The organism is Sphingobium salicis subsp. salicis (genome assembly GCF_049472635.1).
Taxonomy (GTDB): domain Bacteria; phylum Pseudomonadota; class Alphaproteobacteria; order Sphingomonadales; family Sphingomonadaceae; genus Sphingobium; species Sphingobium yanoikuyae_A.
Map to the genome: position 1 here is coordinate 2,448,977 of NZ_JAYRCS010000001.1, position 450,849 is coordinate 2,899,825.

At 65.4% G+C, this 450,849-nt stretch carries 434 protein-coding genes, 10 tRNA genes, 1 other RNA gene, 6 pseudogenes and 3 riboswitches (2 of these 454 only partly in view); of the genes and pseudogenes, 205 read left to right on the plus strand and 246 right to left on the minus strand.

Going from position 1 to position 450,849, the window contains the following annotated elements:
* Both VHN57_RS11880 and VHN57_RS11885 read right to left on the minus strand, forming a co-directional pair.
* Positions 1-199, minus strand: partial view of an alpha-E domain-containing protein gene (locus tag VHN57_RS11880; protein ID WP_423283954.1) — the 5' end (the start) only. Its footprint begins 734 nt before the window's first position; the window shows 199 of its 933 coding nt (coding positions 1-199); the start codon lies at positions 197-199; its stop codon lies off the left edge, out of view.
* A gap of 91 nt (positions 200-290) precedes the next feature.
* On the minus strand, positions 291-1,700 hold the full coding sequence (locus VHN57_RS11885; RefSeq protein WP_004212139.1) for a circularly permuted type 2 ATP-grasp protein: 1,410 nt from the start codon (positions 1,698-1,700) through the stop codon (positions 291-293).
* Positions 1,701-1,996: 296 nt separating this feature from the next.
* Here VHN57_RS11885 and VHN57_RS11890 point away from each other — a divergent pair.
* Positions 1,997-2,073, plus strand: a tRNA-Met gene (locus VHN57_RS11890).
* A 136-nt stretch (positions 2,074-2,209) separates the two neighbouring features.
* On the opposite strand, the gene VHN57_RS11895 is transcribed toward VHN57_RS11890, so the two are convergent.
* Entirely contained in the window at positions 2,210-3,535 is a 1,326-nt protein-coding gene (locus VHN57_RS11895; RefSeq protein WP_125987139.1) for an NAD(P)/FAD-dependent oxidoreductase, read from the minus strand.
* 86 nt (positions 3,536-3,621) lie between these two features.
* On the opposite strand from VHN57_RS11895, the gene VHN57_RS11900 reads away from it, so the two are divergent.
* Positions 3,622-4,242, plus strand: coding sequence for a TetR/AcrR family transcriptional regulator (locus VHN57_RS11900; RefSeq protein ID WP_278987622.1), 621 nt, complete (start codon positions 3,622-3,624; stop codon positions 4,240-4,242).
* A 26-nt stretch (positions 4,243-4,268) separates the two neighbouring features.
* Here VHN57_RS11900 and VHN57_RS11905 read toward each other — a convergent pair whose 3' ends face one another.
* On the minus strand, positions 4,269-5,567 hold the full coding sequence (locus tag VHN57_RS11905; protein ID WP_423283957.1) for a carbohydrate porin: 1,299 nt from the start codon (positions 5,565-5,567) through the stop codon (positions 4,269-4,271).
* Between the two features lie 92 nt (positions 5,568-5,659).
* Positions 5,660-8,074 (minus strand): membrane-bound PQQ-dependent dehydrogenase, glucose/quinate/shikimate family, encoded by a 2,415-nt coding sequence (locus VHN57_RS11910; RefSeq protein WP_423286019.1) that lies wholly within the window; start codon positions 8,072-8,074, stop codon positions 5,660-5,662.
* 304 nt (positions 8,075-8,378) lie between these two features.
* Between VHN57_RS11910 and VHN57_RS11915 the strand changes: the two genes are divergently transcribed.
* Entirely contained in the window at positions 8,379-8,837 is a 459-nt protein-coding gene (locus tag VHN57_RS11915) for an Lrp/AsnC ligand binding domain-containing protein (RefSeq protein WP_010336120.1), read from the plus strand.
* A gap of 42 nt (positions 8,838-8,879) precedes the next feature.
* On the opposite strand, the gene VHN57_RS11920 is transcribed toward VHN57_RS11915, so the two are convergent.
* The 8 genes from VHN57_RS11920 to VHN57_RS11955 form a co-directional block, all read right to left on the minus strand.
* A complete protein-coding gene (locus VHN57_RS11920; protein WP_169860418.1) occupies positions 8,880-10,571 on the minus strand; it encodes an amidohydrolase family protein in 1,692 nt (563 codons plus the stop codon).
* Positions 10,572-10,610: 39 nt separating this feature from the next.
* On the minus strand, positions 10,611-12,260 hold the full coding sequence (locus VHN57_RS11925) for an amidohydrolase family protein (RefSeq protein ID WP_278987098.1): 1,650 nt from the start codon (positions 12,258-12,260) through the stop codon (positions 10,611-10,613).
* Between the two features lie 99 nt (positions 12,261-12,359).
* Positions 12,360-14,645, minus strand: coding sequence for a TonB-dependent receptor (locus VHN57_RS11930; protein WP_423283960.1), 2,286 nt, complete (start codon positions 14,643-14,645; stop codon positions 12,360-12,362).
* Positions 14,646-14,883: 238 nt separating this feature from the next.
* Positions 14,884-15,669, minus strand: coding sequence for an SDR family oxidoreductase (locus tag VHN57_RS11935; RefSeq protein WP_278987095.1), 786 nt, complete (start codon positions 15,667-15,669; stop codon positions 14,884-14,886).
* 19 nt (positions 15,670-15,688) lie between these two features.
* On the minus strand, positions 15,689-16,498 hold the full coding sequence (locus VHN57_RS11940; protein WP_278987096.1) for an NAD(P)-dependent oxidoreductase: 810 nt from the start codon (positions 16,496-16,498) through the stop codon (positions 15,689-15,691).
* Positions 16,495-17,250 carry an SDR family NAD(P)-dependent oxidoreductase gene (locus VHN57_RS11945; protein ID WP_423283963.1) on the minus strand — a complete coding sequence of 252 codons (756 nt, stop codon included), beginning with the start codon at positions 17,248-17,250 and terminating at the stop codon, positions 16,495-16,497. Before VHN57_RS11945 ends, VHN57_RS11940 begins: the two co-directional genes overlap by 4 nt.
* The gene (locus tag VHN57_RS11950) at positions 17,247-18,053 is read right to left on the minus strand and encodes a carboxymuconolactone decarboxylase family protein (protein ID WP_423283965.1); all 807 of its coding nucleotides are present in this window, start codon (positions 18,051-18,053) and stop codon (positions 17,247-17,249) included. The genes VHN57_RS11945 and VHN57_RS11950 overlap by 4 nt, the downstream gene beginning before the upstream one ends.
* Complete coding sequence (locus VHN57_RS11955; RefSeq protein WP_423283967.1) at positions 18,050-19,537, minus strand: aldehyde dehydrogenase family protein; 1,488 nt, start codon at positions 19,535-19,537, stop codon at positions 18,050-18,052. The genes VHN57_RS11950 and VHN57_RS11955 overlap by 4 nt, the downstream gene beginning before the upstream one ends.
* 157 nt (positions 19,538-19,694) lie before the next feature.
* Between VHN57_RS11955 and VHN57_RS11960 the strand changes: the two genes are divergently transcribed.
* The 6 genes from VHN57_RS11960 to VHN57_RS11985 all read left to right on the plus strand — a co-directional run bounded on the left by VHN57_RS11960 (position 19,695) and on the right by VHN57_RS11985 (position 27,376).
* The gene (locus VHN57_RS11960; protein WP_278987027.1) at positions 19,695-20,417 is read left to right on the plus strand and encodes a GntR family transcriptional regulator; all 723 of its coding nucleotides are present in this window, start codon (positions 19,695-19,697) and stop codon (positions 20,415-20,417) included.
* 232 nt (positions 20,418-20,649) lie between these two features.
* Positions 20,650-23,049 carry a TonB-dependent receptor gene (locus VHN57_RS11965; protein WP_459115481.1) on the plus strand — a complete coding sequence of 800 codons (2,400 nt, stop codon included), beginning with the start codon at positions 20,650-20,652 and terminating at the stop codon, positions 23,047-23,049.
* Between the two features lie 140 nt (positions 23,050-23,189).
* Positions 23,190-23,579, plus strand: coding sequence for a DUF4440 domain-containing protein (locus VHN57_RS11970; protein ID WP_278987032.1), 390 nt, complete (start codon positions 23,190-23,192; stop codon positions 23,577-23,579).
* Between the two features lie 221 nt (positions 23,580-23,800).
* The gene (locus VHN57_RS11975; RefSeq protein ID WP_278987034.1) at positions 23,801-24,844 is read left to right on the plus strand and encodes a choice-of-anchor A family protein; all 1,044 of its coding nucleotides are present in this window, start codon (positions 23,801-23,803) and stop codon (positions 24,842-24,844) included.
* A gap of 144 nt (positions 24,845-24,988) precedes the next feature.
* Positions 24,989-26,026: a rod shape-determining protein gene (locus VHN57_RS11980; protein WP_004212110.1), complete on the plus strand. Its 1,038-nt coding sequence runs from the start codon at positions 24,989-24,991 to the stop codon at positions 26,024-26,026.
* Positions 26,027-26,149: 123 nt separating this feature from the next.
* A complete protein-coding gene (locus VHN57_RS11985; RefSeq protein WP_423283972.1) occupies positions 26,150-27,376 on the plus strand; it encodes an NAD(P)/FAD-dependent oxidoreductase in 1,227 nt (408 codons plus the stop codon).
* A 400-nt stretch (positions 27,377-27,776) separates the two neighbouring features.
* Here VHN57_RS11985 and VHN57_RS11990 read toward each other — a convergent pair whose 3' ends face one another.
* Both VHN57_RS11990 and VHN57_RS11995 read right to left on the minus strand, forming a co-directional pair.
* Positions 27,777-28,418, minus strand: a complete 642-nt coding sequence (locus VHN57_RS11990; RefSeq protein WP_423283974.1) for a hypothetical protein — start codon at positions 28,416-28,418, stop codon at positions 27,777-27,779.
* A gap of 204 nt (positions 28,419-28,622) precedes the next feature.
* The gene (locus VHN57_RS11995; protein ID WP_278987986.1) at positions 28,623-29,126 is read right to left on the minus strand and encodes a 2'-5' RNA ligase family protein; all 504 of its coding nucleotides are present in this window, start codon (positions 29,124-29,126) and stop codon (positions 28,623-28,625) included.
* 107 nt (positions 29,127-29,233) lie between these two features.
* Between VHN57_RS11995 and VHN57_RS12000 the strand changes: the two genes are divergently transcribed.
* Positions 29,234-29,653: a sugar transporter gene (locus VHN57_RS12000; RefSeq protein ID WP_278987987.1), complete on the plus strand. Its 420-nt coding sequence runs from the start codon at positions 29,234-29,236 to the stop codon at positions 29,651-29,653.
* A 10-nt stretch (positions 29,654-29,663) separates the two neighbouring features.
* On the opposite strand, the gene VHN57_RS12005 is transcribed toward VHN57_RS12000, so the two are convergent.
* The 4 genes from VHN57_RS12005 to VHN57_RS12020 all read right to left on the minus strand — a co-directional run bounded on the left by VHN57_RS12005 (position 29,664) and on the right by VHN57_RS12020 (position 33,551).
* Positions 29,664-30,590 (minus strand): homoserine O-succinyltransferase, encoded by a 927-nt coding sequence (locus tag VHN57_RS12005; protein ID WP_278987982.1) that lies wholly within the window; start codon positions 30,588-30,590, stop codon positions 29,664-29,666.
* A gap of 39 nt (positions 30,591-30,629) precedes the next feature.
* Positions 30,630-30,738, minus strand: a riboswitch (SAM-I-IV-variant riboswitch).
* Between the two features lie 60 nt (positions 30,739-30,798).
* Positions 30,799-31,770: an endolytic transglycosylase MltG gene (mltG, locus tag VHN57_RS12010; protein ID WP_278987983.1), complete on the minus strand. Its 972-nt coding sequence runs from the start codon at positions 31,768-31,770 to the stop codon at positions 30,799-30,801.
* Positions 31,771-31,879: 109 nt separating this feature from the next.
* Positions 31,880-33,139: a beta-ketoacyl-ACP synthase II gene (gene fabF / locus VHN57_RS12015; protein WP_004212097.1), complete on the minus strand. Its 1,260-nt coding sequence runs from the start codon at positions 33,137-33,139 to the stop codon at positions 31,880-31,882.
* Positions 33,140-33,317: 178 nt separating this feature from the next.
* Positions 33,318-33,551, minus strand: coding sequence for an acyl carrier protein (locus VHN57_RS12020; RefSeq protein WP_004212096.1), 234 nt, complete (start codon positions 33,549-33,551; stop codon positions 33,318-33,320).
* Between the two features lie 207 nt (positions 33,552-33,758).
* Here VHN57_RS12020 and VHN57_RS12025 point away from each other — a divergent pair, with 207 nt between their 5' ends.
* Together VHN57_RS12025 and VHN57_RS12030 are read left to right on the plus strand one after the other, a co-directional pair.
* On the plus strand, positions 33,759-34,994 hold the full coding sequence (locus VHN57_RS12025) for a glycosyltransferase family 87 protein (protein ID WP_278988560.1): 1,236 nt from the start codon (positions 33,759-33,761) through the stop codon (positions 34,992-34,994).
* 34 nt (positions 34,995-35,028) lie between these two features.
* Positions 35,029-36,027, plus strand: coding sequence for a phosphatase PAP2 family protein (locus VHN57_RS12030; protein WP_278988558.1), 999 nt, complete (start codon positions 35,029-35,031; stop codon positions 36,025-36,027).
* Between the two features lie 17 nt (positions 36,028-36,044).
* Here the strand turns inward: VHN57_RS12030 and fabG are convergent, their stop codons facing one another.
* Genes fabG through fabD form a run of 3 tightly spaced genes read right to left on the minus strand, consistent with a single transcriptional unit; the run spans position 36,045 to position 38,525 of the window.
* Positions 36,045-36,785 (minus strand): 3-oxoacyl-[acyl-carrier-protein] reductase, encoded by a 741-nt coding sequence (fabG, locus tag VHN57_RS12035; RefSeq protein ID WP_004212094.1) that lies wholly within the window; start codon positions 36,783-36,785, stop codon positions 36,045-36,047.
* Position 36,786: 1 nt separating this feature from the next.
* Entirely contained in the window at positions 36,787-37,593 is an 807-nt protein-coding gene (locus tag VHN57_RS12040) for a crotonase/enoyl-CoA hydratase family protein (RefSeq protein ID WP_278986737.1), read from the minus strand.
* Entirely contained in the window at positions 37,590-38,525 is a 936-nt protein-coding gene (gene fabD / locus VHN57_RS12045) for an ACP S-malonyltransferase (RefSeq protein ID WP_097382735.1), read from the minus strand. The genes VHN57_RS12040 and fabD overlap by 4 nt, the downstream gene beginning before the upstream one ends.
* Positions 38,526-38,715: 190 nt before the next feature.
* Here fabD and VHN57_RS12050 point away from each other — a divergent pair, with 190 nt between their 5' ends.
* The 7 genes from VHN57_RS12050 (at position 38,716) to VHN57_RS12080 (ending at position 45,214) form a co-directional block, all read left to right on the plus strand.
* Positions 38,716-40,167, plus strand: a complete 1,452-nt coding sequence (locus tag VHN57_RS12050; protein WP_278986739.1) for an efflux transporter outer membrane subunit — start codon at positions 38,716-38,718, stop codon at positions 40,165-40,167.
* Positions 40,157-41,704 carry an efflux RND transporter periplasmic adaptor subunit gene (locus tag VHN57_RS12055; RefSeq protein WP_423283979.1) on the plus strand — a complete coding sequence of 516 codons (1,548 nt, stop codon included), beginning with the start codon at positions 40,157-40,159 and terminating at the stop codon, positions 41,702-41,704. Before VHN57_RS12050 ends, VHN57_RS12055 begins: the two co-directional genes overlap by 11 nt.
* 4 nt (positions 41,705-41,708) lie before the next feature.
* Complete coding sequence (locus tag VHN57_RS12060; RefSeq protein ID WP_423283981.1) at positions 41,709-42,431, plus strand: ABC transporter ATP-binding protein; 723 nt, start codon at positions 41,709-41,711, stop codon at positions 42,429-42,431.
* A complete protein-coding gene (locus tag VHN57_RS12065) occupies positions 42,431-43,636 on the plus strand; it encodes an ABC transporter permease (protein WP_423283983.1) in 1,206 nt (401 codons plus the stop codon). Before VHN57_RS12060 ends, VHN57_RS12065 begins: the two co-directional genes overlap by 1 nt.
* 110 nt (positions 43,637-43,746) lie before the next feature.
* The gene (locus VHN57_RS12070) at positions 43,747-43,938 is read left to right on the plus strand and encodes a hypothetical protein (protein WP_278986745.1); all 192 of its coding nucleotides are present in this window, start codon (positions 43,747-43,749) and stop codon (positions 43,936-43,938) included.
* A gap of 28 nt (positions 43,939-43,966) precedes the next feature.
* Positions 43,967-44,683: a CPBP family intramembrane glutamic endopeptidase, BDIM_20840 family gene (locus VHN57_RS12075; protein WP_278986746.1), complete on the plus strand. Its 717-nt coding sequence runs from the start codon at positions 43,967-43,969 to the stop codon at positions 44,681-44,683.
* A 177-nt stretch (positions 44,684-44,860) separates the two neighbouring features.
* Positions 44,861-45,214, plus strand: coding sequence for an RcnB family protein (locus tag VHN57_RS12080; protein WP_278986748.1), 354 nt, complete (start codon positions 44,861-44,863; stop codon positions 45,212-45,214).
* A 54-nt stretch (positions 45,215-45,268) separates the two neighbouring features.
* Here the strand turns inward: VHN57_RS12080 and VHN57_RS12085 are convergent, their stop codons facing one another.
* A complete protein-coding gene (locus tag VHN57_RS12085; RefSeq protein ID WP_278986749.1) occupies positions 45,269-46,672 on the minus strand; it encodes a GntP family permease in 1,404 nt (467 codons plus the stop codon).
* A gap of 246 nt (positions 46,673-46,918) precedes the next feature.
* Between VHN57_RS12085 and rpsF the strand changes: the two genes are divergently transcribed.
* From rpsF to rplI, 3 genes are read left to right on the plus strand one after another with little or no spacing between them, the layout of a single operon-like run.
* Positions 46,919-47,323: a 30S ribosomal protein S6 gene (gene rpsF / locus VHN57_RS12090; RefSeq protein WP_004212077.1), complete on the plus strand. Its 405-nt coding sequence runs from the start codon at positions 46,919-46,921 to the stop codon at positions 47,321-47,323.
* Positions 47,324-47,336: 13 nt separating this feature from the next.
* Complete coding sequence (gene rpsR / locus VHN57_RS12095; protein ID WP_004212076.1) at positions 47,337-47,561, plus strand: 30S ribosomal protein S18; 225 nt, start codon at positions 47,337-47,339, stop codon at positions 47,559-47,561.
* A gap of 13 nt (positions 47,562-47,574) precedes the next feature.
* Complete coding sequence (gene rplI, locus VHN57_RS12100; RefSeq protein WP_004212072.1) at positions 47,575-48,171, plus strand: 50S ribosomal protein L9; 597 nt, start codon at positions 47,575-47,577, stop codon at positions 48,169-48,171.
* Between the two features lie 78 nt (positions 48,172-48,249).
* Here rplI and VHN57_RS12105 read toward each other — a convergent pair whose 3' ends face one another.
* Positions 48,250-49,002, minus strand: coding sequence for an SDR family NAD(P)-dependent oxidoreductase (locus VHN57_RS12105; protein WP_037519135.1), 753 nt, complete (start codon positions 49,000-49,002; stop codon positions 48,250-48,252).
* A 132-nt stretch (positions 49,003-49,134) separates the two neighbouring features.
* Here VHN57_RS12105 and VHN57_RS12110 point away from each other — a divergent pair, with 132 nt between their 5' ends.
* A complete protein-coding gene (locus VHN57_RS12110; protein ID WP_423283988.1) occupies positions 49,135-50,031 on the plus strand; it encodes a LysR family transcriptional regulator in 897 nt (298 codons plus the stop codon).
* Between the two features lie 2 nt (positions 50,032-50,033).
* Here the strand turns inward: VHN57_RS12110 and VHN57_RS12115 are convergent, their stop codons facing one another.
* Positions 50,034-50,303, minus strand: a complete 270-nt coding sequence (locus VHN57_RS12115) for a plasmid stabilization protein (RefSeq protein WP_278987901.1) — start codon at positions 50,301-50,303, stop codon at positions 50,034-50,036.
* A gap of 104 nt (positions 50,304-50,407) precedes the next feature.
* On the opposite strand from VHN57_RS12115, the gene VHN57_RS12120 reads away from it, so the two are divergent.
* The 5 genes from VHN57_RS12120 (at position 50,408) to VHN57_RS12140 (ending at position 53,918) form a co-directional block, all read left to right on the plus strand.
* A complete protein-coding gene (locus VHN57_RS12120) occupies positions 50,408-50,767 on the plus strand; it encodes a hypothetical protein (protein ID WP_037518903.1) in 360 nt (119 codons plus the stop codon).
* Positions 50,764-51,006: a hypothetical protein gene (locus VHN57_RS12125; RefSeq protein WP_169860400.1), complete on the plus strand. Its 243-nt coding sequence runs from the start codon at positions 50,764-50,766 to the stop codon at positions 51,004-51,006. The genes VHN57_RS12120 and VHN57_RS12125 overlap by 4 nt, the downstream gene beginning before the upstream one ends.
* A gap of 118 nt (positions 51,007-51,124) precedes the next feature.
* The gene (locus VHN57_RS12130) at positions 51,125-52,054 is read left to right on the plus strand and encodes a DUF808 domain-containing protein (RefSeq protein WP_169860399.1); all 930 of its coding nucleotides are present in this window, start codon (positions 51,125-51,127) and stop codon (positions 52,052-52,054) included.
* Between the two features lie 119 nt (positions 52,055-52,173).
* Entirely contained in the window at positions 52,174-53,484 is a 1,311-nt protein-coding gene (locus VHN57_RS12135) for an MATE family efflux transporter (RefSeq protein WP_107917692.1), read from the plus strand.
* 113 nt (positions 53,485-53,597) lie between these two features.
* Positions 53,598-53,918: a WYL domain-containing protein gene (locus tag VHN57_RS12140; RefSeq protein ID WP_004212065.1), complete on the plus strand. Its 321-nt coding sequence runs from the start codon at positions 53,598-53,600 to the stop codon at positions 53,916-53,918.
* Between the two features lie 66 nt (positions 53,919-53,984).
* Here the strand turns inward: VHN57_RS12140 and VHN57_RS12145 are convergent, their stop codons facing one another.
* Together VHN57_RS12145 and VHN57_RS12150 are read right to left on the minus strand one after the other, a co-directional pair.
* Complete coding sequence (locus VHN57_RS12145) at positions 53,985-54,755, minus strand: ABC transporter permease (protein ID WP_159366546.1); 771 nt, start codon at positions 54,753-54,755, stop codon at positions 53,985-53,987.
* Positions 54,752-55,684, minus strand: a complete 933-nt coding sequence (locus tag VHN57_RS12150) for an ABC transporter ATP-binding protein (RefSeq protein WP_037507883.1) — start codon at positions 55,682-55,684, stop codon at positions 54,752-54,754. Before VHN57_RS12150 ends, VHN57_RS12145 begins: the two co-directional genes overlap by 4 nt.
* Positions 55,685-55,843: 159 nt before the next feature.
* On the opposite strand from VHN57_RS12150, the gene VHN57_RS12155 reads away from it, so the two are divergent.
* Positions 55,844-56,476, plus strand: coding sequence for an RcnB family protein (locus VHN57_RS12155; RefSeq protein ID WP_097382723.1), 633 nt, complete (start codon positions 55,844-55,846; stop codon positions 56,474-56,476).
* Between the two features lie 54 nt (positions 56,477-56,530).
* On the opposite strand, the gene VHN57_RS12160 is transcribed toward VHN57_RS12155, so the two are convergent.
* The 6 genes from VHN57_RS12160 to folE all read right to left on the minus strand — a co-directional run bounded on the left by VHN57_RS12160 (position 56,531) and on the right by folE (position 63,572).
* Positions 56,531-57,160 (minus strand): class I SAM-dependent methyltransferase, encoded by a 630-nt coding sequence (locus tag VHN57_RS12160; protein ID WP_278986078.1) that lies wholly within the window; start codon positions 57,158-57,160, stop codon positions 56,531-56,533.
* 119 nt (positions 57,161-57,279) lie between these two features.
* Entirely contained in the window at positions 57,280-58,521 is a 1,242-nt protein-coding gene (locus VHN57_RS12165) for a dipeptidase (protein WP_278986079.1), read from the minus strand.
* Positions 58,521-60,899 (minus strand): TonB-dependent receptor, encoded by a 2,379-nt coding sequence (locus tag VHN57_RS12170; protein ID WP_278986080.1) that lies wholly within the window; start codon positions 60,897-60,899, stop codon positions 58,521-58,523. Before VHN57_RS12170 ends, VHN57_RS12165 begins: the two co-directional genes overlap by 1 nt.
* Positions 60,900-61,245: 346 nt before the next feature.
* On the minus strand, positions 61,246-62,022 hold the full coding sequence (locus VHN57_RS12175; protein ID WP_214864517.1) for an enoyl-CoA hydratase-related protein: 777 nt from the start codon (positions 62,020-62,022) through the stop codon (positions 61,246-61,248).
* Between the two features lie 84 nt (positions 62,023-62,106).
* Positions 62,107-62,967: an SDR family oxidoreductase gene (locus VHN57_RS12180; protein ID WP_010335387.1), complete on the minus strand. Its 861-nt coding sequence runs from the start codon at positions 62,965-62,967 to the stop codon at positions 62,107-62,109.
* Positions 62,964-63,572: a GTP cyclohydrolase I FolE gene (gene folE / locus VHN57_RS12185; protein ID WP_017501203.1), complete on the minus strand. Its 609-nt coding sequence runs from the start codon at positions 63,570-63,572 to the stop codon at positions 62,964-62,966. Before folE ends, VHN57_RS12180 begins: the two co-directional genes overlap by 4 nt.
* A 157-nt stretch (positions 63,573-63,729) precedes the next feature.
* Between folE and VHN57_RS12190 the strand changes: the two genes are divergently transcribed.
* Entirely contained in the window at positions 63,730-64,326 is a 597-nt protein-coding gene (locus VHN57_RS12190; RefSeq protein ID WP_125987072.1) for a nucleotidyltransferase family protein, read from the plus strand.
* A gap of 42 nt (positions 64,327-64,368) precedes the next feature.
* Here the strand turns inward: VHN57_RS12190 and VHN57_RS12195 are convergent, their stop codons facing one another.
* A complete protein-coding gene (locus VHN57_RS12195; protein WP_048937021.1) occupies positions 64,369-66,039 on the minus strand; it encodes an MFS transporter in 1,671 nt (556 codons plus the stop codon).
* 47 nt (positions 66,040-66,086) lie between these two features.
* A complete protein-coding gene (locus VHN57_RS12200; protein ID WP_278986083.1) occupies positions 66,087-66,821 on the minus strand; it encodes a metallophosphoesterase family protein in 735 nt (244 codons plus the stop codon).
* A 172-nt stretch (positions 66,822-66,993) separates the two neighbouring features.
* On the opposite strand from VHN57_RS12200, the gene VHN57_RS12205 reads away from it, so the two are divergent.
* The 5 genes from VHN57_RS12205 to pgl all read left to right on the plus strand — a co-directional run bounded on the left by VHN57_RS12205 (position 66,994) and on the right by pgl (position 72,745).
* Positions 66,994-68,202 (plus strand): acetyl-CoA C-acetyltransferase, encoded by a 1,209-nt coding sequence (locus VHN57_RS12205; protein ID WP_278986085.1) that lies wholly within the window; start codon positions 66,994-66,996, stop codon positions 68,200-68,202.
* 126 nt (positions 68,203-68,328) lie between these two features.
* Positions 68,329-70,506 (plus strand): 3-hydroxyacyl-CoA dehydrogenase NAD-binding domain-containing protein, encoded by a 2,178-nt coding sequence (locus VHN57_RS12210; RefSeq protein ID WP_278986086.1) that lies wholly within the window; start codon positions 68,329-68,331, stop codon positions 70,504-70,506.
* Between the two features lie 63 nt (positions 70,507-70,569).
* The gene (gene galE, locus VHN57_RS12215) at positions 70,570-71,574 is read left to right on the plus strand and encodes a UDP-glucose 4-epimerase GalE (protein WP_214866711.1); all 1,005 of its coding nucleotides are present in this window, start codon (positions 70,570-70,572) and stop codon (positions 71,572-71,574) included.
* On the plus strand, positions 71,571-72,047 hold the full coding sequence (locus VHN57_RS12220; protein WP_278986088.1) for a YbaK/EbsC family protein: 477 nt from the start codon (positions 71,571-71,573) through the stop codon (positions 72,045-72,047). Before galE ends, VHN57_RS12220 begins: the two co-directional genes overlap by 4 nt.
* Positions 72,048-72,052: 5 nt before the next feature.
* Positions 72,053-72,745, plus strand: a complete 693-nt coding sequence (gene pgl / locus VHN57_RS12225; protein WP_278988743.1) for a 6-phosphogluconolactonase — start codon at positions 72,053-72,055, stop codon at positions 72,743-72,745.
* A 129-nt stretch (positions 72,746-72,874) separates the two neighbouring features.
* Here pgl and VHN57_RS12230 read toward each other — a convergent pair whose 3' ends face one another.
* Complete coding sequence (locus VHN57_RS12230) at positions 72,875-73,141, minus strand: hypothetical protein (RefSeq protein ID WP_278988745.1); 267 nt, start codon at positions 73,139-73,141, stop codon at positions 72,875-72,877.
* A gap of 57 nt (positions 73,142-73,198) precedes the next feature.
* Here VHN57_RS12230 and VHN57_RS12235 point away from each other — a divergent pair, with 57 nt between their 5' ends.
* Both VHN57_RS12235 and VHN57_RS12240 read left to right on the plus strand, forming a co-directional pair.
* Complete coding sequence (locus VHN57_RS12235; protein ID WP_423283998.1) at positions 73,199-74,335, plus strand: pyridoxal phosphate-dependent aminotransferase; 1,137 nt, start codon at positions 73,199-73,201, stop codon at positions 74,333-74,335.
* A gap of 94 nt (positions 74,336-74,429) precedes the next feature.
* Positions 74,430-74,792 carry a TonB-dependent receptor domain-containing protein gene (locus tag VHN57_RS12240; protein WP_423284000.1) on the plus strand — a complete coding sequence of 121 codons (363 nt, stop codon included), beginning with the start codon at positions 74,430-74,432 and terminating at the stop codon, positions 74,790-74,792.
* 31 nt (positions 74,793-74,823) lie between these two features.
* Here VHN57_RS12240 and VHN57_RS12245 read toward each other — a convergent pair.
* From VHN57_RS12245 to VHN57_RS12265, 5 genes and pseudogenes are all read right to left on the minus strand, one after another.
* Positions 74,824-76,000 (minus strand): annotated as a pseudogene (locus VHN57_RS12245) (IS3 family transposase).
* 60 nt (positions 76,001-76,060) lie between these two features.
* A complete protein-coding gene (locus tag VHN57_RS12250) occupies positions 76,061-76,201 on the minus strand; it encodes an Arm DNA-binding domain-containing protein (protein ID WP_287429813.1) in 141 nt (46 codons plus the stop codon).
* A gap of 162 nt (positions 76,202-76,363) precedes the next feature.
* Positions 76,364-76,439 (minus strand) — tRNA-Ile (locus VHN57_RS12255).
* A gap of 26 nt (positions 76,440-76,465) precedes the next feature.
* Positions 76,466-77,506, minus strand: coding sequence for a polysaccharide deacetylase family protein (locus VHN57_RS12260; RefSeq protein WP_278988327.1), 1,041 nt, complete (start codon positions 77,504-77,506; stop codon positions 76,466-76,468).
* A 73-nt stretch (positions 77,507-77,579) separates the two neighbouring features.
* Entirely contained in the window at positions 77,580-79,313 is a 1,734-nt protein-coding gene (locus tag VHN57_RS12265; protein ID WP_169860366.1) for a sensor histidine kinase, read from the minus strand.
* Between the two features lie 200 nt (positions 79,314-79,513).
* Here VHN57_RS12265 and VHN57_RS12270 point away from each other — a divergent pair, with 200 nt between their 5' ends.
* On the plus strand, positions 79,514-79,987 hold the full coding sequence (locus tag VHN57_RS12270) for an Lrp/AsnC family transcriptional regulator (RefSeq protein WP_004207648.1): 474 nt from the start codon (positions 79,514-79,516) through the stop codon (positions 79,985-79,987).
* A gap of 97 nt (positions 79,988-80,084) precedes the next feature.
* Here the strand turns inward: VHN57_RS12270 and VHN57_RS12275 are convergent, their stop codons facing one another.
* Together VHN57_RS12275 and VHN57_RS12280 are read right to left on the minus strand one after the other, a co-directional pair.
* On the minus strand, positions 80,085-81,362 hold the full coding sequence (locus VHN57_RS12275) for a tetratricopeptide repeat protein (RefSeq protein WP_278987135.1): 1,278 nt from the start codon (positions 81,360-81,362) through the stop codon (positions 80,085-80,087).
* Positions 81,363-81,469: 107 nt separating this feature from the next.
* Positions 81,470-82,741 carry a YfgM family protein gene (locus VHN57_RS12280; protein ID WP_004207650.1) on the minus strand — a complete coding sequence of 424 codons (1,272 nt, stop codon included), beginning with the start codon at positions 82,739-82,741 and terminating at the stop codon, positions 81,470-81,472.
* A 276-nt stretch (positions 82,742-83,017) separates the two neighbouring features.
* Between VHN57_RS12280 and gyrA the strand changes: the two genes are divergently transcribed.
* Together gyrA and VHN57_RS12290 are read left to right on the plus strand one after the other, a co-directional pair.
* Positions 83,018-85,753 carry a DNA gyrase subunit A gene (gene gyrA, locus VHN57_RS12285; RefSeq protein WP_423284004.1) on the plus strand — a complete coding sequence of 912 codons (2,736 nt, stop codon included), beginning with the start codon at positions 83,018-83,020 and terminating at the stop codon, positions 85,751-85,753.
* Positions 85,750-86,097: a DUF952 domain-containing protein gene (locus VHN57_RS12290; RefSeq protein WP_423284006.1), complete on the plus strand. Its 348-nt coding sequence runs from the start codon at positions 85,750-85,752 to the stop codon at positions 86,095-86,097. The genes gyrA and VHN57_RS12290 overlap by 4 nt, the downstream gene beginning before the upstream one ends.
* Before the next feature lie 43 nt (positions 86,098-86,140).
* Here VHN57_RS12290 and VHN57_RS12295 read toward each other — a convergent pair whose 3' ends face one another.
* Positions 86,141-87,256, minus strand: coding sequence for a glycosyltransferase (locus VHN57_RS12295; protein WP_278987139.1), 1,116 nt, complete (start codon positions 87,254-87,256; stop codon positions 86,141-86,143).
* Between the two features lie 65 nt (positions 87,257-87,321).
* Here VHN57_RS12295 and VHN57_RS12300 point away from each other — a divergent pair, with 65 nt between their 5' ends.
* The 7 genes from VHN57_RS12300 to VHN57_RS12330 all read left to right on the plus strand — a co-directional run bounded on the left by VHN57_RS12300 (position 87,322) and on the right by VHN57_RS12330 (position 93,749).
* The gene (locus VHN57_RS12300; RefSeq protein WP_278987136.1) at positions 87,322-88,179 is read left to right on the plus strand and encodes a lysophospholipid acyltransferase family protein; all 858 of its coding nucleotides are present in this window, start codon (positions 87,322-87,324) and stop codon (positions 88,177-88,179) included.
* A gap of 32 nt (positions 88,180-88,211) precedes the next feature.
* Positions 88,212-88,856: a phosphoribosylanthranilate isomerase gene (locus VHN57_RS12305; protein ID WP_278987129.1), complete on the plus strand. Its 645-nt coding sequence runs from the start codon at positions 88,212-88,214 to the stop codon at positions 88,854-88,856.
* A 96-nt stretch (positions 88,857-88,952) separates the two neighbouring features.
* Positions 88,953-90,206: a tryptophan synthase subunit beta gene (trpB, locus tag VHN57_RS12310; RefSeq protein ID WP_423284008.1), complete on the plus strand. Its 1,254-nt coding sequence runs from the start codon at positions 88,953-88,955 to the stop codon at positions 90,204-90,206.
* 2 nt (positions 90,207-90,208) lie between these two features.
* Entirely contained in the window at positions 90,209-91,027 is an 819-nt protein-coding gene (gene trpA / locus VHN57_RS12315) for a tryptophan synthase subunit alpha (protein WP_278988653.1), read from the plus strand.
* On the plus strand, positions 91,024-91,872 hold the full coding sequence (accD, locus tag VHN57_RS12320; RefSeq protein ID WP_004207658.1) for an acetyl-CoA carboxylase, carboxyltransferase subunit beta: 849 nt from the start codon (positions 91,024-91,026) through the stop codon (positions 91,870-91,872). The genes trpA and accD overlap by 4 nt, the downstream gene beginning before the upstream one ends.
* Before the next feature lie 33 nt (positions 91,873-91,905).
* Positions 91,906-93,240, plus strand: coding sequence for a bifunctional folylpolyglutamate synthase/dihydrofolate synthase (locus VHN57_RS12325; protein ID WP_278987377.1), 1,335 nt, complete (start codon positions 91,906-91,908; stop codon positions 93,238-93,240).
* 68 nt (positions 93,241-93,308) lie between these two features.
* Positions 93,309-93,749, plus strand: a complete 441-nt coding sequence (locus tag VHN57_RS12330) for a DUF6628 family protein (protein ID WP_004207660.1) — start codon at positions 93,309-93,311, stop codon at positions 93,747-93,749.
* 99 nt (positions 93,750-93,848) lie between these two features.
* On the opposite strand, the gene VHN57_RS12335 is transcribed toward VHN57_RS12330, so the two are convergent.
* The 3 genes from VHN57_RS12335 to VHN57_RS12345 form a co-directional block, all read right to left on the minus strand.
* Positions 93,849-94,604 (minus strand): tetratricopeptide repeat protein, encoded by a 756-nt coding sequence (locus tag VHN57_RS12335; RefSeq protein ID WP_278987375.1) that lies wholly within the window; start codon positions 94,602-94,604, stop codon positions 93,849-93,851.
* 39 nt (positions 94,605-94,643) lie between these two features.
* Complete coding sequence (locus VHN57_RS12340; RefSeq protein ID WP_278987374.1) at positions 94,644-95,936, minus strand: AmpG family muropeptide MFS transporter; 1,293 nt, start codon at positions 95,934-95,936, stop codon at positions 94,644-94,646.
* 141 nt (positions 95,937-96,077) lie between these two features.
* A complete protein-coding gene (locus VHN57_RS12345; protein WP_125989272.1) occupies positions 96,078-96,560 on the minus strand; it encodes a response regulator in 483 nt (160 codons plus the stop codon).
* Positions 96,561-96,734: 174 nt separating this feature from the next.
* Here VHN57_RS12345 and VHN57_RS12350 point away from each other — a divergent pair, with 174 nt between their 5' ends.
* Both VHN57_RS12350 and rsmD read left to right on the plus strand, forming a co-directional pair.
* Complete coding sequence (locus tag VHN57_RS12350) at positions 96,735-98,060, plus strand: pseudouridine synthase (protein WP_278987372.1); 1,326 nt, start codon at positions 96,735-96,737, stop codon at positions 98,058-98,060.
* Complete coding sequence (rsmD, locus tag VHN57_RS12355; protein WP_037521740.1) at positions 98,057-98,611, plus strand: 16S rRNA (guanine(966)-N(2))-methyltransferase RsmD; 555 nt, start codon at positions 98,057-98,059, stop codon at positions 98,609-98,611. The genes VHN57_RS12350 and rsmD overlap by 4 nt, the downstream gene beginning before the upstream one ends.
* Before the next feature lie 15 nt (positions 98,612-98,626).
* Here the strand turns inward: rsmD and VHN57_RS12360 are convergent, their stop codons facing one another.
* Positions 98,627-99,073: a globin domain-containing protein gene (locus VHN57_RS12360; RefSeq protein WP_278987371.1), complete on the minus strand. Its 447-nt coding sequence runs from the start codon at positions 99,071-99,073 to the stop codon at positions 98,627-98,629.
* A gap of 108 nt (positions 99,074-99,181) precedes the next feature.
* Here VHN57_RS12360 and VHN57_RS12365 point away from each other — a divergent pair, with 108 nt between their 5' ends.
* Positions 99,182-99,676 (plus strand): Rrf2 family transcriptional regulator, encoded by a 495-nt coding sequence (locus VHN57_RS12365; RefSeq protein WP_423284013.1) that lies wholly within the window; start codon positions 99,182-99,184, stop codon positions 99,674-99,676.
* Here VHN57_RS12365 and VHN57_RS12370 read toward each other — a convergent pair.
* Together VHN57_RS12370 and VHN57_RS12375 are read right to left on the minus strand one after the other, a co-directional pair.
* Complete coding sequence (locus VHN57_RS12370; RefSeq protein ID WP_010336087.1) at positions 99,633-99,974, minus strand: hypothetical protein; 342 nt, start codon at positions 99,972-99,974, stop codon at positions 99,633-99,635. The genes VHN57_RS12365 and VHN57_RS12370 overlap by 44 nt on opposite strands.
* A 108-nt stretch (positions 99,975-100,082) precedes the next feature.
* Positions 100,083-100,478, minus strand: a complete 396-nt coding sequence (locus VHN57_RS12375; RefSeq protein ID WP_314716333.1) for a GFA family protein — start codon at positions 100,476-100,478, stop codon at positions 100,083-100,085.
* A 113-nt stretch (positions 100,479-100,591) separates the two neighbouring features.
* On the opposite strand from VHN57_RS12375, the gene VHN57_RS12380 reads away from it, so the two are divergent.
* Together VHN57_RS12380 and VHN57_RS12385 are read left to right on the plus strand one after the other, a co-directional pair.
* Positions 100,592-102,868, plus strand: a complete 2,277-nt coding sequence (locus VHN57_RS12380) for an ATP-dependent helicase (protein WP_423284015.1) — start codon at positions 100,592-100,594, stop codon at positions 102,866-102,868.
* 9 nt (positions 102,869-102,877) lie between these two features.
* Complete coding sequence (locus VHN57_RS12385) at positions 102,878-103,348, plus strand: hypothetical protein (RefSeq protein WP_278988574.1); 471 nt, start codon at positions 102,878-102,880, stop codon at positions 103,346-103,348.
* On the opposite strand, the gene VHN57_RS12390 is transcribed toward VHN57_RS12385, so the two are convergent.
* The 4 genes from VHN57_RS12390 to VHN57_RS12405 all read right to left on the minus strand — a co-directional run bounded on the left by VHN57_RS12390 (position 103,336) and on the right by VHN57_RS12405 (position 104,133).
* Positions 103,336-103,411 (minus strand) — tRNA-Ala (locus VHN57_RS12390). The two genes, VHN57_RS12385 and VHN57_RS12390, sit on opposite strands and share 13 nt — an antisense overlap.
* A 71-nt stretch (positions 103,412-103,482) precedes the next feature.
* A tRNA-Ala gene (locus VHN57_RS12395) sits at positions 103,483-103,558 on the minus strand.
* Between the two features lie 72 nt (positions 103,559-103,630).
* Positions 103,631-103,706, minus strand: a tRNA-Ala gene (locus VHN57_RS12400).
* A gap of 88 nt (positions 103,707-103,794) precedes the next feature.
* On the minus strand, positions 103,795-104,133 hold the full coding sequence (locus VHN57_RS12405) for a TIGR02300 family protein (RefSeq protein WP_004207671.1): 339 nt from the start codon (positions 104,131-104,133) through the stop codon (positions 103,795-103,797).
* A 176-nt stretch (positions 104,134-104,309) separates the two neighbouring features.
* On the opposite strand from VHN57_RS12405, the gene aroA reads away from it, so the two are divergent.
* The 5 genes from aroA to VHN57_RS12430 all read left to right on the plus strand — a co-directional run bounded on the left by aroA (position 104,310) and on the right by VHN57_RS12430 (position 108,793).
* Positions 104,310-105,674 carry a 3-phosphoshikimate 1-carboxyvinyltransferase gene (gene aroA, locus VHN57_RS12410; protein ID WP_423286024.1) on the plus strand — a complete coding sequence of 455 codons (1,365 nt, stop codon included), beginning with the start codon at positions 104,310-104,312 and terminating at the stop codon, positions 105,672-105,674.
* Positions 105,671-106,300 (plus strand): (d)CMP kinase, encoded by a 630-nt coding sequence (locus tag VHN57_RS12415; RefSeq protein WP_278986042.1) that lies wholly within the window; start codon positions 105,671-105,673, stop codon positions 106,298-106,300. The genes aroA and VHN57_RS12415 overlap by 4 nt, the downstream gene beginning before the upstream one ends.
* A gap of 175 nt (positions 106,301-106,475) precedes the next feature.
* On the plus strand, positions 106,476-108,188 hold the full coding sequence (rpsA, locus tag VHN57_RS12420; protein WP_004207674.1) for a 30S ribosomal protein S1: 1,713 nt from the start codon (positions 106,476-106,478) through the stop codon (positions 108,186-108,188).
* Between the two features lie 181 nt (positions 108,189-108,369).
* A complete protein-coding gene (locus tag VHN57_RS12425; protein WP_004207675.1) occupies positions 108,370-108,660 on the plus strand; it encodes an integration host factor subunit beta in 291 nt (96 codons plus the stop codon).
* A gap of 47 nt (positions 108,661-108,707) precedes the next feature.
* Positions 108,708-108,793: transfer RNA gene (locus VHN57_RS12430), tRNA-Leu, on the plus strand.
* A gap of 18 nt (positions 108,794-108,811) precedes the next feature.
* Here the strand turns inward: VHN57_RS12430 and VHN57_RS12435 are convergent.
* Complete coding sequence (locus VHN57_RS12435) at positions 108,812-109,111, minus strand: hypothetical protein (RefSeq protein WP_099233156.1); 300 nt, start codon at positions 109,109-109,111, stop codon at positions 108,812-108,814.
* A 186-nt stretch (positions 109,112-109,297) separates the two neighbouring features.
* On the opposite strand from VHN57_RS12435, the gene VHN57_RS12440 reads away from it, so the two are divergent.
* Positions 109,298-111,082, plus strand: a complete 1,785-nt coding sequence (locus VHN57_RS12440) for a cation:proton antiporter domain-containing protein (protein WP_004207677.1) — start codon at positions 109,298-109,300, stop codon at positions 111,080-111,082.
* A 259-nt stretch (positions 111,083-111,341) separates the two neighbouring features.
* Here the strand turns inward: VHN57_RS12440 and VHN57_RS12445 are convergent, their stop codons facing one another.
* From VHN57_RS12445 to VHN57_RS12480, 8 genes are all read right to left on the minus strand, one after another.
* Positions 111,342-112,283, minus strand: a complete 942-nt coding sequence (locus VHN57_RS12445; protein WP_423284020.1) for a glutaminase — start codon at positions 112,281-112,283, stop codon at positions 111,342-111,344.
* A 20-nt stretch (positions 112,284-112,303) separates the two neighbouring features.
* Positions 112,304-112,810: a DUF2306 domain-containing protein gene (locus tag VHN57_RS12450; RefSeq protein WP_278986045.1), complete on the minus strand. Its 507-nt coding sequence runs from the start codon at positions 112,808-112,810 to the stop codon at positions 112,304-112,306.
* A gap of 42 nt (positions 112,811-112,852) precedes the next feature.
* Positions 112,853-113,407: a nucleoside 2-deoxyribosyltransferase domain-containing protein gene (locus tag VHN57_RS12455; protein WP_278986046.1), complete on the minus strand. Its 555-nt coding sequence runs from the start codon at positions 113,405-113,407 to the stop codon at positions 112,853-112,855.
* A gap of 40 nt (positions 113,408-113,447) precedes the next feature.
* On the minus strand, positions 113,448-116,102 hold the full coding sequence (gene alaS / locus VHN57_RS12460) for an alanine--tRNA ligase (protein WP_278986048.1): 2,655 nt from the start codon (positions 116,100-116,102) through the stop codon (positions 113,448-113,450).
* A gap of 49 nt (positions 116,103-116,151) precedes the next feature.
* Positions 116,152-116,619, minus strand: a complete 468-nt coding sequence (locus VHN57_RS12465) for a hypothetical protein (protein WP_423284022.1) — start codon at positions 116,617-116,619, stop codon at positions 116,152-116,154.
* A gap of 32 nt (positions 116,620-116,651) precedes the next feature.
* Positions 116,652-117,911 carry a M24 family metallopeptidase gene (locus tag VHN57_RS12470; RefSeq protein ID WP_278986049.1) on the minus strand — a complete coding sequence of 420 codons (1,260 nt, stop codon included), beginning with the start codon at positions 117,909-117,911 and terminating at the stop codon, positions 116,652-116,654.
* On the minus strand, positions 117,898-118,524 hold the full coding sequence (locus VHN57_RS12475) for a glutathione S-transferase family protein (RefSeq protein ID WP_278986051.1): 627 nt from the start codon (positions 118,522-118,524) through the stop codon (positions 117,898-117,900). Before VHN57_RS12475 ends, VHN57_RS12470 begins: the two co-directional genes overlap by 14 nt.
* A gap of 65 nt (positions 118,525-118,589) precedes the next feature.
* A complete protein-coding gene (locus VHN57_RS12480; protein WP_423284025.1) occupies positions 118,590-120,704 on the minus strand; it encodes a malate synthase G in 2,115 nt (704 codons plus the stop codon).
* A gap of 96 nt (positions 120,705-120,800) precedes the next feature.
* Here VHN57_RS12480 and VHN57_RS12485 point away from each other — a divergent pair, with 96 nt between their 5' ends.
* Genes VHN57_RS12485 through VHN57_RS12495 form a run of 3 tightly spaced genes read left to right on the plus strand, consistent with a single transcriptional unit; the run spans position 120,801 to position 124,754 of the window.
* Positions 120,801-121,718, plus strand: coding sequence for a LysR family transcriptional regulator (locus tag VHN57_RS12485; protein ID WP_161730387.1), 918 nt, complete (start codon positions 120,801-120,803; stop codon positions 121,716-121,718).
* Positions 121,719-121,745: 27 nt separating this feature from the next.
* Positions 121,746-124,013, plus strand: coding sequence for an NADP-dependent malic enzyme (locus VHN57_RS12490; RefSeq protein WP_004207688.1), 2,268 nt, complete (start codon positions 121,746-121,748; stop codon positions 124,011-124,013).
* A gap of 60 nt (positions 124,014-124,073) precedes the next feature.
* On the plus strand, positions 124,074-124,754 hold the full coding sequence (locus VHN57_RS12495; RefSeq protein ID WP_278986774.1) for a L,D-transpeptidase family protein: 681 nt from the start codon (positions 124,074-124,076) through the stop codon (positions 124,752-124,754).
* Positions 124,755-124,762: 8 nt separating this feature from the next.
* Here the strand turns inward: VHN57_RS12495 and VHN57_RS12500 are convergent, their stop codons facing one another.
* Positions 124,763-125,635, minus strand: coding sequence for an EamA family transporter (locus VHN57_RS12500; RefSeq protein WP_097385688.1), 873 nt, complete (start codon positions 125,633-125,635; stop codon positions 124,763-124,765).
* 184 nt (positions 125,636-125,819) lie between these two features.
* Between VHN57_RS12500 and VHN57_RS12505 the strand changes: the two genes are divergently transcribed.
* The 4 genes from VHN57_RS12505 to VHN57_RS12520 all read left to right on the plus strand — a co-directional run bounded on the left by VHN57_RS12505 (position 125,820) and on the right by VHN57_RS12520 (position 130,323).
* A complete protein-coding gene (locus tag VHN57_RS12505; RefSeq protein WP_278986775.1) occupies positions 125,820-127,016 on the plus strand; it encodes an MFS transporter in 1,197 nt (398 codons plus the stop codon).
* Between the two features lie 40 nt (positions 127,017-127,056).
* Entirely contained in the window at positions 127,057-128,193 is a 1,137-nt protein-coding gene (locus VHN57_RS12510) for an aspartyl/asparaginyl beta-hydroxylase domain-containing protein (RefSeq protein WP_278986776.1), read from the plus strand.
* Between the two features lie 93 nt (positions 128,194-128,286).
* The gene (locus VHN57_RS12515) at positions 128,287-128,946 is read left to right on the plus strand and encodes a YitT family protein (RefSeq protein ID WP_004207693.1); all 660 of its coding nucleotides are present in this window, start codon (positions 128,287-128,289) and stop codon (positions 128,944-128,946) included.
* 72 nt (positions 128,947-129,018) lie between these two features.
* Positions 129,019-130,323 carry a M20/M25/M40 family metallo-hydrolase gene (locus VHN57_RS12520; protein ID WP_099233130.1) on the plus strand — a complete coding sequence of 435 codons (1,305 nt, stop codon included), beginning with the start codon at positions 129,019-129,021 and terminating at the stop codon, positions 130,321-130,323.
* Between the two features lie 36 nt (positions 130,324-130,359).
* Here the strand turns inward: VHN57_RS12520 and VHN57_RS12525 are convergent, their stop codons facing one another.
* Both VHN57_RS12525 and hisI read right to left on the minus strand, forming a co-directional pair.
* A complete protein-coding gene (locus VHN57_RS12525; protein ID WP_278986795.1) occupies positions 130,360-130,893 on the minus strand; it encodes a hypothetical protein in 534 nt (177 codons plus the stop codon).
* A complete protein-coding gene (gene hisI / locus VHN57_RS12530; protein ID WP_069338107.1) occupies positions 130,880-131,266 on the minus strand; it encodes a phosphoribosyl-AMP cyclohydrolase in 387 nt (128 codons plus the stop codon). Before hisI ends, VHN57_RS12525 begins: the two co-directional genes overlap by 14 nt.
* Before the next feature lie 240 nt (positions 131,267-131,506).
* On the opposite strand from hisI, the gene VHN57_RS12535 reads away from it, so the two are divergent.
* Complete coding sequence (locus tag VHN57_RS12535; protein WP_010337130.1) at positions 131,507-133,783, plus strand: TonB-dependent receptor; 2,277 nt, start codon at positions 131,507-131,509, stop codon at positions 133,781-133,783.
* 193 nt (positions 133,784-133,976) lie between these two features.
* Here the strand turns inward: VHN57_RS12535 and VHN57_RS12540 are convergent.
* The 11 genes from VHN57_RS12540 to VHN57_RS12590 all read right to left on the minus strand — a co-directional run bounded on the left by VHN57_RS12540 (position 133,977) and on the right by VHN57_RS12590 (position 143,589).
* Positions 133,977-134,053 (minus strand) — tRNA-His (locus VHN57_RS12540).
* Between the two features lie 82 nt (positions 134,054-134,135).
* On the minus strand, positions 134,136-134,720 hold the full coding sequence (locus VHN57_RS12545; RefSeq protein ID WP_278987125.1) for a septal ring lytic transglycosylase RlpA family protein: 585 nt from the start codon (positions 134,718-134,720) through the stop codon (positions 134,136-134,138).
* Between the two features lie 241 nt (positions 134,721-134,961).
* Positions 134,962-135,234, minus strand: coding sequence for an HU family DNA-binding protein (locus tag VHN57_RS12550; protein ID WP_004207699.1), 273 nt, complete (start codon positions 135,232-135,234; stop codon positions 134,962-134,964).
* A 162-nt stretch (positions 135,235-135,396) separates the two neighbouring features.
* Positions 135,397-137,796: an endopeptidase La gene (gene lon / locus VHN57_RS12555; RefSeq protein ID WP_004207700.1), complete on the minus strand. Its 2,400-nt coding sequence runs from the start codon at positions 137,794-137,796 to the stop codon at positions 135,397-135,399.
* Positions 137,797-137,951: 155 nt separating this feature from the next.
* The gene (locus tag VHN57_RS12560; protein ID WP_004207701.1) at positions 137,952-138,275 is read right to left on the minus strand and encodes a YbaB/EbfC family nucleoid-associated protein; all 324 of its coding nucleotides are present in this window, start codon (positions 138,273-138,275) and stop codon (positions 137,952-137,954) included.
* Positions 138,272-139,897 carry a DNA polymerase III subunit gamma/tau gene (locus VHN57_RS12565; protein WP_017500918.1) on the minus strand — a complete coding sequence of 542 codons (1,626 nt, stop codon included), beginning with the start codon at positions 139,895-139,897 and terminating at the stop codon, positions 138,272-138,274. Before VHN57_RS12565 ends, VHN57_RS12560 begins: the two co-directional genes overlap by 4 nt.
* A gap of 73 nt (positions 139,898-139,970) precedes the next feature.
* Positions 139,971-140,068: signal recognition particle sRNA small type (ffs, locus tag VHN57_RS12570), an RNA gene on the minus strand.
* A 62-nt stretch (positions 140,069-140,130) separates the two neighbouring features.
* Positions 140,131-141,111 carry an SGM family class A beta-lactamase gene (gene blaSGM / locus VHN57_RS12575; RefSeq protein ID WP_423284032.1) on the minus strand — a complete coding sequence of 327 codons (981 nt, stop codon included), beginning with the start codon at positions 141,109-141,111 and terminating at the stop codon, positions 140,131-140,133.
* Between the two features lie 3 nt (positions 141,112-141,114).
* The gene (locus VHN57_RS12580) at positions 141,115-141,450 is read right to left on the minus strand and encodes a 2Fe-2S iron-sulfur cluster-binding protein (protein WP_010337134.1); all 336 of its coding nucleotides are present in this window, start codon (positions 141,448-141,450) and stop codon (positions 141,115-141,117) included.
* 19 nt (positions 141,451-141,469) lie between these two features.
* Positions 141,470-142,588 (minus strand): cysteine desulfurase family protein, encoded by a 1,119-nt coding sequence (locus VHN57_RS12585; protein WP_278988112.1) that lies wholly within the window; start codon positions 142,586-142,588, stop codon positions 141,470-141,472.
* The gene (locus tag VHN57_RS12590) at positions 142,555-143,589 is read right to left on the minus strand and encodes a cysteine desulfurase family protein (protein ID WP_169860330.1); all 1,035 of its coding nucleotides are present in this window, start codon (positions 143,587-143,589) and stop codon (positions 142,555-142,557) included. The genes VHN57_RS12585 and VHN57_RS12590 overlap by 34 nt, the downstream gene beginning before the upstream one ends.
* 152 nt (positions 143,590-143,741) lie before the next feature.
* Between VHN57_RS12590 and VHN57_RS12595 the strand changes: the two genes are divergently transcribed.
* Positions 143,742-144,398, plus strand: coding sequence for an alpha/beta hydrolase (locus tag VHN57_RS12595; RefSeq protein ID WP_004207708.1), 657 nt, complete (start codon positions 143,742-143,744; stop codon positions 144,396-144,398).
* 650 nt (positions 144,399-145,048) lie between these two features.
* Here the strand turns inward: VHN57_RS12595 and VHN57_RS12600 are convergent.
* The 6 genes from VHN57_RS12600 to VHN57_RS12625 all read right to left on the minus strand — a co-directional run bounded on the left by VHN57_RS12600 (position 145,049) and on the right by VHN57_RS12625 (position 149,415).
* The gene (locus VHN57_RS12600) at positions 145,049-146,083 is read right to left on the minus strand and encodes an IS110 family RNA-guided transposase (protein WP_423283039.1); all 1,035 of its coding nucleotides are present in this window, start codon (positions 146,081-146,083) and stop codon (positions 145,049-145,051) included.
* Between the two features lie 429 nt (positions 146,084-146,512).
* Positions 146,513-146,902 (minus strand): hypothetical protein, encoded by a 390-nt coding sequence (locus tag VHN57_RS12605; protein WP_270090911.1) that lies wholly within the window; start codon positions 146,900-146,902, stop codon positions 146,513-146,515.
* Positions 146,903-147,764: 862 nt separating this feature from the next.
* On the minus strand, positions 147,765-148,313 hold the full coding sequence (locus tag VHN57_RS12610) for a hypothetical protein (protein ID WP_004207710.1): 549 nt from the start codon (positions 148,311-148,313) through the stop codon (positions 147,765-147,767).
* A 156-nt stretch (positions 148,314-148,469) separates the two neighbouring features.
* Positions 148,470-148,844 carry an STAS/SEC14 domain-containing protein gene (locus tag VHN57_RS12615; RefSeq protein ID WP_423284036.1) on the minus strand — a complete coding sequence of 125 codons (375 nt, stop codon included), beginning with the start codon at positions 148,842-148,844 and terminating at the stop codon, positions 148,470-148,472.
* Between the two features lie 64 nt (positions 148,845-148,908).
* The gene (locus tag VHN57_RS12620) at positions 148,909-149,160 is read right to left on the minus strand and encodes a hypothetical protein (protein ID WP_004207712.1); all 252 of its coding nucleotides are present in this window, start codon (positions 149,158-149,160) and stop codon (positions 148,909-148,911) included.
* Between the two features lie 105 nt (positions 149,161-149,265).
* Entirely contained in the window at positions 149,266-149,415 is a 150-nt protein-coding gene (locus tag VHN57_RS12625) for a hypothetical protein (protein ID WP_333884345.1), read from the minus strand.
* A gap of 148 nt (positions 149,416-149,563) precedes the next feature.
* Here VHN57_RS12625 and VHN57_RS12630 point away from each other — a divergent pair, with 148 nt between their 5' ends.
* Complete coding sequence (locus VHN57_RS12630; protein ID WP_278392828.1) at positions 149,564-150,673, plus strand: sensor histidine kinase; 1,110 nt, start codon at positions 149,564-149,566, stop codon at positions 150,671-150,673.
* A gap of 5 nt (positions 150,674-150,678) precedes the next feature.
* Positions 150,679-151,428, plus strand: a complete 750-nt coding sequence (locus VHN57_RS12635) for a LytR/AlgR family response regulator transcription factor (protein ID WP_278988511.1) — start codon at positions 150,679-150,681, stop codon at positions 151,426-151,428.
* A gap of 67 nt (positions 151,429-151,495) precedes the next feature.
* Here the strand turns inward: VHN57_RS12635 and VHN57_RS12640 are convergent, their stop codons facing one another.
* From VHN57_RS12640 to VHN57_RS12660, 5 genes are all read right to left on the minus strand, one after another.
* On the minus strand, positions 151,496-152,794 hold the full coding sequence (locus VHN57_RS12640) for an OprO/OprP family phosphate-selective porin (protein WP_423284040.1): 1,299 nt from the start codon (positions 152,792-152,794) through the stop codon (positions 151,496-151,498).
* 164 nt (positions 152,795-152,958) lie between these two features.
* Entirely contained in the window at positions 152,959-153,303 is a 345-nt protein-coding gene (locus tag VHN57_RS12645) for a UrcA family protein (RefSeq protein ID WP_423284042.1), read from the minus strand.
* A gap of 578 nt (positions 153,304-153,881) precedes the next feature.
* Positions 153,882-154,298 (minus strand): phosphotransferase, encoded by a 417-nt coding sequence (locus tag VHN57_RS12650; protein ID WP_341462740.1) that lies wholly within the window; start codon positions 154,296-154,298, stop codon positions 153,882-153,884.
* Entirely contained in the window at positions 154,214-154,696 is a 483-nt protein-coding gene (locus tag VHN57_RS12655; protein WP_278988644.1) for a phosphotransferase, read from the minus strand. The genes VHN57_RS12650 and VHN57_RS12655 overlap by 85 nt, the downstream gene beginning before the upstream one ends.
* A 125-nt stretch (positions 154,697-154,821) precedes the next feature.
* A complete protein-coding gene (locus VHN57_RS12660; protein ID WP_423284044.1) occupies positions 154,822-158,166 on the minus strand; it encodes an autotransporter domain-containing protein in 3,345 nt (1,114 codons plus the stop codon).
* Between the two features lie 219 nt (positions 158,167-158,385).
* Between VHN57_RS12660 and uvrA the strand changes: the two genes are divergently transcribed.
* Positions 158,386-161,301: an excinuclease ABC subunit UvrA gene (gene uvrA / locus VHN57_RS12665; RefSeq protein WP_423284046.1), complete on the plus strand. Its 2,916-nt coding sequence runs from the start codon at positions 158,386-158,388 to the stop codon at positions 161,299-161,301.
* A gap of 57 nt (positions 161,302-161,358) precedes the next feature.
* On the opposite strand, the gene VHN57_RS12670 is transcribed toward uvrA, so the two are convergent.
* Both VHN57_RS12670 and VHN57_RS12675 read right to left on the minus strand, forming a co-directional pair.
* Positions 161,359-162,060 (minus strand): DarT1-associated NADAR antitoxin family protein, encoded by a 702-nt coding sequence (locus tag VHN57_RS12670; protein ID WP_423284048.1) that lies wholly within the window; start codon positions 162,058-162,060, stop codon positions 161,359-161,361.
* Entirely contained in the window at positions 162,060-163,670 is a 1,611-nt protein-coding gene (locus VHN57_RS12675) for a DarT ssDNA thymidine ADP-ribosyltransferase family protein (RefSeq protein WP_423284050.1), read from the minus strand. The genes VHN57_RS12670 and VHN57_RS12675 overlap by 1 nt, the downstream gene beginning before the upstream one ends.
* Before the next feature lie 128 nt (positions 163,671-163,798).
* On the opposite strand from VHN57_RS12675, the gene VHN57_RS12680 reads away from it, so the two are divergent.
* The 3 genes from VHN57_RS12680 (at position 163,799) to VHN57_RS12690 (ending at position 165,676) form a co-directional block, all read left to right on the plus strand.
* A complete protein-coding gene (locus VHN57_RS12680; protein WP_423284052.1) occupies positions 163,799-164,047 on the plus strand; it encodes an antitoxin PaaA2 family protein in 249 nt (82 codons plus the stop codon).
* A gap of 81 nt (positions 164,048-164,128) precedes the next feature.
* Positions 164,129-165,349 (plus strand): hypothetical protein, encoded by a 1,221-nt coding sequence (locus VHN57_RS12685; protein WP_423284054.1) that lies wholly within the window; start codon positions 164,129-164,131, stop codon positions 165,347-165,349.
* A gap of 111 nt (positions 165,350-165,460) precedes the next feature.
* Positions 165,461-165,676 carry a cold-shock protein gene (locus VHN57_RS12690; protein WP_037512246.1) on the plus strand — a complete coding sequence of 72 codons (216 nt, stop codon included), beginning with the start codon at positions 165,461-165,463 and terminating at the stop codon, positions 165,674-165,676.
* Positions 165,677-165,750: 74 nt separating this feature from the next.
* Here the strand turns inward: VHN57_RS12690 and VHN57_RS12695 are convergent, their stop codons facing one another.
* Positions 165,751-166,353 carry a hypothetical protein gene (locus VHN57_RS12695; RefSeq protein ID WP_037491660.1) on the minus strand — a complete coding sequence of 201 codons (603 nt, stop codon included), beginning with the start codon at positions 166,351-166,353 and terminating at the stop codon, positions 165,751-165,753.
* A gap of 136 nt (positions 166,354-166,489) precedes the next feature.
* Between VHN57_RS12695 and VHN57_RS12700 the strand changes: the two genes are divergently transcribed.
* On the plus strand, positions 166,490-166,696 hold the full coding sequence (locus tag VHN57_RS12700) for a hypothetical protein (protein ID WP_037521789.1): 207 nt from the start codon (positions 166,490-166,492) through the stop codon (positions 166,694-166,696).
* A 179-nt stretch (positions 166,697-166,875) separates the two neighbouring features.
* On the plus strand, positions 166,876-167,259 hold the full coding sequence (locus VHN57_RS12705) for a glycine zipper 2TM domain-containing protein (RefSeq protein ID WP_278988489.1): 384 nt from the start codon (positions 166,876-166,878) through the stop codon (positions 167,257-167,259).
* A 63-nt stretch (positions 167,260-167,322) separates the two neighbouring features.
* Here VHN57_RS12705 and VHN57_RS12710 read toward each other — a convergent pair whose 3' ends face one another.
* The 4 genes from VHN57_RS12710 to VHN57_RS12725 all read right to left on the minus strand — a co-directional run bounded on the left by VHN57_RS12710 (position 167,323) and on the right by VHN57_RS12725 (position 170,787).
* Complete coding sequence (locus VHN57_RS12710; RefSeq protein WP_423284057.1) at positions 167,323-168,255, minus strand: electron transfer flavoprotein subunit alpha/FixB family protein; 933 nt, start codon at positions 168,253-168,255, stop codon at positions 167,323-167,325.
* Positions 168,252-169,001, minus strand: a complete 750-nt coding sequence (locus tag VHN57_RS12715; protein WP_423284059.1) for an electron transfer flavoprotein subunit beta/FixA family protein — start codon at positions 168,999-169,001, stop codon at positions 168,252-168,254. The genes VHN57_RS12710 and VHN57_RS12715 overlap by 4 nt, the downstream gene beginning before the upstream one ends.
* 112 nt (positions 169,002-169,113) lie before the next feature.
* Positions 169,114-170,313 carry an ADP-forming succinate--CoA ligase subunit beta gene (gene sucC, locus VHN57_RS12720; RefSeq protein ID WP_004207732.1) on the minus strand — a complete coding sequence of 400 codons (1,200 nt, stop codon included), beginning with the start codon at positions 170,311-170,313 and terminating at the stop codon, positions 169,114-169,116.
* A 147-nt stretch (positions 170,314-170,460) separates the two neighbouring features.
* The gene (locus tag VHN57_RS12725; protein ID WP_278988785.1) at positions 170,461-170,787 is read right to left on the minus strand and encodes a hypothetical protein; all 327 of its coding nucleotides are present in this window, start codon (positions 170,785-170,787) and stop codon (positions 170,461-170,463) included.
* Positions 170,788-170,853: 66 nt separating this feature from the next.
* On the opposite strand from VHN57_RS12725, the gene VHN57_RS12730 reads away from it, so the two are divergent.
* Positions 170,854-171,252, plus strand: coding sequence for a low affinity iron permease family protein (locus VHN57_RS12730; RefSeq protein WP_010336658.1), 399 nt, complete (start codon positions 170,854-170,856; stop codon positions 171,250-171,252).
* A 24-nt stretch (positions 171,253-171,276) separates the two neighbouring features.
* Here the strand turns inward: VHN57_RS12730 and VHN57_RS12735 are convergent, their stop codons facing one another.
* Positions 171,277-171,459 carry a hypothetical protein gene (locus VHN57_RS12735; RefSeq protein ID WP_010336659.1) on the minus strand — a complete coding sequence of 61 codons (183 nt, stop codon included), beginning with the start codon at positions 171,457-171,459 and terminating at the stop codon, positions 171,277-171,279.
* Positions 171,460-171,572: 113 nt separating this feature from the next.
* Positions 171,573-172,787 (minus strand): Na+/H+ antiporter NhaA, encoded by a 1,215-nt coding sequence (gene nhaA, locus VHN57_RS12740; RefSeq protein ID WP_278988700.1) that lies wholly within the window; start codon positions 172,785-172,787, stop codon positions 171,573-171,575.
* 195 nt (positions 172,788-172,982) lie between these two features.
* Here nhaA and VHN57_RS12745 point away from each other — a divergent pair, with 195 nt between their 5' ends.
* The 9 genes from VHN57_RS12745 (at position 172,983) to VHN57_RS12785 (ending at position 183,148) form a co-directional block, all read left to right on the plus strand.
* Complete coding sequence (locus VHN57_RS12745) at positions 172,983-174,368, plus strand: glycosyl transferase family protein (protein WP_270093684.1); 1,386 nt, start codon at positions 172,983-172,985, stop codon at positions 174,366-174,368.
* 350 nt (positions 174,369-174,718) lie between these two features.
* A complete protein-coding gene (locus VHN57_RS12750; RefSeq protein WP_097384054.1) occupies positions 174,719-175,405 on the plus strand; it encodes a hypothetical protein in 687 nt (228 codons plus the stop codon).
* Between the two features lie 57 nt (positions 175,406-175,462).
* Positions 175,463-176,377, plus strand: coding sequence for a sulfite exporter TauE/SafE family protein (locus VHN57_RS12755; RefSeq protein WP_278986944.1), 915 nt, complete (start codon positions 175,463-175,465; stop codon positions 176,375-176,377).
* Positions 176,374-177,132 carry a TIGR02186 family protein gene (locus tag VHN57_RS12760; protein ID WP_423284063.1) on the plus strand — a complete coding sequence of 253 codons (759 nt, stop codon included), beginning with the start codon at positions 176,374-176,376 and terminating at the stop codon, positions 177,130-177,132. Before VHN57_RS12755 ends, VHN57_RS12760 begins: the two co-directional genes overlap by 4 nt.
* 224 nt (positions 177,133-177,356) lie before the next feature.
* Complete coding sequence (locus tag VHN57_RS12765) at positions 177,357-178,094, plus strand: AcvB/VirJ family lysyl-phosphatidylglycerol hydrolase (protein ID WP_278986949.1); 738 nt, start codon at positions 177,357-177,359, stop codon at positions 178,092-178,094.
* 3 nt (positions 178,095-178,097) lie between these two features.
* Positions 178,098-178,508: a DUF2147 domain-containing protein gene (locus VHN57_RS12770; protein WP_037512273.1), complete on the plus strand. Its 411-nt coding sequence runs from the start codon at positions 178,098-178,100 to the stop codon at positions 178,506-178,508.
* A 6-nt stretch (positions 178,509-178,514) separates the two neighbouring features.
* Positions 178,515-181,058 carry a bifunctional lysylphosphatidylglycerol flippase/synthetase MprF gene (gene mprF, locus VHN57_RS12775; protein ID WP_278986940.1) on the plus strand — a complete coding sequence of 848 codons (2,544 nt, stop codon included), beginning with the start codon at positions 178,515-178,517 and terminating at the stop codon, positions 181,056-181,058.
* Positions 181,059-181,097: 39 nt separating this feature from the next.
* Positions 181,098-181,490 (plus strand): VOC family protein, encoded by a 393-nt coding sequence (locus VHN57_RS12780; protein ID WP_169860314.1) that lies wholly within the window; start codon positions 181,098-181,100, stop codon positions 181,488-181,490.
* 53 nt (positions 181,491-181,543) lie between these two features.
* Positions 181,544-183,148, plus strand: a complete 1,605-nt coding sequence (locus VHN57_RS12785; RefSeq protein ID WP_278986937.1) for a family 43 glycosylhydrolase — start codon at positions 181,544-181,546, stop codon at positions 183,146-183,148.
* 375 nt (positions 183,149-183,523) lie between these two features.
* On the opposite strand, the gene VHN57_RS12790 is transcribed toward VHN57_RS12785, so the two are convergent.
* The 4 genes from VHN57_RS12790 to VHN57_RS12805 form a co-directional block, all read right to left on the minus strand.
* The gene (locus VHN57_RS12790) at positions 183,524-185,017 is read right to left on the minus strand and encodes a PepSY-associated TM helix domain-containing protein (RefSeq protein WP_423284066.1); all 1,494 of its coding nucleotides are present in this window, start codon (positions 185,015-185,017) and stop codon (positions 183,524-183,526) included.
* Positions 185,014-185,580 (minus strand): hypothetical protein, encoded by a 567-nt coding sequence (locus tag VHN57_RS12795; RefSeq protein ID WP_341462736.1) that lies wholly within the window; start codon positions 185,578-185,580, stop codon positions 185,014-185,016. Before VHN57_RS12795 ends, VHN57_RS12790 begins: the two co-directional genes overlap by 4 nt.
* The gene (locus VHN57_RS12800; protein WP_423284068.1) at positions 185,574-187,871 is read right to left on the minus strand and encodes a TonB-dependent receptor; all 2,298 of its coding nucleotides are present in this window, start codon (positions 187,869-187,871) and stop codon (positions 185,574-185,576) included. The genes VHN57_RS12795 and VHN57_RS12800 overlap by 7 nt, the downstream gene beginning before the upstream one ends.
* 189 nt (positions 187,872-188,060) lie before the next feature.
* Positions 188,061-190,934: a TonB-dependent receptor gene (locus VHN57_RS12805; protein WP_423284070.1), complete on the minus strand. Its 2,874-nt coding sequence runs from the start codon at positions 190,932-190,934 to the stop codon at positions 188,061-188,063.
* Positions 190,935-191,301: 367 nt separating this feature from the next.
* Here VHN57_RS12805 and VHN57_RS12810 point away from each other — a divergent pair, with 367 nt between their 5' ends.
* Positions 191,302-192,705, plus strand: a complete 1,404-nt coding sequence (locus VHN57_RS12810) for a pectate lyase family protein (protein WP_423284072.1) — start codon at positions 191,302-191,304, stop codon at positions 192,703-192,705.
* Entirely contained in the window at positions 192,702-193,088 is a 387-nt protein-coding gene (locus VHN57_RS12815) for a cupin domain-containing protein (protein WP_278988324.1), read from the plus strand. Before VHN57_RS12810 ends, VHN57_RS12815 begins: the two co-directional genes overlap by 4 nt.
* A gap of 9 nt (positions 193,089-193,097) precedes the next feature.
* Here the strand turns inward: VHN57_RS12815 and VHN57_RS12820 are convergent, their stop codons facing one another.
* The 5 genes from VHN57_RS12820 to VHN57_RS12840 form a co-directional block, all read right to left on the minus strand.
* Positions 193,098-193,274: a hypothetical protein gene (locus VHN57_RS12820; RefSeq protein ID WP_164488846.1), complete on the minus strand. Its 177-nt coding sequence runs from the start codon at positions 193,272-193,274 to the stop codon at positions 193,098-193,100.
* 74 nt (positions 193,275-193,348) lie between these two features.
* Positions 193,349-194,917: a carboxylesterase/lipase family protein gene (locus VHN57_RS12825; RefSeq protein ID WP_278988325.1), complete on the minus strand. Its 1,569-nt coding sequence runs from the start codon at positions 194,915-194,917 to the stop codon at positions 193,349-193,351.
* An 88-nt stretch (positions 194,918-195,005) separates the two neighbouring features.
* Positions 195,006-195,761, minus strand: a complete 756-nt coding sequence (kduD, locus tag VHN57_RS12830; protein WP_037508047.1) for a 2-dehydro-3-deoxy-D-gluconate 5-dehydrogenase KduD — start codon at positions 195,759-195,761, stop codon at positions 195,006-195,008.
* Positions 195,762-195,868: 107 nt separating this feature from the next.
* Positions 195,869-196,708 carry a 5-dehydro-4-deoxy-D-glucuronate isomerase gene (kduI, locus tag VHN57_RS12835; protein WP_017500956.1) on the minus strand — a complete coding sequence of 280 codons (840 nt, stop codon included), beginning with the start codon at positions 196,706-196,708 and terminating at the stop codon, positions 195,869-195,871.
* Between the two features lie 73 nt (positions 196,709-196,781).
* A complete protein-coding gene (locus tag VHN57_RS12840; RefSeq protein ID WP_004207757.1) occupies positions 196,782-197,831 on the minus strand; it encodes a LacI family DNA-binding transcriptional regulator in 1,050 nt (349 codons plus the stop codon).
* A gap of 120 nt (positions 197,832-197,951) precedes the next feature.
* Between VHN57_RS12840 and VHN57_RS12845 the strand changes: the two genes are divergently transcribed.
* Positions 197,952-198,749 (plus strand): 2-keto-4-pentenoate hydratase, encoded by a 798-nt coding sequence (locus VHN57_RS12845; protein WP_278987878.1) that lies wholly within the window; start codon positions 197,952-197,954, stop codon positions 198,747-198,749.
* Positions 198,750-198,780: 31 nt separating this feature from the next.
* Positions 198,781-200,058, plus strand: coding sequence for an MFS transporter (locus VHN57_RS12850; RefSeq protein ID WP_278987880.1), 1,278 nt, complete (start codon positions 198,781-198,783; stop codon positions 200,056-200,058).
* 66 nt (positions 200,059-200,124) lie between these two features.
* On the opposite strand, the gene VHN57_RS12855 is transcribed toward VHN57_RS12850, so the two are convergent.
* Positions 200,125-200,991 (minus strand): SDR family NAD(P)-dependent oxidoreductase, encoded by an 867-nt coding sequence (locus VHN57_RS12855; RefSeq protein ID WP_278987882.1) that lies wholly within the window; start codon positions 200,989-200,991, stop codon positions 200,125-200,127.
* A gap of 282 nt (positions 200,992-201,273) precedes the next feature.
* Between VHN57_RS12855 and VHN57_RS12860 the strand changes: the two genes are divergently transcribed.
* Positions 201,274-202,050, plus strand: a complete 777-nt coding sequence (locus VHN57_RS12860; RefSeq protein WP_010338010.1) for a sulfite exporter TauE/SafE family protein — start codon at positions 201,274-201,276, stop codon at positions 202,048-202,050.
* Between the two features lie 10 nt (positions 202,051-202,060).
* Here VHN57_RS12860 and VHN57_RS12865 read toward each other — a convergent pair whose 3' ends face one another.
* Both VHN57_RS12865 and VHN57_RS12870 read right to left on the minus strand, forming a co-directional pair.
* The gene (locus VHN57_RS12865; RefSeq protein ID WP_278986394.1) at positions 202,061-202,849 is read right to left on the minus strand and encodes a LytTR family DNA-binding domain-containing protein; all 789 of its coding nucleotides are present in this window, start codon (positions 202,847-202,849) and stop codon (positions 202,061-202,063) included.
* 340 nt (positions 202,850-203,189) lie between these two features.
* Positions 203,190-204,767 carry a glycosyl hydrolase family 79 N-terminal domain-containing protein gene (locus VHN57_RS12870; RefSeq protein WP_278986382.1) on the minus strand — a complete coding sequence of 526 codons (1,578 nt, stop codon included), beginning with the start codon at positions 204,765-204,767 and terminating at the stop codon, positions 203,190-203,192.
* Between the two features lie 282 nt (positions 204,768-205,049).
* On the opposite strand from VHN57_RS12870, the gene VHN57_RS12875 reads away from it, so the two are divergent.
* Positions 205,050-205,187, plus strand: coding sequence for a hypothetical protein (locus VHN57_RS12875; RefSeq protein ID WP_004207766.1), 138 nt, complete (start codon positions 205,050-205,052; stop codon positions 205,185-205,187).
* Positions 205,188-205,232: 45 nt separating this feature from the next.
* Here VHN57_RS12875 and VHN57_RS12880 read toward each other — a convergent pair whose 3' ends face one another.
* The 4 genes from VHN57_RS12880 to VHN57_RS12895 all read right to left on the minus strand — a co-directional run bounded on the left by VHN57_RS12880 (position 205,233) and on the right by VHN57_RS12895 (position 208,875).
* On the minus strand, positions 205,233-205,928 hold the full coding sequence (locus tag VHN57_RS12880; protein ID WP_278986383.1) for a carboxymuconolactone decarboxylase family protein: 696 nt from the start codon (positions 205,926-205,928) through the stop codon (positions 205,233-205,235).
* Between the two features lie 83 nt (positions 205,929-206,011).
* The gene (gene cydX / locus VHN57_RS12885; RefSeq protein ID WP_004207768.1) at positions 206,012-206,113 is read right to left on the minus strand and encodes a cytochrome bd-I oxidase subunit CydX; all 102 of its coding nucleotides are present in this window, start codon (positions 206,111-206,113) and stop codon (positions 206,012-206,014) included.
* Positions 206,114-206,124: 11 nt separating this feature from the next.
* Positions 206,125-207,270: a cytochrome d ubiquinol oxidase subunit II gene (gene cydB, locus VHN57_RS12890; RefSeq protein ID WP_278986384.1), complete on the minus strand. Its 1,146-nt coding sequence runs from the start codon at positions 207,268-207,270 to the stop codon at positions 206,125-206,127.
* 24 nt (positions 207,271-207,294) lie between these two features.
* A complete protein-coding gene (locus VHN57_RS12895) occupies positions 207,295-208,875 on the minus strand; it encodes a cytochrome ubiquinol oxidase subunit I (protein ID WP_004207770.1) in 1,581 nt (526 codons plus the stop codon).
* Positions 208,876-209,018: 143 nt separating this feature from the next.
* Between VHN57_RS12895 and VHN57_RS12900 the strand changes: the two genes are divergently transcribed.
* Genes VHN57_RS12900 through VHN57_RS12910 form a run of 3 tightly spaced genes read left to right on the plus strand, consistent with a single transcriptional unit; the run spans position 209,019 to position 213,031 of the window.
* A complete protein-coding gene (locus VHN57_RS12900; RefSeq protein WP_423284079.1) occupies positions 209,019-210,533 on the plus strand; it encodes an ATP-binding cassette domain-containing protein in 1,515 nt (504 codons plus the stop codon).
* Complete coding sequence (locus tag VHN57_RS12905) at positions 210,530-212,155, plus strand: ATP-binding cassette domain-containing protein (protein ID WP_278986387.1); 1,626 nt, start codon at positions 210,530-210,532, stop codon at positions 212,153-212,155. Before VHN57_RS12900 ends, VHN57_RS12905 begins: the two co-directional genes overlap by 4 nt.
* A 54-nt stretch (positions 212,156-212,209) precedes the next feature.
* The gene (locus VHN57_RS12910) at positions 212,210-213,031 is read left to right on the plus strand and encodes a universal stress protein (protein ID WP_278986389.1); all 822 of its coding nucleotides are present in this window, start codon (positions 212,210-212,212) and stop codon (positions 213,029-213,031) included.
* Here the strand turns inward: VHN57_RS12910 and VHN57_RS12915 are convergent.
* The 3 genes from VHN57_RS12915 to VHN57_RS12925 form a co-directional block, all read right to left on the minus strand.
* On the minus strand, positions 213,028-214,764 hold the full coding sequence (locus tag VHN57_RS12915) for an acyl-CoA dehydrogenase (protein WP_278986390.1): 1,737 nt from the start codon (positions 214,762-214,764) through the stop codon (positions 213,028-213,030). The two genes, VHN57_RS12910 and VHN57_RS12915, sit on opposite strands and share 4 nt — an antisense overlap.
* A gap of 103 nt (positions 214,765-214,867) precedes the next feature.
* Complete coding sequence (locus VHN57_RS12920; protein WP_004207775.1) at positions 214,868-215,461, minus strand: TetR/AcrR family transcriptional regulator; 594 nt, start codon at positions 215,459-215,461, stop codon at positions 214,868-214,870.
* 58 nt (positions 215,462-215,519) lie between these two features.
* Complete coding sequence (locus VHN57_RS12925) at positions 215,520-216,446, minus strand: sugar kinase (protein WP_423284082.1); 927 nt, start codon at positions 216,444-216,446, stop codon at positions 215,520-215,522.
* A gap of 147 nt (positions 216,447-216,593) precedes the next feature.
* Here VHN57_RS12925 and VHN57_RS12930 point away from each other — a divergent pair, with 147 nt between their 5' ends.
* Both VHN57_RS12930 and VHN57_RS12935 read left to right on the plus strand, forming a co-directional pair.
* Entirely contained in the window at positions 216,594-218,555 is a 1,962-nt protein-coding gene (locus VHN57_RS12930; protein ID WP_278987673.1) for a hybrid sensor histidine kinase/response regulator, read from the plus strand.
* A gap of 120 nt (positions 218,556-218,675) precedes the next feature.
* Complete coding sequence (locus tag VHN57_RS12935; protein ID WP_423284083.1) at positions 218,676-219,560, plus strand: alpha/beta fold hydrolase; 885 nt, start codon at positions 218,676-218,678, stop codon at positions 219,558-219,560.
* A gap of 9 nt (positions 219,561-219,569) precedes the next feature.
* On the opposite strand, the gene VHN57_RS12940 is transcribed toward VHN57_RS12935, so the two are convergent.
* Complete coding sequence (locus tag VHN57_RS12940) at positions 219,570-220,499, minus strand: NAD(P)H-dependent flavin oxidoreductase (RefSeq protein WP_017502408.1); 930 nt, start codon at positions 220,497-220,499, stop codon at positions 219,570-219,572.
* A 138-nt stretch (positions 220,500-220,637) separates the two neighbouring features.
* Here VHN57_RS12940 and VHN57_RS12945 point away from each other — a divergent pair, with 138 nt between their 5' ends.
* The gene (locus VHN57_RS12945) at positions 220,638-221,693 is read left to right on the plus strand and encodes a hypothetical protein (protein WP_278987675.1); all 1,056 of its coding nucleotides are present in this window, start codon (positions 220,638-220,640) and stop codon (positions 221,691-221,693) included.
* A 70-nt stretch (positions 221,694-221,763) separates the two neighbouring features.
* Here VHN57_RS12945 and VHN57_RS12950 read toward each other — a convergent pair whose 3' ends face one another.
* Positions 221,764-222,987 carry a polyhydroxyalkanoate depolymerase gene (locus VHN57_RS12950; RefSeq protein WP_423284084.1) on the minus strand — a complete coding sequence of 408 codons (1,224 nt, stop codon included), beginning with the start codon at positions 222,985-222,987 and terminating at the stop codon, positions 221,764-221,766.
* Between the two features lie 183 nt (positions 222,988-223,170).
* Between VHN57_RS12950 and VHN57_RS12955 the strand changes: the two genes are divergently transcribed.
* Positions 223,171-223,827 (plus strand): glutathione S-transferase, encoded by a 657-nt coding sequence (locus tag VHN57_RS12955; RefSeq protein WP_004207782.1) that lies wholly within the window; start codon positions 223,171-223,173, stop codon positions 223,825-223,827.
* A 43-nt stretch (positions 223,828-223,870) separates the two neighbouring features.
* A complete protein-coding gene (locus VHN57_RS12960) occupies positions 223,871-225,538 on the plus strand; it encodes a M28 family metallopeptidase (RefSeq protein ID WP_423284086.1) in 1,668 nt (555 codons plus the stop codon).
* Positions 225,539-225,578: 40 nt separating this feature from the next.
* On the opposite strand, the gene VHN57_RS12965 is transcribed toward VHN57_RS12960, so the two are convergent.
* On the minus strand, positions 225,579-226,937 hold the full coding sequence (locus tag VHN57_RS12965) for a glycoside hydrolase family 27 protein (protein ID WP_278988613.1): 1,359 nt from the start codon (positions 226,935-226,937) through the stop codon (positions 225,579-225,581).
* A gap of 635 nt (positions 226,938-227,572) precedes the next feature.
* Between VHN57_RS12965 and thpR the strand changes: the two genes are divergently transcribed.
* A complete protein-coding gene (thpR, locus tag VHN57_RS12970; protein ID WP_278988714.1) occupies positions 227,573-228,130 on the plus strand; it encodes an RNA 2',3'-cyclic phosphodiesterase in 558 nt (185 codons plus the stop codon).
* A gap of 24 nt (positions 228,131-228,154) precedes the next feature.
* Here the strand turns inward: thpR and VHN57_RS12975 are convergent, their stop codons facing one another.
* From VHN57_RS12975 to VHN57_RS13000, 6 genes and pseudogenes are all read right to left on the minus strand, one after another.
* A complete protein-coding gene (locus VHN57_RS12975; protein WP_278988715.1) occupies positions 228,155-228,691 on the minus strand; it encodes a superoxide dismutase family protein in 537 nt (178 codons plus the stop codon).
* A gap of 489 nt (positions 228,692-229,180) precedes the next feature.
* A complete protein-coding gene (locus tag VHN57_RS12980) occupies positions 229,181-230,257 on the minus strand; it encodes an OmpA family protein (RefSeq protein ID WP_159366679.1) in 1,077 nt (358 codons plus the stop codon).
* Between the two features lie 376 nt (positions 230,258-230,633).
* Positions 230,634-231,396, minus strand: a protein-coding gene (locus VHN57_RS12985) for an IS5 family transposase (protein WP_423286027.1) whose coding sequence is annotated in 2 segments (ribosomal slippage) — positions 230,634-230,990 and positions 230,992-231,396 — 762 coding nt in all. Because the reading frame shifts where the segments join, the coding sequence is not laid out codon by codon here.
* A gap of 143 nt (positions 231,397-231,539) precedes the next feature.
* Positions 231,540-231,764, minus strand: coding sequence for a hypothetical protein (locus tag VHN57_RS12990; RefSeq protein WP_287428852.1), 225 nt, complete (start codon positions 231,762-231,764; stop codon positions 231,540-231,542).
* A 112-nt stretch (positions 231,765-231,876) separates the two neighbouring features.
* Positions 231,877-231,954: pseudogene (locus VHN57_RS12995) on the minus strand (hypothetical protein); the annotation flags it as partial.
* Between the two features lie 158 nt (positions 231,955-232,112).
* A pseudogene (locus tag VHN57_RS13000) lies at positions 232,113-232,206 on the minus strand (phage tail protein); the annotation flags it as partial.
* A gap of 56 nt (positions 232,207-232,262) precedes the next feature.
* On the opposite strand from VHN57_RS13000, the gene VHN57_RS13005 reads away from it, so the two are divergent.
* Complete coding sequence (locus VHN57_RS13005; protein WP_278988085.1) at positions 232,263-232,589, plus strand: hypothetical protein; 327 nt, start codon at positions 232,263-232,265, stop codon at positions 232,587-232,589.
* Here the strand turns inward: VHN57_RS13005 and gp17 are convergent, their stop codons facing one another.
* A complete protein-coding gene (gp17, locus tag VHN57_RS13010; RefSeq protein WP_278988086.1) occupies positions 232,590-233,000 on the minus strand; it encodes a tail completion protein gp17 in 411 nt (136 codons plus the stop codon).
* A complete protein-coding gene (locus VHN57_RS13015; protein WP_278988087.1) occupies positions 232,997-233,188 on the minus strand; it encodes a hypothetical protein in 192 nt (63 codons plus the stop codon). The genes gp17 and VHN57_RS13015 overlap by 4 nt, the downstream gene beginning before the upstream one ends.
* Before the next feature lie 88 nt (positions 233,189-233,276).
* Between VHN57_RS13015 and VHN57_RS13020 the strand changes: the two are divergent.
* Positions 233,277-234,291: pseudogene (locus VHN57_RS13020) on the plus strand (IS110 family RNA-guided transposase).
* A 304-nt stretch (positions 234,292-234,595) separates the two neighbouring features.
* On the opposite strand, the pseudogene VHN57_RS13025 reads toward VHN57_RS13020, so the two are convergent.
* Positions 234,596-234,733, minus strand: a pseudogene (locus VHN57_RS13025) (IS3 family transposase); the annotation flags it as partial.
* Positions 234,729-234,987: pseudogene (locus tag VHN57_RS13030) on the minus strand (phage portal protein); the annotation flags it as partial. The pseudogenes VHN57_RS13025 and VHN57_RS13030, both read right to left, overlap by 5 nt.
* Before the next feature lie 185 nt (positions 234,988-235,172).
* Here VHN57_RS13030 and VHN57_RS13035 point away from each other — a divergent pair.
* The gene (locus VHN57_RS13035) at positions 235,173-235,787 is read left to right on the plus strand and encodes an energy transducer TonB (protein ID WP_278988088.1); all 615 of its coding nucleotides are present in this window, start codon (positions 235,173-235,175) and stop codon (positions 235,785-235,787) included.
* Between the two features lie 218 nt (positions 235,788-236,005).
* Positions 236,006-236,728 carry a tetratricopeptide repeat protein gene (locus VHN57_RS13040; protein ID WP_423284091.1) on the plus strand — a complete coding sequence of 241 codons (723 nt, stop codon included), beginning with the start codon at positions 236,006-236,008 and terminating at the stop codon, positions 236,726-236,728.
* Between the two features lie 60 nt (positions 236,729-236,788).
* Here the strand turns inward: VHN57_RS13040 and VHN57_RS13045 are convergent, their stop codons facing one another.
* The 13 genes from VHN57_RS13045 to VHN57_RS13105 all read right to left on the minus strand — a co-directional run bounded on the left by VHN57_RS13045 (position 236,789) and on the right by VHN57_RS13105 (position 247,870).
* The gene (locus VHN57_RS13045; protein ID WP_037523645.1) at positions 236,789-237,127 is read right to left on the minus strand and encodes a hypothetical protein; all 339 of its coding nucleotides are present in this window, start codon (positions 237,125-237,127) and stop codon (positions 236,789-236,791) included.
* Positions 237,128-237,284: 157 nt separating this feature from the next.
* A complete protein-coding gene (locus tag VHN57_RS13050) occupies positions 237,285-237,917 on the minus strand; it encodes an NAD(P)H-dependent oxidoreductase (protein ID WP_097384112.1) in 633 nt (210 codons plus the stop codon).
* A gap of 502 nt (positions 237,918-238,419) precedes the next feature.
* Positions 238,420-238,836: a hypothetical protein gene (locus VHN57_RS13055; RefSeq protein WP_423284094.1), complete on the minus strand. Its 417-nt coding sequence runs from the start codon at positions 238,834-238,836 to the stop codon at positions 238,420-238,422.
* Positions 238,837-239,113: 277 nt separating this feature from the next.
* Positions 239,114-240,421 carry a DNA-packaging protein gene (locus VHN57_RS13060; protein ID WP_423284096.1) on the minus strand — a complete coding sequence of 436 codons (1,308 nt, stop codon included), beginning with the start codon at positions 240,419-240,421 and terminating at the stop codon, positions 239,114-239,116.
* Positions 240,422-240,597: 176 nt separating this feature from the next.
* A complete protein-coding gene (locus VHN57_RS13065) occupies positions 240,598-241,914 on the minus strand; it encodes a M28 family peptidase (protein WP_423284098.1) in 1,317 nt (438 codons plus the stop codon).
* Between the two features lie 55 nt (positions 241,915-241,969).
* Positions 241,970-242,176 (minus strand): hypothetical protein, encoded by a 207-nt coding sequence (locus tag VHN57_RS13070; RefSeq protein WP_423284100.1) that lies wholly within the window; start codon positions 242,174-242,176, stop codon positions 241,970-241,972.
* The gene (locus tag VHN57_RS13075; RefSeq protein ID WP_278988154.1) at positions 242,173-242,742 is read right to left on the minus strand and encodes a hypothetical protein; all 570 of its coding nucleotides are present in this window, start codon (positions 242,740-242,742) and stop codon (positions 242,173-242,175) included. The genes VHN57_RS13070 and VHN57_RS13075 overlap by 4 nt, the downstream gene beginning before the upstream one ends.
* A gap of 27 nt (positions 242,743-242,769) precedes the next feature.
* The gene (locus tag VHN57_RS13080) at positions 242,770-243,108 is read right to left on the minus strand and encodes a hypothetical protein (RefSeq protein ID WP_278988157.1); all 339 of its coding nucleotides are present in this window, start codon (positions 243,106-243,108) and stop codon (positions 242,770-242,772) included.
* Between the two features lie 290 nt (positions 243,109-243,398).
* Positions 243,399-244,058 carry a hypothetical protein gene (locus tag VHN57_RS13085; RefSeq protein ID WP_423284102.1) on the minus strand — a complete coding sequence of 220 codons (660 nt, stop codon included), beginning with the start codon at positions 244,056-244,058 and terminating at the stop codon, positions 243,399-243,401.
* 194 nt (positions 244,059-244,252) lie between these two features.
* Positions 244,253-244,948 (minus strand): hypothetical protein, encoded by a 696-nt coding sequence (locus VHN57_RS13090; protein ID WP_423284104.1) that lies wholly within the window; start codon positions 244,946-244,948, stop codon positions 244,253-244,255.
* A 617-nt stretch (positions 244,949-245,565) separates the two neighbouring features.
* On the minus strand, positions 245,566-245,907 hold the full coding sequence (locus tag VHN57_RS13095; RefSeq protein WP_278988168.1) for a hypothetical protein: 342 nt from the start codon (positions 245,905-245,907) through the stop codon (positions 245,566-245,568).
* 164 nt (positions 245,908-246,071) lie between these two features.
* Positions 246,072-246,617, minus strand: a complete 546-nt coding sequence (locus VHN57_RS13100) for a hypothetical protein (RefSeq protein ID WP_423284106.1) — start codon at positions 246,615-246,617, stop codon at positions 246,072-246,074.
* 611 nt (positions 246,618-247,228) lie between these two features.
* On the minus strand, positions 247,229-247,870 hold the full coding sequence (locus tag VHN57_RS13105; RefSeq protein WP_423284108.1) for a glutathione S-transferase family protein: 642 nt from the start codon (positions 247,868-247,870) through the stop codon (positions 247,229-247,231).
* 181 nt (positions 247,871-248,051) lie between these two features.
* On the opposite strand from VHN57_RS13105, the gene VHN57_RS13110 reads away from it, so the two are divergent.
* Both VHN57_RS13110 and VHN57_RS13115 read left to right on the plus strand, forming a co-directional pair.
* Positions 248,052-248,594 carry an FAD-dependent oxidoreductase gene (locus VHN57_RS13110; protein ID WP_278988441.1) on the plus strand — a complete coding sequence of 181 codons (543 nt, stop codon included), beginning with the start codon at positions 248,052-248,054 and terminating at the stop codon, positions 248,592-248,594.
* Positions 248,485-249,852 carry an FAD-dependent oxidoreductase gene (locus VHN57_RS13115; protein ID WP_278988444.1) on the plus strand — a complete coding sequence of 456 codons (1,368 nt, stop codon included), beginning with the start codon at positions 248,485-248,487 and terminating at the stop codon, positions 249,850-249,852. The genes VHN57_RS13110 and VHN57_RS13115 overlap by 110 nt, the downstream gene beginning before the upstream one ends.
* A gap of 116 nt (positions 249,853-249,968) precedes the next feature.
* Here the strand turns inward: VHN57_RS13115 and VHN57_RS13120 are convergent, their stop codons facing one another.
* Together VHN57_RS13120 and VHN57_RS13125 are read right to left on the minus strand one after the other, a co-directional pair.
* Positions 249,969-250,193 (minus strand): hypothetical protein, encoded by a 225-nt coding sequence (locus VHN57_RS13120; RefSeq protein WP_004207829.1) that lies wholly within the window; start codon positions 250,191-250,193, stop codon positions 249,969-249,971.
* 496 nt (positions 250,194-250,689) lie between these two features.
* Positions 250,690-251,724, minus strand: coding sequence for an IS110 family RNA-guided transposase (locus tag VHN57_RS13125; protein ID WP_423283039.1), 1,035 nt, complete (start codon positions 251,722-251,724; stop codon positions 250,690-250,692).
* Between the two features lie 384 nt (positions 251,725-252,108).
* Between VHN57_RS13125 and VHN57_RS13130 the strand changes: the two genes are divergently transcribed.
* The 3 genes from VHN57_RS13130 to VHN57_RS13140 all read left to right on the plus strand — a co-directional run bounded on the left by VHN57_RS13130 (position 252,109) and on the right by VHN57_RS13140 (position 255,238).
* Complete coding sequence (locus VHN57_RS13130) at positions 252,109-253,023, plus strand: hypothetical protein (RefSeq protein ID WP_423284110.1); 915 nt, start codon at positions 252,109-252,111, stop codon at positions 253,021-253,023.
* A 159-nt stretch (positions 253,024-253,182) separates the two neighbouring features.
* Positions 253,183-253,854, plus strand: coding sequence for a hypothetical protein (locus tag VHN57_RS13135; protein ID WP_278986637.1), 672 nt, complete (start codon positions 253,183-253,185; stop codon positions 253,852-253,854).
* Between the two features lie 166 nt (positions 253,855-254,020).
* On the plus strand, positions 254,021-255,238 hold the full coding sequence (locus VHN57_RS13140; RefSeq protein ID WP_278986638.1) for a calcium-binding protein: 1,218 nt from the start codon (positions 254,021-254,023) through the stop codon (positions 255,236-255,238).
* A gap of 57 nt (positions 255,239-255,295) precedes the next feature.
* Here the strand turns inward: VHN57_RS13140 and VHN57_RS13145 are convergent, their stop codons facing one another.
* Positions 255,296-255,604 (minus strand): hypothetical protein, encoded by a 309-nt coding sequence (locus VHN57_RS13145; RefSeq protein ID WP_278986639.1) that lies wholly within the window; start codon positions 255,602-255,604, stop codon positions 255,296-255,298.
* Positions 255,605-255,648: 44 nt separating this feature from the next.
* Positions 255,649-257,247, minus strand: coding sequence for a M28 family metallopeptidase (locus VHN57_RS13150; RefSeq protein ID WP_423284113.1), 1,599 nt, complete (start codon positions 257,245-257,247; stop codon positions 255,649-255,651).
* A 120-nt stretch (positions 257,248-257,367) separates the two neighbouring features.
* Here VHN57_RS13150 and VHN57_RS13155 point away from each other — a divergent pair, with 120 nt between their 5' ends.
* From VHN57_RS13155 to VHN57_RS13170, 4 genes are all read left to right on the plus strand, one after another.
* On the plus strand, positions 257,368-258,138 hold the full coding sequence (locus VHN57_RS13155) for a head GIN domain-containing protein (RefSeq protein WP_423284115.1): 771 nt from the start codon (positions 257,368-257,370) through the stop codon (positions 258,136-258,138).
* On the plus strand, positions 258,090-258,821 hold the full coding sequence (locus tag VHN57_RS13160) for a GIN domain-containing protein (protein WP_037512490.1): 732 nt from the start codon (positions 258,090-258,092) through the stop codon (positions 258,819-258,821). The genes VHN57_RS13155 and VHN57_RS13160 overlap by 49 nt, the downstream gene beginning before the upstream one ends.
* Positions 258,822-258,926: 105 nt before the next feature.
* Positions 258,927-260,198 (plus strand): ammonium transporter, encoded by a 1,272-nt coding sequence (locus tag VHN57_RS13165; protein WP_278986645.1) that lies wholly within the window; start codon positions 258,927-258,929, stop codon positions 260,196-260,198.
* A gap of 7 nt (positions 260,199-260,205) precedes the next feature.
* On the plus strand, positions 260,206-261,069 hold the full coding sequence (locus VHN57_RS13170; RefSeq protein ID WP_278986646.1) for a glycosyltransferase family 2 protein: 864 nt from the start codon (positions 260,206-260,208) through the stop codon (positions 261,067-261,069).
* A gap of 49 nt (positions 261,070-261,118) precedes the next feature.
* Here VHN57_RS13170 and VHN57_RS13175 read toward each other — a convergent pair whose 3' ends face one another.
* Positions 261,119-262,450: an MFS transporter gene (locus VHN57_RS13175; RefSeq protein ID WP_010338183.1), complete on the minus strand. Its 1,332-nt coding sequence runs from the start codon at positions 262,448-262,450 to the stop codon at positions 261,119-261,121.
* 187 nt (positions 262,451-262,637) lie between these two features.
* Between VHN57_RS13175 and cyoA the strand changes: the two genes are divergently transcribed.
* The 8 genes from cyoA to VHN57_RS13215 all read left to right on the plus strand — a co-directional run bounded on the left by cyoA (position 262,638) and on the right by VHN57_RS13215 (position 269,515).
* Positions 262,638-263,753, plus strand: a complete 1,116-nt coding sequence (cyoA, locus tag VHN57_RS13180; RefSeq protein ID WP_423284118.1) for a ubiquinol oxidase subunit II — start codon at positions 262,638-262,640, stop codon at positions 263,751-263,753.
* Positions 263,754-263,758: 5 nt separating this feature from the next.
* Positions 263,759-265,759 (plus strand): cytochrome o ubiquinol oxidase subunit I, encoded by a 2,001-nt coding sequence (cyoB, locus tag VHN57_RS13185; protein WP_004207841.1) that lies wholly within the window; start codon positions 263,759-263,761, stop codon positions 265,757-265,759.
* Positions 265,760-265,764: 5 nt separating this feature from the next.
* Positions 265,765-266,388, plus strand: coding sequence for a cytochrome o ubiquinol oxidase subunit III (gene cyoC / locus VHN57_RS13190; RefSeq protein ID WP_026108881.1), 624 nt, complete (start codon positions 265,765-265,767; stop codon positions 266,386-266,388).
* Positions 266,385-266,801: a cytochrome o ubiquinol oxidase subunit IV gene (cyoD, locus tag VHN57_RS13195; protein ID WP_017499771.1), complete on the plus strand. Its 417-nt coding sequence runs from the start codon at positions 266,385-266,387 to the stop codon at positions 266,799-266,801. Before cyoC ends, cyoD begins: the two co-directional genes overlap by 4 nt.
* Complete coding sequence (locus VHN57_RS13200) at positions 266,798-267,523, plus strand: SURF1 family protein (RefSeq protein WP_037519118.1); 726 nt, start codon at positions 266,798-266,800, stop codon at positions 267,521-267,523. Before cyoD ends, VHN57_RS13200 begins: the two co-directional genes overlap by 4 nt.
* Positions 267,520-268,854, plus strand: a complete 1,335-nt coding sequence (locus VHN57_RS13205) for an ATP-binding protein (protein ID WP_004207845.1) — start codon at positions 267,520-267,522, stop codon at positions 268,852-268,854. Before VHN57_RS13200 ends, VHN57_RS13205 begins: the two co-directional genes overlap by 4 nt.
* Positions 268,844-269,377 carry a response regulator transcription factor gene (locus VHN57_RS13210; protein ID WP_423286029.1) on the plus strand — a complete coding sequence of 178 codons (534 nt, stop codon included), beginning with the start codon at positions 268,844-268,846 and terminating at the stop codon, positions 269,375-269,377. Before VHN57_RS13205 ends, VHN57_RS13210 begins: the two co-directional genes overlap by 11 nt.
* 64 nt (positions 269,378-269,441) lie before the next feature.
* A tRNA-Gly gene (locus VHN57_RS13215) sits at positions 269,442-269,515 on the plus strand.
* A 74-nt stretch (positions 269,516-269,589) separates the two neighbouring features.
* Here VHN57_RS13215 and VHN57_RS13220 read toward each other — a convergent pair.
* From VHN57_RS13220 to VHN57_RS13240, 5 genes are all read right to left on the minus strand, one after another.
* Positions 269,590-270,060: a nuclear transport factor 2 family protein gene (locus VHN57_RS13220; RefSeq protein ID WP_010339168.1), complete on the minus strand. Its 471-nt coding sequence runs from the start codon at positions 270,058-270,060 to the stop codon at positions 269,590-269,592.
* On the minus strand, positions 270,060-270,689 hold the full coding sequence (locus VHN57_RS13225; protein ID WP_278987680.1) for a pyridoxamine 5'-phosphate oxidase family protein: 630 nt from the start codon (positions 270,687-270,689) through the stop codon (positions 270,060-270,062). The genes VHN57_RS13220 and VHN57_RS13225 overlap by 1 nt, the downstream gene beginning before the upstream one ends.
* A gap of 61 nt (positions 270,690-270,750) precedes the next feature.
* Positions 270,751-271,722, minus strand: a complete 972-nt coding sequence (locus VHN57_RS13230) for an alpha/beta fold hydrolase (protein WP_423286031.1) — start codon at positions 271,720-271,722, stop codon at positions 270,751-270,753.
* Between the two features lie 127 nt (positions 271,723-271,849).
* Positions 271,850-272,734, minus strand: coding sequence for a LysR family transcriptional regulator (locus VHN57_RS13235; protein WP_423284122.1), 885 nt, complete (start codon positions 272,732-272,734; stop codon positions 271,850-271,852).
* A 184-nt stretch (positions 272,735-272,918) separates the two neighbouring features.
* Complete coding sequence (locus VHN57_RS13240; RefSeq protein ID WP_287428880.1) at positions 272,919-273,089, minus strand: hypothetical protein; 171 nt, start codon at positions 273,087-273,089, stop codon at positions 272,919-272,921.
* Positions 273,090-273,102: 13 nt separating this feature from the next.
* On the opposite strand from VHN57_RS13240, the gene rutB reads away from it, so the two are divergent.
* The 14 genes from rutB to VHN57_RS13310 all read left to right on the plus strand — a co-directional run bounded on the left by rutB (position 273,103) and on the right by VHN57_RS13310 (position 285,214).
* On the plus strand, positions 273,103-273,885 hold the full coding sequence (gene rutB, locus VHN57_RS13245) for a pyrimidine utilization protein B (RefSeq protein ID WP_278986023.1): 783 nt from the start codon (positions 273,103-273,105) through the stop codon (positions 273,883-273,885).
* 9 nt (positions 273,886-273,894) lie between these two features.
* Positions 273,895-274,278, plus strand: coding sequence for a pyrimidine utilization protein C (rutC, locus tag VHN57_RS13250; RefSeq protein WP_278986024.1), 384 nt, complete (start codon positions 273,895-273,897; stop codon positions 274,276-274,278).
* Positions 274,271-275,053: a pyrimidine utilization protein D gene (rutD, locus tag VHN57_RS13255; protein ID WP_423284125.1), complete on the plus strand. Its 783-nt coding sequence runs from the start codon at positions 274,271-274,273 to the stop codon at positions 275,051-275,053. Before rutC ends, rutD begins: the two co-directional genes overlap by 8 nt.
* 4 nt (positions 275,054-275,057) lie before the next feature.
* Positions 275,058-276,152 carry a pyrimidine utilization protein A gene (gene rutA, locus VHN57_RS13260; protein WP_278986027.1) on the plus strand — a complete coding sequence of 365 codons (1,095 nt, stop codon included), beginning with the start codon at positions 275,058-275,060 and terminating at the stop codon, positions 276,150-276,152.
* A gap of 191 nt (positions 276,153-276,343) precedes the next feature.
* Positions 276,344-276,934, plus strand: a complete 591-nt coding sequence (locus VHN57_RS13265) for a M17 family peptidase N-terminal domain-containing protein (RefSeq protein ID WP_037512507.1) — start codon at positions 276,344-276,346, stop codon at positions 276,932-276,934.
* A 50-nt stretch (positions 276,935-276,984) separates the two neighbouring features.
* Entirely contained in the window at positions 276,985-277,647 is a 663-nt protein-coding gene (locus tag VHN57_RS13270; RefSeq protein ID WP_069338310.1) for a response regulator, read from the plus strand.
* A gap of 230 nt (positions 277,648-277,877) precedes the next feature.
* Positions 277,878-278,537 carry a hydrolase gene (locus VHN57_RS13275; RefSeq protein ID WP_270093339.1) on the plus strand — a complete coding sequence of 220 codons (660 nt, stop codon included), beginning with the start codon at positions 277,878-277,880 and terminating at the stop codon, positions 278,535-278,537.
* Between the two features lie 87 nt (positions 278,538-278,624).
* Positions 278,625-279,461 (plus strand): alpha/beta fold hydrolase, encoded by an 837-nt coding sequence (locus VHN57_RS13280; RefSeq protein ID WP_423284128.1) that lies wholly within the window; start codon positions 278,625-278,627, stop codon positions 279,459-279,461.
* 22 nt (positions 279,462-279,483) lie between these two features.
* Complete coding sequence (locus tag VHN57_RS13285) at positions 279,484-279,744, plus strand: XapX domain-containing protein (RefSeq protein WP_069336477.1); 261 nt, start codon at positions 279,484-279,486, stop codon at positions 279,742-279,744.
* A gap of 80 nt (positions 279,745-279,824) precedes the next feature.
* Positions 279,825-281,669, plus strand: a complete 1,845-nt coding sequence (locus tag VHN57_RS13290) for an amidohydrolase (RefSeq protein WP_278986030.1) — start codon at positions 279,825-279,827, stop codon at positions 281,667-281,669.
* Between the two features lie 134 nt (positions 281,670-281,803).
* On the plus strand, positions 281,804-282,694 hold the full coding sequence (locus tag VHN57_RS13295; RefSeq protein WP_278986031.1) for a VOC family protein: 891 nt from the start codon (positions 281,804-281,806) through the stop codon (positions 282,692-282,694).
* Positions 282,695-283,123 (plus strand): DoxX family protein, encoded by a 429-nt coding sequence (locus VHN57_RS13300; RefSeq protein WP_159366725.1) that lies wholly within the window; start codon positions 282,695-282,697, stop codon positions 283,121-283,123.
* On the plus strand, positions 283,116-284,492 hold the full coding sequence (locus VHN57_RS13305; protein ID WP_278986032.1) for an alginate export family protein: 1,377 nt from the start codon (positions 283,116-283,118) through the stop codon (positions 284,490-284,492). Before VHN57_RS13300 ends, VHN57_RS13305 begins: the two co-directional genes overlap by 8 nt.
* 20 nt (positions 284,493-284,512) lie before the next feature.
* Positions 284,513-285,214 (plus strand): YoaK family protein, encoded by a 702-nt coding sequence (locus VHN57_RS13310; protein ID WP_278986034.1) that lies wholly within the window; start codon positions 284,513-284,515, stop codon positions 285,212-285,214.
* 3 nt (positions 285,215-285,217) lie between these two features.
* On the opposite strand, the gene VHN57_RS13315 is transcribed toward VHN57_RS13310, so the two are convergent.
* Both VHN57_RS13315 and VHN57_RS13320 read right to left on the minus strand, forming a co-directional pair.
* The gene (locus tag VHN57_RS13315; protein ID WP_017499794.1) at positions 285,218-285,793 is read right to left on the minus strand and encodes a TMEM175 family protein; all 576 of its coding nucleotides are present in this window, start codon (positions 285,791-285,793) and stop codon (positions 285,218-285,220) included.
* Entirely contained in the window at positions 285,790-286,371 is a 582-nt protein-coding gene (locus VHN57_RS13320) for a helix-turn-helix domain-containing protein (protein ID WP_278986035.1), read from the minus strand. The genes VHN57_RS13315 and VHN57_RS13320 overlap by 4 nt, the downstream gene beginning before the upstream one ends.
* Before the next feature lie 75 nt (positions 286,372-286,446).
* Between VHN57_RS13320 and VHN57_RS13325 the strand changes: the two genes are divergently transcribed.
* The gene (locus VHN57_RS13325) at positions 286,447-289,446 is read left to right on the plus strand and encodes a ligand-binding sensor domain-containing protein (protein ID WP_423284133.1); all 3,000 of its coding nucleotides are present in this window, start codon (positions 286,447-286,449) and stop codon (positions 289,444-289,446) included.
* Between the two features lie 3 nt (positions 289,447-289,449).
* Here the strand turns inward: VHN57_RS13325 and VHN57_RS13330 are convergent, their stop codons facing one another.
* A complete protein-coding gene (locus VHN57_RS13330; RefSeq protein ID WP_423284135.1) occupies positions 289,450-290,613 on the minus strand; it encodes an MFS transporter in 1,164 nt (387 codons plus the stop codon).
* Positions 290,614-290,626: 13 nt separating this feature from the next.
* On the minus strand, positions 290,627-291,661 hold the full coding sequence (locus VHN57_RS13335; RefSeq protein WP_069336484.1) for an aldo/keto reductase: 1,035 nt from the start codon (positions 291,659-291,661) through the stop codon (positions 290,627-290,629).
* Positions 291,662-291,749: 88 nt separating this feature from the next.
* On the opposite strand from VHN57_RS13335, the gene VHN57_RS13340 reads away from it, so the two are divergent.
* The 3 genes from VHN57_RS13340 (at position 291,750) to VHN57_RS13350 (ending at position 297,043) form a co-directional block, all read left to right on the plus strand.
* Positions 291,750-292,673 (plus strand): LysR family transcriptional regulator, encoded by a 924-nt coding sequence (locus tag VHN57_RS13340; protein WP_017499799.1) that lies wholly within the window; start codon positions 291,750-291,752, stop codon positions 292,671-292,673.
* 168 nt (positions 292,674-292,841) lie between these two features.
* A complete protein-coding gene (locus tag VHN57_RS13345) occupies positions 292,842-295,379 on the plus strand; it encodes a TonB-dependent receptor (protein ID WP_278987564.1) in 2,538 nt (845 codons plus the stop codon).
* An 11-nt stretch (positions 295,380-295,390) separates the two neighbouring features.
* The gene (locus VHN57_RS13350; protein ID WP_423284137.1) at positions 295,391-297,043 is read left to right on the plus strand and encodes an alkaline phosphatase D family protein; all 1,653 of its coding nucleotides are present in this window, start codon (positions 295,391-295,393) and stop codon (positions 297,041-297,043) included.
* 460 nt (positions 297,044-297,503) lie between these two features.
* Here the strand turns inward: VHN57_RS13350 and VHN57_RS13355 are convergent.
* Positions 297,504-297,578: transfer RNA gene (locus VHN57_RS13355), tRNA-Gln, on the minus strand.
* Between the two features lie 161 nt (positions 297,579-297,739).
* On the opposite strand from VHN57_RS13355, the gene VHN57_RS13360 reads away from it, so the two are divergent.
* Both VHN57_RS13360 and VHN57_RS13365 read left to right on the plus strand, forming a co-directional pair.
* Positions 297,740-298,249 carry a MarR family winged helix-turn-helix transcriptional regulator gene (locus VHN57_RS13360; RefSeq protein ID WP_037512438.1) on the plus strand — a complete coding sequence of 170 codons (510 nt, stop codon included), beginning with the start codon at positions 297,740-297,742 and terminating at the stop codon, positions 298,247-298,249.
* 169 nt (positions 298,250-298,418) lie between these two features.
* Positions 298,419-298,742: a hypothetical protein gene (locus VHN57_RS13365; RefSeq protein ID WP_423284139.1), complete on the plus strand. Its 324-nt coding sequence runs from the start codon at positions 298,419-298,421 to the stop codon at positions 298,740-298,742.
* 287 nt (positions 298,743-299,029) lie between these two features.
* Here VHN57_RS13365 and VHN57_RS13370 read toward each other — a convergent pair whose 3' ends face one another.
* Both VHN57_RS13370 and VHN57_RS13375 read right to left on the minus strand, forming a co-directional pair.
* The gene (locus tag VHN57_RS13370) at positions 299,030-299,329 is read right to left on the minus strand and encodes a hypothetical protein (RefSeq protein WP_423284141.1); all 300 of its coding nucleotides are present in this window, start codon (positions 299,327-299,329) and stop codon (positions 299,030-299,032) included.
* 240 nt (positions 299,330-299,569) lie between these two features.
* Positions 299,570-300,136 carry a helix-turn-helix domain-containing protein gene (locus tag VHN57_RS13375; RefSeq protein ID WP_423284143.1) on the minus strand — a complete coding sequence of 189 codons (567 nt, stop codon included), beginning with the start codon at positions 300,134-300,136 and terminating at the stop codon, positions 299,570-299,572.
* A gap of 27 nt (positions 300,137-300,163) precedes the next feature.
* Between VHN57_RS13375 and VHN57_RS13380 the strand changes: the two genes are divergently transcribed.
* The gene (locus VHN57_RS13380; RefSeq protein ID WP_010336335.1) at positions 300,164-301,066 is read left to right on the plus strand and encodes a DMT family transporter; all 903 of its coding nucleotides are present in this window, start codon (positions 300,164-300,166) and stop codon (positions 301,064-301,066) included.
* A 24-nt stretch (positions 301,067-301,090) separates the two neighbouring features.
* Here VHN57_RS13380 and VHN57_RS13385 read toward each other — a convergent pair whose 3' ends face one another.
* Complete coding sequence (locus VHN57_RS13385) at positions 301,091-301,849, minus strand: enoyl-CoA hydratase (protein ID WP_069338547.1); 759 nt, start codon at positions 301,847-301,849, stop codon at positions 301,091-301,093.
* Between the two features lie 98 nt (positions 301,850-301,947).
* On the opposite strand from VHN57_RS13385, the gene VHN57_RS13390 reads away from it, so the two are divergent.
* From VHN57_RS13390 to VHN57_RS13415, 6 genes are all read left to right on the plus strand, one after another.
* On the plus strand, positions 301,948-302,940 hold the full coding sequence (locus tag VHN57_RS13390) for a bile acid:sodium symporter family protein (protein ID WP_278987341.1): 993 nt from the start codon (positions 301,948-301,950) through the stop codon (positions 302,938-302,940).
* Positions 302,937-303,452, plus strand: coding sequence for a phosphoribosyltransferase (locus VHN57_RS13395; protein WP_125987611.1), 516 nt, complete (start codon positions 302,937-302,939; stop codon positions 303,450-303,452). The genes VHN57_RS13390 and VHN57_RS13395 overlap by 4 nt, the downstream gene beginning before the upstream one ends.
* An 83-nt stretch (positions 303,453-303,535) precedes the next feature.
* On the plus strand, positions 303,536-304,789 hold the full coding sequence (locus tag VHN57_RS13400) for an aromatic ring-hydroxylating oxygenase subunit alpha (RefSeq protein ID WP_278987337.1): 1,254 nt from the start codon (positions 303,536-303,538) through the stop codon (positions 304,787-304,789).
* Positions 304,790-304,816: 27 nt separating this feature from the next.
* The gene (locus tag VHN57_RS13405; protein ID WP_278987338.1) at positions 304,817-306,427 is read left to right on the plus strand and encodes a phytoene desaturase family protein; all 1,611 of its coding nucleotides are present in this window, start codon (positions 304,817-304,819) and stop codon (positions 306,425-306,427) included.
* Positions 306,428-306,481: 54 nt separating this feature from the next.
* Entirely contained in the window at positions 306,482-307,477 is a 996-nt protein-coding gene (locus VHN57_RS13410; protein WP_097384162.1) for an aspartate carbamoyltransferase catalytic subunit, read from the plus strand.
* Positions 307,474-308,697 (plus strand): dihydroorotase, encoded by a 1,224-nt coding sequence (locus VHN57_RS13415; RefSeq protein WP_423284147.1) that lies wholly within the window; start codon positions 307,474-307,476, stop codon positions 308,695-308,697. Before VHN57_RS13410 ends, VHN57_RS13415 begins: the two co-directional genes overlap by 4 nt.
* A 77-nt stretch (positions 308,698-308,774) precedes the next feature.
* Here the strand turns inward: VHN57_RS13415 and VHN57_RS13420 are convergent, their stop codons facing one another.
* Positions 308,775-309,923: a GGDEF domain-containing protein gene (locus tag VHN57_RS13420; protein ID WP_278987922.1), complete on the minus strand. Its 1,149-nt coding sequence runs from the start codon at positions 309,921-309,923 to the stop codon at positions 308,775-308,777.
* A 159-nt stretch (positions 309,924-310,082) separates the two neighbouring features.
* On the opposite strand from VHN57_RS13420, the gene VHN57_RS13425 reads away from it, so the two are divergent.
* From VHN57_RS13425 to VHN57_RS13455, 7 genes are all read left to right on the plus strand, one after another.
* The gene (locus tag VHN57_RS13425; protein ID WP_037517122.1) at positions 310,083-310,988 is read left to right on the plus strand and encodes a YihY/virulence factor BrkB family protein; all 906 of its coding nucleotides are present in this window, start codon (positions 310,083-310,085) and stop codon (positions 310,986-310,988) included.
* Between the two features lie 63 nt (positions 310,989-311,051).
* Positions 311,052-311,127: transfer RNA gene (locus VHN57_RS13430), tRNA-Trp, on the plus strand.
* 173 nt (positions 311,128-311,300) lie between these two features.
* Complete coding sequence (gene secE / locus VHN57_RS13435) at positions 311,301-311,504, plus strand: preprotein translocase subunit SecE (protein ID WP_004207893.1); 204 nt, start codon at positions 311,301-311,303, stop codon at positions 311,502-311,504.
* A 36-nt stretch (positions 311,505-311,540) separates the two neighbouring features.
* Positions 311,541-312,077, plus strand: coding sequence for a transcription termination/antitermination protein NusG (gene nusG, locus VHN57_RS13440; protein WP_004207894.1), 537 nt, complete (start codon positions 311,541-311,543; stop codon positions 312,075-312,077).
* A gap of 269 nt (positions 312,078-312,346) precedes the next feature.
* Positions 312,347-312,778: a 50S ribosomal protein L11 gene (rplK, locus tag VHN57_RS13445; protein ID WP_004207895.1), complete on the plus strand. Its 432-nt coding sequence runs from the start codon at positions 312,347-312,349 to the stop codon at positions 312,776-312,778.
* A 4-nt stretch (positions 312,779-312,782) separates the two neighbouring features.
* Complete coding sequence (rplA, locus tag VHN57_RS13450) at positions 312,783-313,481, plus strand: 50S ribosomal protein L1 (RefSeq protein WP_004207896.1); 699 nt, start codon at positions 312,783-312,785, stop codon at positions 313,479-313,481.
* A gap of 316 nt (positions 313,482-313,797) precedes the next feature.
* The gene (locus VHN57_RS13455) at positions 313,798-315,534 is read left to right on the plus strand and encodes a DEAD/DEAH box helicase (protein WP_004207897.1); all 1,737 of its coding nucleotides are present in this window, start codon (positions 313,798-313,800) and stop codon (positions 315,532-315,534) included.
* A 72-nt stretch (positions 315,535-315,606) separates the two neighbouring features.
* Here VHN57_RS13455 and ybaL read toward each other — a convergent pair whose 3' ends face one another.
* From ybaL to VHN57_RS13470, 3 genes are all read right to left on the minus strand, one after another.
* On the minus strand, positions 315,607-317,241 hold the full coding sequence (gene ybaL, locus VHN57_RS13460; RefSeq protein ID WP_037517124.1) for a YbaL family putative K(+) efflux transporter: 1,635 nt from the start codon (positions 317,239-317,241) through the stop codon (positions 315,607-315,609).
* Between the two features lie 64 nt (positions 317,242-317,305).
* Positions 317,306-317,434 carry a hypothetical protein gene (locus VHN57_RS13465; protein ID WP_257211493.1) on the minus strand — a complete coding sequence of 43 codons (129 nt, stop codon included), beginning with the start codon at positions 317,432-317,434 and terminating at the stop codon, positions 317,306-317,308.
* Between the two features lie 53 nt (positions 317,435-317,487).
* Entirely contained in the window at positions 317,488-317,871 is a 384-nt protein-coding gene (locus VHN57_RS13470) for a hypothetical protein (RefSeq protein ID WP_069338539.1), read from the minus strand.
* Between the two features lie 190 nt (positions 317,872-318,061).
* On the opposite strand from VHN57_RS13470, the gene rplU reads away from it, so the two are divergent.
* The 3 genes from rplU (at position 318,062) to VHN57_RS13485 (ending at position 319,516) form a co-directional block, all read left to right on the plus strand.
* Positions 318,062-318,358 carry a 50S ribosomal protein L21 gene (rplU, locus tag VHN57_RS13475; RefSeq protein ID WP_004207901.1) on the plus strand — a complete coding sequence of 99 codons (297 nt, stop codon included), beginning with the start codon at positions 318,062-318,064 and terminating at the stop codon, positions 318,356-318,358.
* Positions 318,359-318,385: 27 nt separating this feature from the next.
* Positions 318,386-318,655, plus strand: a complete 270-nt coding sequence (gene rpmA / locus VHN57_RS13480) for a 50S ribosomal protein L27 (RefSeq protein WP_004207902.1) — start codon at positions 318,386-318,388, stop codon at positions 318,653-318,655.
* A gap of 285 nt (positions 318,656-318,940) precedes the next feature.
* Positions 318,941-319,516, plus strand: coding sequence for a GNAT family N-acetyltransferase (locus VHN57_RS13485; protein ID WP_048937480.1), 576 nt, complete (start codon positions 318,941-318,943; stop codon positions 319,514-319,516).
* 36 nt (positions 319,517-319,552) lie between these two features.
* Here VHN57_RS13485 and VHN57_RS13490 read toward each other — a convergent pair whose 3' ends face one another.
* A complete protein-coding gene (locus VHN57_RS13490; protein ID WP_017499839.1) occupies positions 319,553-320,080 on the minus strand; it encodes a GNAT family N-acetyltransferase in 528 nt (175 codons plus the stop codon).
* Between the two features lie 54 nt (positions 320,081-320,134).
* Here VHN57_RS13490 and VHN57_RS13495 point away from each other — a divergent pair, with 54 nt between their 5' ends.
* From VHN57_RS13495 to VHN57_RS13510, 4 genes are all read left to right on the plus strand, one after another.
* Entirely contained in the window at positions 320,135-320,815 is a 681-nt protein-coding gene (locus tag VHN57_RS13495; RefSeq protein WP_278987334.1) for a TetR/AcrR family transcriptional regulator, read from the plus strand.
* A gap of 30 nt (positions 320,816-320,845) precedes the next feature.
* A complete protein-coding gene (obgE, locus tag VHN57_RS13500) occupies positions 320,846-321,940 on the plus strand; it encodes a GTPase ObgE (RefSeq protein ID WP_004207911.1) in 1,095 nt (364 codons plus the stop codon).
* A gap of 95 nt (positions 321,941-322,035) precedes the next feature.
* Positions 322,036-323,169, plus strand: coding sequence for a glutamate 5-kinase (gene proB, locus VHN57_RS13505; RefSeq protein ID WP_423284155.1), 1,134 nt, complete (start codon positions 322,036-322,038; stop codon positions 323,167-323,169).
* Positions 323,170-323,193: 24 nt separating this feature from the next.
* The gene (locus tag VHN57_RS13510) at positions 323,194-324,090 is read left to right on the plus strand and encodes an NAD-dependent epimerase/dehydratase family protein (RefSeq protein ID WP_423284157.1); all 897 of its coding nucleotides are present in this window, start codon (positions 323,194-323,196) and stop codon (positions 324,088-324,090) included.
* Positions 324,091-324,499: 409 nt separating this feature from the next.
* On the opposite strand, the gene VHN57_RS13515 is transcribed toward VHN57_RS13510, so the two are convergent.
* Positions 324,500-325,024: a CvpA family protein gene (locus VHN57_RS13515; protein WP_278988452.1), complete on the minus strand. Its 525-nt coding sequence runs from the start codon at positions 325,022-325,024 to the stop codon at positions 324,500-324,502.
* A 10-nt stretch (positions 325,025-325,034) separates the two neighbouring features.
* The gene (radA, locus tag VHN57_RS13520; RefSeq protein WP_004207917.1) at positions 325,035-326,402 is read right to left on the minus strand and encodes a DNA repair protein RadA; all 1,368 of its coding nucleotides are present in this window, start codon (positions 326,400-326,402) and stop codon (positions 325,035-325,037) included.
* Positions 326,403-326,491: 89 nt separating this feature from the next.
* Here radA and VHN57_RS13525 point away from each other — a divergent pair, with 89 nt between their 5' ends.
* From VHN57_RS13525 to VHN57_RS13535, 3 genes are all read left to right on the plus strand, one after another.
* A complete protein-coding gene (locus VHN57_RS13525) occupies positions 326,492-327,193 on the plus strand; it encodes an endonuclease/exonuclease/phosphatase family protein (protein WP_278988450.1) in 702 nt (233 codons plus the stop codon).
* A 995-nt stretch (positions 327,194-328,188) separates the two neighbouring features.
* Complete coding sequence (locus VHN57_RS13530) at positions 328,189-330,522, plus strand: patatin-like protein (protein WP_423284160.1); 2,334 nt, start codon at positions 328,189-328,191, stop codon at positions 330,520-330,522.
* A complete protein-coding gene (locus VHN57_RS13535; RefSeq protein WP_278987933.1) occupies positions 330,519-331,016 on the plus strand; it encodes a hypothetical protein in 498 nt (165 codons plus the stop codon). The genes VHN57_RS13530 and VHN57_RS13535 overlap by 4 nt, the downstream gene beginning before the upstream one ends.
* Before the next feature lie 30 nt (positions 331,017-331,046).
* Here VHN57_RS13535 and VHN57_RS13540 read toward each other — a convergent pair whose 3' ends face one another.
* Both VHN57_RS13540 and VHN57_RS13545 read right to left on the minus strand, forming a co-directional pair.
* Entirely contained in the window at positions 331,047-332,093 is a 1,047-nt protein-coding gene (locus VHN57_RS13540; protein WP_278987935.1) for a threonine aldolase family protein, read from the minus strand.
* Between the two features lie 57 nt (positions 332,094-332,150).
* A riboswitch (SAM-I-IV-variant riboswitch) is annotated at positions 332,151-332,259 on the minus strand.
* Between the two features lie 35 nt (positions 332,260-332,294).
* Entirely contained in the window at positions 332,295-332,585 is a 291-nt protein-coding gene (locus VHN57_RS13545) for a 4a-hydroxytetrahydrobiopterin dehydratase (protein ID WP_004207923.1), read from the minus strand.
* A 40-nt stretch (positions 332,586-332,625) separates the two neighbouring features.
* Here VHN57_RS13545 and VHN57_RS13550 point away from each other — a divergent pair, with 40 nt between their 5' ends.
* The 7 genes from VHN57_RS13550 to VHN57_RS13580 all read left to right on the plus strand — a co-directional run bounded on the left by VHN57_RS13550 (position 332,626) and on the right by VHN57_RS13580 (position 338,875).
* Positions 332,626-333,033, plus strand: coding sequence for a metallopeptidase family protein (locus VHN57_RS13550; RefSeq protein WP_004207924.1), 408 nt, complete (start codon positions 332,626-332,628; stop codon positions 333,031-333,033).
* Complete coding sequence (ccmA, locus tag VHN57_RS13555; RefSeq protein WP_278987936.1) at positions 333,030-333,647, plus strand: heme ABC exporter ATP-binding protein CcmA; 618 nt, start codon at positions 333,030-333,032, stop codon at positions 333,645-333,647. The genes VHN57_RS13550 and ccmA overlap by 4 nt, the downstream gene beginning before the upstream one ends.
* Complete coding sequence (locus tag VHN57_RS13560) at positions 333,638-334,285, plus strand: heme exporter protein CcmB (RefSeq protein WP_010336308.1); 648 nt, start codon at positions 333,638-333,640, stop codon at positions 334,283-334,285. Before ccmA ends, VHN57_RS13560 begins: the two co-directional genes overlap by 10 nt.
* 107 nt (positions 334,286-334,392) lie before the next feature.
* The gene (locus VHN57_RS13565) at positions 334,393-335,427 is read left to right on the plus strand and encodes a patatin-like phospholipase family protein (RefSeq protein WP_037517156.1); all 1,035 of its coding nucleotides are present in this window, start codon (positions 334,393-334,395) and stop codon (positions 335,425-335,427) included.
* Positions 335,420-336,880, plus strand: a complete 1,461-nt coding sequence (locus VHN57_RS13570; protein WP_278988372.1) for a GntP family permease — start codon at positions 335,420-335,422, stop codon at positions 336,878-336,880. Before VHN57_RS13565 ends, VHN57_RS13570 begins: the two co-directional genes overlap by 8 nt.
* A 45-nt stretch (positions 336,881-336,925) precedes the next feature.
* On the plus strand, positions 336,926-337,828 hold the full coding sequence (locus tag VHN57_RS13575; RefSeq protein ID WP_423286035.1) for a DMT family transporter: 903 nt from the start codon (positions 336,926-336,928) through the stop codon (positions 337,826-337,828).
* 72 nt (positions 337,829-337,900) lie between these two features.
* Complete coding sequence (locus VHN57_RS13580) at positions 337,901-338,875, plus strand: cupin-like domain-containing protein (RefSeq protein ID WP_423284164.1); 975 nt, start codon at positions 337,901-337,903, stop codon at positions 338,873-338,875.
* A gap of 150 nt (positions 338,876-339,025) precedes the next feature.
* Here VHN57_RS13580 and VHN57_RS13585 read toward each other — a convergent pair whose 3' ends face one another.
* On the minus strand, positions 339,026-339,304 hold the full coding sequence (locus VHN57_RS13585; RefSeq protein WP_004207932.1) for a chorismate mutase: 279 nt from the start codon (positions 339,302-339,304) through the stop codon (positions 339,026-339,028).
* A gap of 161 nt (positions 339,305-339,465) precedes the next feature.
* Here VHN57_RS13585 and VHN57_RS13590 point away from each other — a divergent pair, with 161 nt between their 5' ends.
* The 8 genes from VHN57_RS13590 (at position 339,466) to VHN57_RS13625 (ending at position 349,814) form a co-directional block, all read left to right on the plus strand.
* On the plus strand, positions 339,466-340,491 hold the full coding sequence (locus VHN57_RS13590; RefSeq protein WP_004207933.1) for a polyprenyl synthetase family protein: 1,026 nt from the start codon (positions 339,466-339,468) through the stop codon (positions 340,489-340,491).
* A 100-nt stretch (positions 340,492-340,591) separates the two neighbouring features.
* Positions 340,592-341,371, plus strand: coding sequence for a TSUP family transporter (locus VHN57_RS13595; protein ID WP_010336303.1), 780 nt, complete (start codon positions 340,592-340,594; stop codon positions 341,369-341,371).
* 131 nt (positions 341,372-341,502) lie between these two features.
* A complete protein-coding gene (locus VHN57_RS13600; RefSeq protein ID WP_069337099.1) occupies positions 341,503-343,020 on the plus strand; it encodes an arylsulfatase in 1,518 nt (505 codons plus the stop codon).
* A 118-nt stretch (positions 343,021-343,138) separates the two neighbouring features.
* A complete protein-coding gene (gene hrpB, locus VHN57_RS13605; RefSeq protein ID WP_423284167.1) occupies positions 343,139-345,589 on the plus strand; it encodes an ATP-dependent helicase HrpB in 2,451 nt (816 codons plus the stop codon).
* A gap of 56 nt (positions 345,590-345,645) precedes the next feature.
* The gene (locus tag VHN57_RS13610; protein WP_423284169.1) at positions 345,646-345,924 is read left to right on the plus strand and encodes an ETC complex I subunit; all 279 of its coding nucleotides are present in this window, start codon (positions 345,646-345,648) and stop codon (positions 345,922-345,924) included.
* A gap of 164 nt (positions 345,925-346,088) precedes the next feature.
* On the plus strand, positions 346,089-346,334 hold the full coding sequence (locus VHN57_RS13615; RefSeq protein WP_423284171.1) for an acyl carrier protein: 246 nt from the start codon (positions 346,089-346,091) through the stop codon (positions 346,332-346,334).
* A gap of 133 nt (positions 346,335-346,467) precedes the next feature.
* The gene (gene spt / locus VHN57_RS13620; protein ID WP_423284173.1) at positions 346,468-347,700 is read left to right on the plus strand and encodes a serine palmitoyltransferase; all 1,233 of its coding nucleotides are present in this window, start codon (positions 346,468-346,470) and stop codon (positions 347,698-347,700) included.
* Between the two features lie 122 nt (positions 347,701-347,822).
* Positions 347,823-349,814, plus strand: a complete 1,992-nt coding sequence (locus VHN57_RS13625; RefSeq protein WP_278986802.1) for an ATP-binding protein — start codon at positions 347,823-347,825, stop codon at positions 349,812-349,814.
* On the opposite strand, the gene VHN57_RS13630 is transcribed toward VHN57_RS13625, so the two are convergent.
* The 30 genes from VHN57_RS13630 to VHN57_RS13775 all read right to left on the minus strand — a co-directional run bounded on the left by VHN57_RS13630 (position 349,771) and on the right by VHN57_RS13775 (position 382,958).
* Positions 349,771-350,652, minus strand: coding sequence for a hypothetical protein (locus VHN57_RS13630; RefSeq protein ID WP_037517172.1), 882 nt, complete (start codon positions 350,650-350,652; stop codon positions 349,771-349,773). The genes VHN57_RS13625 and VHN57_RS13630 overlap by 44 nt on opposite strands.
* Before the next feature lie 76 nt (positions 350,653-350,728).
* Positions 350,729-351,373, minus strand: coding sequence for a DUF938 domain-containing protein (locus VHN57_RS13635; RefSeq protein ID WP_278986803.1), 645 nt, complete (start codon positions 351,371-351,373; stop codon positions 350,729-350,731).
* A gap of 73 nt (positions 351,374-351,446) precedes the next feature.
* Positions 351,447-353,018 (minus strand): aminomethyl-transferring glycine dehydrogenase subunit GcvPB, encoded by a 1,572-nt coding sequence (gene gcvPB / locus VHN57_RS13640; RefSeq protein WP_010336294.1) that lies wholly within the window; start codon positions 353,016-353,018, stop codon positions 351,447-351,449.
* Positions 353,015-354,373: an aminomethyl-transferring glycine dehydrogenase subunit GcvPA gene (gene gcvPA / locus VHN57_RS13645; RefSeq protein WP_423284176.1), complete on the minus strand. Its 1,359-nt coding sequence runs from the start codon at positions 354,371-354,373 to the stop codon at positions 353,015-353,017. The genes gcvPB and gcvPA overlap by 4 nt, the downstream gene beginning before the upstream one ends.
* 131 nt (positions 354,374-354,504) lie before the next feature.
* The gene (gene gcvH, locus VHN57_RS13650; RefSeq protein ID WP_004207946.1) at positions 354,505-354,876 is read right to left on the minus strand and encodes a glycine cleavage system protein GcvH; all 372 of its coding nucleotides are present in this window, start codon (positions 354,874-354,876) and stop codon (positions 354,505-354,507) included.
* Between the two features lie 26 nt (positions 354,877-354,902).
* Positions 354,903-356,066 carry a glycine cleavage system aminomethyltransferase GcvT gene (gene gcvT, locus VHN57_RS13655; protein WP_278988736.1) on the minus strand — a complete coding sequence of 388 codons (1,164 nt, stop codon included), beginning with the start codon at positions 356,064-356,066 and terminating at the stop codon, positions 354,903-354,905.
* 176 nt (positions 356,067-356,242) lie between these two features.
* Positions 356,243-356,343, minus strand: a riboswitch (glycine riboswitch).
* Positions 356,344-356,442: 99 nt separating this feature from the next.
* On the minus strand, positions 356,443-356,727 hold the full coding sequence (locus VHN57_RS13660; RefSeq protein WP_069337598.1) for a hypothetical protein: 285 nt from the start codon (positions 356,725-356,727) through the stop codon (positions 356,443-356,445).
* A 137-nt stretch (positions 356,728-356,864) separates the two neighbouring features.
* Positions 356,865-357,401: a hypothetical protein gene (locus VHN57_RS13665; protein WP_278988788.1), complete on the minus strand. Its 537-nt coding sequence runs from the start codon at positions 357,399-357,401 to the stop codon at positions 356,865-356,867.
* Positions 357,402-357,797: 396 nt separating this feature from the next.
* Positions 357,798-358,949: a deoxyguanosinetriphosphate triphosphohydrolase gene (locus VHN57_RS13670; protein ID WP_313394543.1), complete on the minus strand. Its 1,152-nt coding sequence runs from the start codon at positions 358,947-358,949 to the stop codon at positions 357,798-357,800.
* A 9-nt stretch (positions 358,950-358,958) separates the two neighbouring features.
* Entirely contained in the window at positions 358,959-360,899 is a 1,941-nt protein-coding gene (locus VHN57_RS13675) for a tetratricopeptide repeat protein (RefSeq protein ID WP_423284180.1), read from the minus strand.
* 252 nt (positions 360,900-361,151) lie between these two features.
* Positions 361,152-362,618: a cell division protein FtsZ gene (ftsZ, locus tag VHN57_RS13680; protein WP_017501206.1), complete on the minus strand. Its 1,467-nt coding sequence runs from the start codon at positions 362,616-362,618 to the stop codon at positions 361,152-361,154.
* Between the two features lie 108 nt (positions 362,619-362,726).
* Positions 362,727-364,010 carry a cell division protein FtsA gene (ftsA, locus tag VHN57_RS13685; RefSeq protein ID WP_004207952.1) on the minus strand — a complete coding sequence of 428 codons (1,284 nt, stop codon included), beginning with the start codon at positions 364,008-364,010 and terminating at the stop codon, positions 362,727-362,729.
* A gap of 3 nt (positions 364,011-364,013) precedes the next feature.
* A complete protein-coding gene (locus VHN57_RS13690; RefSeq protein WP_004207953.1) occupies positions 364,014-364,976 on the minus strand; it encodes a cell division protein FtsQ/DivIB in 963 nt (320 codons plus the stop codon).
* Positions 364,969-365,925, minus strand: coding sequence for a D-alanine--D-alanine ligase (locus VHN57_RS13695; protein ID WP_278987485.1), 957 nt, complete (start codon positions 365,923-365,925; stop codon positions 364,969-364,971). Before VHN57_RS13695 ends, VHN57_RS13690 begins: the two co-directional genes overlap by 8 nt.
* Positions 365,926-366,046: 121 nt before the next feature.
* The gene (gene murB, locus VHN57_RS13700; protein WP_423284183.1) at positions 366,047-366,973 is read right to left on the minus strand and encodes a UDP-N-acetylmuramate dehydrogenase; all 927 of its coding nucleotides are present in this window, start codon (positions 366,971-366,973) and stop codon (positions 366,047-366,049) included.
* Positions 366,974-366,978: 5 nt separating this feature from the next.
* A complete protein-coding gene (locus VHN57_RS13705; RefSeq protein WP_004207957.1) occupies positions 366,979-367,176 on the minus strand; it encodes a hypothetical protein in 198 nt (65 codons plus the stop codon).
* A complete protein-coding gene (gene murC, locus VHN57_RS13710; protein ID WP_278984982.1) occupies positions 367,176-368,603 on the minus strand; it encodes a UDP-N-acetylmuramate--L-alanine ligase in 1,428 nt (475 codons plus the stop codon). Before murC ends, VHN57_RS13705 begins: the two co-directional genes overlap by 1 nt.
* Positions 368,604-368,742: 139 nt before the next feature.
* Positions 368,743-369,909, minus strand: a complete 1,167-nt coding sequence (murG, locus tag VHN57_RS13715; protein ID WP_037510496.1) for an undecaprenyldiphospho-muramoylpentapeptide beta-N-acetylglucosaminyltransferase — start codon at positions 369,907-369,909, stop codon at positions 368,743-368,745.
* Complete coding sequence (locus tag VHN57_RS13720; RefSeq protein WP_423284186.1) at positions 369,906-371,108, minus strand: FtsW/RodA/SpoVE family cell cycle protein; 1,203 nt, start codon at positions 371,106-371,108, stop codon at positions 369,906-369,908. The genes murG and VHN57_RS13720 overlap by 4 nt, the downstream gene beginning before the upstream one ends.
* 62 nt (positions 371,109-371,170) lie before the next feature.
* Entirely contained in the window at positions 371,171-372,484 is a 1,314-nt protein-coding gene (murD, locus tag VHN57_RS13725; RefSeq protein ID WP_278984984.1) for a UDP-N-acetylmuramoyl-L-alanine--D-glutamate ligase, read from the minus strand.
* Positions 372,485-372,488: 4 nt separating this feature from the next.
* On the minus strand, positions 372,489-373,562 hold the full coding sequence (gene mraY, locus VHN57_RS13730) for a phospho-N-acetylmuramoyl-pentapeptide-transferase (RefSeq protein WP_017501213.1): 1,074 nt from the start codon (positions 373,560-373,562) through the stop codon (positions 372,489-372,491).
* Entirely contained in the window at positions 373,562-374,953 is a 1,392-nt protein-coding gene (locus VHN57_RS13735) for a UDP-N-acetylmuramoyl-tripeptide--D-alanyl-D-alanine ligase (RefSeq protein WP_004207963.1), read from the minus strand. Before VHN57_RS13735 ends, mraY begins: the two co-directional genes overlap by 1 nt.
* On the minus strand, positions 374,950-376,392 hold the full coding sequence (locus VHN57_RS13740; RefSeq protein WP_010336273.1) for a UDP-N-acetylmuramoyl-L-alanyl-D-glutamate--2,6-diaminopimelate ligase: 1,443 nt from the start codon (positions 376,390-376,392) through the stop codon (positions 374,950-374,952). Before VHN57_RS13740 ends, VHN57_RS13735 begins: the two co-directional genes overlap by 4 nt.
* Positions 376,392-378,095 (minus strand): peptidoglycan D,D-transpeptidase FtsI family protein, encoded by a 1,704-nt coding sequence (locus tag VHN57_RS13745; protein WP_004207965.1) that lies wholly within the window; start codon positions 378,093-378,095, stop codon positions 376,392-376,394. The genes VHN57_RS13740 and VHN57_RS13745 overlap by 1 nt, the downstream gene beginning before the upstream one ends.
* Entirely contained in the window at positions 378,095-378,748 is a 654-nt protein-coding gene (locus VHN57_RS13750; RefSeq protein ID WP_004207966.1) for a hypothetical protein, read from the minus strand. Before VHN57_RS13750 ends, VHN57_RS13745 begins: the two co-directional genes overlap by 1 nt.
* Positions 378,745-379,692, minus strand: a complete 948-nt coding sequence (gene rsmH, locus VHN57_RS13755) for a 16S rRNA (cytosine(1402)-N(4))-methyltransferase RsmH (protein WP_423284190.1) — start codon at positions 379,690-379,692, stop codon at positions 378,745-378,747. Before rsmH ends, VHN57_RS13750 begins: the two co-directional genes overlap by 4 nt.
* Positions 379,689-380,186: a division/cell wall cluster transcriptional repressor MraZ gene (locus tag VHN57_RS13760; protein WP_004207968.1), complete on the minus strand. Its 498-nt coding sequence runs from the start codon at positions 380,184-380,186 to the stop codon at positions 379,689-379,691. Before VHN57_RS13760 ends, rsmH begins: the two co-directional genes overlap by 4 nt.
* Before the next feature lie 183 nt (positions 380,187-380,369).
* Positions 380,370-381,599: a Gldg family protein gene (locus VHN57_RS13765; RefSeq protein WP_278984988.1), complete on the minus strand. Its 1,230-nt coding sequence runs from the start codon at positions 381,597-381,599 to the stop codon at positions 380,370-380,372.
* A gap of 6 nt (positions 381,600-381,605) precedes the next feature.
* Positions 381,606-381,923, minus strand: coding sequence for a hypothetical protein (locus tag VHN57_RS13770; RefSeq protein WP_004207970.1), 318 nt, complete (start codon positions 381,921-381,923; stop codon positions 381,606-381,608).
* 42 nt (positions 381,924-381,965) lie between these two features.
* Complete coding sequence (locus VHN57_RS13775) at positions 381,966-382,958, minus strand: cysteine synthase A (protein ID WP_037510479.1); 993 nt, start codon at positions 382,956-382,958, stop codon at positions 381,966-381,968.
* A 198-nt stretch (positions 382,959-383,156) separates the two neighbouring features.
* On the opposite strand from VHN57_RS13775, the gene VHN57_RS13780 reads away from it, so the two are divergent.
* Together VHN57_RS13780 and VHN57_RS13785 are read left to right on the plus strand one after the other, a co-directional pair.
* Positions 383,157-384,131: a cell wall hydrolase gene (locus VHN57_RS13780; protein WP_278985008.1), complete on the plus strand. Its 975-nt coding sequence runs from the start codon at positions 383,157-383,159 to the stop codon at positions 384,129-384,131.
* A 371-nt stretch (positions 384,132-384,502) separates the two neighbouring features.
* The gene (locus tag VHN57_RS13785) at positions 384,503-384,631 is read left to right on the plus strand and encodes an entericidin A/B family lipoprotein (protein WP_004207973.1); all 129 of its coding nucleotides are present in this window, start codon (positions 384,503-384,505) and stop codon (positions 384,629-384,631) included.
* A gap of 35 nt (positions 384,632-384,666) precedes the next feature.
* Here VHN57_RS13785 and tatC read toward each other — a convergent pair whose 3' ends face one another.
* The 9 genes from tatC to VHN57_RS13830 all read right to left on the minus strand — a co-directional run bounded on the left by tatC (position 384,667) and on the right by VHN57_RS13830 (position 391,874).
* The gene (tatC, locus tag VHN57_RS13790; protein ID WP_017501221.1) at positions 384,667-385,458 is read right to left on the minus strand and encodes a twin-arginine translocase subunit TatC; all 792 of its coding nucleotides are present in this window, start codon (positions 385,456-385,458) and stop codon (positions 384,667-384,669) included.
* The gene (locus VHN57_RS13795; protein WP_048938792.1) at positions 385,455-385,919 is read right to left on the minus strand and encodes a Sec-independent protein translocase family protein; all 465 of its coding nucleotides are present in this window, start codon (positions 385,917-385,919) and stop codon (positions 385,455-385,457) included. Before VHN57_RS13795 ends, tatC begins: the two co-directional genes overlap by 4 nt.
* Positions 385,920-385,945: 26 nt before the next feature.
* Positions 385,946-386,185, minus strand: coding sequence for a twin-arginine translocase TatA/TatE family subunit (locus VHN57_RS13800; RefSeq protein ID WP_004207976.1), 240 nt, complete (start codon positions 386,183-386,185; stop codon positions 385,946-385,948).
* 28 nt (positions 386,186-386,213) lie between these two features.
* The gene (scpB, locus tag VHN57_RS13805; protein WP_010336265.1) at positions 386,214-386,795 is read right to left on the minus strand and encodes an SMC-Scp complex subunit ScpB; all 582 of its coding nucleotides are present in this window, start codon (positions 386,793-386,795) and stop codon (positions 386,214-386,216) included.
* A gap of 8 nt (positions 386,796-386,803) precedes the next feature.
* Positions 386,804-387,586 (minus strand): segregation and condensation protein A, encoded by a 783-nt coding sequence (locus VHN57_RS13810; RefSeq protein ID WP_004207978.1) that lies wholly within the window; start codon positions 387,584-387,586, stop codon positions 386,804-386,806.
* Between the two features lie 17 nt (positions 387,587-387,603).
* Positions 387,604-388,614, minus strand: a complete 1,011-nt coding sequence (nagZ, locus tag VHN57_RS13815) for a beta-N-acetylhexosaminidase (RefSeq protein WP_048938791.1) — start codon at positions 388,612-388,614, stop codon at positions 387,604-387,606.
* A gap of 55 nt (positions 388,615-388,669) precedes the next feature.
* Complete coding sequence (locus VHN57_RS13820) at positions 388,670-389,389, minus strand: SPOR domain-containing protein (protein WP_048938790.1); 720 nt, start codon at positions 389,387-389,389, stop codon at positions 388,670-388,672.
* Positions 389,390-389,408: 19 nt separating this feature from the next.
* Positions 389,409-391,136, minus strand: a complete 1,728-nt coding sequence (gene argS / locus VHN57_RS13825; protein ID WP_278984995.1) for an arginine--tRNA ligase — start codon at positions 391,134-391,136, stop codon at positions 389,409-389,411.
* 129 nt (positions 391,137-391,265) lie between these two features.
* Positions 391,266-391,874: a hypothetical protein gene (locus tag VHN57_RS13830; protein WP_010336260.1), complete on the minus strand. Its 609-nt coding sequence runs from the start codon at positions 391,872-391,874 to the stop codon at positions 391,266-391,268.
* Between the two features lie 167 nt (positions 391,875-392,041).
* On the opposite strand from VHN57_RS13830, the gene ispH reads away from it, so the two are divergent.
* Genes ispH through rnhA form a run of 3 tightly spaced genes read left to right on the plus strand, consistent with a single transcriptional unit; the run spans position 392,042 to position 394,427 of the window.
* Positions 392,042-393,001, plus strand: coding sequence for a 4-hydroxy-3-methylbut-2-enyl diphosphate reductase (gene ispH / locus VHN57_RS13835; RefSeq protein ID WP_278984998.1), 960 nt, complete (start codon positions 392,042-392,044; stop codon positions 392,999-393,001).
* 5 nt (positions 393,002-393,006) lie between these two features.
* On the plus strand, positions 393,007-393,984 hold the full coding sequence (gene thrB / locus VHN57_RS13840) for a homoserine kinase (protein WP_278985000.1): 978 nt from the start codon (positions 393,007-393,009) through the stop codon (positions 393,982-393,984).
* The gene (gene rnhA / locus VHN57_RS13845; RefSeq protein WP_004207986.1) at positions 393,981-394,427 is read left to right on the plus strand and encodes a ribonuclease HI; all 447 of its coding nucleotides are present in this window, start codon (positions 393,981-393,983) and stop codon (positions 394,425-394,427) included. Before thrB ends, rnhA begins: the two co-directional genes overlap by 4 nt.
* 38 nt (positions 394,428-394,465) lie before the next feature.
* Here rnhA and VHN57_RS13850 read toward each other — a convergent pair whose 3' ends face one another.
* Genes VHN57_RS13850 through VHN57_RS13860 form a run of 3 tightly spaced genes read right to left on the minus strand, consistent with a single transcriptional unit; the run spans position 394,466 to position 396,717 of the window.
* Positions 394,466-394,642 (minus strand): YegP family protein, encoded by a 177-nt coding sequence (locus VHN57_RS13850; protein ID WP_004207987.1) that lies wholly within the window; start codon positions 394,640-394,642, stop codon positions 394,466-394,468.
* A gap of 21 nt (positions 394,643-394,663) precedes the next feature.
* On the minus strand, positions 394,664-395,767 hold the full coding sequence (locus VHN57_RS13855; RefSeq protein ID WP_423284197.1) for an NAD(P)/FAD-dependent oxidoreductase: 1,104 nt from the start codon (positions 395,765-395,767) through the stop codon (positions 394,664-394,666).
* Entirely contained in the window at positions 395,764-396,717 is a 954-nt protein-coding gene (locus VHN57_RS13860; protein ID WP_423284199.1) for an alpha/beta fold hydrolase, read from the minus strand. Before VHN57_RS13860 ends, VHN57_RS13855 begins: the two co-directional genes overlap by 4 nt.
* Positions 396,718-396,766: 49 nt before the next feature.
* On the opposite strand from VHN57_RS13860, the gene VHN57_RS13865 reads away from it, so the two are divergent.
* From VHN57_RS13865 to VHN57_RS13900, 8 genes are all read left to right on the plus strand, one after another.
* Positions 396,767-397,240, plus strand: a complete 474-nt coding sequence (locus VHN57_RS13865) for an A24 family peptidase (protein WP_010336255.1) — start codon at positions 396,767-396,769, stop codon at positions 397,238-397,240.
* Positions 397,241-397,291: 51 nt separating this feature from the next.
* Positions 397,292-398,305 carry a Flp pilus assembly protein CpaB gene (gene cpaB / locus VHN57_RS13870; protein WP_278988563.1) on the plus strand — a complete coding sequence of 338 codons (1,014 nt, stop codon included), beginning with the start codon at positions 397,292-397,294 and terminating at the stop codon, positions 398,303-398,305.
* 1 nt (position 398,306) lies between these two features.
* Positions 398,307-399,830: a type II and III secretion system protein family protein gene (locus tag VHN57_RS13875; protein WP_423284201.1), complete on the plus strand. Its 1,524-nt coding sequence runs from the start codon at positions 398,307-398,309 to the stop codon at positions 399,828-399,830.
* Between the two features lie 16 nt (positions 399,831-399,846).
* The gene (locus VHN57_RS13880; protein WP_423284203.1) at positions 399,847-400,500 is read left to right on the plus strand and encodes a CpaD family pilus assembly protein; all 654 of its coding nucleotides are present in this window, start codon (positions 399,847-399,849) and stop codon (positions 400,498-400,500) included.
* A 1-nt stretch (position 400,501) separates the two neighbouring features.
* Entirely contained in the window at positions 400,502-401,797 is a 1,296-nt protein-coding gene (locus VHN57_RS13885; RefSeq protein ID WP_423284205.1) for a pilus assembly protein CpaE, read from the plus strand.
* A 62-nt stretch (positions 401,798-401,859) separates the two neighbouring features.
* A complete protein-coding gene (locus VHN57_RS13890) occupies positions 401,860-402,858 on the plus strand; it encodes a type II secretion system F family protein (RefSeq protein ID WP_287431636.1) in 999 nt (332 codons plus the stop codon).
* 18 nt (positions 402,859-402,876) lie between these two features.
* Positions 402,877-403,866 carry a type II secretion system F family protein gene (locus tag VHN57_RS13895; protein ID WP_037517249.1) on the plus strand — a complete coding sequence of 330 codons (990 nt, stop codon included), beginning with the start codon at positions 402,877-402,879 and terminating at the stop codon, positions 403,864-403,866.
* A 134-nt stretch (positions 403,867-404,000) separates the two neighbouring features.
* Positions 404,001-404,429 (plus strand): DUF2147 domain-containing protein, encoded by a 429-nt coding sequence (locus VHN57_RS13900; RefSeq protein ID WP_037510295.1) that lies wholly within the window; start codon positions 404,001-404,003, stop codon positions 404,427-404,429.
* Between the two features lie 68 nt (positions 404,430-404,497).
* Here VHN57_RS13900 and VHN57_RS13905 read toward each other — a convergent pair whose 3' ends face one another.
* Positions 404,498-404,836 carry an ArsR/SmtB family transcription factor gene (locus tag VHN57_RS13905; RefSeq protein WP_004207998.1) on the minus strand — a complete coding sequence of 113 codons (339 nt, stop codon included), beginning with the start codon at positions 404,834-404,836 and terminating at the stop codon, positions 404,498-404,500.
* 288 nt (positions 404,837-405,124) lie between these two features.
* Between VHN57_RS13905 and VHN57_RS13910 the strand changes: the two genes are divergently transcribed.
* The gene (locus VHN57_RS13910) at positions 405,125-406,258 is read left to right on the plus strand and encodes a site-specific DNA-methyltransferase (protein ID WP_010336249.1); all 1,134 of its coding nucleotides are present in this window, start codon (positions 405,125-405,127) and stop codon (positions 406,256-406,258) included.
* An 80-nt stretch (positions 406,259-406,338) separates the two neighbouring features.
* Positions 406,339-407,463, plus strand: a complete 1,125-nt coding sequence (gene folP / locus VHN57_RS13915) for a dihydropteroate synthase (RefSeq protein ID WP_423284209.1) — start codon at positions 406,339-406,341, stop codon at positions 407,461-407,463.
* A 24-nt stretch (positions 407,464-407,487) separates the two neighbouring features.
* Here folP and VHN57_RS13920 read toward each other — a convergent pair whose 3' ends face one another.
* The 6 genes from VHN57_RS13920 to VHN57_RS13945 form a co-directional block, all read right to left on the minus strand.
* A complete protein-coding gene (locus tag VHN57_RS13920) occupies positions 407,488-408,180 on the minus strand; it encodes an aspartate/glutamate racemase family protein (RefSeq protein WP_004208001.1) in 693 nt (230 codons plus the stop codon).
* 155 nt (positions 408,181-408,335) lie between these two features.
* A complete protein-coding gene (locus tag VHN57_RS13925; RefSeq protein WP_037517256.1) occupies positions 408,336-409,757 on the minus strand; it encodes an NAD(P)(+) transhydrogenase (Re/Si-specific) subunit beta in 1,422 nt (473 codons plus the stop codon).
* On the minus strand, positions 409,757-410,041 hold the full coding sequence (locus VHN57_RS13930; RefSeq protein ID WP_004208003.1) for an NAD(P) transhydrogenase subunit alpha part 2: 285 nt from the start codon (positions 410,039-410,041) through the stop codon (positions 409,757-409,759). Before VHN57_RS13930 ends, VHN57_RS13925 begins: the two co-directional genes overlap by 1 nt.
* 1 nt (position 410,042) lies before the next feature.
* Positions 410,043-410,399, minus strand: a complete 357-nt coding sequence (locus VHN57_RS13935; RefSeq protein ID WP_423284212.1) for an endonuclease domain-containing protein — start codon at positions 410,397-410,399, stop codon at positions 410,043-410,045.
* Between the two features lie 138 nt (positions 410,400-410,537).
* Entirely contained in the window at positions 410,538-411,662 is a 1,125-nt protein-coding gene (locus tag VHN57_RS13940) for an NAD(P) transhydrogenase subunit alpha (RefSeq protein WP_423284214.1), read from the minus strand.
* Positions 411,663-411,698: 36 nt separating this feature from the next.
* Positions 411,699-411,824 (minus strand): aa3-type cytochrome c oxidase subunit IV, encoded by a 126-nt coding sequence (locus VHN57_RS13945; protein WP_004208006.1) that lies wholly within the window; start codon positions 411,822-411,824, stop codon positions 411,699-411,701.
* A 154-nt stretch (positions 411,825-411,978) separates the two neighbouring features.
* Here VHN57_RS13945 and VHN57_RS13950 point away from each other — a divergent pair, with 154 nt between their 5' ends.
* From VHN57_RS13950 to VHN57_RS13960, 3 genes are all read left to right on the plus strand, one after another.
* Positions 411,979-413,415: a sigma-54-dependent transcriptional regulator gene (locus tag VHN57_RS13950; protein WP_010336244.1), complete on the plus strand. Its 1,437-nt coding sequence runs from the start codon at positions 411,979-411,981 to the stop codon at positions 413,413-413,415.
* A 94-nt stretch (positions 413,416-413,509) separates the two neighbouring features.
* Positions 413,510-414,160, plus strand: a complete 651-nt coding sequence (locus VHN57_RS13955) for a hypothetical protein (RefSeq protein ID WP_038293072.1) — start codon at positions 413,510-413,512, stop codon at positions 414,158-414,160.
* Between the two features lie 75 nt (positions 414,161-414,235).
* Positions 414,236-414,736: a GNAT family N-acetyltransferase gene (locus tag VHN57_RS13960; protein WP_278987943.1), complete on the plus strand. Its 501-nt coding sequence runs from the start codon at positions 414,236-414,238 to the stop codon at positions 414,734-414,736.
* A gap of 1 nt (position 414,737) precedes the next feature.
* On the opposite strand, the gene VHN57_RS13965 is transcribed toward VHN57_RS13960, so the two are convergent.
* The 10 genes from VHN57_RS13965 to ptsP form a co-directional block, all read right to left on the minus strand.
* Positions 414,738-415,256, minus strand: a complete 519-nt coding sequence (locus tag VHN57_RS13965) for a tetratricopeptide repeat protein (protein ID WP_278987944.1) — start codon at positions 415,254-415,256, stop codon at positions 414,738-414,740.
* Positions 415,257-415,348: 92 nt separating this feature from the next.
* Positions 415,349-416,524: an RsmB/NOP family class I SAM-dependent RNA methyltransferase gene (locus VHN57_RS13970; RefSeq protein ID WP_423284217.1), complete on the minus strand. Its 1,176-nt coding sequence runs from the start codon at positions 416,522-416,524 to the stop codon at positions 415,349-415,351.
* Positions 416,525-416,642: 118 nt separating this feature from the next.
* Positions 416,643-418,100: an IMP dehydrogenase gene (gene guaB, locus VHN57_RS13975; RefSeq protein ID WP_010336239.1), complete on the minus strand. Its 1,458-nt coding sequence runs from the start codon at positions 418,098-418,100 to the stop codon at positions 416,643-416,645.
* 159 nt (positions 418,101-418,259) lie between these two features.
* On the minus strand, positions 418,260-419,882 hold the full coding sequence (locus tag VHN57_RS13980; RefSeq protein ID WP_278985542.1) for a family 43 glycosylhydrolase: 1,623 nt from the start codon (positions 419,880-419,882) through the stop codon (positions 418,260-418,262).
* Between the two features lie 175 nt (positions 419,883-420,057).
* Positions 420,058-422,004 carry an ATP-dependent zinc metalloprotease FtsH gene (ftsH, locus tag VHN57_RS13985; protein WP_004208015.1) on the minus strand — a complete coding sequence of 649 codons (1,947 nt, stop codon included), beginning with the start codon at positions 422,002-422,004 and terminating at the stop codon, positions 420,058-420,060.
* A gap of 100 nt (positions 422,005-422,104) precedes the next feature.
* Positions 422,105-422,296: a hypothetical protein gene (locus tag VHN57_RS13990; RefSeq protein WP_017502470.1), complete on the minus strand. Its 192-nt coding sequence runs from the start codon at positions 422,294-422,296 to the stop codon at positions 422,105-422,107.
* Between the two features lie 130 nt (positions 422,297-422,426).
* The gene (gene tilS, locus VHN57_RS13995; protein WP_037517275.1) at positions 422,427-423,374 is read right to left on the minus strand and encodes a tRNA lysidine(34) synthetase TilS; all 948 of its coding nucleotides are present in this window, start codon (positions 423,372-423,374) and stop codon (positions 422,427-422,429) included.
* Positions 423,375-423,384: 10 nt separating this feature from the next.
* Entirely contained in the window at positions 423,385-424,326 is a 942-nt protein-coding gene (locus VHN57_RS14000) for a tol-pal system YbgF family protein (protein ID WP_278985541.1), read from the minus strand.
* 96 nt (positions 424,327-424,422) lie between these two features.
* The gene (locus tag VHN57_RS14005) at positions 424,423-425,319 is read right to left on the minus strand and encodes a helix-turn-helix domain-containing protein (RefSeq protein WP_278985540.1); all 897 of its coding nucleotides are present in this window, start codon (positions 425,317-425,319) and stop codon (positions 424,423-424,425) included.
* Between the two features lie 74 nt (positions 425,320-425,393).
* Positions 425,394-427,667 (minus strand): phosphoenolpyruvate--protein phosphotransferase, encoded by a 2,274-nt coding sequence (gene ptsP / locus VHN57_RS14010; RefSeq protein WP_004208020.1) that lies wholly within the window; start codon positions 427,665-427,667, stop codon positions 425,394-425,396.
* Between the two features lie 196 nt (positions 427,668-427,863).
* On the opposite strand from ptsP, the gene VHN57_RS14015 reads away from it, so the two are divergent.
* Positions 427,864-429,021, plus strand: coding sequence for a pyridoxal phosphate-dependent aminotransferase (locus VHN57_RS14015; protein ID WP_004208021.1), 1,158 nt, complete (start codon positions 427,864-427,866; stop codon positions 429,019-429,021).
* 144 nt (positions 429,022-429,165) lie between these two features.
* Positions 429,166-430,332, plus strand: a complete 1,167-nt coding sequence (locus VHN57_RS14020; RefSeq protein WP_303759775.1) for a pyridoxal phosphate-dependent aminotransferase — start codon at positions 429,166-429,168, stop codon at positions 430,330-430,332.
* A 720-nt stretch (positions 430,333-431,052) separates the two neighbouring features.
* On the opposite strand, the gene VHN57_RS14025 is transcribed toward VHN57_RS14020, so the two are convergent.
* The 5 genes from VHN57_RS14025 to VHN57_RS14045 form a co-directional block, all read right to left on the minus strand.
* Positions 431,053-432,549, minus strand: a complete 1,497-nt coding sequence (locus VHN57_RS14025) for an arylsulfatase (protein ID WP_278985538.1) — start codon at positions 432,547-432,549, stop codon at positions 431,053-431,055.
* Between the two features lie 461 nt (positions 432,550-433,010).
* Positions 433,011-433,448 (minus strand): hypothetical protein, encoded by a 438-nt coding sequence (locus VHN57_RS14030; RefSeq protein ID WP_423284222.1) that lies wholly within the window; start codon positions 433,446-433,448, stop codon positions 433,011-433,013.
* Positions 433,424-435,742 (minus strand): TonB-dependent receptor, encoded by a 2,319-nt coding sequence (locus VHN57_RS14035; protein ID WP_423284224.1) that lies wholly within the window; start codon positions 435,740-435,742, stop codon positions 433,424-433,426. The genes VHN57_RS14030 and VHN57_RS14035 overlap by 25 nt, the downstream gene beginning before the upstream one ends.
* 14 nt (positions 435,743-435,756) lie before the next feature.
* The gene (locus tag VHN57_RS14040) at positions 435,757-436,512 is read right to left on the minus strand and encodes a calcium-binding protein (RefSeq protein WP_278985536.1); all 756 of its coding nucleotides are present in this window, start codon (positions 436,510-436,512) and stop codon (positions 435,757-435,759) included.
* A gap of 74 nt (positions 436,513-436,586) precedes the next feature.
* Entirely contained in the window at positions 436,587-436,895 is a 309-nt protein-coding gene (locus VHN57_RS14045) for a hypothetical protein (protein ID WP_278985535.1), read from the minus strand.
* A gap of 239 nt (positions 436,896-437,134) precedes the next feature.
* Here VHN57_RS14045 and VHN57_RS14050 point away from each other — a divergent pair, with 239 nt between their 5' ends.
* Positions 437,135-438,394, plus strand: coding sequence for an oligogalacturonate lyase family protein (locus VHN57_RS14050; protein WP_278985534.1), 1,260 nt, complete (start codon positions 437,135-437,137; stop codon positions 438,392-438,394).
* 221 nt (positions 438,395-438,615) lie between these two features.
* Here VHN57_RS14050 and VHN57_RS14055 read toward each other — a convergent pair whose 3' ends face one another.
* Positions 438,616-439,236, minus strand: a complete 621-nt coding sequence (locus VHN57_RS14055; RefSeq protein ID WP_080726959.1) for a DUF3885 domain-containing protein — start codon at positions 439,234-439,236, stop codon at positions 438,616-438,618.
* 268 nt (positions 439,237-439,504) lie between these two features.
* Between VHN57_RS14055 and VHN57_RS14060 the strand changes: the two genes are divergently transcribed.
* Complete coding sequence (locus VHN57_RS14060; RefSeq protein ID WP_278987797.1) at positions 439,505-440,464, plus strand: hypothetical protein; 960 nt, start codon at positions 439,505-439,507, stop codon at positions 440,462-440,464.
* On the opposite strand, the gene VHN57_RS14065 is transcribed toward VHN57_RS14060, so the two are convergent.
* Genes VHN57_RS14065 through VHN57_RS14085 form a run of 5 tightly spaced genes read right to left on the minus strand, consistent with a single transcriptional unit; the run spans position 440,427 to position 443,047 of the window.
* Positions 440,427-440,894, minus strand: a complete 468-nt coding sequence (locus VHN57_RS14065) for an SRPBCC domain-containing protein (protein WP_278987799.1) — start codon at positions 440,892-440,894, stop codon at positions 440,427-440,429. The two genes, VHN57_RS14060 and VHN57_RS14065, sit on opposite strands and share 38 nt — an antisense overlap.
* The gene (locus VHN57_RS14070) at positions 440,891-441,382 is read right to left on the minus strand and encodes a VOC family protein (protein WP_278987801.1); all 492 of its coding nucleotides are present in this window, start codon (positions 441,380-441,382) and stop codon (positions 440,891-440,893) included. Before VHN57_RS14070 ends, VHN57_RS14065 begins: the two co-directional genes overlap by 4 nt.
* Positions 441,382-442,182 (minus strand): VOC family protein, encoded by an 801-nt coding sequence (locus VHN57_RS14075; protein WP_278987803.1) that lies wholly within the window; start codon positions 442,180-442,182, stop codon positions 441,382-441,384. The genes VHN57_RS14070 and VHN57_RS14075 overlap by 1 nt, the downstream gene beginning before the upstream one ends.
* A 25-nt stretch (positions 442,183-442,207) precedes the next feature.
* Positions 442,208-442,570, minus strand: coding sequence for a DUF1428 domain-containing protein (locus VHN57_RS14080; RefSeq protein WP_278987805.1), 363 nt, complete (start codon positions 442,568-442,570; stop codon positions 442,208-442,210).
* A 30-nt stretch (positions 442,571-442,600) separates the two neighbouring features.
* A complete protein-coding gene (locus VHN57_RS14085) occupies positions 442,601-443,047 on the minus strand; it encodes a VOC family protein (RefSeq protein ID WP_004208034.1) in 447 nt (148 codons plus the stop codon).
* 113 nt (positions 443,048-443,160) lie between these two features.
* On the opposite strand from VHN57_RS14085, the gene VHN57_RS14090 reads away from it, so the two are divergent.
* Positions 443,161-443,856, plus strand: a complete 696-nt coding sequence (locus tag VHN57_RS14090) for a winged helix-turn-helix transcriptional regulator (RefSeq protein WP_278987808.1) — start codon at positions 443,161-443,163, stop codon at positions 443,854-443,856.
* On the opposite strand, the gene VHN57_RS14095 is transcribed toward VHN57_RS14090, so the two are convergent.
* Together VHN57_RS14095 and VHN57_RS14100 are read right to left on the minus strand one after the other, a co-directional pair.
* Positions 443,828-444,148, minus strand: a complete 321-nt coding sequence (locus VHN57_RS14095; protein WP_017501361.1) for a DMT family transporter — start codon at positions 444,146-444,148, stop codon at positions 443,828-443,830. The two genes, VHN57_RS14090 and VHN57_RS14095, sit on opposite strands and share 29 nt — an antisense overlap.
* Before the next feature lie 128 nt (positions 444,149-444,276).
* On the minus strand, positions 444,277-445,017 hold the full coding sequence (locus VHN57_RS14100) for an SDR family oxidoreductase (protein WP_423284229.1): 741 nt from the start codon (positions 445,015-445,017) through the stop codon (positions 444,277-444,279).
* Positions 445,018-445,118: 101 nt separating this feature from the next.
* Here VHN57_RS14100 and VHN57_RS14105 point away from each other — a divergent pair, with 101 nt between their 5' ends.
* Positions 445,119-445,556 carry a winged helix-turn-helix transcriptional regulator gene (locus tag VHN57_RS14105; protein ID WP_278987813.1) on the plus strand — a complete coding sequence of 146 codons (438 nt, stop codon included), beginning with the start codon at positions 445,119-445,121 and terminating at the stop codon, positions 445,554-445,556.
* Between the two features lie 7 nt (positions 445,557-445,563).
* Here VHN57_RS14105 and VHN57_RS14110 read toward each other — a convergent pair whose 3' ends face one another.
* The 4 genes from VHN57_RS14110 to VHN57_RS14125 all read right to left on the minus strand — a co-directional run bounded on the left by VHN57_RS14110 (position 445,564) and on the right by VHN57_RS14125 (position 449,967).
* The gene (locus VHN57_RS14110) at positions 445,564-446,478 is read right to left on the minus strand and encodes a hypothetical protein (protein WP_423284232.1); all 915 of its coding nucleotides are present in this window, start codon (positions 446,476-446,478) and stop codon (positions 445,564-445,566) included.
* A gap of 201 nt (positions 446,479-446,679) precedes the next feature.
* Positions 446,680-447,438 carry a hypothetical protein gene (locus tag VHN57_RS14115; protein WP_278987990.1) on the minus strand — a complete coding sequence of 253 codons (759 nt, stop codon included), beginning with the start codon at positions 447,436-447,438 and terminating at the stop codon, positions 446,680-446,682.
* Between the two features lie 85 nt (positions 447,439-447,523).
* Positions 447,524-448,537, minus strand: coding sequence for an NAD(P)H-dependent flavin oxidoreductase (locus VHN57_RS14120; protein ID WP_017501365.1), 1,014 nt, complete (start codon positions 448,535-448,537; stop codon positions 447,524-447,526).
* A gap of 164 nt (positions 448,538-448,701) precedes the next feature.
* On the minus strand, positions 448,702-449,967 hold the full coding sequence (locus tag VHN57_RS14125) for an aspartate kinase (protein ID WP_423284234.1): 1,266 nt from the start codon (positions 449,965-449,967) through the stop codon (positions 448,702-448,704).
* Positions 449,968-450,318: 351 nt separating this feature from the next.
* Between VHN57_RS14125 and ubiG the strand changes: the two genes are divergently transcribed.
* On the plus strand, positions 450,319-450,849 hold the 5' portion of the coding sequence (ubiG, locus tag VHN57_RS14130) for a bifunctional 2-polyprenyl-6-hydroxyphenol methylase/3-demethylubiquinol 3-O-methyltransferase UbiG (protein WP_423284236.1). The gene runs 204 nt beyond the window's last position; only the first 531 of its 735 coding nucleotides appear in the window; the start codon lies at positions 450,319-450,321; its stop codon lies beyond the right edge, outside the window.

Sequence of the window (450,849 nt, forward strand, 5' to 3'; positions counted from 1 at the left end):
CGCTTTCCGTCACCGGCACGCCATCGGGAAACTGATGCCCGGCCCCGGTCGCGCGCACGACCGATCGCCATTCGTCGCGATGATGCGCACCCGGCAGGATCGCCATACGCTGCCCCATCGACAGCAGCCGGGCGGTGGCTTCGGCGCGCTCCATATAGCGCGCCATCCAGAAGAGATTTTCGCCGGTCCGGCTCAGCATGTCTTGGCTCTTTTCACCGTGAGGGCCGGCGTCGTTGCGCCCGGCCCGGCATCATCAGGGGCAATCGAAAGAAGAGAAGTGGCCGCGCCCATCAGTCCTGCAACACCCAGGTATCCTTGACCCCGCCGCCCTGGCTGGAATTGACCACCAGCGACCCTTCGGTCAGCGCCACGCGGGTGAGGCCACCTGGGACCAGCCGCAACTGCTTGCCGACCAGGCAATAAGGACGGAAATCGGCATGACGGCCGACCACACTGGCCGGCCCCAGGGTCGGCACGGTCGACAGGTCGAGCGTCGGCTGGGCGATGAATTCGCCGGGATTGGCCTTGATCCGCTCGGCATAGGCCTCGACCTCCGCCTTGCTCGCCTTGGGGCCGATCAGCATGCCATAGCCGCCCGATCCATGGACTTCCTTGGCCACCAGTTCGTGCAGATGCTCCAGCACATAGGCCATTTCGTCGGGCTTGGAGCATTGCCAGGTCTGAATATTGTCGAGGATCGGCTCTTCGCCCAGATAGAAGCGGATCATTTCCGGCACATAGATATAGACCGCCTTGTCGTCGGCGATGCCCGATCCGGGCGCCGACGCCAGCGTCACGCCGCCATTGCGATAGACGCTGAAGATGCCGGGGACGCCGAGCAGGCTGTCGGGGCGGAAGACCAGCGGGTCGATATATTCGTCGTCGATGCGGCGATAGATGACATCGACCGCCTTGGGGCCGAGCGTCGTCTTCATCCAGACCCGGTCATTATCGACGAACAGATCGGCCGGCTCGACTAGTTCCACGCCCATCAGGTCGGCAAGGAAGCTATGCTCATAATAGGCGCTGTTGAGCGAACCGGGCGTCAGCACCACCACCACCGGATCGCCCTTGCAGGCGGGCGGCGCGACTTCCTTCAGGCTTTTCAGCAGTTCGGCGGGATAATCGTCGACCGGCGCGACCATGCCCTGCGCGAACAGCTCGGGGAACATGCGCGTCATGATCTCGCGATTTTCAAGCATGTAGGACACGCCCGAGGGGGTGCGGCAATTATCCTCCAGCACCTCGAAACTGCCCGGTCCGGTGCGCACGATATCGATGCCGACGATATGGCTGTAGACCTTCCCCGGCGGGGTGAAGTCGGCCATTTCGGCCAGATAGGCGCTGTTGCGATAGATGATGTCGGCCGGCATGATACCCGCCTTCACGATCTCGCCGCGATGATAGACGTCGTGCAGGAAGGCGTTGAGCGCGCGGGCGCGCTGGCGGATGCCCTTGTCGAGGATGCGCCATTCGTTCGCGGTGAAGATGCGCGGCAGCAGGTCGAAGGGGATCAGTCGTTCCGGGTCGCCACCCTCGCCATAGACGGCGAAAGTGATGCCGATGCGCCGGAAGATCGCTTCCGCCTCATCCATGCGACGATTGAGCCCGGCTATGCCTGTCCGCTCCACCCATTTCTGCACTTCGTCGTAACAGGGGCGCAGCGAACCATCAGGCTCAAACATTTCATGGAAGGGCAAGTTGTCGTTCCTCCCTCGGCCCTCGGCCGGTTGTGCATTGCAACAATAGTGCGCCGCATCGTTGCGATTGCAAGACAAAAATGGCGGAGCGGAAAAAGCGTTCCTTCGGCGATGTCAGGATTGCGGAAATAGGTCGCGCCGATCGTTTCTACGCGCGCAAACGAGCGCGCGATGGGGCCTCTGGCAGGGCGTTCAAGAAAGAATGCAGATTTTTGCAATCGCCCCGTTGACCACCGTCCATCCCCTGCGTATAGCGCCGCCTCACCGCAGGGAAACACCCCCTGCGAGGCCCATGGGGCGGAGTAGCTCAGCTGGTTAGAGCAGCGGAATCATAATCCGCGTGTCGGGGGTTCAAGTCCCTCCTCCGCTACCATTTCCAAGACATCGAAAATGGCCCTTAGGGGCGCATTCAGGCGAGAGACCAGGCCGCAGACGCCGCCCTTCTCAACCTGATCACAGCAATTCTGTGGTGATGGCCCTGTCACTTGCGGCCGCAGCCGCCCGGCGCCTCAGTGCAACTTGAGGCGCGGGCGCACAAAGCGGTTGATATGGCTGACCAGGATCAGCGCGGGGCCGCGTATGTTGCCGTGAACGGCGAGCAGATGCATGCGATAGAGGGACATATAGACGAAGCGGGCCAGCCGCCCCTCTACCGCCATGCGCCCGCCGACCAGCTTGCCCATCAACGATCCGACCGTCGAATAGCGGCTGAGCGACACCAGCGAGCCATGATCCTTGTAGACAAAGGTCTTGAGCGGGCGATCAGCCATCAGCCGGCCGAGATTGGCGAACACCGTGTCGGCCATCTGATGCGCGGCCTGCGCGCGCGGCGGGATCGGCCGATCGGCGCCCTGTGGCGTGTAGGAGGCGCAATCGCCCATCGCGAAGACGCGGTCGTCGGCCAGGCTCTGTAGCGTCGGCCGCACGATCACCTGACCGGCGCGGGACAGTTCCAGCCCATCCAGGCCATCGCGGATCGCCGCCGCCTTGACCCCGGCGGCCCAGACCTGAAGATCGGCGGGGACGAAGCCGCCATCCTTCGTCTCCATCCCCTCAGGCGTGGAGGCGGTGACGGCGACGCCAGCGCGCACCTTGACGCCCAGCACCTCCAGTTCCTCGCGCGCGGCGTCGGCCAGTCGGTCGGGCAAGGCCGGCAGGATGCGCGGCCCGGCCTCCAGCAGGGTGACGTCGAGCCGCTGGCGATCAAACACCTCCAGCCCATAATAGCCCAGCGCATCGGCGGCATTATAGAGTTCGGCCGCCAGTTCGACTCCAGTGGCGCCGCCACCGACGATCGCGATCCGCACCCGCGCATCCGACGCGGGATCGGCCGACATGGCGCGCGACACGCGCAGGCAATGGTCGAGCAACTGGTCGCGAAAGCTGTCGGCCTGGGCCCGGCTGTCGAGGAACAGGCAATTGTCGGCGACGCCCGGCGTCCCGAAATCATTGGTGACCGATCCATAGGCCAGCACCAGATAGTCGTAGCGCACCGAATGGGCGCTCACCACCTCGCGCCCCTTGGGATCGAACACCGGCGCGACATGGACCCGCCGTGCAGTTCGATCGATGCCCTGCAGCGTCCCATAGAGATAGCGATAGCCCCAGCGGTGGCAGTGGCTGCGATAGCCGACCTCGTCCAGGCTGGCGTCGAGCGACCCGGTCGCGACCTCGTGCAGCAGCGGTTTCCAGATATGGGTGCGGTTGCGATCGATCAGGATGATGTCATGCCGCTTGCGGCCATAGCGGGCGCCGAGCTTGCGCGCGAGTTCGAGGCCAGCGGCACCGCCCCCGACGATGACGATCTGGGTCTTCTTGTCGGGGATCAAGCGCATTCCTCCTCGATCGACAGACCGGCGGATCGCGATCCGGCGCGCCGGTTGTGCATTGCAATAGGCCGCCCGGCATCGCAAAGCGAGGCGTGGACAAGCAGAATTTCACCGAACGCAACCGGCGCGACATCGTCGCGATCGCCACCCAGCATTTCGCGGAAAAAGGCTATGCCGGCGCGCGGGTGGACGAGATCGCGGCGGCGACCGCGACGTCCAAGCGGATGATCTATTATCATTTCGGCAGCAAGGACGGGCTCTATCGCGCGGTCCTGACCGAAGCCTATCGCGGCATCAGGTCGGCCGAACTGGACGCCGAACTGGGCGACCTGCCGCCGCTTGCCGCGCTGGAACGGCTGACCGCCCTCACCTTCGACTATCATTTCAACCATCCCGAACTGGTGCGGCTGGTGATGGACGAGAATATCCGGGGCGGCCCGCATGTCGGCGAGATTTCGCAAGGGCATAATGAGATCGTCCTGCCCAAGACCCAGGCCCTGATCGATCGCGGCATTGCCGATGGCAGCTTCCGCGCCGGACTGGACGCCGTCGATTTGCACATGACGATCAGCGCCCTCGCCTTCTACTTCGTGTCCAACCGCCACAGTTTCCACGCGATCTTTGGCGTCGACATGACCAGCGAAGCGGCGGCCGAGCGGCGCCGCGCGCAGGTGATCGACAATGTGCTGCGCTATTGCCGGGCAGACGCCTGAAGGCTGGGCCGAGACCATCGACCGGATCAGAACTGCATCTTGACCTGGCCGCCCAGCGCCAGTGCATCATTGGTGCGGCGGTAGGAAAAGGCGCCGGGATCGAGAATATATTGGACGTCCGGCCGGATGCTGAGCCAGCGCCGCAGCTGGATGCCATAGCTCATCTCGATCGCGGTCTCGCCCACCGGCAGCGCGGCATAGCCGCCGGGAATATCCTGCGCATCGGCCTCGGCGCGGCGCAGGCGTGGATTGACCTGCGCATGGACGATGCCGATCGAGATGCTGTCGGCGTCCCGGCCGGCAAAGGTGCCGGTCTTGACCAGCCCGGCGGCATACCAGTGGGTAATCTGGGCCGACGCCTCCGGATTGGCGGTGAACTGGCCGAAGATGGAGAGGCCGCGATTGCCGGTCCCTTCGCGCAGGATCATCTGGTCGGCCAGCGCATAGACGCCATAGCGGCCCCGCAGCATGCCCTGCCCGCCGCGCCGGGCGGCGCGGGACGTGTCATAATAGGCGCCGATCTTGTAATGGCCCGGCAGCACATGACTGCCCGGCGCGAGGCCGGGATCATATTCCAGCTCCAGCGGCAGCAGCACGCCGGTCGTGCCGCCGGCAAAGGGGCGGAAGGCATTGTCGGGATCGTTGAGGCGGGGATTGACCTGATAGACGCCGGTGCGCAGCGCTAGATCCGGCCGGGTGCGATAACGCACCGCCGCGCCCCAGCGGGCATTGGGATAATTATACCAGCCGCTATTGCCCGATTCCGACAGCGGATGGGCACAGAAGGCCGCATTGACGAAATTGCAGCCCAGGATCATCCCGCCCAGATCATTGCCCATGGCAAAATAGCCCAGGCGCAGGTTGAGCCGGCCATTGTCGATATTCTGTTCGTAGCTGAATTCCGAAAGGCGGGTATAATTGCCGCCGGCCGCCTCCTGGATCGGCAGGCGATTGCCGACGATGTCGGAGGAGAGGCCGACGCCGCGCCGATCGTTGATGGTGACATGCACGATGCCGCCAGAGATGCCGACGATCCGGTCCATGTCGAAATCGAGGCTGGCGCGCAATTGCTGGGTATAGGCGCTGCCCTGCCGCTGGCCGCCATCGACCGCGGCGAAGGCTTCGCCGACATAGTCCGCGCGCACGGTGACGCCCGCCTGCTTCAGCCGCGTGCGCAGCCCGCCCCAGTCGCCGGTCAGCGTTTCGCGGGGGGCCGCCACCGGCTTTTCCGCCGCAACCTCCTGCGCTTGGACGCCCGCGACCGGCAGCAGGATCAGCAATGCCGCCAGCGTCGGGCGGGCATGGAGGTGAAGATGTTGGGCCAAAGCCCCTCCCTTCCGCGCGGCACATCTGCGCGCGGTGACATGAAAGATGACGAAAGGCAGGCGGAGCGGCGCCGGGCCGCCCCGCCCATGGTTCAGCGCAGCGTGTAGGCGATCACATAATCGCCCCGGTCGGGCGACTGGCGCGCGCCGCCTGCCGTCACGACCACATATTGCTTGCCGCTCTTGGGCGACTTGTAGCTCATCGGGCCGCCCTGGCTGCCGACCGGCAGGCGGGCCTTCCACACTTCCGCACCGGTCGCCGCGTTGAAGGCGCGCAGATAGAAGTCCTGCGTGCCAGCGATGAAGACCAGGCCGCCCTGCGTCGCCAGCGTGCCACCCAGCGTCGGCATGCCGATCGGGATTGGCAAGCCCATGCGGATGCCCATCGGCCCGGTGTCGCGCACCGTACCCACCGGCACCTGCCACTTGATGGCGCGGCTCTTGAGGTCGATCGCGGTCAGCGTGCCATAGGGCGGCGCCTGGCAGGGAATGCCCAGTGCCGACAGGAAGCGGTCCTTCACCACCGAATAGGGCGTGCCCTTCAGCGGAACGCTGCCCATGCCGGTATTGACCGCCTCGCCCGCGCTGCCCGACTGGCCCTTCTGCGATGCGGTCTGCGGGAACATCTGGACCCACAAGCCCAGCCGCATGTCGTTGACGAAGATGGTGCCGCTGGTCGGATCGGTCGAGATGCCGCCCCAGTTCATGCCGCCCAGCGATCCGGGGAAGCTCAGCGACTTGTCGGTGCCCGGCGCGGTGTAGAGCCCTTCATAGCGCATGCCCTTGAAGGCGATACGGCAGAGCAGCTGGTCGAACGGAGTGGCGCCCCACATGTCCGCCTCGGTCAGCGGGCCGACGCCGATCTGCGGCATGCCGAGCGACCTGGGCTGGGTCAGCGAATAGGGTTCGCCCGGAATGTTCGCCGGCTTGACCGGCACTTCCTTCACGTCGGTGAGCGGCTTGCCGGTGGCGCGATCAAGCACATAGACCTGCCCTGCCTTGGTGCCAAAGACGAGCGCAGGCACCTTGCGGGCGGCATCGATGGGGAAGTCGACGAAGCTCGGCTGCATCGGCAGGTCGAAGTCCCAAAGGTCGTTATGGACGGTCTGGAAATGCCATTTTTCACGGCCGGTGGTGGCATCGAGCGCCAGCATCGACGCGCCATATTTATGATCAAGCGCGCTGCGGGTGACGCCATAGAGATCGACCGAGGCGCTGCCGACCGGCATGAACACGGTGTTGGACGCGGGATCATAGGACATGGCGGCCCAGACATTGGGGGTCGATCGGGCATAGCTCTTGCCCGCCGGCGGCGCGCCGGTGATCGCCGGATTGCCCGGATCGAAGGCCCAGCGCAGCTTGCCCGTGATGACGTCGAAGCCGCGCATCACGCCGCCCGGCATGTCGACCTGCACATTGTCGGCGACACGGCCACCGACCACGACGGTCGTGCCCGCCAGCGTCGGCGCGGAGGTGAGCTGATATTGAGGATCGGGCGCATCGCCGAGGCCGGCCTTCAGGTCGACCCGGCCATTGGTGCCGAAATCGGCGCAATATTTGCCGGTGTCGGCATCCAGCGCAATCAGTTCGGCATTGATCGTGTTCATCAGGATGCGGCGCTGGCAGGCGGCGCCAGCCGGCACCGTTACGGCGGTCACCGGCGTCGCGCCGGGCAGGCTGGGCTGCTGGATCGGCGCATGGGCGTCGAAATAGGCAAGGCCCCGGCAGCGCATCCAGACCGATGCCTTGGCATTGATCAGCGTCTTCCACTTCTCGCGCCCGGTATCGGCGTCGAGGGCGATGACATTGTTGTGCGGGGTGCAGATGAACAGCGTGTCGCCGACCTGCAGCGGGGTATTCTGGTCCTCGGCGCCATTGCCGTCGCTCTGCGCGACGTCGCCAGTGCGATAGGTCCAGGCGACCTTGAGCTTGTTCACATTGTCGCGGGTGATCTGATCGAGCGCAACGAAGCGGCTGCCGCCCGGCGTGTTGCCATAGGCGGTCCAGTCCTTCTGCTCACGCGCCGGATCGACCGGCACCAGCGAAGCCACCTGCCCGGCAAAGGGCACGGTCGGATGGACCATGAACATGCCGGCCGCACCGGCCGCCGAGCCGAGGCCGACCAGAGCCGCCATCAGCAATGCAGGCCGCCAGGCAGGCGCCGAACCGTCGCCGCGCCGCAGCAGCGGATAGGAGAGCGCAACAACGGTCGCGCCGACACCCATCGCCAGCAGGCGGGAGATGAGCGGCCAGAAGCTGAAGCCGACTTCCCACAGCGCCCAGAGGACCGTCACCAGGAAGGTGGCGCCGAAGAGCAGGCCGCCGCTGGTCTTGCGCAGGGTGATGAGGCCGCCCGCGAAAACCAGCGCGATGCCGGCGATCAGGAAATAGGGACTGCCGCCCAGGCTGACGAGCTTGCCGCCGCCAATGGCGAAAAAGAGGCCAGCGGCAAGGATCACCGCCCCCAACAGAAGCAGCCAACCGCGAACAAGCGGCTGGCCGTGCATTTTCGTGCCTGACACGCGGCACCTCCTTCATCTCTTATGGTCGTCGGAGAGCGGTGCCCACGGGTCCACAGGCCGATCGAGTCGCCCAGCCCTGACGGCTGCGACATTGTGTACCATTTAGTACACTCCTGTCTCGCTGGCAAGTTGGGCGCTAATCCTGCGAGGGACGTGCGATGCCGCTGAGGGTTTCCCACAGCGATACGTTATCCCCGGCATGAGCCCATGGGATCGCAGCCCAGCATTTTCCGCGACTTGCACAGATATCGTTGAGGTTTGGCCAACTGCTAGCGTTTTGGGGGTTTCGATGAACCTGGACGAAACTGACCGGAAGATATTGAACAAGCTTCAGACCGATGGTCGCATAACCAACCAGGATCTGGCCAAGCATTGCAATCTCTCGCCATCGGCCTGTTTCGACCGGACGCGCAAGCTGCGGGACAATGGCTATATCTCTTCCTATGTCGCGCTGCTCGACCCGCACCTCAACCAGCGGCCGCTGCTGATCTTCATCGAAGTGCTGCTCAACCGCACCACCGGCGACATCTTCCGCCAGTTTGCCGAAGCGACGCGGCGGCAGCGGGACATATTGGAATGCCATATGGTGGCCGGCGGCTTCGACTATCTGATTAAGGTCCGGATGAAGGACATGGCCGCCTATCGGAAATTCCTGGCCGAGGAATTGGTCGACATGCCGGGTGTGCGCGAGACGCGGACCTATGCGGTGCTGGAAGAGGTCAAGTCGACGACGGCGCTGCCGCTATGACATGAAAGCGGCGCCCTTCCCCAGAGCGCCGCTTTCGATCCATTACATGGCGTTGGGATTGGCCGGACCGGCGCCGGCCTGGCCGGTGCGCGCCTTTTCCGCCTTCACCATCTCGGCCACTTCGGCCAGCAGCTTCTTGGCATCATAGACGATGCCGTCCTTGATCGTGTAGCTGACGCCGCCGACCATTTCCTGCTTGTTGGTTTCCGGGTTCAGACGCGAATGACCGGTGCCATAGAGCGTCTTGAGATTGGCCAGCGGGTTTTCCCTGGTGATGACCATGTCGGCCAGCATGCCGACGCGCAGCACGCCAGTCGGCGGCGCCATGCCCTTGGGCTCATAGAGGGTCTGCGAACCCCACATGGTGGCCGAGCGCATGATCTCCAGCGGCGAGAAGCCGGCTTCGCGCAGCAGTTCCAGCTCCTCGATATAGGCGAAGCCATAGACTTTGTAGATGAAGCCGGAATCAGTGCCGACCGTCACCCGGCCGCCGATATTCTTATAGTCGTTCACCAGCTTGAAATAGTTGTTGTAGAATTTCTTCCACGCAAACTCGTTCTCGGTGCCCCAGTCGTAGAAATAGGAACCGTGATTGTCGCGGGTCGACTGGAAATAGGCCCAGAGCTGCGGCGTGGTGTAGAGATTCTGCCAGTCGGCATTGCGCGCCCGCATCAGGTCGCGGGATGCCGCATAGATGTTCATCGTCGGGTCGAAGGTGACATGCTTCTCCTTCTGATGCTTCAGATAATCCCACCAGCGTTCGGATTCCGGCTCGACCGTCTGGTTCCAGATTTCCGCCACCTCGCCGAAGCGATGCTGTTCGTTATTATAGTCATAGTCGGACGGAAAGCGCTGGATCGTCCCGTCCTTCAGCAGGGATTCGAAATGGCCATAATAATGGGTGACGGTATCCAGTCCCGCCTCGGCCGCGTCATAGGCGTTGAAATTGGCGACGCCGGTCTGTGACAGATGGGCCGTGGTGCCCATCTTGTTCTTGTGCGCCTCGTCAATGGCGGCGGCGATGATCTGCGGCGTCTCCTCGGGCCGATTGAAGAATTTGATGCCGTCGATATTGTGCGCGGCAGCCCATTTGACCCAGGCGCGCGCCTTGTCCGGGCTGTCGATCGGCCCGCCGTCCCAGCCGGCACCCAGCGTCTGGTAGTTGAAGATGCGCGGCGCCGCGATCTCGTTGGCGGCGGAGCGGTTCTTTTCCGAACTGGCGACGACCGGATCAGCCAGCGGCACGCCGCGCACCGTGGTCACGCCATGGGCCAGCCACAGCTTGTAGGCATAGCTCATGTCCGGCGCCTTGTCGCTGGCGGGGGTGTGGACATGCATGTCGTTGAAACCGGGCATCACATACATGCCGGTCGCGTCGATCTCATAATCGGCGTCGGTCGGCGCACGCCCCTTCGCCTGTGGCAGGCCGGGCCAGCCGGCCTGGGTGATGGCGGTGATCTTGTTGCCTTCCACCACGATGTCATAGGGGCCACGCGGCGGCGCGCCTGTGCCGTCGATCAGGGTCGCGCCACGGATCACCAGCTTGCGGAAGGGACCGACATTGTCAGCGCTGCCGCGTGCCGGCGCGGGCACGAAGGTCGGCTTCTTGCCATTAACGATGCCGGCAGCGCCGCCGACATACCATTCATCCGGATCATGCGCGTGGGAGGCACTGGCGACCGTCATGAGGGCGAGCGCAGCAAGGCCCGACCGGATCAGCATCTTCTTCTTCATTCTTTTCCCGTCCCTGTTGAATTATAACGCCCCGTCCCGTTACGGGTGGGGCAGCCCCTGTTCCGGCATGCCCATGCGCCGCTTTTCGGCAACGACCATGTCCGCGACATCCGCCAGCAATTTCTTCGCGTCATAGACGATGCCGTCCTTGACCGTGTAGCTGACGCCGCCCACCCGTTCGAGCCGCTGGGTCTGTTCATTCAGACGCAGCGTGCCGATGCCGTAGAGCGTCTTGAAATTCTGCAGCGGATTTTCCTTGAGGATGACAAGATCCGCCAGCTTGCCGACGCGGACCGTACCGATCGGTGGCACTTCGCCCCTGGGATCATAGAGCGTCAGCGCGCCGTTCAGCGTCGCCGACTGGATCACCTGTGACGGATTGAAGCCCGCTTCCTGCAGCAACTCCAGTTCCTGGATATAGCCAAAGCCATAGGGCTTGAAGATGAAGCCGGAGTCCGAGCCGGTGGTCACGCGCCCGCCGATAGTCTTGTAGTCGTTAATCAGGCGCATATATTTGTGGTAGAAATTCCGCCACTTGACCTCGATCGCGGTGGTCCAGTCGTAGAAATAGGAGCCGTGGTTCTCGCGCGAGGACATGTAGAAATTCCACAGCTGCGGCATGGTATATTTGTCGTGCCAGTCGGCATTGCGCGCCAGCATCAGATCGCGGCCGGCGGCATAGATGGTCATGGTGGGATCGAAGGTGACATGATTGGCCTTCTGATGCTCCAGATAGGCCCACCAGCGATCCGATCCCGGCTCGACGCTTTCCTCCGCCAGATTGGCGACATTGCCGAACCGGTCCTGTTCGTCGGCATAATTATAGTCGACCGGCCAGTTCTGGACCGGGCCATTCTTCAGCAGGGATTCGAAATGGCCGTAGAAATGGGTGACGGTGCCAAGGCCTGCGTCGCCCGCCTGTTCGGCGTTCATGCGCCCCACGCCGATCTGCGACAGATGCGCCGTGGTGCCCAGTTTCAGCTTCTTCGCCTCGTCCATGATGGCGGCCATCACTTCGGGCGGCTGGTCCGGATCATCCAGCAGCTTGATGCCGTCGATCCCCTGCTTGGCCGCCCATTGCACCCAGGCGCGGGCCTTTTCGGGCGTATTGGTGCGACCGCCGGTCCAGCCCTTGCCCTGACCCGGCCGCTGATAGGCGAAGATGCGCGGCGCGACGATCTCGTTACGGGCGGAGCGTGCCCGTTCGCTCAGGGACACTTCCATGGGGGCAAGGTCGACGCCGCGCACCGTGGTGACGCCATGGGCGAGCCACAGCTTGTAGGAATAGGACAGGTCCGGCGCCTTGTCGTCGGTCGAGCCATGGACATGCATGTCGATGAAGCCGGGCGTCACGAACATGCCGGTCGCGTCCAGTTCATAATCGGCGTCGGTCGGCGCGCGCCCCTGCTTGAACGGCAGGCCGGGTGTTCCGGCCGGCAATATGTCGGCGATAACGTCATTATCGATGACGATGTCGACCGGCCCGCGCGGCGGCGCGCCGCTGCCGTCGATCAGGGTGACGCCGCGGATCACCATCTTGCGGAACGGGCCGGCGCCTTCGCCGGCAGCGCGCGCCGGTGCGGGGTTGGCGCCGGCGCGGGGCTTGACCGCTTCCACCGGCGCCTTGGCGGGCTGGGCGATCGCCCCTCCGGCAACCAGCGCGAGCAGTGAAAGGCCGGCGAAACACATGTGTCGCTTGAACATATCATCCCCCTGTGTCGATCATGGGGCCGCCATAAGGCCCCCGAAAAGGGAGGCGACCGACAAGGCCGCCTCCGTGCCAGGCGATCAGAACTTCTTGGTGAGGTTGATGCCGTAGGTCCGCGGCGGTGCAGTAAACACCACCGTCTTGCCGCCGGTGTTGCTGCTGGAGCTGGAACTGACCACCGCCAGTTCGTTGAACAGATTGTTCACGAAGAAATGGGCGCCCCAGTTGTTGTCGCTGGCCTGCACGCCCAGGCGCAGGTTAGTCAGCGTATAATCGTCCAACCGGCGCCGATAGGTGTCGGTCGGGCTGATCGTGCTGTAGGAACTGCCATTATAGGTGACATCGGTGCGGATGACGGCATCCATGGCATCGGTCAGCATATGCTTATATTCGGCCGATCCGCCGAAATTCCATTTCGGCACATTGGCGATCCGGTCGCCCTTGCGGCCCGATGCCACGACGATGGTGCTGACCTGGTCCTCGGTCAACTTGGCATCGGTGTAGGAACCATTGGCGCTGAAGCTGATGCCGGCAATCTCGGTGGAGAATTCCGCCTCGACGCCGCGAATGCGGGCCGCGCCGACGTTGGAGATGAGGCCGAAGACCGAGCCGGTGCCCGCCGTGCGGGCCGACACCTGCATGTTGCTCCAGTCGATCTGGTAGGTCGCCATGTTGAGATAGGTGCGCGGCAGGATCTTGCTCTTGAAGCCCAGCTCATAATTCCACAGGCTGTCCGATGTGTAGGCAGCCAGCGCCGCCGACAGGCCGATCACCTGGTTGACGCCGCCGGGCCGGAAGCCCTGCGCCGCCTGGGCATAGATCATCACATCGGGGGTCGCCTGATAGGAGATGTTGAACTTGGTAAGCACGCCGTCCTCGGACGACTTGGCTTCGGTATAGGGCGTCACGACTGAGGCATAATGTTCCTGGCCCATGTCGATCCGGCCGCCGACCGTCTTCTTATAATCATAATAGCGCGCGCCAGCAGTCAGCGTCAGCTTGTCGAACAGCTTGTAGGAGATTTCGGCGAAGACCGCCTTCTGCTTCAGCTTGTCGTTGATGGTGCGATCATAGGCGAGATTGGCGATATCGTCCGGATCGTAGAGGAAGCCGGTGTCCGGATCGGCCTTGAGCAGGGTCGAGCGCACCACCGTCTTGCGATCTTCGCTAAACAGGCCGACGGTCCAGTTTAGCGGGCCATCCCCGGTCGAACTCAGGCGGATTTCGTTGAGCCAGTTCTTGACCGATTGCGGCTGATACAGGCTGGACGACAGCAGGGCGCGGGTGTCGGACAGATAATCGGCCAGCACGTCGGCGGAGCAGGCCGCGCCATTGCCGCGATAGGTCTGGCAGCGGGCGGCGGTGTCGCGGCCGTTGAAGGTATCGCTGACATCGCCGACGACGATGCGGTCACGATCGGTATAAGTGGTGATGGCGGTCAGCACGACCGGGCCGAAATCATAGTTGAGCGTCGCATTATAGATGCGATTGGTGTCGTAATTGCCCGATTCCGCGCGCGCGTCGGTGGTCCAGCGCTTGCCGGTTTCGGCATACCAGCGCGGCGATTCACCGGCCGCCTTCTCGTAATTGGCGCTCAGGTCCAGCGTCAGCGCCTCGGTCGGCGTGAAGCGCAGCATGATGCGGCCGCCATAGGTGTAGGGATCGTTGATATTCTTGTAGCCATAATAGCTGTTGTCGACATAGCCCGCGACCTGGGTGGCGTTGCCGACGATGCGGATGGCCAGCTTGTCCTCGATCAGCGGGACGTTCAGCATCCCGTCGAAGGACGCGCCCATCGATCCGCCCTCGACCGCCGACATGGTGCTGGCAAAGGCCGCCTCGATCTTGTCGGTCTTGGGCTTGTTGAAGATGATGCGCAGCGTGCCGCCCATCGAACCGGAACCGTAGAGCGTGCCCTGGGGGCCGCGCAGCACTTCGGCGCGCTCCACGTCGAAGATGCGAAAATCGGGCGTGGCGCCGGCCGCATCGCTGGTGGTGCCGACCGAGCCGGATACCGGCGCTTCGTCATAATAGACGCCGACCGTCGGTTCACCGGCTGCCGTGACACCGCGCAGGATGACGCGGCGATTGCCGGGGCCGCCATCGACGATGCGCAGGCTCGGCGTATCGCGGGTCAGTTCGGTAAAGCTGCTGGTGCCGGCCGCTTCCAGGCTGGCGCCGGTGACCGCGGTAATGGCGATGGGCGTATCCTGAACGCGGGTGTTGCGCTTGAGCGCGGTAACGACGATTTCGCCCTGATCCTGTTCCTGGGCCTGTGCGACACCGCCAGCCATCGCGACCATGCAGGATAATGCACTGCCGGCCTTCAACAGCGTGAAAAGGCGACCCTTGTGAGATGACAACATAAAAACCCCCTGTTTTTATTTGTTTTCCTCGCCACATTTCTGTTCTTTTCTGGAGGAAACGGTATCAAGGGGGCGGCCGAATGTGTTTCGTAACATTTGACGATTTTGGAAATAATCCGCAGATTATTCGGTGATTACGGTAAAATGCCGATGATCTTGCGAACGGGAATCGCGGACGCCGATCCGGCAACGGGCATCTGGCCTGATCGCAATTTGTGCCATGACGCCCCGCCCCTGTTCAAGGGCGCAACACCCATCCGCCATCAACATGGATCGTCTGGCCAGTGATCCAGCGCCCCGCGTCCGAACAGAGCAGCAGGGCCGTGCCGACCAGTTCATCCGGCTCGCCCCGCGGGCGCAGGGCACAGCTCATCTTCAGGACCTGGATGAACGGGGAATCGTCGGGCACCAGCATCTTGCCGGCGTCCGATGTGACATTGCCCGGCGCGATCGCGTTGCTGGTGATATTGTCCTTGCCCAGTTGCTTGGCGAGCGTCGTCGTGAGGCCCACCAGCGCCAGCTTGGAAATGCCGTAGAGGCCCGTCGCCGGAAAGGCACCGCCCGACGTCTGGTTGATGATCCGTCCGCCACCACGCGCCCGCATCGAAGGGATCACCGCGCGGGCACAGAGCAGCGCACCATTGAGATTGACCGCAAAGGCCCGGTTCCAGGCGTTGAGGCTGACGGCTTCGATATTGTCGTAGCTGATATCGACCATCAGCGCGGCATTGTTGATGAGGATGTCGACGCCGCCAAAGGCATCACTGGCCGCCGTCGCCATGGCCAGCGTTGATGCCTCATCAGCCACATCGACCTTGACGGCAATGGCGCGGCTGCCGCTGGCGACGATCTCGTCAGCCACCGCCTGGGCGCCTTCCCCATTGAGGTCAGCAACGACGATGGCGGCACCGGCCGCCGCCAGCCCCAGCGCATAGGCTCGGCCGATGGAATTGCCGCGTCCGCCGGCGCCCGTGACGATCGCGACTTTATCGTCGAGGCGGAACTGGTCGAGAGTGAAGGACATGGATCGGTCTCCTGAAAAGTCAGTCGCCGCAGGCGGCGGAGAGAAAGGGCGTGGCGGCGCGGGACAAGGCTTCGGCACTGGCATCATCAGGCAGGCTGGCCATCAGCAGACCGACATCCTTGCGCAGCAGCGGCGCGCCATGGGCAAAGGCGCCGGGCGTCGGCAGGCGGGCATAAACCTCGAAACCGAAGCTGCGGCCGCTGCTCGCCTTGATGAGGTCGCGCAGGGCCGTGCCATCCAGATCCAGCGCCCTGCCCGCCTCCATCGCGGCGTGGGCCAGACCCATATTGGCCGCCATCAGCGCATTGTTGACAATCTTGGCGCGCTGCCCCGCGCCGACATCACCCATTCGCACGATCAGGCCGCCAAAGCTTTCCAGCACCGGCCGGGCCGCCTTGAAGACATCGACCGCACCGCCACACATCAGGGTCAAGGTGCCGGCCGCCGCGGCCGGGCCACCGCCACTGACCGGCGCATCGAGGAAGGCAATGCCGCGTTCCCCGCAGCGTTCGGCCAATGCGACGCAATGGTCGGGCAATATCGTCGAATGGATGACGATCCTGCTGCCCGGTCGCATCGCCGGCAGCAATTGCTCGACGATATCGGCCACGCCGGCGTCATCGACCACACAGATGCCGACATGATCGCAGGACGCCCCCAATGTCGCGATGTCCGGCGCTGCTGTGGCGCCCTTTTCGAGAAAGGGCGCCAGCGCATCCGGGCGGCGGGCCCAGAGCGTGAGCGGATAGCCGGCGGCCGCGATCCGTTCGGCTATGGGACCGCCCTGACTACCCAGGCCGATGAAGCCGATCCGTTCCATCCCGCTCATCCTGCGGTGATCCCGGCATCGATCGAGATGCAATTGCCATGATAGCCACGCCCGGCCGGCGAGGCGAGCAGTGCGACCATGTCGGCGACATCATCGACCTCGACCGTGCCGCGCATCCCGGAAAAGCGCTTGAGCAATTCGAAGTCACAGCCTTCGGGCGGTCGGAAATTGGTGGCGATGTTGGTGATCATGCCGCCGGGCGCGACGGCGTTGATACGGATCGGCTGCTTCTGATACTCCATCGCCATTGCCTTGGTGAGGTTGAGGAGGCCGGCTTTCGACGCGCAATAGGCGGCGGCATAGGCCTCGCCGATGAAGGCGGCCGAGGAGACGACATTCACGATCGCGCCATTCGCCTTCAGCAGATGCGGGATTGCCGCCTGCGACAACAGGAAGGGCGCGGTCAGGTTGACCGCCAGCGTCTTGTCCCACAGCGGTTTGGGCATGTCGGGGGAGTTGGCGAGATAGATGAGGCCAGCGACATTGCACAGCGCATCAAGTTGGCCGAAATGGGTGACGGCGGCATCTACCGCAGCATGGCAAGCGTCAGCATCGGCCAGATCGACAACCGCCGTCTGATGCTCGCCCTCAGGGAGCAGGCTCAGGGTTTCGGCCACCCCTTCCGCATTGACGTCCACCAGCCACAGCCCGGCGCCGGCCTGTGCCAGCTTCATCGCCGTCGCGCGGCCAAGGCCCGAAGCAGCCCCGGTCACCAGCGCCACCTTGCCGTGCATGTCGATCGCGATGCTCATCGCCCTTCCTCCCGCGCGTTCCAGGCCAGGCCCTTGGCGACCTTCCCCGCCATTTCCAGCACCACGCCCTGGATCACCGACGCCTTGGGCCAGCCGGCATGGACCGCATATTGGAGGACGAATTCGTTGAGTTCAGCGGCGGTGCAATTGCCGCTCGCCATCGCAGCATGGAAATGGCTGGCGATCGGCACGGTGGCAGCGGAATCTGCGACGCCCACCAGCGTGAGGAAGCGGCGCGACCGCTGGTCGAGGCCCGGCCGGCCCCACATTTCGCCGAACACGAAGTTCAATATGCCATCCTGCAAATAAGGCAGGCCATTGCCGACGCGCGGGCCGTCAAAGGTCATCACCGCGCGAAATTCGGCAAAGCCCTGTTCCATGCGCTGCTGCGCATCCCAGGGTTCGGCTCGGATCGGTGCGAGAAGAACCGGCGCCAGCCCCCGCTCTGCCTCGACCCGATCGATCGCCGCATCGATCGCCCCGCCCTTGTCCCAGCCGGAATAGACCGCGACATGCAGCGCTGCCTCGCGCAATTCGCCCTGGGTCAGCGCGCCGGTCGTCAACGCCCCACGGACATAGCCGTCCAGCCGGTCGGCGGGCGCATCGGCGCCGGCCGCGGAAGCCAGCGCGATCAGGAAGCGCGCGCGCCGATCCAGCCCCGGACGCGACCAGATTTCGGCATAGATGAAATCACGCCAGCTTTCCGCCACTAGTGATTGCCGCGCGGGATCGTCCCGCCCGGTCAGTTCGGCCTGAAGGCTGCTGCCCAGCGCGCTGCGCGCTGCGGGATCACACAGGCTCATTGCCCGCCCTCCGGCGCGGCCGTGCTCATCCAGACATTCTTGGGCTGGAGAAACTCATGCAGCCCCTCGACCCCGCCGAGCCGGCCATGGCCGCTCTTCTTGAAGCCGCCGAACGGGCAATTGGGCTGCATCGCCTCACCCGAACCGTTCACATGGATCATGCCCGCCTGCAGTTCGCGCGCCAGATGATGGGCGCGGCGCAAATTCTGGGTGTGGACATAGGCGCCGAGGCCATAGTCGGTGCCGTTGGCGAGCGTGATCGCCTCCTCCTCATCCTCGAACGGAGTCACGACCAGGACCGGACCGAACACCTCATTCTGGGCGATCTCGCACTGGTCCGGCACGTCGGCCAAAATCGTCACCGGCAGGTAGAAGCCATCGGCAAAATCGCCGGCTAGTCGCTGGCCGCCCGCGATGATGCGGCCGCCATCGGCGACGCCCCGCGCCACCATCCCGCTGATCCGATCGAGCGCAGTCTGGCTGATCACCGGCCCCAGCACCGTCGCGGGATCAAACGGATCGCCCGACTGCACATGGCCCGCCATCGCCCCGATCAAGTCGAGATAACGGTCATAAATACCGCACTGGACCAGCAGGCGTGTACCGTTGATGCAGCCCTGCCCATTGGAGGAAATCGCCCCGGTCAGCCCCTTCTTCGCGGCGAGCATCAGGTCGGCATCATCGAACACGACCACGGCCGACTTGCCGCCCAGTTCTAGGCCGACGGGCTTGAGCGACTCGGCCGCATTGGCCAGCACCTGGCGCGCGGTCGCGCCCGATCCGATGAACTCGATCTTTTCGATACCGGGATGGCTGACCATCGCCGCGCCGACATCGGCACCGCCCGTGACCAGATTGACGACGCCGTCGGGCAGGCCCGCCTCATGCAGCAGTTCGACCAGTTGCATGACGCTGTAGGGGGCAAGTTCCGGTGCCTTGATGACCACGCAATTGCCCGCTGCCAGCACCGGCGCCAGCACCATGGTCGCAGCGAACAGCGGTCCGTTCCACGGCACGATGATGCCGATCACGCCATAGGGATCATAGCTGACATAATCATGAGCCGGCGCGCCCCACATCGGGATGGTGCGCCCGTGCAACTTGTCGCACCATCCGCCGAAATAGCGGAATTTCTGGGCGGCATCATAACCCATATAGGGCGCCACCATTGCCACCGATCCATTTTCGGCGATCAGGCTTGGCGCGAAATCTGCCGACTTGGCCTCCAGCAGGGCGGCGATACGGAACATCAGGTCGCGCCTCTTGTCGCCAGGCATCGCGCGCCATGCCGGAAAGGCCCTGCGCGCGGCGGCGGTGGCCCGGTCGACATCCTCGGCGTCCGCCAGAGCCAGTTCCTGCGTCACCTTGCCGGTGCCGGGATAGACATGGAGGTGGCGCGCTGGGCTGGTCGGCACTTCGCGCTGTCCGCCGATGATGATGGGGTGACGCGGCAATGCGTCGATCACGGGATCCCTGAACGCCATGGCTCTCTCCTTTCGGCGCGGCAAGCGCAGCGGCACCGCTCCAGGACCGGGCGGCGACTCTTGGGATCGATATTAATACGCATATTATTAGATCATCAAGGCGATCACACTCAGCATCGCCCTTGCGAAATTTCGATCAATATGCTCATTAATTCATATGAGCCTCATGCAGCAAAATGACCTGACGGAACCGGCGGTCGGCAAGCGACAAATCGTCCGCCATACCGCCGACACCCTGCGCCGGCGCATCCTCGCCGCGCCGGCCGGCGAACAGATTGGTTCGTTGCAAACCCTTGCCCGCGAACTTGAAGTCGGCATCGTCACGGTCCAGCAGGTGGCACGCATCCTGGAGCATGAAGGCTTGCTGGAGGTTCGGCGCGGGCCAGGCGGCGGCTATTATGGCCGGAGACCGCAGATGGCCGATCTGGAACGAATGCTGGGCGCCTATCTATGCGGCGAGCCGGGCTCCTGGCGCGAGATACTCGACATCACCTCGCTGCTGTTCAACCGGCTCTGCGCCGCTGCCGCGCGATGCGATGACAAGGCCCTACATAAGCAATTGCTCGACCTGCGAAACCAGATCGATGCGTGCGACAGCATGGACAGGCTCGGCCAGTTGGAAGGCCGGCTGCAGGACATATTGTTCAAAATGGTCAGCCAGCCCCTGTTCGAGCTGTTGACCCGTGTCGCGCTGGGGAGCGCCCGAGATGTGGAGCGCGACGGCACCGGGGCCGACATGTTCGACCTCGGCATATGGCGCCACGGTCGTCTGCGCATCATCGACGCAATCGCCGATCGCGACCCTGCCCTCGCCCATTTCGAGGCCGACCGCCAAAATCGGCAGGTTTTGGCCGCCTTGTGCGCATTCGACCGCGTGTGAAGCAGCATCGCACACCACAAAGCGATGCGTTCGGGTGCCGCCAACAGGCACGCGCCGCTGATGGCACCGTCATGATCCATGCATCGGCCATTTAGCCGCTTTGCCAACTGTGCGACTTTTACATCATTTAGCAAAAAAGCATCGCCGAACAGATATCCACTCGCAATAGCATTGACAATGCGAATAGGTCGCAATAGCAGCCCCTGCAACAATCGAAAGGGGTTCTGAAACAATGGCGAAATATGGAAACACTCCATCCTTCCTTGCATTGAGCTGCGTCGGCGCAATGGCCTTCGCATCCGGCGCGCATGCGCAGGATAATGGCCAGGGCCAGGCACTGGGCGGTGTCACGGTCACCGACACGGCGATCGACGACAGTTCCATCAAGGTGGAAAAGCCCGAATCGCCCAAATATGTTCGCCCCCTGCTGGACACGCCGCAGACCATCACGGTGATCGGCAACCAGACCATCCAGAAGCAGAACCTCCTCACCCTGCGCGACGTGCTGTCCACCGTTCCGGGCATCACCTTCGGCGCGGGCGAAGGCGGCGGCGGCTATGGCGACAGCATCAACCTGCGTGGCCAGAGCGCCAACACCGACATCAGCATCGATGGCGTGCGCGACAGCGCCCAATATAGCCGCACCGACCCGTTCAACCTGGAGCAGATCGAGGTCACCAACGGCGCCAATTCCGTCTATGGCGGTTCGGGCGCGATCGGCGGCAATATCAACCTGGTCACCAAGCGTCCCAAGGCCGACAGCGAAACGCTGGTGCAGGGCGGCATCGGCACGTCGGACTATTATCGCGCGACCATCGACAGCAATGTCCGCGTCAACGACCAGATCGCGGTGCGCCTCAACGCCATGTATCATGAAAATGACGTCGCCCGGCGCGACTTCGACAGCTACAAGCGCTGGGGCGTGGCGCCCTCGGTCAAGCTGGGCGTGGACGGGCCGACCTCGCTGACCCTGCTCTACACCCATCAGGAAGACGAGAATACGCCGCTCTACGGCGTGCCCTATTACAAGAATGCGATCTATGACGGGCCGCTGCCCGGCGTCCCCTATAGCGGCTATTATGGCTACAAGAATCTCGACAAGCAGGACCAGACGATCGACCAGGCGACGGCGATCTTCGATCATCGTTTCAGCGACCTGCTGTCGGTCCGCAACCTGTCGCGCTGGCAGCGCGTCGAGCAGAATCTGGTCGTCAACCCGCCACAGGGCGCCTATTGCCTCGCCAACGGCACGCTGCCGACCGGTGCGGCCTGCGCCGCCGGCCAGGTGCCGGGCATGTATTATCCCAGCGGCCCGCGTGGCGGCTTCCGGGACTCGGTCAACCAGACGCTCTACAATCAGCTCGATCTGACCTTCAACATTCCGGGCGGCCATACGCTGGTCATCGGCACCTCGATGCTGCAGGAAGATTACACGCTGGACAATGGCAACGTCCTGCGCAACGCCAACGGCGCCACGCCGAACCCCACGCTCGATCCGATCAGCATCAGCGATCCGAACGGCATCTATACCGGCCCGGTCAACAAGATCCGGTCCGGCCACCAGATGGGCGACCTGTTCAACATCGCGACCTATGCCTTTGCTGCGGCCAAGATCGTCGATGGGCTCGAACTGAATGGCGGCGTCCGCTGGGAGCATAACCGCGCCCGCTTCCGCTCCGACACGATCGCCACGCCGGCCGCCGGCGGCGCCTACACCACCGGCCCGCAGCAGAATGCGAGCGACGACCTCTTCTCCTACCGCGTCGGCCTCGTCTACAAGCCGGCCGACAATGCCAGCCTCTATGTCGCCTATGCCAACAGCAAGACGCCGACAGCCACCACGGTGCGATCGGGCTGCGGCCTGATCATCACCGGAACCAATGGCTCCAACGACGCCTGCGACGCCAATCCGGAACAAGCAGTCAATTACGAGATCGGCGGCAAGATCGACCTGTTCGATGGCGGCCTTCAGTTGACCGCCGCCCTGTTCCGCAACGAGCGCAAAAATTATCGCGTCACCAGCAATGATCCGTTTGTCGGCACGCTGCCCGTCAATGATGGCCGCAACCGCGTGAACGGTGTCACCCTGGGCGCCAGCGGCAACATCACCGAAGCCTGGACGATCTTCGCAAACTACACCTATCTCGAAAGCAAGGTCATCCAGAGCGTGTCCAATGCATGCCTTGCGAGCCCGTGGACGGGCACTGCATCCGGGATCGGATCGGCTACGTCCAACCCGTGCGGCAACAATGTTCTGATCCCCGATGTGCAGAAGGGTCAGGACATGACCAATACGCCCAAGCATTCGGGCAGCCTGTTCACCACCTATACCCTGCCCTTCGGGCTGCAACTGGGCTATGGCCTGACCTACCAGGGCAGCTTCGCGCTCAACAATCGTGCCCTGGTCACGCCGCTGGTGGCCGGCAGCACGACGATCGTCCCGATCTATCACTCGGACGATTATCTCGTTCACCGGGCGATGCTGTCCTACACCTTCGACGAGAAGCTAACGGCGCAGCTCAACGTCCAGAACTTCACCAACGAAAAATATTATACCAGCATCCGCAACAATGGCTGGGCCAATCCGGGCGAAGGCCGCTCCTGGGTGCTGACCCTGGGCTACAAGCTCTAACCCCCCTCTCCCCGCCGGGCCAGCCATGCCCTCCTCGACATGGCCCGGTCTGGCGAACGGAACGCCCGCAGCCCGCTGCGGGCGTTCTTTTTTGCCTGACGGGCATGGCGATGGCAGCGCCGCCTGCTAAGGGAAGCGCCATGACCGCCACCGCCGATCTTGCCATCCGCCTGCGCCGCGCCAGCTTCAACCGGGCGCTCGCCGATGCCGACCTAGCCGCCATCGGGCCAATCCTGGCACAGGATGTCGTGATGGTGACGGGCACCGACAGCGGCGTCATCACCGGACGCAAGGCGCAGCTGATGGCCTGGAAGCGCGAATTTGCCGCGCCCGACCGCAGCATCTACACCCGCACGCCCGACACGATCCTCGTCTCGCCCGTCGAACCGATCGCCTTCGAACATGGCCAGTGGCAGGGCGTCGCCGCATCGTCCGGCATCCTCATCGCCGCTGGCGCCTACACCGCCAAATGGCGGCAGATTGGCAGCGAATGGCTGATCGAGGCGGAACTTTACCTGACCCTGGCCTGAAAAGTCCGCGTCTTCCCTCGCCAAGACGAGCCGCCACGATCTTCGCGCAATAGTTAATAAAATATTGCCGCGCCGGCCCGACAGGACTATGGCGCGCCCACCCTGTCCTTGACGCCCCGGCGCCGGAGTCGGGGCCGACAATCCAGAGAGCGGAAGGGGGGACTTCGTCACACGTCACGCAATCCATTGTGACGACATGCGAAGACTTGGCGTTATCTATTATGAAAAAGACCGGTTTCATGATTTCGGCGTCGCTGGCGCTGCTGGCTGCCGCCCCCGCTTATGCCTCACCCGTTACCGGCACCGACGCGCTGCGCGAATGGAATCTGATCGTGCTGGGCGACCTCAGTTCCTCCTCCGAAGTGGAGGGCCGCACCTTCGTTGGCGGCGACCTTACCGGCACCTCCTCCAGCTACCAGATCAGCACCCCCGCCACGTCCGCGACCGGACAGGCGGGCCTCACCGTGGTCGGCAATGTCACCGGCGGCATCAAGAATTTGAACAACGGGTCGGGTGCGCTGGTCGGCGGCAATGTCGAAAGCGGCTTCAACCTCAATGGCGCGGCCCAGACGGTGAAGGTCGGTGGCACCATCAGCAACACCAATATCAACCAGAATAGCGTTCAGTCCGGCCTGGCCACGTCGGACCCCGGCTTCGCATCCAGCCTGGCGACGCAGGGCACGGTGCTGGCCGGCAGCATGAAGCAATTGTCGACCAACCTGTCGGGCCTGGCCGCCAACAGCGACATGGTGATCAGCGGCAATCGCGCCACCTTCAACGCCAGCCCTGACGCCAACGGCCTGGCCGTCTTCTCGATCAGCGCCGCCGATCTCGACAAGGTGGGCGAGATCGCCTTCAACCTGAACGGCGCCGACACCGCGATCGTCAATGTCAGCGGCAGCGCGGTCAGCCTCAACGACAATTTCCTGGGCGGCACCGCCAATCTTGGCGAACATGTGATCTGGAATTTCGGCGACGCCCAGTCGCTCGACCTCACCAACAGCTGGGGCGGATCGCTGCTCGCGCCCTGGGCCGATGCGACCACCGCCAACTATATTCAGGGATCGGCCGTGTTCGGCAACCTGACCCAGAATGGCGAGATGCATCTGGGCACCTATACTGGCGGCTATACCCCGCCGATCGATCCGCCGACCGGCAGCAGCTCGGGCGGCACGCCGGTGCCCGAAGCGCCGGGCTGGACCCTGTTCCTGCTCGGCATCGTCGGCGTGCTGCTGGGTCGCCGACTGATCCGCAAGACCGCCTGAACCGCCCTTTATCGCGCTTTTCCGTCCCTTCAGCCTCGGCCAGACGCGGGAAACGGACGGACTGGCGCAGCGCCCTTCTGATCGCCGCCGGGCGGCGGCACAGGGAGCCATTGTTTCACAATCTTTGCAGATCGCCGCTTTCCCATGAAAATGCCCCGCTTCTTCTCCTCGACCGCCTGCGACATGGCGATCGATCTTGGCACCGTGAATACCGTCATCCACGCCCGCGACCGGGGCATCGTGCTCAACGAACCCTCCGTCATCGCGATCGAGACCATTCGTGGCATCCGCAAGGTCAAGGTGGTGGGCAATGAAGCCAAGCTGATGATGGGCAAGACCCCGGCCAATATCCAGGCGATCCGCCCGCTGCGCGACGGCGTGATCGCCGACATCGACGTGGCCGAGCAGATGATCAAGCATTTCGTCGAGAAGGCGCAGGACGGCGGGCGTTTCGGCCGCCGCTATGATGTCGTGATCTGCGTGCCGACCGGCTCCACCATGGTCGAGCGCCGGGCGCTGCGCGATGCGGCTTCCAACGCCGGCGCGGCGCGGGTGCAGTTGATCGAGGAACCGATGGCCGCGGCGATCGGCGCCGGCCTGCCGGTCACCGAACCGCGCGGCGCGATGGTGGTCGATATCGGCGGCGGCACGACCGAAGTGGCCGTGCTGTCGCTCAACGGCATCGCCTACAGCAATTCGGCCCGCGTCGGCGGCGACAAGCTGGACGACGCGATCGCCTCGCACATCCGCCGCGTCCATAATCTGATGATCGGCGAAGCCACCGCCGAGCGCGTCAAATGCGCGATCGGCTGCGCGACCCCGCCCGATGGCGAGGGCGAGCGGATCATCGTCAAGGGCCGCGACCTGGTGAATGGTCGCCCGGCCGAAATGACCATCAGCGAAGCGGAAATCTGCGACGCCCTGTCCGAACCGGTCGGCCAGATCGTGATGGCGGTGATGACCGCGCTGGAACAGACCGCCCCCGAACTCTCGTCCGACATCATTGACGAGGGCATCACCCTGACCGGCGGCGGCGCGCTGCTGCGCCGGCTGGACGAGGCGCTGTCCGAAGCCACCGGCCTGCCCGTGCGGATCGCCGACACGCCCTTGATGTGCGTCGCCATGGGCGCCGGCAAGGCGCTGGAAGACCGTGCCTATGAAGGCGTTCTGACCATGTCCTGATCGGCACGCAGCGCCCCGACGATGGTTGGCGGGCATCGCTTGCCCGCCCCGGCACATCGGCGCTTGCCAGCACCGCCAAATGCCGCCAAGCAAAGCCCCGGATAAAAGAGGATGAGCGGGCGGATGAGCTATTATGACGTTCTGATCGTGGGGGCCGGCCATGCCGGCGCGCAGGCGGCGATCTCGCTGCGGCAGCACGGCTTCGAAGGCTCGGTCGGCTTGATCGGCGACGAGAAGGATCCGCCCTATGAGCGCCCGCCCCTCTCCAAGGAATATTTCGCCGGCGACAAGAGCTTCGACCGTATCCTGATCCGCCCCGCCGCCTTCTGGGACGAGCGCAAGATCGACATGTTGCTGGGGCGCCGGGTCAAGAGCGTCGATCCGGTCGGCAAGTTCGTCACCGTCGGCGACGCGGAAATCGGCTATGACAAGCTGATCTGGTGTACCGGCGGCAGCCCCCGGATGCTGACCTGCAGCGGCGCCGAAGCCGCCAATGTCCATGCCGTGCGCCGCCGCGACGATGTCGACGCGATGATGGCGAAGATCGACAGCGTGAACCATGTCACCATCATCGGCGGCGGCTATATTGGGCTGGAGGCGGCCGCCGTCCTCTCCAAGTTCGGCAAGACCGTGGTGCTGCTCGAAGCGCTCGACCGGGTGCTGGCCCGCGTCGCGGGTGAGGATCTCTCGCGCTTCTACGAGGCGGAGCATCGCGCCCATGGCGTCGACCTGCGCACCGGCGCGAAGATGGACTGTATCGCGGTCGAGGATGGCCGGGCAACCGCCGTGCTGATGCAGGATGGCGAGCGGATCGAGACCGGCATGGTGATCGTGGGCATCGGCATCGTGCCGGAAACCGGCCCGCTGATCGCGGCCGGCGCGGCCGGCGGCAATGGCGTCGATGTCGACGAATATTGCCGCACCTCGCTGCCCGACATCTATGCCGTGGGCGATTGCGCGTCCCATGCCAACCGCTTTGCCGGCGGCGCGCAGATGCGCCTCGAATCCGTCCAGAACGCCAATGACCAGGCCAAGACCGCGGTCGCCCACATCCTCGGCAAGGAAGAGGCCTATGACGCCGTGCCCTGGTTCTGGTCGAACCAATATGATCTGAAGCTCCAGACGGTGGGCCTCTCGACCGGTTTCGACCAGACGGTGCTGCGCGGCGATCCGGCCACCCGCAGCTTCTCGGTCGTCTATCTGAAGGGCGGCAAGCTGATCGCGCTCGACTGCGTCAATGCGGTCAAGGACTATGTCCAGGGCCGCGCCCATGTGCTGTCGGGCGCCCATCTCGACCCGGCGCAACTGGCCGATGCCGGCATCCCGCTCAAGGAAGTGGGCCTGGCGTGATCGGTCGGCGACGACGCGACAATCGGATTTTCCTACAAAGTTCACAGTGTCGTCGCCCCGTTTTGCGCCATTTTCCCGGCATAGGGTCATCGGAAAGCGACGGCGGCGCGACAATCGCGCGCCTGTGAAGCGACACCGACGCGCCTGTGAAGCGACGATCAGGCGACCATGACGCGACGGGCTTGTTGCGGCAGGGTGCTGCAGCAAGGTCGATATCGGGGCAATAGGAGCGGCCAATTCCATCCCACAGGGTGGACCAGAAAAATGCCGAGTAGGAAAGACGGCCGGGAAGCCGGCCGCTTAGCGCGCTCGATAATCGGAATCTCCCGCTTTTTTTGAACCCGTCGCTCCTTTGAGCGGCAAGTCGAAAGTCGGATGCCCCGATCGGACGAATGCTGATCTAGGCTCGTCCTTGATCCAAAAATACTCGCACCGCACGAAAGGCCCAGGGAACATCTTCCCAAAAGCCCGATGGCTCGCGTGGGAACCTATCACGAATGTCAGCCAGAACCGGCGCGACGTCTGGCGCAGCCAATCGCAGTAGCCAGCGGTCTAGCTGCACCCCGGCTCGAGCCGCGCCACAAAGAACGCTCTCGGCAGCCCATCCGATCCAACCTTCATCTGCTTCTGCAAGATCGCTCGCCAGGGCCAGTTCAAACCACGCTCCGACGAACATTTCGATCACAGCTTTTTCATGCGGTGGCCAGGAGTCCCATCCCGCGAGCGACAGCTTGCCCAGCACGATCTCGGGATTGTTGGCATTCGCTGGATCAGACACTGACACGTCCAGAATGCGCGGCAGCAGATAGCGAAAGTCCTGCTCGTCACCAACCGTCAAGAACGCACCCGAAACATAGCGCCAGAGAGCCATGCCGCTGATTTCACGCAATGGGGTAGCGAGCAAGACATCGGTGCCGCGCGTATCGATACAGCAAGGGCAGCCTTCGATCGTTGACGGCGCCGGCATCTCGAAAGTGCGATACACGGCGTCCAGCGCCTCGCTGGCGCGGATCGTAGCTTGAGCTAATACGCCCTTGTTCATGAGGCCAGAATGACCGGCAAACGGGCGCGATGCGAGCAGAATCTGACGTTTCCCACTCCCCTCCCTTTCAGGGAGGGGAGTGGGGTGGGTGCGCCGCATAGCGGCGGCCTACGGTCGATCGGGCAGAATCTCGCTGCGCTCGCCACCCACCCCACCCCCTCCCTGAAAGGGAGGGGCTATGTCTTGTTCCCACCCAAATCCCCCCTACCCGCGAAACCGGGTCTCGCTTGCCAGTTCCCATGGTCCGCCGCGATAGTGCCAGGCGGCCAGGCCCGCGATTGCGATCGGGCGAGGATGGAAATCGGCGCGCAATCGGTCGGCCAGCGCCCGCGCGACCCTGGGCTCCACCTTGTTCTGCACGGTCAGATGCGGGCGAAAGCCGGCCTGGTCCTGCGGCGTCAGCAGGCCTGTGAAGGCGTCCGCCAATTCGTCCCGCAACGCCGCCAGATCGGGACTGTCGATGCGATAGGCGACCCCCTGCCCCAGCAGCAACACATCGCCCAGCCGCGCCAGTGGCGCGGGGCCGGCGCATATCTGCTTCATCCGCGTCCTGAGTTCCGGCAGCAGCGAAGGCGGCAGATGATGGAACAGGGTGACATGCGCTGGCACCTGATTGCGTTCGGGCGGAAAATGGGCGCGGCGCAAGCCATCCGCCCAGGCGAAATCGGCGGCGCCCAGCAGCGCGGTGACGATGATCGGATCAGCCAGAACCGCCTCCCTGCAACGCGATGGCGGACTTTCGCCCGGCCGGGACAGGCTATATGATGACAGATGCCGCGCCCGGCAAGCAGGCGCGGGCCAGGAGGGGAAGCATCATGCGCGCACCGGAATCCTTCGTCATCATCGCCGTCATCCTGCTGCTATGGAACCTGATGGGGGTCGCCGCCTTCGTCATGCAATATGGCGCCGACCTCAGCGAACTCGCCAAGACCGATCCCGACACCGCCCGCGCCTTCGCCCAGATGCCCGGCTGGGCCTGGGCCGTCTATGCGGTGGCGGTGGGCGCTGGCACGCTGGGCGCGATCGCCCTGCTGCTGCGCCGCCGCGTCGCGGTGCCGCTGTTCCTGCTGTCGCTGCTCGCGGTGATCGTCCAATTCGGACACACGTTCCTTGGCACCGACCTGCTGGCGGTGAAGGGCGCGGGCGCGGCGATCTTCCCGGCCGTCATCGTCCTGATCGGCATCGGCCAGTGGCTCTACGCCCGCAGTCAGGCGGCCAAGGGCCTGCTGCGCTGATCGGCGCCGATCAGGCCGCGCTCTGCAATATCTCCTGGCCGATCATGTCCACGTCGAACGGCGCGGTCTGGTAGAGGTCGTTGATCCAGTTGCCGAACAGCAGATGGGCATGGCTGCGCCAGCGATTTTCCGGCGGCCGGGTCGGGTCGTCGTCGGGGAAATAATGGGCCGGCATCTGGCGGCCGCCGTCGCGCGCATATTCGTCGCCCAGGGTGCGCGTGTCATATTCGACATGGTTGAACATGTGCAGGAAGCCATGGCGCGGATCATGGACCAGGCAGGGGCCGGTCTCCGCGCTGTCGGCCAGCAGTTGCAGCCCGCGATCGAGCGGCAGCGATTCCCGCCGCACTTCCGACCAGCGCGACACGGGGATCGAGAAATCGTCGGAAAAGCCCCGCAGATAGGGTGAGGCCGGGGCATGGTTGCGATGGCGGAACACGCCGAACGCCTTGCGCTCCAGCGCGTGTTTCGGAACCCCGTGGAAATGATAAAGGGCCGCCTGCGCCGCCCAGCAGATGCTGAGCGAACGATGCACATGGGTCTGGGTCCAGTCGAAGATGGCGCGCAGTTCCTGCCAGTAGCTCACCTCCTCGAACGGCAGATGCTCGACCGGCGCGCCGGTGATCAGGAAGCCGTCGAAGCGTTCGTCGCGCACATCGGTCCAGGCGCGGTAGAAGGACTGCATATGATCGGCGGAGGTGTTGCGCGACACATGGTCGCTGACCCGCACCAGCGTCAGTTCCACCTGCAACGGCGAGGCGCCGAGCAGCCGCGCAAGCTGCGTCTCGGTATCGATCTTGTTGGGCATCAGGTTCAGCAGCGCGATCCGCAGCGGGCGGATATCCTGCCGCACCGCGTCGGCCTCGCCCATCACGGCAACGCCTTCGGCTTCCAAAGTGCGGCGGGCGGGCAGGTCGTCGGCAATCTTGATCGGCACGTCTCGTCAGTCCTTCCTGGCGGGGCGACGATCGGTGGCTGAGGTCCGCTTTGTTGCCGGATCGGCCACATCCTCCCGGATCGGGAGTGCCACCTTGCCCGGAACGGCAGGTTGGCGTTGGGCGTCGCCCCAACTCTTGATGCTGCACTATCCCTAGCGCGCGCCGGGCCATGTGGCAAGCCCGGCTATATATCGGCCAAGCCGGGCTTTACAGCTCGCCCCGCGCGCGGCGGATCTCGAACCACTTCCGCACATTCTCATTATGCTGCTGATAGGTGTCGGCAAAGATATGGCCGCCCTTCCCGTCCGCGACGAAATAGAGCGCATTCGTCTCCGCCGGGTGCAGCACCGCCAGGATCGACAGCCGACCCGGATTGGCGATCGGCCCCTTGGGCAGGCCAGCCATGGCATAGGTGTTGTAGTCGTTGACGTCGGCGATCTCGGACTTCTTGATCCGGCGGCCGAGCGGCTTGCCTTTGGTGATCGGATAGATAATCGTCGGATCGGCCTGCAGCATCATGTTCTTGCGCAGACGGTTGCTGTAGACGCCCGCGACCATCGGCCGCTCCTTGGCGATCGCGGTCTCCTTCTCGACGATCGAGGCGAGGATGATCGCCTCCTGGGGCGACTTGGCGATCGTGTTGGGCGCGCGTTCGGCCCAGAGCTTCGCCAGCGCCTTGTCCATCGCCGCCTGCATGCGCTTCAGCACGGCGGCGCGCGGCTCGCCCTTGTCGAAAGCATAGCTGTCGGGCAGCACGCTGCCCTCCTGCGGCACCGCGACATCGCCGGTCAGCTCGTCATTCGCCATCAGCCGTTCCTGCACCAGGATCGACGGCATGCCTTCGGGGATGGTGACCAGCCGGGTCAGCGTCTTGCCGCCCTGCAGGATCGACAATATCTCGCGGTTGCTGGCGCCCTTGGGCACCACGAACTCGCCGGCCTTGATCGGCTTGGCGCCGCCAAAGACCTTCGCGCGGGTCAGGAAGGCATCGGCCGAACGCACCGCGCCGGCCGATTTCAGCAGCACCGCGGCGTCGGACAGGGTCGATCCCTCCGGCACGACGATGCTGATATTCTGGGTGGCCGGCCCCGTCTCGGTCCAGCCATGGACGAAACGGAAACCGACAAAGGCGACAACGGCGAGGCCGATCAGAAGGATGATGCAGCCCAGTCGCCGCACCGGATTTGCGCCGGATCGTCTTGCCATCATCCCAACTGCCCGACCCAAATAATGCCCAACCGGCTATGGCTTACATGATCCTCCCCTTTTCAGGGGAGGATCAGGCGTATCAGATCGCCTTCATGATGAGCGAGGCGTTGGTGCCGCCGAAGCCGAACGAGTTGTTCAGCACCGCGCGCACCTTGCGTTCCTTGGCGACATGCGGGACCAGGTCCACGCCCTTGCAGCTTTCGCTCGGCTCGTCGAGGTTGAGCGTCGGCGGCACGATCTGGTCGCGCATGGCGAGGATGCAGAAGATGCTCTCCACCGCGCCCGCGCCGCCCAGCAGATGGCCGATCGCCGACTTGGTCGACGACATCGACATGCTGCCCAGATGATCGCCGAACAGACGCTTGACTGCGCCCAGTTCCAGCTCGTCGCCCAGCGGGGTCGAGGTGCCATGCGCGTTCACATAGTCGATATCTTCCAGCGACAGGCCCGAACGCTTGAGCGCCATCTGCATCGAACGGAAGCCGCCATTGCCCTCCGGATGGGGAGCGGTGACATGATAGGCGTCCCCGGTCAGGCCATAGCCGATGACTTCGGCATAGATTTTCGCGCCGCGCGCCTTGGCCCGCTCATATTCTTCCAGCACGACCACGCCCGCGCCTTCGCCCATGACGAAGCCGTCACGGTTGACGTCATAGGGACGCGACGCCTTTTCCGGCGTGTCGTTGAAGCCGGTCGAGAGCGCACGCGCCTGGGCGAAGCCGGCGATGCCGATCGGGCAGATCGCGCTTTCCGCGCCACCCGCCAGCATCACGTCAGCATCATCCATCGCGATCATGCGCGCAGCGTCGCCAATCGAGTGGGCGCCGGTCGAGCAGGCGGTGACGACGGCATGGTTCGGACCCATCAGACCGTATTTGATCGAGACCTGGCCGGAGATCAGGTTGATCAGACGACCATGGACGAAGTGCGGCGAAACGCGGTTGGGGCCCTTATTGGCCAGCACCAGCGATTCGCTTTCGATGCCCGGCAGGCCGCCGATGCCCGAACCGATCGAGCAGCCGGCGCGCAGGCGCTCTTCTTCCGACATGTTGTCCAGGCCCGCGTCGCGCAGCGCCTGGCTGGCGGCGGAAATGCCATAGACGATGAACGGATCGACCTGGCGCTGGATCTTGTGGTCGACGTCCAGCGAGGCGTCATAGCCATATTCATGATCCGCCGGCTTCACTTCGCAGGCGATGCGGCACTTGTAATCGGTGGCGTCGAAGCGGGTGATCGTCGCCGCGCCGGATTTCGACGCGATGATGTTCTTCCAGGTGGTTTCGACATCCCCGCCAAGCGGGCTTACCATGCCAAGGCCGGTTACGACGACGCGACGCATATGCTTGCTCCGAAATTCCAATTTTTGGTTCCGTGCCGCTCATCTAGGCGTTCCACACGCACTTGTGAACGGCAGGCCAGATACGAAAAGGCTCCCCAAGCTCCGGGATCACCGGACAGGAGGAGCCAATCCTTGTGCAAGGAGGGCGGCCCGCCACTGAGGGCAGGCCGCGAAGCCCTTAGGCCTTGCTGTCGATATAGTCGATCGCGTCCTTGACGGTGGCGATCTTCTCAGCCGCATCGTCCGGGATTTCGACGCCGAATTCTTCTTCGAACGCCATCACCAGTTCAACGATGTCCAGGCTGTCTGCGCCCAGATCGTCGATGAAGCTGGCGTCCTCGGTCACCTTCTCGGCTTCGACGCCCAGATGCTCGACGACGATTTTCTTTACGCGATCCGCGGTCTCACTCATGAGTGGTCCTTCTTACTGGGTATCGTTGGTGGTTCTGAATAACCGTTAAGGCATTGCCCTAGTGCCAAGCCCCGATAGAGGCAAGAGGGAAGCCCGCCAAGCCCCTAGATGGAGTGACAAGTGCGTTTCGGCAACAAAAAGGCCGAAAAAACCCGGAAACAACGACTTGTTTACCAAAATTTCAGCCGCTTGTGCCAGCAATATCGCATGGTCGCACGACTCTCACCGGATCTTTTCATCACCCTGCCGCGCGTGCGGCTGGCCGCTTTGCTGATCCTGGCGGCGACGCTGGCGGGGCTGGCCTATCTGTTCGCCACGGCCCATGGCACGGTAGATTCGCTCGGCCGACCGCTTGGCACCGACTTTTCCAACGTCTGGACCGCAGGATGGATGGCCGATCATGGCCAGGCCGCCCAGGCATGGAATTGGCCCGCCCATCATGAAGTGCAGAAGGCGATCCATCATGATCCCGCCATCCCCTTCTATGGCTGGCATTATCCGCCGCCCTTCCTGATCATCGCCACCCTGCTGGCCCAATTCCCCTATGTCGCGGCGCTGCTGATCTGGCAGGGGACTACCCTCGCCATGGCGCTGGCGCTGGTGCAGCGCATCCTGCCGGGCCATCGCGACGCGCTGCTGGTCGCGATGGGGGCGCCGGTGGTGCTGGTGTGCCTGGGCCATGGCCAGAACGCCTTTTTGACCGCCAGCCTGCTGGGCGGCGGCATGCTGCTGCTCGACCGGCGCCCGTGGATCGCGGGCATGCTGCTGGGCGCGCTCGTCTACAAACCGCAATTTGCGGTGCTGATCCCGGTCCTCATCCTGGCGCGCGGCAATGCCCGCGCCTTTGTGTCGGCGGGGCTCACCGTCACCGCGCTATGCCTGCTCACAATCGCCCTGTGGGGCTGGCCGGTGTGGCAGGCCTTTTTCGATTCCTTGCCCCTCACCCGTCACATCATCATCGAAAATGGCGCGACCGGCTGGTCGAAGATCCAGAGCCCCTTTGCCGCAGTGCGCCAGTGGGGCGGCGCGATCCCGCTCGCCTATGCCGTCCAGGCCACGGTCACCGCGCTCGCCATCGCCGCGGCCGCGCTGGTCGCGCGGCGTGGATCGATGGCTGCGCGCGGCGCTGCCGCGCTCAGCGCCGCGCTACTCTGCACCCCCTATTTGCTGGACTATGATTATGTGCTGCTGGGCGTCGCGATCGCCTTTCTGGTCGCCGATGCGCTGCAGCGTGGCTGGCTGTCCGGCGAACGTAGCTGGCTCGCTTATGCGTGGATCGCGCCCTATTTCGGGCGTGCCCTCTCGGCCCTAACCCTGGTGCCGGTCAATCTGATCGCCGCCATCGCGGTGCTGGCGCTGGCCACCCGCGCGACCATCCTCGCCCAGCCCGGCGCCCGCCTTGCCCTCCCGTGGCTGGGCAGCGGCGCAGCCCGTACGGCTTAACCTTGTTTTAGCCTCGACCGGCTAGAGGATCGCCATGGCAGCAGCGCCCATCGCCTCGACCCAGCCGCCCGACCGGCGCCCAGCAGAATGGCCCGAGGGCCGGGACGACGGCGCCTGGCTAATCCTAGCCATCACCGGCCTGCTGATCGCCCTGCTCCAGTGGATCGATCCCTTCACCCTGTCGCTGCGCAGCCTGGCGGGACCGGTCGGCTTTGCCCTGCTGCTGGGCGCGCTCGCCTGCTATTATCATGTCTTGCGGCCGGTTCCCGCGATCCGGGCGATGCTCACCGGCCTCGCACTGATGCTGCTGTTCAGCGCGATCGGCGCATCGCTATCCTATATGATCGCCGCGCGCGGCGGTCCGCTATGGGATGATCAACTCGCCCGTTGGGATGGCGCGATCGGTCTCGACTGGCTCAGCTGGATGCACTGGCTGGACGCGCACCCGCTGCTCGCGACGCTGCTCAACCTTGCCTATCGCACGCTGATCCCCCAGATGATCGCGCTCATCCTGCTGCTGGGTTTCTGCCATCAACTGGCCGCGCTGCGGATCGTCATGCAGGCGGCGATGCTTGCCGGGCTTTGCGTCATCCTGCTGTCGGGGCTGCTCCCGGCGATCGGCACCTATACCCATTTTGGCCTGAGCCCATCGGACTATCCCAATCTGCGCCCGGCCGCTCCCTATCTACATATCGCCGATCTGAACGGCCTGCGCGATGGCAGCTTCCGCGCGCTGACGCTCGACCGGCTGCAGGGGATCATCACCTTCCCCAGCTATCATGGCGCTCTGGCCATGGTGTTTGGCTGGGGCTTTTCGCGCGCCACCATCCGCGCGGTGCGCTGGATCGGCACCACCCTCGCCCTGCTGACGCTGATCGCCACGCCGGTCGATGGCGGCCATTATTTCAGCGACGTGATCGCCGGTGCGCTGATCGCCGCCGCCAGCCTGTGGATCGCGTGCCGAACCGTCCATTGGACGATCCGGCCGCGCTTCCATCGCAAGGGCCTGTCCGGCACGCTGTCGCCCGCCTGACCGCCCCTGCCGATCGATCAGATCATCGCCATGCCGCCATTGACGTGCAGGGTCTGGCCGTTGACATAGCCTGCTTCCTTGCTCGCCAGATAGGCGACCGCCGCGCCGATATCGTCGCCATCGCCCAGATCGCCGGCCGGGATCTTGGCCAGGATCGTGCCCTTCTGCGCATCGTTCAGCGCATCGGTCATGGCCGACCGGATGAAGCCGGGGGCCACGCAGTTCACGGTGATGCCGCGGCTCGCCAGTTCCTGGCCCAGCGACTTGGACATGCCGATGATGCCGGCCTTCGACGCGCAATAGTTGGACTGGCCCGGATTGCCGGTGACGCCCACGACCGAGGTGATCGAGATGATGCGGCCAAAGCGCGCCTTCATCATCGGCTTGGCGGCGGCGCGGCACAGGCGGAAGGCGGCTTCCAGATTGACCGCGATCACCTGCGACCATTCCTCGTCCTTCATGCGCAGGATCAAATTGTCGCGGGTGATGCCGGCATTGTTGACCAGTATGTCGATCTTGCCGCCCAGCGCTTCCACCGCCTGCGGCACCAGCGCGTCGACGGCGGCCGGGTCGGACAGGTTGCAGACCAAGGTCTTGTGATCCCCGCCCAGTTCGGCGGCAAAGGCCTTGAGCTTCTCCTCATTGCTGCCCGACAGCGCCAGGGTGGCGCCCTGCGCGGCCAGCGCCTTGGCGATGGAAGAGCCGATGCCCCCCGAAGCGCCAGTCACCAGCGCGGTCATTCCCGTCAGATCGAACATTCTAGTCTCCCTTGAAGTGTGGCGGCCGGCGGTCGAAGAAGGCGGTGATCGCCTCGTCATGATCCGCGGTCGCGTGGGCCAGCGCCTGCATGGCGCCCGCCATTTCCAAAATTTGCGAAAGTTCGGCCGTCTGCGCCGCACGCAGCAACCGTTTGGTCATCCGCGTCGCATGCGGCGGATTGGCGGCGATCGCATCAGCCTGCGCCCGCGCCACCGTCATAAGGTCCGCGTTGGGCACCACATCGCCGACCAGCCCGATCCGCAGTGCCTCGCCCGCGTCGATCGTCTCGCCGGTCAGCGAGAGTTGCGATGCCTTGGAAAAGCCGATGATGCGCGGCAGCAACCAGGCCCCGCCATCGCCCGACACCAGGCCTAGCTTCACGAAGCTTTCGGCAAAGCGCGCGCTTTGCCCCGCGATGCGCAGGTCGCACATGCAGGCCAGGTCCAGCCCCGCGCCGATCGCCGGGCCATTGACCGCCGCGATCACCGGCAGCTCGATCGCCTGGAACAGCAAGGGCAGGCGCTGGATACCCGCGCGATAATTGCGCCGCGTCTGCGCCGGCAGGCTGGCGCGCAGCCCCCCGGCATCCGGCCGCATCGCATTGAGATCGCCGCCCGAGGAGAAGGCACTGCCCGCCCCGGTCAGGATCGCGACATGGACGCTCGCATCCCGGTCCGCCGCCTCGAACACATCGCACAGCGCATCCACCATCGCCGGATCGGAGATGGGGTTGCGCCGGTCGGGCAGGTTCAGCGTGACCGTCAGGACGGCCCCGTCACGGTGGGTAAGGACCGGGCTCTCGGTCACAGCGCGCCCAGCACCGCCTCGATATCGTCCATTGTCACCACGCTGCGCACGGTAGCGTCCGGCGCGATGCGCTTGACCATCGGGCCAAGCACCTTGCCGCCCAGTTCGACGAAATCGGTGACGCCCGCGTCCCACATCGCGCCGATCGACTCGCGCCAGCGGACGCGGCCGGTGACCTGCTCGACCAGACGCTCGCGAATGTCGGTCGGGTCGCTGATCGGCGCGGCCAGCACATTGGCATAGACCGGCAGCAGCGGCGCGTTGATCGTCGCCTTGGCGAGCGCTTCCGCCATCGCATCGGCGGCGGGCTGCATCAGCGGGCAGTGGAAGGGCGCCGACACCGGCAGCAGCACGCCGCGCTTGATGCCATAATCCTTGACCAGCGCGACCGCGCGCTCGATCGCGCCCTTGTGGCCGGAAATGACGACCTGGCTGGGATCATTGTCGTTGGCGACGGTGCAGACTTCGCCCTCGGCCGCGGCATCGGCCAGCGCCTGCGCCTTTTCGATGTCGGCGCCCAACAGCGCGGCCATCGCGCCCTCACCCACCGGCACGGCGGCCTGCATCGCCTGACCGCGCAGCTTGAGCAGGCGGGCGGTGGTGCCAAGGTCGAACGCCTCGACCGCGCAGAGCGCGCTATATTCGCCAAGGCTGTGACCCGCGACATAATCACCCTTGTCGGCCAGGCTGAAGCCGCCTTCCTTCTGCATCACGCGCAGCGTGGCGAGCGCGTTGGCCATGATCGCCGGCTGGGCGTTCTCGGTCAGGGTCAGGTCGCTCTCGGGGCCTTCCACCATGATGCGGAACAGATGCTGCGACAGGGCGTCATCGACTTCCTGGAACAGTTCCTTTGCCGCCGGGCTTGCCTCGGCCAGCGCCTTGCCCATGCCGACCGACTGGCTACCCTGGCCTGGGAAAAGAAATGCCCTCATCTTCCATCCTCTGATCTACTGGTGTCTTTCCGGAGAAAAACACGGGAATTCACGCACGTTACACTTTGAGACATATATGGCATTGAGGCGTACATTGCTTTTCGGCACGTAACGACCTGACATACCTGCCCCCTGTCTCTCCGGGGGAATATTGCTGGCCCCTTTAACGACGACGGAGTGCAAGGAAAAGGTGCGATATCGCATTGCATGGCTCACGGGATCGGTGCTTGCCCTGTCCGCCTGCGCGGCGGGGCCGAACTATCACGCGCCGCAATCCGCCGCGCTGGGCGTGCCTGCCGGCTATAGCCAGGGCAGCGGCGCCGCGCTGGACGACGCCACCCTCGCCACCTGGTGGACGCGGCTCAACGATCCGACGCTGACCGGCCTGATCGATCAGGCGATCGCCGGCAACCTGGACATCGTCCAGGCGCAGGCACGGCTGCGGCAGGCGCGGGAATCCCTGCGCCAGGCCAATGCCGCCTTCCTGCCGCAGGTGAACGGATCGGCCAGCGGCGGCAAGAATTACCGCAGCCAGGCCGGCGGCACCCGTGTCGATGACAGCGGCAACGTCATCTCCACCGGCGCCAGCAACTGGTCCAGCAGCTATTCGGCCGGCGCCAATGCCAGTTGGCAGATCGACCTGTTCGGCGAATTGTCGCGCTCGGCCGAAGCCGCGCGGGCCGATCTTGCCGCGTCCGGCTATGACCTCGCCAATGTGCGGATGACCATCATTTCCGAACTGGTCACCAACTATGTCCAGGCGCGCGCATCGCAGGAACAGCTGCGCATCGCCCGCGAGACGCAGAAGGTGCAGCAGGACAATTACGACATCGCCCGCTGGCGGTTGCAGGCCGGGCTGGTCTCCTCGCTCGACGAGCAGCAGGCCAGGGCCCAGCTCGCCCAAACCAACGCCACCATCCCGCAGCTCGAAGCCAGCCTGAAGGGCAGCCTCAACCGCATCGCCGTGCTGACCGGCCTGGCGCCGGGCGACGCGACCCGCGCGCTCGAAACGCCAGCACCGATCCCCACCGCCGCAACCGACATCGCCACCGGCATTCCGGCCGATACGCTGCGCCAGCGGCCCGATGTGCGGTCCGCCGAACGGGCGCTGGCCGCCGCCACCGCACGGATCGGCGTCGCCCAGGCGCAGCTCTATCCCTCGCTCGGCATCAGCGGCAACATCGGCACCACGTCGAACGCCTTCAAGGATCTGTTCGACCTCATCACCGGCGGCGTCTTTGCCAATGTCGCCCAGACCATCTTCGATGGTGGTCGCCTCGCCTCACAGGTTCGCGCGCAGAAGGCGGCGACCGACGGCGCCTTCGCCGCCTACAAGCAGAGCGTCCTCGGCGCGCTGGAGGATGTCGAAAATGGCATGGCCTCGCTCGACAGTGCCCGCCGGCGCAAGGTCGAGTTCGCCACCGCCCATGAAGCGTCGAACAATGCCGCAATCCTGGCGCGCAGCCAGTATCAATCCGGCCTGATCGACTTCCAGACCCTGTCCAGCAGCGAAACCACGTTGCTGAACGCCCGCAACAGCCTTGCCAGCGCCCAATCGGACGAGATCCTGGCCATCGCCCAGCTCTATAATGCGCTGGGTGGCGGCTGGCAGAATATGGATGACCGCCCCCATGAGCAATGACGCCAGCCCCGACCAGGATCTCAACGACTTTCTGGGCGCCAAGCCGGAAAAGCCGCATCGCAAATGGCTGATCCGCGGCGCCATCGGCGTCGTGCTGCTGATCCTGGTCCTGCTTGTCGCCCGCTGCTTTGCCGGCGATGACAAGCCCAATTATGCCACCCGCGAGGCGCGCCAGGGCGACCTGACGGTCAGCGTGTCGGCGACCGGCAATCTGAAACCAATCAACCAGGTCGATGTGGGGTCCGAACAGTCGGGCAAGATCACCGCCGTCTATGTCGACGTCAATGATCGCGTGACCAAGGGGCAGAAGCTCGCCGAGCTGGACACCCGCCGCCTGGTCGACACGATCAACCAGACGCAGGCTCAGGTCGCCTCCTCCCAGGCTGGCGTCGCCCAGGCGCAGGCGCAGGTCGCGCTGGCCAAGGCGACACTGGATCGCCAGCTCAACGTCTATCAGCTTTCTGGTGGCAAGGTGCCGGCCAAGACCGAACTGGATTCGGCCCGCGCCGACTATAATGGCGCGCTCGCCAATCTTCGTTCGGCCCAGGCGCAGGTGAATGTCTCGCGCGCCCAGCTGTCGACCGCCCAGACCAACCTGTCGATCGCCCAGATCGTCTCGCCGGTCACCGGCGTGGTCCTGTCGCGCGACATCGAGCCGGGCCAGACCGTCGCCGCCTCGCTCAACGCGCCGGTGCTGTTCACCATCGCCGAGGATCTCACCAAGATGGAGGTCGAGGTGTCGGTGGACGAAGCCGATGTCGGCCAGGTCAAGGAAAGCCAGACCGCCAATTTCGCCGTCGACGCCTTCCCCGGCCGCACCTTCCCGGCAAAGGTCACGCGGGTGAATGTCGGGTCGAACAGCTCCAGCAGCAGCTCGTCCTCCTCGTCCTCGACCAGCACGACCAGCAGCTCGACCGGCACGGTCGTCGCCTATACCGCCGTGCTGTCGGTCGACAATGCGGACGAAACCCTGCGTCCGGGCATGACCGCGACCGCCGACATCGTGACCCAGGAACTGCATGACGTGCTGCTCGTCCCCAACAGCGCGCTCCGATTCAAGCCCAGCAGCGGCGCCGGATCGGGCGGCGGCATCACCAGCGTCCTGCCCGGCCCCGGCCGCATGCGCCGCAGCGGCGCCAACCGCCAGGTCAATTTCGGCGCGGGTAGCAGCCAGACCCTCTATGTCCTCGACGAAAAGGGCGATCCCAAGGCGATCCAGGTGACCGTCGGCGCCAGCGACGGATCGCGCACCGTGATCACCGGCGGCGACCTGAAGCCCGGCATGAAGGTCATCACCGGCCAGCTTGCCGCCGGCGCGCAGCAGCCCGCCGAGGACCAGAAGGCAGACCCCGCCGCTGGCGACACGAAGGACCGCCCGCGCAATCCCGCCGCCGACGGCAGCCCCGCCAGCGTCAAGTCGCTGGGCAATTCGGGCGACGCCGCGCCCCAGACCGCCCCCGTCGCTCCGACGCCCGCCGTCCCCCAGAGCAGCGGCGGCGCGGAGAGCCGGGGCACCGGCCGACAGAGCGGAACCTGATCCCATGATCGCCGATCCCATCATCTCGCTGCGGGGGATCACCAAGATCTTCGGCAGCGGCCCCACCGCCTTTCAGGCGCTCAAGGGCATAGACCTCGACATCGAACAGGGCGATTTCGTCGCCGTCATGGGGCCTTCGGGCTCGGGCAAGTCGACGACGATGAACATATTGGGCTGCCTCGACGTGCCATCGGGCGGGCAGTTCCTGTTCAAGGGCCGCCATGTCGAAACGTTGGACCGCGATCAGCGCGCGCTGCTGCGCCGCCGCTATCTCGGCTTCGTCTTCCAGGGCTTCAACCTGCTCGCCCGCACCAGCGCGCTCGAAAATGTCGAGCTGCCCCTGCTTTATCGCGGCGAGGACAAGAAGACCCGTTACGACATGGGCATGGCCGCGCTCGACAAGGTGGGCCTGAAGGACTGGTGGGACCATACGCCGGCCGAATTGTCCGGCGGCCAGCAACAGCGCGTCGCGATCGCCCGCGCCATCGTCACCCAGCCCGACGTGCTGCTGGCGGACGAACCGACCGGCAATCTCGATTCCGAACGGTCGGTGGAGATCATGCAATTGCTGACCGACCTCAACCAGAATAGCGGCATCACCGTGCTGATGGTGACGCACGAACCCCACATGGCCGAATTTGCCCGCACCATCGTCCATTTCAAGGATGGTCTGGTCGAGCGGATCGAAAAGGGCCTGGGCGGACCGCAGAAGGGAGCCGTGGGCTGATGCTGGGCACCACCGTCATCCTCGCCTTCCGGGCGATCAACCGGCACAAGATGCGCAGCTTCCTCACGACGCTCGGCATCATCATCGGCGTTGCCGCCGTCGTCACCATGGTGACGCTGGGCAATGGCGCGACCGCCGCCGTGCGCGAACAGATCAGCTCGCTGGGCGCCAATGTGCTGCAACTGCGCCCCGGCCAGGGCTTCGGCCGTGGCGGCGGCGGGCCGCGCCCGCCCAATTTCAAGGAAGCGGACCTGACCGCGATCGAGAACCAGCTGACCGGCGTGCGCGCCGTGGCGCCGGTGGTCCAGTCGAGCGGCACCGCCATCTATGAAGGCAATAACTGGTCGACCACCGTCTATGGCACGACGTCGGCCTATTCGCAGGTCCAGTCCTGGAATGTGTCGGAAGGCCGGCTGTTCATGCCGGACGAGGAAGAGGCCGGCAAATCGGTCTGCATCATCGGCAATACGGTGCGCACCAACCTGTTCCAGGGCAATGACCCGATCGGCAAGCGGATGCGGATCAAGGGCGTGAGCTGTCAGGTGGTGGGCGTACTGGCGACCCGCGGCCAGGGCGGCTTTGGCGACCAGGACGATGTCGTCGTCATGCCGATCAAGTTCGTCCAGCGCCGCTTCACCGGCGATCGCGACATCAGCCAGATCATGGTCGCGGTCGACGACGCCTATGACAGCGCGACCGTGCAGGACAGCCTGGAGCAGCTGATGCGCGAGCGGCGCAAGATCAAGGCGGGCGCGGAGGATAATTTCAACGTCTTCGACACCAAGCAGATCAGCGACACGCTGACCGGCACCACCACCATCCTGACCCAGATCGTCGCGGCGGTGGCCGCCATATCCCTGCTGGTCGGCGGCATCGGCATCATGAACATCATGCTGGTGTCGGTGACGGAACGCACCCGCGAGATCGGCATCCGCCTCGCCATCGGTGCGGTCGCACGCGAAGTGCTGATGCAGTTTCTGGTGGAGGCGATCGTGCTGTCCTGCATGGGCGGCCTGATCGGCCTGGTCATGGCGCTCATCGCATCGGTCGGCATCGCGCCGCTGATGAAGGTCCCCTTCACCTTCGATCCGCAGGTAAATCTGATCGCCTTCCTCTTCTCGGCGGCGATCGGCGTGGTGTTCGGCTATTTCCCCGCCCGCCGGGCGGCAAGCCTCAACCCGATCGACGCGCTGCGGCACGAATAGGCTGATACATTTTCCGACAAAAGGGCGGTTATCCGGGATAATGCTGCGACATCTTCTGCCTAATCCCTCCTTCCATGGCGCCGCTCCGGCGCCTTGGAAGGAATGCCTCCATGAAGATGATCGCCGCCAGCCTCATCAGCAGTGCTCTGCTGTTCGGGGTCAGCCTCACCCCCTTTGCCGACGCGCAGGCACCGCTGACGGCGCAATTGCTGGAGGGCAAGGATCACCCCATCCTGCTCGCCCGCATGACCGTCACCGCCACGCCCCTGCCCGCCGTCTCTCTGCCCGCCTCCGCCGACTGAGCCGCCGCCGCGCGCCGGAGCGGAGCGCATGAACGGTGTCATCGGCCTGCTCGGCACGCTGGCGCTATTGCTGGCCGCAGGCGGTGCGATCGGCCTGATCGATCGGCGCGGCTTTCGGCCCGGCTGGCTGCTGGTTGCCGCCGCCCTGGTCGCCGCTAATGACGCGCTGCTGACCCGCGCCTATCGGCATATCCCCGATCTCATCCCCGCCGCCGACTGGAACTGGCAGGGCAAGCTGCTAGCCCTTGCCCTCACGCTGCTGGTGGCCGCCCTACCGGTATTTGGCTGGAAGCGGGTCGGCCTCACCCTCCGGCAAGCACGCGGCAGCCTGACCGCTGCCCTGCCCGTGGCTCTCCTCTATTGCGCCTTCTTCACCGCGCTCGCGCTCTATTTCCCCGACGATCCCAGCAGCGCAGAGGAAATCGCCTTCCAGCTCACCATGCCGGGGCTGGAGGAAGAACCTTTCTATCGCGGCATTCTGCTTTTCGCGCTCGATCGCGCCTTTACCCGGCGGGTTCGCTTTCTCGGCGTCGACTGGGGCTGGGGCGCCCTGCTTTCCTGCGGCCTGTTCGGCCTTGCCCATGCGTTCGGCTATTCGGGCGGCCATTTCAGCTTTGACCCGATGGTGATGGCGCTTACCGCCATCCCCTCGCTACTCGCCGTCTGGCTGCGCCTGCGTACCGGCAGCCTGCTGCTGCCGATCCTGCTGCACAATTTCGGCAATGCCATCTCGCTGATGTTGTGAGTCGAACAAGGCATTGAAAAATCGCCATTTCTGAACCGATATTCAGCTTAAATCGGGTTTTGATACAATTTCCGACAAAACTGCCCCACCCTTGGGACAGGCTTGCGACAAGCGCGGCCTATCTCTGTCTTCGACGCCGGAAGCGGCGCCCTCGATTGAAACAAGAGGAATGAAGACATGTTCAAGAAGATCATCCTGGCCCTGACCGCCACCGCCGTTGCCGCCAACCCGATCGTCACCGCCCAGGCCCAGGCCGCGCCCCATCGCGAGACCGTCCGGGTCGTGAAGGAAGGTCCGCACCGCACCGTCGTCCAGAAGAAGACGGTGGTGCGCAACGATCGCCACTGGGCCAAGGGCCAGCGCTTCGATCGCCGCTATGCGACCAATTACCGGGTCGTCGACAATTATCGCGGCTATCGCCTGTCGGCCCCGCCGCGCGGTTACCACTGGGTCCGCTCGGGCAATGACGCAGTGCTGGTCGCGATCACCAGCGGGATCATCGGCGCGGTCGTCGCCGGCGCCATCCGCTAAGCAGGCCATATCCTGAAAACGCCCTGGAGCCTTCGCTCCGGGGCGCTTTCGCGTTCACACCAGCCCGGTCAGATAATAGACGGCGATCACGACGAAGACGGTCATCGTCTTGATGAGGGTCAGCGCGAATATGTCCTTATAGGCCTGGCGATGGGTGAGGCCCGTCACCGCCAGCAGGGTGATGACCGCGCCATTATGCGGCAGGCTGTCCATGCCCCCCGATGCCATCGACGCGACCCGGTGCAGCACTTCGCGCGGTATACCCGCCGCATCGCCCGCCGCCACGAACTGGTCCGCCATCGCCGCCAGCGCGATCGACAGGCCGCCCGACGCCGATCCGGTGATGCCGGCCAGGGTCGTCACCGTAATCGCTTCGTTGATCAGCGGGTTGGGCACCGCCTTCAGCGCGTCCTTGACGACCAGGAAGCCCGGCAGCGCCGCGATCACTCCGCCAAAGCCATATTCGACCGCCGTGTTCATCCCCGCCAGCAAGGCGCCGCCGACCGCCGCCTTCGATCCTTCCGCAAAGCGCCGTGACACGATCGGGAAAGCGAAGATCAGGATGGTGGCGATGCCCATCAGCAGCGCCCCCTCCACCGCCCACAGCGCCGCTTGTTGTGTCACTTTCGCCGTCACCGGCTCGGGCAGCCCCGCTAGCCGAATGCTCACCTCTTCCGCCCCGCCGGTGATGCGCGGGATCAGCAGCGTCAACGCCAGATTGCCCAGCCCCACCACCAGCAGCGGAAGCAGCGCGACCATCGGGTGGATGGCGACCGCCTCTTCCTGACGATCGGGTTCGTTGACCAGCGTTTCGGGTGCGCCATAGCCCTCCCCCGCAGCCGCCATCGCCCGGCGCCGCCAGTTGAGATAGGCAAGGCCCGCCGCCGCGATCACCACCGATCCGATCACGCCCAGCACCGGCGCCGCCCAGGCGGTGGTGCCAAAGAAGCTGGCCGGAATGACATTCTGGATCTGCGGCGTGCCGGGCAGCGCATCCATGGTGAAGGTCAGCGCGCCAAGGCCGATGGTAGCCGGCACCAGCCGCTTGGGAATATCGGCGCGGCGGAACATCTCGGCGGCGAAGGGATAGACGGCGAACACCGCCACGAAGACCGAGACCCCGCCATAGGTCAGCAGCGCCGTCACGATCATGATCGCCGGGATCGCCCGCCCCGCGCCGACGAAACCGATCACCGCCGTCACGATCGCGCGGGAAAAACCCGATATCTCGACCAGCTTGCCGAACAGCGCGCCAAGCAGGAAGACCGGAAAATAGAGCTTCAGGAAGGTGGCGACCTTGTCCATGAACAGGCCGGAAAAGGCGGTGGGCACTGCCGCCGGATCGGTCAGGAACACCGCCAGCATGGCGAGCAAAGGCGCCATCAATATGACGCTCATGCCGCGATAGGCCGCCAGCATCAGCAAGATCAGCGCCAGTGCCGCGATCGCGACCGCCATCCGTCTCTCCTTCTCATTTTCTGAAGCGCAGGATAGAGACAGGTGAAGCCTGACTGCAAGCAGGGCCGCTGCCGCCCATGGCTGCACCGATGCCGCTTGCCTTTCCCCCGCTTTTCCGTCATAGGCGCGCCTTCGCTCGGCCCCGGATTCGGACGTCGGACGATTTCGAATGCTTGAGACGACAGCCGGAGGGGCGTTCCACATGGGGTGGGCGTCAGCGATCGGCCAACAGATGAGGCAATACCCATGGCTCTTTACGAGCATGTGTTCCTTGCGCGCCAGGATCTGGCACAGGCGCAGGTGGACGCTCTGGCGGAAACCGCCACCAAGATCGTCGAGGAAAATGAAGGCAAGGTGACCAAGGTCGAGACCTGGGGCCTGCGTTCGCTCGCGTACAAGATCGCCAAGAACCGCAAGGCGCACTACGTCATGCTGAACATCGACGCGCCGGGCAACGTGATTGCCGAGCTGGAGCGTCAGACCCAGATCAACGAAGACATCATCCGCTACATGACCATCAAGGTCGAAGAGCTGGAAGCCGGTCCGTCGGTGATGATGCGCAAGCAGGAACGCGCCGAACGCGGCGACCGTGCCCCCCGTGGTGACCGTGGCCCGCGCCGTGAGCGCGAAGAAGCCCCGGCTGCCGAATAAGGAGATCTGAAACATGGCACGCCCGTTTTTCCGCCGCCGCAAGAGCTGCCCCTTCGCCGCCAAGGATGCGCCGAAGATCGATTACAAGGACGTCCGTCTGCTGCAGGGCTTCGTGTCCGAGCGCGGCAAGATCGTCCCCAGCCGCATCACCGCGGTGTCCGCCAAGAAGCAGCGTGAGCTGGCCCAGGCCATCAAGCGCGCCCGTCACCTGGGCCTGCTGCCCTACATCGTGAAGTAAGGGAGAAAGACCCATGGAAATCATTCTCCTTGAGCGCATCGAAAAGCTGGGCGCGATCGGCGACGTCGTCACCGTGAAGGATGGTTACGCTCGTAACTTCCTGCTGCCCAACAAGAAGGCTCTTCGTTCGAACGCCGCCAACAAGGCTGTGTTCGAAGCCAACCGCGCGAAGATCGAAGCCGACAACGCCGCTCGTCGTTCGGACGCCGAAAAGGCTGCCGAAGGCGTCAACGGCAAGCAGATCGTCCTGATCCGCCAGTCGTCGAACGCCGGTCACCTGTACGGCTCGGTCGCCGTCCGTGACGTCGTCGACGCGCTGCACGCCGATGGCGTGACCAACGTCTCCAAGGCGATGGTCGTGCTGGAGCGTCCGATCAAGACCCTGGGCGTCTTCGACGTCAAGGTCGCGCTGCACCCGGAAGTGGCCGTCACCATCACGGTGAACGTTGCCCGCTCGCCGGAAGAAGCCGAACTGCAGGCGCAGGGCGTCGACGTGATGGCCGACCTGTTCGAGAAGGACGAAGCCGGCTTCACCGAGGATTACGATCCGAACGCCGAGCCGGGCGAAATCGCCGTCGAGGCGGAAGAAGCCCCGGCCGAAGAAGCCTGAGCCTCTTCGCTCTGACAAACGAGAAAGCCGCCCGTCACCGGGCGGCTTTTTTGTTGCCCTGAAAAGCGCGGCTGCGGCTCAGATCTGCGCGAAGCCGCCATCGACGAACAGTTCGACGCCGTTGACATAGCTGGCGTCGTCGGAGGCGAGGAACAGCGCCGCCTTGCCGATCTCGCGCGGGTCGGCCAGCCGGCCGAGCGGGATTTGCGAGGCCAGACCGCCTTCCAGCGCCTGCCATTCAGCATCGTCGGCAGCCAGTCCCTGCAGCCCCGGCGTGCGGGTGGCACCCGGCGCGATCGTGTTCACCCGGATATGGCGGTCCTTGAGGTCCAGGATCCAGTGCCGCGCGAAATTGCGGATCGCCGCCTTGGTCGCTCCATAGACACTGAAGGCCGGCAAGGCGCGCACAGACTCCGTCGATCCGGTCAGGATGATCGATGCCCCGTCCCGCAGCAGCGGCAGCGCCTTCTGCACCGTGAACAGCGTCGCCTTCACGTTCAGGCCGAAGGTGCGATCAAACTCCTCCTCGGTGATGCTGCCGATCGGCTGGAAGCTGCCGCCGCCGGCATTGGCGACCAATATGTCGATCTGGGCGCCATCCTGCTGCACGACATCATAGAGGCGATCGAGATCGGCGAACCGGGTCACGTCGCCCTGCACACCCACTGCACCATGGCCGATGGTGCGGACCGCCGCGTCCAGTTCCTCCTGCCGCCGGCCGGTGATGAACAGCCTGGCGCCGGCTTCGGCCAGTTCCTGCGCGATGCCCAGGCCAATGCCGGTCGTGCCGCCGGTCACCACCGCCACCTTATTTTCCAATTTGCGTGCCATGATCATTTCCTTTTTGTTCGGCGATGCGCCCTGCACCGCCTGTGTCATTGGAAATAATGATGGAACGATTATCGCTGTAGACAGCAAAATTGACATCCTTCGTTCCATAATTAGAACGATGGCATGCAGGATATGAATGATCTTCGCCTGTTTGCGGCGGTCGTGACCCATGGCGGCTTTGCCGCCGCCGGCCGCGCGCTGCGCCTGCCCAAGTCGAAGCTCAGCCGACGGGTCGCAGAGCTGGAACAACGGCTGGGCGTGCGGTTGATCGAGCGCTCCTCGCGCCGTTTCCGGGTCACCGAGCTTGGCCTGTCGGTCCATGAGCAGTGCCGCATCGCCGTGGCCGCCGCGGAACGCGCCGAAGCCCTGGTTGAATCCAGCCTCAGCGAACCCAGGGGCACCGTCCGTTTTTCCTGCCCGACCGGCCTCACCCCGTTCGTCGCCGCCCTATTGCCCGATTTCCTGACCCTCTATCCCAAGGGCCATGTCCAGATCGTCGCGGTCGACCGCCCCGTCGACCTGATCGGCGAGCAGATCGACGTCGCCTTGCGCGTGCGCACCCGATTGGACACCGACGCGGAACTCACGATGCGCACCCTGGCGCGCAGCCGCCGTATTTTGGTCGCCAGCCCCGCGCTCGCCAATCAGGTCGCCGGACAGGATATTGATGCCCTGCATAGCCTGCCGACGCTCAGTTCATCGGGAGAGGATGGCGTGGTGAGCTGGCATCTCGAAGGCCCCGATGGCGGAACACGCGTGATCGAGCATCACCCGCGCCTGAGCTGCGGCGATTTCGAAACCATCCGCCGCGCCGCCATTGCCGGGCTAGGCGTAGCGTTGCTGCCCGATCATGTCTGCATGGCCGACCTGCGCTCGGGCGCGCTGGCGCTGCCGTTCCCAGAATGGCAGGCGCAGGAGGGGATCGTCCACCTCGTCTTTACCACCCGCACCGGGCTGCCGCCGCTGGTGCGCGCCTGGATCGATCATCTCGCCGCCCATTTCAGCAACGGCGATATCTTCTCGCCCTGATTTCAGCCCTGCGCCCGGCGACGGCGCGTTTCCCAGCCCTTCTTCGCCGCAGCCGACCGATCGGCCGCCTTGCGCCGGTCCGCGGCATGGCTGTCGGGCTTGCCCCGCCCCGATCCCGACAGGTTGCCCCCGCCCGAATCCTTGTTCACCGTGGCCCAGGCCCGCGCCTCCGCTTCGTCATGCGACATGCCACGCTCTTCATAGCTTTGCGCGATATGCGCGGCCTTGCGCTTCTGCTTGCCAGTGTAACGATCCTTGTCGCCTCTGGGCATGTCTGCCTCCTTTTTTCGTCCCATATCGGTTCAAATACCGAGGGGCGTTTCCCGAAGATTGCCATTAAGTTGCATGGCGAGAAAATGAGGAACGGAGAGTCGCCATGAACGTTCCGGACATCATGGAGCAACGTAGCCTGCTTGAGCGCCTCGCCCGACATCTCGCCGCCGGGGCAACACATAACTGGCCCTATTGGGTCGAGGATGCCGCCAGCATATTGGCGATGCTCAAGGAGCCCGATCCCGCCATGCGCGAGACCGGCGACGTAACCGCTTGGCAGGCGATGATCGATACCGCCCTGCAACAGCGCTGGACCATCTTTCCGCCCGGCATGACCGGCGCGGACGAGGATCATGCCGGCAGCGCGGACGAAGAGGGCGAAATTCGCCTCTCGCCCGAGGCTATCGACCAGGACGCCGCCAAGTGGGTCCATCTCCACAGTGCGTCGAAGGAGACACCATGAAGGGATTGTTGAAGCTGGCCTTTCTGACCGGCCTGGGCGCCGTTGCCTGGAAGAGCCTGAAGGAACGCGCCGGCAAGGATGATGGTGCCACCGCCGATGATCCGGACGATCGCGGCCCGGTCGGCTCGTCCGGTATCGTCCGCGACGCCGGGCCGCAGGCGGACGACAGCGATTGGGACATGGTCGATGAACAGTCCGACGAATCCTTCCCCGCCAGCGATCCGCCTGGCAATTACTGATATCGCCGACGCCTGGTCACGAACCGGCAATCATCGCTCCATTGCCCCCACCCTGCCCGCGCATTAAGAAGCGCGCACGGATGATATCCATCCGTTTCAACAGGGGAATTATTCAACCATGCCTTCGGGTCTGATCGCGCTGCTCGACGATGTTGCCGGTATCGCCAAGATGGCGGCCACGTCGCTGGACGATGTCGCCGCTGCTGCCGGCAAGGCCGGCACAAAGGCCGCCGGCGTCGTCATCGACGATACTGCCGTGACACCCAACTATGTCATGGGCCTGTCGCCCGACCGCGAACTGCCGATCATCTGGAAGATCGCACGCGGATCGCTGCGCAACAAATTGCTGTTCCTGCTGCCGGCGGCACTGGCGCTCAGCGCCTTTGCCCCCTGGCTGCTGCCGCCGCTGCTGATGCTCGGCGGCGCCTTCCTGTGCTTCGAGGCGGCGGAGAAGCTGCTGGAGGCGATCCAGGGCGGCCATGACGAGGTGGCGGATGCCGCCGCAACCCTCACTTCCAAGGAACTGGAGGACCAGAAGGTCTCCAGCGCTATCCGCACCGACTTCATCCTGTCGGGCGAGATCATGGCGATTGCGCTCGGCACTGTCGCCAGCGAGCCGATCTGGGAACAGGCGATCATCCTGGTCGTCGTCGCCATCGCGATCACCGCCGGCGTCTATGGCGTGGTCGGCTTCATCGTGAAGATGGACGATATCGGCCTGCACCTCGCCCAACGCAGTGGCGCGGCGACGCGCGCCATCGGGCGCGGCCTGGTAAAGGCAATGCCGGTCGTGATGAGCGTGCTGGGCGTCGTGGGTACGGCGGCGATGCTGTGGGTCGGCGGCGGCCTGATTGTCCATGGCCTGCACGAATTTCACTGGGATCTGATCCCCGGCACGATCCATCATCTGGCGCAAGGCGCCGCCCAAGCCGTGCCCGCGATCGGTCCGGTGATCGACTGGCTGGTGAATGCGATCGGCGCGGGCATTGTCGGGCTGGTGATCGGCGGCATCATCGTTGCCGTGCTGCATCTGTTCAAGAAGCACTGAGGCGATTAAGGGGAGCGCCCGCGCCTTTGCCGGCGCTTCCCTCGCTCCGGACTTTCCAAGTGACCCAATCTTCCCCCTGGCGCATCGAGGCGCGCGCGCTAATCACGCTCGCCATTCCCATGATTGCGGGCAATGTTGCCTGGTCGGGGATCGCCGCGACCGACCTGCTGCTCGTCGGTCGATTGGGCGCGGAAGCGGTCGCCGCCGGGGCGTTGGCGATCAACCTGTTCAACGCGCTGCTGATCTTCGGCCTTGGCCTCGTCACGGCCGCCGCGCCGTTGATTGCCAGCGAACGCGGCCGTCGCCGCCATTCGGTGCGCGACGTGCGCCGCACCGTCCACCAGACGCTGCGCGCCGCCGCCTTCTTCGTGCTGCCGGCCTGGCTGATCCTGTGGCATTGCGAGGCGATATTGCGCGCCATGGGCCAGGAGCCCGATCTGGCGCGCGAAGCCGGCCATCTGATGCGCGGCATGCAATGGGCGCTGCTGCCCTTCCTCTGCTTCACCACGCTGCGCAACTTCATCTCGGCACTGGAGCGCCCGCTCTGGGGCCTCATCATCATGCTGCTTGCCATCCCGTTCAACGTGCTGGTCGGCTGGGCGCTGATCTTCGGCCATCTGGGCCTGCCCGCGCTCGGCCTGCTGGGCGCCGGCATCGCCAGCACCCTCTCTTCCACCTTCCTGTTCCTGGGCCTGCTGACCGTCATCCTGGTCGATCGCCGCTTCCGCCGCTATCGGCTGATGGGCCGCTTCTGGACGCGCGACCGCGACCGGCAGCGGGCGGTCTGGACGCTGGGCCTGCCGATCGCGATCACGCTGGGGCTGGAAGTCACCGTGTTCAACGCCTCGGCCTTCCTGATGGGACTGATCGACCGGGAATCGCTCGCCGCCCATGCCGTGGCGATCCAGATCGCCTCGCTGGTCTTCATGGTGCCGATGGGCATTGGTCAGGCCGCGACCGTGCGCGTCGGCGTCGCCTATGGCCGATCAGATCCCGCCGCGATCGGCCGGGCCGGCTGGCTGGCGCTGATCGTCGGCACCGGCTTCGCCATGGCGGCTGCGCTGATGCTGGTCCTGATCCCGCGACCGCTGGTGTCGATCTTCCTCGACGTCCATGATCCGGCCAATCTCGCCACCGCCAATCTGGCGGTCAGCTTCCTGGCGGTCGCCGCGCTGTTCCAGCTGGTCGATGCTGCCCAGGCCGTCGGCGCCGGCGTGCTGCGCGGCATCCAGGATACCAAGGTGCCAATGATCTTCGCCCTGTTCGGCTACTGGATCATCGGTATCGGCGTCGGCGCCCTGCTCGCTTTCCCGATGGGGCTGCATGGCGTGGGCATCTGGTTCGGCCTGGCTGCGGGCCTCGGCACGGTGGCGATCCTGCTGATCGCGCGCTGGTCGCTGCGCGATCGGCTGGGGCTGGTTCTGCGCTAGGAAAACGGCCGCACAATTCGTCTTGAAAATCCGGCCGGTTGCACGGCAGGCACATGGTGCGACGCACAAAGCAATTGAAACAGGGCCGTGTTTCTTGATATGGGCGGCCCATCATGGACTCTCCGACCCCTATCTTCGAAGCGATCGCGCTTCAGAAGTGCCTCAAGGCGACCTATAACAAGATGGTCGTCACGCTGGCCCCGCACATCCTCTACACGCGCCATGACGAGATGTTCATGGACGCCGTGACCACCGACCGCGACGGCCGCCCGCCGCGCGAGCTGAAGCTGGGCACGTTCAAGCTGGCGGGCCTGAGCGATGTCGAGATACTGGACGAGACGTTCGAGGCGATGCACGGCCTCTATGACCAGGGCGACGACAAATATAAGGGCGTGACCCTGTTCGCGGTCGATCCGCAGAGCGCCGCCGCCTGATCGGCATTGGCATCGCATCGACCCGAATGAAGAAGGGCGGCCATTGGCCGCCCTTTTCTTTTATCGTTATTTCTTCAGCCGATAGCCGGTGCGGAACACCCAGGCGATGATGCCGAGGCATAGCGCCAGCATTCCGCCCACGAACAACAGGCTGAACTCGATCCCGACATCGCCCTTGCCAAAGAAGGTCCAGCGAAAGCCCGAGATCAGATAGACGATCGGGTTGAACAAGGTGATCGTGCGCCACGGTTCGGCCAGCATGTGGATCGAGTAGAAGGCGCCACCCAGGAAGGTCATCGGCGTGATGATCAGCAGCGGGATCACCTGCAACTGTTCGAACCCCTGCGCCCAGATGCCCAGGATGAAGCCGAACAGGCAGAAGCTGACCGCGATCAGCAGCATGAAGCCGACCATGGCGAAGGGATGGGCGACCGGCAGATCGACGAACAGATGCGCCGTGGCAAAGATGATGAAGCCGACGATCAGCGCCTTGGTCGCCGCTGCGCCGACATAGGCGATCACCGTCTCCATCGCCGATACCGGCGCCGATAGCAGCTCATAGATGGTGCCGGTGAATTTGGGCATGTAGATGCCGAAGCTGGCGTTGAAGATGCTCTCCGTGAACATCGACATCATGATGAGGCCCGGCACGATAAAGGCGGCATAGGGAATGCCGTCGATCTCGGTCATGCGTGATCCGATCGCCCCGCCGAACACGATGAAATAGAGCGATGTGGTGATGACCGGGACCAGCAGGCCGGTCAGCCAGGTGCGCCGGAACCGGTGCAGCTCGAACTTGTAGATGGCGGCGACCGCGCGCAGATTCGGGCCGTTCATGCCGCTTTCTCCTGATGGACCAGGCTCACGAAAATATCCTCCAGGCTGCTCTGCCGCGTGTTGAGATCCTTGTAGCCGATGCCGAGATCGCCCAGCTTGCGCAGCAGCGAGGAGACGCCGGTGCGTTCGGCGCGGGTGTCGAACAGATATTCGATCTCCTGCCCCTGCGCCTTGAGCGCCACATCCCAGTCGGCCAGTTCGGGCGGCAGCGCCTCGATCGGCTCGGCCAGCATGATCGACAGCGTCTTCTTGCCCAGCTTCTCCATCAGCGCCGTCTTGTCCTCGACCAGCATCAACTGGCCATGGTTAATCACCCCCACCCGGTCGGCCATTTCCTCGGCCTCCTCGATATAATGGGTGGTCAGGATGATGGTGACGCCGGTCTGGCGCAGTTCGCCGATCAGCTTCCACATGTCGCGGCGCAGTTCGACATCGACACCAGCGGTCGGCTCGTCGAGGAACAGCACGCGCGGCTCATGGCTCAGCGCCTTGGCGATCATCACCCGGCGCTTCATGCCGCCGGACAATTCGCGGATCTTGTTGTGGCGCTTGTCCCATAGCGACAGGTCGCGCAGCACCTTTTCGACATAGGCGTCGTTGCGCGGCTTGCCGAACAGGCCACGGCTGAAGGTGACGGTATCGATCACCCGCTCGAACTGATCGGTATTCAGCTCCTGCGGCACCAGTCCGATCGCAGCGCGCGCGCCGCGATAGTCGCGGATGATGTCATGGCCGGCGACCGTCACGGTGCCGCCAGAGGGGCGGACATTGGCGCAGATGATCGAGATCATCGTCGTCTTGCCCGCGCCATTGGGGCCGAGCAGCGCGAAAATCTCGCCCTCCTCGATATTCAGGTCGACGCCCTTGAGCGCCTGAAAGCCCGACGCATAGCTTTTCGTCAGGCCCTTGATTTCGATGATGGATGCCATGCGGCAGCGCCCCCTTTCCTTGTGTCGGCAAGATAGGAGGCGGACCGCGCCATGCAACCGGCAGCGCGGCAAATAGCGAAGCAGGGCAACATATTGGAAAAAGATTGAAGCCGGTAATGAGCGGGCATAGGCTTGACGCCCCACCATGTGGAGAAGGCTATGAAAAAGGCAATTCTCTATCTGTCGATCGCGTTGATCGTCGTTCCCGATATCGCCATTGCCCAGCAGGGCGGCCGACCACCATCAGGCGGCGGCGCTCGACCATCTCCGTCCACGCGCCCTGCCCCCGCCCCCTCACGCCCCGGCGGATCAGTGCAGCCTTCCCGCCCCGGCGGTCCGTCGACACAGCCGTCCCGGCCCGGTGCTTCTCGCCCGCAACCGCCCCGCCCCGGACAGCCTTCGCCCGGTCCGGGCCAGCCAGGTGGACCGGCAGTTCAACCATCCCGACCGGGTGGCCCTTCACCGCAGCCGCCCCGTCCCGGTGGTCCCGGCGTCCAGCCACCACGGCCAGGCCAGCCGCATCGCCCCGGCGCCGGCCGTCCGCCCAATTTCCGGCCGATCCCCGGCCCGGCCTTCCGCTATCCCTATGGCTATCGCTATCGCCGCTGGACGGTCGGCCTGTTCCTGCCGGCGGTCTTCTTCTCCAGCTATTATTATTACAATGACTATTGGCGCCTGGGCCTGGGCGCGCCGCCCTATGGCTATCGCTGGGTGCGCTATGGCCCCGACCTACTGCTGGTCGAGGTCCGATCGCGCCGCGTGGTCGATGTCGTCTACGGCGCCTTCTACTGAGGCAGAAACAGGAAGGGCCGCATCATGCGATGCGGCCCTTTTCTCTTGCCCCGATCATTCGCCCCGTCGGGTGAAGCGGAAGACGGTTGCCGGCGGGAAATTGCGCACCGTATGGCCGGCGCGGACAACTTCCAGGCCCAACTGGTCCAGCACCGCGCGGCTGACCGGCGGGCGCGTGGAATAGGTGAATTGCACCAGGCTACCGCCCGGCTTCAGCATGCGGAAGGCTTCGGACAATATGTCGATATGCATCCCGCGGTCCATCGCCAGCAGCGGCAGGCCGCTAACCACGGTCTGATAGTCGCCAGGGCCACCGGCGGCCGCGACAGAGACGATCTGCGCCGGCGTCTCCAGGATCGAGACATGGGGAAAATGACGCCGCAGTCCGCGCGCGAAGGCGGGGTTGATCTCCACCACCTCCAGCATGTCGGCGGCAAGCCCGGTTTCCAGGATGGCGCGGGTGAAGACGCCCGTGCCCCCGCCCAGTTCCAGCACGCGGCCGCCCTGCGGATCAATGTCGGCCACCATCAGCCGCGCCAGATAGCGGCTGCTGGGCACGACCGAGGCGGTCTGCCGGGGCTTCTTCACCCAGGCGGCGAGGAAATCGAGATATTCGGTGGCGCGGGCGCGAAACTCGCTGTTCGGCAGGGCGATTGCCCGGCTGCGCTTCGGCTTGTGCTGCATGGGCGAAATGCGACCGCTCCTTTCTGGTGCCGACTCCCCTTAGCGGGCCGGAGCGCCCCCGTCGATTGGCTTAACAAGATTTCATGCCGGACCAGCAACGGCCGGTCCGGCACAAGTCCTTATTTCTGCTTGCCCGCTTCGGCCGCGGCCAGCACGCGCAGGACATTGCCGGACCAGATTTTCTGTACGTCAGCCTCGCTATAACCGGCCTTCAGCAGGGCGTCGGTGATCTTGGGCAGATCGACCACATCCTCCATGCCGACGACGCCGCCGCCGCCGTCCCAATCGAGGCCGATGCCGACATGATCGGGGCCGACGACCTTCAGCGCGTGCAGCATATGCGCCATGAAATCGTCGAAGGTCGGCCGGTCGGTATCGGGATAGAGCCTGTCGATCTCCTGCCGCTTGGCGAGCATCACGGCCCGCGCCTCGGGCGAAACCTTGGCGCCCTCCCGCATCTGACTGTAAAGCGCCATGAGCGCCTTCTGCCGCTCGGGATTGGGCTTGGACGCGCGCAGATAGGCGCCATAGGCGTTCATCTGGATCACGCCGCCCTTGGCCGCCAGCGCCTTCAGATGATCGTCATCGATGTTGCGCGGATGGTCATAGACGGCCTTGCAGCCCGAATGGGTCAGCAGCACCGGCGTGGTCGACAGCGCCAGCAGATCGTCCAGCACCTGGTCTGAGCTGTGCGAGGCGTCGGGCACGATGCCGAGCCGGTTCATCTCCTTCAGCAATTCCTTGCCGAGCGGGCTGAGGCCGCCATAGCGCGGCTTCTTCGACGGATCGGTCGAGCTGTCGGCGAACTGGTTATGCGCAAAATGGGCAAAGCCCGACACGCGCACGCCCATGTCGTAGAATGTCTTGATCAGCGAGACATCCTCGCCCAGCGGATAGGCATTTTCGATCGACATATAGACGATACGCTTGCCCGCCGCGGCGATCGGCGCGGCGTCCTTCGCCTCCAGCGCCAGCGTGAAATTGTCGGGGTCGGCCGCCACCATCGATCGGATCGACATGCCACGCAACAACGCGAAATCGCGCGCCTTGCGGAAGCCCTCGATCGTCAGCGGTCCCTGCCCAGTGTAGATCGCCCAGAAACCGCCGTCTAGGCCGCCCTTCTTCATCCGCGGCAGGTCGACCTGGGTATAGTCGCTATGGACGCCATGCTCATCCTCGATCGACCAGTCGGGCAGGTCGAGCGATGCCGGGGTATCGAGATGGCTGTCGAGCGTGATCAGCTTCTGGTGCAGCTGATAGACCTGTTTCGACACGCCTCCCGTCGCAGATTTTGGCTGGGCCTGCGCCGCAATCGGGAGCAGCGCGACCAGCGCTGCCCCCATCAGATAAGCATTCCGCATCAGATTTCGCCCGAAATGGTGAACTGGAAGGTGCGTGGGGACAGCGGCCGGAAGGAACCGTCACCCGTCACCGAGGAGGAGATGTAGGACAGCGTGTCCTTGTCGAAGATATTGTCGACGTTGAAGCGCGCCTTGATGCTCTTCACCGGGCCGAAGCTCCAGCCGTCGCCAATATCCACATAGCCGCTGAACACGGTGTAGGCCGGCACGCTGGAGCCTGCCGTGTTGGTGAAGGTCGACCAGCGCTTCGACGTATATTTGCCGCTGATGTTGGCAACCAGCCAGCTTGCCGGCTCGATCGTGACGCCACCGCTGACGATCCACTTGGCGCTATCGGGGATATATTTGCCGGAGGTCGCATAGGTGACCGACGCGACGATATCGTCCTGGAACTTGGCGTTGTTGTAGGTGACGTTGGCGTTGGCATAGGCAAGGCCGTTGAGGAAGGCCGGCTTGTAGGTGCCGCTGGCTTCCACGCCGTAGGATTCGACCCGGCCGACATTCTGGTAGAAGGTTTCGGTGGTGCTGCCGCCGCCTTCCTGGAAAGTGGTGATCGACTGGATGCGGTTCTTGAACTTGGTGTAGTAGCCCGCGATCGACGCATAGAGCTGCCCCTGGTTTGTGCGGAAGCCGATTTCCATATTCTGCGCGCGTTCCGCCTTGGGCTGGGGCACCAGCGCCGACGTGCCGGTGCGCGTCACCGCATAGATATCATCCATGCCCTTGGGCAGCGCCATCGTCTCGGCATAGGAGGCGAAGATCTGGCTGCGCTCGTTGATCTTGAACAGCAGGCCCGCCATCGGCAGGAACATGTCGCGATAATGGGCCGTGTTATACTGTGGCCCCCAGCCTGCGACCGCCGTGCCACCCACGACGCGATAATAGTCGTCGAAGTCGCGATAGCCGCCAAGGCTGTAGTCCAGCATCAGCCCCTTGAAGCCGGCATCCAGAACCAGCCGGTCATCCATCAGCTTGAGCGTATCCTTCAGGAAGATCTGAAGCGTGTCGCGCTTGGACCGATAGTCGCGGCGCAGATAGACCAACTCGTCCAGATTGGGCTCGCCATCGGGGGCGCCGTCCATCGTGTTGTAGCGCGCCTGGGTGCGGTGATATTTGTCGACTTCGGCCCAGATGCCGCCTTCCACGACATTATTGCCGCTTTCCCAGTGCAGCTTGGTGGTCACGCCATAGCGATCGCCGCCGACGCCCGACCGACCATATTGCACACCCTTGGGCGCGGTCACGTCCAGCCCCGCGGTCGCCTGCGCCGTGTAGCGGCTCAGCGAGTTGGAATAGCTGTCGGGCGAGACGCCATAGCCATTCTTGTCTTCATAATAGAGGGTCGATTCCGCCCACACGCCATCGGCAATACCCAGGTGGAAGGTGCCGCCATAAAGCTTGTCCTTCCGCACGTTGATCGCGAGGTTGTAGACATTGGTGTAGTTGGAATTGGAATAATAGACGCCCGCCGCCGTCGGCGCGAAGCCGGTCGTGGTATTGGGCACATTCTCGATATAGGCGAAGTCGCGGCCGCAAGCGCCGACCACGCTGGTGGCGGTGCAATTATACTGGGCGCGGGTGATCGTCGGCGAGTCATAATCGAAGAAGTCGTTCGACACGAACTTGAAGCGCGCCCAGCTGTCACCGCCCAGATCGGCATGGATCTGGCCTTCCCAATGTTCGCGATCGACCGAACCGGGACCGCGCCACAGGTCGCTGTCCAGCTTGGTGCGGCTGACATAGGCCTTGAACGGCCCCACCCGGCCAGTGCTGGCGCGGATGAAGGTGCGCTTCATATTATTGTCGCCAAAGCTCTGCGACACGAACAGGCCCATCTCCTCTTGCGGGGCGATGCTGTTATACTGCACCACCGGGCCGAGGCTGGAATAGCTGGGCATGCCGACATCGGCGGCGCCGACGGAGGCTTCCACCACGCCCAGATTTTCATTGTCGACATAGCGGAAGACAGGGCTGCCACCGAAGGCGTCGCTGCGGCCGGTCGGAATGCCGTCGACCACGAAGCCGATCTGGTCCAGGTTGAAGGCGCGGGTCTGCACGCTGTTACCAAATTCATAAAGGCCCAGCGCGCCGTCGGTCTGCACGTTGAAGCCGGGCAGCTGCTCCAGCATCTTGAGGCCCGAAATACCCGATGGCGCCGACAGCAGCGCCTCACGCGTCACCGCGACGACATTGCTGACCTTGTCCTCGCCGATGGCTTCGGCCGATTGCGAGATACGACGACCGGTCACGGTGATGCTGTCATTTTCGTCCGTTGGAGCAGCCTCCTGCGCAAAGGCGGCAGTGGATAAGGCACCCGCGCAGCAGGCAAGCAGCAGCGCAGCGCGAGACACGCGACGAACAGACGTAATCGAAGGCATAGAGGCTCCCTGTAGGCCCTGCAAAAGGGCAGTTCGCGCCAATCAGGAGCGCCCGCCCCTTCGGGCTATCGCGCCGTTCCTCCCCGGCCCCTGGCCTGTCGATCATCCCTTCGGGCGAGCGCAGCCATGTCATCCATTTGTCATCTGAAACGAGCCCTTCGGGAAAATCCACCACGCGCTTATGATGATTTCTCAAGCGGAACGAGGCGCGTCAAAGCATTGAGATTTCGCAATCAATGCTCGCTTCCTCGCACGCGCGCACAAAAAATCCTCCCCAGGCCTGGCCTGGGGAGGATCGCAAATTCATCTACTCTCTCCTCGTCGGAGAGGATCGTTCCTGAAGGCCTTATCGCCCCTTCCAGACGCCCGGACGCTTCTCGACAAAGGCGGTCATGCCTTCCTTCTTGTCCTGCGTGGCGGTCAGGATCTGGAACAGGCGGCGCTCGGTCAAAATGCCCTGGGCGAGGTTGGTCTCGAAGGCGATATTGACCATTTCCTTGTTCACCATCGCCGCCATCGGCGGCATCGCCGCAATGGCCGCAGCCGTCTTGAGCGCATCCTCCAGCAACTCGGCCGCCGGCACGATCCGCGCGACCAGACCGGCGCGCTCGGCCTCCTCGGCGCCCATCATCCGGCCGGTCAGGCACATTTCCATCGCCTTGGCCTTGCCCACCGCGCGGGTCAGCCGCTGCGAACCGCCCATGCCCGGCGCCACGCCCAGCTTCACCTCGGGCTGGCCGAACTTGGCAGTGTCGGCCGCCAGGATGAAGTCCGCCATCATCGCCAGTTCGCAGCCGCCGCCCAGCGCAAAGCCAGCAACCGCCGCGATCCACGGCTTGCGAGTGGCGACCACCTTGGTCTGCCAGTCGGAGAAGAAATCCTGCAGGAAGAAATCGGCCGCTTCCTTGTCGACCATCTCCTTGATGTCGGCGCCGGCGGCAAAGGCCTTTTCGCTGCCGGTCAGCACCGCGCAATGCTGGGTCGGGTCGGCATCATAGGCGGCAAAGGCCGCGCCCAGATCCGCGAGCACCTGGCTGTTGAGCGCGTTGAGCGCCTGCGGCCGGTTGAGCGTGATGAGCGTCACCGCGCCCTGCTGTTCCACCAGGATCGTTTCATATGCCATTGCCGTCTCCCTAAGCTGTCAGCGCCGATCTATGTCGGCCAAAAACGGATCGCCAGCCTTTGCAGAGCGGCGATTTTGCCGATCCTATCGGCAAAGATGCATGAAATCCTGATCATAGCTGCGCATATGGGCGCCGCCATCGACATAGAGGGTCTGGCCCGTCACCGCCGTCGCGCCGGCCAGATAGAGCACGGCCTGCGCGATCTGTTCCGCCTGCGGCAGTCGGCCGAGCGGCATCAACTGCTCCAGCCGCGCCATCTGCTCCGCATCATAGTCGGGCGTGGCGATGGTAAGGCCGGGCGCCACCGCATTGACCCGCACCTGCGGCGCCAGGCTGCTGGCCGCCGTCTTCGTCAGGCCGGCCAGCGCCAGCTTGGACAGCGTATAGGCCAGCTGATCGCCATGGGGATGGTCGATCCGCTGGTCGAGGATATTGACGATGCAGCGATCGCCGGTCCCGGCCGGCACCGTCGCGAACGCCTTGGTCAGCATCGCGGGCGCCGCGCAATTGACCGCATAATGGCGCATCAGATCGTCGGCGGTGACGCTGTCGATCCGATCCTGGCCGAAGATCGCCGCGCTGTTGACCAGCAGGTCGGGCGGCCGGCCGAAGCGTTCGGCAACCTGTGCAACCAGTTCCTCGGCCGCTTCGGGATCAGCGAAGTCGACGACGAAACCTTCCCACTCGGCGCCATTTTCCTCCAGCGCGATCGCCAGATGAGAATCCAGCCGCGTGTCATGGCTGCCATGGATGGCGAGCGAATAGCCGGCCTGCGCCAGCGCCGCCGAAATGATGCCGCCCAGCCGGCGATGGCCGCCCGTCACCAGCGCCAGCCGGCGCGAGGCCAGCGGCAAGGGGCCGGTCGGCCCGGCATCCTTCTTCGCACCGCCGATCGGGCGATAGGCGGGCTCGGCGCCCTCCCCCTCTCCGGTCACATCATTCACGAGGCGATGAGCTTCAGCACTTCCTCGCGCGACTTTTCATCGTCGCGGAAGACGCCGAGCATGCGGCTGGTCTTCATGATGACATTGGGGGTGCGCACGCCGCGGCCGGTCATGCAGCCATGGGTCGCCTCGATCACCACGGCGACGCCCTGGGGCTTGAGATTTTCCCAGATGCAGTTGGCGACTTCGGAGGTCAGCCGTTCCTGCACCTGCAGCCGGTTGGCATAGGCGTGCAGCACACGGGCCAGCTTGGAAATGCCGACCACATAGTCGCCCGGCAGATAGGCGATGTGCGCGCGCCCGACGATCGGCGCCATATGATGTTCGCAATGCGACTGGAACGGAATGTCCTTCAGCAGCACGACATCGTCATAGCCGCCCACCTCGTGGAAGATGCGCGAGAGATGATAGGCCGGATCATCATTATAGCCGCGGCAATATTCGCGCCAGGCGCGCGCCACCCGCTCGGGCGTTTCCATCAGCCCTTCGCGCTCGGGCATGTCGCCCGACCAGCGGATGAGGGTGCGGATCGCCTCCGACACTTCGGCCGGGACCGGCTCCTTCGAGCCTTCGCCTACGGTTTCCGCATCGGGATCATATGCCATGAACTGGGCCACTCCATAATTGTTGGCCCCGGCATATGGCGACTGCGTGCCCGTCTGACCAGCCCTTTTGCCCCGGCTGGACACAACATCGCTGTGGTGGCAAATCACAGTCTAACGGGAACGCACCACATAAAAATGTCATTACAATCGCAAGATCATGCGCACTGAACGCATCGCCGCCGTCCTTCTGGCAGCCGGCATGTCGACCCGCTTCGGCGAGGAAGACAAGCTGATGGCCGACCTGCGCGGCAAGCCGGTTGCCGCGCACACGCTGGAAACCATCGCCTCCATGGCCTTTGCCGAACTGGTCGCCGTCGTGCGGCCCATCGAATTTGCGCCGGTGCTGCACCGCAAGCTCGACCGGCGCGGCTTCGATATCATCGTCAACGAGCGTCCCGAGGAAGGCCTGTCGAGCAGCATCCGGCTGGCGGTCGAACATGTGATGGACAAGCGCAAGGTGCGCGGCATCCTTATCTGCCTGGCCGACATGCCCGACGTGCCGCAGACCCATTATAACCATATCTGCATGGCGGCCGAGGACATAAGATCGGTCGTCGCCAGCACCGACGGCTTCTCTTCCTCGCCGCCCGCCTTCATTGGCCGCAAGCATTTCCCCGAATTGCTGGCACTGAAAGGGGATCAGGGCGCCCGCGCCCTGCTGAGCCATGGCATCCAGATCGAGACGATCGGCAATGTGCTGCACGACATCGATACGCCGGAGGATCTTGGCCGCCCCCCGGTGACACCGACCTGAGGCACAAAAGGGGCAGGCGAAGCCGCTTTGCCTTGCCCCGCTTCAGGTCGATCGCGTCGGATCGGTCAGCCCGTCGCCCATTTCCCGCGGATCAGGGGCACGACTGAGCGGCAACGAGCCGGTCTGGCGTTCCAGCATGCGATGCACCACTGGCGGCTTGCCGCCACTGTGCAGCGCGTGGATCGTGTCGCTGTTGGTGATGTCGGCGATGGTACGCCGCTGGTTGTGGCGGACATAGTCGAGCCAAGTCGACACATGATAGCGCTCGACCCAGAGTTCGGGATCGCCCAGGTCGCGCATCAGCGACCAGCCATGCGCGCCATCGCGCTTGCGAATGCGGCGGCGCTCGCTCATCGCGCTGAGGAAGGGGACGACCGACCCCACCGGGATGCGATATTCGATGGTGATGACCACCGGGCCGCTGCGCGGCTCGACCGGCACCGCCGTCTCCGGCTCGCGCCAGCGATTCTGGAGATCGAGATTGTCATCGCCGATCTGCGGCAGCGGACGAACGAAGCCGATCAGCGCGGCGACCAGTTGCACCGCGGCGGAGGCATAGAGCGCCTCGACCACGCCATGATCCTCGGCCAGATTGCCGAACAGCCAGGCGCCGATCGCCATGCCGCCGAACGCCGTCATCTGATAGATGGCGACGGCGCGGGCGACGACCCAGCGCGGCGCCGACATCTGGACCGACACGTTGAAGGTCGACAGCGCCATGACCCAGCCCGCCCCGGCGAGCAGATAGCCGAGCAGCGCCAGCGCCAGATAGCCCGACATGGCGGTGATCGCCGTTCCCGCCGCCAGCGACAGGGCAGCGGACCGCACGATTGCCTCGATCGAGAAGCGCGCGCGCAGCCGCCGGGTGGACAGCGCCCCGGCCACCGCGCCGACGCCGAAGGCACCGCTGGTAAGGCCGAAGGTCAGCGCGCCGCCGCCCAGCACATCGCGCGCCACCAGCGGCATCAGCGCCGACACCGCACTGGCACCGATGCCGAAGGCGCCGCCGCGCAGTAGCACGAGCTGGATCTTGGGCGACATCGAGACATAGCTGACACCGGCCCACATCGCGACGCCCAGCCGCTCGCGCGGCAGCAGTTTGGGCGGCAATTCCGGCCGCCAGCGCGCCAGCACCGCGACCAGGCCGATATAGCTGACTGCATTGGCCAGGAACGCCGCCGCCGCGCCCGCCGCCGCGACGATCACGCCGCCCAGCGCCGGGCCGGTACTACGGGCAAGATTGAACCCCATGCTGTTCATAGCGACGGCACTGGGCAGCACGCTGCGCGGCACCATGTCGCCGACCGATGCCTGCCAGGCCGGGCCGTTCACCGCCGTCGCGCAGCCGATCAGGAAGGTGAAGCCCAACAGCGTCCAGGGCGTCAGCGCGCCGAGCCAGGCGACCAGCGCAAGGGCAGTCGACACCAGCAGCATGAACAGCTGACAGGCCATCATCACCTTGCGCCGATCCAGATTGTCGGCGACCGCGCCGGCCCAGAGCGAGAACAGCATGATCGGCAGCGTCGTGGACGCCGGCACCAGTGCCACCAGCACCGGCGAAGCGGACAGCGAGGTCATCATCCAGGCCGCACCGACCGACTGGATCAACCCGCCGAAATTGGACGCCAGGCTCGCGATCCAGATCGCGCGGAAGATGGGAATGGCAAAGGGCGAGGACGGCTGGGGGGACTCGGTGTCAGGCACGAAAACCATCAAGCGGATTTAGGAACGTCGGTCAAACCCGCGACTCGGCCTTTGGTTCACATCCGTCCGGTACGCAGCGCCCGGCCCCAGTCGGGCCGCCCCCGTGCGTCGGCCGTGGCGGCCGCGCGTTCGACATCATAGGCGACCAGGACGATCTCCGCGTGCCAGCCGTCGGCCATCCGCTCGACCAGCCCATAGCGCGCCTCGGGCGATCCGGTCTCCACCTTGTGCGGCCAGGGCCGGTCATCGTCATAGGCCGGCAGGCCCACGCTGCCCGGATTGACGACCAGCCCGCCATCGGCGCGACCATGGATGCGCGGCACATGGGTATGGCCGCACAGGATCAGCGGCGCGACAACGCCCCCTGCCCGCGCCTCGACCTCCGCCTCTGTCGCGGCGCGCAAGCCGGTGGGTTCGACCGTTTCCAGCCAATAATCGATGTCGCTGCCCGGCGTGCCATGGACCATGAGCATCTCATCCGTCAGCCACAGCGTCTCGGGCAAGGCGGCGATCCAGTCGCGATGGCGCGGCGCCAGCAGATCATGGGTTGCCCGGTCCGACGCGCCCATCCGATCGGGCGCCAGCGTCAGCAATTGCCGCTCATGATTGCCCCGGATCGTCGGCATATCCAACGCCATAACCCGATCGGCAGTCTCGCAGGGGAAGAGCGGCCCCGACAGGATGTCACCGAGATTGACACATAGATCGACATTGCGCGCAGCCATATCCGCCAGCACGGCGTCGAGCGCATCGATATTGCCATGAATGTCGGAAAGAACCGCAATCTTCACCTGGTGCTTGTCCTGCTGCAATCGCGCCCCACATCAGGCCCGCACCTGACCTTACGGCAAGGCCATGTCGGCGGAAACCGACCATTTCAGGCTTGCACTTTACGTAAACGTAAATACATTCAGGGCCACTTCCGGTGCGCCAAAAGCCGCCAACGGAGAGGGAAAAGGAACCATGGAAGCCTATATCTACGACGCCGTCCGCACGCCCCGTGGCCGGGGCAAGAGCGACGGTTCGCTCCACGACATCACCCCCATCCAGCTTGCGACGCAGATGCTCGAAGCGGTGCGCGACCGCACCCAGATCGACACCGCAGACGTCGACGACGTGATCCTGGGCTGCGTCAGCCCGGTCGGCGAACAGGGCGCGGATATCGCGCGCGTCGCCGTGCTCAACGCCGACTATGCCCAGACCGTGCCGGGCGTGCAGATCAACCGTTTCTGCGCATCGGGCCTGGAAGCGGTCAACATGGCCGCGGCCAAGGTCTATTCGGGCGAAGCGATGTTCGCGATCGGCGGCGGCGTCGAATCGATGAGCCGCGTGCCGATGGCATCGGACGGTGGCGCTTGGGCGATGGACCCGGCGGTCGCCTACAAGACCTATTTCGCGCCCCAGGGCATCGGCGCCGACGTGATCGCCACCAAGTTCGGCATCAGCCGCGACGATGTCGACGCCTATGCCGTCGAGAGCCAGCGCCGCGCCAAGGCCGCCTGGGACGAAGGCCGTTTCAAGAAGTCGATCGTGCCGGTCCGCGACGTGATCGGCGGCATCGCGCTCGACCATGACGAACATATGCGCCCCGACGCGACGATGCAGTCGCTCGGCAGCCTGAAGCCCAGCTTCCAGGCACTGGGTGAGGACATGCCCGGCTTCGATACCGTCGCCCTGCTGCGCTATCCCGAGCTGGAAAAGGTCAACCATGTCCATCATGCCGGCAACAGCAGCGGCATCGTCGACGGCGCCGCCGCCGTGCTGGTCGGCAACAAGGAAATCGGCGAGAAATACGGCCTGAAACCGCGCGCGAAGATCAAGGCGATGGCCTCCATCGGGTCCGAACCGCTGATCATGCTGACCGGCCCGGAATTTGTCGCCGGCAAGCTGCTGACCCGTGCCGGCATGACCACCGCCGACATCGACCTGTGGGAACTGAACGAAGCCTTCGCCTCGGTCGTGCTGCGCTACATGCAGGCGATGAACCTCGACCACAGCAAGATCAACGTCAATGGCGGCGCGATCGCCATGGGCCATCCGCTGGGCGCCACCGGTGCCATGGTGCTGGGCACTGCGCTCGACGAGCTGGAACGCTCGGGCAAGGGCACCGCGCTCATCAACCTGTGCGTCGGCGCGGGCATGGGCACCGGCATCATCATCGAGCGCGTGTAAGCAATATTACCACCCCGTTCGGGCTGAGCGAAGTCGAAGCCCGTCATCGAACGCAGTGAGATGCCTTCGCTACGCTCAGGCGAGCCCTTCGACAGGCTCAGGGCGAACGGGGGAGAGGAGATCAAAATGAACACTATCGCATTCGACATCGATGCCGACGGCATCGCCACCCTGACGATCGACGTGCCCGGCCAGTCGATGAACGTCATCGGCCCCGACTTCCTGGCTGACCTCGACACCGCCATCACCCGCATCGCGTCGGAAGAGGGCATCAAGGGCGCGGTCATCGCATCGGGCAAGGACAGCGGCTTCATGGCCGGCATGGACCTGAAATATTTCGGGTCGATGCTGGCCAGCGCCGATGGACAGCGCCCCGCCCCCACCGCGATCTTCGACAATGTGTTCGTCCTGAACCAGCTGTTCCGTCGCCTGGAAACCGCCGGCAAGCCGGTCGCCTGTGCGATCGAGGGCACCTGCGTCGGCGGCGGCTTCGAGCTGGCGCTGGCCTGCCATCGCCGCTTCGTCGGCGACAGCCCCAAGACCCAGCTCGGCCTGCCCGAAATCCTGATCGGCCTGTTCCCCGGCGGCGGCGGCTCGCAGCGCCTGCCGCGCATCATGGGCGTGCAGGCGTCGCTGATGTACATGCTGCAAGGCAAGCTGTTCCGCCCGGCCGAAGCCGCGATGCTGAAGGTCGTCGACGGCGTGGTCCCGCAGGGCACGGCAGCTGCGGCGGCGAAGGAATGGGTCAAGGCCAACCCGACCGCCAGCACCCAGCCCTGGGACGTCAAGGGCTTCAAGGTGCCCGGTGGCGCCGGCGGTTTCAACCCCGCCTTCGTCCAGACCATGGCCGGCGCCCTGCCGATGACGCTCAAGCAGACCCAGCGCAACATGAACGCGCCGATCGCTTTGCTGTCGGCGGTCTATGAGGGCATCACCCTGCCGATGGACCGGGCGATCCGGATCGAGAGCAAATATTTCGCCAAGGTCGCTGCCGATCCGCAGGCGTCGAACATGATCCGCACCCTGTTCGTCAACAAGCAGGCGGCCGAGCGCGGCGCGCGTCGTCCCAAGGACGAGCCCAAGGCGCCGACGACCAAGCTCGCCATGCTGGGTGCCGGCATGATGGGCGCGGGCATCGCCACCGTCGCGGCGCAGGCCGGCATGGACGTGGTGCTGTTCGACCGCGACCAGGCCTATGCCGAGAAGGGCAAGGCCCATGTCGAAGCGGTGCTGGCCAAGCGCCTGGGCCGTGGCATGACGCCCGAGAAGATGGCTGCCACCCTGGCCCGCGTGACGCCCACCACCGACTATGCAGCACTCGCCGGCGCCGACTTCGTGATCGAGGCGGTGTTCGAGGATGTGAGCATCAAGGCGGAAGTGACCACGCAGGTCGAAGCCGTGCTGGGCGCCGACACCATCTTCGGTTCCAACACCTCGACCCTGCCGATCACCAAGCTCGCCAATGCCTGGTCCAAGCCCGAGAATTTCATCGGCGTCCACTTCTTCTCGCCGGTCGAGAAGATGCCGCTGGTCGAGATCATCCTGGGCGAAAAGACCGGCCCGGCCGCGATCGCCAAGGCGCTCGACTTCGTTGCCCAGATCAAGAAGACCCCGATCGTCGTGCATGACAGCCGCGGCTTCTACACCTCGCGCAGCTTCGGCACCTATGTGCAGGAAGGCGCCGAACTGGTCGGCGAAGGCATCAACCCGGCGCTCATCGAAAATGCCGGCAAGCAGCTTGGCATGCCGACCGGCCCGCTGGCGGTCAGCGACGAAGTGTCGATCGAACTGGGCGTCAAGATCATGACCGCCGCCAAGAAGGAACTGGGCGACGCCTATGTTCCCCAGGGGTCGGACGACATCATGCTCAAGATGGTCGAGGCCGATCGCCTGGGCCGCAAGAATGGCAAGGGCTGGTACGACTATCCCGAAGGCGGCAAGAAGCATCTCTCGCCGGTGCTGGGCGATCTGTTCCCGCGCGCCGACGCCCAGCCGGATGTCGAGGAAGTCAAGGAACGCCTCCTCTATCGCCAGCTGATCGAATGCGCCCGCTGCTTCGAGGAAGGCGTGCTGGAAACGCCGGAAGATGGCGATATCGGCGCGATCTTCGGCTGGGGCTTCGCGCCCTATACCGGCGGCCCGTTCAGCCATATGGACACGGTCGGCATCGCCCATGTCGTGGCCGTGCTGGACCGGCTGGCCGCCGCCCATGGCCCGCGCTTCGCCCCCACGGCGCAGCTGCGGGAAATGGCTGCAAACGGCGCTACCTTCTATCGCCCGGCGCCGTCCCGCGCCGCAGCATAAACGCTTGTAAAGCCCCTCGCCCGTCGGCTAGTCCTCGCCCCCTATCATCTTGGGGAGTGAGGAATGAGCGACAAGCCCACGGTTCTGGTCACGGGCGGGGCCGGCTATATCGGCAGTCATGCCGTATTGGCATTGCGCGACGCGGGCTATCCCGTTGCGGTCATCGACAATCTCACCACCGGCTTTCGCTGGGCCATTCCCGACGATGTGCATTTCACCCAGGGCGACATTGCCGACCAGCCGCTGGTCGAAGCGCTGCTGAAGGAACAGAATGTCGGCGCGATCATGCATTTTGCCGGTTCGATCATCGTGCCGGAATCGGTCGAGAACCCGCTCAAATATTATCACAACAACAGCGCCAAGAGCCGCAACCTGATCGAAAGCGCGGTCAATGCCGGGGTGAAGCATTTCATCTTCTCCTCGACCGCAGCCACCTATGGCGTGCCCAAGGAAAGCCCGGTTCGGGAAGACAGTCCCAAGCTGCCGATCAACCCCTATGGCATGTCGAAGCTGATGACGGAGATCATGCTGGCCGACGTCGCCAAGGCCCACCCGCTCAATTTCTGCGTGCTGCGCTATTTCAACGTCGCCGGCGCCGATCCGCAGGGCCGCAGCGGCCAGTCGACCGCTGGCGCCACCCATCTGATCAAGGTCGCGGTGGAAGCCGCGCTGGGCAAGCGCAGCCATGTCGCGGTCATGGGCACCGACTATGACACGCCCGATGGCACCGGCGTGCGCGACTATATCCATGTGTCCGACCTCGCCAATGCGCATGTCCTGGCACTGGAAGCGCTGATCGCGGCGCCGGAGGAAAATTACACGCTCAACTGCGGCTATGGCCGGGGCTTCTCGGTGCTCGAAGTGCTTGATGCCGTCGATCGCGTCACCAACATGACGATCGACCGCCGGATGGAGGGCCGCCGCGCTGGCGATCCGGACTCGCTTATCTCCGACAATCGCAAGATCATGGCGCAATTCCCCTGGCAACCCAAGCACGCCAATCTGGAGGAAATCGTCAATCATGCGCTCGCCTGGGAACGCAAGCTGAGCGACATTCGCGGCCAATGAGTGACGCAAGCGTCCGCGCCTTCTTCGCCGCGCAGGCGCCCGATGTCGTCATCATCGATCAGGGCGTCAGCACCGCAACGGTGATCGAGGCGGCGGCCGCGCTCGGCGTCGAACCGGCGCGTATCGCCAAGACCCTGTCGCTGCGCGTCGGCGACAGGGTGGTGCTGGTCTGCGCCCGCGGCGACGCCCGCCTGTCCAATGGCAAGGCGAAGGCCGCGCTGGGCGCCAAGCCGCGCATGCTGGGCGCGCATGAGGTGGAGGAGATTACCGGCCATCCAGTCGGCGGCGTCTGCCCCTTCGGCCTCGCCAGCGCCCTGCCCGTCTATTGCGATGTCTCGTTGCAGGCGTTCGACACCGTGTTTCCGGCGGCGGGATCGCGCACCGCCTCGGTCGAACTGACGCCCGAACGGCTTGCCGCCTTGACCGGGGCGCAATGGATCGACATCTGCACCCTTCCCGAAATCGTCGAGTGAGAGCCATGCCGACCGAACATATCTTTGCCACCGGCGCCGAAGCTGCCACCGACATCGCCGCCCGCATCGCCACCCTCTTGTCGGAGGCGATAGCAGAACGGAGCGTCGCGACGCTGGCCGTCTCGGGTGGCCGCTCGCCCCGCCCGGTGCTGGAAGCGCTGTCGAAGGTTCCGCTCGACTGGACGAAGCTGATCGTCACTTTGGTCGATGAACGCTGGGTCGATCCGGTCAGCGCCGACAGCAATGAACGGCTGGTGCGCGAAACCCTGCTCCAGGGCCCGGCCGCCGCCGCCCGCTTCGTGCCGATGAAGAACAGCGCCGCCGACGCCTATGCCGGCCAGAGCGCGGTCGAGGCGGACTTTGCCGCCCTGCCCTGGCCGTTCGACATCATCCTGCTCGGCATGGGCGATGACGGCCATACCGCCTCGCTCTTCCCGGAGGGCAAGGAACTGGCCGAGGGGCTTTCCACTCAGGCTTACACCATCGCCGCCACCCCGCCGGTCGCGCCGCACCAGCGCCTGTCGCTGACCGCGCATGCGATCCTGCAAAGCTGCCACATCTTCCTGCAGATCGGCGGCGCGGGCAAGAAGGCGGTCTATGACCAGGCGCTCGCCGGCGGTCCGATCGAAGAACTGCCGATCCGCCTCGCCCTGCTGCAGGACAAGGTGCCGGTCGAGGTGTGGATCGCCGAAGCCTAAAAACATCCTCCCCTGCAAGGGGAGGGGGACCATTTGCGCAGCAAATGGTGGAGGGGTATCCCGTTTGCGATAGGGCGCCCCCCCTCCGTCACGCGCTTCGCGCGCGCCACCTCCCCTTGCAGGGGAGGATTATCGGTCGCGCACCGCATGTTTCGAGATCAAATAGCGCCACACGCCGACCGCGTTGATCGCCAGCAGCGCGACATTCTGCCAGCCGATCCCCTCGCTGTCCTTGCCGAGAAAGCCCCAGCCGATCAGCGCGATCGAGCTGGTGACGAACAGTATGAACGCCCAGCCGGTGATCCGCCGCCCCAGGTTCAGCGACACGACCAGCGCCGCGAGCGTGGCGGCGCCGGCACCATAATATTGCAGGGCGGTGAGCAGCGCCTGGTTCATGCCAGACAGAACGTAGCGGCCATGGACATGGTTGCCCGCACAGAATAGGCACCCGGCATGATTGCCCAGATCGATCCCTTCCACGCCATCGCCATCAGCCGCGAGGCCCATGCCCTCAAGGCCCAGGGCCGCTCCATCCTGCACATGGAGTTCGGCCAGCCCTCGACCGGTGCGCCCGCCGCCGCCATCGCGCTGGCGCATGAGGTGCTCGATACCGACCCGATGGGCTATTGGGAAAGTCCGGCGCTCAAGGGACGGATCGCCCGCCTCTATGCCGATCGGCACGGCGTGACCGTCGATCCCGAACAGATACTGCTGACCTGCGGCGCTTCGCCCGGCCTGGTGCTGGCGCTCACCAGCCTGTTCGCGCCCGGCGCCCGCGTCGCCACCGCGCGGCCGGGCTATGTCGCCTATCGCAACACGTTGAAGGCGCTCTATCTGGAGCCGGTCGAAATCGCCTGCGGCCCGGCCGAACGCTATCAGATCAGCGCCGATGCGCTGGCGGCGATCGAGCCAGCACCAGACGGCCTGATCCTCGCCAGCCCGGCCAACCCGACCGGAACGATCATCCCGGCCGACGAACTGGCGGCGATCGCCAAAGTGTGCGCGACACGCGGCATCCGCATCATCTCCGACGAAATCTATCATGGCCTCAGCTTCGGCGAACCGGCGCGGTCGATGCTGGAATTTGCCCCCGATGCGGTGATCGTGAACAGCTTCTCCAAATATTTCAGCATGGCCGGCTGGCGGCTGGGCTGGATCGTCGTGCCCGCCGACCTGATCGGCGCGGCGCGGGCGCGGATGGGCAATTTGTTCCTGACGCCCCCGGTGCTGGCGCAGCAGGCGGGGCTAGCTGCTTTCGACTGCACCGATGAGCTGGAAGGCCATGTCGACACCTATCGCCGCAACCGGCAATTGCTGCTCGACGCCCTGCCCGCGTTCGGCCTCGCCAGCATCGCGCCGCCCGACGGCGCCTTCTATATCTATGCCGATATCAGCCATCTCACCAATGACAGCCTGGCCTTCTGCCAGAAGCTGCTGCGCGAGACCGGCGTCGCCACCGCGCCCGGCATCGATTTCGATCCGGTCGACGGCCATCGTTTCATCCGCCTGAGCTTCGCCGTCTCGACCGACCGGGTCGAGGATGCGATCGCGCGGATGATCCCGTGGTTCCAGGCGCAACCAAGCCGCTGAAAGGCAGCGGGCCTAAAAAGGTCCGTAACGCCATCTGCAATCTTGCGAGGAATAAGCGAGGCCGCAAATGGCGGCATCTGAGGCCGATCAAAAGATGGTGCGGGCGGAAGGGATGGATTTCGCGATTGACGGCGCCATCACGCCCGACTGGCAGATTACCGCCGGTTATTCCCACACGCTCGACAAATATCGCGAGGATGCGGATGCCACGAAGATCGGCACTTTGTTCGACACCGACGTGCCGCGCGATTTGGTCAAGGTGCTGACGAACTACCGCCTGCCGGGCAATCTCGACACCATACGTGTCGGCGGCTCGTTTTACTGGCAAAGCACGATCTACAACAATGGCGCGACCTCCGGCATCGCCTACCATGAGGAGCAGAAGGCCTATGCGCTGGTGGGCCTCAACGCCAGTTGGCAGGCAATGCCGAACCTCGACATTCGCGCGAACATCTGATCTGCCCCCACCGAGTGGCCCGATTGGTTTGTTAGTGGATTAAGCCCATCGCCGCCATATCCGGACGGAGGTGGAGCGAAGCGGAACCGGAGGCCGGATATGGCGGTGTCGCCGTTTCCGGTGCCGGCGGTCGGTAGCCCAAGCTGCTGTGAGGGCGAACGGTGTTGTAATGCCGCCGCCATGCCTCGATCAGCACCTTGGCCTCAGCGAGGCTGTAGAAGATCTCGCCGTTGAGCAGTTCGTCGCGAAGCGACCCATTGAAGCTTTCGTTATAGCCATTCTCCCATGGTGATCCCGGCGTGATATAGAGCGTCTTCACGCCGATCTGCCCCGACCATTTCTGGACGGCGGTCGCGATAAACTCGCTACCATTATCGGATCGTATATGCGCTGGTGGCCCACGCGAGATGAACAGGTCAGCCAGCGCCGCCAGCACATCCTCGTGTTTGAGCTGCCGGGCAACGATGAGTGCCAGGCATTCCCTGCTGGCCTCGTCGATGATCGTCAGAATCCGGAACTTGCGGCCATCGTGCGTGCGCCCTTCGACGAAGTCGTAGGCCCACACATGCCTGGGATACTCAGGCCGCAAGCGGATACATGATCCGTCGTTGAGCCACAGGCGTCCCCGTTTGGGCTCACGCAGCGGGACCTTCAGTCCTTCGCGTCGCCATATCCGCTCGACCCGTTTGTGGTTCACCGTCCACCCCGCATGGCATAGCAACGCCGTCACTCGGCGGTAGCCATAGCGGCCATATTGCTTCGCCAGCGCGACGATGTCCTCCGTGAGCGCCTGTTCGTCATCTGCCCCACGCGGCACCTTGCGCTGTGTCGATCGATGCTGCCCCAGCACCCGGCATATCCGTCGCTCGGACACCCGGATCGGCAAATCTCGTCGCAACTGATCGATGCAGCGCCGCCGCCGCGCGGGGCTCAGAAGTTTCCCTTGGCAGCTTCCTGCAAGATCAGCTTGTCCAACGTCAGATCCGAAATCGCCCGGCGTAGCCGCTGGTTCTCTTTCTCCAGATCCTTCATCCGCCTCGCCTGGTCGGTCTTCAGGCCACCATATTCCTTGCGCCAGGATAGTATGTCTGCTCGCTGACTGCGATCCCGCGGCACGCCTCTGCTGTCGAGGCTCCCTGCGCCAGAACAATCTCAACTTCACGCAGCTTGCCGATAATTTCTTCCGGCTTGTGCTTCTTGCTCGGCATTCATCGTCCCTTTCGTGGTCCAGACTATCATAGTCTCTGGGCCACTCAGCGGCGGGCAGATCACAGTCCTATCCGATATCTGTAGCGCCAGATTTTTCCGCCGGCAGTGGTGACGTAGAGGAAAAGCCCTTGAGAATCAGCAAGTCGGTAATCGCTCGCAGCAGGCTTGGCATTCTTAATTTCGATGATGGTAAGCGACATGAGATTATGCCCTCAAATCGGCCCGCCATGCCCGCAAATATGCCCACAGATTCGCTGAACTGTCCTGGTCTGCCCTGACCTGTCCTGAACAGCAAAAATGCTGAAAAACCCCATTATTTCAGAGGTTTATTATAGCATCCTAACTGTCTTGAAAGCAATATTTGGTGGGCCCGGCAGGACTCGAACCCGCAACCTAGCCGTTATGAGCGGCCAGCTCTAACCATTGAGCTACAGGCCCCACCTTGAACGCGGCGATAAGGAGCATCAGGCGGCTTGGCAAGCCTCCGCGCGCGCCGGAATGGCATCCAGCAACTGATCCAGGCTGACCGCCGCCACGCCGCGCCGCGCCAGATGGCTCAGCACCCTATCCCACCAGCCGTAAAAGGCGGTGCGATCGGCCTCGTCACGGACATAGGGCGTGTGGCCCGGCTCCAGTGTGGGCGAATGGAAACTGAAATTGAGGACGCGCACGCCTTCCTCGATCAGCGCGTCGATCGCCGTCGTCGCTTCGGCTGCAGTGATGCCTTCGGGCGTCAGCGGCACGCGCGAGAGCATCCGCGCCCGCGCCAGCGCACCGGCCAGCGGCCCCATCGCCTGAGTCGCGCGATAAAGTCCCTCGCCACCGCCCCGCAACAGGCCGGTGATCGCCGTCGACAAGGGCAATTCGACCAGGCTGCGTGTCGGCCCCGCCCAATAGGGATTTTGCGGCAGTCCATGGAAATCGGGGCCATGCTGATCGCTGTAATCGAACCGACTGCGCACCGAGGTATCGAGGCGAAAGCCCGCCGCCTCCAGCAGCCGCGCACTGTTGGGGCCGACGCCATAGCGCCCCGCCCGATAGGCGATCGGCCGCCGACCGAAGCGATCCTCGATCCGCCGGCACAGCGCCTCCAGCTTGGCTGCTTCCACCGCCTCGGGCAGCGAACCGACATAGGAATTGGCGGCGTTCACATCCTCGACATGGGGCGGATTGACCCAGGGGTGGAGATGCGCGCCGACATCGGCCTCGCCCGCTGCCACCCACGCCCCCATCATCCCGGCGGCCGCATCACTGTCCACCACCGGATAGTCGGTCACATAGACGGGCTTCACCCCGGCCGCCGCAAAATAGGCCTGGCCGCGTGCCATGCCGGCCAACGCCGTCACGCCATGGCCTTCCCGACGGAAGGGCGCATTCCAGTCGAATTCCTCCTCGGTATCGACGAACAGCATGAAGCGGGTGCCGAACGCGGCCGGAAGCGCAATCATGTCCTCGGGCAGCGGCGCCCGAAGCAGATTGCCGTCATGATGATGAGCTGATTGCATCGCCCTTCCCTATCCCGCAATGGTTGCGATAGGGTTTCGTTCCGGTCAAGCCCGCGCCCGACCAGCCCGAAAATCAGCCATTGCCAACGACATCCTCTTCCATCCCGTCAACCGGGATGCGCAGCAGGAAACGGTCCGGGCCGACATCCAGGCTACCGCCGCAACCGGCCGCCAGGCTGCGGATCAGACGCAGCGAGAAGCCCAGCCCCAGCAACGGCCCGTCCGCCCAGTCACCCTCCGGCGTATAGCCCGGATCGAGCAGATGCGCCTCGTCCATGCCGCTCAGCGTCGACGGGCGGTCGATCGCCAGCACCACCTTGCCCGACGCGCCATCGGGCTGGAACCAGCAGGCGCCGGTCACCGCCTCGCCCTCGGGCGCGACGGAAATCAGCGTGCGCAGCAGATGCTGCACCATGCGCTCGCCCTGCACCGGATCGATACTGATCTGTGGCAGATCCTGCGACACGGCGATGTCGATCGGCGTCACCGCCCGGCCATCCTGATCGCGGAAGCGGGCCGCGACCTGCATCACCAGCAACGCCGGATCGATCGTCTGCGGCGCACCGATGCCGTCGCCGCGCGATACCTTGGCGGCCAGATCCAGATCGTCAAACGCCGCCAGCAGATGGCGCGCATCGACCGCGATATTGCCGGCCATCTCGCGATATTCGACGCCGGCCGGGCCGAACAATTCCTGTTCGATAATCTCGGCAAAGCCCAGGATCGCGTTCAGCGGCGTGCGCAGTTCATGCACCAGTTGGCGCAGCGAATCCGCCGATAGGCCGGCAATCGTCACCGGTCCCGACGGCGTCGTCGCCACTTCGTGCAGATAGGGGCGCCGTGCCTGGCCGCGATAGCCCTGGAACCGGCCGGACCGCGGATCAAAGAAGGGGGTTGCCGACAGGCGCCATTCGCCTGCCATCATCCCGCCGATGATGGTGAAACGGCCATTCTGGAAACCGCTGCGGCGCTGGAAGGCGCCGGCGACATGGCCATCGGGACCGCTTGCCCCTTCCAGCGCGATTTCGCCGAGCGACAGGCCGACCAGCGCGGCGCGCGGCCCCTGGTCCACCCAGACCAGCACGCCGGTGGAATCCGTCTCGAACGCGAAGAAATGCGGCTGTTCGGCGCGCAGCGCGGGCTGCGTCACCGGCGCGACGATGATGTCCTGCGGCGGCGTCTCTTCGGGCGGGCGCCGGGTGCTGGTGAAGCGCGCGATGCGGTCGACCAGGTTGCGGATCTGGTCGGGGCCGGGTTCGGCCACCGGCTGCGGCGCAACTTCCGGCTCGACGACGGGCTCGGCCGCGAGCGCCATGTCCGCGGTCAACAACATGTCGGCTTCGCGGACGCTCGTGCCGCTGGTCAGCACCAGGTCGGTCGGGCCAAAGGCTTCGAGCCCCTGCCGCGTTTCGGGGCCGATGTCGCGACGGCCGCGCAGCACGCCGCGCGCCGTGGGGCTGAGGTGCGGCAGCAGTGCGGCCCACAGCGGATCGGACAGGCGCGCGCGTGCCATCGCCGCGCCGGCGATCGCCGGACGGTCACCGGCAAAGAAGCGGATCAGGCTGGCCGAACGCAGCCGGCCACCCAGTTCGACGACGGTCGCGATTCGCTGCATTTCAGACAGTTGCGGCCGCAACTGAGCCAATCGGCCGAGCAGAGCCTCGCGATCGGGTGCGTCCATGGGGGGACGATCATAGCGATCATGCTGCGCCAGCAGGTCGACGCATTGCCGCCACAGCGTCACCGCGCCCACGCCGCTGCGATCGTCAGCAGCCAGCACGGTTTGCATGATGTCGTTGAAGCGCAACCAAAGTCCCCATATTCAAGCGGTAACAGGCGGCATGCCCGCATCGCTGTTCGTTACATCCTAACCGATAAGCAGTCCTTACCCAAAGCGAAAGCGTGATTTCGACGCACAATATGAGCGTCGCATAGTGGGACAATTGCATTGCGCTGAAATATTATTATGATGCGCCCGCAGTAACAGGTAAGGAAATAATCAATCTGATGGCGGGGCCCAATATCGACGACATCGACCTGCAGATCCTGGGCGAATTGCAGGACAATGGCAGGATGACCAATGTGGATCTGGCGCGGAAGGTCGGGCTGACGGCACCGCCGTGCCTGCGCCGCGTCCGCGCGCTGGAGGAAGCCGGCGCCATCACCGCCTATCACGCCGTGGTCGATCCGGCGATGCTGGGCTACACCATCACCGTGTTCGCGATGGTCAGCCTCAAGAGCCAGGCCGAGGCCGATCTCAAGGCGTTCCAGGACCATGTCGACGCCCTGCCCGAAGTGCGCGAATGCCATATGCTGAACGGCGAGATCGACTTCATCCTGAAGGTGGTCGCGCGCGATCTGCAGAGCTTCCAGCAATTCCTGACGTCGAAGCTGACGCCGGCACCCAATGTGGTGAGCGTCAAGACGTCGCTGACGATCCGCACGTCGAAGAATCTGCCCGGCGTCCCGCTGCCGGTCTGATCCGGCAAGCCCGCGACAGCCGGCACACAAGCGCAACGAAAAAGGGCCGGCCCCCACGGGGGGACCGGCCCTTTTTCCTGTCATGTCGCGCCCGCGATCAGCTGGCGGTCTGCGCCGTGCCCTGCTGCGCCGATTTGCGATGCTGCAGATCGACCCAGACCGACCAGAAGCCGGCGACATTGCTCCAGTTGCCGCTGGTCACCTGGGCCAGCGTGGTCTTGCCACCGGCCAGATCGCCCGAACGGGCCAGCGCGATGCCCAGGCGCGCATTGGCATGGCCCTGATCGACCCCGCCCTTGCTCAACGCCAGCCGATACTGCTCCACCGCCTGCGGATATTGACCGAGCGAGAAATAGCTGTCGGCCGCATTCAGCGCCGCCTTGCCATCGCTCGCCGCCGCCGCTTTCTTCGCCAGCGCGGGCATAGCGGCGATATCCTTGGTCGCCTTGGGCGTCACCGCCTTCAGCAGCTGCGCCGTGGTCGCCTGGCTGGTCGTCAGCTTGCCGGCCGAACGGCCCGCCTCGATGATCGCCTTGGCTTCGGCAAAATTGCCGGTCTTCTCGGCCAGCTGGGCATAGGTCTGGTAATCGCGCTCGCTCGCCATCGCGCCATTGGCAGCCTGCAGGCGATAGAGGTCGAGCTGGATCTGCGGGTCGCTTTCCTGGCCGGCCAGATAGTTGGTCAGCGCCGAACGCCATTCGGGGGTCGACGGATAGACCTCCAGCCGCTCGCGATAGAGGCTGCTCACCTCATCCCAGTCATTGGCCTGATAGGCCATGGAGATAGCGCGGTCATACCAGGCGGCCGGGATCGGCTGGCCCGATGCCTTCTGCTGCGCCAGCGCCTCCTGCACATAGGTGCGGGCTTCCTTGGACTTGTTCTTGCGCATCGCGATATCGGCGCGCAGCATGGTGGCGTCGATGCCCGAATAGCCCAGCGTCTTGGCATAATCGAGCTGCGCCACCGCATCGGTATAGTTCGCGACCATGTAGGACAGATAGCCGGCGATGAAACGCAGGCGCGGCGCGTCCGCCTTGGGCACCGAACTGGTCTTGAACATGTCGGTCAGCGCGATCCGCTGGGCCTGGATGTCCCGGCGCAGCACCGCCACCTCGAAACGCAGGCCGGCCGCAGCATAGGCTTCCATGTCGGTGGTCGGGTTGAGCGACGCGATGCGCAGATTGGCGGTCGACGCGTCACGCGCCTTGATCGCGGTTTCGGCGGCCTGCACATCGGCGCGGAAGGCGTCCGACATCTCGATCGGCGGCCCTGCCACCACGATCTTCTTCTTGGCCGCAGCCGGCGTCGCCAGCATGGCGCCGGCCAGCACGACCGGCAGTCCGATAGTCAGAAAAACAGGATTCCGCTTGGCCATGACAGGCCTCCCCCACTGCAATATCCCGGCCCCCGGCCGGTCATTCAAAAAAAATGAAGGCGCACAGACCGCCGAACCAGCGACGATCTGCGCGCCTTATACTAATTTCAGGCCTTGGTGCCCAGATAGGTCAGCCACAGATCGGCGATCTGCTTGCGCGCACCGCCCTGGACTGCCTCGAACGCCGACTTGGCGCCGGCATTGTCGCCACCCATGGTCTTGGCAATGCCCAGGCGGGTGTTGATCTCGTCGGCGTCGACGCCACCCTTCTGCTTGGCCAGTTCGAACATCGCCGCCGCCTTGGCATAGTCGCCATAGCCCAGATAGGCGTCGCCGGTCGCAGCCGCGACCTTGCCATTGGCGGCCTTGCCGGCATCCGCTTCGGCGGCACCCAGCGACGACTTGTCGCCCGGAATGCGACCCACGGCGGCCTGATAGATGTCGCCCGCCTGGCTGGCGTTCAGCACGCCCTTGGCGCGGCCGGCGTCGATCGTCGACTTGACCTCGCCATAAATGCCCGTCTTCGACGCCATTTCGGCCAGTTCGGTGAAGTCGGCAGCGACCACCAGCCCCTTGGCCGCCGACATCAGGCGCAGCACGTCCAGATTTTCGCGGTTGGTGATGTTCGGGTTCGCCTGCTGGAACAGGCGGATCAGCGTGCGCAGATTTTCACCGCTCGGATTGGCGGCATAGGCCCACTTGGCCCAATCGGTGACTTCCGGCAGGCGCGCGGCAGCCGCACGGCTGACGCCGATCTGATACCATTGCGCCGGCACGGGCTGGCCCGACGCCTTGGTCGCGTCCGCCGCCGCCTTCAGCGCAGCGAGGCCCTGCTGGTTGAAGCCACGCGCCGGCTCGGCCGAGGCATTGCCGGTGCCGGCCTTGCCGAAATAGGCCTGGGCGATGGTCGGGTTGACCTGCTCGGCCTTGTAGCCGGCAGCCAGCGCCGCCTGGCCACGCGAAATCGCAACGTCGTAATTCTTCTGGGCGAGAGCCGCATCGGCCGCCACCATGTTGAACTGGCCGGTCTGCTCGGGCGGCGTCAGGCCGCTGTCGAGCATCTGGTTGAGACCTTCCATCTTCAGCGCGTCATCCTTGCTCTGGATGCCGGTGTTCAGCTTGATCGCGCCGATCTGGTACTTGTCGTCGTTCGACGCCGCCTTGCCGTCAGCCTCGGTCAGCGCCGTCTTGGCACCGGCGAAATCCTGGGCATCGGACGCCTTCTGGGCCGCCTGGAGCGACTTGAGCACTTCGGGCGACACGTTCAGCTTGCGGCCGGCCGGCTTTTCTTCCTTCTTCGCGGCGGAGGCGGGAGCCGAAACGGCGCCGCCGGTCAGCGCCAGAGCCAGCGCGAGCGACAGCGGGGTAACAAAACGCATGATCCTCATCTCCTTTTCGCGCCTGACAGGGGGACCACAGGCGACATCCGGGTTGAACGCCGATTAGGGGTCGGCGCGTGAACGGGCTTTGAACAAGCCTATATCCGCGCATTTTGCAACTGTCATGCTGCCGCTTCGTTCCGCTTTTCTTCGCGCCCGCCAATCACCGCCTTGGCTGCACATGCGGGCGCGCGGGCGCGCGCGAGGGGTGACAGATTTGTTTCGCTCGGCTAGTGCAGTGGCAACGCATCACACCCATCCAAAAAGAGAATCGCCTTGACCGACGAGACCGTCCTCGCCGACCCTTCGGACATCAGCCCCATCAGCATCGTTGATGAGATGAAGTCGAGCTATCTCGACTATGCCATGTCCGTGATCGTCTCCCGCGCCCTGCCGGACGTGCGCGACGGCCTGAAGCCGGTGCATCGCCGCATTCTCTTCTCGGCCCAGGAATCGGGCTTCGTCTACAACCGCCCCTATCGCAAGTCGGCCCGTCTGGTCGGTGAAGTCATGGGTAAATACCACCCCCATGGCGACAGCTCGATCTACGACGCCCTGGCCCGCATGACCCAGGACTGGTCGATGCGCGTGCCGCTGATCGACGGTCAGGGAAACTTCGGTTCGATGGATCCCGATCCGCCAGCCGCCATGCGTTACACCGAAGCGCGCCTGGCCAAGGTCGCGACCGCGCTGCTGGACGATCTCGACAAGGACACCGTCGACTTCACGCCCAATTATGACGCGTCGGAAAGCGAGCCGCAGGTGCTGCCCGCCCGCTTCCCCAACCTGCTGGTCAACGGCGCCGGCGGCATCGCGGTTGGCATGGCGACCAACATCCCGCCGCACAACCTCGGCGAAGTGCTGCGCGCCTGCCTCGCCTATATCGAAAACCCGGCAATCTCGACCGACGAACTGATCCAGATCGTCCCCGGTCCCGATTTCCCGACCGCGCCGCTGATCCTGGGCCAGTCGGGCGCCCGCAACGCCTATCATACCGGTCGCGGCTCGATCCTGATGCGCGCCCGGCACGAGGTGGAGGAAGGCCGCGGCGACCGTCGCTCGATCGTCCTCACCTCCATCCCCTATCAGGTCGGCAAGAGCGGCCTGGTCGAGAAGATCGCCGAAGCCGCCAAGGACAAGCGGATCGAGGGCATCAGCGACATTCGCGACGAATCGAGCCGCGAAGGCGTGCGCATCGTCATGGACCTGAAGCGCGACGCCACCCCGGACGTCGTCCTCAACCAGCTGTGGCGCAACACCCCGGCCCAGTCGAGCTTCCCCGCCAACATGCTGGCGATCCGTGGCGGCCGCCCGGAACTGCTGGGCCTGCGCGATATCATCGAAGCCTTCGTCAAGTTCCGCGAAGAGGTCATCACCCGCCGCACCAAGTTCGAGCTGAACAAGGCGCGCGACCGCGCCCATATCTTGCTCGGCCTGGTCGTCGCGGTCACCAATCTCGACGAGGTGGTGAAGATCATCCGCGGTTCGGCCAGCCCGGCCGCCGCCCGCGAATCGCTGCTGGCGCGCGAATGGCCGATCGGCGAGATCGCGCCCTATCTCGCCCTGGTCGAGGCGATCGAGACCGAAGTCAGCGGCGAGAGCTACAAGCTCAGCGACGTGCAGGTCCGCGCCATCCTCGACCTGCGCCTCCACCGCCTGACCGCGCTCGGCCGCGACGAAATCGGCAAGGAACTGGCCGAACTGGCCGAAGCGATCGCCGAATATCTCGCCATCCTGGGTGACCGGGTGAAGCTCTACGCCGTGATGCGCGAAGAGTTCGAGGCGATCGAGAGCGAATTCGCCACGCCGCGCGTGTCGGTCATCGCCCCTGCCGCCGACGGCATCGATGACGAGGATCTGATCGAGCGCGAGGAGATGGTCGTCACCGTCACCGTGCAGGGCTATATCAAGCGCACCCCGCTGGAGAGCTTCCGCGCCCAGGGCCGTGGCGGCAAGGGCCGTTCGGGCATGGCGACCAAGGATGAGGACGCCGTCACCGAATTGTTCGTCACCTCGACGCACACGCCGGTGCTGTTCTTCTCGACCGCGGGCAAGGTCTATCGCCTCAAGGTCTGGCGCCTGCCCGAGGGCGGCCCCGCCACCCGCGGCCGGCCGATGATCAACCTGCTGCCGCTGGCACCGGGCGAAACCATCCAGACCGTGCTGCCGCTCCCAGAGGACGAGGAAAGCTGGAAGGAACTGCACGTCATGTTCGCCACCGCGAACGGCACCGTGCGCCGCAACAGCATGGATGCCTTCGCCAATGTGCCCAGCAACGGCAAGCTCGCCATGCGCTTCGACGAAGGCAGCGACGATCGCCTGATTGGCGTCGCCCTGCTGACCGAAGAGGATGACGTGCTGCTCGCCACCCGCCAGGGCCGCGCGATCCGCTTCGCCGCCACTGACGTGCGCGAATTCCAGAGCCGCACCTCGACCGGCGTGCGCGGCATGACGCTCAAGGATGGCGACGAAGTCATCTCGCTCTCGATCCTCAAGGGCTTCGACGCGACCACCGAGGAACGCGACGACTATCTGCGCGCTGCGCCGTGGAAGGAGAATGAGGCGACCCCGGCGATCAACAGCGCCGAACGCATGGCCGCCTTTGCCCAGGCGGAACAGTTCATCCTGACCGTTTGCGCCAACGGCTATGGCAAGATCAGCTCGGCCTATGATTATCGCCGCACCGGTCGCGGTGGCCAGGGCATCACCAATATCGACAATATCGCCCGCAACGGCCTGGTCGTCGGCAGCTTCCCGGTCGCGCATGAGGATCATCTGATGCTCGTGACCGATCAGGCCAAGCTGATCCGCATGGGCCTGTCGTCGATGCGCGTGATCGGCCGCAATTCTGCCGGCGTGCGCCTGTTCAACGTCGCCAAGGACGAGCATGTCGTGTCCACCGCCCGGATCGAGGACGGCGAAGATGACAATGCCGAGGCAGCGGTAGAAGGCTCCGTCCAGGGCGCGCCCGAAGCGGCCCCGGAAACTGGCAGCGAGGGTGGCGAAGCGTGAGCGAGCTGTTCGCCTACAAGATCCTGACCGCCGAGCAATATGACCAGTTCAAGGCCGACGGCGTGTTCAAGGGCGCGCCGATCGACCTGCAGGACGGCTATATCCACATGTCCACGCGCGATCAGGCGGCCGAAACGGCGGCCAAGCATTTCGCGGGACTGGATCGGCTGGTGATGCTGATGATCGACCTCGCCCCCTTTGGCGAGGCGATCAAATGGGAAGTGTCGCGCGGCGGCGCGCTCTTCCCCCATCTCTATGGCGACCTGCCGACCAGCGCCGTCGCCGGCAAGGTGATCCTGCGCCTCGACGACGCCGGCAATCATTTGTTCCCGGCCGGGTTCTGATCCATTCCCCTTCTTCCCGAGCCAGCCTCGGGGAGGAAGGGAACTACCCCCGCCCCATCTCCACCACCCGGCCACGCACGACGCGATAGGTCCAGCCGCCCCAAATGATGCGATTGGATGTGGCAGCCTGTAGCTGCACGGCCAGATGCGCCCAGCAGACGGCGAACGGCGCAACCACATCCCACCAGAGCGATCGTCGCGCCCGCGCCGCTTGCGCTGGCTCCAGCACAGACGCCAATATCTGCCGCCGCGCCACCGACCGGCCCCAGGCCGCGCCATAGCCGATCGCGATCGCCGGCCAGCCGCCCCAGCCCAGCGCCCACAGCCAGAAGCCCGATTGCAGCGCGACGGCACCGGTCGCTACCGCCCACATGCGCGGGCTGTTGGTGATGATATGGCGATATTGACGCACCCCAAAATTCCAGAGCGCACTCAACCTTCCGTCCAATGGGCTTGCCACCAGCAGGTCGCGCACCGGCCGCATCCGCAGCTTCGCGCGCCAGCCAGCCAGGCCGATCGCCATGTCGTCGGACAGGCGCCCGGCCAGCGCCGCGTCGATATCGATCCGGTCGGCCGCTGCCCGCGTCATCGCCATCGCGCCGCCCCATGGCATGGTGGAGCTGGCCGCGCGCGGCAGCGTCGCCAGTTGCAGTTCGACCGCGCCGACCAGCGCCGGCATGCCATGGCCGGCCGGCAGCAGCAGCCGATAGCCTGTCACGATATCCGCCTTGCCCCGCACCAGCGGAAAGAGCAGCCGCCCGACCAGCCGCGCCGGCGGCTCGATATCCGCGTCGATAAAGATCAGATAGCGATCGCCGTCGCGCAACGCCTTGAGCGCCGCCCGCAGCTTGTGGACCTTCTGCCCCTCGTCGCGCGCCACGCCGGCGCGCACGATCTGCACCCAATCGGGCTCGGCAGCGGCCAGAGCTTCCGCCGCTGCGCAACGCCCGGACGTCGCCAGCAGCAACCGGAACGGCGCGCTCTGCGCCTTCAGCCGGGTGACAAGTTCGCTGTCACCTTCCCAGTCATCGCGCACCGACAGGATCATGACCGCACCGTCGGGCGCCTCCTCCTGCCGGTCCGCCGGCAGATGGCGCCAATAATTGACCACGCCCATCAGGCTCAGCGCCTGGAGCAGCAGCCACAGCGCCAGCATCATCGTCACCACCAGCCCCCTTCGCGGCTCTTTACCGCCTCAACGGCTCCTGTATGACGGGCAGGACCATGCTCTCCAACCCCTTTCTCTTCACCCTGCTCCGCCTGCTTCCCGCCAGCCTCGCCTCCTGGCTGGGCGGCTGGCTGTCGGCGCATGTCGCCCGCCCCCGGATGAAGCTGCGCGACGCCCGCGCGCGCGCCAATCTGGCGCTGCTGCGGCCCGACCTGCAGCAGGCGGAACGCGAAGCGGTCCTGACCCGGCGCTGGGTGAATGTCGGCCGCACGCTGGCGGAACTCGCCAATATCGACCGGCTGGTGAATGCCGACCATGTGACCGTCATCGACCAGCCCGCCTATCAGGCGGTGCTGGACGGTCCCGGCCCGATGATCGCCTTCACCTGCCATATCGGCAATTGGGATCTGCTCGCCGCCCATATCAAATGGTCGACCGACCGACCTGGCCTTGGCGTCTATGAAGATCCCGAAGACCCCCGGATCGCCGCCCAGCTTAAAAAGGCGCGATCCAGCTATATGGACGAGGCGATCGGCGGCGATGGCGCGGCACGCGGCGTGCTCAAGCATCTGACCCAGAAGGATCGGGCCACCCTCTATATCCTGGCTGACGAACGACGCGACCGGCAGGTCTGGTTCCCGACCTTCGGCCGCGCGCTCGAACCGTCGGGCAATCTGTCGATCGCGCTGCGCCTGGCGCGCAAGGTCGGGGCGCAATTCCTGCCCTTCTATCTGGTCCGCACCAGCGGCCCGCATTTCGCACTGCACTGGCATCCGCCGCTCGATCCCCGGACGATGAGCGATGCGGAGATCGTCGCTGTCCTCGATCGCTTCCTGGGTCAGGCCTGCATCGACCATGCCGATCAGTGGCTGGCATTGCACGACATGGACCTGACCCAGCCTGTCTCAATGTGACTTCCCTTCCCTTACGGTCTAAAGGCCCGCCCATGTCCCGAATCGCGATCAAGATCTGCGGCCTGTCCACGCCGGAGACGGTGGGCGCCGCCGTGCGCGCCGGGGCGAGCCATGTCGGCTTCGTCCATTTCCCCAAGAGCCCGCGCCACGTCGAACCCGACCAGATGCGCGCGCTCGCTGCGGCCGTCCCGGCCCATGTCGATCGCGTCGCCGTGGTCGTCGATGCCGATGACGATCAACTGTCGCGGCTGACCGGCACCGGCGCGCTCAGCGCCCTGCAACTCCATGGCAAGGAAAGCCCGGAGCGGGTCGCCGCCATTCGCCAGCGTTTCGGCCTGCCGGTGTGGAAGGCGATTTCGGTCAAGACCCGCGCCGATATCGACGCGGCCCAGGCCTATGCCGGCACGGTCGACCGGCTGCTGTTCGACGCGAAGACGCCCGATGGCGCGGCGCTGCCCGGCGGCATGGGCCTGCGCTTCGACTGGACCTTGCTGCGCGGCGTCGCCATGCCCGCGCCCTGGGGGCTTTCGGGGGGCCTTGGCATCGACAATGTGTGCGAAGCGATCCGCCTGACCGACACGCCGCTGATCGACGTTTCTTCGGGCGTCGAGGATGCACCGGGCATCAAGAGTGTGGACAAGATCATGGCCTTCTGCAAAGCGGTGTCGGCATGTTGACGCTGAACGCCCCTGCCATGCGCATCGAAGGACGATGGCGCTGATCGCTTCCTGACCACAAGCGAACGCCCATCATTTGTCCCCGGAAAGATATTCATGACCGACACCATCACCCTGCCCAACAGCCTCCCCAATAGCCTGAGGACTCAGCCGGACGATAATGGCCATTTCGGCGCCTTTGGCGGCCGCTATGTCGCCGAAACGCTGATGCCACTGATCCTGGAGCTGGAAAAGGTCTACAAGGCGGCCAAGGCCGATCCCGAATTTCACGCCGAATATGCCGAGCTGCTGCGCTCCTATGTCGGCCGCCCCAACCCGCTTTATTATGCCGAACGGCTGACCGAAGCGCTGCGCGCAAAAGCGGAACCTGGCAAGGGTGCGAAAATCTACCTCAAGCGCGAGGAACTCAACCACACCGGCGCGCACAAGATCAACAATTGCATCGGCCAGGCGCTGCTCGCCCGCCGCATGGGCAAGAAGAAGGTCATCGCCGAGACCGGCGCGGGCCAGCATGGCGTCGCAACCGCAACCGTCGCCGCCCTGTTCGGAATGGAATGCAAGATCTTCATGGGCGCCAAGGATGTCGAGCGGCAGAAGCCCAACGTCTTCCGCATGAAGCTGCTCGGCGCAGAGGTGATCCCGGTGCATTCCGGCTCCTCGACGCTCAAGGATTCGATGAACGACGCCCTGCGCTACTGGGTGTCGAACGTCCATGACACTTTCTACATCATCGGCACCGCCGCCGGCCCGCACCCCTATCCGGAGCTGGTGCGCGATTTCCAGTCGATCATCGGCAAGGAAATCCGCGCGCAGATCATGGAAGCCGAAGGCCGCCTGCCCGACATGCTGATCGCCCCGGTCGGTGGCGGCTCCAACGCCATCGGCATGTTCCACCCCTTCCTCGACGATCCCGAAGTCGCGATGATCGGCGTGGAAGCGGCCGGCGAAGGCCTCGACAAGAAGCATGCCGCATCGCTGGCTGGCGGCGCATCGGGCATCCTGCACGGCAACCGCACCTATCTGCTCCAGGACGAGGACGGCCAGATCACCGAAGCGCACAGCATTTCGGCGGGTCTGGACTATCCCGGCATCGGCCCGGAACATAGCTGGCTGCACGAGATCGGCCGGGTGAAATATCTGCCGATCAAGGATGACGAGGCGCTGGAAAGCTTCCAGACCCTCTCCCGCCTCGAAGGCATCATCCCCGCGCTCGAATCCGCTCATGCCGTGGCGGCGGCCGAACAGGTCGCGCCGACGCTGGACGCGGACAAGATCATCGTCGTCAATCTGTCGGGCCGGGGGGACAAGGATATCTTCACCGTCGCCGACGCGCTGGGAGTGGAGATGTGAGCATGACCGACCGTCTCGCCACCCGCTTCGCCGCCTGCAAGGCACAGGGCCGCGCCGCCCTCATCACCTTCGTGACCGCCGGTGACCCGGACGTCGCCTCGACCCCCGCCATCCTCGATGCGCTGGTCGCGGGCGGCGCCGACATCATCGAACTCGGCATGCCCTTCACCGATCCGATGGCCGACGGCCCGGCGATCGAACTGGCGAACCTGCGCAGCCTCGGTTCGGGCACCAAGACCAAGGACGTTTTCGCGCTGGCCGCCGATTTCCGTGCGCGCCATCCCGAAACACCGCTGATCCTGATGGGCTATGCCAATCCGATGCTGGCGCGCGGGTCCGACTGGTTCGCCGACCAGTGCCAGACCGCCGGTGTCGACGGGGTAATCTGCGTCGATATCCCGCCGGAAGAAGATGCCGAACTCGGCCCCGCGCTGCGCGCCGTCGGCGTCCATCTCGTTCGCCTCGCGACCCCGACCACGGACGCCGCCCGCCTGCCCGCCGTGCTGAACGGCGCCAGCGGCTTCCTCTATCATGTCGCCGTCGCCGGCATCACCGGCAAGCAGCAGGCGGCGCAGGCCAATATCGAAATAGCGGTCGATCGGCTGAAGGCCGCCACCGACCTGCCGATCGCGGTCGGCTTCGGCGTGCGCACGCCCGAACAGGCGGCCGCCATCGGCCGCGTTGCCGATGGCGTGGTGGTCGGTTCGGCGATCGTCGACATCGTCGGCTCGCACGGCGATGCCGCCGGCCCCTTCGTCCAGGAATTCGTCGCGTCGCTCAGCGGCGCCCTCACCACTTCTATCCGGGAGACCGCAGCATGAGCTGGATCAACCGCGTTCGTAACGCCCTGCCCTTCACCAAGAAGGAAACCACCGCCGAAACGCTCTGGCATCAGTGCCCGTCGTGCAAGGAAATGGTCTTCATCAAGGAATGGGAGGAAAATCTCTCGGTCTGCCCGCGCTGCGACCATCATGGCCGCATCGGTCCGTCGGAACGGTTCGAGCAGATCCTCGACGCCGGCTTCATCCTGCTGCCGACCCCCGGCGTGCCGGAAGATCCGCTCAAGTTCCGCGATAGCAAACGCTATCCGGACCGGATCAAGGCCGCCCGCGCCTCCACCGGCGATCAGGACGCGCTCATCAACGCGCGCGGCGCGATCGACGATGTGCCGCTGGTCATGGGCGTGCAGAATTTCGCCTTCATGGGCGGTTCCATGGGCATGGGCGTGGGCGCGGCCTTCATCCAGGGCATCAATGACGCGATCGCGCATAAATGCCCCTATGTCATCTTCACCGCTGCCGGCGGCGCGCGCATGCAGGAAGGCATCCTCTCGCTGATGCAGATGCCGCGCTCCACCGTGGCGATCCAGAAACTGCATGCGGCCGGCCTGCCCTATATCGTCGTGCTGACCGATCCGACCACCGGCGGCGTCACTGCCAGCTACGCGATGCTGGGCGATATTCAGATTTCGGAGCCCAATGCCCTGATCGGCTTCGCCGGTCAGCGCGTCATCGAAAGCACGATCCGCGAAAAGCTGCCCGAAGGCTTCCAGCGCGCCGAATATCTGCTCGACCATGGCATGCTCGACATGGTGGTCCATCGCAGCGAACTGCGCGACACGCTGGCCCGCGTGATCGGCTATCTGACGCCGCGCGCCGCCGCCTGAGCCTCAAAAGCGCGATAGGGGGATCAGCGCGCCATGGCCGACCATGCCGTTTCGGACGACCCGCAGGTCCAGGCCCAGCTTGACCGGCTCTGGTCGCTGTCCCCCGGCGCCGATATATTGGGACTGGAGCGGATCACCCGGCTGCTGGAGCGGCTGGACGATCCGCACCATCGCCTGCCGCCGGTCTTCCATGTCGCCGGCACCAACGGCAAGGGGTCGACCTGCGCCTTTCTGCGCGCCGCGCTGGAAGCGGACGGCAAGACCGTCCATGTCTTCACCTCGCCCCATCTGGTCCGCTTCAACGAACGCATCCGCATCGCCGGCAAGCTGATCGACGATGCCATGCTCGCCGCCTATCTCGCTCGCGTGCTCGATGTAGCCGAAGGGATCGGCGCCAGCTTCTTCGAGGTGACGACCGCCGCCGCCTTCCTCGCCTTTGCCGAACATGATGCCGATGCCTGCATCATAGAGGTCGGCCTTGGCGGGCGGCTCGATGCCACCAACGTCATCGTCGATCCGGTCGTCTGCGGCATCGCTCAGCTCGGCATCGATCATCAAGCCTTCCTGGGCGACACGCTGCCCGTCATCGCCGCAGAAAAGGCCGGCATCGCCAAGCCTGGCGCGGCGCTGGTGACGCAGCGTTATGACGCCGCCCTCGCCCCGGTGATGCAGGACGCCGCGGATCGCGCCGGCACCCGATGGCTCGCCATGGGCACCGCCTGGGACGCCGCCGTCTATCGCGACCGGGTCCATTATCGCGACGAACAGGGCCATGTCGACGTGCCGATGCCGCGCCTGCCCGGCGCCCATCAGGTCCAGAATGTCGCCCTCGCCATCGCCATGCTGCGCCATCAGCAGGCCGTGCCGGTCAGCGAGGCGGCGCTGAAGGCCGCGCCGCTCTGGGCGCACTGGCCCGCCCGGCTGCAACGGCTGGAGCACGGCCCGCTGCTCGCGGCCCTGCCCGACGCGGCGGAAGCCTGGCTTGACGGCGGCCATAATGAAGCCGCTGGCCAGGCGATCAGCGCCTTCTTCACCGCCGACCGGTTGCACAGCCGCCAGATCCAGCTCGTCATCGGCATGCTCGCCAACAAGGACATGGACGCCTATCTCGCCCCGTTCGGCGGCCGGATCGCCCATATCCATGCGCTGCCGGTGCCGGGGCATGATCATCATCCGCCCGAACACTTTGCCGCCGTCGCCGCCCGCTGGGGCATAGGCTGCACCGCCCATGACGGTCCGGAAGCGGCGATCGCCGCCATCGCGCAGGATGCCGCCCAGGCCCAGGATGCGGCACCGATCATCCTGATCGCCGGCTCGCTCTATATGGCCGGAGAGATTTTGCGGTTGAACGGACAATTGCCCGACTGATTTAGACTTGCGAATGCCTCGCAATAGCGTAGCTTGTGTGTCCCCGAGTCACACAAAGGCGCACCCGCATGGCATATGGAGAAAGCTACCCCGTCGAACTGCCCCGGCCCATTCCGGGCGGCTATGGCAATCGGCTGTTCCTGTTCGTCATGCGCCGCATGGCGACGGCCGGGGTCAATGATGCCCATGCCGCCAATGCGATGCTGGGCGCCTTCGGCAAAAGCTATCGCCGGCCCCTGGTGCTGATGCGCGCGATGATGCTGGAACTGGCGCGCGCCGCCAGCCGCAAGATATTGGTCGCGCCCTGTTGCTGCGCGCGGATGACCGCGGACGAGGCCGCGATCATGCAGGCGGTGGGCGATGCGCTGCGCGATCCGCATACCGCCTTCGACAATGTCTCGGGACTGCTGGGCAATGACGATGCGCTGGGCGCGCTCACCTGCCTGCAGGCGGTGGCGCAGGCGCATAGCGACCTTGGTCGGCCGCTGGACCTCTACGCGGCCAATTAAAGCATCGTGCGCAAAAGTGGGAACCGGTTTTGCGCTTAAAACGATGCGACAACAAAAAATTAGAGCGCGCTGCCTGCGTCGGATTTAACGCAGCGCGCTCTAAGCCGCCGCCTTCCGCAACTCCGCCAGCCGCTCGCCGGCCCAGCGATACATGTCGGCCTGGGCGGCGCGCTGGGTGCGGTCGAGCCGCCTGGCCCGCTGCTCGACCTCCTCCAATATCTGCCGCGCGCGCAGCCGGTCACCCTGCTCCAGCAGGAAGGCGGCATAATGGCAGCGCGCCTCCTCACCGGCATATCGGCTCATCACATCCTCGAACAGCAGACGCGCCTGCGCATCCTCGCCGATATCGGCCAGCATCCGCGCCCGCAGCAGCGCGCGCCGATCCCATTCGCTGCCCCGGCCGACCTCGGGCACATCGTCCAGCTCCGCCAGCCCCTCGCGGCTGCGCCCCAGTTCGAACAGGGTCTGCGCCAGCTTGACCTGCGTCGTCGCATCCTGCCCCGGTCCCAGCGCCAGCCCCTGGCGATAGGCCGCCTCCGCCTCGGCAAAGCGGCCCAGGTCCAGCAGCGCATCGCCCAGCGCGATCCGGTTGGCGGCGGTCTCCGCCAGATCCAGATCAGCCCGCGCCTTGCGCAGGCCGCGTTCGGGATCGACCTTGCCGACCACCTGGCTGCGCGCGGTGCGCAGATGACGATTACCCCAATAGGCCGGCAGCACCTCCAGCATCAGATAGGCAAAGCAACCCGCCAGCGAGAAGAGGAAGATGAACAGCATCCAGATCTGGTTGCGGCCGTTGCGCACGACATCGACCGCACAGATGATCTGGATACAGATGGACGCGACGAGAAAGATCATGCGATGCAAAAGTCCTGATTGTTCGACCTATTCGTCACCTCAGTCGTCCGTTGTGCTGGGCTGACGAACGCTGTCCACGACAAAGCCCTTATGCCAGATCAACCAGAGCAACAGCATGCCGGGCAATGCCGCGGCGACCGTCGTCAGCCAGAATCCGACCCATCCTACATTCTCAGCGATGATCCCTGCCGGCGCAGCCAGCCAAGTGCGACCTACAGCAGCGAACGATGACAATAATGCGAATTGGGTTGCGGTGTAGGCAAGGCTGGAAAGGCCGGACAGATAGGTGACGAACACCGTCAAACCGATACCACTCGTCACCTGCTCCGTCGCCACCGCTATGGTCAGCCACAAATTCGAATGGCCGTGCATCGCAACGATGACGAACGTCAAATTGCTGAGCATCATCATCAGCCCCGATATAAACAGGGCGCGCCCCATGCCGAGCCATGCGATGAAAGGCGCGGCCAAGGCCGTGCCAACAATCAGGCCCCAGAAACCGACGACCTTGTTGATCGCGATAAACTCAGCATCGGTGAACCCAAGATCGACGATCATCGGGTTGAGCATGCCCTGCCCCATCGCATCGCCTATTTTATAGAGCAGCACGAACAGCAGGATCAGGACCGATCCCTTGCGCCCTAAAAACTCGATGAAGGGATTGAGCACCGTTTCCTTTAGCCATGCGCCGAACCGCTTCCCGGCCATTTCCCCATGGCGATCAACATAAGTGCCCGGCCCAGCCCAGAGCGCCCCCAGCGCACCGGGCAGCACCAGCAAGGCGGTCAGGCCATATGCAAGCGGCCAGCCAAGGCCGAGTCCTGTCTGCGGTGAATAGAGGAAGATCGTCCCGACCCCGGAGAAGAAGGCGCCAAGCCGATAGCCGAACTGGTTCGTCGCCGTGCCATAAGGCATCTCTTCATCGCTCAATATCTCGATGCGATAGGCATCGATCACGATATCCTGCGTCGCGCCCAGGAAGGAGACGAGGATCGCGCAAAAGGCGAAATAGCCAAGATGATTGGCAGGATCGCTGCTCCCCAGCATCCAGATCGCGCCGAACAGCAGCAACTGAATGAAAAACAGCCAGGCGCGCCGCTGACCGAAAAGCCGCGTTAGGACCGGAAGCGGGAGTTTATCGACCAACGGCGCCCAGAGCCATTTGAGCGTATAGGGTGTCGTCAGGCCGATAGCGAAACCGATCGTAGACTTCTGGATACCCACTTTGGATAGCCAATAGCCCATCGTGCCAAGCAGCAGCATAAGCGGAAACCCGCTCGATATGCCGATCAACAAGGCCACGAACGGCATTTTCCCGAAATAGGGACGCATGACATCCCGCCAATTCCGTTTACCCTCGGCGATATCTATCACACATATTCCCCGCGCCCGTTCATTACGGGCGCCACCATATGAGCAAATGCAGCAGAGGCAAGCGGCACGGCCGCCTGCCTGCCCCGGATCAGCCCGGCGTCAGGCGATCTCGGCGAACAGTTTCATGCCGCGCGGCTTGCGTGGTGGCGCGCGACCGGCCAGCACCGCATCGACCACCGCGATCGCCGCCAGCAGGTCGCGCGGGGCGAAGGGCTTGGCGAGACAGCCGACCGCCAGCGATCGCGCATCGGCGGGACAGGCACCGGTGACGAACAGCACCGGCAATTGGCGCGCATGGGCATGACGCGCGACCTCTATGCCGCAGCGCCCACCGCGCAGATTGATGTCGGTGACGACCAGATCGACCGATCCGGCATCGATTACGCGGGCAGCATGGGTATGGCTGTCGACGGTGGCGGCGATGCGATAGCCTGCCTGGGACAGGATATGCTCATGGTCGAAGGCGACGAGCGGTTCATCCTCCACCACCAGCACGCTGCGAATGACGTTGCGCGGCGCACCTGCCCCGTCTCTCGCCCCGTCCCTGGCGGTGTCGTCCCCTCTGATTCGCCCGAAAAACATTTGCTGTCCTGCCCCGTTTCCGCCATGCAACCGACCAACGCCGCGCCCCGGCGCCGGGTTGCGCCCGGCCGGGGCTTTGCCGTTCACATGGACGGCGCTATGGCACCGTTCATCATATTGCACATGCCGCCCTGATATGGGGATGGCCACCCGTCACGAAAAGGAATGCATCAAGTGGAACCGCCAAAAAAATCTGGTCCGCCGCGCCGGTCAGGTCCGGGCGGTCCCAAGCGTCCCTCCGGCCCCGGATCGCGTGGCGGCGCCGATCGCGGCACTGGCCGTGGCCCGGCCCGATCCAACGCCCGGTCGGATAGTCGCAACGAAGGTCGTTTTGACAGCCGGAGCGAAGGCCGTTCGGAACGCCCCTCCCCGCGTGGCGAGCGCCCCGATCGCAATGGCCCCGGCGAGGCCCGTGGCAATCGCTTCGGCGAAGCGCGCGGTGAACGCAGCGAACGTCCGGCCCGTGGCCGCCCCGATCGCGCCGCCCAGCCGGATCGCGCAGAACGCCCCGTCCGCAGCGGTCGCCCGGCCGAAGGCCAGCGCCCCGAGCGCGCCGCCGCTGATCGCCCCGCCCGCGCGCCCTTTGGCGAGCGTGCCGCCCGTCCCGCTTTCGGTGACCGCCCGGCCCGCCCGCGTCCCGAAGGTCGCACTGAAGGTCGTATGGGCGGCACATCCTATCCGCCGCGCCGCCCCGGCAGCAAGAAGCCGGCGCCCCCCCATGTCGCCAACCCGCACCCGGCCCGCGCCGCCGCGGAAACCAGCGGCAAGGGCGAACCCCAGCGCATCGCCAAGCTGCTCGCCCGCGCCGGCATCGCCTCGCGCCGCGAGATCGAGCGGATGATCGAGGAAGGCCGTATCGCCAGGGACGGCGTCACGATCGACACCCCCGCGACGCTGCTCACCTCGCTCCATGGCGTCACCGTCGACGGTGATCCGGTCGCCGCGCCCGCCCCCGCGCGCCTGTTCCTGTTCCACAAGCCGACCGGCTTCCTCACCACCGAGCGCGACCCCGCCGGACGGCCGACCATTTACGACATCCTGCCCGACGACCTGCCGCGGCTGATGCCGATCGGCCGGCTCGACATGAATACCGAGGGGCTGTTGCTACTCACCACCGATGGCGAGTTCAAGCGCGAGATGGAATTGCCCGCGACCGGCGTGCCGCGCACCTATCGCGCCCGCGCCTTTGGCGAGGTCAGTCAGCAGCAGCTGGAGGATCTGTTCGACGGCATCGAGATTGACGGCATCCAATATGGTCCGATCGAGGCCAATCTGGAACGGCGCACCGGCCGCAACCAGTGGATCGAAATGACCCTGACCGAGGGCAAGAACCGCGAAGTGCGCCGCGTGCTCGAACATTTCGAACTCAAGGTCAATCGCCTGATCCGCACCAGCTACGGCCCGTTCGAACTGGGTGAACTGGCCGGCGGCGCGGTCGAGGAAGTGCGCCAGCATGACCTGGTCGCCTTCCGCAGCAGCCTGAAGAAAGCACAGAAATGAGGATTATCTCGGGTCAATGGCGCGGCCGTCCGCTGGTCGCGCCCAAGGGCGACGCCACCCGTCCCACCGGCGACCGCACCCGCGAGACACTCTTCTCGATGCTGGCGAGCCGCTTGGGATCGTTCGAAGGACTGGCCGTGGGCGATTTCTTCGCCGGCTCGGGCGCGCTGGGCTTTGAAGCCCTGTCGCGCGGCGCCGGCTCCTGCCTGTTCGTCGAGCAGGACAAGGCGGCGATCGACGCGATCCGCGCCAATGGCGACAAGCTCGGCCTGCGTCCGGACATCCGCCAGACCAGCGTGCTCTCGCTCGGCCCGACAAAGACGCCGCTCGACCTCATCTTCATGGACCCGCCCTATGATACCGGCGCGGGCCAGGTCGCACTCGACAAGCTGGCGCGCCTGGGCTGGACCAGCCCGGCGACCTGGATCAGCATCGAAACCGACCGGCGCGAGGATGTCGCGGTCAAGGGCTTCATCGTCGACGCCGTGCGCGACGTCGGCAAGGCGCGCCTCACCCTGCTCCGCGCAGAGGACAACGCGCCCGCCGCGTAACGCTCAGGCGGAATATCAGGCGGTCTCCGCGTAGGCCGCCTGTTCCTTGCCGATCAGGATATTGGCCAGGAAAGTATAAGCTTCCGCCCAGGCGGCCAGCACTTCGTCGGTCGCCACCGCTTCGCCCAGTACCTCGCGGATCGCGGGCAGCAACGCGGCCGCCACCTTGGGATAATGGTCCGGCTGCACCCCGGTATCGACATGGCGCTGCACCATGCGCGCAATCGCGCCGTCCAGCGCCTGCAACTTGTCGACATTCTCGGCAAAGCCCAGGATCGCCGCCGCGAGCCGGCGCGGCTGCTCGCCGCTGGCCTGCGCCGCCTGATCGAACATGTCCTTGATCGACGCATCCTCGAACAGCCGCGCATACATGCGGGTGGTGATCTCGACGCCATGACGCCGCAGCGCCGGGCCGGTCGCCTTCACGATGGCGATGGTTTCGGGGGACAGATTTTCGCGCATGACAGGCTCCTTATCGGGGGACTCGATAAGGTTCATTTAATATGCATCTTTTAAGATGTAAATTGAATATATGTTTATGACGCTCTGCCCGCAGGATAGGAGGGCGCGATGCAATTGACCCGCCACACCGATTATGCGCTGCGCGTGCTGATCCATCTCGCCGCCGTACCGGGCGGACGGGCGACGATCCCGGAAATTGCCGATGCCTATGGCCTGTCGCGCAATCATCTGATGAAGGTGGTGCATGGTCTGGGCCAGGGCGGCTTCATCCGCACCCAGCGCGGTCGGGGCGGCGGCTTCGCCCTCGCCGCCGATCCTGTCGATATCCGCATCGGCGCGGTCGTGCGCCATAGCGAGCCGGACATGGCGATGGCTGATTGCGCGTCCTGCGCGATCCGTCCGGCCTGCGGCTTGTCAGGCATATTGGCGCAGGCGCTCGGCGCCTTCCTGACGGTGCTGGATGGCTACAGCCTGGCCGACGCGGCGCGCGACCGGACTGGCCTCGCGGCGCTCATCGCCGCCCTGCCCGCCCCTGCCGCCGCCGACCTCAATCCGGATCTCAGCCCGGCCTGCGCATCCTCTTCTTCGCCTCGCCCGGATTGACGCAACCGTCCTGCACGCCCTTGCCGCAGACCGGATAGGCCTTCGCCTCGGTCGGCGGCGGCGTCATGTTGCCGCCCACCGTCACAGGATTGGCCGCCGTGCCCACAGGCGCAGCCGGATCGCGCGGCACGTCCGCCGGCGCCGGCACCATGCCCGTCTCGGCCGGCACCGCGCCGGTCGGCTGGGCCGCATTGGGATCCTGGTTCTGGGCCGGCGGCGACATCGCCTGCGCCCCGGCCTGACCGGGCAGCGCCGCCATCGACAGGGCAGCAAAGCCGGCGATCATGATGATCTTCATCGGGTTGGTCCTTCTACTCCTTGCCCCGAGCAAGGGAGAAACCGGCCGCCCCGCCTCCCTGTTCCGCGTCAGCGACGAACCGTGCCGCCGCTGACGCCGGCCGCACGCTCAGTCCGACGGGTATCGATCGAACCGGGGCAGGTCATGCGCCGCCGCCATCCACGGCGCCGCCTCGGCATATTGGACATGCACCGCCGGCGGAAAGACCGTCTGATCGTCCAGCGTCGCGCTCTGGATGTCGATCATGCCGGGAAAGACCGTCGGGTTGGTGTAGAACAACCCGGTGCCACAAATGCCGCAGAAATGGCGGGTCGCATTGTCCGACGACTGATAGGTGACCGGATCGCCCTCTATCGTCACCTTGTCATGCGGGAACAGCGCCCAGCCGACCATCGGCGCGCCCGCACTCATCCGGCAATCGCTGCAATGGCACAGCGCGCTGTAAACCGGCTCGCCCTCCGCCGCATAATGGATCGCCCCGCACTGGCACCGCCCCGTCACCATCATCTTGCTCCATTCGCATCTTGCGTGATTCCCCTTTTGTTCTCATAGATTGCGTCCCGCTGCAAGGCCATCCGCCCTTGCCCCCGCAACCGCCCATCCCTAGTTGATCGCCCATGACCGTGCCTGCCCCCTCTCCCAATGACCCGCCCTATCTGAAGGGCCTCAACGAACCGCAGCGTCAGGCTGTACTGACCACGGAGGGACCGGTGCTGGTGCTGGCCGGCGCGGGCACGGGCAAGACCGCAGCGCTCACCGCCCGCCTCGCCCATCTGGTCGCGACCCAGCGCGCCTGGCCCTCGGAAATCCTGGCCGTGACCTTCACCAACAAGGCGGCACGGGAGATGCGCGAGCGCGTCGGCCGGATGATCGGCCCGGCGGTCGAGGGCATGCCCTGGCTCGGCACCTTCCACGCGATCGCCGCCAAGATGCTGCGCCGCCATGCCGAACTGGTGGACCTCCAGTCCAATTTCACCATCCTCGACACCGACGATCAGCTGCGCCTGATGAAGCAGCTGATCCAGGCGGAGGGGATTGACGAGAAGCGCTGGCCCGCGCGCCAACTCGCCGGCCTGATCGACCAGTGGAAGAACAAGGGCCTCACCCCGGAGGAAGTCGGTGCCGGCGAGGCGGAGGGCTATGCCCATGGCAAGGGGCAAAAGCTCTATGCCGCCTATCAGGCCCGCCTTCGCGAGGTAAATGCCTGCGATTTCGGCGACTTGTTGCTACATTCTCTCACCATCTTGAAGCGTCACCGCGATGTGCTGGAGCAATATCAGCAACGCTTCAAATATATCATGGTGGACGAATATCAGGACACCAACTCCAGCCAGTATCTCTGGCTGCGACTGCTCGCCCAGACCCGCAAGAATATCTGCTGCGTCGGCGACGATGACCAGTCCATCTATTCATGGCGTGGCGCAGAAGTCGCCAATATCCTGCGGTTTGAAAAGGATTTTCCGGGCGCCGTGATCGTCCGCCTGGAACAGAATTACCGCTCCACCCCGCATATCCTGGGCGCCGCATCCGGGGTGATCGCGGAAAATGGCAACCGCCTGGGCAAGACATTGTGGACCGACGTCGACGTCGGCGAAAAGGTGCGCGTGCTCGGCGTGTGGGACGGGCCGGAGGAAGCCCGCCGCGTCGGCGACGAGATCGAGGCGATCGCCCGCGCCGGCGGCTCGCTGGATGAGGTCGCGATCCTCGTCCGTGCCCAGCACCAGACCCGCGAATTCGAAGACCGTTTCATCCAGATCGGCCTGCCCTATCGCATCGTCGGCGGCTTCCGCTTCTATGAGCGCGCCGAAATCCGCGACGCGCTCGCCTATCTGCGCCTCGTCAACCAGCCGGCCGACGACCTGGCGTTCGAGCGGATCGTCAACGTGCCGAAGCGCGGCCTGGGCGACAAGGCGGTCGAGAAGCTGCACCGGCTGGCGCGCGCGGAGGGCATTCCCCTAGCCCTCGCCGCCGCCCGCATCCTCGACACCGACGAACTGACACCCCAGGCGCGCCGTTCGCTCGGCGCCTTCATCGGCGATCTCGCCCGCTGGCGCGATCGCGCCGCACAACTGCCCCATGCCGAACTGGCGCGCCAGATCCTGGACGAAAGCGGCTATACCGCCACGCTCCAGGCCGAACGCTCGACCGAGAGCGCCGGGCGCCTCGAAAACCTGAGTGAACTCACCCGCGCGATGGAGGAATATGAGACGCTGGGCGCCTTCCTCGAACATGTCAGCCTGGTCATGGACAATGAGGCGCAGCAGGACGAGCAGAAGCTCACCATCATGACCATCCACGCCGCCAAGGGCCTGGAATTCGACAATGTCTTCCTCGCCGGCTGGGAGGAAGGCATCTTCCCCTCGCAGCGCGCGCTGGACGAAGGCGGGCTCAACAGTCTGGAGGAGGAACGGCGCCTCGCCTATGTGGCGATCACCCGCGCGCGCAAGCGCTGCACCATCCTCCACGCCGCCAACCGCCGCATCTATGGCCAGTGGACCAGTTCCATCCCCTCCCGCTTCGTCGGCGAATTGCCGCCCGAACATGTGGATGAGGAAAGCAGCATGTCCGGCGGCGCCTCGCTCTGGCGCGCCAACTGGTCGGAACGGGACGATCCCTTCGCCAATGTCGCGCGCGGCTCGTCGCGGGGGCCGGGCTGGCAGCGCGCCCAGACCAGCGGCCAGTTCAGCCGCGAGCCCGTGCGAATCGTCGAAGCCCGCACCTCGGCCGTGTCGCTCGGCAACAAGGGCCGCGACGATGTGTCCGTCGGCCAGCGCGTCTTCCACCAGAAATTCGGCTATGGCACGATCGCCGCGATCGAAGGCAACAAGCTGGAAATCGACTTCGAAACCGCCGGCCGCAAGCGGGTGATGGATAGTTTTGTATCGCTGGCGTAATGTGCATGAATGACCGACCCCACGAGATTGAAAGCAATTTGGAATCAGAAAGAGATTCCAGTTTTTCTCAGGCGAGAGGAAGGCAGGCCGCGCCTACGCCTGCCATGCAATTGGAACAGCTATGCCCATGTCGCCCTGACGAGAAATTGGATACGCGCCGGTCGTCATTCAATTCCTGAGAGCGATTACAAACGGCGGTATTGGGAAGTGCCCGCATCGTGGTTCAACGAACTACTCAAGCAACTTCTACAGGAATATGGCAAATTATATGTAATTCAGCCTTTTAGAGAGCAAGAGAAATGCTCTCAGATGTGCTGGGACGCCAAAGGCCACGAGTGCCAATGCTCTTGCATGGGCAAGAACCACGGACAGGGCAAATCCGGGCATTGGCTCGAAATATCGGAAACATTCGCAACTCGCTGGGGCGAAATGGAATATGCTTGCCGCCTTCTAACAATGAAGAAAAATGGTGGAGCCTAGCGGGATCGAACCGCTGACCTCCTGCATGCCATGCAGGCGCTCTCCCAGCTGAGCTAAGGCCCCATCCTGATACGGCGCGAACCGCGTCCCGATGGATCAGACCATGTCCGGCACAAGCCGTCGGCCGAAAAAATTGGTGGAGCCTAGCGGGATCGAACCGCTGACCTCCTGCATGCCATGCAGGCGCTCTCCCAGCTGAGCTAAGGCCCCATCCTGATACGGCGCGAACCGCGTCCCGAATGGATCAAACCATGTCCGGCACAAGCCGTCGGCCGAAAAAATTGGTGGAGCCTAGCGGGATCGAACCGCTGACCTCCTGCATGCCATGCAGGCGCTCTCCCAGCTGAGCTAAGGCCCCGTACCATCTTGAGGCGCCGTTGGGTCCGGCGCCTCGGAGGTCGCTGCCTCTAGGATCAGGCGATCCCGTTGGCAAGCAGAATTTTCACTTAATTGTCGTCGTCGCCGTCATCATTGCCGGCATCGACGCCCAGGTCGTCATCGCCGCCCAGATCGACGTCATTATCCGGCGAATCGCCGTCATCATCGACGTCCAGATCGATGTCCAGATCATCGTCCGCCGTCTCCAGCTCGCCATCGGCCGTTTCCACGACCTTCTTGGGCGCGGCCTCTTCATAGGGCAGCGGCTGCTTCGACTTCAGCACCGGTTCGGGCTCCCAGGCGGCGCCGCAGTTGATGCAGGTCACCGGGTCATCCTTGCCCAGGTCATAGAAGCGAGTCGCACATTTCGGGCAGGTCCGCTTCGTGCCCCATTCAGCCTTCACCATGTCCGGCCTGTTCCTTCTTCGATGCTCAAACAGAAATCACGCGGCACGACGGAAGTCGGCCACGAAACGTCGGGCGCCTTGCCATAGCGAAACCGCGCTGTCAAAAGCCGGGCGCATTTTTTCGGTTCCAAGATGATGGATACCCCGTGACCAGCCATAATGACCAACCCAGCCCGATGACCTTCACCGCCGCCCCTGCCCTGTCCGGCAGCGTCGCGGTTCCGGGCGACAAGAGCATTTCCCACCGTTCACTGATACTGTCCGCCCTGGCCGTGGGCGAAAGCCGGGTCGAAGGCCTGCTGGAGGGCGAGGATGTGCTGGCCACCGCGGCCGCCCTTCGCGCCATGGGCGCGAAAATTACCAAAGTATCCGCCGCCGATGGCGGCGGTGGGCGCGCCATGGGCGCAGACTTCAGCCGTGACGATGACGGCATCTGGCACATTCATGGCGTCGGCGTCGGCGGCCTTCTGCAGCCCGAAACGGCGCTCGACATGGGCAATAGCGGCACCTCGACCCGCCTGCTGATGGGTCTGGTCGCCAGCCATGGCATCACCGCCACCTTCGTCGGCGACGCGTCCCTCAGCAAGCGCCCGATGGCGCGCGTCACCGAACCGCTCTCCCGCGTCGGCGCCAGCTTCACCACCAGCCCCGGTGATCGCCTGCCGCTGACCATGACCGGCGCCTGCCCGGCCGTGCCGCTCGACTACACCCTGCCGGTCGCCTCGGCCCAGGTGAAGTCGGCGATCCTGCTCGCCGGCCTCAACACGCCCGGCATTACCCGCGTGGTCGAGCCGATCCCGACCCGCGACCATAGCGAGCGCATGCTCAGGGGCTTCGGCGCCGACCTTGAGGTCGAGGTCCAGGCCGACGGCACCCGCATCATCACGCTCAAGGGCGAGGCCGAGCTCAAGCCGCAGAATATCGTCGTGCCCGGCGACCCCTCGTCGGCCGCCTTCCCGATGGTCGCGGCGCTGCTGGTGCCAGGATCGCAGGTGACGATCGCCAATGTCGGCCTCAACGCCACCCGCGCCGGCCTCATCGACCTGCTGCGCGAAATGGGCGGATCGATCGAGATCATCAACGCCCGCGAAGTCGGCGGCGAGCCGGTCGGCGACCTGGTCGTCACCGCCTCTGCCCTGAACGGCGTCGAGCCCGACCCCGCCCGCGCGCCCAGCATGATCGACGAATATCCCGTCGCCTTCGTCGCGGCAGCCTTTGCGCATGGCCGCAGCATCTTCCGCGGCCTCGACGAACTGCGCGTCAAGGAATCGGACCGCATCGCCACCATGGCCACCGGCCTGCGTGCGATCGGCGTCACGGTCGAGGAACTGGAGGACGGCATCATCATCGACGGCAGCGGCGGTCAACCCCTGCCCGGCGGCGGCCCGATCGCCACCAGGCTCGACCACCGCATCGCCATGAGCTTCGCGGTCGCCGGCCTGGTTTCGCGCGATGGCGTCACCATCGACGACATGCGCCCGGTCGCGACCAGCTTCCCGACCTTCACCACCCTGCTCCAGACGCTGGGAGCCATCGCATGATCATCGCCGTCGATGGGCCCGCCGCATCGGGCAAGGGCACGATCGCCAAGGCGCTGGGACGCCATTATGGCCTGCCGGTGCTCGACACCGGCCTGCTCTATCGCGCGGTCGGCCTGTCCGTGCTGAAAAATGGCGGCGACCCGGATCATCAGGCCGACGCGCTGGCCGCCTGCGCCTTTGACGACGTCATCCTGGCCGATCCGGCGCTGCGCAGCGAAGCGGTCGGCAGCCTCGCCTCGCGCGTGTCGGTGCATCAGAGCGTGCGCGACGCACTGGTCCAGCGCCAACGCGACTTCGCCACCCAGCCAGGCGGCGCCATCCTCGACGGGCGCGACATCGGCACCGTCATCGCGCCGGACGCCGATGCCAAGATCTTCGTCACCGCCAGCGTCCATGTCCGCGCCGAACGCCGCTTCAAGGACGCCCAGGCCCATGGCGGCGCGCCCGACATGGACAGCCTGATCGCCGACATCCAGGCCCGCGACACCCGCGACATGAGCCGCGACCATGCCCCGCTCAAGGTGGCCGACGGCGCCGACTTGCTAGATACCAGCAATTTGACTATAGACGCCGCCGTCCAGCGGGCCATCGCGCTTGTGGACGCCCAGCTTGAAGGTCGCCCGTAAGCGTGTGACCCGATAAGGCGCGCGGAAATTCCGGGCGCCCTTTTCGCTTTTCCAGGCTTGGCGTTCCAACGCCCAACCCCTTGGATACGCAGGCGGTATTCGGCCGCATGCGTGGTTTGGCCAAAGACCATCGGACACAACCGATTGGCCAGCAATGATGAGTGAAGGACCAACCATGGCCTCTACGGCATTCCCCTCGCGCGACGATTTCGCCGCGCTTCTCAATGATTCTCTCGGTGGCGAAGACGGCGGCTTTGAAGGCCGCGTCGTAAAGGGCACCGTCACCGGCATCGAAAACGACATGGCGCTGATCGACGTCGGCCTGAAGTCGGAAGGCCGCGTGCCGCTGCGCGAATTCGCCGCTCCCGGCCAGAAGGCTGACCTCAAGGTCGGCGACGAAGTCGAAGTCTATGTCGACCGCGTCGAAAACGCCCATGGCGAAGCCATGCTGTCGCGCGACCGCGCTCGCCGCGAAGCCGCCTGGGACAAGCTCGAAGCCGAGTTCACCGAAAGCGCCCGCGTCGAAGGCGTCATCTTCGGCCGCGTCAAGGGTGGCTTCACCGTCGACCTCGACGGCGCCGTCGCCTTCCTGCCCGGCTCGCAGGTCGACATCCGCCCGGTTCGCGACGTCACCCCGCTCATGGACATCCCGCAGCCCTTCCAGATCCTCAAGATGGATCGCCGTCGTGGCAACATCGTCGTGTCGCGTCGCGCCATCCTGGAAGAAACCCGCGCCGAACAGCGCTCGGGCCTGATCCAGACCCTGGCCGAAGGCCAGATTATCGAAGGCGTCGTCAAGAACATCACCGACTATGGTGCGTTCGTTGACCTGGGCGGTATCGATGGCCTGCTGCACGTCACCGACCTGTCGTACAAGCGCATCAACCACCCGAACGAGATGATCAACATCGGCGACACCGTCCGTGTCCAGATCATCCGCATCAACCGCGAAACCCAGCGCATCAGCCTCGGCATGAAGCAGCTGGAAAATGATCCGTGGGAAGGCGCCGCCGCCAAGTACCCGGTCGGTGCAAAGCTGTCGGGCCGCGTCACGAACATCACCGAATATGGTGCGTTCGTCGAACTGGAGCCGGGCATCGAAGGCCTGGTCCATGTTTCGGAAATGTCCTGGACCAAGAAGAACGTCCACCCCGGCAAGATCGTTTCGACGAGCCAGGAAGTGGAAGTCATCGTTCTCGAAGTCGATCCCGAGAAGCGCCGCATCTCGCTCGGCCTCAAGCAGGCCCAGTCGAACCCGTGGGATTCGTTCGCAGAACGTCACCCGATCGGCTCGACCGTCGAAGGCGAAGTCAAGAACGCGACCGAATTCGGCCTGTTCATCGGCCTGGACGGCGACGTCGACGGCATGGTCCACATGTCGGACATCGCCTGGGGCATCTCGGGCGAAGACGCGCTGGCGCTGCACCGCAAGGGCGAGACGGTTCAGGCCGTCGTTCTCGACATCGACGTCGAGAAGGAGCGCATCAGCCTCGGCATGAAGCAGCTTGAGCGTGGCGGTCCGGCCGCCGGCGGCACCACCGCCGCTGCTGCTGGCCTGAACAAGAACGCGATCGTCACCGTGACCGTTCTGGAAGTTCGCGACGGCGGCCTGGAAGTCCAGGCTGGCGAAGATGGCGCCACCGGCTTCATCAAGCGCAGCGACCTGGGCCGCGACCGCGACGAACAGCGTTCGGAACGCTTCCAGATCGGTCAGAAGTTCGACGCCATGGTGACCGGTTTCGACCGCGCCAAGAAGCCGACCTTCTCGGTCAAGGCGATGCAGATTGCCGAAGAAAAGCAGGCTGTTGCACAGTATGGCTCGTCGGACAGCGGCGCGTCGCTGGGCGACATCCTGGGCGAAGCGCTCAAGGCCAAGAACGAAGGCTAATCCCTTCCTTCCTGCCAATAGGCAAAGAAAAGCCCGCCGGAACCCAGGTTCCGGCGGGCTTTTTCATGCCCTTCCGCCACTTCCTTGCCCTATCGAAACGATTTCGTTGCTCCCCGATTGTCAACAGCTTTCCAATTGTTTATAAATGTCGGCAGGGGAAATTAGGGGTGCTGGAGGAACTATGATCCGTTCTGAACTGATCCAGAAACTCGGCGAAGAAAATCCGGGCCTCAGCCTGCAGGAAGTGGAAAGGATCGTCGATCTTTTCTTCCGCGAGATTGTCGATCGCCTGTCGAGCGGCGGCCGGGTCGAACTGCGCGGCTTCGGCGCCTTCACCACCCGCGCCCGCGATGCCCGCACCGGCCGCAATCCCCGCACCGGCGAACAGGTGCCGGTCTCGGCCAAGCGCGTGCCCTATTTCAAGCCGGGCAAGGAAATGCGCGAACGGCTGAACGGCAAGGCCGCCGACTGATCAGCCCCTTGACCTGCCGCGCCTGAGCCTTCAGGGGAAGGCGCAGCGCGGACGTGGCGAAATCGGTAGACGCAGCGGACTTAAAATCCGCCTCCCCCTGGGAATATGGGTTCAAGTCCCATCGTCCGCACCAGGCGGCTTTTCTCGACAGTCAGAAATCGGCGCTGATCAGCGCCAGGCGATCGAGCGCCAGCATTTCCCGGCGGGTCGGATGTTCGGGATCGTCGGCGCCCAGCCACAGCCTGACCAGTTGTCCCTCCTCCATCCGCGCCAGTTCGGACGCAATCTCGACATCGGCGGTGGGGCTCATGCTGCGGCCGCATGCGCGGGCATTGATCTGCGCCGCAAGGGCCGCATTCTTGCCGGCCAGGGCCTGTTCGACCCTTGCCCAGATCAGGATATCCCCGGCACTGATCGGCGCATCTTGCAGCGGCGCAGCCATCATTCCCATCACCATTCGTCCATAGCAAATCCGACCGCCCTTCTAGCGCCGCCGGTTTTGCGTCGGGATGTCCGGAAAATTACAGGCCGGTAACGCAAATGTCACATCGCACCGCGCCCGCCTGCGCTGGCGATTTGCCCGGAATTCTTTTGGCAAAAGGCTGGCATTTCCGTGCGTCACCCGCAATGATGCCTCATGACCGATGCAATCAATCCGCAAAGCTTCAGCGACTCCCTCGTCATCCTGGGCGCAGCGGGCTTGGTCATTCCCGGTTTCGCCCGCTTCCGCATCAGTCCCGTCATCGGTTTCATCCTGGTGGGACTTGCCGTCGGTCCGGCAGGACTTGGCTCGCTGGTCGGCCAATATCCCTGGCTCTATCATGTCACCATCTCCAACCGGGCGGCGATTGAGCCATTTGCCGAACTGGGCGTCATATTATTGCTCTTCTCCATCGGGCTGGAACTGAGCTTCCGGCGATTGTGGAGCATGCGCGCGCAGGTGTTCGGCGTCGGCGCGACCGAATTGCTGGGCAGCGCCGCGCTCATTGCCATGGGCCTCTATCTGCTGGGGCAGCCGACCGCCGGCGCGATCGGCCTCGGCCTTGCCCTTGCCCTGTCCTCCACCGCCGTGGTGCTGCCGATGGTCGGCACCCAGAGCGCGGTCGGCCGCTCCGCCTTCTCGATGCTGCTGTTCGAGGATCTGGCGCTGGTGCCAATCATCTTCATGCTCGGCGCCTTGGCGCCGTCGGTTGCGACCAGCCCGGACGCGGCATGGAACGAACTGGCGACCACCCTGCTCAAGGGCGGCCTCACCATCGCGGTGATGCTGGTCTTCGGCCGCATCTTCCTGCCCCATATCTTCCGCCAGGCAGCGCGCACCAAGAGCCCGGAAGTCTTCCTCGCCGCCAGCCTGCTGGTCGTCATCCTCTCCAGCCTTGCCACCTCCATCGCTGGCCTGTCGCCGATCGTCGGTGCCCTGCTCGCGGGCCTGCTCATCGCAGAGACCGACTATCATGGCGAGGTCGAGGTGATGACCGCGCCGTTCAAGGGCCTCGCGCTCGGCGTCTTCCTCATCACCGTGGGCATGAGCCTGGACCTGCGCGTCATCCTCGCCAACTGGCCCAGCCTGCTGCTCGCCGTGCTGGGCGTCGTCGTCGCCAAGACATTGGTGACCGGCCTGCTTCTCTATTTCTCGGGCGTGCGCAAGGGCGTCGCGCTGGAAGTCGGCGTGCTGATGTCCAGCCCGTCGGAAACCACGCTGATCGTGCTGTCGGCGGCCGCCGCGGCCAAGCTGATCCTGCCCTCCACCGCCGCCTTCTGGCAGATCGTCACCGCCATCGGCCTCACCATCACGCCGCTGCTCGCGCGCTTTGGCCATGACATCGCCCAGCGGCTGGAAAATGCCATTGGCGAGGAACGGGTCGAGACCGAACCGGACCAGACCGAGGCGGCCGCCGTCGTCATCGGTTTCGGCCGGGTCGGCCAGATGGTCTGCGACCTGCTCAAGACCCATGGCCAGCGCTTCATCGTCGTCGAATCCGATCCCGATGTCGTCGCCGAGGCCCGGCGCCTGGGCTATCCGATCCTTTTCGGTGACGTCGCGCGTGCGGAAATGCTCGATCGCCTGCGCCTCGGCCATGCCCGCGCGCTCATCCTGACGATGGACGATCCGGTCCTGTCGGTGCGCGTCACCAAGCGGGTGCGTGGCTGGGTGCCGGACCTGCCGATCATCGCCCGCGCCCGCGACGCCGATCACGCCGCCCAGCTCTACAAGGCCGGCGCCAGCGACGCCGTGCCCGAAACGCTCGAAAGCTCGCTGCAACTGGCCGAAACCGCGCTGGTCGACCTCGGCGTCGCCATGGGACCGGTGATCGCCTCGATCCATCAGGCGCGCGAGGATCTGCGCGTCGGCATCAAGGAAGCCGCCCAGCTCCAGTCCGCCCCCCGCCTGCGCCGCCTGCGTCAGGACGAAGTACCCTGAGGCGCTAGGGCTTTCCTATTTCGCCTGTCTCTGTTCTATCCTTGCCGATGGAACGCACTCACCACATCGCGGCTGATCGGCAGTGACTGTTGCGTCGCTGTCGCCTGGCTGTCGCTTCACTGTCGCGTCGAAGGCGCGTGGCCGTGACCCGATTGTTACGTCGCTGTCGCGTCGGTGGCGCGTGGCAGGCGCGTTTCCGGTGCAAATGGCCCAAATGCGTGCTGACGACACTGTGAACTTCGACTGTCGCGTCGCCGCGTCAGCCCTGATGCACTTCGGGCGGGCTGAATACCGACCAGCCGGTCCGCCGCGCCAGCATCTCCAGCGCCTTGGTGCCCAGCGCGCTGTTGCCGCTGGTGTTGAGGCCCGGCGACCAGACCGCGATCGCCGCGCGGCCGGGCACAATCGCCAATATGCCGCCGCCCACGCCCGACTTGCCGGGAATGCCGACCCGAAACGCAAAATCGCCCGACGCATCATAATGGCCGCAGGTCAGCATCAGCGCATTGATGCGCCGCGCCCGGCTGGGCGACACGACCCGTCCGCCCTCGGGATGGCGTCCGTCGAGCATCAGGTAACGGCCCGCCAGCGCCAGTTGCCGGCAGCTCATCTCGATCGCGCATTGATGGAAATAGCTGCCCAGCACCAGATCGACCGGATGACGGACATTGTTGAAGGCGCGCATATAATTGGCGAGCGCCATGTTGCGATAGCCGGTCGCCGTTTCCGACGCGGCAACCTCCTCATTGATGCGGATCGCGTCGTCGCCGGCCAGATAGCGGACGAAGCGCAGCATCTCGCCGATCGCCACGCGCGGCTGATGCCCGCCCAGATTGACGTCGGCCACCACGATCGCCCCGGCATTGATGAAGGGATTGCGCGGGATGCCATGTTCCTGCTCCAGCTGGACGATGGAGTTGAAGGCATTGCCCGACGGCTCACGCCCGACCCGGTCCCACAGCTGGTCGCCGACCTTGCCCAGCGCCAGCGTCAGCGCGAACACCTTGGAAATGGACTGGATCGAAAAGCCGGTGTCAGCGTCGCCGCCGGTCAGCAGCCGCCCGTCGGCGGTGGCGATGGCGATCCCGAACTGGCCGGCATCCACCTTCGCCAGTTCGGGGATATAGCTGGCGACCGTGCCCCGCTCCGTCTCTTTGGCCATGGCGGCCACGATATCGTCGATCAAAGCTGTCAGATCCATTCGGACCTCATAAGCCCGGCTCAGCCAAACAACCAGTGGCCCAGCATGCGGTCGAACGGGAAAGTGAAGAAGCCGGCGATCAGCAGCGCGCCCGTCACCATGCCGCGCACTGACCGACGGTGGCGCTTGAGGTCATGGCGCCGCGCAGACAGCACGATGATCGGCACCTGGATCAGGGTGAAGATCGACAGGATATGGATGATGCTGAACCGGCTGCCCGGCCCGTGCAGCAGGAAACTGTCGAGTGCGGTCAGGAACAGCGCGCCGCTCCACACCCAGCCCAGCCAGCGATGGCGCCCGTCGCCACGCCGCCGCAACAGCATCACAGGCGTCAGCGCCAGCGCGACCAGGATCGTCAGCAGATGGAACCAGACAAGGCCAGGCACCTGCACCCACTGCCCATGCCCCCGCCCGATCGCGGTCAGCACCACGGCGAGCAGGATGACGGACGCCACCGCCAGGACGCGTTCATAACGGTCGGGCGCAATCCCCTTGGGCTGCGACGATGTGCTTGCAATGCTGGCCATATATCCCCCTGCATCGCAACTTGTCAGCCGTGCAGGGTCGGGTCAATCTGCTGCGGGCAGCGCCTTGTTGACCGCGCCTATGCGTCGCCGCACCACGCGCGTCAGTTCCTCGATCGTCGACACCTGTTCCACGCCATAGCGGGTCGCGGTGATGTCGACATTGCCCTTGCGCCAGAAGCCGTCGGGGCACAGCACGATCAACTTTCCGCCGCGCGCATGCAGGCCCATTTCCAGCAGGCTGACCGGGCTCTGCGTGCCCGGCGCCAGATAGAGGATGATGATGTCGGCACTGTCGAGCGCGGCCAGTTCCCACTCCACCTGCTGGCGGAAATGCGGCTCGCTGGCTTCGGGCTTCCAGGCCGGGTTCCAGTCGGCCCGGCGCGGGTTCAGGATCGTCACCTTCTCGTCGGCCAGCGCCGCGATCATGTCGCGCTGCCAGTCGGTCGCCTTGCCCATGTCGATGCTGCCGCCCAGGAACAGGCGCGCGCGATCATGCGCGGCCGGCAACGGCGCGGGCGAGGTGATGGTCACCGCCTCGCCCGCCCGCGCCGTCATCGGCAGGGCGAGCAGACAGGATGCAAGGATCAGGCGCAGCATAGGGACGGAAGGCGCACCAGCGGTGCGCCTTCCCATCGCGTCAGGCCGGAACGCTGGCGAGTGCGGCCTTGACCGCGTCGATCGCGGCCTGCGCCTTGTCGCCATCGGGGCCGCCGCCCTGGGCCATGTCGGCACGGCCGCCGCCGCCCTTGCCGCCCAGCGCCTCGACGCCCGCACGGACCAGATCGACCGCGCTGAAGCTGCCGGTCAGGTCGTCGGTCACGCCCACCGCAATGGTCGCGCGGCCATCGACCACGGCCAGCACGGCGGACACGCCGCTGCCGAGCGTCTTCTTGTTGCCGTCGACAATGCCACGCAGTTCCTTGGGGTCGAGGCCGTCGATCACCTGGCCCAGAAAGTCGACGCTGCCGACCTTCTCGGGACCGGCCGGCTTGGCCGAACCGCCACCGCCCAGCGCCAATGCCTTCCTGGCCTCGGCCAGTTCCCGCTCCAGCTTGCGGCTCTGCTCGACCAGCGCGGCGATGCGCGCGGGCACCTCTTCCGGCGTGGTCTTGAGCGCCGCTGCCGTCTGGCGCAGCTTCTCGTCGCGCTCGACCAGCCACAGGCGCGCCGCCTCGCCGGTCAGCGCCTCGATCCGGCGCACGCCCGAGGATACGGCGCTTTCCGACACGATCTTGAACAGAGCAATGTCGCCCAGCGCGCGGACATGGGTGCCGCCGCACAGTTCGACCGAATAGCTATGGTCGTCGCCCTTACCCATCGAGAGGACGCGGACTTCATCGCCATATTTCTCGCCGAACAGCGCCATCGCGCCGGCGGCAATCGCGTCGTCCGGGGTCATCAGCCGGGTCATGACCTCGTCATTATGACGGATCTGCGCGTTCACATCGGCCTCGACCTTGGCGATCTGCGCCTGGGTCAGCGCCTCGGGATGCGAGAAGTCGAAGCGCAGGCGGTCGGCCGCGACCATGCTGCCCTTCTGGGTGACATGGCCGCCCAGTTCCTTGCGCAGCGCGGCATGGAGCAGGTGGGTGGCGCTGTGGTTGGCGCGAATGCGATCGCGACGCTCGACATCCACCGTCAGGTTGACGGTGTCGCCGACCTTGACGCTGCCCGCGCTGATCACCGCCTGATGCGCATGCAGGCGGCCGAGCGGCTTGGACGTGTCGGCCACCTCGGCCACCAGGCCGCCCAGCGTGGTGATCGTGCCGGCGTCGCCATTCTGGCCGCCGCTCTCGCCATAGAAGGGCGTCTGGTTGGTGATGATCGTCACCTTGTCGCCGGCCGACGCCGCATCGACGCGCGCACCATCCTTGATGAGGGCCAGCACTTCGCCCTCGCCCTTGGTCGAGGCATAGCCGATGAACTCGGTGCTGCCGAGCGTTTCGGCGATGTCGTACCATATCTCGTCCGACGCCTTCTCGCCCGATCCCTTCCAGGCGGCGCGCGCCGCGGCCTTCTGCTCGGCCATGGCGGCGTCGAATCCGGCGCGGTCGACAGACAGGCCCTGGGTGCGCAGCGCATCCTCGGTCAGGTCATAGGGGAAGCCATAGGTGTCATAGAGCTTGAACGCGGTCTCGCCCGGCAGGGTCGCGCCCTCGGCCAGATCAGCGGTCGCCTCGTCCAGCAGCTTGAGGCCGTTTTCCAGCGTCTTGCGGAACCGGGTTTCCTCGCGCAGCAGCGTTTCCTCGATCAGCGGCTGGGCGCGGACCAGTTCGGGATAGGCGCCGCCCATTTCCGACACCAGGCTCGACACCAGGCGATACATCAGCGGATCCTTGGCACCGATGATGTGGGCGTGACGCATCGCGCGGCGCATGATCCGGCGCAGCACATAGCCACGGCCTTCGTTCGCCGGCAGCACGCCGTCGGCAATCAGGAAGCTGGTCGAACGCAGATGGTCGGCGATGACGCGGTGGCTGGCCTGGAATTCGCCGTCGGTCGCGGTGCGGGTCAGCGCCCCGCTCTCGGCGATCAGCGCCTTGAACGTGTCGATGTCATAATTGTTATGGACGCCCTGCATCACCGCCGCGATGCGCTCCAGCCCCATGCCGGTGTCGATCGAGGGCTTGGGCAGTTCCGAAACGATCTCGTTGGCTTCCTGCTCATATTGCATGAAGACCAGGTTCCAGATCTCGACGAAGCGGTCGCCATCCTCTTCCGGCGATCCGGGAGGACCACCCCAGATATGGTCGCCATGGTCGTAGAAGATTTCCGAGCAGGGACCGCACGGGCCGCTGTCGCCCATCGCCCAGAAATTATCCTTGGTCGGGATGCGGATGATCTTGTGATCGGGCAGGCCCGCGATCTTCTTCCACAGGTCGAACGCCTCGTCGTCCGTGTGGTAGACGGTCGTCGTCAGCTTTTCCGCGGGCAGGCCCCATTCCTTGGTCAGCAGGGTCCAGGCATGATGGATCGCCTGTTCCTTGAAATAGTCGCCGAAGCTGAAATTGCCCAGCATTTCAAAGAAGGTGTGGTGGCGCGCGGTATAGCCGACATTGTCCAGGTCATTATGCTTGCCGCCGGCGCGGACCGACTTCTGGCTCGACGTCGCGGTCTTGTAGGGGCGCGTTTCCAGACCGGTGAAGACATTCTTGAACGGCACCATGCCGGCGTTCACGAACATCAGCGTCGGGTCGTTGTGCGGCACCAGCGGCGCGGACGGAACGATGGTGTGGCCATTGGCCCCGAAATAATCGAGGAAGCTGCGGCGAATGTCGTTGGTCGAGGTCATGCGCGCGATTTAGTGGGAAGCGGCCCGCCGCACAAGCGGGGGATTTGGTCTATTCCTCCCCGGCACGGGGAGGAATTACCCCATCGGCTCCTCGATCGACGCCGGCAGCCGCCGACCGACGAGCACGCCACCAAGTTCGGCCTGTCACGACACCGCTCAGCAAGCCCAATATGCCAGCCGGCAAGGCATTCCAGAATATATCAATGCTGCGCTCGACAATGACGAGAATACTGCCTGGTATGAGAAAGCCAGCAATAGCGGCGGTATAGGCGTATGCGTCCTCACTTTCCCATCCGAACCGCTGCATGATCAAGGTCGCAGGGACGCCCACAACAAGGGACGATGCAATTACGAAAACAAACGGAACGAAGATGGCAAGCGGAGCGATTCCAGCCATGGAGGCAAGGTCGTTCCAGCCGGAAAATGATCCCACGATGGCAGCCGCCAGCATGATGACCGGGATAGCCGCTCCGGCGATTGTTCCCGCCATAACCGCTTTAAAAAAGGCTCTGAACACTGGTCTATCTAGCATTCGCCAATGCACCTACCCTACCCCATCGGCGCCTCGATCGACACCGGCGGCGTTGAGAACCATTGCGGCCCGTTCGCGGTCATGTGGAAGCAATCCTCCATGCGCACGCCCATTGTGCCGGGCAGATAGAGGCCCGGTTCGTTGGAGAAGCACATGCCGACGTCCAGCTTCGTCGTCTCGCCATGGACGAGGTTGACCGGCTCATGCCCCTCCATGCCGATGCCATGGCCGGTGCGGTGAGACAAGCCGGGCAGCTTGTAGCCGGGGCCGTAGCCCAGTTTCTCATAATAAGCGCGGACCGCATCGTCGACCGTACCGGCCGCCACGCCCAGCTTCGCCGCCCGGATCGCGACCTGCTGCCCCTGCGCCACCTCGTCCCACACCTTGCACTGCTGGGCGGTGGGCGCGGCGCCATAGACGAAGGTGCGGCTGATGTCGGACTGATAATCCTCGACCGTGCAGCCGCAATCCATCAGCACCACCTTGCCCGCGCGCACCGATTGCGGCTTGCCGGAACCATGCGGATAGGCGGCCGCTTCGCCGAGCAGGATCAGGTTGAACTCGCCCTTCCCGCCCAGCGCGCTGGTCGCGGCCGTCATCAGCGCGCCGATATCGGCCGGGGTCATGCCCGCCTTCACCTGCGGATAGGTCCAGCGATAGGCGCCCATGGTGACATCCGCCGCCTTCTGCATCAGCGCGACCTCGGCCGCCGTCTTGCGCATGCGGATGGCGCGGGTCACCGGGTCTTTCACCAGGGTCGCGGCGGGCAGCGCGGCCTTCAGCCCGTCGACCGCGAAATAGCGGACCGTCTCCTCGATGCCGATCCGCCCCTTGGCCAGGCCCCGCGCCTTCAGATAATCGGCGATCGGCGCATAGGGGCTTTCATGTTCCTGCCAGACGCGGACCTCGGCCGGGATGGCGAGCGATTCGTCGATCGAGGGCTTCTCGAAAAAGGGGCAGACAACCAGAGGCGTACCGCTGGCCGGGATGACCAGCGCGGTCAGCCGCTCGGAACGCCACCAGCGGATGCCGCTATAATAAATGAGGCTCGCGCCCGGCTCGACCAGCAGCGCGTCGATGCCCTGTGCCTGCATCATCTTCTGCGCCCGCGCCAGCCGGTCGGCGCGCTCGGCCTTGCCGATCGGGGTGACGTCGCGCGTGATCGACTGGAGCGCCTCGATTGCCTTTTCCTGCGCGAACAGGCGCGGGCTGACCAGCGAAGTGGCGACCCCGGCAGCGGCATAGCGAAGCAAGGTGCGGCGATCAGGCGTAAGCATAATGTCCCCCGGTGCGCAGCGCGGCCTGATAGGCGGGCCGTGCCTGTATTCTCTCCAGCCACCCGATCAGATGCGGACGCGATTCGTCAAGCCCGCCGCGTGCCCGCGACGCCTCGATCGGGAAGCTCATCATCATGTCGGCGGCGGAGAAGTCCGGCCCGGCAAAATAGGGACGGGTCGCCAGTTCGCTTTCCAGCCAGTCGAGATGATCGTCCAGCATCCCCTGCACCGTTGGCCGTGCCGGCCGGCCGAGCAGGCCCAGCTTGCCGACCACCAGCAGGGCCAGCAGCGGCGGCATCATCGATCCTTCGGCATAATGGAGATATTGGCGCCAGCGGATCGCGCCCTCCGCATGGGCCGGCGCGCCGAAGCGACCATCGGCCCGCGCGACCAGATATTCCATGATCGCCCCGGTCTCGATCAGCCGATGGCCATCCACCTCCACCACCGGCGACCGGCCGAGCGGATGGACGGCGCGCAGGGCGGCGGGCGCGCGCATCGTCTTGCGGTCCCGCTCATAGCGGCGCACTTCGTAAGCCTCGCCCAGTTCCTCCAGCAGCCACAGGATGCGCTGCGAACGACTATTGTTCAGATGATGGACGATGATGGTCATGGCGCCTCTCCCATGCTGCGACCCGATCAGGGCTAACGCAGCATGGGAAAGAGTGACAGCGAAGTTTACGCTATCTCGAGGACTTCCTCCGCCTTGGCACGGGCGCGATAGGCGTGCAGCAGCGGCTCGGTATAGCCATTGGGCTGCGCGACACCCTCGAACACCAGGGCGCGCGCCGCCTGGAAGGCCAAGCTCTCGCCCTCGCGCCCGCTCATCGGCTGATAGAGCGGATCGGCTTCATTCTGCGCATCGACCTTGGCCGCCATGCGGACGAGCGCGGCATCAACCTGTTCCGCGGTGCAGACGCCGTGCAGCAGCCAGTTGGCCATATGCTGTGAGGAAATGCGCAAGGTCGCGCGATCCTCCATCAGGCCAACATCATGGATATCGGGAACCTTGGAACAGCCGACACCCTGGTCGATCCAGCGGACGACATAGCCCAATATGCCCTGCGCATTATTGTCCAGTTCCTGCGCGATCTCTTGTTCGGAGAAATTGCGGCCGACCGCGACGGGAATGGTCAGCAGCCGGTCGAGCGAGGCGATGTCCTCGGCCTTGCGTTCTTCCTGACGGGCAAAGACGTCAACGCGATGATAATGGGTCGCGTGCAGCGTCGCCGCCGTCGGGGACGGAACCCAGGCGGTGTTGGCGCCACTCCGCGGATGGCCGATCTTCTGCTCCAGCATGTCGGCCATGCGATCGGGTGCCGCCCACATGCCCTTGCCGATTTGCGCCCGGCCCGACAGGCCACAGGCGAGGCCGATCTGAACGTTGCGATCCTCATAGGCCGTGATCCAGTCGCTCGCCTTCATCTCGCCCTTGCGGATCATGGGTCCGGCCTGCATCGACGTATGCATCTCGTCCCCGGTGCGGTCGAGGAAGCCGGTATTGATGAAGACGATCCGGTCACGGACGGCATGGATGCAGGCCGCCAGATTGGCCGATGTGCGCCGCTCCTCGTCCATGACACCGACCTTGATCGTGTGGCGCGCCATGCCCAGCATATCCTCGATCGCGTCGAACAGGCGGTTGGTGAAGGCCGCTTCCTGCGGCCCGTGCATCTTGGGCTTGACGATATAGACGCTGCCCGCGCGGCTGTTGCCATCCGCCTTCGCCAGATCATGCAGCGCGATCAGGCTGGTGACGATGCCGTCGATGATCCCCTCGGGCGCGTCCTGCCCATCGGGCAGCGCGATCGCCGGCGTCGTCATCAGATGACCGACATTGCGGACGAACAACAGGCTGCGGCCCGGCAGCGTGAAGGCGCTGCCATCGGGCGCAACATAAGCGCGATCGGGATTGAGCGCGCGGGTCATCTGCCGCCCGCCCTTCTCGAACGTCTCGGTCAGGTCGCCCTGCATCAGCCCCAGCCAGTTGGCATAGGCGGTGACCTTGTCCGCCGCATCGACCGCCGCGACCGAATCTTCCAGGTCGCAGATGGTGGTCAGCGCGGATTCCAGGATGACGTCGGCTATGCCGGCCGGATCGGTCGCGCCGATCGGGTGGGCCGGGTCGAAGATGACCTCGATATGCAGGCCATTATGGCGGAACAGCCTGCCCTTCGCGCTCGTGCCGACGAACTGCGCCGGATCGGCCAGGATGATTTCCTCGCCCGCCAGATCGGCCCAGCGTCCCGTCGCCAGCGGAACGGCATCGTCCAGGAACGCCTTGGCCCAGGCGATGACCTGCGCCCCGCGCGCCGCATCATAGCCCTTGCCCGAAGCCGCGCCCGCAATGGCATCGGTGCCATAGAGCGCATCATAGAGGCTGCCCCAGCGGGCATTGGCGGCATTCAGCAGGAAACGGGCGTTGAGGATCGGGACGACCAGTTGCGGCCCGGCCATGCGGGCGACTTCGGTATCGACATTCTCGCTGGCGATCGCGAACGGCGCCGGTTCCTCGACCAGATAGCCGATCTCGCGCAGGAAGGCCTGATAGGCGGCCGCATTATGCGCCTGCCCCCGGCGCACCTGATGCCAAGCATCGATCTGCGTCTGCAGGTCGTCGCGCGTGCGCAGCAGCGCCGCATTGTCGGGGGTGAAACGCGCCAATATGTCGGCAGTGCCCGCCCAGAATGCGTCGGCATCAATGCCCGTGCCCGGCAGCGCGCGCTGCTCGATGAAGTCGGCCAGCGTTGCGGCAACCTTCAGGCCGGCGCGTTCTGTCATGCGGTCGGTCATGCAATCCACTCCTTGCTATGCCGTCCTTTTACGCCTTTCCAATTATGCCGTGTAGACGCTATTATTCGAATAGAGACTTTCCTGTGGTGAACGAATATGATGGACCCGGACCATGAATTGTTCGTGAGCATCGTCGATGAAGGCGGGCTGGCGGCCGCCGGACGGCGGCTCCACATCTCGCCCGCGATGATGTCCAAGCGGCTGGCCCGGCTGGAGGACAGGCTGGGCGCCCGGCTGATCCACCGCACCACCCGCCGGCTCGCGCTGACCCCGGCGGGCGAGCGGCTCCATGGCGACCTGCGCGCGATCCTCGCCTCTCTCGACGAAGCCGAACGTCGCGTGTCGGGCGTCTCGGCGATCGCGTCCGGCCCGCTGCGAATCACCGCCCCGACCTCCTTTGGCCGCATGCATCTTGCCCCCTATCTCCAGCCTTTCCTGGACGATCATCCGCGCATCGACCTGCGGCTCGACCTGTCCGACGACTATGTCGACCTGATCGAAAGCCGGGCGGACCTGGCCATCCGCATCGCCGCCGATCCGGGCGCCGGCCTCACCGCCCGGCGGCTGGCGCCCAATCGGCGCATCCTGTGCGCCGCACCCGCCTATCTCGACCGCTTCGGCACGCCGCGCCGCATCGCCGACCTCAAGCAGCACCGCCTGCTCGCCGCCGATGGCCAGTTGCCCTGGCGCCTGATCGGTCCCAAGGGGCCGGTCGCGATCGACGGTCACAGCCATATCCGCACCAACAGCAGCGAAGTCGTGCGCGAACTGGCGTTGTCGGGCAGCGGCATCGCGCTGCGTTCGCTGTGGGACATCAGCGACGCGCTGGCGCAGGGCGACGTGCGCCAGATCCTGCCCGATCATGAAGGGTCGAGCGACGTCGCCCTCTATGCCGTGCAACTGCCACAGGCCAATCCGCCGCTGGCCATAACCGCCTTCGTCGACTTTCTTGCTGCGCAATATGCCCTTGCGCCGCCGTGGGAGTCGCGGACGGACCGCACTGGCTTGCCCTAGCGGAACACAGTCTCTAAGGCGCATCGCATGGACGATAACACCCGCCGCGCCGCCCTAGACTATCACCGCCTTCCCCAGCCCGGTAAGCTCGCGATCGAGCCGACCAAGCGCATGGTGAACCAGCGCGATCTGGCGCTGGCCTATTCGCCGGGGGTGGCCGCCCCTTGCGAGGAGATCGCTGCCGATCCCGCCAAGGCGCTGGACTATACCGCGCGTGGCAATCTGGTCGCGGTCATCTCCAACGGCACCGCCGTCCTCGGCCTCGGCGCGATCGGCGCACTGGCGTCGAAGCCGGTGATGGAAGGCAAGGCCGTCCTCTTCAAGAAATTCGCCGACATCGACGTGTTCGACATCGAAGTCGACACCACCGACACGGACAAGTTCGTCGAAGCCGTCGCCCTGCTGGAGCCGACCTTTGGCGGCATCAATCTGGAAGACATCAAGGCGCCCGAATGTTTCGAGATCGAACGGCGCCTGAAGGAACGGATGAACATTCCGGTCTTCCATGACGATCAGCATGGCACCGCCATCGTCGTCGCCGCGGCCGTGCGCAACGCGCTGGTGCTGCAGGGCAAGACCCTGGCCGACGCCAAGCTGGTCACTTCGGGCGCCGGCGCCGCCGCGCTCGCCTGCGTCGACCTGCTCGTCTCGATGGGCCTGCCGATCGACAATGTGACGATGACCGACAAGGACGGCGTCATCCATTCGGGCCGCGAAGGCATGCTGCCCAACATGGCGCGCTATGCCCGCGACACCAACGCGCGCACCCTGCCCGACGTGCTGCCGGGCGCCAACCTGTTCCTGGGGCTTTCGGCTCCGGGCGTGCTGAAGCCGGAATGGCTGCCGCTGATGGCGCCCAATCCGCTGATCTTCGCGCTCGCCAATCCGGAGCCGGAAATCCGCCCCGAAGCCGCGCGCGAAGTGCGCCCGGACGCGATCATCGCCACCGGCCGGTCGGACTATCCCAACCAGGTCAACAACGTCCTGTGCTTCCCCTATATCTTCCGCGGCGCGCTGGATTGCGGCGCGACCCAGATCAACGAGGCGATGAAGGTCGCCGCCGCCGACGCGATCGCCGCCCTCGCCCGCATGCCCGCGCATGACAGCGTGGCGCAGGCCTATGGCGGTCGCAAGCTGGTGTTCGGCGCCGATTACATCATCCCGACCCCGTTCGATCCGCGCCTGATCGGCGAGATTGCCGGTGCTGTGGCCAAGGCGGCGATGGACAGCGGCGTCGCCACCAAGACGCTGGACCTCGAAGAATATAAGCGCGCCCTGTCGCACCAGAACACCCGGTCCGGCCAGTTGATGCTGCCGGTCTTCCACGCCGCGCGCGGCAGCCAGTGCCGCATCGTCTATGGCGAGGGCGAGGATGAGCGCGTGCTGCGCGCGATCCAGGACGGTCTGGACGAAGGCATCGTCAAGCCGACCATCGTCGCGCGCCGTCGCCTGCTGGAACAGAAGCTGGCCGACATGGGCCTCAGCTTCCAGCTCGACCGCGATGTCGAGGTGATCGATCCCGAGACGGATCATGACATCATGCGTGAACTGGTCGAGGCCTATCGCGCGATCGCCGCGCGCAAGGGCGTGCCGCCAGACGAAATCCTGCGCCATGTCTATCGCCGCCCGACCGTCACCGCCGCCATGCTGCTGCGCACCGGCCGGGTCGACGCCGCGCTGGTCGGCGGCCGCTCTGAATATTGGGGCCAGGTCGAACATGTGCTGCGCATCATCGATCGCGCGCCCAACCACAGCCGCATCTATGCGCTGTCGGGCCTGATCCTCGACGCCGGCGCGCTGTTCATCACCGACACCCATATGGTGCCGGACCCGACGCCCGACCAGATTGCGGAAATGACGCTGCTGGCCTCGACCGAGTTGCAGCATTTCGGCCTGAAGCCGCGCGTGGCGCTGCTGTCGCACTCCAATTTCGGTGCGTCGAACAGCCCCAGCGCCCGCAAGATGCGCGCCGCGCTCGACCTGGTGCGCCAGGCCGCGCCGGAGCTGGCGGTCGATGGCGAAATGCACGCCGACGCCGCGCTCAGCCAGGCGCTGCGCGAACGGCTGATCCCCGACTCCCGGTTCGAGGGGCCGGCCAACCTGCTGGTGATGCCGAACCTCGACGCCGCCAATATCACGCTGACGGCGCTCGGCGCCTCGTCCAGCTCGCCCACGGTCGGGCCGATGCTGATCGGCACCGCCCAGCCGATCCATGTGCTGACGCCCGGCGTCACCGCGCGCGGCATCCTCAACCTGACCGCCATCGCCGCCGCCGAAGTGGCGCGCGAAGGCTGACCTTAACCTTTGCCGGTTAGGCTGTTAGCTTGACCGGCAAAGGATGAAGCGAGGAAGATCATGGCAGGCGTCATCGGCACATTGGCTCGCAGCCTTGGCCCGAAACTGCTGATCGGCGCCGTCCTGGGCGGCGGCGCGCTGCTGCTGACCGACAAGATTGATCGCAACGCCGGCAACGCGACCCAGGCCAAACCGGCCGAGGCCACCGCCGCGCCCAAGCCGCTGCCGCTGGTCGAACGGCGCAGCGATCAGGGCATGAAGGTCGATCCCCATGCGCTGGCGGTCAAGCGCGTGCTCAAGATCGAGGGGCCTTTCGAGCATGGCGACTATGCCTGGGACGAGGAAGGCGCGCCGGCCAAGGGGCCGGTCATCATCACCGTCGACCTGAAAGCCCAGACCCTTTCCGTCTTCCGCGACGGCTATGAAATCGGCGCCGCCGTCATCCTCTATGGCGCGACCGACAAGCAGAGCCCGCTCGGTGCCTTCCCGATCATGCAGAAGGACGCCGACCATTATTCCAGCACCTACAACAACGCGCCCATGCCCTATATGCAGCGGCTGACCAGCGACGGCGTCGCCATCCATGGCAGCGACGTCAAATGGGGCTATGCCACCCATGGCTGCATCGGCGTGCCCAAGGAATTTGCGCAGAAGCTGTTCGGCGTCACCAAGGTCGGCGACATGGTCATCATCACCAACGGCAAGATGCTGGATACCAGCAAGGCCGTCGTCAGCGGCTGACCGCCCCCCTATTGCGGCGCATCCTCAATCGCGGGGGCATGACGCACCGTCAGCGCGCTGCCGCCTGATGCCGCGATGATGCAGAATATCGCCACGCCCTGCAGCGCCGTCAGCCGCTCACCCAGCACGACGAAGCCCGCCAGTGCGCCGATCGCCGGCGCCGCGCTCAGCAACAGGCCGAACACCGGCGCGGGCAGGCGCCGCATCGCCTCCATCTCCAGCGAATAGGGCAAGGCGCTCGACAGCAGGGCGATCGCCAGCCCGACCATCAGCACCCAGGGCGAAAGGAGCGACGCGCCGGCATGGGTCAGCCCGACCGGCAGCACCAGGATCGCCGCCGCCAGCATGCCCCAGGCGACCGCATCGCCGCGCAGCGCGCCCGACACCCGCTTGCCGGTCAGGATATACAGCGCCCAGCAGGCCGCCGCCCCGACAGCGAAGATGACACCCAAAGGATCAAGCACGGCATCGCTGCGCAGCGGCAAGAGCAGCAGCAGGCCGATCACCGCCGCCCCCAGCCACAGGAAATCGCGCGGCCGGCGCGACCCGAACAGCACGATCGCCAGCGGCCCCGTCACCTCGATGGCCATGGCGATGCCCAGCGGGATGCGGGCGAACGCCTGATAGATGAGCAGGTTCATCAGCGCGAGGGTCGCGCCATAGATCAGCAGCGGCCAGCGCACATCGGCCGGGATCGGCCGCCGCCATGGCCGCCGGAACAGCATCAGCAGGATCGCCGCCAGGAAGATGCGCAGCGCCGCAATGCCATAGGCACCGACGATCGGGAACAGCGTCTTGGCAAAGGCCGCGCCCATATTCATCGACAGCAGCGACGCCAGCACGGCGCCAGCCCCCGCCAGCACGGCACCCTGCCCGTTCATCTCGTTCCTGCTCATGTGCAATGAATACCATATACGATTAATTGAAAAAATGTCATTCGATGCCGCGTTGCACCAGATGCGTTGCCAGTTGCAAGAATCTCATACGTATGCAGCCTTGACCATCGCTGTCACTCGGCCCATCTGGCGGACTTCCGTCATTTTGCATTGCAGCATGGAGCTTGTCATGGGCAGCCAGTCCCACAAGGCGCACCCCGCGCTCGTCCTTTTCGCGCTGTCCGTGGGCGCCTTTGCGATCGGCACGACCGAATTCGCCTCCATGAGCCTGCTGCCCTTCTTCGCGCGCGACCTCCACATCGACCTGCCGACCGCAGGTCATGCGATCAGCGCCTATGCGCTGGGCGTGGTGGTCGGCGCGCCGCTGATCGCCGCCTTTGCCGCGCGCCTGCCGCGCCGCACCCTGCTGATCGCGCTGATGGCGATGTTTGCTGTCGGCAACGGCCTGTCGGCGCTGTCCCCCAGCTATCACTGGATGCTGCTGTTCCGCTTCCTTTCGGGCCTGCCCCATGGCGCCTATTTCGGCGTCGCGGCGCTGGTCGCGGCCAGCCTGGTGCCGATCGAGAAGCGCACACTGGCGATCGCCAAGGTGATGTCGGGCCTCACCATCGCCACGGTATTGGGCGTGCCGGTCGCCAACTGGATGGGCCAGATACTGGGCTGGCGTTCGGGCTTCTTCGTGGTCTGCGCGCTCGCCGTGCTGACCATGAGCCTGGTCGCGCTCTACGCCCCGCGCGACGCCGGCGATCCGAAGGCCAGCCCGATGCGCGAGTTGAGCGCACTCGGCAAGTCACAGGTCTGGCTGACCCTGCTGACCGGCGCGATCGGCTTTGGCGGCCTGTTCGCGGTCTACACCTATGTCGCCTCGACCATGATCGAGGTGACCCATGTGTCCGAAACCCTGGTGCCGCTGATCCTGATCGTCTTTGGCCTCGGCATGACGGTCGGCAATCTCGTCGTTGCCTGGCTGGCCGACCGTGCGCTCAACCGCACCGTCATCGGCATCCTCGTGTGGAGCGCGGTTGCGCTGGCTCTCTTCCCCTTCATGGCCGGCAATATCTGGAGCCTCAGCCTCATCGTCTTCCTGATCGGTATTGGCGGCGGCATGGGTACGCCGTTGCAGGCGCGACTGATGGACGTTGCGGGCGACGCCCAGACGCTGGCCGCCGCACTGCACCACAGCGCCTTCAACATCGCCAATGCGCTCGGCCCTTGGCTCGGCGGCCTGTCGATCGCGGCGGGCTATGGCCTGGTGTCGACCGGCTGGATTGGCTGCGCCTTGTCGCTGGGCGGCCTGGCCATCTATCTGGTCGCCATCGCCACCGCACGGCGCAGCACCCAGCCCGCGCTGGTGCCCTGCGAATAAGCCGCTTCCTTCCATCCGTTCCGCTGGCTAAGGCGGGCGGATGACGGATCGGGCACGCGAACAGACCTTACAGGACGCGGCGATCGCCGCATTGCGCCGCGGCGACGCGGCAGTGGCGCGTGCCACCCTCTCCGAAATGGCCGATCCGCCGGCCATGCTGCTGGCCCAGGCCTGCAATCGACTGGGCGATCTGGACGGCGAACAGGCCGCGCTCAACCGCATCCTGCAACAGGATATGCGCAACCTGCCCGCACTACTCGCCATGGGGCAGAATTTCCAGCGGCGCGGCGATCTGCGCGGCGCGACATCCTGGTTCCGCAGCGCCCTGGCACAGGCCGCCGCCCATGGCGCCCCGCCCGCTCTGCAACCGCTGCTGCAACGCGCGCAGGAGGCGATCGCCGGCGCCAGCCGGGATTTCGAGGATCATCTCGACGCGGCGATGACTGGCCTCCCCACGCTCCCACGCATTGCCCAGGCGACCGACCTGCTGCTGGGCAAGACGCAGCTTTATCTCCAGCAGCCCAGCATGTTCTATTTTCCTGGCCTGCCGCAGCGCGCCTTTTACGAGCGCGACGAATTTGCCTGGGTACCCGCGGTTGAAGCGGCAACCGACGCCATTATCGCCGAACTGAACGACGTACGCGCCGGTGCGCCCGATTTCGCGCCCTATGTCCAGACGCCCATCGATCGCCCGGCGCCCAACAATCCGCTGCGCGACGATCCCTCCTGGGGCGCATATTATTTCTGGCAGGATGGCGAGATCGTGGCCGACCATGCTGTGCGCTGCCCGGCCGTCATGGCCGCGCTGGACCAGGTGCCCCGGCCTGTCATCGCTGGCCGCTCGCCCATGGCGCTCTGGTCGCTGCTGAAACCGGGCACCCATATTCAGCCCCATCATGGCGTGCTCAACACCCGCCTGATCTGCCATCTGCCGCTGATCGTGACTGACAATTGCGCGCTGCGGGTCGGTGCCGAAACCCGCGCCTGGGTGCCGGGCGAAATGCTGATCTTTGACGACAGCATCGAACATGAGGCCTGGAACCGGGGCAATGACACCCGCGTCGTCCTGCTGTTCGAAGTCTGGCGCCCGGAAATCCACGCGGAGGAGCGGATCGCGCTCACACGCCTGTTCGAAGCGATCGACCAGTTCGGCCCGAAACAGGTCGACGCCGGTTAACGCCCCTTTTCAGACTGCCCGTCTGCGACTATGGGCGCGGACAAAGACGACAAGAGAGGATGGCACGGGGCGCTCACGCTTTTCGGACATGCCATGACCTCGATCGACCCGACGCCCCCGGCGCCGTCGCCTGCCCTGCCCGTTCCGCCTGCCCATGTCGCGCGGCCGCATAGTCCTGCCGAGGATTTCTATGCGATCGCCATCGGCTGCGCCTTCATCGCCATGGGGCTGATGCTGCTGAAACAGGCAAAGCTGGTGACCGGCGGCATGGCCGGCATCGCGCTGCTGCTGTCCTATCTGATCCATCTGTCGCCCGCGACTTTGTTCCTGCTGATCAACATCCCCTTCTTCCTGTTCGCCGGGCGGGCGATGGGCATGGCCTTCGGCCTCAAGACCCTGTTCGCCAATATCGCGATCATGGGCGTCGGCCTTGCCATGCCCTATGCGATGGAGATCGCCCGGATCAGCCCCTTCTTCGCCGCGCTTTTCGGCGGCTCGATCATCGGCTTCGGCATCCTGGCCATCGCCCGCCATGGCGCGGGCGTGGGCGGCGTCGGCGTGGTCGCGCTGATCCTACAGAAATCGCGCGGCTGGAATGCCGGTCGCACCCAGATGGCCTGCGATGTGCTGATCCTGCTCGCCTCGCTGCCGATCCTCAATGCCGAGCGCTTTGGCCTGTCCGTCCTGTCGGCCGCCGCGATCAACGCCGTGCTGTTCGTCAACCACCGCCCCGGCCGCTATATCGGCCATTGATGCGCGCCTGCCTCCCCGGCTAGACGGACCCCGGCGCCCACGCCGGTGCGCCCATCATAAAAGGGGTCCAGAATGAAGCGGTTCGCGCTCTGTATAATATTGGCCAGCACGGCCCTGTCGGTTCCGGTCCGTGCCGCCACGCCCACCAGCGCGACCGCACCGGCCGATGCCCGCGCCATTGCCGCGATCCGCGCGCGCCCGGCGGTCAAGGCTGCCTTCGCCGCGCTGGAGGCCGAACATGACCAGTGGGTCGACAATATCGTCACCCTGACCCAGATTCCGGCGCCCCCCTTCAAGGAAGAGGCGCGGGCCAAGGCCTATGCCGACATGTTCCGCGCCGCCGGCCTTACCGATGTGGAGATTGACGAGGGCGGCAATGTGCTGGGCCTGCGCCGTGGCAGCGGCAAGCCGGGCGGCAAGCTGATCGTCGTGTCCGCCCATCTCGACACCGTCTTTCCCGAAGGCACGCCGGTCACGGTCCGGCGCGAGGGCAACAAGCTCCACGCGCCCGGTGTCGGGGACGATGTCGCCGGCCTCGCCACCCAGTTGAGCCTGATCAAGGCGATCGTCGGCGCCAACATCAGCGCGCCGATGGACATATTGTTCGTCGGCGATGTCGGCGAGGAAGGCCTGGGCGACCTGCGCGGCATGAAGCAGCTGTTCCACAAGGGCAAATATAAGGACCGCATCGCCAGCTTCTTCTCGATCGACGATGGCTCGGTCGATGGCCTGATCAATGGCGGCGTCGGATCGAAGCGCTATCGCCTGACCTTCACCGGCCCCGGCGGCCACAGCTTCGGCGCCTTCGGCCTGGTCAATCCGATGACGGCGATGAGCCAGGCGATCGTCGATCTCTACAAGATCCCGGTGCCCCAGTCGCCCAAGACGACCTACAGCGCCAGCGTCGTGGGCGGCGGCTCGTCGGTCAACGCCATCCCGCAGGAAGTCTGGCTGCAGGTCGACATGCGATCGGAAAGCGCGGCTGAACTGGCCAAGCTGGAACAGGCGTTCCTCGCCACGGTGGACAAGGCCGTCGAGACCGAAAATGGCGCCCGCTCGATCAAGGAAGGCCCAATCCGCGTCGACAAGAAGGTCGTGGGCGATCGTCCGGCCGGCAGCACCGCCGCCGACACGGCGCTGGTCCGCCAGACCGCCGCTGCCTATGCCGCCGAAGGCGTCACCGCGCGGATGAGCTTCAGCTCGACCGACGCCAATGTGCCGATGAGCCTGGGCATCCCGGCCATCACCATCCCGCGCGCGGCGACCGGCGGCCGGGGCCATTCGCCTGACGAATGGATCGACGTGTCGGCGCCGGAATCGCTCAAGGTCAAGCGCATGGACCTGGTCGCCCTGCTCGCCGCAGCCGGCTATCGCTGATCAACCTGATGGGGCTGGCAGATATGCCGGCCCCGTTCAGTCCGCCTCGCACAGCGGTTCATCCTCGCGATCGCGCGCACGCAGGGCCGAGCCCGCATCATTGGCGATGCGCGGGAAGGTCACCCCTTCCAGATTGCCGCGCCCGTCGCACAGCCGGTCACAGGCCATGTCGACCACGCCGGGCAGCGCCACCTGGTCGCCATCATATTGGGCGACGATGATGCACTTCCTGCCCCCGGAAAAGCTCAGGATCAGCTTGTCGCCAGCCCGCCGCGCCGTGCCTGCGCCATGGCAACTCTGCTCGGTGCCAAAGATCGCCTCCAGCCCGAAACGATAGTCGCCCGACTTGGCGGGAAGGACGCAGAGCGAATCCCGCCCCGCTTCATGCCGCCGCTGGAACAGCCCGACCGGCGCGATCCGCGACGCGTCGGCAATGGCGCCGGTCGCGATCGCCGCGCGCTCCAGCCCCGAAGCCGCGGCCCCGGCGCGATCGGGCGCGGCTGCGCCCGGCGACGCCGCCTGCTGACACCCGGCCAGAAGACATGCGAGAAAAAGGCTAGTGCGCCGCATCGACGCCCGGTTCATCGACCGCGCTCAGCCCATCGGGGCCGATCCGGCGGAAGAAGCAGGACCGCGCGCCGGTGTGACAGGTCGGCCCCGCCGGCTCTGCCAGCACCCAGACGGCATCCTGGTCACAGTCGATCCGGATGTCGCGCACGCCAAGCATATGGCCGGAGCTTTCGCCCTTCTTCCACAGTGATTGGCGGCTGCGCGACCAGAAATGGGCCAGGCCGGTCTCGACCGTCAGCGCCAGCGCATGCGCATTCATATGCGCCACCATCAGCACTTCCCCGGAGGTGACATGGGTCACCACCGCGGTGATAAGGCCATGGTCGTCATATTTGGGGTTGAGGGTCAGCCCCCGGTCGCGTGCGTCATCCATCCGCGCGCTATAATCGGCAATGCGGCCCGTGCGAAGTCCCTTCGGCGCTTTGCATTGGGGCACGGCCTGACAGCGCCATGGGGTCGGACTGTCGCATTTTGGCAAATCTGTTGCACGGATGCTACAGAATGGCGACAGTCCTGCTTGCTCCCAGGCCCGCGCGCGCATAGCGTCGCGCGCGATCCGCAACAGCGGACACCAGCAGGGAAACGGATGCCAGGCCAATCAAGGGGGCCAAATATGACATCTTCGCATATCTTCACCAGCATTTCGCGCGGCGCGCTCGCCGTCGCACTCACCGCTCTGGCGCCGATCGGTGCCGCCCATGCCCAGACCGAAGCGCCCGCCGCATCGGGCGAAGGCCTGGGTGAAATCGTCGTCACCGCCTCGCGCCGGGCTGAAAATGCCAAGGACGTGCCGGTCGCCGTGACCGCCATCGGCGGCGAAAAGCTCGACGCCCTCAACAGCAGCGGCCTCGACGTCCGCTTCCTCGCCGCGCGCACGCCCAGCCTTCAGGTCGAAAGCTCGTTCGGCCGCACCTTCCCGCGCTTCTACATCCGCGGCCTTGGCAACACCGATTTCGATCCCAACGCCGCCCAGCCGGTCTCGGTCGTGCTCGACGATGTCGCGCTCGAAAATCCGATGCTCAAGAGCTTCCCGGTGTTCGACCTTGCCAGCGTTGAAGTGCTGCGCGGCCCGCAGGGCACGCTGTTCGGCCGCAACACCCCGGCGGGCGTCGTCAAGATGACCTCGGCCGCGCCGACCGATCATTTCACCGGCTATGCCAGCGCCTCCTGGGCGACCTACAACACCGTCAATGCTGAAGCCGCGATCGGCGGCCCGATCGCCGACGGCCTCAGCTTCCGCGTGTCGGGCCTGCTCCAGCGTCGCGACGACTGGGTCAAGAACGACAATGAAGGCGGCAACGCCGCCAGCGAGCTGGAAGGCTATCGCGACATGGCCGGCCGTGTGCAGCTGGCCTATGAAGCCGGCGACTTCAAGGCGGTGCTGAGCGGTCATTATCGTGACCTGGACGGCAGCCCGCGCGTGTTCCGCGCCAACATCTTTAAGCAGGGCAGCAACCATTTCGTCGACGGCTTCGACAAGGATCATGTGAACCTGGACGGCTATACCAGCCAGTCGATGAAGCAGGGCGGCGGCAATCTGCGCATGCAGCTCCATGTCGACGGCCTGGGCACCTTCTTCTCGACCACCGGCTATGAGAAGGCCAGCGTCGAAAGCACCGGCGATATCGATGGCGGCGGCTGCTACCCCTATACCGGCTGCACCGCCGGCCAGCTCGGCGTCGGCTCGTTCGATTCCAACACCGGCGGCGTGACCAAGCCGGAGGAATTCAGCCAGGAATTCCGCTTCGCGACGGACGACATGAACGGCATCCGCCTGCAGGCGGGCACCTATTTCTTCCACCAGCGCCTGAAGTATAACGAATATGCCTATGATCTCGCGGGCAACCGGGTGAGTGCGATCCTGCACAACAACACCAACGAGAATATCGGCCTGTTCGCCTCGGGCGAAGCCAAGGTGACGTCGGCCCTGACGCTGCGTGCCGGCGTGCGTTATTCGCATGACGACAAGCGCGACACGATCACGCTCGATCCGGCGCTCGCCGCCAGCAGCATCTCGTCGCAGCTGATCGGCGTCGATCTGCCGCTCAGCAACACCGCGCAGGGCAGCAACCTGTCCTGGGATGTCAGCGCCACCTATGCGCTCAGCCCCGACGTGAACCTCTATGGCCGCGTCGCCACCGGCTATCAGGGCCCGGCGATCCAGGATCGCGTGACCTTCTTCAGCGTCCCCTCGGTCGCCAAGAAGCAGACCACCATCTCCTATGAAGGCGGCATCAAGGGCGCGATCGCCAACATGGTCCGCTTCGACCTGTCGGCCTATTACTGGAACACCGACGATCTGCAGCTGACGGCTGTCGGCGGCGTCGGCAACTCGGCCCGCCTGATCAACGTGAACAAGGCGGTCGGCTATGGTCTGGAAGGCAATCTGGAGGCGCAGCCGCTCGATCACCTGAACCTGACCGTGGGCGGCAGCTACAACTTCACCGAAATCCGCGACAAGAACGCCTTCGTGGCGGTCTGCGGCTCGGGCATGTGTACGCCCACCGGCAACACCTTCGTCGATGGCGGCACCACCTACAGCTATCTGGATGGCAATGACCTGCCCCAGGCGCCGCGCTACATCGCCAATGCGACCCTGCGCTATGGCATCCCGGTCGGCGATGCGGGCGAAGTCTTCGCCTATACCGACTGGGCCTATCGTAGCAAAATCAACTATTTCCTCTACTCGGCGGCCGAATTCCGCGGCCGCTCGTCGCTGGAGGGTGGCCTCAAGGTCGGTTACAAGTCGAACCATGGTTATGAGATCGCGGCCTTCGCCCGCAACATCACCAACCAGATCCGCGCCGTCAGCGCGATCGACTTCAACAACCTGACCGGCATGATCAACGAACCGCGCATCATTGGCGGCATGATCAAGGCCAGCTTCTAAACCCCAGTCTAAGCGCTCCCATAGGCGTTAGTCGGCAGAGGAAGGGCGTCCCGCAAGGGGCGCCCTTTCTTGTTGCGCCCAGGGCAGCGGAAAGCCGCCGCCACGCGCCAGGAAAATGATCGAAGCCAGAAACGCGAAAACCCCATCCTGCCGAGGCAGGACGGGGTTTTATTTCGCGCATTCCCGAAGGAAATGGGGCGATCGACGGGATCCGAACCCGCGACCTCCGGTACCACAAACCGGCGCTCTAACCAACTGAGCTACGATCGCCACAGGGGCTGTTGCCCCGCGAGAAGGGCCACATATGCGGCCGCCCCTCCCCCGTCAAGCAGCTTATGTCAAAGGATGAAAATTATCGCCCGGCATCGTTGCCGGACGCCGCCAGACGGGCGCGCAGCACGGCCAGTTCGTCCGCCCCGACGCGCGGCCGACCCTCCGCCGGCTTGCCCTTGCGCAGCTTCTTGCGATCCTTTTCCGGGGGATCGACCGCACGAACCCGGACCGCCGCATGGCCCTGACCGCGAATCCCCAGTTCCTCCGCCGCGCCGCGCGACAGGTCTATGATCCGGCCACGCGAAAAGGGACCACGGTCGTTGATCCGCACCAGGATCGTGCGCCCGGTATCCAGCGCCGTCACCTCGACATAGGCGGGCAAGGGCAGGCTGGTATGTGCCGCCGTGATCCAGCTGGGCCGGAAGCGCTCGCCATTGGCAGTGCGATTGCCCGATTCCGATCCATACCAGCTGGCATAGCCGACCAGGTCATAGCCCGGCTGGTCGGCCGGTACATAGGTGGTGCCACGCACCGTATAGGGCTTGCCGATGCGCACCGGCATGTCGCTCACCGGACGGAAATTTCCCCCGCCACAGGCCGACAATGCACCCAGCAGCGCCAAGGCCGCCCCCGAAGTCCCGATGCCCCGTCTGATCGCTCTCATGCCCCCTCCTACCCCCGCAGGCGGAGCAGGTCGAGGGCAGCGGGCCGATCATCGCCGCGATCCGCCGCACAAGGCCATGAAAAAAGGGGCAGAGGCCCCCGGCCCCTACCCCTTCCTTTCGACATGCATGCGCCGGGCGGGTTTCCCCTGCCGCAGCGCCACTCTCCCGCAAACCTACTTCCGACCGCGACGCCGGCAGATCATCAGACGTAAACGCGCCCGAACAGGCGCGCCTGCATCCTTAGTTGACCGAATCCTTCAGGCCCTTGCCGGCCTTGAACTTCGGCTGCGACGACGCCTTGATCGTCATCGTCTCGCCGGTGCGCGGGTTGCGACCGGTCGAAGCCTTGCGCTGCGACACGGAGAAAGTGCCAAAACCAACCAGGCGCACTTCGTCGCCCTTCTTCAGCGCGCCGGTGATGGCGTCGAACACGCCCTCGACCGCCTTGCTGGCGTCGCTCTTGCTGAGACCGCTGCTTTCAGCGACGGCGCTGATAAGATCCTGCTTGTTCATGCCTTGGGAACCCCCTTTATAGATGTTGGATAGTCAAGGAATCGCGGCGTAGGCGGGGCAATAAGGCCCAGCTTTCAAGCGGTGTCAAAGGGAAAGCGTCAAAAAAGCCGGCTCCGGCGCGTTTTTGCCCCCATGGGCATAAACGCGCCGAAAACCGGGCTTTTAGTGACGGATAGCGGGATCGCCGTCGCGACCCTGGCCGGCGCTGGGCTGCGCGGCCAGATCATCTTCCTCGGTCCAGGTGATCGCTTCGGGCTTGGACACCAGCGCGCGCGCCAGCACCTCGTCGACATGGGACACCGGAACAATCTCCAGCCCCTCGCGGATGTTGGCCGGAATTTCCGCTAGGTCTTTCTCGTTTTCCTGCGGGATCAGCACCGTCTTGATGCCGCCACGCAGCGCCGCGAGAAGCTTCTCCTTGAGGCCGCCGATCGGCAGCACCCGGCCGCGCAGCGTCACCTCGCCGGTCATCGCCACATCCTTGTGGACGGGAATGCCGGTCAGGGTCGACACGATGGTCGTGACCATGCCGATACCGGCCGACGGACCATCCTTGGGCACCGCACCCTCGGGCAGGTGGATATGGATGTCCTTGCGGTTGAACAGGCTCGGCTTGATGCCATAGCCGGGCGAACGCGCCTTCACATAGGAGAAGGCGGCCTGCACCGATTCGTTCATCACTTCGCCCAGCTTGCCGGTCGTCTTGATCAGGCCCTTGCCGGGCACGGTCACCGCCTCGATCGTCAGCAGTTCGCCGCCCACCTCGGTCCAGGCCAGGCCGGTGACGGCGCCGATCTGGTTCTCTTCCTCGCCCACGCCATGGCGGAATTTCCGCACGCCGGCATAGTCGGCCAGGTTTTCAGGCGTGATCTCGACCTTGTCGAACGCGCCTTCCAGGATCTTGCGCAGCGCCTTGCGGGCCAGACGCGCCACTTCCCGCTCCAGCGTGCGGACGCCGGCTTCACGGGTATAGTAACGGATCAGGTCGCGCACCGCGGCCTCGGTCACCTCGAACTCGCCATTCTTCAGGCCATGGGCGTCGATCTGCTTGGGCACCAGATGGCGCTGGGCGATCTCGACCTTCTCGTCCTCGGTATAGCCTTCGAGCCGGATGATCTCCATGCGGTCGAGCAGCGGCTGCGGCAGGTTCAGCGAGTTGGCCGTCGTCACGAACATCACGTCGGACAGGTCGACGTCGATCTCCAGATAATGGTCCTGGAACTTGCTGTTCTGTTCGGGGTCCAGCACCTCCAGCAGCGCCGATGCCGGATCGCCGCGGAAATCCTGGCCCAGCTTGTCGATCTCGTCGAGCAGGAACAGCGGGTTCATGGTGCCCGCCTTCTTCAGGTTCGACACGACCTTGCCCGGCAGCGATCCGATATAGGTGCGGCGATGGCCGCGGATCTCGGCTTCGTCGCGCACACCGCCCAGCGACTGGCGCACGAACTCGCGGCCGGTCGCCTTGGCGATCGAACGGCCCAGCGAGGTCTTGCCGACGCCCGGCGGGCCGACGAGGCACAGGATCGGCCCCTTCAGCTTGTTGGTGCGCGCCTGCACCGCCAGATATTCGATGATCCGGTCCTTGACCTTCTCCAGCGCGAAATGATCCTCGTCCAGGATCGCCTGCGCCTTCTTGAGGTCGGTCTTGACCCGGCCCTTCTTGCCCCAGGGCAGGCCCAGCAGCACGTCGAGATAGTTGCGCACCACCGTCGCTTCGGCCGACATGGGCTGCATGCCCTTGAGCTTCTTCAGCTCGGCCGTCGCCTTGGCGCGGGCTTCCTTGCTCAGCTTCGCCTTGGCGATCTTGTCGGCCAGTTCGGCGAGTTCATCGCCTTCCTCGCCCTCGCCATTGCCCAGTTCGCGCTGGATCGCCTTGAGCTGCTCGTTCAGATAATATTCGCGCTGGGTCTTTTCCATCTGGCGCTTCACGCGGCCACGGATCTTCTTCTCGACCTGCAGCACGCCCAGCTCGCCTTCCATGAAGGCAAACACCATCTCCAGCCGCTTGACCGGATCGGGCTCGACCAGCAGCGACTGCTTGTCGGCGACCTTGACGTTGATGTTGGCGGCGACGGAATCGGCCAGGCGACCGGCATCGTCGATCTCGCGCAGCTGCACCGGCGTTTCGGCCGGCAGCTTCTTGTTGAGCTTGGCGTAATTCTCGAACTGCTCGGCCACCGAGCGCATCAGCGCAGCGGCTTCCGGACCTTCGGCGACGATCTCCTCGACCGGCGCGACCTCGGCGACCAGATAGCCAGCCTCGGCCGGCGCCAGATCGGCCAGCTGGGCGCGATGCTTGCCCTCGACCAGCACGCGCACCGTGCCGTCGGGCAGCTTGAGCAGTTGCAGCACCACCGACACCACGCCGGTGTCATACAGCGCGTCCTTGCCCGGATCATCCTCGGCCGGGTCGAGCTGGGACACCAGGAAGATTTCCTTATTGCCCTCCATCGCCGCTTCCAGCGCGGCGACGCTCTTGTCGCGACCGACGAAGAGCGGGACGATCATCTGCGGGAAGACGACGATGTCGCGCAGCGGCAGAAGGGGATATTGCGTAGTCATTCACTCTCCAGGGCCGGACTTGCGGCCCGTCATGCGGTTCATCGCCTTTATGGGGATGCCCGTCGCGTCAATCAATCAGCGATCACCATATTGCTGCAACGATGAACAAGGGCTTATCCGCCAGCGGCAGCCCCGGAACGGCAGTGCGCGCCGGCTCAGAAGGGCAGCTTGAAGCCCGGCGGCAGCGGCAGGCCGGCGGTCATCTTGCCCATTTCGGTGTTGCTGACCTCGTCCGCCTTCTTGCGCGCATCGTTGAACGCGGCGGTGATAAGGTCTTCCAGCATCTGCTTTTCCGACGGCGCCAGCAGGCTGTCGTCGATCGACACGCCCAGGATGCGGCCCTTGGCCGACGCCTTCACCTTGACCAGGCCGCCACCGGCCGCGCCCTCGACTTCCAACTTGTCCAGATTGTCCTGCGCGCGCTGCAGCTCTTCCTGCACGCGGCTGGCCATCCCCAATATTTCGTTCAGATCCTTCATGCTTCGGCACTCCATTGTTCCGGCTCGTCCGAATGGACCAGCTCGGCATCGGGGAAGGCGTCCATTGCCGCCTTGACCACCGGGGTTTCCAAAATTGCGGCGCGGCTGTCGGCCAGCTGGCGCTGTTCATTGGCCAGCAGGGTCGGCTTGGCCTCCCCCTCGCCCTGCGTCACCGTCCAGGCGACGCCGGTCACCTCGCGCAGCGCCGGGATGATCCGGGTGGCGAAGTCGGGCGACAGGCTGGCGGTGCCGCGATACTCCAGCATTGGCGGATCATAGCGGATGATCCCCACGCAATCATGCATTTCCTGCGCCAGATGCCCCTTGCTCTTCTGCCAGAAGGCTTCGATCAGATCCTCGAAGGTGGCGGGCAGGCTGGACGCGGGTTCCGGCGCGGGCGCGGCAGCAGCGGGCGCCTGACCCGGCATCGCCGGCGCGGCCGCCGGCACCCCGCCCTGCAGCATCCGGGCAAGGTCGCTGGGATCAGGCATGGTCGCGGCATGCATCACGCGCAGCAGCGCCATCTCGCACGCCTCGATCGGCAGGGCGGCGGTCGCCACCTCGTCATGCCCCTTGAGCATCAGCTGCCACAGCCGATGCAGCGGGCCAAAGCCGATCTGCGACGCCCAGTCGGCCAGCGCGCCGCGTTCCTCGTCGGACTGGCCCGGCGTCGCAATGTCGCGCCCGGCCTTCACCAGCGTGACCGCATGCACCAGTTCCAGCAGGCCGCGCATCAGCGACAGCGGCTCGACCCCCAGCGCATATTGATCGCGCACCCCGCCCAGCAGCGCAGCGGTATCGCCCTCCAGCAGCAGGCCGAGCAGCCGGCGCGTCGAGCCGCGATCCGACAGGCCCAGCATCTCGCGCACCTGCGCGGCCGTGACCATCGGCTCGCCCTCGCCCATTTCGGCATGGGCGATCGCCTGGTCCAGGATCGACAGGCCGTCACGCGCGGAGCCTTCGGCCGCCTGCGCAATCAGCGACAGCGCATCGGGTTCGGCCGCGACCTGTTCGGCCTCGACCACATGGGCGAAATGGCCGGCCAGCATCTCGGCCGGGATGCGGCGCAGGTCGAACCGCTGGCAGCGCGACAGCACCGTCACCGGCACCTTGTTCACCTCGGTCGTGGCGAACAGGAATTTCACATGGGCCGGCGGCTCCTCCAAGGTCTTGAGAAGCGCGTTGAACGCGTTCTTCGAAAGCATATGGACTTCGTCGATGATGTAGATCTTGTAGCGCGCCGACACGGCGGCATAGCGCACCGCCTCGATGATCTCGCGCACGTCGTCGACGCCGGTATGGCTGGCGGCGTCCATCTCGACCACGTCGATATGCCGGCCCTCGGCGATCGCCATGCAGGGTTCGCACACGCCGCACGGGTCGATCGTCGGGCCGCCCTGCCCATCGGGGCCGATGCAGTTCAGCGCCTTGGCGATCAGCCGCGCGGTCGACGTCTTGCCGACCCCGCGCACGCCGGTCATCAGAAAGGCATGGGCGAGGCGCCCGCGCCGGATCGCATTGCCCAGCGTCTGGACCATGGCGTCCTGCCCGATCAGCTCGCGAAAGTTGCGCGGACGATATTTGCGCGCAAGCACGCGATAGGGCTGAGGGGAATCGGACATGCCTGTTTCCTAACCGTTCAGATGCGGCTTGTCGAAGCCCGTTCGGACCTTGCGAAGAGATGATGCTGTGCGGAAAGGTGGGAGCCGGAACGACCCGCAGAAAAATCGTTGTGGCTGCTTCCGTCAGGACCTGACCAGGTTGGCGACGACTACGTCCGCCCGACTCCCGGCCGGGCATATGGCGAAGTCATGACAGGAAGGCAAGGGCTTCCATGCCCTTGCCTTCCTGAAAGCTAGTCCAGCCCGCTCTTCTGCGCCTTGCTGACGAATTCCAGCGCCGAATGGGCGGCCTCGGCGATCGCTGCCTCGGCCTTCTTGTCGTCCACGGTCGGCCGGTCGAGATAGATGGCCAATATATATTCCTCGCCCGCCGGCGACTTCACCAGTGCGACGTCATTATAGGCGGTGCCGCAGCTGCCGGTCTTGCTGCCCGACGTCCAGCCTTCGGGCAGGCCCGCCTTGATCCTTTTGTCGCCGGTGGTGCTGGCATTGAGCCAGCCGCGCAGCCTGTCGGCATCGGCCGCAGCCATGTCGCGGAACAACAGCCGCCCCATCAGTCCGGCCATCGCCGCCGGACTGGTCGTGTCGCGCGGATCCCCAGCGACATTCTCGTTCAACTCGGGCTCGATGCGATCGAGCCGCGTGATCTTGTCGCCATGGGCACGGATGAAGGAGGTCAGCCCCTCCGGCCCGCCCAGCATCGGCAGCAACAGGTTGGCGGCGCTGTTGTCGCTGACCTCCACGGCCGCCGCGGCCAGTTCGGCCATCGACATGCGGCCGCGCTTCTTGTTCTTCTTCACGACGGGCGCGTAATCGAGAATATCGTCCTTGGTGAAGGGGATCTCCCCCTCCAGCCCGAACTTGCCGCCCTGCGCGCCGATCAGCACGGCGGCGGCCAGCGGCGCCTTGAAGGTCGAGCACATGGCAAAGCGGTCATCGCGGTTGAAACCCAGGATCAGCGCGCCCTCGCGATCGACCAGCGCGATGCCCATGCGCCCACCGGTCTCCTCCTCGATCTCCTTGGGATTGCGGACGGAGGTGAGCGCGGATTGCGGCACCAGATAACGTGGTGCGGGCGGCATCAATGTCGGCAAGGTCGGCACATCTTCCGCCTTCTTGGCCGGCGCCTTCTTCTTGGGCGCGGCCGACAGCGGCAAGGCCACGACCAGACAGGCGGTCAGCGCCGCGAGCGAGAGGGATTTGCGCAGCGCCATGGCTTACATACCTTGCATATTGTTGAATTCGCCAGGGATACGGACAGTCAGCGCGTCCAGTTGCTCGGACAGGATGATCTGGCAGGCCAGGCGGCTGGTGCGGGTCGCCGCAGCGGCCAGGTCCAGCATATCCTCCTCATCCTCGCTCGCGCGCGGCAGCCGGTCGAAATCGGCGGCATCGACGATGACATGACAGGTCGAACAGGCCATCTGCCCTTCGCATGTTCCTTCCAGCGGCTGACCCGCCGCCTGTGCAACCTCCAGCAGGACGGACCCGGCAGGCGCATCGACCTCCAGTCGATTTTCGCCGTCGGCGCTGATGAAGGTGACCATGGTCATGCTATGCGATGCTCCCTGCTCACGGCGCCGCTTGTGCGGTCGCCGCCCCGTTAATCACCTTCGCAGCCTCCTCCAGTTCGGCCGATGTCGTGTATCGGCCAAAGCCGATCCGCACCGATCCGCGCGCCTGACTGTCTGAAAGACCCAAGGCGCGCAGCACATGGCTAGGCCGCCCGGACCCGCTCGCGCAAGCGCTGCCGAGCGAAAAAGACATATTGCGGCAATCGGACAACAATCGCGCGCCGTCGATCCCGGCGCGACGAATGTTGAGATTGCCGGGATAGCGCGCGTCGGCGCTGCCGTTCAGCGTCCAGTCGGCGAACAGTGCGCGCGCCTGCGCAGACAGCGCCGCCACATGCGCGCGGTCGGCCTCCGCCTGTTCCCGCATCAGGCGCGCCGCCACGCCAAAGCCGGCGCATAGGGCGGGCGACAGCGTGCCCGACCGCAGCCCGCCTTCCTGCCCGCCGCCATGGATCAGCGGGTCGATCTTCACCCCGTCGCGCAACCACAGCGCGCCGATCCCTTTTGGCCCATGGATCTTGTGTGCGCTGATCGCCACCATGTCGCACGGGTCGGGGATCGGCACCCGGCCATAGCCCTGCACCGCGTCGCACAGGAACAGCGCGCCCGCGCCATGGGCCAGTTCCGCCAGCGCACCGACCGGCTGGATCACGCCAATCTCGTTATTGACCAGCATCGCGACAACGAGAGCGATGCCCGGCACGATCGCCCGCGCCGCCGCTTCCATGTCGACCAGCCCGTCGCCATCCACCGGCAGGACCGTCACCGCCCGGCCCGTCCGCCGCATCGCCGCCACCGTATCCAGCACGGCGGCATGTTCGGTCGCGATGGTGACGATGTCGCCCGCCGGCGCGCCCTGGATCGCGATATTGAGCGCCTCGGTCGCGCCGGAGGTGAAGAGCAGCCTGCCGCCCGGCGGCAGCAACTGGCCTATGGCATCGCGCGCCAGTTCCACCTGCGCCGCGACCATGCGCCCGGCGCGGTGCGCGCTGTGCGGATTGGCGAACTGGTCGCGCAACAGCGGCACCATCGCCTCGAAGGCTTCGGGCGCCAGCGGCGTCGTCGCCTGATAGTCGAGATAGATCACCGGCCCGCCCGCTCCGCCATGGCGGTCCATGTGGCCAGGAAGCGATCGACATCGCCCGCGCTGGTCTGCGGGCCGAAACTCACCCGCACCACTTCGCCCGCCGCCGCCGCGTCCCAGCCCATCGCGCCCAGCACATGGCTGGTCTTGAGCGATCCGGATGAACAGGCGCTGCCCGCCGACACGGACATGCCGGCCAGGTCGAACTGGATCAGCTGCGCCCGCGCCGACAGGCCGGGCATGCGATAGCTGGCGATCGCCGGCAGGCGCGGCGCGTCACGCGCGACGATCTGCCCGCCCGCCGCCTCGATCCCGGCGTCCAGCCTTGCCCGCAGCGCGGCCGCCACCGGCATCCAGTCGCCCCGTGCCTCCAGCGCCGCCGCCATAGCCATGATCGCCGGCAGATTTTCGGTGCCGGCGCGATAGCCCTGCTCCTGCCCGCCGCTCGGCTCGACCAGCGCCAGATCGCGGATCAGCAGCGCGCCGATCCCCGGCGGCCCGCCGAACTTGTGCGCGCTGATCGCGATCATGTCGGCCTCGGGCAGCGCCAGCTTGCCCGCGCTCTGGGCGCAATCGGCAAACAGCAGCAGCCCCGCGCGCCGGAAATCCGCCAGTGGCTGGATCACGCCCGTCTCGTTGTTCACATGCTGGATCGCGACCAGACTGCCCGGCGCCAGTTCCGGCAACAGCACCCGGCCATCGCCATCCACCGCCAGCCGCTCGGCCTCCTTGGTCACGCGCAACACGGCGTCATGCTCGACCGGCGAGGTGATGATTCGCCCCGCCTTGGCGCGGGTCAGCGCGATGGCGATCGCCTCGCTCGCGCCGGAGGTGAAGAGGACATGGCCATCCCATCCCAGCGCCGCTGCGATCCGCCGCCGCGCATCCTCCAGCATCGCCCGCGCCGCGCGCCCGTCGCTGTGTGGGCTGGACGGGTTGGCCCAGCCGGCCATTGCGGCGACCATCGCGGCCTGCGCCTGCGGCAGCATCGGGGTGGTCGCGGCATGATCGAGATAAAGGCGGTCGGCGGCCAAGCGGAACTACTCATTGATTGCGGAAATGGCGGCGGCATCTATATAGGCGGATTGCCGCGCTGCGCCAGCGTGAAGGCCATATGGCCAAGCCCCGGCGCGCGCACGGACCCTTTCCCCGCTGCCCCGTGGCAGCCCAGACCATAACAGGTGCCATGCCCGACGTCATTTTCCCCGGACCCGAAGGTCGCCTCGAAGGCCGCTTCAGCCCCCCGCCCCGCCCGCGCGCGCCGGTCGCCATGATCCTGCACCCGCATCCGCAGGGCGGCGGCACGATGAACGACCGCATCACCCAGGCACTCTACAAGACCTTCGTGAAGCGCGGCTTTGCCGTGTTGCGCTTCAACTTCCGCGGCGTCGGCCGCAGCCAGGGCACGTTCGACAATGGCATTGGCGAACTCAGCGATGCCGCAGCCGCGCTCGACTGGGTGCAGAGCTTCCACCCCGAAGCGCAGACCACCTGGATCGCCGGTTTCTCCTTCGGCGCCTGGATCGGCATGCAGCTGCTGATGCGCCGCCCGGAAATCCGCGGCTTCATCTCGGTCGCGCCGCCGGCCAACATGTATGATTTCTCGTTCCTGGCGCCCTGCCCCTCGTCGGGCATCATCGTCCAGGGCACGGCGGACGAAGTGGTGACCGCCAGCGCAGTGCAGAAGCTGGTCGACAAGCTGCGCACCCAGAAGGGCATCACCATCCATCATGACGAGATCAAGGGAGCCAACCACTTCTTCGAGCATGAGCTGGACCAGCTGATGAAGTCGGTCGACAATTATCTCGACATGCGCCTGTCGCCGGACTCGCCGATCCGCTGAGGACCGGCCCGATCGGGATCATGGAGGGGCTGCCGCCGCGCAGCCCCTTTTTCTTTGCCCGCACGAACCGCCTGCCGGTCAGGACCGGAAATCTGCCGAGCCGCATCCAGCACCGCCCCGCAACCGAATGTCGATCAGCCTGACCTTCGTGATCTCCAGGCCCCGCCTCTGGCCTTTTGCAGCGGGACGCCCACAGCCCCCCGCCATGAATCCTTGATGGCTGGCGCCCAGAAGGAGCACCCTCCACTTACTCCACGGCTTCTCCCAAAAGCTGACCTTGGCATATCCGTCATCCCGGACTTGATCCGGGATCCATTCAGCACTCCCTATCTGGCGTAGTGCAAAATGGATCCTGACTTCCGTCAGGATGACGCCCGTTGCGATTGGCATCTGTGGACGCCCCTTCGGATGCAAGCAGTAAATCGGGGTTTGTTGGCACGTAGTCGGATGCTGTCATCTGTCCGGCCTCGATGAGCAGCGCCATATGCTGCGGGCCAGTATGGGAGTTCGCGGACCGGATCCATTACAGGTTTACGCGCTTGGTTAGCGCTCTGCCATTCCCTGGTTCTTCCAGCCCCGTCTCGCCGACTGTTGTGCCATACCCTCCTTCGACCGCCTACGTCCCCGACGCCTCTGGCCGCTGCCTTGGCTTACGCCGCAACTGCTGCCGGAGCTCTGTAATCTTCATTTCTGGTGAGCAGTGCCCAGACCATGCGCGCCATCTTGTTGGCGAGCGCCACCGAGACGAGCATGCGCGGTTTGCGCGCGAGCATCCGCTCCAGCCACGAGCCGGCCGGCGCGCCGAACCGGCAGGCCTGACGCACCATCGAGCTACCTCCGATAATCAGTAGTCGCCTGATCGTCCGCTCGCCCATCTTCGATATGCTGCCGAGCCGCTGTTTGCCGCCGGTCGAGTGCTGACGGGGGGCGAGGCCAAGCCAAGCCGCGAAGTCGCGCCCCTTACGGAACGTCTCGACCGGCGGGGCCAGCGCGATGATGGCGGTCGCAGCGATAGGACCGATCCCTGGAATGGTCATTAGCCGCCTGGCCGCTTCATCCTCCTTAGCACGCCGTGCGATCTCACGGTCCAGCACGGCAATCTGCTTGTCGAGATCGGCCAGCATGTCGACCATGAGCTTGAACATGGGCCGTGCCGCTGCAGGCAGACTTGAAGTCATTTCCTCATCCTCGAGCAGGTCGGCGAGCATTGTCATATGCGCTGTGCCGCGCGGTGCTACCCAACCATACTCCGCTAGGTGCCCGCGAATGGCGTTGATCAGCTGAGTGCGCTGCCGCACCGCTAGGTCACGTGTGCGGAACACGAGCCCTGCGGCCTGTTGCTCTTCGCTTTTCACCGCCACGAAGCGCATGCCTGGGCGCTGCGCAGCCTCGGCAATCGCTTCAGCATCAATCGCATCGTTCTTGTTCCGCTTCACGAATGGCTTCACGTAAGATGGTGGGATCAGCCGCACATCGTGCCCCATCGTCTGTAACTGACGCGCCCAATGATGGGCGCCGCCGCACGCCTCGAGCGCTACTATGCATACCGGCTGACCTGCAAAGAACTCGAGCAGCTTTGCTCTCGTCAGCTTGCGGCTGAACACCATCGCACCCCGCTCGTCAGCGCCATGCGCATGGAAAACGTTCTTGGCGATATCCAGACCGATTGTGGTAACCTGTGACACGGACGCCTCCTCAGTGGTGCTTCAACACCTCCACTTTGCCATAAAGGCTGTCGGGGGGCGTCCACCCCATCAGGTTTCGATCAGAAACGGACGTTTCCTGCTCCCCTCCCTTCCAGGGAGGGGCCGGGGGTGGGTGCGCCGCGTAGCGGCGGTCTACGGTCGATAGGGCAGAAGCTCGCTGCGCTCGCAACCCACCCCAACCCCTCCCTGGAAGGGAGGGGCTATGCCTTGTTTCCACCCCATTCCCGCCCTTCCTTCTTTCCCCTCCGCGCTCTTCGCGGCCCCGCGCGAATAATGAATCACGCGGAGCCGCGAAGAGCGCGGAGAAAGAGGCCAGCCGTCTCGCGCTATCTGCTTAGGCGGCGTTCGCCTGCCTGGAATGCCAGCCTCCGCTGGCATGACCGGATAAGGACCAGTCCGCTACCCACCCTATTTCCGATCGCGGACCACCTCAATCGCATCAGCTATTGCCCAGCGACCTTCCTGCTTCTCCAACCGCGCAATTTGAAAGGAACGCCGCTTCCCGTATTTCACGGTGAAACGGCAGGTGATTGAAGGTGGATCGGAAGAAAGTTCATCGCTGCATAGCACATCTGATAGGCCGGTAATCCGGATAGCATGAACGAAAGTTATGTGATCAGGATAGTCATTGGCGTATTGCGCTGATGCCGAATAAACCGTTTCATCATCCTGACTGCTGACAGCTTCCAAGATTTCTGTATCTGTTGGGCACAGTTGTGCCGATGCACACCGGGATATAGCAGCCAGAATGACAAGGGGTAGCATCGAGTCTCCATGAGCGTTGTCATCAGCAGTCAAATGCTCGCATCCTGCATATCGTGACGCAACGGCCTTTCGGATTAAAAGCAGCCCGGCAGTCATCGACCACTTGTGGCCGTTGGAACATCCCCCCTAACTTCTCGGTAGCGGACAGTCGCTTGTGAACGTAAGCATGGCCACATGCGGACCGGCTTTATTTGCATTGCTACGTTGACGCTATGCGCATGCAACAGCCACGAAGACGTGGCTATTCCCATCGATCAGACCACCGGATTTCGAGACGGTTATCGTGTCGAAATCAAACGTTCAGGGAGCCTCGAATGGAACGGCCAGAACCTAAATGACGCTGAATTCGTATCATACATGCGAGAGTATGCGGCGCAGCCGAAAGGAGCCGGTCGTCTGTGGGTAGAGTTTGAACCCGGCGTTCCGGCGGCCCGCGCTTCCGAAATTCGCCAGCAGGTAATTGCAAGCGGCCTATGCAAACAGAAGCGATGCGTGGAAGGACGTTGGGGCGTTCAGCGACCAGTAGTTAACTAACTGCTATATACCGATGCTTCCCGTAAGCTGCCATTCCGCTTCCCACCCAACTCCGTCATCCCAGCGAAGGCTGGGATCTCACTTCCTTCCGGGCTCTGAGAAGAACAGAAAGATGCCAGCCTTCGCTGGCATGACGGGATAAAGACCTGTCCGCGACCCACCCAATCCCACCCGGTGAAGGCTGTGATCTTCCTGCTCTTCGAGAGCGGACGATAGTGGAGTACAGGCGCGCGCCGCGCGGTTCATGCGCGCGGCGCCGTGAAGAAGGCGGAGGAAGGACAGGCCGAACGGCGCCAGACCAGCAACCAGGCCGCCATCCCGCCCGCGCCCTCCCCAGGGGCGCCGGCAGGATCAGGCCGGATCAGTTGGCCTTGGACAGGTCCACCTTCTCGACCCATTCGGGGTAGAAGGTCGGCTCGCGGTTGGACCAGCCGACCGCCGTGGCGGCCGCCTCGCTGATCGACTGCAACAGCAGCCGGCGCTTTTCGGGGTGAAGATGCGGCAGGCTCGCCGCCGCGCAGAAGGCGCCCGGCAGCCAGGGCCGCGCCCCCGCCCCCAGCAGCCGCTCATAGAGGAAGCGATAGGCCGAGAAGCTCGCCAGCCGGTCCTGCCCCAGGTCAAAGGCGGACACCGTCACCAGCGGCGCCATGAACGGCTCCACCTGGTCCAGCCCGCTATCGTCGGGGACATGCGCCTTGATCTCGTCCAGCCGGCCATAGATGCGCGCCTGGGCGCGGATGCTGGCTTCCTCGACCATGTCGCGCGACCATAGCTTCATCGCGTCGCGGCGATGCAGCCCGATGTCCAGCGATCTGCGAATATATCTTTGCGTGGCCGACGGGAAACTGGCGAATTCCCGCAATTCCGCCAGGGTAATAGCCCCGTCCGCCGGTCTTGCACTCGTGCCCATTGCTCATGCCCTCCGACTTGAAGTCGATCAGCAGAACATGCGCCTCACATGGTTAGCAAAGGCTTAACGAGCACCTGTCCCACCGATTGTCACAAGGGACCAGATTTCGTTTTGCAGTGCAACATGATATTTTTGTGAAATGCGACGGACGGAGGATTATACCTGCGCTTCAACCGCTTCGGCTTCCAGCAACCAGGCCAGCCCCGCCGTTGCATCATCGAATATCCGCAGATAGGGCTGCGTCATTTCGCGCTTCACCTGCAACCGGGTGATTGCGCTGCCGGTGATGATGGCGATCCGCCGCGCCTTGGGGAAATCGCCCAGATTCGCGCGGAAGGACGCGACCGCCTCCTGTGGCTGGGCGCTGCTGGCGCTCATGTCCATGCGCAGCAGATAGCCCGGCTTGAACCCCTCGGCCAGGAAGCGGGCCTTGCACTCGCGGGCATAGGCCGCGACTTCCTCCGCGGTGAACAGCTTGGACCATTTGATGTCCAGCAGGTTCAGATCATGGCGAAATTCGATGTGGTACATGGCGCAGTCTCCTGCGCGCTCCCTGCCACGACCGGGTTAATATTTCGCCTCAGGGAGCCCCTGCTCAGCCCGCACGCCGCTCCAGCACCGCGCCGATCATGCTGCGCCACACCGCCACGTCGCCGGCCCGCGCCATGTCGGCATCGGGTTCGCGCAGCGTGTGCAATATCGCATAGGCATCGTCGACATGGTCGGGCCAGGCCGCATCCACCGCGCCCGCCGCATGGGGATCCTGGCCGCCGCCATTCAGGCTGAGCTGGCGCCCGGCCAGCACGCGGGCAATGCGTTCGATCGCGGGGGTGGTGGAAGTCGGCATCGTCGTCTGCTCCTCTCGCGCGGGGAAGCCGGCCTGCCGCCTGATGGCGGTCGGGGCCGCGCTTGCCCGACTGGAATAACATGGATTTTCGCGGTCCGCTATCGGTCAGCGCTCGGGCTGTTCGGGAAACCCCGAAGACGGCACCGGCTCGCCGTCATCGTCCGGCCGGCTGGTCGCGGGCGGGTCCGACGCATCCATGCTGTCTTCCAGCGCCTCGTCCAGCTTCTTCTCGCTCTCGCGCCTGGTATCGCTCATCTGCGCGTCTCCTTTTCTCCTGCCGGATCAACCGACAGGAGCCAGCACCAGTTCCCCCCCCCCGCCGCTTCGACCAACCGCCAAGCCGCTTCGACCAGCATCGCGCGCAGGGGGCGACAGCGTCGCCAAGCTGGCGTAGATATCCTCCATGACACTTCCCACCGAAGACGGGCCACGCGGCGTGGCGCCTGCCGTCGCCCTTTATTCCATCATCGGCTTCTGGTTCTTCTATGCCGTGCTGATCAGCCTGCGCGCGGCGGTGGTCGGCTTCGATTCCCAGATCGAAATGGCGGCCCGCCGCGCGGTGGTGACATTGATCGGCATCATCGTCACCTGGGTGCTGTACCTGGTGTTGCGCCGGTTCGACGGCAAGCCGCTGATGATCCGGGTGGTGGCCGCCTTCTCGCTCGCCGCCCCCTTCGCGCTCGCCATGGCGGCGGCCAATTTCTATGTCTTCAACATTTATGATCCGGTCAGCATGTTCCCCGATGCGGATCATGAGAAATATACCCAACAGGGCTATGCCCTGACCGCGATCCTGGAAGATGCGCTCAGCCGCTATTTCTTCCTCGCCGCCTGGGCCGGCCTCTATCTCGCCCTCTCCTATGCCAGCGAGGCGCATCGCACCGAACGCCGCGCCGCCCGGCTGGAACGCGCCGCGCAGCAGGCCGAACTGCGCTCGCTGCGCTATCAGGTGAACCCGCATTTCCTGTTCAACACGCTGAACTCGCTTTCCTCCCTGGTGATGAAGGACCGGCGCGACGAGGCCGAACAGATGATCATGTCGCTCTCCAATTTCTACCGCACCAGCCTCACCGGCGATCCGCTCGATGACGTGCAACTGGAGGAGGAAGTCCATCTCCAGAAACTCTATCTGGATATCGAGGCGGTGCGCTTCCCCGACCGGCTGGCCACCCGGATCGACATTCCCGCCGACCTGCTGACCGCCTGCGTGCCGGGCCTGATCCTCCAGCCGCTGGTCGAAAATGCGATCAAATATGGCGTCTCGCGCACCTCCAGCCCGGTCGCCATCACCATCCGCGCGCGCGAGGAGCATGGCCTGCTGCACCTCACCGTCGCCGACAATGGCGACAAGCCGCCCAGCCCCGGCGATGGCGGCAGCGGCATCGGCCTCGCCAATGTGCGCGACCGCCTGTCCGCCCGCTTTGGCGATCAGGGCCGGATCGACTATGGTCCGCAGGCCGATGGCGGCTTTGCCGTCAATCTCTTCCTTCCGCTCAACCGCCGGGGGTGCTGACGCCCATGTCCATCCGCACCATGATCGTCGACGATGAGCCGCTCGCGGTCGAGCGATTGCAGATGCTGTGCGCGCGCGAACCGCGCATCGCGCTCGTCGGCACCGCCAATGATGGCGAGGCGGCGCTGCGCCTGGTCGAGGCCCTGAAGCCCGACCTGCTGCTGCTCGACATCGCCATGCCGCTGCTCGACGGCATCGGCGTCGCCCGCGCGATCAGCCAGATGGGCATTCGCCCGGCGATCATCTTCGTCACCGCCTTCGAAAGCTTCGCGGTCGAGGCGTTCGATCTCGCCGCGGTCGATTATCTGCTGAAACCCGTCGCCCATGATCGCCTGACCCGCGCGGTCGACCGGGTCGAACAGGCGCTGCGCAGCCGCGACGGCGAGGATGGTGCCCCGCCCGCCCCGGCCGAACCCGCGCCCGAATGGGCCGAGGAATTCTGGGTGCCGCACCGCTCCGAACTGGTCCGCATCGCCGCCGACCAGATCGACCGGATCGAGGCGGAGCGCGACTATATGCGCCTCCATGTCGGCGCCCATAGCTATTTGCTGCACCAGACCATCAGTTCGCTGGAGGAACGGCTCGATCCGCAGGCGTTCGTCCGCCTGCACCGCTCGCACATCGTCCGCCGCCCGCATATCGCGCGGCTGCGTCACGATGGCAGCGGCGTCTGGTTCGCGGCGCTGGCCGACGGCAACGAGATCCGCATCGGCCGCACCTATCTCGCCAATGCGCGGGCGATGACGGGACGCTGAGAGGCCTTTTGGACACGCGCCTCCGGCGCACCCGCGCATTTTCCAAAACAGACGCGCTCTTCCGCGCTCAATAGATCCACTGGATGCGGGTCAGCACCGTGTCGCTCTCGCCGCGCTCGCCGAACCGGTCGAGCCAGGTGTGGCCCCAGGTCGCACCGAATTTCCAGCGCGTCGTCGCCCACCAGTTGAGCCCCAGCATCGTCTTCTTGAAGCGGCCGCCCTCGATGCCATTATCGTCCAGGTCCATTTCCGAATAGCGCGCCACCAGTTCGGGCGCGCCCCAGCGGCCCTTGGGAATGACGCGCCGGGCATAGCCGACATTGCGGTCATAGGGCCGGGTTTCGCCGGTCAATATCCAGCTGCCGGTGACATACCAGCCATGGAAGACCGGGTCGCGAAATTCGCGCGAATTGGTCCGGTTCAATATATATTCGCCCAGGAACGAGACCGGCCCGACATTCAGCAGCGCCTCGCCGGCAAAGCCGTCGCTGCTCTGCGCCGCGAATTTCCCGGTGTCGATCGCGACATCGCCGACATTGGTTTCCGCCCGGCCGCTATAGCGGATCGTGCCGTCCGCCGCGGCATGGCGATAGGCGACACCGACATGCAGGAACTCGTTGCGGTCGGGCACGTCCCAGATCAGCCCGGTCATGCGCGCCGAATAGTCCCAGCCACGGTCGGTCGAGCTGCCGAAATCCCAGCTATCCTTGTAGGCCCCCGCCGAAAAGGTCGCCGCCTTGTTCGCGCCCAGCACCTGGACGAAGCGGACGCCGAAATTGCGCGACGTGAAAAAGGGCGTCAGCACGCGTTCGCTATGCGGCAGGTTCGCCGAATCCCCGACCATTTCGTAGGAGAATGTCTCCTTGGTCTTGCCCAGCGTCATCTTGGTGCGGCTGCCCAGCGGAAAGGTCAGCGACGCGTCGGTCAGCTTCCATTTCTGCTCGGGGTTGGTGTCGAACCCCTTATATTCGCCGCTGAGCTGATAGCTCACCCGATAGTCGCCGCCGACCGATCCGATCAGGCTGAGCCGCGCCGATCGCACCTGAAACTCGTTCTCCTGCCGGCCGATCTGGCTTTCATTGACCGCGTCCTGGCTGAAATCGGTCCAGTCGCCGATCAGCGACAGGCCCAGCCGGATCTTGAAGAAGGGCAGTTCCTTGTTCGGGTCGGCGGGCTTGGCCGGCGCGAAATCGGGGACGACATAGCTCGGCGTCTCGTCCACCGCATGCACGTCGCCGCCGCTATGATGGCCGATCGGTTCGTAGAGCGATTCCGTGCTCTGCGCTCGGACATCGGGCGCGCATAGCCCTCCGGCCATCAGCATTGCCATGATGACGAGCGAAGTGCCGGGAAGACGCGCGCGCATGACCATTATCCCCTTGAACCTGCCCCTTCTGATCGTCGCAAATCCGGAGGTCCGCCATCGGGGGAAATACCGAGAATGGCCGGGGCGGACGCGCCGGTTATCCCAACGCGAAAAGGGCCCGGCTCGCGCCAGGCCCTCTCCCTCCCTTGGCGGGATGCGGATGGTCAGTTGCCGACCACCGGCCGGGCATCCTTGGCATCGGCATAGCGCTCGTTGGTCTGGGCGCGGGCGATGGCGGTCGCGATCGGCGCCTCGACCTGGGCGATCGCGGCGGAACGGCAGGCGCTGAACGCCGCCAGGTCGCTGGTCGAGCAAACCTTGCCCGCCGCACGGGAAATCCGGCTGCGCAACTGCCGCTGATCGGCATAGCGGGTCAGGTCCAGGTCGCCGAAGCGAACTTCGGTGGTACGGCCGTTGGACTTGAATTCCTGCGCCGAAGCGATGCCGGAACCTGCCAGCAGGGCGGCGGCGGCACTCAAGGCAGTGATGATCTTGGCGGTGGCGAACATGGCGTGTCTCCTCAAAACTGTCATGGCATCCGGCCTGCCTCGTCAGGGGGCGTCGACGCGCCGGATGCGAACGGTTCGGCGGGGGTCTTGTGGGGGCGTTGCGCCATATCCCGTTCGCCCATCCTGTGTACGCGCCCGGCCCTCTCGCCGCCCGTCCGCTTCGACCGGCAACCCCCGGCATCGGCCAACGACCGATCCATCGACCAAGCGCGGATTTGCGGGGACGAACGACCGGACGAATGCCATTCGTCCGCGAAACGACAGCCAATTCCCTAGGGGAAATTACGGAGACGCAGGAGGAGCGGACATGAAAACGCCCCCGGCGCAAGGGAATGCCGGGGGCGTATCCGGATGCTGTCGGGCACTCCAGATCTTGTCTCAACTGTTACCGTCAACACGGCACCATCGGCCGTGAACCGTCGCTTAACGCGCTGCTCTCTGGCCTGTTTCGATGTCAGAATAACAACAAGTCGGCGGTCGCAGCGGCCCGTTCGATGATCGGCCCATGGCCTCCGCCCGATGGCATGGCCACTGGACCAACCGTCCACCACGGCCCACCAACGACATCCGCCCTGCGATCAGGCGTCCAGCGCGGGCAAACCCGCCCGTTCCAGTGCGCGAACCAGATAGGCGCCAAAGGCCGCATCGCGGGCGGGCAGACGATGGCGCATCCAGGCCAGGCCAACCAGCGCCCGCCAGGCGGCCAGCGCCTCGCCATCCATCGTCGCGGCCCGGCGGTAACAGCGGACATAATGGGCCGTGGCCAGGTCGCGGACCGGCCCCTCCAGCCAGCCACTGGCTTGTCCCGGACCAAAGCGCATCAGCATCTCGCTGCGCACCACATCGGCCGCCGGCATCGCCCGCGCCGCCTTCGACCAGTCGATCGCCACCAGCCCCTCGCCACTGACGATCAGATTGGCCGGATGCAGGTCGCCATGCGACAGCATGTCGCCCTCGCCCAGCTGGTCCAGCCGGTCGATCGCCGCCGCACGCAACCGCGCACCATCGGCGCCATTTCGATATCCTCGGTCAATATCGCCTTGCGGCTGCGCAGCATCGGCACCGGCTGTCGATGGATATGCGCCTGCAACTGCGCCATCGCCCGCATCGCCCAGCCCACCCGATGCGGATGGCGCCAGATATAATGGAGCAGGTTGGGGCCCTCTATCTCGCTATAGATGATGCCTTGCCGCCCGCCGGCCTCGCACCGGCCGAACAGCCGCGCCGCCGGCAGGCCGGTCGCCTGGATCATCTCTGCCGTCACATATTCGCGGCGAATGATCGACGGGTCGACACCCTCGTGGAACAGCTTGAGCACCCGCCCCCCGTCCAGCCGATAGACCGCGGCGGAGGCGCCCTCGGCAATGAAGGTGGAAGGATCGGGCAACGTCATGCCCCTCGCCTGTGCCGCAGGCGGGCAGGATTGGCCAGCGATTTCGCGTCGACACCCCCAATGCCTCCGACGCGACCGCCATGTCCGCTCCCATCGCCCGCAGCCCGAGGCCCCGTCCCGCCGCACTAGAAGCGGAAGGACAGATTCCCCCGCCACTGCCAGCTCGACAGGCCGCCCGATCCGATCCCGTAATATTCGCCCGATCCGATCAGCGCGACATTGCCGCGCAACTGGATGCGCGTGCCGAACCGGACCGATCCGGTCGCCGGCGTGGTCGCGATCAGGCGCAGGTCCGGCCCCAGGACACGGCCGCCATTGGGGCGCAGATAGGCAAAATCGACGCCACCCTCGACATAGGGGGTGATGACCATGTCATCCGATCGGAATGGCCGGCTGATCTCCAGCGACGTCGCCACCGCGCCATAATCATAGCGCGCATCGCCCTGCAGCACGCGCAGGTCGATATTGCCCACCTGCCCCTGCAGGACATAATTGTCGTGCCAGATGCTGGCATAGCTCCACGACAGGCGGGGCCGCAGCAGGAAGCTGCCGATCGGGCGCTGCGCGCTCATCCCGATCGTGCCCGACAGGGTGAAGCTGTCATGCTTGCCCGACAGCATCAGCACATGCTGTTCATATTCGCCGAAGTTGAAGCCGATGCTGGCATCCAGCACCACGTCCGAATTTGCCATCCGATGCACCATGTATGGCTTCACCGTGATGGAATCGGCCTGCTGGCGCATGCCGCCATTGAAGGATTTATAATCCGAATTGCCGAACTGGATGGCCATGCCGGCAACGGTGCGCTTGTCGATCCAGCGATCCAGGCCAATATTATACTGGTTCGCGCTGCCCCTGGTCCGGGCGCCGGAACGGTCATCCTTCAGCGTCGAATAGCTCCATTCTCCCCAGGCGGTCCAGCGCCGGCGGGCATTGGCTGCAATCCGGCAGGCCTTCTCGACCAGTTGCGGATCGCCCCGCAACCGGCCTTCGCGCCCGGCCCGGCAGACCTCATCGGCGGTCATCAGCATCGGGCGCCGCTCATCGCGGCCCGGCGCGACACCGCTCGGCGCGATCGGCGGCAGCGTCTCGGGGCGCGGCCGCTGTATCGGCCGCACGGTCGGCCCGCCCACGTCCGGGTCAGGCCGCAGACCCGGCGTTACCGTATCGGGATCAGGCCGCAGACCCGGCGTCACCGTATCAGGATCGGGCCGAAGCCCCGGCGTCACCGTATCAGGATCGGGACGCAAACCCGGCGTCACCGTATCCGGATCAGGCCGCAGTCCCGGCGTCACCGTGTCCGGGTCAGGCCGCAGACCCGGCGTCACCGTATCAGGATCAGGCCGCAGCCCCGGCGTCACCGTGTCCGGGTCAGGACGCAGTCCCGGCGTCACCGTGTCCGGATCAGGACGCAGACCCGGCGTCACCGTATCCGGATCAGGCCGCAAGCCCGGCGTCACCGTGTCAGGATCAGGACGCAGACCCGGCGTCACCGTGTCAGGATCAGGACGCAGACCCGGCGTCACCGTGTCAGGATCAGGACGCAGTCCCGGCGTCACCGTGTCCGGATCAGGTCGCAGTCCCGGCGTCACCGTGTCCGGATCAGGACGCAGACCCGGTGTCACCGTATCCGGATCAGGCCGCAAGCCCGGTGTCACCGTATCCGGATCAGGCCGCAAGCCCGGTGTCACCGTATCCGGGTCAGGCCGCAGACCCGGCGTCACCGTATCAGGATCGGGCCGCAGTCCCGGCGTCACCGTGTCCGGATCAGGACGCAGACCCGGTGTCACCGTATCCGGATCAGGCCGCAAGCCCGGTGTCACCGTATCCGGATCAGGCCGCAAGCCCGGTGTCACCGTATCCGGATCAGGCCGCAAGCCCGGCGTTACCGTATCCGGATCAGGCCGCAGACCCGGCGTCACAGTATCCGGGTCAGGTCGCAAGCCCGGTGTCACCGTATCCGGATCAGGCCGCAAGCCCGGCGTTACCGTATCCGGATCAGGCCGCAGACCCGGCGTCACAGTATCCGGGTCAGGTCGCAAGCCCGGTGTCACCGTATCAGGATCGGGCCGCAGCCCCGGCGTCACCGTATCCGGGTCAGGCCGCAGACCCGGCGTCACCGTGTCCGGATCAGGCCGCAAGCCCGGCGTCACCGTGTCAGGATCAGGCCGCAGCCCCGGCGTCACCGTATCCGGATCAGGGCGCAGGCCCGGCGTCACCGTATCAGGATCAGGACGCAGACCCGGCGTCACCGTATCAGGATCAGGCCGCAGCCCCGGCGTCACCGTGTCCGGGTCAGGACGCAGTCCCGGCGTCACCGTGTCCGGATCAGGACGCAGACCCGGCGTCACCGTATCCGGATCAGGCCGCAAGCCCGGCGTCACCGTGTCAGGATCAGGACGCAGACCCGGCGTCACCGTGTCAGGATCAGGACGCAGACCCGGCGTCACCGTATCCGGGTCAGGCCGCAAACCCGGCGTCACCGTGTCCGGATCGGGACGCAGTCCAGGCGTCACCGTGTCCGGGTCAGGACGCAGTCCCGGCGTCACCGTGTCCGGATCAGGACGCAGACCCGGCGTCACCGTGTCAGGATCAGGTCGCAGACCCGGCGTCACTGTATCCGGATCAGGCCGTATTTCGGGTGTTGGCGTATCAGGGTCCGGGCGGACTTCCGGCGTCACCGTATCGGGGTCTGGTCGCGCCTCCGGCGTAATGGGAACGGGCACCGGCCGCAATTCGGGCGTGACGATTTCGGGATCAGGATGCAATTCCGGCGTCACCGTGTCCGGATCAGGACGCAGCCCCGGCGTCACCGTGTCGGGGTTCGGCCGCAACTCCGGCGTCACAGTATCCGGATCGGGCCGCAGACCCGGCGTCACCGTGTCGGGGTTCGGCCGCAGCTCCGGCGTCACTGTCTCGGGCAAGGGCCGCAATCCGGGCGTGATCAAATCCGGATTGGGGCGCAACCCCGGCGTTACCGTATCCGGCAAGGGGCGCAGCCCCGGCGTCACCGTATCCGGGTTTGGCCGCAATTCCGGCGTGATCAGATCGGGCAGTTCCGGGTCGGGCCGGTTCCAGTGATCGGGAAAATTGATGCCGCCCGGATGCTGGTCGGCCGAATCGACGAAATTGTCATATTCCGCATATTCGGTGCGAATATGGGCGAACAGATTATGGGTGCCGCCATTTTCCCGCACGATGGGCGATACCGTCAGGTGCAGGCCGGTATCGGGCTGGGTCCAACTGTCCACCCGCTCCCCGGTCTCGGGAAAGACGACGAAAAACTCGCCCGGATCGACGCCGGACAGCCACACCGAATGGTCCTTGCCCTCGGTCCAGCCCAGGAAGATGATCCGCCCCGCCGGCGTCTCGCTCTGGGCCATGGCCCCAGTCGTCGCCAATGTCATGCCCGCGACGCTGCCCGCCACGCTCAGGACGCCCGCATGCCAATGGCGCCGCCAATAGGTCATGCCCCGTTTCTACGTGCGATCCCATAGCCGCGGCCATCCATGGAAACCCCGAGACAGGCCGAGACGCGCCCGCAGCCGAACCAGAAACGCCCTCCGGCCGGTGCAGCGCGCCATCGTCCACGCCCGGCCATCTTCCCCTGGCCGCTCCCCCTTCCTATCTTGCCTCCCGACCGGGCAACGCCCCTTGCCCCCACGGAACAAATCTGGAACAACGCCCCCATGAGTCTGACCCATATTTCGGTGCGCGGCGCGCGCGAGCATAACCTCAAGGGCGTGGACGTCGATCTGCCCCGCGACAGCCTGATCGTCATCACCGGCCTGTCGGGCTCGGGCAAGTCCAGCCTCGCCTTCGACACCATCTATGCCGAGGGGCAGCGCCGCTATGTGGAGTCGCTCTCCGCCTATGCGCGCCAGTTCCTGGAGATGATGCAGAAGCCCGATGTCGAGCATATCGAGGGCCTCTCCCCCGCCATCTCGATCGAGCAGAAGACCACCAGCCGCAACCCGCGCTCCACGGTCGCCACGGTCACCGAGATATACGACTATATGCGCCTGCTCTGGGCGCGCGTCGGCATCCCCTATTCGCCCGCCACCGGCGAGCCGATCAGCGCCCAGACCGTCAGCCAGATGGTCGACCGCGTGGCCCTCCTGCCCGAAGGCACCCGTTTCTACCTGCTCGCCCCGGTCGTGCGCGGGCGGAAGGGCGAGTATAAGAAGGAACTGGCCGAGTGGCAGAAGGCGGGCTACACCCGCGTCCGCATCGACGGCGAGCTTTACCTGATCGAGGATGCCCCCGCCCTCGACAAGAAATACAAGCATGACATCGAGGTCGTGGTCGATCGCCTGGCGGTCAATGCCGAAATGGCCACCCGCCTCGCCGACAGTTTCGAGCAGGCGTTGAAGCTCGCCGACGGCCTCGCCTTTGTCGACCTGGCCGAGGGCGTCGTCCCCGGCCGCGAGGATGAAGCCCAGTCCGCGGGCAAGATGAAGAATGCCGGCATCCCCGCCAACCGCATCGTCTTTTCCGAGAAATTCGCCTGCCCGGTCAGCGGCTTCACCATTCCCGAGATCGAGCCGCGCCTCTTCTCCTTCAACGCCCCGATGGGCGCCTGCCCGGCCTGCGACGGCCTGGGCGAGCGGCAGGAGTTCGACCCCGAACTGGTCGTCCCCAACGAAGCCCTCTCCCTGAAGAAGGGCGCCGTCGTCCCCTGGGCCAAGTCCAACCCGCCCAGCCCCTATTATATGCAGGTCTTGGGCTCCCTCGCCAAGGAATTCGGCTTCTCCCTCGACACCCCCTGGGCCGAGCTGCCGGGCGAGGTGAAGCTCATCATCCTCCACGGCACCGGCGGCAAGCCCGTCACCCTGCGCTTCGTCGACGGCAAGAAGAGCTATGAGGTCAAGAAGCCGTTCGAGGGCGTGATCGGCAACCTCAACCGCCGCCTGCTCCAGACCGAAAGCGCCTGGATGCGCGAGGAACTGAGCAAATATCAGACCGCCATGCCCTGCGAGACCTGCCACGGCGCCCGCTTGAAGCCCGAGGCACTCGCGGTCAAGATCGCCGGCGAGGACATCTCCGTCTCCACCCGCCGCTCGGTGGTGGACGCGCTCGCCTTCTTCACCGCGATGCCCGACGCGCTCAATGACCAGCAGAACCAGATCGCCCGCGCCATCCTCAAGGAAATTGTCGAGCGCCTCGGCTTCCTCAACAATGTCGGCCTCGACTATCTGAACCTCGACCGCACCAGCGGCACATTGTCGGGCGGAGAAAGCCAGCGCATCCGCCTCGCCAGCCAGATCGGCTCGGGCCTCTCGGGCGTCCTCTACGTCCTCGACGAACCCTCGATCGGCCTGCACCAGCGCGACAATGACCGGCTGCTCGTCACCCTGAAACGTCTCAGAGACCTCGGCAACAGCGTCATCGTCGTCGAGCATGACGAGGATGCGATCCGCGCCGCCGACTATATTGTCGACATGGGGCCGGGCGCCGGTGTCCATGGCGGCACCATCGTCGCCCAGGGCACCCTGCCGCAGCTATTGGCGCACAAGGACAGCCTGACCGCGGACTATCTCAACGGCACCCGCCGCATCGAAGTCCCGGCCAGGCGCCGCAAGGGCTCGGGCAAGAAGATCACCGTCCACAATGCCCGCGCCAACAATCTCACCGGCGTCACCGCGTCGATACCCTTAAGCACCTTCACCTGCATCACCGGCGTGTCGGGATCGGGCAAGTCCAGCTTCACCATCGACACCCTCTATGCCGCCAGCGCCCGCACCCTCAACGGTGCCCGCATCGTCGCCGGCCCGCATGACAAGATCACGGGCCTGGAAAATTGCGACAAGGTGATCGACATCGACCAGTCGCCGATCGGCCGCACCCCGCGTTCCAACCCGGCCACCTATACCGGCGCCTTCACCAATATCCGCGACTGGTTCGCGGGCCTGCCCGAGGCCCAGGCGCGCGGCTACAAGCCGGGCCGCTTCTCCTTCAACGTCAAGGGCGGTCGCTGCGAAGCCTGTCAGGGCGACGGCGTGCTCAAGATCGAGATGCACTTCCTCCCCGACGTCTATGTCACCTGCGACATCTGCCACGGCGCCCGCTATAATCGCGAGACGCTGGAGGTGAAGTTCAAGGGGATGAGCATCGCCGACGTGCTCGACATGACGGTCGAGGATGCGGTGGAGTTCTTCAAGGCCGTGCCGCCGATCCGCGACAAGATGGCGATGCTCGCCGAAGTGGGCCTTGGCTATATCAAGGTCGGCCAGCAGGCCACCACCCTGTCGGGCGGCGAAGCCCAGCGCGTCAAGCTCGCCAAGGAATTGTCGCGCCGCGCCACCGGCAACACCCTCTATATCCTGGACGAACCCACCACCGGCCTGCATTTCGAGGATGTCCGCAAGCTGCTGGAAGTCCTCCACGCCCTGGTCGAACAGGGCAACAGCGTCGTGGTGATCGAACATAATCTCGATGTCATCAAGACGGCGGATTATATCATCGACATGGGACCGGAGGGCGGCGTGAAGGGTGGCGAAGTCGTCGCCCAGGGCACGCCCGAACAGGTGGTGAAGGAGAAGCGCAGCTTTACCGGACGCTATCTGGCGCCGTTGCTGGGGTTGGAGGCTGTGGCGGCGGAGTAATCCGCGCTTCGCGACTTGCGGATTGCCGCTCCAGAAAGCCCCGTATTACCCTTATTCCTAGAATAATGAGGCTTGTCTTTCGTCGTTCTGACGAGCGTTGTTGACCTTTGTACCGTTTGCAAACTCTTGAAACGCCTCGGGAGAGCGAGTCACCTTCTCAAGACGCCCCTGCTTTTCAAGCGAAACATATAGTGCAACCGAATAGGCTTGGCAGTTGATAGATTCCTTCGGATTAAACTCGATGTCGGTAAACGCTCCATAATCCATAACGGCTTGGGCCAGATCTGAGTTTTCTCTCAATGCGTTGATATATAACCAGTCGTAAAATAGCGTCTGCGGTTCCAGCGGCCAATCCATACCATCGAAAGAAAAGGTGGTGAGATTCCCCGATGCCCGCAAACGGGGATCCCGTTTGGCTTCTCTGGCCGAAACCGAGAGCAGGTCGGTATAGGGGCCACCCTGCTGGAACTTCTTGCTTCCTTGGAACGCGCATTCGACGCTAAGGGGCCTGCCGGTGAACGGGGATGTGAAAGCCAGGTTGAAGGCGCTCAACCGAACGCCGAGTGGATTCATGCTCTTGCTTGAAACCTCTAGGATAGAAGTGCCCCCCACCGCCAAACGGGCGACTTCGTGCAAAGATGCTATGGATCGCTGTTTCTGAGCGACGGACAACCCCGGATGCCATTTGAACTCCACCATCTCCGTTCGGACAGGAACGTCTTTTCCGGGGTTCGGCAGATATACCGGACGGACAGCCATTATAGAATCTTCCCATTTTTTCTGGCCATGGTCCTTAAGCCGAACAGGCCCGTTCCATCGCGAACATGGCTTATTTGCCGACCACCCAGTTCATTGCGCCAGCGCGACAGGGATTGAAAGTCACTGAAGACGGCGCCGGTAATCTTTTCGGCTGCTATAGTGCCAAATGCCAGCACCTCTGCCTGCACGTCCGTTGGATCGAAAGCCCGCAAACATTGCTCCTCTCTCGATGCTTCTCCCTCTTGCGGCGTAAACATCATTTCAAACGAGGCCAAATCCCGCCAAGACATCGGTCCCTCCCGCACGATCCGACTGTCAGCGGCATTGTGGGGGCAGAATTTCGCATCCACTTCCCACAAAATCGATCGTTCGATCAGCAGGACCACCCAGGACTGCGCAGGCGCACTTCGTCTCCAGCGATAGAAAAGCTTCTCGTTCGGATGGCCGATCGAAAGCGAAATCGCGTCTTCATGCCCGTCCAAGCGATATTCATCATTCCAGCGAAAAGCAATCTGCTGCTCCTGCATCGTCTGGATCGGACAAAGCCCGTGACGCATGATTGAAGGCAGATTTTCGACACGTGTGAAATGTACGAGGTAAGGAATCTGCTTCTGTTTCACAGCCACACGTATTCCGCCAACGCGATTTAATCGAAAAAATAAATCCGATATATTCGTCGGCTTTTCACGGTCGGAATCCGCAACCTTCGGCTGAATGATGGACAATAATTTTTCGATTTCGCCGAGCGCTTTGCGATCCCGTTCTTCACGGCTAAAAATTTTTTGGTCGAGCGGTGCCGAATTTACGGGATCGGACTGGAGAGAAGCATCCTCGCCCTTCGATATAATCGTAGGCAAGCCACTCGCTCCAATCGGTGATGCTTGCAAATAATCTCCAGTATTTTGAGCCGAATGGATTAAATTAAAAATATTCTCGCTGATCTTGGGCAGTGGTGAAACAGGCTTGTCGCTAACCAATAACCGCAGATGCGCAGCTATGTGCCGCCCTCCCAATTCATCGAGTTTGTCCCAAAATAAGGCTACAAATCCGCCTCCGCCTCGAATATCCCGAACGACAGTCTGGAGGAACTCATCGCGTTCAGCCTTGATGGACCGGTACTTCCTCTCGATTTCATCCCGAACTTCGGGGACCGGATGCGTCGGCACGACACCGAAATCCGGTGGCATCACGACAGGCAGCGGCTCCGTCCTATTCTCCAATATCGATCCTGCAAAAAGCTCCTTTTTCTTCGCATATATCTCCGCGAACAAAGGGTCTTTGCGGCATTGCTCGGCAATCTCGAACTCGGATCTTGCTGAATCCAACGCGGCGTTAATCAAGATTTTCTCTACATTGACAGCATGAGAAATGGGATTGCTTGCCTCCTGCACCGCGCGCCATTGGGAAGCCTTGGAATGCCAATCTTCGGTGGCCTCATTGATTTTTCGGGCGAAGCTAGCAACTCCCGCCACGGCATCGCCCGCGAATTGAACGATGCCGTCGGCATCGGGGTCCGCACCAGACTTTCTTCGTTGTTCGCGAACCTCTTCTATGTTCAGCAGCCATCCGAAAGCAACGACAGCCAGAAAAATCAGAAAGAAAATCCCCATGATTTTACCTTAAACCAAACATAAGGTATATTACTAGCACATAGTGAATAGGCGGAAGTCAGGTAACAACGCGGCCATGATAACAATTTACTTTACCTATAAACTCACTGGGAAAGCCTGCCAGCTTCATGACCATCAAACTATCAAACAGGCCGCCACCCTGCTACAATACGACGATGCCCGAGGATGACGCCTTCACCGAAGCCGATTTCGATCCGCCGCCGCATCTGCGCGGGCCGGAAGACCCGGTCGCCTATGACCAATGGTTCCGTGCAACGGTCGAGGCTCGCATGGCGTCGAATGAACCCGGTATCCCGCATGAAGAGGTCATGCGAATGATGCGGGCCATCATCGAGCGCAAGCAGAACAAAACCTAAATCCCATCCCCCCTGTCCTACACCCCACCTTTCTGCCTACCCTTCCGGCAACGCGTCCTCTTTCCCTGAAAGGGCCTTGCCATGTCCTGCGCATTTCCGCCGATCACGCCGCCCCTGCCGGACAAAGTCCCCACGCCCGATCCGCAGCGGCGGGTCGATGGCTGGAGCCCGGCGCGCCAGCGACGCTTCCTGGAGATACTCGCCGCCACCGGCGTCATCATGCTCGCCTGCGAAGGGGTACGCATCACCGCGCGCTCGGCCTACACATTGCGCATCCGTCATGACGGCGCGGCCTTTCGGCTGGGCTGGGACGCCGCGATCCTGATCGCCCGCGCCCGCCTGGCCGACGATCTCCTGTCGCGCGCGATCATGGGCAGCGAGGAAACCATCCGCAAGGATCCCGACAATTACGAAGTCCGCCGCCACCGCCATGACAATCGCCTCGCCATGTCGATGCTCGCGCGGCTCGATCGCATGGCCGACAGCCCGCCCGAAGGGTCGGACGCCGCGCTCGCCCGCGTCGTGGCCCAGGATTTTTCCGCCTATCTCGACCTGATCTGCCCGGCCGAGGACGCCGACAGGGAGTCCGAACTGATCGGCCTGCCGCGCACGGGCCCGGAGCCGGAGGCGACCCACCTTCAATCACATATGGCCCGCCAGATGGCCGACGCCCGCCTGCTCAACGGCGACCAGCCCGAAACACCCGAGCCCGTCGCACCGGAGGCCGCACCCGCCCTCGCTCCCGCCGCCTCGGTCGCGCTGTTCATCGCCGCCCGGCTGGCGCTCCAGCCCGGCGCGAAACGCCCGCCAATCCAGCCCGGAATCTCGCCCTTTTCCGACCGGAATGAACGGTGTGAACTTCGCCCCCATATCCATCTGGCGGGCCTGCCGCCGGAGGAGGCCGCGACCCGTTTGCGCGGCGTCTGGTGGGATGAGGATCGCGAACAATTGCGCACCGATTACCCCGCACCGCCCGACTTCGACGGCGAACAGAGCGAGGAATATTACGACATCGACGATTATAGCCGCACCCTGACGCCCGCCGAGGATGCCGCCTATCATGCGGAGTTGGACGCGCAGGCCCGCCCCTATGAGGAGGCCGCCACCCGCGCCCGCGACGCCCGTTTCGGCTTCGCGCCGGGCAGTGACGAGGAAATCGCCGTCCTGGAAGCCGCCGGTTACGAGCTGCTGACCGAGGAAGAGGAAGACGAGGAGGAAGAGGAGGATGCGCCGGCAGACCCCGCCGAAACGGCCAGTGATTTGCCAGAACGCCCGCAATGCCCTACAAGGGCGCTGCTATAGTCGCAAATCGACGGTCTTCGGCGCTTTGCGGCACCTATCTCCTTCTTTCCCTGCCCCTCTAGCCCCCGGCGAGTCCACACGGGGCCCGCCGCATTGAAAGAAGGAAATATCATGAGCAGCATCACCGGAACCGTGAAGTTCTTCAACGCCGACAAGGGCTATGGCTTCATCGAGCCCGACACCGGCGGCCAGGACGCGTTCGTCCACATCAGCGCGGTCGAGCGCGCCGGCCTCGCCACCCTGCGCGAAAAGGACCGCGTCTCCTATGATCTGGAGCAGGACAAGCGCGGCAAGATGGCCGCGGTGAACATCGCCCACGCCGAATAAGGCGCATGGCCGGGATCGGCCGATAAGCGAATGATCGGGACCGGGCGCCGCCACACGGTGGCGCCCGATCCCGGTCAGATATAATCCTCGGCAATGCTGGCGCCCAGCAGGATCAGGTTCGCCGCGATCAGCATCGCCATGTTCGCGCGCCGGCTCCGCACCCGCAGCAGCGCGACCAGCAGGGTCAGCAACCCCACCAGCCCGCCCAGCAGGATCGGCGCGGCATAGGGGGCGAGCGGTCCGGCGGGGGCATCGGCGACCGGCCTCACCTCTTCCAGCACGCCCTGGCCGATCGTGACCGCGACATTGGCCAGCAGCAGCCCGCCGATCACCATCCGCTTCTGCCGGTCATACCAGTCGTCGAAATCGGGCCATTGTTCCGGCTCGTCGGGAAAGATCAGCGATGCGGCGAGATGATAGACGCCCACGATCGCCAGCACCACGACCAGCGTCAGATAGCTCGCATCCATCTGGTCCCGCATGATATAGGCGCTGCCCCAGAAGCTGGTGAGGTCCAGCAGCACGAACAGTCCCAGCAGCGGCGTCAGCCAGCCGATCCGCACCGGCTTGGCGGTCCGCTTGAGCTTGAGCGCACGGGCAAAGCCGCCCAGCACCTCGGCGATCGCCAACCCCAGCAGCAGTCCGAACACCGCGAACACCAGATCGAATGCCGACATTGCCACCCCCTTGTCACGGCAGCCCCCGCCACCGTCCGTCGCAAGACTAGCAAGGCCCGTCGCGGACGCAATCACGCTCGGAACCCTTGCCGCCGACGCCGGTTCTTTTCCCCGACTGGCAACCAAGGAGTTCCCCATGATCCGCACCCTGATTTTCGGCGCCATCGCCGGCTATGTCGGCAAGAAGCTCTATGACGACGGCAAGCTGACCGAGTTCAAGGACGACCTCGTCGCCCGCTACAGCGAAGCCAAGGCCAAGCTGGAGGACCAGCGCATCCAGGACAGCCCGGCCCCGGTCGTCACCCCGGCCACGGCCAGCGGCGCCTCGCCCCTGGCGCACTGACACCCATCCTCTCGGCGGCGCGCCTCCTCGACGCGCCGTTGATGCCGTCCGCTCGCTGCCGCACTCCCCTCTCGATGGCAGCGGCGGGCGGTTTCGCGTTTCTGATCAGTATCTTGGCGCAACCTTCGCGCCGCTTGCGGGTTCTCCTTCCGACAGGGAAAAGAAGAGGAGACTATCCCGTGCGTACCCCCATAATCGCGCTTGCCGCCCTTGCCATGCTCCCGCTCGGCGCCTGCGCCTCGGACAATTATGGCGGCGGCTATGGCTATGACCGCCCCGGCGGCTACAACCGCCCGCCCGGCGGCCGTGACCGCGACCGGGATCGCCGCCCGCCGCGCCGCCATCTCGGCGACAATGACCAGATCTACCGCGACCGCGACGGCCGCTATTATTGCAAGCGGGATGACGGCACCACCGGCACCATCGTCGGCGCCCTTGCCGGCGGCGTGCTCGGCAATGTCATCGCTCCCGGCGGCTCCAAGACGCTCGGCACCATCCTGGGCGGTGCCGGCGGCGCCCTTGCCGGCCGGGCCATCGACAAGAACGACATCAACTGCGAATAGCCCGCACAGAAAAAGGGCGTGGGGATCACTCCCCACGCCCTTTCCTACTCAAGCCAAATCAGCTTACAGCTTGCCGGTCAGTTCCGGCACCACCTTGAACAGGTCACCGACCAGGCCGATGTCGGCCACCTGGAAGATCGGCGCATCCTCGTCCTTGTTGATGGAGATGATGGTCTTGCTGTCCTTCATGCCCGCCAGATGCTGGATCGCGCCGGAAATGCCGACGGCGATATAGACTTCCGGCGCGACGATCTTGCCGGTCTGGCCGACCTGATAGTCGTTGGGGACATAGCCCGCGTCGACCGCAGCGCGCGAGGCACCGACCGCCGCGCCCAGCTTGTCGGCCAGCGGCATGATATATTCCTCGAAGGTCGGACCGTCCTTCAGCGCGCGGCCACCCGACACGATGATCTTGGCGCTGGTCAGTTCGGGCCGTTCCAGCTTGGCGATCTCGGCGCCGACGAAGGAGGAGATGCCCTTGTCGCCGGTCGAGGCCACGGCTTCCACCGCGCCATTGCCGCCTTCCTTGGCCGCCTTTTCAAAAGCCGTGCCGCGAACGGTGATGACCTTCTTGGCATCCTTCGACTTGACCGTCGCAATCGCGTTGCCGGCATAGATCGGGCGCGTAAAAGTATCTTCGCTCTCGACCGACAGAATGTCGCTGATCTGCATGACGTCCAGCAGGGCAGCGACGCGCGGCGCGATATTCTTGCCGTTGCTGGTGGCCGGCGCGACGAACGCGTCATGATGGCCCATCAGTTCGACGATCAGCGGCGCGACATTCTCTGCCAGAGCATGGCCAAAGGCCGCGTCGTCGGCGACATGGACCTTGCCCACGCCGGCGATCTTGGCGGCTTCGGCGGCAACGCCGTCGACGCCCTGGCCAGCGACCAGCAGATGGACTTCACCCAGCTTGGCTGCAGCGGTCACGGCGGAAAGGGTCGCGTCCTTGACGGCGCCGCCCTCATGTTCAACCCAAACGAGCGTCTTCGTCATGCTGCAACTCCCAGAGCCTTGAGCTTGGCCACCAGTTCATCGACATCGGCAACTTTGATGCCAGCCGAGCGCTTGGGCGGTTCGGAGACCTTGAGCGTCTCCAGACGGGCGGCGATATCGACGCCATAGTCGGCCGGGGTCTTGGTCGCGAGCGGCTTGGACTTGGCCTTCATGATGTTCGGCAGCGACGCATAGCGCGGCTCGTTGAGACGCAGGTCGGTGGTGATGATCGCCGGGGTGGAGAGCTTCACCGTCTCCAGGCCGCCATCGACTTCGCGGGTGACGTTGACCTTGTCGCCCTCTACCTCGACCTTGCTGGCGAAGGTGCCCTGCGGCAGGTTCAGCAGCGCGGCGAGCATCTGGCCGGTCTGGTTGCTGTCATCGTCGATCGCCTGCTTGCCTAGGATGATCAGGCCAGCGCCTTCCTCTTCCTGCACCTTGGCGAGCAGCTTGGCGACGCCCAGCGGTTCGACTTCGTCATCGGTCTGAATCAGAATGGCGCGGTCCGCGCCCATCGCCAACGCCGTGCGCAGCGTTTCCTGCGCCTTGGCAACGCCGATCGATACCGCCACGACCTCGGTCGCCGCGCCCTTTTCCTTCAGGCGAATGGCTTCCTCGACGGCGATCTCGTCGAACGGGTTCATGCTCATCTTGACGTTGGCCAGGTCCACACCCGTGCCATCCGCCTTCACCCGCGGCTTCACATTGTAATCAATAACCCGCTTCACGGGCACAAGGATCTTCATTTCAACATCCTCCATTTTCACGCCATCGCCCGCCAACGCGAACACGGACGTGGGCGACCCGTTTCCAGGTCACCCACGCCCTATGGCGTATCTTCTCAGGTGATTAGGGGGCTCAGGCCGCCTTCCTCACTTCTGCCACGATCTTCTTGGCCGCATCGCCCAAGTCGTCCGCGGGGACGATCGGCAGACCCGAATTGGCCAGAATGTCCTTGCCCTGCTGGACGTTGGTGCCTTCCAGGCGGACCACCAGCGGAACCGACAGGTTCACTTCCTTGGCAGCCTCGACGATGCCATTGGCAATGATGTCGCACTTCATGATGCCGCCGAAGATGTTGACCAGAATGCCCTTAACGGCCGGGTCCTTCAGGATGATCTTGAACGCTGCGGTCACCTTTTCGGTGGTGGCGCCGCCACCCACGTCCAGGAAGTTGGCGGGAAATTCGCCGTTCAGCTTGATGATGTCCATGGTCGCCATGGCCAGGCCAGCGCCGTTCACCATGCAGCCGATGTTGCCGTCCAGCTTGATGTAGGCGAGGTCGTACTTCGACGCTTCGACTTCGGCCGCATCTTCCTCGGTCAGGTCGCGCAGTTCGGCGATGTCCTTGTGACGGAACATGGCGTTGCCGTCGAAACCGACCTTGGCGTCGAGGACGAGGAGGTTGCCCTGCTCGGTCAGCGCCAACGGGTTGACTTCGATCTGCTCGGCGTCGGTGTCGAGGAACGCGGCGTAGAGCGACGCGGCAACCTTCGAAGCCTGCTTGGCGAGATCACCGGTCAGGCCCAGGGCAGCAGCAACGGCGCGGCCGTGGTGCGGCTGGAAGCCGGTGGCCGGATCAACCGAGAAGCTGTGGATCTTTTCGGGGGTCGAGTGGGCGACCTCTTCAATGTCCATGCCGCCTTCGGTCGACACGACGAAGGCGATGCGGCTGGTGGCACGATCGACCAGCAGCGCCAGGTAGAATTCCTTGGCGATGTCGGCGCCGTCGGTGATGTACAGGCGGTTGACCTGCTTGCCGGCTTCGCCGGTCTGGATGGTGACCAGCGTGTTGCCGAGCATGTCGGTGGCGTGCGCCTTAACCTCGTCCAGGTTGAAGGCGAGGCGGACGCCGCCCTTGGCTTCGGGGGCCAGTTCCTTGAACTTGCCCTTGCCGCGGCCACCGGCGTGGATCTGCGACTTCACGACATAGAGCGGTCCGGGCAGCTTCTTGGCGGCCTCGACGGCTTCCTCGACGGTGAAGGCAGCGTGACCGGCGGCGATCGGCGCGCCATACTTGGCGAGCAGTTCCTTCGCCTGATATTCGTGAATGTTCATGGGCTAGCCCGTCCTTTGTTCACAGGAAAACTGTTGAGGCGGGTTAAGCACAGGCGAAGAAGCAGGGCCAGAGCCATTTCGCAAAACGACTTTGCAAAATTGCAAAACCCTTGCGAAGCCCGACCCCGCTTTATTGTGAAATCGGCGTCAGAAGGAGCAGTGAATGGCGGCCTTGCTGGTCACCAGGAAAATCTCCGGATCCTCCAGCGCACGGACCTTATAGAGGAGTTCATCCATGCTCATCTTGCCCATGTGCGACTTGTGGAGCGATGCGATCGACTGGAGCCGCCGCAACTGCACCAAACTGAGCCGATCGACCATGCGTTCGGCCATGCAGCCGGCCATTCGCGGTGAAAAACCAGCGTCGATCAGCCCGGCACGCACACGTGATTCGGGGGAAACGCTGGCGCAGGAGGCCAGCAGAAGGGAGCCGGCGAGCGCGCCGATCGTTGCACGAAAAGATATGGTTGCCATGGGCATGGCCATGACAGCAGATGGCTGAACAGAGCCTAAATGCGCAGGACAGCCAAAGGAGTTTGCATGGATCGGATATTTTCCGCCCTGTCGGCACGGATCGCCAGTTGGACTGGCCAGCCGCTCGCCTTCATCCTGGCGGTCGGCGTGGTATTGATCTGGGGCGTGACAGGCCCGCTCTTTCATTATTCCGACACTTGGCAACTGGTGATCAATACCGGCACGACCATCGTCACCTTCCTGATGGTCTTCCTGATTCAGAATGCCCAGAACCGTGACGGCGCCGCGATCCAGGCCAAGCTCGACGAACTGATCCGTTCAATCGAGACTGCGCGCAACGACTTCATCGGCATCGAACATCTGACCGAAGCCGAACTGGAAAAGATCAAGAAGATATTGGAGCGCGAATGCGGTGCCGATGGCCCGCATCAGGAAGTTATCGATCGCCTGATTTCCCGTCGATAGCGCGATGGCGCAACGATCGGAGGATCAATGCGCCGGAATGATCAGCCTCTCCTGCTGCTCATTGCGTCTGCGATAGGCTTCGACCTGATCGATATAACCGCGTGCCAGCCCTTCATAGGCAGCGCGCCCCTCGGGCGATGCTGTTGCCTGCGCATTTATCAGCGACATCTGCTGGCGATGCAGCAGATAGTTGACGTCCGTCTCCATCGGTTCGCCCTCCTCCCGTATTTTTCGAAAGTGCGGTCGGCGCGCTGACGCGAAGCGAGTCGCGGCAACGGCAAGGCGATAGTAGCATGAAGGTTAATGCTACGCGATTCCCCTCACCCTGCGCCCCGCGCGACCGATCGCGGTGTCGGCGCAAAACGCAGCACCGCATAACCGCACAGCGCGGACAGCAAGGATCCGCCAAGGATGCCGATCTTGGCCTCCTCGACCAGCAATGGCTGCCCCGGAAAGGCGAGGGCGCCAATGAACAGGCTCATGGTGAAACCGATCCCGCACAGCAGCGCCATGCCGTAAATCTGCACCCAGCTCGCCCCCGAAGGCCGCGCCGCGATGCCTAGCTTCTGCGCCAGCCAGATACTGCCGAACACGCCCAGTTGCTTGCCGAGCAGCAGCCCCAGCGCCACACCGATCGGCAAGGGGCTGAGCAGAGCGCCGATCGCTTCGCCATTGAGCGTGATGCCGGCATTGGCAAAGCCGAAGAGCGGTACGATCAGATAGGCACTCCAGGGATGGATCAGATGTTCCAGGCGATGGAGCGGACTGTCCACCGCATCCGGCGCACCCGGCGTGCGATTGACCGGGATGGTGATGGCGGCGAGCACGCCCGCGATCGTGGCATGCACGCCCGACAGCAGCATCAGATACCAGAGCAGCAGGAAGCCGATGAGATAAGGTGCCAAGGATCGCACGCCGACACGGTTCATGCCGAACATGACCAGCAGGACGACAAAGGCGCCGGCCAAAGCCATGACATCCAGCCCTTGGCTATAGGCCAGCGCAATGATCGCGACCGCGCCCATGTCGTCGACGATCGCGACAGCCGTCAGGAACAGCTTGATCGATGCGGGAGCCCGCGATCCCAGCAGCGCCAGAACCCCGATCGCAAAGGCAATATCGGTGGCCGCCGGGATCGCCCAGCCGCGCGCCAGGGCCGGTTCCCCAGCCGTAACGGCCAGATAGACCAGCGCCGGCGCGATCATGCCCGCCCCCGCCGCGATGAAAGGCAGGCGCCGCCTCTCCCAAGTGGACAGGCCGCCATCGACGAACTCACGTTTGATCTCCAGCCCCACGAGCAGGAAGAAGATCGCCATCAATCCGTCATTGACCCACAAATGGATCGTCATGGGGCCAAGTGCAGGAGCAAGCACCGGCCCCGTCACCATATGGAAGATGTCATGATAGACATGGCCGGTAGCACCCGGAAGATTCGCCATGATCATCGCGATTGCAGCCGAAATCATCAGCAAGACGCCACTGCCTGCTTCTCCCTTCAGGAAATTCCTGAGGGCGGACACGGGCCGTTCGGTCACGTCTCTTCTCCATAAGTGCTTGCCGGTATTGCCATTCTTCCCCCTTAGGGAAATTTCCGCTCAGGTCCAACCCAGATCCGCCGGCCAATGTTGACAGATTTTCTCCAAAACACTTGGAAGACCGCTGTTCTCATGACATAAATTCACCCAGCCGCATGGCGATCGGGACAGGGGAAATCCGGGATCGTGGGGGACATGCTCTTTGGCGCGCTACAGGCGCTGCATTATGAGATATTGTTGTTCGCGGTCATCGGCTTTGCATTGGGCGGGCTGGATGATCTGGCGATCGACCTCCTGTTCCTGATCCGCCGAGCCTGGCGGGCGGTCCGGCACCCTCGCCGCCTCCGCATGACGATGGCGACATTGCCGCCGTCATCGACGCCCGGCCGTATCGCCATCTTCATTCCCGCCTGGCAGGAAGCGGAGGTCATCGGCGCGATGCTGCGCCATGCCGTACATTGCTGGGGCGATGCCGATTATCGCATATTCGTCGGCGCCTATCCCAATGATCCGGCGACGATCGACGCGATCGCATCGGCCGCCATCGATCAACCGCATATCATATTGTGCGTGAATGACCGCCCCGGTCCGACCACCAAGGCCGATTGCCTGAACATCAACTGGCGCAGCATGCTGGCGGAGGAAGGCCGAAGCGGGATCCGGTTCAAGGCCATCGTCATGCATGATGCCGAAGACGTCGTGCATCCCGATGAAATCCGGCTGTTCGATCATATGATCGACCGGTTCGCGCTCGTGCAGTTGCCGGTACTCCCCCTACCGGGTCGCGGCACCTGGTTTTCCCGTGCTATCGCTAATCATTATTGCGATGAGTTTGCTGAAGCCCATGGCAAGTCCCTGACAGTGAGGGAATTTCTTGGCGCATCCATTCCCTCCGCTGGCGTCGCCTGCGCCTTTGAAAGAAATATATTGGCCGCTCTCGCCCCCCACCCCGGTGCGGGGCCATTCGATCCGGGATCATTGACCGAAGACTATGAGGCAGGGTTGCGGATCGCCGACATGGGCGGCCGGGGCATCTTCCTGCGCATCCGTGATGCTCAAGACCGACTGGTCGCGACCCGCGAATATTTTCCCGACAGCGCCCCGGCCGCCATCCGCCAGAAGGCACGCTGGATCATCGGCATTTCGCTTGCCGGCTGGGACCGGATGGGCTGGCAGGGTGGCCCGGCCGAATGGTGGATGCGGATCAGGGACCGGCGCGCCACCCTTGCGGCCCTGATCATCGTCGCCGCCTACGCCTCGCTACTGCTCTGGAGCATATTGGAACTGGCGCGCCCATTCCTGCCGCCGCAAATGCGCCCGTCGACGCCGCTTATCGACAGCTTGCTGACGCTCAATCTCTGGCTCATGGCATGGCGCATCACGATGCGCGCGGTCTTTGCCGGCCATGCCTATGGCTGGCGGCATGGACTGGCGGCCGTGCCGCGCATGTTCGTCGGCAACGCGATCGCTATCCTGGCCGCCCGGCGCGCCGTGATCCTCTATGTCCAGTCGCTGCTGGGCAAGCCGCTGGTGTGGGACAAGACGCAACATCGCTTCCCCGACATGGAGGAGCAGGCATGATCGGATCATCGGCCGATGGACGGCCGGTGCGCTTCTTTTTCATGCTGTGCATCGGCTGGACCGGCATGCGTCTGTTCGGCACGATCGCGTCGACAGCGCCGCTACCAGCGACAGTGCCAACCCCGGCCAAAGACAGTCGGATCGGCTCCCCCACTCGTCAGGAGCGCATGATCCCGATCATCCGCAGAGCAGAGACGACAATATCGGTTGGCAATAAGTGGCAACCCAGCCGTGCGAGTTCGCCCTTCAAGCCAATCCGGGCCTCTTATGCCATCGCGCCACTATTGACTGCATGGTCGTTGACCTCTGGCGCCTCCGGACAAAGACCTCCCCTAGGCCGGCCCAAAGCCATGGAACCGCTTGCCATTTCGGTATCGACCATATCGCCCGTCGGTCATGATCGCTGGCAAGGCAGCGCCTGGCTGCTCTGGCGCTCCGGCGGTGGTTCATCGGCAGACCTGGCCACGGTGGGGCGCCTCGGCGGGTCGCAGGCCGGGGCACGGATCGACTTCGACCTGACGCCCCGATCCTCGGGACGCCTCGCCGCTTATGGTCGGGCGACGACGGCCCTCCAGTCGCCCGAGGCGCCCGAAACCGCGATCGGCCTGTCCTATCAGCCAGTACGCCATATTGCCGTCAGCCTTGCCGCCGAACGACGGATCGCGCTCGATACCCAGGCGCGCGACGCCTTCGCGCTGTTGCTCGTCGGCGGTTTTGGCCCTAGACCCGTTGCCGGACCGATCGAGGCCAGCCTTTATGCACAGACCGGCATGGTGGGGCTGCACAAGCGCGATCTTTTCATCGACGGAAAATTCTCGCTGCTCGCGCCGATCAAGGGCAGCCCTCTGCGCGTTGGCCTCAGCCTGTCTGGTGGTGCGCAACCCGATGTCGAACGACTGGATATCGGCCCCGAAATCCAGTTTCGTCTGCCCCTTCCAGCGATCGCCGCACGCATCGGGATCGAATGGCGTGAACGTGTCGCCGGTCAAGCCAAACCGGCTTCCGGCCTGGCGGTCACACTCGCCGCCGATTTTTAGCCTGCCAGCCATCTCGCCGCTTTCGCTCGGAGTCTTTTGTCTCTAACCCGATGGGGCATGGATCTATACCTGCCCATCGCCAATCTGTCGGTGAACGCCCTGGTCATCATCGGACTGGGTGGCGTCGTCGGCCTGTTGTCGGGCATGTTCGGCGTGGGTGGCGGCTTCCTCACCACGCCGCTGCTCATCTTCTATGGCATCCCGCCCACGGTCGCAGCGGCCTCTGCCGCCAGCCAGGTGACCGGCGCCAGCGTGTCCGGCGTCGTCACCCACATGTCGCGCGGCACCGTCGATTTCCGCATGGGCGGCGTACTGATCGCCGGCGGCGTGGTCGGCGCGGGCCTTGGCGTCCTCATCTTCCGCTTGCTCCAGTCGCTGGGGCAGATCGATACGGTGATCGGCATCCTCTATGTGCTGATGCTGGGCGGCATCGGATCGCTGATGGCGAAGGAGTCGATCCAGGCACTGATCGCGCTCAAGACCGGCAAGCGCATGCCGGCGCGCAAGCGCCGCCACCATCCGCTGGTCGCCGCACTGCCGATGCGCTGGCGCTTCTATCGCTCGGGCCTTTACATCTCGCCACTGGCGCCGCTGCTGCTGGGCATGGCGACCGGCATCCTGACCATGTTGCTGGGCGTGGGTGGCGGCTTCATCCTGGTGCCGGCGATGCTCTATCTGCTCGGCATGAACACCCAGTCGGTGGTCGGCACGTCGCTGTTTCAGATCCTGTTCGTCACCATGGCGACGACCATGATGCATGCGATGACGACCAAGGCGGTCGATCTGGTGCTGGCCATGCTGCTGCTGATCGGCAGCGTCACCGGCGCGCAGGTCGGCACCCGGCTGTCGATGACGATCCGCCCGGAATATCTGCGCATCCTGCTCGCCGCGATCGTGCTGCTGGTCGCCGCGCGCATGGCGCTGGGGCTGGGCTGGCGGCCCGACGAAATCTTCACGATCGACGTGAAATGAGGATATCCCGCCTCATCCTGACAGCCCTGGCCCTGATGCTGAGTGCCGCGGACGAACCGCAACTGGTGCCCGATGTGTCGCAGCGCGAGGTCGAGATCCAGTACAGCTTCACCGGCGCGGACCTGCTGCTGTTCGGCGCCATCGTCTATCCCGACGGTCGGCGTCCGGACAAGCCGGCGGACATCGTCGTCGTGCTGAAGGGCCCCGAACAGTCGATCACCATGCGCGAGAAGCAGAAGGTCGCCGGCATCTGGGTCAATGCCGACCGCGCCCGCTTTCGCTCTGCGCCCAGCTTCTACGCCATGGCCTCCTCCCGGCCGATCGCCCAGATCGTCGATGAGCGCACCGCCGCAATCTACGAACTGGGCGTCGACAAGCTGCAACTCTCCCCCTCCTCGCTCAACGATAGTGCCGAACTGGACCGGTTTCAGGCTGGCCTGGTCGATCTGCGCCAGCGCAACGGCCTGTTCGTCGAACGCCCCGGCACGGTGGAGATCAGCGACGGCGTACTCTATCGCGCCCGCCTGCCGCTGTCGGCCCGTGTGATCGTGGGCGACTATACCGCCGAAACCTTCCTGGTGCAGGACGGCCGCGTCGTGGCAGCGGCGGTGCGCGACATCCATGTTCGCAAATCGGGCTTCGAACAGTTCATGGCCGTCGCGGCCGAACGCTGGTCTTTCCTCTATGGCCTGACCGCCATCGCCCTGGCCGTCGGCATGGGCTGGGCCGCCGGCGCAGTCGCCCGTCGCATCTGATCGACCGCCTCTCCAAAAGTTCATCTTCCAGCCACGCTACCGCAGGCCGTCATGGACCATATCGGTCGTGCCACCTCCCCTCCCCCTTGGGTGGCACGAAACAGGCCAGCTTGGACCAGCTGGCCGAACGGTCGGAACGCGTGGGTCTTGTTCCGACCGCTCACAGCCCGGCACGTCGGTCTCCTCCCGACGTGCCGGGCGCTCGGGTCGATCGCGGAGACGGCATGATGGCGCGCGGCAGCAAGAGCATCCGGTATATCCTGCCCGTCCTGATCCTCGCTCTGCTGGCAGCGACCTTCCAATGGCTCGGCTATCTGGGTGGCGATCCCTTTTCCCTCTCCCGCCCACAGGGCTATCGGCCGGGCCATGGCACGCCGATCGCCATCATCCTGTCGGGCGACATGGGCATGAATGTCGGCATGGGGCCGGGGATCATGGCACGCCTGACGCGAGACGGCATGCCGACCGTCGGCGTCAATTCGCTGACCTATTTTCGCAGGACCCGCAGCTCTGCCGAAGCCACTACCCTGATCAGCCAGGCCCTGGCTCAGGCCCACAGCATCGATCCCGCCGCGCCGGTCATCCTGATCGGCCAGTCCTTCGGCGCCGACATGGCGCATGTCGGCCTTGCCGCGCTGCCTCCCGCGCAACGCCATGCCATCGCCATGGTGGCGCTGGTCGTGCCAGGCGCCACGGTCGAATATCGCGCTTCGCCCGGTGAGATATTCACCTTTGCCATGGCGGAGGCGGACGCCCTGCCGACCGCGCGCAAGCTCGACTGGGCGCCTTTGCTCTGCGTCCATGGACAGGAGGAAGCGGCCAGCCTGTGCCCATTGCTGCACCAGCCCAATGTGCAGACCGTCGCGCTGCCGGGCGGGCATCCATTGCACCATGATGTCGATGCGCTCTACCATATCCTGCACGCGGCCTTCGCCCGGCGGGGATTGATCCGGAAGACCTGACCCATGCCTCATGCCTTGCGCCTGTTCCTTGCCGGCATCAGCCTGATCGCCGCCGCTCCGGCGATGGCGGCCGATCCGGTGCTGGGTTCCTGGATCAATCCGCGCGGCAGCGTCACGGTCACGACCGGCGCCTGTCAGGACAGATTGTGCGGCTGGGTCAGCCACGCCAATGCCGAGGCGCTGGCCGATGCCAGCGATGCCGGCATCCCGCATCTGGTCGGCACCACCCTGTTGCAGGATTATCGCCCCAAGGGACCGGGCCATTGGGCTGGGCGGGTCTATGTGCCCGACATGGGCCGCACCTTCTATTCCACCATCGACCAACAAGGGCCGGACCAGTTGAAGATTTCCGGCTGCATCCTGGGTGGGCTTTTCTGCCGCAGCCAGCTCTGGCACCGGGTCAAGACGGGATAGCGGCGGATGGGGGCCATGACATATTTGCGCCGTTACCAGACGCCCTTGTCGGTCGGGCTGGTCGTGCTGCTCGCCGCGCTCGGCTTCGTCGCACTCTACCATCTGCTGCACGATGTGCATGTGCGCGACATACGCGCGGCCTTTCACGCACTTGGCCCGGCAGCCCTGATCCCCGCCCTGCTGCTGACCGGGATCAGCTATGTTACCCTCACCTTCTACGACGTGCTGGCGCTGCGCTCGATCGGCCGCCCCTTGCCCTATGGGACGGCGGCGCTCGCTTCCTTCACCAGCTATACGCTCAGCCATAATCTGGGCCTGTCGCTGCTGACCGGCGGATCGGCACGCTACCGCATCTACAGCGCGGCGGGGCTGGGTGTTGCCGATGTAGCGCGGGTGGTCGCGATCGCTGGCGCCACCTTCTGGGGCGGCGTCCTGACGCTGGCGGCGGCCATGCTGGTCTGGCGGCCGGAGACGCTGTCGATGGACGATGTCCGCCTGTCCGCGCCAGCATTGCGTGTGGCCGGAAGCCTGACCCTCACGGCCATCATCGGCCTGATCATCTTTGCCGGCCGGCAGGGACGAATGCTGCATTTTGGCCGCATGTCCCTGCCGCTGCCGCCCGCCTCGCGCATATTCTGCCAGATCGGTATCGGTGTGATCGATCTCGCTGCGGCCAGCGCTGCGCTGTTCGTCCTGGTGCCCGGCGTCGGCCTGCACGCCTGGCCTGCCTTCTTCCTGGGCTATGCGCTCGCCATCGTCGCCGTACTGCTGACCCATGTGCCCGGCGGCGTCGGCGTGTTCGAACTGGTGATGCTCGCCGCCCTGCCCGGCGTGGACCGGCCGCAGCTGGTGGCCGCGCTGCTCGCCTATCGGCTGGTCTATTATATCCTGCCACTGCTGATCGCAGTCGGCATCATCGTTGCGCAGGAGGGCTGGCGCTGGCGGCAACCGCTGCGCCGCACCCTGCGCGGGCTGCAGGCCGTCACGACCGGCCTTGCGCCGATCATGACGGCAGCGCTCGTCTTCCTGGGCGGCGCCATCCTGCTGGTATCGGGTTCGCTCCCGGCCATCCCGCACCGGGTCGCGACCCTCAACAGTGTCGTGCCCCTGCCCTTCCTCGAAGCCTCCCACATGGCCGGCAGCCTGGTCGGCGCGGCGCTGCTGATCCTGTCGGCCGGCCTCTATCGGCGGCTGGACGGGGCCTTCTGGCTGACCCGCATCCTGCTGCTGGCCGGCGCGATCTTCTCGCTGCTCAAGGGGCTGGATTATGAGGAGGCGGCGGCGATGCTGCTGATCGCCGCGCTGCTGCAATGGGCGCGCCCCGCCTTCTATCGCCGGACCCAGTTGATTGCCGACGCCTTCACCCCCGGCTGGCTGGCGACGGTCGCGGTGGTTCTGGCCCTGTCGGTCTGGATCGGCTTCTTCGCCTACAAGCATGTCGAATATCAGAACGACCTCTGGTGGCATTTTGCCGCCCGCGCCGACGCCTCCCGCTTCCTGCGCGCCAGCCTGGCTGTTGCCGTCCTGCTGATCGGCGTGGCGCTCTGGCGCCTGCTGCGCCCGGCCGCGACCATTCCCGCCTTGGCCAGCAATGCCGCCGTGCCGCCGGAGGCTGCACTGGCGCTGGCCGAACGCACAGACGCCAATCTTGCCTATATCGGCGACAAGCGCTTCCTGGTGTCGGATGGCGGCACCTGTTGCCTGCTGTACCAGATCAGAGGGCATAGCTGGATCGTCATGGGCGATCCTGTCGGCGCCCGAAGCGAATGGGCGGACCTGCTCTGGCGCCTGCGCGAACAGGCCGATGCGGCGCAGGGCCGCCTGCTGCTCTACCAGATCAGCCAGGACATGCTGCCGCTGGCGGTCGAACTGGGGTTGCAGATCGTCAAATATGGCGAGGAGGCGCATGTCGACCTGGCCAGCTTCACCCTGGACGGCCCGGATGCCAAGCCGCTGCGCTATGCCGAGCGGCGCGCGGCGCGGGAGGGTGCCAGTTTCGAGATCATCCCCGCCGCCATGCTGGACAAGGAAATGGACCGGCTGGCCGAGATTTCCGCTCATTGGCTCCAGGCCAAGGGGCACAAGGAAAAATGCTTCAGCGTCGGCCGCTTCGATCGCGCCTATATGGCGCGGTTCGACTGTGCCGTGGTGCGGCAGGAGGGCAGGATCGTCGCCTTCGCCAATATCTGGGCCGCGGCCGACCGGTCCGAACTGTCGGTCGACCTGATGCGCCATGATGACGGCGCCCCCTATGGCACGATGGACTTTCTGTTCATCCACCTGATGCTGTGGGGCAAGGCACAGGGCTATCGCTGGTTCAACCTCGGCCTCGCGCCCTTGTCCGGGCTGGAGGCGCGCCGGCTGGCACCGCTCTGGTCGAAGCTGGGGGCGCTGCTCTACCAGCATGGCAATGCGCTCTACGGCTTTGAGGGACTGCGTGCCTACAAGGACAAGTTCGGGCCGGAGTGGGAACCCCGCTTCGTCGCGGGGCCGCAAGGCCTGTCCTTCGGCCGGGCGCTGCTCGATCTTCAGGCACTGATCGCCGGATAGCCATTGCGCGGCTGGCACATCCCGCGATAGCGCATCCCGATGCACGCCATCCATCATATCGCCATCATCGGGTCCGACTATGCCCGGTCCCGCCATTTCTATGTCGACATTCTCGGCTTTGCCGTGCTGAACGAGGTCTATCGCGCCGAACGCGACAGCTGGAAATGTGACCTGGCCGTCGGCGACGCGCAGATCGAGCTTTTCTCCTTCCCCAATCCGCCGCCACGCCCCTCGCGCCCGGAAGCCTGTGGCCTGCGCCACCTTGCCTTTGCCGTCAGCGACCTGGATGCGGAGGTCGCACGGCTCGAAAGCCATGGGGTGGTGTGCGAGCCCGTGCGGGTGGACGAATATACCGACCGGCGCTTCACCTTCTTCGCCGACCCCGACGGTCTGCCGCTCGAGCTCTACGAAGATCAGGTCCGCGCCATTTGACAGCATCAGGTCATGCCCCCTAGGTAACCGGTATCAATAATCGGGAGAGGGTCATGGCAGTCAGCCGACGGGACGCATTGCTGGCGACGGCTTCGGCGGCGCTGGCAGGTGGTTTGAGCGAGGCGCGGGCGGCACCCACTGCCCCACCGGCCACGCCCGCCCCCGCGCCCGACTGGCGGCGCGGCTTCGACAATCAGCGCATCGCCGATCTGGGCGACGGCCGCTTCCTCAATCCGCTGATCGCGGGCGATCATCCCGATCCCACCATCCTCAAGGATGGCGCGGATTATTACATGACCTTCTCGACCTTCGATTCCTATCCCGGACTCATCATCTGGCATTCGCGCGACCTGGTGAACTGGCGGCCGATCGGCCCGGCGCTGCACAAGAATATCGGATCGGTCTGGGCGCCTGAACTGTGCAAGCACAAGGGCCGCTATTATCTCTACATCCCGGTCAAGGCGTCTCCCAACACCAGCTATGTGATCTGGGCCGATCGGATCGAGGGGCCGTGGAGCGATCCGATCGACCTCAATCTGCCCAACCATATCGATCCGGGCCATGCGGTGGGCGAGGATGGATCGCGCTGGCTGTTCCTGTCGGGCGGCGACCGGGTGCGCCTGACCGACGATGGTCTGGCGACCGTCGGCCAGCCCGAACATGTCTATGACCCCTGGCACTATCCCGACGACTGGGATGTGGAGGGCTTCTCGCCCGAAGGCCCCAAGATTTTGCGCCATAAGGGCTATTTCTATCTGGTGACCGCCGTTGGCGGCACCGCCGGGCCACCGACCGGCCATATGGTGATCGCCGCCCGGTCGCGGTCGATCCATGGACCGTGGGAAAATTGCCCGGCCAACCCGATCGTGCGCACCGTCGACCGCGCCGAAAAATGGTGGTCGCGCGGCCATGCCACCCTGGTCGAGGGACCGGATGGCAGTTGGTGGTCGGTCTATCATGGCTATGAAAATGGCTATTGGACACTGGGACGCCAGACGTTGCTCGACCCGGTCGAATGGACGGCGGACGGCTGGTTCCGCATGACCGGCGGCGACCTGTCGCAACCGATCGCCAAACCCAGGGGCGGGCAGGCCGAGCCGCATGGCCAGGCGCTGTCGGACGATTTCAGCGCATTGCACCTGGGATCGCGCTGGAATTTCTTCAAACCGGCACCGCAGGAGGCGCAGCGGGCGCGGGTCGAGGGCGGATCGCTGGTCCTGAAGGCCAGCGGAACGGCCCCCTCCAGTTCGTCGCCGCTGCTGCTGGTGGCGGGCGATCAGGCCTATCAGTTCGAATGCACGATCGAGATCGCGCCGGGTGGCGTCGCCGGCCTTCTCCTCTTCTATGACGAACAGTTGTATTGCGGGCTCGGCTTCGACCAGGAGCGGTTCGTCACCCATCAATATGGTATAGAGCGCGGCCGCCCCGCCAATCCCCATGGCCACCGGATGCGGATGCGCGTCACCAACGACCGGCATATCATCCGCTTTCACGTCAGCAGTGACGACGGCAGGAGCTGGACGCGCTTCGACCGGGGGATGGAGGTGTCGGGCTATCACCATAATGTGCGCGGCGGCTTCCTGATGCTGCGCCCCGGCCTCTATTCTGCCGGTGCGGGTGAAGCGCGCTTCACTGACTTCCGTTTTCGCGCGCTCTAGGCCGATTGGGGCCGACACGGGACGCGACAGTCGAAGTTCACAGTGTCGTGCGGGCTATTTCGGGCCAATGCGCCTGTGATGCACCCGCGACGCACCGGCCACGCGCCTGTGACGCGACAGGGGCGGGGAAATCGGGTCACGCCCGAGCGTCTTCGACGCGACGGCGAGGCGACAGTGAAGCGACAGCCACGCGACAGGCGGGTGGTCTGGCGAGGAGATGGGGCGGCTCTTGCATCCCCAAGGGTAGATCAGAGATGGGCCGAGTAGGAAAGCCGGGGCAGCGTCGCGCAAGCCCACCCCGCTGCGACTAGCGCGCTGCGCGCGCAAGTCTCGCTTCCCCTCCCGCCAGCGGGAGGGGAACGACAAGCCCCGGCTCTAGGCCTTAGCTGGCGCGCGGCTGCGCAGCAGGGCGCGCAGCAGACCGAGGCCGCCGGCAAGCAGCATCAGGTCGACCAGCAGCCCCTGCCCGCCTGCCAGTAGCGGGGCGCCGTGAAGCAGGGCCACCGCCAGCAGCCCCGCGACCAGCGCCCATTGCAGGCCGCGCGACAGGCGCGGACCGGGCAGCGTCTTCGCCATGCCGGCGGCCAGCACCGACAGGATGGTGAGGCCGAGCCAGGCCAGCGGCAGCGGCGCTTGAGGCAAGGCGAAGGCCAGAACGGCGGTGAGGACGAGGATGACCGGCTGGCCCCAGCAGATCGCCGCCCAGATCCGTTCCCATTGCGGCGCGGGCCGGCCGCGATCGCGGCGGCGGGCCAGCCAGATGGTCACGCCGCTGGAGGTGACGATGCAGAGCGCAATGCCGAGCAGGCCATAGGCGATCCGCACGGGCAGCCCGCCGAACCAACCGAAATGCAGCTGGCCGATGCCGCTCAGCATCCGGGTGCCGGCGACCAGATCCTGCGGCTGTTCCTGATGGAACAGTTGCCCGCGCGCATCATATTGCACCTCATCCTGCTGGGTCAGCAAGTGCGGCCGGCCGCTGTGGATCGAGATGCGCATGTCGGCGCGGCCGGGCCGTTCGACCATGATATTGTCCGCCACGGCCGCCGGCGCCCGGACGCGGGCATCGGCGATCAGCCTCGCAATATCGGGAATTGGCATGGCGCGCGTATCGACCTTGGGCGGCGGATCGAGGAAGAGTTCGTAGACCTTCCCCATGTCGCCGCGATAGAGCAGCATGGCCAGCATCGCGACGATGATGGTGCTGAGGCCCAGCAGCGCGCCGGTCAGCGCCAGGGTGAAGTGAAAGGGCAAGGCCCAGATGCCAAGCCGGTTATGCAGATCCGCCTCCTGCAGGCGGCGCGAACCGCCCAGGCGCAGGTGGAAGGCATCGCGCAACACGCGCGGATGCGCCAATATGCCCGACACCAGGGAGGACAGCAGCGCCACCCCGGTCAGGCCGACGATGAACTGCCCCCAACTGCGCGGCAGATGCAGGTTGATATGGAGGTGTAGCAGAAATTCGGTCCAGACCGCTTCGAGATCGGACAGCGCACCATCGGCCGCCACGGCCCATTTATGTTCATAGGTCGCACTGAAGGCCGTTAGGCTGGCGCCATCCTGTTTCGCGGTGGGCAGCGACAGATAGAGGGTGGTGTCGGCCGGCGCGCGCCTGGCCGCTTCGGCGATGGCGCGGGCGGCCGAGGCATCCGACAGGCTGGTCACCACCGGCGTCGCCGGCACTTCCCACCGCTCCAGATCGGGCGCGAACACCGCGACCGTGCCGGTCAGGCAGACGATATAGATGATCGCGGCAAAGGCCAGGCCCAGCACCGAATGGCTGCTGAGCACCGATCGCACCGTTTCGGGCGACAAGGGCCAGCGCCATTTCTTTGCCCGGCTGTTGGTCTGGACGCTCTGGTCGTTCATGCGGCCCCTCCCAAGGCAGCGAGGCCGAAGCCGATGATGCTGGTGCCGACCAGCACGGCGGTGGCGCGGAGCAGGCGGCGGTCCGCCAGGGTCCAGGTCATGGCCAGCCCCCACAGGATAGGCAGCAACAGGCCGCCGAGCACGATCCGGGTGCGCGGATCACCGGGCAGATAGACGGTGACGCAAAAGGCGACACCCATCGCCGCCGTCATGCCGAGCGGCCCGGCGAGCAAGGCGCGGAGCACCCCGCGCCAGAAGCGGCCGGGCTCCTCCAGCGGCTCGGGCGCGACTTCGCCATCGCGCACCCGCGCCGCCTTGCGCCGGACCCGGCCGAACCAGATGATGGCGAGCGCGCCGATCCCCTCCATCGCCAGTCCCAAGGCCAGCCCCTTGACCGGCCCGATCAGCAGGAAGGCAGCGACCAGCAGGCCGATCAATATGGCCCATCCCGCCAGCAGCAGGCCAAGCACGGAGCGGTCCCGCCGCACCCAGGAGCGGCGCAGCAGGGCAGCGCCCAGGGCGCCGCCCGCGATGAGCAGCAGGCTGGCGAGCGCGATCACCAATGGACGCTCGCGCCGACGCCGACGGTCTGGGGTTCGCCCAGGATCGCCTGATGAATCGCGGCATATTGGTACTGCATATAATCCTCGTTGAGGATGTTGCGGGCGAAGACGAACAGCGACCAATGATCGGTCTCATAACCGATCTTGCCATTCACGACCGTGCGGCCGCCGACCTTGTACTGGCCCTGATCCTGACCGACGCCGGTGAAAACCGACGAACGGTAATTGGCGTTGAGATTGGCGACGAAGCCCGGCCCGAACTGCGCATTGATGCCGCCCGACAGGGTCCAGCGCGGCGCATAGGGGAATTGGGTGTCGGTGAGGTCAACCGTGCTGGTCGCCCCGGCGGGCAGGACGAAGTCGGTGAATTTGGTGCGGACATGGCCGACCGAGCCATAGAGATCGATGCCGCGCGCGATAGTGGCATTCGCTTCCACCTCGAACCCGTAAAGATGCGATCCGGCCGCGTTCACCGTGTTGTAATCATAGGCATTCTGGCCGAAATAGGCGGTGACCTGCTGGTCCTTCCACGTCATGTAGAAGGCATTGGCATTGAGCGTCAGGCGGCCGTCGAGCCATTTGGAGCGCAGCGAGCCTTCATAATTCCAACTATATTCCGGATCATAGGCGACCAAGAGGGCGCGGGCCGGGTTCTGGCTGGAACCACCCGAGCGATAGGCGCGCTGGACGGTGAAGGCGGTGGTGAGGTCCGGCGTCCAGTCCATGCTGATCCCCGCCTTGGGCAGGAAGGCGTTGAAACTGCGGCTGTTGGACGCCAGCGGCGAGGAAGCGTCGGCGACCAGCCCCAGAACGCCCTGGTTGATCAGCGAAATGATCGGGGCATAGGCCGCGCCGAGGAAATTGGCATTGGGCAGCGTGCCGTTGAAGGTCGCCACGGTTTGCGCGGCATAGCGGTTGCGCTCATGATCGTAGCGGAAGCCGCCGATCAGGGTCAGCCGGTCGGTCAGCTTGAAACGGGCGTCGCCGAACAGCGCCATCGTCTCCACTTTTTCGGGCTGGTCGGCCGAATAGGCGACCGGGATGACCGGCAGTTGTGCCGCATAGGCATTGCTGAGGAAGGTCGCCTGCGCCGCGGTCGCGCCATTGGCGCGCAGCAGGGCGGCGATGGTGGCGGTCGGCGTATCGATGTTCACCCGGCTATTCTGGTCGATGCTGCCAGCGCGGCGATAATACCAGGCGCCCAGCAGGCCGCTCAGCCGTTCGCCATCATAGTTGAGGCGCATTTCCTGGGTCAGGGTGCGGTAATTATAGCGATTGTCGATCGCCTGGATATCCTGCGGCGTGCCGTCGGTATCGATCACCGAATGCACCCGCGAGCGGTTCCAGGAGGTGACGCTCGACAGTTTCAGCCCCTGGGCCAGCGGATAGCTGATGTTGAAGACGGCAAGGTCGCTGTCGATCTTGCCCCGGCTGGGCTGGTCGCCGGTGGCGACGCGATGGTTGAAATAATTGGGCACGTCGGTGCGGGCATATTCATAGAGATAGCCGCCGTCGCGCCGCACGCGATTATAGCTGGCGACCGCCTCCAGCCCCGGAATGGCCTGGGGCGTCCACTTGATCTTGCCGCGCAGATTGAGCGATTCCAGCGCGTCGCTATATTCGTCGCGGGTGACATTGTAGATGAGGCCGCGATCGTTGCGGCGCTCGGCCGACAGGCGGATGCCCAGTTCATCCTTGATGATCGGTCCGCCGATCGCGGCGGAGAAGGTGCGATCATCATATTCGCTCCACAGCACGCGCGCGTCACCGCCCCAACGGGTCAGCGAGGGATCCTTGCTGGTGATGACGATGCCGCCGGCCAGCGCGTTGAGGCCCTGGATGGTCGATTGCGGGCCACGCAGCACTTCCACCTGTTGCACATCCCACAGGTCGGTCGGGCCGCCATAGAGCGCCCATTTGGGCACCGGCGCGCCATCGACATAGACGCTGGCGGCATCCGCCTGCCCGCCCGCGCCGACGCCGCTGTTGCTGATGCCGCGGATGGTGAAGCCGGACGAGCCGTAGGTTTCGGACAGGTTGGCCGTGCGGTTATAGACGTCCTGGATGGTGATCAGCGCCTCGCGCTCGATCGTCTCGGGCGTGACGACGGCGATGCTGGTCGGGGTCTGCTGCAGGGTGCGGGCGCTCTTTTCGCCGGTGACGATGATGTCGGCGCGGGCCTGGTCCATATCGGCATCCGGCGCCTGTTGCGCCAGGGCTGGGCTGGCCAGGGCAGCACCGGCCAGTGCGACGATCGCCGCCCCGGAAAAAAAGAAAGACGACCGCACCATATAATCCCCCAAATATTCTTGGCGGCGCCATATTTGAGAACGCTAACGCGAGTCAATGTCATTGCGTGAATGGACTATTGCTGTCGTCGGCCCGGCACCGCCCCGGCCCCACCGCCGACCCAAGAAAAAGGGCCAGCCACCTCGTGCAGAAGGCGGCTGGCCCGTGACGGCGCGACCCGAAAGGACAGGCTACATCTTCACGCGCGCGCCGAACTGGAAGGTGCGGCCGAAATGGTTGTACTCATAATTGCGATTGGCATCGAGGTCGGTGTAGCGGCCGCGATATTCATCGGTCAGGTTGATGCCGTCGAGAGTGAATTCCAGCCAGTCGGTCGCCTTGTAACGAACCGAGGCGTCGACATTGACGGTCGAATTATAGCCTTCGAAGACGTTGCCGGTGCCGCTGTTCTGGTCGCTATAAGGCCCGCGATAGCTGGCCGAGACGCGCGCGCTGAAGCGGTTGTCGTCATAATAGAGGGTGCCGTTATAGGCCCGCTTCGACACGCCGAACAACGTGTTCTCCCGCGCGACATTGACCAGGCCGCCACCCGGCACGACAGCCGGCCCCGACACATTATAGGTGGCGTTGGAGTCGATGAAGGTCGCGTTGGCCAGGATGCCGAAATGCTTGAAGATGCCCGGCAGGAAGGTGAAGGGCAGCTGCAGCGCGATTTCCGCCCCCTTGAGCGAGGCGCCGGTGCCGTTCACCGTGGTCGCGATGGTCCAGATCGGTTCGGCCTGCAGCGCCGGATTGAGCGCGGCGGGCGAGGAACTGACCAGCACCGAAGCCGGCAGGCCGGTTTCCGCGAAGGTCGCGTTGGAAATGGTCGCGGCGACCGGGAAGCTCTGCACATCCTTCTTGAACAGGGCGACCGAGAAGAGCGACTGGGGCGCGAAATACCATTCGACAGCCAGGTCATAGGCGGTCGCGCGATAGGGGTTGAGATAGGGGTTACCGTAGCTGACGCGATACTGGAAGCCGTCGGCCGAACCGCCCGGCGTCAGGCTGCCCAGCGTCGGGCGGGTCATCACATCGGCCACCGCCGCGCGAATGACCAGCTTGTCGGTCGGGAACAGGGCTAGGTTGGCGGCCGGCAGCCAATCCTCATAGCTGCGCTTGATCGTGACCGGGATGCCGCCATTGAGGCCGGTCGAGCGCTGGTCGGTCTTGGCATAGCGCATGCCCGCGTTCAGCGCATATTCGAGGCCGAACAGGTCGCCCTTGGCATCGAACTGGAAATAGCCGCCGGTCACTTCCTCGCGCACCGACCGGTTGTTGCCGACGTCGAGCGCCAGCGCGCGGTCATAGAGCTTGGTGTAGGCGGTCGCTGTGTCCAGATTGGGGATCAGCCACTGGGTGGTGGTGCCCGACGGCTGGCCCGCCTTGCCCAGGGTGAAGAGTTCGCTCAATTCCGGCGTGGCCTGGAAGCCATAGACGGCGCTCGGGCCGAACAGGCTGGTCGGCGAACAGGTGATGGTGCCCAGCACCAGATCCTTGCCGCCATTGCCGCAGACGGCGGTATCGCGCTGATAGCCGACGGTCTTGAAGTCGAACCGGCGCCACATCGAACCGACCTTCACGGTCAGCCCCTCCGCCGCGTCCCATTCGGTGCGCAACTGCGCAGTCTTGAAGCGGTTGGTGGTGTTGGACGGACGGTCGCGGATTTCGGCGAGCTGGAAATTGGCCGGATCGGTCACGCTGGTGCCGAAGGTCAGCTTGGGATGCTTCATGTCGCTATAGTCATAGCTATAGCCCTGGGCATCGCGATCGTCGAAGACCACCGTGGTTTCGACCGGAATGTCGGCGTTGGACTTGGACAGGCCGCCCAGCACGGTGAAGCGGAACTTGTCCGTCACATCCTGGTCCCAGGTGCCGCCGACCTGATAAAATTCGGTGCTCGACTTGCGCAGATAATGTTCGGTGCGGACCCAGGCATCGTTGAGCGTGGCCGAGATCATGTTGCCATTATCGTCATAGACCGGATTGACGACATTGATCGACCGCTCGTTGGAGCGCAGCAGCACCTCGCCCCATTTCTCTTCGCGGGTTTCCTTGAAGCGCGAATAGAGGCCATCGATCGAGATCTTGGTCGCGTCCGTCGGCGCGAACTGGATCGATCCGGTCAGGCCCAGCCGCTCGCGATCATGGCGCACCTCACCATAGCGCGGGATGCGGGGGTGGAAGGACAGCGCGGCTTCGTTACAGGCTGCGCTCGGAATATAGGAACCGCCCGAATTGGGCTGGGTGAAGCAGGCGGTGCCATCGACATTGTCGAAGCGGGCCTGGGCCCAGCGCACGCTGTTATTGCCCAGTTCCTTGGTATCGAGCGTCGAATAGGCCGCCGACAGGGCGACGCCGAAGCGGCCGTCGGCCGATTTCCAGGATGCGATGCCGGCCAGACGCGGCCCCCAATTCTTGGCCAGATCATTATAGGAAGCGGTCGCCGAACCGACGAGGGTCAGCCCCTCCTTGCCACCGAGCGGATTGCCGGTGTTGAGATCGACCACGGCGCCAAGCGAGCCTTCGTCCAGCGAGGCTTCGGCGGTCTTGTGGACGACCAGCGAACTGAACAGTTCGGACGCGAAGACGTTGAAATCGAAGGAGCGGTCGCGGTTCGAGCTGGCACCATCGGTCGAGGTGGCGACCGTTTCCAGCCCGTTGACGCGCACGCGGGTGAACTGCGCACCCAGGCCGCGCACGGTGATCGCGCGCCCTTCGCCGCCGTCACGCTGGATCGAGATGCCGGGGATACGCTGCAGGGATTCGGCGAGATTCTGGTCGGGGAACTTGGCGATATCCTCCGCCACGATCGCGTCGACCGAGCTGACCGACTGGCGCTTGAGGTTGATCGCCGCGCCCAGCGACTGGCGGAAACCGGTGACGATGATGTCGGATTCCTGGGCTGCGGCATCCGCCTGCCCCTGATCCGGCGCAACCGCGGCATCGCCCTGCACGGACTGGGCTTGAGCCTGAGCGGCGGAAACGCAGGCGATGGCGCATGCCAGGGTCGAGGCTGCGGACAGCCATTTCCGGGCGGACGAAGCCTGTACAAACGCAATCATAGAAACATCCCTCCATATTTCCGCCACGCCTCTTTGGGGGTGCGGCCCGATGTTGTCCCCTTGAAGACACCGGTGTCAGAAACTTGTGACCCGACTGCGGATCAATGTCAATGATCATTGCGGCAATTATGTCTGAAGCTGCCGAGCCAGCGCTCGCGGCGATTTTCCGCGCCCCCTTGTCGGAAAAGCGTCCATATCGAGCCATTTTGCACCGCAATATGGACCACATGACGTAGAATGACGGAGCGCAGCCCGCGCCTTCGCCTCGCTGCCACAATGATTGCAAACAGATTCGACACCGGTGTCAAATTGCTTGCATCATCGCCGTCACGGTGCAAGTCTGGCCAGGAGAGGAGCTTTCGGAAGCATGAAAATAGCCGCCAGACTGATCGCCCTGCCGCTTGCCGGCCTTGCCCTGATCCCCCCGCCCGCAACCCTATCCGCCGCCTCGGCAAAGACCAGCGCATCCAGCGCAACGACCGCGTTTCCCGGCGCCGTCGGCTGGGCATCGGCAACGCCCGGCGGCCGGGGCGGCCGCATCATCCGCGTGACCACGCTGGCGGCCGATGGCCCCGGCAGCCTGAAGGCGGCACTGGAAGCAAAGGGCCCGCGCATCGTCGTGTTCGAGGTGGGCGGCGTCATCGACATGGCGCGCCAGACCATCACCATCCGCGAACCCTATCTGACCATTGCCGGCCAGACCGCCCCCTCCCCCGGCATCACCCTGATCCGGTCGGGCATCGATATCGCCGCCCATGACGTCATCATGCGCCATATCCGCGTGCGCACCGGGGTGGACGACCAGCCGCTGCTGAGCGGATGGGAGGCGGATGCCATGTCGGTGGTCGGCGGCCATGACATCATCGTCGACCATTGCAGCTTCACCTGGGCGATCGACGAGAATATGTCGGCATCCGGCCCGCGCTTCAACGGCAAGACGCCCGACGAATGGCGCGCCAACACGGCGCACAACATCACCTTTTCCTATAATCTGGCGGCCGAGGGCCTGGCCAATGCCAGCCATCCCAAGGGCGAACATAGCAAGGGGACGTTGATGCACGACAATGCGACCAACATCCTGATTTATCGCAACGTCTACGCCCATAATGTCGAGCGCAACCCCCTGCTGAAGGGCGGCGTCCATGCCGCCGTGGTCAACAACATCATCTACGATCCGGGCGAGCGCGGCGTGCATTACAACCTGATGGCGCTGGAATGGGGCGAACATCCCTATCAGAATGGCAAGCTGGCGGCGGTCGGCAATGTCATGCGCGGCGGCGTATCGACGGCGACCGGCCTGCCCTTCCTGACGCTGGGCGGCGACGGCGACCTGGAATATTATGGCAAGGACAATCTGGCCGTCGACAAGTTCGGCAAGCCATTGCCGATGTTCGGCCGCTATGGCGAGACCAAGGCCAGGCTGATCGAGACGCAAACGCCGCCGACCTGGTGGCAGGGGCTGGATGTTCTGCCGGTGCGCGATGTCGAGACCCATGTGCTGTGGCGCGCGGGCGCTCGCCCGTGGGACCGGGATGCCGATGATCTGCGGGTGCTGTTCTTCGTCGCCGAAGGGCGCGGCGAGATCATCGACAATGAGAAGCAGGTGGGCGGCTATCCCAAATTCGCGCCGACCCGCGCGCCCTTTGTCGAGGGCGACTGGAATCTCGACACGATGGAGCCGAAATCGGGGCGTTATCCCGGCCAGAAGGACGAGACAACCGAGCATCTGTCGGACCGCGACAAGATGATGCGACAGGAGCCAAAGCCATGAGCCTGATGCTGTTGCTGGCGGCCGTCGCCGCGCCGCCGATGGTGGTCGTCGACGAGCGCGAGGTGATGCGCGACGAGCCGCCGCCCCATGGAGAGATCGGCATGTCGACCGCCTATCGCATCAGCGACGCCGTGCCGCAGCCGCGCAGCATGGAATTCCGCAAGCGCGTGCTGCATGTCGGCGCGGCGATCGGCGTCCATCCAATCGCCCATGACGAGGTCTATTATGTCCTGTCGGGCGAAGGCGTGGTGACGTCCGACGGCGTGGAAAAGCCGCTGACGCCGGGCATGGCCGCCTATCTCTACAAGGACGCCAAGGTCGGCATCCGGCAGGTCGGCAAGGAACCGCTGGCACTGATCATCAGCTATCCGGTGGTTCACTGACCAAGCAAGTTACCAGGCGCGCGGCACATTGCCGATGCGCTTGGCGACATCCGCCTCGATCGCGTTGAGTTCGGCCTGACTGAGCACGCCCGACAGCATCAGCCGGCGCATCAGTTCATCGACCAGGGCGGCGAGAAAATGCAGCTCGCCGCGTTCCGAGACATAATCGACATCCTGGGTATCCATGCGGTTCCTCCAACTGCATGGGCGGACTCAACGCGCCCATCCCTTTTTGGTTGCGGCCCGGCAACGAACGGCATTCAGCTACCCGGCTGAATATAGGGGACGCGGGCGAAGAGTTCCCGCTCCCAGCCGCGCGGATCGCTTTCCACATGGCTGTCGACATCGACGATCATCGTCTGGCGCCGGTCCAGCCGATATTGCGGCCAGGGCGCCATTCCGCTGCCATTGGGATCACCGCGCCGAGCGAAGGCCAGGAAACGCTGCATCAGCGCGCGCGACGCAGCCTGTGCACCTGCGCCCGTGCCGGTGAAGCTGCCCGGCGCATCGAGCGTGCCGAAGGCGAGCGCGATATCCATGGTGTGCGGCGCGCCGCGTTCGGGCTGGGTCGGCGAGGCGAAATCCACCTGATAGACCCAGGTCGGCGCATCGGCGCGGGCGCGCGCCTCCGCCTCCAGCACCTGCCCCGGCCAGCTGCGCCCGGCCGTGGTCGCGGCATAGAAGATGCGCTCTGCCGACCAGTCGGGATAGCGGGCGCGATATTGGGCGACGATCCATTCGGGCGAAAGGTCCATGCGCAGTTCCGGCGCGATCCGGGCGGCGAGGTTGGACCAGTCCAGCCCTTGGAGCCTGGGGCCGTGAGGATCGATGAAGGCGCGGGTTTCGTCATGGGTGTTGCCCAGCATCATCGGGATCGCCTGCGACTGGGGCGGCGCATCGGGCCAGAAGGGATGGCGCGCAAGATGCGTCATATCGAGCACCGGGCCCATATAGAGACCGCCACCCAGGATCGGGTCTTGCGCTGCCAGCCCCTCCACCAGTTGCGCGGTCGATCGTGACAGCAAAGATGACAGGTCATCGGCCTTTACGCCCAGTCGGGCGAGATAGGCCTGCGCCCGCTTCGTCGCGTTGAGCGGGCCGGAAGCCGTCACCTGCTGCCCGCTCATGGTGATGGCGCGGTGGAACAGGCCGGCGGCGGCGGGCATCGCCATCATCGTCGCGATCTTGGCGCCGCCGCCCGACTGGCCGAAGACCAGGATATTGCCGGGATCGCCGCCAAAGGCCGCGATATTGTCGCGCACCCATTGCAGTGCGAGGATGAGGTCGAGCTGGCCTGCATTGCCGCTGTCGGCGAAGCGCGGATCGAGCCGGGCGAGATAGAGATAGCCGAAAATGTTGAGCCGGTGGTTGACCGTCACCACCACGACATCGCCCTGTGCAGCCAGCCGGTCGCCATAGGTCAGCGGATCGACCACGGAGCCGTTGGAATAGGCGCCGCCATGGATGTAGAGCATCACCGCCCGCCTGGCGCGCGGGTCCGGGCCGGGGGTCCAGATATTGAGGAACAGGCAATCCTCGCTCTCCGGCTCCTGCTTGCCCTGTTGCGGGCAGGAGGGCGCGAAGGCGCTGGCATCGGCGGTGCCGGTCCAAGCGTCGGGCGCAAGCGGCGCCTGGAAGCGGCGGGGCGCGGTATCCTGACCATAGCGCAGGCCGCGAAAGACATGGAGGCCGCCCTCGCGGGTGCCGGCGACCCGCCCCTTGCGGGTGGTCACGATGCTGGCGGTGACGGCATGGGCCGGGCGAGCGAGACTGGCGCCCAGCAGGGCCGCAGCCCCGGTCAATGCGCTCCGCCGGTCGATATCGGGCATCCGTCCTCCTGTGCTGGGTCGGGAGGCTGAACCCTCCTCTTGGATTTTCTTCCGTTCGCGTTGGAATCGCGAACGGAGGTCAGTCAGTTCAGCGGGCCAGCCAGCCGCCATCGACGGCCAGGACATGGCCGTGGATATAGTTGGCCGCCGGCGAGGCGAGGAACACGGCCGCGCCGCCAATGTCGCTGGGGTCGCCCCAGCGGCCGGCCGGGATGCGTTCCTGGATCTGGCGGTTGCGGGTCTCGTCGGCCTGCAGCGCGGCGGTGTTGTTGGTCGCGATATAGCCCGGCGCGATCGCGTTGACGTTGACGCCCCTGGCCGCCCATTCGTTCGCCAGCAGCTTGGTGAGGCCGGCGACGCCGCTCTTCGACGCGGTATAGCTCGGCACCCGGATGCCGCCCTGGAAGGACAGCAAGGAGGCGATGTTGACGATCTTGCCGCTGCCCTGCGCCAGCATGTGCCGCCCGGCCGCCTGCGCGAGGAAGAAGGTCGACTTCAAATTGGTGTCGATCACCGCATCCCAGTCTTCCTCGGTGAAGTCGACGCTGTCGGCGCGGCGAATGATGCCGGCATTGTTGATCAATATGTCGAGCCCGCCCAGCTTCTCGATCGTCTCGTCGACGACGCGCTGCACCGGTTCGATGCTGGAAAGATCGGCCGAGACGATCTCGGCCTTGCGGCCGAGCGCCCGGACCTTCTCGACGGTCTCTTCCGCCGGGGTGCGGCCGACCGCCGCAATGTCGGCGCCGGCCGCCGCGAGCGACAGCGCGATCGCCTGGCCGATGCCGGTATTGGCGCCGGTGACGATGGCGACCTTGCCGCCAAGATCGAAGATAGTGCTCATATAAGCTCCAAATCCCCCTCCCGCTTGCGGGAGGGGTTAGGGGAGGGTTTTGGAGATTGGCGTCGTAGACATGCCCTCCCCCGTCCCCTCCCTGAAGGGAGGGGGGCTCAGGCCAGCTGGCAGATGTCCAGCACGTTCATGTCGGTATAGTCCTGATTCTCGCCAGCCATCGCCCAGATGAAGGCATAGGCCTTGGTGCCCGAGCCCATATGGATCGACCAGGGCGGCGAGATCACGGCTTCCTCATTGGCCATGACGATGTGACGCATCGCGTCGCCCTCGCCCATATAGTGGAAGACGCGGTCGGCATCGCCATCCAGCTCGAAATAGAAATAAATCTCGCTGCGGCGCTCATGGATGTGCGGGGGCATGGTGTTCCACACCGAACCGGGCTTCAGGACCGTGAGGCCCATCACCAGCTGCGCGCTGTCGCAGATGCCGGGGATGACGAGCTGGAAGATGGTGCGCTCGTTCGATTCCTCCAGGCTGCCACGTTCCAGCGCATTGGCGTCGGCAATGCCGAGCTTGCGGGTGGTGAACGCCTTGTGCGCCGGGCAGGAGGCGAGATAGAAACGCGCGCCGGCGCCGGCAAATTCCACATCCTTGGCGCCCATCGTCACATAGAGGCAATCCTTGTTGCCGAGCGTGAAGACCTCGCCGTCCACGGTGACGGTGCCTTCCACGCCCGAGACATTGACGATCGCCAGTTCGCGCCGCTCCAGGAAGGGGTGACCCGCCGCCGAAGCCGGCTCGGTCTGCGCCGGCAGCTTCACCGGGGCATCGGCCACCGCCACGCCGCCGATCACGAAGCGCTCGGCATGGGTATAGTTCAGCACGCATTCGCCGTCACGGAACAGCCCGCCGATCAGATAGCGATCCCGCAGCTCCTCGTTCGACACGCACTCCATCATGTCGGGGTGGGTCGCATAATAGGTCTTGTCGAACATGATATCCTCACCGGTTATTCGAAATTGCCCCTTGGGAAGCAAATTCGGAAACCGGTGTCAACCTTAGCGTGGATCAGCCCGATGCAGGCGCCACCGAACTGCGCCGGATCAGGGTCGAACTGAAGAGGGATGGCTCGCTGACCTCCGCCTCCTCACCGATGGCGGTACCGATCAGCTTGAGCGCGGCGGCCCGGCCCATGGCCGCGATCGGCCAGCGCACCGTGGTCAGCGGCGGCCAGACGCGGGTGGTGAGCGGCGTATCGTCGAAACCGATGATAGACAATTGCTCCGGCACCTCGATCCCGCGCAGCCGCGCCGCATAGAGGACGCCGGCCGCCATCTCGTCATTACTGGCAAAGATCGCGGTCGGCGGCGAAGTCAGATCGAACAGGTTTTCCGAAGCGGAAACCCCTGATTCAAAAGTATATTGCCCGTCCGCAACCAGGCTGCGCGGCAGGCTGATCCCGGCTTCCGCCAGCGCCATTTCAAAGCCCTCGCGCCGCTCCTTGGCGGAACGGAAGCCATGCGGCCCGGCGATCAGGCCGATCCGCCGATGCCCCTGCGCGATCAGATAGCGCACCGCGTCCGCCACCGCGTCCCGGTCATTGGAGGCGACCATATGTTCCGGGTCATCGAGCAGGGCCGAACCCATGCGCACATAGCGACAGCCGGCATCGTCGAACAGCTTGGAAAGACTGTCATTTTCGGAGAGCGGTGGCAGCACGACAACGCCGAACAGGCGCTGACGCGTCACGAAATTATGGATATCCTCCATCACCATCGCCGCACCCCTGTCCACCGGGCGCACCACCAGTTCGAACTCGGTGCCGTGCAGCGCCTCCAATATCCCCTTCTGCATGCTGAGCACCATCTGGGCATTGGGATTGTCGTAGATGAGGCCGATCAGGAAATTGCGCCCCAGCGCCAGCGCACGTGCCTGCGGATTGGGGACATAACCGGTCTGGCGAATGATTTCCTCCACCTTGCCGCGAGTTTCCTGGTTCAGCAGCGGCGATCGATTGATGACGCGGCTGACCGTCTTCTTCGACACGCCGGCCATGCGGGCAATGTCGTTGATCGTCAGCTTGGCGGTGGCGCCCTCGTCCCTGGGTGTCTTTGTCATGGCCCTTTTATAGCGCGCTTATGGCCCGCAACCAGCGCAATATGCGTCGCTCGGCAAATCTATTGACACCGGTTACTCTTGCAGGCATCCCGGATGTCAGAACCAGCCGAGAGGATCATCGTGACCGCCGCTTCCCCTGCCGCCATTGCGCGCGCCTTCGTCACCGCCCGACAGCAGGCGACGGGCTTTTCCGACTATCCCGGCCCGATCCCGCCCAGCCTGGCCGACGGCTATGCAATCCAGGCGGAGGCACTTGCGCTGGTCGATGCGCCGGTCGGCGGCTGGAAGGTCGGCCGCGTGCCCGCCCCGCTGGTCGAGCGTTTCGGCGCGGATCGGCTGGCCGGGCCGATCTTCACCCCGACCATCCATGAACTGACCCCCGATGCCACCGGGCTGGTCTTTGCCCAGGGCTTTGGCGCGGCGGAGGCGGAATTCCTGCTGCGCATCGGCCAGGCGCCCGCCCCGGCCCAGACCAGCTTCACCCTGGAGGAAGCCGCCGCGCTGGTCGACGCCGTGCATATCGGGCTGGAAATCGCCAGTTCGCCCTTCACCGGCATCAACGAGCATGGTCCGGCCGTCACCGTTTCGGATTTCGGCAATAATAACGGCCTGCTGATCGGCGCGGCCGTGCCGGACTGGCAGAGCCTGGCCTTTGCCGAGATCGACATCAGCCTGAGCATCGACGGCGTCGTCGCCGGCACCGGCCGCGCGGTCAGCTTCCCCGACGGGCCGATCGGCTCCGTGCGTTTCCTGCTCGAAAATCTCGCCGCGCGCGGCATAAGGCTGCAACCGGGCGCATGGATATCGACAGGCGCCGTCACCGGCGTGCATGAAGTGCGCGTCGGGCAGACGGTGGTCGCGGACTTCGGACCGCTCGGCACCGCACACTGCGTCATCCGCCCCCAAGCGGCCGCCTGACAAGGCCGCAGGGCAAGAGGAGAGGAAGAGAATGAACGAGGCCGTCGCCGGAGCAACCCAGAGGGTCGGGCGCTATCGCTGGGTGGTCGTCGGGCTGTTGTTCGCCGCCACCGCGATCAACTATGTCGACCGGCAGATGATCGGTGTGCTGAAGCCCACGCTGGCGGCCGAGATGCACTGGTCGGAAACCGACTATGCCAATATCGTCTTCTGGTTCCAGGCGGCCTATGCGATCGGTTATCTGGGCTTTGGCCGGTTGGTCGACGCGATCGGCGCGCGGCTGGGCTATACCGTCGCGATCATCATCTGGACGATCGCCCATGTCGCCCATGGCGGCGTGCATAGCGTGACCCAGTTCGCCCTCGCCCGCTTTGGCCTGGGCGTCGGCGAATCCGGTAATTTCCCCGCGGGCATCAAGGCGGTGGCCGAATGGTTCCCGCAGAAGGAGCGCGCCTTCGCGATCGGCCTGTTCAACGCCGGCGCCAATGTCGGCGCGATCATCACGCCGCTGCTGGTGCCATGGCTGACCATCCAATATGGCTGGCGCTTCGCCTTCATCGCGACCGGCATATTCGGCGTCGTCTGGCTCGCCGCCTGGCTGATCTTCTATCGCCGGCCGCAGGAGCATCCGCGCGTCGGCGCCGCCGAACTTGCCTATATCCAGCAGGATCCGGCCGACCCGGTCACGCCGATCGGCTGGCGCCGGCTGATTGCCGTGCGCGAATGCTGGGCCTTTGCCATCGGCAAATTCTGCATCGACCCGATCTGGTGGTTCTTCCTCTTCTGGCTGCCGGGCTATCTGGGCGAGCGCTACGGCCTCGACCTCATCAGCTTCGGCCCGCCGCTGGTCGCCATCTATCTGTTGTCGGACCTTGGCAGCGTGGCCGGAGGCTGGCTGTCGGGACGGCTGATGAAGGCCGGGCACAGCGTCAACGCCGCGCGCAAGCTGACCATGCTGGTCTGTGCCGCCGCGGTCACGCCGGTCTTCTTTGCCCAGTCGATCGACAATCTGTGGGTCGCCGTGCTGGTGATCGGCATCGCCACCGCCGCGCATCAGGCCTTTTCCGCCAATCTCTACACGCTGCCCTCGGACATGTTCCCGCGCGCGGCGGTCGGATCGGTGGTCGGCATCGGCGGCACGGCCGGCGCGATCGGCGGCATGCTGATGGCCAAATATGCCGGCTATATCCTCGACAGCATCGGCAGCTATGCGCCGCTCTTCGCCGTCGCAGGCAGCGCCTATTTCATCGCCCTGCTGGCGATCCACCTGCTTTCGCCCCGCCTGGCGCAGGTCAAGGTGCCGGAATAAGTTCCCTGGGGGAGGGACTGCCCCGGACCGGCGATGGGGATTGCCGGTCCGGGGCGCCTTGCGTTCTCAGCGGCCATGCGCCGCGATCAGCTTTTCGCTTTCCTGCCAGAAGCGATCGACGATCGCTGCATCCTCGACCAGCGTGTTGGGCGTGCGCGGTGCGCGGCGATACCAATAGCCGCCATTGCTGGCCGCCCCTTCGGGGGCAGTCGCCAGCCAGACCAGCGTGTCCGCTCCCTCCACCTCGCTCGCCTTGTCGAGCCCGCGCGAGCGCGCCTGCGTATCGGCCGGCGCATGGGAAAAGAAGTTCGAGTCGACCGCGCCGGGATGGACCGCATGGGCGACGATCCCCTCCCCCGCCAGCCGATCGGCCAGCGCGCGGGCGAACAGCACATTGGCGAGCTTGCCGGTGCAATAGGCCATGCCGGGGCTGAACCGTTCCAGATTCTGCATGTCGTCCAGGTTGATCGACGGGATCATCTCGCTGGCGTCGGAGGCGGTGTTGAGGATGCGCACCGCGCCCGCCGGCTGATCCTGCGCCGCCTTGCGCAACAGCGGCAACAGGCGCTGGGTCAGCAGGAACGGCCCCAGATGATTGCCGGCGAAATTCGCCTCCAGCCCCTCGTCCGTCATCACCAGCTTATCGGTCATGCCGCCGGCATTGTTGAACAGCAGGTCGACCCGGTCGGTCAGCGCGGCGATATCCTGGGTCAGTTGGGCGGCGCCGCCCAGCAGCGACAGGTCGGCGCGCAACATGGTGACGGGCGCGCCGGCAGCCTCCGCCGCTATCTCAGCCTCTGCAGCCGCCAGCCGCTCGGGATCGCGACCGGTGCCGATCACCCGCCAGCCCTGCCGCGCCATGGCCTTGGCGATCGCCTTGCCGATGCCCGAACTCGCGCCCGTCACCACCGCCACCCGTGCCCGTTCCACCATATCCTGCTCCTGTCGCTTATCCCGGCACGCTAGGCGTTCAGATGCAGGCCAGACAGCCGCGGGAGCGATATGTGGCGCGCGCCGTCCATAGCAAAGCTATCACCCCCCTCAAGCAAGGGGCGGGTTTCACCCCGCCATGGCGTCCGCTATGTCCCACCGCGAAACATAAGGGGGACGCAGGGATATGGATCGAGTGCAGGGACTTGCATGGGCAGCGCAAACGCCCTTAGGTGATGCCATGATGGGTCGCACCGCCTGTCGTCATGCACCGCAGGAGCGGCCGTGACGATCAATCCGCTCTATTCCCTGACGGGCTTCATCGTCGGCACGCTGGTCGGGCTGACCGGCGTTGGCGGCGGATCGCTGATGACGCCGATCCTGGTGCTGCTGTTCAATTTCCACCCGGCTGCGGCCGTCGGCACCGACCTTCTCTATGCCTGCGTCACCAAGAGCGTGGGCAGCCTGGTCCATGGCTGGAAGCGATCGGTCGACTGGGCGATCGTCGGCTGGCTGGCGCTGGGGTCGATGCCGGCCGCGATCGGCGCGCTTATGGCGCTGCGGGCAATGGGGCCGCCGTCGGCCGCCGTGGTCGATCCGATCAAGGTCACGCTGGGGGTGATGCTGTTCCTCACCGGTCTGGTGCTGCTGTTCCGCGATCGGATCACGGCCTGGTCGCGCACCCATGGCCAGGATCGCAGCCCTGCCACCACGCGCAACCTCACCATATTGCTGGGCGTGGTCGTGGGCGTGGCGGTGACCATCACCTCGGTCGGGGCCGGCGCGATCGGCGCGACCGCGCTGCTGATCCTCTATCCGCGCACGCCGCTCGCCCGGATCGTCGGCAGCGACGTCGCCCATGCCGTGCCGCTGACGCTGGTGGCCGGCATCGGCCATTGGTGGCTGGGCACGGTCGACATGTCGCTGCTGGCATCGCTGCTGATCGGGTCGATCCCCGGCATCATCGTCGGCAGCCTGCTCGCCTCGCATGTGCGCGAAGCGGTGCTGCGCACGATCCTCGCCACGATCCTGATCATCGTCGCGCTTAACCTGATCCTCTGATCCTGCCGCGTCAGTCCGGCAGGAAACCGGACTGACGCAGGCGATCAAGGGAGTCGCGCGCGATCGGCGCGGACAGGCCGTTGGTCAGCCGGATTTCCCGGCTCCTGGTCAGGCCCGCGCCATCCGCGATCGCCGCCCTGGCGACCCACCAGCTGCGATGGGTCTGCGCGCCGGGCACATCATCCATCTCCGCAATGGCGTCGCGCAGCCGCATCAGGATAAGCTCGCTGCCATGCGGCCCATGGACGCGGACATAATGATCCTCGCTCTCCAGCGCGACTATGGGACCGGCGAAGGCGGGGCTCAGCCGGCGATGGAGGCGAACATCCGCCTCTTTCACCGGCGCGTCCATCGGCACGGCCCCTTCCCGCGCCGACGCGAAGACCGTGGTCGGCCCCATATGCTCATCATAATAGCGCAGCAGATGCGCGTCCGCCCGCTCCGCCCACCAGGCGATGGTCATCACCAGCAGGCAACAGAGCAAGGTGAAGGGCAAAAGGCCGGCATAGCCGCCCAGCAGTCGCACCTCGTCCCGCCCGACCAGCCGCCAGATCAGCGCCATGGGAAAGCTGGAGGCGACCATGCCCCAGAAGACCAGAGACCCGCGCGGCAACCGCGTCGCCCGCGCAATCGCCCGCCAGGCGATCAGCGTCGGCCGCGCGAGGATATAGGCGCCCATCAGCATGATCCACCATCGCCCGGCGCGCAGCAGGAAATCGCCCGACAAATAGGTGCCAAAGGGGCCAAGAAAGCCGACCACCGCCGCGACCGGCAGCATCGCCCAGAGTTCGAGCAGCACACGGCGGAGACGTTTCACGCAATCCCCCTCTCCATTCGCGAAACGCGAACCGCGAAGGGCCCGGTTTTCCGCGCTTTTTCTTCTGTTCCTCCTGCGTGACGAAAAGCCGCTTGCCCGTCAATCGTGGGCTGCCATCCCTCCCTCTCATACCGGCGGGCCGATGAATGGATCATCCGCTCCGACCGGCCAAGGAGACAGACCATGACCGATTTTCTGAGCACCAAGGGCGCGATCGCCATAATGTGCTGCGCCATCATCGCCCATATGGGCGCCTTTGCCCTGGCCCTCGCCTGATGCGCCGAACAGCCCCTTCCCGGCCCGCCCGGCGCCGTATCAGGCGTCAGGGACAGGCCGGGTTGCGGGCATCGGGATAGGCGAGATAGCTGATGCTCGCCGCTGGTAGCGACTGCATGCCTTGCGCGGCGACGCCCTTGAGATTGGGCAAGACGCCATCTTGCCCCACCGCCAGCGTCCGGCCGTTGAGCTTCACGCTGCCCGCGTCCAGATTGTCGGCGGTCAGCGTATAACGGGTCACCTTGCCGGCGAGCGACAGGCTGGCGGGATTGGCGGTATCGAGATTGATCGCGACCAGCGCGACGCCGCCCGGTGTGCCGCGCAGACACTGGCTGTAGAGATGCAGCTTGCCTTCATTCCGGCCCGCATCCAGCACGACATTGCCCATCAGCCGCGCCCATAGGACCGCCGCCCAATAGCTCGGCCGCGGCATCATCGTCGCCTCGTCGATCAGCGCATAGTCGCTGGCCGCCAGCGTATTGTGGAAGACCACGGTCACGCCCTGCTTCGCCTGCCGCCCCAACTGATCGACATAGCGGAAACTGTCGCGCCAGGTCGCTGCCCAGGCGTCGCCACCGCAGGCCGCCTGCGCCGTTTCCGTGATCCAGATATCGGTGCCGGGCGCGAAACGCTGTTGTCGTTCCTTGTAATAGGTCGCCGTGCTGTCGGCGCGCGCCAGCCAGTCCTCGTCCAGCGCCTGGTCCGGGCTGATCCCAGCGCTCTTGTCCATCGCGGCGCAGCGCTGCGAGACGGTGCCGTAGGAATGATAGGAAAAGATATCGACCTTGGGCTGCGGCTCGGCGCTCATCAGTGCGTCGGTCGGCACCACGCCGATATTGCGGGGCATGATGACGAAGCCGGCCTCGCCGGTGCTGCCCGGCCCGACGAGCTTCATCTGCGGCGCATCGGCATCGCGGAACGCACGAAAGACGGCCATGTCGCGGGCGAAGGCGGCCGCGTCATAGCCCTTGGGCAGGCCGACCATAGACCCCGCATTGGGTTCGTTGATGAGTTCGGCGGCATAGATATGGCCGCCCAACTTCTTGGTATAGGCGTTGAGCCGGCGCGCCTGATCGGGATCCCACAGGCCCGACGCGTCGCGCGCGCCGTCGCTTACAGGGAAGGACACGACCAGCTTGCCGCCGACGGTCTTCACGAAATCGACGACGCCGGCCCATTGGGCACGGGTCAGGACGCTCTGATAGCCCTTGGGCGGCGTGGCGGGCGGCGGCATATCGCTGTCATGGAAATAGACGGCATTGGCCCAGCCGCCACTCACGCGCACATAGGTCGGCCCCAGCGCGCGGGCGAGATTGCGCAGCCGCGTGTCGCCGGTCAGGTCGATCGGCTCGCGCTTGCGGAACATGACGGCCGCGATATCGACGCCGCCGCTGCCGCCGGCCGCCGGCTGGGGCGGCGCCTCGCCCGGCTTGGGATAGGGCGCCCAGAAACGGCCGCCGACCACCTCCACCATCTCGACATTATAGGCCTGATACTGGTCATCGACCTTCGCGACCTGAGCAAAGCGGCCGGGGTCGACGGGAGGCGTGGCAGCGCCCAGCATCACACCCGTCATTGCCAGCAGGGACAGGCTTCCCAGCATCAACATGCGGCCCTTCGTCACGGCATCCTCCCTCGATTTTGAGGGAGGCTAACCCGGCGCCTGTGCCCTCACAAGTTGGCATGACCAATTTGGACAAACCAATCACGGCGGCGATGCACTCAAACCATGCCAATTTTGCGACTTTCCTTAGGAACAAAAGGGGCACTTGTGAATTTGCATTTCAAGGCCGCAATAATATCCAATCCGACAAAATATCCCGAAAATAGACGATCCCCGTACTATTCCCGAGGTTCGTTCAGCGTGATTTTGGATAGAATGAAAAGGAACAGGGAGTATCCAGCCATGAAGCCAATTCGTAGCGCTAGCAGCCCCCAAGCCCGCGTCGCCTTCACGCCGACCAGCAAGAAGGCCGGCCAGTGGGTCCAGACCCCGCACGGCTTCGTCAGGGTGGACAGTCCCGCCCCGAAACATGCCGAGTGAACGGATCAGCTGAACCGGCCAACTGAACCGATCTGACGGCCGGGCCTATCGGGCGGACAGCCCCTTGTTGCCGCCGTGCAGGCGGAGCTTGAGGCTGTTCTGGTAATAGGCGACGGCCTGATATTGGCCGATCAGCACCGTCAGCTCGATCAATTGCGCCTCGTCCAGACGCGCAGCCAGCACGGCCCAGGTCGCGTCGGCGATCATGGCATCGCCATGCAGTTCCTCGGCGGCGCGTAGGATCGCCCGGTCATGGTCGTTCCAGCCCGGATCGACCGAACCGGTCACGATCCGCTCCACCTCTTCCCGACCGATGCCGGCATGGCGCGCGATCATCACATGCTCGCCCCATTCATAGGGCGCCTGACAAAGCCAGGCGACGCGCAGGATCGCCAGTTCCCGATCGCGCGCGGAAAGCTTGCCTTGCGTCAGCAGTGTGACCCCGACATCGGTCTGCCGGGCGAACAGCGCGGGATGGCGCATCATGGTGCGAATAATTTCGGGCAGGCGCGCCAGCACGGCGGACATGTCGCACTGCCCCTGCGCCTGGGCTTCAGTCACGTCGGTCAGCAAGTCCGCCTCGCGCGCGTCGATGCTTTGGTTGATGGCAATCATCTGCCGGATCAGCGGGTCGAGATCGGCGCTATATTCGTCGATGCTCAGCGCTTCGATGCGGGGCGCATCGCCCAATATCTGGGCATGGCGGCGCGCGATGCGGACGGTTGCAGCCTCTTCGTCCATGCCCTTCCCCTGCGTTCTTCTGGCCGCGATGGGGTGGCGTGACGCCCCGGCCGTGTCAAACCGCCGGGGCGCTATCTGTCAGCTCAATATTCGCCGGGTTCCGAATGGAACTCGTGCCAGACGCCGTTGAGGATGCCGAAGCCGACGGCCAGGCCGACGCCCAATATCCAGGCAAAATACCACATAGGTCGGATCCTTAGTAAAAGTCGGGGTTGAGGCGGATTTCCCGGTCGGTCACCCGGCCGAACATCACTTTGTAGGCCCAGGCCGTGTAGGCCAGCACGATCGGCAGGAAGATGATGGTGCAGATCAGCATGGTGAACAAGGTGCCGTGGCTGGACGAGGCATTCCATGCGGTCAGGCTGGACCCCGGATCGATCGAGCTGGGCAGGATGAAGGGGAACATCGACAGGCCGACGGTGCTGATGATGCCGACATTGGCGATCGACGATCCGGCAAAGACCAGCGTGTCGCGCCGGCCACGAATGCCCAGCAGTGCCAGCACCGGCCCCGCAAAGCCCAGGATCGGCGCCAGCAGCATCCAGGGATGCGCCGCATAATTGTCGAGCCAGGCGCCCGCCGCCGCGACCGCGCCGCCCAGATGCGGGTTGGACGGGCCGTTGGGATCGATCACGCCATCGACGCGATAGCCCATTCCGCTCCAGGCGACGAACAGCCCGCCGATGGCAAACAGCAGGATCGACAGGATCGCTGCGCCCTGACCATAAAGGCGCACGCGCTGCAGCACCCGCCCCTGCGTCTTAAGGCTGAGCCAGCCGGCGCCATGCAGCACCAGCATCGCGACCGAAAGCAGGCCGGTCAGCAGGGTGAAGGGCGTGAACAGGCCCAGCAGCGATCCTTCATAGAACATGCGCAGATCGCCATCGAGACGGAAGGGCGCGCCGACCAGCACATTGCCGACCGCGACGCCGAAGACGAGCGCGGGCACCAGGCCGCCGACGAACAGCGCCCAGTCCCAGCCGGCACGCCAGCGAGCGTCCGGTTTCTTCGAGCGATATTTGAAGCCGACGGGTCGCAGGATCAGCGCCGACAGCACCAGGAACATTGCGAGATAGAAGCCGGAAAAGCTGACGGCATAAACGAAGGGCCAGGCGGCAAAGATGGCGCCGCCGCCCAGGATGAACCAGACCTGATTCCCTTCCCAGGTGGCGCCGACGCTGTTGATGATCATGCGCCGTTCCTCGTCGGTCCGGCCGGCAAAGGGCAGCAAGGCCGCCGATCCCAGGTCAAAGCCGTCGGTAAGGGCGAAGCCGATCAGCAGCACGCCCAGCAGCAGCCACCAGATGACGCGCAGCGTTTCATAATCGAGCGGAATGGTCATTGTCCTAACTCCGGTTGGCGGGCGTCATTCGGCGGGCACGGCGCGGAAATCGGGCGCCGGCTCAGCGGGGCTGTCAGGCCGCCAGGGGACATAGCGTTCCGGCCCCTTGGCGATGGTGGCGAGCATCAGCTTCACCTCGATCACCGCCAGGATACCGTAGAGCAGGGTGAAGCCGATGATGGTGGTCCACAATTGCGGCACCGTCAGGCTGGAGGCGGCAAGGAAGGTCGGCAGCACACCGTCCACCGCCCAGGGCTGGCGCCCGATTTCCGCCACGGCCCAACCGACCTCGATCGCGATCCACGGCATTGGCATCATGAACAGGGCCAGTTTCAGGAACCAGCGCGCATCGAACCGCCGCATCGACGAGAAGGCAAAGGCGGTCGCGAAGAAGGCGATGAAGGCAAAGCCCAGCCCCGCCATGATGCGGAACATCCAGAAGATCGCCGGCACATTGGGCACGGTGCTCCAGGCGGCCTTCTCGATCGTCGCGGCATCGGCCTGGCGCGGATCGGCGATGAAGCGCTTCAGCAGCAGGGCATAGCCCAGATCCGCCTTGTTGCGCTCGAACGCTTCCCGCGCGACCAGGTCGTTGCGATCGACCTTCAGTGTCTCGACCGCATCATAGGCGATGATGCCGGCGGCAATCCGTACCTTGGCGGTGTCGACCAGTTGGTTGATGCCGGTGACTTCGCCGGTCAGGCTGCGGGTGGAGATGAGGCCCAGCACATAAGGCACCTTGATCTCATGCGTGGTCTCGCGCCCGCTGTTGGACGGCAGGCCGAACAGGGTCAGGCCGGCCGGTGCAGGCTCGGTCTGCCACATGCCCTCGATCGCGGCGAGCTTCATCTTCTGGTTCTCGGTCAGCGCATAGCCGCTTTCGTCACCCAGCACGACGACCGACAGCGACGCGGCAAGGCCAAAGGCGGCCGCGACGGTGAAGGAGCGCTTGGCAATGGCGATATGCTTGCCCTTGAGCAGATAGAAGGCCGAGACCCCCAGCACGAACACGCTGGCGCAGACATAGCCGGCGCTGACGGTGTGGACGAATTTCGCCTGGGCGACCGGATTGAAGATCACCGCCATGAAATCGGTCACTTCCATCCGCATCGTCTGCGGGTTGAAGGTCGCGCCGGTGGGATGCTGCATCCAGCCATTGGCGACCAGGATCCAAAGCGCCGACAGGTTCGACCCCAGCGCCACCATGAAGGTGGTGAGCAGATGGCCGCGCTTCGACAGGCGATCCCAGCCGAAGAACATGAGGCCGACGAAGGTCGCCTCCAGGAAGAAGGCCATCAGGCCCTCGATCGCCAGCGGCGCGCCGAAAATGTCGCCGACATAGTGCGAATAATAGGCCCAGTTGGTGCCGAATTCGAACTCCATGGTGAGGCCGGTGGCCACGCCAAGGACGAAGTTGATCCCGAACAGCTTGCCCCAGAAGCGGGTGATATCCCGCCAGATCGGGCGGTCCGTCATGACATAGACGCTTTCCATGATGACGAGCATGAAGGAAAGGCCCAGCGTCAGGGGCACGAACAGGAAATGGTATAAAGCTGTGAGAGCGAATTGCAGCCTGGATAATTCAACGACGGCCATGCTTATCATCGCGACCCCCTTTCTTCCCTGAACCAAGTTGGCTGGCGAAATATGGACGTGACGGCGCTACATCATTGAGACAGATCAAATTATATTCTGCCGCCAAACCTAAATGAATGGGACGCAAGGTCTAGCTAGGGAAAACCGCAGGCATGGGTTGGGTCATCGACATCATCGGCGCCGCTCTTTTCGCGGCGGGACTGGCGCAGGGCGTCAGTGCGCTGGCCGATGGTGCCGCGATCGGCTGGCTGTCGCCGCTGCTGCTATTGGCCGGCGGGCTGGTACGTGCGGCCGGGCTGATGCTGGCCCATGTCCAGGCGATCCGGTCGGCCCAGCGCATCGTCGCCGCGCGGCGATCGACACTGCTGCCCCGGCTGCTCGGCGCACGGCTGGCCCGGCCGCTGCTGGCGGGCGAGAATGCGACGTTGGCGATCGACCATCTCGCCGCGATCGAGGCGCATGGCGCCCGCTTCCTGCCCATCCGCAAGGCGGCGGTGCTGGGGCCGCTGCTGGTGGCGGCGATCGTCGCGACCGCAAGCTGGGTTTGCGCCGCGATCATGCTGGCGACCTTGATCCCCTTCGCCTTCGGCATGGTGCTGGCGGGCACGGCGGCGCGGGCGGCGGCCGAGCGGCAACTGGCGGCCTTGGCCGAATTGTCGGGCCTGTTCGTCGACCGGCTGCGCGCGCTGCCGCTGATCCGTCACCATGGCGCGCAGGTGCGGATCAGCCGGCAGGTGGCGGGCGCCGCGCAGGAGGTGGCGACCCGCACCGGCGCGGTGCTGCGCGTCGCCTTCCTGTCGGGGGCCGTGCTGGAATTTTTCGCGGCGCTCTCGGTGGCGCTGGTCGCGGTCTATTGCGGCTTTGCCCTGCTTGGCCTGCTGCCCTTCCCCGCCCCCGAAACACTGGACCTGCGCGCCGCGCTGTTCGCGCTGGCGCTGGCGCCGGAATTCTATCTGCCGATGCGCCGGCTGGCCGCGGCCTATCATGACAAGCAGATGGGCGAAGCGGCGGACAAGGCAATCGCTGCCGCCCTGCCGGACGTGGAGGCCGCGCCGCGTCCTGCAAGTGCGCCGTTCGATGGCCTCCATCTCAGGGATTTGCGGATCGGCATCGGCTCGGGGATCGGCCCGGTCAGCCTGACACTCAAGCCGCATGACCTGATCGCCCTCACCGGCCCGACCGGCAGCGGCAAGACCAGCATGCTCGCCGCGATCGCCGGACAGATTGATCCGGCCTCGGGCGAACTGACTCCGGTCGATCCCGCGCGCATCGCCTGGGCGGCCCAGCGGCCGCTGCTGCTGCCCGGCAGCCTGGCCGACAATATCGCCCTCGCCCGCCCCGATGCCGACCGAGCGGAGATCGCGCAGGTTGCCGCGCGTGTCGGCTTGATGCCCATGCTGGCCGCGCGGCCCGAAGGGCTGGACCTTGCCATCGATCATCAGGGGGCTGGCCTGTCGGGCGGCGAACGGCGGCGCATCGGCCTCGCCCGCGCCATCCTGTCCGAACGGCCCGTTCTGCTCTGCGATGAACCCACCGCCGATCTGGATGCGGAGAGCGCCGCCGACATCATCGCCCTGCTGGTCGCCTTGTCAGCCGAGCGGGCGATCCTGGTCGCCACCCACGATCATCGCCTGACTGCTGCCGCGCGGATGGAGGTGATGCTGTGAACCTGATCCGGATCGCGCTCGACAAGGCGACAGGCTCCGCGATGCTGCTGCGCCGGGCGACGCTGTGCGCCGTCATTGCGGCGCTGGCCGGCATTGCGTTGCTCGCGCTGGCCGGCTGGTTCCTGACCGCCGCCGCCATGGCCGGCGCTGCCGGCACCCTCGCCGTGCAGGCGTTCAACTATCTGGTGCCCAGCGCCGCGATCCGGCTGCTCGCCATATTGCGCACCGTCTCGCGCTATGGCGAACGGCTCTGGTCGCATCGCGCCGCGCTCGAAGCCATGGGCGGCCTGCGCGCCAGCCTGTTCGCGCGCCTCGCCGCGCAGGACAGCCGCACCGCCCTGCCCTTGTCCAGCGGCGACGCCGCCGCGCGGCTGACCGGCGACATTGACGCGCTGGAGGATCTGGTGGTGCGCCGCCCCAGCCGGATCGCCGGATTGATGGCGGCGCTGGCCGGCGTGATGCTGGCGGCGAGCGGCGGCTGGCTGTCGGCCCTGCTGCTGGCGGTCATGCTCGCCGCCTTGCCGCTCTTGCTGCGCAGCCTCGCCCGCCGCCTGACCGAAGGCCCCGCACAGCAGGCCGCCGATGCGCTCGGCGCGCTCCGCGCGCGCTATGTCGAACTGGCGAGCGCCCGCTCGGAAATCGCGGCCTATGGGCTGGGGGATCGGGTGATGGCCGAACTGGCACCGCTCACGCGCCGGCTCGACCGGGCGCGCGCCCGCCTGTTCATCGGCGAAGGCGTGCAGGCCGCCCTGCTCGCGGCCTATAGCGCGCTAGCGGTCATGCTGGTGCTGCTCGGCGCCGACGCCCCCGCGCCGCTGGTCGCGCTTGCCTTGCTGGCCAGCGCCGGCGCGGTGGAGGCGATGGCCGGGCTGTCACGCACCGCCTTCCGCCAGGCCAGCGTCGATGCCGGCCTTGCCCGGCTGGCCGCGCTTGATGCACTGCCGCTGGACGATGCGCCTGCGCCATTCACCGCGACAGCCCAAGTCATCCGATTGGGCGACGTCGAATTGTGCCCCGGTGCGCGCGTCGCCATCACCGGCCGCTCCGGTTCGGGCAAGAGCCTGCTTGCGGAGGGACTGGCAGGGCTTCGCCCGATAACGGCCGATGCGGCGCTTGGCAGCCATCTGCTGGCAGCCTGCTGCGGGGCGGAGCTACACGACCAGTTCGCCCTTTCGCCCCAGGATGCGCCGATGCTGGCCGGCAGCATCGCCGACAATCTGCGGCTCGCACGGCCCGGCATCGATGCAGCCGACATGGCCGATGCGCTGCATGTCGCCTGCCTCGACCAGCGCATCGCCAGCCTGCCCGGCGGGATCGACTATCGGCTGGGCGAAGCCGGCGGCACCTTGTCGGGCGGCGAACGCAAGCGGCTGTCGCTGGCACGCGCGCTGCTGACCGGTCGTCCCTGGCTGTTGCTGGACGAGCCGACCGAGGGGCTGGACGCCGCGACCGAGGCGCTTCTGATCAGCCGGCTGCGCATCTGGCTCGACCGGACCGGCACCGGCCTGATCCTGATTTCGCACCGCCCCGCGCCACTCACGCTGACCGACCGACAGGTGCCGGTGTCTGCAATCGCCCCCCTGCCGGGCCAGGGTCTACCCGGAGTGGCAAGCGCGGCGTGAGGATGATAGGCTTTGTCTTGCAAGCGCTTAGCCACCGCCCGACACAAGAGGGAGATGTTCGTGCCGCCAACCATCCTCATCGCCACCGATCTGACCGCCCGCAGCGACCGGGCCTTTGACCGGGCCGTCGAACTGGCGACCGACCTGGGCGGCACGCTGCTGGTCGCCCATGCGCTGGACAAGGGCGATGCCGCCCATGTCGCCCGCGCCTCCGATCGCGCCAAACGGGTCATCGCCAAGCTGACCGAGGGCGTCCCCGCGCCGGTCGAACCAGTGCTGATCCAGGGCCGCGCGCCCGAAACCATCGCGGAACTGGGCAAGGAGCGGGGCAGCGCGGTGATCGTCGTCGGCCCGGCCCGCCACAATCATGTCGGCGACTTCATCCTGGGCACTGCGGTCGACTATCTGGTCCGGCGTTCGCCCGTGCCGGTGCTGGTGGTCAAGGAACGGCCGCGCCATCCCTATCGGCGCATCCTGATCGCGACCGACTTTTCCGACTGTTCGCTCCATGCCGTGCAGATGACGGCCATGCTGTTTCCCAAGGCGCGGCTCGATCTGGTCCATGTCTATGATGGCGGCTTTCCGTCCCGCCTCGATCCCGACCAGACCTTGGCCTTCGCCCGGTCGGAAGCGGAACGGGAAAGCGCCGAATTTGCCGCGCGTCCGGAACTGGCCGGCCAAGCCCGCCCCTTCCAGGTCGAACTGATCGAGGGTCGCGCCGGCGAGGTGCTGCCGACCCTGATCGCACAACGCGATATCGACCTGCTGGTGCTGGGCGCCCATGGTCGCAGCGGCTTCGTTCATGCGCTGATCGGCAGCCGCGCCTCCGAATTGCTCGAAGGCGCGCCCTGCGACGTGTTGATGGTGCGCGATTAGAAGGCGTCGATCTCCAGCGCCATGATCGACGCTTCCCCGGCGGCGATCGTGGCGGCCAGGCCCTGCGCCTGCGGCAGGACGCGCAGCGCGAAATAGTCGGCCAGCTTCAGCTTCGCCTGATGCAGCGGGCTGTTGCCCTGCGCGGCCGCCTGCGCCATCCGGGTCCACATCCAGCCCATCGACACCAGCGCGAACAGGCGCAGATAATCGACAGCCGCCGCGCCGGCTGCATCCGTGTCCGCGCCCTGCAGGGCCGCCGTCGCCGTGCGCAGCGCGTCGAGCGCCGTGCAGGTGCTGCGCGCGATCACGCTCTCACCGGCTGCTTCCACATCGGCCGCGATCAGGGCAAAATAGCCTTCGACCACCGCGCCGCCCGCCATCGGCAGCTTGCGCCCGACCAGGTCCGCCGCCTGCACGCCATTGGTGCCTTCATAGATCTGAGCGATGCGCGCATCGCGCACATATTGTTCCATGCCCCATTCGCGGATGTAGCCATGGCCGCCAAAGACCTGCTGCGCCTGCACCGCGCTTTCGAATCCGAAATCGGTGAAGGACGCCTTCACCACCGGGGTCAGCAGCGCCACCAGCGCGTCGGCCCTGGCCCGTTCGCCGGCATCGGCATGATGCTGCGACCGGTCATGCTGCAGCGCGGTCCAGCCCGCCAGCGCGCGCCCGGCCTCCACGAAACTGCGGATATTGAGCAGCATCCGGCGGACATCGGCATGTTCGATGATGGCCACCGGCGCGCGCTGATTATCCGCGCTGCGGCCCTGCAGCCGTTCCTTGGCATAGCCCGCCGCCTGCTGATAGGCAGCGCCAGCAATGCCCAACCCCTGGATGCCGACCATCAGCCGCTCGGCATTCATCATCGTGAACATGGCGGCCAGGCCGCGATGCGCCTCACCCACCAGCCAGCCGGTCGCGCCGTCATAATTCATGACGCAGGTCGGCTGGGCATGGATGCCCATCTTCTTCTCCAGCGCGCCGACCGACATGCTGTTGCGCTGATCGAAGGCGCCATCCGCGCCGGGCAGGAATTTGGGCACCAGGAACAGGCTAATCCCCTTCACCCCGGCCGGTGCATCGGGCAGGCGCGCCAGCACCAGATGGACGATATTGCCGCCAAAATCATGGTCGCCCGACGAGATGAAGATCTTCGTGCCGGTCACCGCATAGCGGCCATCGCCCTGCGGCTCGGCCTTGGTCTTCAGCAAAGCAAGGTCGGTGCCGGCACTGCTTTCGGTCAGCGCCATCGCGCCGGTCCATTCGCCGCTCACCATACGCGACAAATAGGTCGCCTTCAGTTCTTCGCTGGCATGGGCGGCGATCGCCTCGCACGCGCCGCGGGTCAGGCCGGGGAACAGGCCAAAGGACAGGTTCGCGGCCGACAGCATCTCGTCCAGCCACAGCTGCAGGATGAAGGGCAGCCCCTGCCCGCCATGGTCGGGATCGGCCGACAGCGCCGCCCAGCCGGCATCGGCAAAGTCGCGATAGGCCTGGGCAAAGCCGGGCGGCGTCCGCACCGCGCCGTCGATCAACTGGCTGCCATGCTCGTCGCCTTCGCGGTTGAGCGGCGCCAGGCGCTCGGCGCACATGCGCCCGGCCTCGTCCAGCACGGTCACGGCCAGGTCGGCGTCGACATCCTTGTTCAGCTCCGCCATCGCCTGGTCGAAGCCAAGCACCTCGCTCAGCAGGAAGCGATAATCGTCGATCGGCGGAACATAGCTGTACATCGAACCTCTCCAAATTTGCTGCGGATCAGCTATACCAAACATCTGTTACAGTCAAACGCACACGGCATCCTTGCCGCTGGGACGCGCGCCGCTGATGCCCTGACTATAACCGATCGTGGCGAAAAATGGCGACGATCTGCGCGGCGATCTGCGCCCGCGTCAGCCGGCCATCGCGATACCAGTCGGCCGCCGAATTGAGCTGGCTGAGCAGCAACGTGCGATAGAGCGAACGGTCGATGTCGGCCGGCAGCGGCAGCGCCGCCACCAGATCCCGAAACAATTGCTCGAACCGGTCGCGGCGCGCGACAAGCTGGTCGCGCACCGGGTCCGGCACCGCGCGAAAATCATTCATCATCGGCATGGTCAGCGAATCCGCCGCCAACTGGATATCCAGCAGGCTGGCGCAGGCCGCCTCCAGCCGCGCCCAGGGATCGGCCTGCGTCGCGACCGCCGCCGCGATCCGCGCCTCGGCCGCATCCAGCGCGCCATTATGCAGTTCGACGAACAGCGCGTCCTTCGACTTGATATGGTGGTAGAGCGATCCGCCCAACACCCCGGCCTGCTCGCCAATGTCGCGCATCGACGTGCCGCGATAGCCCTTGCGCGCAAAAAGCTGCGCGGCAATTTCCAATATCTGGCGGCGGCGGCCCGATCCTTCGTCGCGCCCGCCCGCCGATGCGGCATCCCCGATCGTCATGTCAGCGCGCTAGCACAGGGCGTGACCACAGGCCACGTCCCGTGCGATCGCTCCCGGCTCAGGCCGGCACCTTCTGGCCATAGGGCGCATCGGCGTCGCGCGCCGGGATCGCGCCGCGCCGACCGATATTCCACCCGGCCAGACGATGTCCGGCCAATGCCGCCTCTGCCGGCTCCGCGCCGGCCAGCCGCGCATGCAGATAGCCGCCATTGAAGGCATCGCCCGCACCGCTCGAATCCACGACATCGACGCGCGCCGGCGGCGGCACCGGCGCGCCACCGACCAGACAGCCTTCGGCGCCCAGCTTGACCACGATCTCGCGGCCCTCACCGGCGCCCCAACGGGCCGCGGCGTCGGCGGCATCATCCGCCTCGCCCATTTCGACCTCGTCCGCCAGGGTCGGCAACCCGATGTCGCACAGCGCGATCGCCCGGTCGCGCCACGCCCGCGCGGTCGCGGCGTCGCTCCACAGGCGCGGCCGGTAATTGCCGTCGAAGGCGATCCGGCCGCCCCCTGCCTTCACCCGTTCGCACAGTGCCAGCAGCGCCTCGCGGCCGGCATCGGGCAGGATGGCCAGGGTGATGAGCGAAAAATAGAGCAGGTCCGACTGGGCGGCGGCATCAACCATGGCGCCGCTTTCGGGCAGGTCGAACATCGCCCGCGCCGCCGCTTCGCCGCGCCAATAATGGAAGCTGCGCTCGCCGGTCTCATCCGTCTCGATCGCATAGAGGCCGGTGGTCCGGCCGGGCGTGCCGATCAGCAGGCCGGTATCGACGCCTTCCGCTTCCCAAGCCTTGCGCAGATCCTCGCTCATCGGATCGGCGCCGATCGCGCTGGCAAAGCGCACCTTGTCACCCGCACGGGCCAAGTGGATCGCGGTGTTGATGACATCGCCACCATAGCGCAGGTTCCAGCCATCGCCGCTGCCCCGGCTCAGTTCCAGCATTGCCTCGCCGATGACGGTGATAGTCGCGTCGCTTGCCATGTGATCCTCTCTGATTGCAGCAGCGTCGTGCGGGGCCTGCCCCATGAAGTCAAGCCGTTGCGATCCCGTCCCATATGGAGGAACAGATTGCTTCGTGCCGCGTTTGCCATAGGCAAAGATACAGGATCGAAAATGTCAGGGGCGGAAATGGGGACGACAGAGACAGGCCAGCCGGTCAACCGGTTTGAATTGCTGATCCAGAGCGTCACCGACTATGCGATCTTCATGCTCGATCCAGCCGGCTTCGTCGTCAGCTGGAACAGCGGGGCGCAGCGCATCAAGGGGTACAGCGCCGACGAGATTATCGGCCAGCATTTCTCCGCTTTCTATACAGAGGAGGACCGCGCCACCCATGTGCCCGCCGCGGTGCTGCGCACCGCCGAGGTCGAAGGGCGGTTCGAAGCGGAAGGCTGGCGCCTGCGCAAGGATGGCACCCGTTTCTGGGCCAATGTGGTGATCGATCCGATCCGCGACCCCGCCGGCCATCTGCTCGGCTTTGCCAAGGTTACCCGCGACCTGACCGAACGCCGCGCCGCGCAGGAGGAACTGCGCCGCAGCGAAGAGCGCTTCCGCCTGCTGGTGCAGAGCGTCACCGACTATGCCATCTACATGATCGACCCGGTCGGCACGATCACCAGCTGGAACAGCGGCGCCGAACGGTTCAAGGGCTATAGCGCCGAAGAGATTATGGGCCAGAATTTCGCCCGCTTCTATTCGGAGGAAGACCGCATGGCGGGCCTCCCCTCCCGCGCGCTCGACACCGCCCAGCGCGAAGGCCGGTTCGAGGCGGAGGGCTGGCGCATCCGCAAGGATGGAACCCGTTTCTGGGCCAGCGTCGTGATCGATCCGATCCGCGATCCGGCCGGCGAACTGCTGGGCTTTGCCAAGATCACCCGCGACCTCACCGAACGGCGCCAGGCGGCCCAGGCGCTGGAGCAGGCGCGCGAGGCGATCTTCCAGAGCCAGAAGATGGACGCCATCGGCAAGCTGACCGGCGGTGTCGCCCATGATTTCAACAATCTTCTGGCCGTGATCGTCGGCAGCCTCGATCTCGCGCGGCAGCGTCTTGCGGCCGGCGCCGACATCAGCCGCTATCTCGACAATGCCATGACCGCCGCCGATCGCGGCGCCACCCTGACCCAGCGGATGCTCGCCTTTGCCCGCAAGCAGGAACTCAAGCTGGAACAGGTCGATTGCATCGGCCTGATCCATGGCATGGCCGATCTGCTCAAGACCACCATCGGCAGCAGCGTCGCGATCGAGACGCGCTTCCCGCTGTCGCTGCGCCCGGCCCATGCCGACCCGGCCCAACTGGAACTGGCGCTGATCAACCTGGCAGTCAATGCGCGCGACGCCATGCCCGACGGAGGCCGCCTCTTGATCGAGGGCAGCGAGATTACCCTGGCGCTGGGTGACCAGCCCGATCTCGCCGCGGGCAGCTTCATCCGACTGACCGTCACGGACGAAGGCGAAGGCATGGACGAGGCGACGCTGGCCCGCGCCCGCGAACCCTTCTTCACCACCAAGGGGGTGGGCAAGGGAACCGGCCTTGGCCTGTCGATGATCCACGGCTTCACCCAGCAATGTGGTGGCGCGATGACCATCGCCAGCCAGCCCGGCAAGGGGACCAGCGTGTCCATCTGGCTACCCGTCGCCCTGACCGACGCCAGCAACGAGCGGACGGCTATCCCGTGCGAACCGGACGATCTGGAAACCGAACCGCTGGTCATCCTGGCGGTCGATGATGACGATCTGGTGCTGACCAATACCGCCGGCATGCTGGAAACGATGGGCCATACCGTGTTCCAGGCCGGATCGGGGCGGGAAGCGCTGCACATGCTGGAGCAGGGGCGCATCGACCTGGTCGTCACCGATCATGCCATGCCCGGCATGACCGGCGCGCAACTGGCCGACGCGATCGAGCAGGCCTATCCAGATCTGCCCGTGCTCATCATCACCGGCTATGCCGAACTGCCCGCCGATGCCAGCCGTCGCCTGCGCCTCGACAAGCCTTTCCGCCAGGCGGAACTGGCGATGATGGTGCATCGCATCCGCCACGACAGCGCTCTCCGCCGACTGGTTCCCATCGGCACGGACAGCCATCCCTAAAGTCTTACCCGACAATATGTGACAGAATTTCACATATTTTCTTGGCCTTATGTCTTGCCATCGTCATGCGCATGGCCGATGGCGATTATATCCTGACCGCCAGCAACTCCACAGGATCGCATGAACAAAGCCACACAGCCGACGCCGACATCGCATTTCTTCACATCCCTGCGGACGCGGCTTCACTATCTCGACTGGGGCAATCCGTCGGCGCCGCCGCTGATCCTGGTCCATGGCGGTTTCGACCATGCACGCAGCTGGGACTGGACCGCCCGTGCGCTCGCCCGCGATTATCATGTCATCTGCCCCGACCTGCGCGGCCATGGCGACAGCGGCTGGTCGTCGGACGGCCCCTACATGATGGCCAATTATGTCTATGACCTGGCCCAACTGGTCGAATTGCTCGATCGCCGGCCGGTCACCATCGTCGGCCATTCGCTCGGCGGATCGATCAGCCTGCGCTACACCGGCCTCTACCCCGAAAGCGTCGCGCGCGTGGTCGCGATCGAGGGGCTGGGCCTGTCGCCCGACCGCATCGCCGAACAGGCAAAACGCAGTACCGAAGAGACATGGAAGGGCTGGATCGACACCCGTCGCACCAATGCCCGCCGCTCGCCGCGCCATTATGCCACGATCGAGGCCGCGGTCGCCCGCATGCGCGAACGCAACGACCATCTGTCGGTCGAACAGGCGCTACACCTCACCCTCCACGGCGTGAACCGGAACGAGGATGGCAGCTATAGCTGGAAGTTCGACCCCTATCTGCACGGCGCCGCGCCCCAGGCCGGCACGGACGAAAATCTGCCCGACTTCTGGCGCCGCATCACCTGCCCGACGCTGCTGTGCCTCGGCCTCGACAGCTGGGCGTCAAACCCGGTCAAGGATGGCCGCATCGCCCATTTCCAGCAGGCCCGGCTGGTGGAATTTCCCCATGCCGGCCACTGGCTGCATCACGACCAGTTCGAGATGTTCATCAAGGAACTGCGCGTCTTCCTGGCGGAATGAGGTACGGCCTCAGGCCATGAAGCCTGAAACCGCCGCCTGATATTCCGCCTTCAGCTGGGCGATGAAGGCGCCCGCCGGCTGCACCGCCTTGATCGCGCCGATGCCCTGACCCGCGCCCCACACGTCGCGCCACGCCTTCTTGTCGCCGGCCAGGCTGGCGAAATCCATGTCGGCCGCCTTGGGCAGCTTGTCCGGGTCCAGCCCCGACGCGACGATGCTGGGGCGCAGATAATTGCCCAGCACCCCGGTGAAGACGTCGGAATAGACGATGTCGGCCGACGCGCTGTCGACGATCATGTCCTTGTAGGCGTCGAGCGCATTCGCCTCGGTCGTGGCGATGAAGGGCGACCCCATATAGCCAAGGTCCGCGCCCATCATTCGCGCCGCCGCGATCGACCGGCCGGTCGCGATCGCGCCCGACAGCGCCAGCGGCCCGTCGAACCATTCGCGGATTTCCTGAACCAGGGCAAAGGGCGACAGCGTGCCGGCATGACCACCCGCCCCCGCCGCCACCGCGATCAGGCCATCGGCGCCCTTCTCGATCGCCTTCCTGGCAAAGACATTGTTGATGACGTCGTGCAGCACGATGCCGCCATAGCTGTGGATCGCCTCATTCACCTTCTCCTGCGCACCCAGCGAGGTAATGACGATCGGCACCTTATATTTGACGCACAGCGCCAGATCCTCTTCCAGCCGCGCATTGGTGCGATGGACGATCAGGTTGACGGCGAAGGGCGCATCCTGATCGGTCAGTTCCGCCCCCAGTTGCTGCAACCAGGCCTCGAACGTGCCGGACGGGCGCGCATTGAGCGACGGAAAGGCGCCGACGATGCCGGCACGGCACTGAGCGATCACCAGTTCCGGCTGCGAGATGATGAACATCGGCGACCCGATCAGCGGCAGGGACAAACGGCCTTGAAGCGAAGCCGGCAGGGTCATGATCGGGGTCTCTCCTTTATCTGTCCTAACCGCGCTATCATCGCTCCGCGCCCGGAAAAAGGCCAAAATCAACCGTATTGCTCAAGCAATACAGTGATGCTATGATCCCGATCCAGGCCCGACAAGGAGTGCCCCAGAATGTATAGCGAGAGCGATCTGCAAGATGCCGTAGCGGCCGGCGCGCTGACGCCCGCCAGCGCCCAGGCGCTGCGCGACCATGTCGCCCGGCTGCGCGCCAGTTCGGTGGATGAGGAACATTTTCGCCTGCTGACCGGCTTCAACGATATTTTCGTCGCCATCGCCTCGGTGATCCTGCTGGTCGCGGTCGCGGGACTCGGCAACGAGATCCACCTTGGCATCACCACCCCGCACCAGCCCTCCTTCGTCTCCGGCCTGTTCGTCGCTGGCACCGCCTGGGGCCTCGCTGAATATTTCACGCGACGCCTGCGCATGGCGCTGCCTTCGATCCTGCTGCTGCTCGCCTTTGTCGGCGGCATCGCCTTCACCGCAGCGCTGCTGATCGGACCGTTGATCCCGGACGCGCAGAATGACGGCGCGGGCCTGGTCGCCTCACTCGCCGGCCTCAGCGCCGCGATCGCCGCCTGGTTCCACTGGCGCCGCTTCATGGTGCCGATCACCGTCGCCGCCGGCGCAGCCGGCGCGGCCGCGATCGTTGGCGGCCTTGCCATGTGGCTGATCCCGTTCAGCCACACCCTGCCCTTCATCCTGCTTCTGATCGCCGGCCTCGCCATCTTCACCCTCGCCATGCGCTGGGACATGAGCGATCCGGGCCGCACCAGCCGCCGCTCCGACGTCGCCTTCTGGCTGCACCTGACCGCAGCACCGATGATCGCCCATTCGCTGTTCCAGTTGCTGGGCATCAGCCATGGGCTGGTCGATGCGGGACAGGCCTTCCTGGTGATCCTGCTCTATCTCGCATTCGGCCTGGTGGCGCTGGCGATCGACCGCCGCGCACTGCTGGTCTCCAGCCTCGCCTACGTCCTCTATGCGCTCTACAGCCTGTTCCAGAAGGTCGGCGCGGTCGAACTGTCCGCCGCGCTCACCGCGCTGGTGATCGGCGGCACGCTGCTGCTGCTCTCGGCCTTCTGGCACCGTGCCCGTGCCGCGATCGTCACCGGCCTGCCGCCGGCGCTCGCCAGCCGCCTGCCCTATCTCAATCGCGCAGCCGCCTGATCAAGCCAACGAAAAGGGGCCGCTTCCTCCACAGGAAGCGGCCCCTTTTTCACATCCATTCCCGATGAGGTCAGTTCATCGCCAGGATCATGTTGCGCACCTGGGGATAGACCTGCTTTTCCCATTTGCTGCCGGAAAAGACGCCATAATGGCCAACGCCCGGCTGCAGATGGTGGCGCTTCAGATGCGGCCGCAGGCCGGTGCAAAGGCCATGGGCGGCCGACGTCTGGCCGACCGCGCAGACATCGTCCTTTTCGCCCTCGACCGTCAGCAGCGCGGTCTTGCGGATCGCGCCGGGGTTTACCGCCCGGCCATGGACCGTCAATTCCCCCTTGGCCAGCAACATGCGCTGGAACACCATGTCGACCGTTTCCAGGTAGAATTCCTTGGTCATGTCGAGGACCGCGAAATATTCCTGGTAGAAGGTCTTGATCTTGTCGGCCTCGATCGTCTTGCCGTCGGCCAGCAGCTGATAGAGTTCGCGATGCTGCGACCCGTGCCGCTCCATGTTCATCGACATGAAGGCGGACAGTTGCAGGAAGCCGGGATAGACCTCGCGCCCGCGCCCGGCATAGCGGAACGGCACGGTGGAGATCAGATTCTCCTCGAACCATTCGATCGGCTTCTCGTTCGCCAGTTCGTTGACCACCGTCGGCGCCGCGCGCGGATCGATCGGCCCGCCCATCAGGGTCATCGACCTGGGCGTCGCCGCATCCTCATCCTCGGACATCAGCGCCACGGCGGCCAGGGCCGGCACACAGGGCTGGCACACCGACACCAGATGGGCGCCGGGGCCGATATCCTGCAGGAACTGGATCACATAATCGACATATTCGTCGAAACCGAAGCGCCCGGCTTCCATCGGCACATCGCGGGCATTCTTCCAGTCGGTGATATAGACGTCATGGTCCTGCAACAGCGTCGCCACCGTGCTGCGCAGCAGGGTTGCGAAATGACCCGACATCGGCGCCACCACCAGCACCTTGGGCTGGGCGGTCTCGACGTCATCCTTCACGAAATGCAGCAGGTCGCCGAACGGCAGGTCGAGTACGATCTCCTCGCGCACCTCGACCTCGGCATTGCCGGTCTGGACACGGTCAATGCCATAGGCGGGGCGCTTGTGGGTCATACGCGCGCCCTGGAACACGTCCATCAGGGCGAACATGCGGCGCGGCATCGGCCAGTCGGCGACCGGACCGATATGGTCGCGCATCGCCAGCGCCATCTGCGCCCCGAAGCGGGCCGGGGCCAGCATGTCTTCCATGGCCTGGTAACCGTCGTAAAGCATTCGCATATTACCAAAACAACCTTGTTCAACCTGGGGGAGACGACTCGGTTCTTCCCTTAAACGCTATACATGCTTTTCATGTTGCACTGCATCATGAATGATGGAAAATAACATTCGGCATACCTGCCAGGGAACCGCCCCTGCGATTTTGCGTTTGGGGGCCGGGAACCGTGTATCGGGAGAGCATGGATGGCCGTCGCGGAACTCACTCTATCCAGCAAGAACTATTCCTCCTGGTCGCTGCGCGGCTGGCTCTTGTGCCGGCTCGCCGGGCTGAAGGTGGAGGAAAGGATCATCGCTATCGATGATCCGGAAAATCGTGCTGAACTGTTGCTCTTGTCGCCATCGGTGCTGGTGCCGCGCCTCACCCATGAAGGGGCGAGCGTCTGGGACACGCTCGCAATCGCGGAATATCTGCACGAACTCTATCCCCAAGTCGGCATGTATCCGGCCGAACGCATCATCCGCGCCCATTGCCGGTCGGTCTCGGGCGAAATTCATTCGGGCTTCGCCAATCTGCGCTCTGCCCTGCCGATGAACCTCAAGGTTCGCCATGACCGCTTCCCGATCTTCTCGGGCGCCAAGCCCGATATCGAGCGGATCGAGACGATCTGGACCGAATGCCTGGACGCCTATGGCGGCCCCTGGCTGTTCGGCGAAAAGCCCACCGTGGCCGACGCCATGTTCGCACCGGTGGCGCAGCGCTTCCTCACCTATGCCGTGCCACTCTCACCCAGGTCGGCGGCCTATTGCGACACCATCAACGGCTGGCCGCTGATGCGCGAATGGATCGACGCCGCCCGCGCCGAACCCGACGATATCGAGGAACTGGATATCGAGTTCTGAAACGGCCCTTTCCCCCGCCCTGTGCGGGGGTTAAGGCACGGGCATGAAACACGCCCTCCCCCTCCTGGCCCTTGGCCTTGCCACCCTGTCCTTCCCCGCCAGCGCCCAGACCGACCCGGCAAAAACCGATCCGGCCAGGCTGGAACAGTCGGTCCGCACCATGGCGTCCGACCTGTTCGAGGGCCGCGCGCCCGGCACCGTGGGGGAAGAGCGGACGATCGGCTATCTCGTCGCCCGCTTCGAGCAACTGGGGTTGGAGCCGGGTGGTCCCGACGGCCAGTGGGTACAGACCGTGCCGCTGCTCCACACCCGCCTTGGCCAGTCGGAAAGCCTGTCGGTCGCGCAAAATGGGGCCGCCCCCCCTTGGACCTTCGGCAAGCAGGTCTATCTCTCGACCCTCCAACCCAAGGACAAGGTCGCCGTCGCCAACGCGCCGATGGTCTTCGTCGGCTATGGCGTATCCGCTCCCGAACGCGGCTGGGACGATTTCAAGGGCGTGGACCTGAAGGGCAAGATCGCCGTTTTCCTGATCAACGACCCGGATTTTGAAGCTACGAAGGGCGAAGACCCGTTCGGCAAGTTCGGCGGCAAGACCATGACCTATTATGGCCGCTGGACCTACAAGTTCGAGGAAGCCGCCCGGCACGGCGCGATCGGCGCGCTGATCATCCATGACACGCCGGGCGCCGGCTATGGCTGGAACGTGGTCGTCAGCCCCAGCGGCGAGAATTACGACCTCGTCCGCCCCGCCGACAAGCTGACCAGCCTGCAGGTGCAGGGCTGGGTCGAGGGTGAGGCCGCCAAGGCCCTGTTCGCCGGCGCCGGTCAGGATCTGGCCGCGCTGCGCAAGCAGGCCCGCTCGGCGAAATTCAAGCCGGTCGAACTCAAGGGGGCCAGCTTCTCCGCCGCCTTCCCGGTCACCCAGGAAGTGGTCAAGAGCGCCAATGTCATCGCCCGCATCCCCGGCGCCAAGCGCCCGGATGAGACGGTCATGTATGGCGCCCATTGGGACGCCTATGGCAAGGGTGCGCCCGACGCGCAGGGTCGCATCTATCGTGCCGGCGCCAATGATGACGCGCTCGGCATGGCCGGCCTGTTCGAGATAGCCCGAACCTTCAAAGCCGGCCCCGCCCCCGATCGCTCGATCGTCTTCGCCGCCTGGACGGCGGAGGAACGCGGCCTGCTGGGGTCGGAATTTTATGCCCAGAACCCGGTCTACCCGCTCGACAAGACGGTCGCGAACCTCACCATCGACGTGCTCCAGACCGCCGGCAAGGCCAAGGACGTGATCCTGATCGGCAAGGGCCAGAATGTGCTGGAGGACGACCTTACCAAATTTGCAGCCAAGCAGGGCCGCGTCATCACTCAGGAAAGCCTGCCCGAACGCGGCCTCTTCTACCGCGCCGACCATTTCTCCATGGCCAAGCGCGGCGTGCCCGTGCTGCTGATGATGGGCCTTGCCGGTGCATCCGACATGGTCGACGGCGGCCGCGCCGCCGGCCAGGCATGGATCGATGCCTATACCGGCAAATGCTATCACCAGGCCTGCGACGCGGTCGACGATACATGGAAGCTGGATGGCGCCGCGCAGGACGTAGACCTGATGTATGACATCGGCCGCGACCTCGCCTTCTCGGCCCGCTGGCCCGAATGGAAAACCGGCTCCGAATTCAAGGCCATCCGCGACAAGAGCGCGGCGGTCCGGAAGTAATCCCCTTCTACTCCCCTCCCTTTTAAGGGAGGGGAGATACTTATGCAGCGCTCAGCCGATACAGTCCCGCCCCATGCGGCGGCAGCGTCACCGATATCCGGTCCGCCTGTTGCTCCAGTGCCTGCCCGTCCCACAGGTCGCGCACCGCCACCGGAGCGTTCAGCCCCAGATCGCGCAGCCTGATCCAGACCTCGCGTGGCTTGTCGCTGACGTTGAACAAGGCGACATAACGGTCCGCGCTCCCTTCCGCCTTCGCCGACCAGATGCGCCCGCCATCCTCGATATAATGGGGCTGATTGTCGGTGCTCGCCTGATTAACCGCGATCACCTCCTTGTTGGTCAGCAACGCCAGCGTCGCCGCGTCCAGATGGCGCAGATCGCCGCCCATGATCAGCGGCGACCGCGCGATCGCCCACAGGGTCATCAGCGTCCGCTGCTCGTCCGGGGTGAAGCGGGTGTCGCGTTCGCCCAGCGCCAGCCGTCCCAGCGGCAGCATGTCCGCATCCGGCCATGATCCCGGCCCGCGGTAGGGCGTCCAATTCTCCAGCCGCGTAAACTGAGCCTCCAGCATCGCCCAGTCATCCCAGAAATCATCGGAAATGCGCCACATCTGCGCATATTTGCGGACATGATCGCCGCGCATCACCGGCGTCTCGCCGGGCGAGAGGCTGAGGATGATCGGCCGCCCGGTCGCAACGATCGCCTTGTGCGCCGCCTCGATCTCCGCCGCATGGGCATCATAGGGCCGGCTCATATCGTCCATCTTGACGAAATCGACGCCCCAGTCGGCATAGAGGCGGAAGATGCTGTCATAATAGGCCTGCGCGCCCGGCCGCGTCATGTCGACGCCATACATGTCCGGGTTCCAGCTACAGATGCTCTTCCTGTCGGCAATGTCCGCCGCGCGATACTTCGTCCCCAAGATCGGCAGATTCTGTTCCACCGCCGCGCGCGGAATGCCACGCATCACATGGATGCCGAATTTCATGCCCAGCGCATGCACATCCTTGGCAAGCTGGGTGAAGCCCTTGCCGCCGGCGCTGGAGGGGAAGCGATTGGGCGCCGGGATCATCCGGCCATAGCCGTCCATCGCCGGCCTGGGCTTGGCATTATAGGTATAGCTCGATGCCTCGGGCTCATACCACTGAATGTCCACGGTGAAGATGTCATAGCCGAAGGGCAGCAGCTTTTCCGCCATGATCCCGGCGGTCTCGCGCGCCTGGGCCTCGGTAATGGTGGTGGCAAAGCTGTTCCAGCTATTCCATCCCATCGGCGGACGCGGCGCCAGCACCGCTTTTCCCGCTTCCGCCGGAACTGCCCCCGCCCGCACTGCGCCAGCAGCCGCAAGCCCCGCCACACCACCCGCGAGCATATCGCGGCGGCTGGCCTTCCATGTCATCCTCATCATTTGTCGGAGTTAATAGGAAGTCAGAGCCGAAATCAACATCCGTTCGTTTCGAGCCTGTCGAGACATCCGGCTCCAAGCCGCCTGGACAAGTGCGCCACCCATCAAAAGACCAAGATGAGCGGCTAGGGGAAACTCCCCTATTTCGTCATGCCAGCGAAGGCTGGCATCTCTCTGTTATTCCCAGAACCCAGAAGGCAGTGAGATCCTCGAAGCGAGGCACGCGCCTCGCTTCGACTTCGCTGGGTGACGGAGTTGGGGTGGCTTACGGCCATCCCACCAACGTCATGCTGAACTTGTTTCAGCATCCATCAAGCCTAACAAGCCATTGGTCTATTGGGAGGAATGGACTCTGAAACAAGTTCAGGGTGACGATGATGGGGATGGGCGGTTCTCGGTCGCTCTAGACCATCCTCCCCTGCAAGGGGAGGTGGCTGGCCGTAGGCCAGACGGAGGGGTATCCCCCTCTCGATAGCGTGACACCCCTCCACCACTTCGTGATCCCCCTCCCCTTGCAGGGGAGGAATTTACAGCCGCTCTTGGTCGTCAGCCGTCAAAGCGCGACGCCGACATTGCGACCATTCACCCCGCCCCTATCCGCAAGCCCCCTTTCTCCCTATCTACTCCTCATGCACCGCCTGTTCGTCGCCATCCATCCGCCTGCCACGATCCGCAGCCAGCTTCTGGCCCAGATGGCCGGCGTTCCCGGCGCGCGCTGGCAGGATGATGGCCAGTTGCACCTGACCCTGCGTTTCATCGGGGAAGTGGATCGTCATCGGGCGGATGATATCGCCGATGCGCTCGCCGGCGTCCGCTTCCAGCCATTCGCCATCGCGCTCGCCGGCACCGGCTATTTCGACCGGCGCGGCGTGGTCGACACCTTATGGGCCGGGGTGCAGCCGCGCGATCCGCTCGCCCATCTTCATGCCAAAGTGGATCGCGCCTGCACATCGACCGGCATCGCGCCCGAAGCCCGCGCCTATCTGCCGCACATCACCCTCGCCCGCTTCAGCCGGCACGGCGGCGATATCGCGCCCTTCCTGGCGCTGCACGCTGGCCTTGCATCGCCCACCTTCACCGTGGACGAATTCAGCCTTTATGAAAGCCGGCTCGGCCATGCCGGCTCCAGCTATCATGCGGTCGAAACCTATCGCGCAGACGGTCATCCCGGCGCCCGCGACGATTGACGCGGACGCCGGGGCAAGCAGGCCTCAGCCGACGCTCAGCACACCACAGGCAACGCGGCCGCCCGCATTGCCGGTCGGGTCGCTCTTATAGTCATCGGCCTGGGCATGGATCACGATGGCCGCGCCATCGGCATCCAGCAGCGGCGTCGCGCCGTCGCTGATCGTGCCGCCCGGCACCACATATTCGATCTCGCCGCTGCCATCGGGCTTGGCCTGCATGTTGGGCATGTCGCCCATATGCATGCCCTGCGGATTATCCTTGCCATGCTGATGGCTGGTCGGGTTCCAATGCCCCCCCGCGCTGGTGAAGTCCGGCCCCGTGCAGACGCCGGTGGTGTGGATATGCACCGCGTGGATGCCCGGCGACAGCCCCTGCGCCTTGACCACGACATGCAGGCCATCGCCCGCCTGAGTGACTACGGCGGTGCCGCGCGCGCTGCCATCGCCAGCGGCCAGCTTGGCCTTGGCGGTCGGCGCGGCGGGCGCGCTCTGGCTGGTCGCGGCACAGGCCGTCACGGCAGCGAGCAAAGGCAGGGCAAGGAACAGGGCGGCGGTCTTCATGGCAAACTCCCGATCACGGAAACAACTGCGCGAACGCGGCAGACGCGTCTTTGTTGCCGATCCGATCCGGTTTGTCATGCCCTTCTGCATATCGTTCGCAATAAAAGCAGGGGGATAGCATGACATCCATGCTGACGCCCCTCCTTCATCGTCCCAAGGAGCCGTCAGGAGGCAATGGCCTGAGATCGCGATGTGTCACATGTCAGGCCGAAGCCCGGTAGCAATCCAGATCGCAGCGTTATCGGTTCGCCCCGGCAAATAGCTGGCCGGTCATGAGCGCAGATATGATCAACCGCCCATGCGCCGATCGTCTACGCTGCCCAGCACATGACATGCCGGACAGATATCCGTTCCACCCGGATCGCGACAGACTCCAACGCACGACAGGTCAGCGCCCGACAAGCCAGTGCGCGCGACGCAGGACAAGAAAAAGGGGCCGATCTTGCGACCGGCCCCTCTTCATATTCCATCCCGAAGGACGGAAATTTCTTACTGACCCGAACCCGGACCGTAGCTGATTTCCACGCGACGGTTCTGGACTTCGCGAACACCGTCGGCGGTGTCGACGCGCGGCTTCGATTCACCGAAGGCCTGGGTGGTCATCACGCCGTCAGGGATACCCTTCGAGGCGAGATAAGCCTTGGCGGCGTCAGCGCGACGCTGCGACAGGCCAACGTTGTACGAGGCTGCGCCCGAACGGTCAGCGTGACCGGCCAGCATGACCTGGGCGTTGCCGCAAGCGCTGTAAGCCGAAACCGCGTTGTCCAGAATGGTGGCGGCGTCAGGCGTGATGTCCGACTTGTCCCATTCGAAGAAGACAATGTACGGCCCAGGCGAGCATTCCGGCGCCGGCGGGGGCGGCGGAGGCGGCGGCGGGGGCGGCGGGGGCGGCGGGGGCGGGGGCGGCGGCGGAGCCGCTTCAACCGGAGCGCCGAAGTTGTAGGTCAGGCCGAGCAGCAGGCTGTGGGTACGCAGCTTGCTGTCCACGCTCGAACCGGCGGGGCCACCAATGGTGGTGTAGGCCGGGATGAGCTTGATGTCGTCCTGGTTGAAGTAGCGATACTTCAGCGAGACGTCGAGGTTGTTGGTCACCGGGTAACGCACGCCGGCGATCGCCTGCCAGGCGAAACCGGTGTCGCTGTCGTTCACCAGGTCGTTGGCCAGCTTGCCACGCGACACGCCGACACCGCCGCCGACGAAGCCCTGCAGGCCATCATCGGGACCGAAGTCGAGCAGGCCGTTCAGCATGAACGAGAGAGCCGACGAAGCGCCGCCGAAGCCGCTCTTGTCGAGATCGACCTTGGCGCGCTTGTAAGCGGCTTCGGCTTCGAGGCGGAAGCCACCGAAGTCGTAACCGATATTCGCGTCGAAATCATAACCCTTGTGGTGGTCAGCCGAAACGGTGTTGCTGGCGGCGCCAGCATTACCGGGGGTGAAGGTGATGTCCTGATCTTCAACGATCATCACGCCGGCGTCGACGCCGACATACCAGCTGTTGTCGCGCGCCAAGGCCGGGGTGGCCAGGGCACTGGTCGCAAGCGCAGCCGCGAGGGCAAGCTTCCGCATTTGAATTCCCCTTTCAAAAGTGTCACGAAGGACTGCTGAAACCATGTATCGGCAAGAAGGTTTCATGGCAAGTCCACAATTCGTGAAACCGTTGCAAAAATAACGCAGTAAGGACATACCCTAGGCTCGCCTCCAAGCTAATACCTACCCCTCTCCATGAAAAGATCGCCGATACTCCAGAATTACATGGAGATCAGTTCATGCCCCTGCAAAACCGCCAATATCGCGGCAATTGCGCCACGACTCTCGCTATCAACGGTCGTTCTCCGGCCAGCCGAGCGCCCGCGTGCCGACCTGCCGCAGGTCCATGGTCAGCGGCCCGCTCACGCCATCCATCGCAATCATCGCCGCATCATAGGTCTAGCGCGTAGACTCATTACGCGTTGCACCAGAGGCGAACGCATATGAGTTTGATGGCGGCGAGGAAGTTGACGAGATCCTTGTCGTAGCGGGTGGCGATGCCCCGGAACTGCTTGATGCGGTTGAAGAAGCGCTCGACAAGATTGCGCTGCTTGTAGAGCCATGGCGAGAAGGCGAAGCGCTGCTTGCGGTTGGATCGATTGGGAATATTGGCCCAGACGTTCCTGGCCGCAGCGGCTTTACGGATGGCGTTACTGTCATACCCCTTGTCGCCCAGCAGGGTTGCGCCCTCGGGAATGGCTTCGATCAGCGCCTCCGCCTCGCAGGCATCGTGAATCTGCCCGCCTGTCAGTCTCAGGCTGACAGGGTGCCCCGTCAGCATCGACAAGAGCGTGGAGTTTGCTGGTGAGGCCGCCCCGGGAACGTCCCATGCCACGATCGTAGCTTCCCCCCTTTTTGCCCGTCGCACCATTTTGGTGGACGCGCATGCAGGTGGAATCGATCATCACCAGTTCGCCATTATATCCGGCGGAAACCTCAGCCAGAATCCGGTCCCGCACCCCGGCTTTGCGCCAGCGCACGAACCGGTTGCAGCAGGTCGTCGATGGGCCATAGCGCTCGGAAATTTCCGCCCATGTCGCGCCGGACCGGAAACGCCACATGATCCCGTTTAGCACTCGCCGGTCACTAACCCGCGCCACGCCACGCGGTTTGTTGGGCAACAACGGCTCGATGATGGCCCATTCCCGATCTGTCAGTTCATACCGCCGCCGCGCCATCAAGTCCTCCAAATCTGGAGGCTCCTGAATCACGCAAACGGTCAACCCTCAAGCCATTTTATGAGTTTACGGCCTAGTTCGGTTCCGTCACCTCCGCCTGCCGCATCAGCCGGTCACCCTCCAGCAACCGGAGTTCATAGCGCTCATTTTCCTCGGCCAATGACGCCTCGCCACCACTGGCCCAGCGCCATCCCGCCCGGCTTCGCCAGGTCCAGCCGCTCCGCCATCCGCGCCGCATCCAGATGCACCGGCGCCGGCGGCACCAGCGCCGCGCCGATATACCCCTCGATGCCCACCGCCGCCAGCGGGCCGACTAGCCGGTCCGCGTCGAGCAGCGGGAAGGGCGTGCCTGCCCCCAGGCCCGCCATCGCCCATTCCGTGCCGCGCGGCCCGCGCCGCAGGCCCTCCAGACGGTAGCTGGCCGGTCCACACCGCCCGGCCGAACTGGATCAGTTTCTGCCCAACCAGGCACAGATTGCGCCTCTGCGCCAAGGCGGCGCCGTCCGCGCCTGCCAGTTCCATATCCTCGGCCAGCAACGTCACCGTCAGGCTGTTCACCGCGTCGAGCAGCAGCGTCTTGCCCGACGGCAGGGTGGCGTCGATCTACCCCATCACCACGCGCGGCGCCGTCCGCCCGATCGACTCGGCGGTCCCGCCCGCATCCTGCGCATAGAGCTCCGCGCTGCGCCAGCCCGGCCCGCCGCTCGCCGACACGCTGACCGATCGCATTCCGGCCACCGTCTCATATGTTGCCGGGACGTTGCCATTTCCCACCTTCAACAGAAACGCACTTCCTTTTTCGACGCCCATGGCGCATTCTCCCGTCAGACAAAGCGTTCTAAAACGCGGATTAAAGGAGAGGTCTGATGCTCGTGGTTGCTCCCCTTGTGATGATGCTCGCGGCCGCGCCGTCGGCCGACGCCATCGGCGCCGCCCGCAAGGCTTTTGCCGGCTGCCTCTCGGCCCAGGTCCAGCCCTCGCTCGACAAGAAGGTGCCGCTCGGCGAATTTCAGGGTCAGTTGAAGACGGCCTGCGCCGACAAGGAAGCGGCCTTCCGCGCCGCGATACTCGCGCAGGACAAGGCCGACGGCATGTCGGACAAGGATGCGCAGGCCGATGCCGACGATCAGGTGTCCGAATATGTCGACAAGATCATCGGCGAATATGAGGAATATAATAAGCCCGGCACCTGATCAGGCGCCGATAGCCTCGCGCACCACGCGAATGCGGTAATCCGCCACCGCCAGCCAGCCGCCTTCGCCGCGCACGCCCGTCCGGGCGATCCGCGACCGCAACAGGCTGGCGTTGACGATCCGCCAGCCGCTCGCCTGCGCCAGACGGATGACCGGGGCGATCCGCGCCAGCAGCTCGCCCAGCCGCCCGGCCGTCTCCGCCATGTCATGCAGGCTGATCGACAGGCGCAGCTCGCGCCCCTCGACATCCTTCGCGCCCCAGTCGCTGCCCAGGCATTCGCCGACCACGCCATAGGGCGCGCTCGCCCGCACCGGCACGCCATCGAACAGGCCGTTCAGCCGGTCCATCAGGCCGCTGTCGGCCTTCAGCGCCGCGATCACCGCGCTGCGTATCGCCACCTCCGCGCTCATGTCCTGCTCCTTCCCGCCTCGCGCAGGCTGAGGTCCGCCATCCAGCGCGCCTTCAGCCCCGGCGCCGACGCCCGCACCGCCTCACCCTCGATCGCCGCCGCCACGCCCTGTTCCTCCAGCGCATCGACGATCGCCGCCCGCCGCCGCGCCGCCCTTTCCTCCATCCGCCGCGTCAGTGTCACCCGCATGACATTGAACTGATGCGGTGGATGCCTCCCTTCATCGGGTATCGTATGATGCTCAATGGCGCCATGGCGGCGCCCGAAGGAGGAGCATATGGCGAATGCACACATGCTGTCGATCGACCTGGCGAAGCGCAGCTTCCAAGTCTGCGCGACTGATCGAGCAGGGTCGGTTCTATATAATCGGACGATTTCGCGGCCCAAACTGGAGGCGCTGCTCAAGGCGCTGCCTCGCTGTATAGTTGCTATGGAAGCCTGCGCGACGAGCCATTTTTGGGGTCGATTTGCTGGAGCAGAAGGTCATGAGGTTCGGCTGATCCCGCCAATCTACGTGAAGCCTTTCGTGAAGAGGCAGAAGAACGATGCTGCAGATGCGGCGGTCATTGCCGAAGCTGCTGCGCGCCCGAACCTGCATTTCGTTGCGGTCAAAAGCGCGGAGCATCAAGCGAGAGCCGTGGCCTATCGCACCCATCAGTGTTTTGTGAGCCAGCGGACGCAGACTATCAACGCGTTACGAGGACACTTGGCCGAGTTCGGCTTGGTATTCTCTCAAAGAGTTCCTCATCTGAAGGAGATCCGCGCAGCCATGGACGATGATGATGTCGACGTGCCTCCCGGTATCCGGGAGATCGCAGGACTCTGCCTCGAGCACATCGACACCCTGTCCGCGAAGATTGACGAGCTTTCACTCAAACTACGGGAGGCCATGGCGGTCAGCGTCGAGCTTCGCCGCCTTTGCACGGTGCCGGGCGTTGGCCCGGTGACCGCTGGTGCGATCATGGCGTTTGCACCAGATCTGCGGACTTTCGCCAGCGGCAGAAACTTCGCGGCATGACTCGGCCTCGTGCCCACGCAGCGATCAACGGGAGGAAAATCCCGCCTCGGGGCCATGAGCAAAATGGGTCAAAGCGACATTCGCAAACTTCTCGTCGTCGGTGCGATGAGCAGGATACGATGGATCGTGCGCAAAGGCGTTCTCCCCGACCACCATTCTGGGCCGCATGATGGCTCGACGGCCCAGAATGGTGGTCGCCGTAGCACTGGCGAACAAAATGGCGCGGACAATCTGGGCGATGATGACCCGCGAGGAAGACTATCGTTTGGCGTGAGGGCGCAACTGCCATAGCGCTTGGGGCCTCGGCCCCGACAAGGAGATCGACTGATACTATGCGGCAAGGACTTCAATGTTCACGATACGGCTAACCAGTCCCGGGGCGAGAGCAAACCAAGCTCGCTGAACCGATGTGGCCCGGATCGTTCGAACTGCATAACGGCCCGTGGCGTCAGCAAGCCACACCAGAGGCCTGACACACGACCGATGAAGCGCTCTGCCGAGCAAAGTCAGAAAATCACCTTGCAATCTGGGAGGCATCCACACAAGTCCCAGGATTGCCGGAGGCCAGTTTTCTTAAATTAGGCAGCCAGTGGGACGTCGTCCAGCTTAGCGTAGTAGCGTTGCTCGGCTTCAACCGGTGGAATGTTTCCGGTCGGCTCCAACAGGCGCCGGTTGTTGAACCAGTCGACCCATTCCAGCGTGACGTATTCGATTGCCATGCAGCAGCACATGGCTCGCCAGCGTCTCGATCAGGCCTTGCCCCGCCGACCTTCAGCGCGCACGCCCCGGCTCCTTCGGACACCAGCCGCATCGCCCGCTGCGCCACCGGATTGCCGATCACCCCGGCGCGCAGTTGCGCCTCATAGCTGGCGGGCCATTCGCCCAGCGCGACCGCGCCCGATCCCCAGGCCCGCGCCAGCACCGGCCGCGCGGCCTCTCCCGCCGCCGCCTTCATCCCGAACCATTTCATCCGAACATCCCCCCTATGCAAAAAATCCTCGCCCCTTCGGGGAGAGGATAGGGAAGGCCCGCGGCGCCAGCCGCCTGCCAAAAGCTGGAAAGCGGCGCCAGCCGCCTACCGAAACTTGGAGAGGGGCACGCCCTTGCGGACCGACCCGCCTTTACAAAAGCCGGGCGGCGATCAAATCTGCGCCCATGCCCCTCGCGCCGATCCTGCTCATACTCGCCCAGGCCAGCGGGCCGGTCGCCACGCCCCTCGTCCTGCCCACGCCCCAGGATTATGCGCTCGTCGCCCTGCCGCCCGCATCGACCGGTGCCGCCACCGTCCGCATCACGCGCCGCACCGGCAGCGACCAGCTGGATTGCACCCCCTCGGCCATTGTCGGCGGCACCGCCATCGCCGTGGCAAGCTGCCGGCTCGCCATGATGAAGATGGGCTGGATGGCAGCGGTGAAGGACAGAAACGGCCTGGACGGGACGATCCCGGTCGTCCGCCTGTTCTGGGCGCCGGCACCATCGACTTTCCAGGGCGACATGGGCGGCGCCACGCCGATCGCCCTCGACGGCAAGGCGCCGATCGCAAGCGACCCGGACAAGGCAGCAACCGCGCTGCAAAGCGATTATACCGTCCGGCTCGACGCCACCGGCCGCCCCCGATCCTGCCGCATCACCCAATCATCCGGCACGCGCCGATATGACGACACCGCATGCCTCGTGGCGATGGGCCAGAGCTATCTGCCGGCGCTCGACGACCAGGGCCGACCAAGGGAAACCGAGGTAAAATCCTGGGTTCGGTTCACGGATCGATAAAGGGCCGGCGCCCCCTCCGCTTCGGAGCATCCCCCTATGCAAAAAATCCTCGCCCCTTTGGGGAGAGGATAGTGGAGGTTGGCGGCGCCCAGCCGCCTACCGAAACTTGGAGAGGGGCACGCCCTTCGGACTCGCCCGCCCAAAATATTGCCACCCTGTTTCCAGCGCCGCCCCACCCTGCTAATCAGTCGCAATATCCAAGCCAGAGACCTGCCCTGATGACCGCGCCCTCGCCCCTCCTGTCCCAGACCGCCGACCAGATGCGCGAACAACTCGCCGCCTCGCCGGAAGCCGCCGCCGCGCTGATCCGCGCGGGTGCCGATGCCGGCCTGCCCGACGCCCAGGCCTATTATGGCCAGCTGCTGCTCGACGGTCAGGGCATCGCCGCCGACCCGGCCGAAGCCTTCCGCCAGTTCGGCCTCGCCGCCGCCTCGGGCCATGTGATGGCGATCAACATGGTCGGCCGCTGCCATGAAAAGGGCTGGGGCACGCCGGTCGATCCGGTCGCGGCCGCCGCCTGCTATCGCCGCGCAGCCGAAGCTGGCCTCGACTGGGGCATGTATAATTGGGGCAGCGCGCTCGGCCTCGGCGCGGGCGTGGCCCAGGATGAACAGGCGGCGCTCGGCTGGTTCCAGAAGGCCGCCGCCCTCGGCCATGCCAAGTCGATCAATTTCCTCGGCGCCTTTCATGAGGAAGGCCGCCTCCTCCCCCGCGACATGGACCGCGCGGCCCTATGCTATCGCATCGCGGCGGAGGGCGGCGATTTTCGCGGCCAGTTCAACCATGGCCGGCTGCGCGCCGACGCCGGCGATATCGCTGCCGCCACCCACTGGATGCAGACCGCCGCGACCAGCGCCACCCCCGCCTTCCGCACCATGATGCGCGACCATCTCGCCGCCTCGCCCCACGCCGCCCTGCGCGCACTGGCCGCCGGCCTCTAACCATATCCACGAAAAAGGGCGCGGAAATCCGCGCCCCTTTCGTCCGGCCTCAGGCCCGGATCATCTGTTCCGCCGCAGCACCTCGTCGCAGCGGGAATTGGTGCCCGATCCCTTGCCGATCAGCCGCCCCGCCGCCGCGCCACCGGCGCCGGCCAGCACCGTCTCGCCCACGCCGCCGCCGGCGATGATGCTCGCGCCCGCGCCCACGCCCGCGCCGATCGCGGTGCCCTTGTCGCGGCCCTTCTTGCCCTGGAGCAGGCAATAGCGCACATCGTCGCGGTCGCGCGGATCGGCCCGCGCGATGCGCGCTCGATCCTTGCTGTTCAGGCTCGCCGCCAGCACCGGGGTTGCGACCATCGTAACAGCGGCCACCGCCGCGATCATCCTGACCATCTTCATGTCCGTCACTCCTGATCGGTGCGAAACGAAGCAGGCGGGTTTCCTGTTCCGGGCCGGCTGCGCCACGTGCCTCCGGCCCCGTCCTTCTTGTTCGCTGCCCCATATAAGGGCCGTCACGGACCGCCGCCTATTGCGGTTAATCCCTATCCGGGCGCCATCAATCGATGCGCGAAATGAAGTCGGCGGCCGGGCGGCGCACCTTCTTCAGATTGACCAGCCAGTCGCCCTCGTCCGCGCGATAGCCCAGCGGCATCATCACCACCGAGCGCAGCCCGCGCGCCCGCAGGTCCAGTATCTCGTCCAGCGCCGCCGGGTCGAAGCCCTCCATCGGCGTCGCATCCACCTCTTCAAAGGCGGCGGCGGTCAGCGCGATGCCAAGGCCCACATAGGCCTGGCGCGCGGCATGCTCGAAATTGGTCTGCGCGTCGCGCTGCGGATAGGTGTTCAGCAGCATCTGGCGATAGGCTTCCCAGCCCTCGTTGCGGAAACCACGCTCGTCATTGACCAGGTCGAACATGCCGTTGATCCGGTCGGCGGTATAATTGTCCCAGGCGGCAAAGACGACCAGATGCGACGCGTCGGTCACCTGCGCCTGGTCCCAGGCGATCGCCCGGATCTTCGCCCGCAATTCCTTGTTGGTGACGACGATCACCTCGAACTGCTGCAACCCGCTCGACGTCGGCGCCAGCCGCACCGCCTCCAGGATGCGCTCCACCTTGTCCTCGGCCACCACTTTGTCCGGGTTCATCTTCTTGGTGGCATAACGCCAGTTCAGACGGTCGATCAGCATGAGAAATCCTTATATTGCAACGGCGCCAGCCTAATCCCGGCCCATGACGCTTCGATGTAGCGCCCGCGCGCATGGAAATAAAGGTATCATATTGAAACCAAATATTGTGCCACGCATCCAAGGCCTATTCCTCCCCGGCACGGCGAGGATGGCCTGAAAGCGACCATCGCCCGTCATTGCGAGCGGAGCGAAGCAATCCAACTCGCGCCGGTGGATTGCTTCGCTCCGCTCGCAATGACGATGGCGGGCTTTGACGGCTAACGACCATTTTCGGCGGTAAAATCCTCCCCTGCAAGGGGAGGGGGACCACGCAGTGGTGGAGGGGTGTCGCCCTATCGAGAGCCCCCCTCCGTCTTGCCTTCGGCCATCCACCTCCCCTTGCAGGGGAGGATGGTCTTGAAGCGACCATTTGCGGCCGTTCCGCGTCGCACGGAAGAGGCCCAGTTTCAGCCGCTATTGCCTAATTGAGAGAGATGATAAGCGTAGAGAACTGGCATTCAGGTTACATGGCCATCCGCAGCATAAGTCGGCATTTGCTTGAATGAGCCTTCTCCGCCAATTGTTTTACGGTCACAAGCGATGGGATCATATCGGCCCCAGAGGCGCCATAATAAGATAGCTCTTTAGAGGATGCCCAGCGATCTGCGATCTGCGAAAATTCCGCCTCGGGCAAATCAGATAAGCATATTATCAATTCAGTCGGCAGATCGAAGACCCATGGGCCTTCAACCGAACCCGTCTCAATCAGAAAATCATCTCCTGCCAATCTGGAATAATCTGCCGTTTCATCGAGCGCGCCCCACAATGCGGCGAGGACGGAATTGTCGGCATTCTTGGTGCTATAATCAGCATTGCGAGACTTACCCGATGCAATGGACGCAGCTTCTTCGCGTTCGGCTACAAAAAAATCGGTCAGCAAGACTCTCTCCGGTTGATGCGAATGTCTTAATCCCAGCATAATTCACTGAAACCTGACAGTCCGCAATCCACCCAACTCCGTCACCCCAGCGAAGGCTGGGGTCTTAGGCGGCAGCAGAAAGAGGCCAGCCGTCTAGCGCTATCCGTTTATGCCGCGTGCGCCGGCCTGAGATGCCAGCCTTCGCTGGCATGACGGGACAAGGGCCAGTCCGCACCCCACCCTTTCCTTCTCTGCGTCTCCGCGTCTCCGCGCGAAAATCAATCGCACCCACCGCCCCTCAAAGCCCCCTGACCCGCGCCTCGCCCTTCGTCCCCAGCATCAGCTCGCTCAGCCCCCAGACCCGCGCATCCGCCCGGTCCGGCGAACGCCCTGGCCCGACATAACCGCCCCCCGCCAGCAGCCCGCACATCTGGTCCTCCAGCTCCGGGAAAGCCCCACGATGCGCCACCCGCCCGGCCTCATAGAGCGCGGCCACCGGCTCGGCCCGCGCCACCTTGCTCCGGCTGGCATGGACCAGCCGCAGCGGCAGCGTCTCCTGCGCCGCGCGCAGCACGCTCGCCACCATGTCGCCGCCATTATTGGCCTCGGCCACCACCCGGTCGGCGCCATGGCCCTGCGCCGCCTGCGCTACCGCCCGCGCCCAGCCTTCGGGCGAGCAGCCCGCCACGCTCGCGTCCGCGATCACATAGCCGCGCCCGTCCCCGCCCAGCCCGACCACGACGATGCCGCACGCATCGCCGCCGGCCGTCGCCGGCGGATCGACCGCCACGACCACCCGCGCCAGCGCGCCCGGCACATGCCGCACCCGGCACGCCTCCAGCCGCGCGCGGGTCCACAGCGCCCCTTCCGCCTCCTCGATCAACTCGCCGTCCAGCTCCTGCCGCCCCAGCCGCGTGCCGCCATAAAGCCGCGTCACATCAGCAACGAAGCCGGCCGCCAGATGCGCTGCATTGTCCGCCGTGCGCCCCCGCGTCAGCACCACATCGGCGCCATCTCTTGCCACCAGCGCCCGCACCAGCGGCACCGGGCGCGGCGTCGTCGTCGCCACCACGCGCGGATCACGGCCCAGCCGCATCGCCATCATCATATTGTCCCAGGCCGCCTGCCCGCCCGGCCATTTGCCGATCTCGTCGGCCCAGCCATGGCTGAACTGCGGCCCGCGCAGGCTTTCGGGCTCCGCTGCGCCGAACAGTCGCGCCTGCGCGCCATTGGGCCAGGTCAGCGTGCGCAGCGCCGGAGCATAGGCCGGCCTTGCCCACCAGGGCGCCACCGCCAGCACCCCGCTCGCCCCCTCCACCATCACGCTGCGCGCCTCGCCCAAAGTCGCACCGACCAGCGCGATCCGCGCCTCGGGATCGCCCTCGGCAATGGCGCGCACCCATTCCGCCCCGGCCCGCGTCTTGCCGAAACCGCGCCCCGCCATCATCAGCCAGATGCGCCAGTCGCCCGCCGGGGCGAGTTGCGCCGGCCGCGCCAGGAAATGCCAGTCCCGCCCCAGCCGCTCGGCCGCCTCGACGCTCAGCCAGCGCGCCAGATCGGGCCAGGCCGCCGCCTGCTCGACCCAGTCGCAATCGGCCATCTGCATCCCCGCCCCCTCCGCTTCTTCGTCATTCCCGCGAAGGCGGGAATCCATCTCCCGACCATGCCTCACGCAGGAGCCGGCATTATGCAGCCGCCCGTCCCCCAAACAGCGCGCAACAAAAAAGGCCGCCCGAGGGCGGCCTCCTCCAAAAATCTCCGCGCCTCCGCGCGAACCAAATCCTACTTACGCGGCGCCATCCCGCCGAACGTCACCAGGCTCTCCGCCCCGTCCTTGGCCACCGCCGCGACGCCGATGAAATGATCGTCGACCACGATATCTTTCAGCACCGTCTGCGTCGCGCCGGTCACGACCCGGCTGTCGCTCCACTCCTGCTTGTCCGCGCGCCGCCAATAGACCTTGTAAGCCGTCGCCCCCGGCACCGCGTCCCAAAAGACCCGCGTGTCCATCGACAGCGCGCCATCGAGCGACACCGTCGCCGGCGCCGCCGGCGCATCGGCCAGCCGCCGCAGCGTCGCGACATTGAGCGCCGTCACCTTCGCCAGATAGGGAAAGTCCATGCCCTCGACCGTGTCGCCATAGACCCGGCCATTTTCGGTGCGCAGGTCCTGATGCTGCCGGTCATAATTCTCGATCCCCACCGAAAAGCGCACCGCCGGGAAGCCCAGGTCGAGGAAGGGCGAATGGTCGCCGCCGCGCCCGAACCGGTCGAACCGCCGCACCGCCAGCACTTCCAGCCCGATCTCCGGGTCCGCCTGCGCAATGCCGTCGATCGCCTTGGCCAGCGCCCGCGACGGGCCGTCATCCTCACCGCCGATCGCCCGGCGCGTCAGGTTCGCCTTGGCGTCGTCGCCCGCGCGAATGCCTTCGGAAAACACCCGCACGCGATCCGCGACCACTTGCCCATTCTGGCCTACCGTGTTGCCGACAATATCATTGTTCAGCATCGCCCGCACATGCCAGCCGCGCGCCTTGGCCGTGGCCGCCAGCAGCTTGCCGCCCCACAGCCCCTGTTCCTCGCCCGACAGCAGCGCATAGACGATCGTGCCGTTGAATTTCTGCCCGGCCAGCACCCGCGCCGCCTCGATCACCAGCGCCGTGCCCGACGCATTGTCATTGGCGCCCGGCGCATCGCTGCTGATGTTCATCACATCGGTCACGCGGCTGTCGATATGCCCGGCGACGATCACCACCTCGTTGGGATCACCCATTCCCTTCTGGATCGCCAGCACATCGACCACCTCGACGCCATCGGGCGCGCGCGGGCCGGTGAAGCGATCCGCCACCGTCTCGACGCTCAGGCACCCGCCACAGCCCTTGCCGATCTTCTCGAACTCGGCCTTGCCCCAGGCCCGCGCCGCACCGATCCCGCGCCTGGGATCGGTCGCGCTCGACAGCGTATGGCGCGTGCCGAAACTGACCAGCCTCTCGACCGTCGCCTTCAACCGCGCCGCATCGGGCGCAGCCGGCGCGGCGGGGGCCGCCAGAGCAGGAGTGACAAGGGCCGAAGCGGCGGCGAGCAGGATGATCTTCTTCATGGGGCGAGTGTCTTACCCGCCCGCACCGCCCTGTAAAGCGGCGGCGCCCAACCGATCAGCGCGCCCCGTTTTCTGCCCGCCCGCGCGAAACCATCACCGCCATCAGCGGCAACGCCAGCATCGGCAACGCCGCCATCGCCTTCGCCACCCACGGATGCGCGACCAGCCATCCCATCATCAGCGCGACCAGCGCCGTCCCGCTCCAGAACAAGGCCCCGCACAAGGCCAGGCTCATAAAGAAAATCCCGATCCGCACCGTCATTCCTCCACCACCCGCTGCGCCGCGATCACCGCCGGATCGCTGTCGATCGCGTGCAGATAGGCGGTGCGCTCGGCGGTCCCGCGCTTCAGCTTCGCCAGCCCGCGCGCCTGGTCGTGCGTCAGCATGATCCGCACATAGCCGCGATCGACCAGGCACTGGTCCAGCGCCGCCTGCAATTGCGCGCGCACGTCGCTGCGCGTCATCGCCTGATATTTCGCGCCGAAATTCGCCGTCCGCCGCGCCACATTGGCGTCGTCATGATGCATGCCGATATTCGCTGCCGCCATCAGCGGGCTGGCATCGCTATCGCCGCCATAGGTCCGCAGGATCATCGTCAGGTCGACCATGCTCAGCGCATCCAGCGCCTGCGCCGTCTCCGGCCGCACCGTCACCGCCCTGTCCCGCGTCGCCTCCGCGCAGGCCCCTGCATCGCCGGCATAGTCGGCCAGCGACACGCCCGCCTTGGCCCAGCTTGTCGGCGGCGCGGCGCGCGCGCCAGCGGGCAGCATCATCACCATCGGCGCCATCAGCATCAGCGCCATCCTGCTCCGGGTCACACGCCGCATCCTCGCCTCCTCAGCCCCAATGCCCGTTCAGTGCCGCGCCTTCGCCCAGCGCCCGATCATCCAGATATGCAGCGCATGGATCGCCACCATGCCCGCCGCGATCGCCAGCAGCACCGGGATCACCAGCCCCTCCTGCCCGGCGCGCGGCGGCACCCACAAAGCCATCGCGCCGATGACCATGATCAGCATCGTCCCCAGCACCGGCGTGAAGGCCAGCGCCACGGCCCGCGGCGCATGCCAGCTCACCGTCCCGGTCAGCGTCCATTGCATCGGCAGCCGGTCGATCGCCCGGAACCGCCGATCGGCGCGCACCGACAGCGCGATCATCGCCCCCACCGCCGCCAACAGGATCAGCCCAACCAGCATCGCCCGATCTCCAAAACCTCGTGCTCAGACTATCAGAGGAAGCGCCCAACCGCAAAAGCCCGACGCTCAAAGGCGGGCCTCGACGATCTCCCCCCTTGCATCGCTACGCCCGCAATGACGATGTCGGACTTTGACGGCTAACGGTCAGATACCCCCGGCCTTGAGCCGGGGTCCCGCTTCTTTATCTGTTGCATCGAAAAGCGGGATGCCGGGTCAAGCCCGGCATCCCGCCAACGGGGATCGACGGGTTGCGACCAGAAGAAGGCACCTAGAGTTGCCTCCCAGCCTCCCTAAAGCGGTCGCCAGTTTCCACCCGTAGGTCGCAACTCCTTTGGAATAAAACGATTGATAGATTTCTGCACACGCTGGCTGACTGCACCATAATGGTCGCTGCATGCGGAGTTTCCTTGGCCCGATGTCACCTCGCCATCGAGCGAAAGCTCAAAAGCAAAACCGGTCCCGTCGAGGCACGCCAAGCGTTCACCATCCCAATCGTTAGTCATGATGCTTATATCGGAAAGAAGGCTAATTGCTTCCGTGTTTGATATTGAGAAATCCAACGACCTCTGGGCTGAAAGGTTATTTTCCTGACCATCTGGCTGGGCGAAAATTTTCAGATGGCCTTGGGCGTTGCCATTAGATGATGTTGAGAGAGACAGGGCAATCCAACTATCTCTAAGAGCAGGCCTCGCCACCATCCGCAGCCCATTTCTTTGAAGTGCTGGAAGTGTCGCCAGAACATCAATCGCATCGGGTCGAAAACGCAATTTCTGAGCCGACAGTGGGCCTTTGTGGGTTCGCGACTTATCAAGGGCATAGGCTAGTCGCTGCCTATCTTCATTCCAGAGCCGGAGGCCAATGATGCCGATGCCAACGAGTTGTGCGGCGACTATTGCTGTCGTGACATAGCCGATACGGTGCAGCCAGATAATCAGCTTTTTCCTTGCCATATCGCAGTGTCAGCCAATCTTCATTCCGTTTCAATAGCCACCAGTCCCCGCCCCCCCTGACCGTCGCTCGCGGGATCAAATGGCGCCAGGCGTTCCGATAGGACGCTCGGGACAGGCTTGCGCCGGGGCGCTTCATTCTCCTCACGACAGCCCGCAGAGGGCCTCACCGCCAGAACGCGCCATCGCCTCCTTCGTCAGGCCTGGCCAGTCACGGCCAGGTCGAGGCGATCGATCAGCTTGAAACCGATATATTCGTCCCGTCGATAGCTGCGATGCATCCCATTGCCGCGATCATATTGATGGCCGACATTCCAATAGCGCAGCATGCGGCGCTTCAGCCGGCCCCAATAGCTTGGCTCTTCCATGAGGGGTCCATGCATGATCGGCATGTCATAGCCGCCATGCCGATAATAGGCGTCCCAATAGCTCATCACGCGGCACTTGGTCGTCCGCCAATAGGCTGGATTTTCAGCAATGAAAGCGGCCAGCGCCAGGGTCATTTCCGGCGTGAGAGCGGCCGCTATGTCTTCCAGTATCTCCACGATATATTCGCCGATCAGCGCGACGATGAACGGGGCCGCCCAGGGCTGGAAATCTTCGATCAGATCGCGCGCGGCGGCCTGGCGCAGGAAGCCATCGCTGCTGCGCGTCTGCAACGCGCGCGCATAACCCCAGGCCGGATCGTCCTTGCTCAATCGCAGCCGGTCAGACGCGAACTGGAGGCGCGCCGGAATCAGCACGCCCTGCCCTTCAGCCTGGACCGCAAATCGCTCCGTCCATTGTCGCCTTGTCAGCGCGCGAACCACAGCCTCCCCGGCCGACAGAGCCATGGAGCGATGCCCCGGCGCAAATGCGTCCGCCAACATCAACCCATTGATTTTCGTCAGCATCGCCTGATCGCTCATTGGGGGACATTAGGCCTTTTGGACAAATTCGGTACCCGTCGAATGGCCGGGATGGGGTGGATGGCGGACTGTCAGGTTTGCGCTGATAAAGGCGAATAGCCGACGCTATTTCAAATTTGCAATGGTAGACAGGAATGCTTGCCGCTTCGCCTGTTTCTTTAACCGCCGCCAACGCAGAATAAATCCCGCTACGCCAAATGGAACGCACCATAATAAAGCGATGCCCATGTGCGCCAATATCTCATGGGCGCGGTCAGGATGGTCATTCAAGTCAATTCCGTCTGCGAGAACCGCTAAAGCGGACATGACAATCCACAGCACGAAGAACACTCGTTCATGGATCGCAGACGGGACTGATTGGTGAGACGGATAACGCTGCATAAGGTAATGGTGCCATCGACCCCGAATGTCTGCAATCGAGAAAGGCTGAGCGCTGCTCTAACGGCAACAAATGGTCGCTTCGCGTCGGACGGCTTTTCGCCCAGGAGCGGACCGACCGCTACGGGTGCGCCTCGTGCCGATCGGCGCGATGAGCGTCTATCAGGGGTGGATTTGAGGCGATCGGCTTTGACGCCAGATTTGCTGGATATCTGACACTCCGGTCAGCCGCGCTCCAAAGCTCGCAATTGATTTAAGATCGCGTCCGACATTGGCAACCTCGTTACGATGATGAAATCGGCTCCAATATTGGGAATGCTGCTTCTAAGCTGCATACGAAGCCGAAAGGCATCTACGATGCGAAGCGTCTCAATTGCTCCGTAACGACCATGAAGCTGATCTCTAACCTCGACATAATGGTCTTCGCCAAAAAAATCGTTCGCAGCGTCCCCGTGCTCTGGACGTGAGATTATGACGTAAGCGGCTGGTGATCCGCTCAGATCGAATGCGATTTGTGCGACCCCATCCTCAAATAAAATGCTTTCTGCGATGCTCTCAAATTCCATCCTGCGCACTCCAACTTAAACGGGGCTACGGGACGAATGGAACGGCGGCAATCGAGAAAGACATTATTATACGCGATAGGCAACAAATGGTAGCTTTCAGGCCATCCGAATTTATCCACGCGCCCCAGCGCCCCGCTCCGCCTTCCGCAAACCAGGCCTCCCCATCACGTCCCCGCCGCCGCGCGGCGGCGGCGTATCTCCGCCAGCACCCGCTCGACGCTGGCGATCGCTTCGGGGCTGCCCGGTCCGGTCGCATCGCCCCGCGCCGCCCGGCGCGCCGCGACCTGGGCCGCATGCAGCTTCAGCAATTGCAGCCCCAGCGACGGATTGGGCGCGCGCTTGACCTTGCGGGTCTTCACCGCGCCCTCGCCATCCTCGATGATTTCCTCGCTCTCGCAGCCATGCAGCGCCAGCCGGATCAGCATTGCCTCGATCTCGCCATAGCCCTGCTCGATCGCCGCGTCCCAATCGCGCGAAAATTCGGCATCGCGCCGCTTGAGATTATAGGCCGCCTGCCGGCTCCGTCCCACGATCCGCGCCGCCTCGCTGACATTGCAGGTCTCGGCCAGTTCCGTCAGGAAGCGCGCGCACGCCGCCTTGCTCCACGCGTCCCGCCGCGCCTTGCGCACCTGGGTCCGCACCCCGTCGCCCGCCGCCTGCCGCTGCACCACGCGCCCCGGCCGTCCGGCCGCTCCCTTTCGCGCCGCCATCGCCCCCTCCCCAGATTGTCCCGAACCATCGCCCCGTCGCGCGACCACACGCCGCATGCCGCCATCGGCAGCAGCGCAGCGCGGCCTCGCCGGCACACCCAACGCCCAACGCCCAACGCAAAAGGGGCCGGCCCAATCGGACCAGCCCCTTTCGCCTCACCTGAAGGCAATATCTGTCAGCATCGCATCGCGGCGCCGGCATCCCAAAAGCCCCGCACCGTCAAGCACCAGCCCTCAAGGACCGACTGCCAATCCTGACCTGGAAGACCAGCCCAAAGGCACAGCCCAAAGGCACAGCCCCAAGGCACAGCCCCAAGGCACAGCCCCAAGGCACAGCCCCAAGGCACAGCCCCAAGGCACAGCCCCAAGGCACAGCCCCAAGGCACAGCCCCAAGGCACAGCCCCAAGGCACAGCCCCAAAAGCCGCCCCAAAAGCCGCCCCAAAAGCCGCCCCAAAAGCCGCCCCAAAAGCCGCCCTCGAAAACCCGGCCGTCCACAACCCAGCCGACCCATCGCGCCACCACCGACCGAGGCCGGCGAGTTGCAATTATCGACTTTCCTCTTATCTGCCCGATCAGCGTGACGATGTCAAGCAAAATGTTCCACATGGGTTATGCAGCCTTGCCCAGCATCCGCGCCTCCTGCGCCATCGCCCCGGCAAAGCTCGGCCGCGCCCGCAATCCGTCGAGCCAGGCCTTCACCCTGGGCCAGCGCCCGTCCTTCAACCCGCTGCTGCAATAGCAGACATTGATCAGCGGACAGGCCACCGCAATGTCGGCCAAAGTGAAGCGATCCTCCACCAGCCAGCCGCTATCGGGCAGAACCGCCTCCAGATAATCATAGATGCCCGGCATCTTCTCCGCCTCTGCCCGGTCGGCACGGGCCGGGTCATGCGGCATGTCGAGCAGCTTGCCGACCACCCGGTTGAAGAAGATGTCGACGCCCACCGGCTGGGCGATGGTGTCGGCAAATTCCTCATACCATATCGTCCGCGCCCGCGCCTTGGGTTCGGTCGGGATCAGGTTCGGCTCGGGATGCAGCGCATCCATATAGGTTATGATCGCGGTCGAATCGCTGATCGCGAAATCGCCATCGACCAGGGCCGGGATCTTGCCAAAGGGGGACGCCCGCTCGAACGCCTCGCCGCCCTTACCGAACCCGGCCGGCCGCACCTCGACCGCGATCCCCTTTTCCGCTGCAAAGACAATGACCTTGCGCACAAAGGGCGACGGCCGCGCGCCATAGATGATCATGCACCCACTCCTGCTTTTCTGGTGGTGGAGCGCCGATCCTGCCAGACCAGTCGCATATTGCAACTGTTCACTTCTGTCCTGCCCGGCCCTGACCGCGCAATCCATTAGGTGTTCGACCGGAATTTCCACGCCCCCGCAAATCGGAAAGCCTTTGCAGGGGCAATCCGGGATGGGGGCGGTCATGGACAGACGCGCGTTTCTGGCGACGATGGCGGGCGCAGCGGGTGCGGCCGGCCTGGTCAGCTGCCATCAGGCCAGCGGCAAGCCGGCCGCCCTCATCCATCCGCGCCGCACCGCGCTCGCCGGGGAAGCCTGGGCCGATGCCGATGTCGTCGTCTATGGCGCCACTCCCGCCGGCGTCATCGCCGCGGTCAGCGCCGCCAATCTGGGCGCGTCGGCGGTGCTGATCGGCGGCTGGCGCGAAATCCAGCCCGGCGGCATGCTGGCCGGCGGGCTCAGCTGGACCGACATACGCGATATCGATGCGGTCGGCGGCTATGCCCGCACCACCATGGCCACACTGGCGGCGTCCGGCGGCATGCCGGGCAATCGCTACGCCTTCGACCCGGCCGTTGCTGCCCCCCTATTTCCGCGACCTGCTCGACGCCGCCGGGGTGCCGGTCCTCTGGTCGGACGGGGTCGAGACCGTCGACCGGACCGATCGCGCCATCCGCGAGATCATCACCCGTTCGGGCGTTCGCGCCCATGGCCGCATCTTCATTGATGCCTCCTATGAAGGCGACCTGATGGCCCGCGCCGGCATCAGCACCAGGGTCGGGCGCGAAGCCGCCGACCGAGCCAATCCCTATAATGGCTATCGCGGGTCACGCTATGAGCTGCTGACCCGGACCGATCCGCCGCAGAAGGACAATATCCTGCCGATCGACCCTTTCGTCGACCAGCCGTCGGGCCGCCTGATCGCCGGCGTCGATCCCGCGCCGAACCGGCCGGTCGGCGCCGCCGACGACGGCGTGCAGGCCTATTGCTTCCGCCTGACCATGACCGATCGGCCCGAACTGCGGCTCGACCTGCCCGCCACCGCGCCCGATGGCTATCGCGAGGCCGACTATGAACTGCTGTTTCGCGATTTCGACCGGCGCCGGCGCGCTGGCCAGGTCTATGGCCGCGACTGGCATTTCGCCCGCGATCTGGTGAAGGCGGACGAGGTCGCGCCGGGCATCTACGACATCAACAATCGCGGCACCATGTCGCTCGACGCGGTCGGCCTCAACCGCGCCTATCCGGCGGCCGACTATGATGCGCGCGAACGCATATGGAAGGCGCATGAAAATTATATTCGCGGCTGGTTCCACGCCATGGCCCATGGCCGCGATCCCCGCATTCCCGCCGGACTGCAACGCGATGTGCGCAACTGGGGGCTGGTGCGCGGCCGCCACACCGATTGCCATCCCGCCGACACGCCCGGCTGGTCGCCCCATCTCTATGTGCGCGAGGCGCGGCGGCTGGACAATGGCCTTGCCTGGTCGGGCCGGGACGTGTCGGATATTGATGGCGTGCCCCCGCGCCTCCCCTCGATCGTCGCCATGGCCTCCTACTGGCAGGACAGCCACGCCGCCAGCCGCATCGCGGTCCGGGACGAACGGGGGCAATGGGGCATCGTCAATGAAGGCCATTTCATGCTGCCCGCCGGCGGAAAATATCAGCGCGCGCCGCTGCCCTTCGAACTGATGGTGCCGCATCGCGACCAATGCACCAACCTCATGGTGCCCTTCTGCGTCGCGGCGACCCACCAGGCCTTCTCCACCATCCGCATGGAGCCGACCTCGATGGCGCTGGGCGAAGCGGCCGGCACCGCCGCCGCCCTGGCCGTGATCGACCGCGACCGGGTCGATATCCAGGATGTCGACACCTATCGGCTGCAACAGATGATCGTCGCCAATGGCGGCGTGATCCAGGGCGTGACAAACTGGGAATTGCTGCAGAGGAAGCTGAAGCATCGCCTCGACCGTCTGCGCGGCTGACACCCCTCCGGCACAGGCGCCCATCCGGCACAAGCCGCCCGTCAGCGCAACGATGATCCGAACGCGCGACGCACGATGCGGACCACAATCACAGCACCGAAATCACAGCACCAAAATCACAGGGCCATATCCATGCCCAGCATCCGCGCCAGCATGAAGGTGAGGGACAGGAGGCCCACCAGCGCCAGCAGCAGGGCCAGGCTGATCTTGCCGACCGCGCTCAGCACCGCCCCCTTCTGCGCCTTCCTGTCCTGCTCATAATGCCATCGGACGGCAAAGAACATGCCCGCCCCCAGCACGACGACCTTGAACAGGATGAAAACAACAGGAAACCAGTCCATGATCTTGAACACATCCCGGCCAACAAGAAACCATGTTCTTCAGGATCGCCGCGACGGCAATCGAACGCCGCCTCCTATGTCGGGAACAGGGGGATGACCATGGGACATTATGCCCGCCCCGGACAGGGTCCGGCCATGCACTGCCATCGGTTTGGTCGATCGCCGCTCAGAAAAGCTGCCCTCGCCGTTCCGTCACCCCGGTCTTGATCCGGGATGACGCCCATGGAGATTGGCATCTGTGGACGCCCCTTCGGATGCAAGCAGTAAATCGGGGTTTGTTGGCACGTAGTCGGATGCTGTCATCTGTCCGGCCTCGATGAGCAGCGCCATATGCTGCGGGCCAGTATGGGAGTTCGCGGACCGGATCCATTACAGGTTTACGCGCTTGGTTAGCGCTCTGCCATTCCCTGGTTCTTCCAGCCCCGTCTCGCCGACTGTTGTGCCATACCCTCCTTCGACCGCCTACGTCCCCGACGCCTCTGGCCGCTGCCTTGGCTTACGCCGCAACTGCTGCCGGAGCTCTGTAATCTTCATTTCTGGTGAGCAGTGCCCAGACCATGCGCGCCATCTTGTTGGCGAGCGCCACCGAGACGAGCATGCGCGGTTTGCGCGCGAGCATCCGCTCCAGCCACGAGCCGGCCGGCGCGCCGAACCGGCAGGCCTGACGCACCATCGAGCTACCTCCGATAATCAGTAGTCGCCTGATCGTCCGCTCGCCCATCTTCGATATGCTGCCGAGCCGCTGTTTGCCGCCGGTCGAGTGCTGACGGGGGGCGAGGCCAAGCCAAGCCGCGAAGTCGCGCCCCTTACGGAACGTCTCGACCGGCGGGGCCAGCGCGATGATGGCGGTCGCAGCGATAGGACCGATCCCTGGAATGGTCATTAGCCGCCTGGCCGCTTCATCCTCCTTAGCACGCCGTGCGATCTCACGGTCCAGCACGGCAATCTGCTTGTCGAGATCGGCCAGCATGTCGACCATGAGCTTGAACATGGGCCGTGCCGCTGCAGGCAGACTTGAAGTCATTTCCTCATCCTCGAGCAGGTCGGCGAGCATTGTCATATGCGCTGTGCCGCGCGGTGCTACCCAACCATACTCCGCTAGGTGCCCGCGAATGGCGTTGATCAGCTGAGTGCGCTGCCGCACCGCTAGGTCACGTGTGCGGAACACGAGCCCTGCGGCCTGTTGCTCTTCGCTTTTCACCGCCACGAAGCGCATGCCTGGGCGCTGCGCAGCCTCGGCAATCGCTTCAGCATCAATCGCATCGTTCTTGTTCCGCTTCACGAATGGCTTCACGTAAGATGGTGGGATCAGCCGCACATCGTGCCCCATCGTCTGTAACTGACGCGCCCAATGATGGGCGCCGCCGCACGCCTCGAGCGCTACTATGCATACCGGCTGACCTGCAAAGAACTCGAGCAGCTTTGCTCTCGTCAGCTTGCGGCTGAACACCATCGCACCCCGCTCGTCAGCGCCATGCGCATGGAAAACGTTCTTGGCGATATCCAGACCGATTGTGGTAACCTGTGACACGGACGCCTCCTCAGTGGTGCTTCAACACCTCCACTTTGCCATAAAGGCTGTCGGGGGGCGTCCACCCCATCAGGTTTCGACCAAGTGGGGACATGTTCCCCCTCCCGCAGGCGGGAGGGGGTTAGGGGGTGGGCTGGAAGTCGCGATAGCCCACCCCGCTGCGACTAACGCGCTGCGCGCGCAAGTCTCGCTCCCCCTCCCGTTTACGGGAGGGGAAGGGCGGGAGACCACCCCAAAGCTACCACCCCACCCCAGTTCGCAGCCCCCTCGCCACGCCCTCTCCGCGATACAGGCGCAATGCCGGCCCCTCTGGCCGCGCCCCGGCTTTTCGCCTATTCTTTGCCATGGCGCGCGCACGCGTGACGCCCCATGGCGGGAGGGTTCATGGCAGGACATTCGGCATTCCCCTCATTCCCGCTGCGCTGCGGCCTGTCGCTCGCCCTGCTGGCGGCCATCCCGGCCCGGTCGCAGGACCATCCGCCCGCACCGGCCGCCGCCTCCCCCGCCGACGATGAGATCGTCGTCATCGCCCGCAAGATGCGCCAGGTGAAGATCGATTATGCCGCCTTGGGCACCGACCTGCGCCAATGCGTCATCACCCGTTCCAGCGGCGACGCCCGGATCGACCGGATCATGTGCGCGATGCTCAGCGCCTGCGTGCGCGAGGGCGTCAGCGATCCGGCCGGTGGCAAGGCCTGCATCAACGCCAAGATCGCCAGTTTCGAGGATGAGGTCGTGCCGGTGCCCGCGCCGGCCGCCGTCGCCGCCATGGCCGGCCCGCCTCAAGCCACCCCGTCCCCAACCTCGCCAGACCAACCACCCGCCCCGCCAAAGGGGCCGCCGATCGTCGTCACCGGCCGCCCCAACCCGATCCTCGCGGGCCAATGGGCGTTCAGCCAGCACCAGACCGTGATCCGCCATTTCAGCGCCCGCACCCTGCCGATCCGCACCTGGAACCTGTGCATCCCCGACGGCACGATCGACGCGACGATCGAAACCATGCTGGACGACAGTTTCGCCGGCCCCGGCACGTCCAGCTATTGCCGGCAATGGAAACTGGACGGCGACGGCGCCGCCATACACGGCAATCAGCGCTGCTGGCTCGGGCCGGGGGTGCGGATGCAGGGCAAGCTGGAAGGCGCAATCGGCCCGCGCAGTGTCGAGATAAAACGCAACATCCGCCTGTTCGAGGTCAATAGCGCGCCCGCCCGCGATCTGGGCAGCCCCATGGGCGGCGACGCAGAATTTCTCATGTCGATCACCGGCACCCGCGTCGGCAATTGCAGGCCCCGGCGCTGAGCGCACCAGACCGCGGCGTCGCAAAATCGGCAGCCGTTCCGATCGCGCCTTGCCATTCCGGCAAGCCAGTGCATAGGCGCCACAAGGAAATGTTCCGCTGGGCCGCAGAGGGCGTCTCCCACCATTGGTTCTGAATCCATCCGGAAGGGGGACAATATTTTGCGTTATTCCGCTTTGGTGATCGTCTTTTTCACGACGTCGGCACTGGCCCAGACCGGCAGCATCATCGACCATCGGGCTGCCAACATCCCGGCGGGAAAGACGCTCGGCATCGCCGAAAAGCGCCATATCATGCAGGATTTCGCCGCCTGCACGGTCCGGCGCTGGCGCCATGGCGTGGAACGCTATCTCGACACCGTGCCGGAATCGGTCGAGGCCCAGACAATGGGCGCGCGGCTGGCGACGGAGGACTGCCTGATCAGCGGTCAGATGCAATTTCAGGAAGCCCTCTATCGCGCCGCCGCTTATGAGGCGATGTATCGCGTCACCTTCGCGCGTCAGGGCGTGTCCGATTTCACGTCCGTGCCGCCGATCGATTATGCGCAACCAGGCGCGCCCACGGACGAAGCGGCATCCGCACGGGCAACCCTGCGCCGCCTGGCCGACTGCGCCGTCCGCCACGGCCCGCTCGAAGCGCGCGCGCTCATCCTCTCGCCGATCGGCGGACCGGACGAAAGCGCCGCCTTCGCCGCCGTCACGCCGATGGTTTCGGCCTGCATGCCCGCCGACGCCACGGTCAATTTCTCGAAGATCAGCCTGCGCGGTTATGTTGGCGAGGCGCTCTATCGCCTGTCGATGGCGGCGCGGGGCGCTAGCGCCCTGCCATCCTGAGGATGCGACCGGCGGCGCCAGACCGCGCCAGTACCATAAAACAAGCCCTGCGCAATTGGCCGCCATGCTTTCCAAGCCCGGCGGATCGATATAATATCGCGCGTACAAATCCGCCGTCCCGTCATCGGTCTCGCGCCAATAGGGGACTGGAGAAGGATCGACCGTCATGGCCAATCGCTATGGAACCAAGAATAACAATATTCTGAGCGGCACCACCGGTCGCGACCGGATCGTCGGGCGCGGTGGCAATGACATTCTCTATGGCCGCGGCGGCCGGGACGTGCTGCTCGGCGGATCGGGTGGAGACCGCATCCATCTCGGCATTGCCAGCCGCTATTCGGACGTGTTCGGCAGCCGGATCGACGGTGGCGAGGGCACCGACCTCGCTTATCTCTACCTCAGCGAAATGACGCAGAAGCTGAAGATCCTGCCCAATTTCGAACGCATTACCGCCGATGCGGGCGACGGCACGGCCCCGCGCACCCTGGTCACGATCCACGGCATCGAAGTGCTGATCGCCTATCTGGGCACGGGCGACGATTATGTCCTGCTCGGCCCTCGCGAGGCGATCATCCGGGCCGGCGATGGCAGGGACAGGCTGATCGGCGGCGACATGCACGACGATTTCAGGGGCGATGGCGGCGATGACGTGCTGTTCGGCCGGGGCGGCGGCGACAGCCTGGATGGCGGCGCGGGCACGGATCTCATCCTTGGCGGCGCCGGCGCGGACGACATTGTCGGCGCCGACGGTGCCGATCGCCTATATGGCGGCGATGATCGCGATACGCTCTCGGGCGGCAACGGCGATGATCGCATCCATGGCGATGCCGGCGATGACATACTCTATGGCGGGTCGGATGCGGACATAATGTTCGGCGATGATGGCGCCGATATCCTGTGGGGCGAATGGGGCGACGACCGGCTCTATGGCGGCAGCGGCAATGACCAACTCGATGGCGGTGAAGGCCGCGACATAGTGGACGGAGGCGCCGGGGACGATGCCGTCGCCGGCGGCGCGGGCAATGACAGGATCTATGGCGGTCTCGGCGCCGATCGCCTGCTCGGCGGCGCCGGCAAGGATAGCTTCGTCTGGCGCGATCTGGCCGAAGGTGGCGATACCGTCCGCGATTTCGAACAGGGCGTGGATCGGCTGGTCGTGGCCGGCCGCGCCGTGGGTGGCCTGACCAGCGTGGACGACAGCAATTTTTCCAGCAATGCCAACGGCGTGGCAATCGATGCCAATGATCGATTCCTCTATGCGCAGGACAGCAGGATGCTGTTCTTCGATCCCGATGGCAGCGGCGCGGCCCCCGCCACGCTGATTGCCCAAATTCAGTTCAGCGTCGGCATCCAGCTTTACGCCAGCGACATCGTCATTGGATGAAACCGGCATCGCGAAGGCGCACCCGCCAGCAAAGCCAAACCCATAACCGATCGATTATCAGATTTCGTCCATCTGTTCCCTGGCCGCCCTGGCTTCGGCGCAAAATTCCCCCGCCTCGCGACAGCGCCGCTCCATCTTCTCGACGGCCTCCTTCCATTGCTGCAGGACATAGGGGTCTCCCGCGATCGAGGGAGAGAATATCCGTCGGCCCGACGGCACCGATGCAGCCCCGCCCGGCGACACGGCAGAAGGCGGCGCCTCCTGCCGATGCGCCGCGCGCTGCGACACCCCTATGCCCAGCAGGAAAAAGCCCGCCGCCCCCAGCACCAGCCCGCATCCGGTCAGCACGCGCCTGGCCTGGTTCATGATCGTTCTCCGCCGCTCGCCCTGCGCCCTATGTCACGAACCGCCTATTTCACGAACCGCTTGAAGAAGCTGTCGCTGTTCCAGCTCGGCCGCGTGTCCGCATTGGCGACCCGCAGCGTCACCGCAGTCACATAATCGTTCAGCTTCGCCGTCTCGGCCGGCATCACCGGCTGGTTCGCGTCGTCGAAGGGCGAATGATAGATGTTCGCGCGCCACGCCTTCTCCACCGTCGCTTCCGGCGTCCCGGCCTTGAAGCCATATTTGAAGAACAGCGCCGGTATCCCCTCGCGGATGAAGGCATATTGGTCGGACCGGATGAAGACGTTGCGGTCGGGGAAGGGATCGGGCGTGATCGGCAGGCCCATCGCCTCGCTCACCGCCGCCGCATCCTGGCCCAGGCTGCTCTGGTCATAGCCGACCGGGGTCACGCTGGTCAGCTTGAAGATCGGCAGCGCCATGTCGAAATTGAGGTCGGCGACGATGCTCTTGCTCGGCACGGTCGGCCGCCGCGCGAAATAGCGCGATCCCAGCAGGCCCTTTTCCTCGCCGGTGACGATGGTGAACAGGATGGATCGTTTCGGCTTCACCTTGCTCGCCTTCAACGCCTTGGCGATCTCGATCAGGCTGGCGACGCCCGACGCATTGTCCAGCGCGCCATTATAGATGGCGTCGCCCTTGATCGGCGTGCCGACGCCATAGCCGTCCAGATGCGCCGACAGCACGATATAGTCCTTGGCCAGCTTGGGGTCGCTGCCCGGCATCACCGCCACCAGATTGGGTGAGGACAAGGCCACCCGCCTGGCCGCGACCGCGGCCTTGAGCCGCAGCGTCAGCGGGAAGCTGGCGACCGGCTTCGACGCATCGGCCGCCGCCGCGACCGCCGCGAAATCCTGGCCGCTGCCGGCGAACAGGTCGGCCGACCGGGCCGGGTCGAACTGGGCATTGAGGAAGGGCGTCTGCGTGTCGCGCATCGCCACATCCTCATAATAGACCGCCGGCGCGCTCGCCAGCGCCTTGCGCCGGTCCCAGGGAATCTCGACCTGCCCCGGCGTCACCAGGCTGATCATGCCGACCGCCCCCTGCGCCGCCAGCCAGTGGCCCCGTTCCGATCGGGCATGGGATTTGAGCGCGCCGCTGATCTCCGCCGGCCCGCCCGAAACGACCACCACGATCTTGCCTTTCAGGTCCAGCCCGGCAAAATCGTCATGGCCCACTTCGGGCAGATGCAGGCCATAGCCGGCAAACACCATCGGCGCGTCGATCGCGCCGGGCACCGGGCCGCCGCTGCCGGAAAAGATGATGTCGCCCGGCACCGCCAGCGCCGTCTCGCCACTCGCGCCGACCAGGCTCGCCCTGCTCTCGCCCGACAGCACCGTCTGCTCGACAAAGGCGATCGGCTGCTTATAGCCCTCGACCCCGGCGGGTTTCAGGCCCAATGCCTGAAACTGGCCGATCACATAGTCGGCCGCCTTGTCATAGCCCGGCGTGCCGGTGCCGCGCCCCTGCATGTCGTCCGCCGCCAATATCTGGACGTGGCGCCACCATGTCGCGCCGCGCGCCGCCGGATCATCCTCAGCCGGCGCGGCGCTGGCCGCCGCTCCCATCATCGCGACCAGCGGCAGGGCGGAAAACAGCTTGCGCATCGGTGGAATACCCTTCTTTTATCCTGCAGATATCATGCCTTATCCTGCCCGACGAACAAGGGGGCTTGGAACCGCCACGGCAAGAGTGTATTGTAAAGATAATACAGCATGGAGATAATGATGCCGCGCCTACCCCTGCCCCGTCACCTGACCCTCGCCACCCTGCTCGCCGTCGGCCTTGCCACCAGCGCCTGCTCGCGCGGCAACGACCATCAGTCCGGCGGCGGCAACGGCGACTCCCCGGCCGCCGCCAGCACCCCGCAGGACTGGGCCGCGCTCAAGGATTTCAGCCGCATCGACGTGACCGGACCTGACAATGTCGTCGTCACCATCGGCCCCAAATTCTCGGTCACCGCCGATGGCGATCCCAAGTCGGTCGCCCTGCTCGACATCCGAGTGAAGGCCGACACGCTCCAGATCGGTCGCAAGTCCGAAGGCATGTGGAACAAGGTCGACGGCGGCAAGGGCGCGACCATCCATGTCACCCTGCCCGCGATCCGCGCGATCGACGTCACCGGCTCGGGCGACTTCACCCTCGACAAGGCGGAAGGGACCGAACTCGCCCTCTCGCTCACCGGCTCGGGCGATCTCGACATCGGCCAGGTGAAGCTTGGCAGCCTCAAGGCGGAAATCACCGGATCGGGCAGCATCACCCTCGCCGGCACCGCCGATCAGGGCGAATTGTCGATCACCGGCACCGGCGACATCGATGCCGTCGGGCTGAAGCTCGGCCGTGCCGCCGCCGAAGTCATGGGCACCGGCGACATGGACTTTGCCTCCGACGGTCCGGTCGCTATCAAGATCATGGGCACCGGCGACGTCAAGGTGAAGGGCAAGGCGCAATGCACGACGAACACGATGGGACCGGGCGAGGCGCATTGCGGCCCCTGATGCTGGCAGCGGCGGCGGCACTGGCCGGGGCTTCCCCCGCCGGCGCCGCCACCCGCGGCTATACCATCACCAGCTTCGACCAGATCCGCGTCGACGCCCCGGTCACGGTCATCATCACCACCGGCACCGGCGTCTCGGCACGGGCGGAGGGGGACCAGCGCGCGCTCGACCGGCTGCGCGTCGATGTCTCGGGCCGGCTCGCCATCATCTCGATGGAACGGCCCGAACCGGGTGAAAAGGGTCTTGGCCCCGCGACCATCCGCCTCTCCACCGGCGAAGTGAACCGCGTGGTCCTGACCGGCGGCGGCGCCGTCGCGGTCAGCGCGATGAAGGGGCTCAATGGCGAGATCGTCCAGGGCGGCAATGGCGATGTCAGCGTCGCGTCGCTCCAGCTCGACAATCTCCAGGTCACGCTCGCCGGCGGCGGCCGCACCACGCTCGCCGGCACCGCCGGCGTCGCCAATCTGCGCATCAGCGGCCCCGGCGCGATCGTCGCCGACCATCTGGTCGCGCGCCAGGCCGCGATCCTCAACGACGGCTCGGGCAATGTCGCCCTCACCGCCAACGGCCCGGTCAGCATCCGCTCGACCGGATCGGGCGATGTCAGCGTCGCCGGCAAGCCGATCTGCACCGTCGAAAATCAAGGCACCGGCCGCATCCAGTGCGGCACCGAGGGTTTCTGAACAGCGCGGCGGCGGATCAACCTGCCGGAACATTGCCATGCTTATGGAAGTCTTTACCCTGCCCGCGCTAGTCAGGGCGACCTGACCCCAACCGGACCTTCCTCCATGCGCCCAGCCCTTGCCCTGCCCGTTCTTGCCGCCCTGTTGCTGGCCCAGCCGGCCGCAGCCCAGGTGGCGGCGCCCGACAGCGGCGACACGGGCTGGATGATCGCCTGCGCCCTGTTGCTGCTACTCGCCGCGCTGCCGGGCCTGATGCTGCGTCATGCGGGGCTTGCCAATGTCCGCCACGGGCTCGCCGCCATGGCCCAGACGCTGGTTGCCGGCGCGACGATCCTGCTCGGCTGGGGGCTCGCCGGCTACAGCCTTGCCTATGCGCCGGGCAGCGAATGGCTGGGCGGCGGCAGCAATCTGCTGCTCGCCAATCTCGCCCCGCTGCGCGACGGCCTTACCGTGCCCGAATCCGCCTTCGTCCTGTTCCAGATGGGCTTTGCCGTGCTGGCCGGCGCCATCGCCGTCGGCGCGATCGCCGGCCGCGCCCGTCTTGGCTGGGTCGCCGCCTTCGCGCCGCTCTGGCTGCTGCTGGTCTTCGCCCCGATCACCCACTGGATGTGGGGCGGCGGCTGGCTGGCACAGCTTGGCGCGATGGACTTTGCCGGCGGCCTGGTCGTCCATGTCCTCGCCGGCTTCTCCGCGCTTGCCCTGGCCCTCGTCGCCGGGCGTCCCCGCGATGCCCAGGGTGGCGGCCATGCCCATATCCTCGCCATCACCGGCGGTGCGCTCTTCTGGGTCGGCTACGCCGGTGCGGTCGGCGGCTGGGCGCTGGGCGCCACCGACGATGCCGCCACCGCCATCCTCAACCTCTTCTTCGCCGCCTGCGCCGCCAGCCTCGGCTGGGCACTGGTCGACCGGCTGCTCGGCGCCCATGCCAGCGCCACCGGCCTGCTGTCCGGCGCCATTGCCGGCCTCGCCGCCATTTCCGCATCGGCCGCCCTGGTCGGCACCGGCGGGGCGATGCTGATCGGCCTCGCCGCCGCGATCATCGCCCGCATCGGCGCCGGTTTCGCGAGCGCCTGGATCGACGATCCCGCCCATATCTTCGCCGTCCATGGCCTGGGCGGCGCGACCGGCGCGCTGCTGCTGCCTTTGTTCGTCCTGCCGCTGCTCGGCGGGGTCGGGTTCGACGCCGGCATCACCGCCACCGCCAGCCTGCTCGCCCAGGCGATCGGCCTGGTCGTGATTGCGCTGTGGGCGCTGGTCGGCACCGCCATCGCCGCGCTGATCGTCTCGATCCTGGTGCCGCTGCGCGCCACGCCCCAGGCCGAAACCGATGGCCCGGACGCTATCGAACATGGCCAGCAGGGCTGGGACTTCCGCTGATCCCGCCATGGCCGTCGCCGTCGCCATCTTCGCCCATCAGGAGGAACGCCGGATCGCCGGCTGCCTCGGCTCGCTGCCGCTCGACCGCCCGGACACGATCTTCCATGTACTGGTGAACGGCACCACCGACCGCACCGTGGCGCGTGCCCGCGCCGCCGCCGCCGGCCGCCCCCATGTGATCGTCCATGACATCGCCGCCGGCGGCAAGTCGCGCACCTGGAACCATTTCGTCCATCACCTGCTCACCGGCACGGAGGACGCCGTCATCTTCCTCGACGGCGATGCCCAGATCGCGCCCGGATCGATCGACGCGCTCGTGGCAGACCTTGCCGCCCACCCGCAGGCCAACGCCGCTGCCGGCATGCCGGTCAATGGCCGCGAAGTGGAAACCTATCGGCGCAACCTGCGGATCGAGCGCGGCATCTTCGGCGATCTCTATGCCCTGTCCGGCCGCTTCGTCGCCGCCATCCGCGCGAGCGGCCTGCGCCTGCCCGACGATCTGGTCGGCGATGACGGGCTGGTCGCCTCCTGGGCGCATACCGATCTGGCAAGCGATGCCGACTGGCAATTGGAGCGGGTGCTGGCCTGCGAGGGCGCGGGCTTTGCCTGCGAACCGGTCGGCCTCACCCGGCCGCTGACCTGGCGGATGCATTACAAGCGGCTGATCAACTATTCGGTCCGCTATTATCAGAACCGCATCGTCTCCGACATCATGAGCCGGGCTGGCCCCGCCGGCCTGCCGCGCGAACTGGTCAGCCTCTATCCCGACTGGCTGCCGCGCTGGCGCCCCCGCCCCGGCCCGATCGGCTGGTTCGACCGCAAGGGCCTCGCCCGGATGAAGGCACGGGTCGCCGCCACAAAAAAAGCGTGACCGGCCGGGCCGATCACGCTTCCCATTTTGCCAAGGCCGTCGGCCGGGATCAGCGATCCCGCGCCGCCAGCTCCTTGTTGACGTAGAGCGCCACCATCGTCGCAACCGCGCCCGACAGCAGGTAGATGCCCGACGCGGCCAGGCCGAACTTCACCGACAGCAGCAGCGCCAGCAGCGGCGCGAAGCCGGCACCGACCAACCAGGCCAGATCCGACGTCAGCGCCGAACTGGTATAGCGCGCCTCGGTCGCGAAGTTGGACGCCACCACGCCCGACGACTGACCAAAGGCCAGGCCCAGCAGCATGAAGCCCAGGATCATGAAGGCGACTTCGCCCAGATCCCCGCCATTGAGCAGCAGCGGCGCCACCACCGCGAAGATCGCGATGCCCAGGGCCGACCAGCCGAGCAGCGAGCGACGACCAATCTGGTCGGCGATGAAGCCCGACACCACGATCGCCAGCAGGCCGACCGATGCGCCGATCATCTCGATCACCAGGAAGCGATCGATCGGCTGATCGGTGAACAGCACCACCCAGCTGAGCGGAAACACGGTGACCATGTGGAACAGGGCAAAGCTCGCCAGCGGCGCGAACGCACCGATGATGATGTTGCGCCCTTCCGCCTTGACCGTCGGCAGAACCTGCGACGGCACCAGATCCTTCTGCTCGAACAAACGCTCGAACTCATGCGTCACCACGATGCGCAACCGGGCGAACAGCGCCACGACGTTGATCGCGAAGGCGACGAAGAAGGGATAGCGCCAGCCCCAGTCGAGGAAGTCCGCTTCCGACAGCGTCAGCAGGAAGAAGGCGAACAGACCGCTGGCCACCAGCAGCGCCAGCGGCGCGCCGAGCTGTGGCACCATCGCATACCAGCCACGCTGGTGCGGCGGCGCGTTGAGCGACAGCAGCGACGCCAGGCCATCCCATGTCCCGCCCAGCGCAATGCCCTGCGCCGCGCGCAGGATCACCAGAACGACAGCGGCATAGTGGCCAATCGTCGCATAACCGGGCATAAAGGCGATCGCCGCGGTCGACCCGCCCAGCAGGAACAGGGCCGCCGTCAATTTGGTCCCGCGGCCATAGCGCCGGTCGATCGCCATGAAGATCAGCGACCCGATCGGACGCGTGATGAAGGCGACGGCGAAGATCGCGAAGGAATAGAGCGTGCCCGTCAGGGCATCGACATAGGGAAAGACCAGGTTCGGAAAAACGATAACCGAAGCAATGGCGTAAACGAAGAAGTCGAAAAATTCGGAGGTGCGGCCAATGATCACACCAATGGAGATGTCTCCCGGTGCAATGCTGTGGTCGCGTGCATTGATTTTGCGCGCATCATCCTCAAGCGAACTGGAGGTGAAGGCAATGGCCTGTGAAGTCATAGGCATCCGCTCCCTGGCTGGGCCGACGGTGCCTGTTTTGGGTCTCCCGACGGCCAGAGAATGGCAACATAACAGAAAACCCACAGAGTCTAAGCAGTATCCCACATGTGAAACATTTTTTGCGTCCGCACATAATTGGACAAATTGCCCACTATCGCATGGCGTGCGGAATCGGTAACCGCGCGCCATGTCACACCCTCTCTCACCCAACTGGAGCCGGCTTCTGCGCTGGTCCTCCGCGATCCTTGCGGCGCCGCTGGCGGGCTGCAACTGGGTCGTGATGAACCCGTCGGGCGACATTGCGGTGCAGCAGCGCGATCTGATCCTGATCTCGACCGCGCTGATGCTCCTCATTGTCATCCCCGTCATGGCACTGGTCGTCTATTTCGCCTGGCGTTACCGCGCCGCGAACAAGGCGGTCGAAAAGGAATATGACCCCGACTGGGATCATTCCACCAAGCTGGAGCTGCTCATCTGGTCGGCCCCGCTCCTCATCATCATCTGCCTGGGCGCGCTGACCTGGGTGAGCACCCACAAGCTGGACCCCTATCGTCCGCTCGACCGCATCGACGCGCAGACTGCGATCGATCCCAAGGTCAAGCCGCTGATCGTCCAGGTCGTGGCGCTCGACTGGAAATGGCTCTTCATCTATCCCGAACAGGGTATCGCCACCGTCAATGAAATGGCGCTGCCGACCAATGTTCCGGTCCGTTTCGACATCACTGCCTCGACCGTGATGAACAGCTTCTATATCCCTGAACTCGCCGGCCAGATCTACGCGATGCCCGGCATGAAGACGCAGCTCCACGCCGTCGCCAACAAGCCGGTCACCGGCACCGGCTTCTCCGCCAACTATTCGGGCGCGGGCTTCACCCACATGCGCTTCGGCTACAAGGCGCTGGACCAGGCCGGCTTCGACGCCTGGGTCGCCAAGGTGAAGGCCAGCAATGCGTCGCTCGACCGCAATGTCTATCTGAACCTGGCCAAGCCCAGCGAAAAGGCGCCCGTCGCCTATTTCTCGACCGCCGATGCCAAGCTGTTCGACGCGGTCGTCAATCTCTGCCCCAAGCCCGGCCAGCGTTGCATGGGCGAGCTGATGCACATCAACCAGATGGGCGGCGCGGGCAAGGAGTCGGCCAAGGAGACCGAAGGCCTCCAGTACGACTTCCCCAACAGCCATGTGATCGACCAGACCGATCGCAACGAGGGCAAGGAAACCGCCCCCGATGCGCCCGGTGCCGAAAAGGCCCCGGCCAATCACTCCTCTCACAGCGGCGCTGACGCGCACGCGCAGCATCGGTAAGAGACATGACCGGTACACTCACAACAGCACAGATGATCTTCGGTCGTCTGACATGGGACGCGTTCCCATGGCATGAACCCATCGTCGTCGCGACATTCTGCGCGGTGGTGCTGGGCGGCGCGGCCGTCGTTGCGGCGCTGACCTATTTCAAGCTCTGGGGCTATCTCTGGAAGGAATGGTTCACCAGCGTGGACCACAAGAAGATCGGCATCATGTACATGGTGCTCGGCCTCATCATGTTCCTGCGCGGCTTTGCCGACGCCGTCATGATGCGCCTCCAGCAGGCGCTCGCCTTCAACGGGTCCGAGGGCTATCTCAACGCCCATCACTATGACCAGGTGTTCACGGCCCACGGCGTGATCATGATCTTCTTCGTGGCGATGCCGTTCATCACCGGTTTGATGAACTATATCGTCCCGCTGCAGATCGGTGCCCGCGACGTCAGCTTCCCCTTCCTGAACAATTTCTCGTTCTGGATGACCACGGGCGGCGCGGTGCTGGTGATGGCCTCGCTGTTCCTGGGCGAATTTGCCCAGACCGGCTGGCTCGCCTATCCGCCGCTTTCGGGGATCGACTATAGCCCGGCCACGGGTGTCGATTATTATATCTGGGCCCTGCAGGTGGCGGGCGTCGGCACGACCTTGTCGGGCATCAACCTGATCGCGACCATCGTGAAGATGCGCGCGCCGGGCATGTCCCTCATGAAGATGCCGGTGTTCACCTGGACCTCGCTCTGCGCGAACATCCTGATCGTCGCTTCCTTCCCGATCCTGACCGCCACTTTGGTCCTGCTGTCGCTCGACCGCTATGCCGGCACCAACTTCTTCACGAACGACTTCGGCGGCAACCCGATGATGTACGTGAACCTGATCTGGATCTGGGGTCACCCGGAAGTCTACATCCTCATCCTGCCGCTGTTCGGCGTCTTCTCGGAAGTCACCTCGACCTTCTCGGGCAAGCGCCTGTTCGGCTACACCTCGATGGTCTACGCGACCTGCTGCATCATGGTGCTCTCCTACCTCGTGTGGCTGCACCACTTCTTCACCATGGGCTCGGGCGCCAGCGTCAACAGCTTCTTCGGCATCACGACGATGATCATCTCGATCCCGACGGGTGCGAAGCTCTTCAACTGGCTCTTCACCATGTATCGCGGCAAGATCCGTTTCGAGCTGCCGATGATGTGGACCGTCGCCTTCATGCTGACCTTCACGGTCGGCGGCATGACCGGCGTTCTGCTCGCCGTTCCGCCGGCCGACTTCGTGCTGCACAACTCGCTGTTCCTGATCGCGCACTTCCATAACGTGATCATCGGCGGCGTGCTGTTCGGCCTGTTCGCGGCGATCAACTACTGGTGGCCCAAGGCCTTCGGCTTCAAGCTGAACGTGTTCTGGGGCAAGGTCAGCTTCTGGTGCTGGCAGGTCGGCTTCTGGCTCGCCTTCACCCCGCTGTACATCATGGGCCTGATGGGCGTGACCCGCCGCATGCGCGTGTTCGACGATCCGTCGCTGCAGATCTACTTCGTCATCGCCGCGATCGGCGCCGCCATCGTCGCGGCCGGTATCGGTGCGATGCTGCTTCAGTTCGCCATCTCCATCTGGAAGCGCGACGAACTGAAGGTCGAAGGCGATCCGTGGGATGGCCGTACCCTGGAGTGGGCGACCAGCTCGCCTCCGCCGGAATATAACTTCGCCTTCACGCCGGTCGTCTATGACGCCGACAGCTGGGCGGACATGAAGAAGAATGGCTATCAGCGTCCGCTGACCGGCTATCAGGCGATCCACATGCCCAGCAGCACCGGCGCCGGCGTCATCCTTGCCGCCCTGTCGACGCTCTGCGGCTTCGCGCTGATCTGGTACATCTGGTGGCTCGCGGGCCTCAGCTTCATCGGCATCGTCGCGGTCGCCATCGGCCACACCTTCAACTACAAGCGCGACTTCTACATCCCCGTCGAGGATGTGACGCGCACCGAGGAAGAGCGCACGCGAATCCTCGCCGCTGGAGTCTGACTGACATGAGCAGCGCAACTGCAACCACGGAACCTCGGGCATATCATTTGCCCGAGGAGCCGCACCTCCACGAAGGCCACAGCACCATGCTGGGCTTCTGGATGTACCTGATGAGCGACTGCCTCATCTTCGCCATCCTGTTTGCCACCTATGCCGTGCTCGGCGGCAGCTTCGCCGGCGGCCCCGGTCCCAAGGATCTGTTCGACCTGCCGCTCATCGCGCTCAACACCGCGATGCTGCTCTTCTCGTCGATCACCTACGGCTTCGCCATGCTGGCGATGGAAAAGAACCGGACCAGCGCCACCCAGGGCTGGCTGTTCGTCACCCTCCTGTTCGGCGGCGCCTTCCTGTTCATCGAACTCTACGAATTCTCGCACCTCATCCATGAGGGCGCGGGCCCGTGGCGTTCGGCCTTCCTGTCGGCCTTCTTCACCCTGGTCGGCACCCACGGCCTGCACGTCACCTTCGGCTCGATCTGGCTGATCACGCTGATGGTGCAGGTGGCCAAGAAGGGTCTGATCCCGGCCAACAAGCGTCGCCTGATGTGCCTGTCGATGTTCTGGCACTTCCTCGACGTCATCTGGATCGGCGTCTTCACCTTTGTCTATCTGATGGGAGTCCTGCGGTGAGCGACGCTGTCCATAGCCACGACGCCCACGGACATGGGCACGATCATCACGATGACCATCATGAAGAAGGATCGCATGGCAGCTTCGGCAGCTACATGATCGGCTTCGGCCTGTCGGTGATCCTGACGGCCATTCCCTTCTGGCTGGTGATGTCGGGCGTGCTGGGCAATCCCCAGCTGACCGGCATCGTCATCATGGCCTTCGCCGCGGTGCAGGTGATCGTCCACATGATCTACTTCCTGCACATGAACACCCGCGTCGAAGGCGGCTGGTCGTTCATGGCGATGATGCTGACCATCGTCCTGGTCGTCATCGTGCTGTCGGGTTCGATGTGGGTCATGTTCCACCTCAACGCGAACATGATGCCGCACGCCGACATGTCGGCGATGCACAATATGAGCGAGATGCCGTGACATCCGCGAAGATCGGGGGGCGCCGCCGGCGCTCCCCGCGCTTTACGATCGGCCTGACGCTGATCGCCCTCATCCTGTTTTCCGGTCTTTGCGCGCTCGGCAGCTGGCAAGTCTATCGCCTCGCCTGGAAGCGCGACCTGATCGCACGGGTCGACGCCCGCATCCATGCCGCGCCCGTCCCCGCCCCCCGCAGCATTACCAGCGACGACGAATATCGCCGCGTCACCGCATCCGGCCATTTCCTGCATGACAAGGCGGTGCTGACCCAGGCCGTCACCGTGCGCGGCCCCGGTTTCTGGGTGATGACGCCGCTGGTGACCGACGCCGGCTTCACCCTGATGGTCAATCGCGGCTTCGTGCCGCAGGACAATCGCACCCGCTACAGCCGGCCCCAAGGCAAGGTCCAGATTGTCGGCCTGCTGCGCCTGACCGAACCCAAGGGTGGTTTCCTGCGCAGCAATGATCCCGCCGCCGGCCGCTGGTATTCGCGCGATGTCGCCGCGATCGCCGCCGCGCAGCATGTCGCCCCGCCGGTTGCGGACTATTTCGTCGATGCCGGCGCCAATTGCGCGCCCGACACCGCGCCGGTCGGCGGTCTGACCGTCGTCCGCTTCCCCAACAACCATCTCCAATATGCCATCACCTGGTTCATACTGGCGGCGATGGTCGCAGGCGCCTACATCTTCCTCATGCGTCGGGATCCAGAAGACAGCACGGAATGAGCGAGACCCAAGCCGTCAGGCGCCGCTGGCTGCCCAGCCAGTGGCCCGCCGATGCCGCCGGTCGCAAGAATATGGCGCTGCTGATCCAACTGCGCTGGATCGCGATCGCCGGGCAGCTGGTGACGATCCTGATCGTCCAATTCCTGATGGGGGTGCGCCTGCCCCTCGCCCCGATGCTGCTGGTCGCGGCCGTCGCCGTGCTGGTCAACGCCGCCAGCTTTGCGGCGCTGCGCCCCCGGACCGACATCACCCGCGCCGAACTGTCGGTGTCGCTATTGTTCGACGTGCTGCTGCTGACCGCCCAGCTCTATCTGTCGGGCGGCGCGACCAACCCCTTCGTCTCGCTCTATCTGCTCCAGGTCGCGCTTGGCGTGCTGCTGCTCGACCGGGCGAGCGCCTGGGGCATCACCGCCGTGTCTGCGCTGTGCGCCGGCCTGCTGGCACTCGACTATCGCCCGCTCGACCTGAGCGACCGGCTGGCGGGCCGGCTGTTCGACCTGCACATCATCGGCACCTGGATCTGCTTCACCATGATCGCGGTGCTGCTGGTGCTGTTCATCACCCGGATCAACCGCAACCTTCAGGCCCGCGAAGCCTATCTGGCCAGCATGCGCCAGCATGCGGCGGAAGAGGAACATATCGTCCGCATGGGCCTGCTCGCCTCGGGCGCGGCGCATGAGCTGGGCACCCCCCTCGCCCAGCTCGCCGTGGTGCTGGGCGACTGGCGCCGCATGCCCGAAATCACCGAGCATCCCGCCCTGGTAGAGGAAGTGGGCGAGATGCAGAGCGCAGTTCTGCGCTGCAAGGCGATCGTCACCGGCATTCTCCTCTCCTCGGGCGAGGCGCGCGGCGAGGCGCCGGCCGTCACCAATGTCCGCGACTTCATCGAGGGGATTGCGGCCGAATGGCGCCGTGCCAATCCGGGCATGCCGCTGCGCTGCGACTTCGGCCCGCATGACTATCCGCGCATCATCGCAGACCCGGTGATCCGCCAGGCGGTCGGCAACCTGCTCGACAATGCGCGCGAGGCCGGCGCCACCTATATCGACCTGCTGGTCGGACGCGACAGCGCCTCGCTCAACATCGCCGTGCGCGACAATGGCAGCGGCTTTTCGCAGGCGATGCTGGAGGATTTCGGCAAGCCCTATCGCTCCAGCAAGGGCAAGGAAGGCCATGGCCTCGGCCTCTTCCTTGTGGTCAATGTCGTGCGCAAGCTGGGCGGCAGCGTATCGGCCAGCAATGGTGCCGATGGCGGGGCGCTGATCCTGCTGCGCCTGCCGCTCGATACGGTCGCACTGGAAGAGGAAAGTGACAGCGAAGATGACGGCTGAACGGCTGCTGGTGATCGTCGAGGATGACGAGGCCTTTGCAAAGACCCTCAAACGTTCGTTCGAGCGGCGCGGCTATGAAGTACTAACCGCCGCCAGCCATGGCGCGCTGGAGGAGGTGCTCAGGGGCAACCGCCCCGGCTATGCCGTGGTCGATCTGAAGCTCGGCCCGGAATCGGGCCTGGTCTGCGTCCAGACGCTGCACGCCCATGATCCCGACATGCTGATCGTGGTGCTGACCGGCTTTGCCAGCATTGCGACCGCGGTCGAGGCGATCAAGCTCGGCGCGACCAACTATCTGGCGAAACCGTCCAACACCGACGATATCGAGGCCGCCTTCGCCCGCTCCGGCGGCGACCCCGCCGCGCCGCTGGCGCCGCGCCCGACATCGATCAAGACGCTGGAATGGGAACATATCCATGAGGTGCTGAAGGATTGCGACTTCAACATCTCCGAAACCGCCCGGCGTCTGGGGATGCACCGCCGCACCCTCGCCCGCAAGCTGGCGAAACGCCAGGTCGGCTAATTTCGCGCCTGCCCGTCAAGCCCCGTTGACCGCGCTCCATGGCCATGCCATGGCCGGTCCAGACGCGGGTGTAGCTCAATGGTAGAGCAGCAGCTTCCCAAGCTGACGACGGGGGTTCGATTCCCCTCACCCGCTCCAGATTTTCCTAAGCATCTGAAATACCGTGTGAAAATGGCGCCACCCAAGGAAGGTGCGATTGCTGCAGGCCAATCCTACATCCCTAGCTCGCTCAATCCGGGATGATCGTCAGGCCGGCGCCCCTGCGTCCAGTGGAATTTCCGCTCAGCCGCGCTGATCGGTGCATCATTGATGCAGGCAAACCGTCGCTGCATCAGGCCGCTCTCGTCAAACTCCCAATTCTCGTTTCCATAGGAGCGGAACCAGTTGCCGCTGTCGTCATGCCATTCATAGGCGAAGCGCACCGCGATGCGGTTGTCGGCAAAGGCCCATAATTCCTTGATCAGCCGATAATCCAGTTCGCGCTGCCATTTGCGCGTCAGGAAGGCGATGATCGCGGAGCGGCCATTGACGAACTCGGCCCGGTTCCGCCACTGGCTGAGCGGCGTATAGGCCATGGCCACCCTGGCCGGATCGCGGCTGTTCCAGCCATCCTCGGCCAGGCGCACCTTCTGTGTCGCGCTCTCCAGGGTGAAGGGTGGCAGCGGCGGTCTCACATTGTCCATCATGCGTCTCCCATCTTGGCCAGGCGATCCTGCAACGCCCGGTTCTCTGCTTCCAGTTGCGCCAGCCGCTCATGCAGCGGCCGGACCGCCTGTTCGATCTCGCGCTCGGTGAAGCGCGGCGTGATATGCTGCGGACAATTCCAGTCGAACGCCTCCAGCCGCAGCCGGAAGATACGTTCTGCCCGCGCCTTGTAATCCTTGTCCATGACAAGATCGGTGAGCGCCGGATCGGCATCGAGCGCTAGCTTCTCGACATGGACGTAGATTTTCAGCCGGGCGCGGCGGGGATAGTCCATCAGGATCAGGCAGGCCCGGTCGTTTGCGGCCAGGTTACCGGTGCTGATATATTGGCGGTTGCCGCGATAGTCGGCAAAGGCCAGCGTCCGGTCGTCGACCAGCTTGAGGAAGCCGGCCGGGCCGCCGCGATGCTGGACATAGGGCCAGCCATCCTCCGACACGGTGGCCATGTAGAAACTGTCGCGGGCCGCCAGGAAATGGGCTTCATTGTCGGTGAAGCGGTCAAAAGCGCGATTGCCGCTGAACGCCGCCCAATGGGCGTCCGCGCCCATCTCCGCCTGCGCCGCGCGGACGCTCGGCGTCGTGGCGATATCCAGAAAACCGTAGGACATGGTCCGTCTCCCATCATCCGTCCGTTGCGGGGCCATGCATCACCATGGCCCCGCCGGGGGTTCAGCGCGCCGCGACCTTGCGATCGAGGAAGTCGCGGATCAGCGGCGCCATTTCATCCAGCTTGTCTTCCAGGGCGAAATGGCCGGTATCGAGAATATGCATCTCCGCGTCGGGCAGGTCACGCTTGTAGGGATGCGCGCCGGGTTCGGGGAAGATCTTGTCGTTCTTGCCCCAGACAATCAGCGTCGGCGGCTTGCGTTCGCGGAAGAAGGCCTGGAATGCCGGGTAGAGCGGCACATTGGTGCGATAGTCGTAGAACAGGTCAAGCTGGATATCCTTGTTGCCCGGCCGGTCGAGCAAGGCCTGGTCCTGCACCCAATTGTCGGGGCTGATGCGCGACAGGTCGCGCACGCCATCGGTATATTGGAATTTGGTGGCGTCGAGGCCGACGAGCCAGGCCTGTGCCTCGCGATCCTTGGCCGATCCGCTCTTCCAATAGGTCTTGATCGGATCCCAGAAGGCCCCCAGCCCTTCCTCATAGGCATTGCCATTCTGGACGATAAGGCCGCTGACTCGCTCGGGATGCTTGAGGGCGAGGCGGTAGCCGACCGGGGCACCATAATCCATGACATACATGGCGTAGCGCCGGGCGCCGATCTTGCCCATCAGCGTGTCGACCATGTCGGCATAATGGGCAAAGCTGTAGGTGAACTGGCGATGGTCGGGCGCGTCGCTCTGGCCAAAGCCCGGATAGTCCGGCGCGATCACATGATAGCGGTCGGCGAGCAGCGGGATCAGGTTGCGGAACATGTGCGACGAAGTCGGAAAACCGTGGAGCAGCAGCACCACCGGGCCATCGGCGGGGCCGGCTTCGCGATAGAACATCTTGACGCCATCGATCGTGGCGCTGCGATAATGGACCGTGGCGGCGGCAGCCTGCGTGGCGACGGCGCTGGCGGGCGCGGCAATCGCGTCGGCCGAGGCAGTCATGCCGGCGGTCGCCAGCAGCATCGAAATGACCAGTTTCTTCATCATGTCCTCCACCCCGTTGGGGTCGCTGAGCAAGGGCTTCAGCTTCTGGAGACAGAGATAATCCTTGTCGTCATTCCTGATAATTCGGGAAAACTGGAAGTCATTATTCCTTATTATGGAATAATGGTCATGTCTGCTGGAACAGAGGATTGGCCCGCAGCCGATCGACCGCCAGATCGACGAAGCTGCGCACCTTGGCCGCCGCCCGCCGCCCTTCGGCGTGGATGACATGGATCGGCAACGGCTTTTCCATATGCTCGTCCAGAACCGTGACCAGCCGCCCGGCCGCCAGTGCCGGCTCGACCTGGTAGGACAGCACGCGCGTCAACCCCCAGCCCTGCTCGGCGGCGGCGATCGCCGCTTCATTGGTGTTGCAGAAGAGTTGGGGGTGGACCGTGACGCTGCTCCGGCCCTCCGGCCCGAAATGCCATTCGGGGGAGGCCCATGCCCCGGTCGGGCCGATGATGCGATAATGGACAAGGTCGGCCGGGGTCCGGGGCATGACATGCTGCTCGAAATAGGCCGGCGCGCCACAGATGACCCGCCGCACCGTTCCCACCCGAATGGCGCTGAGCCCCGAATCCGGCAGATGGCCGATCCGGATGGCGACATCGATGCCCTCCTCGACGATGTTGACCAGCCGGTCGACGAACAGGCTGCGCCCGGTCACCGCCGGAAAGCGATCCAGATAGTCGAGCAGGATCGGCAGCACGTACATCTGGCCGAAGATCACCGATCCGGTGACGATCAGCGTGCCGGTGGGATTGCCATGGGCGCCCGCTGCCGCTGCGTCCGCATCCGCCATGTCGGCCAATATGCGGCGGCAATCGTCCAGATAGCCACGCCCCGCCTCGGTCAGCTTCACCGATCGTGTCGTCCGGGTCAGCAACCGCACGCCGATCTCATCCTCCAGCGCGGAAATTGCCCGCGTGACCGCTGGCGGGCTCAGATGCAATTGCCGCGCGGCTTCGGCAAAACCGCCGGTTTCCGCCACGCGGACGAATATCTTCATGGCCTGCCAGCGGTCCACTATACCCTCCGAACGTCACCTGATCGCAGATGTGCGCGCAACGCCACGGGCCGGTCAATCTTCCTGCGGGAAGCGGTCGGCCAGCGGCGCCGCCAGCACGGGATAGGACAGGCCGTCCCTGTGCGGCAACCAGGGCAATATCCGCGCCAGCCCCAATGGGCCGCGATCACCCCGCGAGGGTAGGGCTGAGCAGGATGCCGACCAGCAATCCGGACATCACCGTGCTGACCGATGCACTGCGCTTTTCCGGCGGGGACAGATGCGCAGCCAATGGAACCAGTTGCTGCGCGACGCTGACCGCAAGACCAAGCGAAATCGATGCGACAAGCAGGAACAAGCCCGATGGCGCCATGACGGCCGCGCTTGACCATTGGGTGCATCTGCTCAATTCTGCGCCGGTGAGCGAAGCCATCGTCGATCCCGCCCCATCCCGTTCCGGTCCCTGCGTGGTGCTGCCGGCGCGCCCCGAAGCAATCCGGATCGATGCCGCGACGACGGCGCTGATCGTCGTCGACATGCAGAATGCCTATGCCAGCAAGGGCGGCTATGTCGACGAGGCTGGATTCGACGTCGGCCCGGCGGCGGGGGTGATCCCCCGGATCGCGGAGGTCGTCGAGGTGGCGCGGGCTGCGGGCATGCCGGTCATCTTCCTGCAGAATGGCTGGGACAGTGGCTATGCCGAGGCGGGCACGCCGCTGTCGCCAAACTGGCACAAGTCCAATGCGCTCAAGACCATGCGGGCACGGCCGGACCTGGCGGGCAAATTCCTGGCGCGTGGCGGATGGGACTATGAACTGGTGGAGGCGCTGGCGCCGCGGGAAAACGACCTGCGCGTCCACAAGCCGCGCTATTCCGCCTTCTTCAACTCGCAACTGGATAGCGTGCTGCGCGCGCGCGGCATCCGCACCCTGGTCTTCACCGGCATCGCCACCAATGTCTGCGTGGAATCGACCCTGCGCGACGGTTTCCATCTCGAATATTTCGGCGTGCTGCTGGAAGATGCGGTGCATCATCTGGGGCCGGACTTCATCCGCGAGGCCAGCCTCTACAATGTCGAGAAATTCTTCGGCTGGGTGAGCACTGTCGCCGATTTCCGCACCGCCGTCGGCCAGCTTCCGCCCAAGGAGATCTAAGGAGATCTGATGCCTTTCGAACCGATCAATCCGCCCCAGTTCCCGACCCCGATTGCCCCCTATTCGGCGGGTGCCAGGGCCGGGAATACGGTCTATGTCTCGGGCGTGCTGGCGCTGGGCGAAGGCGGCACGGTGTTGCATGTCGGCGATGCCGCCGCGCAGACCCGCCATGTGCTGGACGTCATCAGGATCACGGTCGAGGCGGCCGGCGGCACCATGGCCGACATCGCCATGAACCATATCTTCCTCAAGGATCTGGGCGATTACGCGGCCTTCAACGCCGTCTATGCCGAATATTTTCCCGGCGACAAGCCGGCGCGCTACTGCATCAGGTGCGATCTGGTGAAACCCGATTGCCTGGTCGAGATCGCCTCGGTCGCGCATCTTGGCTGAGGCCGCCGGCCTCTATTATGAAACCCATGGGCGCCCGAACGCCCCGCCGCTGATCCTGTCGAGCGGGCTTGGCGGATCGGCCAGCTATTGGGCGCCGAACATCCCGGCGCTTGCCGAGCATTTCCGCGTCATCGCCTATGACCATCGCGGCACCGGCCGCAGCGATCGGACATTGCCGGAAACCACCTCGGTCGAGGATATGGCGGGCGACGTCATCGCCCTGATGGATGCGCTGGGCATCGAACGCGCGCATTTCATCGGCCATGCGCTGGGCGGCGCGATCGGCATGGAACTGGCGATCGCCACCACACGGCTCGACAGCCTGATCGTCATCAACGGCTGGCGGACGCTGTCGCCCCATACTCGCCGCTGCTTCGAAACGCGGCTGGCCCTGTTGCGCCATGCCGGTGTCGAGGCGTTCCTGCGGGCGCAGCCGCTATTCCTGTTCCCACCGGACTGGATCGCGGCCCATGACGATGCGCTGAAGGCTGAACTGGCGCATCATCTCGCCACCTTCCCCGGCGCGGCCACGATGGAAAAGCGGATCGCCGCCGTGCAGGCCTATAGCCCGCACCTGCTCGACCTGACGGCCGTGGCCAAGGTGCTGGCCATCGCCACCCGCGACGATTTTCTTGTCCCTCATGCCAGCGCCCTCGATGTCGCGGCGCCGATCGCATGGGCCAGGACTGCCAGCTTCGATTGGGGCGGCCACGCCTGTAACGTGACCGACCCGGAAGCTTTCCATCGCCTCGTCCTCCCCTTCCTCAGGAGTTGAAGCCATGCAGGTCGGCGTTTTCGTTCCCATCAACAATAATGGCTGGCTGATCAGCGAGAACGCCCCGCAATATCTGCCGAGCTTCGACCTCAACAAGGAAATCGCCCAGCGCGCCGAGAAACATGGCCTGGATTTCCTGCTGTCGATGATCAAGCTGCGCGGTTTCGGCGGCAAGACGCAATTCTGGGAATATGGCCTCGAAAGCTTCACCCTGATGGCCGGCCTTGCGGCGGTCACGGACAGGATCAAGATCTTCGCCACCTGCCCCACGCTGATCATCCCGCCCGCCTTCGCCGCGCGCATGGCCAACACCATCGACTCCATCAGCCATGGCCGCTTCGGCCTCAACCTCATCACCGGCTGGCAGCCGCCCGAATATACGCAGATGGGGCTTTGGCCGGGCGACGAGCATTTCCGCAACCGCTATGATGTGCTCGACGAATATGCCCGCGTGCTGCGGGAATTGTGGGAGACTGGCCGATCGGACTTCAAGGGGCAATATTATCAGATGGACGACTGTCTGGTCCGCCCCCAGCCGCAGGCCGACATGAAGATCATCTGTGCCGGATCATCCGACGCGGGCCTGGCCTTCTCGGCCAAATGGGCGGACTATGCCTTTTGCCTGGGCAAGGGCGTCAACACGCCGACCGCCTTCGCCTTCAACAATGACCGCCTTGCGAAATTCACGGCGCAGACCGGCCGCGCCGTGTCGGTGTTCGTGCTGGTCATGGTGATCGCGGCGGAGACGGACGAGGAGGCCATGGCCAAGTGGCAGAGCTATAATGACGGCGTCGATATCGACGCGATCGCCTGGCTGGCCGACCAGGGCGCGAAGGACACCGTCAACACCGACACCAATGTGCGCCAGCTGGCCGCGCCCGAAGGGGCCGTGAACATCAATATGGGCACTTTGGTCGGCAGCTATGCCAGCGTGGCACGGATGCTGGACGAAATGGCGCAGGTGCCCAATACCGGCGGCGTGCTGCTGACCTTCGACGATTTCCTGGAAGGGGTGGAAGCGTTCGGCACGCGTATCCAGCCGCTGATGAAGAGCCGCGCCGAAAGCGCCCGACATTCCCAATCTTCCCACAGAAGTTAACCACCAAAGCCGTTGGTAGCCGGGACGCCTGGATGCACGCCTCCCCCTTTCCCACCACGGCAATTCCGCATGATTGTCCAAATCCCGCGCGCCCTGGCCACGACGCGGGCGCCATGTCCCTCTAGCTTGGCCCAAGGAGACGCCGACCCGCATGGCTGCGTCATGGCGGGAGGATCAACAGGGTGGCGAGCATGGATGCGCCGATCGTCGGCACATATCGCACCGTCCGCTTCCGCGCCGGGCCGGTCGATGCGATCGCGAGCGATGTCGATCTGCTGATCGTCGGCATGCCGGTCCTGTCCGCCACGAGCCGGATCGATCCTGGCGCCTGCGCGCTCGACGCCGCCCTGTCAGGCACCTTGTCGCAATTGCGCGCGGGCGGCCTGTTCGACGGCAGGTTCGGCGAGACGATGATCCTGTCCAGCCCGCCGCCGCCGGTGCGCTGCCGGTCGCTGATGATCGTGGGTATGGGGGAAATCGACGATCTGGATGCCGAACGGCTGGGCCGGCTGGCCGCCGTGGCGATGCGCGCGGCGCTCCGGCTCGACAGTTGTTCGATCGCCTGCCTGCTGCGGCTGCTCGATCCGGCGGCAACGAAGGTCGCGCAACGCGCCGCCGCCCGTGCGATGATGGCCGGCGTGCTGGCGGCGCTGGACGCCTATCTCTCTCCCGGTCCCGCTCCCGGCCGGTTCGCCGGCCTGAACTGGACCTTCGACCAGCCCGACAGCGCCGCCGACGTGCTGGGCACGATCATCGCACAATGGCCGGCCGCGCCGCGATGAGGCACGACTATCGCATGGACTTGGGAAGCGGAACACGCCACTCTGGCGCGATGCAGCCCGGTCCGATCCACAGCCACGACATGCAGCCTGCGATCACCCCCATATCGATCCTGGTGGTGGACGATCATGCGCTGCTGCGTGAGGGCGTGCGGGCGATGCTGGCGACCCAGGCCGATATGCGGATCGTCGGCGAGGCGGACAATGGCCGGCGCGCGGTGGAGGAATATGCGCGGTTGCGCCCCGACATCGTGCTGATGGACCTGCAGATGGCGGAAATGCCGGGGCTCGACGCGATCGCCGCGATCCGGGCCGTCCATCCCGACGCCCGGATCATCGTGCTCACCACCTATTCGGGCGATGGCCGCGCGATCAAGGCGCTGCGCGCAGGGGCGATGGGCTATCTGCTCAAGGCCAGCCTGCGCAAGCAGCTGCTCGACGCGATCCGGTCCGTGCATCTGGGCGGCAAGCATCTCGACGCCACCGTCGCCACCGCGATCGCCCTGCATGTGCTGGAAGACCCGCTGACCGAGCGCGAGATCGCGGTGCTTTCGCTGGCGGCCTGGGGCAACAGCAACAAGCAGGTCGCGGCGCGACTCGATATCAGCGAAGAGACGGTGAAGGGCCATATGAAGTCGATCTTCTCGAAGCTCGACGCGACCGATCGCACCCATGCGGTGACGCTGGCGATCAAGCGCGGACTGATCGACCTCTGACGACATGGCGCGCGAGCGCCCCCTTTGCATCGGAATGATCGCTAACATGTCAGCCTGATCCAAGATCGGGCGGCGACGGACAGCTATGATCGCGCGCGTCAGGCCAGTGACTGACCATTTCTATTTTTTAGAACAAGCCGGTGCATTTTATCTGGATATTTCGGATCAGGCACGCCGGCTAACACTGTCTTCACAGCAGCGACGACTGCTCGAAACCAAGGAGCCGACCCATGACGATCACCGCCACGCCGACGCCGGGCAAGTCCCTCATCTCGCCGACCGACCACACTTTGGTCCTGATCGACTTCCAGTCGCAAATGGCCTTCGCCACCAAGTCGATCGCGCCGGAACTGCTGCGCAACAATGCCGCCCTGATCAGCCGCGCCGCCAAGTCGTTCGGCGTGTCGACCATCCTGACCACCGTGGCCGAAAAGAGCTTTTCGGGGCCGATGTTCAGCGAGATCACCGACGCCTTCCCCGGCCAGCCCCTGCTCGACCGCACCAGCATGAACACCTGGGAAGATGCCGCCGTGATCGAGGAAGTGAACCGCATCGGCAAGGAGCGGATCATCTTCGCCGGCCTGTGGACCAGCGTCTGCATCGTCGGCCCGGTCGCCTCCGCGGTCGATCAGGGCTTCGACGTCTATTTCATCGCCGACGCCTGTGGCGACATCAGCGAGGAAGCGCATGAGCGCGCCGTGCAGCGCATGATCCAGCTCGGCGCCAAGCCGATGACCTCGCTCCAATATATGCTGGAACTGCAGCGCGACTGGGCGCGCACCGAAACCTACGAGTCCACCACCGGCATCGCCAAGGAATTTGGCGGCGCATACGGCCTGGGCATCAAATATGCGAAGGCCATGTTCGGCGCCTCAGAAGGCGGCCACTGACCTGCGCCAGGGGCCGGCGGTGCCTCCCCTCTCCCCATGCACCGCCGGCCCCTCTCCCCTTTCCCCACCCGAGCAAAGGAAATCCCCATGAGCTTCGTGACCACGGATGACGGCGTCGACATCTTCTTCAAGGACTGGGGTTCAAAGGACGCCCAGCCCATCATGTTCCACCATGGCTGGCCGCTGTCGTCGGACGACTGGGACGCGCAGATGCTGTTCTTCCTGTCGAAGGGCTATCGCGTCGTCGCCCATGACCGTCGCGGCCATGGCCGCTCGGCCCAGGTGAGCGAAGGCCATGACATGGCCCATTACGCCGCCGACGCCGCCGCCGTCGCCCGCCATCTCGACCTCAGGAACGCCATCCATATCGGTCATTCGACCGGCGGCGGCGAAGTGGCCGCCTATGTCGCCCGCCATGGCCTGCCCGAAGGCCGCGTGGCCAAGGCCGTGCTGGTCAGTTCGGTGCCGCCGATCATGCTGAAGACCGACCGTTATCCCGGCGGCCTGCCCATGGACGTGTTCGACGGGCTGCGCGCCGGCCTCGCCGCCAACCGTGCGCAATTCTTCCACGATGTCGCCGCCGGCCCCTTCTACGGCTTCAACCGCGACGGCGCGGACGTGAAGCCGGCCGTCATCGACAATTGGTGGCGCCAGGGCATGATGGGCAGCGCCAAGGCCCATTATGAAGGCATCAAGGCCTTCTCCGAAACCGACCAGACCGACGATCTGACCGCGATCACCGTGCCGACCCTGGTGCTGCATGGCGATGACGACCAGGTCGTCCCCTACAAGAATGCCGGCGTGCTGCAGGCGCAGATCCTGCCGAACGCGACCCTCAAGATTTACGAGGGCTATTCGCACGGCATGCTGACGGTGAATGCCGACGTGCTGAACGCCGATATCCTCGCCTTCATCCAGGCCTGATCGCAGACGCAGGAGACCGGCGATGAAAGTCTATCTTCTCTCCCTCGGCGCCGGTCTCCTGGTCGGCATCGTCTATTCGCTGCTGGGGGTGCGCTCGCCCGCGCCCCCGGTGGTGGCCCTGATCGGCCTGCTGGGCATATTGGTCGGCGAACAGATCGTGCCGCTCGCCAGGCGCTGGGCCGATGCCCATGAACTGACCCGCTTCGTGCGCAACGAATGCCGCGACCATGTACTGGGCACGCTCCCGAACAATCGGGCCGACAATCAAAAGGGCGACGCGTGATTACCCGCCGCGACGCCATGGCCGGGGTGGCCGCCTCCGCCCTTCTCGCCCCCTTTCCTGCTCAAGCCAAGGACCGCCCCATGACCGACACGATCATCGTCAATGCCAAGGTGACGACCCTGGACCGGAGCAATCCGGTGGCGGAAGCGGTCGCCATCCGCGACGGCAAGTTCCTGGCCGTGGGCAGCGAGGCGGAGGTGCGCGCCGCCGCGCCGGACGCAACGGTGATCGATGCCAAGGGCCATCGCCTGATCCCCGGCCTGATCGATAGCCATATGCACATCATTCGCGGCGGCCTGAATTTCAACATGGAACTGCGCTGGGACGGCGTGCCGACGCTGGCCGAGGCGATGGATATGCTTAAAAGCCAGGTCGCCCGTACCCCCGCTCCGCAATGGGTGCGCGTGGTCGGCGGCTTCACCGAACATCAGTTCGCGGAAAAGCGCCTGCCGACCATCGCCGAACTGAACGCCGTCGCGCCCGACACGCCGGTCTTCATCCTGCACCTCTATGATCGCGCGCTGCTCAACGCCGCCGCGCTGCGCGTCGTGGGCTATACCAAGGACACGCCCAATCCGCCGGGCGGCGAGATCGTCCGCGACGTGGCTGGCAACCCGACCGGCCTGCTGCTGGCCCAGCCCAATGCGACCATCCTCTATTCGACGCTGGCCAAGGGGCCGAAGCTGCCGCAGGACTATCAGCTCAATTCGACCCGCCACTTCATGCGCGACGTCAATGCGCTGGGCGTGACCGGCGTGATCGACGCGGGCGGCGGCTTCCAGAATTATCCCGACGATTACGAGATCATCGAGAAGCTGCATCAGGACGATCAACTGACCGTCCGCATCAGCTATAATCTCTTCACCCAGAAGCCCAAGGAAGAGCTGGCCGATTTCTCCGGCTGGGTGAAGCAGGTGACGCCGGGCCAGGGCGATGACAGCTATCGCCACAATGGCGCGGGCGAGATGCTGGTCTATTCCGCCGCCGACTTCGAGGATTTCCGCCAGCCCCGGCCGGACATGGCGCCCAGCATGGAAGGCGATCTGGAGCCGGTCATCCGCCTGCTGGCCGAGCATAAATGGCCCTGGCGCCTGCACGCCACCTATGACGAGACGATCGGCCGCGCGCTCGACGTCTATGAAAAGGTGAACCGGGATATCCCTTTGCAGGGCATCAACTGGTTCTTCGACCATGCCGAAACCATCAGCGACCGCAATATCGACCGCATCGCCGCACTGGGCGGCGGCATCGCCGTGCAGCATCGGATGGCCTATCAGGGCGAATATTTCGTCGAGCGCTATGGCGCGAAAGCCGCCGAGCGGACTCCGCCCATTTCCCGCATGATCGCAGCGGGCATCCCGGTCGGCGCCGGCACCGACGCCACCCGCGTCGCCAGCTATAACCCGTGGGTGTCTCTGTCGTGGCTGGTGACCGGCCGCACCGTCGGCGGCTTCGCCCTCTATCGCGGCGACAATCGCGTCAGCCGGGAAAAGGCGCTGGCGATGTGGACGCATGAGAATACATGGTTCTCCAACGAGATCGGCAAGAAGGGGCAGATCAAGGCCGGGCAACTGGCCGACCTCGCCTTGCTGTCGGCCGACTATTTTGCGGTGCCGGAGGATCAGATCGTCCATATCCGATCGGTCCTGACCCTGCTCGGCGGCAAGGTGGTCCATGGCGAGGGCGATTATGCCTCGCTCGCGCCCGACCTGCCAAAGCCCATGCCCGACTGGTCGCCGGTCGCCACCTTCGGCGGCTATCACAAGACCCGTGAGGCGCGCGCGCAGCTGGCATCGGCCTGTGCCTGCCATTCGGCCTGCGGCGTCCATGGCCATGACCATGCCGCGGCGCTGGGCGCAGATGTGCCGGCCGCCGATGTCCAGACCTTCTGGGGATCGCTCGGCTGCGGCTGCTGGGCCGTCTGACGATAACCGCAAATCATTGTCATTCCCGCGCAGCGGGAATCCATCTCGCAACCAAGCCCGACGGCGCAACGCCCGGAGATGGATCCCCGCCTTCGCGGGGATGACGAGAAAGACTTCCTGCCTGGAGATTGTCCATGAAGCGCTTCGCCTTCCTATTCGCCGCCGCCATCCTGATGCCTATGCCGGTCGCCATCGCAAAGCCCGCCGCCAGCGCCGATTATGCGGTCGGCCCGCAATATGACACGACCCATGTCTATGTGCCCGAAGGCCAGTTCGACGCCTTCGTCACCAGCTTCGTCGCGACCTTCGGTGGCACCACGTCGAAGCAGGGCGAGTTCCAGGTGACGCCGACGCCCAGCCTGACCAAGTCGCAACTGGCACTGACCCCGGCCGGCACCGTCTCGGTCTTCGGCTTCAAGACGCCGATCCCCTATCCGTTCGGCGATGAGCGGACCGGCTATCTGGTGAGCGACATGGACGGTGCCGTTGCCTCCGCGCTCAAGCATGGCGCAGTGCGCCGCATCACTACCTTCCCCGACCCGATCGGCCGCGACGTGGTGGTGCAATGGGCTGGTGGCGTGAACATGCAACTCTACTGGCACACCGCCAAGCCCAGCTATCCCGCGCTGACCACCGTGCCGGAAAACCGCATCTACCTGACCGCCGACGTCGCTGACCGGTTCATCAGGGACTGGACCGGCTTTGCCCATGGCAGGATCGTCTCCGACGATCGCGCCGCCAAGGGCGAGGAAATCGGCCAGCCCGGCAAGACGATCCGCCGCGTCGCCATCGAGAGCGGCTATGGCAAGATGACCGCCTTCGTCTCGGACGGCCAACTCCCCTGGCCCTATGGCCGCGACATGACCGGTTATGAGGTCGCCGACATGGACGCCACGCTGGCCAAGGCGAAGGCCGCCGACGTCGAAACATTGGTCGCGCCGCAGAGCATCGCCGGTCGCCAGAGCGCGATCCTGCGCTTCCCCGGCGGCTATATCGCCGAAGTTCATGCGCCCGAGGCGAAGTAAATGCGCACCGACCGCGATCCCCGCTTCGTTGACGCGATCCTCGACTGGAAGCCGACCTGGTTCATCGCCCGGCTGCTGCTGGTCGGCGCCTATCTGCTGGGCGGCATCGTCAAGCTGACGGACTGGCCGGCGGCGGTTGCCGAGCAGGCGCATTTCGGCATGACCCCGCCGGCGCTCTGGGCCGCGCTCACCATCGCGATCGAACTGATCGGGCCGATCCTGATCCTGACCGGCCGCATGGCCTGGCTGGGTGCAGGGATGCTGGGCGTCTTCACCCTGCTGGCCGCCTTCACCGCAAACGCCTTCTGGACGATGCCGATGGGGCAGGAGCGGTTCATGGCCACCAATGCCTTTTTCGAGCATCTGGGCCTGATCGGCGGCTTCATCCTGGCGGCGCTGGTCGCCGAACAGGCGCAGCGCCGTGTGTAAAAAATCAGTATGCCTTGCCCTCTCGCTCTGCGCTTGCCCGCCGCTGGCCGCGCAGACGCGGGAGGCCTGGCAGGCGCCGACCCTGTCGATCACCCGCTATGACGAGGATTGGTCGGATCTGGCGGACGCGCAAAAGCGCAACCATCACTGGACGGGGCAGTTCAAATATATCCCGCTGGGCGACGATGTCTGGCTGTCCACCGGCGTCGAGCTGCGGCTGCGCAACGAAAATTATGCCGACAATCTCTGGGGCGGGGCCGATGCGCCCGACGACAGCTATTTATGGGCACGCGCCATGCCCTATGCCGACCTGCATGTCGGCGCGCCGGACCGGCTCCATGCCCGTGCCTTTGTCCAGCCGATCATCAGCCATGCGGTCGGCGTTGCGCCCTCGGCCAGCCCGATCGACCAGAGCCGGCTCGACCTGCTCCAGGGCTTTGCCGAAGTCGGCGCCGGCCCCGTCACCCTGCGCGCCGGGCGCCAGATGGTTTCACTCGGCACCGAAAGGCTGGTCGGCACCCGCTATGGCCCCAACACCCCGCTGGCGTTCGACGGCGTGCGCGGCAGCCTGTCCCTGGGCGAAGGCCGCGCGCTCGACCTGTTCCTGCTCAACCCGGTCCAGCCCGGCCCCGCCAGTTTCGACGATCGCACGTCCGACACCCGCAGGCTGTGGGGCGCCTATGCGACGCTGCCGGATCTCGACCTCTATTATCTGGGCTATCGCAACCGCGCCGCGCGCTTCGGCGGACTGACCGGGCGGGAGGAGCGCCACAGTCTCGGCCTTCGTTCGCATGGCGCGCGGGGCGACTGGCACTGGAATGTCGAGGGCGTCTATCAGTTCGGCCATTATGACCGGCAGCGCATCGCCGCCTGGACGATCGGCACCGAAGTCGGCCGCACCCTGCCCCACCTGCCGCTGTCGCCCGACGCCACCTTGCGCTTCAACATCGTGAGCGGCGATCGTGACAGCGAAGATGACAGGCTGGGCACGTTCAACGCGCTCTTCCCCAAGGGCAAATATTTCGGCGAACTCTCGCCCGTCGGGCCGACCAACATCGTCAGCCTCAATCCCCGGATCAGCGCGCCGCTGGGCGACGGCTTTTCCGCCAGCATCGCCGGCATGGCCTATTGGCGATACGCCCGCCATGACGGCGTCTACGACATTCCCGGCAACCTGGTCCGTGGCCCCGGCGACAGCCGCGCCCGCTTCATCGGCAAGGAGGTGGAGGCGACGCTGGCCTGGCAGGCGACGGCGGAGCTGGAACTGTCAACTTCGCTGTCCTTCTTCGCACCGGGCGCCTTCATCCGTGAGACCGGCCCGGCCCAGACCATCGCCATGACCGGCCTTGAAGCCAATTTCCGTTTCTAGATCCTGTGAGGAGCATCATCATGCCGCCAGCGTCCCAAAGCGCATCCCCCCTGCCCGGCCTGCTGTTGCTGCTGTCGGCGACCACCGGCCTGGTCGACGCGGTCAGCGTGCTGGGCCTGGGCAAGGTGTTCACCGCCAACATGACCGGCAATGTCGTGTTCCTGGGCTTCGCCGCGGCGCAGACGCCAGGCTTCAGGGTGGCGCCCTATCTGGTCGCGCTGCTGACCTTCTTCATCGGCGCGCTGATCGCCGGCCGGGTCGGCCAGGGCTTGGGCAAACGCCCGCTGCGCCACTGGCTGACGGTCGCCGCGCTGATCGAGGCGGCATTGCTGTGGATCGCGGCGGTGGTCGCGCTGAACTTCCATGTGCCCACGCTCCAGCCCGCCGCCGGCCTGTTCGCGATCATCGGCCTGACCGCGATCGCGATGGGCTTTCGCAACGCCACCATCCGGCAGTTGAAGGTGCCCGACCTTACCACCACCGTGCTGACCCTGACCGTCACCGGCATTGCGGCGGATTCCAGCCTGGCGGGCGGCGCCAATCCCAATCTTGGCCGGAGGATCGCGGCGATCGTCGCCATCTTCGCGGGCGCGGCGGCCGGCGCGCTGATGGTGGTGCATATGGGGCTGGCGCTGCCGCTGCTGGTGTCGGGCGCGATCGTGCTGGTCGGCACCCTGCTGTGCGTCCGCCACCCGGCGGCCGCCCTGCCCCATGGCGGCTGAAGATCAGGGCAGCGCGACCCGCGCGAACCGCCGGTCGGGCACGAACCAGAGCGCGACGACCAGCACATAGAGCGCGACCGCCAGCCAGCGGCTGACGAAGCTCAGGGGAATGGCCGCGCCATAGATGGCCAGCGTTCCCCACCCCTTCCAGTCCATGCCGAGCGCGCGGGCGAGCCTGGAGCCTGCGCCATTGCAGGCGATGATCGCCCGTTCGGTCAGGAAATAGCCGATCGCCGCCGCACCCAGCACCATGCCATAGGCCGCCGTCGCTCCGGTCGACCAGGCGCTCTCGTCCAGCCAGCGGATGACGAACGGGACCAGGCTGAGCCAGAAGAGCAGGAAGAGATTGGCCCACAGCACCCGCCCGTCGATGCGCGGGTTGAGCTGGAACAGATGATGGTGATTGTTCCAGTAGAGGCCGACGTTCACGAAGCTGAGCAGATAGGCGATCAGCAGCGGCAGGCATTGCGCGAGATCGGCGAGCGATCCCCCGCGCGGCACCTTCAGTTCCAGCACCATGATGGTGATGATGATCGCGATCACCCCGTCGGTGAACGCCTCCAGCCTTTTGCTGTTCATGCCTGTGCCGCCAATGGCGATCCCTGCCAGGTCCGGCGCCAGGACAGCGGCGTGGTGCCGACCAGCCGCTTGAACAGCCGGGTCAGGTGCGCCTGGTCGGTCAGGCCGCAGGCGCTGGCGATGTCCGACAGGCTGTGGCCGGTTTCCAGCATCAGCCGCTGTGCCCGGCGGATGCGCTGGCGGATGACATAGGCATGCGGCGTTTCGCCCATGCTGACCTTGAACGCGCGGCAGAAATGACCGGGGCTCAGGCTCGCCACCAGCGCCAGTTCCTCCGTCACCAGCGTGCGGCCCAGCCGGGTCTCGACATAGGCGGTCACCCTGCGCAATTGCCAGCCGGCCAGCCCGCCGGTCGGCGGCGGGCAATGGCTGTCGGGACGCCGGGCCAGCATGGCGACGCCGTCGTCCGCATCCGTGCCCTGCCGCAGCAGGTCGCGCAGTTGATCGAGGCACAGGCCCGCCCGGTTGGGGTCGCGATGCAGCAGCATCTGCGCCCGCGTCAGCAGGTCCAGAAGCGGCGCGGCATCGAGCCGATGCGGCAGGTTGGGGCGCGTGTTGAGACTGGCGATATCCGGCATGGCGGGAATGATGCGGCTGCGTCACGATTTCCCAAAGCCCGGATGGAGGGGGCGAGCGTCCCTCTAACGGGGGGCTTGTATCGCATCGGCCCGCAGCGCTACGGCTGTCGGTTCCTCCCGCCCCAAGGCCCCCATGTCGCGACCGAGCAGAAGATCATGAAGCGCCGGGCGATCATCACGGCGATCGCGGCCATGCTGCTGGCCCAGCCGGGGCAGGCGCTGGACCCGAGCCAGTCGATCGGCCAGTTGCGCCACAGCCGCTGGACGCTGAAGGACGGAGCGCCGGGCAATGTCCGTGCGCTGGCGCAGGGCAAAGACGGCTATCTGTGGCTGGGATCTTCGACCGGCCTCTACCGCTTTGACGGCATCCGGTTCGAGCGCATGCTGGCCGATCGCGACGACCCGCGCCGATCCTTGCAGGTCACCGCCCTGCTGGCGGCGCGCAATGGCGACATCTGGGTCGGCCATGATTTCGGCGGCATCGCCCGCTATCGCGACGGCCATCTGCGCGACGCCAATCCCTGGCCGGCGCAGGGCGGCGTGGCCGGCATCGCGGAAGCGCGCGACGGATCGATCTGGGTCGCGGCCGAAGCGCGCGGCAAGATGCTGCTGTCGCGTTACCAAAATGGCCGCTGGCGCCGCTATGGCGCGCAGCAAGGCGTGACCGACGGCATGATGGGGCCGATGCTGGCCGCGTCGGACGGCAGCCTCTACCTCGCCCTGCCGCCGCACCTGCTGCGGCTGGCGCCCGGTGCCGCGCACTTCGCCCCGCTGGCGATGCAGGTCGCCCCTTTCGCCGCGCTGGACGAGGACAGGACGGGCCGGATCTGGCTGGCGGACGACAACGGCATCCGGCCGATTTCCGGCGGGCAGGCCGCGGCCCGGCTCGATCCCGTCAACACCCCCTATGTCACCCGCCATATCCATGTCGATCGCCATGGCACGGCCTGGATCACCGGCCAGAATGGTGGTCTGGCACGGCTTCCAGCGGGCGGCGACAAGGTCGAGGTCGCGGCCGGGCACATGCCGCTGTCGCTCGCCGCGCTGGAGGACCGGGAAGGCAATATCTGGGTCGGCACCGAGACCGGGGTGGAACGCTATGCCGCCGCCAGCCTGATCGGCGCGGGCGAGGAGGCGCTGGTGACCGGCTTCGTCGCGCCGGCGCGATCGGCCCATATCTTCTATGCCGGTATCGGCGGCGTCTATCGCGTCGGGCCGGGCCAGCGCCAGCCCCGGCTGATCTTCCCGCGCGCCGACATTGGCGTGCTGTGCGGCGACGACCGGCAATTGCTGGCGATCAGCCTGGAAGGCGCCTTCCTGCTCGACCTGAACGACCGCGGCGATGTCCGCCGCACGACGTCGGTCGAAGGGCCGCTGTCGGTCAGTTGCGCACGCGACGATCGCGGACAGTTCTGGACCGGGATGGACCGGCTCTACCGGCTGGACGGCGGGCGGCTGGTGCCGGCGAGCGGCGCGGCGGGGCAGCCGGGCGGCACCATCACCCTGTTGCGCGCCGATGGGCATGGCGGCCTGATCGCCGGGCGCAGCCGGCGCGGGCTGCTGCGCATTCGCGATGGCGAGGAGACGGCGCTGCTGCCCGCCGGGACCAGCCCGATCGGATCGATCCTGACCCTGCGGGCCGATGGCGACCAGTGGCTGATCGGCGGGATGAAGGGGCTGGCGCGCCTGAAGGGCGGCCGGTTACAGTCATTGGGCGAACGCACCCATCCCTATCTGGCCGGGATTACCGGCATCGCCCGCACCGCCGATGGCTGGACCTGGATCAACGGCGCGACCGGTATCGTGCGGATGCGCAGCGATGCGCTGGACAAGGGCTTTGCCCAGCCCGATCGCCCCATCCCCTACCAGCGGGTCGGCCAGGAAGGCGATTATCGGGCGCGATCCAACCTGTTCGAGGCGAACGACATCGCCCTCGATCGCGACGGCCAGCTCTGGTTCGCCACCGATCAGGGGCTGGCCTGGAGCGATCCCGCCCGGCTGGCCCGCAATGGCGTGCCGCCGCCCGTGGCGATCCGGTCGCTGCGGGTCGATGGCAAGGCCTATCCGCTGGCCGCGGGCCACATCGCCCTGCCCGCCCATAGCGGCCGGGTGCAGATCGACTATAGTGCCCTCAGCCTGACCGATGCGGCGCAGAACCGTTTCCGCTATCGGCTGGAAGGCAGCGGCACCGGCTGGTTCGATGCCGGGACGGAGCGGCAGGCGCTCTATACCAATCTGGCGCCCGGCCAATATCGCTTCCATGTGATAGCGGCCAACAATGACGGGGTATGGAACAGGCAGGGCGCGGCGCTCGCGTTCGAGATCGCCCCAGCCTTCTACCAGACGCGCTGGTTCCGCACCCTGTGCATCAGCCTGATCCTGCTGGCCGGCTGGCTGCTCTACCGCCGGCGCCTGCATGTCGTGACCGAACGGGCACGCAGCCGGGTCGAGGCGCAGTTGACCGAGCGCGAACGGATCGCACGGGAACTGCACGACACGCTGTTGCAGGGGTTCCAGGGGCTGATGCTGCGCTTCCAGGCGGTGGTCGAGTTGCTGCCGCGCGGCGAACGCGCCCGCACCGAGCTGGAAGGCGCGCTCGACCGGGCCGAGGATGTGCTGGTCGACAGTCGCGAGCGGGTCCATTCGCTGCGACAGGCATTGCAGCCGGTGGCGATGGCGGTCCGTCTGCGCGCGCTGTTGGACGAGATGGTCGGCGACCGGCTGGATTGGCGCGTCGAGGAGGCCGGCACCGCGCGGCTGGTCTGCGCCCCGGTCGCCGACGAGATGATGCGGATCGCACGCGAGGCGATCAGCAACAGCCTGCAGCATGCGGCGTCGCGGACCATCATCGTCGAGCTGCATCATGGCACCGACCGGCTGTCGCTGGCGATCATCGATGATGGCATCGGCCTGTCCGAACCGGTGCTGGCGGCCGGATCGCGCGAAGGCCATTATGGCATGGTCGGCATGCGCGAACGGGCGCGGCGGATGGATGGCGCGGTAGAGATCATCTCCACCACCAGGACCGGCACGACCATCCGCGTGACCGTGCCCGCCCGTGTCGCCTATCTGTGAGCGTCAGGCGGTGGCGGCACGCGGCGCGCTGCGGCGGCGGCTGAGCAGCAGCGCAATCAGCCCAAGGCTGGACGCAGCGGCCCCGGCGATCGCGACGAACGGCAGGCTGAGGCCGGCGGCAATCACCGCGCCGCCCAGCGCCGCGCCGATCGCATTGCCCAGGTTGAAGGCGCCGATGTTCATCGAGGACGCCAGATTGGGCGCGTCGGCCGCCGCGCTCATCACCCGCACCTGCAGCGGCGGCACCAGCGCGAAGCTGGCAATCCCCCACAGGAAGATCAGCACCGCCGTCGGCCCGGCAAAGGGCATGGCAAAGGCGAAGGCGATGAGAATCGCCGTCAGCGCAGCGAGCGTCACGATCAGCGTCCTGTCCACCGACCGGTCGGCAAAGCGCCCGCCCAGCCAGTTGCCGATGGTGAGGCCCACGCCATAGAGGACCAGCATCGCCGTCACGAAACCGATCGAGCCATGGGTCTGATCGCGCAGGATCGGCGTGATATAGGTGAAGACGGTGAACATCGCGCTGGCGCCGACCACGGTAAGGCCGAGCGCGGCGAGCACCGGCCCGCGCATCAGCACCCGCAGTTCGGACCGTGCATCGCCCTCGGTCGGGGCCGGCATGTCGGGCAGGGTCAGGCGCAGTGCCGCGATGGTGAGCACGCCCAGCGCCGCAATGCCCCAGAAGGCAGAACGCCAGCCCATGACTTCGCCCGCCCAGGTCGCCAGCGGCACGCCGACGACATTGGCGATGGTCAGCCCCATGAACATGGCGGCGACCGCGCCCGCCTGCCGCTGGGGCGGGACCAGGCTGGCGGCGACGATCGATCCGACGCCGAAGAAGGCACCATGGTTGAGCGAGGTGATGATGCGCGCGAACAGCAGCATCGCATAGCTGCTGGAGAGCGCCGCGATCAGATTGCCGACCGTGAAGATGGCCGCGAGGCCGATCAGCAGGGTGCGGCGCGGCAAGCGCCCGGTGGTCAGCGTCATCAGCGGCGCGCCCAGCATGACGCCGATCGCATAGGCGCTGATAAGCAGGCCGGCGGCGGGGATGGAGACGCCAAGATCGGTGGCGATGACGGGCAACAGGCCCATCGGCGCAAATTCGGTGACGCCGATGCCAAAGGCACCGGCCGCCAGCGCGAGCAGCGGTGGATTGATCTTCATGATGCTCCTCCCGTCAGACAAGCGGCGGGTTCAGCCGGGCGAAACCGGCCTGTTGGTGATAGGGGGCGTGGGGATAGGCCGGCATCTGGTAGCTGGCCCGGTCGAGCCGGGCGACCTGATCGGCGGTCAGCGACCAGCCGACCGCCCCCAGATTCTGGCGCAACTGTTCCTCGTTGCGGGCGCCGATGATGACCGACGACACGGTCGGCCGCTGCAACAGCCAGTTGAGCGCGACCTGCGGCACCGTCTTGCCGGTTTCCGCCGCAATCTCGTCCAGCGCATCGACCACGCGATAGAGATGCTCCTCCTCCACCGGCGGCGCGAAGGCGGCGGTCTGGTGCAGGCGGCTGCCCTCCGGGATCGGGCTGCTGCGCCTGATCTTGCCGGTCAGGCGGCCCCAGCCGAGCGGGCTCCACACCAGTGCGCCGACGCCCTGGTCGGCGGCAAGCGGCATCAGATCGGCCTCATAGGCGCGGCCGATCAGCGAATAATAGACCTGGTGGGCGACGAAGCGCGGCCAGCCATGGCGATCCGCCACGTCCAGCGCCTTCATCAACTGCCAGCCGGGATAGTTGGACACGCCGACATGGCGCAGCTTGCCGGCACGGACCAATTGGTCGAGCGTCGCCAGCAATTCCTCGACCGGGGTCGACGCGTCGAAGGCGTGAAGTTGCAGCAGGTCGATATGATCGGTGCCAAGGCGCCGGAGCGCGGCTTCCACGCCGCCGATCAGCCGGTCGCGCGACACGCCCCAGTCATTGGGACCATCGCCGGTCGGCAGGCCGAGCTTGGTCGAGATCAGAAGCTGATCGCGCCGTCCCCTGATCGCCGCGCCCAGCACCTCTTCGGACGCGCCGTTCGAATAGACGTCGGCAGTGTCGAACAGGGTGATGCCGGCTTCGAGGCAGATGTCGAGCAGCCGGCGCGCCTCCTGCGCGTCGCTGTTGCCCCAGGCGCCGAACAGGGGCCCTGAGCCGCCGAAGGTGCCGGTGCCGAAACTGAGCGCCGGCACGCGCAGGCCTGACGCCCCCAATTGCCGATATTCCATCGTCATCCCTTTCCATTCCGTGATGGACGCATAAATGGAAGGCAGGACTCCCCGCGTTTAGAGGGGCGCAAGGCGAAGGATCTTTGCAATGGATGAAAAGATACCCTTTCATGCCGATCGGGCGCGGGCGCTGGAAACCTTTGCCACCGTGGTGGCCGAGGGCAGTTTTTCGGCCGCCGGGCGATTGCTCGGGCTGACGCCGTCGGCGGTCAGCCGCGCGGTCGACCGGATCGAGGACCGGCTGGGGGTGCGGCTATTGCTGCGCTCCACCCGCGCGCTGACGCTGACGGCGGAGGGCCAGGCCTATCTGGCCAGCGCGCGCCGCATCCTGGCCGACCTGGACGAGGCGGAACAGACGATCGCCGATCGCGGCGCGCCGCGCGGACGCTTGCGGGTCAGCGCCGCCCACTCCCATGGCCGGCTGTGCATCGTGCCGCTGCTCGGCGAATTTGCCCAGCTCTATCCGCATATATTGGTTGACATCAGCCTGAGCGACCGGCTGGTCGACATTGCCGGCGGGCAAGCCGATGTCGCGATCCGCTTCGGGCCGCTGGCCGACAGCCCGCTGACCGCCCGCAAGCTGGGCGAGAATGGCCGCGTCATCGTCGCCTCCCCCGCCTATCTCGCCCGCCATGGCACGCCGGTCGTACCGGAGGATCTGCACGATCATAACTGCCTGAACTTCAATTTCCGGCGGGCCGAACCGGTCTGGCCCTTCCGCAAGGACGGGCGTGACTATGCGCTGAGCGTGCGCGGCACGATCGAGGCGAATAATGGCGAAACGCTGGGGCAGTTGGCGGCCGATGGCGTTGGCATCACGCGGGTCGGCCGGTTCAGCGTCCAGCCGGAACTGGCATCGGGCGACCTGGTGCCGTTACTGGAAGACTATAATCCCGGCGATATCGAGACGATCCATGCCGTGTTCCTGGGCGGCACCAATGTGCCGGCACGGCTGCGCGTATTCGTGGACTTCCTGGCGGAACGGCTGACGCGACCTGCATCGGCGGCCTGAGCCGGGCGACGCCTATATATCCCCGCGGCGGACCAGTTGCCGGCTGATCCGGGTCGGTGCCAGATGGCGGCAGAGCGCATCCAGTGCCGCCGTCATATAAGCTGCGCATCACTGTCATGCGCGCTTCATACTCCCCTCCTACCCGAGCGCCGAAAGGGGAGAAATATCATGCACTTCCGTTCTCTTGCTCTGGCCGCTATCAGCCTGCCCGTTTTCGCTACGGCAACCGCCCATGCCGAAACGCCCGATGCCGCCCCGGCTGATTCGATCATCGTCACCGCACAGCTGCGCGAACAGGACCCGATCGACGTGCCGATGGCGCTGAGCGTCGTCGGCAATGAACAGATGGACCGTATGGGCCTCTACGAGTTCGACGCGCTGTCGCGCTTCGTGCCGGGTTTCGACGTCCAGAACCAGTCGCCCAACAATCCCGGCTTCGTGATGCGCGGCATCACGTCGGACAGCGGCACCGCCAGCAACGAGCCGCGCGTGTCGGTCTATCAGGATGGCGTTTCCATCTCCAAGTCGCGCGGCTCCTATGTCGAGCTGTTCGATATCGAGCGGGTCGAGATCGCCAAGGGGCCGCAATCGACCCTCTATGGTCGCGGTGCGCTGATTGGCGCGGTCAACATCATCCAGAACAAGGCGCAGCTCGACAATGTCGAAGCAGCGGGCCGGGTCTCCTATGGCAATTACAACAGCTGGCTGACCGAGGGCATGGTCAATGCGCCGATCGGCGAAGGCATGGCGATCCGCCTGGCCGGCCGCATCCGCAAGCGCGACGGCTATACCGAAAACCTGCTGGGCGGCGCCGACTTCAACTCGGCCGACACCAAGGCGGTGCGCGGCAGCTTCCATGGCGAGAAGGGCGATTTGAGCTTCGACCTGATCGGCAATTATCAGAAGGACACGCCAAGCGGCACCGGCTTCAAGTCGATCGCCTATAACCCGACCGATCCGGCCACCGGCGTGGTGATCGGCGATCGCGGCCGCAACAGCGGCGCCGCGCTCGCCGCGGCCGATGGCTTCGAGGGTGGCAAGGGCCTAGGCCTTGATCGCCAGGTCTGGGGCGTCACCGGCATCGCCAGGCTGAAGCTCAACGACCAGTTCAACCTCACGTCCACCACCGCCTTCCGCCGCTTCGACGCGCTGGAAATCTTCGACGCGGACGGCATTTCCCTGCCGATGCTGACCGCGGCGGAAGATGCGCGCGGCCGCCAGTTCAGCCAGGAATTCCGCCTGACCTATGACAGCGGCCCGATCACGGCATTCCTGGGCGGCAGCTATTTCTGGGAAAATGGCACGCAGCGCGTTCCCACCCAGTTTGACGAGCGCGCCACCCTCGCCCGGCTGGCCGGCGCGCTGAACGGCGGCGGTGCTATCCCCGGCCGCGCCGCCACCGATCCGGTGCCGGCCGCCCTGCTCGCCAGCCCCGCCTTCACCGGCGCGCTGCTGCAGGGAGTCGCCAGCGCCTATGGCGTCGCGCTGTCGAGCGCGCAGGCCCAGGCGATCGCCGCCAACCTCAAGTCCAACCATCTCGAAAGCACCACCAATGGTGCGCGCACCCGTGCCTTCGACCTGTTCGGCGACGTGACCCTGCACCTGTCCGACCAGTTCGAGCTTGGCGGCGGCCTGCGCTACACCCATGACGACAAGCGCAGCACCTATATGTCGTCGGTCGACAATGGCCGGTCTATCCTGGGCGGGCTGATCGGCGCGCTGAGCCAGCCGGTGGCGGTGCGCACCGCGCTGCTGCAGGCGCTGGCCGTGCCCGGCGCGGCGAACATCCCGACCTCGGCCGCCTATCCGGTGCCGATGTTCGGCCTCGGCGCCCAGCCGACCGCCGGCAATGGCGGGGTCGACAGCGACACGCTCAGCAATGGCGGCTTTTCCTGGCGCCTGACCGCCCGCTACAAGCCGGGCACCGATACCAGCCTCTATGCCACCTATGCCCGTGGCCGTCGCCCGCAAGTGCTGGCGGCCAGCGCGCCGTCCGCGCCGATGGGCGCCACCCGCTTTTCCGTGCTGGACTCCGAAACGGTCGACAGTTTCGAACTGGGCGCCAAGACCGCGCTGATGAACCGCACCCTGTTCCTCGACGGCGCGGCCTTCTTCTACCAATATGATAATTTCCAGACCACGGTGCAGCAAGGCACGCAGTTTGTCCTGACCAATGCCGGCAAGGCCGAAAGCTATGGTTTCGAGGGCCAGCTGCGCTGGGTGCCGAGCGATGTGCTGACCCTGTTCGCGACATATGCCTATAACCACAGCCGCTTCAAGACGGGCGTGCGCGACGGCAACCGCTTCCGCCTGTCGCCCGACCATAGCGCGTCCTTCGGTGCGCAGGCGTCCCTGCCCGCCGGCCCCGGCCGCATCGTCTTTACGCCCAGCGTCACCTGGCAGTCCAAGGCCTATTTCGACGATGACAATGACCGCCCGGACCTGCAGCAGCCGCCCGCCGCTCTGGTCGCCGACAATATCCAGGACGAATGGCAGGGCAGCTATGCGCTGGTCAATGCGCGGCTTGGCTATGAAGCGCCCGGTGGCGCCTGGCGGATCGAGGGCTTCATCGAGAACGCCTTCGACAAGAAATATATCATGGATGCGGGCAATACCGGCGACAGCCTGGGCATGCCGACCTTCATCGGCGGGGCGCCGCGCTTCTATGGCGTGTCGGCCAGCTTCCGCTTTGGCGGTGCGCAATGAGCGAGGACAGCATGAAGCTTGACCGTCGCGCGGCGCTGGGCCTGATCGGCTCGGGCGCCGCCCTCCCCGGCATCGGCATGGCGGCGACACAAGCCGCCGCCAGCTTCGTCCATGGCGTGGCCAGCGGCGACCCGACCGAGCGCGGCGCGATCCTGTGGACCCGCGTCACCCCGGCCGACCCGGCGCAGCAGGCGGCGATCGCGCTGCGTTGGCATGTCGCCGAAAGCGCCGGCGGCAAGCCGGTCGAAAGCGGCACAGCGCAGGCGCGCGCCGCTCGCGACTTCACCGTCAAGGTCGAGCCGCGCAGCCTCAAGGCCGGCCATGACTATCATTACTGGTTCGAACTGGCGGACGGCACGCCATCGCCGGTCGGCCGCTTTCGCACCCTGGCCAGGGGCGCGGTGGCCGATGCCGTGCTGGCGGTGGTCTCCTGCCAGCTCTACCCCGGCGGCTTCTTCACCGCCTATGACTCGATCGCCGCGCTCGACCGGATCGATGCGGTCGTGCATCTGGGCGACTATATCTATGAATATGGCGCCGACGGCTATGGCGCGGAGATCGGCCAGAAGATCGGGCGCGGGCTGGAACCCGCGCATGAGATCGTGACCCTGGCCGACTATCGCACCCGTCATGCCCATTATAAGGGCGACAGGAGTCTGCAGGCGGCGCATGCCCGTGCCGCCTTCATCTGCGTCTGGGACGATCATGAAACCGCCAATGACAGCTGGATCGGCGGCGCGGAAAATCACCAGCCCGCGACCGAGGGCGATTGGGCCAAGCGCAAGGCGGCCGCGATGCAGGCCTATTTCGAATGGATGCCAATCCGCGATCCGCAGGGCAATGATCCCTGGCAAGCGATCAACCGCCGGTTCGACTTTGGCGATCTCGCCACCCTGCTGATGGTCGAGACGCGCCTGCTCGCCCGCAGCGAACAGGCCGGCTTCAAGGGGGAGACGCCGGGCCGATCGGAAGTCGCGGCGGTGCTGGCCGAACGCAACCGGCCGGACCGCGAAATGCTGGGCGAACCGCAGCGCGCCTGGCTGGAAAAGGAACTGGCCGCGTCGGTCAAGGCCGGCACGCCCTGGCAGATATTGGGCAATCAGGTGGTGATGGCGCGGGTCAACGGCCCGGACCTTGCCAAGCTGTTCGGCGCGGAGAAGGCCGCGGCGATGGTCGCGACGCTGGAACCGTCGGTGCGGGCGCAGGTGGAACTGGCGCAAGCGGGCTATCGCGCCGGCCTGCCCTTCAACCTCGATGCCTGGGACGGTTATCCCGCCGCGCGCGAGCGGCTGTACCAGAGCATCCGCCGGGCCGGCGCCCATCCCTTGGTGCTGGCCGGCGACAGCCATGCCTTCTGGGCCAATCAACTGGCCGATGCACAGGGCAATGCCATCGGCGTCGAGTTCGGCACATCATCGATCAGCAGCCCGTCAATCGGCGACATGCTGCCGAAAATGCCGATCGGCGATCTGCTGCAACAGGCAAGCCCGGAGGTCGCCTTTTGCGACCAGCGCGCCAAGGGCTATATCCTGCTGACGCTGACGCGGGAAAAGGCAACCGGAGACTATATCGCCATGTCGACCATCTATGCCCCCAAAGCGGAAGCGCGCACGCTCAAGCGCTTCTCGCTGCCAGCGGGCGCCACCCAGTTCGACGCGACCTGAAAGCGTCGGGGGCTGCGGATGCCCTGCCCGCAGCCCCCGATCTCGCGAGACTTACCGCTCCCTGATGACGAGCGATTTACCCGCATATTTCGCCGGATCGACGTTCGGCAAGGTCTGGATCTTGCGCCCCTTGCGGCTCATCCAGGTGACTTCGACCTTGACCGCGTCCATGGTTTTCAGGCCGAAATTTACTCTGAAACCGGGCGAACGAGGAACCGGTAGCCGGCAAGCAGCATATCTCGCGTCGTGGCGTGGACGATCAGCGGCAGGCTGGCATCGCGATCGTCGATAACGGAGAGCGGAAACGCGCGGTGCGGCGCCAGTAATAAACGGCACCGCGGCGTTCGACATTCTGAATCGCGGGCCGCGGGCTCTCCACAGGGAGTCGTCACATCCACCAGCCCAATCTGGTCGATGAAGCCTGATTACCTCTGAAAAATAGAGACTTGGGTGAAAAAACTGGCTGGGGCGGCAGGATTCGAACCTGCGCATGGCGGCATCAAAAGCCGCTGCCTTACCGCTTGGCGACGCCCCAGCAATGCGCCGATCCAAGTCAGCGCGGGACCGCCATATAGCGGCTGATGCACGAAAGAAAAGCCCTCCTGACGATGGACTTCGCCTTTCCCTTTCCTTCCCGCCCAACCCATCTTAGGGATCAACGCCACGCCCCTCCCCTCCAGCCGGAAACCCGCGCCGATGTCCGTCCAAGCCCCCTCGCCCAGCCAGATCGCACCGGCTTCGCCGCTGTTCCTGCGCGAGGACGAAATCCGGCGCGGCATCGAGATGCTCTATTTCGGCTATTCCGCGCTCACCCGCTCGATCGACGAGGGGCTGGCAGCGCAGGGCCTGGGCCGCGCCCATCACCGCGCCCTCTATTTCATCTCGCGCCAACCTGACCTGACGGTGAAGGATCTGCTGCGCCTGCTGGCAATCACCAAGCAATCGCTCGGCCGGGTGCTCAATGACCTGATCGAGCGCGGCTATATCGAGACTCGGCCCGGCAGCAGCGACCGGCGGCAGAAACTGCTGCGTCTCAGCCCCGCCGGCCGCGCGCTGGAGGCCGAGCTTTTCCGCGCGCTGCGCGAGAAGATGGCCGCCGCCTATGCCCAGGCCGGACAGGGGTCGGTCACCGGTTTCTGGCGGGTGATGGAGGGTCTGATCCCCGATGCCGACCGGTCGATGGTGTTCGGCCTCAGCGGTGGCTGATCGCGAAAAGACGCAACCTTATGGCCGCTGCCGCGCTTTTAGGAGCGTCGTGCGGAAAAGTGGGAACCGGTTTTCCGCTTAAAACGATGCGACAACAAGAGATTAGGCAGCGCCGCGTCAGATATGATGCGGCGCTGCCTAAGCCTTGCCAACGCAATGAGGAGACATCATGCGCGCACCCCTTCTGGCCATCACGGCCCTGTCCGCCCTGGGCCTGAGCCTGTCCGCCTGTTCGGAAAAGGCGTCGGACAATCTGGAAAATGCCGGCTCCGCGATCGGCAATGACGTCAGCAACGCCGTCGACGATGCTGGCGCGAAGATCGACAACGGCCTCGACCGCGCGGGCGCCGCGATCGACAATGGCGCGGACCGGATCGGCGCCGCGACCGACCGGGCGGCCGACGACGCCAAGCGCGAGGGCCAGGAAGCCAAGCAGGATGTCGGCGCCTCGCTGGAGCAGGCCGGCAAGGATCTGCGCAACGACAGCCATTAAGACGTGCCGGGCCTCCCCATGGGGAGGCCCGGCCTCAGGCCGCGAGGCTATATCCGGGCGGCCTGGACGCGACTGGGCGTTGCCATTTCCATCTTCGTCATGCCGGCCCCTTCGACAGGCTCAGGACAGGCTTGATCCTGGATCGCTTGAGCGCTCCCTATCCGCCGTAGCCCAGAATGGATCCTGACTTTCGTCAGGGTGACGCCTGTGATGATTGTCGGAATTCGACCATTTTCGGCTGCTCGCTGAGCCTTTCGGGAATCGTTGAAAGCTGCCTTAGGGCTTCACTAATCTTCTGACATTACGCCCATTGGATATGATGAATGAAAGGATGATGGAACTTGCCCTCCTTTCTCAACGAAGTCGTCGATGACCGATCGTATTAGAGCAATCGACAAGCAAATAGACTGGAAAGAGTCTCCTCCTGCAATGGGTCTGACCTTGTTCAGGAATGGGGACAAATGCACAGGGCACCACCAAATTCCTTCGTGATCTTTCGCCGGAATTTCCAGGCCGATTGATATCTCGAACTTCTCACCTTGAGGGTCTATTGCTGAGAAAATATGCGAGGCGATGAGAGTTTTCATATTTTCATATCCATCGAATGGCTGCTTTTCTTGCAAAGTAACCAGAAGCCGACAGTCCGCAATCCACCCAACTCCGTCACCCCAGCGAAGGCTGGGGTCTCAGGCGGCAGCAGAAAGAGGCCAGCCGTCTAGCGCTATCCGTTTATGCCGCGTGCGCCGGCCTGAGATGCCAGCCTTCGCTGGCATGACGGGATAAGGGCCAGTCCGCACCCCACCCCTCCCGGCATTCGTCCGCGCCGCCTAGAACACTACGTTGCGCACGAAGCGCAGCAGGTCGGTTCCGCGGTTGACGAAGACATAGGGGCGGTCGCTGCTGAAGATGAGGAAGTCGCCCGCCGCGATCGTGCGCGTGCCGGAATCCATCTCGACCGTCAGCACCCCTTCCACCACATAGAGCATCTCGTGCCAGTTGGCGGCGTCCGCCTCGGCCGGGTAGCGATCACCCGGCGCCAGCGACCAGGTCCATAGCTCCGCCTCGCGCGCGGCCGGCACGGTGCCGAGCAGGGTCGCGCGGCTATGCGCATCCTCGCCCTGCCAGGCGAGGGTATCGATCCGGCTATTGTCGGGCATGTCGGGCGCGCGCACGACGTGCGAGAAACTGACGTCCAGCGCCTGCGCCAACCGGTCGAGCGTCGACAGGCTGACATTGGCCTCCCCGCTCTCGATCCCGACCAGCATGCGCCGACTGACTCCGGCCGCGCTGGCCAGCGCATCCTGGCTCAGCCCCTTGGCGGCGCGCAGGCGGCGGATATTGCCCGCGACATGGGAAAGAACGTCCGGGCGCGGGACTTCGACTTGACTGTGCAATATATTGCTCATAACGCGATGTGCATTATGTTGCACAATGCCGCCCTCGACAAGAGCCCTGCGCCCCGGCTGATGATCGGCCGTCCCGAACTCGCGCTGATCGGGATCACCGTGCTGTGGGGCGCGACCTTCCTGATCGTGCATCATGCCATGCAGCAGAGCGGGCCGCTCTTCTTCGTGGGGATGCGCTTCGGCACGGCGGCGCTGCTGGCGCTGCCGCTCGCCTGGCCGGTGCTGCGTGGCCTGACGGCGCGCGAACTGCTGGCCGGGTCGATGATCGGCCTCGGCATCTTCTGCGGCTACACGCTCCAGACCTGGGCGCTGCAGACCATATCCAGCAGCACATCCGCCTTCATCACCGCTGCCTATGTGCCGCTGGTGCCGATCCTCCAATGGGCGATATTGCGGCGGCGGCCGCGCTGGACCAGTTGGGTGGGCGTCGCGCTGGCCTTTGCCGGCCTGATCCTGATCGCCGCCCCGCGCGAGGGGCTGTCACTGGGCAAGGGCGAGGCGCTGACGCTCATCAGCACGCTGGCGATCGCGCTGGAAATCATCTTCATCAGCCTGTGGGCCGGCAAGGTCGACATTGCCCGCGTCACGCTGGTGCAACTGGCGGTCACGTCGCTGCTCGCCTTCGGCCTGATGGCGCCGATGGGCGAAGCGATCCCGCCCTTTTCCTGGACGGTGATCCTGTCGGCCTGTGGCCTGGGCGCGATGACGGCGCTGATCCAGTTCGTGATGAACTGGGCGCAGCGCACCGTATCGCCGACCCGCGCGACCCTGATCTATGCCGGCGAGCCGGTCTGGGCCGGGATATTGGGCCGGATCGCGGGCGACCGCCAGCCGGCCACGGCGCTGGCCGGCGCGCTGCTGATCATCGCCGCCGTGATCGTGAGCGAATTGAAGTTCGAGCGACGGGGCAAGGACTGATCCCTTCCCCCGGCCGCGCTTCGATCAGGCCCGCTTGAAGACCGGCGCGCGCTTTTCGAAAAAGGCCATGAACGCCTCCTGCGCCTCGGGCGAGGCCAGCGCTTCGCGGAACAGCCGGGCTTCTTCGGCGATGCGTGCCTGCAAGACTGTCGGATCGCCCTTCATCAGCCGGCGCGTCGCCATCAGCGCCTGGGGCGGCTTGGCCATCAACGCCGCGGCCTTGGCACGGGCATGGTCGAGCAGCGCGTCTCCTGTCACGATCGCCGTCACGAAACCGGCGCGATCGGCCCCTTCCGCATCCATCGGCTCGCCCAGCATCAGCATCGCCGCCGCCCTGGCATGGCCCATGATCGCGGGCGCGAGCAGGCTGGAGCCGGCCTCCGGCACGATGCCCAGATTGACGAAGGGCATGACGAAGCGCGCGTCGGGCGCGGCATAGACCAGGTCGCAATGGAACAGCATCGTCGTGCCGACGCCCACGGCCAGCCCCTGCACCGCCGCGACGATCGGCTTGTCGAAGGCGGCAATCGCGCTGATGAAATCGAAGGCGGCAGCGCCGCCCTCCGGCCCGGCCATGAAGTCCTTGAGGTCATTACCGGCGCAAAAGGCGTCGCCCCGGCCCGCGAACAGCACCACGCCAATCTCCGGCCGGCTCGACGCATCGGCCAGCGCTGCAATCATCGCGCGGTACATCGGCCCGGTCAGCGCATTCTTCTTGTCGGGCCGGTCGATATGGATTTCGAGCACGCCGTTCGTCTCGATGATGGCGATATGGTCGCTCACGCAAATTCTCTCCCGATACTCTGTGCCAAGGCTGTTGGCCCAGAGGATGGGGCGGCGTCTATCCTTTTCCAAGCCCCTTCCCTATGCCCGGAAACATGATGACTCGCCTGCGCCTGATCCTCGATCCCTTCCTCGTCCTGCTGCTCTGCACCGTTGCCCTAGCGTCGGCCCTGCCCGCGCGCGGCCAGGGCGCCCATGTCGCGTCGATCGTTGCGGACGCGGGCATCGTGCTGCTTTTTTTCCTGCATGGGGCAAAATTGTCGCGCGAGGCGATCTGGGGTGGCGCCAAGGCCTGGCAACTCCATCTCGCGACTCTGGGCACGACCTTCCTCTTCTTCCCGCTGGTCGGCATCCTGCTGCAGCAGATCGGCGCGATCCCGGAGAATATGCGCGCGGGCCTGCTGTTCCTGGCGCTGCTGCCATCGACGGTGCAAAGCTCGATCGCCTTCACCGCGATTGCGCGCGGCAATGTCGCCGCTGCTGTCGTCAGCGCCTCCTTCTCCAACCTGCTCGGCATCGTGCTGACGCCGCTGCTGGTGGCATTGCTGATGCAGCGCGGCGGCAGCAACCTCATCTCCCTTTCCTCGGTCGAGGGGATCATGCTGCAATTGCTGCTGCCCTTCGTGCTCGGCCATCTTGCCCGTCCCTGGATCGGCGGCTTCGTGTCGCGGCACAAGACGCTGGTCGGCCGGGTCGATCGCACATCGATCCTGCTGGTGGTCTATTCCGCCTTCAGCGCGGCGGTGGTCGAAGGACTGTGGCACCGGGTCTCGCGCGCGGAGCTGGCGCTGCTCGCGCTGCTCTGCATCGCCATGCTGGTGATCGTGCTGCTCTTCACCTGGGGGCTTGGCCGGCTGCTCGGCTTTTCCCGCGAAGATGCGATCGTACTGCAATTTTGCGGCTCGAAGAAGAGCCTCGCCTCGGGCGTGCCGATCGCCGGCGTCCTCTTCCCCGCAGCGGCCGTCGGGCCGATCATCCTGCCGGTCATGCTGTTCCACCAGATTCAGCTGATGGCTTGTGCCCTGCTGGCACGGCGCTATGGGGCGCAGGCGGCCGATAGGGCCGATTCGCAGACGGCAACCATATCATGACCCAACCGATCCTGACCGACATTCCGATGGAGAGCTTCCTCTCCCACATCGACGCCGTGGCCGGCGCGATCGCCAAATCGGACTGGCGGCCCGACTATATTGTCGGCGTCGGGCGCGGCGGGCTGGTGCCGGCCACCTATCTGTCCCACGCCATCAGCCAGCCGATGCTGTCGGTCGACCTGTCGGCCCAGGTCGTGGGCTTTTGCGACGAACTGCTCGACAAGCTGGTGGCGATGGCGCTCGAAGGATCGCGCCTGCTGTTCGTCGACGACATCAATGACAGCGGCCGCACGATCAACCAGTTGCGCGCGGCGCTGGCCGGCGCGCCCGCCGATCATCTGCGCTTTGCCGTGCTGATCGACAATGTCAGCTCGGCCGCGAAGGTCGAATATCGCGCGACCACGATCGACCGTGTCGTCACCAAGGACTGGTTCGTCTTCCCCTGGGAAGCAGTTGCCAGCCGCGCGTCGATCCTGTCCGACTGGGGCGAAGTACCCGAACGGACCAGCTGAGAATAGCTGTCACAAAAATATAATGGAAATTTCCCGCCCGCTCGTTATACAAGCGTACAACTGCAATGGGGCATGCGGGGTAGATGGGCGAGACGGGATGCGGACCGGATCCGGACGCGGGCTATAGCCTGCCGGCATGGACCTATAGCGATCCCGAATTTTTCGCCGTCGAAGCCCGCCGCATCTTCCGCCCGAGCTGGCAGATCGTCGCCCATGACAGCGACCTGCCGGCGCCGGGCGATTTCCATGTGCTGGACTATCTTGGCGAGAGCATCATCGTCATCCGCGGGGATGACGGCGAAGCCCGCGCCTTTACCAACGTGTGCCGCCACCGCGGCGCGCGCCTAGTGGACGGGCCCTCGGGTCGCACCAGAAAGCTGGTCTGTCCCTACCATGCCTGGACCTATGGTCTGGACGGTTGCCTGACGGGCCTGCCAATGGCGGGCAGCTATGGCAATCTCGACCGGTCCAGGCATGGACTTTCCCCCGTCGATATCGAGAATTTCCACGGCTTCCTGTTCGTCCGGCTGGAGGATGATGGCGGACCGTCGGTGGCGCAGATGATGGCGCCCTATATCGACGAGATCGCGCCCTATCGCTTTTCCGAACTGCGCGCGCTGGGCCGCGTCACGCTGCGCCCGCGTGCGGTGAACTGGAAGAATATCGGCGACAATTATTCCGACGGCCTGCACATCGCCGTCGCCCATCCCGGCCTCAAGCGGCTGATGGGCGATGGCTATGGCGTCGAAGCCAGCCCCTATGCCGACAAGATGTGGGGACCGATCCTCGATCGCCCGTCCGCCAACCTGTCCGAGCGCGCCTATCAGCATTTCCTGCCGGCCGTCCCGCATCTTCCGCCCGATCGGCAGCGGCTATGGACCTATTTCAAGCTCTGGCCCAATTTCGCCTTCGACATCTATCCCGACCAGGTGGATTTCATGCAGTGGCTGCCGGTGTCGCCGACGCAGACGCTGATCCGCGAGATCAGCTACGCCCTGCCCGACGACCGTAGGGAGATGAAGGCGGCCCGCTATCTCAACTGGCGCGTCAACCGCCAGGTCAATTCCGAGGATACGGCGCTTGTCGCCCGCGTGCAGGCCGGCATGGCGTCGGACAGTTTCACCGTCGGCCCCCTGAGCGACCAGGAAGTCGCGCTGCGCCATTTCTGCGCGCGGATGCGCACCATCATTCCGCAGGCGCGCCAGCATCGCGCGCCGAAAATGGGATGGTCTTTCGACTATCATGATTCTCGTCATTCCCGCGCAGGCGGGAATCCATCCCCCGACCTCACCTATGGGGAGATGGCTGGAGATGGATCCCCGCCTTCGCGGGGATGACGGCGCTTTTCCGGGGAGGAATATGTTGTGACCAAAGCCTATGACGCCGTCATCATCGGTGCGGGCCATAACGGCCTCGTCTGCGCCTTCTACCTGGCCCGTGCCGGCTACAAGGTGCGCATGGTGGAGCGCCGCGATGTCGTCGGCGGCGCGGCGGTGACCGAGGAATTTCACCCCGGCTTCCGCAACTCGACCGCAAGCTACACGGTCAGCCTGCTCAATCCCAAGGTCATCCGCGACATGAAGCTGGCCGATCATGGCTATCGCGTGATCGAGCGGCCGATCAGCAATTTCCTGCCCCAGCCCGATGGCGGCTATCTGAAGCTGGGCGGCGGGCTGGAGCGGACCCAGGCCGAGTTTGCCCGTTTCAGCGCGCGCGATGCCGCCACGCTGCCGGCCTATTATGACGCGCTGGAAGTGGTCGCCGATGTGCTGCGCGACCTGGTGCTCAAAAGCCCGCCCAATGTCGGCGATGGACTGACCATGGTGGTCGAGGCGCTGAAACAGGGGCGCCGCGTCGCCGGGCTCGATATCGAGCAACAGCGCGACGTGCTCGACCTGTTCACCAAATCGGCCCGAACCTTCCTCGACAGCTGGTTCGAGAGCGAGGCGATCAAGGCCGCCTTCGGCTTCGACGCAGTGGTCGGCAATTTCGCTTCCCCCGACACGCCGGGCAGCGCCTATGTCCTGCTGCACCATGTGTTCGGCGAGGTGAACGGCAAGAAGGGCGCCTGGGGCCATAGTGTCGGCGGCATGGGCACGATCACCCAGGCCATGGCTAAGGTCGTGCGGGCGATGGGCGTCGAGATCAGCCTGGAGGCGCCGGTCGACCATATACTGGTCGATGGCGATCGCGCGGTCGGCGTGAAGCTGGCCAGCGGCGAGGAAGTAATGGGCGCCAGCATCATCGCCAATGTCGGCCCCAAGCTGCTCTATGAGCGGATGATGCAGCCGGCCGACCTGCCCGCCGATTTCCTGAAACGGATCAGGACGTTCAAGGCGGGATCGGGCACCTTCCGCATGAATGTCGCGCTCTCCGCCCTGCCCGACTTCACCTGTCTGCCCGGCATTGGCGAGCATCACCAGTCGGGCATCATCATCGCGCCGACGCTCGACTATATGGACCGCGCCTATCTGGATGCGAAGCGCGACGGCTGGTCGAAGCAGCCGATCGTCGAGATGCTGATCCCGTCCACCATCGACGACAGCCTGGCGCCTGAGGGATGCCATGTCGCCAGCCTCTTCTGCCAGCAATTCGCGCCCGAACTGCCCGATGGGCGAAGCTGGGACGATGAGCGCGAGGCGGCGGCCGACCATATCATCGCCACGGTCGAGGCTCATGCACCCGGTTTTGCAAAGAGCGTGATCGCCCGCCAGATCCATTCCCCGCTCGACCTGGAACGCAAGTTCGGTCTGGTCGGCGGTGACATCATGCATGGCAATCTGACGCTGGACCAGATGTGGGCGGCGCGGCCTGTGTTGGGGCATGGCGCGTATCGCGGGCCGGTGAAGGGCCTCTATATGTGCGGCGCGGGCACCCATCCGGGCGGCGGCGTCACCGGGGCACCGGGCCATAATGCCGCACGCGAGGTGCTGAAGGATCGCGCCCTGTGGGGGAAATGGCGCGGCCGGGCCTGATCGGGTCTTTCCCCGCCTTGCCCCAACCGAAAGCCTGGCCTAAAGACCCGGCTCATGCCCGACATCTTCATTCCTGATGCAACGCCCGAGCTGACTGGCCGGGCGCTGTTCCCGCACCGGCACCTGCTGTCGATCGCCGACCTCAAGCCCTGGGAAATCCGTTTCCTGCTGGACGAGGCCGAACATTGGGCCCGCACCAACAAGGGCCAGGCGCGCAAGCATGACGACCGGCTGGCGGGCATGACCCAGATCAACGCCTTTTTCGAGAACAGCACCCGCACCCTGCTGTCGTTCGAGATTGCCGGCAAGCGGCTGGGCGCCGACGTCGTCAACATGCACGCCGGCCAGTCGAGCGTGAAGAAGGGCGAGACCCTGATCGACACCGCCATGACGCTCAACGCCATGGCCGCCGACGTGATCGTCATCCGCCATGCGAGTTCCGGCGCGGTCGCGCTGATCGCCGACAAGGTCGATTGCCCGGTGCTGAACGCGGGCGATGGCTGGCACCAGCATCCCACGCAAGCGCTGCTCGATGCGCTCACCATCCGCCGCCGCAAGGGCGGGTTCGAGGGACTGGTGGTCGCCATCTGCGGCGATGTGCTGCACAGCCGCGTCGCCCGGTCCAACATGCTCTGCCTTGCCGCGCTCGGTGCGCAGGTGCGTGCGGTCGCCCCGCCCACCCTGTTGCCGCCCGAGGTCGAAATGCTGGGCGCCACCCCCTATAGCCGGATGGAAGACGGGCTGGATGGCGCCGATGTCGTCATGATGCTGCGCCTGCAGAATGAGCGGATGGACGGCGCCTTCATCCCGTCGGCGCGCGAATATCACGCACTTTACGGACTGACACCCGAACGGCTGGCGATCGCCAAGCCCGATGCCCTGGTCATGCACCCCGGCCCGATGAACCGCGGCGTCGAGATCACCAGCACGGTGGCGGACGATCCCGATCGGTCGGCGATCACCGAACAGGTGGCGATGGGCGTGGCGGTGCGCATGGCGTGCCTGGATGTTTTGACGCGCACGGCGCGCGGTGTGGAAGGCTGGGCATGAGCAGGATCGCAATCGTCAACGGCAAGCTGGCCGATCCGGCCGGCGATGCCCTTGCCCCCGCCACCGTCCTGATCGAGGGCGATCGCATACTGGCCACCGGCGCGGTAGATATTCCCGCCGACGCGCAGCAGGTGGATGCCGGCGGACTGGTGGTCGCGCCGGGCCTCATAGACCTGGGCGTCTTCGCCACCGACAAGCCGGCCTTCCACTTTGGCGGCATTACCCGCGCCGCGCTGATGCCCGACCAGCGCGCGCCGCTGGACGAGGTCGGCCTGATCCGGGAAGCGACCCGCGCGGGCAAGCCCGACTTCTGGGTCCACCCGATCGCCGCCGCGACCCGCGGCCTCAAGGGCACGGAAATGGCCGAAATGGGCCTGATGCAGATCGCCGGGGCCAAGGCGGTCGGCACCGGCCGCCAGTGGATTGCCGATTCGGGCGTGATGCTGCGCATCCTCTCCTACGCCTCGGGCCTGGGCCTCACCGTCATCGCCCATGCCGAGGATGGCGGCCTGTCCGCCAAGGCGGTGGCGACCAGTGGCGAAACCGCGACGCGTCTGGGCCTTGCCCATGCCCCGGCCTGCGCCGAGGCGATGGCGATCGCGCGCGACATCATGCTGGCGCGCGAAACCGGCGCCGCCATCCATTTCCGCCTGGTCACGACCAAGGCCGGTTTCGACCTGATCCGCGCCGCCAAAGCCGAAGGCCTGAAAGTCAGCTGCGGCATCAGCCCGGCCTATCTGTTCCTGAACGATCAGGCGATGACCGACTTCCGCACCTTTGCGCGCCTGTCGCCGCCGCTGCGATCCGATGCCGATCGCCATGCCAGCATCGCCGCCGTCGCCGACGGCACGATCGATGTCATCACTTCGGGCCATGATCCGCGCGGCCCGGAAGACAAGCGCCTGCCCTTCGCCGACGCGTCGCCCGGCATGGCCGGCGCCGAAACGCTGCTGGCGCTCTCGCTCAACCTGGTGCGCGAAGGTCATGTCAGCCTCAACCGGCTGATGACCCTGCTCAGCGCCAATCCGGCGAAGATCCTTGGCGTCAATGCCGGCAGCTTCGCGCCCGGCAGCGCCGCTGACCTGATCCTGGTCGATCCCGACGCGCCATGGATCGTCGATTCGACAAAGATGGCGGCCTCGGCCGGCAACACGCCGTTCGACAAGGTGCCGGTGCAGGGCCGCGCGCGCCGCATCATGAAGGGCGGACAGTTCTTCTAGAGCCTGATCGTCTGAGGTGGAAGCGCTCGGAGCTTTCACCGATGGCGTGAATCAGGCTCTATTCCTTGAATCAAGGCCTAAGCGGACTGGCGTTGCAATTCGCCGGGCCGCCGCCCTTTACGCTGCCGCTTGTCCGCATAGAGCCGCGTGTCGGCGACATGCAGGACGGCGACGGCCTCCGCCCCGTCCTGCGGGAAGGTGGCGATGCCAAAGCTGCTGCCGACCGACAGACTGCGCCCCTGCCAGCCCACCGGCGCGGCGATCGCCTGCCGGATGCCCGGCATGCGCCGATGCAGGGCGTCGGCATCGGTTTCCGCGTCATGGAGCAGCGCAAATTCGTCGCCGCCCAGCCGCGCGATGCTCACCGCATCAGGCATCAAGGCGCGCAACCGACCACCCAAGGATGTCAGCAAGACATCCCCTGCCTGATGGCCATGCTGATCATTGCACTGTTTGAAGCCGTCGAGATCGGCGAGCAGCACGCTGAAGGCCGCGCCCTGCTCCACCCGTTCTTCGATCGCGCGCATGAAGCTCAGCCGGTTGTCGAGCCCGGTCAGCGCATCGGTGCCAGCCAGCCGCGCCAGTTCGCGCTGCGACACCAGCATCGCCACCGTCTCGCGAAACTTCCCCAGCACCAGATTGGCCTGCATCACCGTGACGATCGCCATCATCACCGCCATCGCCCGCACGCCCAGATTGTCATATAGCGCCATCTTCACCAGGATCGGCAACACCGCCGCGCCCATCGCCCCGATCGCGGCGCGCGGCACGCTGAGCAGGGTCGTCGCCGCAACCAGCGCGCCGATGCCGATGAACACCGGCGCCACCATGCAATAATAGATTTCGGTTTCAGTGAAGGCGTTGACCGCCCACAGCCCCGCCACCAGCCCGGACGCGGTCGCAACATGCGCGACCCGCTTCAGGCTGCGCGCCTGCACCCTGGCGTCGGTCGCGATCGGCATGCCGCGCCAGCGCAGCAGGGATATCGCACAGGCCAGGAAGATCAGCGCAGGCGGCGTCACCTGTTGCCACAAGGGCAGATCGCCCATCACCGCGAGCGCCATCGCGACGGCATTGGCCATGATCAGCAGGCACAAAAGCGGCAGCGCCTGATGGAAACGGCGATATTGGGTATCCAGCACAGCCTCGCGCGCGCTGTCCGGCACCGGTGCCGTGAACGGGCCGTCCCAGCCCTTCAGCCGCTGTTGCCAGCGCTTTTCCGCCACTTGTCCGCTCCCTGCCGCCTCGCTGCGAGCGGCCGTTGGTAGCGAAAGGAGGTTAATCCTCCAACAACGGGAAACCCTAACCGGGGAAAACCATGAGGGAGGCGAATCAGGGAACCCTATCGCCGTTCAGGCGCTACCCCTGTTCAGCAGGGGATAATCATGACCGAAACGATCGCCCAGCAGGTGCATGTCGATGCGCCATGGAAAATCCCGCCGCGTGCCTGGTGGGAGATATTGAAGCGCGTCTATGCCGCCATGTCGGCCAATCATCTGGGCCTGCTGTCCGCCGGCGTCGCTTATTATGCCTTCCTGTCGATCGCCCCGCTGCTGGCCGCCGTCGTCCTCACCTACGGCCTGGTCGGCGACCCGCAGATCGTCGCCCGCCACATGCAGGCGATCATCACCGTCGTGCCCGCCGATGCCGCCCAACTGATCAACGACCAGTTGCTGGGCATGGTCAGCGCGCGCAAGCCCGCGATCGGGTTCGGCCTGTTCCTGGCACTCGGCCTGGCAGTCTATGGCGCCACCCGCGCCGCGTCCGCGATCATGGAGGCACTCAACATCGTCTATGCGCAGAAGGAAGGGCGCAACATCTTCGCCTTCTATCGCGTATCGATGGGAATCACCTTTTCGGCCGTGCTGGTGGTGGTCGCCGGCGTCGTGACCGCGACGATCATCGGCCTGCTCCAGAAGTTGCTGACCAACTGGGGACCGGGCGTGCTGTTCGCGATCAAGGCGGCGACCTGGATCTGCGCCGGCCTGCTCGCCAGCAGCATCTTCGGCCTGATCTACCGCTTCGGCCCGCATCGCCGCCGGGTGCAATGGCAATGGCTGACCGTGGGGTCGATCGCCGCGACGCTGTTCTGGCTGGTGGCGACGCTGGGCGTCTCCTTCTACGTCTCGACCTTCGGCGATTACAACAAGACCTACGGTTCGCTCGCGGCCGTGGTGATCCTGCAGCTCTGGCTGTTCGTCTCCGCCTATATCGTGCTGCTGGGCGCCCAGATCAACGCGGAAGCCGAGCGCCAGACCAGCGCGCATATTCTTGTTGAAGAAGTTGCATAAAGTCGCTTGCCCTCCCCGATAGGCCACGCTAAAGCGCCCTCCTTCGCTGGCTCGGGCCAGTGCAGGAGTGTAGCTCAGTTGGTAGAGCGTCGGTCTCCAAAACCGAATGCCGTGGGTTCGAGTCCCTCCACTCCTGCCAAGCGAACTAGCCGCGAACCTTGAACAATCACGGGTTCGCGGCTAAGTGCGCTTAGCGAAGCATCGGTCGCGAAGCGCGACTGCCTCCCCCGACACCGACTTATCGCGGGAAACGGGAGGGCGGACCGCCGTTTCGCGCTTTGGTATTGATTTTGAAGGTGAGCTGACAGCGCGATGGCGAAGACTTCTCCGAGCGAATTCGTCAATCAGGTGCAGACCGAAGCGAAGAAGATCGTTTGGCCGACCGGCCGTGAAACGATCATGACCGCAATCATGGTCGTCATCATGACCTCATTGCTGGGCATCTTCTTCTTCGGTATCGACACCTTCTTCGGTGCGATCGTCCAGTGGCTGCTGAGCCTCGCATCGGGTCGTTGAACGCTCGGCGTTCAAAAGGGAGTTTAAGACGGTAACATGGCGCGCTGGTACATCATCCACGCCTATTCGGGCTTCGAGAACAAGGTCAAGGAATCGATCCTGACCGAGGCCGAGCGCATGGGCCTGTCGCAACTGGTCGAACAGGTCGAAGTGCCGACCGAGACCGTGACCGAAGTGAAGCGCGGCAAGAAAGTCCAGGTCGAACGCAAGTTCATGCCGGGCTATGTCCTCGCCAAGCTGGCGATGAACGACGACGTCTATCACCTCGTCAAGAACACGCCCAAGGTCACCGGCTTCCTCGGTTCGTCGGGCAAGCCCCAGGCGATCAGCGAGAGCGAAGCCGCCCGCTATTTCGGCGCCCAGAAGGAAGCCGCCGCCGCCCCGAAGCACAAGGTCAATGTCGATTACGAAATCGGCGACAGCGTCAAGGTGCTGGACGGCCCCTTCGCCAGCTTCAACGGCGTGGTCGAGGAACTGGATTTCGAAAAGAACCGGGTCAAGGTGTCGGTGTCGATCTTCGGTCGCGCCACCCCGGTGGAACTGGACTTCGAACAGGTCGAACTGTCGAAGTAACCAGCCGCCGCAAGGCTGTTCAAAAGGGTCGCCCGCTTTTCAGCCGGCGGCCCTTTTTGTTGGGGAAGCCCTGCGCTTTCGGCCGAATCGACCGAATGACAGACTCCCCCTTCCCTTTGGACAAGAAGGTCGCTATAGGGCCGCGCTTCCATGCCTCCCCACGGGGCGGCTGGACATGTGCGGGAGGTTCCCTTGCGGGAGCCGTTAGACCGCTAAACTTGAACCGGCAGATCTGCCCAGCAGGCCTGCCAGCTATAGAGTGAGTGAAAATGGCCAAGAAGATTACGGGCTATATCAAGCTCCAGGTGCCCGCCGGAGCCGCCAACCCCTCGCCGCCGATCGGCCCTGCCCTGGGTCAGCGCGGCGTGAACATCATGGAATTCTGCAAGGCGTTCAACGCCTCGACGGAAAAGATGGACAAGGGCACCCCGCTGCCGACCATCATCACCGTCTATGCGGACCGTTCGTTCACCTTCGTGACGAAGCAGCCGCCGGCCACCTACCTGATCAAGAAGGCCGTCAACCTGAAGTCGGGCTCGAAGGAGCCGGGCAAGGTCGTCGCTGGCAAGATCACCCGCGCCCAGCTCGCCGAAATCGCCCAGGCGAAGATGGCTGACCTGAACGCGAACGACATCGACGCTGCAACGAAGATCATCGAAGGTTCCGCTCGCGCGATGGGCCTCGAAGTGGTGGAGGGCTAAGACCATGGCAAAGCTGACCAAGAAGGCGAAGGCCCTGGCGACCGCGATCGACCGCGAAAAGCTGCACGGCGTTGACGAAGCGCTGGGCCTGATCAAGACCCACGCCACCGCCAAGTTCGACGAAAGCGTCGAAATCGCGATCAACCTGGGCGTTGACCCGCGTCACGCCGACCAGATGGTCCGTGGCGTCGTCACCCTGCCCGCCGGCACCGGCAAGGACGTTCGCGTCGCCGTGTTCGCCCGCAACGACAAGGCCCAGCAGGCGCTCGACGCCGGTGCCGACATCGTGGGCGCCGAAGACCTGCTCGAATCGATCCAGGCCGGCAACATCGACTTCCAGCGCGTCATCGCCACCCCCGACATGATGGGTCTGGTGGGTCGCCTGGGTAAGGTTCTGGGCCCCAAGGGCCTGATGCCGAACCCGAAGCTGGGCACCGTCACGCCGAACGTCGCCGAAGCCGTGAAGGCCGCCAAGGGTGGTCAGATCGAATTCCGCGTCGAAAAGGCCGGCATCATCCACGCTGGCCTCGGCAAGTCGAGCTTCTCGGCTGAAGACCTGCGCAAGAATTTCGACGCGTTCGTCGACGCGATCGTCAAGGCGAAGCCCTCGGGCTCGAAGGGCAAGTATGTCCGCAAGATCGCCCTGTCGTCGTCGATGGGTCCGGGCGTGAAGGTCGACGTGGCCGAAGTCGCCTCGATCTGATCCCGTTGGGATAAGAATTAAAGGGGCCGCCTTCCCTCCTTGCGGGGGAAGGCGGCCTTCTTATTTTATAGGACCAGCCGCTCACTCAAGAAGCGGCCCGAGGGCGACAAGGCCGGGCAAAGGGGCATTCGTCGCCTGCGCCATAGGGGGACACCCCTCCACCGTCGGCGATGTCGACGGTCCCCCTCCCCCGACAAGGGGAGGATTTTGGAACCAGGGACGCGACCTACCCCTGGGCTCTCCATGGTGGGAGCATGGCAGGTCTTCACGTATCCGTCGGGAATGGCGGGTCGCTTTACCGATGGAAAACGAAAAAATGTCTTTTGAACATCTCCCCTCCATGCTCGCCCAGGCGCTGACCACCAAGGGCTATGAGAGCCTGACCCCGGTCCAGTCCGAAGTGACGCAGGACGAAGCGCAGGGCCGCGACCTGCTGGTGTCGGCACAGACCGGCTCGGGCAAGACCGTCGCCTTCGGCCTGGCCATGGCCGCCGAACTGCTGACCGGCGGCGACAAGCTGCCCGTCGCCGGCCTGCCGCTGGCGCTGGTGATCGCGCCGACGCGCGAACTGGCGCTGCAGGTCAGCCGCGAGCTGGAATGGCTCTATGGCGCCGCCCGCGCCCGCATCGCCACCTGTGTCGGCGGCATGGACGCCGCCAAGGAACGCCGCGCGCTCAGCCATGGCGCCCATATCGTCGTCGGCACCCCCGGCCGCCTGCGCGACCATCTGGAACGCGGCGCGCTGGACCTGTCGGGAATGCGCACCGTCGTCCTCGACGAAGCGGACGAAATGCTCGACATGGGCTTCCGCGAGGATCTGGAAGGCATTCTTGACAGCGCGCCGGAAGATCGCCGCACCCTGCTCTTCTCGGCCACCATGCCCAAGCCGATCGTCGCGATGGCCAAGCGCTATCAGTCGGACGCGCTGCGCATCTCGACGGTGGGCGAAGAACGCGGCCATGGCGACATCAGCTATCAGGCCGTCACCGTCGCCCCGTCGGACATCGAGAATGCGGTGGTCAACCTGCTGCGCTATCATGAAGCCGAGACCGCGATCCTGTTCTGCGCCACCCGCGACAATGTCCGCCACCTGCATAGCAGCCTGACCGAGCGTGGCTTCGCCGCCGTGGCGCTGTCGGGCGAGCATAGCCAGAATGAGCGCAACCACGCGCTTCAGGCCCTGCGCGACAAGCGCGCCCGCGTCTGCGTCGCCACCGACGTTGCCGCACGCGGCATCGACCTGCCCAGCCTGACGCTGGTGGTCCATGTCGAGCTGCCGCGCGATGCGGAGACGATGCAGCACCGTTCGGGCCGCACCGGTCGCGCTGGCAAGAAGGGCACCGCCGTCCTGATCGTCCCCTATCCGCGTCGCCGCCGTGTCGAATCGATGCTGCGTGGCGCCAAGATTCCGGTCGAATGGGGCACCCCGCCCAGCAAGGAAGCGATCCTGGAACAGGACAATGCCCGCCTGCGCTCGACCCTGATGGAAAAGGCCGAGCTGGACGAGGCCGACTGGGCGCTGGGCGCCGAGCTGCTGGCGGAAAAGTCGGCCAAGGAAATCGCCGCGATGCTGGTGAAGAGCGCCCGCGCCTCACTGCCCGCGCCCGAGGAACTGCTGGACCGCAGCGAAGCCCCGCCGCGCCAGGAAGGGCCGCGTCCGGGCTTCGAGGACACCCAGTGGTTCCGCATGGACATCGGCCGTCGCCAGAATGCCGATCCGCGCTGGATCCTGCCGCTGATCTGCCGCCGCGGCCATGTGTCGCGCGGCGACATCGGCGCGATCCGCATCACCACCAACGAAACCATGTTCGAAATCCCGCGCGCGATCGCCAGCCGCTTCATGTCGGCCGTCAAGCGCTCGGGCGAGGCCAATGACGAGGGCGCCGACGTGGCGTTCGAGATGATCGACGGCGCCCCGCGCGAGCAGGCCCGCGACAATCGCCGCCAGGGCAATCGCTCGAACGACCGTGGCCCGCGTCCGGCCGGTTACGCGCCCCGCCCCTTCAAGGGCGGGCCCAAGCGCCCCGGCGGCCCGCGCAAGCCGCGTGGCTAAAGCCGGCGACATGACGTCCTGAAAAGGGCGGTGAACGATCGATCATCGTTCACCGCCCTTTTTCTTTGCCCCTCAGCCGACGCCGCAAAGCTGCAGCATGCGCCCGGCCAGTTCGCGTTCGCCCATGACGACATGGCGCACGCCCAGCGCTTCGAGATGCGCGACCTCGGCATCGCTATGGGCGCGGGCGATCACCTGCAAATTGGGGTTGAGATGGCGGGCATGCTCGTTGATCGCGCCGCCCTCGAACCCTTCGGGCACGGCGATCAGCAGATAGCGCGCCTCGCATATGCCCGCCGCCAGCAGGTGTCGGTCCTCCAGCGCATTGCCGCGCACCACCGACAGTCCGGCCTCTTCCGCTTCCTCGACCCGTTCGGGATCGCCCTCGATCACCACGAACTGGACATGACGCTCGGCCAGACGCTTGGCGATCAGCTTGCCGACCCGGCCATAGCCGACCAGGATGACATGGCCGAGGCGCGGCTGATCGGTCGCGGTGTCGGCCTGCGTCTCATCCTCCTCCTTCTTGTGATCGCGCACGATCAGCGAGAAGAGGATCGGGTTGATGAAGATCGACACGATCGCACCGGCAAGGATCAGATCGCGCGCCTCAGCCGGCAGGACGCCCAGCCCCGCCCCCAGCGACGCCAGGATGAAGGAAAATTCGCCGATCTGCGCCAGGCTGGCGGCGATCGTCAGCGCCGTGACATTGGGATGGCCAAAGGCACGAACGATGCCCCAGGCGGCGATCGACTTGCCCACCACGATGATGAGCACGGTCGCCAGCAGCGGCAGCGGCTGTTCCACCACCACCGCCGGATTGAACAACATGCCGACCGACACGAAGAACAGCACCGCAAAGGCGTCGCGCAGCGGCAGCGTCTCCTCGGTCGCGCGACGGCTGAGCGGGGTTTCGCCCAGGATCATGCCGGCAAAGAAGGCCCCCAGCGCAAAGGACACGTCGAATACGATGGCGGCACCGAAAGCTACACCCAGCGCAATGGCCAGCACGGCGAGGCGGAACAGCTCGCGCGACCCGCTATGCACCACCCAATGCAGCGCCCAGGGGATGAGGCGGCGCCCCACCACCAGCATCAGCACGACGAAGCCGACGACCTTCAGCAGCGTGCCCACCAGCGGCGCGATCAGCGCGCTCGCCCCGCCGCCGGCATCGGCATTGTTCATCACCCCCGCCAGCGCCGGCAGGAGGACGAGGGCAAGGACCATCACCAGATCCTCGACGATCAGCCAGCCGACCGCGATACGTCCGCGCCGGGTTTCGACCAGGTCCGCCCCCTGCAACGCACGCAGCAGCACGACCGTGCTGGCGACCGACAAAGCGAGGCCAAAGACCAGCCCGCCCATCAGCGGCCAGCCCATCAGATAGCCAAGGCCCATGCCGAGCAGGGTCGCGACCGCGATCTGCACGATTGCGCCGGGCACGGCGATCGCTTTGACCGACAACAAATCCTTGAGCGAGAAATGCAGGCCGACGCCGAACATCAGCAATATGACGCCGATTTCCGCCAGTTCATTGGCGAGGCCACTGTCGGCGACGAAGCCGGGGGTGAAGGGGCCGACCATGATGCCGGCAACCAGATAGCCGACCAGCGGCGATAATTTCAGGCGATGGGCGATGGCACCCATGATGAAGGCCACGACGAGGCCGGCAACGATCGTCCCGATAAGGGGCGTGTGGTGGGGCATGAAATTCCTTCCCTGTCCGCCGGCAGCAGGCCTTCATCCTGCCGCCGGCGCGGAACATTGTCTATTATTCGACGATGCCGAGCATCGCGATCGAGAGCAGGGCGCCGGCGGCGCCGAGCCCTGCCATGACGACAGGCATGAACCAGCCGGGCGGATTGCGCCGGCCACCGCGCATCTTTCTTTTGCGGGGCATGATCTCAATTCCTTCTGTCTGACGGACGCCCGCCATGGCGGGCGGGAAAAATGTCAGAGGAAGGCGGGCGGCGCGCGGGCGCGGCGACTCCGCGCGCGAAGATAGCTGTAGCGGCCTGCCAGCAGCGGCAGGGGCGCGTCGGGCGCCAGACGGCGCCAGGAGAGCATGAGGGCGAGCGCCGCCGCCAGCAGCCAGGGCAAGGCCACCCCATCCCCATCAGGGCGGGGCGCGCGGGCGAGATGCGGCGCGGGCAGCGAGCGCGCCTTGAGCACCACGCCGGTCGTGGCGGAACTGAAGGCGGAGCCATTGAGCTTGCTGGAAGGCGGACCGTCCGGCGCGATCGCACACAGAAGCGCGACCAGGATCGCAGCCCACAGCGATGCGATGAAGGGCAGCCTGCCCTTGCCGGTCGCATCCTGGGGATGTAATCTGCTCATCGGCGCTTATATTCCCTTCCATCACCGATGTAGGAAGACTAAGAGCCAAAAACCAGCCCACAAGCTGGGCCCATGGCGGTTGACAGAATCGAGTCATTCCACTACCGGGCCACATTCCCGCGCGGGTCGAACAGGCTTTTTGTCCTCGACGATCTGCGTAAAGCAGATTTGAACGAGAAGAGACCAAGCCATGTTCGCTATCGTGCGCACGGGCGGCAAGCAGTATCGCGTCGCCGCCGGAGATAAGATCGTCGTTGAAAAGCTCGCTGGCGAAGCCGGCGACAAGGTTACGCTGGACGACGTCCTGCTGGCCGGCGAAGGCGGCGACCTGAAGGACGCAGCCAAGCTGACCGTCGCAGCCGAAATCATTGCGCAGGCGAAGGGCGAGAAGGTCATCGTCTTCAAGAAGCGTCGTCGTCACAACTATCGCCGCAAGAACGGCCACCGCCAGAATCACACGATCCTCAAGATCGTGTCGATCGCCTGAGCGCAGCTTAGATAAGGAGTTTAGGTCATGGCACATAAGAAAGCTGGCGGTTCGTCGCGTAACGGTCGCGATTCTGAGTCGAAGCGCCTTGGCGTGAAGAAGTTCGGCGGTCAGGAAGTGATCGGCGGCAACATCATCATTCGCCAGCGCGGCACCCGCGTATATCCCGGCCGTAACGTCGGCATGGGCAAGGATCACACCCTCTTCGCTCTCGGCGAAGGTCGCGTCGTGTTCCACGACGGCAAGCTCGGCCGCAAATATGTATCGGTCGACGCGGTAGCCGCGGCAGCCGAATAACGGACGATCGATGACGGGTCGTCCTTCGCAAAAGGGACGTCCCGCCTGATCGGTTATGCGCATAAGTGCGCCGATCGGGATCGAGGGAAAAAAGGGCGCCCCTTCACAGGGAGCGCCCTTTTTTCCGTTCTGACGAACATCACCGGGCACTCCTCCCGATTTCCCTCAAACCTCTGGAACTACTGGCCTTCTCGCGCGTCGTGCGGGCGGGGCTCAGCCAGAGAAGACCGTCGTCAAGCCGTCATGATTGGCAGCTATTGGCGCGCACGAAGAGGAGAGACGTGAATGTTCGCCCGTACCCCCCGCCTGCTGCTGCGGCCAGGCTGGATGGAAGATGCCCCCGCCCTGGCCCAGGCCATCGGCAATGACGCGGTCCTGCGTAATCTGAGCCGCGCCCCCGCCCCCTATGGCCTGGCCGATGCCGAAGCCTTCCTGGCACTGCCGCAGGATTCGCGCATGCCGCGCCTGCTGGCCTTCACCCGCACCCAAGGCGCGCCGCGTCTGGTGGGCGGCTGCGGCATCCATAAGGCCGAGGATGGCACGCCGGAACTGGGCTACTGGATCGCCCGCCCCTATTGGGGCCTGGGCTTCGCCACGGAGGCGGCACGCGCCGTCATGAGCATCGCCCGCGCGCATAATCTGCCCGCTGTCCGCGCCGTCCATTTCGCCGACAATCGCGCGTCGGGCCATGTCCTGCGCAAGATCGGTTTCCGCGCCAATGGCACGATCGAGCGGCGCTACAGCCCCGCTCGCGGGGCCGAGGCCGACTGCTTGGTCTTTGACGAGGGCGAGGCCGCCCGCATGAGCGTGGACTTTGCGATGGACCTATATGGCGACGCGCTGCCGGCGCTTGCCGCTTGACTGAAGTGCGCGGGCGCCGATCAAGGCGCCCGCCTCTCACCCCTGACGCGGCCGATCGAAGACACGCGTCGGCGCGCCATGGAAATCGACTTCGGCCAGCGCGGCAAAGCCCAGTTTCTCCGCCACCTTGATCGACCCGCCATTGTCGGGCGCAATGATGCAGCGGATCGACGGCGCATCCAGATGCGCATCGGTCCAGGCAAAGATCGCCGCCATTGCCTCGGTCGCGATACCGCGCCCCCAGGCGGCCGGCCCCAGCACCCAGCCTGCCTCCGGCACGCCGTCCAGTTCGGCCAGCCCCCGCGCCGCGCTCAGCAACCCGGCCTCCCCCAGCAATTCGCCATTGGCGCGATCCTCGATCGCCCACATGCCATAGCCGAGCAGCGCCCACATGCCGGCATAGCGCAGGATGCGGAACCACACCGCCTGCGCATCGAGCGCCGCGCCGCCGATGAAGCGCACCACGTCCGGATCGGCCCAGAGCGCCTGGCAGGCGGGATAATCCTCCACCCGATGCGGGCGCAGGATCAGGCGGTCGGTGGTGAGGATGGGTGCATCGGTCATCGCCAATCTATGGGCGGCCGCGCAGGGGCCGGTCAAGCGACCCCGCACATGGCTATGGCCTTCCCTCCGCCCCTGTGTCATGGGCAAGCCACGTTGCCCGAACCAATCCCCCTCAAGCGCTCGCGCCTCAGCCCTGACGAAAGTCGCCTGATTGCGCTGGAAGCCGCCCGCGACCTGCTGCTGGAAGCAGGGCCGCAGGCCGTGACGCTGAAGGCCGTGGGCAATCGCATCGGCCGCACCCATGCCAATCTGCTCCATCATTTCGGATCGGCCGCCGGCCTGCAGAAGGCACTGGCCGGCTATCTGGCCGACGCCATCACCGCCACGATCGGCGACGCGGTGAATGCCGCCCGGCGGGGCGAGGTCGAGCCCCGGCGGATCGTCGACATGACCTTCGACGCCTTCGACGCGGGCGGCGCCGGCGCGCTGGCAAGCTGGATGCTGGCGTCGGGCAATGAGGATGCGCTCGACCCGGTGGTGGATGCGATCCACCGGCTGGTCGACAAGCTGGCCGCGACGGCGCTGCGCCCGCAACTGGCAGAGGTGATCCGCGACAACACGCTGATGCTGGTCCTGCTGGCGCTGGGCGATTCGCAGATGGGCGGCCCGATGGCCGCTGCACTGGGCCTCAATCGCGAGAAAGCGCGCGAACTGGCGGCCCGCAGCCTGGTCTCCGCCCTGACCGAAGAAGCCCGGTTGACGGCGACGGCGAAAGTGTCGCAAGCTAAGGTTTAATTTTGCCCAAGAAGACGCTATGGGCGCGCCATGCATTTTCTCGATCAAGCAAAAATCTATATCAAGTCCGGCTGGGGCGGTCCCGGCGCGGTCAGCTTTCGGCGTGAAAAATATGTCGAATATGGCGGCCCGGACGGCGGCAATGGCGGCAAGGGCGGCGACATCATCTTCGAGGCCGTGGCCGGCCTCAACACGCTGATCGACTTCCGCTACACCCAGCATTTCAAGGCGCAGCGCGGCATGCCCGGCATGGGCAAGAACCGTTATGGCGCCGGCGGCAACGACCTGATCGTCAAGGTGCCGGTCGGCACCCAGATCCTGTCCGATCCCCAGCCGATCGAGGGAACCGAGGACGAGGACGGCTATCCCGAATATGAGGAACAGGAAATCCTGGCCGACTTCACCGAGGTTGGGCAGCGTGTGAGCTTCCTGCGCGGCGGCGATGGCGGCCGCGGCAACCTGTCCTACAAGACCAGCACCAACCGGGCGCCGCGCCAGCATGGCACCGGCTGGCCAGGCCAGGAAATGTGGGTCTGGCTGCGGCTCAAGCTGCTGGCCGATGTCGGCCTGGTCGGCATGCCGAACGCCGGCAAGTCGACCCTGATCAACCAGGTGACGAACACCAAGGCGAAGGTCGGCGCCTATGCCTTCACCACCACCAAGCCGCAGCTTGGCGTGGTGCTGCACCGTGATCGCGAATTCGTACTGGCCGATATTCCCGGTCTGATCGCGGGCGCGGCCGAGGGCGCGGGCATCGGCGACCGGTTCCTGGGCCATATCGAGCGCTGCCGCGTGCTGCTGCACCTGATCGATGCGACCGGTGATGACCCGGTCGAAGCCTTCCGCATCGTCACCGACGAACTCGCCGCCTATGGCGGGGGGCTGGACGAAAAGCCGCAGATCGTGGTGCTCAACAAGGGCGACCTGCTGGGCCAGGAACTGATGGAAGACATTGCCGAGCAGCTGCGCGAGCAGGCCGGCGTGGAAGATGTCTTCATCATCTCCGGCGCGACCGGCGAAGGTGTCACCCCGTTGCTCGACGCCGTGCTGGAAATGCTCGACGAGGATCGTGAAGAGGACGACGCCGACGACAGCGACGGCGAAGCCACCTGGTCGCCGATCTAAGGCATCAATAAACTTATCTCCGTTCGGTTCGAGCTTGTCGAGAACTGCGCGCGAGGTTCTCGACAAGCTCGAACCGAACGGATGTTGTTGTAAAAGTGGCCACGAACGCCCTGTCCGGCTTTCCCCCTGCCCTGGTCCGCCGCCTGGTCATCAAGATCGGGTCGGCGCTGCTGGTCGATCCGGCCGGGGAAGTGCGCGTCGACTGGCTGCGCACGCTGGTGGCCGATGTCGCCGCACGCAAGGCGGCCGGGCAACAGGTCATCATCGTGTCGTCGGGCGCGATCGCGCTGGGCGCGCGCCGGCTGAAACTGCCCAAGGGCGGGCGCGGCAGCCTGGAGGATGCGCAGGCGGCGGCCGCCACCGGCCAGATCGCCCTGTCGCAATGCTGGGCCAGCCTGCTGCATGAAAAGGGCATTACCGCCGCGCAGATGCTGGTGACGCTCGACGATCTGGAGCATCGCCGCCGCTATCTCAACGCATCCGCCACGCTGGAGCGACTGATGGCGCTCGACGTCGTGCCGGTGGTGAACGAGAATGACAGCGTCGCCACGGCGGAGATCCGCTTTGGCGACAATGATCGACTGGCGGCGCGCATCGGACAGGCGGCACGGGCCGACGCGGTTGTGCTGCTGTCGGACGTGGACGGGCTTTACACCGCCAACCCGCACGCCGATGCGAATGCCATGCTGATCGAGAGGATAGAGCGCATCGACGCGCGCATTGCCGCCATGGCCGACACCGGTTCGGCTTCGGGCATGGGATCGGGCGGCATGGTGTCGAAAATCCAGGCGGCACAGATCGCCACCGGCGCCGGCGCCCATCTCGCCATCATCTCCGGCAAGGTCGACGCCCCGCTCAGCCATTGGGCCAATGCCGGCCGCGGCTCCATCTTCCTCGCCGCCGAAAGCCAGGGCGCGCGCAAGGGCTGGCTCTCGGGCCGCCTCACCGTGCTCGGCCGGATCATCGTCGATGCCGGCGCCGAAGCCGCTCTGGGCAAGGGCAACAGCCTGCTCCCGGCCGGCGTCGCGCAGGTCGAGGGCGTGTTTGCACGCGGCGACGTGGTCGACATTCTCAATCAGGATGGCCGGGTGATCGCCCGTGGCCTAACCGAATATGACAGCGAGGCCGCCGCGAAGATCGCCGGCCGCCGCAGCGAGGACATTCCCGCCCTGCTCGGCGAAATGTCCCGCACCGTGCTGGTCCATCGCGACCATATGGCGATGGTCTGACCTATTATGTCCCTTAGAATTGCCATGACCGGCGCGACGGGTTTCGTCGGCGCCGAAACGCTCGATCAGGCGCTTGCCGCCGGTCTCCAGGTCAACGCCCTCACCCGCCGGGCGCAGCCGCCACGCGCCCATCTCAAATGGGTGCCCGGTTCGCTCGACGATGCCGCCGCGCTCGATACGCTGGTGCGCGACGCCGACGCCGTGATCCATATCGCGGGCGTGGTGAACGCGCCCGACCGCGACGGGTTCGAGGCGGGCAATGCGCGCGGCACGATGGCGGTGGTCGACGCCATGCGCAAACGCGGCGTGCGCCGGCTCGTCCATGTCTCCTCGCTCGCCGCGCGCGAACCGGGCATGTCGGACTATGGCTGGTCGAAGGAACTGGCCGAACGCCATGTGAAGGCCAGCGGCCTCGACTGGACGATCGTGCGCCCGCCCGCCATCTATGGCCCCAATGACCAGGAAATGCTGGAACTGTTCCGCATGGCCAAGCGCGGCATCATGCTGCTGCCGCCCGGCGGCCGGCTGTCGGTGATCCATGTCGCCGATTTGTCCCGCCTGCTGCTGACGCTCGCCTGCGAAAAGGAGCAGAGCCAGACCCGCACCTATGAGGCGGACGATGCGACGCCCGGCGGCTGGGACCATCAGGAATTCGGCCAAGCGATCGGCCGGGCCGTGGGCCGCACTGTCCGCACCTTCGCGACGCCGCAATGGCTGCTGGCGACCGCTGCCCGGCTCGATCGGCTGGTGCGCGGCCGCAACGCCAAGCTGACCCCCGACCGGGTCGATTATTTCTGCCACCCCGACTGGGTCGTCGCCAAGCGCAAGCAGCCGCCCAAGCGGCTGTGGACGCCGCAGATCCCGACCGAGGAAGGGCTCAAGGCCACGGTCGAAGCCTATCGCGCCAAGGGCTGGCTGTAGCCCGCCCAAGGACACGAGTCCGCGCGGGTCACGACCGAAGTTCATAGTGTAAACGGCCTTTTCGGGGCATTTGCACCTGCTTCGCCCTCATGATGCACCGCCCACGCGCCGGTAACGCGCCATGGCAGGTTCGGCAGACGCGCCCGGCGCGCGCCAGTTGCATGGATAGCGGAGGCAGGATGAGCGGCAGCGTCATGCCCCAGCTTAGAACAGGGGCAGAGCTGTAGGACAGCGGCATGCGGGCGTGACGGGTCGAGTTTCGACCAAGAACCGCCCATCCCATCATCGTCACCCTGAACTTGTTTCAGGGTCCATTCCTCCCAATAGACCAATGGTTTGTTAGGCTTGATGGATGCTGAAACAAGTTCAGCATGACGTCGGTGGGATGGCCGTAAGCCACCCACCCCGGTCACGCCGCCGGATCGGACTCCGCCGGCTTCTGCGCGCGCTGTTCATCGACAAATTCGCTGATCGCCTTGCCGCTGGCATTGAGCAGCGGATAGGTGCGGGCGTCCGACAGCCAGTCAGGGCGGCGTGCGCCGCTGCCGTAGAATGTGTCATAGACGAGGGAGAAGGCGAGGAAGACCAGGGTCGCACCGATCAGGCCCTTGATCGCGCCGAAGCCGCCGCCCAGCACCCGGTCGATCGGGCCGAGCACCGACTGGCGGGTGCGTTGGCCGATCGCGCGGGCAAGCAGCTTGCCCGCGCCAAAGGTGACGGCGAAGATCAGGAAGAAGGCCAGCACTGCCGCCCCGCTCTCGCTGCCGACGAAGCTGGTCAACAATTCGGTAACGGAAGCGTGGAGCAGGCTGATCGCGAAGATGCCCGCGACCCAGGCGATCAGCGACAGGGTTTCGGTCACGAACCCGCGCAGCAGGCCGAATATGGCGCAGCCGCCGATGAGGAGGAGGACGAGGATATCGACGGCGTTCATGCCGCGCTGGCTATCCGCGCCCGAGCATCTGGTCAACCAGCTGTGCAAGGGTGCGGAAGCCGCTGACCGAAATCCCCTTCACCCCGTCCGCGCCCGACGCCGGCACGAAGGCGCGGTTGAAGCCCAGCTTGGCCGATTCACGGAGCCGCAGCGGCGTGTGCGAGACGGGGCGAATTTCGCTCGACAGCGCAATCTCGCCGAACAGCACGACATCGGCGGGCACCGGCCGTTCCGACAAGGCCGACATCAAAGCAGCGGCGACGGCAAGGTCAGCGGCCGGGTCGGATAGACGATAGCCGCCCGCGACATTGAGATAGACTTCGCAGGTCGAGAAGCTGAGGCCGCAGCGCGCCTCCAGCACGGCGAGGATCATCGCCAGCCGGCCGCTGTCCCAGCCGACCACGGCGCGCCGGGGCGTCGCCCCGCTCGACAACCGCACCACCAGCGCCTGGATCTCGACCAGCACCGGCCGCGTCCCTTCGAGCGCGGGGAAGACGGTGGCGCCCGTCACCGTCTCGTCGCGATTGGTGAGGAACAGGGCGGACGGATTGGCGACCTCCTCCAGCCCCTCGGCGACCATCGAGAAGACGCCGATCTCGTCGGTGCCGCCGAAGCGGTTCTTGATCGCGCGCAAGATACGGTACTGGTGGCTGCGCTCGCCCTCGAACGCCAGCACCGTGTCGACCATATGTTCCAGCACGCGCGGGCCGGCGATGCTGCCATCCTTGGTGACATGGCCGACCAGGATCAGCGCGGTGCCGCGCTGCTTGGCGAACTTGATCAGTTCCTGGCTCGATGCACGCACCTGGCTGACGGTGCCGGGCGCACCCTCGATCAGGTCGCTGTGCATGGTCTGGATCGAATCGATAATGAGCAAAGCGGGTGGCACGCCCTCGCTCAGCGTCGTCAGGATATCGCGTACCGATGTCGCGCTGGCCAGTTGCACCGGCGCATTGCCAAGGCCCAGCCGCTGGGCGCGCAGCCGCACCTGGTCCGACGCCTCCTCGCCGCTGATATAGGCGACGGTCAACCCGCGCGAGGCGACCCGCGCCGCCGCCTGCAGCAACAGGGTCGACTTGCCGATGCCCGGATCGCCGCCGATCAGCGTGGCCGACCCCGGCACGATGCCGCCGCCCAGCGCCCGGTCGAACTCGGCAATGCCGGTGCTGGTGCGCGCGGGCAGTTCCACCTTGCTGTCGAGGCCGATGAGCGTGATCGCCCGGCCGCCGCCCTGCAGGTCATGCTTGGCGGAAAAGACGGTCTCGGCCGCTTCCTCGACGATGCTGTTCCATTCGCCGCAATCATCGCACTGCCCCTGCCACCGGCCGGAGACGGTGCCGCATTGCTGACAGACGAATTTGCGCTTTGCCTTGGCCATCGCCCACGCATAACAGAACATAAAAGGAACACAAACGCGATCTTGCATCGAGGCTGGAAACCCCCGCGCCGCTGGCGCATTGAAGCAGCATGTCCGCCACGATCCGCGTCGCCAGCTATAATATCCGCAAGGCCATCGGTACCGACCGCCGCCGCTCGCCCGAGCGGGTGATCGACGTGCTGAACGAGGTGGATGCCGACATCATCGCGCTGCAGGAGGCCGACCGGCGCTTCGGCATACGCTATGCCGCGATCCCGCCGCTGCTGCTCGACCGCCAGAGCGGCTACAAGCCGGTGCCGCTCAATGTCCAGACCGACAGCATGGGCTGGCACGGCAATGCCATCATCGTCCGCAAGGAAGCGGAGGTCGCCGCCTATGACGTGCTGCACCTCCCTTGCCTGGAACCGCGCGGCGCGACCATGGCGGAGGTGGGAATCAAGGGCGCGACCCTGCGCGTATTCGGCATGCATCTCGACCTGTCGGGCTTGTGGCGGCGCAAGCAGGCGGCGGCGGTGATCCATGCGGCGGCCCAGGGCCATGCCCTGCCGACGGTGCTGATGGGCGACCTCAACGAATGGAGCGCCGAACGCGGTTGCCTGGCCGACTTTGCCCGCCATTACAGCTTCGCCCCCTGCGGCCGCAGCTTCCACGCCCGCCGCCCGGTCGCCCGGCTCGACCGGATCATGCATTGCGGCCGCATCCGCCTGGTCGACAGCGGCGTCCACGAGAGCGCCGCCGCGCGCAAGGCGTCGGACCATCTGCCGATCTGGGCGGAGTTCAAGCTGGGGTGAATGCGGGCGCGTGTTGGGGATGGCTGAGGGTCTGAAGACGGCCAAGAGCGGCGGTAAATTCCTCCCCTGCAAGGGGAGGGGGACCACGAAGTGGTGGAGGGGTGTCACGCTATCGAGAGGGGGATACCCCTCCGTCTGGCCTTCGGCCAGTTCAAGGGAGACACGGGTCTCCCTTGAACTCCCCTTGCAGGGGAGGATGGTCTGAAAACGACCATTTTTAGTCACTCCACCAGATCATCAACATTCTTAAATCCGGCCATTCATTCAAATGGTGTGTAGAAGGCTGAATGACGAAATCTGGTGGAAAGCTGCCATTACCGTACCCTAAAGATTTGGCGATTACTTAGTTTACAACCAAGGGCTTCGAGTCAGGCGAAGGGTTAGAAACAAGGCTATGGGATCGATCGCAAACGCGCCGTTTAGCGCCGGGGTTTGCGCTGCTCCATATAACGCCCAATCACCCATCCGATCAGCGCGCACGCTACCACCGGGGCAAACACTCTGGTCGGTGTATCGACCGAACTCGTCATTCCCGCCAGAAGGCCCAATAGCGCGCCGAAGATAATACCGCGATGAGGCAGATTCACTCAGACTTCTCCACTTGCTTATGCTTCACGATCTCAAGCTGCCTGTCATCGAAGCGCGCTTCGTCGTCAATCATAGGCAGGATACAGCACGGCCTGCGGATGTCCGCAATTAGGGCGATTGTTGCTGAATAATTTTTACCGCGCAGCGTCAGCTAGAGCCAATTGACTCTCCAAAACCGCCAGTCCGCTACCCACCCCATTTTGTCATTCCCGCGTAGGCGGGAATCCATCCCCTGACCTTGCATCTGGTCCGACGCTGGGGAGATGGATCCCCGCCTGCGCGGGGATGACGGTAAAAAAACAGGCCGTTGCTTAGCCACCCATCCAACTCTCCCTTCCCGCTTTCGGACAGGGGGTGGGACATTCCGCCTCTCGACAAGGCGCCCTGGCTTTGCGATCCCTATCCCCATGAGGGAGAAGGAATTACGCCTCGCGCTCGTCTGTTATGGCGGGATCAGCCTGGCCGTCTACATGCACGGCATCACCAAGGAAATCTGGCACCTGACGCGGGCGAGCCGGGCCTTTCATGACGGGGTGGCGCCGCAGGGGGCGAGCGAGGCAGTCTATCATCGGCTGCTCGCCGATATCGAGGCGGCGAGCGGCACGCGGCTGCGCATCCTGCCCGACATCATCGCCGGCGCCAGCGCGGGCGGGATCAACGGCATCTTTCTGGCCCAGGCGATCGAGACCGGCCAGTCTCTGGAACCGCTGACCGCGTTGTGGCTCGACAATGCCGATGTCGACGAACTGCTCGATCCCGATGCCCGGCCCGCCCGCGCGCTGACCAAATTCTGGGCGACGCCGCTGGTATGGATGGCCGCGCGCCGCCCCGGCGACGCGGTCGAGCGAACGGTGGCGCCCGACACGCGCGAAGAGGTGCGGATGAAATTGTCGCGCTTCATCCGCTCGCGCTGGTTCGAGCCGCCCTTTGGTGGGGCAATATTCTCGACCATGCTGCTCGACGCCTTCGACGCGATGGCGGCGACGCCGGCCGGGCCGTCGCTGCTGCCCGACGGCCATCCGCTCGACCTGTTCGTCACCGTCACCGATTTCGACGGCCATGTGCAGAGCCTGAGCCTCAACAGCCCGCCCCAGGTGATCGAGACCGAGCATCGGCTGTCGATCGGCTTTCGTGGCCGGGGCGGCAGTGCCAGCGGCTTTGCCGATCCGGCCGAACTGGTCTTTGCCGCGCGCGCCACCGCCAGCTTCCCCGGCGCCTTTCCGCCCTTCACCGTGCGCGAGCTGGACCGGGTATTGAAGCGCCGCCACCGCGCCTGGCCCGGCCGCGACGCCTTTCTGGCGCGCGTGCTGCCGCGCCGGGCGGCACGGGGCGAGGCGGAGGACGCGGTGCTGATCGACGGATCGGTGCTGGCCAACGCCCCCTTTGCCCAGGCGATCGGCGCGCTCAAGAACCGGCCGTCGCGGCGCGAGGTCGACCGCCGCTTCGTCTATATCGATCCCAAGCCCGGCCACCGATCGATCCACCTCAATCGCGAGGGCGAGGAGGAAGCAGCGCCGATCGGCGAGAATGCGCCGCTGCCGGGCTTTTTCCGCACCATCTTCGGCGCACTGTCTGACATTCCACGCGAGCAGCCGATCCGCGACAATCTGGAGGCGATCGACCGCCATTCCGCCCGCATCCGCCGCATGGGCCGGATCATCCAGGCGCTGCGCCCCGGCATCGAGGCGGAGGTGGAGGGGGCGATCGGCCGCATGCTGTTCCTCGACCGGCCGACGCCGGCGCGCCTGTCGGCCTGGCGCGGCAAGGCGCAGCAGCGCGCCGCCGCCTCGGCCGGATTCGCCTTCCCCGCTTATGCCCATCTCAAACTGTCGGGCATCGTCGAGGATCTGACCGCGCGTCTGTTCCAGTTGAGCGGCGAGGATGCGCCGATGATGCGCGAAGCCTATCGCCAGGCGATCTGGAAGCAGGTGCGCGCGATCGGCGCCGACCAGTTGACCGAGGATGCCGGCTCCGCCGCCGCGCCCGTCCTCTTCTTCCGCACCCATGACCTCCCCTTCCGCATCCGCCGCCTGCGCTTCCTGGCGCGGCGGCTGGCCGAGACGCTGGAGTTGGAGGCCGATGCCGACAGCGAAGCGGTGCAGGCGATGCACGACGCCATCTATCGCGCGCTCGCCCTCTACACCGAATGCGAGGGCAATGATTTCTACAATGACCATGTCCGCGCCGCCGCCGCGCAGGTGCCGACCGACGCCGGTGCCGCGCTGGAGGCGATGGCGCAGGCGCGTGACCTGCGTGCCCGCGACGAGGCAGCCGACATGCTGCTGGCCGAGGCGCTCGCCAACCTGCCCAAGGCGGGGCGCCGCACCATGTTGCTGGCCTATCTCGGTTTCCCCTTCTCCGACATCGCGACCTTACCGTTGCTTCAGGGTGACGCAGTCGATGAATATGATCCGATAAAGGTCGACCGGATTTCGCCCGAAGATTGCACCGCCATCCGCGCCGGCGGCGCCAACGCCACGCTAAAAGGCATAGAATTCAACAATTTTGGCGCCTTCTTCAGCCGGGTCTATCGGGAGAATGACTATCTGTGGGGCAGGCTCCATGGGGTGGAGCGCCTGCTGGATATCGTAATTTCCGCAATTCCTGCCCCAACCCGTCTTCCCGAAGGGGCGTTGCGCAACTATAGGCGGGCGGCGTTTCTGGCGATCCTCGACGAGGAAGAGTCGCGCTTGCCGCATGTTGCGGATCTGATCGCCGGACTGCGGGAGGAAATCGGGTGAAGGGGCGTTTGAAGCTGTTTCCGATGATGCTGGCGCTGGTGCTCGTCACCGGCTGCAAGGGCTCGTCCGATGACAGCGCTGAGGCCGCCCCGGTCAGCGCACCGCAGCAGGTGGCCGTCGCCGTCGTCCAGCCCGATCCGCCGCCGCCCGCTCCCCCCGCCGTCCTGCCCTCGCGCCCGGCGCCGATCGTCACCGTCGGCCCGCCCGGCCCGACCAATTCGCTCGACCTGCCGCCGTCCAGCAATGCGGCCCAGCCCGCCCCCTTCCCGCGCGAAGTCACCGCCTTCATGGTCGACCGCGACAGCTGCGACCATTTCCGCGGCGAGGAACCCTATGATGCGGAACGGCGCGCCTATATCGAGGAAAGCGTCGCCGAACTCTGCTCCGGCACCGACGCGAAGCTGGCCTTGCTGCGCAAGCGCTACGAAAAGATGCCGGACGTCATCAGCGCGTTGAGCAGCTATGACGCCCGGATCGAGGGCGAGGAACCCTGAGGCCGCCTCGCCCGCACTAGCGCCATCCGGTCAGGCGGCGACCGCCAGACAGGCTTCCCTGATGTCGCGGGCCAGTTCGTCGACCCGCTCCACCTGCGCATCCCAGGCGAACATGAATCGCGCGCCGCCGCCGATGAAGGTGTAGAAACGCCAGCCGCGCGCGCGCAGGGCTTCCAGCACCTCCGCGGGGGCCGTCAGGAACAGCGCATTGGCCTCCACCGGGAAGATCGGGCTGACATCGGGCAGGTCGGCGATCGCAACCGCCAGCCGGCGCGCGCAATCATTGCCGTGGCGGGCATTGCGCAACCAGGCGCCGCTTTCCAGCAGGCCGATCCAGGGCGCCGACAGGAAGCGCATCTTCGACGCCAGTTGCCCCGCCTGCTTGCAGCGATAGTCGAAATCCTGCGCCAGCGCGCGATCGAAGAAGATCACCGCCTCGCCCACGGCCATGCCATTCTTGGTGCCGCCAAAGCAGAGCACGTCGACGCCCGCCTTCCAGCTGATTTCCGCCGGATCGCAGCCCAGGCTGGCGCAGGCATGGGCGAAGCGCGCGCCGTCCATATGCAGTTTCAGCCCCAGTTCGCGGCACACGGCAGAAATCGCGCGCACTTCCTCGACAGTGTAGACAAGGCCGGTCTCGGTCGGCTGGGTGATGGTGACGACGCGCGGCTTGGGGAAATGGATGTCGGACCGGCTGGTCGCGAGCTGCCGGATCGCGTCCGGCGTCAGCTTGCCGTCGGCCGAGGGCGCGGCGAGCAGCTTCGACCCGTTGGAGAAGAATTCGGGCGCGCCGCATTCGTCGGTCTCGACATGGGCGGCCGCCGAACAGATCACGCTATGATAGGATTGGCACAGCGCCGCGAGCGCCAGCGAATTGGCGGCCGTGCCGTTAAAGACGAAGAAGACCTCCGCATCGCCGCCGAACAGGGTGCGGAAATTGTCCGCCGCGCGCTGCGTCCATTCATCCTCGCCATAGGCCGTCGCCGATCCGCTGTTCGCCGCGAGCATCGCGTCGAGCGCCTCGGGGCAGGCCCCGGCATAATTGTCGCTGGCAAATTGCTGTGTGGAAATGGGCACGTCATGCTTCCGTCTGCTGGTGTTTGACCAAGCATCGGATCAACGTCGTCGTGGCTGCATGTCCCGTTGGATTGCCGGTCCGGCCACATCCCCCTCTTTCGAAAGGCACCACCTTGCTCGGGGAGCAGGTTGGTGTCGGACGTTGGCCCGACTCTTGATGTTGCCGGGGCGATTATCGGCCGGGCGATGCCGCGTCAAGCATCAGCGCAGCAGCGCCTCTATCCCCTTCGCCAGATCGATGTCCCGTTGCGACAGGCCGCCGGCATCATGGGTGGTGAGCGTGATTTCGACCCGATTATAGACGTTCGACCATTCGGGATGATGGTCGGCCTTTTCCGCCAGCAGCGCCACCCGCGTCATGAAGCCGAAGGCGGCGACAAAGTCGGGAAAGGTGAAGCTGCGCGCGATCCCGTCCGGTTCGGCGACCGCCGTCCATTCGGGCAAATCCGCCAGCGCGATCGCCCGTTCCGTTTCGTTCAGTCTGGCAAGCATTTCTCTATCCTGCGTTATTTCTTTCGCCTATGTGACAGCCATGCCTGACACTGGTCAATCGTTCCGCTTCGCCCCTACCCCACAGGAAATCGAGACACTTGCGCTGGAGGCCCTGAGCCGCCTGCCCGAGCCCTTCCGTTCCTATCTCTCCAATGTCGTGATGCTGGTCGAGGATTTCGCCGACGCCGATATCCTGAAGGAGATGGAGATTGACGATCCGTTCGGCCTGACCGGCCTCTATAGCGGCCGTCCCTTCGGGCAGGAGGCGCAGACCGGCGACCTGCCGCCGACCGTGCATCTTTTCCGCCGCCCGCTGCTCGACGAATGGGTCGAAACCGGCGTGCCGCTCGAAGCGCTCATCACCCATGTCGTGGTGCATGAAATCGGCCATCATTTCGGCCTGTCGGACATCGACATGCATGTGCTGGAGGATATGGTCGCCCCATGAGCGGCGCGGCGCTGCGCCTGTCGGGCCTGGCCTGTCTGCGCGGCGGACGCCTGCTCTTTGCCGGCGTCGACCTGATGCTGGCGGCCGGCGGCAGTGCCTTGCTGCACGGCGCCAACGGCATCGGCAAGTCGAGCCTGCTGCGCCAGTGTGCCGGACTCCTGCCCATTCATGCCGGGACGATCGACCGCCAGGGCAGCGTCGCGCTGGCCGACGAGCGGCTGGCGCTCGACATGGAATTGCCGCTCCACCGCGCACTCGGCTTCTGGGCACGGCTCGACCGGGCGGATGCGGCCGCGCTCGACCGCGCGCTCCACGCCATGGCGCTCGCCCCCTTGCGCGACGTGCCGGTGCGCATGCTTTCCACCGGCCAGCGCAAGCGCGCCATGCTCGCCCGCGTGATTGCCAGCGGCGCGGATATCTGGCTGCTGGACGAACCGGCCAACGGCCTGGACGATGCGTCGGTCGCGCTGCTCGGCGCGGCGGTGGCGGACCATCTGGCGGCCGGCGGCATCGTCGTCGCTGCCTCGCACCAGCCATTGCCGCTGACCGATCCGGTGCGGATCGAGATGGCCGCCCATGTGCCGGACCCGGCGCAGGAGGCGTCATGCGACTGATCGCCCTGCTCGTCGCCCGCGACCTGGGACAGGCCTGGCGCTCGGCCGGGCTGTGGCTGCCGGTCGCCTTCCTGCTGCTGGTCGCCAGCCTCTACCCCTTTGCGGTCGGTCCCGACGCCGCCCTGCTCGCCCGCACCGGCGGCGGCATGTTGTGGATTGCGGCGCTGCTCGCCAGCCTGTTGCCGGTCGATCGGCTGGTCGCGCCCGATCGCGACGCCGGCATCCTGGACCAGATCGCGCTGCGCGGCATCAGCGAGGAGATGGTGGTGATCGCCCGGCTGATTGCCCATTGGCTGGGTTTCGGCCCGCCGCTGATGATCGCCGCCCTGCCCGCCGCCGCGCTGCTGAAGCTGGACGGCGCGACGATCCTGACGCTGGAGGCCGGGCTGTTGATCGGCACGCCCGCGCTTGCCGCGCTCGGCCTGCTGGTGGCGACGCTGACCGCCGGACTGCGCTCGTCGGGCGCGCTGGCGGGCCTGCTCGCCCTGCCGCTGGCGGTGCCGCTGCTGATCTTTGGCGCGGGCACCTTGGGCGACGGCAGCGGCGCCGCGTTCAAATTCCTGGGCGCCGCCTCCCTGCTGCTGGTCGCGATCACACCGATCGCGGGCGGCGCGGCGATCCGCGCGGGTCGGGAATGAGGTTTGTGCAACGCGCAAGGCGTTGACATTGGCGGGCCGCAATGGTCCCATGCTGCATCGCAACAAACTCCGATAGCGGGGCATCCCCGCCAAGCGCGAGGTGCCCGATGCCCGATCCGACTGCCGAGCCGCAAAGCCGCCTGATCGACCTGGCCCTGCAGGGCGGCGGCGCCCATGGCGCCTTCACCTGGGGCGTGCTCGACCGCCTGCTGGAGGAACCCTGGCTGCGGATCGACGGCATATCGGGCACGTCGGCCGGGGCGATGAACGCGGCCGTGCTGGCCAGCGGCTATGCCCATGGCGGCGCGCCGGGCGCCCGCCGCGCCCTCACCCGCTTCTGGAGCAAGGTGTCGGACGGGGCGATGTTCAGCCCGTTCCGCCGCAGTCCGCTCGACATAGCGCTCGGCCGCTGGACGCTCGATTATTCGCCACTCTATGTCGGCATGGACCTGATGGCGCGGCTCTGCTCGCCCTATGATCTCAATCCGGGCGGGTTCAACCCGCTGACCGACATCCTCAACGAATGCGTCGATTTCGACCATCTTGCCGCCAGCCCGATCCGCCTGTTCATCACCGCGACCAGCGTGCGCACCGGCCAGGCCCGCGTGTTCCGCAATGCGGAGATCACCCCCGACGTGCTGCTCGCCTCCGCCTGCCTGCCGACCATGTTCCACGCGGTCGAGATCGATGGCGAGGCCTATTGGGACGGCGGCTATTCGGGCAATCCGACGCTGACGCCGCTGGTGCGCGACTGCGATTCGGACGACACCATCCTGATCCAGGTAAACCCGGTCGAGCGCGCCACCGACCTCTACGCCGCGCGCGACATTGCCAGCCGATTGAACGAGATTTCCTTCAACGCCGTGCTGTTGCAGGAAATCCGGATGATGGCGCTGCTGCGCCAAGTCGCCGACCCCGGCCATGGCGAGGGCGAGAAATGGGCGAAGATGCGTATCCACCGCATCGCCAGCGCCGACATGCTGCAATTCGGCCATTCGTCCAAGCTGAACGCCGAATGGGCTTTCCTGTGGAAGCTCAAGAAGATCGGGCGCAAGGCGGCGGACGATTTCCTGAAGGATCATGGCCAGGCGATCGGCCGGGAATCGACGCTCGATATCGACGCGCTGCTCGCCCATGTCTGAGGCATTGAGCTTCCTCGGCATATTGGTCGCGCTCGGCGCGCTGATCGCCATGGCCTATCGCGGCTGGAGCGTGCTGTTCCTCGCCCCGGCGCTGGCGATGATCGCCGCCAGCTTTTCGGGCTATCCGATGCTGGCGAGCTGGACCCAGATCTTCATGGTCGCCGCCGCCGGCTTCCTCGCCCAGTTTTTCCCGCTCTTCCTGCTCGGCGCGATCTTCGCCAAGCTGATGAACGACAGCGGATCGGTGCGCACCATTGCCGACGCCATGATCGGCTGGCTGGGGTCCGGCCGCGCGATCATGGCGGTGGTGCTGGCCGGCGCGATCCTGACCTATGGCGGGGTCAGCCTGTTCGTCGCCTTCTTCGTGCTGGTGCCGATGGCGCAGGCGCTGTTCCGCGCCGGCAACATCCCCCGGCGGCTGGTGCCCGCGACCATCATCCTGGGCACATCGACCTTCACCATGACCGCCCTGCCCGGCACGCCGGCGATCCAGAATGTCATTCCCATGCCGTTCTTCGGCACCTCCATCTATGCCGCGCCGGGCCTGGGCCTGATCGCCGCGATCATCATGCTGGCGGTGGGGCTTGGCTGGCTGCTGCGGGCACAGGCGACCGCCGCTGCCCGACAGGAGGGCTATGATCCCAGCCTGTCCCCGGCCGTGCCAGTCGACAGCGCGCGGATGCGCGAGCATACGACGACCGCCTCCACCTTCGATCCGGCCGAAATGGACAAGGGGGCGCCCACCGACGACCGCCCTTCGCTCGGCATCGCCTTCCTGCCGATCGGGGTGATGATCGGCTGCAACCTCATCCTCTCGCTCTGGCTGTTCCCGACCTGGGACGCACCCTTCCTGGCGGAGCCTTTATGGGGCAGCACCAGCCTGGGCGCGGTTGCGGGCATATGGTCGGTGACGGCGGCGCTGATGATCGCGACGCTCGCCATCATCCTGTGCAACCGGGGCCGCCTCGTCAGCCTGCGCGACAGCATCGATTCGGGCGCCAACGCCGCCGTGCTGCCGATCATCAGCGTGGCGAGCCTGGTCGGCTTCGGCGCGGTGATCGCCGCGCTGCCCGCCTTCCACATGATCCGCGACTGGGTGCTGGGCATGGGCGGCGGGCCGCTGGTGTCGCTGGCGGTGGCGACCAACCTGCTCGCCGCGCTCACCGGATCGGCCTCGGGCGGGCTCACCATCGCGCTGGAGGCGCTGGGGCCGACCTATATGGCGATTGCGGCACAGACCGGCACCGATCCCGCCATCATGCACCGGGTGGCGGTGATCGGGTCGGGCACGCTGGACATATTGCCGCATAATGGCGCGATCGTCACCCTGCTGGCGCTGAGCGGTGTCACCCACCGCGAATCCTATCTGGATATCGCCATGGCCGGCATCGTCAGCTCGCTTGCGGCACTGGTCGCCGTCATCCTGATCGGGTCAGCGACCGGCAGCTTCTGATCCCTTCGCCTCTTGGCCGGGTCGACAGGCGCGCGCGCATCGGCCATGGGCTGCGCCATGTTCGGCATTATCGCATCCCTGTTGTTCGTCCTGATCTGGTCCACCGGTTTCATCGTCGCCCGCGCGATGGTGCCCCATGGCGCGCCCGAGCTGATCCTGGCCGCGCGCCTGTGCCTGACCGCGCTGCTGCTCGGCGCGCTGGCGCTGCATGGGCGCCAGCCCTGGCCGCGCGGCCGGCGATTGGGGCTGCATCTGGCGGCGGGCGCGATGCTGCACGGCCTTTACCTTACGCTCAGCTGGTGGGCAGTCAGCCATGGCATGCCGGCCGGCATCATGTCGCTGCTCGGCGCGACCCAGCCGCTGATGGTGGCGGTCGCCAGCGTCGCGATCCTGGGCGAGCGCTTGCCCGCGCGCGCCTGGAGCGGCCTTGCCATCGCCATCCTGGGCGTCGGCTGCGTGCTGATGCCGGCGATCGCCAAGTCGGGTGCGGGCGCGATCACCCTGATCCCCGCCGTTGCCGGCATTGTCGCGGTGCTGGCGATGACCGGCGGCACGCTGATCCAGCGCGGCACGATCGGCGGCGATCCGATCTGGGTGTCGGGCGCGGTGCAGAATGCCGGCGGCGCGCTGGTGGCGATCGCCGCTACCCTGATCGTGGGCGAATGGCGCTGGGACAATAGCCCGATGATGTGGATCGGCCTCAGTTGGTCGGTGCTGGGCCTCTCGGCCGCCGGCCTGTCGCTGCTGGTCTGGCTGGTGCGCACCCAGGGACCGACGCGCATGTCGATGCTGTTGCTGCTGGTGCCGCCGCTCGCCGCGGTCGAGGCCTGGCTGCTGTTCGGCGAGAAGCTCGGTCCCGTGCAGATCGCCGGCTTCGCGTTGGCGCTGGGCGGCGTGCTGCTCGGTCGGTCACAGCCCAAGCGGACCGAGGTGGTGGAGCCGGCCTGAGCCGCCACCGCGCCGTCACAGGTTTGTCACATCCTGCAACATGGCGGTCATGATCGCGCGCTAGGGCGGGTCATGAGCAAATCCGGCCGCACCCCGCCGCTTCCCTCGATCCTGTCGCAGGCGGCGGACATGCAGATGCAGATGACCCTGCGCCAGGTCGGCTTTGGCGCGCCGTCCGCCAATGCCGCGCCCCATGTGCCGCCCAAGCCTGTGCCCGCGCCCCGCGACGACAGCGCGCTCGCGCTCAAGCGGCGCGACTGGCTGCTCAACGTCATGGAGCAGCAGCGCGCGCTGTCGCCCTACGCCTCCGGCCTGCTGACCGCCGACGCGCTGTCAGGCGAGGATTTCCTGCATAATTTCTACGCGCCCGGCCGCCCGGTCCTGATCAAGGGGGCGATGGAGGGCTGGCCCGCCCGCGCAAAATGGACGCCGGACTATCTGGCCGATGCCATTGGCGCGGCGGAAATCGAATATCAGGGCGGCCGGGCACAGGCCGCCGACTATGAGCTGGCCAAGGACCGGCACAAGTGCCGCGCCCCCTTTCGCCAGTTCATCGACCTTGTGCGCGACGGCGGCAATGACGCCTATCTGACCGCCTATAACAGCGCGGCGAACGGCCCGGCGCTCGCGCCGCTACAGGCAGACCTTGGCCATCCCGACACCTATCTGGCGCCGACGCCCGGCATGCTCTGGATCGGCGGCGCGGGCGCCTTCACCCCACTGCATTTCGACCTCACCAACAATCTGCTGGCGCAGGTGACGGGCACCAAGCATGTCATGCTGGTGCCGCCGTCGCAGACCAGCCGGCTGGCGCATAACCGCCATGTCTTCAGCGATGTCGGCGACCTGACCGATCCGGCGCGGCTGGATCAATACCCGCGCGCCCGCGACGTGCTGCGCTACGAAGTGCGGCTGATGCCGGGCGATCTGCTCTTCATCCCGATCGGCTGGTGGCATCAGGTCCGGTCGGAAAGCTTCTCGACCATGCTGACCTACACGCATTTCCACTGGCCCAATGCGGGCCATGAAAATTATCCGAAGGATTAAAGCCTTGTTTGGAGAATGTGCTGCCCCACATTCTACCGCACCGGCCCGCTCCCCCACCCGGCCACCCAAAGAATACTGCCGTTGGGTGGCCGGGTGGGGGAGCGGGCTGGCACCGCCTCAAAAATGCGCTCTTTCGCGCATTTTTCGAAATCAGCCTTCCCGCAGCCGCTCATGATGGCGGATCACCTCATCGATGATGAAGCGCAGGAATTTCTCGGTGAAGTCGGGATCGAGATTAGCGTCGAGCGCGAGCTGGCGCAGGCGCGAAATCTGGCGTTCCTCGCGGCCTGGATCGGCCGGCGGCAGGTCGTGGGTCGCCTTATATTCGCCCACGGCCTGGGTGACCTTGAACCGTTCCGCCAGCATGAAGACGAGCGCCGCGTCGATATTGTCGATGCTCTCGCGATAGCGCTTCAAAGTCTCATCCACCTGGCATTCTCCACAGCGGCATCGCGGCGGGAAAAGGCGTGGCTTTTCCGTTACTGCGATGCGTCAATCAATCGTCCGGCGCGCTTTTTGCGCCATTGCGCCGCGCAGGCAAGCTATTCCCGCTTGCCATCTGCTTTTTGCCCCGTCAGAGGACGCTTGTCATGACTGCATCCTCCCCCGGCAACGTCCACCCGATCGGCCGCACCAGCGCCCCTTCGCTCGCTCCCATCATGGCGCTCGTCGCCGATGGCATGAACCAGGTGAACAGCGTGATCCTGGACCGGATGCAGTCGCGCATCCCGCTGATCCCGGAACTGGCCGGCCATCTGATCGCCGGCGGCGGCAAGCGGCTGCGGCCGATGCTGACGCTCGCCTGCGCCGACCTGGTCGGCTATGCCGGATCGCGCCATTACAAGCTGGCTGCATCGGTCGAGTTCATCCACACCGCCACGCTGCTGCATGACGATGTCGTCGACGGATCGGGCCTGCGCCGCGGCCGCAAGACCGCCAACATCATCTGGGGCAACAGCGCCTCCGTGCTGGTCGGCGACTTCCTCTTCTCCCGCTCGTTCGAGCTGATGGTCGAGGCCGAGTCGCTCAAGGTGCTCAAGATCCTGTCGGGCGCTTCGGCGATCATCGCCGAGGGCGAGGTCAACCAGCTGACCGCCCAGCGCAAGATCGACACCAGCGAAGAACAATATCTCGACATCATCGGCGCCAAGACCGCCGCCCTGTTCGCCGCCGCCTGCCGCATTTCCGCCGTGGTCGCCGACCGCAGCGAGGCGGAGGAACATGCGCTCGACGTCTATGGCCGCAACCTTGGCATCGCCTTCCAGTTGATCGACGACGCGATCGACTATGAATCGGATGGCGCCACCATGGGCAAGGATGCCGGCGACGATTTCCGCGACGGCAAGGTCACCCTGCCGGTGATCCTGGCCTATGCGCGCGGCTCGGACGAGGACAAGGCCTTCTGGAAGGCCGCGATCTCGGGCCATCGCATCAGCGACGAGGATCTGGCCCACGCGACGCAGCTGCTGCGCCAGACCGGCGCGATTGCCGACACGCTGGCCCGCGCCCGCCATTATGGCCAGCGCGCGATCGACGCGCTGGGCATGTTCGATGCCGGCAAGGCGAAAGCGGCCCTTACCGAAGCGGTCGAATTCGCGATAGCACGGGCATATTGAGGAACGAGCGGCTTCGCTCGTCCCTCCCATCATCCTCCCGGCCTGACAGCGAAGTCCTTTCGCATCCTTTTGGGCTGCGAAATTTAGGGCTGTTGCGCGCGTGATCCTGTCCCCCGAAACCATCGCCTTCCTCATGGCCGCCGCCTTCATGGCCGGCTGCATCGACGCGATGGCGGGCGGGGGCGGCCTCATTGCCCTGCCCGCGCTGCTCGCCGCCGGCGTGCCGCCGGTGCCGGCGGTCGCGACCAACAAGCTGCAAAGCTGCCTTGGCACCTTCGGCGCGTGCGTCGCCTATGCGCGGCGCGGCCATATGGACCTTGCGACCTACAAGGGGCCGGTGATCGCCGCCTTCATCGGGTCGATCGGCGGCGCCTGGCTGCTGCAACGGGTCGATCCGTCGATCCTGGCGGGACTGATGCCCGCGCTGCTGATCGCGATGGCCGCCTATTTCACCTTCTCGCCCAAGCTGAGCGATGCCGATCGCCATGCCCGCGTCGGCATGTGGGGCCTGTCCGGCATGATCGGTGTGGTCGGCTTCTATGACGGCTTTTTCGGGCCGGGCGCCGGCGCCTTCTACACCACCATCTTCATCGCGCTGGGCGGCCTGTCGCTGCTGCGGGCCACCGCCCAGACCAAGGCGGCCAATTTCGCCTCCAATGTCGCGGGGCTGCTGACCATGGTGGCTGGCGGCCATGTCATCTGGATCGCGGGCCTGGCCATGGCTGTCGGATCGATCACCGGCGGCCAGATCGGATCGCACCTCGCCATGCGGTTCGGCTCGAAGCTGATCAAGCCGCTGCTCATCATCATGTCGCTGGCGCTGACGACCAAGATGCTGCTCGATCCGAAGAACCCGATCCACATCTATCTGTTCGGCTAGTATCTGTTCGGTTAGCCCCCCTTCTCCGGGCATAGGGGATGTCCCCGCCGCTTCTCGGGATTATCCCCATGCAGCGTCGCGGCCCGCCCGCCATTAGCCTTCCGCCGATCCATCATGGTCGGAGACTCGGCATGGCGACGAAGAAACCCAATATCCTGGTCATCTGGGGTGACGATATCGGCTGGCAGAATGTCAGTGCCTATGGCCTGGGCACGATGGGCTATACCACGCCCAATATCGACAGCATCGGCTATGGCGGCATCCGCTTCACCGATCATTATGCCCAGCAGTCCTGCACCGCCGGCCGCGCCGCCTTCATCACCGGCCAATATCCGATCCGCTCGGGCATGGTGACGGTGGGGCAGCCGGGCGATCTTCTCGGCCTCCAGCCGGCCTCTCCCTGCCTCGCCGAAGTAATGAAAGGCGCGGGCTATCGCACCGGCCATTTCGGCAAGAGCCATCTGGGCGATCGCAATGAGCATCTGCCGACCAACCATGGCTTCGATGAGTTTTTCGGCAACCTCTACCATCTCAACGTGTCGGAAGAGGAAGAGCAGCGCGATTACCAGAATTTCGCCAAGGCCCATTCGGGCAGCGTCGAAGCCTATATGAAGAAATTTGGCCCGCGCGGCGTGATCCACAGCTGGGCCACCGATGTCGACGACCCGACCGAGGATCCGCGCTACGGCAAGGTCGGCAAGCAGAAGATCGTCGACACCGGCCCGCTGCACCAGGAACGCATGCACGAGGTGGACGAGAAGGAGTTCATCCCGCCCGCGCTGGAGTTCATGCAGAAGGCCAAGGATGCCGACGAACCCTTCTTCGTCTGGCTCAACACCAGCCGTATGCACCTCTACACCCGGCTCAACGACAAATGGCGCTATGCGGCGGAAAAATACACGTCGGACGCCGACCTGCACGGCTCGGGCATGCTGCAGCATGACCATGATATCGGGATCGTGCTCGACTGGCTGAAGGAAAGCGGCCTGGAGGAGGATACCATCGTCTGGTATTCGACCGACAATGGCCCGGAACATTCCTCCTGGCCGCATGGCGCGACCACGCCCTGGCGCGGCGAGAAGATGACCACCTACGAAGGCGGCGTCCGTGTCATCTCGATGCTGAAATGGCCCGGCGTGATCGAGCCGATGCAGCTCAAGAACGGTATCCAGTGCCATCAGGACATGTTCACCACCCTGGCCGTCGCCGCCGGCGTCACGGACGTGAACGAGAAGGTTCTCAAGGAGAAGAGCCAATATATCGATGGCGTCAACAACCTCGACTATTGGACGGGCAAGGCCGAGGATTCGGCGCGGAACCATGTGTTCCACTATAATGAATCGAAGCTCACAGCGTTGCGCATGGGGCCGTGGAAATGGCATTTCTCGACCAACGAGGATTATTACGGCACCATGGTCGGCCGCTCCAAGCCGATGGTCTTCAACATTCGCATGGATCCGTTCGAAAGCTATGACAACAGCGACTCCTACGGCCATCTGATCCAGAAGGTGGCGTGGCAGAACGGGCCGCTGGGCGAATTGATGAAGGAACATCTGACGACGCTCGCCCAATATCCGCCGGTCCAGGGCGGCAAGAGCTTCGACATGTCCAACGTGGTCGAACAGTTCATGAGCAAGGGCCACGACTGAGCGTCGCGCGCCAGCGCCGGAATAGACGCAATGCCCGGAGCCGCACGGCTTCGGGCATTGCCGTTTCTGCCCGGCGCGCCTTGCGCTCCGCCCGGATTGGCGCGAGAGGGGGCGGATCATGACCGCCCCCGCCCTGCCGATCCATGCCGTCCTGCCCGACCTGCTCGCTGCGCTGCGCGCCGGCAGCAATGCCGTGCTGGTGGCGCCGCCGGGTGCGGGCAAGACGACGGCGGTGGCCCCCGCCCTGCTCGACCAGCCCTGGTGCGACGGGCAGATACTGCTACTCTCCCCCCGCCGTCTCGCCGCCCGCGCCGCGGCCGAGCGGATTGCCGAAATGCTGGGCGAGCAGCCCGGCGGCACGGTCGGCTATGCGACGCGGATGGACAGCAAGGTCAGCGCGAAGACGCGGCTGCTGGTGCTGACCGAGGGCATTTTCGTCCGCCGCATTCAGGATGATCCCGAACTGGCGGGCGTGTCCGCCGTGCTGTTCGATGAAGTGCATGAGCGCAGCCTGGACAGCGATTTCGGCCTGGCGCTCGCGCTCGATGCGCAGGCGGCGCTGCGCCCGGACCTGCGCCTCCTGCCGATGTCGGCCACGCTCGACGGGGCGCGCTTCTCCACATTGCTCGATGGCGCGCCGGTGATCGAGAGCGAGGGCAAGATCCAGCTCCTCGAACTGCGCCATATCGGCCGCAATGCCGAAAAGCGGATCGAGGATGAGATGGCCGCCGCCATCCGCCGCGCGCTGGAGGAAGAAGCCGACGGCGACCTGCTCGCCTTCCTGCCCGGCGTCCGGGAAATCGAGCGCACCGCCGAACGGATCGAGGGTGGCGCGTTCGAGGTCCACATGTTGCACGGCTCGCTCGATCCGGCGGCCCAGCGCGCCGCCATCCGCCCGTCGCGCGAGGGGCGGCGCAAGGTGATCCTCGCCACCTCGATCGCCGAAACCAGCCTGACCATCGACGGCGTCCGCATCGTCGTCGACTCCGGCCTGGCCCGGCGTCCGCGCTATGACCGCGCCGCCGGCGTCACCCGCCTCGTCACCGAGCGCGCCAGCCAGGCGTCGGCGACCCAGCGCGCCGGCCGCGCCGCGCGCCAGCGGCCGGGTGTCGCCTATCGCCTGTGGGAGGCCGCGGCGACGGCGGGCATGCCGCCCTTCGACCCGCCGGAAATATTGGAAAGCGATCTTTCCAGCCTGCTGCTCGACTGCGCGCTCTGGGGCGTGAGCGATCCGGCCAGCCTGCGCTGGCTCGACGCGCCGCCCGCCGCCGCCGTGGCCGAGGCGCGCAAGCGACTGACCGCCCTGGAGGCGCTCGACGCCGACGGCCGCATCACGGCCCATGGCAAGGCGCTCGCCACCCTGCCGCTGGCGCCGCGCATCGCCCATATGCTGGTGCGCGCCGGCGAGCGCGGCCTCACCCGCACCGCCGCCGAGATCGCGGTCCTGCTCGGCGAACGCGGCCTGGGCGGGCACGATACCGACCTCACCCTGCGGCTGCAGCGCTGGCGGCGCGAGAGCGGCAAGCGGGCCGAGGCCGGTCGCGGCCTCGCCAAGCGCTGGGCCAGGCTGGTCGATGGCCGCCCGGCCGCAGAAGGCGGACTGCATGATGTCGGCCTCTGCCTCGCCCTTGCCTTTCCCGATCGCGTCGCCAAGCGCCGCTCCGCCGATGGCGCCGACTGGGCCAGCGTGGGCGGGCGCGGCTTCCGGCTCGATCCGCTCTCGCCGCTGGCCAGCGAAGCCTGGCTGGCGGTGGGCGAAGTGCAGGGCAGCGCCGCGGGCGCGCGCATCCTGTCGGCCGCCCCCATCGGCGAGGCGGAGGTGATCGCTCTGTTCGGCGAGCGCATCGCCGAGCATCGCACGGTGAAGTTCCGCCCCGCCAATGGCGGGATCGAGGCGCTGCGGGAGCGGCGGATGGGCGCGGTGCGCCTGTCCTCCGGCTCCGATGACCGGCCCGACCCCGATGCCGTGGTCGCCGCGCTGGTCGATGGCGTGCGGCAGGGCGGCCTTGCCCTCCTCCCCTGGTCGGAAGCGGCGCAATCGCTGCGGATGCGGGCGGAGTTTGCCGGGATCGACGCATTGTCCGACGCCGCCCTGATCGACACGCTGGACGACTGGCTGCCGCCGCTGCTGGCGGGCAAACGCCGCCTGTCCGACATCGACCGCTCGCAACTGTCGGGCAAACTCGAAACGCTGATCGGCTGGGACGGCAAGCAGCAACTCGACCGACTCGCCCCGCCCGATTTCCGATCGCCCGCTGGCTCCACCCATGCGATCGACTATGCGGCCGAGGGCGGCCCGCGCGTGGAATTGCGGGTGCAGGCGCTGTTCGGCCTGTCGCAGCATCCGACCGTCGGCAACCAGCGCATCCCGCTGGTCCTCTCGCTCACATCGCCCGCCGGCCGGCCGATCCAGACGACGCGCGACCTGCCCGGATTCTGGGCCGGCAACTGGCGCGACGTGGCCAAGGAAATGCGTGGTCGCTATCCCCGCCACCCCTGGCCCGACGATCCGGCGAGCGCCAATGCCACATTGCGCACCAAAAATGCGGACGCGCGCCGCAACTCTTGACTTCACGGCGACCGCTGGTGCAACGCACAATGACGATTTTACGGAGTTTCATCGCGATGACCGCGCGCATTTACCAGATCCGGAAGAACGCCCTCCAGTCCGGCAAGGCGCTGACTCACAAGTGGGTGCTGGAATATGCGCCCGCCGAAGCGAAGAAGGCCGATCCGCTGACCGGCTGGGCCGGCTCGGGCGACACCAAGCAGCAGTTGAAGCTCAGCTTCTCCTCGCAGGACGCCGCCGTCGCCTATGCCGAGCGCGAGAAGATCGCCTACACCGTCATCGCGACCCCGCCCAAGACGCTGAAAATTCAGGCCTACGCCGACAATTTCCGCTGATCCTCCCGCCCCTTCGGGGCTGGAATAGCAGAGCGCGGCGCGACACGGCGCGCCGCGAACAAGGCATTTTGCCCCAGATGCTGCCCGATTGACGCCTTATTCGCTTGCCAAAGAGCAAGCCAAGGCGGCAAAAGCCGTGCTTTCATGGAAAGATTGAAGAGATAATGACCGATCGCAGCGAGATTTTCGACAGCGTCGCAGCGCAGATCGCCCCCTTCAACAAGAAGGGCGTCGAACTGACCGAAGTCACCACCTTTGCCGGCGACCTGGAATGGGACAGCCTGACCGTGATGGATTTCGTCGCCGCCATCGAGGACGAGTTCGACATCATCATCACCATGAACATGCAGGCCGAGATCGAGACCGTGGGCCAGCTGGTCGACGCGGTCGCCAAGCTCAAGGCCGCCTGACACTTTAACTACCGTTCGGGCTGAGCGAAGTCGAAGCCCATTGCCGAGCGGAGCCGAGGCTCCATGCTTCGCCTTCGCTCAGCAGCGTCCTTCGACTTCGCTCAGGACGAACGGGTTTGGGATCATTGATATTATGACCGACGCCGCCATCGCTACCGAAACCCGCGATCTCTTCTCCAAGTTCGATCCGCTGATCAACGAGCGCGAGGCGCTGCTGGCGACAGGCGTGCGCGATCCCTATGCGATCGTGATGGACCAGGTGCTCTCGCCCACCCGCGCGATCATCAAGGGCAAGGAAACCATCCTGCTCGGCACCTATAATTATATGGGCATGACCTTCGACCCGGATGTAGTCGAAGCCGGCAAGAAGGCGCTGGACGAGTTCGGCGCCGGCACCACCGGCAGCCGCGTCCTCAACGGCACCTATCAGGGCCACAAGGAAGTCGAGGACGCGCTCAAGGAATTTTACGGCACGAGCGGAGCCATGGTCTTTTCGACCGGCTATCAGGCGAACTTGGGCATCATTTCCACCCTGGCGGGCAAGGGCGACTATGTCGTGCTCGACGCCGACAGCCATGCCTCCATCTATGATGGCTGCGCCATGGGCAACGCGGAGATCGTCCGCTTCCGCCACAACAGCGTCGAGGATCTGGACAAGCGCCTGGGCCGCCTGCCCGCCGATGCGCTGAAGCTGGTCGTGCTGGAAGGCGTCTATTCGATGCTGGGCGACGTCGCCCCGCTGCCCGAGATGGTCGCCGCCATCCGCAAGCACCCCAATTGCATGATCCTGTGCGACGAAGCCCATGGCATGGGCTTCTTCGGCCCCAACGGCCGTGGCGCCTATGAGGAACAGGGCGTCGAGGGCGAGATCGACTTCGTGGTCGGCACCTTCTCCAAGTCGGTCGGCACGGTCGGCGGCTTCTGCGTCTCGAACCATCCCAAGTTCGAGATCCTGCGCCTCGTCTGCCGTCCCTATGTCTTCACCGCCTCGCTGCCGCCCAGCGTCGTCGCCACCGCCGCGACCAGCATCCGCAAGCTGATGCATGCCGGCGAGAAGCGCACCCATCTGTGGAAGAACAGCCAGCGCCTGCACAAGGGCCTCACCGACCTCGGCTTCAAGCTGGGCAGCGCCACGCCGCAGTCGGCGATCATCGCCGTCATCCTGACCGACCAGATGCAGGCGGTGGCGATGTGGCAGACGCTGCTGGAGCTGGGCCTCTACGTCAACATGGCGCGCCCGCCGGCAACCCCGGCCGGCACCTTCCTGCTGCGCTGCTCGCTCTGCGCCGAACATAGCGACGAGCAGGTCGAACAGATCATCGCCATGTTCGAAACCGCCGGCAAGGCCACCGGCGCGATCAACTGATCGCGCTTTTCGACACTCCGACGATCGACCGGGTATTTCCTGCGATAGAATCTGCTACAGCAGCGGAACCATCTAACCTGCATATTCGCGCGGTTAACATAGTTCGGTTAGTGTAACGGTATATGGCGGAACGCGAAGTGATCGATGAACAGGACCGGGGCTGGCGCGCCGCGGCGCGGCGCTACATGCCCCTGGTCCTTGGCATATTGCTGATCGGATCGCTCGGCGCCCTGCTCTACAGCGCCAGCAGCGCCTCGCGCGATCATCAGCGCGCCCTTGCCGAACAGCAGCGCAGCTGGGAAATCATGGCGCTCGCCCGCGCCTTCGAAGCCAAGACCGCCCGCGCCGAAGTGACGCTGGCCCGCTATGTCATCAGCCTCGACCCCGACACCGGCCGCCTGTTCCAGGACCAGTGGCGTACCGCCGCCAGCCAGCTCAAGTCGCTGACCTATGCCACCCGCAAGTCCGACTGGCAGCGCGGCAATGTCCGCGCGCTCCAGGCCGCGTTCGAACAGCGCGGCAAGACGCTGAGCGAAATCGGCCTGCGCACCACCTATGACCAGAAGATGGGCGCGCTGGCGCAATTCCATCAGGCCGGGCGATCGCAGGATATCAAGCGACTGACGGCGCTGATCGATCTGGTGATCCAGGCCGAAAATGCGCGGCTGCGCGAACGCAGCCTGGCCGTCAGCCTGGCGGGCGACCGCACCGAACTGGTCGGCAAGACGTCGCGCATGGTCGGCCTCGCCCTGCTGGTCTGCGTGCTGTTCGCGCTGTGGCTGGTCAATGCCGCCTATACCGAACGGCGCAACGCGCGCCGCATGGCGGAGATGGAGGCGGAACGCGCCGACCGGCTGGAAGAGGCCGTTTCCGCCCGCACCAGCGAATTGTCGGACGCCTATGAGCAGTTGAAGCGCGAATCCGCCGAACGCGCCGCCGCAGAGGATAATCTGCGCCAGATGCAGAAGATGGACGCGGTCGGCCAGTTGACCGGCGGCATCGCCCATGACTTCAACAATATGCTGGCGGTCGTCGTTGGCGGGCTGGAACTGGCCAAGCGCAAACTGCGGCTGAAACCGGCCGAGGCCGGCCATCATCTCGACAATGCGATGGAGGGCGCCAACCGCGCCGCCGCGCTGACCCGCCGCCTGCTTGCCTTTGCCCGGTCCGAACCGCTGCTGCCCAATGCGGTCGATCCCGACAGCCTGCTGCGCGGCATGGCCGATCTGGTCGATCGCACGATCGGCGACCAGATCATCGTCAGCTTCGCCCACAAGGCGAGCGGCTGGCGCATCTTCGTCGACCAGCATCAGATGGAAAACGCCCTGCTCAACCTGTGCGTCAACGCCCGCGACGCCATGGAGGGCCGGGGCAAGCTGACCATCTCGACCGGCCAGGCCCAGCTTGCCGCCAACCAGATCGGCGAATGCCCGGCCGGCGACTATGTCACCGTCAGCGTCACCGACAATGGCTGCGGCATGACGGCCGAGGTGGCCGCCCGCGTGTTCGAGCCCTTCTTCACCACCAAGCCGGTCGGCAAGGGCACCGGCCTTGGCCTCAGCCAGATTTTCGGCTTCGTGCGCCAGAGCCAGGGCGAAATCCGCATCGAATCCGAACTGGGCGCCGGCACCAGCGTCCATATCTACCTGCCGCGCCGCATCCTGACCGAGCAGGAGGCCGCAGCAGAGGCCCCGGCGAGCGAACAGCTGCACACGCTCCATCCCCCGACCCGCATCCTGGTGGTGGAGGATGATCCGCGCGTGCTCAACCAGACCATGGCGGCGCTGGCCGAACTCGGCCACCTGCCGATCGCCTGCGACCATCCCAGCAAGGCGGCCAAGCTGCTCAGCAACAATGCCGATATCGGCCTGATCATGAGCGACGTGCTGATGCCCGACATGACCGGGCCGGAAATGATCCGCACCCTGCCCGCCCATATGCGCCATCTGCCGGTGCTGTTCGTCACCGGCTTCACCGGCGACGCGACCGACAGCGACGATTTCCGGGGGCATGAAGTGCTGCGCAAGCCCTATACGCTCAATGCCCTGGGCCTTGCGCTGTCGAACGCGCTCAGCGGATCGAACCACCCAGGAACAGCCGCGGCAGCAGAGTGACCGCGCCCAGCAGCGGCCAGCGCCGCTGCCAAGGCTTGATCTCGATTGCGGTGCCGGCATGGCGATTGATCTTCCACGCCAGATAATCGATCCCGCCGGCATAGGTGAAGCTCGCCTTGGCGAGGCGCACCACCGACAGATATTTGCCGCGCCGCTGCAGCCCGCGCCAGACCTTGTCCGCATGGTCGGGCGACGGCGGCAGCCCCTCGGCCAGCGCTGCCGCGCCAAAACGGCGATAGCGGTCGGGATCGGCATCGACGATCGAGAGCGAGCGCCCCGTCTTCTCCGCCCGCAATTCGGCATTATAGGTCAGCGTGAAGCCGGTCTTCCACAAAGCGACCGGGTCGTCCCCCTGCCCGTCCGCCATCGGCCGCGCGAGCGACAACAGGGTCGGTGCGGCCTGCGCCACCGCCGCCAGCGCGCGCTGGCGCGCCAGATCATCCGCCGACCATAGCAGCCGCGACGGTTGGGCAAAGCGCGCCCAGACCGAGACATTGTCCGCATTCATGCTGTTCAGCCGGGCAAAATCGGCCTCCGACAGCACGGCATATTTGGCGATCAGGCCGCCATGTTCGAACGGAAAGACATTCGGCGGGATCGCCCGGTTGGCGCGCGCCAGCCAGCCCTTGCCATAGGCCGCCTCATAATCGGAGACGATCAGGTAGAAATCGAGCATCAGCCCGTCGAGATTGGCCTCGCGCAGGCAGGAGCCGTAGAAGAGCACCGCCCGTGCCGCGCCGGGATATTTCGCCGCCAGCGCCCCCGCCATGGCGGCCGCGCGCGGATCGGCCGGCGCGGACAGTTCGGCAGCGACGAGCGAGAACAGGCTGTTGGTCATCGCCAAGCGCTTTAGAGCCTGATCCCGCCCGGTGGAAGCGTCTTGCGCGGATCATGCGCGGACGACCATATGCACCCTATCCCCGGCGATAGACCAGCATCAGATTATTGGCCGGCATCGCCACCCGCCGGGTGCGGCCGAACCCGAAATCGGCCGCCGCCCGGTCGACATCGGTCAGGGTCCGCAGGCCCCATTGCGGGTTGCGATCCTTCAGCGATCGGTCGAACGCCAGATTGGAGGGGGCGGTCGGCACATCATCCTCGACATAGGGGCCATAGAGGATCAACGGCGCCCCCGGCGCCAGCAATTGCGCGCCACGCGCCAGCAGCCCCAGCGTCGCCGCCCAGGGGCTGATATGCACCATGTTGATGCACAGGAGCGCGTCGGCAGCATCGATCGGCCAGTCGGCACCCGCTGCGTCGATCAGCAGCGGCGCGCGCAGATTGGGCAGATTGGCGTCGCCGCGCAGCGCCGCGATCGAGGCGAGCGCGGCGGGATCGGGATCACTGGGCTGCCAATCGAGCGCGGGGAAAGTGACGGCAAAGTGGACGACATGTTCGCCGCTGCCGCTCGCCACTTCCAGCACCAGTCCGGCATCGGGCAGTTCGTTCCGTAGGACAGCCGCGATCGCATCGCGGTTGCGCAGCGTCGCGGGGGCATGGCGGCGCGGATCGGGGCCGTCGCCCTGCGGCGTCCAGGGTGCGGGGGCATCCTGTGTCATGGACAAATCCTTGTCTGTGGCCGGCCGATGCAAAAAGGGCGGTGGAGACCCTCCACCGCCCTTTGCGTCCGGCTTATTCGGCGGCGACCGCCAGATCCGGTTCGGACCAGGTCAGCACCGGCTTGCGCGCGGCCAGCGTCTCGTCGAGGCGACGGCGCGGCGCGTGATAGGGCGCGCCCTTCAGCGCCTCGTCACCCGCCTTGGCGCGTTCCGCCAGGCTCCGCAGCGCCATGATGAACTGGTCGAGCGCGGCCTTGCTTTCCGTCTCGGTCGGTTCGACCAGCATCGCGCCATGGACGACCAGCGGGAAATACATGGTCATCGGGTGGAAGCCTTCGTCGATCAGGCCCTTGGCGATATCCAGCGTCGTGAAGCCTTCGGCCAGCCCCTTGTCGCTGAACAGTGCCTCATGCATGCACGGGCCAGCCGCACCGAAGGGCGCGTCGAGCACGTCATCCAGGCTGCGCAGGATGTAATTGGCGTTCAGCACCGCATCGCTCGCGACCTGGCGCAGGCCGTCCGCGCCGTGGCTGAGGATATAGGTCAGCGCGCGGGTGAACATGCCCATCTGGCCATGGAAGGCGACCATGCGGCCAAAGGTCTGGGCGTGGTGATCCTCCGCCGTTTCCTCTTCGACCAGCACGAACTTGTCGCCCTGCTTTTCCACGAAGGGGAGCGGCGCGAAGGGCGTGAGCGCTTCCGACAACACCACCGGACCGGAACCGGGACCACCGCCGCCATGGGGGGTGGAGAAGGTCTTGTGCAGGTTGATGTGCATCGCGTCGACGCCCAGGTCGCCGGGGCGGACCCGGCCGACGATGGCGTTGAAGTTCGCGCCGTCGCAATAGACGAAGGCCCCGGCGGCATGGACCGCGTCGGAGATCGTCTTCATGTCGCGCTCGAACAGGCCGCAGGTGTTGGGGTTGGTGATCATCACCGCCGCTACGTCCGGTCCCAGACGGGCCTTCAAGGCTTCCAGATCGACGCGACCATCCGGGGTCGCGGGAATATCCTCGACCTTGTAGCCGCAGAAGGCGGCCGTCGCCGGGTTGGTGCCATGCGCGCTTTCGGGCACCAGGATGACGCTGCGCGCGTCGCCACGGGCTTCCAGTGCGGCGCGGATCGCCAGCAGGCCGCACAGTTCGCCATGGGCGCCCGCCTTGGGCGACATGGCGACCGAGTGCATGCCGGTCAGCGTCACCAGCCAGGCGGCCAGTTCATGGATGACGGCCAGCGCGCCCTGCACCGTCGACTGCGGCTGCAGCGGGTGGATGTCGGCGAAACCGGGCATCCGCGCGACCTTTTCATTGAGGCGCGGGTTATGCTTCATGGTGCAGCTGCCGAGCGGGAACAGGCCAAGATCGATGGCGTAGTTCTGGCGCGACAGGCGGGTGTAGTGGCGCACCGTTTCCTGTTCCGACAGGCCGGGCAGGCCGATGCTGTCGGTGCGGGCGAGCGAGCCGAGGCGGCTGGCCACCTTGGGCGCGTCGGCGAAATCGACGCCGGTGGTGTCGGTCGAACCGATCTCGAAGATCAGCTTTTCCTCCAGCATCAGCGCGCGGTTGCCGGTGGCGGTTTCCGGGGCCATATGCTCCTGCGCGACGGCCTGCGGGGTGGTCGGGCGACCTTCCTTCAACATGGTCATGCCAGTTCCTCCTCAAGCGCTGCGGCAAGGGTTTCGATATCCTCCGGCGTGACGGTTTCCGTCACGGCGACGACCAGGCCGTTGCCGATCTCCGGCGCGTCCGGGAACAGGCGGCCGAGCGAAACGCCGGCCAGCACGCCCTTGTCGGCGAGGTTGCGGACGACGTCGCGCGCATCCTTGGTCAGGACCAGCGTGAATTCGTTGAAGAAGCCGTCGTTGAGCAGGGTCACGCCCGGCACCTTGGCGAGGCGGTCGGCAGCCTGCACGGCTAGGCCGTGGTTCAGGGTCGCCAGTTCGCGCAGGCCCTTCTCGCCCAGCAGGGTCATGTGGATGCTGAACGCTAGCGCGCACAGGCCCGAGTTGGTGCAGATGTTCGACGTCGCCTTTTCGCGGCGGATATGCTGCTCGCGGGTCGAAAGCGTCAGCACGAAGCCGCGCTTGCAGGCCGCGTCGACCGTCTCGCCGCACAGGCGGCCCGGCATCTGGCGAACATATTTCTGCTTGCAGCCGAACAGGCCGAGATAAGGACCACCGAATTGCAGGCCGACGCCGATCGACTGGCCTTCGCCCACGACGATGTCCGCGCCCATATGGCCCGGTGCCTTGATCGCGCCCAGCGCGACGGGTTCCGTCACCACCGCGACCAGCAGCGCGCCGGCGGCGTGCGCCGCTTCGGCCAGCGGGGTCAGGTCGGCGATGCGGCCGAGGATGTCGGGATATTGGACGACGACGCAAGACGTGTCCTTGTCGATCGATGCGATCAGCGCGTCGATGTCGGTCGCGGCGTCCAGCGTCGGCGCCTGATGCACCAGCGCGTCGCCGGTGAACTTCGCCATGGTGTTGGCGACCGAGACATAATGGGGGTGCAGGCCGGACGACAGCAGCGCCTTGCCGCGCTTGGTGATGCGGCGGGCCATGCCGATCGCTTCCCAGCAGGCGGTCGAGCCGTCATACATGGAGGCGTTGGCGACATCGACGCCCAGCAGGCGGGCGACCTGGGTCTGGAACTCGAACAGCACCTGCAGCGTGCCCTGCGCGATTTCCGGCTGATAGGGCGTGTAGGCGGTCAGGAACTCGCCGCGCTGGATCAGATGATCGACGCTGGCGGGGACATGATGCTTGTAGGCGCCGGCGCCCAGGAAGAAGGGCGCTTCCCCTGCCGACAGATTTTTGCGCGCAAGGGCGCCCATGTGGCGCTCGACCGCCAGTTCGCTGGCATGATCGGGCAGGCCGGCGATGGTGCCGGTCAGCCGGGCTTCGACGGGCACGTCGATGAACAGGTCGTCGATCGTCTCGGCGCCGATGACGGACAGCATTTCCTGCCGGTCGGTGTCGGTAAGGGGTAGGTAGCGCATTCGGTTTTCTCCCCCCTCTCCCACAAGCCTCCCCTCCCGCATGCGGGAGGGGCCGGGGGAGGGTCTGTGAAGGAGATGGCGCTACACGCCCTCCCCTAACCCCTCCCGCAAGCGGGAGGGGAACTATTAGATCAAAGCGAGGCCACGAACTTCTTGTAGGCGGCTTCGTTCATCAGGCCTTCCAGCTCGCTCGCATCAGCAATGCGCAGCTTGAAAAACCAGCCATCTTCCTCGGCATCGCTGTTGACCAGCGCCGGCTCGTCTTCCAGCGCGCCATTGGCTTCGACGACTTCGCCCGAGATCGGGGCATAGACGTCGGACGCGGCCTTGACCGATTCCACGACGGCGGCGTCGTCGCCCTTTTCGAAGGTCGTGCCTTCGGCAGGCAGTTCGACGAACACGATGTCGCCCAGCTGCTCCTGCGCATAGTCGGTGATGCCGACGGTGGCGATGTCGCCTGCAACGTCGATCCATTCATGTTCGTCGGTGAAATAGCGGCTCATGCTTGCTCTCCTCGAAAAGCGGTAATTCAGGCCTTGCGGCGATAACGATGCGGAACGAACGGCATCGGCGCAACCGCCGCTGCAATCCGCTTGCCGCGCACCTCGATCTCCAGCGCGGTGTCCAGCGCGGAATAAGGCAGGCTGACCCAGCCCATGGCGATCGGCGCGCCCACGCTCGGCGCGAAGCCGCCCGAGGTGACTTCGCCCACCAGCACATCGCCGGCGTAGATTTGCGCGCCTTCGCGGGCCGGCAGGCGGCCGTCGATCTTGAGGCCGACGCGCTTGGAACCGGGGCCATCGGCCAGTTCCTTCATCACGCGGGCATGGCCGATAAAGCCACCTTCCTCGCGGCGGCGCTTCTGGATGGCAAAGCCCAGGTCCGCGCCGATCGTGCTGACGGCGGGCGACAGGTCATGACCATAGAGCGGCAGGCCGGCTTCCAGGCGCAGCGAGTCACGCGCGCCAAGGCCGATCGGCTTGACCTGCGGCAGGGCGCACAGCGCATCGGCCAGCAGCGCGACGGAATCGCCCGGCACGCTGATTTCAAAGCCATCCTCGCCGGTATAGCCCGACCGGCTGATCCACAGCGGCACGCCGCGCCAGGTGAAGGGGCCGGACTGCATGAAGATGAGGTCGGCGGTTTCGGGGATGAGCGCGGCCATCGCCTCGCCCGCTTCCGGACCCTGCAGCGCCAGCAGCGCCTGGTCGGCCATATGGTTCATGGTGACGTCGTCGGGCAGATGCTCGATCATCCAGCCGATATCGTCATACTTCGTCGCGCCATTGACGACCATGTAGATCGCCGCGCCTTCGAACGCGCCATCACCGGGGCGCGAGACCATCAGGTCGTCGAGGATGCCGCCTTCCTGATCGAGCAGCATCGAATAGCGCTGGCGGAAGGGTTTCAGCCCCTTGATGTCGCTCGGCAGCAGGGTTTCGAGCGCGGCATCGACGCTGGCGCCGCCGGTCTCGTCGGAGAAGGTGAGCTGGCCCATATGGCTGACGTCGAACAGGCCGGCATGTTCGCGGGTCCAGCTATGTTCGGCCATGATGCCTTCATACTGGATCGGCATGTGATAGCCGGCGAAGCCGACCATGCGCGCGCCCTTGGCACGGTGCCAGGCGTCCAGCGGCAGGGCTTCGAGGGGTAGTTCCGCTTCGAGGGCGGCGACGTCGTCAGTGGCGGTCATGGCAAGACCTTTCCGTAGGAGGGATGCGGCGACAGGCCAGCGCGGCCGACGAATCGGCGCTTCCGGCATGCCACCCCCTCTGTCACGGAACCTGAGAGCTTTGACCAGCGGCCTGGGACCGGCTGGCTTACCCCTTCGGTGGGACGGCACGGGACCATCCGCTTTCCAGAGTATCTACGCGCGATGCGGTCCTTTGGCCTGAGAGATTCCGGGGCGGTTGCTCCTTCGGCGACGGGCTCAAGCCTGAAAGGCGCCCATGCTCTCCCGCATCGTGCCCGCTGCCGAATCCTCGGCACCGGAGACGCCCCACGCATTTGCCCAAAGCGCGGGCGGCGTCAATCGGGCAAATGTCGCAGGGACGCAGGTTATGGCCGGATCAGCCTTCCTCGCGCGCCAGCCGCTGCGCCATCGCCAACGCCGCCGCCCGACATTCGGAGAGCGCCGCATCGGCCGCTTCGTCCGAGAGGGTCAGGTCGGCAAAGCCCGCCTCTCCCTCGAACATCTCCAGGAAGCGGGTGACGCCGGCATAGTTGGAGTCCGCGACAGCGCGCTGGATGAGGTCGATCCGATCCGCCCAGGGCCGCGCGCCCTGTGCCCGCAACAGGCGGGAAAGATCGTCAAGCTGGGCGGCAAAGGCCGCAATCTGGGGATGCAGTGTCATGGGCAGAGAGATAAAGCCCGCGCGACGACCGGACCAGCCGGCGGAACGCCAACGCAGCGTTTCCGTTGGCAGAGTTTGGGTGGATAGCAGAACGGCGGCTTTCAACCGACTGTTGGCAAAATTGGACACCAATTGGCTTATCCAACGCCTAATAGCATTTCGTAAAAGCGGCCGTATGTTCGCCCTCCTGCAACTTTCACACAGTCTTTGAGAGCCTCTTGTTGAAATGCTGTGCCTGCTTGATCGATGATCATGCACGCGCCCAGATATTCTCCCGCTATGGACAGGGCAGCGAGCAGACTCGCTCCGTTCCGCGCGCATTTCCATATCAGGTGATCTGGGTCAGCATGGTCACGCACTACCAGTTCTCCGGAGGGGGTCTCCAGAGTTAGGTAATCTGCTTCTACATCACCTATGATAAAACCCTTTTGCGCTGGCTCAGGAAGGTCGCGGAAACGGACCATACCTATTTCGGTGTTGCTGGCGTCATAGCGCGCGAACAAATCACGCAACGTAGGGTCTGGGAGATTATTAGATTGCGCCATCGTTCGATCGAACATTTCGAAAGACGATGAAATATCAATAACCTCGTCCTTGCTGAGGCCGATGGTGGCAAAGGCTTCTGCGGCAGGCTTCGCGTTCCGAAGAGCATTCTTGAATGACAATGCGTCCACCGAGTTTCCTGTTCGCTTTGATAGGCAGGCTAGGTTTCGATGGCCGCTTTAAAGCATTTCGGCAATCTCCATCAGCGGCAATAATTGGTCGTCAGCGGCCAGAGCCCTAATCGCCCTGCTCTTTCCTACTCCGCCTTTCTCTGATCTATCCTGCGCGATGGAACAGTCCCCCGCCCCCTTCCGCCTTATCGCCCGCAAAGCCCCACCGGCGTCGCTTCGCTGTCGCATGGCTGTCGTCTCATTGTCGCGTCGGTGTCGCGCGGGCGAGGCGTCATCGTCGCCTCGGCATGACCCAGGTGGCGCGTCGCAGGTGCGCGGACCGCCCAAACACGCCAGAATGCGCGTGTAACGACGCTGTGAACTTTCAACTGTCGCGTCGAAGACGGCCGCTCGCGCCTAGACCAGGGCCCCGCAAATTTCGGCATGGCGCTTTTCGGCATAGCGGTCGGTCATGCCGGCGATGAAGTCGGCGATGTGGCGGCTGCGGGTCGGTTCCTCCAGTGCGCATTCGTCGCGCCATTCGGGCGGCATCAGGGCGGGGTCGGCCAGATAGGCGCGGAACAGGTCCATCACGATCACCCGCGCTCGGTCGGCGGCGGCCAGCTGGTCGGGATGATGATAGAGGGTCGCATACATGAAGCGCTTCAGCTCGCGTTCCTGCGCCGCCAGTTCGGGCGAGAAGGCGACCAGCGTGCGGCCCAGCGCGCGGACATCGGCGACCGTCTCCACCCCGGCGGCCGCGATATTGGCACGGGTGGTGGTGAGCAGGTCATTGGCCATCACGCCAATCTGTTCGCGCACCAGTTCGCGCAGCAGCCGATCCTGCGGCACGTCGGGATAGCGGGCCGTCACCCGATCCCAGCAATGGCGCACCAGCGGCACCGTCAAAAGCTGCTCCAGGCTCAGCAGTCCGGCGCGCAGGCCATCGTCAATGTCGTGATTGTCATAGGCGATATCGTCCGATAGCGCCGCCAGCTGCGCCTCCAGCGAGGCATGGCTGGTGAGATCCAGCGGGAACATCGCGTCCAGTTCGCGCATCGCCCAGCCGGGCTTGGTCACGGGACCATTATGCTTGGCCAGCCCCTCCAGCATTTCCCAGCTAAGGTTGAGCCCACGAAAGCGCGGATAGGGCGAATCCAGCAGCATCAGCGTGCGCAGCGTATGCGCATTATGATCGAAGCCGCCATGATCCTCCAGCGCCGCCTCCAGCGCATCCTCTCCGGCATGGCCGAAAGGCGGATGGCCGATGTCATGGGCCAGGCACAGCGCCTCGGTCAGATCCTCGTTGAGGGCGAGCGTGCGGGCGATGGCGCGGCCGATCTGCGCCACCTCCAGGCTGTGGGTCATGCGCACGCGATAATGATCGCCGTCGGGCGACACGAACACCTGCGTCTTGTGCCGCAGCCGGCGGAAGGAGATCGAATGGATGATGCGGTCGCGGTCGCGCTGGAACATATCGCGCGGGCCGCGCATCTCGCCGCCCGGTTCGGCATGGAGCCGTCCCCGGCTCTGGTCGGGCTGAGAGGCGTAGGATGCGAGCATCGTCATGCGAACCCCTTATTTGCTGCCCAGCTTTTCGACCACCTCGCCCGCGTCGCTCTGCCAGGCAAAGGCGTCGGCGCCGGCCTTTTTGAGGTCCGCCTCGACCGTCCTGGCGCGGGTGAAGCTGGCAAAGGGACCGATCAGCAGGCGCGAGGTCTGGCCCCAGCTGGCGCTCCAGCCATCCTGCGGCGCGACCGCGTCATATTTGCCCTGCAAGCGCTTGAAGGTGAAGGCCAGCGCGCTCTTCTGCCCGGTGCCGATCTGCACCCAGTTGCGCGCGGGGTTGGCGGCCAGGCGCTTCTTTTCCTCGGCTTCCTTCTTCGCCTTGGCATCGGCTTCCGCCTTGGCCTTGGCGGCGGCCGCCTTCTTCGCCTTGTCGGCCTCCGCCTGGCGCGCGGCGGCGCGGCGGGCGGCCTGCAGCTTCTCGACCTCGGCCAGGTCGACCGCGACCACGTTCGAGCGGCGCTCGCTGTCGGGCACGTCGATGGCGTGGATGATGTCGGCCAGACTGCGCGTCGCCTCCGGCGCCGGCTGCGGCGCAGCGCTGTCGGCCGGCGGCGTAAATTGGGTGGCGACCGGCGCCGATGGCGTCGCCGCGGGCGGCGTGCCCTGCGGCGCGGGCGGGGTCACGCTCGACGCCTGGGCAAGCGCGCTCGAATTGAGCTGCGAGGCGGCGCTCGGCTGGCCGGTGGTCGGCGCCGGTGCGGTCGAGCGCGGCGCGCCGCCGTCCAGCGCGTCGAGACCCGGCGCGGGCGGCCCCTGCACATCGGCCGATGCGCTGCGGACCGGGGCGGGCGACGGCGCTGGGGTTGGGGTCGGCGCTGGCGTCTGGGTGGTCGCCTGACCGGGCACCGGCTGCACCATCTCCGAACGGGCGCTCTGGCTCGGCGTCGGCTGGACGACCGGCTGGCGTCCGCGCGTGTCGGCGGGCAGCGGCTGGACGGTTGCGAGCGCGGGCGCGGGGACAGTGGGCTGCGTGGCTTGTGCGGCCACCGGCGGCCGGCTCTGGGTCGGCGCGGGCTGGCTGGCAGCAGGCGTGCCGAGCGGCGCGCGGGCCAGCGACGTGCCGCGCTGCCGGCCACTGCCGTTGCGGGTCGTGCGGCGATCACCCTGGGCCGGCGCGGTCGACGCGGCGGCGGCGGGTGCGGCGTCGCGCGACGCCAGCTGGACACCCGGCGCCGGCGGGGTCGGCACGATCGGCGTGATGCTGGTCGCGACCACCTGCGGGAAATGGCCGAAATGGACCGCAGCCGCCTTCTGCGCCGCCGTCAGATAGGGCATTTTCTGCATATAGGGGGTGATGGCGCTCGCCAGCTGGGCGGGCATGGTCTGGTCGACCACCTTCTTGGCCTCGGCCTGGCGGTTGTTCATCGCCAGGATGAAGGCATTATAGCGCCAGGCGGCCCGGTCGCTCTTGTAGAGCAGCGGCTGCAACACCTTGTCGGCGGCATCCACCTGTCCCGAAATACCGAGCGAGGCGGCGTAGCGGCGCACCAGTTCTGCATCGTCCGGTGTGCGTTGCAGGGCGGCATGATAATCGCGCTGCGCCCCGGCCTGGTCACCGGTCATGTCACGCGCAAGGCCACGGTCGCCCTGGATGGTCGCTTCGGGATAGCCGGCACGGGTCGCCTGGTCGAACAGGCGCAGCGCTTCGGCCGGGTTCTGCATCTTCAGCATGACCCGGCCCAGGCCCGCCTTGGTACGTCCATTATTGGGCTGGATCGCGTCGGCGCGGGCAAAGAAACCGGCGGCCGCGCGGGCATCGTCCAGCTCCAGCGCGGCTTCCCCTGCCCCCACCAACGCGTTGAAATCCCGCGGATTGGTGGCCAGTTTCGCCAGATTATTGTTGAGGTCCGCGGCGCCCGAAGGCAGGACCAGATCGGCCTGGTCGGTTTGCGCCTGCGCAGCCGTGGCAAGAAGCAGGCTGCCGAGAATCCATAGATGAGATCGTGTCACATCGCTCCCTTAGAGCCTGATCGTTTGAGGGGGAAGCGCTTCGCGCTTCCGCCGATAACGTGAATCAGGCTCTAGTCGATGATTTCAGACCTTGATTCACGCTTCGGGCTGATTCAGCCCGAAGCGATCAAGGTCTAGCGGATCGCGGAAGCAATGGGAAATGACCTGCACAAAAAAGCGCGCCGGGTCGCCCGAAGCGACCGACGGCGCGCCTTTGGCAGGCCGGTGCGGGCCTGTACCCGCACGCTGGCCTTACTGGTTGTTCTGGCGGTTGAGGAAGCGCGGGATATCCAGACCCTGCGTGCCTTCTTCGGCGCCCGGTGCCTTTTCGCTACCACGGGTAAGGCCGGCCATACGCTCGAACAGCGTGCCACCGGTCGCGACGCGCGGCGCCGGCTGGGCAGGCTTGGGCGCGGCTTCCGGTGCCGTCGGTTCGGCCGCTTCGGCGCCGAGCAGCAGTTCATCCTGCGAGGGATCCTCGTCGGAGAAGACGGCGGCGGGACGCGCAGGCGCGAAGGCCGGCGGCGCCTTTTCGGCGGCAGGCGCGGCGATCGGCGCGGGCGCCGGAGCTTCGGGCACGTCCAGTTCCAGCGCTTCGGGCTCGGGCGCGGCGACCGGGGCCGGTGCAGCAGCGACCGGCGCAGCCGGGGCGGGTGCGGCCACCGGTGCCGGACGCGGTGCCTGCGGCACGGCGACGGCCGGACGGCTGGCGAAGCTGAACGGCTGGGTCAGCGGCGCGGCCTGGCTGCCGACTTCATTGTCGATGCCGGTCGCGACGACCGAAACGCGGATCTTGCCGTTCAGATTGTCGTTGAAGGCGCTGCCCCAGATGATGTTCGCATCGGGATCGACCAGTTCGCGGATATGGTTGGCCGCTTCGTCGACTTCCATCAGCCGCATGTCGTCACCACCGACGATCGACACGATCACGCCCTTGGCGCCGCGCATCGACACACCGTCGAGCAGCGGGTTGGCGATCGCCTTTTCCGCCGCCTGGAGCGCACGGCCGTCGCCTTCCGCCTCGCCGGTGCCCATCATCGCCTTGCCCATTTCGCCCATCACCGAACGGACGTCGGCAAAGTCGAGGTTGATGAGGCCCGGCATGATCATCAGGTCGGTGATCGAGCGCACGCCCTGCTGCAGCACTTCGTCCGCCATCTGGAACGCTTCCTTGAAGGTCGTGTTCGGGTTGGCGATCAGGAACAGATTCTGGTTCGGGATGACGATCAGCGTGTCGACATGCTTCTGCAGTTCGTCGATGCCGCTTTCCGCCGACTTCATGCGGCGATTGCCCTCGAAGGTGAAGGGCTTGGTCACGACGCCGACGGTCAGGATGCCCTTTTCACGCGCCGCCTTGGCGATGACCGGGGCCGCACCGGTGCCGGTGCCGCCGCCCATGCCGGCGGTGATGAAGCACATATGGGCGCCTTCCAGCGCCTGCTCGACGGTGATGATCGTTTCCTCGGCCGCCGCACGACCGATTTCTGGGCGCGAACCGGCGCCCAGACCCTCGGTGATCTGCGGGCCAAGCTGGATGCGCCGTTCGGCCGGCGAGGCATTCAGCGCCTGCGCGTCGGTGTTGGCGACGATGAAGTCGACGCCCTCGACGCTGGCCGCGATCATGTTCGCGATGGCGTTACCGCCTGCACCGCCAACGCCTATCACCGCAATGCGTGGCTTCAATTCGTCCACATGCGGCGGGCTGATCTCGATGCTCATATACTTTGCTCCCTCAGCTTCCTCGTCAGGAAGTGACAACCGTCATCAATTGTTAACACCAGAAAATAGAGTATTTCACCTGCTATTTTCGTTTTCGTTCAAATTCGCTCAGTAATTCGTCCGCATCGCCCGCATCATGCGCTGCCACCATTGCGGGGCGCCCAGACGATGCACGGTTTGCGGCGCAGGCGCCATCGCCCTAAGATCAACCGGGTTTGAAGCGCCGTAAAGCGCCAATCCGGCCAAAGTAGCGAAGGCCGGGCCACTATGCGCTTCGGGCATGGCTGACAAGCCACGCGGGCGACCGACCCGCACCGCACGCCCCAATGCGCCTTGCGCATAGTCGGCAATGCCCTTCATCTCCGCGCCACCGCCGGTCAGCACGACCTGGCGCCCAGTGCTGTTGAAGCCCATGCCGGCCAGCGCCGCATTCACTTCCGCCATGATCTGGTTCAGTCGTTCGCAAATGACGCCGACCAGCGCCGCGCGGGTGATCTTGCCGCCTTCCGCATTGGGGCCAGCGCTCTGCCCCGGAATGGCGACATCGCCATGGGGCGTCGCGATCTCGATCATCTCGCGAAAGTCGCGGCGGTTCTGCATCGCCGAACCATAAAAGCATTTGATCCGCTCCGCCTGGCTGCGGCGAATGCCGAAAGCCGAAGCGATATCGTCGGTAATGTCGGACGCGCCCATCGGGATCGAATGCAGCCCCACCAGCATGCCGCCGGCATAGAGCGAGACATTGGTGACCCCTGCCCCCATCTCGACCAGCGCCACGCCCAGGTCGCGTTCCTCTTCGGACAGGCAGGCGAGGCCCGTGGCGATCGGCGAAGCGACGATCGAATTGACGTTCAGATAGGCGCCACGCACGCACAGGTCGAGATTGGCGAGCGGCGCGCCATCCGCCAGCACGACATGGATGTCGACGCCCAGCAGATCGGCATGCATGCCCAGCGGCTTCTTCACCGGCACCTTGCCATTGATGGTGAAGCAGGTCGGCTGGGCGTGCAGGATGATGCGGCCATCGGGGTCGATGCCCTGCTGGCCGGTGGTCAGCAGATCGTCGATGTCCGGCTGCTCGACGCGATAGCCGCCCATGTCGCGCTCGACCGTGACGACGTCGCTCACCAGGCTGCCGCCCGAGAAGCTGACCCAGACATCCTCGATATTGGTGCCGGCGACACGCTCGGCCTGTTCCACCGTCTCGCGCACGGCCAGTTCGGTGCGTTCCATGTCGGCGATGAAGCCGCGGCGCACGCCCCGGCTCTCGCGCTGGCCGGTGCCCAGGATCGCCAACTCACCCGTATCGGTGCGCCCCGCGATCAGCGCGGACACCTTCCACGATCCGATATCGATCGCGGTGATGAGCTTTTCGACCTTGGGCTGTGCCATGACTTAGCCTTCCTCGCCCGCGGCAGGCGCACTTGCGGTCTTTTCCGCCTTGGCGTCCGCCGCTGCCGGCTTATCGCTGGTCTGGCCCTGCGGCAGACGCAGCACGAAACGATCGGGATCACGCATGTCGAACTTGACGATGCCCCGGCCGAGCAGCCGGTTGACGCCATCCATGCGCGCGAAATTCACCAGCGCTGCCGCCGAGGTCTGTTCACCTTCCGGCAGCGACAGCGTCTCCCCCGACTGAAAGCGCAGATCCCAGCGACGGTTCCCGACCCAGGTTGCACCAGCCAGCATCGGCTTCAAGGCAGGCGCGCTTTCCATCAGTTTGTTGAGGCCGGCGGTCTGGAGATTGGCGTTGGGGCCGACCACCAGCGGCAGGTCCGGCATCGCCCCGGCCGACACCGATTGCAGCACCACGCCGGCCACGTCGATCAGATGCAATTGCCCGTCATGCTGCCACACCGCGACCGGATCACGCTCGACGATATCGACAACCAGCGTGTCGGGCAGGCGGCGGGAAATGCGCGCATCCTTGACCCAGCCAAGCTTCAGCATTTCCTGCCGCACCTTGGGCAGGTCGAGCGAGAGCATCGAGCGATCGACCTGGCCGAGCGCGATATTATAGACCGGCATCTCGTCCATGCGCTCGACGCCGCGCACCTCGACCTTCTCCACCTCGAAACCTGCGCGCGCGGCCAGGCTTGCCGCCTGCTGGCGCGCCATGTCGGGCAGCCCCGCATAGATGGCGATGGCGATCGCTATGCCACCGAAGATCGCGAAGATGGCCCAGGTCGCCAGCTTCTGCAGCGTATCCTCGCTGATCGGCAGCAATTCGAGCAGCCGGTCGAACGAGGATTGGCGCTTGAGCTGGCGGCCACGGCCCGATCCGGCCTTGGCGCGTACCTTGCCCCGCGCCGTGCTCAGCCGCGCCGTGCCGCCGCGCCGGATCCGTGCCTCAGCCATTGCCAGCCCCCATGTTCGCCCCCCTCGTCAATGCTTCCTCGCAGATCCGCTCGACCAGCTCGGCATAGTCGATACCCAGCTTTTTCGCCTGTTCCGGCACCAGGCTCAAGGGGGTCATACCCGGCTGGGTATTGACCTCCAGCAGGTAAAGCCCCTCGACGCCCTGGCTGTCGTCCCAGCGGAAGTCGGAGCGCGACGCACCCTTGCAGCCGAGCAGCTGGTGCGCCTGGAGCGCGATCGCCTTGCATGCTTCGGTAATGTCGCCGGGTATCTCCGCCGGACAGACATGTTCGGTCATGCCGTCGGTATATTTGGCGTCGAAATCATAGAAGCCGCTCTTGGGGCGCAGTTCGGTCACCAGCAGCGCCTCATCGCCCAGCACGGCGGTGGTCAGCTCGCGCCCGCGAATATAGGGTTCGGCCAGAAGCTCGGGAAATTCCTGCCAGGGGCCGACGCTGTCACGCGCGATGGGGTTGCCATAATTGCCCTCGGCCGTGACGATCGCGACGCCGACCGAGCTGCCCTCATTGACGGGCTTCAGCACATAGGGCCGCGGCAGCGGATCGCCGGCGTACAGGCTCTCGCTCGCCACGATCTGGCCGCCGGGCATGGGGATGCCGTGCGGCACCAGCGCCTGCTTGGTCAGTTGCTTGTCGATCGCGATGACCGAGGTGGCAAGGCCGCTATGGGTGTAGGTGAGGCCCATCAGGTCCATCATGCCCTGCACCGTGCCATCCTCGCCCGGCACGCCATGCAGCGCGTTGAACACCACGTCCGCCTTAGTCTCAGTCAGGCGAGCGGCGACGTCGCGGTCCATGTCGATCCGCGTGACCCGATGCCCGCGCGATTCCAGCGCCTTGGCAACGCCCTCGCCGCTCGACAGCGACACCGGCCGCTCCGCCGACCAGCCGCCCATCAATACGGCGACATGCCAGGGACCACGGCTCATGCAAGACACTCCAGATACATCGTCATGCCAGCGAAGGCTGGCATCTCACTGCCTTTGAACGCAGCGAAGGAAGAAAAGAGGGATCCCAGCCTTCGCTGGGATGACGGATTGGGAGCATAAATCACTTCGCCAACCCCACGGCATCTCTGTTTGCGCCGTCGGCAAACATGCCGACACGCTGGATTTCCCATTCCAGCTCGACGCCGCTCTTTTCCTTGACGCGGCGGCGGACTTCCTCGCCCAGCGCTTCGATATCCGCGCTGGTGGCATCGCCGGTGTTGAGCAGGAAGTTGGTGTGCTTCTCGCTCACCTGCGCGCCGCCCAGCGCGAGGCCGCGACAGCCCGCTTCATCGACCAGCGCCCAGGCCTTGTGCCCGTCCGGGTTCTTGAAGGTCGATCCGCCGGTCTTGCTGCGCAGCGGCTGGCTTTCCTCGCGCGCGGTGGCGATGCGGTCCATTTCCGCCTGGATCGCGGCCGGCTCGCCGGGTTCGCCGCGGAAGGTGGCCGACACGACAACCGCGCCGTCGACCATGTTGGAATGGCGATAGCTGTAATGAAGATCGCGGTTGAGCAAGGTCACCTGTTCGCCCGAGCGCAGCACCACCTCGCATTCCACCAATATGTCCGCGGTCTCGCGGCCATAGGCGCCGCCATTCATCCGCACGAAGCCGCCGACCGTGCCGGGGATGGAGCGGAGAAATTCGAGACCGGCAATGCCGGCATCCCGCGCGGTCGAGGAGACGAGGATGCCCGACGCACCACCGCCGCAGACCAGGGTGGTGGCGTCCAGCGACTCCACCTTGGCGAAGGGCTTGCCCAGGCGCACGACCACGCCCGGCACGCCGCCATCGCGAACGATCAGGTTGGAGCCAAGGCCGAGCGCCATCACCGGCATCGCCGGATCGAGCATGGCCAGGAAATCGGACAGGTCGTCGGCATCCTTGGGCTCGAACAGCCATTGCGCCGCCCCGCCCGCCTTGAACCAGACGAGCGGTGCCAGCGGCGCATCGGCCTTGAGCGCGCCGCGAACGGCCGGGAGAGTAGCCATCACCGTCAACCGCGCACGCCCCAGAGATTCATCCAGCTCTTCATCGCCTTCATGCCCGCCTCGCCGGCCTGATGCGCGGCCATGCCAGTCTGCACCTGCTTCTGCGCCGCCTCGACCATGTCGCGCGCGACTTCCACGCCCTGCATCTGCATGTCGATCATGCGCTTCTGCATTTCGAGGCCGACATTGAAGAGCTCGAACATCAGGCGGTTTCCTTGACCTTGGCAATGACCGCAGCGGACAGGCCCGCCGCCCATTTGGTGATGTCGCCGGCGCCCAGGCAGATGATCATGTCGTCAGCCTGGACATCGGCGGCGATGACGCGGGCAAGATCGTCCGCATCGGCGACGGTGGCCGCGTTGCGATGGCCACGGCGCTTGAGCCCGGCGACCAGCGCCGCGCTGTCGACATCCTCGATCGGCTGCTCGCCAGCGGTATAGACCGGGGCGGCATAGACGATGTCGGCGTCGTTGAAGGCCTGCTGGAAATCATCCATCAGGTCGCGCAGGCGAGTGAAGCGATGCGGCTGGACCACGGCGATGACGCGGCCCTTGGCGCCTTCGCGGGCGGCGGCGAGCACGGCCTTGATCTCGACCGGATGGTGGCCATAATCGTCGATGACGGTGGCCACGCCTGCCACGGCCGGGATTTCCCCGACCTTGGTGAAGCGGCGCTTCACGCCGCCGAACTTGGCGAAGCCGGTCTGGATGGTCGCGTCATCAATGCCCATCTGCAACGCCACGCCGATCGCGGCCATGGCGTTCAGCACATTGTGACGGCCGGGCATCGGCAGTTCGATCCCCTCGATCCGGCGGGTCGCGCCATCGCGCTCGCGGATCTGGACGTCGAAGCGATTGCCGCCGGGCACCGGCTGGACATTCTCGCCGCGAATATCGGCCTGGGCGGAGAAGCCATAGGTGACGATGCGACGGTCCTGCACGCGCGGCAGGATGGCCTGAACCTCGGGATGGTCGAGGCAGAGCATGGCCGCGCCATAGAAGGGCACATTCTCGACGAACTCGACAAAGGCGTCCTTCACCGCGTCGAAGCTGCCATAATGGTCGAGATGTTCGGGATCGATATTGGTCACGACCGCGATCGTGCCATCGAGGCGCAGGAAGCTGCCATCGCTCTCATCGGCTTCCACGACCATCCAGTCGCTGTTGCCCAGGCGCGCGTTGGAGCCATAGCTGTTGATGATGCCGCCGTTGATGACGGTCGGATCGACCCCGCCCGCGTCCAGCAGTGCCGCGACCATCGAGGTGGTCGTGGTCTTGCCATGGGTGCCGGCAATGGCGACCGTGGACTTCAAACGCATCAGTTCAGCCAGCATTTCCGCGCGGCGGATTACCGGCACGCGATTTTCCAGCGCCAGCTCGACTTCCGGATTGCCGCGCTTGATCGCGGTCGAGGTGACGACCACGGCGGCATCGCCCAGATTTTCGGCCTTGTGGCCGATCATCACCTTGATGCCCTTGGCGCGCAGCCCTTCCACGACATAGCCTTCGGCGACGTCGGATCCTTGAACCTTGTAACCCAGATTATGCATGACTTCGGCGATACCGGACATGCCGATGCCGCCAATGCCGATAAAATGGATCGTGCCGATGTCGGTGCCGACACCCTTCATGCCTGATATTCCTTGTTCCAATATCCGTTCGCCCTGAGCGAAGTCGAAGGGCCCAGCAGAGCCGCAGGCGAAGCGGCTTCGCTCCGCTCAGCAGAGGGCTTCGACAGGCTCAGCCCGAACGGGGAGAGATATGTGCGGATCATGCAGGGACGCCCTGCAAATTGAGCGTGGTCGGCGTGGGGCCGACGCGAAGCGGGTCATTCATGATCGGCGCGGGGCCGATGCTTTCGAGCAGGTCTGCCATGTCGCGCGCCGCATCCGGGCGGCCACAGGCACGGGCGCGCTTGGCGGCATTTTGCAGGGCGCCGGGTTCCAGCGCCATCTTCTGCATCTGCTTGGCCAGTTCCACCGCGGTGAAGCGCGACTGGGGGATGGTGCGGGCGCCACCGGCTTCGGTCATCTCGCGCGCATTGGCGGTCTGATGATCGTCCATGGCGCTGGGTAGCGGCACCAGGATGGCGGGACGGCCGGCACAGGTCAGCTCGGCCAGGGTCGATGCCCCTGCCCGCGCGATCATCAGATGCGACCAGCCGAGCTTTTCGGGCACGTCGTTGAAATAGGTGGCAAGATCGGCCGGGATTTCCATCTCGGCATAGGTGGCGCGCACCCGCTCGATATCCTCGGCGCGGCACTGCTGCGTCACCTGAAGGCGGCGGCGCAACGCGATCGGCAGCATCGACAGCCCTTCGGGCACGACGCTCGACAGGATGCTTGCCCCCTGGCTGCCGCCGATCACCAGCACGCGGAACACGCTCTCATCGGTCAGCGCGGGAAACTCCTCGTCGCGCAGCGCCTTCACTTCCTCGCGCACCGGATTGCCGACCAGATGCACCTTGCCGACATATTTGTCCTTGAGGCGCTCGACCACCGGATAGGCGGTGGCGATCGCGTCGACCCGGCCGGCGAGCAGGCGGTTGACCCGGCCCAGCACCGCATTCTGCTCATGGATCGCGGTCGGGATGCCGTCGGCCAGCGCGCCCAGCAAAGCGGGCATGGCGGGATAGCCGCCAAAGCCGACCACGGCAGTCGGCTTGAACGTGTCGTTGAGACGGCGAGCCATCGCACGGCCGGCCAGGATCGCCTTCAGGGCGCCGGGCCAGCTCGCCGGATTCTTGGTCATGCGGCCCGCCGGCATGACATGGACCTGCGCCTTATCGAAGATGCCGGGGATCTTCGCGCCCCGCTCATCGGTGACGAGGGCGACATGATGGCCGCGCGCCATCAGTTCCTCTGCCACCGCATGCGCGGGAATCATGTGACCACCCGTCCCGCCGGCGGCGAGGACGAAGTGACGGGAAATGCTCATCGACCACTCCATTTGACGACCGTGTGCCGACCCATGAAGGGGTTGCGCCGCGTGAATGCGAGCAGCAGGCCGACGCCGATACAAAGCGCGAGCATAGAGGAGCCACCGTAGCTGATAAAGGGCAGCGTCATGCCCTTTGACGGAAAAATCTGCGCATTGACGCCCATATTGATGATCGCCTGCAGCCCGAACTGGGTCGTGAGGCCGGCTGCGGCGAGGATGGTGAAATTATCCTCCTCGTCCAGCAGGCGCAGCAGCACGCGCACGACGATCGCCAGATAGACGCAGGCGATGGCGATGCAGGCGAGCAGGCCGAACTCCTCCCCGATCACCGAGAAGATATAGTCGGTATGGGCTTCGGGCAGGCGGAACTTGTTCTGCCCCCCGCCCGGCCCGACACCGGTGAAACCACCATGGGTGATGGTGCGGAACGCCAGGTCCGTCTGGTCCGGGCCGGTATCCATCTGGACGCCAATGCCCAGGAAGTCGTTGATGCGCTGCCGGCCATTTTCATAGAACATGTAGACCGCGACCAGCCCCGCCAGCGCCAGCCCACCCAGCATGGCGATCCAGCGCATTTCGAGGCCCGAGAGCATCAGCAGCACGCCCCAGCAGGCAAGGAAGATGACCGTCTGGCCAAAATCCGGCTGCTTCATCAGGATCGCGGCAATCAGCAGCGTCATCGCGCCAGTCAGCGGCATCACCGGCAGGCTCTGGTCCTTGGCGCGCAGCGACAGCAGCCAGGCCAGCGTCACGACATAGACGGGCTTCAGAAATTCCGAGGGCTGGAAGCGGAAGCCCGGCAGGTCGATCCAGCGCTTGGCGCCGTTCACGGTGGAGCCGAGCAACGGCACGAACAGCAGCATCAGGAAGAAGAAGACGGCTAGGAAGATCGCCAGCCGCCGCGCCTGTGGCCGGGGCAGCATGGAGATGACCAGCATGATCGGCAGGCCGATGAACACCCACATCAGCTGGCGGTAGAAATAGATCAACGGATTGACCGCCACCTGCGCGGTCGAGCGGTCGATCGCGGCCACCGGCGATGCGGCGGCCACGCCGACCAGCCCGATCGCCATCAGCGCGACGATCAGCGACAGCAGCACCCGGTCGATTTCCCAGAACCAGATGGCCAGCGCGGTACGCTCGCGCGGCACGGTGCGGGTCTTGAAGCCCTTCACCAGTTCGCCCGCCCTGAACATGCCCTTACGTCCCTCGCTATCCATCCCGTTGCCCCCGATCGCCCTGCCTATTCCAGTGCGTTCTATTCCAGCGCGTTCACGGCCGCGGCAAAGGCATCGCCGCGCGCCTCGAAATCCCGGAACTGGTCGAAACTGGCGCAGGCCGGCGACAACAGCACGACATCGCCCGGCTGGGCGATGCGCGCGGCGCGACGAACGGCGGCGCTCAGCATCTCGCTGTCATCGACCGCCATGTGCGGCCGCAACAGGTCGGCAAACATGTGGCCCGCCTCACCGATGGTGTAGGCATGGGCGATATTGCCGTAATAAGGCGCGCATTCATCCAGATTGTCGGACTTGGCGACGCCGCCCAAAATCCAGTGGATGCGCGGCTTGCCATCCCTGGCCGGCCAGGCACCCAGTGCCGGCGCGGTCGAGGCGGCATTGGTCGCCTTGCTGTCATTGACGTAGAGCACGCCATTATGCGTGCCCACCGCCTGCATCCGGTGCGGCAGGCTGGCATAGCTGGCGAGCGCGGCCATGATGGTCGCGTCATCGATGTCCAATGCCCGGCCGACGGCGATCGCGACGGCGGCATTCTGGGCATTGTGCGGCCCCTGCAGCGACGGCCAGCCAAGCTGAGCCTCCGGATCGATATCGGCGGCCTTCACTTCGCGCAGTTGCGCCGGGGCCGATGCGGCGATGCCACGGCTCGGCTCATCCTCGGTCGCGATGACCGCGACATGTTCGGCCGACTGCATCGCGAACAGCCGCGCCTTCGACGCGACATAGCCGGCAAAGCCGTTGTAGCGATCAAGATGGTCGGGCGTGATGTTGAGCAGCACAGCGACATCGCAGTCGAGGCTGTGGGTCAGGTCGATCTGATAGCTCGACAATTCCAGCACATAGACGCCCATGCCGTGCAGGTTCGGCTCCAGCGGCTCCTGGCCCAGGATCGGCAGGCCGATATTGCCGCCCATCCGCGCCGGCAGGCCCGCCTGCTCGATGATGTGATGGATCAGCGCGGTGGTGGTCGACTTGCCGTTGGTGCCGGTGATGCCGACGACCTTGTGCGGCGGCAGCGTCGGCCGAGCGAGCGCGAACAGTTCGATGTCGCCGATGATCGGCACGCCCGCAATCTTCGCACGCATCGCGATCGGATGCTTGTTGAGCGGCACGCCCGGCGACACGACGATGCCGTCGAAACCGGCCAGGTCGATCTCCATCGGGTCGCCCAGTTCTGCCTTGTCGGCGACCGCCGCCCGCGCTTCCTCACGACTGTCCCAGGCGACGACGCGCGCGCCGCTGGCGACGAGCGTGTCGACCGTGGCCAGCCCCGAACGGGCCAGCCCCAGAACGGCGTAGGTCTTCCCCTTGAAGGCCTGCGAAACGATCATCCGCTTACCTCAGCTTCAGCGTGGCGAGGCCGGCGAGCGCCAGCACGAAGGAGATGATCCAGAAGCGGATCACCACGGTCGGTTCGGCCCAGCCAAGCTGTTCGAAATGATGGTGGATCGGCGCCATCTTGAACACGCGCTTGCCAGTCCGCTTGTAGAAGAAGACCTGGATGATGACCGACAGTGCCTCGACCACGAACAGGCCGCCGACGACGCCGAGCACGATTTCATGATGGGCGGTTACCGCAATCACGCCAATCGTGCCACCCAGCGCCAGACTGCCGGTATCGCCCATGAAGACGGCAGCGGGCGGCGCATTGAACCAGAGGAACGCCAGCCCCGCGCCGATGATCGCCCCGCACAAGATGGTGAGGTTGCCCGCGCCCGGCACATGCGGGATGCCCAGATAGGTGGCGAAGTCCGCGCGGCCGACCAGATAGACGATCGCCATGAACGCCATGCAGGCGATGATGACCGGCATGGTCGCCAGGCCATCGAGCCCGTCGGTCAGGTTCACCGCATTGCCGAAGGCGACGATGACGAAGGCGGCGAACAGGAAATAGAAAGGCCCAAGCTCGATCGCAGGCCCATTGTAGAAGGGCACGTAGAGCGCGGTGTTGCCATGCTGGTTGACGATCATCCAGGCGGCGAAACCGGCGATCAGGAACTCGAACGCCAGGCGCATCTTGGCCGACAGCCCCTTGTGGCTGGCCTTGGTCACCTTGTCATAATCGTCGAGGAAGCCGATCGCGCCGAAACCCAGGGTCACGAACAGGCAGGCCCAGACATAGGTGGAGGACAGGTCCATCCACAACAGCACCGATACGACCATGGAGGTCAGGATCATCAGGCCGCCCATGGTCGGCGTGCCGCGCTTGGCCAGATGGCTCTGCGGCCCGTCGCTGCGGATCGGCTGCCCCTTGCCCTGGCGCACGCGCAGCCAGCCGATGAACTTGGGGCCGATGACCAGGCCGATGATCAGCGCGGTCGCAATCGCCGCGCCCGCCCGGAAGGACAGGTAGCGGATGAGGTTGAAGGCCCCCGCAAAATCCAGGGTCTGGGCAAGCCAGTAGAGCATCAGTCTTTATCTCCGTCGCGGGCGGCATCGCCAAGGGCGGCGACCAGGCGGGACAGCCCGATGCCATTGGAGCCCTTGACCAGGATCGCGTCACCCGCACGCATTTCCTTGTTGATCAGATCGGTGGCCGACGCGGCGTCCGGCACATGGTCGAAGGCGACGAGGCCGCCAAGGGCGTCGGCCAGCGGCGCCATCTCCTCGCCCACCAATATCGCATAGTCGACGCCATTCTCGCTCAACGGTTGCGAGAGTGCGGCGTGCAGTTCGGTGCTGCGGCTGCCCAGTTCGCGCATGCCGCCCAGCACGGCGATACGGCGGTCGGCCTGCTCGCGCCCCAATTGCTTGAGCGTCGCGGCCATGCTCAAGGGGTTGGCGTTATAGCTTTCGTCGATCAGCAGCGCCTCGCCCCCCGCCACCGGCAGGATGCGGCGCGCACCGCGTCCGGGCAGGCCCGGCATTTCCGCGAGCGCCAGGCCCGCAGCGGCCAGATCGCCGCCCAGCGCCTCGACCGCGGCCAGCACGGCGAGGGAATTGGACACCCAATGATCGCCCGGCGCGCCGACGGTGAAGCAAAGCTCCACCCCCGGCAGCGCGGCGGTCACCAGCGTGCCGCCACCCGGCGCCGGCACGGTATCGCGCACGAAAATATCCGCCTCCGGGCTGAAGCCAAAGGTCAGGATATGATCGGCATGACGCTCCGCCTTGCCATAGAGGGTCGCGACATGCGGGCTGTCATAGGGAATGACAGCGGTGCCGCCCGGCTCCAGCCCCTCGAAAATCTCGGCCTTGGCTTCGGCGATCTTTTCCTCGGTCCCGAAAAATTCGATATGGGCCGGCGCGATGGCGGTGACGATCGCCACGTTCGGGCGCACCTGCCGCGTCAGCGCAGCCAGTTCGCCGGCATGGTTCATGCCCATTTCGAACACGCCATAGGCCGCATCGCGCGGCATCCGCGCCAGACTCAGCGGCACGCCGACATGGTTGTTATAGCTTTTGACCGACCGATGGACGCCGCCCGGACAGGCCCGTTCAAGGGCATGGAACAGCGCTTCCTTGGTGCCGGTCTTGCCGACCGAGCCGGTCACGCCGATGATCTTCGCGTTGCTGCGCTTGCGCGATGCACGGCCCAGCGCTTCCAGCGCGGCGGCGCTGTCAGCCACCAGCACATGGGGATAATCGACCGGCTCGCTGACGATCGCGCCGGCCGCGCCCTGGGCAAAGGCCTTGTCGACGAATTTGTGGCCGTCGGTCGTTTCGCCCTTCATCGCGACGAACAGGTCGCCCGCGCCCACCTCGCGACTGTCGAAGGCTACGCCAGAAACGGCGAACGGCGCCGACACGGCGCCGCCCGTAGCGTCTGCGATCTCGGCCGAGGTCCAGAGATCGCTCACCCCGCGCACTCCCGTGCCACGGTGACATCGTCAAAGGGTAGCACCCGGTCGCCGATGATCTGGCCCTGCTCATGCCCCTTGCCGGCGAGCAGGACGATGTCATCGCCCCCCGCCTGGCCGATGGCGGCGGCGATCGCCGCGCGGCGGCCGCCAATTTCCTCCGCCCCCGGCGCGCCCGCCATCACCGCGGCGCGGATCGCGGAGGGTTCTTCCGAACGGGGATTGTCGTCGGTCACGATGACATGGTCGGCCAGATCGGCGGCAACCTTGCCCATCAGCGGGCGCTTGCCCGCATCGCGATCGCCGCCCGCGCCGAACAGCGCGATCAGCTTGCCCCTGGTATGGGGACGCAGCGCCTCGATCGCGGCGCGCAGGCCGTCGGGCGTATGGGCATAGTCGACATAGACGGGGGCGCCCGCCTTGCTGATGACCGCGCGTTCCAGACGGCCGCGCACCGGCTGGACCCGGCCCAGCAATTCCAGCACCTTGGCCGTATCGCCGCCAGTCGCGATGACGAGCCCTGCCGCCGTCAGCGCATTGGCCGCCTGATAGGCGCCGATCAGCGGCAGATTGACCTTGTAGAGCTTGCCATCGGCTTCGATTTCCAGCGTCTGGCCCAACTGGGTCGGGGTGCGGTTGGCAAGACGCAATGCCTGCCCCTGCACCCCGACGCTCAGCACACGAAGCCCCCGCTTCGTAGCCCGCTGGATCGCCTTGTCCGACCATTCATCGTCGGCCCAGATGACGGCCGCGCCGCCATCGCCCACGACTTCGTCGAACAGGCGCATCTTGGCGTCGAAATAGCTGTCCATGTCGCCATGATAATCGAGATGATCGCGCGACAGGTTGGTGAAGGCGCCGGCCGCAACCGGCAGGCCTTCGGTGCGATACTGGTCGAGGCCATGGCTCGACGCCTCGAACGCGGCATGGGTGATACCCTCGCGCTTGAGGCCCGACATGTTGGCAAGGAAGGTGACGATGTCCGGCGTGGTGAGGCCGGTCGACACCTGATCGACCGAGGTGGTGACGCCCAGCGTCCCGATCGAGGCCGACTTGTGGCCCAGCATGCGCCACAGCTGGCGCGCCAGTTCGACCGTGCTGGTCTTGCCATTGGTGCCGGTGACGGCGACGGTCACATCCGGGAAAGGCGCGAAATAGCGCGCGGCCAGTTGCGCGAACAGGCGGCGGGGATTGGCGTCGGCGATATGCACCGCGCCCTCGACCTTCGCCTCCGGCCGGGCGACGATCGCGACCGCACCGGCCTTCACCGCGTCGGCAATAAAATCCTCGCCATTGACTCGCAGGCCCTGAAAGGCACCGAAGATGGTGCCCGGCGCAACCTTGCGATTGTCGATGGCAAAACCCGTCACGGACGTGTCGAGGCCGGTGTTGCCACCGACCTCGACGCCCAGCTCCTCGATTAGCGACCCGAGGCGCATCACTCTGTCTCCTTGTCGCCGTGCAACAGCGGCATCAAATCCGAAATATCCACGTCCCGCCGCTCGTCCGGCATTACCCCAAGCATCGGCCCGGTGCGCTCCACCACCCGCTTCACCACCGGCGCCGCCGTCCATGCAGCGGTGCGCAGGCCATATTGGCCCGTCGCCTCGTCCATCGTGACGAGAACCACATAGCGGGGATTGTCCATCGGGAAGGCGGAAGCGAAAGTCGTCACCAGCGAAGTCTTGTTGTAGCGCCCTTCCTGGGGCTTTTCAGCGGAACCCGTCTTGCCGCCCACCCGGAATCCCTTGGCGTCGGCGCTACGCCCTGTACCCGCCGACACGATCATCCGCAACAGCTGGCGCATGCGCGCGCTGGTCGCGGCGGAAAAGACGCGGCGGCCCTCGGGCACTTCGTCGGCCTTGAGCTTGCGGATCGTCGCCGGGCGCCAGATGCCGCCATTGACCAGCGCCGCATAGGCCGCCGCCAGATGCAGCGGCGTCACCGCGATGCCATGGCCGTAAGACGTGGTCATGCTGGTGATCCGGCCCCAATTGGTCGGCCACAGGCCACCGGCACGCTCATTGAACTCGATCGGCGCGCGCTGGTCGAAATCCAGGCTGCGGAACAGCTTCTGCAGCGGCGCCGCACCCATTTCGTCGGCGATCCGGGCGGTGCCGATATTGGAGCTGTGGACCAGGATTTCCGGCACGTTGATCCAGCGGCCAAGCGAGTGGTCGTCCTTGATGCGGAAGCCGCCAACGGCCAGCGGCGCGGTCGCGTCATAACGCTTGCTCATCGAGGTCACGACGCCCGCATCCATGGCCGCCGCGATCGACAGCGGCTTGAACGCCGAACCCAGCTCATAGCGGGCCTGCACCATATGGTTGCAGAGCGGCGATTCGGAGCAGCGCTTGCCGGCATAATTTTGCAGCTTGTTGGGATCGAACACCGGGATCGATGCCATGGCGATCACTTCGCCGGTATTGACGTCCAGGATGATGCCGCCGGCGCCCTTGGCCCGCGTCTGGACCAGCTGGGCATAGAGCTCGCTTTCCAGCGCGCCCTGCACCCGGCTGTCGATCGACATGGCAAAGGGCCGGCTACGCTGCGCCGGGTCGATCATCCGATCGTTGAACGCCGCCTCCACGCCCATGCCGCCCTTGCCCTCGGCATTGGGCGCAAAGCCGAGAATATGCGCGGCCAGCGTGCGCTGGGGATAGAGGCGTTCCTTTTCGCGCGGAAATTCGATACCGATCTCGCCCAGCGCATTCACCGCCGCCACTTCCTCGGGCAGCGCACGGCGGCGCAGATAGGCCCAGCCGCGCCCCCTCAGCTTCTTGGCGAACACCGCTTCGGACTCGTCCGGGAAGATTTCGTGCAGCTTGCGCGCCAGCTCGTCGGGATCACCGATCAGCTTGGACGGGCGCACCGCGATCGAATAGGCGTCCATGGTCCGCGCCAGCGGCACGCCATTGCGGTCGACAATGTCCGCGCGCGCCGGGGTGAAGCCCGACAATCCATCGCCATTGCCGTTGCCGCTCGCAAAAATGCCGACCCAGGTCAGACGCAGGATCAGCACGGCCGTGATCATCATGAACAGGATCAACAGCAACATCAGGCGATTATGCGCGATCGCCGTCAGGTTGACCCGCTGCCGCCCGGCACGGGCGCCGCCCGGCTGGACGATGATCGTGGCCATTAGCGGCCTCCCTTTCGCTCGCGCGCCGCACGGGCGCTGAGGTCACCCATGGTGCTGTCGTCCAGCAGCTTGGCGTCCAGCATCGCCATGCGCTCGGCCCGGCGCGCGACCGGATTGGGCCGCGACACGTCGGCGTCGGCCTTGGCGCGCTGTTCGGCCAGCTTCACCGGTGCGGCGGGCTTGGCCAGCTTCTCGACATTATCGGCGGCATGCGCCTCGCGGATCACGGCGATATCGCTGCGGATCTGGCTGGCGGCGGGGCTGGCCGGCGCGGCCTGCGGCGCGGACGGCAGATCGGCCGGCGTCTCGACCATCGCCACCATCACCGGCGGCGCGACATAGTCCGGGCCGTTGGGCTGGACGCCATCCAGATGCGCCAGCGCCTGTTCGCCCGCCAGATACTGGCCGGCGGTCGGCGTCGCATACATGAAGTCGTCCTGGTTCCACCGCTCCAGCTGGCGCATGCTGGCGCGCGCGCTGAACTCGGTTTCCAGATAGCGGATATCGCCGCGCGCCTGCGCGATCTGCATCCGCACCCGCATCACGTCATTGCGCTCGGTCGCAACCTTCAAGGAGACGAGATAGGCGCCAAGCGCACCAAGCGCGACCAGCAACACCCAGATCAGGCTCTGCAATCTCTTGACCGCGATCATGGCCGGGCACTCCGATGGGCATTGGCAACAGGGGCGCCGGTCCGCACGGCGCTGCGCAGGGTGGCGGAACGGGCACGCGGATTGCGCGCCAGTTCAGTTTCGCCGGGCTTGACGGCCTTGGCGGGCTTTTCGAATGCAGGCGCAGCCTCGGCCTTCTTCTCGGGCAGGTGACGCGATCCGCCCGCCTCGCTGCCGCTGCGCTTGCGCAGGAACTGCTTGACGATGCGGTCCTCCAGACTGTGGAAGGTCACGATCGCAAGGCGGCCGCCCGGCTCCAGCAGCGCTTCCGCCGCTTCGAGCGCGCGCTCCAGCTCCTCCAGTTCGCGATTCACATGGATGCGGATCGCCTGGAAGGTGCGGGTCGAAGGATCCTTCTTGTCATGCGGCTTGTAGCCCAGCGCCCGGCGCACGACGGCAGCTAGCTGCCCGGTCCGCTCCAGCGGCCGCGCATCGACGATCGCGCGGGCAACGCGGCGCGAACGCGGCTCCTCGCCATAGCGATAGATGACGTCGGCAATATCCTCTTCCGCGGCGGTGTTGAGGAAATCGGCCGCGCTCATGCCGCCCTGACTCATCGTCATGTCGAGCAGGCCGTCCGCCTGAAAGGAAAAACCGCGTTCGGGCCGGTCGAGCTGCATCGACGACACGCCAATATCCAGCGTGATGCCCGACACGCTACTGACGCCGCGCTCGGCCAGCAGCTCCTCCATCCGCGAAAATTCGCCGGGGATCAGCGTGATACCCTTTTCATCGGCCAGCGCCTGCCCTTCCCGGATCGCATCGGGGTCGCGATCAAAGGCAAAGACCTGCGCGCCAGCCGCCGCCATGGCGCTGGAATAGCCGCCCGCGCCGAACGTGCCGTCGACATGCCGCTCGCCTGGGGTAATGGCGAGCGCATCGAGCACTTCGGTCAGAAGGACGGGGATATGCGGCGCGGCGCTCACTTGCCGCCCTCCGCCGCGCGCTGTTCCAGCCAGCGGCGCACCTTGTTGCGGATCAGCGCCGGGCGATCCGGGCTTTCGACCAGCGCCTCGGGCTTCCAGATCTGGAAATAACGGCCAACGCCATAGAAGAACACGACGTCCGTGATACCGGCCTCTTCCTTGATATCGGGGTGCAGGAAGAAGCGGCCACCCTCGTCGAAATTCACGTCCTCGATCGTGCCCAGGCGATTCTCGCGCTCCAGATCACCATTGAACGGGCGATTGGCGGCGCGCGCCTCGCGCTCCAGCTCATTCACTTCCTCGAACAGGAACAGCTTGTGGGACAGGCCGAAGCCGGTGGCGCAGCCATTGTCCATATGGACCGACAGGCACAGACGGTTTTCGCCGCCGCTCGCCAGCTTCACCTGGCGGCGCATCTCCAGGGGCAGCACGAAACGGCCCTTGCCGTCCGCGACGCTGAACGCGTTGCCCGAATAGAGAATGACGTCCGACACGCTGGAAATTCGCCCCTTTTAAGCAGGGCGCAGGCTTCCCGTCGCCGGAATCGCGTTTTCGAATCCCGACGCAAGACTCTCGCAAAGCCTGACTAACCCCAATGTTGGAATATCTACCAAGCATGAGGCGGCCTGCAAAGGGAAATGTTGGGTGAAGTTGGGAAAAGCCGGTCAGAAACGGGATTAACCGTTTTTTCCTCCTTTCACCAGCTTATTTTCACTTTTTGTTCTCATGTCATTCCGCCCGGAACGACAGCGCAGCAGCATCAGACCCAGTATCGCCCAGCCTGTCCCAGCCAGAAGCGCCGATCGCAGCCCCAGCCGGACATCCGCGACATCGCGCATCCAGCGGCGGCCATCCGGCATCTCCGCCCCCAGCCATTGCGCCAGCAGCGCCGGCGTATCCGCGCTCCAGGCGCGCGGATCGAGCGGCCGCGCCGGGTCGGCCAGCCACAGCCGGTCGTCGATCAGGTCCGCGTCACCCAGCAACAGCGCCTCCCCGCGCCCGATCCGCAGCCGCAGCGGAACAGCGCCCTCCTGCCCCTCCAATGACAGGGGCTGCATCCCGGCCATCGTCAAAAGCCGCCCATCCGGCAGGAAATGGCGTATTTCCCGATCGCGCACCGCGCCGCCCCGCACGCCCCAATGCGCCAGCAAGGGGCCAAGCGTGCCGACCATCGGCGCCCGGCGCCGGTCACCCAGCGGCAAATCGGACGGCCAGCGCAGACGCGGATCGGCGAGCAGCAGCAGCCGGCCGCCATCCCGGACCCAGCGGTCAAGCGCGACCAGCGCCTGCGGCGTCATCGGTCGGGGCTGCGCCAGCAGCAGGACGGACGTGCCAGATGCCGCCAGTGCCCGCACATCATCGATCGGCCGCACGTCGAACCGGCTGCGCAGCAGCGTCACGATCGGCGCGTCCCGCCTTGTCCCAGCCCCACCCTCTTCCCAGAAGAGCGGCAGCGCGGTGATGACGGCAAGCACCGGACGATCAGGCTGGGAGGAAATGGGACGGGCCGGACCGAAGCCGAGCAGCAGCAGCGCCACGACCAATGCGACACATGCCGGCAGCCAGCGCCGCTGCCACAGCAAAGTGCCACCGCCGGCCGCCGCCAGCGCCAGCGCCAGCAGCAGCAAGCCGATCATGGCCCAGGGGTCGGGCATGCGCGCAGCGGCCAGGGCGCAGAAGAGCAGCGCCATCCCGGCGCCACCCAGCCCCACCCACAGCGCATGCAGAAAGTCCTGCCGCGCCAGCCACCACCCCGTCGGCACGAGCAACAGCAATGCCGGCCAGCCCCAGCACCATGGGTCCGCCTGCCCGGTGCGCCAGGCAGCCGCCAGACCGGCGAGCAGCATCAGCGTCGCCGGCAGCAACAGGGTGAGCAATCGCGAAAGAAAGCGAACGAACGACATCATCGCCCGTCAGGGCGTCTGCGGCGTGGGTTCCTGGTCCATCGGCTTGCGGATCTTGGGATCGGGCTGCAGATCGGGGACGATCGGCGCCATTTCCGGTGCGGGCTGCACACCCAGTTCGGCGAGCGGCTCCTTGGGCGTGGTGGCGGCGACAGCGGCATTGACGTCGATCGTCGGCACGGCCGGCGGCGCGGACGCAATATCGTCCACCCGCGCCTTGTCGATGACGATGTTCGCCAGCCCGACCAGCAGGACAACGCCTGCCAGGCCGGTCAGCCCTATCTGAACGCGCTGCAACCCCTCCTGTCGGCGGGAATGATCAGCCATGAACATGCTCTATTTTATGCCGCCGCGACCCGTGTCGGCCCGTCAATTGTGCGCGAGCCAGGGGAATATCGTCAAGCCCTTCGATTCGAGCCACTGCCGGTTGTAGAGGGTCGACAGATAGCGGAAGCCGGTATCGCACAGGATTGTCACGATTTTCTTGCCAGGCCCAAGCTGTTTCGCAAGCGCAACCGCACCCGCGACATTGATGCCCGACGACAGGCCCAGGCACAGCCCTTCCTCGGCCAGCAGGCGGCGGACCCACTCCAGCCCCTCCTCGTCGGAAATGCGGAACTGGGTGTCGATCGGCGCGCCTTCCAGATTGGCGGTGATGCGCCCCTGGCCGATACCTTCGGCGACCGAATTGCCCTCCGCCTTCAACTCGCCATGGGCATAATAATTATAGAGCGCCGCGCCATGGGGATCGGCGAGACCGATGACGATATTCTCGTCATGCGCCTTGAGGCCCAGGCCCACGCCGGCGATCGTGCCGCCGGTGCCGGCCGCACAAATGAAGCCGTCGATCCGACCTTCCATCTGGGTCCAGATTTCCTCGGCCGTGCCGACGATATGCGCCTTGCGATTGGCGATATTGTCGAACTGGTTGGCCCAGATCGCGCCCTCCGTCTCCTCCGCCAGGCGGCGCGAGGTGTGGACGAAATGACCGGGGTTGGAATAGGGCGCCGCCGGCACCGTCACCAGTTCCGCGCCCAGCGCGCGCAGCGTGTCCATCTTTTCCCGGCTCTGCGTCTCGGGCATGACGATGATCGACTTGTACCCCTTGGCATTGGCGACCAGCGCCAGGCCGATGCCGGTATTGCCGGCCGTCCCCTCGACGATCGTGCCGCCGGGCTTCAGCAGCCCCTTCTCCTCGGCATCATTGACGATGAACAGGGCGGCGCGATCCTTCACCGATGCGCCGGGATTGGCAAATTCGCACTTGGCGTAGATATCGCATCCGGTGGCTTCGGACGGACCGGCGAGACGCACCATCGGGGTATTACCGATCAGGGCGAGGCTATCTTTTTGGAGCAGCATGCACCCCGCATAGCGGAGCCGATACGTGCTTGCCAAGCAAGGGAATGCTGCATCACGAAAAGAGCCGGTTTGCCCCGGCTTTGCGCGCCGGTCGCCCGCCCCCGATCCAGGGTCGGCCCGATTCCGTGGAGGAATTGGAAAGGAAAATCGGCTATGGCCAGGGCCGCGCGGCAATCGGGCCCGCTCGATACCGGCTGGATGATGCGGCTTTCGCGACAACAGGAACGATGGATCTGGCATGGCGGCCTGGGCGCACTGGCGCTTGCGGTGCTGGTCGTGCCGCACCTCATCACCGCCGCGCCGCTCGACATGCTGGCCGAGGATCATCATGGCCCCGATCCGGCCGAGCAGGCGGGCGCCAATTTCCCCGGCTCCGCCTTCTTCTATGCCGAGGGCGCCTTCGATCCGGCGCCCGGCGCGCTCACCATCCAGAGCCCGCATGTCATGGGCCTGGCCGAGGTCAAGGCAGCGCCGGCCGCCACCTTCCGCGGGCTCACCGCGACCGACAGCTATCGCGCGCTCAACTGCCTGACATCGGCCATCTATTATGAAGCCGGGAATGAGCCGGAGGAGGGGCAGCGCGCCGTGGCACAGGTGGTATTGAACCGCGTGCGCAGCCCGCTCTGGCCCAACAGCGTCTGCGGCGTCGTCTATCAGGGATCGGAACGCACCGACTTCCACTGCCAGTTCACCTTCAGCTGCGATGGCGCCATGGCCCGCCTGCCCAACGCCGTCGCCTGGGTCCGCGCGCGCGGCATCGCCCAGCAGGCCCTGTCGGGCAAGGCTTACGCCCCGGTGGGCCTTGCCACCCATTATCATACGCTGGCCGTCCGCCCGGCCTGGTCCGCCACGCTGCAGCCGGTTGCCGTGATCGGCGCTCATATCTTCTATCGCGGTATGGGCTTTAACGGCACGCCCGCCGCCTTCGGCGACGCCTATCCGGGGCGCGAACTGATATCCGGCCCTGCCCGCCGGATCTGGCCGGTCCAGCCGGTGACGCCCGTCGAACTGATGAGCGCGGGACCGGCAACCGCCTATGTGCCCCTGCCGACGGTCGCGCCCTCCACGCCGGCGACGCAGCCAGCCCCCACGCCCCTTGCCGCGCCGATCGACAATCTGCCGGAATCGACGATCCGCCCCGAATATCGCAACAGCGGCCGGCCGCTCGGTTGAACCGCACCATCTTTTTGCGCTCGCCTGGCGAGATTATTTTAGGTTAATATCCAATCAACCAGCGAAATGCCTGAAAACAAGGGCAATTAAAATTCGCGATCAGGAGCGGAAATCGGGAACCACCCGCTTTGCCGCTCGTTCTGCATTTCGGATAGCAAATCTTTTGCCCCCCGCTCTTGCTATCCAAAAAATATGAGCCCGGAACGCATCATCCCCCCCCGACGCGTTCCGGGCTCAGACTTTTTCGGGCCACCCTCCCCCATCGTCGAACCAGCGCCAGCCGGCGGAACCCTTCCCGTCCAGGCGTGTTCTCCAGCGGTCACCGATATGGCTCGCCATGCGGTCGGCCGATATTTCGGAAGGAGAAACCGATGACCAAGACAATCGTCACCGCGCTGCTGCTCACCGGCTCGCTGCTGGTATCCGCCTGCAACACGGTGGAAGGCGCTGGCAGGGACGTGCAGAGCGCCGGCAAGGCCGTCGAGAAGTCGGCCAACTGATCACATAAAAAGGCCCGCGTTTCGCGGGCCTTTTCTTATGCGGAAACTTCCTCTGCCGCCGCTTCTGCGGCGGCCCGTTTTGCTTGGCTGCGATCGGTGAACCAGATCGCGACCAGCGTGATTTCGTATAGCAGCAGCAGCGGGATGGCGAGCATCAGCTGCGACACCACATCCGGCGGGGTCAGCACCGCGGCCAGGATGAACGCGCCGACGATCATGTAGCGGCGCATACCCTTGAGCTGGTCACGCGACACAAAGCCGGCCCGGTTGAGCAGCATCAGCAGCACCGGCAGCAGGAAACAGATGCCGAAAGCCAGGATAAACTGCATCACCAGGCCCAGATAGCTGTCCGCGCTCGGCAATGCCTCGATCTGCAGCCCGCTTGCATCCCCCTGATAGCCCAGGAAGAAATGGAAGGCGGTCGGCATCACCACGAAATAGGCCAGGCTCGCGCCCAGCGCGAACAGGAAGGGCGTGGCGATCAGGAACGGCAGCAGCGCCTTCTTTTCCTTCGCATACAGGCCCGGCGCGACGAACGCCCAGAGCTGGTTGGCGATGATCGGAAAGGACAGGCAGAAGGCACCGAAGGCCGCGATCTTGATCTGCACGAAAAAGGCTTCGTAGAGTTTGGTATAGACCAGCTTGCCGCCGGCGTCGCCAAAGGCTTCCTTGAGCGGATGGACCAGGATGGCAAAGAGCTGTTCGGAGAAATAGAAACAGATCCCCCCGGTGATGAACAGCGCATAGACGCATTTGAGCAGGCGGCTGCGTAGCTCGATCAGATGGTCCAGCAAAGGCGCCTTGCTGTCGTCAATCTCGCCGATCATGCCGCCGCATCCCCCTGCTTGGGCGCCACCGGCTCCTCGGCAACATAGGGTGGCTTGTCCGCCACCGGTGGCGGCGCGGCCTCCGCCACATAGGGCGGCGCATCGGCAACGGGGGCCGCCGGCGCTTCCGCCACATAAGGCGGCTTGTCGTCTACAGCCGAAGCAGCGGGCGCATCGCTGGCCGAACCATGCTCGATGACCTGGGTTTCTGGAACCTGGGTCTCGGGCGGATGCTCGGCCATGATGCGCTTATTCTGCTCGGCCCATTTCTTTTCCAGCTCTTCCAGCTCAACTTCCCGCACCATGGCATCGATGCCGGTGCGGAAATGCCGGGCCATGCCCTGGGCCTTCCCCACGATCTGCCCCACCTTGTAGAGCGCGCGCGGAAGATCCTTCGGGCCGATCACTATCACCGCAATGATCACGATCACCAGAAATTCGGTCGAATCGATGCCAAACATGCGCGACTACCAGCCTGCGTTAGAGATCAGGCCTTGGTCTTTTCTTCGGTTGCGCTCGGCGCATCCTGTTCGGGCACGCGATGACCCTCGATCCGGGTCGCGGGCTTTGCCGGCGTCGCGTCGTCCTCGTCGTCGGCCATGCCCTTCTTGAAGCTCTTGATGCCCTTGGCCACGTCACCCATCAGGCCGGAAATCCGGCCGCCACCGAACAGCAGCATGACGACCAGGAGCACGATCACCCAGTGCATCAGCGAGAAAGAACCCATTTTCACATACTCCTGAAAGGAGGCCTTTCTAGGCCTCTTCCTCATCCTTTTCCAGAACGGATTGACCGCCCAGACCCTCCAGCGCCAAATCCACCGGATCCAGCAACCCCGCAGCCCGCAAATCGTCCAGACCCGGCAAGTCCCGGCGGCTGCTAAGGCCAAAATGTGACAGAAACTCTACGCTGGTCGCATAGATGAGCGGGCGACCCGGCACTTCGCGCCGCCCCACCGGACGCACCCAGCCAGCCTCCATCAGCACATCCAGCGTGCCCTTGGCCACCTGAACCCCGCGAATCGCCTCGATCTCCGCGCGGCTCACCGGCTCATGATAGGCGATGATCGCCAGCGTCTCCATCGCGGCGCGGGACAGCTTGCGCGTCTCGTCCCGTTCCCGCCGCAGGATATGCGCCAGGTCGGCCGCCGTCTGGAAATGCCAGCGCCCGCCCCGCTCGACCAGATTGACGCCGCGCCCGGCATAATCCTGCGCCAGCCCGGCCAGCGTCGCGGGCAGATCACCGCCATCGCCGACATGGGCGCGCAGTTCGGCAGGCGTCAGCGGCTCCTCCGACGCGAACAAGGCCGCCTCCACCGCGCGCGCGAAATCATCCATCTCCCGGATCACCGCAACTGCTCCCATTGATCGCCCGACAGCGCCGCCCGCAGATAGATCGGCTCGAATATTCCGTCCTGCCTTATGTCCACCCGCCCCTGCTTGGCCAGTTCCAGCATCGCCACGAAGCTGCTGGCCAGCGCCGATTTCGCCATCGGTCCGTCGCGATCGTCGGGCAGGAAGGATTCCAGGGTCGTCCAGTCGAGCGCCGATCCGACCAGCGCACTCACCCGCTGGATCGCCTCGTCGAGGGTCATCACCGGCCGCACCGCAACCATATGCACCACCGGCTGGTTACGCGCGCGGATCTGGCCATAGGCCTGGATCAGATCATAAAGGCTGGCGCTCCACTTCGCCCGCCGCACCATGTGCAGCCCCTCGGGCCGGGGGCGGACGAACACGTCGCGCCCGATTCGATCGCCGGCCATCAGTCGCGCGCCGGCCTCGCGCATGGCGTGCAGCCGTTGCAGCCGCAATTGCAGCCGCAGCGCCATTTCCTCGGGACTGGGCTCGGGCTGCGCTTCCTTGGGCAGCAGCATCGCCGATTTGAGATAGGCGAGCCACGCCGCCATCACCAGATAGTCGGCCGCCAGTTCCAGCTTCAGCTGCCGCGCGCCATCTACATAGGCCAGATATTGCTCGACCAGCGCCAGGATGGAGATTTCGCGCAGGTCGACCTTCTGCGTCCGCGCCAGCGCCAGCAACAGGTCGAGCGGCCCCTCCCAGCTTTCGAAGCTGACGGTCAGGACCTCGGCGGGCGTCGCGGCCGGGGCGGTGAAGAGATCGTCCATCGCCCCCGCGTCCGCGATCAGGCCGGAACCAGCGCCAGCAACGTGTCGCGGGTCGCCAGCAACTCCTCGAACGGCGGCAGGTCGGCGACATGGGCCGAGCCCATCGCCCGATCGAGCCGCGCCTGCGCCGCCGGCGTGATCTCCGGCAGCAGATTGGCGATGCCGACCATATCGTCCATCCGCCCCCAGCAATTGAGCGCCAGGTCGCACCCGGCCGCGACCACGCCGGCGGCCAGTTCCGGAATCGAGCCCTTGAGCGCCTTCATGTCGAGATCGTCGGACATCAGCAGCCCGTCAAAGCCGATGCGCTGGCGAATAATCTCCTCGATCACGATCGGCGACAGGCTGGCCGGCCGATCGGCATCCCAGGCGGTGTAGACGACATGGGCCGTCATGCCCATCGGTGCGTCCTTGAGCGCGCGGAACGGCGCCAGGTCGGTGTCCAGTTCCTCCGTCCCGGCATGGACGACCGGCAGTTCCAGATGGCTGTCGACCAGCGCGCGGCCATGGCCGGGCATATGCTTGACGATGCCCACCACATTGCCGTCGGCCAGCCCCTCGATCACGGCGCGACCAAGCGCCGCGACGCGCATCGGTTCGGCGCCCAGCGTCCGGTCGCCCATGATGTCGCTTGCGCCCGCCTGCCGCACGTCCAGCAGCGGCAGCGCATCGACCGTGATGCCAACCTCCGCCAGCATCAGCGCCAGAGCCCGCGCATTGGCCCGCGCCGCCGCGATCGCGCTGGACGGCGCAATGTCATAGAGATGATCGAACACCGCGCCGGCGGGAAAGCTGGGCCAGACCGGCGCCTGCATCCGCGCGACCCGGCCGCCCTCCTGATCGATCATGATCAGCAGGTCGTCGCGCCCGTGCAGCGCGCGCAGTTCGTCGGTCAGCGCCCGCACCTGCGCGCGATCGGCGATGTTGCGCTTGAACAAGATATAGCCGGCCGGCTGCGCCTCGGCAAAGAAGGCGCGCTCGTCGGCGGTCAGGGTTTCGCCGGATAGGCCGAAGATGACGGGTTTCATGACGCCGATGCTAATGACTAAGGCGCGGGCTGTCGACGCCCGCGCCCTGTTTGGGTCAATTGACGATGATGCAGCTTTCGCCCGCGACCTTCAGCTTGCCGCAAACGGTGCCCGCCTGCCCGCCGGCGCTGGCGCGCAGACGATAGACGGTGCTGCCGCCCACTTCGGCCGGCTCGACCGACATGGCGAGCGGCGCCAGATAGGCAAAGCGCTTCGACAGGCGGCCCCAGGCATCCTTGGCGCCCGACGCACTGCCATAGGCGCCCAGCTGGATGACGCCGCTGCCAGCCGCCTTGGGCGCGGCTGCCTTGGGCGCGGCCCTGGTCTCGTCCTCGACCTTGGCGGTGACGCTCTGCGCCGGCTTGGCCGGAACAGCGGGCTTGGTGCCTGCGGGGGCAGCGCCGGTCGGGGTGATCGGCGCCTCGGGCACGCGGCTCGGATCGATCTGGCCATCGCGGGCCACGCCCTCGCTCGCGGCGAAGCTGGCATCGCCCTCGCCCTGGAACTTCTTGGCGTCCGCTTCCTTGGCCGCGATCTTGTAGTCGCCCTGCGGCGCGGCGATCAGCTGCCCCTCGCCCGCGCCGCCGTCGTTGCGGTTCTGCAGCCACCACATGCCCGCGACCACAGCGCCGATCAGCACCAGCCCCAGGATGATGAGGCCCAGCAGGCGCAGCGGCGAAATCCGCTCCTCATCCGCCTCGTCGAGCGCAGGCTCCAGCCAGGGCAGCCGGTCCTCGTCATCGAGGTCAAGTCGCCCACGTGCATAGTCACCCATTATCGAAACTCCGCTCGGCTCACTGCATTTCGGTCAGCGCGACCACGCCCATCAGGGCAAGGCCGTTGCGGATGATCTGCCCGATTCCGCGGCTCAAGAAAAGCCGGGCCGAGGTGAGCGCCGGATCGTCCGCCAGCACCACGCGCGCGCGCGGATCATCATTGCCCATATTCCACCAGCCATGGAATGCCGAAGCCAAGTCATTGAGATAGAAGGCAATACGATGCGGTTCGCGAGCCTGCGCCGATCCTTCGACGACGCGCGGGAACTGCGCTGCCAGCTTCACCAGGCTCAGCTCCGCCGTCCCAAGCAGGGACAGGTCAGGCGCGGGAAGGTCGATCCCGGCCTCCTCTGCACGGCGGCCGAGCGAGGAAATGCGGGCATGGGCATATTGCACATAGAAGACCGGATTGTCCTTCGAAGCTTCCACCACCTTGGCGAAATCGAAGTCCATCTGGGCATCGGCCTTACGCGTCAGCATGGTGAAGCGGACGACATCCTTGCCCACTTCGCGCACGACATCGGCCAGCGTCACGAAATTGCCGGCGCGCTTGGACATCTTCACCGGTTCGCCATCGCGCAGCAGGCGGACCATCTGGATGAGCTTCACGTCGAACCGCGCCTTGCCCTCGGTCAGGGCGGCGACGGCGGCCTGGATGCGCTTCACCGTGCCGGCATGGTCCGCGCCCCAGATGTCGATCAGCTGATCGGCGGTCTGCGCCTTCTGGAAATGATAGGCCATGTCGGCGCCGAAATAGGTCCAGCTGCCATTCGACTTCTTGATCGGCCGATCCTGGTCGTCGCCGAACTTGGTCGAACGGAACAGCGGCAATTCCACCGGCTCCCAATCGTCGGGCAGTTCGCCCTTGGGCGCTTCCAGCACGCCGTCATAGACCAGGTCATGGGCGCGCAGCCAGGCCTCGGCCTCGGCCGGCTTGCCTGCCGCCTGCAGTTCGGCCTCCGATGAGAAAATGTCATGATGGATGCCCAGCAGCGCGAGATCGCTGCGGATCATGTCCATCATCTTTGCCACGGCAAAGGTGCGGAACAGGACCAGCCAGTCGCCTTCCGGCGCGCCAACGAACTTGTCGCCATATTCGGCGGCCAGCGCCTGACCCACCGGCACCAGATAATCGCCCGGATAAAGCCCTTCGGGGATCGCGCCGACATCCTCGCCCAGCGCTTCGCGGTAGCGGACATGCGCGGAACGGGCGAGCACGTCGACCTGGCCGCCGGCATCATTGATATAATATTCGCGGATCACCTTGTGCCCGGCATATTCCAGCAGGGTGGCGAGCGCGTCGCCCACCACGGCGCCGCGGCAATGGCCCATATGCATGGGACCGGTGGGATTGGCCGAGACATATTCGACGTTCACGGTCGTGCCCGCGCCGAAATCGGACCGGCCATAGTCGGCGGCCTCGGCATGGATCGCCGCGAGTTCCGCCCGCCAGGTCGGGTCGGTCAGGGTCAGGTTGATGAAGCCGGGGCCGGCGATGCTGGCTGCCTCCACCTCGTCCAGCGCCTGCAGCTTGGTCACGATCGCGTCGGCCAGCGCGCGCGGATTGGTGCCGGCGGGCTTGGCCAGCACCATCGCGGCATTGGTGGCCAGGTCGCCATGGCTGGGATCGCGCGGCGGCTCCACCGTCACCGGCTTGCGGTTGAGCCCGGCGGGCAGCGTGCCTTCGGCCTCCAGCGCGTCGAGCACGGCATCGAGATGGGCGGTGAAACGGGTGTAAAGGGACACGGGCATTTCCTTCAACTCCGTTCGCCCTGAGCGAAGTCGAAGGGCCAGGCTGAACGGAGTGAAGCACTTCGCTTCGCTCAGTGGCGGGCTTCGACTTCGCTCAGCCCGAACGGAAACAAATCAACGGGCTTAACGGGTCGCGTTATATTTGAGCTGATCCTGGGTCAGGTTGAAACCCACGAGCAGCTCGAAGCTGGTTCGCTGCAGCGCCGCCTTGACGTCCGGCTGGGCGAAGGGGTCGATCGCGGCATCCGCGTCGCCTGCCTTGCGCTTCTGCGTGATCTTCTGCTGAATCTCGGGCGGCAGCGTCGCCGACGCCTTGTCGACATAGGAGCCGGCCGTCGCGGTCGCGGTCGCGCGATATTCGCCCGGCGCGAAGTTCAGCGTCACCTGGCCGATCCGCTTGGCGACGACGGCGCTGCCGCCGCGCACGATCGCCGAGAAATAGGGCAAGGTCACCTGGCGCGCGGCGCTGGCGTCGTTGCGACGCGCATTCACCACGAAGGTCGCCTGGGTATAAAGCTGAGCACCATCGGAACAGGTCGAGCGCAGATCGGTGATGTTCGCCACCACGTCGATCGCGGAAGCATCGCGGCTCTGGGCCGGATTGAACAGGGTAACGTCACCGGTATAGGCCGGGATTGCAGCCACCGGGCAAGCCGAACGCACCGTGACGATACCGCCCGTCGGGTCGATTTCCCCCCGGCGAGAACAGCCGGCAAGGGCAAGGGCGAGCATTCCGGTCAACGCAATTCGGGACAATGTCACAGGCAGCAATTCCTCAGCATGCCCCTTGGACAGAGGCGTCCGGCTTCCTTATCCATCCCCCGCCGCCCACGCAACACAAAGCGCGGTGATTTGCGTTGGCCCTTCCTTCGGGCGCGACATTGCCCTAAGCCGCGCCCATGACGCAGAGCCCCGCCCCTCGCCCGCCGATGACCCTGTTGATCGCTGCCCCGCGCGGCTTCTGTGCCGGTGTCGACCGCGCCATCATCATCGTCGAGCGCGCGATCGAGAAATATGGCGCGCCGGTCTATGTCCGCCATGAAATCGTCCACAACAAGTTCGTGGTCGACAGCCTGAAGGCCAAGGGCGCGATCTTCGTCGAGGAACTGGACCAGGTGCCCGACGGCGTGCCGGTCGTCTTTTCCGCCCATGGCGTGCCCAAGGCGGTGCCGGCCAAGGCGGAGGAGCGCGGCCTCGACTATCTCGACGCCACCTGCCCGCTGGTCAGCAAGGTGCATCGCCAGGCCGAACGCATGGTGACCGCCGGCCGCCACATCCTGTTCATCGGCCACAAGGGCCATCCGGAGGTGATCGGCACCTTCGGCCAGGTGCCCGAGGGGACGATGACGCTGATCGAAACGGTCGAGGATGCCGAGGCGCTGGCCCCCAGCGACGCCGACAATCTGGCTTTCCTGACCCAGACGACCCTGTCGGTCGACGACACCGCCGCGATCGTCGCCACACTGGAGCGCCGCTTCCCCTCGATCATCGCACCCAAGGGCGAGGATATCTGCTACGCGACGTCCAACCGCCAGACGGCGGTAAAGGCGATCGCCGCCCGCTGCGACGCCGTCTATGTGATCGGCGCGCCCAATAGCTCCAACTCGCTGCGCCTGGTCGAGGTCGCCGAGCGCGAGGGCACCCCCGCCCGCCTGATCCAGCGCGCCGAGGAGATCGACTTCGCCTGGCTGGAGGGCGTGACGACACTCGGCCTCACCGCCGGCGCCTCCGCGCCCGAAATATTGGTGCGCGAAGTCGTCGACCGGATCGCCGAGCGCTTTGCCGTGACCGAGGAACAGGTGGAAACCGCGCAGGAGAATATCTCCTTCAAGCTGCCGCGCGGACTGGAGGTCGCATAACCCCCATGGCCGTTTATACGCACGTTCCCGCCGAAGAGATTGACGCCTTCCTCACCCGCTATGATGCCGGTCGGCTGGTGTCCGCCAAGGGCATCGCCGAAGGGGTGGAAAACAGCAACTACCTGCTCGAAACCACAGGCCATGACGGAAGCGGCCACCGCTATATCCTGACCCTCTATGAAAAGCGGGTAGATGAAGCGGACCTGCCCTTCTTCATGGACCTGCTCGACCATCTGGGCGCGCGCGGCTGCCTGGTGCCGCGCTTCATCGCCGATACCGATGGCAAGCGGCTGCAACAGCTGGGCGGGCGCCCGGCCTGCCTGATCGAGTTTCTGACCGGCATTTCCGTGACCGAACCGACCCCGGCCCAGGCACGCGCCTGCGGCGTGGCGCTGGGTGAACTGCACAAGGCAGCGCAGGGTTTTGCCGGCGAGCGCCGCAATGCACTCGACAAGGATGGCTGGCATGCGCTGGCCGCCAAATGCGGCGATGATTTCGACCAGATCGCACCGGGCCTTGGCGCCCGCGTGGCGGAGGAACTGGCCTTTCTCGACGCCCACTGGCCCGCCGATCTGCCGCGTTCGGTGATCCATGCCGACCTGTTCCCGGACAATGTCCTGATGCTGGGCGATGAAGTCACCGGCCTCATCGACTTCTATTTCAGCTGCACCGACATTCGCGCCTATGACCTGGCCGTCACCCACAGCGCCTGGTGTTTCAGCAATGACGGCGCCACCTGGTTTGGCGACCGCGCTGCCGCGATCGGCGCAGGCTATGCCGCTGCCCATGGCCTGACCGATGCGGAACGGGCCGCCTTCCCGATCCTGTGCCGCGGCGCGGCGCTGCGCTTCCTGCTGACCCGCGCCTATGACTGGATCAACACGCCCGCCGATGCACTGGTGACCCGCAAGGATCCACTCGCCTATCTGCGCCGCATGGATTTCTACGCCAAGGCCGATCCGGCGGAGCTGCTCGGCGCATGAGCGACCTGCCGCAAGTCCAGATTTTCACCGACGGCGCGTGCAAGGGCAATCCTGGCCCTGGCGGCTGGGGCGCCGTGCTGCGTTTTGGCGACCAGGAGAAGGAAATCTCCGGCGGCGAGGCGATGACCACCAATAACCGCATGGAGATGATGGCCGCGGTCGAGGCGCTCAACACGCTCAAGAAGCCGTGCCAGGTGACGCTCTACACCGACAGCAAATATGTCATGGACGGCATCACCAAATGGATCTTCGGCTGGCAGAAGCGCGGCTGGAAGACGGCCGACAACAAGCCGGTCAAGAATGTCGAGATCTGGCAGGAACTGGTGAAGGCCGCCGCCCGGCACAAGCTGACATGGCAATGGGTCAAGGGCCATGCCGGCCACCCGGAAAATGAGCGGGCCGACGCGCTGGCCTGCGCCGCGGCGGAAAGCTTCCGCAAATAGGGACGGACGGGGAGGTTACCCTCCCCGCACCGCGCAGCTTATTCGGCTTCTTCGATCGGCGCGCCGGGGCCGTTCTTCAGGATCGACTCGATCGCATTCTTCGCGCTCGCCTTGGAGCTGTAGCCCTCGGTCCAGAAGATGATCTCGGCATTATATTTGAACTTGGCCACGAACTCGCCGGCCTTGTTCTTCTCGATCACGAACTTGTGCGCCATCATGCTCTCCTGCTGGTTGCGCTATCGAAACCGTTGGGGAGCATAAGCAGCGATATCGAGGCTGGCAATCGCCCGTGGCATGGGCGCGCCGGTCAACATGCTGGCACCCAGCAGCGCGGCCGCCGGGGCGGTCTGGATGCCGAAACCGCCCTGCCCGGCGAACCAGAAGAAACCCTCGACCGCCGGCTCGAAGCCATAGACCGGCACGCGGTCCGGCGCGAAGCTGCGCAGGCCGGCCCATTTGCGTTCGACCGCCGCGATCCGCCAGTCGACCGCCGCCTGGAACCGGTCGATGGCCTGCGCGATCGCCAGTTCCTCGGGCGCAGCGTCGCAGGGGGGCGAGGCGACCTCGTCATGCGGCGTCAGCCAGATCCGCCCCTGCCCCTCCGGCTTGAAATAGAAGCCGCCCTGCATGTCCATCACCAGCGGCATCTCGTCGGCCGGCATATCCTCCAGCCGCAGCTGCACCACCGTCCGGCGATAGGGCGTGATGCCGACCGGCGCGACACCGCAGGCCGTGGCGACATCATCCGCCCAAGCCCCGGCGGCATTGACCAGCAGGCCGCATTCGATCGGCCCGTCACGGGTCTCGATCCGCCAGCCATCGCCCTGTCGTTCGGCGCGCTCCAGCCTTGCCCCCAGCCGCATTTCGCCGCCCAGCCTGCGGAACCGGCGCAGATAGGCCTGATGCAGCGCCCCGACATCGATGTCGCGGCAACTCGGTTCCAGCACGCCCAGCATCCATTCGGGCCGCAACCCCGGCACCAGGCTCGCCGGCGCCACCGGCTGCAATTCGACCGCCCCGGCAAAATCGGCCAGCAGCGCGTCGCGCAGCCCCTCATCCCCGGCCCGGCCGATATGCAGCGTGCGGCGCGGCGACAAAAAGGAACCATCGAAGAAATCGGGATCGGGCGACTCCAGCAGCCCGCCCGAGGCCGTGGTCAGCGGCTGGACCACCGGCCCGCCATAGGTTTCTTCCCAGAAGGCGACCGATCGTCCGGTCGCATGATAGCCGGCGCTGTCCTCCATCTCCAGGATCAGCACCCGCGCCGTTTCCGCCAGCGCCGCGCCCAGGCTGGCGCCCGCGATCCCGCCACCGACAATCACGATATCGGGTCTGTTCAACGGGCAACCTCATCCAGGAAACGGTCGATCCGCCCCAGCGCATCGAGCCGCACCGGGTCGAGCTCGCGCAGGATTTCATGCGCGGCCTCGCGCCCATAGACATGCAGGCGGGCATCGGGCAAGCGCGCCACGATCCGCCGGATGGCCGGCGTCGATACCAGTTGGTCGCGACAGGCGGCCAGGACCAAGGTCGGCACCGCGATTCGCTCCGGCCCGTTTCCCGCCCCCAAGGCGCGAGTCGACTCGAGCGCGAGCCGCACCCAGTTCCAGCTCGGTGGCCCCAGCGCGATGTCCCGACTATGGTCCCGCCACCAAATTTCATCGGCATAGCGATCGGGGTCATGGGTCAGCCGCTTCTGTCGCATCTGGCGTTGCCGCTCGCTCTCTTCCTTCTGCGTCCAGGCCCGCTTTTCCCCCTGGCCGATCGCACACATGACATTGGCGATCGCCACCGCCAGCCAGCGCGGCAGCGGGGCGGTATGCAGCCCCAGCATCGGCGCCACCGCCACGGCCGCATCGGGCTCGGGCAGTCCCTCTGCCAGCGCCCGCAACAGCATATGCCCGCCCATGCTGTGGCCCAGCATGACTGTCGGGCCACGGCCCTCCGCGCGCCAATCATTTGAAAGCGCGCGCAAATCGCCAATCCACTGGGCGAAGTCGTCGATATGGCCGCACAGCGGATCATCGGTCAGCCGGCCCGACCCACCCTGCCCGCGCCAGTCGAAGCTGGTCACAGCCCAGCCGCGCTGCGCCCAGTGGTGTATCACCTCCAGATATTTCTCGATCATGTCGCCACGACCGTTGAGGATCAGCATCCGGCCACGGGTGCCAGCGCCCAGCTGATAGCGACGGATCGGCCAGCCGTCGGGGGCCTGCCAATAATCCAGCTGGCCACCCATTGGCCAGGCGCGACGGTCAAGGGCGGGCGACGGGAAGATCGGCGAATCCATGGGCCATGGTTACGGTTTGGTAAGCCATATGGTCTAGTGCCTGACCCTCATGTTGGGGGAATATTTCAGACTGGCGCTGATCGCCGCACTGGGCATTCTGCTGATCGCAGCCGCGATCACGGACCTGCGCGCGCGCATAATCTCCAACCGGCTGAACCTGGGCGTCGCCGCCCTGGCGCCACTATGGTGGATCGCCTGCGGCTTGCCGCTCTGGCCGGGCATGGCGGTGCAGTTGCTGGTCGGCCTGCTGGTTTTCGTCCTGTTCGCCGCGCTGTTCGCGTTCGGCATGATGGGCGGGGGCGATGTGAAGCTGCTCGGCGCGCTGGCGCTGTGGTTTCCGTGGCAGGCGGTGCTGACCCTGTTGACGCTGATGGCGATTCTGGGCGGGGCCGTGACGATCGTCACGGTGATCCACCATCGCCTCCGCCGGAAGCAGGGCCAACCCGAAATACCCTACGGCGTAGCCATATCGATCGCCGCCCTTTGGTTACTTGGCGAACGATATCTTAACCAATTTGCGTGATGATTGGGCCCCTGGGGGCAGGCCGCCCATTTGAGAAAGGCGAGTTTCGTCATGGATGCTAAGAAGATCGTGCTGCTGGTGGGGGCGCTAATCATAGCGGTCACTACAGCTTTGCTTGCGCGCAGCATGCTGAGTTCTTCATCTACGCCGCAGGTGAACGCGGCCGCAATGCCGAACGAGGCGGACCAGCCGCATGTTCTGGTGGCGACCAAGGCCCTGCCGGTGGGGACCATTTTGGACGCGGAAAGCTTCCGCTTCCAGCCCTGGCCCAAGGATCTGATCGAGGCCGCCTATTATCTCAAGGGACAGGCCGATCCGCTCAAGCTTGCAGGCAGCGTCGTGCGCAACGCGATCACCGCCGGCCAGCCGCTGACCCAGGGCGCCGTCATCCGTCCGGGTGACCGTGGCTTCCTGGCCGCGGCCCTCGGCCCCGGCATGCGCGCCGTCACCGTGCCGGTCTCGGCTCAGAATGCGGTTGCCGGCTTCGTCTTCCCTGGCGACCGCATCGACCTGGTGCTGACCCAGACGGTTTCCGGCGGCGGCGATGGCGCCCCGCTCAAGGTTTCGGAAACGATCCTGCGCAACCTGCGCGTGCTCGCCACCGACCAGCGGACCGACGCCATGGGTCCCGATGGCAAGCCCGTCGTCCAGACCTATTCCAACGTCACGGTCGAAGTGACGCCCAAGATCGCGGAAAAGCTCGCCGTGTCGCAGACCATCGGCTCGCTGTCGCTGTCGCTGCGCTCGATCGCCGACACCGCATCGGACCTTGACGCCGCCATTGCCGGTTCCGACGTCGATCTGCCCGATGGCAGCAATCCGGGTTCGGAAAAGTCGATCATTGCCAAGATCGCGGCCCGCCCGGTCGATCGCGGCTCCACCTATTCCACGGGCGCCGACGTGTCGCGCTACCAGCGCAGCAGCGTCCCGGCCAAGCCTGATGCGACCATGCCCGCGATGGCAGCTCCGGGTGGCGCACCGGTCGGCACGGCCGAATTCAAGGGGCCGACCGTCCGCATCGCCCGCGGCACCAATGTGACCGAAGTTCCGGTCGGGGGGAAGTAAGATGAACGCTTACCAGATGCTCGCGCGGCACAAGGCGGCCCGTCCGCTTGCCGCCCCGGCGATCGCGCTCGGCCTGGCGCTTGCCATGGTCGCCGCGCCGACCACCGCCCTCAACGCCGCCCCCGCAGCCGATCAGGACAATGCGATCCTGATGTCGGTCGGCGGCAGCAAGGTCGTCAATCTGCCGGCCAAGATGTCGGACGTCGTCATCGCCAATCCCGATGTCGTCGATGTCCATGTCCGCTCGAACAACCAGCTTTACCTGATCGCCAAGAAGCCAGGCGAAACCACCGTCTTCGTGACGGCCGGCAATGGCAAGGTGCTGTTTTCCGGCACGGTCCGCGTCGGCAACAACCTGACCACCATCGACGACATGCTGCGCCTAGCGATGCCGGGTGCCAATATCGCCGTCAACAAGATGAACGGCATGGTGCTGCTGACCGGCACGATCAAGGCGCCCGAGGACGCAGCCGAGGCCGAACGCCTGACCCAGGCCTTTGTCGGCAAGGAAACGACCGTCGTCAGCCGCCTGCTGATGGCGACCCCGCTTCAGGTCATGCTGCAGGTCAAGATCGCCGAAGTCAGCAAGGATGTCGGCCACAAGATCGGCACGAACTTCGCCAGCGCAGATCGCAGCGGCGGCAAGGTCGCGGGCAATATCGGCGGCGGCTCACGCGACTTCGCGAGCTATGACAGCGCCAACAACAGCTGGACCTTCAACAATCCGACCGATGGCTCCTACAGCCTCGGCGGCGTTGCCCGGCTGTTCGGCATGGACATTGCCGGCGCACTTGACCTTGCAGAAACCAGCGGTCTCGCGACGACTTTGGCCCAGCCGAACCTGACTGCCTTGTCGGGCGAAACCGCCAGCTTCCTGGCCGGCGGCGAATATCCCTACACGGTCAACAACGGCCCGTCGTCGGGCAACAGCATCCAGTTCAAGCAATATGGCGTGCAACTGGCCTTCACCCCGACGGTGCTGGCCGATGGCCGCATCTCGCTGCGCGTCCGCCCGACCGTGTCGAGCCTCGACTTCAGCGTGAACAGCTCCGTTCCCGCGCTCAAGAGCCGTACTGCCGAAACCACGGTGGAACTGGGCTCGGGTCAGGGTTTCATGATCGCGGGCCTGCTCAACAATGAAACCGGCAACACGATCAACAAGGTGCCGGGCCTGGGCAATGTCCCGATCCTGGGCAGCCTGTTCAAGTCGCGCAGCTTCCAGCGCAGCGAGACCGAACTGGTGATCGTCGTCACCCCCTATCTGGTGAAGCCAGTCAACGCGTCCGACATCCGCCTGCCGACCGATGGCTTCCGCAATGCCAATGTCGGGCAGGGCCTGTTCCTGGAGCAGATGCATGACGGCGTCAGCGGCGCCCAGCCCAATATGCCGACCCGTGCGCCCGGTTCGCCGGTGGCACCCGCACCCGGCCCACAGGCTTCGATCGCCGCGCCGGCACTTGCCGCCCGCGAAGACAGCCGGTCGTCCGGCAAGTCGGGCGGCGCGACCCCCGGCTTCAGCTTCTGACGGAAGGACGAAAGACATGACTTCCACGTCCCGCAAGACCCTCGTCCGCCTCGGCACCCTTGCCCTGCTGGCGCTGCCGCTCGCGGCCTGCTCGACCGACAGCCCCAATCGCGGTGTGGATTCGGTCCACCAGCCGGTGGTCAGCTATACCAGCTACACCTTCGACGTGCAGGCCGGCGGCGCGCGCCTTGCCCCCGCCGAAGCCGCGCACCTCGATGACTGGTTTGCCACGATCAAGCTTGGCTATGGTGATCGGGTCGCGATCGTCACCGATGCCGGCTATTACAGCCCCGACCTCGGCGAGGATATCGCCAATGTCGTCGCACGCCATGGCATGCTGCTGGGTCAGGACAGTTCGGCCGCCGCCGGCTCCGCGCCGGAAGGCAGTGTCCGGCTGGTCGTGCGCCGCACCACCGCATCGGTTCCCGGCTGCCCCGACTGGTCGAACAAGGCCGAGTCGCCGATGAGCCTGGGCGCTTCTTCCAATTTCGGCTGCGCCATGAACAGCAATCTGGCGGCGATGGTCGCCGATCCCGAAGATCTGGTCCGTGGCCAGAGCAGCGACAGCGAATTGCGCACAGCCACCTCGAACCGCGCCATTTCCACCTATCGCGACAAGGCACCGACCGGCGCTGGCGAGCTCAAGCAACTCTCGAACGGAGGCCAGTAAGATGAACGCACCCTGGAAACATGGTTCCGTGGGCCAGCGCGACCCCTTCCACGCCTTCGTCTGCGACGATCACAGCTTCGACCTGCTGCGTGCGGTCGCGTCCGAAATGGGCTGGGCGCCGGAAAAGGTGAACAAGGGCGGCATGCGCAACGCGGTGCAGAGCCTGTCGATCACCGCCAGCCCGCAAATCCTGTTTGTCGACATGTCGGAAAGCGGCCATCCGCTGAACGACATCAACAGCCTCGCCGAGGTCTGCGAACCCGGCACCGTCGTGATCGCGGCGGGCCAGGTCAATGACGTGCGCCTCTATCGTGATCTGGTCGCCAGCGGCATCCAGGATTATCTGCTCAAGCCTTTTGGTGCTGACCAGCTGCGCGATGCGCTGGCGCAGGCGCAGGCCGTCTTTCTCGCCCCGCGCGATGCAGGCCCGGAACGTCCGCACATGACCGTCGCGGTCATCGGCACGCGCGGCGGCGTCGGCGCCTCCAGCATGGCGACCTCGCTCGCCTGGTTGCTGAGCGAAAAGAAGAAGCGCCCGACCGCGCTGCTCGACCTCGACATCCATTTCGGCACCAATGCGCTGGCGATGGATCTGGAACCGGGCCGTGGCCTCACCGACGCGATCGAAAATCCCAGCCGCATCGACGGTCTGTTCATCGAACGCGCCATGGTCCGCGCCAGCGACATGCTGGCTATCCTGTCGGCCGAAGCGCCGATCAATCAGCCGATGATGACCGATGGCGGCGCCTTCTACCAGTTGCTGGAGGAATTCCGTCAGGCGTTCGAATGCAGCGTCATCGACCTGCCGCGCAACATGCTGATCCAGCACACCCACCTGATGACCGACGTGAACGTGGCCGTCGTGGTGACGGAACTCAGCCTGGCGGCGGCGCGGGACTCGATCCGCATCCTCTCCTGGCTACGGTCCAACGCGCCGCAGACCCGCGTTCTGGTGGTCGCCAATCGCGTTCATCCCGGCGCGCCGGAAATCAGCCGCAAGGATTTCGAACAGTCGATCGAACGCAAGGTCGATGTCATCGTACCTTTCGACCTGCGCATCGGCGCCCAGGCCGCCAAGCTCGGCAAGACGCTGGCGGAAACCGCCAAGGGCAGCAAGGTTGGCGCAGCCTGCACCGCGATGCTGGACGAAGTGATGGGCCTGGCCGGCGATGAAGCCGACAATGCGGGCGGCAAGTCCGCAGCCAAGAAGGGCGATTCCCTGCTCGGCAAGATCGGCGACTTCAAGAACATGATCCCGTCGCGCCGCAAGGACAAGGCGACGGCACTGGAAGGCTGACGCGCGGGCCGCTCCAGGGCGGCCGCGCACAGCCATATTCACGCACGGGGAACGGGCGAGCAATGGACGGCAATTTCCTTCTGATCTTGGTGCTGATCGCGACCATGCTTGGCCTGGTCGTGGTCGCCTTTGCCGGCCCCTCGCCCGACAAGGCGCAGAAACGCCGGGTTGCGCTGATCCGTGGCCGCCACAGCGACTCCACCGAGGCGATGATGGAAGCGCGCATGCGCAAGGCCATCTCCAACCGGGCAACCGGCACCGAAGCCAAGATGCTGGTGTCGCTGGTGCCCAATCCGGAGAATCTGGCCAAGCGCATCCGCATGACCGGCAAGAAATGGACGCTCAGCCAATATATGACGGCCTGCGCGGTGGTCTTCCTGCTGACCACCCTGTTCCTGCTGATGCGCGGCTTTCCCTTCCTGCTCGCCCTTATGGTCGGGCTGGCCGCTGGGCTCGGCCTGCCGCATCTCTGGATCGGCCGGCTGATCAAGAAGCGCATCAACCAGTTCACGACGAAATTTCCCGACGCGCTCGAACTGCTGACGCGCGGCCTGCGCTCGGGCCTGCCGGTCGGCGAGACGCTGGGCATCGTGTCGAGCGAAATCCCCGGCCCGGTCGGCGAGGAATTCAAGCTGATCACCGAACGGATCAAGATCGGCAAGAGCATGGACCAGGCGCTGCAGGAAACCGCCGATCGCCTGGGCACGCCGGAATTCCAATTCTTCGTCATCACCCTGGCGATCCAGCGCGAAACCGGCGGCAACCTCGCCGAAACGCTGCAGAACCTCGCCACCGTGCTGCGCCAGCGCGCCCAGATGAAGCTCAAGATCCGCGCCATGTCGTCGGAATCCAAGGCGTCGGCCTATATCATCGGCGTCCTGCCTTTCCTGGTGTTCGGCATGATCTGCTACATCAACTTCAACTATATGAGCCCCTTCTTCACCCCCGATCCGGCGGGGATTTTCGGGCTCTCGACCATGCAGGTCGTCGGCATTGGCGGCTTCTGCTGGATGGGCATCGGCGCCTTCATCATGGCCCAGATGATCAACTTCGAGATTTGACGGGGAACGGATAGAGATATGGACGCCCCTACCCCCACCGGCACCCTGTTCGGCATGACCGCGACCGATTTCGGGACGCTGCTTGCCGCGCTGGCCACGCTCGCCACCCTCTACGCGCTCTACGCCGTGATGACCGTGCGCGATCCGATGGCCAAGCGGGTCAAGGCGCTCAACGAACGCCGTGAGCAGCTCAAGGCCGGCATCACCGCCTCGACCGCCAAGCGCCGCGCCAAGCTGGTCAACAAGAACCAGACGACCGACCAGATGCGGTCCTTCCTGACCAGCCTCAAGGTGCTGCAGGACGACCAGCTCAAGGATGCACAGATCCGCCTGGCCCAGGCCGGCATCCGCTCCAAGGACTGGGCCGTCGCCGTCATCTTCGGCCGCATGATCATGCCGATCCTGATCGGCGGCACCGCCGCGATCCTGCTCTATGCCGTGGGCATCTATCCCGAATGGGGCGGCGCCAAGCGCTTCATGGCGTTCGCCGGCGCACTGCTGCTCGCCTACAAGGCCCCCGACATCTTCATCGACAACAAGATTGCCAAGCGCTCCGCCGCGATCCGCAAGGGCCTGCCCGACGCGCTCGACCTGCTGGTCATCTGCGCCGAGGCCGGCCTGACCGTCGACGCCGCCTTCAGCCGCGTCGCCCGCGAACTGGGCCGCGCCTATCCCGAACTGGGCGACGAGTTCCAGTTGACGGCGATCGAACTCAGCTTCCTCACCGAACGGCGCATGGCGTTTGAAAACCTCGCCACGCGCGTGAAGCTCGACGCGGTCAAGGGCGTGGTCACGACCATGATCCAGACCGAAAAATATGGCACGCCGCTTGCCTCCGCGCTCCGTGTGCTGTCGGCCGAGTTCCGCCATGAACGCATGATGCGCGCGGAAGAAAAGGCCGCCCGCCTGCCCGCCATCATGACCGTGCCGCTGATTCTCTTCATCCTGCCGACCCTGTTCGTCGTCATTCTGGGTCCGGCTGCCTGCTCGATCAGCACGGCTTTCTAAAAAAATTCAGGGCAAGGAGGGGCCGCTGCCGTAGCGTCCCCTCTTTCCGTTTCCGTAAACTGCAAGCGAAGCGCTGGCGCGCCGCATTTTCCTCCCTTATTCTTACCCTCAACCCAAAAGGAGAGGATCGCATCATGACCATCAAGACCGGCGCTCGCGTCGCCATCGCCGCTCTGGCCGCCTTCACCACCGCCCTGCCCGCTTATGCGGCCCAGCCCATCACCGGCCGCTGGTCGACCGTCGATGGCAAGGCGATCGTCCAGATCGCGCCGTGCGGAAAGAGCATCTGCGGCAAGATCGAGAAGATCGTGAAGCCGACGCCAGGCCGCCCCCAGACCGACATCAAGAACCCCGATCCGGCGCTGCGTTCCAAGCCGCTGGTCGGCCTTGCCCTGCTGTCGGGCTTCAGCGATGCGGGCGACATCTGGAAGGGCACGATCTACGACCCGGAAAGCGGCAAGAGCTATACGTCCAAGGTCAGCCGCAATGGCGACGGCACGCTCAAGGTGCAGGGCTGCATCGCCTTTTTCTGCAAGACCCAGACCTGGACGCCGCTGCGCTGATCACGCGCACAGCCTGGAAAACCAAAGGGGCGCCATTGGCGCCCCTTTTTCTGTCGATACAGTCCCGTTCAGTCCCCGGCATGCTCCATCGGCGTGAAGCGCTGCGACCAGAGCGCGCCATAGATCGCCATCCACTGCACCACCGGCCCCAGTCCCTTGGTCCGCGCCGCAAACCAGGTTTCGCGTCCCGTCCGCCGGGCCGTCACCAGTCCGGCGCGCTTGAGCTTGCCCATATGGCGCGACACCATCGGTTGCGACACGCCGGCCACTGCGGTCAGCGCGACGACATTCTGCTCCCCTTCGCGCACCAGATATTCCAGCAGGGCACGTCGCGTGCCGTCGGACAGCGCCTTGAAGAGTGAATCGCTGTTCGCTCCAAGATCGCCTCTGAATTTCACTTCCGTCATGCAATTTTCATAACCATCTGGTTATGAGCTGGTCAAGCGAAGGATGATTTTCGACGCGGCCGCGCCATTAACTAAAAAAAGTGCGAACCGCCTCCTCGCTGAGTCTTTTGAGTCACACCACCCGATGATGAGTCTCACGCGACTCGCATGACTCAATATGTTGTGGCTACCCGCTTCGTTCTCCACCATCCTCGCAATCCTGACAGGGATGAGCGCTAAATCCCTGACCTTGACGGCAGACTCCTGAGGACTCAGTGCTGACGGACGAAACATATGGGGGTTGCACACATGGGTGTCATGGAACGCGTCGCACCGCGGCGGAAGAAGGCGGTTGCGCTCGCGCCGGCACCGGCGATCGAGGCAAATCGCCTGCTGCGCGGTGACTGTATCGCGGAAATGGCCAAGCTGCCCGACGGCTGCATCGACATGATCTTTGCCGATCCGCCTTATAATCTCCAGCTCGGCGGCGACCTGTTCCGCCCCGAAGGCGGCCGCGTCGATGCGGTCGACAATGACTGGGACAAGTTCGACACGCTCAGCAGCTATGACCGCTTCACCAAGGCGTGGCTGGCGCAGGCGCGCCGCATTCTCAAGCCCAATGGCACGATCTGGGTGATCGGCAGCTATCACAACATCTTCCGCGTCGGCGCTGCCTTGCAGGATGAGGGATTCTGGATCCTCAACGACATCATCTGGCGCAAGGCGAACCCGATGCCCAATTTCAAGGGCACCCGCTTCACCAACGCGCATGAGACGCTGATCTGGGCCAGCCAGGGCGAGGACGCCAAGTACACGTTCAACTACAAGGCGATGAAGACGCTCAATGACGAGCTGCAGATGCGCTCCGACTGGGTGCTGCCGATCTGCGGCGGCCAGGAGCGGCTGAAGCGCAACGGCACCAAGGCGCATCCGACGCAGAAGCCGGAATCGCTGCTCTATCGCGTGATGCTGTCCTGCACCAAGCCGGGCGACATCGTGCTTGATCCCTTCTTCGGCACCGGCACCACCGGCGCCGTCGCCAAGCGCCTGGGCCGCCAGTGGATCGGCATCGAGCGCGAGCCCGACTATATCGAGGTTGCCGAGGAACGCATTGCCGAGGCGCTGCCACTCGATGAATCCGCGCTCGCCATCATGCAGACCGCACGCCAGCAGCCCAAGGTCGCCTTCGGCACGCTGGTCGAGACCGGCTATCTCCAGCCCGGTTCGGTGGTGATGGACAGCAAGCGCCGCTGGAGCGCCACCGTGCGCGCCGACGGCTCGCTCGCCGTGGGCAGCGACACCGGTTCGATCCACAAGCTGGGCGCCACGCTTCAGGGCGCGCCGAGCTGCAACGGCTGGACCTTCTGGCATATCGAGAAGGCGGGCAAGCTCCACCCGATCGACACGCTGCGCCAGACCTATCTGCTCGCCAACGAGCCTTGATTTCCGTCCCCCGTTCGGGTTGAGGCAGCCATAGTTCTTCCAAGACATGGCCCCGACCCGTTCGGGGCGAACGGAGCTTTATGACCCTCTCCTCCATCCCCGCTGACGCCCGGCTCTACCTCAAGCCGATCTGGTTCGTGCCGAGCCCGATCGGCCTGGCGGACGGATCGGCGGCGCGGATGGGCAATGGCCTGATCTGGTTCCAGGCCTATGAGCTGACGGCGCGCCATGCCGGCCGCCGCATCGCGCGCGAAACCATCCCGGTCGCCGCGTTCGAGGCGATTACCGCCACCCTGCCCGATCCACTGGCCGAACGCGCCCGCCAACTGGCCGCGAGCATCTCCGCCCAGCGCGCGCCGCTCAGCCTTGGCGATCGCGTCATCCGCTTCGACGCGCCGCAGGCGATGGCGATCCTCAACATCACGCCCGACAGCTTCTCCGACGGCGGCAAGCATATGACCGACCCGCAGGCCGCGGCCGATGCCGGCTTTGCCATGGCGGCGGCCGGCGCCGCGCTGATCGATGTCGGCGGCGAATCGACCCGCCCCAAGGCGCCCAAGCTATGGGAGGGCGACGAGATCGCCCGCATCGTGCCGGTGATCGAGAAGCTCGCCGCAGCCGGCGTCGCCATGTCGGTCGACACGCGCAAGGCGGCGGTGATGGAGGCGGCGCTGGCCGCCGGCGCCCATGTCATCAACGATGTCAGCGCGCTGGAGCATGATCCACGCAGCCTGGAGGTCGCGGCCCGTGCCGGCTGTCCGGTGATCCTGATGCACGCGCCTTCGACCGGCGACGATCCGCACGACAATCCCAACGGCTATGCCGATGTCGTCACCGACGTGTTCGACTATCTCGATGCCCGCATCACCGCCTGCCTCGACGCTGGCATCGCGCGCGAGAAGATCATGGTCGATCCGGGGCTGGGCTTCGGCAAGAGCCTGGCGGACAATCTGGCGCTGGTGAACGGCCTTGCGACCTTCCAGGGGCTGGGCGTGCCGCTGCTCTTTGCCGGCAGCCGCAAGCGCCTGATCGGCGCCCTGTCGAACGAGGCACCGGCGCCAGACCGGCTCGGCGGTTCGGTCGCCCTCGCCTTCCGCGCGGCACAACTGGGCGCGCAGATGGTGCGGGTCCACGACGTCAAGGAAAGCGTCCAGGCGCTCCATCTTTGGCGGGGCCTGGCCGATGCGGGGCTGAGCGCGGTCTGACACCGCGCCCGGCCACCGCCATCCTTATTCGCTCAGGATGAAGTCGACGCCCGCCATGGCGTGGATTTCGGTGCAGTCGTAGATCGGCAGCACATTGGCCTTCACATCGACGATCATCTCCAGTTCGGTGCAGGCCAGCACGACGGCCTGCACATCCTCCTTGGCGATGTCGGTCAGTTCCGACTTCATGAAACGCTCGGAATCGCGGTTGATCTTGCCGACGGTCAGTTCGTCATAGACGATCCGGTCGATCCGCTCGGCCAGCGCAACATCGGCCGGCAGCAGCGACACGCCGTGCGACACCAGCCGCTGGCGATAATATTTCTCGGTCATCACGTTGCGCGTGCCGATCAGGGCGGCACGATCGATCCGGTCGGCCTTCATCCGCGTGCCGACGACATCGGCGATGTGGATGATGGGAATGGCGATGCTCGCCTGGATCCGGTCATAGATGCGGTGCATGCTATTGGCACAGATCAGCAGCGCTTCGGCCCCGCCCTGCTCCAGACGCTGGGCCGCGCCGATCAGGTGGCCCGATGCGCAATCCCAGTCTTCCTGCGTGATGCAACCGGAAACCTGCGCGAAATCGAGGCTTTCGATCAGCAGCCGCGCACTGTGCTGGCCACCCTTGGCCCGGTGGATCGCCTGGTTGATGATCTCATAATAGCGGGCGGTGGACGTCCAGCTGAGACCACCAATCAGACCGAGTTTACGCATGTCGCTCCCAATATGGGGGCGCCTGTCCGGCCCCGTGCGGGCCGGGCATGTCGGTGCCCCAGCCCTTCTTTTACGAAAGATGCCGGCTTCGACAAGTCAGGACGATCCACCCGCCCCGTCGACGGGGCGATCCGGCGCGGGTGGATCGGGTCACTTTAATGGGCCAGCGCCTTGACGATCTCCTCGACCATCTTCTTGGCGTCGGCCAGCAGCATCATCGTGTTGTCCATGTAGAAGACCTCATTGTCGACGCCGGCATAGCCGGCCCCGCCCATGGAGCGCTTCACGAACAGCACCGACTTGGCGTTGGCGACGTCCAGGATCGGCATGCCATAGATGGGCGACGTCTTGTCGGTCTTGGCGGCCGGATTGGTCACGTCATTGGCGCCGATGACGAAGGCGACGTCGGCCTGGCCGAATTCGCTGTTGATGTCCTCCAGCTCGAACACCTCGTCATACGGCACGTTCGCTTCGGCCAGCAGCACGTTCATGTGGCCGGGCATGCGCCCTGCGACCGGGTGGATCGCATATTTGACGTTCACGCCTTCCTTCTTCAGCAGGTCGGCCATTTCGCGCAGCGCATGCTGCGCCTGGCTGACCGCCATGCCGTAACCCGGCACGATGATGACATTGTCGGCCTGGCTCATCAGGAAGGCCGCATCCTCGGCGCTGCCGCGCTTGTAGGGACGGTCGACCGCCGCCGCGCCGCCGCCCGACGGGCCGGCTTCCGCGCCGAAGCCGCCGGCGATCACGCTGATGAAGCTGCGGTTCATCGCCTTGCACATGATGTAGGACAGGATCGCGCCGGAACTGCCCACCAGCGCGCCGGTGATGATCATCGCTGTATTGCCCAGGGTGAAGCCCATGGCGGCGGCGGCCCAGCCCGAATAGCTGTTCAGCATCGACACCACGACCGGCATGTCCGCGCCGCCGATCGGGATGATCAGCAGGAAACCGATGACGAAGCTCAGCGCCGTCACGGTCCAGAAGATCCAGGGCGACTGGTCGGTCACGAAATAGGCGATCAGGCCCAGGATCGCCGCCAGCGTCGCCAGATTGATGACATGGCGGCCCGGCAGCATGATCGGCTTGCCCGACATGTTGCCGTTCAGTTTCAGGAAGGCGATGACCGAACCCGAGAAGGTGATCGCGCCGATCGCGACGCCCAGCCCCATCTCGATGCGGCTGGCATTGTGGATCTCGTTCGTCAGCGGATCGAGAATGCCGAACGCGCCGGGATTGAGATAGGCGGCCGCGCCGACCAGCACGGCGGCCAGACCGACCAGCGAGTGGAAGGCCGCGACCAGCTGCGGCATCGCCGTCATCTCGATGCGACGGGCAATGATGAAGCCGATGCCGCCGCCGATGGCGATGGCGCCCAGGATTTCGGGCAGGCTCAGCACGTCATGGGTATAAAGGGTCGTGACCACGGCGATCGCCATGCCGACCATGCCCATGCGGTTGCCGCGACGGCTGGTCGACGGGCTCGACAGGCCGCGCAGCGCCAGGATGAAGAGGACGCCGGAAACCAGATAGGCCAGCGCAACGAAGGGCGAGACGGGCGCAAGCTCGTGCATCACTTGCGCTCCTTCTTCTTGTACATGGCCAGCATGCGTTCGGTCACGGCAAAGCCGCCGAAGATGTTGACCGATGCAAAGACCACCGCGACCAGCCCCAGAAGCTTGGCCGCCAGGCTACCGGCCTCCGCCGACGCGACCAGCGCGCCGACGATGATGACCGACGAAATGGCATTGGTAACCGCCATCAGCGGCGTGTGCAGCGCCGGCGTCACCGACCAGACCACATAATAGCCGACGAAGCACGCCAGCACGAAAATCGACAGGATGGCAATGAAGTCCATTCTAGTCCTCCCCACTTGTTTCGACTGCCCTGGCCAGGATCGCGGCTACGGCATTGTCCCTATCATTCATGATTGCGGCGGCCGGCAGACGCAGAACGGACAGTCCCCGTTCCGCAAACCAGCAGTCGCGTTGCTCATCCCTCATCGGCGCATCCCCTCTTGCATGCGCTTCGCCGTCGACCTCGATCACCAGCCGCGCCTCATGGCAGTAAAAGTCTGCCACATAGGGACCGGACGGGTGCTGACGGCGAAATTTCAGACCTTGCGGCCTTTGCCTCAATATCTGCCAGAGCAGGACTTCCGGCTTCGACATCGCCTTGCGCAACTGCCGTGCCTTGTTCGCCTGCCCTTGCAGCACATCATCCTCCCCTGGAAGGGGAGGTGGCTGGCGAAGCCAGACGGAGGGGTGTCCCGTTCATGACAGGGCGATACCCCTCCACCAGCCTGCGGCTGGTCCCCCTCCCCTTGCAGGGGAGGATGGGGACCATGGCCCGCATCAGCTTGCCAGCAGTCGTTCGTTGACGACCTTGCCCCCCTGGGTCAGGCGGATGGCGTTGCCGATTTCCTCGTCCAGCACCGGCGCATTCTTGTCCTTGTCCCAGAAGGCGGACAGGAAATTATAGAGATTGCGCGAGAACAGGGCGGAGGTGTCGGCGGCCAGGCGGCTGGGCACGTTGCGATGGCCAACGATCCTGACGCCGTGGCGCACGACCACTTCGCCGGCGACCGCGCCCTCGACATTGCCGCCCTGCTCGACCGCCAGGTCGACGATCACGCTGCCCGGTTTCATCGACGCGATCTGCGCGTCACTGATCAGGCGCGGCGCAGGCCGGCCGGGGATTAGCGCCGTCGTGATGACGATGTCCTGCTTGGCAATGTGCGACGACACCAACTCGGCCTGGGCCGCCTTATATTCGTCCGACATTTCCGTGGCATAGCCACCGGTGCCTTCACCCTCGATGCCGGCCACCTTCTCCACGAAGATCGCCTTGGCGCCGAGCGATTCGATCTGCTCCTTGGTCGCGGCGCGCACGTCGGTCGCGCTCACCTGCGCGCCCAGGCGCCGCGCGGTGGCGATCGCCTGAAGGCCGGCCACGCCCACGCCCATGACGAAGCATTTGGCCGCCGACACGGTGCCCGCCGCCGTCATCATCATCGGGAAGGCGCGGTCATATTCGGCCGCCGCGTCCAGCACCGCCTTGTAGCCCGACAGGTTCGACTGGGATGACAAGATGTCCATCGACTGCGCACGGGTGATGCGCGGCATGAATTCCATCGCCAGCGCCTCATAGCCGCCGGCGGCATAGGCATCGATCCGCGCCCGCTCGCCGAACGGGTTGAGGCCCGCGACGATCCACGCCCCCGCCGCAGCGCCGCCAAGGCTGGCCGGATCAGGGCCTTGCACGCCCAGCAGGATATCGGCACCCGCCAGCGTCGCGGCACGATCGCCAACGCTGGCACCGGCCGCCGCATAGGCGCCGTCAGCAATCGACGCCGTCGCGCCAGCGCCAGCCTCGACAGCCACGCTTGCGCCCAGCGCGATGAATTTCTTCACGGTCTCGGGCGTACCGGCCACTCGCCGTTCGCCCGCAGCCTGTTCCTTCAATATCGCAATTTTCATTATATCAGCATCCCCCTCCTATAGCGTCGACATGGCTCAGCTGGAGATCAGCAGCACGACAATCGCGGCGACGATGAGGCAGGCGATGGTGCCCCACTTCACGAAGCCGACAAACCCTTCATAGGTCTGGGTTGCGCTCTTGATGTTCCCGTCAGAAGCCATATCCGTTCCCCTAGTTATTACATCGTTGTGCAACCTCTTATCCTGTCCCCCCACCCCCCTCAAGCCGTAGGGGCACAAGAAAATCTTTACAGGTTAAGGGCGCTTTTACCCCCGGTGCCTAGGATGACCTCCTGTTTGCACAAGAGGGGTCCAGATGGTTCGCGAAGGCGTTCCCTTGCTGATGTTGATCGACGACGAGCCCGCGCAGCGCCGGCTGGTGTCCGCGCTGGCCGCGCGCGCGGGATGGCGGACCATCTTCGCCAGCGATGCCGAAACCGCCCTGGCGACGCTGGGCACGCAGGACGGCATGCAGCTCGACGCGGTCCTGATCGATCAATGGAGCCCGGATTTCGATCCGGCCGACCTGATCGGCGCCATCCATGCGCAGCGCCCCGCCCTGCCGATCCTGGTGCTGACGGCGCATAACAGCGTCGCCGTCGCGGTGCAGGCGATGCGCGCCGGCGCCACCGACTATCTCTCCAAGCCGATCGCGCCCGAACGGCTGCTCGCCGCGCTCAACGCGACGCTGGAGGGCAATGTGCGCGGCGAACTGCGCCCGCTCACCGAGAAGATCAGCGCCCCGCTGGCGTTCGAGGATGTCGTCGGCGCGGCGCCCCAGTTCCGCACCGCCCTCGCCATCGCGGCAAAAGCCGCACGCGCCCGCGTGCCGGTGCTGATCGAGGGCGAAAGCGGTGTCGGCAAGGATGTCGTCGCCCGCGCCATCCATGCCGCATCGCCGCGCCACAAGCAGGCGATGGTGACCGTCAATTGCGGCGCGATCCCCGCCAACCTCGTCGAATCAGAACTGTTCGGTCATGAACGCGGCGCCTTCACCGGCGCATTCGACCGCCATGTCGGCAAATTCCTGTCGGCCGACATGGGCACCATCTTCCTCGACGAAGTCAGCGAAATGCCGCTCGACGCGCAGGTCAAGCTGCTGCGCGTGCTTCAGGATGGCGAGGTGCAGCCGATCGGCGCGCGCCGCCCCGTTCATGTCGATGTCCGCGTCATCGCCGCCACCAACAAGAAGCTCAGCGACGAGATCGAGGCGGGCCGGTTCCGCGAGGATCTCTATTATCGCCTCAACGTCGTCCAGTTGACCGTGCCCCCATTGCGGGAGCGTATGGGCGACATTCCCGCCCTGTGCCGCCACCTCCTCGCCCGCATCGCGACCCAGCCGGGCCTGCGGGGCCTGGGCCTCACCGACGATGCGCTGGCGCTGCTGATGCAGCATGACTGGCCGGGCAATGTCCGCCAGCTCCAGAACGCCCTGTTCCGCGCCGCCGTGCTGTGCGAGGGCGATGCGCTGACCCCGCATGACTTCCCGCAGGTCGCCGCCCATATCCTGTCCCGCGGCGCCAGCGGTCCGCGCCAGCGCGCTGCCGCCACGCCGCCGCGCGAAGCGGCCGGCATCACCCTGTTCGAAGGCGACGGCCATGTCCGCCAGCTCGCCGAGATAGAGGCCGACGTCATCCGCCTGGCCATCGGCCATTATCGCGGCCGCATGACCGAAGTCGCCCGCCGGCTGGGGATCGGCCGTTCGACCCTCTATCGCAAGCTCGCCGAACTGGGCATCGACAACGCGGCCTGATCGCGGGACCAGGCGCCCTGCGACTGGGGCATATTGTCGCGGGGGTTCCGCTACGGCGTTGAATTATCCCCGCGCCTATGCTTTTGAACGGGGCATGAAAGCGCCCCTCCTCGCCGCCTGCTCCCCCCTCCTGCTGCTGGTCGCCTGTGGCCGCGCCGAACCGGTCGCGGACATGCCGAGCCAGGAGGAACTGGCCGCCGCCGCCAATGCGGCCGCTGCCAATGCGCTGGCCAACGCGCAAAAGGATGATGCCGGCGACAGCCGCAACTATGTGAATATCGACCATGGCTATTCCGTCACCATGCCCGAAGGCTGGATGAAGGATGGCGAAGCCAGCAATGCCGATGGCGTCGTCTATCAGGATCCCGGCGCGGGCGCCGACGTCCGCGTCTTCTGGCAGAAGAATGACAATGACCAGACGCTGCAGCAGATCGTCGAGGCGCTGTCCGACGGCGCAGAGGGCGTGGATGGCGATTTCATCGGCGAGAATGAATATCGCGGCACCGCCAATGACGGCGAAGGCAATAATGTCGCGCTGCGCCTGCTGAAACAGCCTGACGGCGCGATCGTCACCGCCACCTTCGTCTATCCCGAAATGCTGAGCGAACAATATCAGCCGATCGCGCAGGCTCTGCTCGACAGCCTGCGCATCTTCGCGCCCAAGGCCCAGACACCGGAGGGCCAGACGCCGGAGGGCGCAAGCGCCACCGCCACGCCTGCACCGGCCGCCAACGCCAGCAACTGACCGGCGGCTTTCGGCGCGGTCGTTCGTTTCCGTCCGCGTCGATCATTCCGAACCGCTGCCAGGAAGCCCAGCCCCTTGCCCCTGATCCGCCCCTTCGCCTCCGCCGACCAGCCGGGCATCCTCGACCTGATCCTTGGCATCCAGCGCGACGAATATGGCATCGCCATCACCGCAGCGGACCAGCCGGACCTCACCGACATAGCGGGCTTCTATTTGCCCGGCACCGGCGGCTTCTGGGTCGCGGAGGAGGACGGCCGGATCATCGGCACGATCGCGCTTAAGGATATCGGCCAGGGTCAGGGCGCGCTGCGTAAGATGTTCGTGGCGTCCAGCCATCGCGGCCGCGCCGCCGGCGTCGCCCAGGCCCTACTCGACCATCTGCTCAACGCGGCGGCCGACCGCGGCCTCGCCCAAATCTATCTCGGCACCACTGCCCGTTTCCTGGCGGCGCACCGCTTCTACGAGAAGAATGGCTTCGCGCTGGTCGAAGCCGACGACCTGCCGACCGCCTTCCCCAGGATGGCGGTCGACACGCGCTTCTACGAAAAATCGATCGAACCGGCGAAAGCCGGATAGATTACGGATTATCGGTGCTGTTGGCCTTAGCGCCCGGCACCGCTTCCTTGCTGGTCATCGCCACTGCCGGCGGTCCTTTCTGGATCGCGGCATTGAGCTGCGCGACTTCAGGACAGCTGCCCTTGCACAGATTCTGCGCCTGAGCGAGATTTTCCTTGGCCTTGGCGATCGCGCCCTTCTCGACCATCGCCTCGCCCTGGCCGGCGATCGCGGTCACGTCGGTCGGGTCGAGCAGCAACGCTTCCTTGTAGAGGCGGATGGCCTTGCCCTGCAGTCCCTGCGCCCGCGCCACTTCGGCCAGTTCGATATAGGCCGCACGGTTGCGCGGATCGACCGCCAGCGCACTTTCCAGCGCGTCGGTGGCACCGGTCAGATTGCCCGCCTTGCGCGCCGCCTCGCCCGCCTTCTGCCATTCGATCGATCGCGGTTCGATCTGGGTATCGGGGCGCTGGGTCAGGCCCACGCTGGAAACGGTGCTCAGAAGGACGGCAAGGGCAATCGAGGCCGGGGTGAAACGCATCAAAATCTCCAGCCATGTTTCAGGCATTGACTCAGGCCCGCAGACCGAAGGGCAAGTGTCGCTATTTTGCGCGCGCTTGTCCATGGCCTGTTTCAGGCGGTCCTCCGCAGCCGGGCGAAGTAGAAGCCATCGGTGCCGTCATGGCCGGGCGTCAGCAGCAGCCCATGGCCATGGGCGCGGCCCATATCCGCTTCGATTGGCTCGGCACTCCAGCCGGCCTGACGCGCCAGAAACGCATCCACCTGATCCCGCCCCTCTCTGTCGGTCAATGCGCAGGTAGCATAGACCAGCAAACCGCCGGGCGCCAGCAAGGGCGCGGCGAAATCCAGGATCCGGGCCTGTTCCGACACCAGCCGGTCGAGCCGCGCCTGGGTCAGGCGCCAGCGCGCCTCGGGATTGCGGCGCCAGGTGCCCGTGCCCGAACAGGGCGCGTCGACCAGCACGATGTCCGCCTGCCCCGCCAGCGGCGCCAGCGCGCGCGCCTCATGCCCCTGGTCCAGCAGCAGCCTCTCGATACAGGTCACGCCAGCCCGCTCGGCACGCGGCGCCAGCCGGTCGATCCGGTTGCGGATCGTATCGGCGGCGATCAGCCGGCCCTTGCCGCCCATTGCTGCGGCGAGCGCCAGCGTCTTGCCACCCGCCCCCGCGCACAGGTCGATCACCGTCTGCCCGGCCTGCGCCCCGCATGCCGCGGAAATCAGCTGACTGCCGGCATCCTGCACCTCGACCGCGCCGCGCTTCCACGCCTCGCTCTGCTCGACCGGATAGCCTTCGGGCAGGCGCAGCGCGTCCGGGATGCCGGCGATCGGCGTCGCGTCCGGCAATTCGGGCGCCACTTGCGCGGGCGTCGCCTTCAGCCGGTTGACGCGCAGGTCCACCGGCGCACGGCCCAGCAACGCATCCTGCTCCACCGGCGCGGCCAGCAAGGGCTGCAACCAGCCCGGCACCGCGCCAGCCGCCGCGCCCGTTTCACCCGGCTCGATCGGCAGCGGCGCATGGGCCGATCCGTCGAACAGCGCGGCCAGCTCCGGCTGCGCCTCGACCAGGCCGATCATCGCCGCGCGGCCGGTTTCGGGCCGATCGGCGACGCGGCGGATCGCATCATAGACATGGTCGCGCACCGCCCGGCGATCGCGCGACCCGGCATAGCGCCGTTCCTTGAAATAGCGCGCGATCAGCGTGTCCGCCGCCGGCCCGCCATCACGGGCGGCGGCAATGATCGCGTCCAGCAGGTCGATCGCGGCTTGGATACGGGCGGATGGAGTCATTTATACCTTCCCCCCTCCCTTCCAGGGAGGGGCTTGGGGGTGGGTGCCTCCGCAGGAGGCTCGCTCCGCTCGCTACCCACCCCTACCCCTCCCTTCAAAGGGAGGGTAATGAAATGGGTTAGCGCGTCGGATAGTTGGGGGCCTCACGCGTGATCGTCACGTCGTGGACATGGCTTTCCGACAGGCCGGCATTGGTGATCTGGACGAAGCGGGCACGCTCCTGCAGATCCTTGATGGTGCGGCTGCCGGTATAGCCCATCGCGGCCTTCACGCCGCCGACCAGCTGGTGAATGACATCCTTGGCCGGGCCCTTGAACGGCACCTGGCCTTCGATACCCTCGGGCACCAGCTTCATCTGGTCCTTGATGTCGGCCTGGAAATAGCGGTCGGCGCTGCCGCGCGCCATTGCGCCGACGCTGCCCATGCCGCGATAGCTCTTATAGGCGCGCCCCTGATACAGGAAGGTTTCGCCCGGTGCTTCCGCCGTGCCCGCCAGCAGCGAACCCACCATGACGCAGCCGGCGCCCGCTGCCAGGGCCTTGGCGACGTCGCCCGACGTGCGCAGGCCACCATCGGCGATCACCGGCACGCCATGCTTGTGCGCTTCATTGGCCGAATCCATGACGGCGGTGAGCTGGGGCACGCCCACGCCGGCGACGACGCGGGTGGTGCAGATGGAGCCGGGGCCGATGCCGACCTTCACGCAGTCCGCGCCGGCGTCGATCAGCGCCTTGGTCGCTTCGGCGGTGGCGACATTGCCGGCCACGACCTGGACATGGTTGGACAGCTTCTTGACCGCTTCCACCGCGACCGCGACCTGCTTGCTGTGGCCATGGGCGGTGTCGATGACGATCAGGTCGCACTCCGCGTCGATCAGCGCCTTGCTGCGCTCCAGGCCCTTGTCGCCCACGGTCGATGCCGCGGCGACGCGCAGCCGGCCCGACGCATCCTTGGTCGCCTGCGGATAGGTGACGGCCTTTTCGATATCCTTGACGGTGATCAGGCCGACGCAGTGATAATTATCGTCGACCACCAGCAGCTTCTCGATCCGGCGGGCATGCAGCAGGCGCATCGCCTCATCCTGGCCGACGCCGGCCTTGACCGTCGCCAGATTGTCCTTGGTCATCAGCTCGCTGACCGGCTGGCCGGGGTTCTCGGCAAAGCGGGTATCGCGATGGGTCAGGATGCCGACCAGCTTGCCGTTCGCCTCGACGACCGGAATGCCGCTGATCCTGTGGCGCTGCATCAGCATCTGCGCGTCGGCCAGTGTCGCGGTTGGCAGGATGGTGATGGGATTGACGACCATGCCGCTTTCGAAGCGCTTCACCGCGCGGACCGCATCGGCCTGCTCCTCGACCGTCAGGTTGCGGTGCAGCACGCCGATGCCGCCCAGCTGCGCCATGACGATCGCCATGTCGGCCTCGGTCACCGTGTCCATCGCCGACGACAGGATCGGGATGTTCAGCTTGATCGCCTTGGTCACATGGGTGGACGTGTCCGCCTGGCTGGGCAGCACATCGGATTCGGCGGGCTGCAACAGCACGTCGTCAAAGGTGAGGCCAAGGCGGATGTCCATGTGAAAGCCACTTTCTGCTGCGCGGGTCGGGCGGAGGGGAACCGGACCGCTGGGGATTCATGGCGGCCCATGTAACCATTAACCCGCAAAACGGCCAGACCCCTTGGGGATTTTCTTGCCGCCTTTCTTGCGATCCCGATCTTGGCCCTCGACCAGTCGCTACGCCCCCTGGCTGCCCCGCCCTCGATAGAGCAGATTGGAAAAGCGCGCCTGCCCGGCTCCCGATACGAACAGCGCCGGGCGCAGGCTCAGGAAGCCGTCCGCCAGATTATGATGATAGCTCGACACTTCATAGGAAATGATCTTGCGCCATGCCTTGCCGGCGCCGCGAATATGAAAGCTCGCGACATTGTCGTCATTCACGACCCGCAGCGAAAAACGGCCGCCTTCCGCCGGTCCGGGCGGCGGATAGCCCTGCTCACGCCCGACCTTGTAATTGTGCAGCGCGCCCACGTCCGACCCCAGGCCGACAAAATATTGGGGATTGTAGAAGAGCAGCAGCCCCGCCTGAGCGCCCCCCTCCAGTTCGACATCGACGCTCACCTCATAGGAACGATCCCCGGCGATGAAGGCCAATGGCGATGACTCCGCCGGCCCCTTGCCCTGCGCCTTCAGCACCAGCGCACCATCCCTGAAAGCGGCACGATCGAGATAATCCTTCTGCGGCGCAAAGAAGGCCAGCCGGCTCCCCATGTCGCTCGGCTTGAACGGGCCGGACAGCGCAAGCCCCGATCCGCCCGCGCGCCTGGCCGCCGGCATGGGCAGCGCCGCCGACAGGTCGCCGCCGGTCATGCGCGGCCAGCCATCCGCGTCCCAGACCAAAGGCTCCAGCAGCATCTGCCGTCCCAGCGTGCGATAGCCATTTTCATAGCCATGATAGGCGAGCCACCAATCGCCCGCCGGCCCTTCCACCGCCGTGCCATGGCCACGCGACCACCAGGGTTCGCCCGCCCGCGCCGTCCGCACGATCGGGTTATGTGGACAATTTTCCCACGGTCCGTTGATCGATCGGGACCGGGCGACGATCACCATATGGCTGGTCGGCGGCCCGGCCGTCCCGCCCTGCCCGGAAAACAGGTAGAACCAGCCATCCCGGCGCAGCACCTTGGGGCCTTCAAGTGCCGGCGCCTCGATGATCCAGTCCTCCGGGATCGGCCACCCCTCATAGACCTGCTCGATCGGCCCGTCCCGGCGCAGCCCGTCATCGCTGATCCGCACCCGCGCGCCGCCATTCAGGAACAGATAGCGTTTACCGTCCTCGCCCACCGCATGGCCGGGGTCGATATAGCCCTTGATGTCCATGTCGACGGGAGCGCTCCACGGCCCTTCCATCCGGTCGGCATGGACGACGAAAATCTTGCAGGGGATGGCCGGCCCCGCCGAAAAGCTGGGATCGGTCGGATTGAACACCGGAATATAGATGAAATAGCGGCCGTCATGCTTGGCGATGTCCAGCGCCCAGACCGAACCCAGAGGTGCGGTCAGCGCCGGCCCCACCGGCCGCCAGTTCACCAGATCGCGCGAATGCCAGATCACGACCGCCGGGAAATAGTCGAAGGACGAAAAGGTCGCCCAATAGTCGTCGCCATCCTTCAATATGTTGGGATCGGGCCGATCCCCCGACAGCACCGGGTTCAGAAAGCGGCCATTGCCAAGGTCCGCCAGCCGCTCGCCCTCGGCGCCATGGCGCCAGGCCGGTGCAGAGGCACAGCTATCCGACACCCTCGCCTCGCCCAGCCCCGGCATCGCCAGCCCCGCCGTCGAAGCCAGTCCCAGAAACATCGCGTCACGGCGGGAATGGGCCAAGATATTTCCCCAACATTGATGGTGTCCGGCCCCGCTTCTGGTCCGCTGGCGCATGCAACGCAATGGTCCGAAACGCAAAAGTACCGGAAACGAAAAAGGGGCGCGACCATCATGGCCGCGCCCCTTTTTCATTCCACTGCCTGCTCGGCGCTTACGCGCCAGCGGGGGTCGGATCGCCGAACGGCCCCTTGCGCTTGCGCGTCTTGGGGATGGACGAACCCGCCGCCGGGATCACCGACGGCTTGATCGTGGTGCCGTCGTCGCGGGTGATCTCGCCCTTTTCCAGCAGCGCCTTGATCTCCTCGCCGGAGAGCGTCTCATATTCCAGCATGGCGTTGGCCAGCAGGTGCAACTGGTCCTCATGACCTTTCAGCAGTTCCTGCGCACGGGCATAGCCCTGCTCCACCAGACCCCGGATTTCCTTGTCGATCAGCTTCGCCGTCTCGTCCGACATATGGACGCGCTGGCTCTGCGAATAGCCAAGGAAGGTCTCGCCCTGCTGCTCTTCATATTGCAGCGGCCCCAGCTTGTCGGACATGCCCCACTGGGTGACCATGTCGCGCGCCAGCTTGGTGGCGTACTGGATATCGCCCGACGCACCCGACGACACCTTGTCGTAACCAAAGATGATTTCCTCGGCGACGCGGCCGCCCATGGCCACGGCCATGTTCGCGTGCATCTTGTCACGATGATAGCTGTAGCTGTCCCGTTCCGGCAGGCGCATCACCATGCCCAGCGCACGGCCGCGCGGGATGATCGTCGCCTTGTGGATCGGGTCGGACGCCGGCTCATGGACCGCGACGATGGCATGGCCCGCCTCATGATAGGCGGTCATCTTCTTCTCGTCGTCGGTCATGACCATGGAGCGGCGCTCGCTGCCCATCATGACCTTGTCCTTGGCCGCCTCGAACTCGTCCATGGCGACCAGGCGCTTGCCGCGACGGGCTGCCATCAGGGCGGCTTCGTTGACCAGATTGGCGAGGTCCGCGCCCGAGAATCCCGGCGTGCCGCGCGCGATGGTGCGCGGGTTGACGTCCGGCGCCAGCGGCACCTTCTTCATGTGAACCGCCAGGATCTTCTCGCGGCCCTCGATGTCGGGACGGGGCACCACGACCTGACGGTCGAAACGGCCCGGACGCAGCAGCGCGGGGTCCAGCACGTCGGGGCGGTTGGTCGCCGCGACGATGATGATGCCCTCATTGGCCTCGAAGCCGTCCATTTCGACCAGCAGCTGGTTCAGCGTCTGCTCGCGCTCGTCATTGCCATTGCCCAGGCCCGCGCCGCGATGGCGACCGACCGCGTCGATTTCGTCGATGAAGACGATGCACGGCGCATTCTTCTTGGCCTGCTCGAACATGTCGCGCACGCGGCTCGCGCCGACGCCGACGAACATCTCGACAAAGTCCGAACCCGAAATGGTGAAGAAGGGCACGCCCGCTTCACCCGCAATCGCGCGGGCCAGCAGCGTCTTGCCGGTGCCGGGCGAACCGACCAGCAGCGCGCCCTTGGGGATCTTGCCGCCAAGACGTGCGAACTTGCTCGGGTCCTTCAGGAACTCGACGATTTCCTGCAGTTCCTCGCGCGCTTCGTCGATGCCGGCGACGTCATCGAACGTCACCTTGCCATGCTTTTCGGTCAGCAGCTTGGCCTTGGACTTGCCAAAGCCCATCGCGCCACCGGCGCCGCCGCCCTTCTGCATCTGGCGCAGCACGAAGAAGGCGATGCCCAGGATCAGCAGGAACGGCAGCGACTGATAGAGCATGATCTGCCAGAAGCTGGGCTGCTGTTCGGCCTGGCCCGAATATTTGACATTATAATCGTCCAGCAGGTCGGTCAGCTTGGGATCATTGACCGGGACCGTGCTGAAACCCTGGCCACTCGACAGGGTGCCGGTGATCCGGTCGGGCGCGATCGCCACATCCTTGACCTGGCCTTCCTGCACCTTGGCGCGGAATTCCGAATAGGCGATGGCGCTGCCGGCCTGGGTGGTCGGGCGCTCGAACAGCGAAACGAACAGGAGCAGGGCGATGATGACCCCTGCCCAAATCATCGCACTCTTGATCCAGGGATTACCCTGTGGGTCTTTTTCGTCGTTCATCATCACTCTCTTTCACCCCGCAAGATAGGGTGTGGCCGGCAAAGCGCAAGCTGGACGCGCCGTCCGCTGCCGATTTCCGGCCCTGTCGATTGTCAGATGGTCAGTTGCCGGTCAGCTGGAACAGCGCGACATAGGCCAGCACCAGCGCCAGGCCGGCGGACAGGCCGCACAGCAGATAGCCCATATAGAGAAGCAGCGGCGGATGCGCCTTGTTCAGCTTCCGGTTCCGCTTCACGGCCGAGAGGATCACGCTGACCAGCAAGCCATAGGTCAGCGCCGCAAATTCCATCATTCCGAACAAATCCCGCTATTGGTCACGCCATGTGGTTAACGGCCCATGGGTTAAGAACCGGTCAGCACGCCGCCCAAAAGCGACCGGCCGTTGGCACCTTGCGTCGGACGGTGGAACTTTTCCGAAAATCTCAGCGTCGCGGGGGTGCCGGCGACAGGGTCCATACCGCGCCACCGCGCAGCAGCCAGTCGCCCAGACTCGCCTGGCGCCCCGCCCGCGCCGCGGCAATCGCCCGGTCCAGCGCCTCGCCGCGCGGCAGCACGATCTCCGGGTCGGCGGAACAGAGCATCTCGATCAGCAGCCGGCGCAACAATTCGCGCGGCAGGTCGGTGCGGTCCAGCACCCAGGCGTCGGTCGACGGATGGATATGCGTGGCCGCCAGCCCCGCCACCGTCCATATCAGCGCCGCCTCCGCCTCCGCCAGCGCCGCCGCGCTGCGTGCCGCCGCCTCGGCATCGATCCAGTCGACGCCATCCAGCCGCTTGCGCAGCGCCGCCCGGTCGAAGCGTGGATCGGCATTGGACGGGTCCAGCACATAGGGCAGCCCCGCCTGGTCGGCATGGGCCTGCAACTGCGCCTTGCGCACCGTCAGCAACGGCCGCAGCACTCGGCCGGCCCGCGCCCGCACCCCGGCCAGGCCGCCGACCCCCGATCCCCGGTTGAGCCGCATCAGCAGGGTTTCCAGCTGGTCGTCGGCATGATGGGCGGTCAATATCCAGTCCAGCCCGGCGCCGGCCCGCCACGCCTCCAGCTGGGCATAACGCTGCCGCCGCGCCCAATCCTGGATATTGCCGGACACTTCCGTCTCCGGCGCCAGGGTGGCATGGGGGACGCGCCGCTCCGCGCACCAGCGCGCGACCATCGCTGCCTCGGCCGCGGATTCAGCCCGCAATCCATGATCCAGCGTCGCCGCCGCCACCCGGCCGGGCCAGGCCTGCACCGCCAGGTCCAGCAGCGCCATGCTGTCCGGCCCGCCCGACACCGCAATGCCGAACCGGGCCGCCTCCTCCCCGTCCACCAGCGCGCGCACGGCCAGCCGCAGCGCATCGGGGCGATGGGAAGGTGCCAGCTCCGGCACGTCTATCGGCTCACACGCTGCACTTGGCCTTGGTCCGGCCCTTGTCCATCATGCCGCGCAGGCCGCTCGACAGGGTCGAACCATAGACCTGTTCCAGCTCCGCATAGACCTTGCAGGCATCCGCAGGCTTCTTCAGCTGGATCAGCGCCTCGCCCAGATAGGCCAGGCTGTCGGGGGCGCGCTCGCCACGCGGGCGCTTCTGGTAATTTTCGTAGAAGGCGACCGACGCCAGCGCCGGCTTGCCATCGTCCAGATAGGCGCGGCCCAGCAGGTTGGCGGCGCGGCTGCCGACCGACCCTTCGCCATATTTGTCGACCGTCGCCTTGAGCTGCGCCTGCGCCTCGGGATAGAATTTCGCGTCCCACAGGCGGAAGCCATAGCTATAGGCATCGCCCGCCGCATCGCCGGTATCCGGCTTCTCGATCGCCGCCACCGCCGTCTTGCGCGCATCGCTGGCCACCGGCGCGGCGGCCGACTTTGCGGGCGGGGTCGTCGGCTTGGCAGCAGCCGGCTTGGGCGCGGGCGCATCGGTCGCGACCGTCGGGCGCATCACCGGCGGGCCGGCTTCGACCGGCGTTGCAGCCCGCGCTTCGGCTTCCGCCTTGTAGCGGTTGAACGCCTCTTCCAACTGCTTGAGCTTGTAGCTGTTTTCCTCGACCTGGCCGGTGATCGAGGCGAGCTGCGATTCCAGCGCCCCCACCCGCGCGGTCAGGTCGGCCACCGGGCTCGACGTCGGGCTGCCCGGCGCGATGGTCGGCGTCTGGGGTCGGGTGATTTCCGCCTCTACCGGCGTGCCGGCCGGGAACACCTTGCGCTGCACCGCCCGCATTTCCTTTTCCAGCCGGTCGACCCGCAGTTCGACCGTGGGATTCTGCTGGGCAGCGGCCGGCACGGCCGACAGCAGCGGGGCCGCCAGCGCGATGGCGGTGGTGGCGAGAAAGGCGTAACGCATGATGATCCCCGACTAAATCTTTCCGCCTTTAACCATAGGCGGACGCGCCACGCAACAAAGCGCGGCCCGCTCGTACCTGTCCGGCTATGGGACGGATTAGTTGCCCGCGCTGGGCTGCGGCGCGGCGGTCGGCGGCGGTGGCGCAGCCGGCGTCGGCACGCTCCCCTGCCCGCCTGCGGGCGTCGTCGGCGCCCCTGCCGGTGCGGCAGCCCGTGCCAGCAGCGCCTCGGCACTGACCGGAACGTCGGCGATGGTGCGGTCGGCCGCGCCCAACGGCGGGATCGCCTTGCCACCCACGGTCACGTCCAGCGCCTGCGGGCGACCGGTCAGGATCGTCGGATTGCGCGCGCCGGCCGGCAGGGTGAAGCTCTCGCCCTTCTTCAGCAGCCCGTCCTTCAGCCGCTCGCCCGCCTCGTCGACGATGCGCATCCACACATCGTCATTGGCGGTGAACACCACCGGCCCGGTCACGGGCGCCGCGATCGGCGCCTGCACGCCCGCCTTGGGCGCGGCGGCGGGCTTTTCCGCCTGCTGCTCGGCGATTTCCTCGCCGGTCGGCGGGGTCAGCAACTGGGTGCGCCAGATGGTGAAGCCGGCAATCACGATGATGCCGATCACCGCCGCGGTCCAGGCCAGGGTGCGCGACGGCACCCGCGCCGGATCGGCCGGCTCGAACGCTTCGTAGCGGGTCGCCCCCATGTCGGAATTATGCACGGCATTGCGCACGTCGGCGGCGATCGCCACCTCGTCCAGATCGATCGCGCGGGCATAGGCGCGGGCGAAACCCACCGCATAGGGAATGCCCGGCAAGGCGCCATAATCGTCCCGCTCGATCGCCTCCAGCTGCCGCTGGGCGATGCGGGTCCGGGTGGCGATATCCTGCACCGACAGCCCCTGCGCCTCGCGCGCGGCGCGCAACTTGGCGCCGGGGGTGCTGGGATGCGCTGCCGTCGCGTCGTCCGCGACGGGTTCGAATTCGGGTTCGTCTGCCATGCTGCTCCGCGACCTTGATTGGCGGCCTTGTCTCATTGTGGGACGGCGCTTGTCAACGCCGGGGCGGTGTCTTTTCAGGCCAGCTCGATGTTCCGCTGCTCGGCCCAGCTGGTCAGTTGCGCGCGCAGATCGCTCGCCCCGCTGTCCAGCAGATCGCGCATCAACGCCTGCAATTCGGCCGCATCGATCGCGCGGATCATCGCCTTGACCGGCCCGACCGACGCCGGCGTGATCGACAGCCGCCGCACACCCAGGCCAATCAGCGCCATCGCCTCCAGCGTGCGTCCGCCCATTTCGCCACAGACGCCGACCGGCACCTTGTAGATCTCGCAGATCCGCACCACCCGATCCAGGAAACGCAGGATCGCCAGGCTCAGCCAGTCATAACGCTCCGCCAGCTTGGGATGGGCGCGATCGGCAGCGAACAGGAACTGGGTCAGGTCGTTGGTGCCGATCGACAGGAAATCGAGCTGCGGCAACAGCAGGTCCAGCACCTCGGCCAGCGCCGGCACCTCCAGCATCGCGCCATAGCGCACCGCCACCGGCAGCTTCTTCTTCTGCCCGATCAGCCATTGCCGCTGATGCTCGACCAGCGTGCGCGCCTCCTCGAACTCCCAGGGTTCCGACACCATCGGGAACATGATGTTCAGTACCTTGCCCGCGCTCGCCTCCAGCAAGGCGCGCGCCTGCGCCTTCATCAGGCCGTCGCGGTCCAGCGCCAGCCGGATCGCGCGCCAGCCCATGGCCGGATTATCCTCATGCTCGTCATCCTCGCGCGTCATATAGGGCAGCGCCTTGTCACCGCCGATGTCGACGGTGCGGAAGATGACCGGCCGGTCGCCGGCCGCGTCCAGCACATCCTTGTAGAGCCGTTGCTGCTTCTCGCGCTGCGGCAGCGTCGCCGACACCAGGAACTGAAATTCGGTGCGGAACAGGCCGATGCCGTCGGCGCCGACCATGTCCAGCGCCTGCGCATCCTCGCGCAGGCCGGCATTGACCATCAGCTCGATCCGCGCCCCATCCTGCGTCACCGAAGGCAGGTCGCGCAGCGCGGCAAATTCCGCCCGCCGCTTCTGCGTGATGTGCAGCTTGGTCTCGAACGCCTCCTCCATGTCGGGCGTCGGCCGGATCAGCAGCGCATTTTCGGCGACATCCATCAGGATCAGGTCGCCTTCATTGACCCGGTGGCGAATGTCGCGCACCCGGCCCAGCACCGGCACGCCCATGGCGCGGGCGACGATGGTGACATGAGCGGTCAGCGACCCCTCCTCCAGGATCACGCCCTTCAGCCGCCGCCGGTCATATTCCAGCAGCTCCGCCGGCCCCAGGTTGCGCGCGATCAGGATCGCGTCCTGCCGCAGCCCCAGTTGCGCCGCCGTCCCCAGTTGCCCGGACACGATGCGCAGCAACCGATTGGCCATGTCCTCCAGATCGTGCATCCGGTCCTGCAACAGCGGGTCGTCGATCTGGCGCATCCGCATCCGGGTGCGCTGCTGCACCCGCTCGATCGCCGCCTCGGCGGTCAGGCCGCTGTCGATCGCCTCGTTGATGCGGCGGATCCAGCCCTCGTCATAGGCGAACATCTTGTAGGTTTCGAGCACCTCCTGATGCTCGCCCTCGGTCCCGAAATCGGCCGTGCCGGTCATCCGGTCGATCTGTTCGCGCATCTTGGCAAAGGCGGAAATGACCCGCTGCCGCTCCGCCTCCGTATCCTCGGCGACGGTATGCTCGATATGGACGCGCGGCTGGTGGAAGACGACATGGCCCCGCGCCATGCCCATCACCAGCTGCAGCCCGGTCATGATGTTCGATCCGGTTTCCTGCACCCGCGCATCGGTCGGGCCGTCATCGGCCAGTTCGGCATTGGCGATCAGCTCGGACAGCACCATGGCCACCGTCTGCAGCGCCTCGATCTCGACCTCTTCATATTTGCGCGGCTCGACATGCTGCACGCACAGCACGCCCAGCGCCCGCTCGCGCCGCACGATCGGCACGCCGGCAAAGCTGTGGAACAGTTCCTCGCCGGTTTCCGGGCGATAGGAAAAATCGGGATGGGCGGCGGCCTCGTCCAGGTTCAGCGGCTCGACATTGGTGGCGATCAGCCCGACCAGCCCTTCGCCCTTGGCCATGCGGGTGACATGCACCGCCTCCTGCTTCAGGCCGCGGGTCGCGAACAGTTCCAGCACGCCCTCGCGCACCAGATAGATGGAGCAGACCTCGCTCGACAGCGATTCGCCGATGATCTCCACCACCTTGTTCAGCTTGGCCTGCGCGCTGGTGCGCGCCGCCATCACCTCCTGCAGGCGGACGAGGATCTGGCGGGCGGCGGCGGCGGGCGTACTGGGCATGGCAAATCGCTAACAGATGGATGGCTTTCTTTCCAAGCGCTTTCCTCGCGATATGTTGATGAACCCCGCAGAAAAGCACGATTGTTGCGCATCGCTGATAAGCTAGGTCATCTTCCTCATTTGCGTGGCGGATACATGCTGTACATTCGTCTAACGCCGCAAAGGCAGCATCAAGCATGTCTGGGAGTCAGGGATCATGGAAACGACCACGCCAACGGAGTTTGAACAGGAGCTTCTGGACCGCGGCTATTCGCGCCGCCAGCTGGCCAAGGTGACCGCGCTGCTCGGCGCCGGCGCCGTCGCGATGCGTACCGTCGGTGCCGCCGCACAGCAGGCCGCCAAGCCGGTCGAAGGCGCAGTCCGCATCGGCGCCAACGAATGCTGGACCGGCCCTTTCCCGGTCGCCGCCGAAGCCGCCTTCAAGCTGGTGACCGAAGGCAATCGCTACGAACCCGACAATGAGCATGAAAAGCTGTTCGCCGCCGTCGCGCAGGTCGAAGGCATCCCGGCCGACCGCATCGTCGCCTGGCCCGGCTCGTCCGATCCGTTGAGCCGCGTCGCCGTCGCCTTCGCCTCGCCGACCAAGGGCATCGTCACCGCCGACCCGACCTATGAAGCGATCTGGCGCACCGGCGCCTGGCTCGGCGCCAAGGTGACGAAGGTGCCGCTGACCAAGGACAATGCCCATGACGTGAAGGCGATGCTGGCGGCCGATCCCAATGCCGGCGTCTATTATATCTGCTCGCCCAACAACCCGACCGGCACGATCACGCCGATCGGCGACATCGAATGGCTGGCCGCCAACAAGCCCAAGGATTCGGTGCTGGTGGTCGACGAAGCCTATATCCACTGGACCGATACGCCGCGCGCCGCCAAGCTCGCCGCCACCCGCGACGACGTGCTGGTGCTGCGCACCTTCTCGAAGCTGTTCGGCATGGCCGGCATGCGCCTCGGCCTCACCTTCGCCGCGCCGTCGCTGATGGAAAAGATGATGCGCTATGACGGTGGCCAGGTCACCGCCATGCTGCCGATGACGGCCGTCGCCTGCGGCACCGTCTCGGTCGCCCAGGCCGATCTCATCAAGGCGCGCCAGGCCGAAATGGCGGCCAACCGTGACAAGGCGATCGCCCATCTGACCAAGAAGGGGATCAAGGTGCTGCCGGGCAGCATGGCGAACATGTTCATGGTCGACTGGGGCAAGCCCGCCAAGGACATGCAGGCCGCCCTGCTGACGCAGAAGGTGCAGATCGGCCGCAACTGGCCGATCTGGCCCAATGTCTCGCGCATCTCGGTCGGCTCGGCCAGCGAGATGGACGCCTTCTGCAAGGCCGTGGACGCGGTCTGGAAAGCCTGATCTGACCTGACCTTGCGAAAAAGGGGCTGCGGCGCGCAAAATAAAGCGTGCCGCAGCCCCTTTTGCATTGCGGAAATTGTTTCCGCCTTCGTTTCTCCAGACGAAATCCAAGGCATTTCGCAGGAAAACAAGGGGACAATCGGCATGACCATGATGTTGGACAAGGAAGCGCGGGAAGACCTGATCGAGCGCGGCTATTCGCGCCGCCAGCTTGCCAAGGTTGCCGCCCTGATCGGCGCCGGCGCCGCGATGCACGAAATGCTGGCCGCGCCCGCCTTCGCGCAGCAGCAGGCCGCCCGCGGCATCAAGGGCGCGGTGCGCATCGGCTCGAACGAATGCTGGACCGGCCCCTTCCCCTCGGGCGTCGACGCCATCGCCAAGGCCGGCGCCGTCGGCAACTGGTATGATCCCGACAATTATCGTGGCGACCTGGTCTCGACCATCGCCAAGGTGGAGGGCATTCCCGAAGCCCAGGTGATGCTGTGGCCCGGCTCGGGCGGCCCGCTGGTCTCGACCGTCGCGGCCTATTGCTCGCCGACCAAGGGCCTGGTGACCGCCGACCCGACCTTCGAATCCGCCTGGCGCACCGCTGACTACCTCAAGGCGCCGATCGCCAAGGCCCCCCAGGCCATCGGCAAGGGCCATGACGTCAAAGCCATGCTGGCCGCCAACCCGAACGCCGGCCTCTACTATATCTGCACGCCCAACAACCCGACCGGCACGATCACGCCGATCGCCGACATCAAGTGGCTGCTCGACAACAAGCCGGCCGACGCCATGCTGCTGGTCGACGAAGCCTATATCCACTTCTCGGACGCACCCAGCGCCGCTTCGCTGATCGGCAACCGCAAGGACATCATCGTCATGCGGACCTTCTCGAAGCTGTTCGGCATGGCCGGCATCCGCCTCGGCCTCACCTTCGCCGATCCCGAAGTGCAGAAGCGCCTGATGCTGTTCGGCCCGTCGGCCGGCGGCCTGTCGATCACCGCCATGGCCTGCGGCAACGCCGTCTATCCCGAAGCCGCGCTCATCAAGGCGCGCCGCGACGAAATGATCGCCGCCCGCGACCAGACCATCGCCTGGCTCACCAAGAAGGGCATCGAAGTCCAGCCGGGCAGCCAGGCCAACATGTTCATGGTCAACTGGAAGAAGCCGGCCAAGGAAATGCAGGCCGCCCTGCTCGCCTCGCCGGAAAAGGTGCAGATCGGCCGCAACTGGCCGATCTGGCCCAATGTCTCGCGCGTCACCGTCGGTTCGGCCGAAGACATGACGAAATTCTGTGCTGCTGTGGACAAGGTCTACAAGGCCTGATCCACGGCATCCCATAGCAAAGCCGTCACGAAGGAGGGGCGTTCGGACAACCGGGCGCCCTTTTCGCGTACCGACCGGGCCATATGGACCTTGCCGAAGGGCCAGAAGCGCGCGCCATGACGATGGCCGACTTTGGCGGCTGACGACCAGAAGCTGCTCTCACCATCGTCGTCATCCCGGACTTGATCCGGGATCCATTCAGCGCTCCCCATCCGCCGTAGCGCGGGATGGATCCTGACTGTCGTCAGGATGACGCCGGCTGTGACTGGCAAGAAACGACCAGAAGCGGCTGCAAATTCCTCCCCTGCAAGGTTCGGCAGAGGCACGCGACTCTGCCGAAGGGGACCACGAAGTGGTGGAGGGGTGTCACGCTATCGAGAGGGGAATATCCCTCCGTCTGGCCTTCGGCCAGTTCAAGGGAGACGCGGGTCTCCCTTGAACTCCCCTTGCAGGGGAGGATGGTCTGAAAGCGATCAACTGTGGCCGTTCAGCCCCCGCTTCTCAATTCCAGGGTGCAGTCGGTCCGCGCCTGGAGTTTCCATGCGCAAGACCGGCTGTGATGGGAATGAAAAGGTCCGGGCGTCCGATCAGCACCTCATTCCCCTCCCCAGGCTGATGCCCCGCTCCGGCTGATACACCTGACGAGAGGCGCGTGTGCCATCCACATGTGCAACACTTGCCCCTCGCCACTATGCAACTGGCGCTACCCTATGTTGCCGGTCAGTTCTGGTTCGGGCTCGCCGTTCCGATCTTGTCCATGGCGTCACTGACCGTCCAGCTCGCCGCTTTGGCGCGCGGAGGAAACTTCTTGAAGCTTTCCAGCAGGTGGGCAACGATCGCTTGTGCGGGCACCATCAGGAACATGCGGTGCGCGATGAAATCTCCATAATAGATGCTTTCGGGGCCGCGTTCGAACGGGTCTGATCGCAGATTGATCATCATCGGCGCGCGCAGCGCGGTGAACTGGCCTTGCCAGACGCCGACGGGCGTGCGCGGACTGATCTCGGTATTCTGGGCCAGGAAGTTGACCTTCCACTGGTTGACGCGGATCGCCATCAGATCGCCGTCGTCGCTCCAATAGGCAAAGCCCTTGCGCGGCGCTTCCGTCTCGTCGCCCTTGAAGAACGGCATCAGATTGTGACCGTCCAGATGGACCTTGAACTTGGTGTCGCCGATCTTCCCGCCCTTCTTCACCCGCTCGACCACATTGCTGTCGCCCGCCGCGGCGGCCAGCGTCGGCAGGAAGTCTTCATGCGCGCAGATGTCGTTGATCACCTGGCCGGGCTCGATCACGCCGGGCCAGCGGATGACGCAGGGTACGCGGAAGCCGCCTTCCCAGTTGGTCGCCTTCTCGCCCTTGAAGGGCGTGGTGCCGCCGTCGGGCCAGGTGAAGCATTCGGCACCATTGTCCGTGGTGTAGACGACGATGGTATCCTTGGTCACGCCAAGCTCGTCGACCAGGTCGAGCAGTTCGCCGACATGCCCGTCATGCTCGACCATCCCATCGGGATAGATGCCAAGGCCGGTCTTGCCTTTCGAGGCGTCCTTGAGGTGGGTGAAGATGTGCATCCGGTTGGAGTTGAAATAGCAGAACCAGGGGCCGCCCGCGTCATGGTTGCGCTTGATGAAGTCCTTGGCGTCGGCGAGGAACTCTTCGTCCATCGTCTCCATCCGCTTCTTGCTCATCGGGCCGGTATTTTCGATCGTCTGGCCGCCCTTGCCATCGGCCTTGCACCGCAGCACGCCGCGCGGGCCATATTTCTCGCGAAATTTCGGATCCTTGGGGTAGTCCTCATTCTCCGGCTCTTCTTCGGCATTCAGATGATAGAGGTTGCCGAAAAATTCGTCGAAGCCGTGCATGGTCGGCAGATGCTCGTCGCGGTCGCCGAGATGGTTCTTGCCGAACTGCCCCGTCGCATAGCCCTGCGCCTTGAGCACCTGGGCAATGCAGGGATCATCCGGTCCCAGACCCTGATCGGCCCCCGGCAGGCCGACCTTGGTCAGGCCGGTGCGGATCGGCGATTGGCCGGTCAGGAACGCGGCACGGCCCGCGGTGCAGCTTTGCTGGGCATACCAGTCGGTAAAGCGCGCGCCCTCCTGGGCAATGCGGTCGATATTGGGCGTTTTGTAGCCCATCATACCGCTATTGTAGCAACTGGCGTTAAACCAGCCGATATCGTCACCCATGATGAACAGGATGTTGGGTTGCTTTGCCATTGACAGGGCCTCCATCAGTTTTCGCGGACATGATGGATGTGACAATCAGCGCGCGTGCGGTATCAGTGAAAACCCCGGAAGCGTCCCTGCCTGCCCCTGGCGCGTCAGCGGCATCATGTTGGTCGATCTTGAGCGAGCGAACTGCAGATGCGACAGTTCCACATGGAGGCGTCCGCTTGATCCATCCGATCCGGTCGCCCTGTGAAAAGGGCTTTCCTACAGGCAGGCGCCTGCCGTAAACTTCCGGCCGGCTCCTTCTACCGTCAACCCATTCTATTCCGGTGGATTTTTCCTGTCCGCCGATAATTCCTCATGGCGCATACGCGCAAACTTTCGCGCATCATGTCCCAACATATTGAAACAACGCCAATATTCATCGTGAAACTTTGCGTGAAACGGCCATGTGGCGGCCGGCCCAGTCAATTTCCGCGCCGCTCCGGCTCCTTCACCTCCCCATGAGCCTAGAATATCTTGCGCACCGACAGCATCAACGTCCGCCCCTCGGGATCGAGATAGGCGGGCTGATAGGCGACCGGCGTCGCGCCCGTGCCATCGGTCACCTTCTGACGCCGGTTCAGCAGATTGCCGACGGTGAAGCTCACCCGCATGCCCCGCGCCCAATCCTGCCCGCGGAACCGGTTGGCCATGTTGGCGAACAGCCGCAGGTCGAACGTCACCAACTGACCAAAGCGCAGGTCGCCGCCCGACGCCGTCTGGTCCCCGGTCACATGCGACGCACTCTGCCAGTTGCCGTCCAGCCGGATGCCGACGCCATTGTCGATCACGCCACTGCTCAGCTGCACCTTGTGGCGCGGCTGCGGACTGCCGCCCAGCGTGCCACCGTTCAACAGGTCGACCCACGGACCGCCTTCGCTCAGCAACACCGCGTCGCGCAGCATGATGCTGTGATAGAGCGAGAGTTGCAGCCGCGCGCCATTGTCGCTGCCGCCGCCGAACGGACCGCCGCCGGGCGGGCCGAAGCCGCCCCGCCGCCCGGCCCGCCGGGACCGCCCAGACCACCAGGTCCACCGCCGGGCGGCGGACCATCGGGCGGCCCCATGCCATCGGGCGGAGGGCCAGGCGGCGGACCAAAGCCATCCGGCCCGCCAAAGCCGCCGGGCGGCCCCATCGGCGTCGCATCATCGGGCCGATGGCCGTCGACCAGGATCGCATCCTGCTCGGCATCGGGACCATCGCCGGGCGCGCCCTCTGCGGGCTGTCCATCGCCACCCTCTGCCTTTGGCGCCGCCATCTGCGCCTCACCGCCCTGCGCCGCCGCCCGCCGCCATGGCGGCACGAAGCCGGCCGGCGGCTCGGGCCGCTTGGGCTTACGCAATATCTGCGTGAAATTGAGGCCCCAGCGCAGCTGCTTCACCTCCTCGCGCGCGACATTGACGGACCGTGTGTCGATCCGCGTCAGCATCCCGTCCTCGTCGCGGCTGTAGCGATCGGGGAAGGCCGCCTCCAATGCGGAAGACACGCCGGTCAGGCTGATGATCGCGTCGCGCGTCTCGCTGCTCACATAATTGGCCGACAGGGTCAGGTTGACCTTGGTGAGCGGCTTCACCGTCGCGCCCAGCTTGAACTGGTGGCGATTGTCGGCGGTCAGCGCCGGATTGCCGCCGCTCACCTGCGTCACCGTCACGCTTTGCCCGCGCACATAGTCATAGACGCGCACATTGCTGGTCGTGATGGTCGGGCTGTTGCGCTGGTCCAGCGTCGGCGCGGTCCGGTCATTATTGACCGCCGCGATGATGGTGATGCCGGTGCGCGGCGTCCAGCTGAGGCCATAGCCCAGCGTGCCGAGCGCGCCATAGTCGGAAACCTGCGTCACCGACGCGTTCATATTGGCGGTCAGCGTCCCCAGCACCGGCAGGAAGCCATTGCGCCGGCTGGCGATCGGCAGGTCGAAACTGATCTGGGCGCCGCCATTGGTGCGGCTCGCGGTCCGCTGCGACATCACCCCGTCCAGCGTGCTGGACGATCGCAGGCTGCTCGTGTCGCCGCTCAGCCGCAGGTTCATGCCGACATTGCCGGCCGGCAGCTTGAACAGCTTGCCATTGATTAGCAGGCTGGCGCTGCCCGTGTCCTGCAACGCACGCGCCTTCTGCGTGCCCATGCCCCCCAGCAGGCTCGTCGGCAGCACGCCATCGGCCGCGACATCGCCCGCGTCCAGCGCCGCCTGCACATCGTCCAGATCATAGCCGCGATCGCTGTCGGTGCGGCTGTCGCTATGGCTGTAGCTGCCGATCACCGACATGCGCCAGGTCTTCGACAGGTCGATGTTCAGGCTGACACCGCTGCTCAGCGTCAGCGCGCGCGTGTCCTGATGCAGCGGATCGAGCGACAGAATGCGGTCGACCGTCTCGTCGCCATCGGTCAGGCTGCCGGTGGGCAGGCCATTCAGCGCCTTGCTGGTCTTGTAATCCGCCCGCCCGTTCCAGGACAGGTTCGCCGTCTCGCTCAACTGATGCGCGACCGTGGCATTCAGCATATAGCTGCGGGTGGCGGGCGACAGGGTGCGATAGGCACGGTCCTCACCGACCCGCCCGGTCGGATCGCCCGCCGCCTCCTGATCGACGATCACATCGCGCTCGCTTTCCAGCAACGAGGCGGAGGATTTCGCCCGCGCCGTCACACTCACCCGGTCATTGTCGCGAATGCGGGTATAGCCCACGTCGCCGGCCAGATTTTCGCCCTGCCCCGCCGTCGCGATCCCGCCGCCCGCATTGGCGACCTGCGATCGGAAGCGGCGGCGCAGGATGATGTTCACCACCTTGCGCTGCGCGTCATAGCCATATTTGAGCGCGACCTCCTCGGGCAGGATGTCGAGCCGCAAGATCGCCTCGGTCGGCAGGTCGCTGACCTCGTTGACGCCGGAAATCCGCTTGCCATTGACCAGCACCACCGGGCCGTCATCGCTGCGCCCCTGGTTGCTGCTGGTCTGCGACGCGATCTCGTCCAGCAATTCGCTCACCGTGCCGACGCCATAGGCATCGATGTCGGCACGGCCGAGCTGGTTCTGCGCGGGAATGTCGCCGATCACCGCCCCCGGCGGCGCCTGTCCGGTGACGACGATATCGTCGCTCGCCACGCTCTGCGCCATAGCCGGCGTCGATAGGGCGAACAGGCTGCATCCGGCGCGCAGCAGGGCGCTGCCCGCCCGACGGCAGGACAAGGATAGGCAAGGCATCGGCATATATCCCGTCAGTTGCGCGGCGGCGGTCCGCCCGCGCCGCCCGGTCCACCGGGGCCACCCGGACCGCCGGGGCCTCCACCGGGACCACGCCGCGGCATCAGACTGCGCATCTCCTCGGCCGACAGCACCCCGTCATGATCGGCGTCCGCCGCATCGAAGCGGGCATGTTCGAACGCCAGCACTTCTTCCAGCGATGCGCCGGCATCATAATTGCTGTTGGCCTGGGCGATCGCGCTGGCATTGAGCGGTTCGATCAACCGGCCCAGTATCGCATCCTCGGGGTCGTCGCCCAGCTTGGGCATGATCGCCTCGGCCACCGGCCCGCCCTGATCGCCCATCGCGCCCGTTTCCGACAGCGCGACCGATCCCATGCTGCTCTGCCACGCCTGAAACTCGGCCAGGCTCAGCGTGCCGTCATGATTGCTGTCGATCGCATCGAAACGCGTGCGGATGATCGCTTCGCGCCGCGCCTGCACCACCAGCCGCAATTCGTCGATCGTCACGATGCCGTCGCGATTGCTGTCGGCTTGGGCAAACATGACGGTCACGATCCTGTCGATCTGGCTGCGCTTGATCGGCTTCATCTCGCGCGGCTTTTGCGGCCGGCCTTCGCCGCCACCGGGAGGGCCGCCGCCACCGCCGGGCGGGCCACCGCCCATGCCACCACCCATGCCGCCGCCGCCCATGCCGCCACCCATGCCCCCCTGGGCCAGCAACGGTGCCGAACAGAGCAGCAGCGCCGCCCCGATCATCATCTTGCGCATCGCGCCTCGTCCTTCTTCATGAAAACAGGAACGGGGCGGCGCCGTCCCCCGGCGCCGCCCCGCGTCGATCGCGATCAGAGCGTGCAGCGCACCCGCTTGCCGCGATAGAGATAGCTGTCCAGCCTGGCGTCATAGCTCTTGTAGCGATTGCGGCAGGCCTTCTGATGCGCCGCGCCGGTCGAACGGCCCTGGGCCTTGGCGGGTTGGGCCTTGGCCGGCTGGGCTTTGGCCGGTTGGGCCTTTACCGGGGCAGGCTTCTTGGCCGGCGCCTTGCTGCTCACCGGCTGGCTCGCGCCATGATGCGGCGCCTGCGCCATGGCCGGCGCGCCTAGCGTCGCCATCAGCGCGGCGGCGCCCAGGGTCAGGAGCGAGGGATAAGTCATGTCATGGCCTTTCATCTGGGTGGAAAATCTCCGCCCCGTCTGTGGCCACCCGATTTTGCCCCGTCATTTCACGAATATTTCAGAAGCCCACGCCTTATTGCCCTCCTCTGTCAAAGACTTGGCCCGGCAAGCATGCGGCGCGCCCGCATCACAGCCGCCTTGCCAAATTCCCGATATGCGGTATCCAATCCCGCAAATTGAACTTGGACTGGGAGGATGGGATGCGGTTGAGGCAGGCAATGATCGGGCTGGCCCTCCCCCTGCTCGTCGCAGCGCAAGCACCCTCGCCCGCCAGCTGGACCGACCCGACCACCGGCCACCGCATCGTCCGCGTCGATGACCGGCCGGGCAATTATGGCCTCTATTTCAATTATAATCCCTTCACCCCCGACGGAAAGCGCATGGTCTATCTGACGCCGGAGGGGATCCGCGTCGCCGACACCAGCAACTGGCGAACCCGGCTGGTGCTGAAGGAAAAGGTCGATCGGCTGCTGTTCGTCGGCCACCGCGCCAATGTCGCTTATTATACCACCAACCCGACCGGCAGCAGCGAGGGCGAGCCGTCCTTCATCGTCTGGTCGGTCGATCTCGACAGCGGCAAGCGCCGCCGTATCGCGGACATACCGGGCGGCCGCATCGAATCCATCAATGCTGACGACACGCTGCTTGCCGGCCATCGCGAACTCGCCCCGCCGCCGCCTGCCATTGCCGCCCAGGGCAAGCGCGATCCCAAGACCGGTTCACCCAGCTATAGCGGCACCGACGATCAGGGCCGCCCCCTCTCCTTCGCCGCCGCCAAGGAAAAATGGATGGAGGCCCGGCTCGCCGCCGGCGTGCCAATGGAAATCTTCGCGATCGACATCGCCACCGGCCAGCAGCGCCGCATCACCGCGTCGAAGGACTGGCTCAACCATGTCCAATTCTCGCCGACCGATCCTCATCTGCTCATGTATTGCCATGAAGGCCCCTGGCAGCAGGTCGACCGCATCTGGACCATCCGCACCGATGGCAGCGCCAGGACCAAGGTGCATCAGCGCATCCTGCAGGGCGAGATTGCCGGCCATGAATATTGGGCGCCCGACGGCCGCACCATCTGGTATGACCTCATCATGCCACAAGGAATGCGCTGGCTCGCCGGCCATGACGTCGCCAATGGCGCGCGCCGCTGGTATGCGATCCGCCCCGGCCAGGGCTCCTATCATTTCGCCTCATCGCCCGACGGCCGCAGCTTCTCGGGCGATGGCGCCAATGACGGCAAATATATCAGCCTCTTCCACCCCCGCCCCAACGACAATCCCCGCGCCCGCAACACGCTGGCCGGCGACACGCTGATCGCCACCGGCACGCTGGAGACGGAACGGCTCGTCGATCTCGCAAGCCACGACTATACGCTCGAACCCAACCAGCATTTCACGCCCGACGGCAAATGGCTGGTCTATCGCAGCAATATCGCCGGCAGCCCCGCCATCTACGCCGTCGAAATCGCGAAACCCCGCTAGGCCGCGCGCGGACAAGCCCGGCGCCCGCCGAATGGCGAGGATAGGTGGGAAGCTGGCCACCTGTTTCATAGGGTCATCCCCGCGCAGGCGGGGATCCATCTCCCCAGCGTCGGACCAGATGCAAGATCAGGAGATGGATTCCCGCCTGCGCGGGAATGACGGAAAGGGGTGGGTAGGAGACGGTCAGCTTTGAAGAGATGAGGCGTCACAAGCAGACATGATTAAAACAAAATTCTCATTCGTTCCCGATCATAGTCAAGAAGCCATCCATCGAAGGCCGAATAAGCATCGCGAAGTTTCGCTGCATCGTCAGCCATTACGTCCATTCCTCGATCATCATAGGCGTGGAGCATGATCGAATTAACGGGGTCGATCAAAAAAGTCACAACGGGGGCACTTGGATGGATCGGCATTTCATGGGCAATCGCGTGCCAGAGAATGGTGTCACGAGCAGCCTTGTTATTGCTTATTTCGTAGCTACGAATTTTCCAAATATCTGAATCATCGCCGTCTGACTCGGGGTAAAGTGGGGCGTTCCACTCGCTAATTTGAGCGGCGTTAAAACCGGTAGACTCTAACGCATCGAAGCCATTCTTTACTTCGGTAATGCCGATGAAGTTCGGCTCTCGTCCGTTCCAAGCGATCAGACCAACGCAATTCTTGCTGAATAGCTTGTCGGCTATGGTTGAAGACCGATGAAGTGCTTGGAGAAAGCGAGGAACTGACTGGCCGACGTTATCGAACTCTTCGCCGCCAAGCTCAAAGCGCAACCGCACATCATCAGAGCTGAAACGACGTGCCCATAGTCTCGACCATACAGTTTCTATCCCGGAAGTTGCCATGAGGCCTGTTATCAGGTGCGACCCGGATGGCGCAATGTCAGCTTATAGCTTCGATAAAGGCCGAGCTAACCGGCTACATTTGGTCGTTTGCAGACCGTCCGAATTTGTCCCAGCGGCGCACAAGCAAAGAATAGCGTTTAATTGAAATCGCGACATCGCGCGGAAGGGTAAACACCCCCTTCAGCCCATTCCCTCATATTCCGGTAACAGCTTCCCCGTCAGGCTGTCGCCGCGGCGCGCCCGCATTCCTTCCTGCCGGACCCTTGCCATGCGCCGCCTCACGACCAGCTTCATCGACAGCGCCTTTGGCCATGGCGCGGACGGCCGCCCGCTGTTCATGCCGTTCGGCCTGATCGGCGGCCAATATGCCATCCCCGACATGGCCACCGCGCAGCGCCTGCGTCGTGGCGTCGCGCGCCTGCTGCCGCTCGCGCTGCTGCCGATGCTCTGCCTGCTCGCGCTGTTCCTGCCGCCTGTCCGCAACGCCTACGCCCTGCCGCTGCTCGGCGCGATGGCGGCCAGCTTCGCGCTGTTCAGCATCACCTTCTTCCTCTGGGTCCGCCACGCCACGCGCGGCCTGCACCGCGTCGATCGCGCGCGACAGGGCATGCCCGCCCTGCTCGATCCGGACGAGGCGCTTGCCCGCCGCCTGCTCGACCGGGTCCGTCCGCCGCGCACCCGTTCGGCCGAAGAAACGCTGGGCGCCCTGGCCGGTTTCGCCTGCCAGATGCTGCTGCGCCATCGCGCCGAGCAGGAAGGCGCCGCCGCCCCGTTGATCGAGGTCGCGACCCATGACGGGCGGCTGCGCTATTTCGGCGATGCCCTCAACGGCCTGCTCGCCGAATATCCCGGCTCGCTCTGGGCGGGCGTGGGCGATGGCAAGCCGGCGCTGCTACTTGGCCCGATCTTCCGCGAGATGACCGATGCCTGTGTCGGCGACTCCCGCGACTATGCCGACATGATCGGCCTGCTCCAGCGCCACTGGAGCGCAACCGCGCTGATCCTGCGCGGCCAGGGCGTGGATATCGAACGCTGGCCCGACCTGTTCGTCCGCGCGCTGCGGGAACTGGTGCAGGAAGGCGGCGACACATCGCTGCGTCCCGCCCTCCTCTTCATGCGCGCCGCCATCGCGATGTCGAAAATGGACCCGGCGGAAATATTGGTGCCCGACCAGCCCGCCGGCGATCCGCTCAGGCGCTCGCGGCCGACGTCTCGCACAGCGCCTTGAACTGGGCCATCATCTCGTCCCAACCGGGATGGAAGCCCATTTCCTCATGCCGTGCCTTCGCCTCCGCATCCCAGTGGCGTGCGGTCGCGGTGAAGCGGGTGCCATCGCCCTCCGCTGCAAAATCCCAGATCGCGGTCATGAACGGGCTCTGCGGTATCCAGCCGGCGGCATAGGCATCGGTGGTGACGATCCGCGCGCCGGGCACCACCTCCAGGAAAATGCCCTCCATCGGCCCGGTTTCCTCGCCATTCGGCCCGAACATCTGCACCGCGCTGCGGCCGCCGGGGCGCATATCCTCCTCGATCACCTCGGCGCGCCAGGGCTTGGGACAGAACCATTCATCCTTCAGGTCGGTCCACACCTTCCAGCAAATCTCGCGCGGCGCATCGATCAGGCAGGTGACCGACAACTCATGCTCCGCCCCGCTCATGCCGCCTCTCCCAGAAACGCCGCGTGCATCGCGCCGCTGTCCAGCTTCTGCATCGTCATCATCGCCTGCATCATCCGGGCAATGCCGGCACGGTCGCCGGTATGATAATTGTCCATGATCTGGCGCGTCACCAACTGCCAGGAGAGGCCATATTTGTCGGTCACCCAGCCGCATGGCCCGGCCGTGCCGCCATCACCGGTCAGCCGGTCGAAATAGCCGTCCAGTTCGGCCTGGTCCGCACACGCCACCGACAGCGATATCGCCTCGTCAAAGCTGAACTGCGGCCCGCCGTTCAGCGCCTGATAGCTTTGCCCGAACAGGCTGAACTCCACCAGCAGCACGCTCCCGCCCGGCAGCGGCGAAGGCGAGGGATTAACCTCGGGATAATAGCTCACATGGTCGACCGACCCGCCGAACACCGACACATAATAATGCGCCGCCTCCTCGGCCTGGCCATCGAACCACAGGCAAGGGGAAATCTTGTCCATCACCCCTCTCCCTTGCTGCCGACCAGCGCGAACATCGCGCCCTGCGGATCGGTCGCCTGGATGATCCAGGCGCCACCCGGCACCTCCATCGGCCCCTGTAGCACCGTGCCGCCACCGGCCGTCACCCGCTCGACCGCCGCGTCGATGTCGCCGACGGTGAAGTAGAACAGCCATAGCGGCACCGGCATCATCGGCGGCACCGGCATGATGCCGCCGGTCATGCCGTCAAAGTCCGTCGAGCCGGTCTGCGAGACAAGCTGATAACTGCCCATCTCGCCCATATCCATGGCCTCGCCCTTCGACCAGCCGAGCTGCCCGGTATAGAAGGCCAGATCCTTGTCGAAATCGCCGGCATATAGCTCGTGCCAGCCGACATGGCCCGGCGCCATTGGCGGCGGCGCATCCATCCCCTCGGGACTTGATCCCTTGAGCAGCATGAACACCGCGCCGCCCGGATCGGCCATCACCGCAAAGCGGCCAACGCCCGGAATATCCTCGGGCGGACGCTTCACGCTGCCACCGGCCGCGCTCAGCCGTTCGGCATCGGCGTCGACATCGGCCGACCCGACATAGCCGCCCCACCAGGGCGTCATGCCGCAATCCTTCGCCTCCGCCGGGATCGCCATCACCCCGCCCAGCGCCCCGGCGCTGCCGGAAATCACCTGATATGGGCCGTCGGGCAGATCGCCGCCAAACGGCTCTGCCGTCCAGCCGACGACATCGCCATAAAAGGCCAGCGCCGCCTTGGGATCGCTGGTCATCAATTCATACCAGAAGAATTTGCCATTGAAGTCGGTCATCGTCCGTCTCCTGAAGGAGGAAGGTTCAAGCCTTGTGGTCGACCAGCACCTCGAACCCGCCATAGATCAGCCGCGCGCCGATGAAGGGCATGTCCTCGCCCTCCTTGGGCTGCATGCGCTCGTCCTTCATCACCTTCTCGGCGCCGGCATCGCGGGTCGCCTTGTCGGGCCATTCGATCCAGGAGAAGACGACTTCCTCATCCTCTTCGGCGATGACGGCAGTGCGGAAATCATTGACCTTGCCGGGCTTGATGTCGTTGGCCCAGCATTCGACCACGCGCAGCGCGCCATATTCGATGAAGATCGGCGCGGCGAATGCCGCGACCTCCTTGTAGCGTTCCTTGTTGCCCTTGGGCACCGGGATCACGAACCCGTCCATATAGCTCATCGTCTCTCTCCTTCTGCAAGGTCGTCGACATCAGGCGTCGGCAGTTTCTCCCTGGTTCGCGGCCATCGCGGCGGCGACATCCATCCACATCACTTCCCAGATATGGCCGTCCAGATCGGCAAAGTTGCGGCCATACATGAAGCCATGATCCTGCTTGGGGTTCGGCTCGGTTCCGCCCGCCGCCAGCGCCCTGTCCACCGTCGCGTCCACCGCGTCCCGGCTTGTCTCGCTCAAACACAGCAGCACCTGCGCGGTTTCATGGGCATTGGGGATCTTGCGCGGGGTAAAGCCGGCGAACCGTTCATGGGTGAGCAGCATCGCGTGGATCGTCTCGGAAAAACTGATCATCTGCGCGCTGTCATCGGCGAAATCATTGTTCCGCACGGCGCCGACCGCTTCATAGAAGGCGATCGCGGCGGGCAGGTCGGTGACGGGCAGGTTGACGAAGATCATCTTCGGCGCGGGCGCATCGGCCATCGTCTCTCTCCTCATGCTTTCATGGCGGCTCGCACCTTGTCGTGAGTCGCCGACTTGAACTTTGTGCGCCCGAAGATTATATTATGCAACAGACAAGTTAGAAAAGATAACCAATGAGTCCCAACCCGCGCAAACGCGCCTATCAGGATGGCTGTGCCACCGCCCATGCGCTCGATCTGATCGGCGATCGCTGGGCGATGCCGATCATGCGGGAATTGCTGCTCGGCCCCAAGCGCTTCACCGACCTGCGCGCCAGCCTGCCCGGAATCAGCGCCAATGTGCTGACCCAGCGGCTGGAGGAACTGGAAGCGGCCAGCATCCTTGTCCGCCGCCGCCTGCCCCCGCCCGCCGCCAGCCAGATTTACGAGCTGACGGAATGGGGCCGCGAGTCGGAAATATTGTTCATGGTGCTGGGCCGCTGGGCCTGCCGATCGCCCACGATGCAGCCGGGCATGCCGATGAGCCAGGTGTCGGTGGTGATGTCGATGCGCACGATGATCGACCGCACCGCGATCGGCGATCTGGATGCGACCATCGGCTTCCGCTTCGGCGAGGAGGAATTTCGCGCCACGCTCCATGACGGCGATTTCCGCATCGACCGGGGCGACGCCGCTGGCGCCGATGCGATCTTCATCGGCGACCAGAATGCCCTCGCCGCGATCGTCTATGGCGGCCAGTCCTTCGCCGCGATGGCGCCGGCCCTGCAAATGGAGGGCGACCGGGCGCTGGCGGAACGCTTCGTCCGCCTCTTCCCCCTGCCCCCCAAGGCACCTTCAACCGTCAGCCAGGCGACGCCAGCTTCATCATGACAAGACCGGAGAGGATCAGCGCCGCCGCCGCCAGCCGCGCCGGGCTGATCGCCTCGCCCAGGAAGGCGACACCAACGGCAAAGGCGCCCAGCGCGCCGATCCCGGTCCAGATCATATAGGCGGTGCCCAGCGGCAGGCTGCGCATCGCCATCGACAACAGGCCGAAACTGGCGATCATCGCGCCAAGGGTGATGAGGCTCGGCACCAGCCGGGTGAAACCATGCGACTGCTTCATCGCAAAGGCCCAGACGATTTCGAGCAATCCGGCAAAAAACAGGGCAATCCAGGCCATGATGGCGCTCCTTCACAAGGGGCGCCGGGCCGTCCCGGACTTGAAACCCGCATGGCGGGGGAGGACGTGGCCTCGCTTGACGAAGCCCAGATAGTCCTCCCCGATGCAGGAGGCAAGCTTTGCGGGTCTCAATGCGCCCCGTTCAGCATCCCGAACACCTGTTCGAATTCGCCGCGCTTGGTCGCCTCGCTCAGGAACTTGACCCGCTCGACATGGATTTCCGCCGGAGTCGGCTCCTGTCGCAACAGGCCCATCGTCTCGCTGATGAAATCGGCGAGCGGCATCATCTGCGGATTTTCGGCATGGCCGGGCATCAGGTCGGTCTGCACGCCCGGCGGCACGATCTCCACCACATCGACGCCCGTGTCCTTGAGCTGCTCGCGCATCGCCAGTGACCAGCCATGGATCGCCGCCTTGGTCGCGCTGTAGGTCGGTGTCGCCGCCAGCGGCACGAAGGCCAGGCCCGACGACACGGTCAGGATCGTCGCGCTCTTCTGCGCCAGCAGATGCGGCAGCAGGGCATGGGTCAGCCGGATCGGGCCGAGCAGATTGGTGGCGACCGTCGCCTCGGCGATGGCAAGGTCGATCTGGTCCTCCGCCACCATGATGCCGGCATTTAGCAGCACCGCGTCGAGCGCCGGGAAATCGGCGACCAGCTTTGCCGCAAAGGCCGCGATCGCCACCGGATCTTCCATGTCGATCACCATCGACGCCATGCCGGCGTGGGCCGCGACCACCTCGTCGAGCGCCGCCTGCCGCCGCCCGGCGATGATGACCTGGTTGCCCGCCGCGTGGAATTCATGGGCCAGCGCCGCGCCGATGCCCGAACCGCCGCCGGTGATGAGGATGGTGTTGCCGGAATTTTTCATGGGAAAGCTCCTTGGACTGGTTGCTTGCCGACCAATTTAATCCCACACTCTCTTTTGGAAAGAAGGCACCGAAAAGTGCCATAGGCACCCAAAGGTAAGAAATGGCAAATCCTCTGGAATCCCGCTTCGCCACCGCTGAAATAGCGGCCGCCGAGCAGTATCTCGACCATGATCCGCCGACAGAACTCGATCCGCGGGTCGAGCGACTCGTCAATGAACTGATCGGCCGGGTCGCCGACAAATGGACGATGCTGATCCTGGAATTACTGGAGGAACGCGGTACGCTGCGCTTTACCGAGGTCGGCCGCGCGGTCGAGGGGATTAGCCAGAAGATGCTGACCCAGACGCTGCGCCAGATGGAGCGCGACGGCCTGCTCACCCGTACCGTCCATCCGGTCGTGCCGCCGCGCGTCGACTATGCCCTCACCCCGCTCGGCAACAGCCTCAGCGCCGCCTTCTGCGGCGTATGGGTCTGGGCCGAACGCAATCTCGCCACGGTCGAGGACGCTCGCGCCCGCTTCGACGCGCGCGGCGCCTGACCGGCGATCAGCTTTCGGGCGGCGCGGGAACCGGCTGCAACGGCAATTTGGGCGCCTGCACCTGCGGCTGGGTCGGCACCACCGGCGGCGGCGCGCTTGGCGTTCCCGGAACAGCCGGAGCAGCAGGCGCGGGCGCGGAAGCCGGCGCATCGGGCAGGATCATGTCCGACGGCCGCTGCATCGGCGTGGCCGGCACCTGCCCCATCGGCGCGGGCGCGGTCGGCGCCGGCGGTTCATGGTCGTTCAGATCATCGCCGCCGACCGGGCCGACCAGCTTGACCGTCGCGCCGAACCGCTTGCGCCATTCCTCCAGCCGCCGCAGATAATCCTCATATTCCGCCCAGAAATCGCGGAAGGGCTGCTCCAGTTCGTCCAGCGCCTTGGGCGCATAGGCGGCCAGCGCCTCGGGCGTCAGCCCGTTGATGATCGTCATCGTCGCCACCGCCTTCTGGCAGAAGGCCTTCTGCGCCGGCGGCAGGGCGAAGAAATTATAGACCAGCGTGTTCAGCACTTCGCGCATGCGGATCGCGCTGCTGCCGTAACGCTGCTGATAGCTGACCTCCAGCGTGTCATTGGCGCGCTTCAGCGACGCGCCATGCACGGTCAGCATCTGGTTGTACAATATGCGCGTCTGGCCATTGGTCTCGGGACAGCCCAGCGCCGCGACGTTCAGCCCCATGCGCACATGCCACAGTGCCTGGTCGCCCTGGGAATCGCGATTGGGGGTGATGAACTTCCCGGCCTCGTCCTTGTCCGGCGGCACCATGTCGGGCGCGGAATTGCGCGGCGGGGTCGGCATTACCGTCGGCACCACCACCGGCGGCGGCGTGGGCGGCACTTCCTTCACCGGCGTCGCACAAGCCGCCAGCGCCGTCAGGGCAAGCAGCGACAGACGGGAAGACAGGGAACGTGGCAGGAACATCAACTACTCCGACGATCTGGCCCGGCCAACATGCCGGGCATTTCCACCGGAGGAAATATGCTTAACGCGCAGCCAAGGACGGCCCCGCCTGTGGTTCACCGCTGAACCCCCGCCCGGTTGCTGTTAAAAGCCCGCTATCCCAATTGGTTGCAATGCGGCAAGCCGAGCATCGCGAAAAAGGCCGGAAATAGCCGATTTTTCTCAGTCGGCGCGCGCCAGCAGGCGCGGCATCGCCCCCTTCGGCACCGTCACGCCATCATCCGCGATCAGGTCCGCCCGGCTCAGCCGGACCTCCAGCACCACCGGCGCCATCGCCAGCGTCCGCCCCGAACGCCATGCCGCCAGGTCGGTCTGATAGCGGGCATAGGCATCGAAGAAGTCGGTGAAGGGCTTTTCCAGCGCGGCGAGGCCGGTCGGCGCATAGGCCAGCAACTGGTCCGCGGGCAGGCTGTTGACGGTCGCCCCCACCCGCACCGCCTCCGCACAGAAACCCGCCTGCGCCGGCGGCAGGGCAAAGAAATTATAGACGATAGTATTCAGCCGCTCGCGCTGCGCGATCGCGCGCCCACCGAACTGCGCCCTATATTCCCCCTCGACCTGCGCATTGGCCCGCGTCAGCGCCGCCCTGTGCCGGGCCAACAGCGCATTATATTGCAGCCGCGCCGCGTCGCCGCTCCCCTGGCAGGACAGGGCCGCCACGTTCAGCGCCATGCGCATATGCCATAGCGTTGCCGCCCCGCTCAGGTCGCGGTTGGGCGTGACGCGCAGGCCATCGGCGCCGATCGGCGGTATCTGCATGGTGGCCGTCGCGCCCATCGGCGGCAACGGCTGGGGCACGGGCTGAGCCCGCACCGGCGCAGGCGGCGGCGCAACCGCCACCTCCTTCTGCCCCGCGCAGCCCGACAGCAGCGCAATCCCGCCCAGCGGGCACAATAGCAGGTGACGGATCGAGGCACGCATGAACGGTCTCCGGCAAATCTGATGCCGGAAACCATGCCCGATATTGGTTAAAAGCCGATAAAGCCTGTTTTCCAGGCAGCAGAGATCAGGCCGCGCGGCGCTCTAGCGCCGTGGCGGCCTGCGCCATCAGCTCGGCGATGATGTCGGCAACCGGCTCTTCCTTGGTCACCATGCCGACCGACTGGCCCGCCATCAGCGACCCGCCCTCGACATCGCCGTCGATCACCGCCTTGCGCAGCGCACCGGCCCAATAATGCTCGATCTGCAACTGCGCCTCGCCCATGTCGACCGCGCCGCTGTCCAGCAGGTTGGCGACTTCGCGCTGCTTCGCGGTGAAGGCTTCGGTGCCGGCATTCTTGAGCGCGCGCACCGGGATCACCGGCAGGCGCGGGTCGATCTGCACGCTGGCAATGGCATCCCGCGCCGACGCGCGAAAGAAGGCCTTCTTGAACGCGGGATGGGCGATGCTCTCGCTCGCGCAGGCAAAGCGCGTGCCCAGCTGCACGCCGGCGGCGCCCATTTCCAGATAGGCGGCGATCGCCTCGCCCCGGCCGATGCCGCCGGCCACGAACACCGGAACCTGCTGCGCCATTTCCGGCAGGATTTCCTGCGCCAGCACGCTGGTCGCGACCGGACCGATATGGCCGCCCGCTTCCATGCCCTCGACCACCAGCGCGTCGACGCCCGATCGCACCAGCTTCTTCGCCAGCGCCAGCGCGGGCGCAAAACAGATCAGCTTCGCGCCATTGGCCTTGATCGCCTCGATGCTGCCCTTAGGCGGCAGGCCACCGGCAAGAACGACATGCGACACCTCATGCTTGGCGCACACTGCGATCAGGTCGAACAGCTGCGGATGCATGGTGATCAGGTTCACGCCGAACGGCTTGTCGGTCAGCGCCCTGGTCGCCGCGATTTCCGCGTCCAGCAGTTCGGGCGACATCGCGCCACAGGCGATCACGCCGAAACCGCCGGCATTCGAGATCGCCGACACCAGATGCCGCTCGCTGACCCAGCTCATCGCCCCGCACAGGATCGCGCTCTCACAGCCCAGAAATTCGGTGCCGCGGGCCATCAGGGAAGCGAGTTTGGCAGTGGTCATCGTCATATCCTACAACATAAAAAAGCCCCTCCCTTTCAAGGGAGGGGTTGGGGTGGGTAGCGAGCGAAGCGAGCTTCCTCCCTATCCACCAAGGCAGGCGGCGATTGCTGACGCAATCGCACCCACCCCCATGCCCCTCCCTAGAAGGGAGGGGAGTATGTCTGTCAAGCCGCCGGGGCGTCCAGGCCATAGGCGGTATGCAGCACGCGCACCGCCAGTTCGGTCTCGTCCTCGTCGATCAGCACCGAAACCTTGATCTCGCTGGTGGAGATCGCCTCGATGTTGATGCCGCGCTCGGCCAGCGTCTTGAACATGGTGGCGGCGACGCCGGCATGGCTGCGCATGCCCACGCCCACGACGCTGATCTTGGCGACTTCGGTGTCGGTGATGATCCGGCGGAAGCCGATCGCGTCCTTGTTCGCTTCCAGGATGTCGACGCTGCGGGCCAGGTCCGCGCGCGGGACGGTGAAGGTGACGTCGGTCTCCTCATTGTCCTTGCTGTCATTCTGGATGATCATGTCGACGTTGATCGCCGCATCGGCCAGCGGGGTGAAGATGCTGGCCACCGCGCCCGGCTTGTCGGGCACGCGGGTGACGATGATCTTCGCCTCATTCTTGTCATGGGCGATGCCGGTGATGAGCTGACGTTCCATCTTGGTTTCCTTGAGCTTGGCTTCCAGTTCCTCGTCGCTCACGATCAGCGTGCCGGGGAGGTCGTCCTGGGTGGGATCATCGAAGGAGGAAAGCACCTGCACGACCACGCCTTCCTTCATGGCGAGGCCGACGGAGCGGGTCTGCAGCACCTTGGCGCCGACCGAGGCCAGCTCCAGCATTTCCTCATAGGTGACGAGGTCCAGCTTGCGGGCACGCGCCACGATGCGCGGATCGGTGGTGTAGACGCCGTCGACGTCAGTATAGATGTCGCAGCGGTCGGCCTTGACCGCCGCGGCCACCGCGACCGCCGACGTGTCGGAACCGCCACGGCCCAGCGTCGACACCCGGCCATTTTCCATCATGCCCTGGAAACCGGGGATGACGGCGACCTGGCCGGACTGCATCGCGGCGATCAGCGCATCGGTCTCGATCGTGCTGATGCGCGCCTTGGCATGGGCTTCGATCGTGCGGATCGGCAATTGCCAGCCCAGCCAGCTGCGCGCGTCCACGCCGATCGCCTTGAGCGTCATCGCCAGCAGGCCGCTGGTGACCTGCTCGCCCGCCGCCACGACGACATCATATTCGGCCGGATCATAGAGCGCCGAGGCTTCCTTGCAGAAGCCGACCAGGCGATCGGTCTCGCCGGCCATGGCCGATACCACGACCGCCACTTCATGGCCCTGGTCGACGACATGTTTGACACGCGCGGCCACGTTGCGAATTCGCTCCATCCCCGCCATGGAGGTGCCGCCGAATTTCATCACGATGCGCGCCATTTGCTTGTCGAACCTGTCCTTTAAGCGTTTTCGAAGCAGGTGGAACACCTGCTGACTCGGAAAACGCGACCAACAAAAGATATGGAGCAGCCGAACCGATGCAATCGGATCGGACACTGCTCCAATTGTGAAACAAAATGTCCCAAAGGGGCAAAACGGCTGCCCTATTAGCAGCCGCGACGGATATGGCAAGCAATCCCGCCATCCGCTCACCTACCTTGCCGCTGCCCGCGCTCCTACATGCCCCGCCTTCAAAGACATAGCTATGACAGCATGGCACATTGGCCTTCCCGCCGCCCGCTGCTAGAACGGCGGCACGGGTGCCTCGCCACCCAGCAAGACCCAAGGTGCATGATGACAGAGACGACCGCGACGATCGACCCGAAGGAAGCCGCCCATTTCGGCACCATGGCCGCCGACTGGTGGGATCCCAAGGGGTCGAGCGCGATGCTGCACAAGCTGAACCCGGTCCGCCTCGCCTATATCCGCGCCGCGATCGACCGGCATTGGGACAGTGACGATCATGGCTTCCGTCCGCTCAGCGGCAAGCGCGCGCTCGATGTCGGCTGCGGCGCCGGCCTGCTGGCCGAACCGCTCGCACGCCTCGGCGCCAGCGTCACCGGCCTCGACGCGGCGCCGGAAAATATCGCCGTCGCTGTCGCCCATGCACAGGGCCAGGGCCTCGCCATCGACTATCGCGCCACCCCGGTGGAGCAGGTCAGCGACAGCGGCTATGATCTCGTCACCTCGATGGAGGTGATCGAACATGTCGCCGATCCCGCCGCCTTCGTTCGCGCCCTCGCGGCCAAACTCGCGCCGGACGGATTGATGATCCTCTCCACCCCCAACCGCACCCCCATGTCCCGCCTCGCCATGATCACC

What these genes read in the sequence shown, in the direction of transcription:
- VHN57_RS14045 (WP_278985535.1), bottom strand. Translation starts at nt 436,895, where the DNA reads ATGACTTATCCCTCGCTCCTGACCCTGGGCGCCGCCGCGCTGATGGCG.
- VHN57_RS13095 (WP_278988168.1), bottom strand. Translation starts at nt 245,907, where the DNA reads ATGGAATTTGAGAGCATCGCAGAAAGCATTTTATTTGAGGATGGGGTC.
- VHN57_RS13350 (WP_423284137.1), top strand. Translation starts at nt 295,391, where the DNA reads ATGAAGCTTGACCGTCGCGCGGCGCTGGGCCTGATCGGCTCGGGCGCC.
- VHN57_RS13865 (WP_010336255.1), top strand. Translation starts at nt 396,767, where the DNA reads ATGTTGGGGGAATATTTCAGACTGGCGCTGATCGCCGCACTGGGCATT.
- VHN57_RS12415 (WP_278986042.1), top strand. Translation starts at nt 105,671, where the DNA reads ATGATCATCGCCGTCGATGGGCCCGCCGCATCGGGCAAGGGCACGATC.
- ispH (WP_278984998.1), top strand. Translation starts at nt 392,042, where the DNA reads ATGACGCAGAGCCCCGCCCCTCGCCCGCCGATGACCCTGTTGATCGCT.
- VHN57_RS12965 (WP_278988613.1), bottom strand. Translation starts at nt 226,937, where the DNA reads ATGACATGGAAGGCCAGCCGCCGCGATATGCTCGCGGGTGGTGTGGCG.
- VHN57_RS14110 (WP_423284232.1), bottom strand. Translation starts at nt 446,478, where the DNA reads ATGTTCCTGCCACGTTCCCTGTCTTCCCGTCTGTCGCTGCTTGCCCTG.
- VHN57_RS12945 (WP_278987675.1), top strand. Translation starts at nt 220,638, where the DNA reads ATGTATAGCGAGAGCGATCTGCAAGATGCCGTAGCGGCCGGCGCGCTG.
- VHN57_RS12895 (WP_004207770.1), bottom strand. Translation starts at nt 208,875, where the DNA reads ATGATAAGCATGGCCGTCGTTGAATTATCCAGGCTGCAATTCGCTCTC.
- VHN57_RS12920 (WP_004207775.1), bottom strand. Translation starts at nt 215,461, where the DNA reads ATGACGATCGGGGATGCCGCATCGGCGGGCGGGCGCGACGAAGGATCG.
- VHN57_RS13660 (WP_069337598.1), bottom strand. Translation starts at nt 356,727, where the DNA reads ATGACACTGCATCCCCAGATTGCGGCCTTTGCCGCCCAGCTTGACGAT.
- VHN57_RS13895 (WP_037517249.1), top strand. Translation starts at nt 402,877, where the DNA reads ATGGACGCCCCTACCCCCACCGGCACCCTGTTCGGCATGACCGCGACC.
- folE (WP_017501203.1), bottom strand. Translation starts at nt 63,572, where the DNA reads ATGGCATATGATCCCGATGCGGAAACCGTAGGCGAAGGCTCGAAGGAG.
- VHN57_RS13820 (WP_048938790.1), bottom strand. Translation starts at nt 389,389, where the DNA reads ATGGGTGACTATGCACGTGGGCGACTTGACCTCGATGACGAGGACCGG.
- spt (WP_423284173.1), top strand. Translation starts at nt 346,468, where the DNA reads ATGACCGACGCCGCCATCGCTACCGAAACCCGCGATCTCTTCTCCAAG.
- gcvT (WP_278988736.1), bottom strand. Translation starts at nt 356,066, where the DNA reads ATGACCGCCACTGACGACGTCGCCGCCCTCGAAGCGGAACTACCCCTC.
- rutA (WP_278986027.1), top strand. Translation starts at nt 275,058, where the DNA reads ATGCAGGTCGGCGTTTTCGTTCCCATCAACAATAATGGCTGGCTGATC.
- nagZ (WP_048938791.1), bottom strand. Translation starts at nt 388,614, where the DNA reads ATGAAACCCGTCATCTTCGGCCTATCCGGCGAAACCCTGACCGCCGAC.
- VHN57_RS13110 (WP_278988441.1), top strand. Translation starts at nt 248,052, where the DNA reads ATGGACAGACGCGCGTTTCTGGCGACGATGGCGGGCGCAGCGGGTGCG.
- VHN57_RS12000 (WP_278987987.1), top strand. Translation starts at nt 29,234, where the DNA reads ATGCGCGCACCGGAATCCTTCGTCATCATCGCCGTCATCCTGCTGCTA.
- VHN57_RS13875 (WP_423284201.1), top strand. Translation starts at nt 398,307, where the DNA reads ATGAACGCTTACCAGATGCTCGCGCGGCACAAGGCGGCCCGTCCGCTT.
- galE (WP_214866711.1), top strand. Translation starts at nt 70,570, where the DNA reads ATGAGCGACAAGCCCACGGTTCTGGTCACGGGCGGGGCCGGCTATATC.
- VHN57_RS12085 (WP_278986749.1), bottom strand. Translation starts at nt 46,672, where the DNA reads ATGGCGGTCGCGATCGCGGCACTGGCGCTGATCTTGCTGATGCTGGCG.
- VHN57_RS12110 (WP_423283988.1), top strand. Translation starts at nt 49,135, where the DNA reads ATGAATGATCTTCGCCTGTTTGCGGCGGTCGTGACCCATGGCGGCTTT.
- VHN57_RS14115 (WP_278987990.1), bottom strand. Translation starts at nt 447,438, where the DNA reads ATGCGTGCCTCGATCCGTCACCTGCTATTGTGCCCGCTGGGCGGGATT.
- VHN57_RS13170 (WP_278986646.1), top strand. Translation starts at nt 260,206, where the DNA reads ATGGCCGTCGCCGTCGCCATCTTCGCCCATCAGGAGGAACGCCGGATC.
- VHN57_RS12300 (WP_278987136.1), top strand. Translation starts at nt 87,322, where the DNA reads ATGCTCTCCAACCCCTTTCTCTTCACCCTGCTCCGCCTGCTTCCCGCC.
- VHN57_RS12670 (WP_423284048.1), bottom strand. Translation starts at nt 162,060, where the DNA reads ATGGCTGTCCGTCCGGTATATCTGCCGAACCCCGGAAAAGACGTTCCT.
- VHN57_RS11955 (WP_423283967.1), bottom strand. Translation starts at nt 19,537, where the DNA reads ATGGCGTTCAGGGATCCCGTGATCGACGCATTGCCGCGTCACCCCATC.
- VHN57_RS13070 (WP_423284100.1), bottom strand. Translation starts at nt 242,176, where the DNA reads ATGACGGTGCGGATCGGGATTTTCTTTATGAGCCTGGCCTTGTGCGGG.
- VHN57_RS12695 (WP_037491660.1), bottom strand. Translation starts at nt 166,353, where the DNA reads ATGTCGGCATTCGATCTGGTGTTCGCGGTGTTCGGACTGCTGCTGGGG.
- VHN57_RS12510 (WP_278986776.1), top strand. Translation starts at nt 127,057, where the DNA reads ATGACGGATCGGGCACGCGAACAGACCTTACAGGACGCGGCGATCGCC.
- VHN57_RS13130 (WP_423284110.1), top strand. Translation starts at nt 252,109, where the DNA reads ATGGCAGGACATTCGGCATTCCCCTCATTCCCGCTGCGCTGCGGCCTG.
- radA (WP_004207917.1), bottom strand. Translation starts at nt 326,402, where the DNA reads ATGGCCAAGGCAAAGCGCAAATTCGTCTGTCAGCAATGCGGCACCGTC.
- VHN57_RS12405 (WP_004207671.1), bottom strand. Translation starts at nt 104,133, where the DNA reads ATGGTGAAGGCTGAATGGGGCACGAAGCGGACCTGCCCGAAATGTGCG.
- VHN57_RS12745 (WP_270093684.1), top strand. Translation starts at nt 172,983, where the DNA reads ATGCTCTTTGGCGCGCTACAGGCGCTGCATTATGAGATATTGTTGTTC.
- VHN57_RS13085 (WP_423284102.1), bottom strand. Translation starts at nt 244,058, where the DNA reads ATGGCAAGGAAAAAGCTGATTATCTGGCTGCACCGTATCGGCTATGTC.
- VHN57_RS12755 (WP_278986944.1), top strand. Translation starts at nt 175,463, where the DNA reads ATGGATCTATACCTGCCCATCGCCAATCTGTCGGTGAACGCCCTGGTC.
- VHN57_RS13610 (WP_423284169.1), top strand. Translation starts at nt 345,646, where the DNA reads ATGACCGCGCGCATTTACCAGATCCGGAAGAACGCCCTCCAGTCCGGC.
- kduI (WP_017500956.1), bottom strand. Translation starts at nt 196,708, where the DNA reads ATGTTCGACAAGACCTATTATGCGACCCACCCCGACATGATGGAGTGC.
- VHN57_RS12125 (WP_169860400.1), top strand. Translation starts at nt 50,764, where the DNA reads ATGAAGGGATTGTTGAAGCTGGCCTTTCTGACCGGCCTGGGCGCCGTT.
- VHN57_RS12800 (WP_423284068.1), bottom strand. Translation starts at nt 187,871, where the DNA reads ATGGTGCGGTCGTCTTTCTTTTTTTCCGGGGCGGCGATCGTCGCACTG.
- VHN57_RS13050 (WP_097384112.1), bottom strand. Translation starts at nt 237,917, where the DNA reads ATGCTGATCGACCGTCTGAACTGGCGTTATGCCACCAAGAAGATGAAC.
- VHN57_RS13100 (WP_423284106.1), bottom strand. Translation starts at nt 246,617, where the DNA reads ATGGCGGCGCGAAAGGGAGCGGCCGGACGGCCGGGGCGCGTGGTGCAG.
- VHN57_RS14040 (WP_278985536.1), bottom strand. Translation starts at nt 436,512, where the DNA reads ATGCGCAAGATGATGATCGGGGCGGCGCTGCTGCTCTGTTCGGCACCG.
- VHN57_RS13045 (WP_037523645.1), bottom strand. Translation starts at nt 237,127, where the DNA reads ATGAAGATGGTCAGGATGATCGCGGCGGTGGCCGCTGTTACGATGGTC.
- VHN57_RS14050 (WP_278985534.1), top strand. Translation starts at nt 437,135, where the DNA reads ATGATCGGGCTGGCCCTCCCCCTGCTCGTCGCAGCGCAAGCACCCTCG.
- VHN57_RS13005 (WP_278988085.1), top strand. Translation starts at nt 232,263, where the DNA reads ATGCTCGTGGTTGCTCCCCTTGTGATGATGCTCGCGGCCGCGCCGTCG.
- VHN57_RS12610 (WP_004207710.1), bottom strand. Translation starts at nt 148,313, where the DNA reads ATGGGCACGAGTGCAAGACCGGCGGACGGGGCTATTACCCTGGCGGAA.
- VHN57_RS12935 (WP_423284083.1), top strand. Translation starts at nt 218,676, where the DNA reads ATGAACAAAGCCACACAGCCGACGCCGACATCGCATTTCTTCACATCC.
- VHN57_RS12915 (WP_278986390.1), bottom strand. Translation starts at nt 214,764, where the DNA reads ATGTACAGCTATGTTCCGCCGATCGACGATTATCGCTTCCTGCTGAGC.
- kduD (WP_037508047.1), bottom strand. Translation starts at nt 195,761, where the DNA reads ATGAGCACTATCTTCGATCTTGGCGGCAAGGTCGCCATCGTCACCGGC.
- VHN57_RS11915 (WP_010336120.1), top strand. Translation starts at nt 8,379, where the DNA reads ATGAACCTGGACGAAACTGACCGGAAGATATTGAACAAGCTTCAGACC.
- VHN57_RS12930 (WP_278987673.1), top strand. Translation starts at nt 216,594, where the DNA reads ATGGGGACGACAGAGACAGGCCAGCCGGTCAACCGGTTTGAATTGCTG.
- VHN57_RS12490 (WP_004207688.1), top strand. Translation starts at nt 121,746, where the DNA reads ATGGACGATAACACCCGCCGCGCCGCCCTAGACTATCACCGCCTTCCC.
- VHN57_RS14095 (WP_017501361.1), bottom strand. Translation starts at nt 444,148, where the DNA reads ATGGCCTGGATTGCCCTGTTTTTTGCCGGATTGCTCGAAATCGTCTGG.
- VHN57_RS12770 (WP_037512273.1), top strand. Translation starts at nt 178,098, where the DNA reads ATGCCTCATGCCTTGCGCCTGTTCCTTGCCGGCATCAGCCTGATCGCC.
- VHN57_RS12210 (WP_278986086.1), top strand. Translation starts at nt 68,329, where the DNA reads ATGAACACTATCGCATTCGACATCGATGCCGACGGCATCGCCACCCTG.
- VHN57_RS12145 (WP_159366546.1), bottom strand. Translation starts at nt 54,755, where the DNA reads ATGAACGGCCCGAATCTGCGCGCGGTCGCCGCCATCTACAAGTTCGAG.
- VHN57_RS13745 (WP_004207965.1), bottom strand. Translation starts at nt 378,095, where the DNA reads ATGGCCACGATCATCGTCCAGCCGGGCGGCGCCCGTGCCGGGCGGCAG.
- VHN57_RS13885 (WP_423284205.1), top strand. Translation starts at nt 400,502, where the DNA reads ATGAACGCACCCTGGAAACATGGTTCCGTGGGCCAGCGCGACCCCTTC.
- VHN57_RS11950 (WP_423283965.1), bottom strand. Translation starts at nt 18,053, where the DNA reads ATGAGCCTGTGTGATCCCGCAGCGCGCAGCGCGCTGGGCAGCAGCCTT.
- cydX (WP_004207768.1), bottom strand. Translation starts at nt 206,113, where the DNA reads ATGTGGTATTTTGCCTGGATATTGGGCGTCGGCCTGGCCGTCGGCTTC.
- VHN57_RS13425 (WP_037517122.1), top strand. Translation starts at nt 310,083, where the DNA reads ATGACCGAAACGATCGCCCAGCAGGTGCATGTCGATGCGCCATGGAAA.
- VHN57_RS12280 (WP_004207650.1), bottom strand. Translation starts at nt 82,741, where the DNA reads ATGCGTTTTGTTACCCCGCTGTCGCTCGCGCTGGCTCTGGCGCTGACC.
- VHN57_RS12375 (WP_314716333.1), bottom strand. Translation starts at nt 100,478, where the DNA reads ATGGTGACGGGGCGGTGCCAGTGCGGGGCGATCCATTATGCGGCGGAG.
- VHN57_RS12565 (WP_017500918.1), bottom strand. Translation starts at nt 139,897, where the DNA reads ATGTCCGATTCCCCTCAGCCCTATCGCGTGCTTGCGCGCAAATATCGT.
- VHN57_RS12250 (WP_287429813.1), bottom strand. Translation starts at nt 76,201, where the DNA reads ATGTCGCTTACCATCATCGAAATTAAGAATGCCAAGCCTGCTGCGAGC.
- trpA (WP_278988653.1), top strand. Translation starts at nt 90,209, where the DNA reads ATGACCGACCGTCTCGCCACCCGCTTCGCCGCCTGCAAGGCACAGGGC.
- VHN57_RS12520 (WP_099233130.1), top strand. Translation starts at nt 129,019, where the DNA reads ATGAAGCGGTTCGCGCTCTGTATAATATTGGCCAGCACGGCCCTGTCG.
- rplA (WP_004207896.1), top strand. Translation starts at nt 312,783, where the DNA reads ATGGCAAAGCTGACCAAGAAGGCGAAGGCCCTGGCGACCGCGATCGAC.
- VHN57_RS14030 (WP_423284222.1), bottom strand. Translation starts at nt 433,448, where the DNA reads ATGCTGCGCGACGCGGTGTTGCTGAGCGAAGGCGGTCCGTGGGTCGAC.
- VHN57_RS13940 (WP_423284214.1), bottom strand. Translation starts at nt 411,662, where the DNA reads ATGAAAATTGCGATATTGAAGGAACAGGCTGCGGGCGAACGGCGAGTG.
- VHN57_RS12305 (WP_278987129.1), top strand. Translation starts at nt 88,212, where the DNA reads ATGTCCCGAATCGCGATCAAGATCTGCGGCCTGTCCACGCCGGAGACG.
- rutC (WP_278986024.1), top strand. Translation starts at nt 273,895, where the DNA reads ATGCCTTTCGAACCGATCAATCCGCCCCAGTTCCCGACCCCGATTGCC.
- VHN57_RS12950 (WP_423284084.1), bottom strand. Translation starts at nt 222,987, where the DNA reads ATGCGAATGCTTTACGACGGTTACCAGGCCATGGAAGACATGCTGGCC.
- VHN57_RS13570 (WP_278988372.1), top strand. Translation starts at nt 335,420, where the DNA reads ATGTCTGAGGCATTGAGCTTCCTCGGCATATTGGTCGCGCTCGGCGCG.
- VHN57_RS13955 (WP_038293072.1), top strand. Translation starts at nt 413,510, where the DNA reads ATGAAAGCGCCCCTCCTCGCCGCCTGCTCCCCCCTCCTGCTGCTGGTC.
- VHN57_RS13235 (WP_423284122.1), bottom strand. Translation starts at nt 272,734, where the DNA reads ATGAAGATATTCGTCCGCGTGGCGGAAACCGGCGGTTTTGCCGAAGCC.
- VHN57_RS13455 (WP_004207897.1), top strand. Translation starts at nt 313,798, where the DNA reads ATGTCTTTTGAACATCTCCCCTCCATGCTCGCCCAGGCGCTGACCACC.
- VHN57_RS12955 (WP_004207782.1), top strand. Translation starts at nt 223,171, where the DNA reads ATGGCCGTCGCGGAACTCACTCTATCCAGCAAGAACTATTCCTCCTGG.
- VHN57_RS12810 (WP_423284072.1), top strand. Translation starts at nt 191,302, where the DNA reads ATGAAAATAGCCGCCAGACTGATCGCCCTGCCGCTTGCCGGCCTTGCC.
- VHN57_RS12450 (WP_278986045.1), bottom strand. Translation starts at nt 112,810, where the DNA reads ATGGCCAGCATTGCAAGCACATCGTCGCAGCCCAAGGGGATTGCGCCC.
- VHN57_RS12025 (WP_278988560.1), top strand. Translation starts at nt 33,759, where the DNA reads ATGGTCGCACGACTCTCACCGGATCTTTTCATCACCCTGCCGCGCGTG.
- VHN57_RS12445 (WP_423284020.1), bottom strand. Translation starts at nt 112,283, where the DNA reads ATGGATCTGACAGCTTTGATCGACGATATCGTGGCCGCCATGGCCAAA.
- VHN57_RS13850 (WP_004207987.1), bottom strand. Translation starts at nt 394,642, where the DNA reads ATGGCGCACAAGTTCGTGATCGAGAAGAACAAGGCCGGCGAGTTCGTG.
- VHN57_RS14120 (WP_017501365.1), bottom strand. Translation starts at nt 448,537, where the DNA reads ATGACCACTGCCAAACTCGCTTCCCTGATGGCCCGCGGCACCGAATTT.
- VHN57_RS12140 (WP_004212065.1), top strand. Translation starts at nt 53,598, where the DNA reads ATGGACTCTCCGACCCCTATCTTCGAAGCGATCGCGCTTCAGAAGTGC.
- guaB (WP_010336239.1), bottom strand. Translation starts at nt 418,100, where the DNA reads ATGGACATCCGCCTTGGCCTCACCTTTGACGACGTGCTGTTGCAGCCC.
- VHN57_RS14000 (WP_278985541.1), bottom strand. Translation starts at nt 424,326, where the DNA reads ATGCGTTACGCCTTTCTCGCCACCACCGCCATCGCGCTGGCGGCCCCG.
- folP (WP_423284209.1), top strand. Translation starts at nt 406,339, where the DNA reads ATGACCCTCTCCTCCATCCCCGCTGACGCCCGGCTCTACCTCAAGCCG.
- VHN57_RS14035 (WP_423284224.1), bottom strand. Translation starts at nt 435,742, where the DNA reads ATGCCTTGCCTATCCTTGTCCTGCCGTCGGGCGGGCAGCGCCCTGCTG.
- VHN57_RS12505 (WP_278986775.1), top strand. Translation starts at nt 125,820, where the DNA reads ATGGGCAGCCAGTCCCACAAGGCGCACCCCGCGCTCGTCCTTTTCGCG.
- VHN57_RS12205 (WP_278986085.1), top strand. Translation starts at nt 66,994, where the DNA reads ATGGAAGCCTATATCTACGACGCCGTCCGCACGCCCCGTGGCCGGGGC.
- gcvPB (WP_010336294.1), bottom strand. Translation starts at nt 353,018, where the DNA reads ATGACCATGTTGAAGGAAGGTCGCCCGACCACCCCGCAGGCCGTCGCG.
- VHN57_RS13175 (WP_010338183.1), bottom strand. Translation starts at nt 262,450, where the DNA reads ATGACTTCACAGGCCATTGCCTTCACCTCCAGTTCGCTTGAGGATGAT.
- VHN57_RS12990 (WP_287428852.1), bottom strand. Translation starts at nt 231,764, where the DNA reads ATGGCGGGCCTGGGGGCAGGCACGCCCTTCCCGCTGCTCGACGCGGAC.
- VHN57_RS13600 (WP_069337099.1), top strand. Translation starts at nt 341,503, where the DNA reads ATGGCGACGAAGAAACCCAATATCCTGGTCATCTGGGGTGACGATATC.
- accD (WP_004207658.1), top strand. Translation starts at nt 91,024, where the DNA reads ATGAGCTGGATCAACCGCGTTCGTAACGCCCTGCCCTTCACCAAGAAG.
- VHN57_RS11970 (WP_278987032.1), top strand. Translation starts at nt 23,190, where the DNA reads ATGACCGCCACCGCCGATCTTGCCATCCGCCTGCGCCGCGCCAGCTTC.
- hrpB (WP_423284167.1), top strand. Translation starts at nt 343,139, where the DNA reads ATGACCGCCCCCGCCCTGCCGATCCATGCCGTCCTGCCCGACCTGCTC.
- VHN57_RS11935 (WP_278987095.1), bottom strand. Translation starts at nt 15,669, where the DNA reads ATGTCCTTCACTCTCGACCAGTTCCGCCTCGACGATAAAGTCGCGATC.
- VHN57_RS12385 (WP_278988574.1), top strand. Translation starts at nt 102,878, where the DNA reads ATGACCGACCCCACGAGATTGAAAGCAATTTGGAATCAGAAAGAGATT.
- trpB (WP_423284008.1), top strand. Translation starts at nt 88,953, where the DNA reads ATGACCGACACCATCACCCTGCCCAACAGCCTCCCCAATAGCCTGAGG.
- VHN57_RS12785 (WP_278986937.1), top strand. Translation starts at nt 181,544, where the DNA reads ATGGCAGTCAGCCGACGGGACGCATTGCTGGCGACGGCTTCGGCGGCG.
- VHN57_RS12840 (WP_004207757.1), bottom strand. Translation starts at nt 197,831, where the DNA reads ATGACAAAGACACCCAGGGACGAGGGCGCCACCGCCAAGCTGACGATC.
- sucC (WP_004207732.1), bottom strand. Translation starts at nt 170,313, where the DNA reads ATGAACATTCACGAATATCAGGCGAAGGAACTGCTCGCCAAGTATGGC.
- murB (WP_423284183.1), bottom strand. Translation starts at nt 366,973, where the DNA reads ATGGCTACTCTCCCGGCCGTTCGCGGCGCGCTCAAGGCCGATGCGCCG.
- rpsA (WP_004207674.1), top strand. Translation starts at nt 106,476, where the DNA reads ATGGCCTCTACGGCATTCCCCTCGCGCGACGATTTCGCCGCGCTTCTC.
- VHN57_RS13040 (WP_423284091.1), top strand. Translation starts at nt 236,006, where the DNA reads ATGACCGCGCCCTCGCCCCTCCTGTCCCAGACCGCCGACCAGATGCGC.
- VHN57_RS11990 (WP_423283974.1), bottom strand. Translation starts at nt 28,418, where the DNA reads ATGAACAAGGGCGTATTAGCTCAAGCTACGATCCGCGCCAGCGAGGCG.
- rutB (WP_278986023.1), top strand. Translation starts at nt 273,103, where the DNA reads ATGACGGCCGCGCTTGACCATTGGGTGCATCTGCTCAATTCTGCGCCG.
- VHN57_RS12645 (WP_423284042.1), bottom strand. Translation starts at nt 153,303, where the DNA reads ATGTTCGCCACCGCCAAGATCATCACTGCCTTGAGTGCCGCCGCCGCC.
- VHN57_RS12075 (WP_278986746.1), top strand. Translation starts at nt 43,967, where the DNA reads ATGAACGGTGTCATCGGCCTGCTCGGCACGCTGGCGCTATTGCTGGCC.
- cyoC (WP_026108881.1), top strand. Translation starts at nt 265,765, where the DNA reads ATGAGCAGCGCAACTGCAACCACGGAACCTCGGGCATATCATTTGCCC.
- VHN57_RS12055 (WP_423283979.1), top strand. Translation starts at nt 40,157, where the DNA reads ATGAGCAATGACGCCAGCCCCGACCAGGATCTCAACGACTTTCTGGGC.
- VHN57_RS12980 (WP_159366679.1), bottom strand. Translation starts at nt 230,257, where the DNA reads ATGCGGAAGCTTGCCCTCGCGGCTGCGCTTGCGACCAGTGCCCTGGCC.
- VHN57_RS12330 (WP_004207660.1), top strand. Translation starts at nt 93,309, where the DNA reads ATGGCATATGGAGAAAGCTACCCCGTCGAACTGCCCCGGCCCATTCCG.
- VHN57_RS13750 (WP_004207966.1), bottom strand. Translation starts at nt 378,748, where the DNA reads ATGATCGCGGTCAAGAGATTGCAGAGCCTGATCTGGGTGTTGCTGGTC.
- VHN57_RS14085 (WP_004208034.1), bottom strand. Translation starts at nt 443,047, where the DNA reads ATGGCCGATGCGCCCGCGCCGAAGATGATCTTCGTCAACCTGCCCGTC.
- VHN57_RS14060 (WP_278987797.1), top strand. Translation starts at nt 439,505, where the DNA reads ATGCGCCGCCTCACGACCAGCTTCATCGACAGCGCCTTTGGCCATGGC.
- VHN57_RS13330 (WP_423284135.1), bottom strand. Translation starts at nt 290,613, where the DNA reads ATGAAGATCAATCCACCGCTGCTCGCGCTGGCGGCCGGTGCCTTTGGC.
- VHN57_RS12515 (WP_004207693.1), top strand. Translation starts at nt 128,287, where the DNA reads ATGACCTCGATCGACCCGACGCCCCCGGCGCCGTCGCCTGCCCTGCCC.
- VHN57_RS12535 (WP_010337130.1), top strand. Translation starts at nt 131,507, where the DNA reads ATGACATCTTCGCATATCTTCACCAGCATTTCGCGCGGCGCGCTCGCC.
- VHN57_RS12335 (WP_278987375.1), bottom strand. Translation starts at nt 94,604, where the DNA reads ATGATCTTTCTCGTCGCGTCCATCTGTATCCAGATCATCTGTGCGGTC.
- VHN57_RS12195 (WP_048937021.1), bottom strand. Translation starts at nt 66,039, where the DNA reads ATGGTTTTCGTGCCTGACACCGAGTCCCCCCAGCCGTCCTCGCCCTTT.
- VHN57_RS12750 (WP_097384054.1), top strand. Translation starts at nt 174,719, where the DNA reads ATGGAACCGCTTGCCATTTCGGTATCGACCATATCGCCCGTCGGTCAT.
- VHN57_RS11945 (WP_423283963.1), bottom strand. Translation starts at nt 17,250, where the DNA reads ATGAGCATCGCGATCGACATGCACGGCAAGGTGGCGCTGGTGACCGGG.
- VHN57_RS13295 (WP_278986031.1), top strand. Translation starts at nt 281,804, where the DNA reads ATGAAGCGCTTCGCCTTCCTATTCGCCGCCGCCATCCTGATGCCTATG.
- VHN57_RS13670 (WP_313394543.1), bottom strand. Translation starts at nt 358,949, where the DNA reads ATGACGATGCTCGCATCCTACGCCTCTCAGCCCGACCAGAGCCGGGGA.
- VHN57_RS13990 (WP_017502470.1), bottom strand. Translation starts at nt 422,296, where the DNA reads ATGATGGAATTTGCGGCGCTGACCTATGGCTTGCTGGTCAGCGTGATC.
- VHN57_RS12780 (WP_169860314.1), top strand. Translation starts at nt 181,098, where the DNA reads ATGCACGCCATCCATCATATCGCCATCATCGGGTCCGACTATGCCCGG.
- VHN57_RS13625 (WP_278986802.1), top strand. Translation starts at nt 347,823, where the DNA reads ATGGCGGAACGCGAAGTGATCGATGAACAGGACCGGGGCTGGCGCGCC.
- VHN57_RS12925 (WP_423284082.1), bottom strand. Translation starts at nt 216,446, where the DNA reads ATGGCAAGCGACGCGACTATCACCGTCATCGGCGAGGCAATGCTGGAA.
- VHN57_RS14100 (WP_423284229.1), bottom strand. Translation starts at nt 445,017, where the DNA reads ATGAAAAATTCCGGCAACACCATCCTCATCACCGGCGGCGGTTCGGGC.
- VHN57_RS13905 (WP_004207998.1), bottom strand. Translation starts at nt 404,836, where the DNA reads ATGACGGAAGTGAAATTCAGAGGCGATCTTGGAGCGAACAGCGATTCA.
- VHN57_RS13900 (WP_037510295.1), top strand. Translation starts at nt 404,001, where the DNA reads ATGACCATCAAGACCGGCGCTCGCGTCGCCATCGCCGCTCTGGCCGCC.
- scpB (WP_010336265.1), bottom strand. Translation starts at nt 386,795, where the DNA reads ATGGATGATTTCGCGCGCGCGGTGGAGGCGGCCTTGTTCGCGTCGGAG.
- VHN57_RS13400 (WP_278987337.1), top strand. Translation starts at nt 303,536, where the DNA reads ATGGGCGAGACGGGATGCGGACCGGATCCGGACGCGGGCTATAGCCTG.
- VHN57_RS12690 (WP_037512246.1), top strand. Translation starts at nt 165,461, where the DNA reads ATGAGCAGCATCACCGGAACCGTGAAGTTCTTCAACGCCGACAAGGGC.
- VHN57_RS11940 (WP_278987096.1), bottom strand. Translation starts at nt 16,498, where the DNA reads ATGAGCGGGATGGAACGGATCGGCTTCATCGGCCTGGGTAGTCAGGGC.
- rpsR (WP_004212076.1), top strand. Translation starts at nt 47,337, where the DNA reads ATGGCACGCCCGTTTTTCCGCCGCCGCAAGAGCTGCCCCTTCGCCGCC.
- rplU (WP_004207901.1), top strand. Translation starts at nt 318,062, where the DNA reads ATGTTCGCTATCGTGCGCACGGGCGGCAAGCAGTATCGCGTCGCCGCC.
- VHN57_RS13165 (WP_278986645.1), top strand. Translation starts at nt 258,927, where the DNA reads ATGCGCCCAGCCCTTGCCCTGCCCGTTCTTGCCGCCCTGTTGCTGGCC.
- VHN57_RS13370 (WP_423284141.1), bottom strand. Translation starts at nt 299,329, where the DNA reads ATGAAAACTCTCATCGCCTCGCATATTTTCTCAGCAATAGACCCTCAA.
- gp17 (WP_278988086.1), bottom strand. Translation starts at nt 233,000, where the DNA reads ATGAGCGCGGAGGTGGCGATACGCAGCGCGGTGATCGCGGCGCTGAAG.
- VHN57_RS13065 (WP_423284098.1), bottom strand. Translation starts at nt 241,914, where the DNA reads ATGAAGAAGATCATCCTGCTCGCCGCCGCTTCGGCCCTTGTCACTCCT.
- VHN57_RS12815 (WP_278988324.1), top strand. Translation starts at nt 192,702, where the DNA reads ATGAGCCTGATGCTGTTGCTGGCGGCCGTCGCCGCGCCGCCGATGGTG.
- VHN57_RS12900 (WP_423284079.1), top strand. Translation starts at nt 209,019, where the DNA reads ATGGGTTGGGTCATCGACATCATCGGCGCCGCTCTTTTCGCGGCGGGA.
- VHN57_RS13510 (WP_423284157.1), top strand. Translation starts at nt 323,194, where the DNA reads ATGACCGGCGCGACGGGTTTCGTCGGCGCCGAAACGCTCGATCAGGCG.
- VHN57_RS13920 (WP_004208001.1), bottom strand. Translation starts at nt 408,180, where the DNA reads ATGCGTAAACTCGGTCTGATTGGTGGTCTCAGCTGGACGTCCACCGCC.
- VHN57_RS13075 (WP_278988154.1), bottom strand. Translation starts at nt 242,742, where the DNA reads ATGCGGCGTGTGACCCGGAGCAGGATGGCGCTGATGCTGATGGCGCCG.
- VHN57_RS12615 (WP_423284036.1), bottom strand. Translation starts at nt 148,844, where the DNA reads ATGTACCACATCGAATTTCGCCATGATCTGAACCTGCTGGACATCAAA.
- VHN57_RS12240 (WP_423284000.1), top strand. Translation starts at nt 74,430, where the DNA reads ATGGTGCGGGCGGAAGGGATGGATTTCGCGATTGACGGCGCCATCACG.
- VHN57_RS13795 (WP_048938792.1), bottom strand. Translation starts at nt 385,919, where the DNA reads ATGTTTGGCATCGATTCGACCGAATTTCTGGTGATCGTGATCATTGCG.
- VHN57_RS12680 (WP_423284052.1), top strand. Translation starts at nt 163,799, where the DNA reads ATGACCATCAAACTATCAAACAGGCCGCCACCCTGCTACAATACGACG.
- VHN57_RS14025 (WP_278985538.1), bottom strand. Translation starts at nt 432,549, where the DNA reads ATGGCAAAGCAACCCAACATCCTGTTCATCATGGGTGACGATATCGGC.
- VHN57_RS11985 (WP_423283972.1), top strand. Translation starts at nt 26,150, where the DNA reads ATGAGCTATTATGACGTTCTGATCGTGGGGGCCGGCCATGCCGGCGCG.
- VHN57_RS13465 (WP_257211493.1), bottom strand. Translation starts at nt 317,434, where the DNA reads ATGCCCCGCAAAAGAAAGATGCGCGGTGGCCGGCGCAATCCGCCCGGC.
- VHN57_RS12070 (WP_278986745.1), top strand. Translation starts at nt 43,747, where the DNA reads ATGAAGATGATCGCCGCCAGCCTCATCAGCAGTGCTCTGCTGTTCGGG.
- VHN57_RS12580 (WP_010337134.1), bottom strand. Translation starts at nt 141,450, where the DNA reads ATGACCATGGTCACCTTCATCAGCGCCGACGGCGAAAATCGACTGGAG.
- VHN57_RS13550 (WP_004207924.1), top strand. Translation starts at nt 332,626, where the DNA reads ATGCCTGACACTGGTCAATCGTTCCGCTTCGCCCCTACCCCACAGGAA.
- thpR (WP_278988714.1), top strand. Translation starts at nt 227,573, where the DNA reads ATGCACCGCCTGTTCGTCGCCATCCATCCGCCTGCCACGATCCGCAGC.
- VHN57_RS13910 (WP_010336249.1), top strand. Translation starts at nt 405,125, where the DNA reads ATGGGTGTCATGGAACGCGTCGCACCGCGGCGGAAGAAGGCGGTTGCG.
- VHN57_RS12500 (WP_097385688.1), bottom strand. Translation starts at nt 125,635, where the DNA reads ATGAACGGGCAGGGTGCCGTGCTGGCGGGGGCTGGCGCCGTGCTGGCG.
- VHN57_RS12825 (WP_278988325.1), bottom strand. Translation starts at nt 194,917, where the DNA reads ATGCCCGATATCGACCGGCGGAGCGCATTGACCGGGGCTGCGGCCCTG.
- cpaB (WP_278988563.1), top strand. Translation starts at nt 397,292, where the DNA reads ATGGATGCTAAGAAGATCGTGCTGCTGGTGGGGGCGCTAATCATAGCG.
- VHN57_RS12875 (WP_004207766.1), top strand. Translation starts at nt 205,050, where the DNA reads ATGAAGCCAATTCGTAGCGCTAGCAGCCCCCAAGCCCGCGTCGCCTTC.
- rpsF (WP_004212077.1), top strand. Translation starts at nt 46,919, where the DNA reads ATGGCTCTTTACGAGCATGTGTTCCTTGCGCGCCAGGATCTGGCACAG.
- ftsH (WP_004208015.1), bottom strand. Translation starts at nt 422,004, where the DNA reads ATGAACGACGAAAAAGACCCACAGGGTAATCCCTGGATCAAGAGTGCG.
- VHN57_RS12380 (WP_423284015.1), top strand. Translation starts at nt 100,592, where the DNA reads ATGACCGTGCCTGCCCCCTCTCCCAATGACCCGCCCTATCTGAAGGGC.
- VHN57_RS12220 (WP_278986088.1), top strand. Translation starts at nt 71,571, where the DNA reads ATGAGTGACGCAAGCGTCCGCGCCTTCTTCGCCGCGCAGGCGCCCGAT.
- VHN57_RS13395 (WP_125987611.1), top strand. Translation starts at nt 302,937, where the DNA reads ATGACCCAACCGATCCTGACCGACATTCCGATGGAGAGCTTCCTCTCC.
- VHN57_RS12975 (WP_278988715.1), bottom strand. Translation starts at nt 228,691, where the DNA reads ATGAAGACCGCCGCCCTGTTCCTTGCCCTGCCTTTGCTCGCTGCCGTG.
- VHN57_RS14015 (WP_004208021.1), top strand. Translation starts at nt 427,864, where the DNA reads ATGGAAACGACCACGCCAACGGAGTTTGAACAGGAGCTTCTGGACCGC.
- VHN57_RS12620 (WP_004207712.1), bottom strand. Translation starts at nt 149,160, where the DNA reads ATGCCGACTTCCACCACCCCCGCGATCGAACGCATTGCCCGCGTGCTG.
- VHN57_RS12080 (WP_278986748.1), top strand. Translation starts at nt 44,861, where the DNA reads ATGTTCAAGAAGATCATCCTGGCCCTGACCGCCACCGCCGTTGCCGCC.
- VHN57_RS12270 (WP_004207648.1), top strand. Translation starts at nt 79,514, where the DNA reads ATGGCGGGGCCCAATATCGACGACATCGACCTGCAGATCCTGGGCGAA.
- secE (WP_004207893.1), top strand. Translation starts at nt 311,301, where the DNA reads ATGGCGAAGACTTCTCCGAGCGAATTCGTCAATCAGGTGCAGACCGAA.
- VHN57_RS11910 (WP_423286019.1), bottom strand. Translation starts at nt 8,074, where the DNA reads ATGCACGGCCAGCCGCTTGTTCGCGGTTGGCTGCTTCTGTTGGGGGCG.
- gcvPA (WP_423284176.1), bottom strand. Translation starts at nt 354,373, where the DNA reads ATGCGCTACCTACCCCTTACCGACACCGACCGGCAGGAAATGCTGTCC.
- VHN57_RS13930 (WP_004208003.1), bottom strand. Translation starts at nt 410,041, where the DNA reads ATGGACTTCATTGCCATCCTGTCGATTTTCGTGCTGGCGTGCTTCGTC.
- cydB (WP_278986384.1), bottom strand. Translation starts at nt 207,270, where the DNA reads ATGACCATTCCGCTCGATTATGAAACGCTGCGCGTCATCTGGTGGCTG.
- VHN57_RS12790 (WP_423284066.1), bottom strand. Translation starts at nt 185,017, where the DNA reads ATGAACGACCAGAGCGTCCAGACCAACAGCCGGGCAAAGAAATGGCGC.
- VHN57_RS13015 (WP_278988087.1), bottom strand. Translation starts at nt 233,188, where the DNA reads ATGCGGGTGACACTGACGCGGCGGATGGAGGAAAGGGCGGCGCGGCGG.
- fabG (WP_004212094.1), bottom strand. Translation starts at nt 36,785, where the DNA reads ATGTTCGATCTGACGGGAATGACCGCGCTGGTGACTGGCGCTTCGGGG.
- VHN57_RS13580 (WP_423284164.1), top strand. Translation starts at nt 337,901, where the DNA reads ATGAGCAAATCCGGCCGCACCCCGCCGCTTCCCTCGATCCTGTCGCAG.
- gcvH (WP_004207946.1), bottom strand. Translation starts at nt 354,876, where the DNA reads ATGAGCCGCTATTTCACCGACGAACATGAATGGATCGACGTTGCAGGC.
- VHN57_RS11960 (WP_278987027.1), top strand. Translation starts at nt 19,695, where the DNA reads ATGAGCCTCATGCAGCAAAATGACCTGACGGAACCGGCGGTCGGCAAG.
- VHN57_RS13415 (WP_423284147.1), top strand. Translation starts at nt 307,474, where the DNA reads ATGAGCAGGATCGCAATCGTCAACGGCAAGCTGGCCGATCCGGCCGGC.
- rplI (WP_004212072.1), top strand. Translation starts at nt 47,575, where the DNA reads ATGGAAATCATTCTCCTTGAGCGCATCGAAAAGCTGGGCGCGATCGGC.
- VHN57_RS11975 (WP_278987034.1), top strand. Translation starts at nt 23,801, where the DNA reads ATGAAAAAGACCGGTTTCATGATTTCGGCGTCGCTGGCGCTGCTGGCT.
- VHN57_RS12175 (WP_214864517.1), bottom strand. Translation starts at nt 62,022, where the DNA reads ATGGCATATGAAACGATCCTGGTGGAACAGCAGGGCGCGGTGACGCTC.
- rpmA (WP_004207902.1), top strand. Translation starts at nt 318,386, where the DNA reads ATGGCACATAAGAAAGCTGGCGGTTCGTCGCGTAACGGTCGCGATTCT.
- VHN57_RS12660 (WP_423284044.1), bottom strand. Translation starts at nt 158,166, where the DNA reads ATGACCTATTGGCGGCGCCATTGGCATGCGGGCGTCCTGAGCGTGGCG.
- fabF (WP_004212097.1), bottom strand. Translation starts at nt 33,139, where the DNA reads ATGCGTCGCGTCGTCGTAACCGGCCTTGGCATGGTAAGCCCGCTTGGC.
- rplK (WP_004207895.1), top strand. Translation starts at nt 312,347, where the DNA reads ATGGCCAAGAAGATTACGGGCTATATCAAGCTCCAGGTGCCCGCCGGA.
- VHN57_RS13090 (WP_423284104.1), bottom strand. Translation starts at nt 244,948, where the DNA reads ATGCTGACGAAAATCAATGGGTTGATGTTGGCGGACGCATTTGCGCCG.
- VHN57_RS12260 (WP_278988327.1), bottom strand. Translation starts at nt 77,506, where the DNA reads ATGCAATCAGCTCATCATCATGACGGCAATCTGCTTCGGGCGCCGCTG.
- VHN57_RS13925 (WP_037517256.1), bottom strand. Translation starts at nt 409,757, where the DNA reads ATGCACGAGCTTGCGCCCGTCTCGCCCTTCGTTGCGCTGGCCTATCTG.
- VHN57_RS13890 (WP_287431636.1), top strand. Translation starts at nt 401,860, where the DNA reads ATGGACGGCAATTTCCTTCTGATCTTGGTGCTGATCGCGACCATGCTT.
- VHN57_RS13800 (WP_004207976.1), bottom strand. Translation starts at nt 386,185, where the DNA reads ATGGGTTCTTTCTCGCTGATGCACTGGGTGATCGTGCTCCTGGTCGTC.
- VHN57_RS12725 (WP_278988785.1), bottom strand. Translation starts at nt 170,787, where the DNA reads ATGGCAACCATATCTTTTCGTGCAACGATCGGCGCGCTCGCCGGCTCC.
- VHN57_RS12165 (WP_278986079.1), bottom strand. Translation starts at nt 58,521, where the DNA reads ATGCGGAATGCTTATCTGATGGGGGCAGCGCTGGTCGCGCTGCTCCCG.
- VHN57_RS12525 (WP_278986795.1), bottom strand. Translation starts at nt 130,893, where the DNA reads ATGCGGCGCACTAGCCTTTTTCTCGCATGTCTTCTGGCCGGGTGTCAG.
- VHN57_RS12560 (WP_004207701.1), bottom strand. Translation starts at nt 138,275, where the DNA reads ATGAAGGATCTGAACGAAATATTGGGGATGGCCAGCCGCGTGCAGGAA.
- fabD (WP_097382735.1), bottom strand. Translation starts at nt 38,525, where the DNA reads ATGAGGGCATTTCTTTTCCCAGGCCAGGGTAGCCAGTCGGTCGGCATG.
- VHN57_RS12760 (WP_423284063.1), top strand. Translation starts at nt 176,374, where the DNA reads ATGAGGATATCCCGCCTCATCCTGACAGCCCTGGCCCTGATGCTGAGT.
- VHN57_RS13560 (WP_010336308.1), top strand. Translation starts at nt 333,638, where the DNA reads ATGCGACTGATCGCCCTGCTCGTCGCCCGCGACCTGGGACAGGCCTGG.
- VHN57_RS13150 (WP_423284113.1), bottom strand. Translation starts at nt 257,247, where the DNA reads ATGCGCAAGCTGTTTTCCGCCCTGCCGCTGGTCGCGATGATGGGAGCG.
- VHN57_RS12765 (WP_278986949.1), top strand. Translation starts at nt 177,357, where the DNA reads ATGATGGCGCGCGGCAGCAAGAGCATCCGGTATATCCTGCCCGTCCTG.
- VHN57_RS12020 (WP_004212096.1), bottom strand. Translation starts at nt 33,551, where the DNA reads ATGAGTGAGACCGCGGATCGCGTAAAGAAAATCGTCGTCGAGCATCTG.
- rsmD (WP_037521740.1), top strand. Translation starts at nt 98,057, where the DNA reads ATGAGGATTATCTCGGGTCAATGGCGCGGCCGTCCGCTGGTCGCGCCC.
- VHN57_RS13470 (WP_069338539.1), bottom strand. Translation starts at nt 317,871, where the DNA reads ATGAGCAGATTACATCCCCAGGATGCGACCGGCAAGGGCAGGCTGCCC.
- VHN57_RS12160 (WP_278986078.1), bottom strand. Translation starts at nt 57,160, where the DNA reads ATGCAGCACAAGCCGAAGCGCAGCCGGGCAATCGCCCTGCCGAACAGC.
- VHN57_RS12105 (WP_037519135.1), bottom strand. Translation starts at nt 49,002, where the DNA reads ATGGCACGCAAATTGGAAAATAAGGTGGCGGTGGTGACCGGCGGCACG.
- VHN57_RS13565 (WP_037517156.1), top strand. Translation starts at nt 334,393, where the DNA reads ATGCCCGATCCGACTGCCGAGCCGCAAAGCCGCCTGATCGACCTGGCC.
- VHN57_RS13390 (WP_278987341.1), top strand. Translation starts at nt 301,948, where the DNA reads ATGACTCGCCTGCGCCTGATCCTCGATCCCTTCCTCGTCCTGCTGCTC.
- VHN57_RS11930 (WP_423283960.1), bottom strand. Translation starts at nt 14,645, where the DNA reads ATGTTGTCATCTCACAAGGGTCGCCTTTTCACGCTGTTGAAGGCCGGC.
- cyoA (WP_423284118.1), top strand. Translation starts at nt 262,638, where the DNA reads ATGTCACACCCTCTCTCACCCAACTGGAGCCGGCTTCTGCGCTGGTCC.
- VHN57_RS13035 (WP_278988088.1), top strand. Translation starts at nt 235,173, where the DNA reads ATGCCCCTCGCGCCGATCCTGCTCATACTCGCCCAGGCCAGCGGGCCG.
- VHN57_RS11965 (WP_459115481.1), top strand. Translation starts at nt 20,650, where the DNA reads ATGGCGAAATATGGAAACACTCCATCCTTCCTTGCATTGAGCTGCGTC.
- VHN57_RS12700 (WP_037521789.1), top strand. Translation starts at nt 166,490, where the DNA reads ATGATCCGCACCCTGATTTTCGGCGCCATCGCCGGCTATGTCGGCAAG.
- VHN57_RS12030 (WP_278988558.1), top strand. Translation starts at nt 35,029, where the DNA reads ATGGCAGCAGCGCCCATCGCCTCGACCCAGCCGCCCGACCGGCGCCCA.
- VHN57_RS12595 (WP_004207708.1), top strand. Translation starts at nt 143,742, where the DNA reads ATGCCCGACGTCATTTTCCCCGGACCCGAAGGTCGCCTCGAAGGCCGC.
- VHN57_RS12425 (WP_004207675.1), top strand. Translation starts at nt 108,370, where the DNA reads ATGATCCGTTCTGAACTGATCCAGAAACTCGGCGAAGAAAATCCGGGC.
- VHN57_RS12455 (WP_278986046.1), bottom strand. Translation starts at nt 113,407, where the DNA reads ATGCTGCGCCTGATCCTTGCATCCTGTCTGCTCGCCCTGCCGATGACG.
- VHN57_RS13270 (WP_069338310.1), top strand. Translation starts at nt 276,985, where the DNA reads ATGCAGCCCGGTCCGATCCACAGCCACGACATGCAGCCTGCGATCACC.
- ybaL (WP_037517124.1), bottom strand. Translation starts at nt 317,241, where the DNA reads ATGCCCCACCACACGCCCCTTATCGGGACGATCGTTGCCGGCCTCGTC.
- VHN57_RS13365 (WP_423284139.1), top strand. Translation starts at nt 298,419, where the DNA reads ATGCGCGCACCCCTTCTGGCCATCACGGCCCTGTCCGCCCTGGGCCTG.
- VHN57_RS12060 (WP_423283981.1), top strand. Translation starts at nt 41,709, where the DNA reads ATGATCGCCGATCCCATCATCTCGCTGCGGGGGATCACCAAGATCTTC.
- blaSGM (WP_423284032.1), bottom strand. Translation starts at nt 141,111, where the DNA reads ATGGCGCTGCGCAAATCCCTCTCGCTCGCGGCGCTGACCGCCTGTCTG.
- VHN57_RS13525 (WP_278988450.1), top strand. Translation starts at nt 326,492, where the DNA reads ATGTCCGCCACGATCCGCGTCGCCAGCTATAATATCCGCAAGGCCATC.
- VHN57_RS13140 (WP_278986638.1), top strand. Translation starts at nt 254,021, where the DNA reads ATGGCCAATCGCTATGGAACCAAGAATAACAATATTCTGAGCGGCACC.
- VHN57_RS12370 (WP_010336087.1), bottom strand. Translation starts at nt 99,974, where the DNA reads ATGAAGATCATCATGATCGCCGGCTTTGCTGCCCTGTCGATGGCGGCG.
- murG (WP_037510496.1), bottom strand. Translation starts at nt 369,909, where the DNA reads ATGAGCATTTCCCGTCACTTCGTCCTCGCCGCCGGCGGGACGGGTGGT.
- VHN57_RS11925 (WP_278987098.1), bottom strand. Translation starts at nt 12,260, where the DNA reads ATGTGTTTCGCCGGCCTTTCACTGCTCGCGCTGGTTGCCGGAGGGGCG.
- VHN57_RS13310 (WP_278986034.1), top strand. Translation starts at nt 284,513, where the DNA reads ATGCCGCCAGCGTCCCAAAGCGCATCCCCCCTGCCCGGCCTGCTGTTG.
- VHN57_RS13810 (WP_004207978.1), bottom strand. Translation starts at nt 387,586, where the DNA reads ATGGACGATCTCTTCACCGCCCCGGCCGCGACGCCCGCCGAGGTCCTG.
- VHN57_RS13220 (WP_010339168.1), bottom strand. Translation starts at nt 270,060, where the DNA reads ATGGACAATGTGAGACCGCCGCTGCCACCCTTCACCCTGGAGAGCGCG.
- VHN57_RS12480 (WP_423284025.1), bottom strand. Translation starts at nt 120,704, where the DNA reads ATGACCGACCGCATGACAGAACGCGCCGGCCTGAAGGTTGCCGCAACG.
- VHN57_RS12170 (WP_278986080.1), bottom strand. Translation starts at nt 60,899, where the DNA reads ATGCCTTCGATTACGTCTGTTCGTCGCGTGTCTCGCGCTGCGCTGCTG.
- VHN57_RS12625 (WP_333884345.1), bottom strand. Translation starts at nt 149,415, where the DNA reads ATGAGCGATACCAGGCGCGAGAGCGAGAAGAAGCTGGACGAGGCGCTG.
- VHN57_RS12635 (WP_278988511.1), top strand. Translation starts at nt 150,679, where the DNA reads ATGTCCATCCGCACCATGATCGTCGACGATGAGCCGCTCGCGGTCGAG.
- VHN57_RS13830 (WP_010336260.1), bottom strand. Translation starts at nt 391,874, where the DNA reads ATGCTCGCCCTTGCCCTTGCCGGCTGTTCTCGCCGGGGGGAAATCGAC.
- VHN57_RS12150 (WP_037507883.1), bottom strand. Translation starts at nt 55,684, where the DNA reads ATGGCATCCATCATCGAAATCAAGGGCCTGACGAAAAGCTATGCGTCG.
- murD (WP_278984984.1), bottom strand. Translation starts at nt 372,484, where the DNA reads ATGATCGTTTCGCAGGCCTTCAAGGGGAAGACCTACGCCGTTCTGGGG.
- VHN57_RS12115 (WP_278987901.1), bottom strand. Translation starts at nt 50,303, where the DNA reads ATGCCCAGAGGCGACAAGGATCGTTACACTGGCAAGCAGAAGCGCAAG.
- VHN57_RS12715 (WP_423284059.1), bottom strand. Translation starts at nt 169,001, where the DNA reads ATGAAGATCCTTGTGCCCGTGAAGCGGGTTATTGATTACAATGTGAAG.
- VHN57_RS13545 (WP_004207923.1), bottom strand. Translation starts at nt 332,585, where the DNA reads ATGCTTGCCAGACTGAACGAAACGGAACGGGCGATCGCGCTGGCGGAT.
- VHN57_RS13515 (WP_278988452.1), bottom strand. Translation starts at nt 325,024, where the DNA reads ATGAACGCCGTCGATATCCTCGTCCTCCTCCTCATCGGCGGCTGCGCC.
- ccmA (WP_278987936.1), top strand. Translation starts at nt 333,030, where the DNA reads ATGAGCGGCGCGGCGCTGCGCCTGTCGGGCCTGGCCTGTCTGCGCGGC.
- VHN57_RS12295 (WP_278987139.1), bottom strand. Translation starts at nt 87,256, where the DNA reads ATGATGCTGGCGCTGTGGCTGCTGCTCCAGGCGCTGAGCCTGATGGGC.
- VHN57_RS12360 (WP_278987371.1), bottom strand. Translation starts at nt 99,073, where the DNA reads ATGCGCGAAAATCTGTCCCCCGAAACCATCGCCATCGTGAAGGCGACC.
- rnhA (WP_004207986.1), top strand. Translation starts at nt 393,981, where the DNA reads ATGAGCGACCTGCCGCAAGTCCAGATTTTCACCGACGGCGCGTGCAAG.
- VHN57_RS12685 (WP_423284054.1), top strand. Translation starts at nt 164,129, where the DNA reads ATGTCCTGCGCATTTCCGCCGATCACGCCGCCCCTGCCGGACAAAGTC.
- hisI (WP_069338107.1), bottom strand. Translation starts at nt 131,266, where the DNA reads ATGGATGACGCACGCGACCGGGGGCTGACCCTCAACCCCAAATATGAC.
- VHN57_RS13315 (WP_017499794.1), bottom strand. Translation starts at nt 285,793, where the DNA reads ATGAACAGCAAAAGGCTGGAGGCGTTCACCGACGGGGTGATCGCGATC.
- VHN57_RS13205 (WP_004207845.1), top strand. Translation starts at nt 267,520, where the DNA reads ATGAGCGAGACCCAAGCCGTCAGGCGCCGCTGGCTGCCCAGCCAGTGG.
- VHN57_RS13740 (WP_010336273.1), bottom strand. Translation starts at nt 376,392, where the DNA reads ATGCGCCTCGGGTCGCTAATCGAGGAGCTGGGCGTCGAGGTCGGTGGC.
- VHN57_RS12190 (WP_125987072.1), top strand. Translation starts at nt 63,730, where the DNA reads ATGCGCACTGAACGCATCGCCGCCGTCCTTCTGGCAGCCGGCATGTCG.
- VHN57_RS12550 (WP_004207699.1), bottom strand. Translation starts at nt 135,234, where the DNA reads ATGAACAAGCAGGATCTTATCAGCGCCGTCGCTGAAAGCAGCGGTCTC.
- VHN57_RS13495 (WP_278987334.1), top strand. Translation starts at nt 320,135, where the DNA reads ATGGCCTTCCCTCCGCCCCTGTGTCATGGGCAAGCCACGTTGCCCGAA.
- VHN57_RS12345 (WP_125989272.1), bottom strand. Translation starts at nt 96,560, where the DNA reads ATGTTTTTCGGGCGAATCAGAGGGGACGACACCGCCAGGGACGGGGCG.
- VHN57_RS14005 (WP_278985540.1), bottom strand. Translation starts at nt 425,319, where the DNA reads ATGGCAGACGAACCCGAATTCGAACCCGTCGCGGACGACGCGACGGCA.
- VHN57_RS13695 (WP_278987485.1), bottom strand. Translation starts at nt 365,925, where the DNA reads ATGAGCCGTGGTCCCTGGCATGTCGCCGTATTGATGGGCGGCTGGTCG.
- ptsP (WP_004208020.1), bottom strand. Translation starts at nt 427,667, where the DNA reads ATGCCCAGTACGCCCGCCGCCGCCGCCCGCCAGATCCTCGTCCGCCTG.
- VHN57_RS12655 (WP_278988644.1), bottom strand. Translation starts at nt 154,696, where the DNA reads ATGACGTTGCCCGATCCTTCCACCTTCATTGCCGAGGGCGCCTCCGCC.
- VHN57_RS13360 (WP_037512438.1), top strand. Translation starts at nt 297,740, where the DNA reads ATGTCCGTCCAAGCCCCCTCGCCCAGCCAGATCGCACCGGCTTCGCCG.
- murC (WP_278984982.1), bottom strand. Translation starts at nt 368,603, where the DNA reads ATGAAGGGTGTCGGCACCGACATCGGCACGATCCATTTTATCGGCATT.
- VHN57_RS13575 (WP_423286035.1), top strand. Translation starts at nt 336,926, where the DNA reads ATGGGCTGCGCCATGTTCGGCATTATCGCATCCCTGTTGTTCGTCCTG.
- nusG (WP_004207894.1), top strand. Translation starts at nt 311,541, where the DNA reads ATGGCGCGCTGGTACATCATCCACGCCTATTCGGGCTTCGAGAACAAG.
- VHN57_RS13380 (WP_010336335.1), top strand. Translation starts at nt 300,164, where the DNA reads ATGTTGCACAATGCCGCCCTCGACAAGAGCCCTGCGCCCCGGCTGATG.
- VHN57_RS13335 (WP_069336484.1), bottom strand. Translation starts at nt 291,661, where the DNA reads ATGGAATATCGGCAATTGGGGGCGTCAGGCCTGCGCGTGCCGGCGCTC.
- alaS (WP_278986048.1), bottom strand. Translation starts at nt 116,102, where the DNA reads ATGACCTCGACCAACGACATTCGCCGCAGCTTCCTCGATTATTTCGGG.
- VHN57_RS12470 (WP_278986049.1), bottom strand. Translation starts at nt 117,911, where the DNA reads ATGCTTACGCCTGATCGCCGCACCTTGCTTCGCTATGCCGCTGCCGGG.
- ftsA (WP_004207952.1), bottom strand. Translation starts at nt 364,010, where the DNA reads ATGGCACAGCCCAAGGTCGAAAAGCTCATCACCGCGATCGATATCGGA.
- VHN57_RS12155 (WP_097382723.1), top strand. Translation starts at nt 55,844, where the DNA reads ATGAAAAAGGCAATTCTCTATCTGTCGATCGCGTTGATCGTCGTTCCC.
- VHN57_RS14055 (WP_080726959.1), bottom strand. Translation starts at nt 439,236, where the DNA reads ATGGCAACTTCCGGGATAGAAACTGTATGGTCGAGACTATGGGCACGT.
- VHN57_RS14125 (WP_423284234.1), bottom strand. Translation starts at nt 449,967, where the DNA reads ATGGCGCGCATCGTGATGAAATTCGGCGGCACCTCCATGGCGGGGATG.
- VHN57_RS13160 (WP_037512490.1), top strand. Translation starts at nt 258,090, where the DNA reads ATGCACGACGAACACGATGGGACCGGGCGAGGCGCATTGCGGCCCCTG.
- obgE (WP_004207911.1), top strand. Translation starts at nt 320,846, where the DNA reads ATGCATTTTCTCGATCAAGCAAAAATCTATATCAAGTCCGGCTGGGGC.
- VHN57_RS12735 (WP_010336659.1), bottom strand. Translation starts at nt 171,459, where the DNA reads ATGGAGACGGACGTCAACTATCTGCTGCATCGCCAGCAGATGTCGCTG.
- VHN57_RS13230 (WP_423286031.1), bottom strand. Translation starts at nt 271,722, where the DNA reads ATGAAGAAACTGGTCATTTCGATGCTGCTGGCGACCGCCGGCATGACT.
- VHN57_RS11920 (WP_169860418.1), bottom strand. Translation starts at nt 10,571, where the DNA reads ATGAAGAAGAAGATGCTGATCCGGTCGGGCCTTGCTGCGCTCGCCCTC.
- VHN57_RS12475 (WP_278986051.1), bottom strand. Translation starts at nt 118,524, where the DNA reads ATGACCATCATCGTCCATCATCTGAACAATAGTCGTTCGCAGCGCATC.
- VHN57_RS13950 (WP_010336244.1), top strand. Translation starts at nt 411,979, where the DNA reads ATGGTTCGCGAAGGCGTTCCCTTGCTGATGTTGATCGACGACGAGCCC.
- lon (WP_004207700.1), bottom strand. Translation starts at nt 137,796, where the DNA reads ATGACTACGCAATATCCCCTTCTGCCGCTGCGCGACATCGTCGTCTTC.
- VHN57_RS12675 (WP_423284050.1), bottom strand. Translation starts at nt 163,670, where the DNA reads ATGGGGATTTTCTTTCTGATTTTTCTGGCTGTCGTTGCTTTCGGATGG.
- VHN57_RS12065 (WP_423283983.1), top strand. Translation starts at nt 42,431, where the DNA reads ATGCTGGGCACCACCGTCATCCTCGCCTTCCGGGCGATCAACCGGCAC.
- VHN57_RS14075 (WP_278987803.1), bottom strand. Translation starts at nt 442,182, where the DNA reads ATGACCGACTTCAATGGCAAATTCTTCTGGTATGAATTGATGACCAGC.
- VHN57_RS12820 (WP_164488846.1), bottom strand. Translation starts at nt 193,274, where the DNA reads ATGGATACCCAGGATGTCGATTATGTCTCGGAACGCGGCGAGCTGCAT.
- VHN57_RS12630 (WP_278392828.1), top strand. Translation starts at nt 149,564, where the DNA reads ATGACACTTCCCACCGAAGACGGGCCACGCGGCGTGGCGCCTGCCGTC.
- VHN57_RS13410 (WP_097384162.1), top strand. Translation starts at nt 306,482, where the DNA reads ATGCCCGACATCTTCATTCCTGATGCAACGCCCGAGCTGACTGGCCGG.
- VHN57_RS12325 (WP_278987377.1), top strand. Translation starts at nt 91,906, where the DNA reads ATGGCCGACCATGCCGTTTCGGACGACCCGCAGGTCCAGGCCCAGCTT.
- VHN57_RS13080 (WP_278988157.1), bottom strand. Translation starts at nt 243,108, where the DNA reads ATGCTGGTTGGGCTGATCCTGTTGGCGGCGGTGGGGGCGATGATCGCG.
- VHN57_RS12230 (WP_278988745.1), bottom strand. Translation starts at nt 73,141, where the DNA reads ATGAACCAGGCGCTGCTCACCGCCCTGCAATATTATGGTGCCGGCGCC.
- VHN57_RS12495 (WP_278986774.1), top strand. Translation starts at nt 124,074, where the DNA reads ATGGCAGGCGTCATCGGCACATTGGCTCGCAGCCTTGGCCCGAAACTG.
- VHN57_RS13635 (WP_278986803.1), bottom strand. Translation starts at nt 351,373, where the DNA reads ATGACACAGGATGCCCCCGCACCCTGGACGCCGCAGGGCGACGGCCCC.
- VHN57_RS12340 (WP_278987374.1), bottom strand. Translation starts at nt 95,936, where the DNA reads ATGCGTCCCTATTTCGGGAAAATGCCGTTCGTGGCCTTGTTGATCGGC.
- VHN57_RS13780 (WP_278985008.1), top strand. Translation starts at nt 383,157, where the DNA reads ATGATGCGGCTTTCGCGACAACAGGAACGATGGATCTGGCATGGCGGC.
- VHN57_RS13275 (WP_270093339.1), top strand. Translation starts at nt 277,878, where the DNA reads ATGACGATCACCGCCACGCCGACGCCGGGCAAGTCCCTCATCTCGCCG.
- VHN57_RS13300 (WP_159366725.1), top strand. Translation starts at nt 282,695, where the DNA reads ATGCGCACCGACCGCGATCCCCGCTTCGTTGACGCGATCCTCGACTGG.
- VHN57_RS12640 (WP_423284040.1), bottom strand. Translation starts at nt 152,794, where the DNA reads ATGCGCGCGCGTCTTCCCGGCACTTCGCTCGTCATCATGGCAATGCTG.
- VHN57_RS12585 (WP_278988112.1), bottom strand. Translation starts at nt 142,588, where the DNA reads ATGGACCGCCATGGCGGAGCGGGCGGGCCGGTGATCTATCTCGACTAT.
- VHN57_RS12485 (WP_161730387.1), top strand. Translation starts at nt 120,801, where the DNA reads ATGATGGACCCGGACCATGAATTGTTCGTGAGCATCGTCGATGAAGGC.
- pgl (WP_278988743.1), top strand. Translation starts at nt 72,053, where the DNA reads ATGCCGACCGAACATATCTTTGCCACCGGCGCCGAAGCTGCCACCGAC.
- VHN57_RS13345 (WP_278987564.1), top strand. Translation starts at nt 292,842, where the DNA reads ATGCACTTCCGTTCTCTTGCTCTGGCCGCTATCAGCCTGCCCGTTTTC.
- VHN57_RS13320 (WP_278986035.1), bottom strand. Translation starts at nt 286,371, where the DNA reads ATGCCGGATATCGCCAGTCTCAACACGCGCCCCAACCTGCCGCATCGG.
- VHN57_RS13970 (WP_423284217.1), bottom strand. Translation starts at nt 416,524, where the DNA reads ATGACTCCATCCGCCCGTATCCAAGCCGCGATCGACCTGCTGGACGCG.
- VHN57_RS13880 (WP_423284203.1), top strand. Translation starts at nt 399,847, where the DNA reads ATGACTTCCACGTCCCGCAAGACCCTCGTCCGCCTCGGCACCCTTGCC.
- VHN57_RS13785 (WP_004207973.1), top strand. Translation starts at nt 384,503, where the DNA reads ATGACCAAGACAATCGTCACCGCGCTGCTGCTCACCGGCTCGCTGCTG.
- thrB (WP_278985000.1), top strand. Translation starts at nt 393,007, where the DNA reads ATGGCCGTTTATACGCACGTTCCCGCCGAAGAGATTGACGCCTTCCTC.
- VHN57_RS12235 (WP_423283998.1), top strand. Translation starts at nt 73,199, where the DNA reads ATGATTGCCCAGATCGATCCCTTCCACGCCATCGCCATCAGCCGCGAG.
- uvrA (WP_423284046.1), top strand. Translation starts at nt 158,386, where the DNA reads ATGAGTCTGACCCATATTTCGGTGCGCGGCGCGCGCGAGCATAACCTC.
- VHN57_RS13945 (WP_004208006.1), bottom strand. Translation starts at nt 411,824, where the DNA reads ATGGCTTCTGACGGGAACATCAAGAGCGCAACCCAGACCTATGAAGGG.
- VHN57_RS13965 (WP_278987944.1), bottom strand. Translation starts at nt 415,256, where the DNA reads ATGCGTTTCACCCCGGCCTCGATTGCCCTTGCCGTCCTTCTGAGCACC.
- VHN57_RS13060 (WP_423284096.1), bottom strand. Translation starts at nt 240,421, where the DNA reads ATGCAGATGGCCGATTGCGACTGGGTCGAGCAGGCGGCGGCCTGGCCC.
- VHN57_RS13590 (WP_004207933.1), top strand. Translation starts at nt 339,466, where the DNA reads ATGACTGCATCCTCCCCCGGCAACGTCCACCCGATCGGCCGCACCAGC.
- VHN57_RS13980 (WP_278985542.1), bottom strand. Translation starts at nt 419,882, where the DNA reads ATGTTTCTGGGACTGGCTTCGACGGCGGGGCTGGCGATGCCGGGGCTG.
- VHN57_RS12850 (WP_278987880.1), top strand. Translation starts at nt 198,781, where the DNA reads ATGAACGAGGCCGTCGCCGGAGCAACCCAGAGGGTCGGGCGCTATCGC.
- VHN57_RS13690 (WP_004207953.1), bottom strand. Translation starts at nt 364,976, where the DNA reads ATGGCTGAGGCACGGATCCGGCGCGGCGGCACGGCGCGGCTGAGCACG.
- mprF (WP_278986940.1), top strand. Translation starts at nt 178,515, where the DNA reads ATGGGGGCCATGACATATTTGCGCCGTTACCAGACGCCCTTGTCGGTC.
- VHN57_RS13210 (WP_423286029.1), top strand. Translation starts at nt 268,844, where the DNA reads ATGACGGCTGAACGGCTGCTGGTGATCGTCGAGGATGACGAGGCCTTT.
- VHN57_RS12805 (WP_423284070.1), bottom strand. Translation starts at nt 190,934, where the DNA reads ATGATTGCGTTTGTACAGGCTTCGTCCGCCCGGAAATGGCTGTCCGCA.
- VHN57_RS14080 (WP_278987805.1), bottom strand. Translation starts at nt 442,570, where the DNA reads ATGAGCTATATGGACGGGTTCGTGATCCCGGTGCCCAAGGGCAACAAG.
- tatC (WP_017501221.1), bottom strand. Translation starts at nt 385,458, where the DNA reads ATGATCGGCGAGATTGACGACAGCAAGGCGCCTTTGCTGGACCATCTG.
- VHN57_RS13280 (WP_423284128.1), top strand. Translation starts at nt 278,625, where the DNA reads ATGAGCTTCGTGACCACGGATGACGGCGTCGACATCTTCTTCAAGGAC.
- VHN57_RS14090 (WP_278987808.1), top strand. Translation starts at nt 443,161, where the DNA reads ATGAGTCCCAACCCGCGCAAACGCGCCTATCAGGATGGCTGTGCCACC.
- VHN57_RS12545 (WP_278987125.1), bottom strand. Translation starts at nt 134,720, where the DNA reads ATGAGAGCGATCAGACGGGGCATCGGGACTTCGGGGGCGGCCTTGGCG.
- VHN57_RS13490 (WP_017499839.1), bottom strand. Translation starts at nt 320,080, where the DNA reads ATGACCGATGCACCCATCCTCACCACCGACCGCCTGATCCTGCGCCCG.
- VHN57_RS11895 (WP_125987139.1), bottom strand. Translation starts at nt 3,535, where the DNA reads ATGCGCTTGATCCCCGACAAGAAGACCCAGATCGTCATCGTCGGGGGC.
- VHN57_RS13765 (WP_278984988.1), bottom strand. Translation starts at nt 381,599, where the DNA reads ATGATGTCGTTCGTTCGCTTTCTTTCGCGATTGCTCACCCTGTTGCTG.
- VHN57_RS12440 (WP_004207677.1), top strand. Translation starts at nt 109,298, where the DNA reads ATGACCGATGCAATCAATCCGCAAAGCTTCAGCGACTCCCTCGTCATC.
- aroA (WP_423286024.1), top strand. Translation starts at nt 104,310, where the DNA reads ATGACCTTCACCGCCGCCCCTGCCCTGTCCGGCAGCGTCGCGGTTCCG.
- VHN57_RS13770 (WP_004207970.1), bottom strand. Translation starts at nt 381,923, where the DNA reads ATGGCTGATCATTCCCGCCGACAGGAGGGGTTGCAGCGCGTTCAGATA.
- VHN57_RS12275 (WP_278987135.1), bottom strand. Translation starts at nt 81,362, where the DNA reads ATGGCCAAGCGGAATCCTGTTTTTCTGACTATCGGACTGCCGGTCGTG.
- VHN57_RS13530 (WP_423284160.1), top strand. Translation starts at nt 328,189, where the DNA reads ATGAGGGAGAAGGAATTACGCCTCGCGCTCGTCTGTTATGGCGGGATC.
- VHN57_RS13155 (WP_423284115.1), top strand. Translation starts at nt 257,368, where the DNA reads ATGCCGCGCCTACCCCTGCCCCGTCACCTGACCCTCGCCACCCTGCTC.
- VHN57_RS13265 (WP_037512507.1), top strand. Translation starts at nt 276,344, where the DNA reads ATGGATGCGCCGATCGTCGGCACATATCGCACCGTCCGCTTCCGCGCC.
- VHN57_RS13860 (WP_423284199.1), bottom strand. Translation starts at nt 396,717, where the DNA reads ATGGATTCGCCGATCTTCCCGTCGCCCGCCCTTGACCGTCGCGCCTGG.
- VHN57_RS13120 (WP_004207829.1), bottom strand. Translation starts at nt 250,193, where the DNA reads ATGGACTGGTTTCCTGTTGTTTTCATCCTGTTCAAGGTCGTCGTGCTG.
- VHN57_RS14065 (WP_278987799.1), bottom strand. Translation starts at nt 440,894, where the DNA reads ATGAGCGGGGCGGAGCATGAGTTGTCGGTCACCTGCCTGATCGATGCG.
- VHN57_RS12880 (WP_278986383.1), bottom strand. Translation starts at nt 205,928, where the DNA reads ATGGACGAAGAGGCTGCAACCGTCCGCATCGCGCGCCGCCATGCCCAG.
- VHN57_RS13340 (WP_017499799.1), top strand. Translation starts at nt 291,750, where the DNA reads ATGGATGAAAAGATACCCTTTCATGCCGATCGGGCGCGGGCGCTGGAA.
- mraY (WP_017501213.1), bottom strand. Translation starts at nt 373,562, where the DNA reads ATGCTCTACTGGCTTGCCCAGACCCTGGATTTTGCGGGGGCCTTCAAC.
- VHN57_RS13615 (WP_423284171.1), top strand. Translation starts at nt 346,089, where the DNA reads ATGACCGATCGCAGCGAGATTTTCGACAGCGTCGCAGCGCAGATCGCC.
- VHN57_RS13705 (WP_004207957.1), bottom strand. Translation starts at nt 367,176, where the DNA reads ATGTTCGAGCTCTTCAATGTCGGCCTCGAAATGCAGAAGCGCATGATC.
- VHN57_RS13105 (WP_423284108.1), bottom strand. Translation starts at nt 247,870, where the DNA reads ATGATCATCTATGGCGCGCGGCCGTCGCCCTTTGTGCGCAAGGTCATT.
- VHN57_RS13285 (WP_069336477.1), top strand. Translation starts at nt 279,484, where the DNA reads ATGAAAGTCTATCTTCTCTCCCTCGGCGCCGGTCTCCTGGTCGGCATC.
- VHN57_RS13630 (WP_037517172.1), bottom strand. Translation starts at nt 350,652, where the DNA reads ATGACCAACAGCCTGTTCTCGCTCGTCGCTGCCGAACTGTCCGCGCCG.
- VHN57_RS13485 (WP_048937480.1), top strand. Translation starts at nt 318,941, where the DNA reads ATGTTCGCCCGTACCCCCCGCCTGCTGCTGCGGCCAGGCTGGATGGAA.
- VHN57_RS12855 (WP_278987882.1), bottom strand. Translation starts at nt 200,991, where the DNA reads ATGGTGGAACGGGCACGGGTGGCGGTGGTGACGGGCGCGAGTTCGGGC.
- VHN57_RS12710 (WP_423284057.1), bottom strand. Translation starts at nt 168,255, where the DNA reads ATGACGAAGACGCTCGTTTGGGTTGAACATGAGGGCGGCGCCGTCAAG.
- VHN57_RS14070 (WP_278987801.1), bottom strand. Translation starts at nt 441,382, where the DNA reads ATGGACAAGATTTCCCCTTGCCTGTGGTTCGATGGCCAGGCCGAGGAG.
- VHN57_RS12365 (WP_423284013.1), top strand. Translation starts at nt 99,182, where the DNA reads ATGCAATTGACCCGCCACACCGATTATGCGCTGCGCGTGCTGATCCAT.
- VHN57_RS12960 (WP_423284086.1), top strand. Translation starts at nt 223,871, where the DNA reads ATGAAACACGCCCTCCCCCTCCTGGCCCTTGGCCTTGCCACCCTGTCC.
- VHN57_RS12940 (WP_017502408.1), bottom strand. Translation starts at nt 220,499, where the DNA reads ATGACCCTGCCGGCTTCGCTTCAAGGCCGTTTGTCCCTGCCGCTGATC.
- cyoB (WP_004207841.1), top strand. Translation starts at nt 263,759, where the DNA reads ATGACCGGTACACTCACAACAGCACAGATGATCTTCGGTCGTCTGACA.
- VHN57_RS12135 (WP_107917692.1), top strand. Translation starts at nt 52,174, where the DNA reads ATGATTGCGGGCAATGTTGCCTGGTCGGGGATCGCCGCGACCGACCTG.
- VHN57_RS12130 (WP_169860399.1), top strand. Translation starts at nt 51,125, where the DNA reads ATGCCTTCGGGTCTGATCGCGCTGCTCGACGATGTTGCCGGTATCGCC.
- ftsZ (WP_017501206.1), bottom strand. Translation starts at nt 362,618, where the DNA reads ATGAGCATCGAGATCAGCCCGCCGCATGTGGACGAATTGAAGCCACGC.
- VHN57_RS12910 (WP_278986389.1), top strand. Translation starts at nt 212,210, where the DNA reads ATGTTCGTGCCGCCAACCATCCTCATCGCCACCGATCTGACCGCCCGC.
- VHN57_RS12730 (WP_010336658.1), top strand. Translation starts at nt 170,854, where the DNA reads ATGGATCGGATATTTTCCGCCCTGTCGGCACGGATCGCCAGTTGGACT.
- VHN57_RS11980 (WP_004212110.1), top strand. Translation starts at nt 24,989, where the DNA reads ATGAAAATGCCCCGCTTCTTCTCCTCGACCGCCTGCGACATGGCGATC.
- VHN57_RS13720 (WP_423284186.1), bottom strand. Translation starts at nt 371,108, where the DNA reads ATGTTCAGGGCGGGCGAACTGGTGAAGGGCTTCAAGACCCGCACCGTG.
- VHN57_RS13225 (WP_278987680.1), bottom strand. Translation starts at nt 270,689, where the DNA reads ATGTCCTACGGTTTTCTGGATATCGCCACGACGCCGAGCGTCCGCGCG.
- VHN57_RS14105 (WP_278987813.1), top strand. Translation starts at nt 445,119, where the DNA reads ATGGCAAATCCTCTGGAATCCCGCTTCGCCACCGCTGAAATAGCGGCC.
- VHN57_RS12435 (WP_099233156.1), bottom strand. Translation starts at nt 109,111, where the DNA reads ATGGGAATGATGGCTGCGCCGCTGCAAGATGCGCCGATCAGTGCCGGG.
- VHN57_RS13775 (WP_037510479.1), bottom strand. Translation starts at nt 382,958, where the DNA reads ATGCTGCTCCAAAAAGATAGCCTCGCCCTGATCGGTAATACCCCGATG.
- VHN57_RS13290 (WP_278986030.1), top strand. Translation starts at nt 279,825, where the DNA reads ATGACCGACACGATCATCGTCAATGCCAAGGTGACGACCCTGGACCGG.
- VHN57_RS14020 (WP_303759775.1), top strand. Translation starts at nt 429,166, where the DNA reads ATGACCATGATGTTGGACAAGGAAGCGCGGGAAGACCTGATCGAGCGC.
- VHN57_RS12120 (WP_037518903.1), top strand. Translation starts at nt 50,408, where the DNA reads ATGAACGTTCCGGACATCATGGAGCAACGTAGCCTGCTTGAGCGCCTC.
- VHN57_RS13145 (WP_278986639.1), bottom strand. Translation starts at nt 255,604, where the DNA reads ATGAACCAGGCCAGGCGCGTGCTGACCGGATGCGGGCTGGTGCTGGGG.